Annotated in this window: 474 protein-coding genes, 20 tRNA genes, 3 rRNA genes and 2 other RNA genes (1 of these 499 cut by a window edge); 294 read left to right on the top strand and 205 right to left on the bottom strand. The window is 50.3% G+C overall.

Features of this window, described 5'->3' with window-relative positions; all coding sequences use genetic code 11:
• Positions 1–125: the 5' portion of a hypothetical protein gene (locus tag WD467_02810; protein ID MEX2452818.1), read on the bottom strand. Its footprint begins 202 nt before the window's first position; only the first 125 of its 327 coding nucleotides appear in the window; it begins with the start codon at positions 123–125; its stop codon lies beyond the left edge, outside the window.
• Positions 126–144: 19 nt separating this feature from the next.
• Positions 145–1,857, bottom strand: coding sequence for a DUF2207 domain-containing protein (locus WD467_02805; protein ID MEX2452817.1), 1,713 nt, complete (start codon positions 1,855–1,857; stop codon positions 145–147).
• A gap of 95 nt (positions 1,858–1,952) precedes the next feature.
• Between WD467_02805 and WD467_02800 the strand changes: the two genes are divergently transcribed.
• Together WD467_02800 and WD467_02795 are read left to right on the top strand one after the other, a co-directional pair.
• A tRNA-Met gene (locus tag WD467_02800) sits at positions 1,953–2,027 on the top strand.
• A gap of 184 nt (positions 2,028–2,211) precedes the next feature.
• The gene (locus WD467_02795; protein MEX2452816.1) at positions 2,212–3,084 is read left to right on the top strand and encodes a hypothetical protein; all 873 of its coding nucleotides are present in this window, start codon (positions 2,212–2,214) and stop codon (positions 3,082–3,084) included.
• 194 nt (positions 3,085–3,278) lie between these two features.
• On the opposite strand, the gene WD467_02790 is transcribed toward WD467_02795, so the two are convergent.
• Positions 3,279–4,196, bottom strand: a complete 918-nt coding sequence (locus WD467_02790) for a hypothetical protein (protein MEX2452815.1) — start codon at positions 4,194–4,196, stop codon at positions 3,279–3,281.
• A 12-nt stretch (positions 4,197–4,208) separates the two neighbouring features.
• The gene (locus WD467_02785; GenBank protein ID MEX2452814.1) at positions 4,209–4,448 is read right to left on the bottom strand and encodes a DUF2188 domain-containing protein; all 240 of its coding nucleotides are present in this window, start codon (positions 4,446–4,448) and stop codon (positions 4,209–4,211) included.
• A 125-nt stretch (positions 4,449–4,573) separates the two neighbouring features.
• Here WD467_02785 and WD467_02780 point away from each other — a divergent pair, with 125 nt between their 5' ends.
• Genes WD467_02780 through WD467_02760 form a run of 5 tightly spaced genes read left to right on the top strand, consistent with a single transcriptional unit; the run spans position 4,574 to position 8,341 of the window.
• Positions 4,574–4,909: a helix-turn-helix transcriptional regulator gene (locus tag WD467_02780; GenBank protein MEX2452813.1), complete on the top strand. Its 336-nt coding sequence runs from the start codon at positions 4,574–4,576 to the stop codon at positions 4,907–4,909.
• Positions 4,910–5,422, top strand: coding sequence for an ImmA/IrrE family metallo-endopeptidase (locus tag WD467_02775; protein MEX2452812.1), 513 nt, complete (start codon positions 4,910–4,912; stop codon positions 5,420–5,422).
• Positions 5,419–6,438, top strand: a complete 1,020-nt coding sequence (locus WD467_02770) for a hypothetical protein (protein MEX2452811.1) — start codon at positions 5,419–5,421, stop codon at positions 6,436–6,438. Before WD467_02775 ends, WD467_02770 begins: the two co-directional genes overlap by 4 nt.
• 21 nt (positions 6,439–6,459) lie before the next feature.
• Positions 6,460–7,653, top strand: coding sequence for a hypothetical protein (locus WD467_02765; GenBank protein MEX2452810.1), 1,194 nt, complete (start codon positions 6,460–6,462; stop codon positions 7,651–7,653).
• A gap of 16 nt (positions 7,654–7,669) precedes the next feature.
• Positions 7,670–8,341, top strand: a complete 672-nt coding sequence (locus WD467_02760; GenBank protein MEX2452809.1) for a hypothetical protein — start codon at positions 7,670–7,672, stop codon at positions 8,339–8,341.
• Positions 8,342–8,601: 260 nt separating this feature from the next.
• Here the strand turns inward: WD467_02760 and WD467_02755 are convergent, their stop codons facing one another.
• On the bottom strand, positions 8,602–9,024 hold the full coding sequence (locus WD467_02755; GenBank protein ID MEX2452808.1) for a hypothetical protein: 423 nt from the start codon (positions 9,022–9,024) through the stop codon (positions 8,602–8,604).
• 26 nt (positions 9,025–9,050) lie between these two features.
• Positions 9,051–9,680 carry a DUF2268 domain-containing putative Zn-dependent protease gene (locus tag WD467_02750; protein MEX2452807.1) on the bottom strand — a complete coding sequence of 210 codons (630 nt, stop codon included), beginning with the start codon at positions 9,678–9,680 and terminating at the stop codon, positions 9,051–9,053.
• A gap of 188 nt (positions 9,681–9,868) precedes the next feature.
• Between WD467_02750 and WD467_02745 the strand changes: the two genes are divergently transcribed.
• A complete protein-coding gene (locus tag WD467_02745; protein ID MEX2452806.1) occupies positions 9,869–10,384 on the top strand; it encodes a nucleoside 2-deoxyribosyltransferase domain-containing protein in 516 nt (171 codons plus the stop codon).
• 169 nt (positions 10,385–10,553) lie between these two features.
• Here WD467_02745 and WD467_02740 read toward each other — a convergent pair whose 3' ends face one another.
• Complete coding sequence (locus tag WD467_02740) at positions 10,554–10,733, bottom strand: hypothetical protein (GenBank protein MEX2452805.1); 180 nt, start codon at positions 10,731–10,733, stop codon at positions 10,554–10,556.
• Here WD467_02740 and WD467_02735 point away from each other — a divergent pair.
• The 4 genes from WD467_02735 (at position 10,724) to WD467_02720 (ending at position 12,702) form a co-directional block, all read left to right on the top strand.
• Positions 10,724–11,398 carry an ice-binding family protein gene (locus tag WD467_02735; protein MEX2452804.1) on the top strand — a complete coding sequence of 225 codons (675 nt, stop codon included), beginning with the start codon at positions 10,724–10,726 and terminating at the stop codon, positions 11,396–11,398. The genes WD467_02740 and WD467_02735 overlap by 10 nt on opposite strands.
• Positions 11,399–11,409: 11 nt before the next feature.
• Positions 11,410–12,012: a class F sortase gene (locus WD467_02730; GenBank protein MEX2452803.1), complete on the top strand. Its 603-nt coding sequence runs from the start codon at positions 11,410–11,412 to the stop codon at positions 12,010–12,012.
• Positions 12,013–12,115: 103 nt separating this feature from the next.
• Positions 12,116–12,430, top strand: coding sequence for a metalloregulator ArsR/SmtB family transcription factor (locus tag WD467_02725; GenBank protein MEX2452802.1), 315 nt, complete (start codon positions 12,116–12,118; stop codon positions 12,428–12,430).
• A 20-nt stretch (positions 12,431–12,450) separates the two neighbouring features.
• On the top strand, positions 12,451–12,702 hold the full coding sequence (locus WD467_02720; protein ID MEX2452801.1) for a glutaredoxin family protein: 252 nt from the start codon (positions 12,451–12,453) through the stop codon (positions 12,700–12,702).
• Here WD467_02720 and WD467_02715 read toward each other — a convergent pair.
• Positions 12,699–13,103: a septum formation initiator family protein gene (locus tag WD467_02715; GenBank protein ID MEX2452800.1), complete on the bottom strand. Its 405-nt coding sequence runs from the start codon at positions 13,101–13,103 to the stop codon at positions 12,699–12,701. The genes WD467_02720 and WD467_02715 overlap by 4 nt on opposite strands.
• A gap of 68 nt (positions 13,104–13,171) precedes the next feature.
• Between WD467_02715 and WD467_02710 the strand changes: the two genes are divergently transcribed.
• Both WD467_02710 and WD467_02705 read left to right on the top strand, forming a co-directional pair.
• Positions 13,172–13,247 (top strand) — tRNA-Ile (locus WD467_02710).
• Positions 13,248–13,390: 143 nt separating this feature from the next.
• Positions 13,391–14,035 (top strand): hypothetical protein, encoded by a 645-nt coding sequence (locus WD467_02705; protein MEX2452799.1) that lies wholly within the window; start codon positions 13,391–13,393, stop codon positions 14,033–14,035.
• Positions 14,036–14,055: 20 nt separating this feature from the next.
• Here WD467_02705 and WD467_02700 read toward each other — a convergent pair whose 3' ends face one another.
• The 4 genes from WD467_02700 to WD467_02685 all read right to left on the bottom strand — a co-directional run bounded on the left by WD467_02700 (position 14,056) and on the right by WD467_02685 (position 17,193).
• Positions 14,056–15,012, bottom strand: coding sequence for a tRNA-dihydrouridine synthase (locus WD467_02700; protein ID MEX2452798.1), 957 nt, complete (start codon positions 15,010–15,012; stop codon positions 14,056–14,058).
• A gap of 4 nt (positions 15,013–15,016) precedes the next feature.
• Positions 15,017–16,129 (bottom strand): ABC transporter permease, encoded by a 1,113-nt coding sequence (locus WD467_02695; protein ID MEX2452797.1) that lies wholly within the window; start codon positions 16,127–16,129, stop codon positions 15,017–15,019.
• A complete protein-coding gene (locus WD467_02690; GenBank protein MEX2452796.1) occupies positions 16,126–16,884 on the bottom strand; it encodes an ABC transporter ATP-binding protein in 759 nt (252 codons plus the stop codon). Before WD467_02690 ends, WD467_02695 begins: the two co-directional genes overlap by 4 nt.
• Positions 16,885–16,992: 108 nt before the next feature.
• Positions 16,993–17,193 (bottom strand): hypothetical protein, encoded by a 201-nt coding sequence (locus WD467_02685; GenBank protein MEX2452795.1) that lies wholly within the window; start codon positions 17,191–17,193, stop codon positions 16,993–16,995.
• Positions 17,194–17,348: 155 nt separating this feature from the next.
• Here WD467_02685 and WD467_02680 point away from each other — a divergent pair, with 155 nt between their 5' ends.
• Positions 17,349–17,909, top strand: coding sequence for a hypothetical protein (locus tag WD467_02680; GenBank protein MEX2452794.1), 561 nt, complete (start codon positions 17,349–17,351; stop codon positions 17,907–17,909).
• Between the two features lie 45 nt (positions 17,910–17,954).
• On the opposite strand, the gene WD467_02675 is transcribed toward WD467_02680, so the two are convergent.
• Both WD467_02675 and WD467_02670 read right to left on the bottom strand, forming a co-directional pair.
• On the bottom strand, positions 17,955–18,503 hold the full coding sequence (locus WD467_02675; GenBank protein MEX2452793.1) for a hypothetical protein: 549 nt from the start codon (positions 18,501–18,503) through the stop codon (positions 17,955–17,957).
• Between the two features lie 35 nt (positions 18,504–18,538).
• Entirely contained in the window at positions 18,539–18,850 is a 312-nt protein-coding gene (locus WD467_02670; protein MEX2452792.1) for an MscL family protein, read from the bottom strand.
• Between the two features lie 100 nt (positions 18,851–18,950).
• Here WD467_02670 and WD467_02665 point away from each other — a divergent pair, with 100 nt between their 5' ends.
• The 4 genes from WD467_02665 to WD467_02650 are packed head-to-tail and all read left to right on the top strand — an operon-like array spanning position 18,951 to position 22,491.
• Positions 18,951–19,820 (top strand): mechanosensitive ion channel family protein, encoded by an 870-nt coding sequence (locus tag WD467_02665; protein ID MEX2452791.1) that lies wholly within the window; start codon positions 18,951–18,953, stop codon positions 19,818–19,820.
• Between the two features lie 42 nt (positions 19,821–19,862).
• On the top strand, positions 19,863–20,516 hold the full coding sequence (locus WD467_02660; GenBank protein ID MEX2452790.1) for a YqaA family protein: 654 nt from the start codon (positions 19,863–19,865) through the stop codon (positions 20,514–20,516).
• 14 nt (positions 20,517–20,530) lie between these two features.
• Complete coding sequence (locus WD467_02655) at positions 20,531–21,259, top strand: ATP-binding cassette domain-containing protein (protein ID MEX2452789.1); 729 nt, start codon at positions 20,531–20,533, stop codon at positions 21,257–21,259.
• On the top strand, positions 21,256–22,491 hold the full coding sequence (locus WD467_02650) for an ABC transporter permease (GenBank protein ID MEX2452788.1): 1,236 nt from the start codon (positions 21,256–21,258) through the stop codon (positions 22,489–22,491). The genes WD467_02655 and WD467_02650 overlap by 4 nt, the downstream gene beginning before the upstream one ends.
• Positions 22,492–22,564: 73 nt before the next feature.
• Here WD467_02650 and WD467_02645 read toward each other — a convergent pair.
• From WD467_02645 to tsaE, 8 genes are all read right to left on the bottom strand, one after another.
• Positions 22,565–22,640 (bottom strand) — tRNA-Pro (locus WD467_02645).
• A 464-nt stretch (positions 22,641–23,104) separates the two neighbouring features.
• Complete coding sequence (locus WD467_02640) at positions 23,105–23,632, bottom strand: hypothetical protein (GenBank protein MEX2452787.1); 528 nt, start codon at positions 23,630–23,632, stop codon at positions 23,105–23,107.
• Positions 23,632–23,904 carry an HU family DNA-binding protein gene (locus WD467_02635; protein ID MEX2452786.1) on the bottom strand — a complete coding sequence of 91 codons (273 nt, stop codon included), beginning with the start codon at positions 23,902–23,904 and terminating at the stop codon, positions 23,632–23,634. Before WD467_02635 ends, WD467_02640 begins: the two co-directional genes overlap by 1 nt.
• A 56-nt stretch (positions 23,905–23,960) precedes the next feature.
• The gene (locus WD467_02630) at positions 23,961–24,755 is read right to left on the bottom strand and encodes a TIGR00282 family metallophosphoesterase (protein MEX2452785.1); all 795 of its coding nucleotides are present in this window, start codon (positions 24,753–24,755) and stop codon (positions 23,961–23,963) included.
• Positions 24,756–24,766: 11 nt separating this feature from the next.
• On the bottom strand, positions 24,767–26,278 hold the full coding sequence (gene rny / locus WD467_02625) for a ribonuclease Y (protein ID MEX2452784.1): 1,512 nt from the start codon (positions 26,276–26,278) through the stop codon (positions 24,767–24,769).
• A gap of 155 nt (positions 26,279–26,433) precedes the next feature.
• Positions 26,434–27,003: a hypothetical protein gene (locus WD467_02620; protein ID MEX2452783.1), complete on the bottom strand. Its 570-nt coding sequence runs from the start codon at positions 27,001–27,003 to the stop codon at positions 26,434–26,436.
• A gap of 223 nt (positions 27,004–27,226) precedes the next feature.
• On the bottom strand, positions 27,227–27,619 hold the full coding sequence (gene tsaB, locus WD467_02615; protein ID MEX2452782.1) for a tRNA (adenosine(37)-N6)-threonylcarbamoyltransferase complex dimerization subunit type 1 TsaB: 393 nt from the start codon (positions 27,617–27,619) through the stop codon (positions 27,227–27,229).
• Positions 27,616–28,086, bottom strand: a complete 471-nt coding sequence (gene tsaE, locus WD467_02610) for a tRNA (adenosine(37)-N6)-threonylcarbamoyltransferase complex ATPase subunit type 1 TsaE (protein MEX2452781.1) — start codon at positions 28,084–28,086, stop codon at positions 27,616–27,618. The genes tsaB and tsaE overlap by 4 nt, the downstream gene beginning before the upstream one ends.
• A 73-nt stretch (positions 28,087–28,159) precedes the next feature.
• On the opposite strand from tsaE, the gene WD467_02605 reads away from it, so the two are divergent.
• Positions 28,160–28,669, top strand: a complete 510-nt coding sequence (locus WD467_02605) for a hypothetical protein (protein ID MEX2452780.1) — start codon at positions 28,160–28,162, stop codon at positions 28,667–28,669.
• Between the two features lie 158 nt (positions 28,670–28,827).
• Here WD467_02605 and WD467_02600 read toward each other — a convergent pair whose 3' ends face one another.
• Genes WD467_02600 through recA form a run of 3 tightly spaced genes read right to left on the bottom strand, consistent with a single transcriptional unit; the run spans position 28,828 to position 30,897 of the window.
• Complete coding sequence (locus WD467_02600) at positions 28,828–29,211, bottom strand: hypothetical protein (protein MEX2452779.1); 384 nt, start codon at positions 29,209–29,211, stop codon at positions 28,828–28,830.
• A 7-nt stretch (positions 29,212–29,218) separates the two neighbouring features.
• Positions 29,219–29,827, bottom strand: a complete 609-nt coding sequence (locus WD467_02595) for a RecX family transcriptional regulator (protein ID MEX2452778.1) — start codon at positions 29,825–29,827, stop codon at positions 29,219–29,221.
• Between the two features lie 44 nt (positions 29,828–29,871).
• The gene (gene recA / locus WD467_02590; GenBank protein MEX2452777.1) at positions 29,872–30,897 is read right to left on the bottom strand and encodes a recombinase RecA; all 1,026 of its coding nucleotides are present in this window, start codon (positions 30,895–30,897) and stop codon (positions 29,872–29,874) included.
• A gap of 108 nt (positions 30,898–31,005) precedes the next feature.
• Between recA and WD467_02585 the strand changes: the two genes are divergently transcribed.
• The 10 genes from WD467_02585 (at position 31,006) to WD467_02540 (ending at position 39,927) form a co-directional block, all read left to right on the top strand.
• Positions 31,006–32,790, top strand: coding sequence for an ATPase, T2SS/T4P/T4SS family (locus WD467_02585; GenBank protein ID MEX2452776.1), 1,785 nt, complete (start codon positions 31,006–31,008; stop codon positions 32,788–32,790).
• A 2-nt stretch (positions 32,791–32,792) separates the two neighbouring features.
• On the top strand, positions 32,793–34,004 hold the full coding sequence (locus WD467_02580) for a type II secretion system F family protein (protein MEX2452775.1): 1,212 nt from the start codon (positions 32,793–32,795) through the stop codon (positions 34,002–34,004).
• 87 nt (positions 34,005–34,091) lie between these two features.
• Positions 34,092–34,517 (top strand): prepilin-type N-terminal cleavage/methylation domain-containing protein, encoded by a 426-nt coding sequence (locus WD467_02575; protein MEX2452774.1) that lies wholly within the window; start codon positions 34,092–34,094, stop codon positions 34,515–34,517.
• Between the two features lie 101 nt (positions 34,518–34,618).
• Positions 34,619–35,104, top strand: coding sequence for a type II secretion system protein (locus tag WD467_02570; protein ID MEX2452773.1), 486 nt, complete (start codon positions 34,619–34,621; stop codon positions 35,102–35,104).
• The gene (locus WD467_02565; protein MEX2452772.1) at positions 35,101–35,835 is read left to right on the top strand and encodes a type II secretion system protein; all 735 of its coding nucleotides are present in this window, start codon (positions 35,101–35,103) and stop codon (positions 35,833–35,835) included. The genes WD467_02570 and WD467_02565 overlap by 4 nt, the downstream gene beginning before the upstream one ends.
• Before the next feature lie 55 nt (positions 35,836–35,890).
• Positions 35,891–37,372, top strand: a complete 1,482-nt coding sequence (locus WD467_02560) for a hypothetical protein (protein ID MEX2452771.1) — start codon at positions 35,891–35,893, stop codon at positions 37,370–37,372.
• A 113-nt stretch (positions 37,373–37,485) separates the two neighbouring features.
• Positions 37,486–38,547 (top strand): type IV pilus assembly protein PilM, encoded by a 1,062-nt coding sequence (gene pilM / locus WD467_02555; protein MEX2452770.1) that lies wholly within the window; start codon positions 37,486–37,488, stop codon positions 38,545–38,547.
• Positions 38,544–39,086 (top strand): PilN domain-containing protein, encoded by a 543-nt coding sequence (locus WD467_02550; protein ID MEX2452769.1) that lies wholly within the window; start codon positions 38,544–38,546, stop codon positions 39,084–39,086. Before pilM (WD467_02555) ends, WD467_02550 begins: the two co-directional genes overlap by 4 nt.
• Positions 39,083–39,637 carry a type 4a pilus biogenesis protein PilO gene (gene pilO, locus WD467_02545; GenBank protein ID MEX2452768.1) on the top strand — a complete coding sequence of 185 codons (555 nt, stop codon included), beginning with the start codon at positions 39,083–39,085 and terminating at the stop codon, positions 39,635–39,637. The genes WD467_02550 and pilO (WD467_02545) overlap by 4 nt, the downstream gene beginning before the upstream one ends.
• Positions 39,634–39,927, top strand: coding sequence for a hypothetical protein (locus tag WD467_02540; GenBank protein ID MEX2452767.1), 294 nt, complete (start codon positions 39,634–39,636; stop codon positions 39,925–39,927). Before pilO (WD467_02545) ends, WD467_02540 begins: the two co-directional genes overlap by 4 nt.
• A 31-nt stretch (positions 39,928–39,958) precedes the next feature.
• On the opposite strand, the gene ruvB is transcribed toward WD467_02540, so the two are convergent.
• The 6 genes from ruvB to WD467_02510 all read right to left on the bottom strand — a co-directional run bounded on the left by ruvB (position 39,959) and on the right by WD467_02510 (position 44,631).
• Positions 39,959–40,984 (bottom strand): Holliday junction branch migration DNA helicase RuvB, encoded by a 1,026-nt coding sequence (gene ruvB, locus WD467_02535; GenBank protein ID MEX2452766.1) that lies wholly within the window; start codon positions 40,982–40,984, stop codon positions 39,959–39,961.
• Between the two features lie 62 nt (positions 40,985–41,046).
• Positions 41,047–41,610, bottom strand: a complete 564-nt coding sequence (gene ruvA, locus WD467_02530; protein ID MEX2452765.1) for a Holliday junction branch migration protein RuvA — start codon at positions 41,608–41,610, stop codon at positions 41,047–41,049.
• 8 nt (positions 41,611–41,618) lie between these two features.
• On the bottom strand, positions 41,619–42,089 hold the full coding sequence (gene ruvC, locus WD467_02525) for a crossover junction endodeoxyribonuclease RuvC (GenBank protein ID MEX2452764.1): 471 nt from the start codon (positions 42,087–42,089) through the stop codon (positions 41,619–41,621).
• A 4-nt stretch (positions 42,090–42,093) separates the two neighbouring features.
• A complete protein-coding gene (locus WD467_02520; GenBank protein MEX2452763.1) occupies positions 42,094–42,822 on the bottom strand; it encodes a YebC/PmpR family DNA-binding transcriptional regulator in 729 nt (242 codons plus the stop codon).
• A gap of 74 nt (positions 42,823–42,896) precedes the next feature.
• Positions 42,897–44,264, bottom strand: a complete 1,368-nt coding sequence (gene aspS / locus WD467_02515) for an aspartate--tRNA ligase (GenBank protein MEX2452762.1) — start codon at positions 44,262–44,264, stop codon at positions 42,897–42,899.
• A gap of 37 nt (positions 44,265–44,301) precedes the next feature.
• The gene (locus WD467_02510) at positions 44,302–44,631 is read right to left on the bottom strand and encodes a YggT family protein (GenBank protein ID MEX2452761.1); all 330 of its coding nucleotides are present in this window, start codon (positions 44,629–44,631) and stop codon (positions 44,302–44,304) included.
• Between the two features lie 172 nt (positions 44,632–44,803).
• Here WD467_02510 and WD467_02505 point away from each other — a divergent pair, with 172 nt between their 5' ends.
• The gene (locus WD467_02505; GenBank protein ID MEX2452760.1) at positions 44,804–45,325 is read left to right on the top strand and encodes a hypothetical protein; all 522 of its coding nucleotides are present in this window, start codon (positions 44,804–44,806) and stop codon (positions 45,323–45,325) included.
• Here WD467_02505 and WD467_02500 read toward each other — a convergent pair.
• Positions 45,317–46,681: an APC family permease gene (locus WD467_02500; GenBank protein ID MEX2452759.1), complete on the bottom strand. Its 1,365-nt coding sequence runs from the start codon at positions 46,679–46,681 to the stop codon at positions 45,317–45,319. The genes WD467_02505 and WD467_02500 overlap by 9 nt on opposite strands.
• Positions 46,682–46,800: 119 nt before the next feature.
• Between WD467_02500 and WD467_02495 the strand changes: the two genes are divergently transcribed.
• Entirely contained in the window at positions 46,801–47,445 is a 645-nt protein-coding gene (locus WD467_02495; GenBank protein MEX2452758.1) for a thioredoxin domain-containing protein, read from the top strand.
• Between the two features lie 32 nt (positions 47,446–47,477).
• Here WD467_02495 and WD467_02490 read toward each other — a convergent pair whose 3' ends face one another.
• From WD467_02490 to WD467_02465, 6 genes are all read right to left on the bottom strand, one after another.
• On the bottom strand, positions 47,478–49,151 hold the full coding sequence (locus WD467_02490; GenBank protein ID MEX2452757.1) for a cation:proton antiporter: 1,674 nt from the start codon (positions 49,149–49,151) through the stop codon (positions 47,478–47,480).
• Positions 49,152–49,429: 278 nt separating this feature from the next.
• Positions 49,430–50,593 (bottom strand): cation:proton antiporter, encoded by a 1,164-nt coding sequence (locus tag WD467_02485; GenBank protein ID MEX2452756.1) that lies wholly within the window; start codon positions 50,591–50,593, stop codon positions 49,430–49,432.
• Positions 50,594–50,599: 6 nt separating this feature from the next.
• Positions 50,600–50,890 carry a hypothetical protein gene (locus tag WD467_02480; protein MEX2452755.1) on the bottom strand — a complete coding sequence of 97 codons (291 nt, stop codon included), beginning with the start codon at positions 50,888–50,890 and terminating at the stop codon, positions 50,600–50,602.
• Positions 50,890–51,069 (bottom strand): hypothetical protein, encoded by a 180-nt coding sequence (locus WD467_02475; GenBank protein MEX2452754.1) that lies wholly within the window; start codon positions 51,067–51,069, stop codon positions 50,890–50,892. The genes WD467_02480 and WD467_02475 overlap by 1 nt, the downstream gene beginning before the upstream one ends.
• 53 nt (positions 51,070–51,122) lie before the next feature.
• Positions 51,123–52,130: an NAD(P)-dependent oxidoreductase gene (locus WD467_02470; GenBank protein ID MEX2452753.1), complete on the bottom strand. Its 1,008-nt coding sequence runs from the start codon at positions 52,128–52,130 to the stop codon at positions 51,123–51,125.
• Between the two features lie 64 nt (positions 52,131–52,194).
• The gene (locus tag WD467_02465) at positions 52,195–52,584 is read right to left on the bottom strand and encodes a hypothetical protein (GenBank protein MEX2452752.1); all 390 of its coding nucleotides are present in this window, start codon (positions 52,582–52,584) and stop codon (positions 52,195–52,197) included.
• A 73-nt stretch (positions 52,585–52,657) separates the two neighbouring features.
• On the opposite strand from WD467_02465, the gene WD467_02460 reads away from it, so the two are divergent.
• Entirely contained in the window at positions 52,658–53,203 is a 546-nt protein-coding gene (locus WD467_02460) for a hypothetical protein (protein ID MEX2452751.1), read from the top strand.
• Here the strand turns inward: WD467_02460 and WD467_02455 are convergent.
• Positions 53,200–56,460 (bottom strand): ATP-dependent DNA helicase, encoded by a 3,261-nt coding sequence (locus tag WD467_02455; protein MEX2452750.1) that lies wholly within the window; start codon positions 56,458–56,460, stop codon positions 53,200–53,202. The two genes, WD467_02460 and WD467_02455, sit on opposite strands and share 4 nt — an antisense overlap.
• A gap of 215 nt (positions 56,461–56,675) precedes the next feature.
• Between WD467_02455 and WD467_02450 the strand changes: the two genes are divergently transcribed.
• A complete protein-coding gene (locus WD467_02450) occupies positions 56,676–57,872 on the top strand; it encodes a replication-associated recombination protein A (GenBank protein MEX2452749.1) in 1,197 nt (398 codons plus the stop codon).
• 2 nt (positions 57,873–57,874) lie between these two features.
• Here WD467_02450 and WD467_02445 read toward each other — a convergent pair whose 3' ends face one another.
• Entirely contained in the window at positions 57,875–58,471 is a 597-nt protein-coding gene (locus WD467_02445) for a MarC family protein (protein MEX2452748.1), read from the bottom strand.
• Positions 58,472–58,512: 41 nt separating this feature from the next.
• On the bottom strand, positions 58,513–58,734 hold the full coding sequence (locus WD467_02440) for a hypothetical protein (GenBank protein ID MEX2452747.1): 222 nt from the start codon (positions 58,732–58,734) through the stop codon (positions 58,513–58,515).
• An 88-nt stretch (positions 58,735–58,822) separates the two neighbouring features.
• Between WD467_02440 and WD467_02435 the strand changes: the two genes are divergently transcribed.
• On the top strand, positions 58,823–60,283 hold the full coding sequence (locus WD467_02435; protein MEX2452746.1) for a CCA tRNA nucleotidyltransferase: 1,461 nt from the start codon (positions 58,823–58,825) through the stop codon (positions 60,281–60,283).
• Positions 60,284–60,467: 184 nt separating this feature from the next.
• Entirely contained in the window at positions 60,468–60,716 is a 249-nt protein-coding gene (locus WD467_02430; protein ID MEX2452745.1) for an RNA-binding protein, read from the top strand.
• A gap of 467 nt (positions 60,717–61,183) precedes the next feature.
• On the opposite strand, the gene WD467_02425 is transcribed toward WD467_02430, so the two are convergent.
• The gene (locus WD467_02425; GenBank protein MEX2452744.1) at positions 61,184–61,993 is read right to left on the bottom strand and encodes a D-alanyl-D-alanine carboxypeptidase family protein; all 810 of its coding nucleotides are present in this window, start codon (positions 61,991–61,993) and stop codon (positions 61,184–61,186) included.
• A 43-nt stretch (positions 61,994–62,036) separates the two neighbouring features.
• Entirely contained in the window at positions 62,037–62,387 is a 351-nt protein-coding gene (locus WD467_02420) for a hypothetical protein (protein MEX2452743.1), read from the bottom strand.
• Positions 62,388–62,582: 195 nt separating this feature from the next.
• Between WD467_02420 and WD467_02415 the strand changes: the two genes are divergently transcribed.
• On the top strand, positions 62,583–63,278 hold the full coding sequence (locus WD467_02415) for a hypothetical protein (protein MEX2452742.1): 696 nt from the start codon (positions 62,583–62,585) through the stop codon (positions 63,276–63,278).
• 84 nt (positions 63,279–63,362) lie between these two features.
• Here the strand turns inward: WD467_02415 and WD467_02410 are convergent, their stop codons facing one another.
• From WD467_02410 to WD467_02385, 6 genes are all read right to left on the bottom strand, one after another.
• Positions 63,363–63,602, bottom strand: coding sequence for a hypothetical protein (locus WD467_02410; GenBank protein ID MEX2452741.1), 240 nt, complete (start codon positions 63,600–63,602; stop codon positions 63,363–63,365).
• Positions 63,603–63,683: 81 nt separating this feature from the next.
• Positions 63,684–64,352: a class F sortase gene (locus WD467_02405; protein MEX2452740.1), complete on the bottom strand. Its 669-nt coding sequence runs from the start codon at positions 64,350–64,352 to the stop codon at positions 63,684–63,686.
• Positions 64,339–66,429, bottom strand: coding sequence for a choice-of-anchor U domain-containing protein (locus WD467_02400; GenBank protein MEX2452739.1), 2,091 nt, complete (start codon positions 66,427–66,429; stop codon positions 64,339–64,341). Before WD467_02400 ends, WD467_02405 begins: the two co-directional genes overlap by 14 nt.
• Before the next feature lie 73 nt (positions 66,430–66,502).
• The gene (locus WD467_02395) at positions 66,503–67,237 is read right to left on the bottom strand and encodes an ABC transporter permease (GenBank protein ID MEX2452738.1); all 735 of its coding nucleotides are present in this window, start codon (positions 67,235–67,237) and stop codon (positions 66,503–66,505) included.
• Positions 67,238–67,239: 2 nt separating this feature from the next.
• Positions 67,240–68,091: an ABC transporter ATP-binding protein gene (locus WD467_02390; GenBank protein MEX2452737.1), complete on the bottom strand. Its 852-nt coding sequence runs from the start codon at positions 68,089–68,091 to the stop codon at positions 67,240–67,242.
• Positions 68,092–68,107: 16 nt separating this feature from the next.
• On the bottom strand, positions 68,108–68,434 hold the full coding sequence (locus tag WD467_02385; GenBank protein MEX2452736.1) for a cytochrome b5 domain-containing protein: 327 nt from the start codon (positions 68,432–68,434) through the stop codon (positions 68,108–68,110).
• 234 nt (positions 68,435–68,668) lie between these two features.
• On the opposite strand from WD467_02385, the gene WD467_02380 reads away from it, so the two are divergent.
• Positions 68,669–69,520, top strand: a complete 852-nt coding sequence (locus WD467_02380; protein ID MEX2452735.1) for a hypothetical protein — start codon at positions 68,669–68,671, stop codon at positions 69,518–69,520.
• A 147-nt stretch (positions 69,521–69,667) separates the two neighbouring features.
• On the opposite strand, the gene WD467_02375 is transcribed toward WD467_02380, so the two are convergent.
• Together WD467_02375 and WD467_02370 are read right to left on the bottom strand one after the other, a co-directional pair.
• Positions 69,668–70,507 (bottom strand): hypothetical protein, encoded by an 840-nt coding sequence (locus WD467_02375; protein ID MEX2452734.1) that lies wholly within the window; start codon positions 70,505–70,507, stop codon positions 69,668–69,670.
• A gap of 57 nt (positions 70,508–70,564) precedes the next feature.
• Positions 70,565–72,082 carry a hypothetical protein gene (locus WD467_02370; GenBank protein MEX2452733.1) on the bottom strand — a complete coding sequence of 506 codons (1,518 nt, stop codon included), beginning with the start codon at positions 72,080–72,082 and terminating at the stop codon, positions 70,565–70,567.
• Here WD467_02370 and WD467_02365 point away from each other — a divergent pair.
• Positions 72,065–72,511, top strand: a complete 447-nt coding sequence (locus WD467_02365; GenBank protein MEX2452732.1) for an S-layer homology domain-containing protein — start codon at positions 72,065–72,067, stop codon at positions 72,509–72,511. The two genes, WD467_02370 and WD467_02365, sit on opposite strands and share 18 nt — an antisense overlap.
• Positions 72,512–72,540: 29 nt before the next feature.
• Here WD467_02365 and WD467_02360 read toward each other — a convergent pair whose 3' ends face one another.
• Complete coding sequence (locus tag WD467_02360) at positions 72,541–72,675, bottom strand: hypothetical protein (protein MEX2452731.1); 135 nt, start codon at positions 72,673–72,675, stop codon at positions 72,541–72,543.
• Between the two features lie 50 nt (positions 72,676–72,725).
• On the bottom strand, positions 72,726–73,313 hold the full coding sequence (locus tag WD467_02355) for a hypothetical protein (GenBank protein MEX2452730.1): 588 nt from the start codon (positions 73,311–73,313) through the stop codon (positions 72,726–72,728).
• A gap of 145 nt (positions 73,314–73,458) precedes the next feature.
• Here WD467_02355 and WD467_02350 point away from each other — a divergent pair, with 145 nt between their 5' ends.
• Positions 73,459–73,926, top strand: a complete 468-nt coding sequence (locus WD467_02350; GenBank protein ID MEX2452729.1) for a thioredoxin family protein — start codon at positions 73,459–73,461, stop codon at positions 73,924–73,926.
• A gap of 1 nt (position 73,927) precedes the next feature.
• Positions 73,928–74,671 (top strand): cytochrome c biogenesis protein CcdA, encoded by a 744-nt coding sequence (locus WD467_02345; protein MEX2452728.1) that lies wholly within the window; start codon positions 73,928–73,930, stop codon positions 74,669–74,671.
• A gap of 24 nt (positions 74,672–74,695) precedes the next feature.
• On the opposite strand, the gene WD467_02340 is transcribed toward WD467_02345, so the two are convergent.
• Together WD467_02340 and WD467_02335 are read right to left on the bottom strand one after the other, a co-directional pair.
• Positions 74,696–74,953 (bottom strand): YdeI/OmpD-associated family protein, encoded by a 258-nt coding sequence (locus WD467_02340; GenBank protein MEX2452727.1) that lies wholly within the window; start codon positions 74,951–74,953, stop codon positions 74,696–74,698.
• Between the two features lie 48 nt (positions 74,954–75,001).
• Positions 75,002–76,513 (bottom strand): DUF3536 domain-containing protein, encoded by a 1,512-nt coding sequence (locus WD467_02335; GenBank protein MEX2452726.1) that lies wholly within the window; start codon positions 76,511–76,513, stop codon positions 75,002–75,004.
• A gap of 203 nt (positions 76,514–76,716) precedes the next feature.
• On the opposite strand from WD467_02335, the gene WD467_02330 reads away from it, so the two are divergent.
• Entirely contained in the window at positions 76,717–77,826 is a 1,110-nt protein-coding gene (locus tag WD467_02330; GenBank protein MEX2452725.1) for an S-layer homology domain-containing protein, read from the top strand.
• A gap of 358 nt (positions 77,827–78,184) precedes the next feature.
• Here WD467_02330 and WD467_02325 read toward each other — a convergent pair whose 3' ends face one another.
• The 8 genes from WD467_02325 to WD467_02290 form a co-directional block, all read right to left on the bottom strand.
• On the bottom strand, positions 78,185–78,592 hold the full coding sequence (locus WD467_02325; GenBank protein ID MEX2452724.1) for a hypothetical protein: 408 nt from the start codon (positions 78,590–78,592) through the stop codon (positions 78,185–78,187).
• Between the two features lie 108 nt (positions 78,593–78,700).
• Positions 78,701–79,354 carry a phosphoribosylanthranilate isomerase gene (locus WD467_02320; protein ID MEX2452723.1) on the bottom strand — a complete coding sequence of 218 codons (654 nt, stop codon included), beginning with the start codon at positions 79,352–79,354 and terminating at the stop codon, positions 78,701–78,703.
• Positions 79,355–79,368: 14 nt separating this feature from the next.
• The gene (locus tag WD467_02315) at positions 79,369–79,830 is read right to left on the bottom strand and encodes a VOC family protein (protein MEX2452722.1); all 462 of its coding nucleotides are present in this window, start codon (positions 79,828–79,830) and stop codon (positions 79,369–79,371) included.
• A 145-nt stretch (positions 79,831–79,975) separates the two neighbouring features.
• The gene (locus tag WD467_02310; GenBank protein ID MEX2452721.1) at positions 79,976–80,398 is read right to left on the bottom strand and encodes a DUF1801 domain-containing protein; all 423 of its coding nucleotides are present in this window, start codon (positions 80,396–80,398) and stop codon (positions 79,976–79,978) included.
• 21 nt (positions 80,399–80,419) lie between these two features.
• Positions 80,420–80,833 carry a DUF1761 domain-containing protein gene (locus tag WD467_02305; GenBank protein ID MEX2452720.1) on the bottom strand — a complete coding sequence of 138 codons (414 nt, stop codon included), beginning with the start codon at positions 80,831–80,833 and terminating at the stop codon, positions 80,420–80,422.
• Positions 80,834–81,063: 230 nt separating this feature from the next.
• Positions 81,064–81,600 carry a MauE/DoxX family redox-associated membrane protein gene (locus WD467_02300; protein MEX2452719.1) on the bottom strand — a complete coding sequence of 179 codons (537 nt, stop codon included), beginning with the start codon at positions 81,598–81,600 and terminating at the stop codon, positions 81,064–81,066.
• A complete protein-coding gene (locus WD467_02295) occupies positions 81,597–81,875 on the bottom strand; it encodes a metal-sensitive transcriptional regulator (GenBank protein ID MEX2452718.1) in 279 nt (92 codons plus the stop codon). Before WD467_02295 ends, WD467_02300 begins: the two co-directional genes overlap by 4 nt.
• Positions 81,876–81,980: 105 nt before the next feature.
• Positions 81,981–82,508: an AAA family ATPase gene (locus tag WD467_02290; GenBank protein MEX2452717.1), complete on the bottom strand. Its 528-nt coding sequence runs from the start codon at positions 82,506–82,508 to the stop codon at positions 81,981–81,983.
• 379 nt (positions 82,509–82,887) lie between these two features.
• Here WD467_02290 and WD467_02285 point away from each other — a divergent pair, with 379 nt between their 5' ends.
• Complete coding sequence (locus WD467_02285) at positions 82,888–83,517, top strand: hypothetical protein (GenBank protein ID MEX2452716.1); 630 nt, start codon at positions 82,888–82,890, stop codon at positions 83,515–83,517.
• 130 nt (positions 83,518–83,647) lie between these two features.
• Here WD467_02285 and WD467_02280 read toward each other — a convergent pair whose 3' ends face one another.
• From WD467_02280 to WD467_02265, 4 genes are all read right to left on the bottom strand, one after another.
• A complete protein-coding gene (locus tag WD467_02280; protein ID MEX2452715.1) occupies positions 83,648–84,061 on the bottom strand; it encodes a hypothetical protein in 414 nt (137 codons plus the stop codon).
• A 107-nt stretch (positions 84,062–84,168) separates the two neighbouring features.
• Positions 84,169–84,387 (bottom strand): hypothetical protein, encoded by a 219-nt coding sequence (locus WD467_02275; GenBank protein MEX2452714.1) that lies wholly within the window; start codon positions 84,385–84,387, stop codon positions 84,169–84,171.
• A 139-nt stretch (positions 84,388–84,526) separates the two neighbouring features.
• On the bottom strand, positions 84,527–85,111 hold the full coding sequence (locus WD467_02270) for a hypothetical protein (protein MEX2452713.1): 585 nt from the start codon (positions 85,109–85,111) through the stop codon (positions 84,527–84,529).
• Between the two features lie 126 nt (positions 85,112–85,237).
• Complete coding sequence (locus WD467_02265) at positions 85,238–85,684, bottom strand: GNAT family N-acetyltransferase (protein ID MEX2452712.1); 447 nt, start codon at positions 85,682–85,684, stop codon at positions 85,238–85,240.
• 201 nt (positions 85,685–85,885) lie between these two features.
• On the opposite strand from WD467_02265, the gene WD467_02260 reads away from it, so the two are divergent.
• Complete coding sequence (locus WD467_02260; GenBank protein MEX2452711.1) at positions 85,886–86,242, top strand: hypothetical protein; 357 nt, start codon at positions 85,886–85,888, stop codon at positions 86,240–86,242.
• Positions 86,243–86,435: 193 nt separating this feature from the next.
• On the opposite strand, the gene WD467_02255 is transcribed toward WD467_02260, so the two are convergent.
• The 4 genes from WD467_02255 to lexA all read right to left on the bottom strand — a co-directional run bounded on the left by WD467_02255 (position 86,436) and on the right by lexA (position 88,298).
• The gene (locus WD467_02255; protein ID MEX2452710.1) at positions 86,436–86,933 is read right to left on the bottom strand and encodes an AAA family ATPase; all 498 of its coding nucleotides are present in this window, start codon (positions 86,931–86,933) and stop codon (positions 86,436–86,438) included.
• A 123-nt stretch (positions 86,934–87,056) separates the two neighbouring features.
• Positions 87,057–87,500 carry a hypothetical protein gene (locus tag WD467_02250; protein MEX2452709.1) on the bottom strand — a complete coding sequence of 148 codons (444 nt, stop codon included), beginning with the start codon at positions 87,498–87,500 and terminating at the stop codon, positions 87,057–87,059.
• Between the two features lie 38 nt (positions 87,501–87,538).
• Positions 87,539–87,613: transfer RNA gene (locus tag WD467_02245), tRNA-Asn, on the bottom strand.
• A gap of 67 nt (positions 87,614–87,680) precedes the next feature.
• Complete coding sequence (gene lexA / locus WD467_02240; GenBank protein MEX2452708.1) at positions 87,681–88,298, bottom strand: transcriptional repressor LexA; 618 nt, start codon at positions 88,296–88,298, stop codon at positions 87,681–87,683.
• A 728-nt stretch (positions 88,299–89,026) separates the two neighbouring features.
• Here lexA and WD467_02235 point away from each other — a divergent pair.
• The 6 genes from WD467_02235 to WD467_02210 all read left to right on the top strand — a co-directional run bounded on the left by WD467_02235 (position 89,027) and on the right by WD467_02210 (position 96,213).
• Entirely contained in the window at positions 89,027–90,304 is a 1,278-nt protein-coding gene (locus tag WD467_02235) for a nucleotide sugar dehydrogenase (protein MEX2452707.1), read from the top strand.
• Between the two features lie 51 nt (positions 90,305–90,355).
• Entirely contained in the window at positions 90,356–91,354 is a 999-nt protein-coding gene (gene rfbB / locus WD467_02230) for a dTDP-glucose 4,6-dehydratase (protein ID MEX2452706.1), read from the top strand.
• A gap of 64 nt (positions 91,355–91,418) precedes the next feature.
• Complete coding sequence (gene rfbC, locus WD467_02225) at positions 91,419–92,000, top strand: dTDP-4-dehydrorhamnose 3,5-epimerase (GenBank protein MEX2452705.1); 582 nt, start codon at positions 91,419–91,421, stop codon at positions 91,998–92,000.
• Positions 92,001–92,852: a dTDP-4-dehydrorhamnose reductase gene (gene rfbD / locus WD467_02220; protein MEX2452704.1), complete on the top strand. Its 852-nt coding sequence runs from the start codon at positions 92,001–92,003 to the stop codon at positions 92,850–92,852.
• Between the two features lie 49 nt (positions 92,853–92,901).
• Positions 92,902–93,762, top strand: a complete 861-nt coding sequence (rfbA, locus tag WD467_02215; protein MEX2452703.1) for a glucose-1-phosphate thymidylyltransferase RfbA — start codon at positions 92,902–92,904, stop codon at positions 93,760–93,762.
• Between the two features lie 78 nt (positions 93,763–93,840).
• Positions 93,841–96,213 (top strand): S8 family serine peptidase, encoded by a 2,373-nt coding sequence (locus WD467_02210; GenBank protein ID MEX2452702.1) that lies wholly within the window; start codon positions 93,841–93,843, stop codon positions 96,211–96,213.
• Here WD467_02210 and WD467_02205 read toward each other — a convergent pair whose 3' ends face one another.
• The 8 genes from WD467_02205 to WD467_02170 form a co-directional block, all read right to left on the bottom strand.
• Entirely contained in the window at positions 96,214–97,638 is a 1,425-nt protein-coding gene (locus tag WD467_02205; GenBank protein MEX2452701.1) for a DUF2142 domain-containing protein, read from the bottom strand.
• Positions 97,635–98,588: a lysylphosphatidylglycerol synthase transmembrane domain-containing protein gene (locus tag WD467_02200; GenBank protein ID MEX2452700.1), complete on the bottom strand. Its 954-nt coding sequence runs from the start codon at positions 98,586–98,588 to the stop codon at positions 97,635–97,637. The genes WD467_02205 and WD467_02200 overlap by 4 nt, the downstream gene beginning before the upstream one ends.
• Position 98,589: 1 nt before the next feature.
• On the bottom strand, positions 98,590–99,762 hold the full coding sequence (locus WD467_02195; GenBank protein ID MEX2452699.1) for a CDP-glycerol glycerophosphotransferase family protein: 1,173 nt from the start codon (positions 99,760–99,762) through the stop codon (positions 98,590–98,592).
• Positions 99,763–99,770: 8 nt separating this feature from the next.
• Entirely contained in the window at positions 99,771–100,277 is a 507-nt protein-coding gene (locus WD467_02190) for an adenylyltransferase/cytidyltransferase family protein (GenBank protein ID MEX2452698.1), read from the bottom strand.
• A 70-nt stretch (positions 100,278–100,347) separates the two neighbouring features.
• Positions 100,348–101,154, bottom strand: coding sequence for an NAD-dependent epimerase/dehydratase family protein (locus tag WD467_02185; GenBank protein ID MEX2452697.1), 807 nt, complete (start codon positions 101,152–101,154; stop codon positions 100,348–100,350).
• A 37-nt stretch (positions 101,155–101,191) separates the two neighbouring features.
• Positions 101,192–102,181, bottom strand: a complete 990-nt coding sequence (locus WD467_02180) for a glycosyltransferase (GenBank protein MEX2452696.1) — start codon at positions 102,179–102,181, stop codon at positions 101,192–101,194.
• Entirely contained in the window at positions 102,171–103,211 is a 1,041-nt protein-coding gene (locus WD467_02175; protein MEX2452695.1) for a UDP-N-acetylglucosamine 2-epimerase, read from the bottom strand. Before WD467_02175 ends, WD467_02180 begins: the two co-directional genes overlap by 11 nt.
• Before the next feature lie 54 nt (positions 103,212–103,265).
• Positions 103,266–104,246 (bottom strand): glycosyltransferase, encoded by a 981-nt coding sequence (locus tag WD467_02170; protein MEX2452694.1) that lies wholly within the window; start codon positions 104,244–104,246, stop codon positions 103,266–103,268.
• Between the two features lie 92 nt (positions 104,247–104,338).
• Between WD467_02170 and WD467_02165 the strand changes: the two genes are divergently transcribed.
• The 7 genes from WD467_02165 (at position 104,339) to WD467_02135 (ending at position 114,062) form a co-directional block, all read left to right on the top strand.
• Positions 104,339–106,222: a DUF6077 domain-containing protein gene (locus WD467_02165; protein MEX2452693.1), complete on the top strand. Its 1,884-nt coding sequence runs from the start codon at positions 104,339–104,341 to the stop codon at positions 106,220–106,222.
• Positions 106,223–106,327: 105 nt separating this feature from the next.
• On the top strand, positions 106,328–106,882 hold the full coding sequence (locus tag WD467_02160) for a hypothetical protein (GenBank protein ID MEX2452692.1): 555 nt from the start codon (positions 106,328–106,330) through the stop codon (positions 106,880–106,882).
• Between the two features lies 1 nt (position 106,883).
• Positions 106,884–108,926: a hypothetical protein gene (locus WD467_02155; GenBank protein ID MEX2452691.1), complete on the top strand. Its 2,043-nt coding sequence runs from the start codon at positions 106,884–106,886 to the stop codon at positions 108,924–108,926.
• A gap of 48 nt (positions 108,927–108,974) precedes the next feature.
• The gene (locus WD467_02150) at positions 108,975–110,282 is read left to right on the top strand and encodes a glycosyltransferase (GenBank protein ID MEX2452690.1); all 1,308 of its coding nucleotides are present in this window, start codon (positions 108,975–108,977) and stop codon (positions 110,280–110,282) included.
• A 4-nt stretch (positions 110,283–110,286) separates the two neighbouring features.
• Positions 110,287–112,089: a glycosyltransferase gene (locus WD467_02145; GenBank protein MEX2452689.1), complete on the top strand. Its 1,803-nt coding sequence runs from the start codon at positions 110,287–110,289 to the stop codon at positions 112,087–112,089.
• A 12-nt stretch (positions 112,090–112,101) separates the two neighbouring features.
• Positions 112,102–113,046 (top strand): class I SAM-dependent methyltransferase, encoded by a 945-nt coding sequence (locus WD467_02140; protein MEX2452688.1) that lies wholly within the window; start codon positions 112,102–112,104, stop codon positions 113,044–113,046.
• Positions 113,043–114,062, top strand: coding sequence for a hypothetical protein (locus WD467_02135; GenBank protein ID MEX2452687.1), 1,020 nt, complete (start codon positions 113,043–113,045; stop codon positions 114,060–114,062). The genes WD467_02140 and WD467_02135 overlap by 4 nt, the downstream gene beginning before the upstream one ends.
• Here WD467_02135 and WD467_02130 read toward each other — a convergent pair.
• Both WD467_02130 and WD467_02125 read right to left on the bottom strand, forming a co-directional pair.
• The gene (locus tag WD467_02130; GenBank protein ID MEX2452686.1) at positions 114,052–115,275 is read right to left on the bottom strand and encodes an ABC transporter ATP-binding protein; all 1,224 of its coding nucleotides are present in this window, start codon (positions 115,273–115,275) and stop codon (positions 114,052–114,054) included. The two genes, WD467_02135 and WD467_02130, sit on opposite strands and share 11 nt — an antisense overlap.
• A complete protein-coding gene (locus tag WD467_02125; GenBank protein ID MEX2452685.1) occupies positions 115,276–116,079 on the bottom strand; it encodes an ABC transporter permease in 804 nt (267 codons plus the stop codon).
• A 36-nt stretch (positions 116,080–116,115) separates the two neighbouring features.
• Between WD467_02125 and WD467_02120 the strand changes: the two genes are divergently transcribed.
• Positions 116,116–117,123: a glycosyltransferase family 2 protein gene (locus WD467_02120; GenBank protein ID MEX2452684.1), complete on the top strand. Its 1,008-nt coding sequence runs from the start codon at positions 116,116–116,118 to the stop codon at positions 117,121–117,123.
• 33 nt (positions 117,124–117,156) lie between these two features.
• Positions 117,157–118,647, top strand: a complete 1,491-nt coding sequence (locus tag WD467_02115; protein ID MEX2452683.1) for a hypothetical protein — start codon at positions 117,157–117,159, stop codon at positions 118,645–118,647.
• Here the strand turns inward: WD467_02115 and WD467_02110 are convergent, their stop codons facing one another.
• From WD467_02110 to rpmH, 4 genes are all read right to left on the bottom strand, one after another.
• A complete protein-coding gene (locus tag WD467_02110) occupies positions 118,648–119,106 on the bottom strand; it encodes a R3H domain-containing nucleic acid-binding protein (GenBank protein ID MEX2452682.1) in 459 nt (152 codons plus the stop codon).
• 5 nt (positions 119,107–119,111) lie between these two features.
• Complete coding sequence (locus WD467_02105; protein MEX2452681.1) at positions 119,112–119,990, bottom strand: YidC/Oxa1 family membrane protein insertase; 879 nt, start codon at positions 119,988–119,990, stop codon at positions 119,112–119,114.
• Between the two features lie 73 nt (positions 119,991–120,063).
• Positions 120,064–120,408, bottom strand: a complete 345-nt coding sequence (gene rnpA, locus WD467_02100) for a ribonuclease P protein component (GenBank protein ID MEX2452680.1) — start codon at positions 120,406–120,408, stop codon at positions 120,064–120,066.
• Positions 120,409–120,484: 76 nt separating this feature from the next.
• Positions 120,485–120,622, bottom strand: coding sequence for a 50S ribosomal protein L34 (gene rpmH / locus WD467_02095; protein MEX2452679.1), 138 nt, complete (start codon positions 120,620–120,622; stop codon positions 120,485–120,487).
• 320 nt (positions 120,623–120,942) lie between these two features.
• On the opposite strand from rpmH, the gene dnaA reads away from it, so the two are divergent.
• A complete protein-coding gene (gene dnaA / locus WD467_02090; GenBank protein MEX2452678.1) occupies positions 120,943–122,271 on the top strand; it encodes a chromosomal replication initiator protein DnaA in 1,329 nt (442 codons plus the stop codon).
• A gap of 353 nt (positions 122,272–122,624) precedes the next feature.
• A complete protein-coding gene (dnaN, locus tag WD467_02085) occupies positions 122,625–123,716 on the top strand; it encodes a DNA polymerase III subunit beta (protein ID MEX2452677.1) in 1,092 nt (363 codons plus the stop codon).
• A gap of 29 nt (positions 123,717–123,745) precedes the next feature.
• Here dnaN and WD467_02080 read toward each other — a convergent pair whose 3' ends face one another.
• Positions 123,746–124,237: a hypothetical protein gene (locus WD467_02080; GenBank protein MEX2452676.1), complete on the bottom strand. Its 492-nt coding sequence runs from the start codon at positions 124,235–124,237 to the stop codon at positions 123,746–123,748.
• 82 nt (positions 124,238–124,319) lie between these two features.
• On the opposite strand from WD467_02080, the gene recF reads away from it, so the two are divergent.
• Complete coding sequence (gene recF / locus WD467_02075) at positions 124,320–125,351, top strand: DNA replication and repair protein RecF (protein ID MEX2452675.1); 1,032 nt, start codon at positions 124,320–124,322, stop codon at positions 125,349–125,351.
• A 1-nt stretch (position 125,352) separates the two neighbouring features.
• On the top strand, positions 125,353–125,610 hold the full coding sequence (locus WD467_02070) for a DciA family protein (GenBank protein MEX2452674.1): 258 nt from the start codon (positions 125,353–125,355) through the stop codon (positions 125,608–125,610).
• 2 nt (positions 125,611–125,612) lie between these two features.
• Here the strand turns inward: WD467_02070 and WD467_02065 are convergent, their stop codons facing one another.
• The 8 genes from WD467_02065 to WD467_02030 form a co-directional block, all read right to left on the bottom strand.
• The gene (locus tag WD467_02065) at positions 125,613–126,212 is read right to left on the bottom strand and encodes a hypothetical protein (protein ID MEX2452673.1); all 600 of its coding nucleotides are present in this window, start codon (positions 126,210–126,212) and stop codon (positions 125,613–125,615) included.
• Positions 126,205–127,458, bottom strand: a complete 1,254-nt coding sequence (locus WD467_02060) for a hypothetical protein (protein ID MEX2452672.1) — start codon at positions 127,456–127,458, stop codon at positions 126,205–126,207. Before WD467_02060 ends, WD467_02065 begins: the two co-directional genes overlap by 8 nt.
• 59 nt (positions 127,459–127,517) lie before the next feature.
• Complete coding sequence (locus WD467_02055) at positions 127,518–129,686, bottom strand: hypothetical protein (GenBank protein ID MEX2452671.1); 2,169 nt, start codon at positions 129,684–129,686, stop codon at positions 127,518–127,520.
• Positions 129,687–129,741: 55 nt separating this feature from the next.
• Positions 129,742–131,637 carry a DUF87 domain-containing protein gene (locus WD467_02050; protein MEX2452670.1) on the bottom strand — a complete coding sequence of 632 codons (1,896 nt, stop codon included), beginning with the start codon at positions 131,635–131,637 and terminating at the stop codon, positions 129,742–129,744.
• A 1-nt stretch (position 131,638) separates the two neighbouring features.
• Positions 131,639–132,511 (bottom strand): hypothetical protein, encoded by an 873-nt coding sequence (locus WD467_02045; protein ID MEX2452669.1) that lies wholly within the window; start codon positions 132,509–132,511, stop codon positions 131,639–131,641.
• On the bottom strand, positions 132,511–133,353 hold the full coding sequence (locus WD467_02040) for a PrgI family protein (protein MEX2452668.1): 843 nt from the start codon (positions 133,351–133,353) through the stop codon (positions 132,511–132,513). Before WD467_02040 ends, WD467_02045 begins: the two co-directional genes overlap by 1 nt.
• A gap of 111 nt (positions 133,354–133,464) precedes the next feature.
• The gene (locus tag WD467_02035; GenBank protein MEX2452667.1) at positions 133,465–135,855 is read right to left on the bottom strand and encodes a hypothetical protein; all 2,391 of its coding nucleotides are present in this window, start codon (positions 135,853–135,855) and stop codon (positions 133,465–133,467) included.
• 53 nt (positions 135,856–135,908) lie between these two features.
• The gene (locus WD467_02030; GenBank protein ID MEX2452666.1) at positions 135,909–137,030 is read right to left on the bottom strand and encodes a hypothetical protein; all 1,122 of its coding nucleotides are present in this window, start codon (positions 137,028–137,030) and stop codon (positions 135,909–135,911) included.
• 140 nt (positions 137,031–137,170) lie between these two features.
• On the opposite strand from WD467_02030, the gene WD467_02025 reads away from it, so the two are divergent.
• The 7 genes from WD467_02025 (at position 137,171) to WD467_01995 (ending at position 140,233) form a co-directional block, all read left to right on the top strand.
• Positions 137,171–137,590 (top strand): hypothetical protein, encoded by a 420-nt coding sequence (locus WD467_02025; protein ID MEX2452665.1) that lies wholly within the window; start codon positions 137,171–137,173, stop codon positions 137,588–137,590.
• The gene (locus WD467_02020) at positions 137,591–137,944 is read left to right on the top strand and encodes a pilin (GenBank protein MEX2452664.1); all 354 of its coding nucleotides are present in this window, start codon (positions 137,591–137,593) and stop codon (positions 137,942–137,944) included.
• An 87-nt stretch (positions 137,945–138,031) separates the two neighbouring features.
• Positions 138,032–138,445, top strand: coding sequence for a pilin (locus WD467_02015; GenBank protein ID MEX2452663.1), 414 nt, complete (start codon positions 138,032–138,034; stop codon positions 138,443–138,445).
• Positions 138,442–138,804: a hypothetical protein gene (locus WD467_02010; GenBank protein ID MEX2452662.1), complete on the top strand. Its 363-nt coding sequence runs from the start codon at positions 138,442–138,444 to the stop codon at positions 138,802–138,804. Before WD467_02015 ends, WD467_02010 begins: the two co-directional genes overlap by 4 nt.
• 11 nt (positions 138,805–138,815) lie before the next feature.
• The gene (locus tag WD467_02005; GenBank protein ID MEX2452661.1) at positions 138,816–139,274 is read left to right on the top strand and encodes a hypothetical protein; all 459 of its coding nucleotides are present in this window, start codon (positions 138,816–138,818) and stop codon (positions 139,272–139,274) included.
• 83 nt (positions 139,275–139,357) lie between these two features.
• Positions 139,358–139,741 (top strand): hypothetical protein, encoded by a 384-nt coding sequence (locus WD467_02000; protein MEX2452660.1) that lies wholly within the window; start codon positions 139,358–139,360, stop codon positions 139,739–139,741.
• Positions 139,742–139,885: 144 nt separating this feature from the next.
• Complete coding sequence (locus WD467_01995; GenBank protein ID MEX2452659.1) at positions 139,886–140,233, top strand: hypothetical protein; 348 nt, start codon at positions 139,886–139,888, stop codon at positions 140,231–140,233.
• Between the two features lie 89 nt (positions 140,234–140,322).
• Here the strand turns inward: WD467_01995 and WD467_01990 are convergent, their stop codons facing one another.
• Positions 140,323–140,799 (bottom strand): Hsp20/alpha crystallin family protein, encoded by a 477-nt coding sequence (locus WD467_01990; GenBank protein ID MEX2452658.1) that lies wholly within the window; start codon positions 140,797–140,799, stop codon positions 140,323–140,325.
• 89 nt (positions 140,800–140,888) lie between these two features.
• On the opposite strand from WD467_01990, the gene WD467_01985 reads away from it, so the two are divergent.
• Positions 140,889–141,560 carry a phosphoribosyltransferase family protein gene (locus WD467_01985; GenBank protein ID MEX2452657.1) on the top strand — a complete coding sequence of 224 codons (672 nt, stop codon included), beginning with the start codon at positions 140,889–140,891 and terminating at the stop codon, positions 141,558–141,560.
• Positions 141,561–141,828: 268 nt separating this feature from the next.
• Here the strand turns inward: WD467_01985 and WD467_01980 are convergent.
• Both WD467_01980 and WD467_01975 read right to left on the bottom strand, forming a co-directional pair.
• Positions 141,829–141,921: transfer RNA gene (locus tag WD467_01980), tRNA-Ser, on the bottom strand.
• A 77-nt stretch (positions 141,922–141,998) separates the two neighbouring features.
• Positions 141,999–142,088, bottom strand: a tRNA-Ser gene (locus WD467_01975).
• A gap of 117 nt (positions 142,089–142,205) precedes the next feature.
• Between WD467_01975 and WD467_01970 the strand changes: the two genes are divergently transcribed.
• The 4 genes from WD467_01970 (at position 142,206) to WD467_01955 (ending at position 143,962) form a co-directional block, all read left to right on the top strand.
• A complete protein-coding gene (locus WD467_01970; protein ID MEX2452656.1) occupies positions 142,206–143,054 on the top strand; it encodes a hypothetical protein in 849 nt (282 codons plus the stop codon).
• A gap of 62 nt (positions 143,055–143,116) precedes the next feature.
• A tRNA-Arg gene (locus tag WD467_01965) sits at positions 143,117–143,193 on the top strand.
• A gap of 226 nt (positions 143,194–143,419) precedes the next feature.
• A complete protein-coding gene (locus WD467_01960; protein MEX2452655.1) occupies positions 143,420–143,815 on the top strand; it encodes a nucleoside triphosphate pyrophosphohydrolase in 396 nt (131 codons plus the stop codon).
• A 59-nt stretch (positions 143,816–143,874) separates the two neighbouring features.
• Positions 143,875–143,962 (top strand) — tRNA-Ser (locus WD467_01955).
• 22 nt (positions 143,963–143,984) lie between these two features.
• On the opposite strand, the gene WD467_01950 is transcribed toward WD467_01955, so the two are convergent.
• Complete coding sequence (locus WD467_01950) at positions 143,985–144,365, bottom strand: hypothetical protein (protein ID MEX2452654.1); 381 nt, start codon at positions 144,363–144,365, stop codon at positions 143,985–143,987.
• A gap of 107 nt (positions 144,366–144,472) precedes the next feature.
• Between WD467_01950 and WD467_01945 the strand changes: the two genes are divergently transcribed.
• From WD467_01945 to WD467_01935, 3 genes are read left to right on the top strand one after another with little or no spacing between them, the layout of a single operon-like run.
• Positions 144,473–144,856, top strand: a complete 384-nt coding sequence (locus WD467_01945) for an HIT family protein (GenBank protein ID MEX2452653.1) — start codon at positions 144,473–144,475, stop codon at positions 144,854–144,856.
• Positions 144,856–145,692: an HAD-IA family hydrolase gene (locus tag WD467_01940; GenBank protein ID MEX2452652.1), complete on the top strand. Its 837-nt coding sequence runs from the start codon at positions 144,856–144,858 to the stop codon at positions 145,690–145,692. Before WD467_01945 ends, WD467_01940 begins: the two co-directional genes overlap by 1 nt.
• A gap of 29 nt (positions 145,693–145,721) precedes the next feature.
• On the top strand, positions 145,722–146,276 hold the full coding sequence (locus WD467_01935) for a hypothetical protein (GenBank protein MEX2452651.1): 555 nt from the start codon (positions 145,722–145,724) through the stop codon (positions 146,274–146,276).
• Here WD467_01935 and WD467_01930 read toward each other — a convergent pair.
• Both WD467_01930 and tsaD read right to left on the bottom strand, forming a co-directional pair.
• Positions 146,270–148,801 (bottom strand): valine--tRNA ligase, encoded by a 2,532-nt coding sequence (locus tag WD467_01930; GenBank protein ID MEX2452650.1) that lies wholly within the window; start codon positions 148,799–148,801, stop codon positions 146,270–146,272. The genes WD467_01935 and WD467_01930 overlap by 7 nt on opposite strands.
• Before the next feature lie 389 nt (positions 148,802–149,190).
• Positions 149,191–150,267, bottom strand: a complete 1,077-nt coding sequence (gene tsaD / locus WD467_01925; protein ID MEX2452649.1) for a tRNA (adenosine(37)-N6)-threonylcarbamoyltransferase complex transferase subunit TsaD — start codon at positions 150,265–150,267, stop codon at positions 149,191–149,193.
• A gap of 149 nt (positions 150,268–150,416) precedes the next feature.
• On the opposite strand from tsaD, the gene WD467_01920 reads away from it, so the two are divergent.
• The 3 genes from WD467_01920 to WD467_01910 all read left to right on the top strand — a co-directional run bounded on the left by WD467_01920 (position 150,417) and on the right by WD467_01910 (position 153,725).
• Positions 150,417–151,163, top strand: coding sequence for a hypothetical protein (locus WD467_01920; GenBank protein ID MEX2452648.1), 747 nt, complete (start codon positions 150,417–150,419; stop codon positions 151,161–151,163).
• A gap of 32 nt (positions 151,164–151,195) precedes the next feature.
• Positions 151,196–152,461, top strand: coding sequence for a UDP-N-acetylmuramoyl-L-alanyl-D-glutamate--2,6-diaminopimelate ligase (locus tag WD467_01915; GenBank protein MEX2452647.1), 1,266 nt, complete (start codon positions 151,196–151,198; stop codon positions 152,459–152,461).
• Between the two features lie 61 nt (positions 152,462–152,522).
• Entirely contained in the window at positions 152,523–153,725 is a 1,203-nt protein-coding gene (locus WD467_01910; GenBank protein ID MEX2452646.1) for a hypothetical protein, read from the top strand.
• On the opposite strand, the gene WD467_01905 is transcribed toward WD467_01910, so the two are convergent.
• Entirely contained in the window at positions 153,694–153,930 is a 237-nt protein-coding gene (locus WD467_01905; protein ID MEX2452645.1) for a hypothetical protein, read from the bottom strand. The genes WD467_01910 and WD467_01905 overlap by 32 nt on opposite strands.
• 243 nt (positions 153,931–154,173) lie before the next feature.
• Positions 154,174–154,347: a hypothetical protein gene (locus tag WD467_01900; GenBank protein MEX2452644.1), complete on the bottom strand. Its 174-nt coding sequence runs from the start codon at positions 154,345–154,347 to the stop codon at positions 154,174–154,176.
• A 150-nt stretch (positions 154,348–154,497) separates the two neighbouring features.
• Between WD467_01900 and WD467_01895 the strand changes: the two genes are divergently transcribed.
• Complete coding sequence (locus WD467_01895; GenBank protein MEX2452643.1) at positions 154,498–155,622, top strand: hypothetical protein; 1,125 nt, start codon at positions 154,498–154,500, stop codon at positions 155,620–155,622.
• On the opposite strand, the gene WD467_01890 is transcribed toward WD467_01895, so the two are convergent.
• Both WD467_01890 and WD467_01885 read right to left on the bottom strand, forming a co-directional pair.
• Complete coding sequence (locus WD467_01890) at positions 155,623–155,823, bottom strand: hypothetical protein (protein MEX2452642.1); 201 nt, start codon at positions 155,821–155,823, stop codon at positions 155,623–155,625. It lies immediately after the preceding gene.
• Between the two features lie 217 nt (positions 155,824–156,040).
• On the bottom strand, positions 156,041–156,316 hold the full coding sequence (locus WD467_01885) for a hypothetical protein (GenBank protein MEX2452641.1): 276 nt from the start codon (positions 156,314–156,316) through the stop codon (positions 156,041–156,043).
• Positions 156,317–156,417: 101 nt separating this feature from the next.
• Here WD467_01885 and WD467_01880 point away from each other — a divergent pair, with 101 nt between their 5' ends.
• The 7 genes from WD467_01880 to WD467_01850 all read left to right on the top strand — a co-directional run bounded on the left by WD467_01880 (position 156,418) and on the right by WD467_01850 (position 162,580).
• The gene (locus WD467_01880) at positions 156,418–157,776 is read left to right on the top strand and encodes a hypothetical protein (GenBank protein MEX2452640.1); all 1,359 of its coding nucleotides are present in this window, start codon (positions 156,418–156,420) and stop codon (positions 157,774–157,776) included.
• Between the two features lie 68 nt (positions 157,777–157,844).
• Positions 157,845–158,306, top strand: a complete 462-nt coding sequence (locus tag WD467_01875; protein ID MEX2452639.1) for a hypothetical protein — start codon at positions 157,845–157,847, stop codon at positions 158,304–158,306.
• A 240-nt stretch (positions 158,307–158,546) separates the two neighbouring features.
• Positions 158,547–158,810, top strand: a complete 264-nt coding sequence (locus WD467_01870; protein ID MEX2452638.1) for a co-chaperone GroES — start codon at positions 158,547–158,549, stop codon at positions 158,808–158,810.
• 22 nt (positions 158,811–158,832) lie between these two features.
• Positions 158,833–160,497 carry a chaperonin GroEL gene (gene groL / locus WD467_01865; protein ID MEX2452637.1) on the top strand — a complete coding sequence of 555 codons (1,665 nt, stop codon included), beginning with the start codon at positions 158,833–158,835 and terminating at the stop codon, positions 160,495–160,497.
• Positions 160,498–160,614: 117 nt separating this feature from the next.
• The gene (locus WD467_01860) at positions 160,615–161,094 is read left to right on the top strand and encodes a hypothetical protein (protein ID MEX2452636.1); all 480 of its coding nucleotides are present in this window, start codon (positions 160,615–160,617) and stop codon (positions 161,092–161,094) included.
• A 130-nt stretch (positions 161,095–161,224) separates the two neighbouring features.
• A complete protein-coding gene (locus tag WD467_01855; protein ID MEX2452635.1) occupies positions 161,225–161,431 on the top strand; it encodes a hypothetical protein in 207 nt (68 codons plus the stop codon).
• 114 nt (positions 161,432–161,545) lie between these two features.
• Entirely contained in the window at positions 161,546–162,580 is a 1,035-nt protein-coding gene (locus WD467_01850) for a bifunctional phosphoglucose/phosphomannose isomerase (GenBank protein MEX2452634.1), read from the top strand.
• 3 nt (positions 162,581–162,583) lie between these two features.
• On the opposite strand, the gene pgeF is transcribed toward WD467_01850, so the two are convergent.
• The 3 genes from pgeF to WD467_01835 form a co-directional block, all read right to left on the bottom strand.
• Positions 162,584–163,303 carry a peptidoglycan editing factor PgeF gene (pgeF, locus tag WD467_01845; protein MEX2452633.1) on the bottom strand — a complete coding sequence of 240 codons (720 nt, stop codon included), beginning with the start codon at positions 163,301–163,303 and terminating at the stop codon, positions 162,584–162,586.
• 171 nt (positions 163,304–163,474) lie between these two features.
• A complete protein-coding gene (locus WD467_01840) occupies positions 163,475–164,716 on the bottom strand; it encodes an ABC transporter permease (GenBank protein ID MEX2452632.1) in 1,242 nt (413 codons plus the stop codon).
• Positions 164,713–165,390 carry an ABC transporter ATP-binding protein gene (locus WD467_01835; GenBank protein ID MEX2452631.1) on the bottom strand — a complete coding sequence of 226 codons (678 nt, stop codon included), beginning with the start codon at positions 165,388–165,390 and terminating at the stop codon, positions 164,713–164,715. The genes WD467_01840 and WD467_01835 overlap by 4 nt, the downstream gene beginning before the upstream one ends.
• Before the next feature lie 117 nt (positions 165,391–165,507).
• On the opposite strand from WD467_01835, the gene WD467_01830 reads away from it, so the two are divergent.
• The 3 genes from WD467_01830 to WD467_01820 all read left to right on the top strand — a co-directional run bounded on the left by WD467_01830 (position 165,508) and on the right by WD467_01820 (position 166,869).
• On the top strand, positions 165,508–166,110 hold the full coding sequence (locus tag WD467_01830; GenBank protein ID MEX2452630.1) for a hypothetical protein: 603 nt from the start codon (positions 165,508–165,510) through the stop codon (positions 166,108–166,110).
• A gap of 34 nt (positions 166,111–166,144) precedes the next feature.
• Positions 166,145–166,236, top strand: a tRNA-Ser gene (locus tag WD467_01825).
• 30 nt (positions 166,237–166,266) lie between these two features.
• On the top strand, positions 166,267–166,869 hold the full coding sequence (locus tag WD467_01820; GenBank protein ID MEX2452629.1) for a class I SAM-dependent methyltransferase: 603 nt from the start codon (positions 166,267–166,269) through the stop codon (positions 166,867–166,869).
• Positions 166,870–167,426: 557 nt separating this feature from the next.
• Here the strand turns inward: WD467_01820 and WD467_01815 are convergent.
• On the bottom strand, positions 167,427–168,005 hold the full coding sequence (locus WD467_01815) for a hypothetical protein (GenBank protein ID MEX2452628.1): 579 nt from the start codon (positions 168,003–168,005) through the stop codon (positions 167,427–167,429).
• Between the two features lie 114 nt (positions 168,006–168,119).
• Between WD467_01815 and WD467_01810 the strand changes: the two genes are divergently transcribed.
• Positions 168,120–169,091 carry a DMT family transporter gene (locus WD467_01810; protein MEX2452627.1) on the top strand — a complete coding sequence of 324 codons (972 nt, stop codon included), beginning with the start codon at positions 168,120–168,122 and terminating at the stop codon, positions 169,089–169,091.
• Here WD467_01810 and WD467_01805 read toward each other — a convergent pair.
• Positions 169,088–169,585, bottom strand: a complete 498-nt coding sequence (locus WD467_01805; protein ID MEX2452626.1) for a YajQ family cyclic di-GMP-binding protein — start codon at positions 169,583–169,585, stop codon at positions 169,088–169,090. The genes WD467_01810 and WD467_01805 overlap by 4 nt on opposite strands.
• Positions 169,586–169,638: 53 nt before the next feature.
• Here WD467_01805 and msrB point away from each other — a divergent pair, with 53 nt between their 5' ends.
• Positions 169,639–170,040 (top strand): peptide-methionine (R)-S-oxide reductase MsrB, encoded by a 402-nt coding sequence (gene msrB, locus WD467_01800; protein MEX2452625.1) that lies wholly within the window; start codon positions 169,639–169,641, stop codon positions 170,038–170,040.
• Between the two features lie 103 nt (positions 170,041–170,143).
• Positions 170,144–171,289 carry a hypothetical protein gene (locus WD467_01795; protein MEX2452624.1) on the top strand — a complete coding sequence of 382 codons (1,146 nt, stop codon included), beginning with the start codon at positions 170,144–170,146 and terminating at the stop codon, positions 171,287–171,289.
• Positions 171,290–171,391: 102 nt separating this feature from the next.
• Here WD467_01795 and WD467_01790 read toward each other — a convergent pair whose 3' ends face one another.
• Positions 171,392–171,838, bottom strand: coding sequence for a hypothetical protein (locus WD467_01790; GenBank protein ID MEX2452623.1), 447 nt, complete (start codon positions 171,836–171,838; stop codon positions 171,392–171,394).
• Between the two features lie 145 nt (positions 171,839–171,983).
• On the opposite strand from WD467_01790, the gene WD467_01785 reads away from it, so the two are divergent.
• A complete protein-coding gene (locus WD467_01785) occupies positions 171,984–172,604 on the top strand; it encodes a 3'-5' exonuclease (protein ID MEX2452622.1) in 621 nt (206 codons plus the stop codon).
• Here WD467_01785 and WD467_01780 read toward each other — a convergent pair.
• Both WD467_01780 and WD467_01775 read right to left on the bottom strand, forming a co-directional pair.
• On the bottom strand, positions 172,601–172,789 hold the full coding sequence (locus WD467_01780) for a hypothetical protein (GenBank protein MEX2452621.1): 189 nt from the start codon (positions 172,787–172,789) through the stop codon (positions 172,601–172,603). The two genes, WD467_01785 and WD467_01780, sit on opposite strands and share 4 nt — an antisense overlap.
• A gap of 64 nt (positions 172,790–172,853) precedes the next feature.
• Positions 172,854–173,342 (bottom strand): hypothetical protein, encoded by a 489-nt coding sequence (locus tag WD467_01775; protein MEX2452620.1) that lies wholly within the window; start codon positions 173,340–173,342, stop codon positions 172,854–172,856.
• Positions 173,343–173,433: 91 nt separating this feature from the next.
• On the opposite strand from WD467_01775, the gene dnaG reads away from it, so the two are divergent.
• The 7 genes from dnaG (at position 173,434) to holA (ending at position 182,198) form a co-directional block, all read left to right on the top strand.
• On the top strand, positions 173,434–175,164 hold the full coding sequence (gene dnaG / locus WD467_01770) for a DNA primase (protein MEX2452619.1): 1,731 nt from the start codon (positions 173,434–173,436) through the stop codon (positions 175,162–175,164).
• Between the two features lie 16 nt (positions 175,165–175,180).
• Complete coding sequence (rpoD, locus tag WD467_01765) at positions 175,181–176,269, top strand: RNA polymerase sigma factor RpoD (protein MEX2452618.1); 1,089 nt, start codon at positions 175,181–175,183, stop codon at positions 176,267–176,269.
• Between the two features lie 45 nt (positions 176,270–176,314).
• Complete coding sequence (polA, locus tag WD467_01760; GenBank protein MEX2452617.1) at positions 176,315–178,861, top strand: DNA polymerase I; 2,547 nt, start codon at positions 176,315–176,317, stop codon at positions 178,859–178,861.
• 71 nt (positions 178,862–178,932) lie between these two features.
• Complete coding sequence (locus tag WD467_01755) at positions 178,933–179,865, top strand: hypothetical protein (GenBank protein MEX2452616.1); 933 nt, start codon at positions 178,933–178,935, stop codon at positions 179,863–179,865.
• Positions 179,866–179,904: 39 nt separating this feature from the next.
• Positions 179,905–180,339: a disulfide bond formation protein B gene (locus tag WD467_01750; GenBank protein MEX2452615.1), complete on the top strand. Its 435-nt coding sequence runs from the start codon at positions 179,905–179,907 to the stop codon at positions 180,337–180,339.
• 7 nt (positions 180,340–180,346) lie between these two features.
• Positions 180,347–181,228, top strand: coding sequence for a bifunctional DNA-formamidopyrimidine glycosylase/DNA-(apurinic or apyrimidinic site) lyase (mutM, locus tag WD467_01745; GenBank protein MEX2452614.1), 882 nt, complete (start codon positions 180,347–180,349; stop codon positions 181,226–181,228).
• Between the two features lie 25 nt (positions 181,229–181,253).
• A complete protein-coding gene (holA, locus tag WD467_01740; GenBank protein MEX2452613.1) occupies positions 181,254–182,198 on the top strand; it encodes a DNA polymerase III subunit delta in 945 nt (314 codons plus the stop codon).
• Between the two features lie 68 nt (positions 182,199–182,266).
• Here the strand turns inward: holA and rpsT are convergent, their stop codons facing one another.
• Positions 182,267–182,698: a 30S ribosomal protein S20 gene (rpsT, locus tag WD467_01735; protein MEX2452612.1), complete on the bottom strand. Its 432-nt coding sequence runs from the start codon at positions 182,696–182,698 to the stop codon at positions 182,267–182,269.
• 123 nt (positions 182,699–182,821) lie between these two features.
• Here rpsT and WD467_01730 point away from each other — a divergent pair, with 123 nt between their 5' ends.
• The 14 genes from WD467_01730 to WD467_01665 all read left to right on the top strand — a co-directional run bounded on the left by WD467_01730 (position 182,822) and on the right by WD467_01665 (position 196,117).
• Entirely contained in the window at positions 182,822–184,258 is a 1,437-nt protein-coding gene (locus WD467_01730; protein ID MEX2452611.1) for a hypothetical protein, read from the top strand.
• Between the two features lie 39 nt (positions 184,259–184,297).
• On the top strand, positions 184,298–185,032 hold the full coding sequence (gene truB / locus WD467_01725; GenBank protein MEX2452610.1) for a tRNA pseudouridine(55) synthase TruB: 735 nt from the start codon (positions 184,298–184,300) through the stop codon (positions 185,030–185,032).
• A gap of 143 nt (positions 185,033–185,175) precedes the next feature.
• Complete coding sequence (gene rpsO, locus WD467_01720; GenBank protein ID MEX2452609.1) at positions 185,176–185,442, top strand: 30S ribosomal protein S15; 267 nt, start codon at positions 185,176–185,178, stop codon at positions 185,440–185,442.
• Between the two features lie 191 nt (positions 185,443–185,633).
• Positions 185,634–187,757, top strand: coding sequence for a polyribonucleotide nucleotidyltransferase (gene pnp / locus WD467_01715; GenBank protein ID MEX2452608.1), 2,124 nt, complete (start codon positions 185,634–185,636; stop codon positions 187,755–187,757).
• A 72-nt stretch (positions 187,758–187,829) separates the two neighbouring features.
• Complete coding sequence (locus WD467_01710) at positions 187,830–188,462, top strand: uracil-DNA glycosylase (protein MEX2452607.1); 633 nt, start codon at positions 187,830–187,832, stop codon at positions 188,460–188,462.
• A gap of 28 nt (positions 188,463–188,490) precedes the next feature.
• A complete protein-coding gene (locus tag WD467_01705) occupies positions 188,491–190,557 on the top strand; it encodes a ribonuclease J (protein ID MEX2452606.1) in 2,067 nt (688 codons plus the stop codon).
• A 54-nt stretch (positions 190,558–190,611) separates the two neighbouring features.
• A complete protein-coding gene (locus WD467_01700; GenBank protein MEX2452605.1) occupies positions 190,612–192,735 on the top strand; it encodes a DNA translocase FtsK 4TM domain-containing protein in 2,124 nt (707 codons plus the stop codon).
• A complete protein-coding gene (locus tag WD467_01695) occupies positions 192,725–193,378 on the top strand; it encodes a helix-turn-helix domain-containing protein (GenBank protein ID MEX2452604.1) in 654 nt (217 codons plus the stop codon). Before WD467_01700 ends, WD467_01695 begins: the two co-directional genes overlap by 11 nt.
• 106 nt (positions 193,379–193,484) lie before the next feature.
• A complete protein-coding gene (locus tag WD467_01690; protein ID MEX2452603.1) occupies positions 193,485–193,715 on the top strand; it encodes a GIY-YIG nuclease family protein in 231 nt (76 codons plus the stop codon).
• Between the two features lie 42 nt (positions 193,716–193,757).
• Positions 193,758–194,114 carry a 30S ribosomal protein S6 gene (rpsF, locus tag WD467_01685; GenBank protein ID MEX2452602.1) on the top strand — a complete coding sequence of 119 codons (357 nt, stop codon included), beginning with the start codon at positions 193,758–193,760 and terminating at the stop codon, positions 194,112–194,114.
• Positions 194,002–194,562, top strand: coding sequence for a single-stranded DNA-binding protein (ssb, locus tag WD467_01680; GenBank protein ID MEX2452601.1), 561 nt, complete (start codon positions 194,002–194,004; stop codon positions 194,560–194,562). Before rpsF ends, ssb begins: the two co-directional genes overlap by 113 nt.
• 45 nt (positions 194,563–194,607) lie before the next feature.
• Positions 194,608–194,802: a 30S ribosomal protein S18 gene (rpsR, locus tag WD467_01675; protein ID MEX2452600.1), complete on the top strand. Its 195-nt coding sequence runs from the start codon at positions 194,608–194,610 to the stop codon at positions 194,800–194,802.
• A gap of 26 nt (positions 194,803–194,828) precedes the next feature.
• Positions 194,829–195,386, top strand: a complete 558-nt coding sequence (efp, locus tag WD467_01670; GenBank protein ID MEX2452599.1) for an elongation factor P — start codon at positions 194,829–194,831, stop codon at positions 195,384–195,386.
• Positions 195,387–195,391: 5 nt separating this feature from the next.
• Positions 195,392–196,117, top strand: a complete 726-nt coding sequence (locus WD467_01665) for a TlyA family RNA methyltransferase (protein MEX2452598.1) — start codon at positions 195,392–195,394, stop codon at positions 196,115–196,117.
• Positions 196,118–196,186: 69 nt separating this feature from the next.
• On the opposite strand, the gene ychF is transcribed toward WD467_01665, so the two are convergent.
• Entirely contained in the window at positions 196,187–197,302 is a 1,116-nt protein-coding gene (ychF, locus tag WD467_01660) for a redox-regulated ATPase YchF (protein MEX2452597.1), read from the bottom strand.
• 91 nt (positions 197,303–197,393) lie between these two features.
• Between ychF and WD467_01655 the strand changes: the two genes are divergently transcribed.
• From WD467_01655 to WD467_01575, 17 genes are all read left to right on the top strand, one after another.
• Positions 197,394–198,026: a tetratricopeptide repeat protein gene (locus WD467_01655; protein ID MEX2452596.1), complete on the top strand. Its 633-nt coding sequence runs from the start codon at positions 197,394–197,396 to the stop codon at positions 198,024–198,026.
• A gap of 89 nt (positions 198,027–198,115) precedes the next feature.
• Complete coding sequence (locus WD467_01650) at positions 198,116–198,688, top strand: hypothetical protein (GenBank protein ID MEX2452595.1); 573 nt, start codon at positions 198,116–198,118, stop codon at positions 198,686–198,688.
• Positions 198,678–203,000: a hypothetical protein gene (locus WD467_01645; protein ID MEX2452594.1), complete on the top strand. Its 4,323-nt coding sequence runs from the start codon at positions 198,678–198,680 to the stop codon at positions 202,998–203,000. Before WD467_01650 ends, WD467_01645 begins: the two co-directional genes overlap by 11 nt.
• Positions 203,001–203,068: 68 nt before the next feature.
• Positions 203,069–203,758, top strand: a complete 690-nt coding sequence (locus WD467_01640; protein ID MEX2452593.1) for a hypothetical protein — start codon at positions 203,069–203,071, stop codon at positions 203,756–203,758.
• Positions 203,673–204,395 (top strand): type 4a pilus biogenesis protein PilO, encoded by a 723-nt coding sequence (gene pilO, locus WD467_01635; GenBank protein ID MEX2452592.1) that lies wholly within the window; start codon positions 203,673–203,675, stop codon positions 204,393–204,395. Before WD467_01640 ends, pilO (WD467_01635) begins: the two co-directional genes overlap by 86 nt.
• Positions 204,392–204,649: a hypothetical protein gene (locus WD467_01630; protein ID MEX2452591.1), complete on the top strand. Its 258-nt coding sequence runs from the start codon at positions 204,392–204,394 to the stop codon at positions 204,647–204,649. Before pilO (WD467_01635) ends, WD467_01630 begins: the two co-directional genes overlap by 4 nt.
• A gap of 3 nt (positions 204,650–204,652) precedes the next feature.
• Positions 204,653–205,873: a type II secretion system F family protein gene (locus tag WD467_01625; protein ID MEX2452590.1), complete on the top strand. Its 1,221-nt coding sequence runs from the start codon at positions 204,653–204,655 to the stop codon at positions 205,871–205,873.
• A gap of 83 nt (positions 205,874–205,956) precedes the next feature.
• Complete coding sequence (locus WD467_01620) at positions 205,957–206,388, top strand: type II secretion system protein (GenBank protein MEX2452589.1); 432 nt, start codon at positions 205,957–205,959, stop codon at positions 206,386–206,388.
• A gap of 85 nt (positions 206,389–206,473) precedes the next feature.
• Positions 206,474–207,169, top strand: a complete 696-nt coding sequence (locus WD467_01615) for a type II secretion system protein (protein ID MEX2452588.1) — start codon at positions 206,474–206,476, stop codon at positions 207,167–207,169.
• A 3-nt stretch (positions 207,170–207,172) separates the two neighbouring features.
• Positions 207,173–207,799, top strand: coding sequence for a prepilin-type N-terminal cleavage/methylation domain-containing protein (locus tag WD467_01610; protein ID MEX2452587.1), 627 nt, complete (start codon positions 207,173–207,175; stop codon positions 207,797–207,799).
• A complete protein-coding gene (locus WD467_01605) occupies positions 207,792–208,319 on the top strand; it encodes a prepilin-type N-terminal cleavage/methylation domain-containing protein (GenBank protein MEX2452586.1) in 528 nt (175 codons plus the stop codon). Before WD467_01610 ends, WD467_01605 begins: the two co-directional genes overlap by 8 nt.
• Positions 208,316–209,947: a hypothetical protein gene (locus WD467_01600; protein MEX2452585.1), complete on the top strand. Its 1,632-nt coding sequence runs from the start codon at positions 208,316–208,318 to the stop codon at positions 209,945–209,947. The genes WD467_01605 and WD467_01600 overlap by 4 nt, the downstream gene beginning before the upstream one ends.
• Positions 209,948–210,050: 103 nt before the next feature.
• Complete coding sequence (locus WD467_01595) at positions 210,051–210,728, top strand: SurA N-terminal domain-containing protein (GenBank protein ID MEX2452584.1); 678 nt, start codon at positions 210,051–210,053, stop codon at positions 210,726–210,728.
• A gap of 41 nt (positions 210,729–210,769) precedes the next feature.
• Positions 210,770–211,807 carry a type IV pilus assembly protein PilM gene (gene pilM, locus WD467_01590; protein MEX2452583.1) on the top strand — a complete coding sequence of 346 codons (1,038 nt, stop codon included), beginning with the start codon at positions 210,770–210,772 and terminating at the stop codon, positions 211,805–211,807.
• 45 nt (positions 211,808–211,852) lie between these two features.
• The gene (locus tag WD467_01585) at positions 211,853–213,643 is read left to right on the top strand and encodes an ATPase, T2SS/T4P/T4SS family (GenBank protein ID MEX2452582.1); all 1,791 of its coding nucleotides are present in this window, start codon (positions 211,853–211,855) and stop codon (positions 213,641–213,643) included.
• A gap of 21 nt (positions 213,644–213,664) precedes the next feature.
• Positions 213,665–214,732, top strand: a complete 1,068-nt coding sequence (locus tag WD467_01580) for a type IV pilus twitching motility protein PilT (GenBank protein ID MEX2452581.1) — start codon at positions 213,665–213,667, stop codon at positions 214,730–214,732.
• 239 nt (positions 214,733–214,971) lie between these two features.
• A complete protein-coding gene (locus WD467_01575) occupies positions 214,972–215,532 on the top strand; it encodes an A24 family peptidase (GenBank protein MEX2452580.1) in 561 nt (186 codons plus the stop codon).
• 6 nt (positions 215,533–215,538) lie between these two features.
• Here the strand turns inward: WD467_01575 and xerA are convergent, their stop codons facing one another.
• Complete coding sequence (gene xerA / locus WD467_01570) at positions 215,539–216,456, bottom strand: site-specific tyrosine recombinase/integron integrase (GenBank protein ID MEX2452579.1); 918 nt, start codon at positions 216,454–216,456, stop codon at positions 215,539–215,541.
• A gap of 44 nt (positions 216,457–216,500) precedes the next feature.
• On the opposite strand from xerA, the gene WD467_01565 reads away from it, so the two are divergent.
• The 7 genes from WD467_01565 to WD467_01535 all read left to right on the top strand — a co-directional run bounded on the left by WD467_01565 (position 216,501) and on the right by WD467_01535 (position 220,954).
• A complete protein-coding gene (locus WD467_01565) occupies positions 216,501–217,169 on the top strand; it encodes a DUF5671 domain-containing protein (protein ID MEX2452578.1) in 669 nt (222 codons plus the stop codon).
• Positions 217,166–217,615 carry a hypothetical protein gene (locus tag WD467_01560; GenBank protein ID MEX2452577.1) on the top strand — a complete coding sequence of 150 codons (450 nt, stop codon included), beginning with the start codon at positions 217,166–217,168 and terminating at the stop codon, positions 217,613–217,615. The genes WD467_01565 and WD467_01560 overlap by 4 nt, the downstream gene beginning before the upstream one ends.
• Before the next feature lie 44 nt (positions 217,616–217,659).
• The gene (locus tag WD467_01555; protein MEX2452576.1) at positions 217,660–218,445 is read left to right on the top strand and encodes an undecaprenyl-diphosphate phosphatase; all 786 of its coding nucleotides are present in this window, start codon (positions 217,660–217,662) and stop codon (positions 218,443–218,445) included.
• An 11-nt stretch (positions 218,446–218,456) separates the two neighbouring features.
• Positions 218,457–218,939 (top strand): nucleoside-diphosphate kinase, encoded by a 483-nt coding sequence (gene ndk, locus WD467_01550; protein MEX2452575.1) that lies wholly within the window; start codon positions 218,457–218,459, stop codon positions 218,937–218,939.
• Between the two features lie 61 nt (positions 218,940–219,000).
• Positions 219,001–219,077, top strand: a tRNA-Arg gene (locus WD467_01545).
• A gap of 223 nt (positions 219,078–219,300) precedes the next feature.
• Positions 219,301–219,843, top strand: a complete 543-nt coding sequence (locus WD467_01540) for a PH domain-containing protein (protein MEX2452574.1) — start codon at positions 219,301–219,303, stop codon at positions 219,841–219,843.
• On the top strand, positions 219,809–220,954 hold the full coding sequence (locus WD467_01535; GenBank protein MEX2452573.1) for a peptidylprolyl isomerase: 1,146 nt from the start codon (positions 219,809–219,811) through the stop codon (positions 220,952–220,954). The genes WD467_01540 and WD467_01535 overlap by 35 nt, the downstream gene beginning before the upstream one ends.
• Positions 220,955–221,267: 313 nt before the next feature.
• Here WD467_01535 and WD467_01530 read toward each other — a convergent pair.
• Positions 221,268–221,343, bottom strand: a tRNA-Thr gene (locus WD467_01530).
• Between the two features lie 135 nt (positions 221,344–221,478).
• Here WD467_01530 and WD467_01525 point away from each other — a divergent pair.
• From WD467_01525 to WD467_01505, 5 genes are all read left to right on the top strand, one after another.
• Positions 221,479–221,556 (top strand) — tRNA-Asp (locus WD467_01525).
• Between the two features lie 103 nt (positions 221,557–221,659).
• Positions 221,660–222,826, top strand: coding sequence for a T3SS effector HopA1 family protein (locus WD467_01520; GenBank protein MEX2452572.1), 1,167 nt, complete (start codon positions 221,660–221,662; stop codon positions 222,824–222,826).
• Positions 222,827–223,038: 212 nt separating this feature from the next.
• Positions 223,039–223,428, top strand: a complete 390-nt coding sequence (locus WD467_01515) for a hypothetical protein (GenBank protein MEX2452571.1) — start codon at positions 223,039–223,041, stop codon at positions 223,426–223,428.
• A gap of 3 nt (positions 223,429–223,431) precedes the next feature.
• Positions 223,432–224,469, top strand: coding sequence for an MraY family glycosyltransferase (locus WD467_01510; protein MEX2452570.1), 1,038 nt, complete (start codon positions 223,432–223,434; stop codon positions 224,467–224,469).
• Positions 224,470–224,548: 79 nt separating this feature from the next.
• Positions 224,549–225,250 carry a 50S ribosomal protein L25 gene (locus WD467_01505; protein MEX2452569.1) on the top strand — a complete coding sequence of 234 codons (702 nt, stop codon included), beginning with the start codon at positions 224,549–224,551 and terminating at the stop codon, positions 225,248–225,250.
• Positions 225,251–225,290: 40 nt separating this feature from the next.
• On the opposite strand, the gene WD467_01500 is transcribed toward WD467_01505, so the two are convergent.
• Both WD467_01500 and WD467_01495 read right to left on the bottom strand, forming a co-directional pair.
• Complete coding sequence (locus tag WD467_01500) at positions 225,291–225,737, bottom strand: ATP cone domain-containing protein (protein ID MEX2452568.1); 447 nt, start codon at positions 225,735–225,737, stop codon at positions 225,291–225,293.
• 290 nt (positions 225,738–226,027) lie between these two features.
• Complete coding sequence (locus WD467_01495) at positions 226,028–226,186, bottom strand: hypothetical protein (GenBank protein MEX2452567.1); 159 nt, start codon at positions 226,184–226,186, stop codon at positions 226,028–226,030.
• 178 nt (positions 226,187–226,364) lie between these two features.
• Here WD467_01495 and WD467_01490 point away from each other — a divergent pair.
• From WD467_01490 to WD467_01440, 11 genes are all read left to right on the top strand, one after another.
• A tRNA-Val gene (locus tag WD467_01490) sits at positions 226,365–226,441 on the top strand.
• A 494-nt stretch (positions 226,442–226,935) separates the two neighbouring features.
• Positions 226,936–227,181, top strand: a complete 246-nt coding sequence (locus WD467_01485) for a DUF1653 domain-containing protein (protein ID MEX2452566.1) — start codon at positions 226,936–226,938, stop codon at positions 227,179–227,181.
• A complete protein-coding gene (gene thrS, locus WD467_01480) occupies positions 227,144–229,039 on the top strand; it encodes a threonine--tRNA ligase (protein MEX2452565.1) in 1,896 nt (631 codons plus the stop codon). Before WD467_01485 ends, thrS begins: the two co-directional genes overlap by 38 nt.
• A 2-nt stretch (positions 229,040–229,041) precedes the next feature.
• Complete coding sequence (locus tag WD467_01475; protein MEX2452564.1) at positions 229,042–229,752, top strand: peptidoglycan recognition family protein; 711 nt, start codon at positions 229,042–229,044, stop codon at positions 229,750–229,752.
• Entirely contained in the window at positions 229,749–230,363 is a 615-nt protein-coding gene (locus WD467_01470) for a hypothetical protein (GenBank protein MEX2452563.1), read from the top strand. The genes WD467_01475 and WD467_01470 overlap by 4 nt, the downstream gene beginning before the upstream one ends.
• Complete coding sequence (locus tag WD467_01465) at positions 230,350–230,694, top strand: MGMT family protein (protein ID MEX2452562.1); 345 nt, start codon at positions 230,350–230,352, stop codon at positions 230,692–230,694. The genes WD467_01470 and WD467_01465 overlap by 14 nt, the downstream gene beginning before the upstream one ends.
• A complete protein-coding gene (gene miaA / locus WD467_01460) occupies positions 230,687–231,559 on the top strand; it encodes a tRNA (adenosine(37)-N6)-dimethylallyltransferase MiaA (protein MEX2452561.1) in 873 nt (290 codons plus the stop codon). Before WD467_01465 ends, miaA begins: the two co-directional genes overlap by 8 nt.
• Before the next feature lie 8 nt (positions 231,560–231,567).
• A complete protein-coding gene (locus tag WD467_01455; protein MEX2452560.1) occupies positions 231,568–232,839 on the top strand; it encodes a MurT ligase domain-containing protein in 1,272 nt (423 codons plus the stop codon).
• Complete coding sequence (locus tag WD467_01450; protein ID MEX2452559.1) at positions 232,836–233,555, top strand: glutamine amidotransferase; 720 nt, start codon at positions 232,836–232,838, stop codon at positions 233,553–233,555. Before WD467_01455 ends, WD467_01450 begins: the two co-directional genes overlap by 4 nt.
• 151 nt (positions 233,556–233,706) lie before the next feature.
• The gene (locus WD467_01445; GenBank protein ID MEX2452558.1) at positions 233,707–234,285 is read left to right on the top strand and encodes a transcriptional regulator; all 579 of its coding nucleotides are present in this window, start codon (positions 233,707–233,709) and stop codon (positions 234,283–234,285) included.
• A 16-nt stretch (positions 234,286–234,301) separates the two neighbouring features.
• The gene (locus tag WD467_01440; protein ID MEX2452557.1) at positions 234,302–234,937 is read left to right on the top strand and encodes an MBL fold metallo-hydrolase; all 636 of its coding nucleotides are present in this window, start codon (positions 234,302–234,304) and stop codon (positions 234,935–234,937) included.
• 67 nt (positions 234,938–235,004) lie between these two features.
• On the opposite strand, the gene rpmB is transcribed toward WD467_01440, so the two are convergent.
• Positions 235,005–235,229 carry a 50S ribosomal protein L28 gene (gene rpmB / locus WD467_01435; protein ID MEX2452556.1) on the bottom strand — a complete coding sequence of 75 codons (225 nt, stop codon included), beginning with the start codon at positions 235,227–235,229 and terminating at the stop codon, positions 235,005–235,007.
• Positions 235,230–235,365: 136 nt separating this feature from the next.
• Between rpmB and WD467_01430 the strand changes: the two genes are divergently transcribed.
• From WD467_01430 to rnpB, 4 genes are all read left to right on the top strand, one after another.
• Entirely contained in the window at positions 235,366–236,001 is a 636-nt protein-coding gene (locus WD467_01430; protein ID MEX2452555.1) for a site-2 protease family protein, read from the top strand.
• A gap of 300 nt (positions 236,002–236,301) precedes the next feature.
• Positions 236,302–236,375, top strand: a tRNA-Pro gene (locus WD467_01425).
• 163 nt (positions 236,376–236,538) lie between these two features.
• Entirely contained in the window at positions 236,539–237,213 is a 675-nt protein-coding gene (locus WD467_01420; protein ID MEX2452554.1) for a ribonuclease HI family protein, read from the top strand.
• A gap of 291 nt (positions 237,214–237,504) precedes the next feature.
• Positions 237,505–238,006: RNase P RNA component class A (gene rnpB / locus WD467_01415), an RNA gene on the top strand.
• Positions 238,007–238,057: 51 nt separating this feature from the next.
• Here rnpB and rplT read toward each other — a convergent pair.
• The 6 genes from rplT to WD467_01385 all read right to left on the bottom strand — a co-directional run bounded on the left by rplT (position 238,058) and on the right by WD467_01385 (position 240,925).
• Positions 238,058–238,408: a 50S ribosomal protein L20 gene (rplT, locus tag WD467_01410; GenBank protein MEX2452553.1), complete on the bottom strand. Its 351-nt coding sequence runs from the start codon at positions 238,406–238,408 to the stop codon at positions 238,058–238,060.
• The gene (gene rpmI, locus WD467_01405) at positions 238,408–238,605 is read right to left on the bottom strand and encodes a 50S ribosomal protein L35 (GenBank protein ID MEX2452552.1); all 198 of its coding nucleotides are present in this window, start codon (positions 238,603–238,605) and stop codon (positions 238,408–238,410) included. The genes rplT and rpmI overlap by 1 nt, the downstream gene beginning before the upstream one ends.
• On the bottom strand, positions 238,605–239,135 hold the full coding sequence (infC, locus tag WD467_01400; protein MEX2452551.1) for a translation initiation factor IF-3: 531 nt from the start codon (positions 239,133–239,135) through the stop codon (positions 238,605–238,607). The genes rpmI and infC overlap by 1 nt, the downstream gene beginning before the upstream one ends.
• Positions 239,136–239,191: 56 nt before the next feature.
• Positions 239,192–239,977, bottom strand: a complete 786-nt coding sequence (locus WD467_01395; GenBank protein MEX2452550.1) for a diacylglycerol kinase family protein — start codon at positions 239,975–239,977, stop codon at positions 239,192–239,194.
• 8 nt (positions 239,978–239,985) lie between these two features.
• Positions 239,986–240,354 carry a polymer-forming cytoskeletal protein gene (locus WD467_01390; GenBank protein ID MEX2452549.1) on the bottom strand — a complete coding sequence of 123 codons (369 nt, stop codon included), beginning with the start codon at positions 240,352–240,354 and terminating at the stop codon, positions 239,986–239,988.
• Positions 240,355–240,442: 88 nt separating this feature from the next.
• Positions 240,443–240,925, bottom strand: a complete 483-nt coding sequence (locus tag WD467_01385; GenBank protein ID MEX2452548.1) for a DUF4446 family protein — start codon at positions 240,923–240,925, stop codon at positions 240,443–240,445.
• Positions 240,926–241,058: 133 nt separating this feature from the next.
• Between WD467_01385 and WD467_01380 the strand changes: the two genes are divergently transcribed.
• Positions 241,059–241,346, top strand: a complete 288-nt coding sequence (locus tag WD467_01380) for a hypothetical protein (GenBank protein MEX2452547.1) — start codon at positions 241,059–241,061, stop codon at positions 241,344–241,346.
• Here WD467_01380 and WD467_01375 read toward each other — a convergent pair.
• Together WD467_01375 and WD467_01370 are read right to left on the bottom strand one after the other, a co-directional pair.
• The gene (locus WD467_01375) at positions 241,335–242,882 is read right to left on the bottom strand and encodes a YifB family Mg chelatase-like AAA ATPase (GenBank protein MEX2452546.1); all 1,548 of its coding nucleotides are present in this window, start codon (positions 242,880–242,882) and stop codon (positions 241,335–241,337) included. The genes WD467_01380 and WD467_01375 overlap by 12 nt on opposite strands.
• Positions 242,833–243,798 (bottom strand): DUF4931 domain-containing protein, encoded by a 966-nt coding sequence (locus WD467_01370; protein MEX2452545.1) that lies wholly within the window; start codon positions 243,796–243,798, stop codon positions 242,833–242,835. Before WD467_01370 ends, WD467_01375 begins: the two co-directional genes overlap by 50 nt.
• Before the next feature lie 133 nt (positions 243,799–243,931).
• Here WD467_01370 and ssrA point away from each other — a divergent pair.
• Both ssrA and WD467_01360 read left to right on the top strand, forming a co-directional pair.
• Positions 243,932–244,344, top strand: a transfer-messenger RNA (tmRNA) gene (gene ssrA / locus WD467_01365).
• Between the two features lie 342 nt (positions 244,345–244,686).
• Positions 244,687–245,889, top strand: a complete 1,203-nt coding sequence (locus tag WD467_01360; GenBank protein ID MEX2452544.1) for a hypothetical protein — start codon at positions 244,687–244,689, stop codon at positions 245,887–245,889.
• A gap of 105 nt (positions 245,890–245,994) precedes the next feature.
• Here WD467_01360 and WD467_01355 read toward each other — a convergent pair whose 3' ends face one another.
• The 4 genes from WD467_01355 to WD467_01340 form a co-directional block, all read right to left on the bottom strand.
• The gene (locus tag WD467_01355; protein MEX2452543.1) at positions 245,995–246,150 is read right to left on the bottom strand and encodes a hypothetical protein; all 156 of its coding nucleotides are present in this window, start codon (positions 246,148–246,150) and stop codon (positions 245,995–245,997) included.
• A gap of 740 nt (positions 246,151–246,890) precedes the next feature.
• On the bottom strand, positions 246,891–247,703 hold the full coding sequence (locus tag WD467_01350; protein ID MEX2452542.1) for a hypothetical protein: 813 nt from the start codon (positions 247,701–247,703) through the stop codon (positions 246,891–246,893).
• Between the two features lie 2 nt (positions 247,704–247,705).
• Positions 247,706–247,936: a hypothetical protein gene (locus tag WD467_01345; protein MEX2452541.1), complete on the bottom strand. Its 231-nt coding sequence runs from the start codon at positions 247,934–247,936 to the stop codon at positions 247,706–247,708.
• Positions 247,937–248,054: 118 nt separating this feature from the next.
• Positions 248,055–248,261 (bottom strand): hypothetical protein, encoded by a 207-nt coding sequence (locus WD467_01340; GenBank protein MEX2452540.1) that lies wholly within the window; start codon positions 248,259–248,261, stop codon positions 248,055–248,057.
• Between the two features lie 132 nt (positions 248,262–248,393).
• Here WD467_01340 and WD467_01335 point away from each other — a divergent pair, with 132 nt between their 5' ends.
• On the top strand, positions 248,394–249,662 hold the full coding sequence (locus tag WD467_01335) for a trehalase family glycosidase (GenBank protein MEX2452539.1): 1,269 nt from the start codon (positions 248,394–248,396) through the stop codon (positions 249,660–249,662).
• Here WD467_01335 and WD467_01330 read toward each other — a convergent pair.
• On the bottom strand, positions 249,657–251,315 hold the full coding sequence (locus WD467_01330) for a GspE/PulE family protein (protein ID MEX2452538.1): 1,659 nt from the start codon (positions 251,313–251,315) through the stop codon (positions 249,657–249,659). The two genes, WD467_01335 and WD467_01330, sit on opposite strands and share 6 nt — an antisense overlap.
• Positions 251,316–251,608: 293 nt before the next feature.
• Positions 251,609–252,043, bottom strand: coding sequence for an SsrA-binding protein SmpB (smpB, locus tag WD467_01325; protein MEX2452537.1), 435 nt, complete (start codon positions 252,041–252,043; stop codon positions 251,609–251,611).
• 40 nt (positions 252,044–252,083) lie between these two features.
• Between smpB and argS the strand changes: the two genes are divergently transcribed.
• The 3 genes from argS to WD467_01310 all read left to right on the top strand — a co-directional run bounded on the left by argS (position 252,084) and on the right by WD467_01310 (position 255,169).
• Positions 252,084–253,676, top strand: coding sequence for an arginine--tRNA ligase (gene argS / locus WD467_01320; protein ID MEX2452536.1), 1,593 nt, complete (start codon positions 252,084–252,086; stop codon positions 253,674–253,676).
• A 287-nt stretch (positions 253,677–253,963) separates the two neighbouring features.
• Entirely contained in the window at positions 253,964–254,470 is a 507-nt protein-coding gene (locus WD467_01315; GenBank protein ID MEX2452535.1) for a hypothetical protein, read from the top strand.
• A 51-nt stretch (positions 254,471–254,521) separates the two neighbouring features.
• The gene (locus tag WD467_01310) at positions 254,522–255,169 is read left to right on the top strand and encodes a class I SAM-dependent methyltransferase (GenBank protein MEX2452534.1); all 648 of its coding nucleotides are present in this window, start codon (positions 254,522–254,524) and stop codon (positions 255,167–255,169) included.
• A 76-nt stretch (positions 255,170–255,245) separates the two neighbouring features.
• Here the strand turns inward: WD467_01310 and WD467_01305 are convergent.
• Positions 255,246–255,322, bottom strand: a tRNA-Pro gene (locus tag WD467_01305).
• A gap of 246 nt (positions 255,323–255,568) precedes the next feature.
• Here WD467_01305 and WD467_01300 point away from each other — a divergent pair.
• On the top strand, positions 255,569–255,985 hold the full coding sequence (locus WD467_01300) for a hypothetical protein (GenBank protein ID MEX2452533.1): 417 nt from the start codon (positions 255,569–255,571) through the stop codon (positions 255,983–255,985).
• On the opposite strand, the gene chaB is transcribed toward WD467_01300, so the two are convergent.
• The gene (chaB, locus tag WD467_01295; GenBank protein ID MEX2452532.1) at positions 255,982–256,212 is read right to left on the bottom strand and encodes a putative cation transport regulator ChaB; all 231 of its coding nucleotides are present in this window, start codon (positions 256,210–256,212) and stop codon (positions 255,982–255,984) included. The two genes, WD467_01300 and chaB, sit on opposite strands and share 4 nt — an antisense overlap.
• 619 nt (positions 256,213–256,831) lie before the next feature.
• On the opposite strand from chaB, the gene WD467_01290 reads away from it, so the two are divergent.
• The 18 genes from WD467_01290 to WD467_01205 all read left to right on the top strand — a co-directional run bounded on the left by WD467_01290 (position 256,832) and on the right by WD467_01205 (position 282,853).
• Complete coding sequence (locus WD467_01290; GenBank protein ID MEX2452531.1) at positions 256,832–257,890, top strand: DNA recombination protein RmuC; 1,059 nt, start codon at positions 256,832–256,834, stop codon at positions 257,888–257,890.
• Positions 257,883–259,055, top strand: a complete 1,173-nt coding sequence (gene trpS / locus WD467_01285; protein MEX2452530.1) for a tryptophan--tRNA ligase — start codon at positions 257,883–257,885, stop codon at positions 259,053–259,055. The genes WD467_01290 and trpS overlap by 8 nt, the downstream gene beginning before the upstream one ends.
• A gap of 679 nt (positions 259,056–259,734) precedes the next feature.
• The gene (locus tag WD467_01280; GenBank protein MEX2452529.1) at positions 259,735–260,091 is read left to right on the top strand and encodes a hypothetical protein; all 357 of its coding nucleotides are present in this window, start codon (positions 259,735–259,737) and stop codon (positions 260,089–260,091) included.
• The gene (pheS, locus tag WD467_01275) at positions 260,088–261,110 is read left to right on the top strand and encodes a phenylalanine--tRNA ligase subunit alpha (GenBank protein MEX2452528.1); all 1,023 of its coding nucleotides are present in this window, start codon (positions 260,088–260,090) and stop codon (positions 261,108–261,110) included. The genes WD467_01280 and pheS overlap by 4 nt, the downstream gene beginning before the upstream one ends.
• A gap of 2 nt (positions 261,111–261,112) precedes the next feature.
• Positions 261,113–263,881: a phenylalanine--tRNA ligase subunit beta gene (pheT, locus tag WD467_01270; protein MEX2452527.1), complete on the top strand. Its 2,769-nt coding sequence runs from the start codon at positions 261,113–261,115 to the stop codon at positions 263,879–263,881.
• A 110-nt stretch (positions 263,882–263,991) separates the two neighbouring features.
• On the top strand, positions 263,992–264,402 hold the full coding sequence (locus WD467_01265; protein MEX2452526.1) for a hypothetical protein: 411 nt from the start codon (positions 263,992–263,994) through the stop codon (positions 264,400–264,402).
• Between the two features lie 18 nt (positions 264,403–264,420).
• Positions 264,421–267,771: a type IV secretory system conjugative DNA transfer family protein gene (locus tag WD467_01260; protein ID MEX2452525.1), complete on the top strand. Its 3,351-nt coding sequence runs from the start codon at positions 264,421–264,423 to the stop codon at positions 267,769–267,771.
• A gap of 77 nt (positions 267,772–267,848) precedes the next feature.
• On the top strand, positions 267,849–269,852 hold the full coding sequence (gene gyrB, locus WD467_01255) for a DNA topoisomerase (ATP-hydrolyzing) subunit B (protein ID MEX2452524.1): 2,004 nt from the start codon (positions 267,849–267,851) through the stop codon (positions 269,850–269,852).
• Between the two features lies 1 nt (position 269,853).
• Positions 269,854–272,334 carry a DNA gyrase subunit A gene (gene gyrA / locus WD467_01250; GenBank protein ID MEX2452523.1) on the top strand — a complete coding sequence of 827 codons (2,481 nt, stop codon included), beginning with the start codon at positions 269,854–269,856 and terminating at the stop codon, positions 272,332–272,334.
• Positions 272,334–273,152: a divergent PAP2 family protein gene (locus tag WD467_01245; GenBank protein MEX2452522.1), complete on the top strand. Its 819-nt coding sequence runs from the start codon at positions 272,334–272,336 to the stop codon at positions 273,150–273,152. The genes gyrA and WD467_01245 overlap by 1 nt, the downstream gene beginning before the upstream one ends.
• Before the next feature lie 254 nt (positions 273,153–273,406).
• The gene (locus WD467_01240; GenBank protein ID MEX2452521.1) at positions 273,407–274,039 is read left to right on the top strand and encodes a hypothetical protein; all 633 of its coding nucleotides are present in this window, start codon (positions 273,407–273,409) and stop codon (positions 274,037–274,039) included.
• Entirely contained in the window at positions 273,993–278,141 is a 4,149-nt protein-coding gene (locus WD467_01235) for a hypothetical protein (GenBank protein ID MEX2452520.1), read from the top strand. The genes WD467_01240 and WD467_01235 overlap by 47 nt, the downstream gene beginning before the upstream one ends.
• A gap of 423 nt (positions 278,142–278,564) precedes the next feature.
• Positions 278,565–280,049, top strand: a 16S ribosomal RNA gene (locus tag WD467_01230).
• A gap of 575 nt (positions 280,050–280,624) precedes the next feature.
• Positions 280,625–280,702, top strand: a tRNA-Ile gene (locus tag WD467_01225).
• A 176-nt stretch (positions 280,703–280,878) separates the two neighbouring features.
• Positions 280,879–282,207 (top strand): hypothetical protein, encoded by a 1,329-nt coding sequence (locus WD467_01220; protein MEX2452519.1) that lies wholly within the window; start codon positions 280,879–280,881, stop codon positions 282,205–282,207.
• Positions 282,207–282,467, top strand: coding sequence for a hypothetical protein (locus WD467_01215; GenBank protein ID MEX2452518.1), 261 nt, complete (start codon positions 282,207–282,209; stop codon positions 282,465–282,467). The genes WD467_01220 and WD467_01215 overlap by 1 nt, the downstream gene beginning before the upstream one ends.
• Positions 282,468–282,475: 8 nt before the next feature.
• Positions 282,476–282,703, top strand: a complete 228-nt coding sequence (locus tag WD467_01210) for an SGNH/GDSL hydrolase family protein (protein ID MEX2452517.1) — start codon at positions 282,476–282,478, stop codon at positions 282,701–282,703.
• Between the two features lie 73 nt (positions 282,704–282,776).
• Positions 282,777–282,853, top strand: a tRNA-Ala gene (locus tag WD467_01205).
• Between the two features lie 139 nt (positions 282,854–282,992).
• On the opposite strand, the gene WD467_01200 is transcribed toward WD467_01205, so the two are convergent.
• Positions 282,993–283,535 (bottom strand): DUF502 domain-containing protein, encoded by a 543-nt coding sequence (locus WD467_01200; protein ID MEX2452516.1) that lies wholly within the window; start codon positions 283,533–283,535, stop codon positions 282,993–282,995.
• 145 nt (positions 283,536–283,680) lie between these two features.
• On the opposite strand from WD467_01200, the gene WD467_01195 reads away from it, so the two are divergent.
• The 5 genes from WD467_01195 (at position 283,681) to WD467_01175 (ending at position 291,489) form a co-directional block, all read left to right on the top strand.
• Entirely contained in the window at positions 283,681–284,535 is an 855-nt protein-coding gene (locus tag WD467_01195; protein MEX2452515.1) for an Ig-like domain-containing protein, read from the top strand.
• Between the two features lie 78 nt (positions 284,536–284,613).
• Positions 284,614–285,930, top strand: coding sequence for a ferredoxin reductase family protein (locus tag WD467_01190; GenBank protein MEX2452514.1), 1,317 nt, complete (start codon positions 284,614–284,616; stop codon positions 285,928–285,930).
• Between the two features lie 264 nt (positions 285,931–286,194).
• A 23S ribosomal RNA gene (locus WD467_01185) occupies positions 286,195–290,278 on the top strand.
• A 97-nt stretch (positions 290,279–290,375) separates the two neighbouring features.
• A 5S ribosomal RNA gene (rrf, locus tag WD467_01180) occupies positions 290,376–290,483 on the top strand.
• An 802-nt stretch (positions 290,484–291,285) separates the two neighbouring features.
• On the top strand, positions 291,286–291,489 hold the full coding sequence (locus tag WD467_01175) for a hypothetical protein (GenBank protein MEX2452513.1): 204 nt from the start codon (positions 291,286–291,288) through the stop codon (positions 291,487–291,489).
• Positions 291,490–291,692: 203 nt separating this feature from the next.
• Here the strand turns inward: WD467_01175 and WD467_01170 are convergent, their stop codons facing one another.
• Positions 291,693–292,160, bottom strand: a complete 468-nt coding sequence (locus tag WD467_01170; GenBank protein MEX2452512.1) for a hypothetical protein — start codon at positions 292,158–292,160, stop codon at positions 291,693–291,695.
• A 6-nt stretch (positions 292,161–292,166) separates the two neighbouring features.
• Positions 292,167–292,970: an ROK family protein gene (locus tag WD467_01165; GenBank protein ID MEX2452511.1), complete on the bottom strand. Its 804-nt coding sequence runs from the start codon at positions 292,968–292,970 to the stop codon at positions 292,167–292,169.
• A gap of 79 nt (positions 292,971–293,049) precedes the next feature.
• Between WD467_01165 and WD467_01160 the strand changes: the two genes are divergently transcribed.
• The 5 genes from WD467_01160 (at position 293,050) to WD467_01140 (ending at position 297,443) form a co-directional block, all read left to right on the top strand.
• Positions 293,050–293,544, top strand: a complete 495-nt coding sequence (locus tag WD467_01160; GenBank protein MEX2452510.1) for a hypothetical protein — start codon at positions 293,050–293,052, stop codon at positions 293,542–293,544.
• A 277-nt stretch (positions 293,545–293,821) separates the two neighbouring features.
• Complete coding sequence (locus WD467_01155; GenBank protein MEX2452509.1) at positions 293,822–294,868, top strand: S1 RNA-binding domain-containing protein; 1,047 nt, start codon at positions 293,822–293,824, stop codon at positions 294,866–294,868.
• 99 nt (positions 294,869–294,967) lie between these two features.
• A complete protein-coding gene (gene infB / locus WD467_01150) occupies positions 294,968–296,722 on the top strand; it encodes a translation initiation factor IF-2 (protein ID MEX2452508.1) in 1,755 nt (584 codons plus the stop codon).
• Positions 296,722–297,051, top strand: coding sequence for a ribosome-binding factor A (locus WD467_01145; protein MEX2452507.1), 330 nt, complete (start codon positions 296,722–296,724; stop codon positions 297,049–297,051). Before infB ends, WD467_01145 begins: the two co-directional genes overlap by 1 nt.
• 56 nt (positions 297,052–297,107) lie before the next feature.
• Positions 297,108–297,443, top strand: a complete 336-nt coding sequence (locus tag WD467_01140; protein MEX2452506.1) for a DUF5663 domain-containing protein — start codon at positions 297,108–297,110, stop codon at positions 297,441–297,443.
• Between the two features lie 110 nt (positions 297,444–297,553).
• Here the strand turns inward: WD467_01140 and fmt are convergent, their stop codons facing one another.
• The 3 genes from fmt to priA all read right to left on the bottom strand — a co-directional run bounded on the left by fmt (position 297,554) and on the right by priA (position 301,152).
• Positions 297,554–298,501, bottom strand: a complete 948-nt coding sequence (gene fmt, locus WD467_01135) for a methionyl-tRNA formyltransferase (protein ID MEX2452505.1) — start codon at positions 298,499–298,501, stop codon at positions 297,554–297,556.
• Complete coding sequence (gene def / locus WD467_01130; GenBank protein ID MEX2452504.1) at positions 298,434–299,003, bottom strand: peptide deformylase; 570 nt, start codon at positions 299,001–299,003, stop codon at positions 298,434–298,436. Before def ends, fmt begins: the two co-directional genes overlap by 68 nt.
• A gap of 238 nt (positions 299,004–299,241) precedes the next feature.
• A complete protein-coding gene (priA, locus tag WD467_01125; protein MEX2452503.1) occupies positions 299,242–301,152 on the bottom strand; it encodes a primosomal protein N' in 1,911 nt (636 codons plus the stop codon).
• Positions 301,153–301,272: 120 nt separating this feature from the next.
• On the opposite strand from priA, the gene WD467_01120 reads away from it, so the two are divergent.
• From WD467_01120 to WD467_01020, 21 genes are all read left to right on the top strand, one after another.
• Positions 301,273–301,926 carry a hypothetical protein gene (locus WD467_01120; GenBank protein MEX2452502.1) on the top strand — a complete coding sequence of 218 codons (654 nt, stop codon included), beginning with the start codon at positions 301,273–301,275 and terminating at the stop codon, positions 301,924–301,926.
• A complete protein-coding gene (locus WD467_01115) occupies positions 301,926–303,221 on the top strand; it encodes a preprotein translocase subunit SecD (protein MEX2452501.1) in 1,296 nt (431 codons plus the stop codon). Before WD467_01120 ends, WD467_01115 begins: the two co-directional genes overlap by 1 nt.
• On the top strand, positions 303,222–304,088 hold the full coding sequence (secF, locus tag WD467_01110; GenBank protein ID MEX2452500.1) for a protein translocase subunit SecF: 867 nt from the start codon (positions 303,222–303,224) through the stop codon (positions 304,086–304,088).
• Positions 304,089–304,154: 66 nt separating this feature from the next.
• Complete coding sequence (locus WD467_01105) at positions 304,155–304,424, top strand: winged helix-turn-helix domain-containing protein (GenBank protein MEX2452499.1); 270 nt, start codon at positions 304,155–304,157, stop codon at positions 304,422–304,424.
• A 70-nt stretch (positions 304,425–304,494) separates the two neighbouring features.
• Positions 304,495–306,123: a single-stranded-DNA-specific exonuclease RecJ gene (gene recJ, locus WD467_01100; GenBank protein ID MEX2452498.1), complete on the top strand. Its 1,629-nt coding sequence runs from the start codon at positions 304,495–304,497 to the stop codon at positions 306,121–306,123.
• Positions 306,111–307,565 (top strand): TGS domain-containing protein, encoded by a 1,455-nt coding sequence (locus WD467_01095; protein MEX2452497.1) that lies wholly within the window; start codon positions 306,111–306,113, stop codon positions 307,563–307,565. The genes recJ and WD467_01095 overlap by 13 nt, the downstream gene beginning before the upstream one ends.
• 57 nt (positions 307,566–307,622) lie before the next feature.
• Positions 307,623–307,835, top strand: a complete 213-nt coding sequence (gene rpsU, locus WD467_01090; protein ID MEX2452496.1) for a 30S ribosomal protein S21 — start codon at positions 307,623–307,625, stop codon at positions 307,833–307,835.
• 4 nt (positions 307,836–307,839) lie between these two features.
• Positions 307,840–308,277: a GatB/YqeY domain-containing protein gene (locus WD467_01085; GenBank protein ID MEX2452495.1), complete on the top strand. Its 438-nt coding sequence runs from the start codon at positions 307,840–307,842 to the stop codon at positions 308,275–308,277.
• Complete coding sequence (gene ybeY, locus WD467_01080; protein ID MEX2452494.1) at positions 308,274–308,759, top strand: rRNA maturation RNase YbeY; 486 nt, start codon at positions 308,274–308,276, stop codon at positions 308,757–308,759. Before WD467_01085 ends, ybeY begins: the two co-directional genes overlap by 4 nt.
• A 4-nt stretch (positions 308,760–308,763) precedes the next feature.
• A complete protein-coding gene (locus WD467_01075; protein ID MEX2452493.1) occupies positions 308,764–309,315 on the top strand; it encodes a nucleoside monophosphate kinase in 552 nt (183 codons plus the stop codon).
• On the top strand, positions 309,296–310,045 hold the full coding sequence (gene map / locus WD467_01070) for a type I methionyl aminopeptidase (GenBank protein ID MEX2452492.1): 750 nt from the start codon (positions 309,296–309,298) through the stop codon (positions 310,043–310,045). Before WD467_01075 ends, map begins: the two co-directional genes overlap by 20 nt.
• A gap of 32 nt (positions 310,046–310,077) precedes the next feature.
• The gene (gene ftsA / locus WD467_01065) at positions 310,078–311,397 is read left to right on the top strand and encodes a cell division protein FtsA (protein ID MEX2452491.1); all 1,320 of its coding nucleotides are present in this window, start codon (positions 310,078–310,080) and stop codon (positions 311,395–311,397) included.
• Positions 311,398–311,555: 158 nt separating this feature from the next.
• Complete coding sequence (ftsZ, locus tag WD467_01060; GenBank protein ID MEX2452490.1) at positions 311,556–312,767, top strand: cell division protein FtsZ; 1,212 nt, start codon at positions 311,556–311,558, stop codon at positions 312,765–312,767.
• 207 nt (positions 312,768–312,974) lie between these two features.
• On the top strand, positions 312,975–313,439 hold the full coding sequence (gene nrdR / locus WD467_01055) for a transcriptional regulator NrdR (protein ID MEX2452489.1): 465 nt from the start codon (positions 312,975–312,977) through the stop codon (positions 313,437–313,439).
• 90 nt (positions 313,440–313,529) lie between these two features.
• Entirely contained in the window at positions 313,530–316,367 is a 2,838-nt protein-coding gene (locus WD467_01050) for a vitamin B12-dependent ribonucleotide reductase (GenBank protein MEX2452488.1), read from the top strand.
• 266 nt (positions 316,368–316,633) lie between these two features.
• Positions 316,634–316,897, top strand: coding sequence for a hypothetical protein (locus WD467_01045; GenBank protein ID MEX2452487.1), 264 nt, complete (start codon positions 316,634–316,636; stop codon positions 316,895–316,897).
• 315 nt (positions 316,898–317,212) lie between these two features.
• Positions 317,213–320,107, top strand: coding sequence for an isoleucine--tRNA ligase (gene ileS, locus WD467_01040; GenBank protein ID MEX2452486.1), 2,895 nt, complete (start codon positions 317,213–317,215; stop codon positions 320,105–320,107).
• A 79-nt stretch (positions 320,108–320,186) separates the two neighbouring features.
• On the top strand, positions 320,187–321,281 hold the full coding sequence (gene rodA, locus WD467_01035) for a rod shape-determining protein RodA (protein ID MEX2452485.1): 1,095 nt from the start codon (positions 320,187–320,189) through the stop codon (positions 321,279–321,281).
• A gap of 130 nt (positions 321,282–321,411) precedes the next feature.
• The gene (gene rplU / locus WD467_01030) at positions 321,412–321,717 is read left to right on the top strand and encodes a 50S ribosomal protein L21 (GenBank protein ID MEX2452484.1); all 306 of its coding nucleotides are present in this window, start codon (positions 321,412–321,414) and stop codon (positions 321,715–321,717) included.
• 144 nt (positions 321,718–321,861) lie between these two features.
• Entirely contained in the window at positions 321,862–322,668 is an 807-nt protein-coding gene (locus WD467_01025) for an AAA family ATPase (GenBank protein ID MEX2452483.1), read from the top strand.
• Positions 322,665–323,510: a ParB/RepB/Spo0J family partition protein gene (locus WD467_01020; GenBank protein ID MEX2452482.1), complete on the top strand. Its 846-nt coding sequence runs from the start codon at positions 322,665–322,667 to the stop codon at positions 323,508–323,510. The genes WD467_01025 and WD467_01020 overlap by 4 nt, the downstream gene beginning before the upstream one ends.
• A gap of 1 nt (position 323,511) precedes the next feature.
• Here WD467_01020 and lepB read toward each other — a convergent pair whose 3' ends face one another.
• The gene (gene lepB / locus WD467_01015; protein MEX2452481.1) at positions 323,512–324,093 is read right to left on the bottom strand and encodes a signal peptidase I; all 582 of its coding nucleotides are present in this window, start codon (positions 324,091–324,093) and stop codon (positions 323,512–323,514) included.
• A gap of 76 nt (positions 324,094–324,169) precedes the next feature.
• Between lepB and WD467_01010 the strand changes: the two genes are divergently transcribed.
• The 3 genes from WD467_01010 to WD467_01000 are packed head-to-tail and all read left to right on the top strand — an operon-like array spanning position 324,170 to position 327,522.
• Complete coding sequence (locus tag WD467_01010) at positions 324,170–325,639, top strand: LCP family protein (GenBank protein ID MEX2452480.1); 1,470 nt, start codon at positions 324,170–324,172, stop codon at positions 325,637–325,639.
• Positions 325,620–326,387: a hypothetical protein gene (locus WD467_01005; GenBank protein ID MEX2452479.1), complete on the top strand. Its 768-nt coding sequence runs from the start codon at positions 325,620–325,622 to the stop codon at positions 326,385–326,387. The genes WD467_01010 and WD467_01005 overlap by 20 nt, the downstream gene beginning before the upstream one ends.
• 10 nt (positions 326,388–326,397) lie before the next feature.
• Positions 326,398–327,522, top strand: a complete 1,125-nt coding sequence (locus WD467_01000; protein MEX2452478.1) for a trypsin-like peptidase domain-containing protein — start codon at positions 326,398–326,400, stop codon at positions 327,520–327,522.
• Here the strand turns inward: WD467_01000 and prmC are convergent.
• From prmC to rpmE, 3 genes are all read right to left on the bottom strand, one after another.
• The gene (prmC, locus tag WD467_00995) at positions 327,512–328,309 is read right to left on the bottom strand and encodes a peptide chain release factor N(5)-glutamine methyltransferase (protein MEX2452477.1); all 798 of its coding nucleotides are present in this window, start codon (positions 328,307–328,309) and stop codon (positions 327,512–327,514) included. The genes WD467_01000 and prmC overlap by 11 nt on opposite strands.
• Positions 328,306–329,361, bottom strand: coding sequence for a peptide chain release factor 1 (gene prfA / locus WD467_00990; GenBank protein ID MEX2452476.1), 1,056 nt, complete (start codon positions 329,359–329,361; stop codon positions 328,306–328,308). The genes prmC and prfA overlap by 4 nt, the downstream gene beginning before the upstream one ends.
• Before the next feature lie 93 nt (positions 329,362–329,454).
• Positions 329,455–329,754: a 50S ribosomal protein L31 gene (gene rpmE / locus WD467_00985; protein ID MEX2452475.1), complete on the bottom strand. Its 300-nt coding sequence runs from the start codon at positions 329,752–329,754 to the stop codon at positions 329,455–329,457.
• A gap of 134 nt (positions 329,755–329,888) precedes the next feature.
• Between rpmE and WD467_00980 the strand changes: the two genes are divergently transcribed.
• From WD467_00980 to WD467_00825, 32 genes are all read left to right on the top strand, one after another.
• Positions 329,889–330,311 carry a hypothetical protein gene (locus WD467_00980; GenBank protein MEX2452474.1) on the top strand — a complete coding sequence of 141 codons (423 nt, stop codon included), beginning with the start codon at positions 329,889–329,891 and terminating at the stop codon, positions 330,309–330,311.
• 151 nt (positions 330,312–330,462) lie between these two features.
• Entirely contained in the window at positions 330,463–331,287 is an 825-nt protein-coding gene (gene rpsB / locus WD467_00975; protein ID MEX2452473.1) for a 30S ribosomal protein S2, read from the top strand.
• Complete coding sequence (gene tsf, locus WD467_00970; GenBank protein MEX2452472.1) at positions 331,287–331,880, top strand: translation elongation factor Ts; 594 nt, start codon at positions 331,287–331,289, stop codon at positions 331,878–331,880. The genes rpsB and tsf overlap by 1 nt, the downstream gene beginning before the upstream one ends.
• A gap of 41 nt (positions 331,881–331,921) precedes the next feature.
• Complete coding sequence (frr, locus tag WD467_00965; protein MEX2452471.1) at positions 331,922–332,470, top strand: ribosome recycling factor; 549 nt, start codon at positions 331,922–331,924, stop codon at positions 332,468–332,470.
• Between the two features lie 2 nt (positions 332,471–332,472).
• On the top strand, positions 332,473–333,249 hold the full coding sequence (gene uppS / locus WD467_00960) for a polyprenyl diphosphate synthase (protein ID MEX2452470.1): 777 nt from the start codon (positions 332,473–332,475) through the stop codon (positions 333,247–333,249).
• Positions 333,250–333,252: 3 nt separating this feature from the next.
• The gene (locus WD467_00955) at positions 333,253–334,323 is read left to right on the top strand and encodes a M50 family metallopeptidase (protein MEX2452469.1); all 1,071 of its coding nucleotides are present in this window, start codon (positions 333,253–333,255) and stop codon (positions 334,321–334,323) included.
• Positions 334,298–335,050, top strand: a complete 753-nt coding sequence (locus WD467_00950) for a type II CAAX endopeptidase family protein (protein MEX2452468.1) — start codon at positions 334,298–334,300, stop codon at positions 335,048–335,050. The genes WD467_00955 and WD467_00950 overlap by 26 nt, the downstream gene beginning before the upstream one ends.
• Positions 335,047–336,297 (top strand): aminoacyl--tRNA ligase-related protein, encoded by a 1,251-nt coding sequence (locus WD467_00945; protein MEX2452467.1) that lies wholly within the window; start codon positions 335,047–335,049, stop codon positions 336,295–336,297. The genes WD467_00950 and WD467_00945 overlap by 4 nt, the downstream gene beginning before the upstream one ends.
• 167 nt (positions 336,298–336,464) lie before the next feature.
• Entirely contained in the window at positions 336,465–337,502 is a 1,038-nt protein-coding gene (locus tag WD467_00940; protein MEX2452466.1) for a rod shape-determining protein, read from the top strand.
• Positions 337,502–338,272: a rod shape-determining protein MreC gene (mreC, locus tag WD467_00935; protein MEX2452465.1), complete on the top strand. Its 771-nt coding sequence runs from the start codon at positions 337,502–337,504 to the stop codon at positions 338,270–338,272. Before WD467_00940 ends, mreC begins: the two co-directional genes overlap by 1 nt.
• On the top strand, positions 338,269–338,739 hold the full coding sequence (locus WD467_00930; protein ID MEX2452464.1) for a hypothetical protein: 471 nt from the start codon (positions 338,269–338,271) through the stop codon (positions 338,737–338,739). Before mreC ends, WD467_00930 begins: the two co-directional genes overlap by 4 nt.
• A 46-nt stretch (positions 338,740–338,785) precedes the next feature.
• On the top strand, positions 338,786–340,708 hold the full coding sequence (gene mrdA / locus WD467_00925) for a penicillin-binding protein 2 (protein MEX2452463.1): 1,923 nt from the start codon (positions 338,786–338,788) through the stop codon (positions 340,706–340,708).
• Between the two features lie 83 nt (positions 340,709–340,791).
• Positions 340,792–341,250, top strand: coding sequence for a transcription elongation factor GreA (gene greA / locus WD467_00920; protein ID MEX2452462.1), 459 nt, complete (start codon positions 340,792–340,794; stop codon positions 341,248–341,250).
• A gap of 72 nt (positions 341,251–341,322) precedes the next feature.
• On the top strand, positions 341,323–342,843 hold the full coding sequence (gene lysS / locus WD467_00915; GenBank protein MEX2452461.1) for a lysine--tRNA ligase: 1,521 nt from the start codon (positions 341,323–341,325) through the stop codon (positions 342,841–342,843).
• A gap of 18 nt (positions 342,844–342,861) precedes the next feature.
• Positions 342,862–344,157: a serine--tRNA ligase gene (gene serS / locus WD467_00910; protein MEX2452460.1), complete on the top strand. Its 1,296-nt coding sequence runs from the start codon at positions 342,862–342,864 to the stop codon at positions 344,155–344,157.
• A complete protein-coding gene (gene raiA / locus WD467_00905) occupies positions 344,154–344,552 on the top strand; it encodes a ribosome-associated translation inhibitor RaiA (protein ID MEX2452459.1) in 399 nt (132 codons plus the stop codon). The genes serS and raiA overlap by 4 nt, the downstream gene beginning before the upstream one ends.
• 57 nt (positions 344,553–344,609) lie before the next feature.
• Positions 344,610–347,207, top strand: coding sequence for a preprotein translocase subunit SecA (secA, locus tag WD467_00900; GenBank protein ID MEX2452458.1), 2,598 nt, complete (start codon positions 344,610–344,612; stop codon positions 347,205–347,207).
• Positions 347,185–347,859 (top strand): hypothetical protein, encoded by a 675-nt coding sequence (locus tag WD467_00895; protein ID MEX2452457.1) that lies wholly within the window; start codon positions 347,185–347,187, stop codon positions 347,857–347,859. The genes secA and WD467_00895 overlap by 23 nt, the downstream gene beginning before the upstream one ends.
• Positions 347,856–349,154: a UDP-N-acetylmuramoyl-L-alanine--D-glutamate ligase gene (gene murD, locus WD467_00890; GenBank protein ID MEX2452456.1), complete on the top strand. Its 1,299-nt coding sequence runs from the start codon at positions 347,856–347,858 to the stop codon at positions 349,152–349,154. Before WD467_00895 ends, murD begins: the two co-directional genes overlap by 4 nt.
• A 98-nt stretch (positions 349,155–349,252) precedes the next feature.
• Positions 349,253–349,615, top strand: coding sequence for an insulinase family protein (locus tag WD467_00885; protein MEX2452455.1), 363 nt, complete (start codon positions 349,253–349,255; stop codon positions 349,613–349,615).
• 41 nt (positions 349,616–349,656) lie between these two features.
• Positions 349,657–350,538, top strand: coding sequence for an insulinase family protein (locus WD467_00880; protein MEX2452454.1), 882 nt, complete (start codon positions 349,657–349,659; stop codon positions 350,536–350,538).
• Between the two features lie 174 nt (positions 350,539–350,712).
• On the top strand, positions 350,713–352,476 hold the full coding sequence (locus WD467_00875) for a hypothetical protein (GenBank protein MEX2452453.1): 1,764 nt from the start codon (positions 350,713–350,715) through the stop codon (positions 352,474–352,476).
• A 486-nt stretch (positions 352,477–352,962) separates the two neighbouring features.
• Positions 352,963–354,540 carry a DNA-binding protein gene (locus tag WD467_00870; protein MEX2452452.1) on the top strand — a complete coding sequence of 526 codons (1,578 nt, stop codon included), beginning with the start codon at positions 352,963–352,965 and terminating at the stop codon, positions 354,538–354,540.
• 391 nt (positions 354,541–354,931) lie between these two features.
• Positions 354,932–356,194: a DUF11 domain-containing protein gene (locus WD467_00865; protein MEX2452451.1), complete on the top strand. Its 1,263-nt coding sequence runs from the start codon at positions 354,932–354,934 to the stop codon at positions 356,192–356,194.
• A 111-nt stretch (positions 356,195–356,305) separates the two neighbouring features.
• Positions 356,306–357,397: a peptide chain release factor 2 gene (prfB, locus tag WD467_00860; GenBank protein ID MEX2452450.1), complete on the top strand. Its 1,092-nt coding sequence runs from the start codon at positions 356,306–356,308 to the stop codon at positions 357,395–357,397.
• Between the two features lie 42 nt (positions 357,398–357,439).
• Positions 357,440–358,117, top strand: a complete 678-nt coding sequence (gene ftsE, locus WD467_00855; protein ID MEX2452449.1) for a cell division ATP-binding protein FtsE — start codon at positions 357,440–357,442, stop codon at positions 358,115–358,117.
• Positions 358,114–359,040, top strand: a complete 927-nt coding sequence (locus WD467_00850; GenBank protein MEX2452448.1) for a permease-like cell division protein FtsX — start codon at positions 358,114–358,116, stop codon at positions 359,038–359,040. The genes ftsE and WD467_00850 overlap by 4 nt, the downstream gene beginning before the upstream one ends.
• A 201-nt stretch (positions 359,041–359,241) precedes the next feature.
• Entirely contained in the window at positions 359,242–360,384 is a 1,143-nt protein-coding gene (locus WD467_00845) for a CHAP domain-containing protein (GenBank protein ID MEX2452447.1), read from the top strand.
• Positions 360,385–360,461: 77 nt separating this feature from the next.
• Positions 360,462–361,658 carry a CHAP domain-containing protein gene (locus WD467_00840; protein ID MEX2452446.1) on the top strand — a complete coding sequence of 399 codons (1,197 nt, stop codon included), beginning with the start codon at positions 360,462–360,464 and terminating at the stop codon, positions 361,656–361,658.
• Between the two features lie 25 nt (positions 361,659–361,683).
• Entirely contained in the window at positions 361,684–362,898 is a 1,215-nt protein-coding gene (locus WD467_00835) for a S41 family peptidase (GenBank protein ID MEX2452445.1), read from the top strand.
• Between the two features lie 74 nt (positions 362,899–362,972).
• A complete protein-coding gene (locus WD467_00830; GenBank protein MEX2452444.1) occupies positions 362,973–364,640 on the top strand; it encodes a CTP synthase in 1,668 nt (555 codons plus the stop codon).
• A gap of 131 nt (positions 364,641–364,771) precedes the next feature.
• Complete coding sequence (locus WD467_00825) at positions 364,772–365,158, top strand: response regulator (protein MEX2452443.1); 387 nt, start codon at positions 364,772–364,774, stop codon at positions 365,156–365,158.
• A 66-nt stretch (positions 365,159–365,224) separates the two neighbouring features.
• Here the strand turns inward: WD467_00825 and WD467_00820 are convergent, their stop codons facing one another.
• A complete protein-coding gene (locus WD467_00820) occupies positions 365,225–365,497 on the bottom strand; it encodes a 50S ribosomal protein L27 (protein MEX2452442.1) in 273 nt (90 codons plus the stop codon).
• Positions 365,494–366,621, bottom strand: a complete 1,128-nt coding sequence (locus WD467_00815; protein ID MEX2452441.1) for a hypothetical protein — start codon at positions 366,619–366,621, stop codon at positions 365,494–365,496. Before WD467_00815 ends, WD467_00820 begins: the two co-directional genes overlap by 4 nt.
• A gap of 156 nt (positions 366,622–366,777) precedes the next feature.
• Here WD467_00815 and WD467_00810 point away from each other — a divergent pair, with 156 nt between their 5' ends.
• The 18 genes from WD467_00810 (at position 366,778) to WD467_00725 (ending at position 382,650) form a co-directional block, all read left to right on the top strand.
• The gene (locus WD467_00810) at positions 366,778–367,803 is read left to right on the top strand and encodes a lysylphosphatidylglycerol synthase transmembrane domain-containing protein (protein ID MEX2452440.1); all 1,026 of its coding nucleotides are present in this window, start codon (positions 366,778–366,780) and stop codon (positions 367,801–367,803) included.
• The gene (gene xseA / locus WD467_00805; protein MEX2452439.1) at positions 367,787–369,031 is read left to right on the top strand and encodes an exodeoxyribonuclease VII large subunit; all 1,245 of its coding nucleotides are present in this window, start codon (positions 367,787–367,789) and stop codon (positions 369,029–369,031) included. The genes WD467_00810 and xseA overlap by 17 nt, the downstream gene beginning before the upstream one ends.
• Complete coding sequence (xseB, locus tag WD467_00800; protein ID MEX2452438.1) at positions 369,015–369,269, top strand: exodeoxyribonuclease VII small subunit; 255 nt, start codon at positions 369,015–369,017, stop codon at positions 369,267–369,269. The genes xseA and xseB overlap by 17 nt, the downstream gene beginning before the upstream one ends.
• Before the next feature lie 2 nt (positions 369,270–369,271).
• Positions 369,272–369,748 (top strand): hypothetical protein, encoded by a 477-nt coding sequence (locus tag WD467_00795; protein ID MEX2452437.1) that lies wholly within the window; start codon positions 369,272–369,274, stop codon positions 369,746–369,748.
• A gap of 44 nt (positions 369,749–369,792) precedes the next feature.
• Entirely contained in the window at positions 369,793–370,437 is a 645-nt protein-coding gene (locus tag WD467_00790; protein ID MEX2452436.1) for a hypothetical protein, read from the top strand.
• A 76-nt stretch (positions 370,438–370,513) separates the two neighbouring features.
• Positions 370,514–371,227, top strand: a complete 714-nt coding sequence (locus WD467_00785; GenBank protein ID MEX2452435.1) for a HAMP domain-containing sensor histidine kinase — start codon at positions 370,514–370,516, stop codon at positions 371,225–371,227.
• A 12-nt stretch (positions 371,228–371,239) separates the two neighbouring features.
• Complete coding sequence (locus WD467_00780) at positions 371,240–371,608, top strand: response regulator (GenBank protein ID MEX2452434.1); 369 nt, start codon at positions 371,240–371,242, stop codon at positions 371,606–371,608.
• Positions 371,595–372,311: a DNA repair protein RecO gene (gene recO / locus WD467_00775; GenBank protein MEX2452433.1), complete on the top strand. Its 717-nt coding sequence runs from the start codon at positions 371,595–371,597 to the stop codon at positions 372,309–372,311. The genes WD467_00780 and recO overlap by 14 nt, the downstream gene beginning before the upstream one ends.
• Before the next feature lie 34 nt (positions 372,312–372,345).
• Positions 372,346–373,776 carry a glycine--tRNA ligase gene (locus WD467_00770; protein MEX2452432.1) on the top strand — a complete coding sequence of 477 codons (1,431 nt, stop codon included), beginning with the start codon at positions 372,346–372,348 and terminating at the stop codon, positions 373,774–373,776.
• Positions 373,777–373,816: 40 nt separating this feature from the next.
• The gene (locus WD467_00765) at positions 373,817–374,392 is read left to right on the top strand and encodes an NYN domain-containing protein (GenBank protein MEX2452431.1); all 576 of its coding nucleotides are present in this window, start codon (positions 373,817–373,819) and stop codon (positions 374,390–374,392) included.
• A gap of 264 nt (positions 374,393–374,656) precedes the next feature.
• Positions 374,657–375,019 (top strand): hypothetical protein, encoded by a 363-nt coding sequence (locus WD467_00760; GenBank protein ID MEX2452430.1) that lies wholly within the window; start codon positions 374,657–374,659, stop codon positions 375,017–375,019.
• A 311-nt stretch (positions 375,020–375,330) separates the two neighbouring features.
• Positions 375,331–376,266 carry a 16S rRNA (cytosine(1402)-N(4))-methyltransferase RsmH gene (gene rsmH, locus WD467_00755; GenBank protein ID MEX2452429.1) on the top strand — a complete coding sequence of 312 codons (936 nt, stop codon included), beginning with the start codon at positions 375,331–375,333 and terminating at the stop codon, positions 376,264–376,266.
• A gap of 192 nt (positions 376,267–376,458) precedes the next feature.
• On the top strand, positions 376,459–376,809 hold the full coding sequence (locus WD467_00750) for a hypothetical protein (GenBank protein ID MEX2452428.1): 351 nt from the start codon (positions 376,459–376,461) through the stop codon (positions 376,807–376,809).
• Positions 376,799–378,514 (top strand): penicillin-binding protein 2, encoded by a 1,716-nt coding sequence (locus WD467_00745; protein ID MEX2452427.1) that lies wholly within the window; start codon positions 376,799–376,801, stop codon positions 378,512–378,514. Before WD467_00750 ends, WD467_00745 begins: the two co-directional genes overlap by 11 nt.
• Positions 378,515–378,565: 51 nt before the next feature.
• Positions 378,566–379,603: a phospho-N-acetylmuramoyl-pentapeptide-transferase gene (gene mraY, locus WD467_00740; protein MEX2452426.1), complete on the top strand. Its 1,038-nt coding sequence runs from the start codon at positions 378,566–378,568 to the stop codon at positions 379,601–379,603.
• Positions 379,537–380,868, top strand: a complete 1,332-nt coding sequence (locus WD467_00735; GenBank protein ID MEX2452425.1) for a putative peptidoglycan glycosyltransferase FtsW — start codon at positions 379,537–379,539, stop codon at positions 380,866–380,868. The genes mraY and WD467_00735 overlap by 67 nt, the downstream gene beginning before the upstream one ends.
• Positions 380,783–381,877: a UDP-N-acetylglucosamine--N-acetylmuramyl-(pentapeptide) pyrophosphoryl-undecaprenol N-acetylglucosamine transferase gene (locus tag WD467_00730; protein ID MEX2452424.1), complete on the top strand. Its 1,095-nt coding sequence runs from the start codon at positions 380,783–380,785 to the stop codon at positions 381,875–381,877. The genes WD467_00735 and WD467_00730 overlap by 86 nt, the downstream gene beginning before the upstream one ends.
• On the top strand, positions 381,877–382,650 hold the full coding sequence (locus tag WD467_00725; protein ID MEX2452423.1) for a cell division protein FtsQ/DivIB: 774 nt from the start codon (positions 381,877–381,879) through the stop codon (positions 382,648–382,650). The genes WD467_00730 and WD467_00725 overlap by 1 nt, the downstream gene beginning before the upstream one ends.
• Positions 382,651–383,587: 937 nt before the next feature.
• Here the strand turns inward: WD467_00725 and WD467_00720 are convergent.
• The 4 genes from WD467_00720 to WD467_00705 form a co-directional block, all read right to left on the bottom strand.
• Positions 383,588–386,248 carry a type IV secretion system DNA-binding domain-containing protein gene (locus tag WD467_00720; protein MEX2452422.1) on the bottom strand — a complete coding sequence of 887 codons (2,661 nt, stop codon included), beginning with the start codon at positions 386,246–386,248 and terminating at the stop codon, positions 383,588–383,590.
• Positions 386,248–387,261 carry a sigma factor-like helix-turn-helix DNA-binding protein gene (locus tag WD467_00715; protein ID MEX2452421.1) on the bottom strand — a complete coding sequence of 338 codons (1,014 nt, stop codon included), beginning with the start codon at positions 387,259–387,261 and terminating at the stop codon, positions 386,248–386,250. The genes WD467_00720 and WD467_00715 overlap by 1 nt, the downstream gene beginning before the upstream one ends.
• Before the next feature lie 80 nt (positions 387,262–387,341).
• On the bottom strand, positions 387,342–389,636 hold the full coding sequence (topA, locus tag WD467_00710; protein MEX2452420.1) for a type I DNA topoisomerase: 2,295 nt from the start codon (positions 389,634–389,636) through the stop codon (positions 387,342–387,344).
• Positions 389,637–389,785: 149 nt separating this feature from the next.
• Positions 389,786–391,306, bottom strand: a complete 1,521-nt coding sequence (locus WD467_00705; protein MEX2452419.1) for a DUF2779 domain-containing protein — start codon at positions 391,304–391,306, stop codon at positions 389,786–389,788.
• Positions 391,307–391,458: 152 nt separating this feature from the next.
• Between WD467_00705 and WD467_00700 the strand changes: the two genes are divergently transcribed.
• The 3 genes from WD467_00700 (at position 391,459) to WD467_00690 (ending at position 392,435) form a co-directional block, all read left to right on the top strand.
• Positions 391,459–391,674, top strand: a complete 216-nt coding sequence (locus WD467_00700; protein ID MEX2452418.1) for a hypothetical protein — start codon at positions 391,459–391,461, stop codon at positions 391,672–391,674.
• Positions 391,675–391,878: 204 nt separating this feature from the next.
• Positions 391,879–392,103 (top strand): hypothetical protein, encoded by a 225-nt coding sequence (locus tag WD467_00695; protein ID MEX2452417.1) that lies wholly within the window; start codon positions 391,879–391,881, stop codon positions 392,101–392,103.
• A 20-nt stretch (positions 392,104–392,123) separates the two neighbouring features.
• Positions 392,124–392,435: a hypothetical protein gene (locus tag WD467_00690; protein ID MEX2452416.1), complete on the top strand. Its 312-nt coding sequence runs from the start codon at positions 392,124–392,126 to the stop codon at positions 392,433–392,435.
• 550 nt (positions 392,436–392,985) lie between these two features.
• On the opposite strand, the gene WD467_00685 is transcribed toward WD467_00690, so the two are convergent.
• Both WD467_00685 and WD467_00680 read right to left on the bottom strand, forming a co-directional pair.
• Positions 392,986–393,231 (bottom strand): 4a-hydroxytetrahydrobiopterin dehydratase, encoded by a 246-nt coding sequence (locus WD467_00685; protein ID MEX2452415.1) that lies wholly within the window; start codon positions 393,229–393,231, stop codon positions 392,986–392,988.
• Between the two features lie 41 nt (positions 393,232–393,272).
• A complete protein-coding gene (locus tag WD467_00680) occupies positions 393,273–393,824 on the bottom strand; it encodes a hypothetical protein (GenBank protein MEX2452414.1) in 552 nt (183 codons plus the stop codon).
• Between the two features lie 68 nt (positions 393,825–393,892).
• On the opposite strand from WD467_00680, the gene WD467_00675 reads away from it, so the two are divergent.
• Positions 393,893–395,449: an HRDC domain-containing protein gene (locus tag WD467_00675; GenBank protein ID MEX2452413.1), complete on the top strand. Its 1,557-nt coding sequence runs from the start codon at positions 393,893–393,895 to the stop codon at positions 395,447–395,449.
• Positions 395,450–395,481: 32 nt separating this feature from the next.
• On the opposite strand, the gene WD467_00670 is transcribed toward WD467_00675, so the two are convergent.
• The 3 genes from WD467_00670 to WD467_00660 form a co-directional block, all read right to left on the bottom strand.
• On the bottom strand, positions 395,482–395,817 hold the full coding sequence (locus tag WD467_00670) for a FaeA/PapI family transcriptional regulator (GenBank protein MEX2452412.1): 336 nt from the start codon (positions 395,815–395,817) through the stop codon (positions 395,482–395,484).
• Between the two features lie 192 nt (positions 395,818–396,009).
• Positions 396,010–396,228 (bottom strand): DUF378 domain-containing protein, encoded by a 219-nt coding sequence (locus WD467_00665; GenBank protein ID MEX2452411.1) that lies wholly within the window; start codon positions 396,226–396,228, stop codon positions 396,010–396,012.
• A gap of 98 nt (positions 396,229–396,326) precedes the next feature.
• Positions 396,327–396,881 (bottom strand): hypothetical protein, encoded by a 555-nt coding sequence (locus tag WD467_00660; protein ID MEX2452410.1) that lies wholly within the window; start codon positions 396,879–396,881, stop codon positions 396,327–396,329.
• 58 nt (positions 396,882–396,939) lie between these two features.
• On the opposite strand from WD467_00660, the gene WD467_00655 reads away from it, so the two are divergent.
• Positions 396,940–397,662 (top strand): hypothetical protein, encoded by a 723-nt coding sequence (locus WD467_00655; GenBank protein ID MEX2452409.1) that lies wholly within the window; start codon positions 396,940–396,942, stop codon positions 397,660–397,662.
• A gap of 209 nt (positions 397,663–397,871) precedes the next feature.
• Here the strand turns inward: WD467_00655 and WD467_00650 are convergent, their stop codons facing one another.
• The 4 genes from WD467_00650 to WD467_00635 form a co-directional block, all read right to left on the bottom strand.
• Positions 397,872–399,032 carry a Fic family protein gene (locus WD467_00650; GenBank protein ID MEX2452408.1) on the bottom strand — a complete coding sequence of 387 codons (1,161 nt, stop codon included), beginning with the start codon at positions 399,030–399,032 and terminating at the stop codon, positions 397,872–397,874.
• Between the two features lie 109 nt (positions 399,033–399,141).
• Positions 399,142–399,798, bottom strand: a complete 657-nt coding sequence (gene radC, locus WD467_00645; protein ID MEX2452407.1) for a DNA repair protein RadC — start codon at positions 399,796–399,798, stop codon at positions 399,142–399,144.
• 357 nt (positions 399,799–400,155) lie between these two features.
• Positions 400,156–400,773 (bottom strand): hypothetical protein, encoded by a 618-nt coding sequence (locus WD467_00640; GenBank protein MEX2452406.1) that lies wholly within the window; start codon positions 400,771–400,773, stop codon positions 400,156–400,158.
• Between the two features lie 229 nt (positions 400,774–401,002).
• Entirely contained in the window at positions 401,003–401,470 is a 468-nt protein-coding gene (locus WD467_00635) for a pyridoxamine 5'-phosphate oxidase family protein (protein MEX2452405.1), read from the bottom strand.
• Positions 401,471–401,551: 81 nt separating this feature from the next.
• Here WD467_00635 and WD467_00630 point away from each other — a divergent pair, with 81 nt between their 5' ends.
• A complete protein-coding gene (locus WD467_00630) occupies positions 401,552–401,860 on the top strand; it encodes a hypothetical protein (protein ID MEX2452404.1) in 309 nt (102 codons plus the stop codon).
• A 67-nt stretch (positions 401,861–401,927) separates the two neighbouring features.
• Here WD467_00630 and WD467_00625 read toward each other — a convergent pair whose 3' ends face one another.
• The 3 genes from WD467_00625 to WD467_00615 form a co-directional block, all read right to left on the bottom strand.
• On the bottom strand, positions 401,928–402,308 hold the full coding sequence (locus WD467_00625; GenBank protein MEX2452403.1) for a hypothetical protein: 381 nt from the start codon (positions 402,306–402,308) through the stop codon (positions 401,928–401,930).
• Between the two features lie 132 nt (positions 402,309–402,440).
• On the bottom strand, positions 402,441–403,091 hold the full coding sequence (locus tag WD467_00620) for a hypothetical protein (protein ID MEX2452402.1): 651 nt from the start codon (positions 403,089–403,091) through the stop codon (positions 402,441–402,443).
• Between the two features lie 29 nt (positions 403,092–403,120).
• Entirely contained in the window at positions 403,121–403,696 is a 576-nt protein-coding gene (locus WD467_00615; protein MEX2452401.1) for a GNAT family N-acetyltransferase, read from the bottom strand.
• Positions 403,697–403,761: 65 nt separating this feature from the next.
• Here WD467_00615 and WD467_00610 point away from each other — a divergent pair, with 65 nt between their 5' ends.
• The gene (locus WD467_00610; GenBank protein MEX2452400.1) at positions 403,762–404,274 is read left to right on the top strand and encodes a hypothetical protein; all 513 of its coding nucleotides are present in this window, start codon (positions 403,762–403,764) and stop codon (positions 404,272–404,274) included.
• On the opposite strand, the gene dprA is transcribed toward WD467_00610, so the two are convergent.
• From dprA to der, 3 genes are all read right to left on the bottom strand, one after another.
• Positions 404,271–405,125, bottom strand: a complete 855-nt coding sequence (gene dprA / locus WD467_00605; GenBank protein MEX2452399.1) for a DNA-processing protein DprA — start codon at positions 405,123–405,125, stop codon at positions 404,271–404,273. The two genes, WD467_00610 and dprA, sit on opposite strands and share 4 nt — an antisense overlap.
• A 285-nt stretch (positions 405,126–405,410) precedes the next feature.
• Positions 405,411–405,995 carry an aminoacyl-tRNA hydrolase gene (pth, locus tag WD467_00600; GenBank protein MEX2452398.1) on the bottom strand — a complete coding sequence of 195 codons (585 nt, stop codon included), beginning with the start codon at positions 405,993–405,995 and terminating at the stop codon, positions 405,411–405,413.
• Complete coding sequence (der, locus tag WD467_00595; GenBank protein ID MEX2452397.1) at positions 405,992–407,308, bottom strand: ribosome biogenesis GTPase Der; 1,317 nt, start codon at positions 407,306–407,308, stop codon at positions 405,992–405,994. Before der ends, pth begins: the two co-directional genes overlap by 4 nt.
• A 68-nt stretch (positions 407,309–407,376) precedes the next feature.
• Between der and WD467_00590 the strand changes: the two genes are divergently transcribed.
• Positions 407,377–407,518: transfer RNA gene (locus WD467_00590), tRNA-OTHER, on the top strand.
• Positions 407,519–407,565: 47 nt separating this feature from the next.
• On the opposite strand, the gene WD467_00585 is transcribed toward WD467_00590, so the two are convergent.
• From WD467_00585 to WD467_00570, 4 genes are all read right to left on the bottom strand, one after another.
• On the bottom strand, positions 407,566–407,862 hold the full coding sequence (locus WD467_00585) for a hypothetical protein (protein ID MEX2452396.1): 297 nt from the start codon (positions 407,860–407,862) through the stop codon (positions 407,566–407,568).
• Between the two features lie 606 nt (positions 407,863–408,468).
• Positions 408,469–409,131: a pseudouridine synthase gene (locus WD467_00580; protein ID MEX2452395.1), complete on the bottom strand. Its 663-nt coding sequence runs from the start codon at positions 409,129–409,131 to the stop codon at positions 408,469–408,471.
• Positions 409,132–409,134: 3 nt separating this feature from the next.
• The gene (locus tag WD467_00575; GenBank protein ID MEX2452394.1) at positions 409,135–409,767 is read right to left on the bottom strand and encodes a response regulator; all 633 of its coding nucleotides are present in this window, start codon (positions 409,765–409,767) and stop codon (positions 409,135–409,137) included.
• A gap of 11 nt (positions 409,768–409,778) precedes the next feature.
• On the bottom strand, positions 409,779–411,542 hold the full coding sequence (locus WD467_00570; GenBank protein MEX2452393.1) for an ATP-binding protein: 1,764 nt from the start codon (positions 411,540–411,542) through the stop codon (positions 409,779–409,781).
• Between the two features lie 151 nt (positions 411,543–411,693).
• On the opposite strand from WD467_00570, the gene WD467_00565 reads away from it, so the two are divergent.
• Positions 411,694–411,770: transfer RNA gene (locus WD467_00565), tRNA-Glu, on the top strand.
• A 339-nt stretch (positions 411,771–412,109) separates the two neighbouring features.
• Here the strand turns inward: WD467_00565 and WD467_00560 are convergent.
• The 10 genes from WD467_00560 to WD467_00515 all read right to left on the bottom strand — a co-directional run bounded on the left by WD467_00560 (position 412,110) and on the right by WD467_00515 (position 422,037).
• Positions 412,110–412,493 carry a response regulator gene (locus WD467_00560; protein MEX2452392.1) on the bottom strand — a complete coding sequence of 128 codons (384 nt, stop codon included), beginning with the start codon at positions 412,491–412,493 and terminating at the stop codon, positions 412,110–412,112.
• A 2-nt stretch (positions 412,494–412,495) separates the two neighbouring features.
• A complete protein-coding gene (locus WD467_00555; protein ID MEX2452391.1) occupies positions 412,496–413,980 on the bottom strand; it encodes an ATP-binding protein in 1,485 nt (494 codons plus the stop codon).
• Positions 413,977–415,026, bottom strand: a complete 1,050-nt coding sequence (locus WD467_00550) for a DUF3048 domain-containing protein (protein ID MEX2452390.1) — start codon at positions 415,024–415,026, stop codon at positions 413,977–413,979. Before WD467_00550 ends, WD467_00555 begins: the two co-directional genes overlap by 4 nt.
• Positions 415,027–415,117: 91 nt before the next feature.
• The gene (gene gltX / locus WD467_00545) at positions 415,118–416,518 is read right to left on the bottom strand and encodes a glutamate--tRNA ligase (protein MEX2452389.1); all 1,401 of its coding nucleotides are present in this window, start codon (positions 416,516–416,518) and stop codon (positions 415,118–415,120) included.
• A gap of 73 nt (positions 416,519–416,591) precedes the next feature.
• Positions 416,592–417,068: a hypothetical protein gene (locus WD467_00540; protein ID MEX2452388.1), complete on the bottom strand. Its 477-nt coding sequence runs from the start codon at positions 417,066–417,068 to the stop codon at positions 416,592–416,594.
• A 384-nt stretch (positions 417,069–417,452) separates the two neighbouring features.
• A complete protein-coding gene (locus WD467_00535; protein MEX2452387.1) occupies positions 417,453–417,857 on the bottom strand; it encodes a hypothetical protein in 405 nt (134 codons plus the stop codon).
• 77 nt (positions 417,858–417,934) lie between these two features.
• Positions 417,935–418,981, bottom strand: a complete 1,047-nt coding sequence (locus tag WD467_00530; protein ID MEX2452386.1) for a hypothetical protein — start codon at positions 418,979–418,981, stop codon at positions 417,935–417,937.
• A complete protein-coding gene (locus WD467_00525) occupies positions 418,978–419,847 on the bottom strand; it encodes a WecB/TagA/CpsF family glycosyltransferase (GenBank protein ID MEX2452385.1) in 870 nt (289 codons plus the stop codon). The genes WD467_00530 and WD467_00525 overlap by 4 nt, the downstream gene beginning before the upstream one ends.
• Entirely contained in the window at positions 419,837–420,922 is a 1,086-nt protein-coding gene (locus tag WD467_00520) for a glycosyltransferase (GenBank protein ID MEX2452384.1), read from the bottom strand. Before WD467_00520 ends, WD467_00525 begins: the two co-directional genes overlap by 11 nt.
• A gap of 104 nt (positions 420,923–421,026) precedes the next feature.
• Positions 421,027–422,037 carry a rod shape-determining protein gene (locus WD467_00515; GenBank protein ID MEX2452383.1) on the bottom strand — a complete coding sequence of 337 codons (1,011 nt, stop codon included), beginning with the start codon at positions 422,035–422,037 and terminating at the stop codon, positions 421,027–421,029.
• 105 nt (positions 422,038–422,142) lie between these two features.
• Here WD467_00515 and WD467_00510 point away from each other — a divergent pair, with 105 nt between their 5' ends.
• Positions 422,143–423,501 carry a PEGA domain-containing protein gene (locus tag WD467_00510; protein MEX2452382.1) on the top strand — a complete coding sequence of 453 codons (1,359 nt, stop codon included), beginning with the start codon at positions 422,143–422,145 and terminating at the stop codon, positions 423,499–423,501.
• Here the strand turns inward: WD467_00510 and WD467_00505 are convergent.
• Positions 423,493–425,391, bottom strand: a complete 1,899-nt coding sequence (locus WD467_00505; protein MEX2452381.1) for a sortase — start codon at positions 425,389–425,391, stop codon at positions 423,493–423,495. The two genes, WD467_00510 and WD467_00505, sit on opposite strands and share 9 nt — an antisense overlap.
• A gap of 189 nt (positions 425,392–425,580) precedes the next feature.
• Here WD467_00505 and WD467_00500 point away from each other — a divergent pair.
• Positions 425,581–425,669, top strand: a tRNA-Leu gene (locus WD467_00500).
• Positions 425,670–425,747: 78 nt separating this feature from the next.
• On the opposite strand, the gene WD467_00495 is transcribed toward WD467_00500, so the two are convergent.
• Positions 425,748–426,551: a hypothetical protein gene (locus tag WD467_00495; GenBank protein ID MEX2452380.1), complete on the bottom strand. Its 804-nt coding sequence runs from the start codon at positions 426,549–426,551 to the stop codon at positions 425,748–425,750.
• Positions 426,517–427,359 carry a deoxyribonuclease IV gene (locus WD467_00490; protein MEX2452379.1) on the bottom strand — a complete coding sequence of 281 codons (843 nt, stop codon included), beginning with the start codon at positions 427,357–427,359 and terminating at the stop codon, positions 426,517–426,519. Before WD467_00490 ends, WD467_00495 begins: the two co-directional genes overlap by 35 nt.
• Positions 427,360–427,530: 171 nt before the next feature.
• Between WD467_00490 and WD467_00485 the strand changes: the two genes are divergently transcribed.
• Positions 427,531–429,183 carry a hypothetical protein gene (locus tag WD467_00485; GenBank protein MEX2452378.1) on the top strand — a complete coding sequence of 551 codons (1,653 nt, stop codon included), beginning with the start codon at positions 427,531–427,533 and terminating at the stop codon, positions 429,181–429,183.
• 124 nt (positions 429,184–429,307) lie between these two features.
• Here WD467_00485 and WD467_00480 read toward each other — a convergent pair whose 3' ends face one another.
• Positions 429,308–430,330, bottom strand: coding sequence for a beta-galactosidase (locus tag WD467_00480; GenBank protein ID MEX2452377.1), 1,023 nt, complete (start codon positions 430,328–430,330; stop codon positions 429,308–429,310).
• A gap of 74 nt (positions 430,331–430,404) precedes the next feature.
• Here WD467_00480 and WD467_00475 point away from each other — a divergent pair, with 74 nt between their 5' ends.
• Positions 430,405–431,673 carry a glycoside hydrolase family 1 protein gene (locus WD467_00475; protein ID MEX2452376.1) on the top strand — a complete coding sequence of 423 codons (1,269 nt, stop codon included), beginning with the start codon at positions 430,405–430,407 and terminating at the stop codon, positions 431,671–431,673.
• A 79-nt stretch (positions 431,674–431,752) separates the two neighbouring features.
• On the opposite strand, the gene WD467_00470 is transcribed toward WD467_00475, so the two are convergent.
• Positions 431,753–432,361, bottom strand: coding sequence for a hypothetical protein (locus WD467_00470; GenBank protein ID MEX2452375.1), 609 nt, complete (start codon positions 432,359–432,361; stop codon positions 431,753–431,755).
• Positions 432,362–432,503: 142 nt separating this feature from the next.
• On the opposite strand from WD467_00470, the gene WD467_00465 reads away from it, so the two are divergent.
• The 3 genes from WD467_00465 to WD467_00455 all read left to right on the top strand — a co-directional run bounded on the left by WD467_00465 (position 432,504) and on the right by WD467_00455 (position 437,573).
• The gene (locus tag WD467_00465) at positions 432,504–433,670 is read left to right on the top strand and encodes a glycosyltransferase (GenBank protein ID MEX2452374.1); all 1,167 of its coding nucleotides are present in this window, start codon (positions 432,504–432,506) and stop codon (positions 433,668–433,670) included.
• The gene (locus WD467_00460; GenBank protein MEX2452373.1) at positions 433,670–434,938 is read left to right on the top strand and encodes a glycosyltransferase; all 1,269 of its coding nucleotides are present in this window, start codon (positions 433,670–433,672) and stop codon (positions 434,936–434,938) included. Before WD467_00465 ends, WD467_00460 begins: the two co-directional genes overlap by 1 nt.
• Before the next feature lie 214 nt (positions 434,939–435,152).
• Entirely contained in the window at positions 435,153–437,573 is a 2,421-nt protein-coding gene (locus WD467_00455) for a NosD domain-containing protein (protein MEX2452372.1), read from the top strand.
• Here WD467_00455 and WD467_00450 read toward each other — a convergent pair.
• From WD467_00450 to WD467_00435, 4 genes are all read right to left on the bottom strand, one after another.
• Positions 437,570–438,151 (bottom strand): DNA-3-methyladenine glycosylase, encoded by a 582-nt coding sequence (locus WD467_00450; protein MEX2452371.1) that lies wholly within the window; start codon positions 438,149–438,151, stop codon positions 437,570–437,572. The genes WD467_00455 and WD467_00450 overlap by 4 nt on opposite strands.
• Before the next feature lie 46 nt (positions 438,152–438,197).
• A complete protein-coding gene (locus WD467_00445) occupies positions 438,198–438,596 on the bottom strand; it encodes a hypothetical protein (GenBank protein MEX2452370.1) in 399 nt (132 codons plus the stop codon).
• An 88-nt stretch (positions 438,597–438,684) separates the two neighbouring features.
• Positions 438,685–439,134, bottom strand: coding sequence for an Hsp20/alpha crystallin family protein (locus WD467_00440; GenBank protein MEX2452369.1), 450 nt, complete (start codon positions 439,132–439,134; stop codon positions 438,685–438,687).
• Between the two features lie 169 nt (positions 439,135–439,303).
• Positions 439,304–439,696: a hypothetical protein gene (locus WD467_00435; protein ID MEX2452368.1), complete on the bottom strand. Its 393-nt coding sequence runs from the start codon at positions 439,694–439,696 to the stop codon at positions 439,304–439,306.
• A 22-nt stretch (positions 439,697–439,718) separates the two neighbouring features.
• Here WD467_00435 and WD467_00430 point away from each other — a divergent pair, with 22 nt between their 5' ends.
• Together WD467_00430 and WD467_00425 are read left to right on the top strand one after the other, a co-directional pair.
• A complete protein-coding gene (locus WD467_00430) occupies positions 439,719–440,768 on the top strand; it encodes an LCP family protein (GenBank protein MEX2452367.1) in 1,050 nt (349 codons plus the stop codon).
• A 6-nt stretch (positions 440,769–440,774) separates the two neighbouring features.
• The gene (locus tag WD467_00425) at positions 440,775–441,743 is read left to right on the top strand and encodes a hypothetical protein (protein ID MEX2452366.1); all 969 of its coding nucleotides are present in this window, start codon (positions 440,775–440,777) and stop codon (positions 441,741–441,743) included.
• Here the strand turns inward: WD467_00425 and WD467_00420 are convergent.
• Positions 441,736–442,215 carry a GreA/GreB family elongation factor gene (locus WD467_00420; protein ID MEX2452365.1) on the bottom strand — a complete coding sequence of 160 codons (480 nt, stop codon included), beginning with the start codon at positions 442,213–442,215 and terminating at the stop codon, positions 441,736–441,738. The genes WD467_00425 and WD467_00420 overlap by 8 nt on opposite strands.
• Positions 442,216–442,509: 294 nt before the next feature.
• Between WD467_00420 and WD467_00415 the strand changes: the two genes are divergently transcribed.
• Positions 442,510–443,205: a Crp/Fnr family transcriptional regulator gene (locus WD467_00415; GenBank protein ID MEX2452364.1), complete on the top strand. Its 696-nt coding sequence runs from the start codon at positions 442,510–442,512 to the stop codon at positions 443,203–443,205.
• A gap of 20 nt (positions 443,206–443,225) precedes the next feature.
• On the opposite strand, the gene WD467_00410 is transcribed toward WD467_00415, so the two are convergent.
• From WD467_00410 to WD467_00395, 4 genes are all read right to left on the bottom strand, one after another.
• Complete coding sequence (locus WD467_00410; GenBank protein MEX2452363.1) at positions 443,226–443,546, bottom strand: hypothetical protein; 321 nt, start codon at positions 443,544–443,546, stop codon at positions 443,226–443,228.
• A gap of 55 nt (positions 443,547–443,601) precedes the next feature.
• Positions 443,602–444,012, bottom strand: coding sequence for an ion transporter (locus WD467_00405; protein ID MEX2452362.1), 411 nt, complete (start codon positions 444,010–444,012; stop codon positions 443,602–443,604).
• A gap of 70 nt (positions 444,013–444,082) precedes the next feature.
• The gene (locus tag WD467_00400; GenBank protein ID MEX2452361.1) at positions 444,083–445,309 is read right to left on the bottom strand and encodes a DEAD/DEAH box helicase; all 1,227 of its coding nucleotides are present in this window, start codon (positions 445,307–445,309) and stop codon (positions 444,083–444,085) included.
• Between the two features lie 200 nt (positions 445,310–445,509).
• Positions 445,510–445,662 carry a lmo0937 family membrane protein gene (locus WD467_00395; GenBank protein ID MEX2452360.1) on the bottom strand — a complete coding sequence of 51 codons (153 nt, stop codon included), beginning with the start codon at positions 445,660–445,662 and terminating at the stop codon, positions 445,510–445,512.
• Between the two features lie 180 nt (positions 445,663–445,842).
• Here WD467_00395 and typA point away from each other — a divergent pair, with 180 nt between their 5' ends.
• Positions 445,843–447,654 (top strand): translational GTPase TypA, encoded by a 1,812-nt coding sequence (typA, locus tag WD467_00390; protein MEX2452359.1) that lies wholly within the window; start codon positions 445,843–445,845, stop codon positions 447,652–447,654.
• 8 nt (positions 447,655–447,662) lie between these two features.
• Here typA and WD467_00385 read toward each other — a convergent pair whose 3' ends face one another.
• The 9 genes from WD467_00385 to WD467_00345 form a co-directional block, all read right to left on the bottom strand.
• On the bottom strand, positions 447,663–449,915 hold the full coding sequence (locus tag WD467_00385) for a PBP1A family penicillin-binding protein (protein MEX2452358.1): 2,253 nt from the start codon (positions 449,913–449,915) through the stop codon (positions 447,663–447,665).
• A gap of 85 nt (positions 449,916–450,000) precedes the next feature.
• Positions 450,001–451,653: an FAD-binding oxidoreductase gene (locus WD467_00380; protein MEX2452357.1), complete on the bottom strand. Its 1,653-nt coding sequence runs from the start codon at positions 451,651–451,653 to the stop codon at positions 450,001–450,003.
• Between the two features lie 45 nt (positions 451,654–451,698).
• The gene (locus tag WD467_00375) at positions 451,699–452,385 is read right to left on the bottom strand and encodes a hypothetical protein (protein ID MEX2452356.1); all 687 of its coding nucleotides are present in this window, start codon (positions 452,383–452,385) and stop codon (positions 451,699–451,701) included.
• Between the two features lie 126 nt (positions 452,386–452,511).
• The gene (locus tag WD467_00370; protein MEX2452355.1) at positions 452,512–452,913 is read right to left on the bottom strand and encodes a response regulator; all 402 of its coding nucleotides are present in this window, start codon (positions 452,911–452,913) and stop codon (positions 452,512–452,514) included.
• A gap of 150 nt (positions 452,914–453,063) precedes the next feature.
• Complete coding sequence (locus tag WD467_00365; GenBank protein ID MEX2452354.1) at positions 453,064–454,206, bottom strand: PAS domain-containing sensor histidine kinase; 1,143 nt, start codon at positions 454,204–454,206, stop codon at positions 453,064–453,066.
• A gap of 2 nt (positions 454,207–454,208) precedes the next feature.
• Positions 454,209–454,442: a hypothetical protein gene (locus WD467_00360; GenBank protein ID MEX2452353.1), complete on the bottom strand. Its 234-nt coding sequence runs from the start codon at positions 454,440–454,442 to the stop codon at positions 454,209–454,211.
• A gap of 2 nt (positions 454,443–454,444) precedes the next feature.
• Positions 454,445–455,383 (bottom strand): hypothetical protein, encoded by a 939-nt coding sequence (locus WD467_00355; protein ID MEX2452352.1) that lies wholly within the window; start codon positions 455,381–455,383, stop codon positions 454,445–454,447.
• A 115-nt stretch (positions 455,384–455,498) separates the two neighbouring features.
• Positions 455,499–455,894: a DUF305 domain-containing protein gene (locus WD467_00350; GenBank protein MEX2452351.1), complete on the bottom strand. Its 396-nt coding sequence runs from the start codon at positions 455,892–455,894 to the stop codon at positions 455,499–455,501.
• Positions 455,895–456,097: 203 nt separating this feature from the next.
• Positions 456,098–457,024, bottom strand: a complete 927-nt coding sequence (locus WD467_00345) for a methyltransferase domain-containing protein (protein ID MEX2452350.1) — start codon at positions 457,022–457,024, stop codon at positions 456,098–456,100.
• Between the two features lie 146 nt (positions 457,025–457,170).
• Between WD467_00345 and WD467_00340 the strand changes: the two genes are divergently transcribed.
• The gene (locus tag WD467_00340) at positions 457,171–457,848 is read left to right on the top strand and encodes a Crp/Fnr family transcriptional regulator (GenBank protein MEX2452349.1); all 678 of its coding nucleotides are present in this window, start codon (positions 457,171–457,173) and stop codon (positions 457,846–457,848) included.
• Positions 457,849–457,991: 143 nt separating this feature from the next.
• On the top strand, positions 457,992–458,270 hold the full coding sequence (locus tag WD467_00335; GenBank protein ID MEX2452348.1) for a hypothetical protein: 279 nt from the start codon (positions 457,992–457,994) through the stop codon (positions 458,268–458,270).
• Between the two features lie 45 nt (positions 458,271–458,315).
• On the opposite strand, the gene WD467_00330 is transcribed toward WD467_00335, so the two are convergent.
• Entirely contained in the window at positions 458,316–459,977 is a 1,662-nt protein-coding gene (locus WD467_00330; protein ID MEX2452347.1) for an ABC-F family ATP-binding cassette domain-containing protein, read from the bottom strand.
• A gap of 205 nt (positions 459,978–460,182) precedes the next feature.
• Positions 460,183–460,767: an NAD(P)H-dependent oxidoreductase gene (locus tag WD467_00325; protein MEX2452346.1), complete on the bottom strand. Its 585-nt coding sequence runs from the start codon at positions 460,765–460,767 to the stop codon at positions 460,183–460,185.
• Positions 460,768–460,893: 126 nt separating this feature from the next.
• Between WD467_00325 and WD467_00320 the strand changes: the two genes are divergently transcribed.
• On the top strand, positions 460,894–461,238 hold the full coding sequence (locus WD467_00320) for a helix-turn-helix domain-containing protein (GenBank protein ID MEX2452345.1): 345 nt from the start codon (positions 460,894–460,896) through the stop codon (positions 461,236–461,238).
• Positions 461,239–461,373 lie beyond the last annotated feature (135 nt).

Here is a 461,373-nt window from a genome sequence, read left to right as displayed (position 1 = left end):
GTTATCGTAACAGCGGCGATGAGCAACACTCCAAATCGAAAACGAGTACCGACATATACATAGCCTGTGCCGGGTACAAACAGATTGAGTAGGGCGGCTAGCCAAGGGGATTTGCGTCTTTGCATACTAGGCATTGTAGCACTTCTACCAGCTACCCCCACCGCCTCCGCCGATACCCCCACCAGAGAAGCCGCCACCACCGGAGAAACCACCGGAACTGCCGTTATAGGCACTGCGAGCGTAAGAATTAAGCCCGCTAGAGAGGCCGCTCATAAAGGCAACATTAGTGATGAGCGCTGAACTAGCCCCATTCGCCCAATCCTGTGGCGGTAAAGTCATAGAACTAAACTGCTTGGCCCACTTCCCCTCCACGCCCAGTGCTACGGCGTAAGGGAGAAACTTACTAAACTCTTCCGGTTGACGTTCTGGCGCCTCATGAAAGTCCATCCGTTCTTTCTCGGTCAGACTTAAAAACAGCTTGAATCCCTCGATCTTAGCCCAGCCAGTGTAGCCCTCATGGGTAACGCGCGAGGCTAGAGTACCCACTCCCATCCAAGAAGCTATTCCTGCCGCTAACGCCAGAGCCGCTAAGCCCGCAATCGGCGTCAGGAAAAAGGCTACCACTACTGCAGCTAGCAGAGAACCGCTCCGCTTAAACAATGATTTGGCCCAGCCGGGTTGGGCTCGATACAAGCCTTTTTCAGTAAGACTCTGCTTCAGAGTTTTGTGCATATTCTGCAGACTCTTGTACATGTCTTTAGCGTCTACGTCTTCGAGCTCTATTGTGCCACCCTCTTTAAATAGCACTGTGATGATATCGCGCTCATAGTTGCGTAATAGTGAACTGTCGGAACTCTCGATTTGATGAAAAGTGTATTTCTGCTTCTTAATCCACCGTCCGGTTTCCTTGAACTCTATCCGTAGATAGCCCCGTACAGCCAGGTCGATTACGGTAGCAGCAAACTCGATATGGTTACTGATATTATCATTTAGTAGGCCAACTTCAGCTGGGGTTAAATCTTTTGGAGGTTCATACTCTGATATAACCAGCTGTCGCCGCTTCCGTAACACGTAGCGAATGTGAGAAGTGATGATTCCGCCTAATCCACCGATTACTACCATAAAGAGCACCAGCCCGACACCGACCCACACCCAAGGAAACGGAGTGGTTTGAGCTTCAAGATAATTAGTGAAAACCCCCTCCGCAAACTCAAAGTAGGCCGTCACTCCCTCCCCGGTAGCGAGACTATTAGCCGTAATGATCACAGAATCTTCATCCCCCGTTAGCCTACAATCTCTAAGTGCACTACCCGATACACCCGCAAAACATTCGCGCTCGGTGGTAGCAAACGGCAGACTAATCTCTACGCTAACTGATTTGATCGGTATCTCCCAGCGGCTGCCCACTACATCGAGCTGGACCGCATCTACATCATCATATTGGTAGGCTACCGGATAGAGCCTGTAGGTTATGCCGTACTCCTCTATATCACGACTGCGTGTATCATCCCTATCACCGATACGTAGTCGGGTATAAGTGTCCTCATTTATCACCAAGTACGGTACGGCACTGCCATTGCGAGTCACGTCTAGTATGTCGAGCTTCACTTCATAAAATTGACGCTTCGAATCCTCAGCCTCGTACCGAATCGGTATGTCACGATAGATACCCCGCCTCTCATTACCGTTGAAGTCATACCGAATAGTCTCGGTAATCTCAGCCTGGCCATCACCATTAATATTTACTTCGCTCCGGAATTCCAGTATAGACTCACCGTTATCCGCTAGAACTGGACTCGCACCAAACAGACTAAGTGAAAGACTCAACAGAACTAGGAGAATCGTCAATCGTTTCATTAGCTCCAGTATGCCACTCGCAAGCGAAAAGTGAAACCTACCCCTTATTACTACCTTGACTGATAGAGTTAATAGTAGTATTTTGAATATTGTGACGCGGGGTAGAGCAGTGGCAGCTCGTCGGGCTCATAACCCGGAGGTCGCAGGTTCGAATCCTGCCCCCGCTACCAAGTAGTACACAATCTGATCAAGACCGGGTTCCATGACCTGGTCTTGTTGCTTTATAAGCACATCTGTAATTTTTACGCTAACCCCTGTATGACCTGTCCTTCTATAGCGACTGGACGATAAATTTTCTGACCGGGTTCCGTGATCGTTGTAAGATCTTGTTTGTTTCTCTGTTATATTTATTGTATGAAGAGTTTATTTCAAAAAGCTAAAACTAATCAGGGCCTCGATGCGGCACTAGATAACTTGAGAGACTTTCTCCAAAGCGAGAAAGAGTATTTAGCGATGGTATCGAAAGACACAATAAAGACATGCAATCGACTCCATGAATCTTGGTCTGGATCCTGGGCTGGTTATCATGCGAATTTATACTTCAAAGAATATGAAGTCCCGAATACAAGCCAGATGTTTGATCCGGAATGGGGTGGCGCTGGGGTGTTCAATGACGGCTACGATCCTGGTTGGCAGACAAAAACTCTTGATGAAATGTGGCAACATATCATAAGTAATGCATCAAAAAGGTTCGACATTGACGAGGCCAACGATAAATTAGAAGCCTTGAAGGAGTTAATGCGTAACCTGAAAATCCAACTAGAGTTAGTTATTGGTAATGATGTTTTAAAGAAAAAAATTGATGATATAGACGTGGATTTTTCAATCGGTGACTATATAAAAGCGCGTTCGCCTAGCCAGGTCGTATCGCGGGATTCAAAAGCTATATATCAAGGCATGCAAGTTCCACCGCATATAGAGTGTCAAGGATTTGGAAAAGCAATCGAATTAAACCTAAAATCAGCTAACGAGCTTATCAAGCTCGCAGAGTTACAAAAGAATCAACCTCGAAACATTACAAAGAATGACGTGAATGTCTGGCATTACACAAACCCTTTTTGGCTTGTTGCCACTGGTACTAAGAAAATTTACAGGTTCATGGAAAACCACAAGGTGAAGAGCTTATTTGGTGCCTTGATAGCTGTCGCTGGTCTTCTTGCTATTGACTACAGTCTTGCGTGGTCGAACACGAAGAGTATTATTAACTTTTTCAGAGACCTAGTTTAGTATTATGTTTTGTATCTCTGTAGACATAGTGCCTCCATCGCAAGAATTAAAAATGCACTTACGTCTACTGCTTCTTGCACGCAGCGGGCGTAAGTGCTTATCTCGCGATATATGGCGCACTGGAACTCAGAGAGTCCGCAGGGAGTACCTCTCCCTAAGGTTGAATTGTAATTTTAGTATATCATCGCCAATCGCTAAGCCAGTAGCTTTTTGATGCGGGCAAACCATTTTTTAGTGTGAGTTTCACGCGACTGCACTAGGCTTTTTGACAGAAGTTGCTGTTTTGTCATCTTGGAGAGTTTCTCCCAATTGTCGGCTGCGATAATGTAGCTGGCGTTACCATACTTAACACTCTCCATGACCGCGATTCCTTTCTTTTTGAAGACATAGACAACATAGCCAGTGAAGCCGCCCATGCCGATGGCACGGATGTCGGGATTAAATGAACTAATGCGCTCCTGGCGTAGCATTTGTACTGGTCGAATGCGTCTAGACTTCGACAAGATTTCATCCAACGATTCTTGCGTAATTTTTTCGCCCTTAGGAAGCACAATCCAGTTAAGTCGGCGAATTTCAGCCGGACTTGGGATTTCTTCTAGAGATTCATTTAGAATTTCTGCCTGTCCAAACACCTCTAAAAAGATATTGATGGCAGTTATCAGCTTCTCTGTGCTGCCGTCATCCCAGCGAATACCTTCAGTTAATACTATGTGCTTCTGTCCGTTAAACTCTCTGATAGTTAGCTCTAAATCAAAACCATCAATGTGCTCACGAGGATAACGGTAATATGGAATATCCACTAGTGAAGTTACCGTTCGTGTCTGGCCACGACCCGCCCACTCCTCGCGTGTCCATTCTTGGGTGCGATATAGTTTCTCTTTTTCTCGGTTTCGTAAGATTTTTTCTCTACCATGAGCGTTAAAACGAGTGGCTGGACCGACCGGCTTAGGTGTGAGTGTGTCACCAATCTTCGGATTCTTCCCGAAGCCAATTTTTTGAGCAACATTTTCGTTAGATTCAAGCTTAACAGCGATATTAACGACACCACCTCTAAGGTCGCCGGGTAGGTTATTGTTTAGTGAACGAATCCATCTCTTTTTTATGATGAGCATAATAGCTGCCTCCTAATGCTTTCTATCGCGCGGTGGAAACGGGTCATTGCCGTAACTGTCACGGTCCGATATTTTATTGTCCTTATTGTGTATGAAAAGCTCACCTTTGTTGTTGCGGGCTATTTCACGACCAGCTTGTGTGGCTTCGGCCTTTGTTTGGTGTCGGCTGGCAGCGCGATGCGCGCCTTGACTTTTTACTCCCCAGTCTTTGGAGTCTTTACTGTAGGTAATATGGACATTCTTCTTGGCCATTTTAAATCCCTCCTGCTACCCTAATGGGCGGTTTACTATTAGTAATTATTAGTTTATCAAAATCGTAAATTGTTTGTCAAATAGTCACGCCTAAGTTATCATTTAGATACGTAAAAGAGGTAGTCATGGATAGTAATCGCTATAAAAAAATCGGCGGTCGAATAAGAGATGCTCGTATTAGAGTCGGACTCACACAACAACAGCTTGCAGAAGCTGTTGGCTACAAATCTAGTACTGCTATATCGCTGATAGAATCCGGTGAACGTCGAGTTCAAATCAACGAATTAGAGGAGATTGGTAGAAAGTTATCGGTGACAATTGGCTATTTACTGGATGGCGAGGTTGCATCTGAGCACAAGGATGTCAGTATCGCGCTTCGCGCAGATGAAGACCTTAGCGAAGAAGACGTGAAGGGTGTTATGAATTATATAGAATGGATGAAAAGCCAGAGGAAAAAGTGAATGGAGGAGGAATTTAAAAACAAAGCCCGAATAAGCGGTTGTCACAACTCCGCCCGACAACTTATTAAGCGTGCTGGTATTATTGCGACACCAATTAAAATTAACGATCTGGTTGGTGTAATCACAAAAGATCATCCTGGGATAAGATTTTACGGAACCGATAAACTACCTAGTACTGTTTACGCAATTGCACATAAAGACGGTCAAGATATCGATATCGCCTTTAATAAAAAAACTTCTGTCAATCGGCAGAAGTTTTCTGTTGCACACGAATTCGGGCATCTCTATATGGGGCATGTCCATTCCGGAGCTTCAATTGACTTCGATGATTCTAGGGTGCCTGAAGTTGAAGCTAATGCGTTTGCTGCTGAACTAATAATGCCACTAAATTTGATAAAGGAAGACATCAAGAAATTTCGTGGCGATACTGCTGGCTTGATTAAGCACTTAGCGGTAAGTGAAGAAGCTTTTTGGTGGCGCATTACTAGTACGGGGTTGTTGAACAAGCTATGACATCAGATAACGAAGTTAGTGTTCAGCAAGAAATTGCTAATCCGTTCCACGGAAAACCACACATACTTCTACTCGGTGCCGGAGCAAGCAAAGCCGCTCTACCTAATGGCGATAGGAATGGACGGCCGGTACCGCTACTTCGCGATGTGGCAGAAAATTTGAAACTTGTAGACTTGTTTCCTAATAACCTAAAAGAATTGGCTACGCAAGATTTTGAGGCTGCTTACTCACAACTCTTCAACCTGGGCTCATCGGATAGTTTAAGTAGTATTGATTCATTGGTACGTGAATATTTTTCGGAGCTTGAGCTACCTGATAAGCCCAACCTGTACGACATCATAAACCTGTCTTTGCGTGATAAAGATGCGATCTTTACCTTCAACTGGGACCCATTTTTGATGCAATCCCGAATCCGGCTAGCTAAACTTGGTATTACCACAAGCTTCCCGAAACTATTCTTCTTACATGGAAACGTGACTGTAGGTTTCTGCGAGAAACATAACACTAGCGGTATTGCCGGTCTACCATGTAGTCGGTGTCGCAAGCCATTTAAGCCTTCCAAGTTGCTCTATCCGGTTGAGAACAAAGACTATCAGTCAGATAGTTTTATTAAACGTGAGTGGGAGGCAGCTCGGTTTTATTTTAAGGGTTGTTTTATATTTACAGCTTTCGGGTATAGCGCTCCCACTACCGACAAAGAAGCCATTGATTTGCTAAAGAAAGGCTGGGGCGATAACAACGACAGGGCGATGGAACAAACCGAAATTATTAACCGGCCCGGAGCAGATCAAGACAAACTCCGAGAAACCTGGGAGCCTTTTATTCATACGCACCATTACGACATACTGGATAGTTTTTATGATTCATTTATTGCCAAACATCCTCGGCGATCAATTGAGGCGTATTGGAACCAGTATTGGGAAGCCAAGTTTATATCCAACAATCCGGTACCGCAGACTTTTGCGAGCTTTGAAGCTTTGGCAAAATGGTATAAGCCCCTCATTGAAGCAGAGTAATCACAGGATTAGTATAAGTTAATGGACTATGCGCATCCTAAAAAATTTAAAGAATATGAAGACCGCTATGATCGGATAACTGTTGATTTTGCTCGCCGAGACTTTAAGTACTTTCTTCAATTCCGCGATGAATGGTTCAAAATCATGCCGGATGAAAAACCAGACTCATTTCGTAGCACGTTCCACTTGAATTGGATCTATATGATGGTGGTTGGCAACGCTCTTGTTGATCGCTACTACAAGCGTGACGAGACAATCGCCAAGTGGATAGCGGAAGATGAAGCAAAAGACTTACAAATCAGTTCTTCCCGGCTATCAGTTGAACCAAATTGCCAGCACTGTGGCAAGCAAGGCCTACGGATTATTGATAAAACCCTGATGAATCGTGGAGAAGACTATAAGTACGATGATCCCGAAGAAGTGCTATTCATGCTCAAGTGCCCGCACTGCGATAAAAACAGTGCCTTTTGGGAAGACGGAGCCGAATGGGAGCGCCGGCACACCTACTGCCCTAAATGCAAAGCAATTATGGAAGAAAGGACTACTCGTCTGAAAACTGCTATCAAAACTAAGTACAGCTGCCCTAAATGTCAGCACAGTTATCAAGATAAGTTGGATCTGATTCGTAAAAAAGAGAAGCCAGACCCAGATTTTGAAGACGACCGCAGAGCTTTCTGTCTCTTGGACGAAAAGGTTCGTCAAGAACACATCGATGCTAAGCACAGATTAGAAGGTATGGTGCAACTCGACAAAGAACTTAAAGAAAAAGAAGATAATAAGCACATTTATGATGCTGTGGCTCAAATCAAAAAGTTAAAGATTCCGGAGCTATCCGAAATACTAAGCCCAGTCTTAGAAAAAGCCGGATACATTGAATTTAGTCTAGATAAACCCGAAATGGGACGTGATGTCTTTATTGGATTTAGCTGTTTAGACGGCAAGAACGACCGAGATGACTATGACAGCAGGAAAACCTTGAAGAAGCTAGTCAATAAAGCACTTAATGATACCAACTGGCGGCTAACTAGTGACGGCATCACTTATAGACTCGGCTATTTAAGCGGAAGAGTCCGGGCTTACGAGAACGAAGAAGACATCAAGAAATTAGTTATGAAGAGCAAGAATTTGAAATCAAAGCAAACAAGTAGCCAGACAAACAAAGAAAAGAGCTCCTACCCCATCAAAGGCAAAGATGGTCGAGATATTATACTGTAAGCTATACTTATAGCTAATGCAGATAAATATACTTGATAGCTTTCTTGATAAATATATTGACGGCTATCTACTTAGCGACATTAAAACTATCAAAGACAAAATCCCTAGGGATAATCACCCAGGTAATGCTTCATATTTAATGACAAGCGCTCTCTGTTCGGGTATCGAATTTCTTGGCTTCTTATTACGCCAGCCACAGGAAGGCCAAGAAGTTAATGGTTCGTTTGCTTTCGAACACTACTGTAAGAATTATCTGAAAAATATTGACTCGAGGTACGAGGCCTTCGGAATCATAGGAAGAGAATTGATTAGAAATGGTATTGCTCACAGTTTTGTAACAAAGGGTAAGGTAGGCATAACTAGGCGTGGCGACAGGGATGATACTCATTTAGTGAGATATGCTGACAAAAAGTTGGTAATAATAAACCCAGATTTTCTATACGAAGACTTTAAAAAGTCTTACCTGGAATACGCAAAACCAAGGTTAGCGGAAACCGGCGACCTGCGCAATCGAGCAGAAACTAACTACCAAAGACTTAAAGACAAATACAATGAGGAAATAGACCGAATTGAACAAGCTACAAAAAATAAGCTGGATGACTGGCCGTGGCTTTATAAAGATCTTGTAGCAAACGAGATCACTATGGAAATAGTTGAAGAAAATGGAACTGAACCAATGGTAAGCTAGCTTAGGTATTGTAGTGAGTTGAAATCGTTTTTAGTCAGTTTCATACGTAAACTTCTTACGCTATATTTTAACCTAAGAGCCAACTTTTTGAGACAAGCCTTTTTTAGGTGTCTCATTTGTCTCATTTACCTCTGTTGGGGGTTCCAGACCTGTCTGCTCTACCAAGTAAACAGAAACCACCCAGAGATGGGTGGTTTCTGTTTGTCTCAGTTGAGAACGTTTCTAATCGTGAGCTTTCGTAGTTTGCGCTAGAGCTTCAACTATCCTTTTCTGTACAAGCGCATCGATGGCAGCGGCAACTCTGATACCGTGCTCTGCATTGATTGAGTCCAAATGCGCCATGCTATCAAACCCCCTAAAAAGGCACTGCGCCAACTCCCTGATTTCTTCCGGTACCTCTGCGAGCTTGCTCTCAGAAGCTGTCGGTTCTCCCCAATTTGGATCCATTTCGCTAGCATAGTGACCCATGAAGCAATTCTCCCATAAATGTTGTTAGCTAGCCAGGTTTGTTTTTGGTGAAGCTCCACAAACAAATCAGCTTTGAGCTGGAAGAATTCATGAGTTCCATGCGTCGATTCGCCCACACCGACCACTTTCTTGTTAGCAACTAGTTCGGCCAGCTTCCGAACTCCAGCTTCATAGTTTTCGTATAAATCTACGGCGTAATCATCTAGATTATTCATGGGTTAAGTATACATAAAGAAATGGATCAATCGGCAGCATCAAGCATACCCGCAACCTTCATGCCAGCTACATCCTCAATAGTTAATTCTGGGTTATTATCCAAGATTTTCTCGGTAAGGTAAACACCTACTTTATACAGTATCCAACGTGTATTAGTCTCGGGGTCATAGAACTTCCACTTCTGCCAATCATAGTTAGCTCCTAACTCTTTAATCGTAGCCAACTTCTCATCTATATTCTTTATATCGGAATAGTCGCTCCAAGGCGGCTTTGTACCTGTACGTTCCCGCTCGAAAACAGTGGCCGAACCTTCCATTAAAGCATCCTCGATAGCCGATATCTCGCCTCCGGCTACTCCACCCACCCAGCCTTGTACTAAGTGGAAGCACTCATGATAGAAGCTTCCGCGCAGATTATTGAACTGTAAATTCTTGTTAGTGAAAGCAGGGTCAAATGCTAGTGCGATCTTATCCTTATCTAAGGCAAATCCACCCGTACCGGTAATCTTGATAAGATATTGATTATCGAAGATGACTTCTATAACTTCAGGTACCTGTGGCAGGAGTTCTCTCACCTCTTGTAGCCATATTGGCAGAGCCACCTCTATGCGGCTCTTATCTTTCTGGCTGATTTCTACATATGACACTTTTATCATGCTACTATTATACAGTTCTAGACCCATCCCTATCGCTAACCCTTAAGTGCAGATTGCCTATATTAGGCCGCTAGCGAACAAAGTTCGAATACAATCGCGTCTACCAAGTTGGACACTTATCACCGAAGACCCGGTTCCTAGACCGAATCTTATCTATGTATAGCTACCTCTTTGCTATACTCAGTTTAATGGCTACAGAAGTAATCAAACCGCCTGAGATCGTAAATACTGAGACTCCCGTTCTATTCCTAGCCGGACCGATACAAGGCGCAGAAGATTGGCAGGAGAAAGCCATTGATATCATTAGTGGTATTACATCCGGGATTACTATTGCTTCGCCGAGAAGAGAATACCCAGAAGGTACGTTTGTATACGAAAAACAAGTCGACTGGGAGACGGAATACCTTAAACGCGCAGCTAAAACTGGCGCAGTAATGTTTTGGCTGGCATGTCAGGCCGAAGCCGGAGATCCAGATGAGAGAGGATTTTCTAGAGCTTACGCTCAAACATCAAGGTTTGAACTAGCTGAGGCTAAGCTCAAGCATGAGAGAGACGGGATTAACCTAGTAGTAGGAATTGAAAAAGGTTTTGGTAACGAAAGGTACATTCGTAGGCGCTTCTCCCAGGACTGTCCTAATGTACCCATTCTAGATAGGCTTGATAGTACTTGTAGGGCGGCAGTCAAGCTCATTAAAGAGCAGTAGAGTGCCCTCTCAGCCCGCTTTCCATTAACTACGCTCTTGGCTAGTAGAAATTGATTCTGTGGGGCTACTTGTTTTGTTATATTCATCGATCAATTAAATTGAGAAAATACCAGAAAAGAGGTAGAATTAAACTAACAATATACATAAGCAGATACTAGAAATGAATATACTACATGAAAGCTCTTTTGAAACTCAGTATCGCTTCGATAATATTAACGTTCGTTACTCTAGTCCCAGTCGCCCAAGCTGCCACTTCACCAGGACTCGGAACAGCCGCTAGCTTCTCCATACTAGCCGGCTCTGAGGTCACCAATACCGGACCCACTACTATCAGTGGTAATGTCGGCATCAGCCCCTCATACCACTGGTTTCGGCAGCGTCACCTTGGGCGGTACAGTTCACGATGCTAATGGCACGGCTCTTTCTGCTCAAGCCGACCGTGGTGCAGCCTTTACTGCCCTCGGCTCACAGACCTGTGATACCACCTATGCCGGTACCAAGGATTTGGTCGGAGAGAACTTGGTAGCGGGTGTCTACTGTGCCGATGCTTTTGAGCTTACTGGAACCCTTACCCTCAACGGTGCGGCTACCGACGTCTGGATCTTCAAATCAGCCAGCAGCTTGGTGACCACTGGAAGTACCGCTAACATCGTCTTTACCGGCGGCGGTCAAGCGTGTAACGTCTGGTGGCGTGTGGTCAGCAGCGCTACATTTGACGCAGGTACTGAGTTTGTCGGCAACGTTCTGGCTAGTACTAGCATAACTTTCGCCACCGGTGCCACACTCGATGGCCGCGCACTTGATGGTACCGCCGAAATCACCTTAGACAGCAACACCATCACTGGGCCGACATGTACAGCTACTGCTGATGCATCGGCTACACCGGGATTACCGGACACTAGCATTACCGCAGAGACTGACGAGACAACAGCCGTGAATTTACTGGCCATATTCTTCGTGCTAGCAGTAGTTGGTTACGCTGTTCACAAGTCAGACCGCCTTACTAACCGCTAATCCTTAGAACTATGAAGAAGCCGGTAAAATTGAAGCGTATTTTACTGGTAGGGCTGGTAGTCGGAATCGCTGTACTGAGTACACTGCTTAGCAGCGATAACCCGCCCGCTTCGGCAGTAAGTCTCGATATCCCTCCTGAGACCGAAGCTATAATGGAGTCACCTGGAGTCATTCACAGCAAACCTACCCGCCTCCTAATCCCGACTCTCAGTATAGATGCCGATATAGCACACGTCGGACTGACTAGCGATGGCGACATGGAGGCACCCGAGAAGCTCTCAGATGCAGGCTGGTACCAGTACGGCTCGCATCCTGGGGATGAGGGCAACGCTGTCATCGCCGGTCACGTAGGCGGACTGAAGACACCTGGTGTATTTGCTAATCTACATAAGCTGCAGATCGGTGAACACTTCTCAGTGGTAGACGAACAGGGCCAGAACGTACATTTCACTGTCATGAAAATCAAGACCTACGCCCAAGATGACCGACCTGATGAAGTATTTCGTAGCAAAGCTGGTCAACACCTAAACCTTATTACCTGCACTGGCGCCTGGAATGAACAGGGCCAAACCTACGCGGACCGGCTAGTCGTCTTTGCCGATAAAACTGACTGACTCACAGAAATTTATCCACCACCCGGTAGAGTACTAGCCCTACGGCGTATAAGTTACGAGCAGCTCCTTGTCATATATTTAAGTAGTTGCTAAAATGCTAATTATGAACCCAATAGTTAGCGACCAATCTACAATAACCCTCACCCCGCAAGATGAGCGGCTGATATTCACTATGCAGCTACTAGGTGATGCGACCCGGTACAAGATATTTAAACTACTACTTGATGGCTCCGACCGCTGTGTCGGTGAGATTGCCGCCGAGCTGGATATTTCAATATCGGCCGTATCCCAACACTTCCGTCACTTCGAACGACTCGGTTTGGTCGATAAGCAGCGCACCGGCCAAAAGATATGCTATCTACTCCGCTGTGAAGATGAACTAGTAGAAGAAGTTACTAAGCTTATCTCAAGCAAATAATTAAGTTGAAGGAGAACAATATGTCTAAAGTCACTATCTATACCACCGCTACCTGTGCCTACTGCCACATGCTCAAGAACTACTTGAGCGAGCACGATGTCACGTTTGATGAGAAGCGGGCCGATGAGGATCAGCTCCTTGCGAAAGAACTATACGAGAAGAGCGGTCAGCTTGGCGTACCGTTTGCCATCATAGAGAAAGACGACGGCTCTACTGAGCAAGTACTCGGCTTCGACAAGCCGAAGATCGATGCAGCACTAGGCTTAGCTTAAGTCTCTATCCGAAACAGAAAATACAGCCACTCCCGAACGTTATCGGCTAACGTCTGGGTGAAGGTCGGCTCTGGCTCCGGTTGGGGCGGGCCGGCCGGCTCAGGAATACGATCTGGAAATATCACTACCTTTTCCCCCGGTGCCTGCAACTCCAACTTTGCTCGAGCTTCCAGTTCGGTAAAGGCATCAGTCTGGTAGTAGGCTAACTCATACTCGAGTTGTCGGTTCTCTAGCTCTAGAATCTCATTCTCCGCTGCTAACTCATCCATGCGCTGCTGCAGCTGGTAGTTGCGGGCGATGACATTCAAGGTAGAGAAGGCTACGTAGCCTAGTAGCACCAACACACCGACCATTACAGCCTGACGAGGGGAGAACTTGAACTTAGCTAGCCATTTCTTCATATTTACTACCTATCTATCAAAAGTATAGCAGCTGTTTGCTATACTTTTGGGGTAGACAAAGTTTACACGGGGGTGTAGCTCAGCGGTTAGAGCAGTTGGCTCATAACTAATTGGTCGCTGGTTCGATTCCAGCCACCCCCACCACACTTATCCCACCCACACCCGCCTAAGAGCGGGATAGTTTTTATCTACACTTACTGGTTTCGCTATCTTGCACACAAGATGAACTTCCCTAAGCTTTGTCAGCTGGTTGACGTATACTGTAAAATATAGTCAAGGAAGATACTATGCACGAACAGTTTGCCAGCTCAAATGATATTGAGATCACGGCTTCAACTGCCGAGATCACCCTAGATAAGGCTGCCGTCAACCGAAGTGCATTTCTAACGGCCGCAGAATACAATCTACGCCACACGAATCCTCAACTATATACGCTCTGTCATGAGATCGCTCGGGTGCTAGCAAGGGGCTTCGCCGGGCCCGACACCAACCCTGAACGGGCGCAAGCTTTTCTCCTTGGTGTCTATGCTGGTCATGAGATGGTATCAGCCCAGTTCCCGGCCAACCAGTCACTCTTTAGCCAACAAGCTAAGGCTGTGAAAACTGAAGCCCCGCCCCTTAGACTCGACTACAGTATGGACGGTGACGAATTAATCAGTCAGGTCGATGCGATATTACTGGATGGGCAGACATCCTGCGAAGCTAGTCTCAGCGCGGCCTATCCAATCATCGAATCCAGAGAATGCATAGTGCTAGGACGAGAGCTAGCTCGCTACTTTCCTCAATTTAGAGCCGGGATCGGGCTGGTAGCTGAAGCTGGACTAGTAGGGGCGAGAAGGTTGTATGAAGATAGATTGGTCGCAGCAGAGAGCAGCGATCTAGATGCCCTTGATGATCCGAAGATGTTTAATGAGCTGTTCGGTAGCAGTTAAGCCATAAATAGAAACTACCGCTAAATAAGCTGTTGCCGCATGCTCTGTAGATACACCACTACTTCATCCAGAGTGGTCAGCTCCATAAGATGTGCTCGAATCTTAGCTGCGCCCTCCCAGTCAGAGATATAGATTTTGAAGAACTTCTTCATGACTTCGAACGGTTTCATCTCTCCCCAGGTTTCTTCCCACAGCTCGAGGTGACGCAAAAGCAGATCAATGCGTTCGACCGGTGTCGGCGATACGGGAGTTGGTGCAAACACCCATGGATCACGGAAGATACCGCGACCGATCATGATGCCATCGACTCCAGTTTGGCGAACCAGCTCCTCGCCGTAAGTGCGTGAAGTCACATCGCCGTTGCCGATAATCGGTGTCTCCCGGTCCATTTCATCTCGTAGCTTCACGACTTTAGCTATCTCATCCCACTGAGCTGGATACTTCGACTGCTCGACAGCGATGCGACCGTGTACGGTTAAAGCAGCGATACCCTGCTCCAGCAGCCAGCCACACCAATCTTCAGTCTGGACCCGCTTAAAACCAAGACGAGTCTTCACACTTACCGGCAGCTCTCCAGCTCCCTCCTTGGTAGCGGCAATCAGTTCAGCCGCTAGTACTCGGTCATCGATCAGGGCCGAGCAGCAACCGTTCTTCACCACAGCTCGCACCGGGCAGCCCATGTTGAGGTCGATGCCGGCAAAACCACGTTCGGCCAGCTCCCGAGCAGTTTGGAAGTAGCTCTCCGGCTTCTTGCCCCAGATCTGAGCAATCAATGGCTGTTCACTGGAAGTAAACTGTAGCTTCTTCTCTACCGCCTTGCGACCCGGGCTCTGCAGACCGTCAGCATTGGCAAACTCAGTAAAAAATAGGTCTGGTGCGGCTGTTTCGGCGATTAAACGGCGAAATACAGTATCGGTTACATCGTCCATCGGAGCGAGGATAAAGAATGGTCGGGGTAGTTGTTGCCAGATACTCATTGACCTACTCCCAGCGGAAAACGCGGAAAGCGATAGCGTAGATCACTACCGCCCAGACGGCCAGCAAGCCAACTTCGAGACCGAGCTCAAGAATCGTCCGACCCTCGGTGATGATTAGACGTAAACCATCGACTAGTGGTGTAAGTGGAAAGAAGCCGGAAACCGTTTGTAACCACTCGGGCATTAGAAAACGCGGGAAGAAAACCCCACTTAAGAACATCATCGGGAATGCGATCAGGTTTGCCAGCGGAGCGGCCTGATTCTCATTCTTGGCCCAACCACCGGCAGCTAGCCCCACACCGAACAGCACTATGGTACCGAGAATAGCTAGTAAGACTAGACTAATGTAGTCGCCGCGCATACTGACGTTGAAGAATAGCAGGGCGGTAGTAAACATCACCCCGATCGCCATCACTCCGACGGCGGCATTACTGAGCACATTACCGGCAAAGTACTGCCAGACCTTAATCGGCGTAGTCTGATAACGCCGCAGGATGCCCTTCTCCTTCATGCGGGGAAAGACAGTGGTAGGACCGAAGATACCGAGTGAAAGAATAGTAAACCCTAAGAGACCAGAGAAAATATAGTCTAAACTCGTCAGGCCTTCACGCGCAGTCGGTGCGGTTGCTACACTAAATGGCGTTTCGATCGGCACTAGCTCGGCATTAATATCGGCGAAAATGCTCTCGAGAATCGAGCCGAGAGCTACGCCGGCCTGTTCATTGCCCTTATCATACGTTACCTCAACCTGACCACTCGGAGAGCCATCACTAGGTCGGATTGCACCGAAGCCACTCGTTAGCACTACTAGGGCGTCGATCGTGCCACGACTCATCTCCTCTTGGGCGGTATCTATGTCGGTCACCTCCTCGGAAACCTTAAATATCTCATTCTCTTCCAGCTGCTCAGTGAAGTCTTGTGCAAATTCGCTCTCGGACTGATTAATGAGGGCGATATTGAAAGAAACGCCGGAGTCCTGGCCGAAGAGGCCACCGAAAACCAATAGAAAGATAAGCGGGAAGATGAAGACGAAAAAGATGCCGACCTTATCCCGAAACAGCCGCTTAATATCGATCTTAGCAAAAGTTAGTATAGGTAGTAGACTGCGCTTAATCATTCGCGTAGATCCTTCCCGGTCAGGTCGATAAAGACATCCTCAAGGTCGGCCTGTTCGACGTGTTGCTCTTTCTTAAAACCACGCTTGAGTAGATCTGCCACCAGCTTTTTCGGCGTATCGAGTGCGATGATGCGGCCATTGTCCATGATGGCCACCCGATCGCACAACTTCTCCGCTTCTTCCATATAGTGCGTAGTTAAGATAACTGTTACGCCCCGCGCCTTAATCTCGCGAATTAAACCCCAAAGATTGCGTCGCGCCTGTGGGTCAAGTCCGGTAGTCGGTTCATCTAAGAAGAGTACCTTAGGCTGATTAACTAAGGCTGTGGCGATCGAAAAGCGTTGTCGTTGCCCGCCGGAGAGCTTCTCTGGGTAGCTCTGAGCCTTCTCCGCCAGTTGAACCTCTTCTAAGAGAGCAAGTGGGTCGACTCGCCGCCCATAAGTAGAGGCGAAAAACTCAAGCAGTTCAGTTAGTTTAGTTTTCTCTTCAAAGGAAGGGGTCTGAGGCTGAACACCAATAATCTCTTTAACCTGCTGTGGCTGCTCGGCTACATTCAAACCGTCCAGTACGGCAGTGCCCCCATCGATCTCGCGAATCGTCTCGATCATCTCTAAGGTAGTCGTCTTGCCGGCACCGTTCGGCCCTAAGATCCCAAACACCTCTCCGGCCTTAACCGTAAAACTAACACCATCTACCGCTGTGATATCGCTGTAGTGTTTAACTAGATTGTCGACTTTGAGAATCGTTTTTGCCATTACAATTAAATATAACACCGTCATATCACTGGGAGCAATGCAAAATGACCCGCTCAATAAATAGACACCCTCCGAAGAGAGTGTCTATTGGTCGCTTGAAGGGTTAACTTAAGCGCGCTTGAGAGTAAGGAAGCCGTTGCGTGGGTTCTCAGTAACGACGAAACCTTCTGGTAGTGCGTCGATTGACTCACCTGGTTTAGCTTCTTTAGCGAAGTAGTAGATTCGCTGTTGACGTCCACCGCGTAGAGTTACGTCCTTTGAATGAAGGTAGTAAGTAACTCCCTTTGAATTCACGTGTGAATATGCCATGTCTCTCTCCTTATTACTTATGACTGACCCCAGAATATACCTGAGACACCCCTGATGTCAAATTATTCACCACTGAAGCATAAGGGTCTTGCACCTATACGCAGGCTAATCTACAATAAACACCAGTATAAATAAGCATAAGAAAAGGAAGAGTAATGGAAGGATTAGGACAACCACACCAAGTGCGTGGCCAACAAGCGCAGTATGACAATGCAGGGCAGTCAGCAGCTCAAGGTCAATCGTCTTCAACCAATAAATGGTACCGCCCGACCCTAGAGAGTAAGATCGCCGTGATCTTGATATCGGCAGCAGCATTAATAGTATTAATCGCGTTTGCTATGGCTATCTTCAGTGGCAAGAATGGTGCCGCTAGCCACATTAACGAGGACCAATACCAGGCCGTCTTCCTGACTAATGGCCAAGTTTACTTCGGTAAGATCAGCTCGATGAGTAGCCAAACGGTAGTCCTAGAGGACATCTACTACCTACAGGTCGATCAACAGCTGCAGCCGGAAGAGGCTAGCAGCGAAGAACCTCAAGTCAGCCTAGCTAAGCTCGGTAACGAGCTACACGGACCGGAAGATCAGATGTTTATCTCACCGGAAGAGATTATCTTCTGGGAGAACTTGCGTGTAGAAGGCGATGTCTCGCAGGCTATCGAAACCTTCCGTGAGAACGGTACTAACCCGGCAGCCGCCGAGGAAGAGGAAGAGTAGTTTAGACCCCTATCTCTTTCGCAGCCTAAACAGGCCGGTAGGAAACTACCGGCCTGTTTTATGTAGTAAGCGACGAGTGTGATAACGAGCGTAGAGCCAAAGTGCAATAACGGTACTTAACACTGCACCAAACAGAGCGAGACCGGGTGTATCCCATATCCACAAAGGTGAGTGGTAGGTATAGCTAAAGTTTTTAATATCAGGTAGTTCGACTTCCGCTACTTCACTACTACGACTGTCCACGTACTCTAGTACACACTGCGCGTTCTCCGTTACATGTCCGCGGTCCTCTTCACAGACCCGTACTGCCTCATCGTAGAGACTGCCGTCGACAGTATCATCCGTACTGGCCTGAGCTTGAGCACTAGCTCGCGCATGCTCACCGACTAAGACGATATTGATACTGGCATTCATGTGAGTAAAGACGAAATCACGCAACGTACCTTCCACCTCGGGACGAACATCTTCTCCGCTCCGGTCACGCTCGATTAAGCGTAGCTTCATATTATTAGCTGTAATGTTGTTATGTCGCAGCCCTAGGATGGCTACGCCAAGTAAAATAACGGTTAGGGCGACGAAATATCTAGCTTTCATATATATATCCTACCACTTGTACGCAGTGGACGGGACTACTTAGCCGATTTATCCACCTGATCCAGGCGCAACCACTTAACCCCAAAGTAAACGACAGCGGCGATAATGAGGAGATCAACTAGCGTACTGACGAAATTGCCCCAGCGTAGCTCCGCCTCACCGATCGTAAATGTAGCCGCAGCTAGATTATCAACATCCAGTAGTAGCCCGACTAACGGGTTAAAGATGTCGTTCACTAGCGACTGTACCGTGGCGGTGACGACAGTTCCGATAATGATACCGACAGCAAGTCCGATCACTCCCTTGCTGCGGATAAAATCTGCAAATCCACGTAATTCTTCGCGCATACGGGTCTCCTTTTTTGTCTGTACCTAAACTAAATATCACCCCTATCATGCCAGAATCAATGCGTAGCAATCAACTTCCCTATCTGTTACTATCGGGGTAATGGAACTGGATTTCTTAACTACCTGGATTAACGAACACGCTCTGGCTATCTTGTTTATCATCGCCCTGGCCATACTAACCCGTCGTTTTGGTATGGTGCCGCTCGAAGGCTTTATCCGCCGGGCAGTCAAGACCAGTCGCTTCCAGACCGAAGCCCAGCACAAACAGCGTGAACAGACCCTGCTCGATGTGTCCGCCGGTGTCTTCAGTCTACTGGTCTGGATGATCGCGATTGCGGCCATCATCTCCCAGCTCGAGATCGATCTCCGGCCACTTCTAGCCGCCGGAGGACTAGTCGGTATAGTAATTGCTTTCGGCGCGCAGAAAGTCATGCAGGATATCTTCGCCGGTCTCTATGTCATAGTCGAGAACCAGTACCAGATCGGTGATGTAGTCGATCTCGACGGAGACGTCGGTACGGTGGAAGACATCTCTCTCCGAATGGCTGTCTTGCGTGATCTCGACGGTACCGTCCACCACGTACCCCACGGTACCGTGCAGCGATCGAAGAACCTCTCTAAAGAGTACGCTCGGGTTAACCTCGATATCGGTGTCGACTACAGCTCAGATATCAAAAAAGTTATCGAGGTGGTCAATCGGGTCGGGGTTGAGCTGGCCCAGGATGAAGACTGGCAGAAGCGAATCATTACGCCACCGCAGTTCCTGCGTATCAACGATTTTGCCGACAGCGCCATCGTGATAAAAATCATCGGTGAAACCAAACCGCTAGCTCAGTGGGAGGTGGCCGGCGAGCTACGTAAGCGGCTGAAGTTCGCCTTCGACGAGGCCGGTATCGTCATCCCATTCCCCCAAAGCGTCGTCCACGAGGCTGAAGGGACAGAGGCCCATATATCAAAATTGAAGAAATAGAATCTTACTTATCACTAGCATTTAAATTGCTATAATGCAGGGATGAGTAAAAACGATTTTGCCCGCGAACCGCGTTTCTCTTGGCTATATGCGATATTAAACTGGCCTCGACTTATCATTAAGCGCTTGTACGCCTGGATGATGAAATGGGGTGATTCCCCTCAGGCTGAGAAAGCTCTCTTCGGCTTCTCTTTTACCGAAAGCTCATTCTTTCCCATTCCCCCTGACCCTTTATTAATTACTATGGTTATGGCCAACGCCCGAAAGTGGGTACGACTAGCGCTTATAACCACCGTCGCTTCTGTCCTAGGCGCACTGCTGGGTTACTTCATCGGCTTCGCCCTATTTGAGACTTTAGGTCAACCCATCATCGACTCCTATGGTCTACAGGAAGACTTTGACTCGGTTGGTGAGAGTTACGAACGTAACGCCTTTATCACTATCTTCACCGCTGGCTTTACACCGATTCCCTTTAAAGTCTTTACCATCGCTAGTGGCCTTTTTCACGTTAATATCATTACCCTGATCCTTGCCTCTCTGCTTAGCCGTGGGGGGAGATTCTTCATCGTGGCCTGGCTCTCCCAGAAGCTGGGGGCGAAGTATAAAGCTAAAATTGAGCGCTATATCGATATCCTCGGCCTGGCCTTTATCGCTCTGCTGGTAGGCGGATTTGTTGCTCTCCGCTATGTGGTGTAGGCTAGTAAATAGTTATGGCAAAACCGATAGTAAAAGTAGCGGATTTCAACCTCACCCTCGGCGGTAAAAGTATCGTACGTGATATGAATTTCGAGGTGCAGCCCGGTGAGGTGTTTGCTTTTCTCGGAGCTAACGGCTCTGGTAAGACCTCGACTATCCGTAGCTTACTCGGTATCTATCGTCCCACCAGCGGCCACTTACACGTCAACGGTGAGCAGTACGGCCCTCATATGTCTGACATCGTCGGCTATCTGCCGGAAGAGCGCGGCCTATATACCCGTAGCAAAGTAATAGATACTATGACCTACTTCGGGGAGCTTAAGGGTATGACTCGGGCTGCTGCTAAAGAGTTCTCGCACGATTACTTAAAACGCGTCGATCTCGATCACCTAGCTACCACCAAGGTGAAAAAACTTTCTGGCGGTCAACAGCAAAAAGTACAACTCGGGGTAGCTATTATGAACGATCCTAAACTTTTGATCTTAGACGAACCGACGAAGGGCCTAGACCCGGTCAACCGAGTGTTACTGATGGATACAGTGAACGAACTGCGTGATAAGGGTACCGCTATTATCTACATCACCCACCTAATGGAAGAGGTCGAACGTATCGCTGATCGACTGATTATCATCCGTGACGGCGAACGAGTAGCTTACGGTAGTGTCCCTGAGGTTAAGAAAGAGTTTAAAGCCAAATCGATCGAAGAGGCCTTCGTCGCACTCTACCGGGGAGATAAATCATGAGCCATAAACTCAAATCAGTCATTCGCCATGAGTACCTGACTATCGTCAAGCAACCTGCTTTCTTGCTCACTATGCTAGCCCTACCCATTTTCATGGCGGCCATCTTCGGCCTCAGCTACTTTGCTCAGCATACGGCCGACAGCAATATCGATGAGGCTGCCGAACGAGTCGAGAATGTAGTGGTAATAGACGAAAGTGGCCTCATAGACCCGGATATAGTTGCCGCCTCTAACCTTGAACTGCGTCCGACTGCAGCCAAAGAAGCTACCGTTGAGGCAGTCATAGATGAGGAGCTAAGTGGCGTAATTATCTACCCGGAGAAGCTCAAGGAGACCCGCCAGTTTGAAGTGATTATCAGCGGTGGTGATGACTTTGTGGTCTCCTCGGCTATATCGGAAGTTGCGAGTCAGCTCTTACACAGTAGCTTGATCGCGCCCATCGGGGATCCAGAGATTGTAGCCCTGATTCAGCAAGGTACTACTGGTGATTTGACAACGTATGAAGACGGGGAGCGACTTCCTGGCGCTGCCGGCTACATCGTACCGGGAGTATTCCTAGCTATATTCTTCATCGTCCTGCTCTTCTCTATGGGGTATATGCTCCTAGGTGTCGCCGAAGAGAAAGAGAACCGATCGATGGAGATGGTACTAAGTTATGTCCGACCTCGGACTTTGATAACGGGTAAGCTATTCGGTGTCAGCCTAGTAGCTCTCACCCAGCTACTCTTCTTCCTTACCTTAACCGTGACTGGTATCTTTACTGCCCGCAGGTTTGAAGACCAGATCGGTCTCCCGCTCGATATCGACTTCTCAACCCTAGTCTTCGACCCGATGGCGATTATTATCGGCTTTCTCGTCCTTGTCTTCGGTTTTCTCTTCTTTGCCGCCCTCATGAGTGGCGTGGCCTCAATGGTACCCGGTGTCAAAGAAGCTAACTCCTTCTCCAGCGTCTTCTTTATCTTACCCTTCCTCCCCTTCTACTCTTTCGGAGTAATAACTACTGCGCCAGGAAGTGCCTTAGTGAAATTCCTCACCTTCTTCCCGATCACTTCGCCCACCACCTTGCTGTTCCGTAATACTTTCGGCAATATCGATGCTCCTGAAGCCGCTGCTGCTATCACGGTCTTAATCGCTTCCACTGTACTTGCCTTCTTGCTCGCAGCCAAACTCTTCCGTCTCGGTGCGCTCGAGTTCAACGATCGCCTAAAGCTATCGAGCCTGTTTAAAAAGTAGCCTAAAAAAAGCCCACGGTAAGCAAGGCGTAAGCCGCTATCACGATGGGCATAAGGCTAAATATATTCTGATGTGGTCGGGGTGGTGAGACTCGAACTCACGATCTCCTGCTCCCAAAGCAGGCGCCTTAGCCACTAGGCCACACCCCGATAGGTACTCACTTATTCTGTCAAACTATCAAGAAATTCTCTACCCTTTCCTGATTTAAGAAACTTCTCGCGATAGATCGCATCTCTTTTACTCTCATAATATTCGCTATAAATCACAGACCAGACACCGGCCTGGCCAGTGTAGCCTTTGTGATTCGTATTATGCTTTCTGATACGCTCTTCGAGACTAGAAGTATATCCAATGTATCTTTTGCGGGTTATTGAATTCTGAAGCACATATACACAAAACACGCTTCTTACCCCCGATCTTCCGCCTCAGGCGGACGCCTTAGCCACTAGGCCACACCCCGGTGTACACATTGATCGGCACCTTCCGCCACTTTAATCTTCAAAAAGTGTCCGATCGGACAGGTTTTGAAGATTGTCCCGTGATTCCAGCGGAGGAACTGATTAATCTGACGTACGGTTGTTGATTATAACTATTCAGGGGTAATAAATCTACACTAGAGTGTAGTACGCGCATGAATTTGCGCTAATACTCGTAATGTCTCCTCATCAACTAGCCGGCCTTGACCTTGATCAGCATAAACAAACTCAACCTGTAGCATGAAATGCTGACCTTGGTTGTCCTTACTGTAAGCTTGTTTTAATCTCCCTGATGTCAAAAAGGTATTTCCTTCTACCTCATCGACTCCTTGCCAAGCTGCTCCGCTATCGATATCGAAGGCAGAGACAGTGCGGCGAACAAGCGATTGAACCGGAGTCGTGCACCCGCCAAAACTAGCATCCTCGCAGTGTTCCAAGAGAAGCAAACGAGCTGTACGCGGATCAAGGCCGGTAATTGGTGGCTGGGCACCGTGCATCTCGACGGCAAACACATCGTATCCCCACGCCGTATATGGTGCTCGGGCTAAACCGATTCGGAGCACATCGCTCACACTTTCGGTCTCAATTTGCTCGTAAATTTCTCGGGCTGCTATTGTAGGGGACGAAATCTCGCCGTTACCACGGTAGCCACCTTCCGGAGACATTAGCGAACAGCTTCTTTGAAACGTTTACCGACTCGAAAGCGAGGCATCTTCATTTCGGGAATGTGAATTTCCGCTTGGGTACGAGGATCGACGCCGCGGCGGGCAGCACGCTTACCTAGGTCAAACACACCAAAACCGGTGATAGACACTTTATTGCCCTTAGATACTTCCTCGACTACTAGTCCGGTAAAAGTGTCGAGCCACTCCTCAGCTTGACGTTTGCTCACCTTTTGTCGGCGGGCCAGAGTATTAATAAGTTCGCGTTTCGTCATTGCTGCCTCCTATTCCTATAATGGCTATTATAAGCCGTAATGCGCTTAACATCAAGCTAGAGGTAATCGACAATCGGGGTTATTGACTCCGACAAGCCAGTATCTGGATTAATCTCAATTAGTGCGGCGCAAAACTGAAAAGGTGAGTCGTGAGCCAGTTCATTGCGCCCTTGGCGCTCACCGCGCCAACGCTTAATAATGACATCGCTAGCTACTCCCAGAGATGAGTTAAGCGTGCCGACCATACCGACATCACTCATGTGAGCCGTACCCTGGGGCAAGATCCGAGCATCGGCCGTCGGTACGTGCCAATGATCTCCGATTACGGCAGCAACCCGACCGTCGAGATACTGACCGATGACTACCTTCTCACTGGAATAATCACCGTGGAAATTAACGATAGTAGCTACAGCTTCTGCGTGGTGCGCCGCTAAGATCTCGTCGATGACGTGGAGGGGATTGTCGATCGGCTTATCAGCATCCTTGCCGACAATCTGGCCCATCAGGCTGACTAGTAGCAACTTTCCGCATGCGGTATCGAGATACTTATACTGCATGCCCGGGGTACCTTCGGGATAGTTAGCTGGTCGAGTCACGGGACTGTTCGGGTCTTTTAACAGCGGGATCAGATCGGCCGCCTCAAAGATGTGGTTTCCGCTCATAAAACCATCGATGCCGCAGCCACGTAGCTCATGATAGTGGGCTACACTCATACCCTTGCCATGGGTGACGTTCTCGGCCTGAGCTAAGACGATGTCCGGAGAAAAGCGGTCTCTCAACTGCGGCAGATGAGTCGCTACCAGCTCTCGGCCAGGGCGACCCATCACATCACCGATGTAGAGCAGCTTCATATACGCGAACCCTACTTAGCGTACTCAATCGAACGAGTCTCGCGAATGACGTTAACCTTTACCGTACCGGGGTACTGCAAAGTACTTTCGATCTTATCCGCGATATCGCGGGCCAGCTTGATGGAGGAAAGATCATCCATCTCTTGCGGTCGGACGAAGACACGAATCTCACGACCGGCCGATATAGCGTAGGACTTCTCAATGCCCTTGAAGCCGTTAGCCACGTTCTCCAGCTCTTGCATACGCTGGATGAAGTTCTCCATCGACTGGTTGCGAGCGCCTGGTCGAGCGGCACTGAGGGCGTCTACCACCCGGATAACCAGTGCCTCGACCGTAGTGGCTTCCACATCATCATGGTGGGCCTCGGCGGCGTGTGCTACCGCCTCCTCGATACCATACTTACGAGCCATCTCGCCCGATAGGTGGTGGTGCTTACCCTCCATCTTGTGGGTCAAAGCCTTACCCATATCGTGGATTAGAGCGGCATATTTACACACCCGCACATTAGCACCGATCTCCTCGGCAATCATACCGGCCATATGGGCCATCTCGACGGAGTGCTTAAGCACGTTCTGACCGTAGGAAGTACGGAACTTAAGCTCACCGATAAGATGAATAATCTCTTTCGGGATACCGACTATACCGACATCACGAGCGGCCTCATTACCGGCTGCGATGACTTCTTTATCGATCTGAGCTTGGGCTTTATTGACCACCTCTTCGATACGACCGGGGTGGATGCGGCCATCTTTCATCAAAGTCTCCATCACTACCCGCGCTACCTGCCGGCGAATAGGGTCGAAACTGGAAAGTACAACTACACCGGGAGTATCGTCCACCATGATGTCGACTCCGGTCGCTCGTTCTAGGGCCTGAATGTTGCGGCCTTCCTTACCGATAATACGTCCCTTCATCTCATCGTTTGGCAGGGCTACCGAGGTCACCGTTTTCTCCACCGAGACGTCACTGGCTAGCCGCTCCATGGCAGCCACGATGATGGCTTTAGCATTATCTTCCGCTTCCTCAGCGGCGTCTTCTTTCATCTTATTCACTAGCCCAACTAGGTCTTCCCGCACGTCCTTCTCGGTCATCTTCATGAGTCGATCAGCGGCATCTTCACGGCTGAGCTTGGCTATCTTCTCTAACTTCTCCTGGCTCTTGGACCGAATCTCGACCAGTTCGGCCTTAAAACTCTCAATCTCATCTTCGGATTTACGAATCTTCTCCGAACGCTTATCTAACTCTTCCAGTTTGGCATCCAGAGTATCTTCTCGCTTAATCAGGCGCTTCTCGATCTCCGTCAGCTCTTTGCGGTGCGTCTTCTCCTCAACCTTAGCTTCATCGGTAATCTTGGTCGCCTCTTCCTTGGCTTGGCGCACGATCTCTTTACCTTTTTCCTCGGCCTCACTTAGCTGTTTCTTAACCCGACTCTCGGCATCTCCTAGTACACGCTTGGTCTGCGCCGTCTTAGCTCCAAATCCCAGGGCAGCACCTACTACAGCAAAGATTACTGCAATCTCCATATCTCTTCCTTCCCCCTACGGACCCGTAACCGGCGTAATGTGTAGATATCTGTCTAATACAAGGTATAAACTGCGCCAGGTTGAGGTATCATAGGAAATTTAAATTAACAACATCTATACCACTTACTATAGAAGCTCACGCGCCAGAACGCAATTTAACGCTTGAGATAATCCCGGTCGAAGACTGATGTGCCGTCTGGTTCGGTGCGAAATAGATTCTCATCGTTGATATCTACCATCTCACTCATTAAGTTATAAGCTTCAAACAGTCGAGTTTGTGGTTGTGGTTCTAACTTAGCTATAGAATCGTAACGATAAGTGTCGGCTAGATCTTGTTCTAGCTTGTGCACTAACTTCGGATTTAGTAACAATAAGCGGCGAAATGGACTACGGATCTTATGCGATCCTCCGGTCAGCACCCTGGCCGGCTGGAAGTAAGCCATAAAGTTTAGTGTCCCAGGTCGATCATCGGCCGGGCGTTCATCAGCCACAAAGCTCTCCACATCGGCATATTTAGATAGTGGTGCCGGCTGAAAATTCTTAAATAATGGTTGCAGCTCAGGTGAGAGCTTGTAGGGGAATACTACGTAGTTTCCAACCCAGACGGGGGTGGCAACATAGGTGCCCCGCTCAAATTGGCCGTTAACCACCGAAAGATGACCCCCATCGAGGCTGTCATTTTCTGTATCATTAGTAAGCTCGAAACCGAGCGTCTCTCTACTCATCCATTACCTCACGCGCCGCTCTGGCACATTTAGAATATTCACTACCTCTCTTAAGGTAGTCCAGCCTATAAAAAGGCCATACTCCTTAATACACTTCCAGAGGTGATAAAGCAACTGCTTATGCTTTAATCTCGCCCTACCTTTTCCTTGCTAATATTTGTACTAAATTTCTTACGATCGTGAGAGATTTAGTACAAATATCCGAATACTAGGGGAGATGACGCTATTTTCTAGGCTGGGTGATGTTAGCTTCGCCACCGTAGAAAGGTAGTACCTGACCGCCTGGCTTAGTGTCTTTAAGCTCAGTCACACCGTTAGTTAGCCAGTCATTCCCACGCATAGCTACAATCGGTAGCTGCAGTGCATAAGCCATGGCGTTAGCCACGCTCAGGCCGATCCGCAGACCAGTGAAAGAGCCGGGGCCGGCAAAGGCAACGATGCCATCCAGCTGTTCCGGCGTTATTTCCGCCTGATGCAGTAAATCATCGATATGACGGTGGAGCTGAACTGAAAGTGCACGATCCGACCGCCAGATGTCCTGATACGCTATCTCACCCTTAGGTGTGAGCAGGTAAAGCTCAGTTACAGGGTTATCAGTCTTTAGTCCCAAGATCATGACAGCCGCTCCAGCAGCTGAGCGTGATGGGGACCATAAGCTAAAACCGTGACATGCCGGGCTGTTTCACTTGTAACCGTAATGTTGATTCGCAATCGATCAGAAGGAAGGACATCACTCACGATATCGCTCCACTCGATGACAACAGCGACCTTAGGATCGTCTATACTCTCACGTAACTCCTCGGCAATCACTCCCGGCTCATTCAAGCGATAAAAATCGAAGTGGTGCAAATCGCACTTATTACCATGATAGATACGGGAAACGGTAAAAGTCGGACTCATCACCTGATCGTCCGACTCTAAACCTCGAGCCATACCACGAACCAATGCCGTCTTTCCGCCGCCTAGATCGCTGACTAGCTCAACTACTTCACCACCTCGAAATTGAGCCCCAAGCCGAGCCCCTAAGCTCAAGGTGTCATCAAGCGTTTCCAGCTCGGTTTCGTAAGTATTGAGTGGTTTCATCTTCTCTTATAGTAGCGCTCCATTCCCAGCTACCGCAACTGCAGAGCTGAAACGAATACGCTACAATACGACTATGCTCAAACGTTCAGACCAACTGCAAGACATCACTGTGGCCAGCTTGCACACCGGCCGAGACATCGATGTGGTCGGAGCGATCGTGCTTAACCCATTTGACCTCAGCGTGGCTGGCTTCCACCTCACAGAAGACCCAGGAAAAATACTACTAGTTAGCGACATACGTGAGATTGGCGCTGGCCAGTTCATCGTCGACTCTTCCGATGTTATCGCCGAGGAGGGTGATCTCCTACGCCTGAAAGATGTACTTAAGCTTAACTACCAACTGGTCGGTAAGCAGGTTCGAAGCAAGTCCGGTCAGAAGCTCGGCCACGTCAAGGATTACGTCATTGATGATGTCTCCTGGAAGGTGCAGAAGCTGCACGTCAAACAGCCGATCTGGAAAAGTCTGACGGAGGCCACTCTCATCATCGACCGCCGCCAAGTCATCGAGGTGAACGACCACAGCGTCACAGTAGAAGACACCACTCTGCGCGCCGGTAAGCTCGCCCCGCAGCAAACCGTATAATCTGCTGCTCCATTCTGTCTAGTTCGAAATAATCTTCAAAAAGTGTCCGATCGGACACTTTTTGAAGATTATCGCTGTGACTATGACAATGGTTGTATTAGATAGTTATACCAGTATGCTTGCGAGGCTAGACTAGCTATGTAGAGCTGGCCTTGAAACTAATCTTGGGCGGCTCGGAACAGTATAGGCTCAAGGTAGGGGGTTTCTCGTACCAATTCTCTACTCCTATCCCTGCTTGCTGCTTGGGCATTGAGTATAAGCTGGCCACACTCTTGCGAACGATCCCACCGCTGTCTACGCGCTTCGGCACCACGCTGCCACCAAGCCGGGGCAGGTTCGGCCTTCAGTTCGACTAGCTGGTCCATGAATGGTTTCTCCGCTAGAGCTATCTCGTAAGCAACCGATGCCACTGGAATCGGCTCTCTAAACTCGATGGTAGTTTGACGAGCGGGATATTCACGCCCGTAGGGGAGAGTGCCGACACTAGTAGTTACTATGCCAACCGGAGTATCTTCAATCCTGATACCTGATTCTGGCTTCATAACAGGATTATACCCCTTCTTCGTGTTCCTGCAATGCTTGTTTGATTACACCATAGCCATAACCCTGTCGAGCAAGATAAGCCATTAGCTTCTCTTGGGTGTCGTAGCGGTGCGCGTGACGAAGAATAAGTTCCTTAAGTTGAGCGAGCTCTGTCTCATCATCAATATCAGCGAGTACCGCCTCGATAACCTCCCGAGCTACTCCCTTTTGAACTAGCTCCTGTTGCAGCTTACGCCGGCTGCGCGGTCGGCCACTCTGGCGCCAACTTATCCATTCCCGGGCAAACTGTGTATCGTTCAATAGCTCTAGAGTCTGCAATTTGGTTATCACTTGATTAATGACCGCTGCCTCATACTCCTTCCGCCAGAGATAGTCCCGGACTTCCTTCTCGCTTCGCGGTCGGATGCCGAGGTAGCTTAGCGCTCGTTCATAGGCTTTGCCGACTGTCGCAGATACCTGGAACTCGGCTAGTTCCACAGTAGTGACTTCTTGTTCTCGACGTAAGCCCAGCCGCAATATATCATTCTCGCTCAGCCCAAAAGCAAACCGTCCGTCAACATAGATCGAATAACGATCGGGTCGTTTCTGCTGTTGTTTGATGGCGGTGATCTTCATGTGCTGTAAACTATGCCCCTGACCCGGCTAAAAGTAAGCAACGGCTATTTGCCAAAAGTTTCTTTACGAATAGCGGCGTCGAGCTTCTTAGCTACCTGTGGATTTTCCCGCAGATACTGTTTAGCCGCCTCCCGGCCCTGGCCGATTTTCTCGCCATCATGTTCGTACCATGCCCCTGCCTTACGCACTAGTTCGTGCTTCACGGCTAGATCTATCAAGTCGCCGGAAGTGGAGATACCCTCGTTGTACATGATGTCGAACTCGGCGATCTTGAAAGGTGGGGCGACTTTATTCTTCACGATCTTGGCTTTAACGTGGTTACCGACTGTCTCTTCTCCCTGCTTAATAGCTTGAGTACGACGGACCTCGATCCGGACCGAAGCATAATATTTTAAGGCCTGGCCACCGGAAGTGGTTTCCGGATTGCCAAACATAACGCCGATCTTCATGCGCAACTGGTTGATGAAGATAACGGTCGTTTTAGATTTCGAGACTGCACCGGTCAGCTTACGCAGAGCCTGGCTCATCAACCTAGCCTGCAAGCCGACGTGAGCGTCGCCCATCTCGCCCTCTATTTCCGCCCGTGGGACGAGCGCAGCGACTGAGTCGACGACGACGACATCGACGGCACTGGAGCGAACCAGTGTCTCGGTAATCTCTAGGGCTTGTTCACCGGTATCAGGCTGGGAGATTAAGAGTGAATCGAGCTGCACACCGATCTTCTTCGAATACTCCGGGTCGAGCGCGTGCTCGGCATCGACAAAAGCGACCGTACCACCGTTTTTCTGGACTTCAGCGATGGTATGCAGAGCTAGAGTGGTCTTTCCACTTGCTTCCGGACCGTAAATCTCAACGATACGGCCTTTAGGAATACCTCCACCTAAAGCGATATCAAGACTCAAACTACCAGTTGAAATAGTTTCGACATCGATGTTATATTTATCGCCCAGTTTCATAATCGAACCACTACCAAACTGCTGTTCGATTTGAGATACGGCGAGATCGAGTGCCTGGTGTCGACCGTCTTTAGCGACCGGTTTAGCCTTCGGGGTTGTTGGTTTATCTGCCATGATTGCTCCTATTATATTTGCATCTTTTTATTATTATAGCGTACAAAAAGCGAACGTCAAAACTTAAACATTTTGGGGCTCTAATACCGCTTACGGTATACTGGTCGTATGCAGTTAAACGACAGCACTCTTCAGGGCTTACTTAAGGATACGGTAGAGGCTAAAACCCTGACCGAGCTAACCGAAGAGGCTAAAAAACAGAAAAAGCCACTCCAAGAATTGGTACTCGAACGGAAGCTGATCAGCGCAAAAGAGCTGGCCCGACTGTACGCAAAGAGTATCGGTGCCGAATTTATCGAGCTGTCTAATGAGAAGATTGAACCGCAAGTCCTCGGCCTCATCCCCGAGCACATCGCTCGCCGTTACCGAGCCGTCCTGTTTGAGATGGATAAGGACGGTCACAGCAAAATCGCCATGTCAGATCCCGGCGACCTGCCGGCCGTCGACGCTCTGGAGAAGTTGCTAGGAAAGAACGTCACTATCTATCTCGCGACCGACGGCGATGTCAATAAGATTCTGGATCAGTATAAAGGCAATTTAGACAGCGAGATTACCAAGGTAATACCCGAGACCGACGGTGAGAACACGGAAGAGGTCAGCGCCGACGAGGTAGCTGAGGACTCACCGATCGCCAAGACCGTTAACCTGCTCATCGAATACGCTATCAAGGAAGGTGCCTCTGATATCCACATCGAGCCACGCGAACAGCTAGTGCAGATCCGCTATCGGGTCGATGGCGTCCTACGTGAAGCCAACACCCTACCTCGCAACTTAATGCTAGCTTTAGTCTCCCGAATTAAGATCATGGCCAATCTCAAAATCGACGAGCACCGCAAGTCCCAGGACGGCCGGTTTAAGATCCACTCTCCGGCCGGCACCGTAGCCCTGCGGGTGTCGACCCTGCCGATTATGGATGGCGAGAAAGTAGTAATGCGCTTGCTCGACGAAACCTCTCGCGCACTAACGCTAGAAGAACTTGGCTTTAACGCCACCGCCCTGGAACGGATGGAGCGGGCCATGCGCCAACCCCATGGCATGATTCTAGTTACCGGTCCGACCGGAGCCGGTAAATCGACCACCTTGTACTCGACCTTGAGCACGCTAAACTCACCTAAAGTAAACATCTCCACTATCGAGGATCCGGTCGAATACCGTATGCAGGGAGTTAACCAAACCCAGGTCAACCCCAAGGCCGGTATGACGTTCGCCAGCGGGCTACGGGCCTTACTACGCCAGGATCCGAACATCATCATGGTCGGGGAGATTCGAGATGGTGAGACCTCTAACCTTGCCATTCAGGCCGCCCTGACCGGTCACCTCGTTCTCTCAACCCTACACACTAACAACGCTGCGACCACCCTGCCGCGTCTACTCGACATGGGAGCAGAGCCCTTCCTGATCGCCTCTACCGTACGGGTTGTAGTGGGCCAACGCCTAGTTCGCCGCCTCTGCCGCAACTGCCGCCAGGAATACCACCCCAGCGGAGACGAGCTGACCCATCTTAAGACCGACTTTAAGATCGATCTTGCTCTACCTCACATCAACGAAAACCTACGTAAACGTAACGAACAGCTCAAACGTAGTAAGGCGCCAGCCAAGCATGAAGCTGCCTCCCTGCCCGATGAGCTAGATATTGAGCACCTTAATATCTACAAGCCGGGCGAGGGCTGCGACGAATGCGGCGGCATCGGCTACCGGGGACGACTAGGAATTTATGAAGTACTAGAAGTGAATGAGGCGATCTCTAAGTTGATCGTTTCCAACGCCACCAGTGACGACATCCAGCTCCAAGCTATCGAAGACGGCATGATTACTATGCAGCTCGATGGTTTCCTTAAATGCCTCGAAGGTGCCACCACAATCGAAGAGATACTAAGAGTAACTAGAGAGTAGATATGCCCCAGTACACCTACACCGCCCAGGCTAGCGATGGCCAAATCCAAAGAGGTAGCGTAGAGGCCGATACTAAAGCGGCAGCCTTAAGTGCGCTCCAAGCTCGAGAGCTACGACCGTTATCGGTGACTGAGGCCAAGAAGTCGCTCAAAGACATCACCATCGCTCTGCCGGGACAGAAGAAGGTGAAGGCTAACGACCTAGTTATCTTCACCCGTCAGTTCGCCACTATGATTAATGCCGGTGTCCCGATGGTGAAATCACTTTCCACTATGCGTGACCAGACCGACTCACCGGCATTACGCAGTATCCTCGATGACGTTACCGCTAAAGTCGAAGGTGGCATCCAGCTCTCTGAAGCTCTAGCTAACCACCCGAAGGTGTTCTCTGGGGTCTATACCAATATGATTCGAGCCGGTGAAGAGGGCGGAATTCTAGACCAGATCATGGAACGGCTAGCCGGCCAGGTCGAGAAGGACGCCGAGATCAAGGGCAAGCTGCGTAGTGCCCTCATCTATCCCGGCGTAATCACCGTGGTGGCTATCGGCGCAGTCACCTTCCTAGTCACAAATATTATCCCTAAGTTCGGTGCTATCTTCGACCAGGTAGGAGCTGAGTTGCCGATTCAGACCCGAATGATGCTAGGGCTAAGTGACTTTTTAATTAACTACGGCCTACTACTACTAGGAGCTATCGTCTTGACCGCGATAGCTACCCTACGGTTCGTCAAGACCGAACGCGGTCGCTTTATCTTCGACTCACTACTGCTAAAAGCGCCTATCTTCGGGCCGGTCCTCCTCAAGATTAACGTCGCCCGCTTTTCTAACACCTTCAGCTCGCTGACCAGTGCCGGCGTATCAGTAGTAAAAAGCCTGGAAGTTACCAGCGGGGCCCTGTCTAACACAGTTATTAAAAGGGGCATCAGCGAAAGTGTAGAAAAGATTACGAACGGTCAGCCGATCTCAAAGTCCCTATCCGAAACCAACATCTTCCCCGCCATCGTGACTCAGATGACAGCGGTTGGTGAGGAGACCGGTCAGATCGATACGGTGCTAGAAAAAGTGGCCGAATTCTACAGCAAAGAGGTCGATCGTACCATCGAAGGAATTAGCTCGATAATCGAGCCGGTCTTAATCGTCGGCTTAGGCGGAGTGGTCGGCTTAATCGTAGCCAGTATCTTCGGTCCCTTGGCCGAGCTAACCCAGATTATGTAGAGGCCACGACATTGACTTTAAACCATAGCCGTTATACTCTCAGAGATATAAAGTAAGTAAATTTAACAACAATTAGGAGGAAGTAGAATGATACTTAAAAACCAAAAGGGATTCACCCTGATCGAGCTACTGGTAGTGATCGTGGTGATCGGCATCTTGCTAGCCCTGACCATACCTAACCTGTTTTCTTACCAGGAACGCGCCCGGGACACTGAGCGTAAAAATGACCTACGTAACGTATCGCAGCAGCTAGAGACTTACTACAACGACAACAATAGCTACCCAGTTGATCTAGCTACACTAGCCACTGAAGAGTACTTGGACGAAGTACCGGTCGATCCACAGGATGACAGCGATTACGACTACAACCCGCTGGATGCAGCCGGTGTAGACTGTGCCGCTGAACCATGTGCGACCTACACACTGGTAGCCGTACTCGAAAATGAGAACGACCCTGACGGTGAAACTTCCGGTGACGACTACGTCTTCATCCAGGAAAGTGCTAACCGCTAGACACAGAGTCGTAGCGTTACACCTTTAAATAGCCGGTTACCGTCCTAGGTAGCCGGCTATTTAACATATAAGTCACATCTAAAACTACGGTTAAAACAGTCATGAAGCAGTTACTCACATTTATCAATCGGTCATCCCATCCAGCTACCACTCAACGCTACAGCCTAGCGGTTAGTGAGGCGGCTGAAGCACATAAAGTCAGCCGAGCCGGAGGGTTCACCCTAATCGAACTTTTGATTGCTTCAGCCCTAATCAGTATCATGGCCATCGGCACCGTCAACCTCTTCATCGGCATCGACACCCTACAGCGACGAGCACAGAGGATCGAGATAGCTACCCGCGTAGCTGAAGCTAAGATAGAATCACTACGCAACAGCCACTACAACTCGCTCGAGCCCGACACTACTGTCGATTTCAGCGCCGAGCTACCGGAAGAGCTACCACCACCACGCAGTGGTGAAGTCGTCATTACCGAACCGACACCAGGCTTGAAACAAATTGAGGTGAGCGTCACCTACGCTCAGTTGCCTCGCGCCAAAACCGTAACTCTGACCGGACTGATTGGCTCGATTGGAATCGCCCAGTGACCCTAAACCACTTAAGACCAGTAGTGGTCCGCCGCTATAGTGCAGTGAGGGACAGACACCGACAAGCTCAAGCTGTAAGCAGAGCCGGAGGATTTACCTTAGTAGAGCTGCTGGTAGCCACCACCATCACAGGTATCCTGCTAGCGGTCTTGATGAGCTTTCTCGGTAACCAGCTGCGGGCTAATGCTACTCAGAATGCCCGAGCCGAATTATTACTAGATACCCAGCTCTCACTCGATGTAATTAATCGTGACGTCAAACATGCAGCTAAGGTCGATGCGAGCAATCGCTGGGCCGATGAGCACGCCCCAGACGGACCAAGCGATCCGTACAGCTGGACGTCCGATAACGACGTACTTGTCCTGGCCTCTCCGGCGCTGAACAGTGAAAATGAGTTCCTCTACGAAGACCCGTTCGCCTACATCACCCATAAGAATAACCTGATCTATTTCGTCACAGATAACGTGCTATATAAACGTATCCTTCCGGCCGATGAGGCCGGTAATGCCGCAGTGCTGACCTGTCCGGCTCAGATCAGTGAATGTAGTGACGACATCATGTTAGCGGAGAACGTTAGCAACTTCGAGCTAGTCTACTACGATGCCGAGGATATGGAGGTAGATCCGGAAAACGCCCGTTCGGTAGCCGTTACCCTAGCCGTTACCACTAACATCTACGGCCGTGATGTCACGGCCGACTACACCATGCGATCGGTATTTAGAAATGATTGATCTAGGCCTTACCACCGGCCAGAGCTTATGCGCGTGTGCTCAGTGCAAGGCGAGTGTGAAGCGCGCACTAAAACGTACGAAGTGGGACGCTGCACGAGCGCTGGACACCTCTGAGATAGCGATACACAAAGAGCGTTGGCAGAATCGGTGGACAGCGCCAGCACGGTTAGCTAGCGCTGAGGGGATGATACTACCGACGATGTTAATCGTCATGCTGATCGTCCTTACTCTCGGCCTCTCACTCTCTGCCCTCGTTCTCGCCCAGCTCGACCGTACTAGTCGCGGGGTAGTAGCTGCTAACGCCATGCTCACTGCTGAGGCTGGTATCGAGCAGAGTTTGTTTATGCTTAACGAAGACCCTGATTTTCCCGGCTTCAATACCGAGACCGAGTTCATCAATAACACTAACCAAGGTCGGACAACCTATCAGACTACCGTGACAAACGGTAGTCTCGATAATGAGAAGATCATCACCGCAACCGGCCGGAGCTATATAGATCCCGATGATGAAGAAGCGGCAGTAGTACGGAGCGCTCGAGTAATTGTGGTCGGCACCTCGACTACTGAGAATCATGCCGTACGCGCCGGCGCAGGGGGGCTTATATTGACAGGCTCAGCCACTATCTCCAACGGTCCAGTCCACGTCAACGGCTACATTCAGATGTCTGGCTCGGCCCGTATCGGTAACAGCTCCAATCCGGTAGACGTTAGAGTGGCTAATATTCGTTGTCCAGTGTCCGCCCCCTACACCTCCTACCCATCACTCTGTCCCGCCAATATGGGCAACCCAATCACCGCAAACGTCTGGTCGAACCGAATCTACGGTGACGTCTGTGCCACCCACCAGACACTGACTACACCGAACTTTACTAGCCATTCCGGTGTCGCTGAGGGATGTGTAGCTGAAGAGTTAGAGATGCCACCCTACGATCGACAAGGTCAGATCGATACTGTTAATTCTACTTATACTTCCGCCCAAGCCAGTTGCAATGGCAGCACTACCGCTACCCTGCCAGCTAATCTTCACGTCACCGGGAACCTTAACACCGGTGGAAGCTGTACGCTCACCATCACCGGTGATATCTGGATCGACGGCAACCTCAATACCGGTGGTGCTTCCAGTATCCACATCTCCGATGCGGCCACTGAGTCGCCGGTTATTATGATTGACGGTTCCGGTGGAGCCGACATCGGTGCTTCTACCCGAATCATACCTAATGGTAGCGGCATTGCCGCTACCATTATCACCTATCACAGCGATGGCAGCTGTAGTCCAGACTGTACTAGTTTAAGTGGTAGTGAACTACACAGCTCACGCGATAACGAAACGATAACTATTCGCGGTGCTGCCCAGGCTCCCGGCTCACTCTTCTACGCCCGCTGGAGCAAAGTGACGGTCCTAGGTAGCGGTACCACCGGAGGAACCATCGGTCAGACGGTCGAACTGCGTGGAGCCGGTAATATCGTCTTCGGTACCGAACTCTCTTCCGGCTCCAGTATCTGGTCGATCAAAAACTACCAGCAGATATTTGAATAGCAACATAACGGGGGAGTTAGACGTGCCACTTAGACTCAAAGCGATTAGGCTGAATCAAAACAGAGAGGTGACCGAGAGGCTGCTATAATGCTAGTGGTTAACTAAAGATATTTATGCATACTCCACTCCTCTATAAAGACAAACCACTGTTCGCGATCGATATCGGGCACTCTACCGTTAAGGTAGTGCAGCTCCAGCGTGATAAAACGGGCATCAGAGTAATCGGTTACGGCTATGCCGACTTTGATCCAAGTGCCGTCGAAAAAGGAGTCATTACTAAACCAGACCTGCTAGTTAAGGCGCTTAAACCATTGCTGAAGCAGGTCGTCATCGGCGAGCTAACTACCGACCGAGCCGTCGTAGCTATCCCTACAGCCCATATCTTCACTCGGGTCATTACCCTGCCAACTATCGAGAATACCGACCTAGAGACTGCGGTAGAGCTGGAAGCCGACCAGTACGTCCCATTACCGGCCGAAGAAGTTCATCTCGACTACACCGTCACCTCCGAATCTACCGACGAACACCCAGAGACGATGGTACTGATGGTAGCAGCTCCGAAGAAGATAGTTGCTTCCTACATCGATCTCCTAGACCAGCTAGATCTCGAGGTCTACGCTATGGAACCAAGTCTATTTGCTATCATGCGCGCCGTTAACCATGCGCGCGCTAATAGCTCACCTAAGGTCGTCATCGACTTCGGCTCCGAATCCAGCGACTTAGCCATCTATGACGGTAACGTCCAATTAACCAGCACCATCACTACCGGAGGAATGCACATTAGTCGCCAGATTGCCGAGACCCTTAATATCGAGGCCCATCAAGCCGAAGACATCATGAGCCGAGTCGGAATTAAGAAAAGTAAATGGCAGGAGCAGTTAGCTCCTGCCCTCGCACCCATTCTCAGTCGACTAGCTGATGAAGTCCAAAAAATGCTGCGTTATCACCACGACCATACTAACTTCGATCAGCCGATCGAAGAGATCGTCATCGTCGGGGGCGGGGCTAACCTGCCCGGTTTGAGCGACTTCCTAGCCCACCTAACCGGGCTGGCCGTTAGCACCTGTGACCCGTGGCAGAATCTAAATATCGCCCCCCTCCAGCCGCCGCACCAGCTAGAGACTACACTTTATACTACAGCCGTCGGCCTAGCGCTTAAGGAGATGGAGTCGTGATCAACCTATTGCCACCCGAAATCTCTACGCAGATCCAGTATTCCCGCTATAACACAATACTAGTACGATATGCCCTGCTAATAATTTTAGCCGGTGGGCTGCTCGGGGCTACTTTATGGCTGACCCATCGCTATGCTGATCAGCAGATAGCCGACTACGAGTTAGCCCTCAGTGAACGCCAGGACGAACTAAGAGAGTACGATGCGCTAAAGGGTGAGCTAAGCCAGTTAAACTCCCGGCTTACCACCATCGATAGTCTCTACACCCAACAGACACTCTTCAGCACCTTACTTCAGGATTTAGCTGCCACCTTGCCTCAAGGTGCCTACATCAACAGCATCGTCCTAACCGGTGAGGTCGAACAACCGGTCCAACTACTGGTCACGGCCGACACTTTCGCCGCCGCCGGGCGAATCAAGAATGCCCTCTCTGCTAGTGAAAGAATCGAATCGGTCGATATCCAAAGCATTAATCAGACCGGTGAAGGAGACTACAGTGTCAGCGTAGTAATGGCCTTTGCTCCAGGAAGCGCCCAATGAAGCCGAGCCAATTAACCCTACTCTTAGCCGGACTAGTGGCACTGCTGTCACTAGTCGGTCTGACCAGCTTCTGGCTATCCCATCAAGCCTTAAACGAAAAAAGCACCCGCCTCTCAGCCGTCCTCTCAGACATCATGCTAGTTAACCAGCAACTCGAAAGCTTCGATCGACTCGAAGCAGAGTACGAAGAGATCGGACCACTGCAAGAGCAGGTTTATGAGGTGTTACCAACGGAGAAGCGTCAGACGGAAGTAACTCTGCAGCTAGACTCGATCGTCGATAGTATCGGGGTGCAGCTGAGTGGGCTTAACTTTCAGTCAACTTCCGGCCGGCCAGGAGAAATCAGTCAGACCTTAGCCGCTGAGGTACCGGGTGTACTGGTCATGCCAGTGCAGTTTCAGATTACCAGTTCTTACGCGCAGTTCGTAGAGCTCTTACAGAAGATCGAGAATCAACAGCGCTATATGCAGATTAATGACCTGAGTATATCCCGAGCCGGTAGTAATCAGCTGCAGTTTAATGTCAATTTAGAGGTGTTCTTAAAACCATGAGTATACCTAACATACAACAACTTAAACGACTGCCTATCCTACTTAATCGTCATCGGTTAATCATCTCTTGGCTGGTCATTCTCGGTCTTTTCGGTTTCACTCTGTGGCAAGCGCAGAGTATCAGCGACCCAACTCACGACCCTGATTACTTGCGCCGACAGCAAACAGAACTGCCCAGTACCACCATCAACATCGACACCGAGCTACAGCAGCGAATCGAGGGACTGCTTGAGACTAAGGTCGACGCCGAAGCCAACAATCTCGGTACTCGCGACCCATTTAGCCCATAGTTAAGCTACTTCGCGCTTAACTATGGGCCCTCTACAGTAGCGGCTGGGGTTCGTTCTTAGTGTCGAAGCTGAGATGCCTATAGGCCTTCTGACTAACTTTCCGTCCTCTGGGCGTGCGCTCCAGAAATCCAATCTGCATCAAATAAGGCTCGTAAACATCCTCAATAGTCGAACGCTCCTCCGATATCAACGCTGCGATGGTGTCGATCCCAACCGGGCCGCCATCGTAGTTCTCGATAATAGCACTCAGTAAACTACGATCGGCAGTGTCTAGTCCCAGTTCATCGATTTCAAGTAGTGCCAAGGCGTCCTTGGCGATAGCATGGGTGGCCACACCCTGGCCATTAACTTCTGCCATGTCGCGTACTCGACGTAAAAGTCGGTTAGCTACCCGTGGCGTTAAACGAGCCCGTTTAGCGATCTCTTGGGCGGCGGCCAGTTCTAGCTCAATCTCAATGATACGGCCGGAGCGTTCGATGATCTCTACCATCTCCTCGTGAGTGTAGAACTCAAGCCGATGAATCATACCGAAACGATCTCGCAGCGGCGCCGAAAGCGCCCCGATGCGCGTAGTGGCGCCGATAATGGTAAACCGGGGCAGATCGAGGCGCAGACTGCGAGCTGAGGGGCCTTTGCCGATCATGATGTCAAGATTAAAATCTTCCATCGCTGGATATAGCACCTCTTCCACGGTGCGGGGCAAGCGATGAATCTCATCGATAAAGAGAATGTCACCGTCTTTAAGGTTAGTGAGTAGGGAGGCCAGATCTCCGGCGCGTTCGATGGCCGGTCCGGAAGTTATACGCAGATTAGCACCCATCTCTCGAGCAATCACGCCGGCTAGGGTCGTCTTACCCAATCCAGGTGGTCCGTGCAGTAAGACATGGTCGACGGCCTCGCCTCTCTGTTTAGCGGCAGCGATGGCTAGTTTAAGATTACGCTTAGCCTGCTCCTGGCCGATATACTCGTCAAATACGGTCGGGCGCAAGTTAAGACCCTGCTGCTCCTCTTCGGTGTCATCCGGCTTGGCTTGGCTGTCGACTATGCGCTCAATCATGATTGCACTCCATTCTTAGCAAGAGAGCGTCTGAAACTTGAGGCTGGATTTAGTAGCTGCATCTACACCTCACTTAAGGCTCGCTTTATCCGTTCTTCATCACTAAGATCGGTAGGTATCTTAGCCAGAGCCGTCATAGCCGCCTGACGAGAGTAACCGAGAGATTCAAGTGCCTCTAGCGCCGCATCGGCACTGGCCGTTTCACTACCACTCGGATGATAACCGCTAGCTATTACCTTGTTCCTCAGCTCTACCGCGATTCGCTCCGCTCCCCGCTTACCGACACCGCTGGCCGACTGCAAGAAAGCGACATCTCCGGTGCTAATAGCGCGCTGTACCTGATCGATATTCGCGATAGATAGAATTGCTAGGGCCACCTTCGGTCCTACTCCGGATACGCTGAGCAGCTGCTCGAACAGCTCCCGGCCTAAAAACTCTGAAAAACCGTAGAGATCATGAGCATCTTCGCGAACAACCTCATAAATATAGAATCTGATTTCCTGACCGGTTGGGAGCGCTTCGAGATCGCTCCGGGCTACCGCTACGCCGTAACCGACCCCACCGGTTTCCACTACCAGCTGCTGGCCAATCTTCTCAGTTACGACTCCGGATAAGGTAGCAATCATAGTACATATTATGCGGTGAGTACCTGCGAATGACAAATCGCTACTGCTAAAGCATCGGCCGCATCATCCGGTTTTGGTACAGTCTCTAGCTTCAGCATGGCTCGCACCATCTCCTGGATCTGTTGCTTATCGGCCCGACCGTACCCGGTAATAGCCTGTTTAATCTGCAGCGGTGTATACTCGGCGATGGCTACGCCGGCATGAATAGCTGCTAGCATAGCTACCCCACGCGCGTGGCTGACCGAGATAACGGTTTTTGCATTTGTAGCGAAGAAAATCTGTTCGATAGCGATCTCGTCCGGTCGATACTCTCGAATTAACTCCAGCAAGTCAGCATAGATCGCTTCTAGTCGTAATTCCAGCGCCTGCTTGGCCGGGGTTCGTATCACCCCGGCCGTTACTAGAGTTGGGCTGTCTTTACCATCGATCACCCCAAAGCCCGTGATGGCCGTACCGGGGTCGATACCGAAAATGCGCACCGAACTAAACTTCTACACCTTCGGCAATGTCGAAATTGCTGAAGGTGTTTGAGACGTCATCGAGCTCATCCAGTGCGTTCATCAGGCGAATCACCTTGCCGGCCGTAGAGCTGTCTTCAATCATGATTACGTTTTGGGGCACAAAGCCCAACTCAGAAGAGGCAATTTCATAGACTGCAGCTAACTTATCAGTTACCTGGGCTAGCTCCTTGGGGTCGGTATAGATTGTCACAGTGTCCTCATCCTCAGCGATATCGAGAGCGCCAGCATCGATGGCAGCTAACGTCAACGTTTCCACATCAGGGGAATCGATAGTAATGATGCCGCGCCGATCGAACTGGTAAGCAACGGCGCCGGATTCAGCCACATTACCACCGTTCTTCGAGAAAGCTGCGCGGATATCGGAATAAGCTCGATTTTTATTATCCGTCGTAGCCTCGACGATGACGGCGATACCGCCAGGACCGTAGCCTTCGTAGACGATCTCCTGCAACTGCTCACCTTCTAGCTGGCCGCTACCACGCAGAACTGCCTTTTCGATATTAGCGTTAGGCACGTTAGCACCTTTAGCCTTATCGATAGCGAGACGCAGTTTAAAGTTAGTCTCCGGATCGGCACCCTCCCGGGCAGCAATAGCAATCATATTACCTAGCTTGGTGAACTCCTTACCCCGCTTGGCGTCGGCTGCACCTTTCTTGTGTTTGATCGAATGCCATTTCGAATGACCGGACATAACTACTACCTATTCTTTAAACGTTAGTTAGGATTATACCAACTAGTTCTTAGCCAAGTAAAAAGCTGGGCGGCCTACTCCTCAATTGAGGTGATATGGACGTCAGCCAACTTATCCTCAGCTACTGGTGAGGGCGCTCCCATCAGGGGGTCGCGCGCATCTCCCGTCTTCGGGAAAGCGATGACTTCCCGAATGTTGGGTTCGCCAGCCAGCACCATAACGAGCCGGTCGAAACCATAGGCGAAGCCACCGTGCGGTGGAGTACCAAAGCGAAAAGCTTCCAGCATATGACCAAAACGAGTGGTGATCTCATCCTCTTCCATGCCCAGAATTTCAAACACCTGGCGCTGCAGCTTGGCATCAGCGATTCGAATTGAGCCGCTACCCATTTCAAAGCCGTTTAAGGCTAGGTCGTAGGCTTGAGCCCGAACACTTAAAGGCTCACTGCTTAGTTTAGCGGCGTCCTCCGGATGCGGTGACGTAAAGGGATGGTGGACAGCGGCGATGCCATCCTTTCCTGTCTCGAACATAGGGAAATCGAGAATCCAGGTGAAGGCTAGCTCTTTATCATCACTCTTATCCACCCGTAAATCGGGCTTATCACTGCCGTACTTCTCCATCGCCTCGGCATAGGTCAAGCGCGGAAACGGTATGCCCGTAATCCTATGCTCCGGCATGAGTTGCTCTACTAGCTCGATCATCATCGCTTCATTGATACGTAAGATCTCTTCTTGATCGACAAAAGACAGCTCGAGATCGATCTGAGTAAACTCTGGCTGACGATCGCCGCGCTGATCCTCGTCCCGCATTGCTTTAGCTAATTGAAAGTAGCGACCGAAACCGGCGACCATTAATAGTTGTTTAAACTGCTGAGGTGACTGCGGTAGAACGAAAAACTCACCCGGATGTAGGCGAGACGGTACGAGATACTCGCGCGCCCCTTCGGGCGTACCCTTGGTTAACATCGGGGTCTCGATCTCGATAAAGTCGGCGTTGGATAAGAAGTTGCGTACAAACTGCATTACTCGGTGACGCAAGCGCAAGTTAGCCTGCATCCGCTCACTCCTTAGATCTAGGTAGCGGTAACGCAGTCGGGTATCCTCGTTAATAGCACTCGTATCTTTCTTAATCTCGATCGGCAACTCGGCCGCCGAATTAATCACCTCGATCTTGCTGGCCTTAAGCTCGACAGTGCCGGTGGTAAGTTTAGGATTCACGAAGCGCTCGCCGCGAGCCTTAACCTCTCCCGTGACAGCTACCACCCACTCTACGCCCAAGCGCGGTAGTTCATCACTAGCCACCACCACCTGCAGCAACCCAGTGTGGTCGCGCAGATCGATAAAGGCCATCTTACCCATATCACGCACGCTATGTACCCAACCGCAGACCGTAGTCAATTCTCCAGTCAGATCGGTGGTACTGGCAATAGGGGTGTAGTTCATCTGTTCTAGTATCAGTGATTATCCGCTGGAGTGCAAATTAGCGGGTACGGATAATATCGATTAAAGCCAGGAGAAGATAGCCAACCACAGCATAGACCAGCATCGCGACTAATGTCTCAATCTCTAGCACCCCCTGAGCGAAGTCAAAGTCACTCCGAAAGATACCGAAAAACGGTGCCACTAAAGGTGCGGTTACATCGTAAATAAACTCAACGAATCCGGCGGCCGGGGAGGCACCGAAAAGACGAAGAATTAAGCGGAATAGTAAGACGACTTGCACTAAACTGATTAGAAAATAGACTACTTGAGTGACTCGATCTTCACGAGGTACAGTCTCTACTACTTCTACGTTGCGTCGTTGCATCATCACAATTACTCCTTACATCATTCAACTATTACTATGCCAAAATATTGGCTATATATCAAGTATAGCCCCTGTAGAGTTAACCGGTCGACCAGCCTGATGCCGCCACCGCAATAGGGCGCACCATGGTATTATCTAGACAAGCTATAAAAGTAACCGAAGGACCTTCTCGCTCATGAAATTAGTTAAGAACAGTAAACGCCGTGCCCTAAAAAAACAGCAGGAAAGGGAACGCGCCTTAGACTTCATCGCCAACCACGCCGCTAAGAAAGATTTTATCGACTGGCTTAACGCCACCTACGAGCAAAAATTTGCCGAAGATGCCGAATGGGATCAGCTCAAACGTGAGGTGCAAGCTAACACCGCCATCCACACCCAGGCCTTACACACCTACGCTGGTACTCTCACCGATCAAGAAGACGTCAATAAACTCTTACGAGACGTGGAAAAAGAAACCACTAAAGCTGAGGCGGTTGTCTCCGAGCTCTACGATGCTAGTAACGCCCGCCGCCTCCAGCCGGTTATCGGCGGGGCCAGTCTGCTCAGCGGCTTCCTGCTAGTAGTCTTCGCCACTAGCCTTATGACCGGGCTGATAGATATCGGCATCACCACCGACCTACAGCTGTATCTAGCCATAATTAGTGGTATGTATGGTGTGCTCAACTTGTTGGCTGGCATACTCCTGATTCTAGAGTAGGTACCAAACACTCGCACCACCGCCCAGCAGCAAGAACACCATCGCCCCCCACATCGCCCAGTACAGTCGAGCAGCCTGAATCCTAGTCGTAAGGTAGATAAAGTAGCCGATCAACGCCCAGACTAAAGTAGCGGCTAACGATTGTACTCCAATGAAAAATAGTACTCCAATGGAAGTGATGATTAAGATTATAGGAATCCAGGGAAAGAATGGCACCCTAAAGGGTCGAGCCAGATATGGACGTTGGCGCCGCAGATTCATGAGAGCGATAGCGATGACGATCAGTCCTAGAAGATAAACCGTATTGCTGATATAGGCGACGAAAGTGATCGAGTTACTCATAAGCAAGAAGACAGCCAGTACGGCCACAGCCAGTACGGCTCGGTAAGGCACCTGAGTACGACTCAGACGGGAGAAGAACTTATTGAAGTAGCCCTGTTCGCTAAGGGCGTATATTCGTCGAGAGGAGACTAGAGTAGCAGCGAGGAGCGAACCGGCGGTAGCGATTAGGGCGGCCGGAATCACCACATAAAGACCGATTGGACCGAGCTGTTCGGCGATTAGCAGGAATGGAGCACCGGAAGCCGCCAACTCGGTAACCGGTACGGCATTAACCGTAACCCAAGATACTAGGACGAAGACAGTAGTAGCTACGGCAATCGTAATCATCAACGCCCGGGGAATATTTTTCCCTGGATCCTTCACTTCTTCGGCGATCGAGGCAATATATTCATAACCCACGAAAGTAGTAAAGATCAGTGAGGTGCCAGCGATGATCGCTAAAGTATTAGCCGGTACTAGGGCGATAAATTCGCCCGGAGCAAAACTAAAGCCTGGGCTGAGAAGCACCAGCACGGCATATAGCAGTAATAGACCGAGCAGACTAAGTCCGGTAACGACTTCGCTCCCACCGGCCTTAGAACTGCCCCAGAGGTTAATAGCTACCGCTACTAGTAGCGCACCAAGAGCTATTATGAACGGACTAACACTGAAGAAGAAGTTAGCATAGAAAGCCAGACCGAATGCATTAATAGCTAGATAACCGACATCACCCAGTAGTACCAACCAAGAGAATATGAAAGGGTAATAGCGATGTCGCGTAGCGTTAAACACTAGCTGCAAGTCGGCCCCAGAGCGGGGTATGGTGGTGCCTAGTTCGGCATAAAGCAAAGCTCCGAGAAAGGCCAGTATGCCCCCCAGTAGGAAAGACAAGGGTAAAAACTGACCGGCCACCCCGGCTCCGTGGCTTAGAAGCACAAAGACTCCTCCCCCGATCGTGCCGTCGATACCGATAACACAAAGCATGAAGAGGCCGATGTTGCGTTTTAGTTTATGTTTTTGGCGGTTGATGAACATAAGGTTAATAATAAGTATAAAGTATTGAGCCTAAGGGTTGAAGAAAGCGACTACTATAAACCTGTACTTAGACCACCCCTCGAGCTATAATTAGGCCTAAATAAGGGAGCTGGGAAGTCATGGGGAAAGGTTTTTGGGTAGCACTGGCAACAGTAGTAATCGTCATGATCGGTGCGGTCTGGCTATTTGGCGATAATGCCAACGCTCCCGCCGCTAACGTGGATGAGCCACACGCTATCACGGCTGAAGACCACACTCGCGGCCCCGAAGATGCTGCCCTCACTCTAATTGAATATAGCGATTTCCAATGTCCAGCCTGTGGAGGAGCCGAGCCCCTAATCCAGCAAATGCTAGCCGAGTACCCTGACGACGTCCGACTGGTTTACCGTCACTTCCCCTTAACCCAGATTCATGCCCAGGCTTACGATGCCGCCCGGGCTAGCGAAGCGGCCGGGCGACAGGATCGTTTCTGGGAGATGCACGACCTCCTGTTTGAACGACAGCAAAACTGGAGTGGCGACGCCCAGGCTCGAACCACATTCGAATCTTACGCTGAAGAGCTAGGCCTCGATCTCGAGCAGTACGAGAGTGATTTCGCCGCCGTTAACTCCCGCGTCGATCGCGATACCGCTATCGCCCAACAGCTAGGCGTTAACAGTACTCCTACCTTCTACCTTAATGGCGAAGCCTTAGAGCAAAATCCGACCTCGATCGAGGTCTGGCGCGAAATCATCGATAGCGCCCTAGCTGAAACTAGCGAGTAGTAGAAGACTAATTTAGCGAAGTTAGCTAGCAACTATTTAGAGCCACGGCGCAAGTAGTTTAGATGCTCCGTGCGGGCCTGCTTAAAGTGCAAGCGGGCGCTCAAACCATGCCGGGTGATACGCCGGCTAATCTCGAGACTGCCCAAGTAATGAGGCATCATCACGTAGTTTACCCCGATCTCATACAGCTCATGCGCTTCCTGGGGCTCATCGGCCCTGACAATAACTATGGCCTTCGGATTACGCTGTAAGACGTGGGTAGCGACTAGCGCGTTAGTAGCATAGTCGGTCGCGGTCACCGCTATTAACTTAGCTGCCTCGAGTGGCAAATCACTGAGAAACTCCATATCGTTAGCGTCACCGTAGAGGACAGCTACTCCCTCACTAGCTAAGTCATCTACCACTTCTGGATCGTAATCAACCACTAGACACCGAGTATCCAGCTGCTTAAAGCCATCAAGAAGAGCGCGACTGCCCGGTTTAAAGCCAAACATTATCACGTCATACTCCTCGCTCTTCTCCTTGCCTTCACGCGGTGATTTACGCTCGAAAACTCGCAGATACGGCTCAAACCAGGTATAAAGTTTATCCGAATACAAGATCATGTAAGTGCTAGCGGCGATCGTCACCATGGCTACTAGGGTCATCATGGCTACAATCTGATCGTCGATATGACCGACCTCACGGGCGAGCAGGAGCAGGATAAGAGAGAACTCACTGATCTGGGCTACCGTCAAACCGGCCTTGAAACTAGTCTTACGTTTAAAGCCAAGGAAGCCCATGATACTCATAACTATGATCGGATTGCCGATGAGAATGAGGATTGTGAAGGCTATGGCCGGGACAAAACCAGCACCGATACTACCGAGATCGAGCTCAGATCCGAGAATAATGAAGAAAAGCACGATGAAGAAATCGCGCAAAGGCCGCATCTTCGAGGCGACCTCAAAGGCATAGGGCGAACCGGCTAGGGCCACGCCGGCAGCTAGGGCGCCGATCTCGATCGAAAAACCAACAGTGGCGGCTAGAGCGGCGGCACCGAAGCCCCAACCGATAGCGAAAAGGAAGAGGAATTCTTGTGAACGGGCAAGGAACTTTGTCAGACGCGGCAGTACATACAGCGAGACTAGTGCGATAGCCCCCACGAAAAGTGCGCCACTAACTAAGGTAGAGGTTAAGATCTCTGCTACCGGCATATCCTTGCCTAGGGCCGTCACCGCTACCAAGACCAGCACGGCAGCGATGTCCTGTACTAGCAGGAAGCCGGTAGCGACCTTACCGTAGAGGCGATGCGTATCTTTCCGGTCTGAGAGCAGCTTCAGAATGATAATCGTGCTAGAGAAGGCAAGTCCAAGAGCGATATAGATAGAAGCGGTAGTAGCGAAACCGAGCGCTTGGGCCGCTAAGAAGCCAAGAGTTATAGTAAAGCAGATCTGACCAACTCCGGTTAAGATCGCTACCTTCCCCACCTCGCGAATCACCCGCGGATTGAGACCGAGACCGATAATAAAAAGTAGTAGCGCGATACCCATATGTGAAAACAGCTCGACCGTTTCGGTCGACTGCACTAGATTGAAGACAGCTGGACCTACCAGTAGTCCGCTGATTATGTGTCCGATAATCAGCGGCTGACGTAAGAGCTGCATGATAGCGGCCACTACCGTGGCCACTACTAAGATAAGGCTAATCTCTAAGAATACATCCATAGGTTGTTTATGCGCCGCACATTTCAGTTACGCTTCTTACTGGAAGCGAACTTGGATTTTTTCAGCACTAGTGTGCTGGGTTACACGAATTGCCATTATTGGCTCCTCTTTTGGGCGTATATATGCAAGCTACCCCGGTGATAACCGGAGCTCTAATCTCATACATGCTATTTTAAGTTTTTGATTTTGCTATCAAGCGGTTGACCGACTTGAGAACTGTAATCTCAGTATTTCATAAAGGCTTATGCTTTGCAAGTCTTAGCTCGGGCTAGCACAACTTAAGCCGCAGATTCCACGTACTCGGCCTCTTCGCGCGCCGCCAGACGGTTCATTAATGGCGGAGCGACTAGGGTCGTACCAATGGTCAGAATGATCATAGCGGCCAGCAGTTCTTCGTTGATTAAACCATAGGCAAATCCGGTAGCCGCAATCGCTAGGGTCACATTAAGCTGCGGGATGGTAGCCGCTCCCAGTAACCAGCTCTCCCGATTGGTGAACTTAACCAATCGACCCGCTAGCCAACCACTGAAGAATTTAGTCGTAACTGAACCGATTAGTACAGCAGCGGCTAACCAAACAGCGGTTGGGTTATTAGCAAATACTTCCAGCTGCATCTCGGCCCCGACCATTACGAAGAAAACGGGAATGAAAATACCATAGCCGATCGCATGTAGTTTCGCGCGCGTCACCTGAGAGTTGACCGAATCGCTTAAGACCAACCCGGCGAAGAATCCAGCTTCGGCTGGATGTAAGCCCAATAGCCCGAACAGGACAACGGTGCCGAGTAAGATTCCCACTATCAGCTGCAGCTCCTGTTCAAACTTCTGACGATCCCTACGCCCCAGGTATGACTCCAGCCGCGGTACGGCAATGCGAAGGAGAGCTAAGGCGAGAGCCAAGAAGACATAGAGAACGAGTAGTGGCAACTGCGTATCGGTAGCCTGCTGGATTAAGATCGAAAAGAAGGTGACGGAGACGATATCAAGCACGATGGTCGAGGCCAAGATTGTCTGCCCTGCCTTCCGCCGCAGAATCGCCCGGCCCTCAAGAGATGGTAGAACGACCGCAATCGAAGAGGAGACCAGGGCGGCCGCCAGCAGAAGACCGGCCGTAGTGCCGAGGTTAAACCAGGAGGCAATCAGCAGTGCCATTCCCAACGGAGCGAGACCATTAATTAAGCTCACGATACCGACTTCGCGTTTGACCCTTTGGAAGGTAGAGAAGTTGATCGCCAAACCGGCCATAAACATGAGGAATACCAGGCCGATCTGAGAGAAAAAGTCGGTGACTTCGTTACTCTGAATTAGGTTAAAGCCTTCGGTACCAAAAACGATACCCGACAGGATCAGGGCCGTCACCCAAGGCAGATGCAACCGATTGAAGAACTCGGAGAACAACAGTCCAGCGAAGATGATAATAAAGAAGGTGATAAACTCGGCCATAAATGACTACTCTCTTTGGTTACTGAAGTTCAGAGCTTTTCTGTCGCCCGGGGCGGCCTGACGCAGTCGTAAGTAGAGCAGCCCCATTACTACAAGATAGATGCTACCGCTACCGCAAATACGTACCCAGCTACCACCGCTTAAGACTAGGCCGATACCACTAAGGAGCTGCCAGCCGGCTAAGAGGGGCAGTAACCACATCAGCTGAGCCGGAACCCTATGACGCGCCAGCCCAACTAAACCGTACAGCACGGCCCCGAAGCTTATTGTGCCGCCAATAATATGTAGTCCGAGCATCACTGGCGCTTGCTATCCTGTAATTTATTACCGGCCACGATCAGGGCAGCACCGAGACCGATGAGAAAGCCGGCTACTAAGAGGTCGAAAATCAAGCCGACACCGCTGGCGAGTACCACGATACCGCTGAAAGTAGCTATGTTTCTCGTAGCTAGGAGCTGAAGCAGGCGCTTATTCATATCACTATTCTACCATTCTCAAGCCAGGGATAAAGCCAGTGTCAGGCTTAAGACTAGGGTTTGACTATATTCTGCGGTGAGTGCAGGAGAAATTGCTTGATGTTCTCACTAGTAGTCTGGCGGATCCGGGCTAGTGCCTCGCGCGAATTAAAGGCGTTGTGGGGCGTTAAAACTACCTGAGGCATACGGAGCAGTACACTGTGCTCGGTCTGATGCACCAGATCCTGCATTCTTGCTTCCGGATGTAGTAGAGCTATCTCCTCCTCCCGACGCAGCAGATTCTCTCCCTCTACTACATCAAGCCCGGCCGCACCGACCCGGCCGGAGTAGAGTGCTTCAATTAAGGCGCTGGTATCGATCAGCTCGCCCCGGGCAGTATTGAGGATGACAACTCCACTCTTCATCTTTTCCAGTACGGATTTATCGATAATATGCCGGGTCTGCTTGGTAGCCGGCAGATGAAGCGAGATGATATCACTCTCGGCTATAACGGTATCGAAGTCACGATAGTTAATGTGCTCCGACTCTTTCGAATTGATATCAAAGCCGATCACTTCCATCTCAAAGCCCCGGGCTATCTTAGCCACCTGGCGACCGATCTGCCCACAACCGATCAGCCCGATGGTCTTACCGTTTAAGTCGGAGCCGATCAGCTCTCGATATTTGATTACGCCTAGTTCAATTTGGCGCTGACTCTCATCCAGGCGGCGCATCACACTTAAAAGCAACATGAAGGTATACTCGGCCACTGTCTTATCGCCATAACTCGGAACGACACTAACTAGAGTGTGTTGGTGGGCCGCCGCCGCTAAATCGATGTGATCATAACCGGTCGAGCGAGCTGCTATTAGTTCGAGCTGGGGGAGTGCAGCCACCACCTTTGCGGTAACGGCAGAGGTGACGAATACCGAAACTATGGCAGCGTCAGCATACTCAGTCACAGTTGTTTCATTTAACGGCTGAGGGGTCGTGACTACCTCATACTTAAACAGGTTCTTTAAAGCCTGCTTAAAATAACGGCTATCGCCACCATGCGTATCGAAGAAAACGATCTTTTGCATATTAACTGCTCCCGCCCTTTCCTGACTGTAAGTGTAGCAAAAAAGCTTACGTTTATGCCAAAAACTAGAGTTTGAGTACTTGGGCTAACTCAGCCACTACTTCAGCGGCGAAAGAGCCGAGCTCGCCCTCACCCTTCTCTACACTGCGGCTCACGCCACGCGCGCGGACTTCAGCGTTAAAGCGGGGGAGGGAAGAGATGGAGATGATTTTATCTGGTCCGAAGTGCTCGAGGTCGATTATATGAAACGAATCACCCCGCTTACAGTTACGATCGAGAACGATAGCGTCAAATGCCTCCCCCGCCTGCGGGTTAACGAAATCAATCACGTCTGTGGCGGTTGAGTAAACCGTCACTCGCAGAAGCACACCAGATTCTTGCTCCAAACGATCACACTCAAGTAATAAAGCGGCCAGCACCTCTAATCTATCCTCTAGTATCAGTACATGTTTCATGACTTGATTATACCCTCTCTCCCCTCACCTACTTCAGTTGATTTTATGTGCTGCTTATGCTATAGTATGATTCATGAGCCGATTAGAACCATCCGACCAAGGCAGCCTATTCACTATCGAACGTGAAGTATCATACGTCGGCACGGACCCGGCTGCCGCCCAACGTGAAACTTTGACTTACGACTTGAATCCCTCAGTACCGACCGCTACTGAGGTACAAACTGAGACTGAAGATTACTGCGATACGGCCGACTACGCTTTGGGTGAGCTCCTACTCACACTCAGCCTGGCTAGTAGCGCCGGATCCTTAGCGGTAAACTCTAAGTTCGCCGGCAGTCCTGCCCGAGCGGGACTGCACGCCCTAGCTGAGAGAAAAGGGTTAAGCGCCCCAGCAGCTGCTAGTCGCGTAAGAACTACCGCCGCCGATCACAAAGAGATCGCTAAGATGCACTACGAGACCTGGCTGGGGCGCAAGGACCCGGATGGAACTCACCGCGAGGAGCTGCCTAGCCTCGGTAGCATCAAGCAGTATTACTACCGTAATGAGGCCGGTAGGGCCGAGCGCGAGCGGTTCCTTGCCCAGCACCAACAGCGAAAAGCCGCGGGCGAAGTTGCCTAGCTCCGCTTAAGCAGATCGTTCTCAAACAGACGGATACCGGCTAGACTCTTCTCATACTGCGTCACATCCGGGAAATCGAGCGCCATGATACAGCCCCAAACAGCCTGAATCAACTGGGTGGTCCGTTCTACCTCATCTGCCTCCATGCTGTATTCGAGCAGGATGACCTTACCCTCGATCGGCTTGATAAACTCGAGGTAGCCAAGATCAACCCTGTATTCGCCCCACGTACGCGACTGTTCGACCAATAACTTATAAAAAATTAGCTGTTTCTGGTAGCGCCAAGCCTTTAGCCCCTCGCTCCCCGAACGGCGGCTCCAAGACTGCAGTGCCTTACCAGTCTTAAAGTCGTACACTTCAGCCCGCCGGTTATCTTTATCCAAAATGATCTTATCTAGCCGACCGGAAAGCCGTGCGGCGCCCACCGCTACACCTTGTTTAGCGAAGCTAGTCTCGACCAAGTGCTCTGACGCGAATAGCTCGTAACGTTGCTCTAGATATATGCCTAGCTCACGGTGACCAAGATCGAGATACTTCAAATAATCCGGCTCTTTTAAGCGCTGGTTTAATAGCTGTCGCTCAAAGCAGCTGATTACCTCGGCTACACTGAGTCGATTACCCTGCTTCAGCTCTGTGTAGGCTTCCTGTAGTGCAGCATGCACAGCCGTGCCATATGCCGATACCGGACTCTTTGCCTGCGGAAACTGCAGCAAGCTTTCGAGCAGGAAGCGATGCGGACCGCCATTGATTAAATCTAGGAACTTAGTGAAGTGTGTGACGTTAAGCTGATAGGTCTCAAGTACCGGATTAAGCACGGCCTGCGCATCAGCGCTCTTAGGCAGCGGATGATATGACTGCCAGGCCGTCTCCAGCACTTCAATGCTCTCTGGCGCCGCAATCCCATCGATATCGACAAACCGTTCTGGTGGTAGAAACGGCACTGGTAACACCTCTCTACCGCCGCTACCATGGCGGTAGCTGGTAATGTAGAGGTTTGACTTAGCCCGAGTCATAGCGACAAAGAAGAGGCGTAGCTGATCATCGAAGGCGTCGCCCGGTGGAGTAATCGGCAGGTTAACCGGAAAGGTAATCTCCTGCCGCCCACCGCTACTAGTCCAAACCGATTCTTGGGCGCTGATAATAAAGACAGTATGAAACTCAAGCCCTTTCGATTTATGCGCCGTCATCACGTGCACGGCGTCATCCGTGCTGACAAAAGGTGTTTCATCCACTATGGGCATATGATTAGTGCGATGCACCTCGATGAAATCGATAAAATCACTCAGATAAATCGTTTGTCCATGCCGATACTCGCGCAGGCGATTACGTAGCAAACGCAAGGAGGAGAGAAAGACCAGATACTCGCCACGGGCGTGCTCGAACCGATCTGCAGAGAAATAATAGCTGCGATAAGGCGAGACAAACTCTTTTTTCGCTTCGACGCCGATCAGCCTATCCAGTACATACTCGACCGGTTCGGCCTGAGCTGCTTGAGCGATCTCGAGCAGCCAACGTGCAATTCGCTCTAATCTACCTCCACCCTCCAACATGATGTCGAGCCACAGTCGCCGCTCTTCATAGGCCTGTCGACTCAAGCGCCAAAGGACTACCGGGTCGAGCTCCCAGAAGGGATAGCTTAAGACTCGAGAAAGATATTCGTTTGCCGCAGTCTGATCACCCTGACTAAGCAGATGCACTAGTGTGGCCATATCGATTAACTGTTCGATATGAAACTCACGCAAGGCGTCACTGCGCCGCTCATACACTACCGGGATGTCGGCCGCGCGCAGGTGAGCCATCAACTCCTCTAAATAGCGGTGTTGACGACCGAGCACGGCGATCTCGCCAGCCGGGACACCACTAGCGATCAGCCGTTTAATCTCACTGGCCACAAAACCATACTCATGCTCGGCCGTCTCCAGTCGAGAGAGCTTGATCTCACCGATCGGAACGCTCCTATTTACTGCGCGGAGTGATTTATCTATCATTTCTAGTTCCGTCTCCAGCCGTACCTCACCCTGGGTGATCACCTCCCTAGCTGCCTCTAATACAGCCTGGTGAGAGCGATAGTTCTCCGTCAAGGTCACTAGCTGCAGCCCGGCATATTTACGCTGAAAATGCAGGACGTTATTCACCTCCGCTCCTTGGAACTTGTACACTGCCTGGTCGTCGTCACCCACCACCATCACATCAGGACTGCCCTCGTGTACGGGGTGATCAGCTAGAAGATAGAGTAAGCGAAGTTGGCCGTCGTTTGTATCCTGGAACTCATCGACCATCAGATACTGATACTGTTCCTGCAGACTAAAGCGGAGACCATCTTCATGCTCGAGGGCGCGCAAAACCTGAAGTACCATGTCGGAAAAATCGTAGCGTTCCTGGACGAGAAGCTCTGCGTTATAACCTTCATAAACTTCCACCAGCGCACTCAGACGTTGATCGCGTTTACGGTCACGAAAGACGTAATCCCCGGCGGTATTCTTCTCTAACCAACTAAGTCGCCAAGCCGTTATCGGAGTCGTCTTCCCCAGTTCCTCCGCCTCCGCTAGAGCTTCTGATAGTGAGTGGATCATGATTTCAAACAACGGCCGGAATGGCTCCGGTAGATCGCTTACGTTACCGCTCGGCAGCTGGTCGTAATACTCGCGGATGCGCGGTAGATGGCTTTTACTCAACCGCGGTAGAGCGAAGGCTTCCTGCAAAATAGGCTCAGCCATATCACAAGCCTGCCGATTATCCGCTAGAATCTGCCGCAAGTCTGTCGGTGTCAGACCGGCTTTCTTCAAGTGCCCAATCGCCATATTAATACTGCGCAAATAGACAAATTTCTCATTCATAGTGGCAGCTAGTGGACTATCGTGCGGTAAGGAGCGCAGGATAGATTCGATCACTTCGATCTGCAGCACTTCATCTGATGGAGTAAAACGGGCACCGTTATAAAAGTACTCGGGGTATTGATTGATCACTTCTACCCCGAAACTGTGAAAAGTATGAATAGCAACTTTATGAGCTTCGGAGCCGATTAAGCTCAGCAAGCGCTCCCGCATAGCTGTAGCGGCCGACTCGGTAAAGGTCAGGCAGAGAATGTTACGCGCCAGCGCATCGGTTCGACGCAAGATGTTCGCCACGCGCATACTCAAAAGCTGTGTCTTACCGGTACCAGGACCAGCCACCACCATGACCGGTCCGTCGATAGCATCGACCGCCGCCGCTTGGGCCTGATTCAGCTTCTTATACTCTTGCTCAAAATCCATCATGTAAAGCCTAGTATAAACTATGGCCTACCCGTATCTATCCCTACTAATTCCTACCCTCTCGAGCACGTTATCACCCATTGCCAGTGCTAGGATTATAAATAATCTTCAAAAAGTGTCCGATCGGACACTTTTTGAAGATTTTGGGTGGTGGGGCAGGAGGTCGCATGTATAGAATTAGGCGAACATAAAGCGAATGGAATGCTATACTGGACGATATGGAGTCGACGTACACCCCACTAGCTGAACAGATGCGCCCACAGGAGCTAAGCGACTTTATCGGCCAAGAACATCTTTTGGGCCCAGACGGACTAGTCCGTCAATTGGCCGAGCAGAAGCAGCTCAGCTCGCTCATCCTCTGGGGACCACCGGGCAGTGGCAAGACGACACTGGCCCGCATTCTAGCCCAGATCACCGAGGCCGATTTTGTCGAGGTCAGTGCAGTCACCGCTCGACTGGAAGATGTACGCCAAGTGATTAAGCGAGCCGAGGAGAACCAACGCTTACAGCTCAACACTATCCTCTTTGTCGATGAAATCCATCGCTTCAACAAGGCTCAGCAAGACGCCTTCCTGCCCCACGTAGAAAGCGGGCTTATCACTCTCATTGGTGCTACCACTGAGAATCCCAGTTTCGAAGTTATCCGTCCACTACTCTCCCGCAGCCGTGTACTAGTGCTAGAGCCGCTCAAGCCAGAAGAGATTAAAACGATCGTCCGCAGTGCGGCTAAACGGCTAAAGTCGCTTAGCCGTCTCAGCTCCAAGGGACTGGAATATCTAGTAGAGGTCTCAGCCGGAGACGCTCGGACCGCTCTTAACACCCTAGAACTAAGTCTGCAGATTAGTCAGGGTAAGCAGGTGACCCCAAAGATAGTAAAGACGGCGGCACAGACTCGTATCCCTGGCTTCGATAAGGCTGGCGAGATGCACTACAACCTTATCTCCGCCTTTATAAAATCACTGCGCGGTAGTGATATCGACGCTTCGCTCTACTATCTAGCCCGCATGTTAGCGGCCGGAGAGGATCCCAAATTTATCGCCCGCCGTCTGGTCATATTTGCCAGCGAAGACATCGGTATCGCGGTAAACGGCGCGCTGAACTTAGCCGTAGCAACTTTCGAAGCGGTCGAGCGCATCGGTCTGCCGGAAGCCCAGTACAGTCTTTTTCACTGTGCTAGTGTGCTGGCCCGTTCGCCCAAGTCCCGTGCCGTAGCCGATGCCATGGGAGCAGCGTTACAGGCGGCCAAAGCCTACCCGGACGCTCCAGTTCCTCTACATGTCCGTAACGCCCCGACCCAACTAATGAAAGATCTCGGTTACGGCCAAGACTATAAGTGGCAGGCCGATTTTAAGCCCGAAGCCGGCTTTCTACCCCAAGAGCTAGAGGATACTGCTATCTGGCCGGCAGCAGAGTAGCGCTATCCCGTCAAGCCACGGATACCAGTGATAATTAAGTCGACCCCAATGGCGCCGACAAAAAAACCGTTCACCCGTAAAACGATATCCATATTCTTATCGAACACCTCCAGCATGCGGTTCTTTAAAGTTTGACGGAATAGAGCTAATAGCACGATGATGATTGCGTTAATGCTCATGGCGGCACCGATGGTAGCGATTGCATTTATAACTGAGAGTGAGCGACCGATTAAGATGCTAAGAGTAATAGTAGCGGCACCAACCATAAACGGTAGCGCTACTTCAGCTGCGATCGAGGATAGCTCGCCACGAGTCGTAATCAACGATTTTTTCCCTTGTAGAATAAAGCTAAGGGCAAAACTAGCCACCACTATTCCACCGAAGATCCGAAATGAATCAAAGTCTATCTTCAATAGTGTACTGAAGATCTGCTGTCCAAATAGAGCAAAGAGGACATAGATGATGAAAGAGATTAAGCTGGCCCGCAACAGAATCTGGATAAAGCTTGACAGCCCTAACTCCCGCTTTAACGGCAACAGATAGACAAAAAGCGCGAACGGATTCATTAAGACTAAGAATGAGATGATAAGCTGAGCCATAAGACTCTACGTTACGCTGGCCGATTATACTCGTCAAGCACTTACTTAGTGCGTTGGCTAACCGGTGTCTCGATAGCAAATACCAAAACGTCAAAAATGAAGATAAAGAAGACGGCAAACACACTAAATGTCTCGACCCGCTGATTGATAGAAAACGGCAGTAAAGCCTGAAACCACCCCTCATCAAGTAGGAGATAGGCCGCTACACTGGCCACTACTATAGCCATCATAGTAGCTACGAATACCTTATGACTGTGCGACATAATATGATTATACAGTCTGGGACACAACTCTCTTATCTCTGCTGCTACGTGGCATATAAGCACAAGGGTTGTGCGGTACAATGACACTATGGATACAGCCCTGCATAACCACCCTGAAACCGACTGGCCCCACTATGCGGCCGCCCGGCGAGCGGCCGATATCTTAAATAGTGCCGGGTTTGAGGCTTACATCATCGGCGGTGCCGTCCGGGATATCCTACTCGGACGCACCCCAAAGGATTTCGACCTAGCCACTAATGCCCGACCGGAAGACATCCTAGCTTGTCCTGAGTTTGTGCGCTCTCACTACAAAGATACTGCCCAAGCCTACGGGGTGACGCGCGTCTACGTCTCTGTCCCGAAGGCCGACAGCTCTAGCACGCATGAGATCGAGCTCGAGATAGCTACCTACCGGCAGGATATCGAAGCGCACCTAGGACGCACTCAAACCAAGATTGCTTTCGCTTCCCTAATTGACGATCTGCAGCGCCGCGACTTTACTATTAACGCTCTAGCGCTTGACCCCATTAGCGACCAAGTAGTCGACCAGACCGGGGGTATCGAAGACCTTGGCCGTAAAGTAGTCCGCTTCATCGGCGACCCAGAGCAGCGAATTCAAGAGGACCCGCTGCGCATTCTCCGCGGTATCCGACTTAAGGTTCAGCTCGATTTCAGTTTCGACCCCCAGACGGAAACTGCCCTCCAAACAGCTATAGCTCACGGCAAACTTGCCGATATCGCCGTCGATCGGGTTAAATTTGAACTCAGCCGACTACTAATGCACCCTAGCCGTCGTCAGGCGATTGAAGAGCTCGATCGGTTGGGCGGGTTAGAACAGCTACTACCCGAACTATCCGCCACTAAAGCCGTACCTCAACCGGACAATCTGCACGCCGAAGGCGACGTATTTACCCATAGCTTGCTTAGTATCGGCTATCTACCTGATATCGTTTCGCCCCGCCTGGCCTGGGCGACTCTACTACATGACATCGGTAAGGTTCCGTCTTATCGCAGTCAGAGTGAGACCGGCGACCGAATTCGATTCGATGACCACCACCGTCTAGGAGCCGAGCTAGCCCGCACGGTACTTGAGCGGCTGCGTTTTTCTACCAGCTTTCAATCCGAGGTGGCTTGGATGATTCATTACCATCTAGCTATCGATGAGCTGCCTCAGATGCGGCCGCGACGAGCGGAGAACTTTATGCACCATTCCGCTTTTGCAGATCTCCTGGAGCTACATCGGGCCGACGCCCATGCCGCTTGGAGCAAGACCGCCAGTGGCGTGATCGATGATGGTCCCGGGGACTTTAGCCGCTTAGAGCGGCTCTGGCAGGAGTTCCAGCGACAGCGTAAAACCCACCCCCCTTCGCTGAAGGACGACCTTGGTATCGATGGCAAATGGCTGCAGCAGCAGTTCGATCTCTCCCCGGGCCCACTTCTTGGCGAAGTGCTAATGGCCCTCGAGGACGCCTACCTTAACCACGAGATTGATAATGCCGAGGAGGCGCACAAATTCGCTACTACTTGGCTGCAGCAATCTAACCCCTAGGTTGGGCTATATATACCGCCTTTGAGACTAGCGGCAATTAGTCCAGAAATAACTTGCTTGCCAAACCGCTATAAAACACCTACAATAAGCTCGACTGACTTAAAGGTCTCGCGTATCGTTATTGGCTCTCATTAGCCTAACACCGAACCGAACGAGTTAGCGCTAATTAAAAAGGAGCCAAATAATGGCAAAACTATATGTCGGCAATCTGCCGTATCGAACAACTGAGGAAGCCCTCGGAGAGCACTTCGCTCAAGCTGGAACTGTCGTTTCAGTAGCGGTCATCACTGACCGTGAGACCGGACGCTCAAAGGGATTCGGATTCGTGGAAATGTCCAGCGATGAAGAAGCTGAAGCAGCCGTTGCTCAGTTGAACGAAAAAGAGTTTGAAGGCCGCAACCTACGGGTTGACCTCGCTCGACCTAAGCAATAAGCCTTTAAGCTTAAAGCTAAGACAAACCTCCGCTTTTTAGCGGAGGTTTGTTATTTATGGAATTAATATACTCCTAACAACTGTATGAGCTTACGAATTAGCGTTAGGACAATCTGAACATTTACGCCAACGAGGACACTTACTATCGGCAGTAATTTTAGTTTCATTAATGGTCCAAGAAGTAGATACTGCAGCGTAGACTTCAAGTTCTTTTTCAACCGAAGCTGGACTACGACCTTCTGAGAAAGGTAGGCATGCAGTCCTCCCTAATAGACCCGATTTTAACGCACCGGGCAATTGCGAGGGGTCTAAATCTCCTGTAACTATTATAGGATCCGAATATGTTTCGTTGCTCAATCCTTCAGGCGTTGACATAGCTTGTAACCTCTTATCTTAAGTTACTATACAATATATAATCCATAACAGCAAGTAAACTATCCCCTAGCCACACAGCAATCCCTCGGGATCTATTCGCTACACTCCGCATTGATGCAAATTATATCCACCCAGATAAACTCATTTGGCTCACCCCTATCCAGTTCCTGACTTGGCCCACCAGCCGGATAGCTAGGTAGAAAACCGAAGCGCCGAGCGTTAGCATAAGCATCGGCTGCTAACCAAGCATAGACCGGACCATCACGAAAATTGAGCTCAGAGCCCTCTAGGCTCAAGTCGCTAATATCTATAGCATAACCAGCGTGATGTTTCGAGTAGCCCGGCGCGGGCTGAGAGCGCAGGATATCGTTAATTATGACATCGGCCGTACCACTAGCAATCTGAGCCGAGGTATAACTTCGGCCGATAAGTGCCTCTGCCCGCGCCTCTAGTTCGGCTAAGAACAGCTGACGCTCTGTCTCGATCGAGCTGTAACCGGCTGCCAGACCGAGACGTAAACCCTCGGCCTCAGCTATAGCTCTTAGCTCTTTCCATGCCGGGATCACCACCGGCTGTAGCTCCACCCCTTCATACTCGACCAACTCGCCCTCCGCTACAGGCTGGAGGCGATAACCACGGCGCTCAGCTAGTTGCTGAATGCGCGTATCGGCTGCATTATCACCGGTAATAGCCGGCGGAGTGGTCAGAAGTTCTGCGGCGGCTAGGTCAGCCGCATACCAAGCGGCCACCCACTGCTCGGCTTGGCTAGCCGTAATAGTAACGTCACTTGTTGGCCGAGAATTAGCCGTGGCAGTGTTAGCCTGATCGGTATACCACCAACTACCGTATGCTAGAGCTGCAAAGACTAGGATTACACCGCTTATAAGACGTAGCTTTCTCATGGCCCCAGTATAACAAAGCTAACGGACCAACTCAGATATTAAGCTAAGACAGTCCGTCTAGACGATGCGGTCGCCACGCTGGCCGAGTGGGTGGCGGGGTAGTCTGTGGCGACGGCTCCGGGTTATGGACTGGTCGAGGGGGACTAGAAGGAGGCAGATCGGAGATAGTGCTTGAGGTAGCTGAAGTACCGATTGAATCAATAAAAATTGGCTGCAGACCACTACGACCGACTGTCTCACTTGGAGTCGTTGGCTCCACCCTCTCGAGTGGTTCAGTCGTGTCGAATAGATAGCCCGGCGTTTCATCTGCTAAAGGTTGCAGACCGCTCCAATTCAGCGCCGCTTGAGCTGTCGGCCTGCTGGTCTTAGTACGCTTAAATCTGAACTTACTCATTATGATACTACTACCTTCTTAGCTAACGTTTGTAGCATGAATATTAACTTTAACCGTAAGCGTTCACTACCCCTATAATACCGCATAGCGGGTGCCAGCGACTAGGGAGGTACTTGCTGTCGGCTAATTTTAGGGCGGACAGATAGGAAGAAGTTTAATCCAACTTAATTAAGACAAGAAACGTATAATTAGATTATGTGGAAGCCAACTCTCCTACTAATCCTAGCGCTCCTTCTACCTAACCCTAGCGGTATAAACGCTATTTCGCCTCGAGTCGAGCCTGCTCACACCCACCACATCATCGATGACCGGTTTTTCACTAGTGACCTTAGCTTTAATGCCACCGCCATCCAGAACTTTCTAGAGGCTAAGGGGGCTGACTGTGAAGGTAGCTTATGTCTGAAGAGCTACCAAGATCCAACTACCGGGCGGACAGCGGCGGAGATTATCGCCACCACCGCTGCAGAGATCGGCCTCAACCCCCAGGTTATCCTGATAACCCTACAGAAAGAAAACTCCCTGGTCACGGCCAAAGACCCTCAAACCTGGCAGTACCGGACGGCCATGGGCTATGGCTGCCCGGATGGGGCAGACTGTGCGGCCGACTTCTTCGGGTTTTCTAATCAGATCCAGCTCGGTGCCACCCTACTACGCGTCGGTTATGACCGTGCCTGTGGAGATAAAACGAGCTGGCTAGGCTGGAGAGTCGCACCGCGCTGGTATCGCGGCCACGTTACCATGATCGATGGTCGGGCTACCCGACTCGGCAGTTGCGCTACAGCGGCACTGTACAGCTATACGCCCCACCGCGTCGACAGCGCCTGGGTACCGGCACTGGATGGCAACTACTATTACGGTAACTACAACTTCGTCTATTTCTATCAGGACTAGTTTGGCGGTTAAGTAATCGCAATTATCTAACCAAACTAAAAAGGGACCGAATGTCCGGCCCCTTTAGGGTAAGTTCCAAGTGTCCTACTGAGTTAGCTCTTCGACCCCAGTGCTATCCCTATCAGAGCTAGCTAGACTAAGTTCGGACTGCTCCTGCTCCCCAGAGCCAGGTGCGTCAGTAGGAGACTGGAATTCCGTTCCGTGACTCTCAGCCCAGGCCGCCCAGCGACCATCGGCTTCGGCGCGATCGGCGGCTCCTTCCGCTACACGATCAGGATCATTTAGTTCTAAATTATCTGCGTTAGTTTGCGTTAGTGTTTCCATCGATTCCTTTCTGTTTGTTTTAAGTTGATTGTTCTTAGATATTAGCATAAGCTTGACATATTGTCAATGTACTTATAAATATTAAAGCTGCGCTTCTGAGCTAACGATCACCCTCTGCTCATACTCCCGTGCGCCGGAGTCAAAGCTACCCCCGCAAGTGATTAAGTTAAGCTGACGTTTGATACCGGGGCTCTGCGAGAACAATACATCGGCAGCAGCGTGAGTAGCGACTGTTTGCACGGCAGTAACCTTAAACGACACTTTGCGTCCATCACCAAGCTCGATATTGTAGTTGTCCCCCACCGCTAACTGAGCCAGCCGTTTGAATATACCGTCACTGCTGCGACCATCGACGTGTCCGTCGATAATGCTCAACCCTGGCTTACCTGGCCGTACGCTCTCGCTGAACCAGCCGGCCAGGTGAATGTTGTCCGGTACCGCGACTTGCTCATATTGGTCTACGCCCACCGGCTGGATGAAGCCTTCGCTCTTAATGGTCGGTAGCTCGATATATTTAGGGTCTGCCGCCCCACCGCGCCACTGGTAACGGTCCTTAGTGGGCCGCTCTTCGCTCGGCCGATCGGTCGAATAAGTAAGGGGCGTAGGGGCCGTGGCCTCGCTGGTCGTGTTGGGCGAAGGTAAGTAACCTAGCACAACTACAGTGAGTAAAATTAGCACCAGACTTATCACGGTTTCGGACTGCAGCGGGGATAACTTAGACTGGACTACCAAATCATTACCTGCCCCCACCGAGGCCAGTATTAGGTACCCCGACTACATTAACGGCCAGGCCGATCGGGTCGGTGATGATACCATCGCTTATACTATCGATATCGAGCTCGCCGCCATCCGTCACCTGGTGAACTACTACTAGGACTGGCTGTCCAGAGTTAGTAGTGGCCGTTAGAGTCGAATCACTCACCGTAAAATAGGCGGGAATATTAGGATCATATTTACGCAGATTGTACTCCCCAACTACATCGTAGTGATACTGCGTGATTGTAGTCGTATAGCCCGGCGTGCGGCAATCGATTACAAAATTCATTAAACCGTGAGGGTAATCGAAAGCCACGTCCTTTAGCTGATTACTGGTCTCAGGTGTCATAGTAGCTGAGATAATCTCACAACCGACGTCGGCCTCTAGAACTACATAGTTGCCGGTAATCGGATTGGTAAAACCGTAGCGGTGCAACTCCGGATCCGGCTCGACAGCCTGCCACCAAAGGTAAGGATAGCCATCGTTAAATAAAGGATCGATACGCCAAATCATATCGAAATCCCAAGCCGCACTAGCCAGATCTGTGGTATACGTAGCGACATCTAGCATATCAGCTGTAGACTTGCCTTCCCCGCCGGCGCTGGTTGTCAGGCCGGAGGTCTCCATATCCCAAAAGGAGTTAACCACACTGCCTACATCAGTAGCGATCAGACCGCCCAGTGGTAATGTGCCGGTCACCACTCCAGTGGCGTAGGAATTAGTCAGCATGCCAGTGCTGACGCCGACTAAGCCGCCTTGGTTACCGCTCAGACCGTCACTCGATACCTTGCCCCGGGCGTAAGAGTTATCTACCGTACCGTAGAGGGCCCCGATCAGGCCGCCTGCGCAGCAATTACCGGGTAGGCTGACCTGACCGGTAGCTGAAGAGTAGCTCACACTACCGTTTACTTCACCGACTAAGCCGCCAACGAAATCCTCACCGATTACCTCACCGCCGGCAGAAGCCTGCGAGATCTCCCCGGAGCTACTGCCGACTAAGCCGCCGATGTTATTTGCCCCACGTACATCGAGATTAGCGTAAACGTTCTCTAAAGTTCCTGCATTAAATCCGACTAGACCACCAGCATAACTCCCAGTGGTAAATAGGTTGCCGCTCGTGAGCCCGACGTTTTTAATCTCGGCAGTTGCACCGGTATAACCAAACAAACCGACGTAATCACCGGTCTCCTCTATCAGCAAGTTCGAAATAGTGTGATCATCTCCATCGAGTGTACCGTCGAAGCTATCCCCCGTGGTACCGATCGGTTCAAAGAAATCGGTCTCGGTAATCGCAACATTATCGATGAACCAGCCTAACTCAAAGCCGAGATCGTTATCTTGAGTCTGATAATGGAAGCTAAGCTCAATAGTTTCCCCGGCATAAGCTGACAGGTCAAACCACCAGGTATGAGCACCCAGCTCATCCTGAGCGGCACTATTAGGATGAAGAGCGTAGCAGTCGTTTAAGATCTGAGCCGGACCACCGTTAACCACTAGCGCCACATCTTTAGTGTCGTCTGCACTATCATCGGTACACTTACCGCCTTGATCGTACGCCCACGAGTCAAAGCGTAGGTAGAGATTACTAACTACCGGTAGACCGATGGCTGGACTAGTCAGCGTACTTGTCTCCTCGTTACCACCTAAGCAGTCGGGGCCGGCCTTACCGTTACTGCCATGCACCGTCGAATCGAAGTTAAATGGTGCCGCCGCCACATCCTCTCGGTCACAAGTCTCATCGAGCAGGCTCCAAGTATCATTAGTACCACTACTAACCCAGCCGGCCCCACCACCCTCAAAGTCTTCACTGTAGTGCACTGCACCATCGCTAGGGGCGCAGTCGATATCGTTAGCCAGTACGTAATCACCGGCCAGATCCAAACTGATATTCTCTAACTCGGTGCAGTTAGTAATCTCCACCGGAGCCGCAGCCCGCACGTTATCGCCGCCATAGAGCATGCTGCTAGCCCAAGTAGAAAGTACTAGCACCCCGATCGCAACTAGATGCAGGGCCGCAAAATGAGGTCGATGGGTTTTAACTCTCAAAGCCGCTAGTTGTAGCACCGGCATATCTCCGAATCAATTAAGCTTCAGTATACATTGATGTTGCATACTAGACCATATTATTATGCTTATGCAACGATTATTCGACCGTTTTAAGTGTCCGCGAAGCTAAAAAGAGGAAGATAGCGATCACACCCACTAGGGCTGCAATCTGAGGCCAGATTATCGCTAGATCTTGACCTCCGGTAGCTTCCTGAATAGCGTTATTAGCATAGTATAGCGGCGTAGCTCGACCAACAATCTGGGCCGGCAGGGGTAGCTGAGTAGGGTCGACCATGATACCGGAGAGGAAGATGGTCGGTAGTAATACCAGCGGGATAAACGGGATAATCTGCACCTGACGCCGGACGAAGCTAGAAATTAACACTCCGAGGGCGACCGAGGCTAAAGCAAGTAGCCAGATCGTCGCAAACAGCCAGACCAGCACACTGATGCTATAGCTGAGATCGAACAAACCTAGAATCATCGCGATTACGATAGCGGTCTGAACCGTAGCTAGGACGAGGTAGCCCAGGACATAACCGACGATGATAGTCGGCCGCGATACCCCATTAACATACATCCGCTCCAGAGTGCCGTTAACTCGCTCTTCCACCACAGATATCATGCAGAGTACGAACGTGATGATGAAGACGACCGTAGCTGCTAAGGCCACTACCAGCTCCTCAACCGGCATCTGCTCCGGTAGAGTGTCGAAAAATACCCGTAAAACGATAATGATAAGTACCGGTGCAGCCAAGGAGAAGATCAGAAACCACTTGTCCCGGAAAAGCTGGTTGAGCACCCGGCGGCCGAGCGTGAACATATTACGCATAGCTATTCCTGCTCTCCATCTACAATAGCGATAGTAATATCCTCCAGCGATTCCCGCTCGACGCTGAGCCGTTTTACCTTAGGGTCCAGGCCATAATCATGCAGGAAGTCTGCGATAGCCACCGGATCAGCTGCTACTGACTGACTGATCTGCTTCCCGTCCGGCTGCTCTAGTTCGATTTTGACTTGCCCCCGGGCAATTATCTGCGCCGGAGTATCATGAACTAGCAGCTGACCCTCCCGAATAATAGCTAAACGATCACACAGTAGCGCTTCGTCCATCAGATGTGTACTGATCAGAAGTGTCTTGCCCTCTCCAGCCAAGCGCTTAAATAAGCTCCACAGAATCCGCTTCAACGAGAGGTCGAGTCCAGCCGTCGGCTCATCGAGAAAAAGGATGTTGGGCTGATGGATCATAGCGCAAGCCAGCGAGACTCGAGTCTTCATACCCCCGGATAAGTGCTGCACCCGTTCGTCCCGCTTCTCACTCATGCCTAAAAACTCCAGCAGTTCATCGATTGCAGCGGTGGAAACCTGGGCGCTATGTAGCCGAGCGAAAAAGCGAATGTTATCCCGTACTGATAGATCCTCGTACAGACAGGCAGCTTGAGGCATATAGCCAAAGCGATGGGCCAGTTGTCGTCGCTGCCTGAGGGGGTTCTGGCCGAAGACTTCTACCCCGCCAGCGCTGGGCCGGACACCACCGGCTAATGACTTAATTAAGGTAGATTTACCGGCTCCATTCGGGCCCAGTAGCCCCACCACCTGTCCACTTTCGATCTCTAGTGAGAAGTTTCGCAGAGCCGTTGTAGTACCAAAGGTCTTGGTTAGATTGTCTAACTTAATTACCAACATAGGGAAGATGAGCAGGCTACTCGGCTAGCTCGCCGATACGATAACCGCTAAGTAATGCTTCAGCCTCGGCTGAATGAGCTCGCACAGCTTCAAATCCTGCGGTAACATCTAGGCCACAACTGCGCTCGATCGAATCGCTTCCCGGTGGGTGCTCATCTAGATAATCGGTAGCATCGTAAACTGTGCCGTCGATGACTAACCAGCAGTCTTCCGCTGTATCGTGTTCGGCCACTTCACTCATTGTATAAGTGTCGCTCTCACTCTGGTCGAAGAAAAGCCAAGCCCCATAGGCTACCGCAGCCACTACTGCTAATACTAATACCGCTAGGATCTTTTTATTCATCTAGAAGCCTCTCTACTTAATCTAACTCTTATATTACCATAAGCATTTAACTATTCAGCCCCGATCTAGCCGCCACTTGATCTCAGATTATCACTTCATCAAGCTTTAAGCAGGCTAATCACGCATAGTTAATAAATAAAGCATGAGCGTAATAGAGATAGTAGCTTGGTAGAGCCATAAAGTTGATTTAGAATCTTACCCACGCTATAATATAGATGATAGGGAGGTTAGGAGATGTACTACCATGAGGGCTCTAGATTGAACCGCATAGATCTGCGGTCTGAGGCTGATAAGCGAGCCGAGGCCCGGGAGCGGCGCCAAGCACAGACATACCGCGAACAGGAACGAGATCGCCCCCAGGCCGACCATAAGCTAGAACAAAACCAGCTTGATTTGCGTAGTGAGAAACTGCGAGTCACCCCCCGCCCACCCCGTAGTAAGGTAGCCCAGTCTTTCTACAGTGCTATCCCCAGCAGCTTGAGCTTGCCCCTTAATACCGGACGACCGCAGCGTCGAGACGCTAACAAAACTCAGACCAGAGCCGAACCGATTAAGATCACTAAGCCCAAACCAAACGATAGCGTCATAACTACTATCCGCTCTAAGCTAGCCGATCCCTCTAGTCAGGTCTTAGCCGGCCCACTCTGGCTACGCCGCACGGTGATCGGCATCCTGCTGCTGCAGTTTCTCATCTTCGCCATTCTCTTCGCTATCGTGATGCAAAACTCCACCAATGTCACTCGTAGTAGTGATCCAGACAACCACGGTGCACCAGTGGTAGTGCAAGAAAACGTCAGCGACAGAAGTGATACAGATGAAGATACCACTAGTGATGAGAAGACTAAGCCGGTCGGACCGGTCGATGAATCAACTGTAGCCCCGGTTCATTCATCCCAACAAACAGCTGCACCAAATAACAGTGAGTCAGACCAGCCCACAACTGCTACACCGACTAGCGCCGCACCAGATGAAAACACCACCACAGAGACTACATCGACTGATGCAGACGCGGATTCTAACGAAGAAGCTGTCGACTGTAATACGCTCTCCGGACCATTAGATCTCGATCTTCTTAACTGTTTATAGCAGCGTGAGTTTTAACTCTTTACCCTCTTGCTAGAATAGTAATAATATTATACAATATTACAACTGTCCGTTCACAGTTTAACGCTGTGGGTGGGCTTCATGTACCTTGACATACAGAGGAGAAAACTAACTTCGCTAACCACCGACTTACAGGTCGGTTGCAGGATGGTACCCTACTCCAACCAGGACAGGATAGAGATGAACCTGCAAATTCGGTGGCGTAATGCCACCACGATCCTCGCCCTTCTGGCGCTGGTGCTGAGTACTTTGGCGCTGAGCATCGGAATGGCACCGGAGGCAACAGCCACTACCCCGGACGGCAAGGCCGTCACCCAGTCCAGTATCGACTTCACTCCGGATGAGGTGACCAACTGGTCCCCCGACCGGCAGGAGCCGTCGGCGGGCTGGGGATCGGTTTCCTACGCCGGACGGGATGACGTCCTGCAAATTGGCATCGACAGTGCGGATGCTGCCACTGGCAGCTTCTACCGCACCGAAGGTGTCACCACCCCAACCGGTGTACCTACCACTGAGGTCGAGGTAGACCTCTACCTCGACTCCGCCTGGGAGGACAACGCCGTCAGGGCCGGTATCTGGACCGTCGGATACGACTCCGCCGGTGAGAACCGGTCGCAGGCGTTCGGCATCATCGAGTTCGTCTCCGCCGAGTACGACAGTGACGCGGAGACCTACTCCCAGAACGAGACCTGGCGGGTCTGGACCTCCGGACTCGGCTGGACCGAACTGCCGGACGTTCCCTTCACCTATGGTGAGTGGGTGACGCTCAGCATTCGACTCGATCTCGACTCCCAGACCTACCACTTCTCCATCGCCGACGAGGTCGTCGCCTCTCAGGACATCCCGGTCGGAACCGAAGGCATCTCCGAGTCCTTCGGGCTGGGGGAGCTGTTCATCAACTCCTACAACTTCGGCAACGACGTCATGGAGGGGGAGCTCAGCAACGACAGCTACGCCGCGCACTGGCACGGAATGGAGCTGGTCAACACCTTCAGCTCGATCCAGGCCGCCGTGGACTCCCTCGAGTCAGGCGGCAGTGTTTCCGTCGGCTCCGGCACCTTCACTGAGAACGTCGTCCTGAACCAGGATGGCCTCCAGCTGATCGGTGCCGGCAGCGATGCAACTGTGATCGCCCCCACCTCGGGACACGCGATCAGCATCCCCGGCCACACGGCCGGCGAGATCGACGGCGTTTCGATCACGGGCTTTGAGCTCGCACCCGACAGTGGGTTCGGCTTGATCGCCCTCTCCGGTACCGTCGATGTCGCTCCCACCACGTTGAACTTGGCGGTCGAGGATGTCGTCACTGACTCCCAGATCGTGCTCAACGCAGTTGAAGGGGCGGACTTCACCGAGGTCACCATCACAGACACTACCGGCAGTGGTGGCAGCGGCGGGCTGGAGCTGACCGGGGTCTCCGACCTCACTATCAGCGACAGCACCTTCACTGGCAACACTATCGGCATCCGACTGCAATCGACCGACGGCCTGGTACCAGCCAGCGCCTACGGCACCAACGGTGACGTCACCATCACTGACACGGTCTTCACGGACAACACCGTGGCGATCGATAACGGTGACGGTGACGTCGAGGTAGCTGCCACCAACAACTGGTGGGGCTGCTCGGAAGGATCGGGAGCGAGTGAGTGTGACTCGACCACGGGCGCCGTCGACACCAGTTCCCCGCTGAGCGCGGAGATCGCTAGTGTCACTGCTCCCTCGAGTGTCTCTCACTCGACCACCAGCGTCACCCCGACGGTAGCGCTGGCCAACGACCGCCATGTGTCGGTGAACGTCACCGGCAACACCAACCTCAACGAGGGGAACAACACCATCACGGTCACTTCGACCCTGACGGTGGCGGGTGTAACCCTGGATACGGATACCGCTCAGGTAACCGTCCGGCGGTCCGCACCCCCAGCACCCCCGGAACCGACCCCCCAGCCCACCGCCAGCGAGACGGTAGCGCCGGGTGGTTCGGTCACGGCCGAGAACGATGGGGCCAGTACCCAGGTCACCAGCCCCAATGGTGGCACCGTCGAGGTCAGTGTCGATCGCACCCCGACCGACACTGAGCCCGCCAACGGGTTCTCGTTCCTCGACTTCACGGTCGACATCACGGCCCCGGACGCTACGCCCGAGGAGCCATTGGTGCTCGACTTCAAGCTCGATCCCGAGATCGCCTCCGACCTCGATCCCTCGCAGCTGGTCATTTTCCGCAACGGCGTCCCCGTGCCTCTGTGCACCGGTCCGACCGGTATCGCGGAGCCTGACCCCTGTGTGGCTGGCTTCTCCGGCGTCGAATCCGGCGAACTCCAGTTCCAAGTACTGACCTCCCAGGCCAGTGTCTGGACCGTGGCCGAGGTGACTAACGCCTGTCCCACCCTGCTGGTACCCGATGCCGGGTTCACCGACACTGCGGGATCGGTTCACCAGTCGGCCATCGACTGTCTGGCCTGGTGGGGAGTGACCCAGGGCGTGGATGCGGACCACTTCGCTCCGGGTCGTGACGTCACGCGAGGCCAGATGGCCTCCTTCCTGCACCGACTGCTCGACGCGGCTCAGATCGATCTGCCGACGCCGATCGACTACGGCTTCCGCGACGTCGGTGCTGATGAGACCCACCGTGACTCCATCAACCAGATGGCTGTCACCGGTGTTCTCGATGGCTACCGGGATGGGTCATTCAAGCCAGATGCCTCGATCACACGGGCGCAGATGGCGACGATGATCGTCGGTGCCTTCGAGTACGCCACCCAGGTGGAACTCGAAGTCGGCGATGTTCCCTTCAACGATGTCCACGGCGTTCACGCCGAGAACATCGCCCGGGCGTTCAACGCCGGACTACTCAACGGGACCACCGGGTCGACCTTCGACCCGGCTAGTTCCACTACCCGCGCCCAGATGGCCACGGCCCTCACCCACATGCTGGATGAGCTGGTCGAGCGCCATTTGGCCGAACTGCCCCGCTAGCTCCTCTGTACATCAACCCCCGAGAAAGACTATCGGTCTAGCCGATGGTCACTTCCGCCCATGAGGCGGAGAACTTCTCTCGCCCGACCGGGGGCGCCTGTGCGAATGACGGCTAACGCCGTCGCTATACCCGCACAGCGCGCCACCCGGTCGGGTGGATTCACTAGTATAGAAGTATAGATATCTATACTGGTGAATCCACCAGAGCAAGGAGTTAGTTGAAGCCAGAGAGGCTCCCGCTACTCCCATCCTGGGCGGCTGTCGAAGCTGGTAGCGGCGGAAAATCACTGTAGCCCTCTTGATCTATCTCAGCCCAGTCCGGCTTATTAGCTACTGCAAACTCAGCTAGAAACTGAACTGTCTTCGTTCCCGCTCCGTGGCCTAATAGATCAACCGGCCTGAGCGACACATCCTGCTCCAACTTACTGCAAATGCCTTCCATAGTGCGGTATAAGCTTTCGAGGTGCAGACCAGACAAGTGCCGATAGCGGGCACTAACTCCACGCGCCTCTTCTGGCGGCTTAGTCTCAAAATCGAGCTGAACATAGCCACTAACATGAGCCCGCCGGATACAATTCCAGACCCGACCGGCCATATTATGACCATAACCCCGGCGCTTACCGAAAATTACGAGGTCCTCGCGCTCAGCGACCTTGAGCTTAGGCTGCGCCCACTCGGCCGCGACAGTATCTGAAGCCCTCTCAGCATCACTAATGGCAATCCGTGCCAACTCGCGGAATGGCGCTTCTGCTAATGCCATTTCATAGGCGAGGTTGGGATTAGAAATTAAACGTTCATCCATAATCTATATATTATATAATAAACCTCTCTACTAGGATAGGTCTATGCTCCCAGCTTCTAGCTGGCTCATGCCCGACCCGCAACACCACCACCCTTGAGCCCTTATCCAAGCTGTATTTCGACTAAACTCCGGTTATAATAAAGACATGAATAAGAAGCTGATTCTCATCGCGATTATCGCGCTCATAGCTATCGTCGGAGCCATCTACTACACTAGTGGCCGGGAGCACACAGAGTCTACTTCTCCAACCGCTTCATCTGATACAAACACAACGACAGATGATAACAGTGCCGATCCAGTGACAGACAAATCGCAGTATGTCGACTATAGTCCGGACGTCATCGCCACCACCACCGGCACGAGGATTCTTTTCTTTCACGCTCCCTGGTGTCCGCAGTGTCGAGCACTGGAGGAGAGTATCCTTAGTGGATCGATTCCGGAAGGCGTGACCATCATCAAGGTCGACTACGACTCTAATCAGGCCCTCCGCCGCGAGTACGGAGTCACCATCCAGACCACACTCGTCCGAATCAACGATCAAGGCCAACTCGAAGAACGCTTTGTGCCGTATGAGGAACCGACCCTACAGACACTAGTAGATAATCTACTCTGATATGGGTCTATTTCTTCTATCTTTCCTAGCCGGCATCTTGACCGTACTCGCCCCTTGCATCTTGCCGCTCTTACCGATAGTCCTAGGCGGTTCACTAAGCAGTGACTCTGAGACAGGTGCTAAGTCCACACCGCGAATCAGGGTGCTGGTCATCATCGGTAGCTTAGCCATCTCGATTATCGTCTTCTCTCTTCTACTTAAAGCCACTACAGCACTCCTAGGTATACCTCAAGAACTCTGGCAAATCATATCTGGCGGTATCATCACTATCTTCGGCCTCTTTATGTTATTTCCTGCACTCTGGGTTAAGTTAATTTCCCGAACCGGACTGTACGGCAGTAGCAACCAAGCCCTAGGCCGAGGTTACCTGCAGTCTGACCTGAAAGGTGGAATGGTCATGGGCCTAGCACTAGGACCGGTCTTTAACAGCTGCAGCCCGACCTATGCCCTAATAGTAGCCACTATCCTACCGGTATCGTTCCTAGAAGGACTAATCTACCTGGTAGCCTACACGATCGGACTCTGCCTCATGCTGCTCTTAATCACCCTCCTCGGGACTAAATTCGTCACTAAACTCGGCTGGCTAAGTGACCCGCAGGGGTGGTTCCACCGCATAGTAGCCGGACTCTTTATCCTAGTCGGTCTATTCATTATCTTTGGGGTCGATAAGGACATCCAGACCTATGTGCTCGATAAAGGGTGGTACGATCCAGTGTCAGGGCTTGAGGAACGATTACGTCGCTAAACTGTAGAGTTCGCCACCCAATGCTTATTTCTGACGGTGAATACACCCCGCCCAGCAACACGGTCGGCGCTTACCGGCTATAAGCTCCTCATGCGTGCGCTTGATCCGGCGTCTCCGCGTCTCAGGCTTCTTGGCATCCTCGATCCAACAGATCCACTCATTACGTGCGAGCGGCGTAATATCTTCCCAGGCAACCTTTACTTTAGCGCTGGATATAAGCACCGTTCGTAAGTCTGCCGGTACTTTGTGTACTACGCCATGAGATAATTCTGAGCTAGTCATGTGTATTATTCTACAATAAGATGCATGTTTTATTCAGTAAATTATGATTTAGCTTACCGGCATAGTCTGGTTAGCCACCGAGACCACTCCGATACCTCTGTATATTTTACTTAGTCTACTCTTCTCATCAGCGACCAGCTTAAGGCGTTCTAGAAGCGACTCCTCGATTTTAGTCGCTTCAGCCGCGCTATCCTCTATGCCGCTCGTGCGTAGATACTCAATTGCTATCCGCATCTGGCGTACAGCAATTCGTGGTTCAACTCCGGTAGGATTATCAAAGAACCAGGCGCAGCTCGATGCCGCTGCGAGCTTATGATACTCAGCTGCTAAGAGCTTAAGTGTCTGGTACCTCTCCTCGGCACCCACATTCTGAGGCGCATCCCACCGATTGAAGTATTCCCGCTCAGTAGTCTCTCCTTCCACTAGTCGGATATAGTCATCCCTCATCTCCCACGGCTGGTCGAACCCAAGTGTTACTAGATTTTTCTCATATACAGCGTCTATACCTGCGGCGAATTGTCCGTATGCTGCTTGCAAATCGTACTTCCATCGAACTACGACAGCCCCGTCTCGCTCACCGGTCCAGCGCTCAAGAGTGTGAGCTTGTCCTGTGGCTCCCTCACCAGCTGAGTTCTCTACAACTTTTGTTTCGGGTAGCTCTACCTTATCCTTAACCCTAGCCATAAAAGCCGACGGTGTGCTCCATCCCAAAGATTTAGCTTCATGGGCAGCAGCTGAGGCTACTCTCTGGGGTAGCGCCCCTTTGAGATGCTCAAGATCGGTAGCCTTAAGTGACAACTGAGCAAAGTGATCGCCGGGAGTTTGCCCAGCTAGCATATCATCTTTCCAACTGTCTAACCCCTCCTGAATGCCTTCAGGGTTAGAGCCATCGTAGTTATTATAAAAATTATGCCAGCCTGGTCGGTGACTCGTCTCGAGTAATACTGTCATATCTCCAGACTCACCGGCCGGCACGTTATAGCCCGTAGGAGTACCTACAGGACCTTCAAGTTGACCGGGGAAACCATACGTCCACTCAAAACCGGCTCGTTTAGCCTCAGCTAGTACTTGGCTATTCATGGCCATTTCTGGTAACCAAATCCCGGTTGGTGAGACGCCAAAACGACGCTCAGTATCATATCGACCCCAACCAATGAGCGTACGTTGATCACGAACGGGTAGCAGGGGAAGAATTGCGTGAAAATACGGCGTGCTAAGCACATTATGAGGCTCGCCGGCACTCTCAAGCGTTTTAGGGGCAGCGATGAACTTCTCATACACTTCAGGATGTTGGCGCTCTAGATAGGTAGCTAGAGTAGGGGCTAAATCGAATGACATATGCTCCAAACTGCCGCTACTGGCCACTGGCTCATATGCGAGTGCCGTCTCGACATCGTTCCAGTTGCGCCACTCTGGATGGTCCGGATGCTCGGCCGACACTTCTGCCGCTTCATAAATAGTGCCATCGGCTGATTCACGAGGAGGTTGGTAGGCGTGGCCATGCATCCCTACATAACGCGAGGCTACAGATTCATTAGATTTTTCAGGTCCGATTGACATGATTTATATACTATAGCATAAGATTAGCATATAATCAATACTTTACCCCTGTCGAATCTACTTAAATTTTACTCCAATGTATTTACAAATAGAATAAAATATGGTAATATATGCTCCTGCGAAATATGACCATAAGTTCGCACGCAACTTGAAGTAGTTACACACAAGCAAGTTTCGGCACCCCACCTCATGAGGAGTGAACGATGCACAAGATTCACGTCCGTCTCGTCATCAGCATCATGCTGATGCTCGGGCTGCTCACTACTGCCCCAGCGGCGGCAGTCGAAGGACCATCCACCGTCGGCCCCTCCATCACGGAGGACGTCGGTGCTGGTGGCTCTATTTTCGCCGAGGTTACCAACCTCCGCGTAGCCTTCACTACCCCGATTGATGGCGAGCTGTCGCTCGAAATCGTGCGGGAAGACCCCGTCCAAGGATGGGGTCAGCTCTTCACCATCGTGACCGCCGCTCCCGAAGCCAGTCCAGAAGAACCGCTACAGCTCGATCTGTGGCTTAGCGGCCCTCTGGCCAATAGCAACTTGGTCTTACTCCGCGACGGCATGCCTGTCGACTGGTGTGACGACCCGTTCAACTACGGCACCAGCCCAGACCCATGCTGGTTCGGCTATGGTGGCGGACCAGGGCTTGTGACGTACGGTGTACTCAGCTCCCAGCCCGGGACCTGGACCATCGGTGCTATCTCGAGCGCCTGCCCATCCATGCTAGTCCCGGATGCTGGCTTCGCCGACACCAAGGACAACGTCCACGAACGAGCCATCGATTGCCTCACCTGGTGGGGAGTCAGTGGCGGTGCCGACACGACGCATTTCGCGCCGAGCCAGAATGTGACCCGCGGCCAGATGGCGGCTTTCTTGAGCCGCTTGATGGAGACGGCGTACCTCTGGCACCCGCCACTGAACTACAACTTCAGCGACGTCGGTCCGAGGGCTGCCCACCGCACTGCCATCAACCAGATGGCGGCCTTGGGCATCATCAATGGCTATTCCGACGGTACCTTCCGTCCGGACCAGCCGGTGACTCGCGGCCAGATGACCACGATGCTCGTCAACACGTACGAGCACATCACGGGCACTGAGCTCTACAGCACGGGGACTCCCTTCTCCGACATCGAAGGCAACGTCCACGCCGAGAACATCGGCAAGGCTGTCGCCAATGGTCTCATACTGGGGAGAGGCGGGAGCCTGTTCGACCCGAACAACTCTACCACTCGCGGCCAGACCGCGAGCGTACTCAGCCGCGTCCTGGACCTTCTGGTTCTGGACTACTGGGTGGGGTTGCCCCTCGACATGTAACTACGTCAACCCTGAGGAGCCATCGATACTGATGGCACGCCCCTAACTCTTGGGGCATCCTCACCCCCGCCGGCCGGGTGCACCTGTGATGGCGATGGATTCTATCCGTCGCCGCTCATCACAGCGTGCCACCCGGCCGGTTTTCTTATTTATCCTAATCTTTATAATTTATCGATCGTCTCGCAGCACTAAAACGGCACACCAGAATATTATTCTAGAACCCCCTACTCCTCAAGTGCTCTTCGGAATCATCCACGCCATTTCCAAACAACAAGATAGACACATATCAGAGCGCATCATCTAGCGGCATAGAGTATCCTCACCGAAGAGAACGTCCATACAGGCATAACTTGCTAACTCACTCTTTATCTCTAGCCTCCGACTCCAGAATAGCTACCACCTCATCTAGCCCTTCTTGCTGAGCATAAACTATCGCATCTTCTACATCTTCTAGGTAGGCCTCCATCTTACCCATGCTGCGCCGGATCAACCCCATCTCTATAATCAAACCGATCTGCGCCTTCATACGTGCCTCACCCGACTGCTGATCCACAAGATCCTGAGCCAGTTCATGATATGTAATTGCCGCTTGACGGTAATACTCGGTGTCTCTGGCAGCCAGCCATTCTGCTTTTCGCTGGCGTAACTCTGCTGTCTCTATAAATCCTAAATTGTGAGGTAGCTCCTCTATGGATGCAGGTTCTTCCATGCCGTCTTCAAAAGCAGATTTAGTTGAGTCTATGTCCTGATTCTCTGGAGCAGTCATATTATATTCATATAATAAACAGGCTGATTGGTCAAGCACTTGCACGATCTCCTGTGCTATTCTGTCATCCTAACACTTAGCAATGATGGAGATGAGGGCTGCAACCTCTTAGCCTTCTAGCTTGGCAGTGCGTATAAATGATCTTAATTTGTCGTAATCTTTATAGCCATCCGCCGCTTTAGTACCCGAGTTTACATCAACACCGAATGGTTCTACTTGGCGTATTGCTTCAGCAACATTATCTGGGTTCAATCCGCCTGCTAAAATCACCGGAATATCTAGCTGCTTGACAATCTCTTTACTTATACCCCAATCATGAACTCTGCCTGTACCGCCGACCTGATCGGTCGCAACGCTGATAGTATCGAGCAAGACCGCATCTACTACTCTAGAATACTGCCTCGCTAACTTCACCGACTCTTCACCTGTTACATGTACGGCTTTATAGATCTTGATATATGGTAGCTGATTTTTTATAGTCTCGGCTTGCCTAGGGTTAGTTTCCCCGTGTAACTGGATAGTACTGACGCCGAGCTTCTGTGCGAGCGGAATAATCTCCTCCGGAACCACAAGATGCGTAACGAGCACCGTAGAAATGAACGGCGGTAGCTGTTCAATAATCCCTACTGCAGCTGCTTCACTAATGAAATCCGGAGAACTATGACGCTGACCAACTAAAAAGCCTATTGCATCGGCACCATACTCCACAGCTTTTAGTGCATCTTCAAGCCTTCTATTCCCGCAAATCTTTACTCTGACCATAAAAACTTCCCCTATCAGAACTCGCTAATAACTATCTTATGCATCGCCATCATCTTAGAGTAGGCACCTGGCTTCTTCATTAGCTCTTCCATATTCTCAGGTATCACCTGCCAGCTCAGACCAAATTGGTCTTTGCACCAACCGCACTGCTCGGCTTCGACTACACTAGATAATTTCTCCCAGAAATAATCGATCTCTTCTTGGTCCTTGCAGTAGATTGCAAACGATATCGCTTCACTGAACTTAAACTCTGGCCCAGCGTTAATTGCTGTGAAATGCTGTCCATTAAGCTCAAATTCTACGACCAGTGGCTTTCCAGCCATATCAAGTTGAAAATCTGCGAGCCCCTCTTCGGCACTTTCAGGATAGTTCTCAATAGAAATTATTCTACTATTAGGGAATATCGATGTGTAATATTCAGCCGCTACCTTAGCATTACCGTTGAACCACAAGTTTGGCACTATCTTTTGTTGCACTCCACACCCCTTTGGTTATTAGAATACCGCCTTAATTATAGCAAAAAGCGAGTATAGCGAATGTCTACTTGATGACCTGTAGACTAAATGCTCTCGGCTTAGAAATCATTAATAGACTGCCCAGCCCTACTATATCTCCGCAATATTACTTACTGGCATCGTAATCCTTTGCGCTCTCATAAGCATGCTTGGCGATTTTCTCTAGCACCTTCATGTCGATGTCCTCTAGCTTGTTGGCATATATGCAGCCCTTACCTCGCGTGTGCTTACCGAGCTCGGACAGCTCGGCGGCGAACTCATCGGCATCGCATGAGAGATATAGCGAGATTTTTGCCTTGCGGGGGCTAAAGCCGATTTTGAACCAGTCCGCCTCACACTTACTCTTGCTCACATAGTGATATTTGCCAAAGCCGATCATGCTCGGCCCCCACATTCTGGGCTCTTCAGTCGATACGCGCTGCATCATCTCTATTAGCCTATACGCTTCATCACGTCGCTTTTCACTAACTGTTTCTAAGAATTCATCGACGCTCTGATCGGTTACTTTCGTCTTTGGCGTATATGCCATTCGTTCAACCCCCTTTGCAAATTAAAACAGGCTAATTACCAGTGCCGCAGCCACGAGTCGTACCAGTGCCTCGCCTGCCTGAATCAATATTTTTGGTGCGATGTCCTTACCCTTAGTGCCGCCAAAGATTACGCTCGACACATCGGTCGGTAGGACAAATCCAGCCCACACCAAAAACGCAATCAGCATCGGGGCTATGTCGGGTAGTAACGCCATCATGTATGCCAGTACTACCGCTGAAATTACTGTCATCAGTAACTGTAAACCGTAAAACGGGCCCATACTAGCCGCCATCTCTTTCTGCTCTTTCTCACTCAAGGAACCGAGACCATGCATCTCGCCCCACTTATTAGCAAAAAATACCATATACCACACCGCCCCTATAGCAAACATTACTAGGGTTGCCGAGACTACTGCTACTATATTTATCTCCATATTTTTTCCTTAATACTTACAATCATTGTAGCACCTGCCAAGTATTTACGTCTTCCAGAGAACTACCTTGAATTTTGCGCACCTACCGTCATTTATACTAGAAACACTGATCTAGAACTAAGATTATAGAGCTAGACAAGCACCGGCCTCTATCACCGAGCTTAATGTGGTGTCTAACCTAAAGCTTCCCATACAGGCTTTGAACCATTCAGCAGGGTCTTAGTACGTTTCTAGAGGCTCCCCGCCAGCATATATATGGCCATGCCGCCCATAACGGCGTACTCAATTAGACTGACTTTAGTAAGTGGCACCTTTAGAACCGTGCCGAGGCAGGCACAGTGAAACATCTCACGTTTAGCCAATTTAATGCCAACACCAATGCATATGATAATTGACATTAATATTGTGAAGCTATGCAGATATGGACTATCTATAGCCAGTAGGTACAAGACACCTAAGCCAAGTTCGATAAATGGGTAAACATAACCCCAGCTGTACCAGCGCTTAGATATAATGTCGTACTCGGCGTAACCCATTGCAAAACCCGAAAGGTTTATAAACTTAAAGAGCGAGAAGAATACAAAGAAGAAGCCCATCGTATAGGCCATCAAATTAAATAGCGAGAACTCAGTCAGCTGTGCAACTACTAAAGATGATCCAAGTACATAGCCAATCACAACAATTAACGGCAACCAATCGGTCCATGGAGTTTTAGGTACGGCTAAGGCGCTATCTGGCTGCAAGTGATCGTGATGGTCGTGATTCATGACTTGCCCCTCACTTTGCCTAGCTCATAGACCACAAGCAGTTCTTCCACGGCTCTATCTACATCACCAGCCGTAAACATATCTTTAATATGAGTCCGCAAATGATTCTCCAGAACAAGCTTGTTTAGCGAGCCTAGGGATTTTTGCACCGCAAGACTCTGGGTAATGACGTCCATGCAGTAATCATCCTTCTCAATCATCTTCTGGATGCCACGCATCTGTCCTTCGATAATCTTGGCTCGATGAAGCGCTCGCTTTTTAATATCTTCAATCATGATTAAAGTATATACCCCTATGGGGTATTATGGCAAATATTTATGAGCATGGATGTATGGGAGATAAGGAACTGTCCGGCACAAAATTGGACATTTCCTTATAACTCAGCTTGTCGATCTTGAGCCAAGCAAAGAAACAATCTGATTAACAACATGCTCGATCGACTCATTAGCGTTAATATCATATTCGTCCTCTACTGCTTCGAGTAGATTCTCAGCCATCCACGCCGATAGAGCCTCTTCACTAGTTGTTGGGTTAAAGTCTTTCTTCCTCCCCTCTGCCACCACGCGACTCTTTAGGGTGACTTCATCTGCGTTAAGCTTGAAGATATACGCTTCTATCCCAACCTCCTTAGTAATTTCGAGATAAGGGTCGATGGAGCTTTGTCTACTGAACCCCCTAGCTACAATCGCACTCTTACCGTCTGCTAAAAGCTTTCTGGCCATAGCTCGTTCTAGTGTATGGATCTCATCATACATGCCCTCATCATTGCCAACTATGTTTGCGAGAAATGTCAAAATAGCGTTGTGATCTATGAATGTGCCCAGTCCGTGTGCAGCTAACGTTTGGCCGACTGTGGTTTTACCGCTGCCCGGATAGCCACGTATGATAATTAGTCTCTGATCAGTCATATGCTAATAATAGCAGTATTATATTAGTCGTTCACTCTATAAATAATCGGACGGGTAGGTCGCAGAACCCGATCAGCCTTCGTAATACTTAATTGTCATATGGCCTTTTGTTCGGATATAGAACTGAACTATAGAGATAGTGCAGATTTTCAATCCACCTAGACTGTCTAGCATTAACTCTACACAATTCAAATCTGAGGGCGATCGGACTCGAACCATTTGCAGTGGTGAGAGCTTAGAGAATAGTACAGAATTGCATAGAAAAACCGATCTACTACTAGCTGCTTGACCTGGCTTCCTTTAATACACAGGTTACTAACTTCTAAAGTAGCTGAGAAACTTGAGCCAATAGTGGAATCCGTAGTTTATAATCTAGGCTATGGCAGGTATAACCACACATATAGTTCTTTCTCAAAAGGCACTTAGCAGCTTTTTGCCGGACAAAAACAAAGAGGAGTTTATAGTTGGAACCAGCTTTCCGGATATTCGATATCTGAATGTAGTTAGCCGTGAACAAACACACCTTCAGAAGGTTAACCTAGAAAGCATCGAGCATGAACCCGACTCCTTCACAGCTGGATTCAGATACCACTCTTTAATAGATGAAGCTAGGGAGAGCTTCATTCTTAAAAACAACATTTACACTATACTGCCTGAATCTCCGTTCATCACCCAGGCATTGAAGATTTACGAGGACAAGGTCCTGCTAGATAAACTGAGCAATCGAGCCGGGATTATACGGTATTTTGATAATATCTTGCCGGCAGAAGAAGAGTTTGCTATACCTGTAGTCAAGCTAACTAAATGGCATAAATTAATCCAGGAGTGGTTATCTAGTCCAGCCGAAGAACCTGACGTACGACTTGTGCTAGCGGCTCTTAGCTTCGATAAAGAACAAACAAAAGAAATAACAGAGCTCATTCACAAAATTGAGGATATACCGATAATCAAAGATATTACAATGCGATTATATGAGGACCTTGAAACTATTCTAACAGTAGAAGCTTAGTTAAGATCCGTTTCTTCATTAAGTTTTAAGTAAGCATTAGTTAGTTTAAGTTAATTTAGCTCGTATTAATACGCAGGTTACGAACATCTACCGCTACTAATAGTAGAGAAACAGAGTTTTTAAGCAAGTCTTACTCTATAAGGCTTAAATCACCATTAATTATGATCGGCTGCATAGCTATTATTTCTGTCTCGTAATGAGGCATTTTCGGGATTGGGCTTAGTAAGTAGATTTTTTGATGAAGCACGTGTGCAAATCCCATTTCCAGAAACGTATTACCGCCAATATAGTTTCTGATACTGTGTTTATCATAATTTGCAACTAATAAAGCATCTGCACCTTGCATTGATGTCCAAAACTCTCGGATTGCATCATGATTGTATTTTTGCTCCAGCTTGATCTTTTCTTTTTCCTCATCAGTTTTCCCAACAAACGCCGGGCCAAATCTACTCATAAAAGCTTGATGGCCCATAGTCTCTAGCTGCTCACACAGCTCCATCATCCGTTCTGTAAACTGCATACTGCCTGCAACACCAATTTTCATAATCTTATCATAGCAAAAAGAGGCCCCAGTAGTCTCTTTAGTTTTGTTTAGCAACAGCTAGTTATAGTCAATATGGCTCGAGGTTGTAGACGTACTACGAAAAGTAGCTACTTCATGACATGAACTAATTCCCAGACGTGCCCATCAGGATCTTGGACGTAAGCTACTTCTTGACCCATAACAAAGAGGCTGAGGTTTGCGAGCTCAATTACAATAGTCTCCTCCTCAATTTCTAAGGCTTCGAGCTGGAAGCATTTTTTATAAAATTCAAGAGACTTGTCTAAATCTCTGGAGGGAATACACGTGACGACACTTTTTGGTTCCATACGTTTATTCTAAAACAAAAGTTCGAAAAAGCCGCTTGGAATGGCGAAGCTTTCATATAAATATTTATATGAAGAAGCTAAGACTAATCATAGCAAGATGATACACTCATAATCTCTCGACTAATACATTCGTGCTTGACTACCCAAAGAAAATGTAGCTAGGGCTTGAGATTGGGTCAGGCTCTACTGCCTCGGTTATGCCTTGATTATATGAAATCTCGCCAGTATACAATTCTCCTATCGGTGCATAGATAACTACTGCTTTCCCAGCCTCTCCATGCCAGCCCATAACGCGAGATGCTTCAATCTCAACGCATGATCTATAGCCAATCAGCCCCTTTCTGTCCTTGGCGGGGTGCTCCAGCAAAAGCTGCTTTACTCCTAGCACCCTACCTTCTATATATGCCGACCAATGAAGTGTATCTACTGGGTACACTAGCTCGGGTTTAGCACCAGAACTATGAAGCGTATCGTAGATATATCTTGCAGAGAGAGTTGCGGAATTACCAAAGTCTACGATTTCAGATAGTTTCTGTGCAGCAATTTCGTTTAGATCTTTTAACCGAGCCTGTTCTGAGGTGGCAAAATGTGCTTCTAGGATCTGCCTGTAAGCCTCGATCCCTAATTCATCAATCTCTGCTTGTAACTCAATCAACTCTGACTCCACTTCGCAGCACGGAGTTCTATTCGGAAAGCCTTGGCGAGGTGGCATCATTTCATTCATATTTATTACTGTAGCCTAGCTAGGCTACATTGCAATCATAGGCATAATGAACAAGTACTTCCTAGGCCACCTATACTTACTCTTGGCTCTTTGTAGTAACGGAAATTAGAACTTCCTATCGTATGGTCAGTGAACATCAACTCGAAAAACAGTTGTATCACGTTCAATAGCACCATTCGCATGGTAAAACCTATGGGCAGCCTCTTTACTAGGTGCAGATGTAAAATTTAGAGTGCTAACACCTTGTTCTCTACACCAGGAGATCATCTCTTCCCATATTCCTATTCCTATTCCTTGTCCTTGTGTATCGGGATGCACAACAAAATCTTCTAGGTAACCTTTCTTACCAGCAGCTGCACCCATTACCAAGCTAAGTGTAGCAGCACCAATAATCCGACCTCTCTGTCTAGCGACCAGCTGATCATGAAAAGCAGAAGAGATAATTGCATCTAGGAGCTCGGTATCAATCGGCTCGCCACTAAAGCTACTGGATAAAAATGGCATTAGCTTACCTAGCTGCTCAGCATCCTCTAATGAGTACTGGGCCAGACGTTCAACATTAACTTCAGACATATACAAAAAATGCTACAATAATCTCATTATGTCAAAACATAAATGATGTAGATTCACCCTCAGTTATGAATAAATTGGTTCTAGTATACATCTAGAGCGTTTATACTTGGCTTGTATTCTCGTACTAAATACGAATTATTGGACGCAACATCAATTTTATAGTATAAAAGAATACACCAGCACCTTCACAAGGAGACTGCAATGGAACTCAACGGAGTGCTTGCCATTCTGTCTGTCGGAATCAGCGGAATCATCCTGCTCATGGCCTTCTACGGATTCGATACGCTCTACAGGCGTGCAACCATAACCATAACACCCATACGGAAAATTTCTGTAGGGGTGTTCCTGGTTGTAGCAACGGCGATGCTTATAGCCACAGTCGCTGTCGCCTCCATGGCCTACACCGATTTCGCCATCCGGAATAATGCCCCTGAAATTGTCCTAATAATCGGAGCCGGGGCTATGGCAATAGCAGGCCTGATTATGGCCTGCTGCCTTCTCTTCCTGCTCTACTGCCTTGTAGCGAATGTCTTTTGGGGCATGGAAGTGGGGCTCTGAGCGATCTACAAGAAGGCTGGACGACAGTGTGGTCAGAGGTATCGCGCACATTAACGCGCCCCTGGCCACACTGTCAAAATCTCTTATCACATACAGAATTCGGGTACCGCACAAGACGAATGCCCGAATTTATTTTCTAATATGGCTCAACATACTGATTTAGAACTACAGTACGCCTGGACGGCCGTATGTCTTACGACACAATTTTATCTTTTATGAAGTCAACTGTTTCAGTCGCGGATAATGTTTCTGATATTTTATATTCGTTATCGTATATAGCTGATGCTTTCGGCTTGTAATACCACTGTCGTAACTCTTTTTCGCCAAACTGATTAGACTTTTCTCTGTTGGAGTGGCGGTGGATGGTTGTTTCTAGCGAAACATCAAAATAATAAATGAAGTTACTCTCAGGATGCTTCTCAAGCAAATCTGAAAGCAAGTCGGGATAGTCTTCTGATCTATAGAACCCATCGATTATCACATCATAGCCTGATTCGAGCGCTATAGTCGCCGTGCCCATAAGCATTTTTGCTGCCGCAGGATAATATTCACCCTTTTTATCTAGAAAGTCACCCCTAAAAACATCGAAGTCCAGGAGAGCAACATTATTCTCCATAGCTTGCTTTAGCAACTTTGCAACCGTAGTTTTGTCACTTGCAGACGGTCCTCTTAGTATTATCAGATTTGTCATATATTCATCATACCTCAAGTTGAAAACACAGGGATTTAAAAAAGCCCAGATGCATAAATATATCCTGGACTTCTTGTCACATACATACTATTGGCTCCAGGTGGTAATGGAAGTTAGAACGTTTTATTCAGCCTCACGCTCTCTATGAATTTCTAACCATTTTTGTAGTCTACCTCTAGAGTCTTCGTAAGCTTGAGTATCTTCTGGATCACAGCTTCCCACAGTAAATCTGAATTCGTCTATACCACTAGGTTCACCCATTCCATACATGGCACTTACTCTCTCGCGTAAGATGTAAGTCGTCTTGGGTTTAACTCTACGCCCAAACAGCAATAGCGACCTATCTTCTCGTTCTACTTCAAATTCAACATTCCAACTGGTTACGATGCCCCTGGATATCTCAACAACTCTGCCGTTATTTAGAAAAGTCACTTCTTTGTCCTCTTTGCCGCGATAGGTATGCTCTCTAGTTTCGGCTATGTATTCATCACACTCTGTTGCTACCTGCTCTTGTAGGGCATGAATTTGTTCGATAGAGTCTTTCGGGTAAAAATCTCTTTCAGTCATAAAAATACTATATCATAAAAATATAGTATTTACAATTCTGGCTCCGGAGGTCGGATTCGAACCGACAACAATCGCCTTAACAGGGCGGCGCTCTACCATTGAGCTACTCCGGAATGCCTCTACATTGTATACACTACTTATAGACCAGTAAATAACTTTTTGAAATACGGGCGGCTCTAGCTAATACGCTCGCACTACTCCGGTCACTACACCTTGGATCTCCAGGCCTTCGTCTGCCTCCACATAGATCGGCTCATAGGCTGAATTGGCTGGCTGCAAGCGTATCCGTCCATCCTCACGGTAGAAATGCTTCAGCGTAGCAGAGTCGCCACCGATCATCGCTACTACTACATCGCCGTTTTGCGGTACTCGATTCTCCCTCACTACGATGTAGTCGCCGCTAAGAATACCGTCCTCGATCATACTCTCTCCCTGGACCTGGAGCACGTAGCTGGTATCGCTTTTAATCATGAAGTTCGGCACCTGCAAGGTCTCGTTCGGATTATCCAGGGTGGTAATCGGCTCCCCGGCCGCAATCATACCCATAACCGGCAGGCCACGCGTATCAATGGTATCGACCTCGGCATCGACCAGCTGAATTGAGCGGGCTTCGTTATTACGCTTATATAAGAACCCTTTATTAACGAGGTTCTCGATATGCTGCGCTACTGTAGCTACCGAACTGTAGTGCAGTCCATCCATAATCTCGCGAAAGGTTGGCGCGTAGCCATTTTCTGCTGCAAAGGCTCGAATGTAATCGAGCATCTGCTTCTGTTTTTTGGTTAATGTTTGCTTCATATCTCGAGTATAGCGAACAAAGGGCGAAAATGTCAACAATCCACCTGACTGAACTAATCAGAATCCTCCTATCAAGCGACTACGTTTACATTCACCTGACTTTATAGTTTCATATAACTACATTCTACGGCTCTTTGTTCGTGGAGTCCCTTGACAGTCGCGTTAGAGCGTAGCAGCCCCGGAAAGGAAACATCATGTTCACGACTGGTGACATACTGTTACTCCTACTCGTCCTGATACTGCTGGTCATATCGGCACGTCATGACATCAGAGTAGCGCAGAACCTGCCCCTTACCCGCCTCGTGGCTAGTGTCAGCATCTTCAAGTCGATCCTGTTCGCGGTCATCGTCATGATGGTATTGGTCTGGGTTATACCCGGCGCCGATCTGCCGTTTCTAGTACGTTTCAATCCTGCTCCGCCCTAGCCACCTCTCGCCCGGCCCCGGTGTATCGATGCTTCTGGTGCTTGACCGCACCCAGCACACATATACACCGGGGCCTTTAATCTGTCTCGGTTTGAACAGCCGCTTCTCTAACCCACTGTGAATGCTCCTTGTGACAAATCAACAACCCCCTTCCGGTGCGAACTACCGCTATATATTAACGCTGAGGCTACCCCATATAAACATGGAGGGGTCCCGGTCTAATAATCGTCCGAACCGCATCATCATATGACATCACTTTTCTCTTTTCGATATACTAGCTAGGATAATTAGGAGTAAATTTATATGCCCAAGCAAACTGTCGCTATCGTCGGGCTCGGATATGTAGGATTGCCGCTCGCCCTGCTAACAGCCGAAAAAGATTATGAGGTAATCGGCATCGACCTCGATACAAAGAAGAATGAACTTATCAACCAGGGGAGATCTCCCATCACGGATGATTTCGTCGATAAACGCCTTGGTAAAGTAAAGCTTCAAGCTACCGACAAGGCGGATGAGTTAAGGACAGCCGATATCATCATCGTCTGCGTACCCACTCCGGTTCATCACGACTACCAGCCAGATCTTGGGCCACTTAAAGGTGCCTGCACAACAGTAGCTCAAAACCTTGCCAAAGGTACCTTACTAATAATCGAATCTACGATTAATCCCGGCGTGTCAGAAGAGGTGCTACTTCCGTTACTAGAAGAAGCATCCGGCCTAAAAGCCGGTGAAGATTTCGATCTGTCGCACTGTCCGGAGCGAATTAACCCCGGGGACGAGAAATGGAACGTCCAAAACATCCCCCGAGTCGTCGGAAGTTACACTCAAGAAGGACTCGATCGTACTGTAGCCTTTTATGAATCGATTCTCGATGCAGCCGTTAAGCCGATGGGGTCTCTTAAAGAGGCAGAAGCCGTTAAGGTGGTAGAAAACTCATTTCGGGACGTAAACATTGCCTTCGTTAATGAACTTGCGATGTCTTTCTCTACTCTTGGTATCAATGTCGTAAATGTCATCAATGGTGCTGCTACCAAGCCCTTTGCCTTCATGCCACACTACCCGGGCATGGGCGTAGGCGGCCACTGCATCCCGGTCGACCCGTACTACCTCATTGAATACGCCAAACAAAGTGGTTTTAATCACGAATTCCTCATGCTCGCCCGAAACATCAATAACGGCATGCCAGAATTTGCCATTGAGCAGTTGATAGATGGGCTAAATGAAGTCGGCATTGCTCTTAGTCGAGCTAGGGTAGCAGTCTTAGGTCTATCGTATAAGCCAAACGTCGGTGATGACCGCGAAAGCCCCTCATACGTTTTAATCGACAAGCTAAAGGATAAAGGAGCCGAAGTAACGACATTCGACCCCTACTTCACTGAGCAATCGAGCGCGAAAAGTCTAGAAGCTGCTTGTGAGGGCGCAGAAGCTGTGGTTATCGCTACTGCCCATAAAGATTTTCTCGACATGGATATAGATAGACTCAAGGGTGCCGGCATAAAAGTAGTCATCGATGGCCGGAACTGCCTGGATAAAAGCAGGATAACAGATAACGGAATTACATACCGGGGTATCGGCGTCTAGCCAACTCAACCGAGTGCAAGTAACTCTGTACAATGATAAAATTAGTCCTATATGAAAAACCTATTAGTTACCGGGGCGGCCGGCTTTATCGGCGCCAACTTCGTCCACCACGTCATGAATAACCGCGACTACCACGTCACTGTTCTGGACTCACTAACCTACGCCGGTAATCGCAAGAACCTAGAAGATTTGCCCGCTGCGCGGTTTGAATTTGTCGAAGGTGACATCTGCGATGCCAAGCTAGTAGATAAGCTGGTGGCGAGCACTGATGCTATCGTACATTTCGCCGCCGAATCACATGTGGATAACTCGCTGGCCGGACCTGAGGCTTTCGTCAATACCAATATACTCGGTACCTTCCGCCTGCTCGAAGCGGCTCGCCAGCACAATACTCGCTTCCACCACATCTCAACCGACGAGGTCTACGGCGACCTACCACTCGACGCCCCGGAACAAAAGTTTAATGAGTCCACCCCCTACAAGCCCTCTAGCCCTTACTCAGCCTCTAAGGCCGGCTCGGATCATCTGGTCTATGCCTGGTTCCACTCCTTCGACCTACCCGTCACTATCTCCAACTGCTCCAATAACTACGGCCCCTACCAACATGTGGAAAAGTTTATCCCCCGGACCATCACTAACGTATTGATAGATGAGCAGCCTAAGCTCTACGGTCAGGGCGAAAATGTCCGCGACTGGATCCACGTCGATGACCACTCAGCGGCAGTGCTACTCATCCTAGAACGAGGAACTCTAGGCGACACCTATCTCGTCGGCCCCGACAACGAGCGCAGCAATAAAGAGGTGCTTGAAACCATCCTAGAAGTGATGGGCAAACCGCGCGATTGGTACCAGCACGTCACCGATCGACCAGGCCACGATCTACGCTATGCCATTGATGCTGGCAAGCTTAAGCGCGAACTAGGCTGGGAGCCACAGCACGACTTTAGCTCCGGACTGGCTGCCACCGTCGAGTGGTATCAGAATAACCGCGACTGGTGGGAGCCGCAAAAAGCCATGACAGAAGATAAATACAAGCAGTTAGGACGATAGCGGCCATGCTTGCAACTAAGCGCCGTGAGTTTGATAATCTAGCAAAAGGTCAAGGAGCTTTAGTATGAGTGATAAGATGGATTTCACCGTTAACTCTGAGCTAGCCGTGCGCCAAAGTAGCATCCCTGGTCTGCTCGACATCGGTCTAGTAGTTCACGGCGACAACCGCGGCTACTTCAAAGAAAACTATCAAGCCGCCAAGCTCAAAGAGCTCGGCCTACCGGCCGATTTCGAGCCGGTGCAAAATAACATATCCTTCAACGCCGAGCGAGGTGTCACCCGCGGCATTCACGCCGAGCCGTGGGATAAATTTATCTCCGTAGCCCAAGGCGAAGTCTTCGCCGCTATCGTCGACCTGCGAGCCGGCTCAGCTACATTTGGGGTAGTTGAAACCTTCCGGCTTGATGCCGGCCGAGCCATATTCGTACCGCGCGGCTGCGGCAACTCCTTCCAGACCTTAACGAACAACGTCACTTACACCTACCTGGTGAACGAGCACTGGAGTCCGGAGGCCAGCTACACTATGCTGAATCTAGCCGATCCGACAGTAGCGATAGAGTGGCCGATCAGCTTGGAGGAAGCCACTATCTCCGATAAAGACCAGGCGCACCCGCTCCTAGCTGACTTAACCCCGATGGAGGTCTAGATGAGTGAACTGATTACGGGTGCTAACGGCCAGCTGGGTCAGGCTTTACGCGAGATATATCCCGAAGCCGTAGCTATCGACCACGATGAGCTCGACATCAGTAATATTGAAGCGGTACGCCACTTCGACTTCTCCGAAATCGAGACCATCATCAATGCCGCCGCCTACACCAAGGTCGATGAGGCCGAGACACCCGAGGGAATGGTAGCCGCTTTTGCCGCCAACGCCCAAGGCGTCGCCAACCTCGCCGCTATCGCTCGCGAGCGGGAGCTGACATTAGTGCATATCTCAACCGACTATGTCTTTGACGGCACGAAAGACGCACCCTATGAGGAGACCGATCCCCTCAGCCCCATCAGCGTCTATGGTCGCAGTAAGGCGGCCGGTGACTTGGCGGCTCAGAGCGTAGCTAACCACTACATCGTCCGCACTTCCTGGGTAATCGGGGAGGGGAGCAACTTCGCCCGAACCATGCTGAGCCTAGCGGAAAAAGGTGTCGACCCCAGCGTGGTCGAGGATCAGATCGGTCGCCCCGGCTTTACCGTTGACCTAGCCCAAGCTATCGACCACTTGCTCAAAACGGCACCAGAGCCCGGAATCTACAACTGCTCGAACGGAGGCGATCCCGTCTCCTGGGCCGATTTTGCCCGCGAGATCTATCGCACTGCCGGCTACGATGCTGGGCGCATCAGCGACACTACGACCGATGAGTACTTTACTGGCAAGACCGGTATCGCACCGCGGCCAGCTAACAGTGTGCTGCTACTTGATAAACTAGAGGCTACTGGCTTCATCTGTCGCGACTGGCGCGAAGCGTTAGCCGAATACATAACGAAGGAGACGAGCAAATGATAAATCTATCGTACGTATATGAGCTAGCTAATTCGTTGAGGAGTTCGTAATGAAGGGAATTATTCTAGCTGGAGGCTCCGGCTCCCGTCTCTACCCGATTACTCAAGGCATCTCGAAACAGCTAATGCCGATTTACGATAAGCCGATGATCTACTACCCGCTTTCGACCCTGATGATGGCCGGTATCAAAGATATTCTCATCATCACCACTCCGGAAGATCAGAGCCAGTTCCAGCGCCTACTCGGCGATGGCTCTAAGTATGGTATTAGCCTAAGCTATGCCGTACAGCCTGCCCCGGAAGGCTTAGCTCAGGCTTTCATAATCGGCGAGGAGTTCATCGGTGAAGACAGCGTCGCTCTAGTCCTAGGAGATAACATCTTCTACGGCCATGGCTTCGGCGACAGCCTGAAGGAGGCCACCCGAGCTAACGGCGGCACCGTCTTCGCCTACCAAGTATCCGATCCGGAGCGTTACGGTGTGGTCGACTTTGACGATAAAGGCCAAGCCCTCTCAATCGAAGAAAAGCCAGAACACCCCAAGTCAAATTTCGCCGTCGTCGGCCTCTACTTCTACGACAACGACGTAGTAGAGATCGCTAAGAACGTACAGCCTAGCGATCGTGGCGAACTCGAGATCACCAGTGTCAACGCCGAATACCTTAAGCGCGGCAAGCTACAGGTACAGATCATGAACCGCGGCTCAGCCTGGCTCGACACCGGTACCTTTGAGTCTATGAACGATGCAGCTGAATACATCCGGGTGATCGAGAAGCGGACCGGACTAAAGATCGGCTCTCCCGAAGAAGTCGCCTGGCGTGAAGGTTTCATTACCGACGAACAGCTAGTTAAACTGGCCGAGCCGCTACAGAAGAGCGGCTACGGCAAATATCTGGCTAATCTCGTCTCCTAGCAGCGCCCAGCACTGGCGAAACACTACATTTAATGGTACAATTACACTTAAGTTTAAGCGGCTATAGCAAAAACTAAAATGATTTACCGAAAAAGACCAATTAAACGCTCTTCTACCTTTATAGCAGCACTAGTGCTGCTAGGTATGATCGGCGGCGGCGTTAATCAGCTAAACATCGCCCTAGCTTCTCCTGCCGCCTCTGCGCCCGTGAGCTTTAATGCCAAAACCGCTACAGAAGGCAGCGTGGTTATCCGTACCGATAATGTAGCCGCAATAGCAGCCGCGGCCAGCGAGCAGGCCCTAGACGTACTCAACGTCACTAATCTACCGGGGGATGAATCCCTAGTTACTATCGAGGGTAGTCCGGCTAATACTGGCGTGCAGCTAATGCAACTACGTTCGATGAACTCGATCAAAGCCAAACCACAGATCAATCACCGCTACAAGGTCACTGCTATACCGAACGATACAAACTACTCTGATCAGTGGAACCTCACTAAAATCGGTGCGTCGCAGGCCTGGGATATCTCCGAAGGCTCGTCTGATACAACTATCGCCGTCATAGACACGGGGGTGTTATTCGAACAGTCCTGGGAGGACTCACTCGACTGTCCTCCATCTGAGCCGTGTGCGCAACAGGATATGCCCAGTGCCGATAAGCAGTGGACAAATGCCGGAGAGATAGGCATGACCGCTCCAGAAGACCCTTGCTGGGATGAGATTGCCGGTGCAGAAGACAAGCGCTTCAACGAGTGTGACGATGATGATAACGGCTACATCGACGACTGGCGCGGCTGGGACTTCATGGCTGGCTGGCGAGGAGATAGCGCGGTCTGCCCCAACTTTAACGATCCTGATACCTATAACCATACGAGTGAGGACGGTTTTGTTGCAGAAGATAGTGACCCCCAGCCCTACTCCTGTGACGACCCAGCGAATCCCACCCTACTCAATATGAATCACTACAACGGTGGATGCGGGTTCGATGTGGGTGCCTGCTACATTACCCACGGCACCGCCGTAGCCTCTGTTGCAGCTGCTGCTACTAATAATAGTGAGTTAATCGCTGGTGTAGATCACTATGCAAAGATTATGAGCCTTCGCGTACTAGACGGATACGGCTTCGGCGACTCCCCGCGCATCACAGCAGCCGTAGAGTACGCCACGGCTATGGGCGCGGACGTCATCAACCTCAGCTTAGCCGTCTTCGATGATCAAGACCGCTGCACTTCGACAGACACCCTACTGGAGGCGGCGCTGCTAGAGGCTAAGGAAGCCGGTATAGTTGTGGTGGCCGCCGCTGGTAATAGCGGCACTAGTGGCGTCTGCTACCCGGCCAAATCGGCCCACACCATAGCTGTCGGAGCCACCAATAGCAGTGACCAGCGCGCCAGCTTCTCCAGCTACGGACCTGAGCTTGATGTGATGGCGCCAGGGGTCAACATTCCAGCCGCCATACCCCCGGCCAAAGCGAGCAATTATAACGATTACACGGCCACAGCTAGCGGAACCTCACTGGCCGCTCCGCATGTTACTGGCCTAGTAAGTCTTATGAAATCTATCGATAGTGGCGTATCGCATAACGAAGTTTTGAGCTCACTAAGAACACCGGCTATTAAAGTAGGAGGCATGAATAGCCAGAATCGTACAGATCAATATGGCTATGGACGTATCTACGCATACGGCACTGTAAAGTTTACAGAGCTGTCTCATCCTGATGGCACTATGGTCAAATCTCCCCACAACAAAACTGTATATTTGATCGATGATGGGGAGCGGAGACCAGTTAGCGCGCCAATTATATTGGACAGTCATAAACGCTCTCTCGCAGAGGTAAAGCCAGCTACGCCAGCCGACATGAATCTACCCCTTGCTCCCAATTGGAGTTTTCGAGAAGGAACACTCATCAAAGATTCTACTAAAACTATCTATTTGATCGATATAGAGTCTGGAACTCCGAGGACTCGTGCCTTCCAGAATTGGAGTGCTTTCATCGGTTTAGGTTATAACCTGGGTGAAGTCTACAATATTCAAGACAGACTAAGACCAAATTCAAGTGGACCACGCATTAAGGACAGTAGCATTCATATCGACGGTACGCTTATCAAGTCCCCTTTTAACAAAACTGTCTTCTACTTAGAAGATGGTCAGCGCCTGCCCTTGAGCGCACCAATTATTTTGTACAGTCACCTAAGAGATTTCACAGAAGTTAAACCCGCTACTCCTGGAGATATGCAGCTACCCGAGGGACCACTGTTAGGCTTTCGCGAAGGAGTAATCGTACAGGGCGGCTCAAGCAGCGTCTATATAATAGAGCGGCAAGGAAATGAAGTATACAAAAGACCATTTTCTTCTGCTTACATACGCAGGCTGCTTGGATACAAAGATTCAGAAATTATATCGACACAAGACAGACTGCTACCCCCATTAGATGGAAGCGCTATTGAGTAATTATCTAAATAGGCGATAAAGATCTAAGCCGACGCCAGAGTAATGGAATTCTGTTGAATTTATTATGTAAGTGGGAATATTGCCCATAATGATGAGAGGTAGCAGCGCCACGATAGCTACTGCCCTTAGGGTACGGCCAAATTTCAGCTTCTCCATGTAATGAAAGCCGAAGAAGTAAATAATTGGCAGGGCCGGAAATATATACCTGCCTTGCACTGCCATAAATCTACCGTTCCTGACATAACTACCGTAATTTACGTACATAAGTGATAACACATAAAAAGCAACTACGAAGAGAACGATCAGTTGAGGTTTATTTATCTTCTTTATTTCGACCTTTCTAATAACCGCTATGAGCATAAGTACAAATAATATAGACGTGGCAGCTATGAGGGGTCTGGATGGCTCAACTGAAGCATGTGAAAGAGTCCCGAAAGTGCGAGATCTCATAAGTTGCGCCCAGCCGTATACGAATTTACTAGTATCTGCTTCAAAATCGTTCGGCCTATTCGCCTTTAGCTCTATCGAGCGCCGAAATAACCCATGATCGAGACATTCATCATACGAATGGACGATTTCACACCGTGGTGATATGTCACCATAGGCTAATTGGTTACCCACAAAAAATCGTATAAACATTGAGAATAGCGCTATCAAGCCTACGGCTAACACGATATTCATAACTAATGCTTTATTGAAGCTTTTTAACCAATCTACAAATGTACTAATAACTGTCAATCGTAACATAACCACCAGTGCTACTGTCTCTGCTAGTACCACCGGCAAGAATGCTTCTTTAGTAAATGCGCCGAGCAAAATAACTATGCTCCACAGCATGAGATCAGCCGGCTTCTTCTCCTGCAAGAATCGTATTAATAATAGTATCGATGTAAAAACAAGTAGGATGAATAAATTATCATAGTTTATGGACCCAGCAAGAAACGTATACATCATACTATTCGCGAAAATGAATATACTCACATTTGCAGTAAAACTAGAAAACTTTAGTTTTTCTGCGATCTTCTGTAAGACCAGAAGGCTGCTGGCGGCAAGCAAGATATTAATTCCTCTCAAGATAAGAATCTTAGCCGATAATGATAGATTACCCAGTAGTGCCAAAGGAAAGCTTAAAAGATAGTGGTACATAAGATATGGCGTCCTTGTTAGTTCGCCAAGTGAGAATAAGCCCTCTTGGCTACTTATAAATGGTGAGAAGTTATTCTGCACAAATAGCTCTGCTACTTTGAAATGGTATTGCTCATCGGGCGGTATGCCATATTTAATGGTGAGTGCGTAAAATAGACTCTGCAAAAGAAACAGGATGAATGTTGCTTTAATAAACTTTTTCGATGAAACAATTTCCGCAACCTGGAGAGTCCTTGCTGTGAATATCTCTCGAAACAGTGCTACACCGTTCCTGTTCATGCGATGTGTCCTTCTCTAATCTTTTGTTTGAGTTTGGGCGCCCTTAGTATTAAATAAAGCACAAATAAAACAACGTAGTTAACGCCCCGATCTATTACCGCCAACTGCAGTACCTGTGCATTGGTGATGCCCAGTAAGTCACTAGTGAATATGTATATCCCCTCCTTTATTCCGATTGAACCTGGAGTGATGCTTACTAATAGTGTGACTGTTGAAAGTGTTGAATATAAAAATAGTGGCGCGATAGACAGATCTATCCCCAAAGCCCAAAATTCAACTAGTGAAGTAAAAAATGCTAGCATTATACCCCCTAGAGTTAGCCAGCTTAGCCGTATAAAAAGCTTTGCATTGTGCCGTATCAGGTCCCAGCCATCTAATACTCGATCAAGAGTTGTAGTCAACCCAGCTAAGGGTTTAACATTCTGGGGAATAAGTTTTAGAAACTTCTTATTCGGTGCTAATGCCAGAAAAACGGTAAACGTGAGCAGAGAGCCAAACAATAAGTATAAAATCGGCATATACTCTCCAGTTTGAGTTTGAATATGCCACAAACTCAGTAAACCAATTAATGAAGCAACGGAAAAACTAATAATATAAAACCCGGACAGGGTAGCTATGAAATCAGTGTATGCAAACTTGTATTTCTTCTTTAAGTACATCGCTCGGATTCCAGCACCACCCAATAGGGGGCCGAAATAATTTCCTATAGTTGTTAAGAGCGACATATAAAATGAGTCCCAGAACGGTAATTTCTTTCCGTATGCGCCGACTGTTGCAATGTTGTATAGGGAGCTATTGAGGATCTTTCCCACCTTTAGTAACGATATAAGCACTAGAGCTAGGGCTGAGACCGAAGCTAATTCATAAAACACTTCTCGATTATTAATGAAATAATAAAAGAATATAGCTATGAAGAATACTGTACTTACTAATCCGAAACGCTTTTTCAAGCTACGCACCTATAAGCCTTTTCAGCTCTTTCACATATCTCTCACTTGATCGTCCATCTGCCGTATCCCCATACACCACTTCATTTGCTTCACTCATAATGGCTTTATACTTTTCCCTAAAAACATCCGGCCTTTCGAGGTACTCTTCCAACGAAGAGAGTAGTGTCTGATAGCTAGCGACTATTTCTCCGAAACGATATTTTGGCTTTACCGTAAAACCATCTTTGAACGGTGATGGTACATCAAGAAAAATAGTTGGTCGTCGTAAAGGCAAATAATCAAATACAATTGAAGACCAATCGCTAATTAATACATCCGATATAGCAAGGAAGTCTTCAGCCACCGGGTATCTTGCATAAGGCATTATCTTTATATTTTCATACTGAGCAATGTCAATATTGTCTCCTGAATTGAGGTGTGCCCTGAAGATAATGAGAGTATTGCTCTTGGACGCTACGTCATTTAATCCATTAAAAAAATCGCTTATCTCTAAATCGAAAGGAATAATACTGCGCCCTGCATCATCCTGCCTCCAAGTAGGTGCCAGTAGTACAACTTTTTTAAACGTAGTCGGGATTCCATACTTTTCTCTTACGGAATCGAGATTATATTCATCGTTAACAAGGGGATCTATTCGAGCATAGCCAGTAACTTTTACTATATTATCATTCAATTTAAAGTCGTTTACATAAGCCTTCCTCAGGGTGGGCGACGAAGTCCATATTCCAGCATAATTTTGATAAGCTACAAAATTACTTGGCGTGTACCCTTTATACGGTATTCCATGCCATACATCCACGAATTTCATGCTGGTCCAACGATAATAAATGTATATGGAATGGTAACCGTGATCCGTCATCATAACATCTGCCTGAGATACATGAAACATATGAAGAGGGTTGTGATTTAGCATCACATCAACCCCCTGCTTCTTTAGCTGTTTATAGTAAACTGGATCCATCGTAAGGTAGACCACTCGAAACTCGGGATCGGTCATGCTACTTACATAATCATAGAAAGCCTTAAGATTACCGTTTAGTTTATGACCATAAAGCACAACTAGTGGCTTTTCTCTGAATGATTTAAATATACGGGCTGGCAACGTGACAACTACCGCTATCGCCCCTCCTACCAGGTATAACCAGTGTAAAGGATTCTTTTTATCAAATTTCATACATTAATCTATTTTTTACGCTTCTTTATTCTAGCTTCTGCGGCTAGTGAATTCTCTTCTTCCTTTTCTGCCTGCTCAAGCAGCTTGTGACTATTCTTAAGCACGTCCGTGATAATTGTTGAAGAAGTACCGATTGTGTAGGGGAAATATATTACCTCGACACCAACCTTTTCGAACTTGTCTTCATACTCTAACCACTCTTTGCTGCCAAACCAATCATTGCCGACGAATATCTTGTCGAACTTCAACAGTTCCCACGCCTTATACTTATCGAGTTCGTATTGTCCGACTACTGTATCTACATACTCAATACTCTGCACAATCTCTAGCCGTTCTCGAAATGGAATTATAGCCGTCTTCCCTTTATACTTAACCAGCTCATCGGCAGTTACTCCTACGATCAAATGGTCGCACATTGATTTAGCATTTCTTAGAATATTCAAATGACCAATGTGGAAAAGATCAAATACGCCCGCTGTATATCCAATAGTCTTTTTGCCTATGTCCTCATTCATACTTACTCCAATGTAAATTCCTTCTTTTACTTTATCATCGATGACTAAAGTATAAAAAATCGCTCTTTTTTTAATTGCTATGGTGAACTTTATACTCTAACAGCTTCTCAATTCCTTTATCTAGTGGCGTGAGGTCTCGTCCAAGAAGCTTACTCATCTCACTTATGTCAGGCTGTCGCCGTGTCATGTCTCCCTCTTTTAAGGGCGGGAGATGCACAATCTTCGACTTTGAACCAATCAGCGAAATTATCTTTTCTGCCAAGCTAAGTATAGAAGTCTCCTGGTCGTTACCTATATTAATGACCCTATCGACCGTACTCTCGTCTGTAATTGCATTCGTAGTTGCCTCAATATTGTCATCCACATAGCAAAAAGTACGAGACTGCATCCCATCTCCATAGATAGTTATATCACTTCCAGCTAAGGCAGCATCTATAAATTTAGACATCACAAAATCTGCACTCTGCCCTGGGCCGTATGTATTAAAAAACCTAAATATCGTATAGTCTAAGCCGAATTCTTGTTTATATGAGCGCAGGAATGCTTCTCCGACATTTTTAACAATGGCATACGGTAGACGTGAGTTAAGCGGAGTTCTCTCCTCATGCTGTGGCATTTCAACTGGCTCACCATAAACCTCTGATGAAGAAGCGAAGAAAACTCTCTTTACTCCTGTATTCTTAGAAAGATCGAGAATATTTTTAATCCCATCTATGTCTCTTAGCACGGAGACGGGATTATCTAAAGTGCGACGCACCCCAACCACTGCGGCGTCTTCTGCTCCAGAAAGCTTCTTTGCTATGTTGCTTCCAATGAACCCTGCACCCCCAGTAACTAAGAATGTTTTCATGTACTCCTCTTTCTTTGAACTCTCCACAGTGTAGCAATAGCTGAATACTGCAGCAATTTAATTATTACCTCCGGGCTTTTGCGGCAAGCCCTTTTATAACACCAGCGACAAAAGCACCTACCACAAGAGGCAGTCCGACGATAACCACCAGGATATCCCTCAGTCTTGTAGCTATAAGTACCGCTACAACTATAGTAGATATAGAGAACCCTATGATTACCCCTATAAATAATTGGGGGAGCGCCACTAGTGCAGCAGTAAAAATAGGCAGTAATACTGCTAAGAGCCAAATATGTTTATAATAGCGTGTCCCTTTCTGGAAGTAATAGTCAACGAATCTTGGACCCCTTCCGTAAAGATGCCTGAGCTCCTCACTTACTTCAGTTCTGGGGCGATAATATACCTTCGCCTCGCTAGACTTATACAATTTTTTGCCTTGCGACAGTATATATTTAAATAGCTTAGTGTCTTCGTTTACTGATTTTAGGTTTTTCCCCTTGATTGCCGCACAGGCTTCCAAGAACATTTTCTTGCTAACCCAAAAACCTGTAGTACCCTTTGGGGATTTCTCAAAATTTTGGTCCGTTATATAGTAAGAATCAAACTTTTCACCCCATCCACCACTATAAATTTTACGGCGTAAGAGATACAGCACCCGACTAATCAATGTCGGAGACTCAGACTCTATAGCATTCGATATAATACAACTTTCGCCTGACTCAACCACCGCATTGAGATAGTTAGCGTCTAGCAAGCTTCTATCATCAACAAGAAGTAGCTGAGGATTCTTAGCAATTTGTGCCCCTTTTAATCTTGCTACATACCTGCCTTGATTCTTTTCAAACTGAAAAATGGTAAATGGTATTCCTCTTCCTACAAAATCATCGTTCTTAGTTTCTACCTTCTGCCTTAGTGTTTTATTCGGTCCGTCAATGACCACTACTACTTCAAATTCGTAGTCTCCTGCATTTTGATCTAGTAAACTTTGAAGGCAATCATCAATATGATCTTCACCGGTGTATGTTGCTAATACAATGGATACTTTATTTGCCATAGCCCATACCCTTAAGATGGTTAGCTATGATTTCAGACGGTGATTCGTACTCTACCAGCTTCTTTCTTTCATAATCTTTATAATTATCAATGAAACTATTTATAATCTTGTCATCCAACTTTGATATCACGGCAGTCACACCTAAGCCCTCCTGTCTCTCGGTTTCGTTTCTAAATATCAATGTCGGTTTTCCCATGTGGTACAGCTCTTCTTGGTTTCCGCCTCCATCAGTTATAACAAACTCGCTGTGTTTAACAGTCTTTATGAAGTCGAGATACTCAAGTCTAGGCAGTAGTTTAATTTTCTTTGAGTTACTAATGTTCTGCATTAGATTAAATTTTTTAAGTTGCTCCTCTGTAGCTGGGTGTTGCACAAACAAGACAATAAATGAATCTGAGACAAATTTAATCTTTTCAAGGATATCTGAAAACCTATTCTGATTAAATATGTTCTCATACCTATGGATACTAGCAACTACATACTTGCTATTTGGAAGCACCGCTTCGGATCTGTCACAGTTTTTCAGCCCAAACATTAAAGTGTCTAGTTGTGTATTTTGATGCGTATTTATTTTTACACCCTTATACTTAGTGAGATTTTCTACCGCCCAATCCCCTGGACAGGCATAGTAATTAGCCAAACGAAATGTAATAAGTCGATTTATCTCTTCGGGAAAGGGTTTGAAAATATTGAAACTACGCAACCCAGCCTCAACGTGCATAACTTGACAACCGTATAATCTACCTAGCAACGCCCCCCACCATGTCGTTAATGTATCGCCATGCGTAAGTACAATATGTTTTTTACCGGTATACCCAGCAAAAATCTTTTTTCCTTTACTAAGTTGAAGAAGTATTCGCAGAAACCAATACCATACTTTCCCCATGGTTTTCGCTTCGCTGTCCCAATCAAAGATTGTGTAGTCTGCTAGCGGAAGTTGGAAGGTTTCGAGTGACTGAGCAATAGTCTCTTTGTGTTGAGCGGTATATATCCAACGCCACTCCAGTCCCTGTTTCTCACACTCCAACATTATCGGAGCCATTTTAAATAACTGTGCCCTGGTACCTATTACAAAATGAATCATCTATTCATTTTCTTCAGAAGTCATTAACTCTATAGTTTTAACTTTTTCCAGTATTTTTTCCTGGTTATTATTCAATCTTTGCAGCATGTCAGCAACTAGTCCGAGTCCAAGCATAAATAGTCCCACTGTTACAAAATAAATACCTATGAACCCTACAGATTTATATGGTGTCAATTTCCCTTCTTGGAGCCAATGAACGCCGAGAAATGTTAATAGTATTATTCCCGCTAGTGCACTTACAAAGCTGAGCAGTCCGAAGAAACGCAAAGGCGCAAAGTCCCTATAGGCTCTCAATATATTTAAACCACTGCCAAACAAGAATTGTGTAAAATTAGTAACGACTCGAGATTTTCGATCCGGGTAGTACTTTACACCTAGCGGAATAGTGGCAATATTCATTCTTTTCATAGCTAACACCTGGAAAGACTCTTGGGTGTAAGTGTACTTTCCATTTAGATTTATGCCCAGCAGGGCCCGCCGATTATACGCCCTGAATCCGCAGGTAACATCATTGAACTTCTCTTTAGTAAGTATACTTACGACTCGAGCGCCTAGTCTGTTTGCCCAATATTTACTAGCTGGCATATTCTCTGGTCTTCTTTTTTTCCCAGTTTCAGAATCGGTGAACCTATCAGCAGCAACAAAATCGTAACCATCCTTCAGTATCGGCTCTATTAGCCGCGGAATATCGCGTGGGTCAAACTGAAGATCCCCGTCGATGTTGACCATTACGTCGGCTTTTGCGTGCAAAGCTATATCTACCGCCTCTTGAAATCGGTAAGCCAAACGTTTTTGATAACGACCATCAATCACCTTGGCGCCATGTCGTTCGGCTACATCAACCGTCCCATCAGTACTGCCATCACTTAGTACCCATTTTTCAATTGTGTGAATACCCGGGATGGTTTCTGGTACTAAATCAAGCACCTTGCCAATGGTTTTAGCTTCATTTTTGCAGATTGAAAAAACAATTAATTTCAACTCGTTATCACTCTTTATTCTTTACCTGTACAGTGTATCATAGGAGAAAAATGTGCTCTATAAACTGAAAATCTATATTTGCAATTTGTATTATGAGTGAGACAACCATTACACCCATGTTCCTGCTTCATCTTTTTGCTACAACATCTATTCTGATTGCGCTCTTTTACTCGTATGGGCTGTTAGCCAAGCGGCATATCGCCCCTCAGCTTCAAAGTATCGCAGGGGGATTTGTACTATTTTTAGCAGTTAATGAGCTACTCGCACTCCCGTTTATATTAAATCATTTAGCCTTCTATGCCTTCTATGCCGTTTTTCTTGCTTTAAATACCGTCGTATTGATATATGGATTGGTAATTTTTATTAAAAAAATAAGAGACGGAGAAATTGCGTTTAAAAAACCGTCGCTTATGGCCATATTTGCCATCATCTCTCTGCTTGTCTCGATTGGATTAGCTCAATTCTATGTAAAGTATGACGCCGATGATGCGTTTTATGTTAGCCTAACGGAGCAAAGCATAGGTACCGATCAACTGTACCTGTATGATCCATCAACCGGAAATGCTGAATTCCCCATATCGAAGGCATACATATTCCAGTCATGGGAGCTTCTCCAGGCATCTATGGCTCACAGCTTTCAACTAACTGCAGTCGAGTTTGCCCATAGTCTTATTCCGATGCTCATCATGATTCTCGTCTTTTCTGCCCATAAGTATATCTATAAAGATCTTTTACGCTCTGACGAGTACACTTATCTTGCGCTGCTGCTTCTGTTTATATTCCTATTATTTAGTGGATTCTCAATATACTCACAAGGATCTTTCCTTATGACTCGTTCGTGGCAAGGCAAAGCAATCCTAGCTGCGCTTATTCTCCCAATGTTACTGAATTCCCTCCTGGCTACATATAATCGACCCGATAATAAAGAGGCGTACATTTCTATCGGCGTCCTATTAATTGCCGGCATGGCATTAAACCCTGCCATTATCTTTCTTGGGGCAACGCCTATAGGGGTGTTTGGCGCCCTAACTGTAATTAAGTACCGTAACTTTAGTTCTGCTTTAAAGCTATCTGCAACACTCTTGCCAGTCATAATTATGGGTGTTGCTGCAAAACTTATGGTTAGTAGTGGCGTTGGTGGTTCGTTAGACCCCAAGATACTTCCCGACGGTCGTACATACGGAAATTATCTACAACGTTTCATCGGTGGTACCCGCTACTTGTACGTAGTACTACTTGGAGCCTGTTTATCTTTAAAGAAAAAGATAGATATGCGCATAGTTACCCTTGTGATAATCTTTCCTGCCGCACTTTTCGCAACCATATTGAACCCACTACTATTTGAACCCCTATACACGTACATAACCACCAACACCTACTGGCGTCTATTTTGGATTATACCCATAACTATCATGGTCCCAATTGCCGGGGTGCATATATATAGTTTTATTAATGAGGCCTTTGCAAGGATTCTTCCGAAAGCAGTGGATCTAACGAGAATCGGGGTTATTGTAGCTGTCTCGCTTGTGTACATAGGGGCTGGTACTTTTATCTATAGCCACCCAGACAGTACATTTGATAATTCTCGGCACAAGGCTCCTGTCGGTGTTAGTGAAGTGGCAAACGAACTTACTGAGCAACCCCAAGGTGTCATCTTGGCTGCATCGAGCCCTGCAGTTTACCTACATAATTTCACATCAAAGCATCAGCTACTGGTATCACGAAAATTTTATATTCCATCCTATCATCCAGCAGGGACTACCGAGTATAACGAACTTCGGCTTATGTTTAACATAATAAATAACACCGATACGCATAGCATCTCACAAGATAGATTTATGCAACTTCTTAAAAAATATAAAGTAGATTATATGATCTCTCCGCAGAGGAATACCTACATAAAAAGCTTTGCGACGGAGTTTTCTCTCGATACGATTTTTAAGTCAGAATATTATTCAGTATATGAACTTAACTAGCAGCCATCGATAGGAGTTATTTGCTTGTTTTTTAATGGTTTTTATGCTTATATTGATACATAAAGAAAGTGCTATAAAATAAAAACTCCCAGGTAAATTATGAAGATGAACAAAAGACTCACTATATCAATTATCGCAGTAGCCATTCTCACCCTGGGTGTGGGGTATGCTGTAATGCAGTCTGATACCTCTAAGATAAATTCCGATACTGCACAAGATTCTAACTCTAGTACATCCGACTATAGCGATAGCAATGACCGTGTTGACGAAGATCAAGTTCCGGAAGATCGAAATAATGACGCGAAGAATGTCCAACCAGATGGAGATAAAAGAGTTGAACCAGAGGAACAACCGCCAGAGAATCCACCCATCGAGAAACCGCATATTACTCGCTACGAGCAATCGGGTGATGCTATTCGGGTATCTGCCATATTCAATACAATATCAAGTGGTACATGTAGGCTCACTCTGGAGAAAGCAGGCCATGAAAGTATAGTGCGTAGTGCTGAAGTCGTCGTCGGACCTAATTATTATGCCTGTGATGGTTTCAGAATTCCTATTGCTGAATTACCCGCCATGGGAGAATGGAAAGTCTCTGTCGCCCATCTACAGGGTAACCAATCTGTCTCATCTGATACTTATAAGGTAACGGTGAAGTAGTATGAGAATAATACGCATACTATCTCTAGCGGTACTCATTCTTGGAATATCGCTCATAGCTGCGGCTCCAAAAGTACAAGCCGCCACTTTCGATCCAGGCCGTATTATCGATGACACCGTCTTTACGAATAAAAACGCTATGTCGGAAAGCCAAATACAAGCCTTTCTAGAAGCGAAAGGATCGACGTGCCTTAAAGACTTTAGAACCCTAGCATTATATGACGACAATAATGATGGCTATGGAGATGAACCGTATGGAAGGGGCAATGATAATAATAAGGTACTCGCTTCTAAGCTTATTTATCAAGCGGCACAAATATACGATATAAATCCTCAGGTAATACTTGCGACATTAGAGAAAGAACAGAGATTAATCACCCGCAACGACTGCCCTTCCTGGCGCTACAATACAGCTCTTGGGTACGGCTGTCCCGACACCGAGCCTTGCAGTGTGTCCGCTTATGGATTCACGCGACAAATCGATTACGGCGTTTGGCACTTCAGAGGATTCTATGACGATAACCTAACCTACGTGCCATACTCTCCAGGGGTACGTAAAGTATATTTCCACCCTGGCCCATGTAGAGTACCCGCATCTGGGGGCGGATGTGATGAATACTATGGCCAGTATAAGAATAATCCGGATATCAACTACTGTGGCAGCACTAATGTGAATATAAAGAACCGTGCCACTGCATCTTTATATTCATACACGCCATATCAGCCCAACCAGGCTTCATTAGACGCTTTCCCTGGGACCGGAGACAGATGTAGTTCCTATGGCAATCGTAACTTCTGGTTCTTTTTTACGAACTGGTTTGGCAGTACCTCTGGACCGTTCTACACATTAGAATCACAAACTCTGCCTGATGGCGAAATCGCCTACGGAGAGGTTGTCTCGGTGCAATTTAAAATTAAGAATAACTCATCTCTGACTTGGTATTCAGATGGCAACCTACCTCAAGGCCAGCGTGCTTTCCGGCTTATGACTACGGGTTACAAGAATACTGTATTTGCCAATACTTCAGATCCAGCCTGGATGGGAACACAGAATCAAGTAAAGATGGTCGAGGCGTCGGTTGCGCCTGGCCAAATAGCGACATTCAACTTTACCTTAAAAGCCCCGCAGCAATCTCTTTCGCACACTATAGATATGGTCCTAGTCCACAATGGTGTCAGGGTCTACACCGATACAGTAATGTCCGTTGCGGTTAAATCTATCCCAGACTATGCTTATGAAACTGTATCTATTGAAGCGCCGCGGGGGATTTTACCGGGCGACGGAAACTTTATAACTGTTAAACTTAAGAATACCGGGGTAGAAACGTGGCACTCAGACGATAACCGCCCACCGGGAGTGCGTCCGATACGACTCGCTGCGAGTGGGTATCGAAACAGTCCTTTTGCTTACCCTCGCACATCTTCCGCTTGGCTTGGTACAAGAAATCAGATAAAACTGCAGGAACCCAAAGTAGCACCGGGAGAAGTGGGAACATTCAGAGCTACTATTTTTGCGCCGTACCAAGAGATCAAAGAACATGAACATAACTTTAGGTTAGTGCTCGACGGAGAAAAATTTATCCCCGGATTGAATATACCCGTTACTATAAGTGTTCCACCTATCATTCCGAGATATTCAATCGTAAGCACCTCAGGAGTTCCCTCTACTCTTTCTACAGGTGAGCAGGCTACCTTTTCTGTTACGGTCCGGAATGAGGGTAATATGATTTGGCGCAATGCACGCCGTAAAGTCCCGAGTGATGACCCAGCTCAAGGACCCTTAAGAGATGTACGTATGCTTACCTGGGATCCAGGCTATCGTAACTCTGCATTTGCGAGCTCTACCTGGGAGTGGCTCGGTTCAAAGAACCAGATAAGTGCTGCCACAAAAATTGCAGGACCAGGCAAAAATGCTACCTATGATATTACTTTTACGGCTCCGAATACGCCCGGTCAGTACGTAGAGAGATTTAACCTGGTCTTAGATGGACTAGTAGTATTCCCCAACCAGGGCCTGTCCTTCCCTATTACCGTGACTCCTTAGTCTGTATAATGGACGGAGAATAAGTCCATACCTTAGGAGAGCTTTCCCTTGGCAAAACTCAAAATTCTAATTCTGTGTCATGATGTTATCGGCGAAAAAATGGCCGGCCCGGGCATACGATACCAGAATATCGCTAAAGTACTCGAAAATGATTTCAGTGTAACGCTCGGAGTGTTTTCAAAACACGGTGCAGACAACCACGAAAATATAACGGCCATTAACCCCGATAGCAATGACTACCGAGAACACTTTGATGACGCCGACGTAGTATTTGCCCAATGGCTAAGCGACTCTATGCTTGATTATGCCAAGGCGAGGGGAGTCATTGTAATCTTTGATCTCTACGCTCCTGTGCCTGTCGAGTATTTAGCAAACTTAGCATTTGCTAAATCTGAACCTTCTCCACTACAAATCAGTAACTACGAATCGGTAATAGAAATGTATAGACGCTACTTAAGCACTGGGCAGCTGTTTGTGTGCTCCAATGAGCGACAACGAGATTTCTGGACCGGGTACACTGCTGCGATGAATCTGCTTGATGTAGGCACATTCAAAAAAAAATCGCGACAAGACAACTTTATTATCGGCCCCATGGGAATAGACCCCAACATCCCCAAATCATCTAAACTTATGCTGCGCAAGAAGTTGGGCTTAAAGAAATCAGATTTCGTACTGCTCTGGACTGGAGGCATCTGGGACTGGTTTGATGCACAGATAATCATCCGAGCGATGAGCAAGTTATCTGATAACAGTATCAAGCTTGTCTTCTTGGGGACAAAGCATCCTAATCCCATTTATAAAGAAGAAATGAATGAGAGTACACTTGCAAGAAAACTTGCATCAGAATTAGGTCTTACCGATAAAACTGTCTTCTTTCTTGATGGGTGGATTCCCTACGAAGAGAGAGGTAACTACTTGCTCGATGCAGATGTCGCTATCTACTCTGACAAAGAATCGCCCGAAACTAGATTAGCTCATAGAACCAGAGTCTTGGATCATTTTTGGTCACTTCTTCCAACCATCTGTCCGCGCGGCGATTTTCTCTCTGAAAAGATTGAGCAAAAAGAGCTTGGTATAGTGGTAGACGAACGCTCAGAAGAAGCATTCGTCCAGGCAATTATTAAACTGCATTCAGATACGGCTTTTTATACTAAAATTGTTAATAATATCAAACAGGAAAGGCAACATTTTACTTGGGAGAGTACCTTGAGCCAGTTAGTTGACCACTTAAAGACTATGAACGTACCCTCGTTAAGGAAGCAGATTATCAAAGACTCTGTAGCTTCCCCGAGGAATACCCTTCCTCTTCTACAGCGAATAAAACGTGCGGCTAGAATTATACTTCTTGGGAGATAAAGGCATGAACGATAAATTACCACTAGTTAGCATTGTAATTGTAAACTGGAACGGGCTTGAGGACACCAAACAGTGCCTTAAATCTATTGGCGAATTACATTACGAGAACATTGAGATAATTGTGGTCGATAACGGATCAGTTGATGGGTCGAAGGAATACCTAAGTGCCCTAGACGATATTATCTACATTGATTTGCCCACCAATACTGGATTTACTGGTGGCCACATTGCAGGAAAAGAGGTTGCAAAAGGTGATTTTATTATTCTCGTCAATAATGATCTGGTCATGGATCCGGAGTGGATCAATCACGCCCTAGATAGTTTTAATTCCCATCCTGATGCTGCTGTAGTTGGCGGAAAACAGTACATGTGGAATGATGAAAATCCGGCACAAGATGCAACCAATGACTACTTTGCCTTTCAGGAGGTAGACCAATCTACCGGAAATACTTACACTTCTCTCGTAGGAGAAGAGGAACGATCAGTAGATGCCATCTCTGGTGCCTGCATGATGGTAAAAACTGAATCCCTTAAAAAAGTCGGCTATTTAGATGATGATTTTTTCACCTACTATGAAGAAACCGACCTTACCGCGCGCCTCTTAAGAGCTGGTTACCGCACCTACTATAATCCAAGGGCCGTAGCTTGGCACAAGGTTGCAGCAAGCACCACGCGAGTCAACAAAAAAAATTCATATTACCTCTACATGATGCATCGAAACAGGTACATGTATGCTATCAAGAACTTTGATAATAAATTTGTGCGCGAGTTCCGGCGCAACTATTTCAAGGAGGTTACCAGATCACTCCTTAGGCCACTGAAATCAAGCATCCAAGTTCGTATCCGAGCTTATGTCTGGAACAAGCTACACATGAAGCAACACCTGTATAAACGACAGAAGATTATGCCCCTTGGTGAAACTTATAACAATCATCTCAACGAATACGAACCCCGTGATGCTACATTCATAATCCCATGCTATAACTACGGAAACTACGTTCAAGAGGCTATTGATTCTGCCCTTCGACAAACTATTCCGCCCAAGAAAGTTCTGATTATTAATGATGGCTCAACAGACAATAGTCGAGCGGTAATTGACACATATAAGGACAACCCATTAGTGGAGATTATTCATCAGCAGAATAAGGGTGTAGTGGCCACTAAAAATCTTGGTATAGAAAAAACTTCTACATACTGGACTATATTCTTAGATGCTGATGATAAAATCGAGAATGATTATGTCGAGAAATTGATAAACACAGCCCACTCTGGTGGGTATGCTATCGTCTATACCGACATGAAAGTTTTTGGGGCGACTAATGACGTCATTAAGGCTCGACCCTTTAATATTCGTTCGATGCTACAAAGAAGCTATGTGCACAATAGCTCACTAATTAAGACCTCTTACCTTAAGCAGATAGGAGGATATAAAGAAGAGATGAGAGATGGAGTTGAAGACTGGGAGCTATATCTTACTCTCTACGAAGCGGGAGCGAAGTTCGGATACCACGACGAGCCCATCTTCAGCTATCGATATCATGACTCGTCTATGAGCCGTAACACTCAAGTAGCCAAACGAGAAATGGAATTTTACAGACGAATCGCTGGGCTGCATCCTGAATTATTTGGAATTCGAGCACAACTCCAGAGAAGACTATCGCGAATCTGGTACCTCACAACCTTGCTCGTTAAGAATCCCTTGATTGCAGTTGCTATTGCTCGAAGCGCCCCCCGTGCTTTGCGCGCTGCCCTTGAAGCGATCAAGAGCGGCGTTAGAGACTACCAAAATAATAATAAATCTTCATAATAGGCGTAGATCATGAGTAAAAGCACAAATAAGCCCCCCCAGGTCGGAAAAGTTAATATTTCCTACCTTTCCAGCGATATTGATGAACGCTATTCTGATGGCAAGATCGAAGAAGACCTCCTTGAGCTTTTCAAAGGACCTGGCGTCCAAGCTAAACGAGAAGAAATATTAGATAAGAACCCCTCTTGGGAGCAATACTACCACCTCTCCCCCTTGCGAGGCAGCATCGTTGACTGGTATGACTTTAGGCCTGAATCCTCAGTGCTTGAGATTGGTGCTGGATGTGGCGCTATTACAGAGTCATTAGTAAAAAAACCTATCCAGGTTACAGCACTTGAGCTAACACTGCGTCGCACCCTTGTGAACGCATATCGGAACCAGAACGCGGACAATCTAGAACTACTGGTAGGAAACTTAGAGCGTATGGATAGTAAAGACCAGTATGACTATATAGTCTGTGTAGGGGTGTTAGAGTATGCAGGCACTTTCATCGACCATTCTTCGCCTTATAACGAATTCCTGCGACTGCTCGCGGAAAAACTCAAACCCAGCGGCAGGCTACTTCTCGCTATCGAAAATCGACTTGGTCTTAAATACTGGGCTGGAGCACGTGAAGACCATACAGGGAACTTCTTTGACGGCTTGAATCAGTATCCTACCGAAAAGAAGGTCCAAACCTTTGGTAGGCTTGAACTAGAGAGTCTATTCGCCGCCTCTAGCTTTAAAAAAGCTCAGTTCTTTTATCCATTCCCCGACTATAAGCATGCTCGTTTAATATATAGTGACGGATATCATCCAGGCAACGGTGCTGAGTTTCCGCTTAATCAGCTCCCGACTCCTACATATGACCAATCTCGGGTAGTACTCTTCTCAGAAGCTCTCGCTATGATCGCCCTTGAGGATAATAATCTGTTCCCTCAGTTTTCTAACTCATTTTTAGTTGAGGCAACAGTATGAGTGCACAGCGACAGCTCCTTTATTATGTAAGCCAGTCTGGGCGACAGCCAAAATTCGCGATTACAACCTCCATCTACCAAGACGACGATAGTAGGCATGTAGCCAAGCAGAGTATGGGTGGAGAGTCTCTAGATCACCTACACGCTATGCTGGCTTCCTATGGGCAGCTCAACGTGTTGATCGATAAGATACCCGGACTAGACATCGTCATCCCCTCTAAGCTAGACAGTGGCGTCGAATTTCCATTTATAAAAGGTGTCAATATAGAACGGAAGCTCTTACGGAGTATGCTTGGCGGCGATGAAGGGGTGGTTAAGTCTATAATTAATAAACTCCTGTCGATCGTGGACTCGCTCCCTACAACTATCTGTAATCCTGTGAATAACCCCGAATACAAAAAAGTATTTGGCAAAAATTTTAACCGCGAAGTAGAGTGCGTAATCCCGGGTATAGCAGACCTCAACCTGGATAACTTTATCGAATCGGCTCAGGGAGAATGGACCTTGATAGATTATGAGTGGGTTTTCAACTTTCCATTGCCAAAACAGTATATAACGAGTCGCTTCTTTGCCTACTTCTTTCTACTTAAATACCAGGATATTCTCAGATATCATGCAGACACAGTTCACCAGCTTGAAGTCGTAAGGGGCTATGGGGTTCCCCAGTATATTATCGATAGTTATGAGAATTATTTTGAGCATATCCCAGAAGCTATGAATGCCGAGTCAGCATTTCAGAAGTATGTTCAAAAGAGTCATCACTCAGAAGATGACGTTAATTACGAGTACATCCACCCAACGGAGAGAGATACCGTCCCAAGGCCAGCACAGCTAGTACCCGAGTTCATTCGCTCGAGAGAAGAAATATCAAGATTAAGCAACAAGCTCATAGAGTTAGAACGGAATCACCGTGAAACACATGACAAGCTAGAGCGAGTCGAACTGTCTGGGCCTTATAAAGTAGCTAAAAAGCTATCGCAAGTTAAGCACTTAGTATCGCGGCTGATCAAAGGCTAGGCCTACTTATCTCAACCGAGACATTAGGGTGATAAAGCCACGCATTTTTCTCATTTCTGACTACTTTAAAACTAGCTGCTTTTTGCAACCGGCTGTAGTCATCTTCTCTATCCTCCTTCTTAAAAGCACACTCGACGGAATACTCTCCATTAGGAAAAATATTCTGAATATGGAATGTGATTGAGATTTCGTCCCCTTTCTTCAGATTAGGAACCGGGACGTCGTTCCATTTGGTATTAGTCCAGAACTGTGGCTTTGCTGTGTCATCATTATTAACCACTATTCCAGCTAAGGTTCGCTCTTCTATATCTGCGTTTACAGCAATTTTCAACTCAACATTAATATCTTGACCAGCGCTGTATGTTTTGCGCTGCTTGCCAAGTTGGTCAGTGAGGACAACCTCTTTAATTTCGGCTTGTTTCGTACCAGTTGCTACCGGTTTAGACCCCTGAGATGCCTCGTCTTCGAGTTTCTTTCTATTGCTTTCGAAATAATTTGCGGCGATTTCCTGAGGGTCATCAATCGCTATTAATTTCCCTTCTTCAAGTAAGATTGCCTTATCGCAAAACCGCTTAACCGCCTCCATATCATGCGACACGAACACTACAGTAGTATCAGAAGATTTTAATGAGTCAAAATAGCTAAAACACTTTCTCTGGAAATTAGCGTCTCCTACGGCTAGTACTTCATCTATTAGTAAGATGTCGCTTTTGACGCGGATTGCAATTGAAAACGCTAGTCGCACCTGCATGCCAGATGAATAGTTCTTAAGTTTTTGATCCATGAAATGCTCAAGTTCCGCAAACTCAACAATATCGTCATACATCTCATTCATTTGTTGAGTACTGAAACCAAGTAGAGCACCGTTAAGGTAGACATTATCCTTCCCTGACAGTTCATGATTAAAGCCCACTCCTAGCTCAATAAAAGGGACCAATTTTCCACCTACATATATGGACCCCTCACTTGGCGCGTAGACCCCGGCGAGACACTTGAGTAGTGTGCTTTTGCCTGATCCATTCCTGCCAACAATCCCGACAAACTCACCCTTGTCTATTGAGAAGTTTATGTCAGAAAGCGCATATTGAACTTCTTTACTGTTTCGTGTAATTGGATGTGTAACGTAATCCTTCAGCTTTGTTTTTTTGTGATGCGGTAGTACAAAGCTTTTTGAAAGTTCTTTTACACTGATGATTTGATTAGGTGTTATCATCTATACATTCTCAGCAAAGTTAATCGATTCTTTCTTGAAGAACAAGGTTGAAACTACGACCATTACAACAATGATAATAAAAGGCACCACCCAAAACACGCTAAAAATATCGTACACAGTAGTGGTGCCAGAATGGGTAAGAACAGCACGTGAGTCTTGAACAATCTGCGCTAAGGGATTCAACATAATAAACTTTCTTGCTAGTTCATTCGGTATCATCGACAGTGGGTACAATAGGGGGACCAGGTAGAACATACCTTGCAACATAACTTCCCATATATAACTTATGTCCCGAAACCGTACGAATGCTGCGGACAGAAAAAAACTTACTGCAGTTGTTATGATTAACAGCTCTGCAAGTAGCAGTGGGAAGAGCAATGAGCTCCAGGTTAGTGATATGCCAGAAATAAGAATAAATGCCATCACAACTCCGATATTAAGTATCAGGTTTATTCCAGCGATAGCGACCGAAGCCAAAACTATGGTATAACGCGGTATCTTTATTTTTCTAATGAGATCACCTTTTTCCACTATAGAAGAGAGGCTATTAATTGTAGCTTCGCTAAAGAATGTCCAGAGAACGATTCCAAGTAACAGAGAAACGGCAAAATTGGGCACCTCTTCACCAAATCGTAAAAACTGAGTAAATACCAAGTACAGTATCCCAAACATGAACATTGGTTTTAATAGTGACCACAAATACCCAAGAACCGATCCCTGATATCGCAATTTAAAGTTAGTTCTTATCATTTCTTTCAGTAGGTATCGGTTTTCTGCTCGAAATATGTTACTTAAACTCACCATAGGGGCAATTATAGATCATCAGGTATAATACCGCTAATGAAGACAGCGGTAGTTATTCCCAACTGGAACGGCATCGGACTACTTGACCGATGCTTGGATTCACTCAAAAACCAGACCGTGCCAGTACACGTCATATTAGTTGATAACGGGTCTACCGATAGGTCCGTCAAGCTAGTTGAGAACAGCTTTCCAGAAGTAGAAGTAGTTAAGCTAGATCATAATTATGGTTTTACTGGTGGAGTAAATGCTGGAATTGAAGCCGCTTTAGCCAAGAACTATGAATATATTGCTCTGTTCAATAACGATGCTGAAGCGGCTGTAAACTGGATAGAGACTTTAACTGGGACTATGGACAGTGATGCGTCAATCTCCATTGTTGCAAGCAAGATGCTGGCTATCGACCGTAAGAAACTTGATAGTACCGGCGAACAATACTCTATCTGGGGCACGCCTTTCCCCCGCGGCCGAGGCGAGATCGATACCGGTCAGTATGATTCCGAAGAGCAGAGGCCAGTATTTGCAGCCAGCGGTGGGGCTAGCCTGTATCGTGCTGAGCTGTTTAAACAGATAGGTATGTTCGATCAGCGCTTCTTCGCCTACTACGAGGACGTCGACATAAGCTTCCGGGCGCAGCTAGCGGGCTGGAGTGTTCGCTATGAGCCGAAGGCACACGTTTATCACCATATCGGCGGTACCAGTAGCAAACTCGGCTCTTTCTCCCAGTACCATATGCTGAAAAACATGTGGTATTTATATGCTAAAAACATGCCCCGTAAGCTTTTCTGGCGTCACCTACCTAAAGTGATCATTGGGCTTAAGCTAAAGAGCTTTTCCCTGTTAGCTCATCTGCAGTTTAAGCCTGTACTCAAGGCCTGGGGCGATATATTTACTAACTTAGCGTCTATTTTGCGCGACCGTCGGCAGATCCAACGCGATAGCGTCGTGTCGGCGGAGACAATCGATGCGCTACTCTATCACGATCTCTCTCCCACCCAAAAGCAAAAGAAGCTATACCGACTCCTCAGTCGCTCCTCCAATGGCTAGACTTGAACCGTTAAGACTATAGAATTAGAGGCAATGAACAGTATTCTCCTAAAAATAAAGCAGTTTCTCGGCTCCCCACTATTTTTCTGGACGGTAATCGGACTGTTTGTATTCCAGGCGCTATGGCTGGTTAGCTCAGCACTCTACCCGATGGCGTTTGATGAGGCTTATCACTTCAGCTTCATTCAAGTCTACTCTCAGCAGTGGTCACCGTTCATCACCGAACATCCCAGCTACGCCAACCACCTCGGTGTAGTCACCCGGGATACCTCTTATTTTTTCCACTATCTCATGAGCTTCCCGTATCGGCTAATAACTGTTTTTACCGATAACCAGATAGCTCAGATCATAATCTTACGCATAATTAATGTCGGCTTCTTTGCCGCTAGCCTACTGCTATTCCGCCGTGCCTTCCGGCAACTAAATCTCTCCTCTGCCCTAACAAATGTCGGCCTGCTTCTCTTCACCCTGATTCCTATCACTCCTCTGCTAGCCGCCCACATTAGCTACGACAACTTATTGATCCTACTGATAAGTGCACTGTTTTACCTGAGCATTAAGGTCATTCAGCGACTGCAGAATAGTGAGCTCGACCTGCTCAGCCTACTGGGAGTCATCATTCTGATCGCTTTTGCGGGGGTGGTCAAACAGGCAGCGCTACCTATCGGCTTAACAGCGGTACTGTTTATCGCAAGCTATGGCGGGTATGCATTTCGAGGGCAGAGTCTAAGTGGCTTTAGCCAAGAGATAGGCCTGCGCTGGCGCGGTATAAGTAGTCTACTAAGGGTGCCACTCATTGTCCTGCTCATCCTAGGATCGGGATTATTTATCGAACGCTACGGTATAAACCTCATCAGATACGGTGCGACCGCCCCGGGCTGTGAAGAAGTCTTAACCTTTGAACAGTGCATGGAGACTGGTCCGTTTGAGCGCACCTACCAATACGCTCAGAATCCGGTTCCTGGCTTCTCGCCTAGTTTTAGCGATCACAGTAGTCGCTGGATCGGCGGTATGTGGTATCGGACATTTTTCATGATTAATGGTGATGTACCGATCGATAGGTACCACAACTTCCCGCCGTTACCCCTGCCCGCGCTCGGAGCTACTGCCATATTCATAGCCGGAATAGTCGCTGCCATCATCTACGCCAAACAGATATTCAGACGCCCGGAAATGGTATTTCTGGCGCTAGCGGCCCTATTCTACGCCACGGTTATCTGGTATCTCAACTATACCGGTAGCTATAACTACACCGGCCGGGTAGCCGGGGCTAACGGCCGCTACTTACTGATAGTAGCACTGCCGCTGATAGCCGTGCTCGGAGCTGCCTTAACCAAGCTACTGCAGCGATTTGACCGACTAAAGGTGGTAGCTGTAGTGGTGGTGTCGCTCGCCATGATGAACGGTGGTGGGGTTATGAGTTTTTGGTATCGCAGTAGTGACACTTGGTACTGGGATAATCCGCTAGTTGAGAGTATGAACCAATCGGCGCAGAGAGTTGTCTCGCCGTTTATCGTCGAGTAGCTATTCGCCCTTTTTGATCACGATGTGGCGGTCTCGGCCGGCGCCGGCGCTTTCGGTAGTGATGCCGTCGATCTCCCCTAGGGTCTTGTGCACTACCCGGCGTTCGTAGGCAGTCATAGGCTGCATCTCGTGCGGCTCGCCGGTCTCTTTGACCGTGGCGGCCAGCTTAGTGGCCTGACGGGACAAGCGTTCGTTACGCTGCTTCTTATACCCCGCCACGTCGACGGTGACGGCTATGTCTTCGAAGCCGTTGCGGCGCAGCGACATGTTCACCAGGTGCTGCAACGCCCTCAGATTCTCACCGTTAGAGCCGATGAAAAAGCCGTTCAGCCGTGTGGATGGGACGTTGAGGGTTAGCACCTGGTCCTCTTCGTTCTCCTCGACCTCGACTAGTACGTTCACCCCGAAGAAGGCGATAAGGTCTTCGAGAAACTTAACGCTGAGTTCTCGAGCATCCATATGACTTACCCCTTCTTCGAATTAGCTGTCTTCTTAGCGGAGGCTTTAGGTTTTTTCGAGGCGGGCTTCTTAGTGGTCGACGGCTTAGCGGGAGTCTTCTTGGCCGGGGTCTTCGTTTCCTGAGCGGTCGGCTGAGATTTCTTTACTTTCCGCTCGCGCAGCCGCTGCATAAACTTAAGGTCGGCACCTAGCACGATACGCTGCTGGATGATGGCGATCAAGCTACCGAAGGCCCAGTAAAGAGCTAGGGCCGAAGGCAGGCTGGCAGCGATAGCGACTGTGATGACTGGAAAGATCATCACCATATTGAAGCCGAGCTTGGCAGCTGGATCGCTGCCGATAGTGTTCTGGGGAGTAATCTGCTTGGCCTGGACGAACTGAGCTAAACCGGCCAGAGCAGCTAGTATCAGAGAGCGTTCGGCCATGTGAAAGTAGCCGAATAGGGTCGGATCGAAAGCGTCTGGATTAGCGATAATCTCGGAGATTGCTGGGAAGTTCTGGATGAAACCGTAGGTAGAAGCAGCGATGTCACCGGTCACAACCTCTCGAAGGACATAGAATAAAGCGATTAAGATAGGAAACTGGGCTAGAGCTAGACCGATCGAGCCGAAGGGATTAACCTCCCGCTCCTTAAAGAGCTCTAGCATCATCTGTGACTCTTTCTGCTTGTCGCCCTTCGCCTTTTTCTTCAGTTTTGCGATTTCCGGCTGCAGTGCGCGCATCGCTTTCTGGTGGTATAGCTGCTTCTTAACTAGCGGCCAGAGCAGAATGCGGATGACGATAGTTAGGATGATGATCGCTACACCAAAATCGCCGCCCGGGATAAGGGCGTAGAACAACAGCAATAGGTTTAACAGTGGTTCTAACAGAATAGTTCGCAACATAACTCATACTAGTTTACGGCGAGAGAGGGATAAACTCAAATCAAGAGAGCTATATGATTTAGAGTTACTACTATTAGAGCTTGAGGAGGTTGGCGTGAGTGAGAGCCTTACGCAGATCAAGGCCGATATCCTGACTGGACTGATCGATAGCTTGGTGGCGGACTAAGACAACGACGTCGTGGTCTGGGGTTAGCTCGGGGATAATCTCACGTAACTGAGCATAAAAGCGGCGACGTAAACGGTTGCGCACCACTGCGCTCTTCGACACCTTAGTGCTAACCACCACGGCTAGGCGGGGGTGGTTGAGCTGGTTGGTGTCGTAGCGCAAACTAAAGGTCCGCGCGTGCACGGTCTGACCCTGGCGGTAAAGCCGACCAAAGTCGCTACGCCGGCGTAAGCGAAGTTCTCGTGCTAGCACGGGTTCTTGCAGTACATTTTAGATGTTAGGTGTGAGGTCATAGGTTGGTGCAGCCTCGCTCCCCTCTCTAATGGGTTCAGTGCGTCAGTCGCTTGCGGCCTTTGGCGCGACGGCGCTTGAGGATATTACGGCTCTGCGTATTGGCCATGCGGGCAAAGAAGCCGTGCTCGCGCTTGCGGTGTCGTTTTTTGGGTTGGTATGTTCGCTTCGGCATCTCTCCACCTTTATAGATTAACTATTTGCCCCGGAATGGGACTAGACTCTAATAATCTTACCACAGTCGCGACGGGAGTAAAGTTGTACACAATATTGCCCCGAATTTACAGTCGCGATTTAGGGGCTTTAGAGTGGTTTTCTCGGGAAGCACAGTATTATTCTCCACTCCCAACTCGGTTTTATCCACACTATTAACTGGGGTGAGCGCTAACCTGTGGATAAAAAGTCCGAGTTTTTGTGATTTTAATCACCTGCTTGTGGAAAGCCGCTGGATTGATTAGTATAGTTAGATGTAGAAGTTGAAGTGAGGAGGGCGCGTTGGCAGACGCACTATGGCAAGCCGTACTCGGAGAAATCGAAGTTACAATTCCCCGAGCCAGTTTCGCCACTTGGTTCCAAAACACAAACCTCATTAAGCGAGAGGCCGGTGAAATAGTGATCGGAGTACCGAGCGTATTTGCCAAACGTCAACTAGAAGATAAATACCGCCCCCTACTTGAATCGACTCTGAAGAAAAACGGAGTTACGCCAGACCAACTGTCATTCGTTATCCAGGCTCCGCCGCCGGAGACCGAGCTAGACTCCATCAAGCAGCCCTCGACCGACTGGAGCGTGCGGCCACGAAAGAAAGTGCCGGAAAACAACTTAAACAGTAAATACACCTTCGATAATTTCGTAGTCGGGGCTAGTAATGAACTGGCCTACGCCGCAGCCCAAGCTATCGCCCGCGATCCGGGAAATAAGTACAACCCCTTCTTTATCTATGGCGGTGTGGGTTTGGGCAAAACCCACCTCATCCAGGCTATCGGCAACCATATCTGTGCCGATAACCCCGATGCCGTTATCGCCTACATCACCAGTGAACAGTTCGCTACTGAGTTCATCGCTAGTATCCTGCGCAAGAAAACTTTTTCCGATCACTACCGCCAGGCCGACGTACTGATTGTCGATGACATGCAGTTCATTGCCGGCAAGGAAAAGACGGAGGAAGAGTTTTTCCACACCTTTAATGCGCTTCATCAAGCAAATAAACAGATTATTATTTCTTCCGATAAACCACCTAAGGCGATTCCGACCCTGGAAGAGCGGCTGCCCCCCCGCTTCGAGTGGGGCATGACGGCCGATATCCAAGCTCCTGACTTCGAGACCCGTGTCGCCATCATCCAGACCAAAGCTCACCAACACGGTATGCGCGTCGCACCCGATGTCGGTGAATATTTAGCCACCCACATCCAGTCTAACGTGCGAGAGCTAGAAGGTGCACTGACCAAGGTACTGGCTCACTGTGAGATGACCCGCCAAGAGCTAACTCTGAGCGTGGTCGAGCAGGTGCTCGGGGCTAATCCGGCTCGCAAGCAACGGTTAACCGACAAGCACATCATCGACAAGACGGCGCGGTTTTTCAATATTGCGATCGACGATATTATCGGGCCACGGCGAGAGAAGACGATATCGGAACCGCGGCAGATTGCTATGTACCTCATGCGCCAAGAACTACACTTAAGCTTCCCGGCCATCGCGCGGGCCTGTGGCCGCAAAGACCATACCACCGCTATGCATTCAGTTAGCAAGATTGATAATGCCATCCAGAAAGACACCTCGCTGCGACAGGCGGTATTTGAAATCAAGGAGCACCTTTATGCCTAAGAAATTTAGCTTAAAACTAGAGGGTAGATCCTATAAAACTGGGGCTAGCATTGATAATGGTGATCAAGGTATGGCCACTAATCCAGACCTAGGGCTGTGGGCAAGTTGCGACAAAACCGTGGAGTTGGTGCGTAAATCTGTGCACAAAATGTGCACAATATTGACCTCTATCAACCCCTGTAAAATGGTTGATTTGTTTGTAATTTTACCCCCACGTTTACCGCACGGCTTGCACAGGCTCGTCCACATTGTGATCTATATCACACAGGCTCCGGTAAGCCGTTTGGTCAGTTTTCCCACAGTTTCCACAGCCCTAATAACAACAACGAAGTTAATATAAAGGATTTATTACTATGCAGGTAAGTATCACTCAGGAAAATCTACACAAAGCATTGAACGCAGTCGCCCGCGTAGTTGGTAGTCGCACGACCCTCCCTGTACTGGGCAACGTTTTACTTAGAACGCAGGATAATCGTTTAAAGCTAGCTGCTACTAACTTAGAGATCGGTGTCACCTACTGGATCGGAGCTAAAGTCGAAGCAGAAGGAGACATTACCGTTCCAGCTAAGCTCTTAAGTGAGTACATCTCTAATCTACCTAGTGGTAACATCGATATCTCCGTCGAGAAGTCGACCGCCCAGATTCGTAGTGACAGCTTTCAGTCTAAGATTAACGGGATCGACGCCGATGAATTTCCTTCGATTCCGGAGGTTGACGGTGATATTAAAATGCAGATTCCAGTGGAGACGTTTAAGACGGCGCTATCTCAAGTGGTAGGAGTAGCTTCCAGTGACGATAGCCGGCCGGTCTTAACTGGGGTTTATCTCTACACTACTGAGGGTAGTCTCTACGCTGTAGCTACCGATAGTTATCGTCTAGCAGAGAAGCAAGTGATGGAATTTGAGGGAGAGTGCAGCGTGATCATTCCCTCCCGCACTATCGCGGAGATTCTGCGAATGATTGATGATGCGACAGTGAAAAACATCGATATCGCGATCGATGAGAATCAGATCAGCTTCCATTTTGGCGATGTAGAGTTAGTCTCCCGCTTAATCGACGGTCAATTCCCTAACTATCGCCAGTTAATTCCCGAGGAAGTACCGACCCGCGCTGTGGTTGAGACTAAGCAGTTGCGCAATATCACTAAAGTTACCAGTCTCTTCGCCCGGGAAAACGCCGGCAGTGTTAATCTAAGTGTAACCGGTAGCGCCCTATCGATGCGTTCAATTACTTCTCAGGTAGGCGAGAACAATTCGGAGATATCAGCCGAAGTTAGTGGTGATCCGATAGAGATCTCACTGAACGGTCGTTACGTTTCTGACGCCCTATCAGTTATAGGTACCGATACTATCGAGATCGGTCTGACCGGAAAGGTTAGCGCCTGTATCATTAAGCCGACCGGTGATGAATCGTATCTCCATATTGTGATGCCACTCAGGTCTTAGACTTGAGTGGGGGCTTAGGTTTATACCACCTAATCACCTAAATCTGTGATGCCTTTTTCAACCAACATGTCTATAATTCCCTGTTGAATCACAGCTTCTACGCCAGCAGCGTCAGGGGGTTTCGAGTCAGTGTATCGTAAATAGACATCCGGCACCCCTCCATAACCACCATAATTATAGACTTGTCCATCCGGAGTTATAATATAACCTTGGAATATAGAAGGTCCTTCTGAGCTACTAGCCTCACTATGAAGAAAGCCCCAGCCGCGGATGTTCGTTATTTCAACACGTGTTTTAGATGATAATATTCGTGGTAACCTTTTCTCAAGACGTCCGACCATATTAGTTGGTATATTATCTCGCCTTAGTTTAAATGCGGCTAATTTCGCTAGTTCTATTGTATCCTGTCGTGCCTCTATCTCACGTAGGCGCTTCATATGCTCAGCTTCGGCTTGCCTTTCGTTTTGGGCATGACGAGATAGGGCCTCACTAAACATTTGCCCACGTTTACTTTTATCCATACATTTATAATATAAAATATTTATCCTTACTGTCAAGTTAACCCCCCACCTTTTACTTAGCTACATTGGTTATACTGAGAGCATGGCTATTAATAAACTACAACTAAATAATTTTCGTTCTTATAATAAAGTAGAATTTGAGTTTAACCCAAAGATGACGGCAATTGTTGGGGCTAACGGTAGTGGCAAGACTAATATTCTCGAGGCGATCTATACTCTAAGTATGACGAAGAGTTTTCGGGGGCCTCTAGCTACGACCGTGCAGACTGGGAGTGATTGGTTTCGGATCGAAGCAAAACTAGATTCGAACGAGACGGTAGCGATGAAATGGCAGGATAGCCAAAAGACCATGCTATTTAACGAGGACGCGGTCTCACCCCAAGAATATTTAGGTACGCTACCGGTAGTACTGTTTGAGCCGAATCATTTAGATATGGTGACGGGCCCGCCAACTCTGCGTCGTCAGTGGTTGGACCGAGTACTAAGCTTTACCGATCGGCAGTATTTACGAGCACTACTGCATTATCGCCGTAGTCTGCGTCAGCGTAATAATCTGTTGCGTCGTACCCATATCAACCAGGAGCAACTGTTCGCCTGGGACGTGATTCTCAGCGAGCAGGCAGAATATATCGTTAAACGTCGTCGCAGTTTAGTAGCGGCGGTTGCCAAGAGTATCCCCCAGCAGTATCGCTCTATCGCTCATACCGAAGATAAGGTCGGTTTACGCTACCGCACGAATATACCAGCTAAGGATTACCGGGAGCAGCTACTTGCTTTGTTGCAGCAGAGACTAGTGCAAGATCGACGGATGGGTAGTACTGGAGTGGGACCACACCGGGACGATATCCTCCTTACCTATAATGGGCTCCCCCTCGCGCAGCACGGCTCTCGTGGGGAGAACCGGACCGCTATGCTGGCTCTTACTATGTGTGAGTTAGCGTATATGCGCCGACACGCCCGGAGCGAGCCGATACTACTTCTAGACGATGTACTAAGTGAATTGGACGAGAGCCGGCAACAGAAGCTCCTCAGTGACATCACAGACGTACAGACGATCGTAACTTCGACTACGATGCCAAGCGACATCGGCGAGCATGCTAGGATACAGCTATAAGATGATGAATTTAGACGACATACTTAAGGCGCGGGCAGATAGCTTTGATCTAGAACGAGGAGATCAGCTAGCAGCTATCCAGGAAGTACTAAACGAAAAGTATCTAGGCCGGGTACGGGCCAAGAAGCTCCAGGATGGTTTACTGTCGATATCTACCCCTTCCAGTGCAGTAGCGAACGATATTCGCTTGCGTCAGGTCGGCTTAATTAAACGACTAAAAAAGTTTGAGATCACGGAGATTAAAGTTAGGATCGAGTAAACTTAGTTCCGGTACTCGATCAAAAAGTCATCGATATTATAACCCCAGTTCTCTATCTGGGCGCGAGCGTATTCGCGATCTGCTTCAGTCTCTGCGGTGATGATAAGTACAAGTTCGTCTTCATTATTGTCTAGGCGGTAATCGATATTGAAGATAAGACTGCGGTAAGGCAGATGGTTGATAATAGGGTGTTGACTACGAATTTCCCTTCCATCTTCCTGTGCTTGCCTACCTGCTAATCCTTCTACCTCTAAGAATCGATCATCCTCTTGAATTAAGCGCCACGCTGCATCGGATACAGGTTTCAACGATAGCGGTACCTGTAGGGGTGCTTCGGTGACGGTTATAGAGATTTCGCTGCTTTCAAACCCTTCATGAGCCGCAACTACAATATAATCCCCTGGAGCGAGATGATTAATGCCATTTGCACCGCGCTCTCCATCGATAGTTATTGTAGCGTCGCTCGGAGCTATCACTAGGTCCACCTCGGTTTTGCCGTAAGTGCTAATAAAAGATATAAGTAGCGGGAGTAGCAGAAAGCTAAATACAATTCCGGCAGACACTAGTGGATGACCTGCTATCCAGTCTAAGATTTTATTCATCACCCCCCCCTCCTACGAAACGATACCAGCTCCAGTCACCACCCAGAACATTCTCATAGCCAGCCATCGGTGTCCGCCAGTTAACACTATTCCTGTTCCCACCATAAGAAGCCGAAGCAACGTGCGTCTCAAATCCTGGTTGTTCACCGACATACATGTATGTGTGTCCCCTCGCACCGCTATACCACGCTGATCTGATGGCTACATCCCCTGGCGCCAAATCGGCAGTACTTGAAACAGCTACTTTCTGCCAATTGGAGCTTTGCTCTAGATAGCGATGTTGAGTATCGGTACCTCCATACCCCCCATACTCACGGTCTAAGCCACTGTCACGTATAGTGCGGATTACGAATCCGCCACAGTCAATCCCGGGATATACTCCTCCACCCACATACTCGTCGCGTCCTATAGCCGAGCGAATCGCCTGCTCGTACTCCGGCTTCATGTTTGTGTATGGGGGTGAGCGGTAGTCGGGCCAGGCGTACAATAATGCGGTCTGGACAACGTCACCTAGGGCGCCACAGCTACCACCTCCTGGATTTATACGAGTGAGATCGATAGCACTGCCGGCTAGTTCGGCGATTTCATTGGTAACATTGGTAACATCTTTGACATAGTCCGCTACATTGTTGCCATCAGAACTAGGAGCATATCCAGCTACACTGCCTCGTCCCTCGAGAAAAGCTTCTAAACCGCGCTCAAGATTACCCTCATAGCGTCGAGCGATATATTGAAATATATCATCGGGTTGGCTAACTGTACCGTCAGCCGGATAGATGGGGCTATATAGACTGTCCTGCCAACTATCCCAGGCGTACCAAACACGTGACGAGGGCTGTACATACGGCTGAGTTCTTGCATTAGCAGTTCGCCCAAATCCATTATTTGCTTCAAGAGCAGTCGTTTTCTCGTTGGTGCCCATACCACTCTCGTGTTTGGTAAGAGCAACCGCTAAGACAGGATTAATGCCGGCACGCATCCCTCCTTCTACAAAGTATTTACCCATATCCCTAAAAGGAGAGTCGCTGTAGTTATTATCGATATACTCGTCAATTGCTCCAGCTAATGTTTCTGCATCCCGAATTTCAGGGGTAAGTACAGGGTATTGATCGGTGGCTATCGTACCACAAAGCTGTTGACCGATAGTCTCCCCACCATAGTAAACCGCATCTTTATTAATCGCCCGTAAGTCCTCGTCCGTAATTGCCTGAGCCGGCACAGAAGTGCCGATCAGTAACAACACCATACTAATGAATCGAAGTAAGTTGCCCCACTTAAGTGATGCGAGCTTAGTTAGTAAGTTCACTATATTTCCTCATTCAGACTGCGGCTACTATTTTGCGTGCAGGGCTTGTCGTGACTTAAACACTCTAGGGAGTCTACTAGGCTATGATCTAGATTCCATACTCCTACCTTAACCCAAGCAGCTCTTTCGCTACTAGTTGGTTTAGTACATAGCCGACTATCTTTAATCTGCCAATAGGCGCGGCTAGTTCTTATGCATTCATCATATATCTTTAGCATTAATTCACCCTCAGTGGTTTTATCGGTGGTACAGTTATCGCTCGCTAGAATATCAATTCCACCACCACAGTGCAGGGCACTTTCGACGTAGGCGGCATTCTCTAGTGGATCTACATCGAGATCACTGTAAGTAAAGGCATACTGTTGGATATTGTAGTTGTGAAACTCTTCATTTGCTGCTGTCGACGTAAACAAAGCATTGGTTATGAGCGAGGATAGCCTGTTAGGTAGGCTGGCCATACTACGTGTAAGGGTTGACCAGGAGAAATTATGGGTCATGGCGATGTTGGTGAGGGTCGAGCGCGGATTGTCGAGGGAGAAGTAGCGCCAGGCTATACCCCGGGCACGGTCCTCCATGCCTAGTTGTTTATAGTGATCAGCGCGCAAGGCATTAGCTATACCGCTACTAACCGGCGGTGCACCTTGAGAGCGGGCAAATTCTGACTGACTGAGGTTCATACCCATATCGGTGGTGGCCATGAGCATCTCTGGTCCGTCCGGGATAATTGACTCAAATGAGACCTGTTCGAAGAGAAAAGCTAGTGAGGCGATGAAGGCTCCTTCGCGGAGGGCGACCTTAATGGCGGCGGTAGTACCACCACTCATAAAAGCGGCAATGCCTTCCCCGGCAGTAGCGACAAAACCTACTACCGGATTACCGATAAATGAGCAGACAGCTCTGGTCCCCGGTACGGTGTTAACGGCTCCTCCAATGTAACGGAAAGTACTACTCAAAAGGCCGATATTTACCATCTCGTCATAAGCCAGATCGGCATCTTCTTCGTTACCGGTAGTCGGCTGATTAGTAGCACGCTTCCAGGCTGCAGAATTAGAGAAGCTACGGTGCACAGTGCCTTCCCCTTCTACTATGGCGCCCTCACCTTCAGCAGTGAACTCGCGATCGGACTCGATAGTGTCCTCGTAAGCTGACAGGGTGTCGGCTATCTCGTCACCATGGACCTCTTCGCCGTGGGCTAGTTGAGAGCCGGCAGTCATGAAATTAGCTGCAGTGGTGAGGAGGGTCTCATAAAGCTCTTGGTCGTCGGGTATGAGATCATCGTAAGCGGCACTTAAACAGCCAACCATAACGGTGGCTACTACGGCGCTACTAGATACACGGCGAGCTGCTCGGCGAGCAATCGTACGCGATTCGCTAGGGTTGGCCTTAATCTCTTCGGTAATCTGATTAATGTTGTTACTGCGGCTAGTGTCCTCGGTCCGTACCGTCTCCCCTTCATCGGTGGTGTTAATTTCTTCTACCCGGGCGTCGGCGCGTAAGGAAGAATCGTTAATTCCCAGCATCTTGTTGCGGCTGTTGACATAAGAAGGAGAGCTGCGTGAGTGACCAGTGAAGAATCGCCAGTTAAAACCACCCCTAATCCTACTACCTATCATATCCCTAAAGGGTGCGCGGCGATTGTAGCGGCTCACCCTGTCGCCACTTGTCTCAGCTACTCGGGCACGCTGAGCATCATCGGCACTTACGTTTTCTATTTTCTGGCCTAGCTGGGTGTCGTTAGACCGACGTAGTCGTAAGTGCTCGTTAATTCGGTTAGCCCGCCCGACCACACTACGGTCATGGGGACCAAAGTTAAAATCCTGGAAGACGTTGTTCATCCACATTAGCTGGGTGGGAGGTATAATCATAACGATTAGTGCGACAACGCTGACGATAAATCCCAGTATCCCTCCCCCGACTGCCGTACTCTTCTTGTTGCGAGTGATAAAACTAAGCGCCCGCCCCACCGGTGTGGTTTTAAGAGCGGCCCCGGCCAACCTACTTCCCGCCCCTCTTTTGCCCTCGCTCCCTTCATCGCTATAAAAGGAGTCGCCCTCTTCGGCGCTAGCGAGTAGCTGGTCTGACTCGGCCCGCTCGGCGGCGCTAAGCTCCACGTCGTCATGGCTACCGTCTGGTTTGGTGTCTGGCTTTTTATCTTCTAGGGTGGACATAATATTGTGTTTAAGTGGTTAACCTTATGTTGATACTATTGAGCACGAAAATAAGTTACAGTTCCGGCTCTTTAGCGGCTTCTGAGGCGGCTTGGGCGGCATCCTGACCTTCAGTGATGGCCTGCATAGCGGCTAGTTGGCGTGGGTCGGTAGTGATGAGCTGAGTTTCGGTGGGGCTGGCCTCAATCCGGATGTGGACGTGGTTGGAGCCGGCGAAGAATAATCCCTGGCCGACCGGGAATTGGCTAAGCCGCTTTTTCTCCTCGCTAGTGAGTTTAAAGGTGTCAGCTACTAGGTCGACGGCCGAAGGAGCCTGCTTGAGCAGTACCTGCATACTGGAGTTAGAGACGATAGCGCGACCCATACGGGAAGTTAAGAAGTCCTCTACGTCTTGTGAGATAGTGGTTAGTCCCAGGGCGTACTTACGGGCGCGCTTGGCGACCGAGAAGAGGAAGTTGGCTGAGTCTTCGTGCTTCATCAGCTGCCAGGCCTCATCGACGATCAGGAAACGTTCGCGCTGGTCGGACTTCACGCGGTTCCAGATATAGTTTAAGACGATGTACATGGCGACGGGGCGTAATTCGTCTTCAAGATCACGGATGTTGAAGACGACGAAATTATTATCCAGAGTGACGTTAGATTGATTTGAGAAGATACCGGAGAAGGTGCCTTGGGTGTATTTACGCAAACGCTGAGCCAGGCTAGGTCCGGTGCCCGACATGTTAACTAAGGTTTCGTATAGATCGTTAATGGTGGGGGGCTCGACGCTGTGGGTGAGCGGATCACTAGTGATGCCGCGTGCCGCGTAGGTGTTAATTAGGGCCATATCGAGGTCGGCCTCTTCGGCGGCAGTAATGCCGGAGCTCATACTGCCATCTTCCTGCTGCCGAGTGCTGCCCATCATCAGGCGTAGCATACCGTGCAGGGTGATGAGGTTAGCCCGCAGGGCGTTGTCTGCCTCTTCCGAGTCGGTTACTTGCGGTAAATCGAAAGGGTTCACATAAGTATCGGAGTTGAGGCTAAGGTGAATGTAGCTGCCCCCCACTGCATCGGACAGACGCTCATACTCGTTTTCCGGATCGATGATGATAACCTGGCGACCAAACATAAGACTACGCAAAGCCTCGAGCTTAACCGTGAAGCTCTTACCGGCACCGGACTTGGCGAAGACGACCATATTGGCATTCTCTAATGAGAAACGGTCGAAGATGACTAAGCCGTTGTTATGCATGTTAATGCCATAGAGTATCCCCTCTTCCTGAGATAGATCAGCTGAAGTAAAGGGAAAGGTGGTAGAGAGTGCACCGGTGTCGAGGTTACGCTTGATCTGTAGCTGATCAGTTAGCTGGGGTACGGTCGAGTTGAAGGCCTGCTCCATCTGAACTGTCGCCGTCTTGGTGTAGACCAGTTCTTGGCCGAAGATGCCCTCGATCTTGCGCTGGATGTAGGTCATCTCTTCTAGGGAGTCGGCATACATTGTGATGTAGAGCCCGAAACGGAAGAAGCGCTCTTCGCCAACCTGCAGGCGACTCCGTAACTCCTCCGCATCTTGGATAGCGGCTTCTAGTCCGGGATCACGCACCCGGCCTTTCTCAGCGTTGATCTGAATACTAGCTTCTAATTGGGAAACCTTCTTGCGGAGGTTGTCGAGTACGACTTTACTTTCGACCGGATAGATAAACATACTGATATCGAGCGCTTCGTCTAGATTAATAATTGGCGAGAGCCATCCGGTATAGATTTGACGCGGATAACCGTAGACGTAGACGGTGCGGGCGTAGCGGGTGCCGATTTTCATCTGGGATGATTCGAACTCTAGGCTGGAAGGGGCGATAAAGTCGCGCAGCCCGGTGATGCCTTCGCGGAACTGCTCCTCTACTTCCAGCTGCTCCCGCCGCTTCTGCTCATCGGCTAGGCTGACCGGATCGGTTTTTTTACTAAATATACCCATACTATGCCCCGCCCCCTGGGAATACCTGTTTTGCTTGGCCGTCACCCTTACCGATGATCGATGCATCTAGGTCACCGACGTCAGTTAGCGGCTGCTGTTTAGCAGTGACTGGATTGTAGACGTTATAGTAAAGCTCGATTAACTCCTGGGTGTTTAGGGGTATGGATTTAACCCCTAGTTGGTTTAGGCCGTTAGCTACCACCCGGACCTGCTGCGTCAACTCCTGCTTAGCCTTGGTGAAGTCGGTCTCGTTAATAGTGATTACTCCTTCTTGTTTCGGTTTGAAGAGTTCGGAGAACTTCTGGGCGCCGCTGGCTATCCCCTCTTTGTTCAGCATATTAGGGTAGTAAGGCACCACGATGTAGAACTGCTTGTCCATAATGTTGGCCGCTTCTACCAGATAACGTACGTAGGTGATGTAATCTTCCATCAGCAGTCCGAGCAGAATGTTGTCCTGGTCTCGTCTGATTGCTTCTAATCGCTCCATGTAGCCGTCGAGGTTAATATGCTGGCTTCGGATTAGTATCTGGACTGGGAAGTAGAGTGAGTTTAAGAAGCCCTGGTAGGAGTACTCTATCCCTTCCCTTTCCTGTGGGCTCATTAGGTCGAAGTTGATTGATTGGCACATCACGACCGCTCGCATCGAGCCGTCCTTCATCACTACCATGCCGTCCCGGATCTCAGAGATAAGTAGACTCTTCTGAGCGGTATTGTCAGACTTCTTTTTAACCGCTGGCTTAGCGGTTTTAGGCATCGAGCGTGGCGGCGGACCTAAGGGTGCAGCGCTGGGGTTGATCTGAGTCTGAGGGGTAGCTGGAGCCGGTTCGGGTGTAGCCGGTGATTGGGGCTGGTTGGGCGTGTTGTTCGGTGGCATTAGCGTAGTTTTATCTCCTCACCCTCTTCTAGTTTTTGGTCGGTAGCCTGACGATTAACCTGATCTTGAATCTGGCTGACGGTCAGCTGGTCAGATAGGTTCATTATATCAGATGTATTGCCGCTAGATGGAGCCGGCTCTACCGCTGGTGCTACACGTTCTTGCTCTGCAGAGCCGGCTTGGGGCTCAGTGGTGGCTGTGGAATGGCTAGGTTCGCTAGCCTGCTGTTTGACTCGCTCCAGCAAAGCTTGGCGTTGTCGTTCGGCTTCTTGTTGTAGGATGGAGTCGAGCTGCACTACTTCAGGGTTGGCGTCATCCATAATATCGTCGCTCTCTTGGACTTCTTCCGGTGGAGCCTCTACCTGAGGGAGAAAGAGACGGTCGTCGCCCTGACCGACTTGGTTCGGCAGTGTAATGTTGGGCTGTTTAACCGACCAGCCACGAGTATCGACAATTTGCGCTAGCTTCTCGAGCTGGCCATGAACCTGACTAACATCCTGCTTTAGAGCGGGTGTGGCCATGGTCTTAGGGGCCGTAATGACTAGGTGGTCGTAGTATCCCTCCGTGCTCCATAGTCGCACCCGGGGGCGCAGTGTGTAGTTGAAGAACGATAGGAGGTAACGTTCAACCGGTTGATCCTCACGACGAAAGACAGCTAGACCACCGAAGATTAGTATGATGGGCAGAGGGATGATGGCGAGTACCGGCTGAATAGTGAAGAGCAGCCAGGCAAACATAGCCGCCCCACCGGCAATCAGCAGAAAGATAAACTGCTTAAAAGTTAGAGGGCCGAGGAGCTTATCCTCGGCTTCGACATCTTGGGGTACTTTATATACAGCCATAATAAATCACTTATGGTTTTAGTATAGCAACCTGCGGTATCTGAACAAACTCAGTCTCAGTTAGTAGTGTTGCCGGGATCATCTCCTGGGTTATAGACGCTAGCCCCTCCACTACCGCTTCCATCCTTCTTCAGCTTCTTCCACCAACTTGGCATATAGGTCGGGTCCTAATACACGCTCAAACTCTTCGTGTTGTTTGGCGCTCATACCACTGGCTGAGCCCAGTGCACTTGATAATGCTTTGCGCGCAGCACTTTTCGGCACACTTGCTTGATCTCTAAACTGGTTGGCCAGTTCAGCGTCTTTCAGGCTGACCGGTTTCATTTCGACGATATCCTTCGTGCCCATACCCGCCACGATATCCTTTGCCTCGAGAGGGCCGTACTCTTTCCACTGATCAATGCGCCCGGCCTTTTTAGCACCGACAGCTGCCGGAGTAAGTACTTGTTGGCTTAGGGTGGGATTGTCTTGAAGTAGGCCTCTGACAGATTCGAAACTTTCATTATCGGCAAAGCCCATGTCGGCCACCTGCTTAAGTGCAGCTGCTTGGAATGCACGCTTTCCTACGTGGTGCGACATATTGGCAAGCTTGTCGGCTTTAGCGTTATCTCTATCTATGTCATCTGCGTCTTTATACTCAACAGCGCCTGTCTCCCGGTTAATTCGAGTACTAGAGCGGAGCTCTTTTAACCCTTGCTTAAAACTATCGGTCGATTCACCATACCTAGCAAAAGTGTTGAGTGCATCGGCATCGTGACCTTCAGCTTCCAGTGCTTTGGCCGCCTCGCCTCGTTGAAGGTTAAAGCCACTAAGGGCTTGAGCTCTTGACTGATTGCGGAAACGACTAGGCATAACCGATGCGGTGGCTGGGCTAGTAATGCCGCGGGTAAAGGCGTTACCTCTTGTGCCGGTAGCGTACTCACCTCGGCGTTCTCGAGCACGTTGACCAATTTTGCCGCGCAACCCCTTACCGTCTTTGCTCCTACCGCCTCCACCCTTAGCGAACTTCTGGAATCCACTGGTTGTAACCGAGAGAAGAGACCCCCCAACCTTGAAGGCGAGGAGGATCGACCCGATAGCTACACCCTGCATGATGAGTGCCATAAATGGAGCCAAAAAGCTAGCTTCACGATTTGCACTTAGCGCTATATAGGCACCAAGGTTTCCGATTTGAATCATGAGAATCATGAAAGGGTACATAAACAGAAGTCGTGCAAAGTTGGACCACCAGAATTTAAACCACTTCTCGGTATTTGGTAGTAGGTTTGCCAGGAAGGCGATGGGCGATAAGACTACGCACATCAGAATGAGTAGGTCACGAGCTGCTACCACTACAAATGCTGCGAGCACTACTAATAGAATTATAACAGCCACTAACCCTATAGATGGAGCGAGCAATATTCCTCCAGCTACTGCTAGTCCAGCAATAGACCCGAGGGCGATGAACCCGCCGGCTCCCTCGGCATTACCGAGAGATATTCTTACATCATCCATGGCTATGTCTGTAAATCCTTGAATTCCCGCCCCTAGAATAGACGTCATATCTATGAAGATAGCTGATATAAAATAAGAAGCTTGAATCGATACTGCGGCAACTAGTAGTCGCGGAACAATCCTTTTAACTGAGTAAGCATCAATATTTACCGATACGGCTAAGGAGTAGATGACGAACATGAAAGCTACTACTAGAAGAATGTTGGCCACATCCCTAATGTTTCCCCATATCTGAAATAGGGGATCGCTAGTGTCTCCGACTATGAGTGGTTTAGTTTCAAAGAGAACTTCAACAATTAAGCTCTGGACAGACTCTAGAGCACTTAAGGTCCAAACTAACGCATCACACATAAGGACACCGAAGAGTCCACCCTCATTGACGCACTCTTCGTCTTCCTCTAACTCTGGTCCCGGTGTTTCACTGGTCACATCGTCCGGGTTCGTCCCCACCCCCTCATTACCATTCTCTTCGGTCTGCTCAATAAGTGGCAAGAGGCCGACTGGATCATCCACTCGTTGGCTACTGCCGTCTATGCTAACGGTTAGGTTGCGGTTTAAGTAAACAATATTAGCCACTTCGGGCGGGTTAGTCGCATAGCTGTATCTGATAAATGAGGCATGGTCCTCTCCTCTAGTCCAGGCCCAGAATAGGTAACGTGCCGCAGCATCAGGCAGAGAACTGTCACCAAGCCAGCTACCAGCGTCAGGCCCCCACTGCAGGAGGGCTACCCGTATGTCATCGCCTTGTGCATCCGTACCGCAAACTACTTCAGGGGCTTTATCCGGATAAGATTGAACGTAGCCCAGTACGTAGTCAGCGGTATTATTGGGGTTTCCCCTGGGTTGTGTGCGGTCATAGGCGTCATGGCACTCATTCCCTCGGCCGGCGTAGACTGTATCGGGAGTACCGAGCTGAAACAAAAAGACAGTGCTTAGTATAAATATAGTGCCGACAAAAAGTCGGAACAACTTATTTGTTTTTAGCTTTTCGGAAAGTGTAGAGCTCATTTGAGGTAGTATAATATGAAGCCCCTTCACTGTACACCACTCAATGCAAGTGTTTATTTTGCGAAGTTTGAGATTTCGGAAAGTTCTACTGGTACTAGTTGCGGGTATTTGGTCTCAAGTGAATCCCAAGCATCCCAAATTGTAGCGTGTTCGCTAGTTTCGGCTACGCCTAGGTCAAGCCGAGGTGTTTGATTAGATATCGATTCGCGTCGCAAATAACTCTCGTCGGTGTTCGCAACCACCTGCGATAGCCTCGCTTCTTCGCTTCCGTCAGTATAGAAGAGGCCGAGTAGTCGGGCTCCTTCTTGAGTAAACCAACGAACATCGCTATCTTCACCAGTAACGGTAAATTGCTCTATGTCTCCATCAAGAGGGAAAAGCAAAGTGTAGTTATCGTACGCTTCATGAGTGGCGTTCCAGCTCCACTGAGCCTCAAAACTACCGTCATCTTTTGGAGCAAAGTGCATTCCATAGATTGCGGGCCGATCAATCGTTATAGTGCGCCCCTCATACTCATAGAGGTAGGCTACGTTTTCAGCTATTTCTATAGTATCTGGTCGTGCTTGCGGGTTTTCTGGGGTACTTTCTAGTCCGACTCTTTCCTTAAGATCGGCCGTAGTGCTATCGACATACGAAAGAGTGCCGGTTTCTTTAGCGCTAGGACCGGCTAACTGATCTGTCTCAATGCGCCATAGCTGAATCCAGGTTTCACGTGGAGCAGAGTTACCGCTTATAGGGCTTTCGTAGCGGTCTCTAAAGACAGGAGCAGGATCAATTGCACCACTCTCTGTCGGTGGTGACACACTAGTATTCCCACCCTCCGGCTGCGTACTAGTAGCTTCAGGGTCTAGACTATCAGCTGGTCCCGACGCTTCCACGGTGTTGCGGATCCCCGGCTCATCGTTGCCCTTGCTCATATTGAAGAGAATGGTCGCTACTACGGCCCCGCCGAGTGCAGATACGGCGGCGGTTTTGTTACTGCGGAGCTTATCTAGCAGCCCGCTAGAGCTGCCTATGGAATCGGAGTCCTGCTCAGTGCGGGGGTCTATCTGCCGTATTCTATCCGTAGTTTCATAATTAGCGGTGGCAGGAGGTTGTTCAAGTTGCGCTATTACACCAGGGTTGTCATGTTCGAGCGGAAATAACTGTGGTTGCTCTTGGCTAGGGTTAGGCATGATTTAAAGTAGCCTTTCGAACTTAAATCTATACTTTTAACTATAACACCTGTGCTTATAAATGTCAATAGGCGAAAAGAACATGCAACAGCTGTATGGTTGTAGAAATACTTAGTACCTTATATAATTTGCTTAAATCTATGAGAAAAATAAATAACGGAGCCAAATTTAAATTACTATGTATCGCCTCTTTGGCTGGGGTAATACTCCTTATCGGGGTACTATCTGTAGCTCCAGTTATAGCCGACCATTGTGCAAATGACGAGATACATGTCAGTGTAGGTCTGGACGGGGAGAATTGTGTTCCTAGAGGTGACGACGCAGCTACTAACCCGATTATTGTCTACTTGGGCTGGATCATTCGTTTCTTAGCCGGTGGAGTAGGCCTGGTAATTGCCCTCATGATCACGGTTGGTGGGGTGCAGTACATCACTTCTTCCGGTAACCCAGAAGGTATGGCGCACGCTAAAAAGCGGATAACGGAAGCTTTTGAGGCTCTGCTGCTGTTTATTTTTATGGCGGCTATCCTTAACTTCGTAATTCCGGGAGGGATACTATAGATGAGCTACTTTGAGCCTTTGCTAAACACGTTTGCTGCAGTGTGTCCGAGTACAAGCAACTTCCTTGGCTTTCCTAACTGGTATCGCGGCCTAGAGTGTGACGGAGGCCAGGTAGTCTTTCAGGATATTAATAATCTTTGGGTAGTAGTAGCTAACGTCATGGATATAACGATTCGCTTGGCTGGGCTACTAGCTGTAATCTTCATTATTTTCGGCGGTATCCGCTACATCACCTCCGGCGGTAGCTCGTCGGCTGTCGAGAGTGCAAAGAAGATACTACTTAATGCCCTGATAGGATTAGTAATAGCGATTCTAGCCAGTACGTTAGTGGGCTTCGTTGCGGGGCTATTCTAAATGCACTTTATAAAAGGTATTTACTCGTCGCATGATCTTAGAGTCTTCGGATTCCTATTGATCTCTAGTGTTATCCTTACATTCACGATGCACCTGAGTGTTTCGGTCGTGTATGCTGATGATCTGCAGTGTAATGATGGAACGACTGTGCCACAGCCAGCTCCATATCCGGGATATAGCGTGGACTTCTGTGAAGATAAGAACGGAGTCGACAGTACGGGAGCAGCTAATATTGGTACGCTGGGCAGTGCAGACGATCTAGGCATACCGGATGTTGAGGCGGATCAGAATGCTCTTAACCGCGTGCTTAACATCGTATTCGTCATTACTGGCGCGCTGGCTACCGTCTTCATTATCATCGGTGGGATCAAATTCGTCTTTACCGCCGGTAGCCCGGACGGAGTGAAGAGCGCGCGTAATACTATCCTCTATGCCGTAGTCGGCCTATTGGTTAGCGTGCTGGCCTATACTATCGTAAACTTTGTGATAAATAACCTATGAAACAGACAATTATAAGTACCGGACTAATTCTCGTTATGATGTTGAGCGGAGCAGCTCCGGCGTTAGCTCAGTCAGCTCAGGAGATAGTCTGTCAGCATAACCCCAATCGGGCGGAGTGTGAGAGTGCTGACCAAAATGCCGTGCTTGGTATCATCGATACGATTACTGACTTACTACTGTGGGTGATGGGTATCGGAGCGGTGGTAGTAATCATTGTCGCCGGATTTATCTACACTACCTCTGGGGGTAGCCCGGACCGGACTAAGCGAGCCCGAGAGGCTATCATCTATTCTCTGGTCGGGGTAGTGGTGGCCGCTGCCGCTAAGATAATTGTGCAGTTTGCCCTGGGTGCAGTATGATAAGGGACAGGATGAGAAAAATACTATCTAGCATGTTAATCGTAGTAGCGGGTGTGCTCGCGTTCGGCACCGTAGGCACCGTGAATGTGGTTTATGCCCAGACGGCGCAGGAGTCGGCCTGTATCGGTGCCGGTGGTAGCTGGACTGGTAGTGAGTGTAGTATGGGTGGCGATAGCCCAGAGCTGATCGATACGGTGAAGACGGTTATCGATGTACTCCTTCTCGTGCTGGGGGCGGTAGCGGTTATCATGCTAGTAATTGGGGCCTTTCGCTTCGTCGTCTCTGGGGGTGATTCGAATGCCGTCCAGGGCGCACGCAACACCATTCTCTACGCTATCGTTGGCATTATCGTCGCCTTCCTATCTTGGGCTGCCGTCGACTTTGTGATCGATCAGCTAGCTAATAGCGGAACAACGACTCAGTCGCAGAGTGAGAATAGTGGTGCAGGTGGAACTTCTAGACCCCGATAGTTAAGATTTTTGAATGTCTGCAATTATGCTATAATTTCAGCATAAGTCATCGAAACAGAATATCTAATAAGAGGAGAATTTAAGTGAAAAAATTACAAACTATCTCGAAAGGCGTTCAGCGTAAGCTGCTAGAAGCGGCAATATTCTTTACCGCCGTACTAACACCATCTAGTGCCTTTGCCCAGTTGGGTGGCGATAAGTTGAATGATGTTAAGCCTGAAGGAACAGCTAGTTCCTTGTTTGAGGCCGGTGGAGTCTTCCAGACAGTCGCTAACATCCTACTCCTTCTACTCGGTGCCATCGCCGTCATCATGCTAATCATCGGTGGTTTCCGCTACGTAGTATCCGGAGGTGATTCCAGTGCCGTTGAAGGAGCTAAGAATACTATTCTCTACGCCATCATCGGTATCATCGTCGCCTTCCTATCCTGGGCTGCCGTCGACTTTGTGATCGATCAGCTTCAGTAAGAATCTGGTCTACCAGGCTAGTCAGTAACCGACCCGACCCAGGGTCGGTTACTCTTTGTATGAAGCACAATTTATTGTATAATATAGTTAATTCGCTAATCATTAACTAGGGAGCGGCCGGGCGTACAGTTCGGCTCATAGACTATGGATAAACTCAGCATATTGCAAAGCGCTATTAATACTGTGGCTCAGTCTAGCCTGGAGCGGGGGGTTAATGCGACTAAACCCAGCGGTGTAGCCGATAGCTTATTCGGTTCGGGTGGGGTGTTTGAGTCGATCGCTAACACCCTTCTTTCTCTACTCGGTGCCATCGCCGTCATCATGCTAATCATCGGTGGTTTCCGCTACGTAGTATCCGGAGGTGATTCCAGTGCCGTTGAAGGAGCTAAGAATACTATTCTCTACGCCATCATCGGTATCATCGTCGCCTTCCTATCCTGGGCTGCCGTCGACTTTGTGATCGATCAGCTGAGCCAGGGTAACGCCACTTAGATCTAGCGGAGTGCATAGAGGTTGATGCAAGAGAATAACCCCGCCATCATGGCGGGGTTATTCTTGGGTGCGGACTACCGCCGGGCAGTTTAGCTAATGCTGATCTTCTTGATGCGGTCTTGTTCAGCTTTAGGAATAGTGACTGTCAGCATACCGTCTTTGAGCTCGGCTTCAGCCTCTTCTTCCTTGACCTGGACCGGTAGAATTATAGAGCGAGAGAACTCTCCCCAATAGCATTCCTGAACGAAGTAGTCGCTAGTACGGATCTTCTCGCTCTCACGGCGAGCGCCGCGGACCGTTAAGGTGCTTTCGACGATACTAAGGTCGAGGTCGGCCTTACTGACGCCAGGGACTGGAGCTACCACTACGATGCTTTCCTTGGTCTGGTAGACATCTACCGCTAGTTGACCTGGTACTTCTGATTCGGCTAACCAGTCATCAGATTCCGTACTGTTATCGCTGTCGTTAGCAGCTACCGGGCTAGTCTGAGCCGGGGTATCATTTAAAAAATCACCTTCGAGTTCTTCGGCAAATAAATCATCTAGGTCGTTATCACGTGCAGCCATAGCACCTCCGTTTGCGTATTAGTTACTCCATTTGTTTTCTATTTTCGCCTATTATAGCTACATAAGGTGTACTTACGCAAGCAAATCCTATGTTTTTCAAGCAAATCCTCAAACTGATAGCGCCTCACACCTGCCGTCGCTGCGGTGCGACCGGTGAGCTGGTATGTCGCGACTGCCTTCCCTATCTCGATAATCCCCGAGCAGAGACCTGCTATAACTGTAACCGTCTCAGCCCGAGCTTTCGTACCTGTAGCCGCTGCCGCAAGCAGAGTCAGCTCTATCGGGTGGTGGTGGCCAGCCAGTACGACGGTCTAGTGAAGGAACTGATTCGCTACCTTAAGTACGAGAACGGTATAGACGCGACTACTCCCTTGGCGCGACTGCTAGCGACTAAATTAGTGAGTCTGGAGCAGAGCTACGATGTGATTACCTGGGCTCCAACTACTGCACGCAGCTTTCGCCGTCGGGGCTATAATCAGGCGGCAGAGTTGGCTAGGGCATTAGCCCGTCTAATGGATCTACCCTGCATCGAGACGGGATATAAGGCGGGTAGATTGCGTCAGGTCGGTGCCGATCGCAAGCAGCGCTTAATCCAAGTGAGGGGCAGCATTAAGCTGCGGAGTACAGACCGAGTCAAAGGCCTACGCGTACTGCTAGTTGATGACGTGGTGACGACTGGAGCCACTCTAAACGAATGCGCCCGACTTTTGCGGGCGGGCGGCGCGAAACGAGTGGATGCGGTGGTGGTAGCGAAACATTAGATTTAGGTTCGAGTCCCAGTCCAGGAGACTATACCCGAGCTTACAGCTCGGATACACTCTCCTGGCGGAGAGGGAGGGTTATCGCCCCACGAGTAAAACTCCTGACGGAATTTTCTCGTCGGCATGGCTCGCGGTCTTCGCCTTACCCTGCCGTTGGCAGGGTAAACTTAGACATCGCTCCGCCTGCTCGAATCCCTCGCAACTGAAACTATTCATTTGCTTCCCTATACCAAAGAAAAACCCCTGCATTCATGCAAGGATTTTTCTTTGGCGGAGAGGGAGGGATTCGAACCCTCGCGGGGGATTGCTCCCCCCTACCGGTTTAGCAAACCAGCCCCTTCAGCCTCTTGGGTACCTCTCCACGTGCTTGATAGCTGTACTTCTCCGATTGAGCATAGCTGCAGCTCGGCCGTATTTTAAAGTGTAACACTTATCGACTGGCGGAGAGGGTGGGATTCGAACCCACGAGACCCGTGAGGGCCTGCTGGTTTTCAAGACCAGTGCCTTCAACCGCTCGGCCACCTCTCCTCACCTCAGTCAGAGTTAATTGTACAGCAATGATTTTAAGCAAACTAGAGTCGCAGTAGTAGTCAAAGCTAATTAGTGAGCGGGCTAAAAACATAAGCGTTTGCTATAATCCAAGTTATGAAAGACCAGCGACCCGGACAAATATTTACTCCTCAATCTAGCAATACTGATCTACCGGCAAATCGCCCGGCCGATTTAGTGACTCCGCCGCCAGTACCTGAGCCAGTAGTGAAAGAAGAGGCCGCTCCGGGGTCTCAGCCAGTCGCGCCCAAGACGCCGGATGAGATCGCCCAGATAGAAATGGCGATGCAGCAGCAGCCACCGGTAGCTCCAGAACCGGCCGCTGTGGCCGAGCCCCTTACTCCTACACCATCTGTACCCTCTGTTTCAGACCGGCCCTTATCGCCATCAGGTACACCCCCTCAACCACTACCGGAAGAGGTGGCGACCGATCCGGCAGATTATCCTACTGCACCGGCTGTAGATCAGACAGACGACGCCCCCTTGCTTTCTTGGCAGGCTGCCGAGCCGGTCAGCGGCAGTAGTAGCTCGCGCCAGGTGCTAGTTTACGGAGGCGTAGGACTTCTGGTTACGGTAGCTTTGTTTGTAGTGGGAGGGTTTAACTTCAGCTCAGTACTTAGCGCGGTTGCCGTAATCTTAGGTGTAGTGGCACTGATCGTGTCGAATCGCCGCCATGGACACCTTGAGTCATATGCGCTATACGAGGATGGCATTACCCTTGGTGAGAGACACTATTCTTTCAGTGACTTGCGGGCTTTCAGTATGATGGGCGATACCGCTCAAGTTGTAGAGTTAATACCAACCAAGCGTTTTTCGCCTAGCTTAAGTGTTAACTTAGAACCAAAGACCGAAGAGCAAGTACTAGATATACTGATGAATCGACTTCCGTTTGAGGAGCGCAAGCCGGATACTGTGGACCGTTTGAGTAGACGCCTCAAGCTGTAGGGCCTATTTTAGGCTTAAAGTGATTGAGAAACTGATTAAAGATGGCATAATGAAGGGTATGTGTCCTCGTAGCTCAGCTGGATAGAGCGTTGGCTTGCGGAGCCAAAGGCCGCAGGTTCGAATCCTGCCGAGGACACCACGTCAGACTAAACCTATAGCTTCCGTACAAACAGCGGAAGCTGTTTTACTTTCAGCTTTCGGTTTGTCTTCCTTCTCCAGACAAAACAGTATCGTTTTGTCTGGGCAAACAGCCAATCACTGCCCTCGTTAGAGGGTATTTTTAATTCTATGGCTATCTTTGATAGCGGATTCGAACCTGATCTTTTACGAAGTGAAAATATGTATAATGCCTGCAAGGAGCTGCTATGAGAACATTTTACTTCGGGAAAGTAATCAGAGATAAGATACTAGATGCGATGCAGGATGAGGGCTGCGAGGTTAAGTATCGAGTGCTAGAGGGAGCTGAACGACAGGCTAAACTGACGGAAAAGCTTAATGAGGAGTCGCAGGAAATCTCGGCAGCTAGCGATCAAGACGATTTCTTGGAGGAGCTGGCCGACGTCCAGCTGGTTATCGATGCGCTAGTTGAAGGGCTGAGGAGCGATGATAGGGCTAAGTTTGTCGAGCTCCATGAAGCAAAGCTAAGGAAGAAAGGCGGCTTTGTGCAGTCAATCTGGATCGAGCAGGTGTCGGTGCCGAACGACAGTCCCTGGATAGAGTATTTCGAGACAAAGCCGGATAAGTACCCAGAGATTAAGTAGTTTAAGGTTTCGACTTTAAGTTCGTTTGCTTTTAAACTGTAGGTTGTAAGCATTAGAGCGGAGGGATGGCCGAGCGGCTGAAGGCGCTGCTCTCGAAAAGCAGTATTCCGTAACCCGGAATCGTGGGTTCGAATCCCACTCCCTCCGCTGTGGTGCTCGACTCTTTAATTTATGCTTCTCGCTCCTGGAGTATACGTGTACGTATCGCTCCATTTATAGACCATAGTGCATTGAGATACTGGCGATCGCGCTGGTCCAGTGTTAGTTCTCTCTGAATAGGGTCTAAGCCATCTGTCGGATAGAGTATCTCGACGGTTTCCTGATAAAAGCTTCGGGCCTGCGCATCTACCTCATCAGCGGTTAAGTCAAAGTCATACATCAACTCAGCTGCTTTGAGGCGCTCATCATGACTAGGCTGTCTGACTGGCTTCATATCGTCATGAAACGACACTTGCTGCCAGGCCGCAGCAAACTGCCAGACTATAAATGCTACTTCTTCCAGGGCGTCTTGTCGGGGGTCGATTTCCAAGTGTGAGTCGTTAGTTTCCATTAGGTTAGCTACTTTATACTAAACTAAGCGATCTCACCAAGCTTAAATCCTATCAGGAGAGCGAACCGGTAGGTGATAACTAGCCATATCTTGCTATAATAGAAGCCATGTCGAGTATATTCACCAAGATTATTCAGCGGGAGATTCCGGCACACATTGTCTATGAAGATGAGATGACGCTTGCCTTCCTTGATATTCGACCGGTCAGCGAGGGGCACTTACTGGTTGTGCCCAAGCTAGAAGTTGATGAACTGCAGGATTTAGAGCCAGACATGTATCAGGCCGTGATGACGACAGTGCATAAGATGGCCCGGCTCCTGAAAGAGAAGCTTAATCCCAAGCGGGTAGGTCTAGTGGTCTATGGTTTTGATGTGCCGCACGCTCATGTACATCTGATCCCGATGGAGGGTCCGGGTAAGATCCAGCTTCAGCATACCGAGAAGGTAACAGAAGCGGAGTTAATCTCTACGCATCAGGTGTTAACAAGCTAGTGTCGCAGCTCGATCCAAAAGCACTCAAGAAAGAACGTAAATCGGCCGGCTTTACCCAGACTGAGTTGGCTCGCCGCTCAGGAGTTGCCTATTCCACTTTGACTAAATTGGAGCAAGGACAGATTCCCTCCCCTTCCGTTACGGCTGTACACAATTTAGCCGATGCATTGCACTGTACGGCGGCCGATTTACTGACATTACCTAAACTGAAGATCGCCCTAAGCGACAGCATCAAGTTCGTCTACTTTGATGTGGGCGGTGTATTAGTGCACTGGCTACCCAGTGTCCAGGCTTACGCCGAACGGATCAATCGACCATACGACCAAGTGTTGAAGCTATTTTATGAGTATCTGGGTCCTACCTGTCGTGGCGAGATGGACTTCGAGGAATTTCAGCTGCTTTGCATGCTGAAGTTGAAGCTTGATCCAAGCGGAGCTGGTCGTGAGGCGGCGCTGCAGTCCTGGGTTGATGATATGCGGCCAATCTTGCCGACCCATACTTTTATCGCAGCCATGAGTCGTAGTTATCCGATCGGACTACTGACCAATATCGGTAAAGGAGCCTACAGCGAGTACATAGAGCGCAAACTAGTACCCAGTTTGAAGTATAAGGCGGTAGTACAGTCGTGCGATCTGGGGGTAACCAAGCCGGATTCGGCCATCTATGATATAGCTACGCAAGCAGCTAGGGCGCAGCCGGGCGATATCCTATTTATCGATGATTCAAAGGTAAACGTTGCGGCCGCCCAGAGCTTTGGCTGGCAAGCCGAATGGTTCGACGAGTATGACCCGCAGGCCAGTATCAAACGTATCGTAGCCCGACACTTTACCGCTTAATTCGACTTAGCGATGGTATAGTTGTAGTAATGGGTGAGCAAGGCAAGACAATAATCACAGCTGAAATGTCGGCTACCGATGCGCTTTATGAGTCGATACGATTTGAATTAGCGCAGGCTGAAAGCGTAGTGGCCTATATCCATGACACTCTGCATCCAGAGATGGATGCTCATAGGGGGCGGATTAAGCCGTGTTCTCAGGGTGAAGTCTACGCTAAGTTATTCTCTACCGCTGTCGATAAGCCGGGAGAGATGTGGGAGCTTATCGAGCAGCGTCGGTTGGCGAAAGACCGGGATGAACCAGGGCTTACAGCCGATAAGGCACTGGAGATTGCCGATATTATCTACTACCTAGAACAGCCCGGTGGTCGCTGGTTACTCTATGGTTTGCATGAGCCGCCAGAGGTGCCAGATGATCGTCAAGCTGAGATTGAGATGCTTCTAGGAGTGACGTTAGAGCTAGCTCGTGAGCTTTGCGTGTACAAGTATCGCACCCGGATGTTGTATCGAGACACTCCGGATCACGTTCGAAAACATGCTGAGTCGTTGGTGATAGCACGCGTAGTGGATGCTTGGGGCTATTGATCCAGATCTTTAAGTTGCTCTGAGAGTGTTTGTAAGCGCATCTGAGCAGCCTTTAGCCGTACTCGCGTCTCCTTGACTATCTCTTTGGGTGCATTGCGCCTGTAGGCCTTATTATCTAGCTTTGACTCAAAGCCAGCAACCTGCGCTTGCGTCTCTTTTAGGCTAGCTTCTAGTTTTTGGCGATAACGAGCGATAGTGTGCTCATCTACATCGAGCCAGCAGGCGATGGGAGTGCCCGGTATCGGCAGTCCTCGCCCATCGGTTACGCGGGTGCAGCTTTCTAGCCCGGCCAGTTTGCTCACTAGGGCGGCGTTATCGTCCAGTAGGTCGGCCTCTCGATAGTAGAGGTTAGGAGCAGTTTCTCCGGTTTCAGCGATGACTGTGCGAATTTGTGAGATGAGCGACTGTAGCTGATTAAACTCACTTATAGACTTCTGATCGATGCGCTCAGGGTGGGGCCAAGAGGTAGTGATCAAGGGGTCACGCGAGCCCGGTAGTTCGCCCCAGATAGCCTCGGTGATGAATGGAACTATAGGGTGAGCCAGTTTAAGGATAGTCTCGAGACCGTATGACAACATGGCGTGGTTTTGTTCTAGCTTATGCGCTTCGAGGTACCAGTCGGCAAAGTCACTCCAGAGTAGGTGATAAATGGCTTGAGCTGCCTCATCGAGGCGATAAGCTGCGACTAATCGGTCGATTTCAGCCGTAACCGCCTGCAAGCGACTGTATATCCAGCGGTCTGCCAGTGTCACAGCTACCGGGGGCTTAGCTGCTGTATTACCTAGCTGGGTCAAGGTGTAGCGCGAAACGTTCCAGAGTTTGTTGCAGAAGTTGCGGTAAGCCTCGACCTGCTTTTCGCTTAAGGGACTGTCGTTACCGGGGGTATTCTTCACCACCATGGTCATGCGGAGCGCATCGGTGCCGTAACGCTGACTGAGTTCGAGCGGGTCGAGTACGTTCCCTTTACTCTTACTCATCTTCTGCCCCGCTTCGTCGGTCACTAATCCCCAGAGGTAGACACTCTTAAACGGTACTTCACCGGTACGATAGAGGCCAAACATTATCATTCGGGTGACCCATTTATGGAGAATCTCGCGAGCAGTCGCCATGACTGTAGTGGGGTAGAACTCATTCTCTAGGTCGTGAGCCATTAAGGTAGCGTAAGGCCACTGACCGGAAGAGAACCAGGTATCGAAGGTGTCGGTTTCGGCCCGATAGTTGTTACTACCGTAGTAGGCCGTAGCCTCAGCTTCGGTCTTAGCTACCAGATAGGGCTCTTTATCCGGATCATTGGAGGTCTTATAAAAGACCGGAATGCGTATTCCCCACCATATCTGTCGGGAGATACACCAGTCGTGTTCCTGCTCCAGCCAATTGAGAGCGATTTTCTTAAAACGCTGCGGTACGATGGTGATCGCGTCGGTTTCGATGGCTTTGATGGTCGTGCGGTTCAGCTCGCCGACACGTAAGAACCACTGCTCCGAGATCAAGGGCTCAATAGTGGTTCCACAACGGTCGTGAATGGCGACTGCATGCTGGATGGATTGTTGTTTGAGTAGTTTGCCGGCTTTCTCCAGAGCAGCTACTACGGCGAACCTACCCTCCCCCACATCTAACCCGGCAAACTCTTCCGGTACATTGATCAGTTTACCCTCCGGATCGATCACGCTGATCTCAGCTAGTTGGTGGCGCACGCCGATCTCATAATCGTTTGGGTCATGGCCGGGCGTCACCTTTAACGCACCAGTACCGGCACCAGGGTCGACGTACTTATCGGCGATAATGGCTACCGGTCGCTCTACTAGGGGTACGGTAGCGGTCTGCCCTACTAGGTCTCGGTAGCGCTCATCCTCTGGGTGGACCGCCACCGCAGTATCGGCAAAGATGGTTTCGGGACGGGTGGTAGCGATCTGAATCGAGCCGTAGTCCAAGGTGTAGAGTTTGCCCTCTTGGTCGACGTGGTCTAGCTCGATATCGGCGAAAGCGGCGCTGCACCGCGGACACCAGTTAACGATACGATTACCCCGATAGACCAGTCCGTCTCGGTGCATTTGGATAAAAGTATCGTAGACGGTACCGATGATATCCTCGTCGAGTGTGAACTTCAGCTTACTCCAGTCAGCGCTCCAGCCCATCGCCCGCATCTGAGCTAGCATGTTGCCTTGGGAGGCTTGAGTAAATTCCATGACGGCGGCGTAGAACTTCTCTGGCCCGAGGTCGAAACGATCCTTGCCCGCCTTAGCTAGTTCACGCTCATAGACGAACTGCGTCTCGATGCCGGCATGATCGGTACCGGGCAGCCACAGAGTACGGCGGCCCTGCATGCGGTGATAGCGAATTAGTACGTCCTCGAGTGTATAACCACTGGCGTGCCCAGCATGGAGTGAACCGTTGGCATTGGGCGGCGGCATGATGATGGTGTAAGGCTCTCCCGATCCCTGAGGCTGAAAGGCCCCGGACTCCTCCCAACGGTGGTAGATGTCGGCTTCATGCTGCTGTGGTTCGTAGTTCTTCTCTAGGGCCATATGGATATAAGTATAGGAGATAATTGGTATTTTTCTACTAGAGCGGATACTTTAGTAGAAGTCACGTGATATATAAGGGTTAAATATCTGTAGATAAATACTCACTCCCCTCACCCGTACCTTAGTGCCAGTAGGCTACGGCATAGCCTATAGCTAGGACAAGCTAGGTTTATAATGAGCTCGTAAAAGAAACACCCTCGCTAAAGCGAGGGTGTTTCACGTGAAACGGTCTGGCGTAAGGTACTTAAGTAGTACTCTCGCGACTCAAACCTCCATATTTTTAAAGCTCCCTAAGCAACGGACGTTTTTGTTTGTCTGGTTAGATTTTACCATGAACGTTAGACTAAGCAACAGCTCAGTAGCAGAACGCATAGTTTCACGTGAAACGCTTACATGCTCAAGCTAGGAGCAATTTCCAGGTTATAAGGGTCGACCGACTCAGTCTGCCGCGATTTGTAGTAACCAAGCGCAGCAATCATAGCGGCGTTATCAGTGCATAGACTACTGGGGGCATACTCGATCTCGACCGGTAGCTTCTCTCTAAGCTGATGGCGTAGCTCTTGATTGGCAGCTACCCCGCCAGCTATAACTACTGTTCTCGGAGTATATTCTCGTTGGGCCATCACTGTCTTATCTACCAGAGTTTGGACTGCTACCAGCTGGAAACTGGCTGCCGTATCGTTTATTTGCTGGGGACTGAGCCGCATCGCTATCTGGTGGGAGGGATAGTTGAAGTCTTCGCCGATTAGATTTTGTAGGTGGCGCAGTACAGCTGTCTTTAATCCGGAAAAACTAAAATCATATGGATTATCTAGTTTACTGATAGGAAATTTGTAAGCCTTGGGATCACCCGCTTTAGCGGCTTGTGCGATCGCGGGTCCACCCGGGTACTCTAGCCCCAGCACCTTAGCCACTTTATCGAAAGCCTCTCCTACGGCATCATCCTGAGTCTGCCCCAGTAAGCGGTAATCACCGTGAGCCTGAAATAGTACGAGTTGAGAATGCCCCCCGGAGACGGTTAAGGACAGGAGGGGAAAGCTAGGTTCACGTGATGGAAGATCATCGACCCTTAAACCGGTAGCGGCCTCATCTTTCACTCTAATGATGAAGTTAGCATAGGTGTGAGCTTCCACGTGATGGATGGGATAGAGAGGTTTATGCTTGAGCAGGGCTAGGGTGCGAGCGGTCAGGGAGCCGATGAGGAGGCTACCAGATAGACCGGGGCCGAAAGTCACGGCGATTCCATCGATCTCCTCCCAGTCTAGGCGGGCATCGTCTAAAGCCTTACTAATGACGGGTAGAATAACTTCTATATGGCTTCGGGAGGCTATCTCTGGGACCACTCCTCCAAACTCGCGGTGGATATCGATCTGACTGACGACTACGTGCGAAAGTAGAGTAGTGCCGTCGGTCACGACGGCCGCCGCCGTTTCGTCACAACTAGTCTCAACCCCGAGGATATTCATGCTATCTATAGTATCAAAGTCTTTATTCACAACGCCATGTCGTAACCCTACCCTTGTAAATTGGGCCAATTCATGCTATGATATGCAGATAGTTACATAAGAAAGCTACATAGAAAAAAATAAAAACATTCAAAAGAAGGGAAGTAACCATGCGCGAGCAGTCGCTGCACACTCCAGTAGAGGAAGCTCGATCGGGCCGCGGTAGTGAGCGGGTAGCCCATTCCTTAGCTGAGATTAGTATAGAACTTATGGATGATCTACCGAGTGGCTCCAGGGAAGATACCGGTCCAAGCTTAGTTGCCGATACTCCCGAGCGTACCAGTGTTCCTGAAGTGTACGACTGGACAGCCTTATCTTATGCTGAGGTGCGAGAGTCGCTCACCGAGCTGGTAGGGAAGGGATATCTATTGCACGGTTCTAACCCTGGGTCAGAGCAGCTTCACCGTACCCTGACTCCTTATCAAGGTCACGATGTACGGCGAGAGTCCGGGCAGAGGTATGGGGTTTACGCTACAGATAATTCGGTGGCGGTTATCCCGTACGCCTTGATGAACCGGAAAGCTCTGCGCCAACGCGGTTTCGACAGCTTTGTGACGTCTTTCGGCGTGAGCCAAGTAAGTGATAAGCCGGCGGCACCATACATCGGAGTTGATAGTAAGGCAGTATTTGACTACATCGTGGAGCATCCAGAGGAGATATTTACCGCTGGCTACATCTACGTGCTAGATGCTGAGCCATTTGTGCCGGCAGCAGATGCACCGGATGAGTTAGTCGCAGAAGGAGAGCAGATACCCAGGATGATAGTGCGAATTGGTGCGCAGGTTGGTCGTGACTTGTTTCGACCAGATGGTGATAATCCTACCCTGAGGTTAATGGAGCCAGCTCGCGCGAATTGAGTAGCTGGGACGGAGATGGCATACTTAAGAAGATGAAAAAACTCATAAAAAGTCTCCTACCCAGCTCACTCGTTAAACCGATCTTACGCCCGTATCATTTCTCGCGAGCGCTGCTGGCAAATTTAATCTATGGTTTTCCGGCTCGGGGCCTAAAAGTTATCGGCATAACTGGTACGAATGGTAAGACAACCAGCGCCAACTATCTGGCCAGTATATTAGGGGCTGCCGGGTATAAGGTAGGGGTGAGTACGACGGCTAACTTTCGTATCGGTGAGGAGGCATGGGATAACGAATTGAATATGACCACCACTAATCCTTTCGCACTACAGAAGCTCCTGCGCCGAATGCGGGAGGCGCAGGTCGATTGGGTAGTGCTCGAAGTCACCTCGCACGCTTTAAGCCAGTACCGTACCTGGGGAGTACCGATTCATACGGCGGTACTGACTAATCTCAGCCCCGACCACCTGGACTATCACGGTACGGTCGAGGAGTATGCTGCTACTAAAGCTAAACTGCTCTGTCAGGCTCGAGTAGCCACGGTATTAAACCGAGACGACGAATGGTACGACTATTTTCGTAAGAGCGCTTTCCATGCGGCTTATACTTATGGCACCGCGAAGGAGGCTGACGTCCGACTAGAAAAAGCTAAACTGCATTCCGATACCTCGCATATCAAGATTCGTTATGGGGAGCGGATGATGGAGCTCGACCTGCAGTTACCTGGTAAGTTTAACGTCTATAACGCTCTTGCAGCCGCTACAGTCGCCTTTGGGCTAGAGATTGATTGGGAGGACGTGCAGGCGGGGTTAAAGCTGCTCAGCGGGGTCCCGGGTCGCATGGAGGCCATTCATACCGGTCAAGACTTCACCGTTATCGTCGATTACGCCCATACACCTGATGCGTTTGAGAATGTCCTGGGCAACTTACGGCCGGTAACTAAGGGCCGGATCATTACCGTCTTCGGGGGTGCTCCGACTCATGATTATCGTGGCCTCGGAGAAGCGGCAGGGCGGTTGAGTGATGTAGTAATTGTAACTGATGATGAGCCAATGGATAGTGATCCGAGAGTGATCAGAGAAGAGATAGTAGAGGCTGCCAGAACGGCAGCTACCGCTCAAGTGGAAGAGATAGCTGATCGCAGAGATGGGATAGCGCGGGCTTTTGCACTGGCAGGAGCAGATGATACGGTAGCACTGCTTTGTCTCGGGCATCAGAAGTATCGCCGAATCGGTAACGCTCAGCGCATAGAGTGGGATGATCGAGCCGTGGCGCGAGAGTTATTGGAGACTATGGCTTAAATTTGCTCCGTTCCCGTAGTTGGATTATGCTAATGAAAAGCAAACTGGCGGAGAAAGCTAAATGCAATCTAGCGAAAAGTTGAGCGAAGGATATGATGAAGCGGCCTCTGAGGCCGCTTCATCATATCGAGACTATTGGTCAGATTTCATCAGTGGCCATCCTAAGATGATAAAAAGTAATAAAGATATCGAGGATATCGCTCGCTCCACTGACAAGTGTAGTAAGCGTATGGAGGGTGTCGTTGGTGATACTTGGGATCAGGCAGGTAGAGATTCTTCAACTGAAGCAAAGAACTTTTACTACCGTTTAGGTAGTTTGAATCAGCTAGTTGGAGCTAACGAGATTCTAGCCGAGGCCGGACTGATCCTGCAGCGTAGAGCTGAAGCCAGCACTGAACGTGGGGAGTATGCGACACATGACCAGCTGCTGAGCGGGTGTCTATTCGAAGAGTCGGCGCTCGTTAGTGACGGTAGTTTCCGGGCCTCGATGTTGAGCCGGGCTTTAGCTCAGTATCAGGGAGTTCTAGATCAGGAGAAGGATGATCTAATCGGTGTTAACGCGCAGCACGCTCTGCGCTATAGCTACGACATTCAGTTTTTGCGAGTGTTCGATGCCACAAAAGCGGGCACATACAGACTGGAACAGTTACGGTCGATGCATAAAGATCTACAGATAGCCTACATCAACGATTTTCTACTTTATTTAAATCAACTGAATCAACATGAGGAGCGGATACGACAGGGGCTTATGCGGGCTAAGGGTCAAGAGCGGGATGAGTTACGTAAAAAGCTAGACGGTACCGCTACTCATGCCCGCAGATTATGTCTGGAGTGGTTCTCGGTGCTGGCTTACCGGCGCTTTATCGATCAGGCTAGCCTACATAGGGACTCCTTTATCCGTACCGCTCTACCGCGTGAGGAGGAGCCGTGGTTCCATGTAACCAAGAAATCAAATCGGGGCGGCACGCGCAATACGCACCAAGTACCAAAGCACGGTTTCAACATCATAGTGACGGAAAGAGGGGAGGGTGGAAGTCCTAGGTCGCGCCCAATTCAGTTAAAAGTAGGTGGCGGAACTACAGAGTGTCTGCCCGACATCGAGAAGATAGTTTTTAGTTTTGAAGATGGGGTTGGTTTATCGGAGGTGCTTGGGGGGGCAGCTCGGGCGATGGGTAAGGACTACGCCAACCAACCCTTACAGCTTTCCGAACAACGGACCTTAGAGGCAGCGCTCAATCCGTTTCATGATCGACTGGCAGCATAGTTCCTGGGGGGTTGGTTTCGATCTCAAATACGCGTGTTCCGTCCGCTAAGAAATGTACTGTAACGCTGGCCGGCAGTGCCTGCATGATAGCCTCTTGGAAGATGTCTAGGTGCTCAGCTTCACTCTGGTTATCATCCGTTTCATCGAGTGCTTCAGATGCCTCTTTGCTGCTGAGTTGCTTTTGTCGAAATCGCTCTATGCTCACCGTGGTAAACCTCGTATTGCCACTACAATACGCTGAAACACCGACAAGGACAAAGGTGGTTAGTCGGTATTAAATTTAGATCTGGCTTAATACAAAGAAAGAAAAGAAACGAGAAGGAGAGTGGCGGGGTAAGTGTACAGCCTGAAGGTAAGTCCAGCCCATCGCTAATAGCTCTGCCCCGAACGAACGTCTGTTGTGCCACATTCATGCGGCCAGCTCGTTCGGGGCGACACGTAGAAGCCATTACTTGCCGTATGGCTGCGGCCGATTGGCCATCGGTTGGTTATGGGTGATGTGTTGGGCGGGCTTGGACCCGCCGGCATCATCACCTTTGCCATGGCTGCCGTTTTGCCCGGCGTCGCCGTGTCGTAGGGCATGGATACCGGCTCTACGAGCGTACGGGTTTACCTTGTCCATGCAGCGCTCTCCTTCTCTAAGTTCACACGATTTCCACCGTGATACGGCTATTTAAGCACGAGGGGTAGTCTCCTGCAAGCAGACCAAGTAGTTGATTATTTAGCAATAATATGCTAATGTATATAAAGTTAGTATACGATAAAAACAAACATGACAAATATGTACGAAACATCTCAATCTAGGGTACTCGAGGATAGCACCAGGCTTGAGATCGACCCTGCCCTACCACCGTATCTAAATCATTGGGCAGAAATGGCCGCTGAATACCCGGAAGCTAGAGAGGAATGTGAAGTAAATCAGGATCGCCTACAGGCGCTTAGACATAGCGTTCTCACTGTTCATGAAACACCGCGCCCGTTCGCTAGTCGAACTGGCGCTGCTCGTGAACTATATCTGTCATATGGTAGCTTTAACGCTATGGAAGAGGCCGGTGGTGAACTAGCTCGATTAGTATTGATCTTTCTAGGTGATGAGGACTTAAAGCAGGATCCTGACAACCCCACCGAATTCCTGTCGTTCGTAAAAGAGAAGGCACTAGAACGACCACCATCAGAAGGCAAGCTACTTGCTGGCTGCTGTATACATGAAATGGGACTGCAGCACCGTAACCCTCAAGTCAGAGATATATTGCTTCGATCCGCGCACGACGTGTATAGCAGCATCGTTAATAGTGACGTTTCTTGGTCAGCCCACTACAAGGAAGAGGCTCATCAGTACTTAAGTGATATAGAATTCTACTTATTAACACACCAACCAGAGATGAGTGCTAAAAAATATCAGCAGGCATTTGTGCACTCTCAGCTTAATCAGATCCGACGGATTCAGGCTGTTATAACGGAGGGTGTGTCTACTGGCTTCATGTGGGAAGAGTACTACCAGATTGCAGTTCGCCGTCTGCTCTGGGAGGCTCATCAAGGTGACGATATAGATATATCTTCAAGCTTTCCGCGTCAGGACCGTCCTCATGACGGATTCAAGCGGCACGGGCTTAAAAATCAGGCATTTGATGCGGTGGCGAGTCGTGACGATGTTAGCGTACCGATACAACTCAAGGCTTATAAAGATTCTGAGGTATCCGGACAGTATGATGAGAGAGTTCTGGTAGTAAGTGCCAATTCCAATAATTTACGGCGCAGCATTGAGCATGAACTTGTTGCCACGCGGGTGGCGTACGAGATAGAGGGAAGTAATATCCTGCGCGAGGGAAAAAGTGAGCGCCGCCAGGTAGCAGGAGAGGTAAAGGAGCTAGCTGCCTCTAGTATCTCTAGCTTGTAGCTACTCTTCTGTTCTGCTCGTAACCTGTTTAACTGCAACTTGAGAAAGTCTCTGAATATCTTGGCGCAGCATTGCTTCTCTATTCTCTATCGATTGGTCTCCCTCCTGGGGTGGGAGGGTTTGTTCAAGTACACCTTCAATTCGCGCTGTTTGGAGCGCGGATTCGTTGGTGGAGTCGGCAGGGAGTCTATTAGGATTCATAAGGAATGTATTTATAACATAATTAGCGTTCTAATGAAAGAGAGATGGCCCGAGCGGATCCTGTTGGGTTCGTGGACGCAGCGCGTCCGCAACAAGGAATCCGCTCGGGCCGTGGGGCGCGCTAATTTCGGTTTACACCGACGTCAGCGCAGGGAAGTCACCCCAGTCTCGCAGTTGATCCCGTGATCACGTGTGTCACAGGATCGCAGTATCAGCCCTATCGGGCCTTGACGAGCTCCGGCTCTGGAGCCGGTACGGCTGGCGCGAAGTCGATGATCTTCTTTCCGTCGTGGAGGAAGATCTTAACGAACCGACCCTGGTTGGGGCCGATATCGACTCGAGCTATGGTGCTGCCGTCAGCTTGCGAGGCTAGCCCCCTGAGGGTGGCGCTATTGAGCCCTCCGCCGGAGTGGCGGAAAAGGACTTTGCACCGACCGTTCGGGAGCTTGTGCGTGCTGTGTAGCTCGTATTGCGAGTCTGTCGGGCGTTGCATCTGTTTACCCCAATGGTAAGGTGCTGGAGACTTTCCCCAACCAGAGTATTTAATCGTAGCAATTGTGGTATTGTCAATCATGTAGTAAGCAGGAGCTATCGATGAGTCTGGATGCGATATTTAAAGCTTATGATATCCGGGGTCTAGTCCCCGATGAGTTGAATGAAGCGGTCGCCACTCGGATCGGTCGCGCTTTTGCCGAGTTTTTAACTGATAAATCCCCCGAAACTAACTCGCAACCGCTGATAGTCGGACACGATATGCGGAGTGATTCGAAAGCTTTAGCTCAAGCGGTTATTACCGGCATAAAGACACAGGGTAGAGATGTGATCAGCGTGGGGCTGGTAGCAAGTGACATGCTCTATTTCGCGGTAGGGCACCTGCGAGCGGCTGGTGGGGTAGTTGTAACAGCCAGTCATAACCCGGGCAAATACAACGGTATGAAGATCTGTCGCGAAGAGGCTCGCCCGGTGGGGGTCGATACGGGTCTGCTTGATATAAAGCGGGCGGTAGAATTAGGCGAATTTCCCCAGTGCTCGCCAGGTACGATAGCTGAGGCTAACATTATGAAAGCATGGGTCGAGCATGCCCTTAGCTTTACAGGCGAGCTCAAGCCGTTCCGAGTCGCCGTCGATGCCGGTAACGGCATGGCCGGGGCCGTCATTCCGCACCTTATTGGTAAGACGCCGTTAGAGATCACACCGCTTTATTTTGAGTTGGATGGGACGTTTCCAAATCACGAGGCCAATCCGCTCAAAGAAGAGACGCTGGAAGTGTTGAAGCGGACAGTAGTCGAGAACGGTCTAGATCTAGGCCTCGCTTTTGATGGTGATGGAGACCGGGTAGTGCTTATAGATGAGACAGGTCAGACTGTATCTGGTAGTGTAACGGCGGCTATTCTGGCCGAGCATTTTTTAGATGAGCATCCGGGCAGCACAATTCTGTATAACGCCATCTGCTCTCGGGTAGTGGATCAAACTATCCGCGAGAATGGGGGTATACCGGTCCGGACCAAGGTAGGCCATTCCTATATCAAGGCAGCCATGCGGGAGTATGATGCGCCATTCGGCGGTGAACACTCGGCGCACTACTATTTCCGGGATAACTGGTCGGCCGACTCTGGGCTCATTGCCGCTTTAGTGGCTATGAGCGTCTTAAGCGAAGCGGGAGGTAGCTTAAGTGAGTTGGCTAATCGTTTTCGTACTTCCTATGTTCAGTCGGGAGAGATTAACTTCGAAGTGGCTGATAAGGAAACCGTTATCGCGCGTATTAAGACGGCTTTTAATGATGGAGAGCAGGATGAACTGGACGGGCTGAGCGTGAACTACAAAGATAAGTGGTTTAATGTCCGAGCCAGTAATACGGAGCCGCTTCTCCGTCTCAATATAGAGGCTCGTGATCAAGATCAGGTAGACGAGCTAGTTGGCCGTCTCACCTCTCTTATTGGTCAGGACAGCTAGTTGATTTTTAATCAAACTTATGCTAAAGTATGAAATAAGTCAATCTTACTTAAACAGGAATAAATAGTATGTCATTTGAAGGCGCATCAACTCCCAATGGTAACCCTAACTTTGCTGCCAAAGACTATATGCCTACTACCGGTTTCATAAAAGATAGCCTGATAAGAGTAGAGGAGACCTTTCCATTTCAGCAGCATAACGCCGACGCAGTACGCCTAGACGATGAGAATAAAAGCTATCAGCCCTATGCAGGTAAACGGGCTGAGATACCGTTGGTCAAAGGAGTAGCGGAAGTTGAGGAGCGCCAGTATGAAGACGGGGTAGAGTCGGTCTATGTGTATATGGATTATGCTAGTTCACGGCAAGACGGTAGGTTAGTTCTAGAGATGTGCGATACTGGCCGAGTAACGGTAAAACTCTTTACTCCCGATCTTAATAGTGAGATTCCAGTCGAACCCCAGGATGAGGTTATAAAGATTATGTACTGTTCGCAGAAACTTAATGAAGCGGCTGGGCTAGCCTCACAATAGCGCGATCGCCTTTGCCGAGTAAGCGATTTATCTACCTTTGCTACTTGACACCCTTCTCGGCGATTCGCTACTATTAAGATGTACTAGCACTCTAAATATAAGAGTGCTAAATAATTTACATTAGGTTAATTTATTAATAATACTTGGTAGTGTCTAATTAGCACTCGTTGATGTGTTCGAGAGTGATATTGTGCGCTACCAAGGTAAACCCTGCAACAAGCGCAGGGTAAAGGAGGAGAGATGAGTAAGATTCAGCCGTTAGCCGACCGCATCGTTGCTGAGCCGATTCAAGCTAGTGATAAGACCGAGTCGGGGTTCTATCTACCGCAAGATGCCAAGGAAAAGCCACAACTAGCTAAAGTCGTGGCCGTTGGTAAAGACGTCAGTGAGGTGAAAAAAGGCGATACCATCATCTACCCGAAATTCGGTACGACCGAGATTAAGGTAGAGTCCAATGAATACATGATCCTCAAGGAAGAGGATGTACTGGGAATCGTAAAGTAGCTAAAGCAATAAGGAGATAGTAATGGCAAAGAAAATTTTTTATGACGATGAGGCCCGAAAGCGCATTCTCGAAGGAGCCGAGGCTTTATATAATGCAGTTAAGGTAACGATGGGGCCGAAGGGTCGTAATGTGATGATCGAGAAGGGCTATGGTAGTCCGACCATCACTCACGACGGGGTGACTGTAGCTAAGGGAGTCGAGCTGCCGAGCGAAGATGATGAAACACTCGGTCAGAGTGTCGGTGCCGAGCTAGTCAAGCAGGCTGCTACTAAGATGAACGATGTGGCCGGAGACGGTACTACTTCAGTAACGGTGCTGACTTACCACATTCTCAGTGAGGCTAACCGTTTAATCGCAGCTGGGCACAATCCAATGGATTTACGCAAAGGTCTCGATGCGGCAACGGCTCATGTCTTAGGAGAGATCACTAATTTGACTGAGCAGATCGGCGAGAAGAAAGAACGTATCGCCGAGGTAGCTACTATTTCAGCTGGCTCAGAGGAGATTGGTAAGATGATTGCCAATGTGATTGAGCAAATCGGTAAAGACGGTGTCGTAACCGTGGAAGAAAGCCAGGGTCTAGAGCTTGAGAGTGAGGTCGTGGAAGGCTTCACTATCGATCGTGGTTTCGTGAGTCCCTACATGGTGACCGACCCGGCTCGGATGGAGGCGGTATATGATAAGCCAGCTATTTTGATAACTGATAAGAAGATCGCTAGTGTACAGGAGATTCTGCCGATTCTGGAAAAAGCTGCTCAAGCCGGTAAGAAAGATCTAGTTATCATCGCTGAGGAGCTGGAAGGTGAGGCTTTAGCTACCTTGGTGCTGAACAAGCTAAAGGGTGTCTTCAACGCTCTCGCTATTAAAGCGCCAGCATTCGGTGATCGTCGCAAGGCAATCCTAGAGGACATCGCCGCCTTAACTGGGGCTACCGTGATCAGCGAGGAGCGTGGTTACAGTTTCGAGACGGCCGATCTAGATATGCTAGGAACGGCTCGGAAGATCATTTCGGACAAGGACAACACCACCATCATTGAGGGCGGTGGCGACCCGAGTGAGGTCGAGGCCCGCATGCAGCAGATTCGCGGTCAGATTGAAAACGTACCTAGTGAGTATGAGAAAGAAAATCTAGAGAAGCGATTAGCTGCTCTTACCGGTAAGGTAGCTGTCATCCGTGTCGGCGGTGCGACTGAGACCGAGATCGAGGAGAAGAAGTTTCGTGTCGATGATGCAGTGGCGGCCACTAAGGCAGCCGTGGCTGAAGGTATCGTAGCTGGTGGTGCGGTTACATTTGTAGATCTAGCAAAGAAAATCGATCTCGACGATCACAAGGTAGCAGATTCTGAGGGTGCTGGTTGGTTAATCCTCAAGAACGCCCTGCAGCAACCCTTCCGACACTTGATGGCTAACGCTGGGGTCAACCCGGATGAGAAGTTACCGGAAGTACTGAAGGCTAAACCGGGTCAGGGGTTTGATGTGAACGATCCGGCTAAGATTCAGGATCTAATTAAGGCCGGTATCATCGATCCGGCTAAGGTAACTCGTGAGGCAGTGCAGAACGCAGCTTCAGTGGCCGGTACGGCCATGACAATGGGCGCGCTGATCGTTGATATTCCGGAAAAAGATGAAGGTAGCGCAGCAGGTGGTATGGGTGGCGGTATGCCCGGTGGCATGGGCATGATGTAGGCGCTCGGCGCCCCTGTCCTCAAAGCACCTTTTAAACACCCCGGCGATAAACTGTCGGGGTGTTTAGCGTAATCACTTGTGCTTGCATGTGCACTACTAGCGGTAGAGAATAGGCTCATGGAGACCCGACCCCGTAAGATAGAAGATCCTCATGCGATTATCGGCTACCAGTTAGCCCATCTGGCATCCTGGCGCGCGCAGGTGGCGTACGACAGCAGAATCTACCAAGGAGAACTTAGCCGCTACGGGGAAGGTCTTTCTCATGTGCGGCACCTAAAGCGTCAATTAGAAATATCACAGGAGCAGCTCATGCATGCCAGTCAGGATACTCAAGAGCTAATTGAGTCTCTATTGCCTCCTAGGGTAATAGTGAGGGGTACGCTAGCAGAAGTTACGCAGCGTGATCAGGCTAAAGTGGTAGAGCTAGAGACCGCGATCCTCTCAGTGGTGGGCGTAAGTATGGTCCTCCCTAAGCCACATACTGCTATTCCTGTTCCGTTAATTAGTTTCAGTAGTGATGATCGGCAGTATGAGGCTTTTTATACTCAGATTAAGTGGGAACCAGCGGCTGATGGCGTAGAAGGTGCAGACGGCTAAAGTATAGTGTATAGCTTTATTGACAAACCTTAACCATAAGAGTTTGATGTAGGTAAGGGTAATTACTGTCGTTTTGCGATGGTCGGTCGAACTCTTAGATAAAATACAATTAAATAAATATAAATCAACTATGACAACTCGAGTATTTGAAAGTAGTAATTTAGTCGAACCTGTCCATGCCGCTGCCTCAGCGGAACATTGGGGCGAGGCTCGCGAAGTGCGATTGGCCCGACTTACAGCCATGGAGGCCAAGGCCGACGCTAAGCAACATGAAGAGGCCCGCCAGCATGTTCAGTATCCAGCTGGCCGTATCGCGATTCGCCATACTACTGAGTAGAAGCTAGATCAAACAATTTATAATTTAGACGATCAAACGACCGCCAGTCACTGGCGGTCGCGTCAATTTTCTAAACCCGTTATACTAGGGTAAATCCTAAATGGAAACGCTAACATGCTAGACGACGAACACTATGTGCGACGAATCGATGCAGATAATGCCTTAGCAGTTACCGCGACCCAGCCGGAGCAGCTAAGCTATACACCGGCATTAACACTTGAGGCAATTGATAAGGATAAGATCGATCAAGTGGTCTTCGTCGGTATGGGGGGCTCCGCTCTGGCCGCTGCCCTTTGCCAGAACTGGTGGAGTGATCGCCTGGCAGTGCCGTTCATAGTCATTCGAGATTATAAGCTCCCGGCTTATGCGAATGATCGGACCTTAATCATCTGCGCTAGCTACTCCGGAAATACCGAAGAGGTATTGAGTTGTTTCATCGAGGCTAAGCGTATACAGGCGCAGATCATAGTCATGGCTAGCGGGGGAGAGCTTCGCGACTTAGCCCAGGCTGATAACTCGACCTTTATCGAACTGCCGACTGGCTATCAGCCACGCATGGCGGTCTGGTACGGAGTTAAGTCACTAGCCACACTCTTCGAGGCGTTAAAGCTAGTGGAGGATGCAACTAATGAACTACAGCAAGCCGAAGGCCTACTGCGTTCCGCGGCGAAAGCGTGGGAGCTTAGTGTGCCGACCGATAGCAACTATGCTAAACAAATAGCGGAGCAGCTGATGGGCAAGGCGGTTTGGATCTATGCCAGTGCCAGCCTGGCTAGCGCAGCTTACAAATGGAAGATTGATTTTAACGAGAACGCGAAGAGTGTAGCTAGCTGGAATGAGCTACCGGAGTTTAACCACAATGAGTTTATCGGCTGGACCTCTCACCCAGTAGAGAAGCCATTTGGCATAGTAGAGCTACGCTCCCACCTAGATCATCCGCAAGTACAGAAGCGCTTTGACCTCAGTAATCGTTTGTTGTCCGGACAAATGCCGGCCCCAATCGAGGTGGAAGTAAAGGGACAGAATCGTCTCGAGCAGTTGCTTTGGAGCTGTCTGCTGGGTGATTTCGTCAGTGTATACAGTGGCATCCTCAACGGCGTGAACCCAGTTAGAGTTGAGACGATCGAGAAGTTAAAGGGCCAGTTGTAGGTCCTAACGAGTTATGCCGATGGCGGCTAACATCCGTCCGGAGGTCTCTTCATCTCGCCGTTCGGAGTGTAGCTCGGGGTTGGAGATAGTATCAAGGCTGGATATCTCGATCCGCTCTAGTCTTAGCCCATTGTCTAATAGCTGATCATGTACCACCCTCTTGTTATCAAATAGCCAGCGGTCGGCATCTAGGGGAGTGGAGTATTTAGGATTAAACTGACTGACTACATCGTAGCCGACCTCATAGGTGGCTTTATCGGCACTGGGACCGATCCAGGCATAGAGGTTCTCTGGTCGCAGGGAGAACTCTCGCATCATTTTCTGCACGGTTATACCGGCGATGTTCTGGGCGCTGCCACGCCAGCCAGAGTGGATAGCGCCGTAACTACCAGATAAGGGGTCGAACAGTAGGAGCGGTACGCAGTCAGCCACCGTGATACCAAGTAGCCAGCCTGGCTCACTAGTAATCACGCCGTCTCCCGGGTGGGGGTGGTACTCTCCTTGAACGACATGGACTATATCAGTGTGATTCTGTTCGGGAGCGGCTAGCTGCTCTAGGTCGAACCCGATCTCAGCAGCGAATTGTTGGCGGTTAGTACGAGCGATTTTACTTTCTTGCTGCCGGCTCATGTTTAGCTGGTTCGCACCAGCAGTGTCACGCATACTCATAGCTGCTACTACTTCCGGAAAGGGGTCGAAGATAGTGGGAGCTAGCAGCTTCATCCTGAATAATCCTTTGGCGACAGTATATCACGTCGGAGTCCGCTCAGCTTTACGTCAATGCCGCCACTGGCTTACGCCTTGCTTGTCATCGACTCCTCCTTAACAAAACGAAAACACCATAAGATGTTTTCGTTTTGGCATATCGTAGTTCTACGTTAATGTTCTACCGGTTCATTCGTAGCGGAGGGATTTGATGGGGTCCTTACGGGCGGCTTTAATAGCTGGTGCGATACCGAAGAGAATACCGACACCGCCAGATACACCTAGGGCTAGCATGAATGCCATCGGTGTAAATATGGCTTGGATACTGGCTTGGGACTCGATAATCTGGGTTAATCCATAGGCCGCTGCCACTCCTAGCAGACCACCGATAACAGAGAGTACTATAGCTTCAATCAGGAACTGTAGCATGATATGTAGGCGGGTGGCACCTACGGCCTTACGAATACCGATTTCACGGGTGCGCTCGGTTACGGAGACGAGCATGATGTTGGCTACCCCGATACCACCAACTAGGAGGGAGATGGCAGCAATAGCTGCGATGAAAGCAGCCACTGAGCCGAAAATGGTGTCGAAGACTTCGACGAATTGGTCCTGAGTCATGACAGTAAAATCTTCTTCACCATCATGGTTGGCGAGGATGGCGCTCTCGATAGCGGCGACAGTCTCGTCTAGCACCTCAGTATCAGTAGCGAGAGCATCGATTTCAATGATGTTAGCTACCCCACCGGCTATATCACGCCCAACCTCAAAGGGTATAAAGACTCCTCCAGCCATTTGAGCTTCCACGCCGAAAGCGAAGCCATCGGCCGGTTCGGCAAGCACTCCGGTAACTACAAAGTTACGGTCTCGTAGCTTGATAGTTTCTCCTACTGCCTGCTCAGGAGAGTCAAATAATTGGTCAGCTACGTTAAAGCCGAGTACCGTCTCGGGACTAGCAGCGGCATTCTCTGTTCCCTCAGCGGTTGAGGTAGCGAAGAAGTTGCCGACAGCGAGGTCTAGCTTTAGTACTTCAGCTATATCGGGTGTAGTGGACATGATAGTGGATCCACTGGCGCGAGTCTCGCCACGACTCGGTACACCGGAGATGAGAGAGAGTGGGGCGGCTACTGCGACCGTGTCGATGTTACGGATAGTTGCTAAATCGGCCTCAGTCAGAGTAGATACGCCGATCGAGGCGGCTGGGTTAAAGCCCTGACCGTCTTCACCGAAGGTTTGGCCAGGGGTGATACTGATTAGGTTAGCCCCTAAGGTTTCCGACTCACCTACAATCTGTTGCTTCACACCCTCGCCGACAGCGATCACGGTAATCACGGAAGATACGCCGATGATGATGCCTAGCATGGTTAAAAATGAACGTAACTTACTGTGCCGGAGAGAAGCCACTGCCATTTTGAAGTTGCGCCAGATCATTCGGTTTTCTCCTCAATGCGACCATCTTTAATAGTGATAGTGCGATTTACATATTGTGCGACCTCGGTATCGTGGGTGATGATAATAATGGTATTGCCCTTGGCGTTCAGTTTCTGGAACATCTTTAAGATTGTAGCACCGGTCTTGCTGTCGAGGTTGCCGGTCGGTTCGTCGGCTAGAATCAGCTTCGGGCGATTAGCTAAGGCACGAGCGATGGCTACGCGTTGCATCTGTCCGCCGGAGAGCTGGTTTGGTCGGTTTTTCATCCGGTCACCGAGCCCGACGAGTTTAAGTAAGCGCTCAGACTGAACGCGGCGATTTTTACTACTGACTTTGTCATAAATCATCGGTAGTTCTACGTTGCCTTGAGCACTGAGGCGGGGGATGAGGTTGAAACTTTGGAAGACGAAGCCAACTTGCTCCCGGCGCACTTGGGCTCGGCGAGCGTCGGATAACTTGCTGACGTCCTTATCGTTGAGTGTGTAGGTACCACTATCGGGTCGATCGAGTAGACCGATAAGGTTCATCAGAGTGGTCTTACCACTACCGGAGGCACCGACGATAGCGACAAATTCACCTTCGTTTATCTCCAGGGAGACATCTTCCAGTACTTGCGTAGAGGTGTCACCCTTGCCGTAGGACTTCGTAATGTTGTTCAGCTTTATAAGCGACATTGACTCTATTATACATACCTCTCACATATTTGTTCAATCAAGCATAATTCAATCTCGATTGTAATCCAGTAATTCTTATGGTATTTTCTAAGTACATTCACAAGCAGAAATAAACACATGGCCGCAAACCCTAACTATGTAGCCCCGATCTCCTCAAAAGAAGCTGGCTTGCGGCCCAAACTAGTCGAGGTCAGTCAAGCTCAATCTTGGCTATTGCGAGCGTTAAGTAGCAGTATAGCGATCCGGAATAGGCGTGATATACCGAATATACCGGAACGCGTACCGTTAGAGATGGACTACTTACTGGGATTCATTGAGAATGAGCCTTTTGAGGTAATGCAGGCAGAGGTAGCCCGGTTCATCCGTAAAGAAGCTATGCGTTATGGCTTTGGTAAGATAGCGATCGGTTCTGATGAGCCGGACTTTACAGCTAGTATGTTTCCGACTCCGGGCTTAGCGCAGAACGTTGTGGCGGCTCATACGGTGAGTGCCTTCGGAGTGGACCGGTTCGGTTCAGTTTATAGTGCGCATCTCTATAATCTGCCGGAAGTAGATCTTAGTGCTGGTATGCCAAAAGAGAAGTGCCAGCAAGACCGGGCAGTTCTACTGGCGATGGCCTCGGCTATCTGTGATGTCGATCAAGGGGTGACATTAGTGGAGTCTACCGGTGCCCAGGCGCTTGGTTTTAAGCTTACCCCTGTAGACTGGTCGTATAGCTAGGTCATTGAGGCTACTTTGATATCATAGTATGCGTGGAGAGGTGTCCGAGAGGCTGAAGGAGCACGCTTGGAAAGCGTGTAAGCGGAGCAATCCGTTTCGCGGGTTCGAATCCCGCCCTCTCCGCCAATTATTAAATTTTATTAAGGCCTATCTGTTATGGATAAAATCACAATCAATACATATAACCAGTTGGCGTCGGAGTACGACGAAGAGACTACTGGTTTTTGGGATGACCATCCTCGAGAATTCATCGATAAGTTTACTGAGTTAGCGTTTGGCAAGAAGGTGCTAGATGTAGGGAGTGGCCCCGGGAGGGATGGACTGATCCTTAGGGAAAAAGGCTTGGATGTCACCTGTCTTGATGCATCTCAGGCTATGATTGATTTCTGTTCAGCACGTGGGCTAAGGGCAGTAATGGGTGACTATAATAGTATGCCTTTTGGGGATAGAAGCTTCGACGCTGTTTGGGCATATACTTCCTTGCTGCACGCTAAAAAGTCAGCTGTAGATATTCCATTAATTGAGGTGAGTCGGGTTTTGCGGCCGAATGGGGTCATAGGGCTAGGCATGATTGAAGGGAAGGGCGAAGGCTATCGGGAAAGTGCAGGAGTAAACAAGCCGCGCTGGTTTAGCTACTATACAGAGAGTGAGATCAGGAGCTTGATGGAAAAGCACGGATTCGATATCTTGTTCTTCTCTAAGTTTCAGCCCAGAGCTAGTAATTATCTTAACTTTATTGCTCGGAAGTCGAGTTCTTGATCCAGTTGCTCTGCTTTAATGACTATGTCTCCGCCAACGGTGGGGCATAGTCTTCTGGAGATCGGGGTTTGGACCCGCCCTCTCCGCTATTCGGCACTTGCTAAGGGCTATGGTTCTTCCTTTTCCGAACGAAACAGCTCCCAATTAGGATTCAGTGCATAAGGAATGCTAACTGGTTTTAGTCTGGAAAGCCAGATAAGCTACAGCGATGAACTGAATCGGTATAATATATAAGAACACTAGACCAGACTGCGCACCGCTAGATAGGTGTACAAATAACATCCCCGCTAGACCTGTCATAATTAAGACACTAGCTGAGATTGGCACTAAAATGCCTTTGGCTTTCTTAGTAACCGCCCAGAACCAAACATAGGGTAGAGATAGTATCATCCAGCCGATCCCTGAACCATATATTAATTCGTTAATAAGTTCAGAAGGGCTAGCGTAGCGGAAGATAGGCTATAGCGTAAATGTAGCGGACATTAACGGTCCTACTGTTAAGACTCCAATTCTAAGTAGTTTGTAGTTATTCATGTGAATAATTATACCGACTATCCTTACTGCGCCCTAGCCAGCCCGACATTTGACCGCTGCGCAAGCGTTAAAGTCGCGTGGACTATGATTAAGATTGCTATGATATTGATTGATACCACTAACAGTACGGTAGTATTTGCTCGAGTAGCGCTGATGTATGCACCGCTGCCGGAGAGAGCAGTTAAGATCGGAGCCAGCAGGGAGCCGCCACAAGCGATGCAGTGGGAGCCAGCTAGGGTTAGCGCCGCTGCTGATGAACTCTTAGCGCCGCTGATTCGACGGTTCATTTTAATAGCATAGCTTAACATGACTAAGTTCAGGGTGGCGAAGCCGGCGAAGATGACGATCGATAGTGCTAAGGGATCATTCAGATTAGCGAAGACATTAGTGAAGGAGCTGAGCAGAAATTCAATCTTATCCCGGCCACTTAAGAAGTTGGCCCGCATTACATAGATAAATAGGTTGAGGTTGCTGAGGTAGGTGAACAGCCAGAGCACCGGAGGATAGAGCAGAGCGGCTAGGAGAAGATAGCGGGGGCGGCTAAGGAGCCGACGGATTGCTTGCCAGCCGAGTTTGTAGCGAGTAGAGAGTTTATCGGGCATAGATCACTTCAAGTTAAGTCAGTTAGCTCTATTATATAGGAGTTAAAGTGGAGTGGCGTACGACCTGGTTATGGTCCCGCACCCCCCGAGCCTCTGTGCTACTATGTCAGAGAAATGTTGAGTATTAATAAAACCAGAAACTATAACGCTCTAGCAGTCGCTGCCTTTGCCATTAGTCTGTATGGCACTAATGCCGTAGTCATGAAGGTCGGAATAGAGACGATGGACCCCTTGCTATTTAGTTCATTACGCTTCTTTCTCATCGGTCTAATCTTGTTAAGTTTTGTGCACAGCCTAAGCTTCCTTAAGAATAAGTGGCTACTGTTACAGTTAGGTGTATCGGTAGCGTTTATAATCGTATTTGTAGTCGCATTTCCACTTGGGGTAGATGCATCGACTGCCTTAAAGGCCTCAATTCTAGGCCTGACTACACCGATCTTTGTCTATCTGTTCTCGCTGATCTTGCTGCATGAACCGGCGATAAAACGTGTCTTAATCGGTGGTATGATATCGCTTACCGGTGGCCTGATGCTAATCGGTCTGCCGGTGGTTTTAGGTCAGACGCTGGTTCTAGGCGATGTATTACTACTGACAGCTTACGCATCGGTTGCAGCCGGTATAGTTCACGCTAAATACATGTACACCTGGTTGGCGCCCAATGAGTTGATCAGCTTACGGTTTATACTCGCCGGCGGCTTGGTTTTAGCCTATGTGGCTATTTCCAGTGATTGGTCGACGCTACCGCTCGGGGATTCTGTAGCTTGGTGGTCCTTACTCTACTGCACTATCGTGCCTGGTGTCATAGCTAACGGTCTCTACTATTGGTCACTACATGAGGTGAGGGCAGAGGATACGGCGCCGATATACTACTTAGAGCCACTGGTGGGCGCGGCAGCGGCAGCTACACTGCTAGGCGAACGACTAGCAGTAAGTGCGGTTATAGGCGCGGTAGTTATTTTAGCCGGTGTATTACTGTCTCATCCGCACCACGTACGCGTCTTCCACCACTATCACGTCCACACCAAGCACCATAAATCACACTTTATGCAGCGACTGTTCGCGAGGCTCGGAGTGATCGATAGCTAGCGGTAGTTAGTAAAACTAACTGGAAAGTCTAACTCTTGGGAATTAATCAGTTGCATGACCGCCTGGAGGTCGTCCTTGCTACTACCGTTTACCCGGACTGCATCACCTTGAATCTGGGTCTTAACTTTAGGAAATTTATCCCGGATAAGCTTGGTGAGATGTTTAGCCTTGTCCTGATCTAAGCCCTGCTTAAACAGTACTTCTTTCGTGGTCTTGAGGTTACGGGTTATGGAGTCACGGTTGGTGTCGAGTATCTTTTGGCTCTGCCCTCGGCTAGCTAACTTCTTGCGGACTATGTCAAGGATGGCGTCAATTTGCCAGTCCCCACTGCCGGTTACCTTAAAGCCGGTTCTATCGCTATTTAGCCATTCCAGTTGGGCTGGAGTACCTTTAAAATCATACCGGTTAGCTATCTCGCGTTGAGTTTGATCGAAAACGTTGTTTAGCTCCGCTTTATCGAAAGTTGATTCAATGTCGAATGAGTAGTTTGCCATACGGCTAGTTTCCCATTGAAGTGGGCCGATGTCCAGGGCGTATAATAGTAGCTATGGATGAATTAACAGATGAACAGTGGCAGGAGCGCTTAAGTCCGGCTCGGTATAGAATACTGCGTCAAGGTGAAACGGAATTACCAGGCAGTGGTACTCTGCTGCATAATTCCGAACACGGTAGCTACTCGTGTGCTGCCTGTCATCAAGTGCTGTTCGATTCTGAAACAAAGTTTGATTCAAGCAGCGGATGGCCCAGCTTTTGCGATGTTAAAGACAGTGAGAGGGTTAAGCTTGTCAGCGATAGTTCTCACGGTATGAGTCGCATCGAAGTGCGTTGCAAGCGTTGCGGCTCCCATCTGGGTCACCTTTTCAGTGACGGACCTCAGCCGACGGGACAGCGCTACTGTATCAACTCGCTAGCACTTGATTTCGACCCAGATAGTAGTGATAACGCCTAGCTCATTACTAGACTACTTGATGTAGGCTAAGTCAAACATCCGCCCCTGTTAAATGTCACTGGCTTGGTATACTTAGTGAGTACGTTAAAAGCAGGAGGTAGGTATGATCAACCGTAAGCTAATCGATAGGTTAATGCGACCGCAGAGTGGCCACGTCACTTCGATTTACCTACCCACCCATAAAGCGGCGGTGCGGGAGCTGGAGGAAGACCGTATTCGTTTCCGTAATCTTCTGGATAGCGCCGCTACTGATTTAATTGAACTTGGTTATAAGCGCCGTAAAGTGGAGGAGCGTCTACGTAAAGCCCGCGATTTCTTGGGCGATGACCTTTTCTGGCAGCATCAGCGTCAAGGGCTAGCCGTTTATATATCGGAGCAAGGGACGAAAGATTACCGCCTGCCATTGCCAGTGCCGGAGGTCTCGATTACAGCTGGTCACTACCATATTAAGCCACTGATACCACTAATCAGTGCTAATCAGATTTTCTATATCCTGCAGGCCAGCTTAAATCGAGTACAGCTTTACCGGGCGAATATGGAGGGAATATCTGTGATCAACTCCGACGCCATACCTGTCGATATTAAGCAGGGCTTGGGCACGGACGATAACGAACGGCAACTACAGAACCACGTGGCCGATCAGGGCGGTAGCAGGGGGGACGCGATCTTTCATGGCCATGGTGGTGCTAAGGACCTACAGGATGTTGATCCGCCTCGTTTTATCCGCCTGATTGCTGAGGGTGTAAACCAGGAACTCCGTGACAGCCACGCTCCTGTGCTATTTGCCGGAGATGATAAGTTATTTTCCCTATACAGAGGGGCTAAACTAAAACATAAACTAGTCGAGGAACATCTAAGTGGTAACTTCGATACCGTAAAACCCCACGAGCTGCATCGACGGGCACTTGAACTGATGCAGCCGCGTTTTGCAATTGATACGGCGGAGGTAGTTGAGCGCTACCACGAATTAAAGGCGAAGAATCAGCAACTAGCCAGTGGCCGACTGGAAGAGATCGTCCGGGCGGCTTTAGCCGGTAAGGTGGAGCGATTACTTTATCGTGGCAATCAGCAGGTATGGGGAGAAGTTGATGACCAGCAGGTAGTCTCACTCTCTGAACGTCGTCCCGGGGCAGTTGATTTGATAGATATCGCCATCGCCGGCACCTATGCCCATGGAGGTGAGGTGCACGAGGCCAACGATCTAGCTGGGGTAGGTATGGCTCCAGCATTGGCTATCTTGCGTTATTAAATTAAGTATAAAAGTAACGCGCCAACACTCGCCAGTCCGCGTCCCGAGGAATCCCGGAACGACTGAGAAGTGTTGGCGCTGGGTGGGCAGTGGACAACCCCGCTACCAACTAGTAGGGAAGAGGGGTTCGATCCGGTCCAGGTCAATGACGCGGAAAGCGTCTTTGATGGTGCCGGGTAGATCGGCCGGCGACCAACTCTCGATCACAAGGCCGTTAGCAGTGAACTGGGTCTGCACACTGCTCCAGGCCCCAACGATTCTTTTGGCCGGTACCATCAGCAGCGTCTGACAGCCCTGATAGTCGAGAATTCCAACGCCGTATTTCGTCAGCTGGTGGTCATCGCTGACCGTTTGACTCTGGTCAGCTCGGTGCTCCTCGAGATATACCACCAGTCCGTCGGGCAGACTGATGCATGGATCGAGTCGACTCTCGTCTCGCCAGCTACGAAACTGATCTCGTAAGTTGGCTCGGACGGCTCGTGATGCTTGCTGCAGCACCGCTTCCGTAGGTCGGCTATCTGTGGTCGATACTACGTGAGCGCTTCCCATGACATACCCCCAGATTTGTCGACTGCCTGATTAGGTACGAGGCGAACATTTGCACTGCTTGCCTACCCGTATTCTCGCATAGGCTGGCGTTAGCAGCAACTGCTACAATAAAGCTAGTAATCGTGAGATCAACAGGGGCAGTACTATGATAGTAGTAGATGTAGAGACAACCGGTCTAGTGCCGGGACGGCACGGTATCGTCAGTATCGGTGCAGTTGATTTAACTAATGCTACGAACCAGTTTTATGTTGAGTGCTGTATCGCAGATAATATTGAAATCGATCCAGGCGCCTTGCGAGTGAACGGGTTTACGGAGACTGAAGTACGTGATGATAGTAAGGCTACGGCGGTCGAAGCGGTGGCCCGCTTCATCGAGTGGAGTGAGCCGATCAAGGAGCGCACGCTGGGTGGTCATAATACTCATTTTGACGTGGCGATGCTTCAGGCAGTAGTGCATCCTTCGCGATTGCGTTGGCCGTTTGGTTTCAGAGCTCTAGATTTGCATTCGATGGCGTATCTGCAGATGAAACGTCTCAATCATCCACTGCCGCTTTATCAGGGCTTATCTGACATCAAAGCTAATACGGTGCTGCGCTACGTCGGCCTACCGCTCGAGCCGACCCCACATATTGCTCTTATGGGAGCGAAGATGGAAGCCGAAGCGTTTAGTCGTCTCTTAACGGGCCAGGTCCTACTGGATGAATTTAGTAAGTACGCGGTACCGGACTATCTTCGTGGCTACAAGGCGACGCCAACGCTATTTTAATAGCGGCCGTATTCGGTCTTCTTCCAAATATAGTAGGCCGCCCAGCCAGCACCGATGATAATCAACAGGGGTTCGGCGAAGAAGTTGAGACCGACCTGACCGATGAGATAGAGCAGCATCCAGATGAAGCTGGCGGTAATTATGAAGACGACGATGGCTCTAATCATTCCGGTGCTGAGTTGCATTGCTATATCCTACTTAATCGTTTAACTTATTTTAATTAATAATACGCACTCCGGAGGGGATAAGCTAACGCGCTAGTCGGCTCAGATGAGCCTCGTGATTAGCTAGGGCTACTTCGATAGCAGCAGCGAAGTCATCGTGAGCGGCGTTAGCTTGGAGCGCAAACAGGTTAGTGCGTGAGGCTTGGAGTGTAGCAGTGACAAGCTCTCGGTATACTTGGTTGAAGTTCTCTCCCGCTCTGGCCAGGCTTTCGATTGCTTCCGGGTCGCCTTCGGTGGGCGGAGCGCCAAAGTCTGACTCATAGTACGCTGCCAACTGTGTATAGTCGCTGGCGGCTGTGCTAGTGATGCTCGCGGCAATAGCTTGGGTATCAGGGTTGCCCTCCTGTTGGCTAGCGGTCGTACTGAGTTCGATCATGGTCAGATGATCTGTTAGGCTCTCTCGGAGGTTAATCTCGATGCCACCACTGCCGCCCACCGTGGCTCGCAATATGAATAAGATAAGGGCTACTCCACCTAAGATAGCGCCGATGAGGATAAGTTTTGAGCGTTCCATAGCCTAAGTATTATCGCTTAAGCTGTCAGGGTCAAGCGTTGTTGAGATGAATATCTAACACCTTAGACCTAAAACCTATATACTAAATGCCATGGATGAAGTGGCGGAGATCAAAGATCGACTTGGGGTTGATGAGGTGGTGGGCGAGTACGTTCAGCTTAAGCCGGCCGGTAGTAACTTTAAGGGTCTTTGCCCGTTTCACAATGAAAAGACCCCCAGCTTCATGGTTAGCCCCGATAAGGGAATATACCACTGTTTCGGTTGTGGTGAAGGTGGCGACATATTCACTTTCGTGGAAAAGGTCGACGGACTAACTTTCAGGGAAGCCCTAGAGAAGTTAGCTAGCAAGGCCGGTGTCGAACTCGCCGAGCGGAGTGGGGCTAACACCCAAGCAGCTAAGGACCATAAGGCCCGTCTGTACTCAGTCCTGGAGACCGCGGCTCAGTATTATCACATCCAGCTTAGTCGCTCGTCGGTCGCTAGGGAGTACGTTACTGAACGTCGGAGTTTGAGTGAGGCGACAATTAAACAGTTTCGACTGGGATGGGCTCCGCCTGAAGGTTCGCGTTTGACCCACTTCTTAACTAAACAGGGCTTTACCGATAAGGAGCTGCTGGAGGCGGGGTTGGCTCGCCGGCGCGGTTCACAGCTACAAGACCTATTCTGGGGGCGAATAATGGTACCCTTTTTTGACGTTCAGGGCCGGATCATCGGTTTTACCGGCCGTGTCTTGGGTGAAGGGATGCCAAAGTATCTCAACACGCCCCAGACTCAACTCTTCGACAAAAGCCGTTTCGTTTTTGGCCTGTATCAGGCGAAAGAAAGTATCCGCACTCAGGACGAATCCGTAGTAGTGGAGGGAAACTTAGACGTGCTTAGTTCACATCAGGCTGGAGTTGCCCGAGTGGTGGCGGTGAGTGGTACGGCTGTAACACTGCCACAGCTAAAGCAGTTAGCTCGTCTGAGTGATAAAGTGACGTTTGCCTTTGATGCCGATAGTGCCGGGATTAAAGCCTGCATGCGAGCTGTACCGCTGGCCCAGGAGGTCGGAATAAATTTATCGGTAGTGACTCTGCCGGCCGGCTCTGACCCGGATGATGTGATACGGGCTAATCCCAAGCAGTGGCAGCAGCTACTGAGTGATAAGCAGTATGTGATGGACTGGCTCATCGAAGCTCTTGCGGTTGATTATGATCTCGCTACTGCCGAGGGCAAGCGAGACTTCACTAGTAGTATTGCAGACAGTTTGCGTCGCTTACGTGATCCGGTCGAGCAGGAGCATTACATTAAGCTATTAGCTGATATGACGGCGGTAGCACCAGCGACGGTGAAGGATAAGTTGTCTCAGGTGAGCCCGGGTGGCTCAGCCACTTTGAAGCGAGTTAAGGCGGTATCCACTGCCACGCCGACACATGATGAAGTGACGACGGTCAGTACTGCGCTGTTGAGTCTAGCGGTGACCTACCCGGATGTGCGCGGCGCGCTTAAAGAGGTTAAACCGGAACAACTGGACGACTTCGCCATTCAGCTGTTAGCTTACTTACGAGAGCATGGAGAGGATATAACGGATAGCGCCATCCCTGAGGAGTTGCTACCGCTAGAAAACTATGTCAAAATACTACTATTAAGAGGCGAAGAAGAATACGGGTCCTGGGCACTGCTTGACCGACAAGTTGAGGCCTTTAGTTTGACCCACCGCCTACAAGAACTCCAAACTAAACGACACAGACAGCGCATCAGTCAGGAAATAGCAGCTGCAGAGGCAGCCGGAGATGATGATTTGCGCCGGAAACTACTAAAACAGTATCAGTCACTTACATAATACGAAGGAGTCCAGTTTGGCAAAGCGAGATCCTAAACCGCCGGTTAATTTAGAAGATGTAGCAGAGAAGCTCTTTAAAAAGGGCAAAAGTCAGGGCTATATCGATTATAAAGAAGTTATAAAAAACATTCCGGAGACGGAGGACAACCTAGAGATTCTCGATTCACTACATTCCGATTTTATCGATGCCGGAGTCGAGCTAATTAACGAAAAGGGAACTACCTGGGAAGACGAGGATGAGGAAGAGGAGAACGATGATAAATATATCGACGACATCGCCGACGACTCGGTTCGACTGTACTTGCGCGAGATCGGTAAGATTCCTTTGCTCTCAGCTGAGGAAGAGGTAGCGCTAGCCACCCGGGTTACTGAGGGTGATAAGGAGGCAAAAGATCAGATGGCCGAAGCCAACATGCGGTTGGTGGTTTCGATTGCTAAGAAGTATGTCGGACGAGGTCTGGATCTGCTCGACCTCATTCAGGAAGGTAACACTGGTCTGTTGCGGGCGGTAGAGAAGTTCGACCCGACTCGAGGCTTTAAGTTTTCGACCTATGCAACTTGGTGGATTCGTCAAGCTATCACCCGCGCTATAGCTGATCAGGCCCGTACGATTCGTATTCCAGTTCATATGGTGGAGACGATCAATAAGCTGTTGCGGACCCAGCGCCGCATGACCCAGGAGATGGGTCGTGAGCCGACCAATGAGGAGATCGCGAAAGAGATGGAGATGGAGGTCGAGAAGGTAGATCACATCATGAAGATTAAGCAGGAGATCTCCAGCCTCGATGCTCCGGTACGAGACGAGGAGGAGGATTCGAAATTAGGTGATTTCATCGAAGACGAAGAATCAGATACTCCCGAAGAGGCTGCTACGCAGCAACTACTTAAAGAGCATGTGAACGTCATGCTTGATATCCTGACTCCTCGGGAGCAGAAGATTCTTAAGATGCGTTTCGGCCTGGAAGATGGACGGACTCATACTCTGGAAGAAGTGGGGCAGGAGTTCGGTGTTACACGTGAACGAATTCGTCAAATCGAAGCTAAGGCCTTAGCTAAGCTGCGTAAGAACCGCGAGTCACGTGATCTGCGAGACTACCTCGGCTAAACCCGATTCGGTTGTTATACTGGCTGAAGAAACTAGGGAGCTCGGATGGCTAGAAAAAAACTGGTAGTAATCGACGGTAAGAGCGTCCTCTATCGGGGCTACTATGCCATGACTCATCTAAGTAATAAGGCGGGCAAACCGACCGGGGCGACCTACGGTTTTGCTATGATGGGATTGAGAATTATCAAAGATCTTAAGCCAGATTATGTCATCGTGGCATGGGATATGTCGAAGACTAACATCCGCTCTCGACGTGAGCTGTATCCTGAGTACAAAGCCCAGCGTAAGCCAATGCCGGAGGACTTACGGGAGCAGATTCCAGATGTGAGACGACTGTGTGCAGCTTTCTCTTGGCCATTTCTCGAAGTAGATGACTACGAAGCTGATGACATCATGGGTACATTGCGGGAGCAGGCCTATGCTGAGGGCATTGATGTAGTACTAGTGACTAGTGATCTAGATACTTTGCAGCTGGTTAACGGTCATACTAGTGTACTGACACTGAAGAAAGGTCTGACTCAGACCGTGGAGTACACGCCCCAGCGCCTGCAAGAGGAGTTCGGCATGACTCCAGCTCAGTTCATCGACTACAAGGCTCTACGTGGTGATCCGAGTGATAACATCCCCGGAGTGGCTGGGGTAGGAGAGAAGACGGCTAAACAGTTGATCGCTGAGTATGATTCGCTAGATGGGGTTTATGCCCACCTTGCGGAGATTAAAGGGGCCGTGCGAGCTAAACTAGAGGCTGATCGTGATATGGCCTACCTCAGTCGCCAGCTGGTTGAGATCATGTGTGACGCTCCGGTGCAGCTAGATCTGGCTGCAGCGCGGACTGAAGACTGTGATCCGGCTGCCATCCAAGCTTTGTTTGCGGAGTTAAATTTCCGGCGTCTCCTGAACGATCTACCGGAGTGGATGAAACCGCAGGCTGGCCTGTTCAACTCGGCTGAGGTAGCGGCACCAGGTATTGAACCGATAACAGTTAAACGGCGCGAGACTAAACTTTCTTGCGAGACGGCACTGGTCTTAACTTTGAAGGAGCTGACCTTCATTAGCCCGAAGCCAGACGAGGCCTACCTACTGCCGTCCTCTCAAGTCGAAGTGGACCAGATCATCGGTTTTGACACTAAGCTTGATTTGCACCGGCTTAACTCCTCGGTTGCGGTAGAGTTTGACATTATGGTGGCTGCTTTCGTGCTGAACCCGCTCCTGCGTCGCCAGTCGCTAGCGGCTTTAGCGCAAGAGGTATTAACGGTAGAATTAGCCGAGTTTGAGCGGCATGACGACATGGACCTAGCTCAGGCCGGATTAATCTTGGCCGTAATGTGGAAGCTATACGATGTCTATCGAGATCAACTGGCTGCTGTTCCGGCTTTAAGCCGAGTGGTTAAGGAGATCGAGTGGCCCTTGATCCCAGTCTTAGCACGAATGGAAGCTCGGGGCATGAAGCTGGATGTAGGGTATTTGGAGAAAATGAGCGATGATTTCAGTGGTCGGATTAAGGAGCTGGAGACGGCGATTTATGAGGCAGCCGGACAGGAGTTCAACATTAACTCCCCCCAGCAGCTGCAAACGATTTTATTTGAGAAGCTTCAACTTGATAGCACCGGGATTAAAAAGACTAAGACCGGTTACTCTACCGGAGCTAGCGAATTGGCTAAACTGCGTCATCTGCACCCGGTCATCGATCTAATCAGCCGGTACCGTGAGCTAACTAAGCTGAAGAGTACTTATATCGATACTCTGCCCCGGCAGGTAGGTAAAGATGGGCGCCTACATACGACCCTGTCGCAGACTGTGGCTCAGACCGGTCGCCTATCCTCGCTGCATCCGAATTTGCAAAATATACCGGTGCGCACCGAAGAGAGTCGGGCAATTCGTACGGCCTTTACGGCCGAATCCGGGAACGTGTTAATTAGTGCCGACTACTCGCAGTTCGAGCTGCGCTTAGCTGCCGCCCTCAGTGGGGATAAACAGATGATTACGGCCTTTAACGCCGGGTGGGATATCCACCAGTTAACGGCGGCTGAACTTTATGGGGTTGAACCGGAGAAGGTCAGCAAGGAGCAGCGTTACAATGCCAAGGCGGTTAATTTTGGTGTGATGTATGGCATGAGTCCGCACGGATTGAGTATTGCTACCGGTATGAGCCGGGAAGAGGCCGCTAGCTTTATCAAGAAGTACTTTGATCTGCGCCCGGAGCTGCATACCTATCTGGAGGGGTTGAAAGGGTTGGCTAAGTCTCAAGGTTACGTTGAGACTCTTTTGGGGCGCCGCCGCCCGATGCCGGATATTCATTCTAGTAATTTCGCGGTACGTGCCGGGGCCGAACGAGCGGCGATGAACATGCCGATTCAGGGCACAGAGGCCGATTTAATGAAGCTGGCGATGATTAGAGTGGAGGAAGTATTAGATGAGGACTGCCGTCAGGTGATGCAGGTGCACGACTCGATTATCGTGGAGGCGCCCCAAACCAAGAGTAAGCAGGTGGCCCAGATGCTCAAGGAGATTATGGAGGCGATCGCTCCGGAATTAGCGGTCCGGCTCGATGTCGATACTTCGATCGGTGAGACGTGGGGCGAGCTGCACTAAGACGCTCATGCTTGTGTCTTCTGAAGTGTTAGCTCTATGCTAGGAGTAGTAGAAGAAGGTAGAGATTAAATATGCCCCATGAAGTACTAGTACATACCGGTGACGGAACCGGTGGATCCGGCAAGGGAACTATCGGCAGCTGGCTGAGCAAGCAGGGCGTGCCGCACCTCGATACTGGCCAGGGTTACCGGGCCGTTACTGAGTATTGGCTCCGAGTTCAAGCCGAAGCAGATGCTAATTTTGATCGCAGCGACACTGAACGTCTGCGCCAGCAGGCGCGGGCGTTCACCGAAGATGAGGAACACTTAGCTCAGTTTGCTGACTCGCTCAGTCGAACGGTAGCGTTTGGGGTGGAAGGCGTACGCATCGATACCGACCATATTCCGCTGGCTAACATTCCTCAGGTTCTATATCACGATGCGATTAATGACGTCATCTCATTTCTCGCCCGTAAAGAGGCGGTGCGGAGCTTTTGCGGTAATATTTCGGTTCGCTTTGTACTCGATGCGGCCGAGCGGGAGTTGGACAGTGTCTACCTCGACGGTCGTAGTGAGCGCAACGTGATGATCCGCGGTCTGCGTCAGAATCTTCGCTTACGCCAACAGGCGCGCCTAGGCCTGCCGGCTTTTTTTAAGGTCGATGTGGTCGAGGCAGCTCATAGGACGCTATCGCGGGACAAAGATATACCCTACAGGACACTCTCAAATGACGATCCAATAGTCCGCACCCGCGCCCGGAGTCTTAGTGAGCGTAACGCGCGGGATAGCGATTCTAGTAACCATGCCGACCCGATGGCACTGACCAAAGACCACTTAGTAGCCTGGAGTACGGAGACAGATGCCCGGCTTTGGCACGGGAAGGTTGAACTAGTCGTAGGGAGACAGCCAGACGGGAGTGATTCCAGGCATGTCTTATTCGATACCAATGGGCGCACAGTAGAGGAGACGCGGGCAGAGTATGGGCGCTGGGTTGAGGGCGTGAGCCAACACAGTCGACCGCAATAATCTGCTATATTAATACTCAAGACCGATAAGGAGATAGGTATGGATAAAGTCAGACAACTTACTGTGACGCCCCTGTTTTGGCTGCAGGCCGCCTTCTTCATCTCGCTTTCAGCTGCTTTAGGCTCAATTATTCTTAGCAACGTTCTTGATTTTCTCCCCTGTGAACTATGCTGGTGGCAGCGCGCCTTTATGTATCCGCTACCGTTTATTTTCGGGGCCGCTCTAGCGCAGAAGAAGACCGATGTCTTCTGGTACGGTATGCCACTAGTGATAGTCGGCGCGGCCGTTGCGCTCTATCACTATGTCCTACAGATGTCACCGCAGGTATCTAGTGTCTGCAGCGCTTCGCTAGTTTCCTGCACAGAGAAGCAGATCGAGCTTCTAGGCTTTATGACGATCCCGTTCGGTTCACTGTTAGCCTTCGGAGTCGTTGGCGTCTGCCTCTTAATGCTCAAACGCACCATACAGGGCTAGGGGAGTTATGCCGGAACTACCGGAAGTAGAGACGATTCGCAGTGGACTGGAGAGAGAGCTAACGGGACAGCTGATTGCGAGCACGGAGATACTGTTTGCCAAGTCGATGCCCGCCCTCGAGCAGCTGATCGCGGATAGGGTAGTAGGAGCAAAGGTGAGTGCTCTGCGCCGCCGGGGTAAGGTGATGATTGTCGATCTCGACACCCACTATAGTCTAATGGTGCACCTAAAAATGACCGGCCAGCTAATCCTGCAGCGCGCTGATGGCGTGCGGCGCGGTGGTGGCCATCCTACAAAATCGATGGTGCGTGAGCTGCCGGATAATAGCACCCGCGTCGTGTTCAATTTCAGGGGTGGAGATCGACTTTTTTTCAACGATCAGCGTAAATTCGGCTGGATAAAACTACTACCAACGGCGGAGGTTGAGCAAGATTCATTACTCACTCGTATGGGCGTGGAACCTTTGAGTACAGAATTTACGTTCTCGAACTTCACCGCTAAAGTAGCTCGCCGTAAATCACCGATCAAAGCGGTACTACTGGACCAGTCGACTGTGGCAGGACTGGGAAACATTTACGTCGATGAGGCGTTGCACTTAGCGCGAATTCACCCGCTCACCCACGGTATTGATCTGTCTCCAACTGAGCTGAGGCGACTGCATCAAGCCATCATCACTATTATCACCCGAGCTATCGAGCTCAAAGGTACAACTTTTCGTAACTTTAGGAATCACAAAGGGGAGAGTGGTGGTTATTTCGAAATGGCCCGCGTATTTGGGCGCACGAACCAACCCTGTCCGGAGTGTAGTACGCCGATCGATAAACTGCGGGTAGCTGGCCGCGGTACACACATTTGCCCACAGTGTCAGCTGCTCAAGACTAGAACCTAAGACTTAAATCCTAGATACTACCTGTATGGTGTATCTATTCTACGGTGAGAATACTTTTGCGGCTAAGGACCAAGTCCGTAAGCTAGCGAAGCGCTATGAGGGCAGTACTGGTTCGAACTACGGCCTGCACTGGTTCGAGAGCGACAGTGATAGCACCCAAGTGCTAACGGCTCTGACGGCGCAACCGATGTTTGCCGATAGTAGCCTAGTAGTGGTAGAGAATCCATCGCAGAATAAAGAGCTGCAAACTAAGATTTTAGCTAATATCGATCAGATACCGTCGAGTACAGTAGTAGTGTTAGTAGATCCGAATATCGACAAACGGACTAAGTGGTTTAAGACTCTGCAACAGCAAGCTAAACTTAAGGAGTTTAAACCGAAAAGCGATGCTCAGTTACTGGCCTGGTTGCAGCAGCAGTCTAAGGCCGAAGGGCTCGAGTTATCTCCGGAATTGGCTCGATTATTACTCGATCGTGTTGGCTCCGACCAGTGGCGTTTAAGCCAGGAGGTGGCAAAGCTAGCCTCCAGGAGCGATCTAACGGTTGAATTAATTGAGAGTCTGGTGTTGCCCAGTCCCCGCCACACTATATTTGAACTACTAGAAGTGTTAGCTCGCGGGGATACTGAGACAGCCCTGCGCTACTGGGACGATTTACGTGCGCAGGGCGTGCATGTGTTAGAGATACTGACGATGATTAGCTGGCAGCTACGTAATCTGATAGTTATCGCTAGCTGCAGGGAGCATTCGGACACTGCGATTGCGCGCGACCACGGCCTTAATCCGTATGTGGTTAGTAAGTCGAAGGCGACGGCTAAGCGTATACCCTTGGAGGCACTAATTGCGGCCTATCAGCAGGTGATACAAGCCGATTATGAGTTAAAGACCGGCCGTTCTACCGACCCAGAGGGTCTAATCGAGCGGGTGATCTTCTATATAGCCGATGTCAGTCGACCACGGAGTAGAAACTAAGCCTAAAAATAAACCTACCCGGCAGATTACCGGGTAGGCTAGTCGATACTTAGTGATAGTTTATAGTGCTAGGACTTTTTGGTAGCTGTTTTCTTGGCAGTCGATTTCGTAGCCGGCTTCTTAGCTGGGGCCTTAGCTGTTTTCTTAGCTGCCGGTTTCTTAGTTGAGGTTTTCTTAGTCGGTGCGGTCTTTTTCGCCGGAGTCTTCTTAGCTGTTTTAGTAGTCGAAGCAGGTGTATCGAAAGTAGCCGCAAAGCTACGGCTGAGACGTGATTTACGTCGAGCGGCCGTGTTCTGGTGAATCACACCTTTCTTAACGGCCTTGTCGATGGCTTTTTGAGCGGCAGCGAGTGAGGCGGGTGCAGTCGTCTTCTTCTTGGTGGCGATGTCGGCCTCTAGCTGTTTGATACTAGCGCGCATCTCTCGTTTATAACGTGAGTTAATAGTGGCTCGTTTAGCGTTTTGCCGCACACGTTTGGCGGCAGATTTAATGATTGGCATATGCTTCTAGCTCCCTTGGCTTATTGCTCGATAAATTCAAAGTTAGACTATAGCTAAGGGTGGGCGGCTTGTAAAGTGTTGTAGGTTTGACAAAACAGGGATGGTTAGCGTAGCGTAAGAATTATGGATAACAATGGACAGCCCTCTCCAAAACAACAGCTAACTGAGGCGTTACGCGGTGCAGAAAGTGTTGTTATTACGACCGCGAAAAATCCTGGTCGAGATGAAATCGCAGCTGCCATAGGACTGCATTTATTACTAATGAAGTTAGAGAAGGTGGCAGAGATAGTCATCGCGACTCCTGTGCCGAGTCAGCTCGACTTCCTTCCAGTAAAACTTGTTAATGATAAACTACAAGGTCAACGCGACTTCGTTATCGAAGTCGATCAATCGCGCACTGAGGCCGACCATCTTAAATATGTAACTGAGGGTGGAAAATTAAAGATATACATTACTCCTTATAATGGCGTGTATAGTGCTAGTGATGTCGGCTTTAGTTATGGGGATTATCATTGTGACGTTATCATCGGACTAGGAGCTACCAACCCGAGTCAACTCGATCCAGCTGTAACTAAAGAGCAGAAGCTAACCCAAAATGCTAAGTTTGCCTTTATCACGACTAGTAGTGAAGCAGGGGAGGCGTTAAGCTGGAACGATCCGAGTGCGAGTTCGATTTGTGAGATGGTGATGAGTATGTCCGAAGCACTAGGTAGTGGCATGGTAGATAAAGATATTGCTACCGCACTCTTCACCGGTATCGTGGACAAGACGGAGCATTTTACTAACAGTGCTACTACTCCGAAAGTTATGACTATGGCGGCACAGCTGCTAGCGGCCGGAGCTAATCAGGCCGAGGTGGTGAAGCGTCTATCTGCCCCGGTAACTCACCCAAAGCCACACAGTTCAGCGTCTAAATCGTCTACAGCTAAGGCATCAGACGAGACTAAAGAGGGTAAGCACGATCAAGAGCAGCCGCCTAAACCTTCTGAGGTACCGTCGAATGAGTTCCAGATTCGTCATACTCAGCCAACGCCAGCCAGTAGTGAAGGATTTACTCTTTCACCTGAGCCAGAGTCGGTTGTTACTCAACCACCTGAGCCAACACCGCCGCCTGCACCACCCAAGCCGGAGCCTACTGCCGTTCAGCCACCACCGTCAGCTCCAACTCCGATTACCCCGCCGATATCGCCACCATCCTCACCACCTAATCCTGGCTTTCCCGCTATGGGTCACAGTATAGGCGGACAACTAGCCCCACCATTGCAACCCAACCCACCGACGCCCAGTATTGATGGACCAGCTCATCAGGGTGGAGGTACCCAAGGACCGACTGATCAGCCTCAGCATGGCGAGAAGGTGATCCAGCCACCGCCACCCACTCCACCACCCAACATTAATGATATTGGCGATACCGCTCAGACTGGTCCTACCGCTCCTAACCCGGAGGCGCCTGATTTAGGTGCCGAGCTGGAAGCCGCCCGTAAGGCGGTCGAGCAGGCGCATCAAGGTGGCCAAGCTCCAGCCGCTAATCAGCCACCACCGCCACCGGCGGGAGTTTGAGTCTAGCCCGTCGGACACAAACCCTATACCCTAGGAGTTATGGATGGCATACTTCTAGTAGATAAGCCCGAGAGCTGGACCTCACACGATGTGGTCGGGAAGATCCGATCATCTCTGCGTTCGTTATGGCAAACCAGTCAGCCTGCCGATCTCGATAGAGCAGTAAAGTTTCGAGTTGGCCACGCCGGAACACTGGATCCTATGGCGACCGGTCTTTTAATCGTTTTAGTCGGGAAGGCCACTAAGGCGCAGGCCGACTTTATGAAGCTCGATAAGTGGTACACGGCCGAGATGACTCTGGGAGCTATCAGTAGTACCGACGACGCCGAAGGGAAGATCACTACTGATCTAGCTACTGGGCGAGCACAGCCGCCTACCTTGGCCGATGTAGAGACGGTGCTGCAGCGTTTCCGCGGCCCCATTACACAGCTACCACCCCAGCACTCGGCGATTAAGATCGATGGCCAGCGTGCCTATAAGCTGGCGCGACGGGGAGAACCGGTGGAATTGCACCCGCGCCCGGTTATCGTGCATGAAATCAGTGGTATCAGTTATCACTACCCCCGCCTTGGTTTTAATGTACATGTATCGAGCGGTACCTATATTCGCAGCTTGGCGCGTGATATCGGAGCTGGTTTAGGGGTGGGGGGCTACCTGAGCAGTCTGCGCCGGACTGCAATTGGTGAGTGGAGTGTGGCGACGGCGGTTTCGCCCCAACTGACGGCCGAGGAGTTGCGACGCCAGATCATTCCTCTAGAGCAGGCATTTATTTGACAAATATAGCATTCTTAGTTATAGTAAATTAATAACTTACCGGAGCCCACCGGGATAACAGGGTAAGATAACAGACTAGTTGCGCCGTTTCAGTGCGCTGTGTTATTGTTGCAAGTCGTAATAATTGGTACTATGAAAGAGCAATGTTAGAGAATAAGAAGAAACAACAAATTGTCCAAGAGCTGGGCACCCACAAGACCGATACCGGTTCTCCTCAGGTGCAGGTAGGTATTCTTACCGAGCGTATTCAGTCTCTGACCGAACACCTTAAGATTCACAAGAAGGATCGTCACTCCCGCCGCGGCCTGCTACAGATGGTAGGTAAGCGCCGCCGTCTGCTCGACTATCTCAAGCGTAAAGATGTTGATAGCTACCAGAAGATTGTGAAGAAGCTAGGCCTTCGTCGCTAAGCGTCATTCTGGATCTGTTTCAGCTTAGGCTGAGCTGATTCACCCCTGAAACAGTTTTAGGATGACGAAGTGTAGAGGAGTCATCGTAAGTGTTAATAAATTAATTTATCCAGGTTGAGGTAGTGCAACAGCCATGCTTTTTATAAAGCGATGTCTGTACCCTGCCTCATATGTGGTAAGCAAAGGAGTCTATGGATACAATTATCCACCCATTTAACGGAAAACAACTAAAAGTCGAGACCGAGTTTTGTGGTAAGACACTGACGATCGAGACCGGACATATGGCCTTTCTAGCCGATGGTGCAGTTACGGTTCGATATGGTGATACTGTCATCATGGGGACGGCCGTAGTGTCGAACAAGGTACGGGATGGCATTGATTTTTTCCCGCTACTAATTGATTATGAGGAGAAGATGTACGCTACCGGTAAGATATCCGGTTCACGTTACGTTAAGCGGGAAGGTCGCCCTAGTGAGGCCGCCACTTTAACGGCGCGGTTGATCGACCGACCAATTCGACCCCTGTTTCCGAAAGGCTTCCGTCATGATGTTCAGGGCGTAGCTACTGTGTTGAGTGCCGATATGGAGCACAGTACCGACATTCTGGCTATGATCGCGATCTCTAGTGCTCTCACGCTCAGTGGAGCTCCTTTTGCCGGACCGATTGCCGGGGTGAAGGTAGGTTTGATCGACGGCAAGTTAGTGCCATATCCGACTAACAAGCAGATGGATGAGAGTGATCTCGAGCTGACCGTAGCCGGAACAAGCGAAGCTATCATGATGGTAGAGGCAGCCGCCGACGAAGTAGATGAAGCCACGATGAGTGAGGCTCTAGAGCTGGCCCATCAGGCTATGCAGCCAGTGATTAAGCTACAGCAGGATCTGGCCCAGCAGATGGAAGTGACTACTATGAAGTATGAGGTCCATGAGGATGATACTGAGTTGGAAGATGAGATGAGTAAGTTTTTGCGCGATCGATTAGGCCCAGCCGTTCGTCACGAAAGTCACTATGCGCGGCACCGGGCAGTAGAGAACCTGAGAGAGGAAGTGATCGAGCACTTTGCTAGTACGCATGCCGATCGTTACGAACGAGCTCACGTGTCGGAGAGCTTTGAGGCTGCCATTAAGCGTGAAGTCCGGCGGGCTATTCTAGAGGAAGGCGCTCGTCCGGATAATCGCCAAACTGATGAAGTTCGACCGCTTAGCTCCCAAGTAGGGGTACTGCCTCGAACTCACGGCTCAGCTCTCTTTACTAGAGGTAGCACCCAGGCGCTGAATATTACTACCCTGGCCTCGTCGAGTTTTGCTCTCATGATTGACACTATGGAAGAAGATCGCGAAAAGCACTTCCTGCATCATTACAATTTTCCCGGTTACTCGGTCGGTGAGGTGAGCCCGATGCGCACACCTGGTCGGCGGGAGATCGGTCACGGTGCCTTAGCTGAACGAGCACTGGACCCGATGATTCCTTCTCAGGAAGACTTCCCTTACGTAATCCGTAGCGTCTCAGAGATTACTACTAGTAACGGTTCGACGTCGATGGCTAGTGTCTGCAGTGCGACACTGAGTATGATGGACGCCGGTGTACCGCTGAAGCGACCGGTTTCCGGTATCGCTATGGGATTGATGAAGGGCGAAGACGGGGAGTATAAGATTCTCTCTGATATCGCTGGTGCCGAGGACTTCGCCGGTGATATGGACTTCAAGGTGGCTGGAACTAGTGAGGGCATTACAGCGCTGCAGATGGATATCAAGGTTAAAGGTATTACACCTCAGATCATGAGCGAGGCTTTAACCCAAGCTAAAGCTGGTCGAGCTCATATCCTCGACCATATGCTAAGCGTACTAGAGGCCCCTAGACCCGAGCTTAACCAGAATGCGCCGCGTATCTTGACGGTTAAGATCAGTCCAGATAAGATTCGGACCGTCATCGGCAAGGGCGGCGAGACGATTAACGGCATCATTGACGAAACCGGGGCTCAGATCGATATTAAAGATGACGGTTTAGTTCTGGTAGCGGCAGAGACCGGTAATGCAGCTGGAGCTGAGAAGGCGATCGAGTTGATCCGTGGTCTAACTGAGGATCCGGAGATCGGCACCGTCTACGATGGTAAGGTGGTGAAGATCATGGACTTCGGTGCTTTCGTTGAGATCATGCCTGGCAAGGATGGACTCGTGCATATTTCCGAGTTTGCCGATCACCGAATTGAGCGGGTAGAAGATGAGGTTAGTGAGGGCGATTCGATTCGCGTCAAACTAATCGGTATCGACGACATGGGTCGCCTCAAGCTAAGCAAGAAAGCTGCCGATGAGTAGCAACCGGAGAGCTAGGCTCGACTTAGCAGTCGCGGCAGTAGCTTCACGGTGCTAGCTATGCCGTTTGTAACTATGGATAAGACACTTCAGTTAAATACTTTGGCCCGAGATATTGAGACCAGTGGTACTACTGCTGAGTTACGGGCTACGGCCCAACAGTTAGTCATGGGTGCCGGCAATCCCGATGCCAGCACCGTTTTCATCGGTGAAGCACCCGGTAAGCGCGAAGATGAGAGTGGTCAGCCATTTGTTGGCGCAGCTGGAAAATTCCTAGACGTAATGCTGGACTCGGTTAATTTAGCCCGGGATGATATCTACATTACTAACATTGTAAAGTATCGTCCGCCAGACAACCGAGATCCTGCTCCGGCTGAAGTGGCGGCCTTTATGCCGTATCTGGCTCGGCAGCTGGAAATCATTCAGCCGAAGTTAGTAGTCACTCTCGGACGGTTTCCTATGAATGTGTTCTTGCCGAACGAAACTATCGGCCACATTCACGGGCAACCGCAAAGCGTTAAGCTGATGGAGTCCGGTGCGGGTGACGTCAAGCCCATGCAGCTAGAGTCAGACCTCTTAGCTGATGGGCGAGTAGTCCTTTTGCCGCTATATCATCCTGCCGCTGCACTGTATAACGGCGCTCAGCGGCAAACCTTACTGGATGACTTTGCCCAGATACCCCAAATTTTAGAATTATTAACTAATTAACCAATTATATAATAAGGAGACATAAACTATGTCAGAAGAAAATAAGAAGAACAATAACAATAACCAAAATCGGAATCGTGGTCGGAATCGTCGGCCGCAGAATCAGTCATCGGCCAACAGCAAGCCACACAATTCACGGCGTAATGCCCGAGCAGCCGAACGTGAGGTGCGTCGTAATCAAGACGATGCCCACCGTAATGCGCTGTTTGATGATGTCGTAACCGATGCTGACCGTGCTCGATTAGCTATGCGTCAGAAACAGGCCAATCAGCTTGATGAGGGCACACCGAAGCTAAAAGTGACTCCACTAGGCGGTCAAGATGAGGTCGGTAACAACAACATGAACGTAATCGAGTACGGCGATGATGCTATCGTAGTCGACTGTGGATTTGCCCTCGGACTGGATCTGCCGGGCATTAACTACGGCATCCCGGACATTACCTACTTAGAGTCGATTAAACACAAGGTACGCGGCTATGTCTTTACTCATGGCCACCTAGACCACATTGGAGCTACTCCGTTTGTGATACCGAAGATCCCGGCCCCGGTTTACGGCTCTACCTTTACCGTCGGTATGGTGGAGAAACAGATTAAAGACAGTGACCTCGAGTTAGATTTTGTACCAGAGACAGTGGCGATGAATATCGACAACCATGAGAAGCTGAAGGTTGGACCCTTCTTCATCGAACTGGTACGCGTTACTCACTCGATTCCGGACTGTACCGCGGTAGTGATAGATACTCCAGTTGGTCGCATTATCCACACTGGTGACTTCCGGCTCGATCCAGAACCACTGGATCACCACCCGTCTGACATTAGTCGATTAGAGGAGTTGGGCCGTGAAGGTGTATTGCTATTGATGGCTGAGAGCACCAATACCGAGAGCCCAGGACGTACCGAGACGGAACACACTCTAGAGAAGAGCTTCCATGACATTTTGCATCAGTCCAGCGGGCGAGTACTGGTCTCGACATTCTCCAGTAATATTAACCGTATGCAGATGATCATTAACGCTTCCGTTGAAAGCGGCCGCCGTGTCGCCATCGATGGCCGCAGTATGCTAGCCACCGTCGAGCTTGCCTTCAAGTTGGGCTATATGAAGATTCCTCAGGGTACGATCGTGGCCATGAAAGACATCGCCAACGTCGATGATCGTGAGGTGACCATTATCTGCACCGGTTCTCAGGGTGAACCTAACGCCGCCCTGCAGCGAATGTCTTATGGCGATCACAACCACATCAAGCTCAAAGAGGGCGACACCGTGATCTTAAGCTCAAACCCAATCCCCGGTAACGAAGTGGCAGTGGCGAAAAATGTCGATCGTCTGATGCGGCTGGGTGCTAGCGTTTACCGTCACCGAACTCACGAACTCGACGGTTGTGGTCCATTGCACGTTTCCGGTCATGGTAACCGAGATGAGCTTAAACAGATGATTGAGATGACCAAGCCGAAGTACATCATGCCGAATCATGGTCCGTATTTCCACCGCCAACGTTACGTCAGTATCGCCGAAAGCGCCGGTTACACTCGGGAGCAGGTCGTACTAATCGATAACGGTGACGTACTTGAGTTTAACGATTCTGGCCAGCTGAACCGAGACGGTCATGTCCCGGCCGGTACGGTACTGGTCGATCAGACCGGCTCGGTTGTGCCGAACTTAGTGATTAAGGACCGTCTGCTCATGGGCGAGGACGGCATAGTAGTGGTCGTACTGACCGTCGATAAGCAGTCGAAGCAGATGTTAAGCAGCCCGGATATCATCTCGCGCGGTTTCATCCACATGCAGGAGCAGGGTGAACTACTTGACGGCCTACGTAACCAATTGCGTGATTTCACTAAGCAGCAGATTCGTCGGAGTGATCTAAAAGTCTTCAAACAGAACTTGCGCGATGAAGTTAGTGGCTTTCTCTTTAATGAGACCGGTAAGGCTCCAATGGTAATTCCAGTAGTCAACTTGGTTGGGGGTGGGGGTAAGTCTCAGTCCCGTCCGAATGGGGGAGGACGTAACCGCCACCGCGGGAATACTCCACCAAACGGTCAGTCTGGCCAGGCTAAGCCTAGTCAGGCTAAAGCACCCAACTCGAATCAGCAGTAATCTGTGGCGATTACGGTGCATCGATCAGGTTAAGTCCTGTATACTACTTGAGTAATGGCAAAGTCGGCAAAAAAGTCCAAATCCAAAGCTAAAAAAACCCAGGTTCCCGCCAGTCTGGCGCCGGGCGTTGGCCGCGAGGCCGCCGCCGTAGCTGTGCTGGCGCTCGGTCTGTTGCTGCTAGTAGCGCTGTTCTTTGTCGGTGGTCGTCTAACTGATGGACTGATCGATGTCTTATCTTGGCAGTTTGGCCGGGTAGTATATGTACTACCTTTTGCTTTAATCTACACTGCTATCCGGCTGTTTCTAGCTAAGACACGAGAGTTACATCTGATTCATTACGGTGGCTTACTACTCTTAGTGGCTTCGCTAGCTGGCTTGTTTAGCCTCTTGAGTGATGTGACCGACTTCGCAACGGCCCGACAGGGTGTCGGTGGCGGAGTGATCGGTTTCGGTATGAGTGTTGCCCTGGCGGCACTGTTAAGCCAGGTAGGGGCTGGGATTGCTTTGGTAGCTACCAGTGTGATCGGTGCAGTGCTAGCTGCAAATGTGACCTTAAGCGAGGTCTGGGCAGCATTCGGCCGCTTGCGGGCGAGTAGTGCCCAGACGCGAGATGATTTCGCCTCTCAGCTAGGCGAGGATATGCCGGCTAAGATGAAGATTAATGCCAAAGTACCGTTAGCTAAATCAGGTAGCAGTTCAAATCGTATTGAGGAGAGCACCGCTGAGCCGGAGGTTCTAACCGCCAGTAACGACCCTGACTGGACACTGCCTTCTATAGAGTTACTAGAAGATAAGCAGGGCAAGGCTAGCGCTGGAAAACCCGAAGAGAAAGCCGAAATTATTAAAGAGACCCTACGTAGCTTCGGTGTAGACGTTGAGATGGAAGAGGTTAATATCGGGCCAACCGTTACTCAATATACATTGCGACCGGCTAGCGGCGTTAAATTGAGCAAGATTACGGAGCTAGAGCATAACCTGGCGTTGAACTTAGCGGCTCAATCGCTGCGAGTTGAGGCCCCGATTCCTGGCAAGAGTGCAGTCGGTATCGAGGTGCCAAACGAGAAATCGGCTGTGGTTCGTTTGCGAGAGATATTACAGGCGGATGAGTGGCTACAGGCCAAGAGTTCGCTTAATTTCGTTCTCGGACGTGGAGTGGCAGGAAATGCCGAAGTGGCCGATCTGGCTAAAATGCCCCATTTGCTAGTAGCCGGCGCTACCGGTTCTGGTAAGTCGGTGATGATTAACGCTTTTTTGCTTAGTCTCCTTTATCGTAACTCGCCGGCCGACTTAAAGCTGATTTTAGTCGATCCGAAGCAGGTGGAGCTGAGCTTGTATAAGGACATCCCGCACTTACTCAGTCCGGTAATCACCGATCCGGAGAAGACGATTTCGGCCCTGAAGTGGGCCGTGGCGGAGATGGAACGGCGTTATAGCGTGTTTGCCGAACTGGGTAAACGTAACATCGGTGAGTACAACTCCTCTCAAACCGACGAACATATGCCATATATCGTCATCGTCATCGATGAGATGGCCGACCTGATGATGCTAGCCGCTCAAGATGTGGAGAGCTTAATCGTCCGCTTAGCGCAGAAGTCGCGCGCTACCGGTATCCACTTGGTATTAGCGACCCAGAGACCCAGTGTAAACGTGATCACTGGCTTGATTAAGGCTAACGTACCGGCTCGGATGAGCTTCTCGACCGTTAGTCAGGTCGACTCCCGAACCATCATTGATTCGGCCGGAGCCGAAAAGTTGCTAGGGAATGGCGACATGCTGTTTCTTGCCCCTGATTTTATCAAGCCACGACGTAATCAAGGTGTATTTATAAGTGAGCAGGAAGTACGTAAGGTAACTGATTTCTTAAGGGAAGCCCGACCACCGCAGTACAACGATGAGGTGCTGAACCAGAAAGTAAAGCTGGGCGGAGGAGCTAACGCACTCGGTGATATCGGTGATGGAGATGATGACTTATTTATGGATGCAGCTAAGCTGGTCATCGAGTCGGGGAAGGCTTCGGCTTCATTGCTACAGCGTCGCCTCCGGGTCGGTTACTCACGCGCCGCGCGCTTGATCGACATGCTGGAGGAACAGGGAATCGTTTCCGGTCCCGACGGTTCTCGTCCGCGTGACGTCCTAGTTAGAGATGTGTCTGAGATTATGGGAGACGATGAGCTCTAAAGTCGACCTCTCTCAACAGTTACGGCAAGCGCGAGAGAAACGGGAGAAAAGTCCGGAGCAGGTGAGTCGAGCCCTGGGAATCAGCACTGAATTCATCGCCCAGCTTGAGGCGGGCGACACTTCCGCTCTCAGTGATGACGTATATACGCGAGGTAAGTTGCGTAGCTATGCTCAGTACGTCGGCCTGTCTCCAGAGTATAGCGAGCGGCTTTTCCGCGAAGGTAGAGGGGAGAGCAGACGTCTGCGCCCGTTGCGGCTAGATGGTAAGGTGGGTGCACCGATAGTTACTACCAGTCTAATCAAGCAGGCTAGTATTTTGCTGGGTATTGCTGCTGTTATCGCCTACATTATCTGGCAAGTTCTTCTGCTGGCCGGTAACCCGCAGCTCCATGTGGAGTTTCCGACTCAGGATCAGACCATTTATAGCCGAGAGATCGTTATTACTGGCACTACCAGTCTAGGTAGTGAGGTGACGATTGACGGCCAGCCGATTATAGTCGCGGACGACGGTAGCTTTAGTCATCAGGTTACCCTAGATGAAGGTACCTATACCTTCACGCTGGTTGCTCGGAGTAGTATGGGGCGGACCACGACGGAAGAGCGTACGGTGCGGGTAGCTGAGGCGCCAGAGAGAACAGATTGAGTTATGGGGCGGATATCTGGTATAATAGGCTGGATATAAAGTTAACCTTTCTCCCCGCACCTGAAAACGTTATGTTAGAATCGCTTCATGTACTATTGTGTACCTGTTGCAGAGTCAGAAAGATGAGTCTTTTTATATCGGCTCCACGGCAGATCTCAAGCAGCGATTCAAACAACACAACCTAGGTCGCAGTAAAGCGACTAAGAGTGGCATTCCATGGGAGCTCGTCTATTACGAAGCGTTCCCATCGAAAGCCCTGGCTTTAGAGCGAGAACGCGAACTAAAGCGTTACGGTCGTGGTTTAGTCGAGCTCAAGAAACGGCTTGGCTTTCGTTAACGTTTTCAAGTGCGGGGCGGAGTCCAAAGAGAGGAGTTGGTGATGAACCAATACGAAATAGCAGTTTTACTGCATCCGGATCTCGAGATCGATCTCGAGGCACCACTTAAGCGGCTGGACGACATTCTAAATGGCGTCGATGCGAAGGTAGTGAAACGTGATAACTGGGGCAAGCGTAAGCTAGCTTATCCGATTAAGAATCAGACCTTTGCCGTCTATTTATTCTTTGTAATCGACCTCGATACGAGCAAAGTGGCCGAGTTAGAGCGAGCTTTACGTCTTAGCGATGAGGTCTTACGCCACCAGGTGGTGGTTTATGAACCACCAGCGGAAGAAGAGGTGCGGGAGGATAAGCGAGAGACTAAGGATAAGGATAAGGAGGATGAGGATGGCGCGTAGTTTCAACCAAGTAATAATCGTAGGTAATATGGCTCGGGATCCTGAGTTACGCACCACCTCTGGTGGTCGTGCTGTAGCCTCTTTTGCCGTAGCAACCAACCGAGTCTGGACCGACCAGAACGGTGATCAGCAAGAACAGGCCGACTTTCATAACGTAGTAGCCTGGGCAAAACTAGCTGAGCTAGCCGACCAGTATCTAAGTAAGGGACGGCGAGTCATGATCGTAGGCCGTTTGCAAACTCGATCTTGGGATGGTGATGATGGGAAGAAGAACTATCGTACCGAGATCGTAGCTAGCGACATCAATTTCCTCGATGGCCCTAGTAGTGAAGGTGGAGGCGATGCAGCGGAGAGTGGCAGCAAGGCTAAAGCCAGCTCGGCCCCGAAGAAGAGTGCCCAGATCGAAGACCAGGATGACGACGTCGATCTCAGTGAGATACCTTTCTAATCGACCTAAGAAGATAGAAGATTTAACTTAAACAAGGAGATAAATATGCCGAAGAAGCACGGAAGAGCACCCAAAGTATTTGACTATAAAGATGTCAAAACATTGCAGCGCTACACCAACATGTTTGGTCAGATCGAGCCACGCCGCAAGACCGGTTTGAGCGCAAAGATGCAGAACGATCTATCCCAAGCTGTTAAACGCGCCCGCCATATAGCACTACTACCGTTTGTAGCCGAGTAATTGCTCTGGAGCGCAGTTAATCTGCCATGTATAGTATTACCGATCTAAAAAAAGGAACTTTAATCGAGCTCGACGGGAGCGTCTACCGAGTGTTGAGCTATGACCATGCCAGTATGGGGCGAGGAGGGGCGGTAGTGCGGACAAAATTAAAGAATCTGCGCGACGGCTCGACTCTAAGCAAGACCTTTAAGGGCAATGAAAAGATAGCTTCGGCTCACTTAGAGCCAGTTGCCGCCCAGTACCTCTATAGCGATGGTGCGTTAGCTCATTTTATGCGACTCGATACTTATGAGCAGACCGGCTTGGACCGAGAAAATGTAGTGGAAGAGCTGGTCTATCTCCAGGAGGGACAGGAAGTGAAGTTGCTCTACATCAACGACGAGTTGGCTGGAGTGGAGCTACCGATTAAGGTGGAAGTGGTGGTGGAGAGCGCTGATCCTAACGTTAAGGGTGACAGTGCTGGTAGTGTGATGAAGGGTTGCCGGATTGAAACTGGGGCCGATATCCAGGTGCCGCTTTTTATCGCAGCAGGAGATACGATCCGGATCGATACTAGGACTGGTACTTACATCGAGCGGGTGTAGGGAGCATGAAGATACGTCTGGACCATCTAGTGCACCAGTGTGGCCTAGCTGAATCACGCACTCAAGCAGCAGCGCTGATTATGGCCGGCAAGGTCCGGGTGGATGGGGTACGACGAGACAAGCCGGGTTGGCAGACAGATGCAGGGGCCGATCTCAGCCTGGAGGCGGCCATGCAGTATGTTTCCCGGGCTGGACTTAAGCTGGCTTCGGTTAACGCTAAGTTTGGAGTAGACTTTAAGAGAAAAACGGTGCTAGATGTCGGCTCCTCTACCGGTGGTTTTAGTGACTATGCCTTGCAACAGGGTGCTACAAAAGTCTATGCGGTCGATGTCGGGACTAACCAGCTGCACGAGCGAATTCGAGCTAATTCACGCGTAGTAGTGATGGAGCAGACCGATATTCGGGTAGCTCAGTTGCCAGAAACAGTCGATATCGTCGTTATCGATGTCTCATTTATATCCTTGCGACAAGTCCTACCCTATATCGCTAGGTTTGTAGCACCGCAAGGTATAATTATGGCTATGTGTAAGCCACAGTTTGAGGCAGGGGTCGCTGAGGCCAGTAAGCACAAAGGGGTGATTAAGAACGATACTATTCGGCGGCGGATCCTTAAGGAGTTTGAGCTCTGGCTGAAGCAACATGGATTCATAGTCATAGATAAGGCCGACTCCGCCGTAGCCGGAGCTAAAGGTAATATCGAGCGCTTCTACCTTATAAAGCCAGCTACTTAAGTCTTAACCCACCCGAACATACAATTAACTGTAATTTTATTATATGGAGCGATTGCGTGAAGTGGAGGGCTAGATGTTGAAGCGGAACTCTGCTACGTCACCATCCTGCATTTGGTAGTCTTTGCCTTCGGTGCGGAGTTTACCGCTAGTTCGGGCCGCCGCACGTGAGCCGGCCGTTACTAGGTCTTCCCAGTTGATGATCTCAGCGGCGATAAAGCCACGCTCAAAGTCGGTGTGGATGGCTCCGGCTGCTTGAGGGGCGGTAGCCGCCTGGGGGATAGTCCAAGCCCGGACTTCTTTTTCACCGGCTGTAAAGAAGCTTTGCAAGCCTAGAGCGCCGAAGCCGGCGTGAATTAACTTACTCAGTCCGGATTCATGCTGACCGTATTCTTGTAGCATTTCCCGAGCATCTTCTGCGCTTAGTCCTTGTAGTTCGGCCTCGATTTGGGCGCAGATGAAGACCGCTAGGCTAGGGCTAACCAGGGCACTCAGTTTAGCCATTTTAGCGGCGTTGGTTAGAGTCTGCTCATCAATGTTGAAGACGTAGAGCATCGGTTTAGCGGTTAGTAGTTGAGTGACTAAAATTTGAGTATCATGACTAACTTTGGCTTTTTCAAGGTATAATCCTACATCACCATTTTGAACAAAATTTGTGATCAATTTCCCGTTATCAAGTGCTTGATACAGTTCTTCTAATATAGTTATATCCCGCTTGAGTGCCGGCTGAGCTCGGGCTGCCTTGGCTATCGAGCGTAGTCTTTTTTCGACGCTAGCGAGATCGGCTAAGACGAGCTCGGTGTTTATAGTGGAGATGTCACGTTCGGGATCGATATCTTCTGCCACATGAGTAACGTTGCTATCGGCAAAGGTGCGCACGACGTGGGCGATGGCGCCGGTTTCACGAATGTTAGCGAGGAACTGATTGCCTAATCCCTCACCGGTACTGGCCCCGGACACCAGGCCGGCGATATCGGTGAAATGGACATCGGCCGGTACAATCGGTGCTCCAGGGTAGACTCCGGCGAGTTTATCCAAGCGCTCATCCGGCACGCCCACGACACCGACGTTTGGCTCGATGGTGGCGAAGGGGTAGTTGGCCGCTAGGGCGTTATTACTAGTAAGCGCGTTGAAGAGCGTGGACTTGCCCACATTAGGCAGTCCGACGATTCCGATAGATAGACTCATATCTGTTTATTCTAGCCTATCTGCTTGCTATTGGGCAATCTGTTGGGCTAGAATAACGCTTAAGTATAAAACCTAACCTCGTGATGTGTTTATGAAGCTGAAACAGAGATTCCAAACGTTAGTTAAAGGGTATAAGCGTATTAGGCTACCCAAGTTAGCTTCTGCAGACAAGTTAAAGTCGGTCGGTAAGAGGTTCTCACGTATCGGCCGTCCGACATTACTCACTTTAGGTGCTGTGCTCCTCTTAGCAGCTGCCGTTGTGGTAGGTCGTCTCTATACGACAGCTCAACTGTCGACGGAAGCGAGTGAGCAGACAGGTGCTTCACTTGATTCTGTCCTGCGGGAGGCTTATCGTCGGGTTAACTCAGGGGATACCTTTGCTGCGATTACTCTGCTTGAGAACGAGACTAAACGAGGGCGGGATATAGACTGGTTACATGAACTACACTACGAGCTCGGCTTAATCTATAGCGGGTTAGAGAAGAACGAGCTGGCGCTTCGTCAATTCGAGATAGCTCACGCCGAGGCCCAGACGCAGTTCGAGCTTGCGAGAGCTTTACTGGAAGTGGGACGGTTAGCGGAGCGAACGGGTGAGTCGGAGAAAGCTCTGGCTACTTATCGTCGCTACCTCGATATCTCCGGCGCAGTTGAGGCCACTGACCCTGACCTGATAAAGGAGATAGAACGCCGAGTAGAGACCCTAGAGGATAGCCTTGAAGCGTAATCATTCCGGTCGGTCTTCTACCTTGCAATTACCCCATAATAACTCTATATTTAAGGATAAGCTTAAAAGTAAAATGAATAGTTCATGGCATGCCTGATATCAAACAAATAATTAGATCCAAAATAATACTAGTCAGTGTGGCTATAGTAGTGCTTATCGGTGTGGCTGGCTACGGGCTATATAGCCGCTACAGCGAATCTGCGCCGGTGCTGGACGGTGGTCAGGATACAGCTGTATTAGCGGATTTCGAGAGACAGATCGATACGGCACTACAGCTACGGTCAGCTGGTGATTTAGACGGAGCAATCGAGCTATTGAATACAGCCCAGACGGAGACCGCTCAAGCGGAGGAGCGAAGCTACCTTCTGGCTGAGCTGGGCCGACTATACTTTGAACAGGGAGATTATGCAGCTGCTCTCGAGTGTTATCAAGGAGCCGAAGAGCTCGGTCTAACAGAGAGTGAGTTTGTGGTCAGCGGAGTGATCGAGCTTGCCCGAAAGACAGAGCAGTTTGCCCTGGAGCTAGACTACCAGCGGCGGTACATTGAGCTGTTAGAACCCCAGGCAGAACCTGAGGCAGTCGATACTGGCGAGAGTAACTATTTGGTAGCTCAGGCTCAAGCGAGAGTCGCTGAGCTCGAGGGTATTCTCGATGAAAGCTAAGCTGAACTTAAAAGATGTCTTGCTAGCTCTAGCTATGGTTAGTCTATTTACTAGTCCATTCGTTAGTTTGCAGCCCGAGCCAGTCAAGGCCGATGCGGTTAATATTCTGCCCAATCCGGCCGATTTCAGCCCAGGGGGTAATAATTTCTGGGTCGAGGTAGCCAGGAACGGTAATGGAAATGCTCTTGATGCTCCGATAGTATGGCTTAAGCTTTATTTTGATCAAGCCAGTGGTAACAGGGTCAGGTTAATCAACGGTGATGTCTGTTCTAGCGGAGTCGATACTAATACCAACGCTCCGACTAGTTTTCGTTGGGCTCAAGTGAATGAGCTAGGAGTGAGAGAAGGTGAAAATAATCCTTTCTTTCATTTCTCTAGTCAACTGGCAAACTGCCCTGATCGAGAGTTCACTATTCCGGAAGAGGCGATGACCCAATCCATTCGACCCGAGAGTGAAGGGAAGTATGTAGTCCTACTAAAGGCCCTACACACTGGCGGGCTTAATAGTGGTGGCGTAAACGCTTTTAAGGTACAGGCGTTGAACCATGGCGGTATAGTCGGTTATGCCGACCTAGCCCAAAACGGTACTCAGTATAATGATGTAGACCCTTCAGACGGTAATCAGAGTGGAAGCGATTACGGATCTTTCGCTCTGCAGCAACGCTCCGGTAGTGGCCCGGGTACTTTTCAACTCGAGTTCGCCACCAGCTGTTTAGATGCAGATGACATCGAAGAACATAATGGAGAAGCTTACTTAAAGTGGTTCGACGCTGACTACGGTGCCTCTAATCAGCCCAATAATTTGAATTGGAGAGTAGAAGTCCGTGATCGTGAAAGTGGCGATCGAGTACCGGATGAAGACTTTTCACTCTCAGGGTCACAGCTAGGGGGTAATGACGAGTATGCCTGGGAAAAGTTTACTGTTCGGATGGACCGTAAGTACACCTGGATCTGGAGTAACGTCGCTACTACTAACGGTATCCAGATTTGGATGCCGTATGACAGTCAGAACTATAACTCGCCTTGTGACCCGGGCGGTTTAATCACTGGCCGCAAGGTAGTCCACCAAGATGACGGTTCACATGTGACCGATAACGGTCTAAACTCTGTTTTTATTCGTCATACTGCCGGCCCGGGCTCACCTCAGGAAGAGGGTCAGGGTGGAGCTAGCTATATAATTGATGGTCTCCAGCCAGGGGATCATACCTTTGCATTCGGTATGAACAATACTTTAGGTAATCATCCAGCTGCTTATGAATTTCTCGGTCTAACTATGTGCGTGCGAACCGCTACAACTTGTGTGGATCAGGACTCTACCGTGGCCTATCATAATGCCGCCGGTCATTTGCAGCAGAATTCGATTACTATAAACGTTCCCAACGATTCTGTTGAGCACTACGTGAGTGTGTGGTGGCACTTTGAACGTTTAGCTGCGCTGCCGGAAGCGGCCGACCACCGGATATATGGAGCGACTACAGTCGACATCCCCCAGGCTTACGTGCGGGATAATGAACAGTTTCAGATTAATGTGCTGGCCTATCTTTGGCCCAATGCTGGTATCTTAGATCGGGGAGATGATAACAATACTAACCTATGGCTAGCGGGCATTTATGGTGATGATCGTGGAGACAGTATGGGAATCGGGGATCAATCTTCTAATGCCCACCCGCAGACCTGGACTAGTTTTAACTTAGCTGCTGAGGCAAACTGTCCGACGCCAGAAGCCGGACTCTGTCGTAAGCGCGTGCCGGCCGCCTACGTCCCGCAGTCGGACGGAACTGGAGTCGCGACTACTAATACTAAGGACGGCTCAACTACCCCGGGAGGGAATAATTGGCGTAGTATTCGTGACGAAAGTCTGGGCTCTCAGAGCAGCTCCCAGGTCACTAGCTGCGGCAACTACACCACTAGCTATAACCGTTATTGTGGCGGAGTGGCCTCAGGACTGAACAGTAATGTCGGTGGCTTTCAGGGTAATCGAATTAATAATATCGAGATGTCGAATATCCACATTGAAGGACGCGGGATGAGTGGACTTTTAGCTGAAGGCGGTTTGCAGGGCCCGATAGACCGAGACTTACTGCAGCAGCCGCTGTTATTTCCTACCGACAATAGCCAGTCGACCTTACCACGTCAGAGCCAAGGACCAGACAGTGGTCCAGCCTGGGATAACATCCGCGAGCCCAGTACCGGCTTGCTTAACGTGACCGAAACCAGTCCGAATCAAACCTTCCCTAATGTTACGAGTTCGGGCGGAGTGGGAAACTTTGTTTACGACCCACAAAATATCGGTACCGACTACACGGCAGCCGATCGCATTTATGCGAGCGGTACAGCCGTATCACTCCTGCAGGACGGACAGGATAACTCAAATCCACCGTATGACAATCCTAACGAACCGCTGACCTATACCGCCTCACTTGATAGTATCGATCGGGTTGACCTGCAGTGGGATGAGTATGTCGACTGGAGTCAGGTGGACGATAAAGGGCACTGGTACACCAATCAGGCCCGTCGGGCTACCGGAGTGGATAGGGGTCCCCGCGGGGGTACCACAAGCACCAGTGTTAATCGAATCCAACTCACTAACTATGGTTCAAGACAGGTTACAGCGTATCATTGGCGCTGCGTACATAGTAATACCGGTTCATCGCATACTCATAGCTACAGTAGTATAGGGTCTAACCCTAACAATCATCACACTGGTTCGTGGAACTGCTTCCGAACCGGTACTAGCTATACCTCGACCTCGACTTACTGTGTTGGTAATACCAGTGTGGCCTACCGTAATAATAGTTTGAACTACTATAATGACTCTACCCAAAGTCGCTATGGTTGGCGCAATACTCAGACTACTACACAGCAGATGCCCTACGGTGGGAATGGAGGGAACGCTTCGAGCGCTTTCTATAGTAGCTACAGTACTACGCCAACTTGGGGGCGGGTAGGGGTGACGAACTTCTGGCAAGATAGTGGGGTTACTAATATGAGTAACTCTGCCTCTAGTCAAAAGCCGTCACATTTCAACCGCTGGATCTACAATACTAGCGATCCGGCCTACAATAACCGTCACATCTTCAGCCAGAGTATTACGCCCAGCTTTAGGGACGATTGGTACAAGACTGGCTCATCCTGTATCACCCGGTACCCCAATGGGAGCCACACAACCTTTACGACAACCGTTAGTGTGGCCTCTTACTACCCCAGTGCAAAGCGGATATATGAAGATACCTCTTCAAGTGCAATCAATGGTCATGTTTATGGTAAATACGGTAATGCCGCTACCTATGATGGTAACAGCGACGGACTCGTAGACGTCGGCTGGAGTTGGGCCTCTAACTTACAGCGAGTGCGTTATGAGCAGACCTATACTAATCGTGAGCGTAAGCTCGGTCCGCGCTACCGCAGCGGTACTGGGGATGAACGTCTGTATGGTACCGACCCGACCCGGGCCACTCTAGCTGGCCGCGGTTTAGCCACTATTTATAATCCGATCGTGGATGTCAGCGCGGCTGACGTATTCTCTGGGGGAAACCTACATAGCTACTTCCAAGACTCGCAAGCAAATTCGGCCTTCCTGTTCTCTAATAGTCAGATCATTAATTTCCGTAATCAGAGCCGGAGTTTTGAAGACTACAATATAAACCCGAACCGCGACCGAGTCGGCGCCTTCTATCCGGACGGGGAAGACCCAGTTAACTACGTATTTCAAGACTATCAGGCGCTGGTTAACACAGCTGCAGACACCTGTAGCATTCCCAATAACCTAGAGCGAGCTAGTGCGCAGAAGAGTGACAACGTATTCTATTGTGACGGTGATCTCAACCTGAGCAGCCATACTTTTACCGGGGGTGCAGGAACTATTATTGTCGATGGTGATCTGTATATCACCGACAATGTAAGTTATAACACCGCTCTGGTGAATGATCGGGATATCTTGCCTTCAGCCGGCTTTATCGTTACCGGTAATATCTACATCAGTCCAAACGTTACCAGTATCTCCGGCAGTTACTTCGCTAACGGCTGTTTCAACTCCGGCAGCCTTCTCTTAACTGATACTAGTAACCGCAGCTGCGCTCAGCCGGTCGGGAACAGCAACCGCATACTAGATGACTCTCCCCTTAGTATTAACGGCTTAGTAATTGCCAATAACTTCATTCTCGCCCGTCAACCAAGTGGTGCCAGTAATCGACTCGGCAATGGAGCAGAGCAGTTCTTCTACGACGGTCGGGTCGTGGTCAATCCGCCACCTGGATTCAGCCGTATCTTTACTGCTGATGCCGTATGGAACGACACCGTACCGCGCAACTAGGGTCGGTACTTGTGAAGCATAAGTAGTATAAGGTACACTGAAAACAACCAAATGGGTCAATATATATAATGGTAAAAATAAACTTACTTCCTGACGTAGTTCTAGAACGACGACGACAGGCGCGCATCCGACATATCGCTAATCTATCTGTTTTAGCTTGGCTAGGACTATTCTTAGCAATATGGCTGGGGGTTTTTGCGGTCGCTCGAGTGCAGGTAGTGATGCGCAATAATGCGGTCGATGAGCAGCAGCGCTTGGAGAGTATCGCTAATTCGGAAGAGAGTGTAGCTTTTAGAGAAGAAGCGTTAGCAGTTCAGTCCAGTCTGGAGGCTTTAGCCCAGCTCTTTGTCGATCGACAATCGGCCGGTCAGTTCCTGCAAGTACTAGCTGATACCTCGACGGCCAATGTGAGAGTACGAGATTTAATCTATGGCCGTGACGGAGCGATTAGTATCAGTGGTACGGCCCGATCGTACCAAGCGGTCGGAGAGTTCGAGCAGGCAATGAAGAATTCTGCCGTTCGGGCTGAGACTAACCGTGATACTCTCGGCTACTTTCGTGATGTAGCCCTCTTCGGTGCTTCTCTAGCTGATGCCGGGGCAGTTAATTTCGAGCTTCAGGCCGGCTATGTGCCGTTACGGCCGGTGGCTGAGGAGGAAGAAGTGCCGGAGGATGATGCTGCGGAAACAGAGGGGTCGACTCCGGCGCAAGATAGTGGTGCAGCCGAACCCGCCGCACCGGGAGAGAATGATGAATAATTCGATTCAGAACATGAAGCAGAAGCTCAACGATATGAGTCTCAATAACTTACTTGGTTTGTATCTGCTGGGTGGCCTTGTCGTGGCGGCTTTAGTTGGTTATCTTTTGATCCGTCCGGCTTATACAAACCTTCAGGCTACCCGAACCGAGCGAGCGCAGATCCTAGAGCAGAATGATAATCTACAGAAACTAATCGACGATACACAACGGCTACGCGAGAACTATGATTCCGTGCTCGATCAGCGTGACGAAATCTTAAGCCTGCTACCGGAAGAGAATGAAGAGCAGTACCTGATCGCTTTGCTCGGTAGCCTGGCGCAAGATAACAACGTTCTACTAAGTAATTTCCGCCCAGAGACGATAGCCGGAAGCGGTAGTGTAGCCAGCCAGGATGAGACCGGTACTTACACTAACTATAGTGCCACGGTGAACCTGACTGGCTCATACGAAGCCATCACTAGTTTCTTGGATCAACTTGAGAGTAGTTCTCGTTTCATCGAGGTACGTAGTTTTAGCGCTTCGGGCAGTTCCGGTGATGTTATTGCCGATAGTGCACTTAATCTGACGTTAACCCTAGATGCCTACTACCAGAATATCTCACCGGATGATGCGGATGAGCTAGGAGGTCAAGAATGAAAGTCCTAGATAAACTAACTCGGGAACAGCGCCGTACTGTGAATGAGGTAGCAGTCTTAGTAGTGATCGCTCTTATAGCGGTAGCCTACTTTGCCCTATCTTCCTCCAGTACCGAGCCAGGTCCCATCACCCCGCGCAGTACAGAGTTTAGTACCGACTTTAACCTCGACGGGCTAAATGCGGTCGAGCAGGCTAATGACAACCGGCCTAATCTGGAAACCGATACCGGTAAATCTAACCCCTTCTCGTTTTAGCGTATGCAGGAATATACCTATATCGCCAAGGATACTAACGGCAAGGTCGTTAAGGCCCGAGTAGAGGCTACTAGCCCGTCTGAAGCGGCTAAACTACTAGTTAGTAAGAACTTGTTCCCGGTAGAGGTTAAGCCGCTGGATGAGTCGGATTTTGGGGAGAAGCTTCGTCGCTACGTACAGGATGTACGTCGCATTAAGGCCAAGGATAGAGTGATATTGACCCGTCAGTTGGCGACCCTGGTCCGGGCCGGTCTGCCATTGGCTAAAGCGCTTCAGATCCTGGTACAGCAGATCGATAATCAGAAACTGAGCAAGATCATGCAGGGGGTGAGCAACAACATTCAGGGCGGTGGAACTCTAGCTAATTCGTTGGCGCAGTATCCGGAAGTCTTTAACATGATCTATATCAGTATGGTCGAGGCCGGGGAGATGAGCGGTAATCTAGATGAGACCTTACTGCGCCTGGCAGATCAGGAGGAGAAGGATCAGGCGATTCGTTCGAAGGTGCGTAGTGCTCTAACTTATCCGGTTGTGGTACTGATCGTGCTGTTGGCTGTAACTGGTCTAATGATTACCATGGTGATTCCCCAGGTAGCTAACATGTATGTCGAGCTGAACCAGCCACTGCCGAGTTTGACCAACATCCTAATCACCATCTCTGATTTCTTTAAAGGATACTTCTATGTAGTACTCGCGGCGCTGGCTTTAGCGATTTACGGCAGCCGAGCCTACATTAAAAGTGATAGGGGTCGGGACGCGTTCGATAGTTTGAAATTGCACATTCCGGCCGTCAGCATCATCGTCAAAAAGGTCTACATGGCGCGGTTCACCCGAACGATGGCCTCACTGATTAACAGCGGGGTGTCGGTGCTACAGGCCTTAAAGATCACCTCGCGAGCTATTAATAACGTCCATCTGGAGCGAGCTATTAAGGAGATCTCCGAGCGGGTTAAGTCCGGTGACGCCATCTCGAAGCCGATTCAGAATAACCCGCTGTTTCTACCGTTAGTAGGTCAGATGATTGAGGTCGGCGAAGAGACCGGTAGCGTGGGCGATAGTATGAACCGAGTAGCTAGCTACTTTGAGTCCGAGGTTGATGAGGCGATGGAAAATATATCCTCACTAATCGAGCCGATCACGATGGTGGTTCTAGGTGGAATCGTAGCTTTCTTAGTAGCGGCCGTACTACTGCCGATCTATAATCTCGTCTCAAATATACGGTAGTTGTAGAATAATTGACTACAACTACATATCTTTAGTACAATAAAGCATAACCAGATAGCAGTCGGTTACCTAAGGAGGACAGCGTGCTAGAAAAAGCCAAAAACAGTCGCGGATTTACCCTAATCGAAGTAGTTATCGTTCTAGCCATCGGTGCTTTAATTATTCTAGTAGTCTTAAACGCCATTTCCTCCGCTCAGCGTAATCAGCGGGACAGCACGCGGCGCCAAGAGGCTAGCCAGATTGCCGCCGCCCTTGAGTCATATTCTGCAAATAACGGCGGCGAGTACCCAGCTAATACCGCTGTTATTGACGAGATCGATGACTATTTGCCGGAACTTGAAGGTGATGTCGGCGGGTTTAAGTACACGCGAATTGGAGCCTTTGATGCCGATGCTTGTAGTACTGAGGATGGTGATACCTATCAGATAACCTATTCCCGCTCGGACGGCGGTCGCAGCTACGATCTAGGTGTCTGCTTGGAAGTCGGCGGCGAAGTAGATATTCGCAACCAGTAAATCGTTACACCGCGGCGCAACATACAGGAGTCAGATATGACCAGTGTATGTTACTATAAGCGTAAACATAACCCAGACCGGAAACATGAAAAAAAACCGACTATTCAACTCAGACGGCTACACCTTAATCGAAATAGTGGTGGTGCTAGCAATCATCGGTATTTTTACCATGACTTTAGTTGGTTCCGGTACTAGCAATATAGCTATCGAGCGCTTCAGTGGTAACGTCAACGAGTTTGCCAACGCCATTACAGAGGCTGAGGTAAACGCTTACTCATCGCAGGTCGGTAGCTGCGCGGAAGGAGCTGACTGCTACTGGCGAGGCAACGTGCTCGAGTATAGTGTCGGCGGTGATCTCTACCGGCAGTACTTACTGTTAGGGCAAGATATCTCACGTTTTAGCAATAATATCGATCAGCGCTTGGGTCTGACCGGAAAACAGATCCGGCAGGAATACCGCCTAACTGATATCGGCTTGAATCTCAGCGGTATCGGCAGTAACTGTAACCTAGCGGACTTATCATCAAACGTCGGTGCTATGTGTGCGTCTACTCACGGCGAGTTATCGCTAGCTCTGCTGGCTCCGGATGGTCGTGCATACACCGCCGATCAACACTATGTAAATGCCAGTCCCGGTAATCCTAACGCCTATGACCCTAATGTACGCGCCTATGATCAAGAGGTACCGGTCACTTTTGTGCTAGAAGATGAGGCGACCAGCCTGGTAGGTTATGTGACCTATGATCCGAAAAACGGTAGTATTGATACGAGGGTACAGTAATAGATGCAGCTTAGATTAACTAAAGATCAAACCGGCTTAACCTTAATTGAGGTGGTAATCGCTATCGCGCTGCTAGCTATCGCCATGGCTGCCTCCGGCGCTTTAGCTACCAGCACTACACGATTAACTACTGAGTCTGGTAGGCGGACTCAGGCGACAGCCTTAGCAATGCGTGAGCTGGAGACCTTACGAAATCACCGTGACGGGCTAGCCGAGCGGGGGGGTGGTGAGAGTACGCTGTTAATTACCGATTTACTGGCTAACGTGCCGGCTCAAGGTAGCGGCAGCCGTTGCTTTTCCTTTGTAGTGGTGGGCGATGAAGAGAGTGATACCGGCTGGCGGCTGGAGCCGACTAGTAGTTATCAGGAGCCAACGGCTTATCAGCAGAGTGACTTTGCCAGCGGTGGCGATTATGTTGGCTTCGATAACTTTGAGCGGGTTATCGAGCTATGCGAGACAGAAGAGTATAGCGTGGACCTGGTAGACGGAGTGGCTCAGGGCGGCTACCAGACCAGCCAGTTCCTCTACGATGTGGAAGTAAGAGTGTTATGGCAGGAGGCCGGTCCGCCCCGGCGAGAGCTCGTTTATCGCAGCGTACTCTCGACTCCGCTAGGAGCTACCTATGAATAATCAGCACGGTTTCACCCTGGTTGAGGTGGCGATAAGTATGGCTATCTTATCGGTGACCATGATGGTGGCCACTATGGGCTTTATCTCAATTGTGCGCCTGCAGGAGAAGGCAGAGTCGGTACGTAACGTCCAGCAAACTACTCGGTATGCCCTGGAGACCATCACACGTGATGTCCGTAACGCCAATACCTACTCACTGAGTGATAACGGGCGACAGATCCTACTGCCTAACGCTCTGACCCCGTCCGCCCAAGTCCGCTACACTTATATAGTTGACGATGGAATTTATCGAGTGCAGTGCGGGGTGAGTTGTCCGACTTCGGCCACTGCCGGAGAGAACCTAACGAGCGGTGTGATTAGGGTAATCGACTTTGAGCTAGAAGTTATCGCTACCGGATCTTCCGCTACCAGTCCTTTGCGGCTGTATATGCGTAGTGCCCAGCCCCAAGCCGGCTTAGTTGAGACGGATCCTTACTACTATGAGTACGAGACGACAACTACAGTGGTGCCGCGACGATGATAGTACGTAGTCTGCAGCCGCAACACCGGATGGATAGTCAGGGTAGTGTAGCGCTCTATCTGGTAATGATCATGTCTATTTTACTCATGACAACTACGGTGGTGGCCTCGCGGCTAGCGATTAGTGAGCTCTCACAGGCCAGTGAAGTCGATCTATCAGACGCGGCTTACTATGCGGCCGAAGCCGGTGTCGAAGAGGCCAGCCGTCGCCTGGATGCCAATACAAGTGTCGAATTGGAGCTGGCCGAGATATTTCCTGAACAGTACACTAACGGTGCTAATGGTGGTTCTCAGCATGGTGATCGTATGCAGTTAACTGATAGTGATGGAGGAAGTAACTTGGGTGGTTCGCTCGGTATCGCGGCGGATCCGGAGTCCGACCATGCCGATATCTTCGGTCGACTGTCCTGGCGGCAACGGCGAGTGTATGAAGAGCCCTTGGCGCCGCTGGGTACGCAGGTAAAAGATGAGTCGATTCAGCTCGATACTACTGAATTACGTCGGGAGATTAACGGCACGATCTATGGTAACGACGGTACAGACAGTGACGGCAGCTCGATCCATGCGGCTTTTGGGGGAATCGAGTACTGCTGGACACCTAAAGGCCCGGGAAATGTAACTGTACTGCCGGATCTGGAGCTAACCGTTCTTTCGTATCCGAGTAACAACGCCGGGGCCATCGAGACGGAGAAGTATGTGTTCTCCGAAGTTTCTAATGTTCAGTCGGGTCGGTTTATAAATATTAGCGTGGCCGGTACCAACCCGACCGAGCAGGATCTCTACGCTAACTGTATCGACATTACGACCACCGATACCAGTCGGCGCTACATCTTTCGGGTTCGACCACTTTTTGCCGGAGCCTCTGATTCGAATCCAAATGCTTACCAGGTCAGCTACCGGACTAAGCTGATCGATACTCGACTTAATTCCCACCAGCCTGGCAGCACTCAGCCGCCGCTGTATATCCCTGGAAGTACCGTGCTGATCGATGTAGTGGGTCAGTCCGGAGATATCCGGCGGCGTATCGTGGCCCGGAAAGAGCGCAACGGCCGTATCCTGGGTATTTTCGATTACGTACTCTACTCCGGCGATCCAGTCCTGCCGGTCTGTAAGGTCGGCGTGCAGCAGGTTGATGAACCTAGTGCACCGGGCACGGGCTATACTCTGGGTAACTGTTTAGTGGCAGGTAATGTCGATCAAGGCCAAGAACCAACTCTACCTGATTTGCCTCAGGATGATCCGCCTGAGCCGGATGAGGAGATTTATGAGGCTGAAACTTTTAATGTCAACTCGGGTGCCGTAGTAGTTAACAACGGTAGTGCTTCTGGCGGTCAAGCCCAGCGTATGAATCCGTCGCACTCTTGGGTCGGGATGTACCTCACGCCCCAGGATAACTACTCTAGTATCGAGGTGCGGGCAAGACGCTGTAGTACTTCAGGTAGCCCCAGGATGCGTATAAACATCAACGGTGGCAGTAACTATGTGGGCACTACCCATATAGTATCTAGCACTAGTTACAACACCTATACCTTCAATGTTAGTGGCAGTTCGCAATTCAATCTGTACTACGTAGTTAACTACTCCGGGTACGGCTGCTTAGAGGTCGACTATCTCGAGTTTGTTAGATAGTTCTAGTTCTTACTCGGGATAGACCACGCGTGATTTAATGAATTGAAGCTTATGGTTTATAGTTAGGTTAACTAAGTAGTTAAAGTAATACGGAGCCCCTCTCATGCCTGACTCTCAGCCCAATCCTACCAGCTGGCCACAAGAGCTAAAGCAGGGATACGATCACGGTCGGAAGTGGGCTCATAATCACCGAGCCGGCCTGCGCCAGGGAGCTAAGGTTATAATTGTCGCCGTAATCGTAGCGCTTGCGGTAGCGATAGTTAGTATATATGGTTCCGGCCGCCAGAATCGGTTTACCCATGTCGTGTCACAGATAGTGCCATTTCCGGCTGCTATGGTGGAGGGGGAGTCGCTGCGTTACTCGGTCTATCTAGATCAGGTGCGCTACCTCGATGGTTTGATTGCCTATGAGTCACCGGACGCCGATAGCACCATTACGCAGGAGCAGATCGACCTACAGTCGATTGAGAGTTTAATTAACGCTAAGATCGTCGAGCTCGAATCGTATCAACGAGGGCTAACGGTTAGTGCGGCCGAGATCGATATCAATTTGGAGCATTTATACGGCAGTGACACAGAATTGAGTGAGCAGCTAGCAAGTCATGGGGTGGGGGATGATATGGTGCGACGACAGGTGCGTACTCAGATCCTGCAGTTTAAGCTTAGTCAGGAGCTAGATGAACAAGGTGAGATAACTGAAGGGGAGTCGATTATCGACTGGATAGCTATGCGACGTGAGGCGATTAACATCCGTTATTTATTGCCTCAGCACGGGGGTTAACCGGTTGCGTGCAACCTGCTTATGCCTTATAGTTATTCCAAATGGCTATCTTAGATAAAAACACAGATTATTTCGGACTTGATATCGGTACTACCGGCATTCGCATGGTACAGCTTAAGGCTGGTGCTGGTGCACCGGCCTTAGTAGCGTACGGAGCGATGGCTGCTCCAGCCGATTTAATCAGTAGTGATTCTGAGATTGATCATGACCGGATCGCTGCCGTTATCCGACAGTTGAAAGATGAGACTCAGATTAAGACCAACGAGGTTGTTACGGCGATCCCCTCCGCTCACGCCTTTACCACTGTAATCACTACGCCGAAGTTAAGTGAGAGTGAGCTAGCTAAGTCGATTCAGCTACAGGCCGATCAGTATATACCGATGCCGGTGAGCGAGGCTAAGCTGGACTGGCACATCATCGATCCGAATAAGAGCGAGACTGAAATGTCGGTACTACTAGTAGCGGCCCCGAAGAATGTCGTCGATAAGTATCTCTCTGTGGTAGAAAAGGCTGGGCTTAACCTACATGCACTGGAGATTAACGCTCTAGCTACCGGTCGTAGCGTGATTAGTGTAACCGAAGTGCCGGTAGCAGTAGTCGACTTTGGTAATACCAGTACGGAGATTACGGTCATCTGGCAGCGGGTACCGCATCTGGTGCGTTCCGTTAATATCGGCGGAGCGACCCTAGTGCGTTCAGTAGCTCAGAATCTCAACATCGACGAGGAGCAGGCCAGTCAGTTCCTGCAGAAGTTTGGTGTTACTCAGACTAAGCTAGAAGGCCAGGTACTCAAGGCCGTTAAGGGTAGCTTAGACAGCGTGATGAGTGAAATATCGAAATCAATTAAGTTTTTTACCAGCCAGAATGCCGGTGTAGCGCTGGAGAAGGTAGTTCTAACTGGCGGACCTACCGCCTTACCGGAAATGCCCTCTTACGTCGCCAACACCCTTAATCTGCCGGTCGAGATTGCTAATCCCTGGATGAACGTTAGTTATCCGGCTGCTCAGCAGGATATGCTGATGGGTAAATCCTTGCAGTTCGCGGTCGCCGTCGGGCTGGCCCAACGGTCGTTTGTCTAGTCTAGAGACAGGTAGTTATTTACAGCTAAGAGCGGAGTCATATAAGTGTTAACCGGTGAAGCCCAAAAGACATTTGAGCAGTTACTTCTGGATCAGGGCTATCTCTCTGCCGATCAACTCAAGGATCTACAGCGCGAATCGGCCGAGACAAATAAATCTATTCTCAGTCTAATTTCCGAGCGGCGTTTGATTGACGAGGAGAAGGTAGTACAGACGGTAGCTAAGGCCGATAACGTGCCTTATGCTAACTTACAGGGCTTTCAGGTCGACGATGAGCTGAAGAAACTGATTCCCAAGGATTTGGCGCGCAGTCATCAGGTGGTACCGATTGGAGTGATGGAGGGGCGATTGGTGGTCGGCATGATCGATCCGACCAACCTGCAAGCGGTGGACTTTATTACGCGTAAACTTGGCCGCCCGGTCACACCACATATGGTTTCGGGTAAAAGCATTAATGCCGTCCTCTCCCAGTATAAGGCGGATGTCTCAGAAGAAGTCTCTGCCGTAGTCGGTTCGGCCGACGAGTTTGCTCAAGCCGAACAGGCGCATCAGGATAAACTTCAGGCCAACGGGTCACAAGAGGTCAAGACTTTAGTTCAGGACGCTCCAATTACGCGGGCGTTGAACACAATATTAGATTATGCCGCTCAGATGGAAGCTTCCGATATCCACATGGAGCCACGGGAAGAAGAGCTGAAGATTCGTTTCCGCGTCGATGGTATCCTGCAGGATACCATGACGCTACCGAAAGAGGTCGAAGCCGCTCTGGTATCTCGCGTAAAGATTCTTGCCAATCTAAAGATCGACGAGCACCGGATTCCTCAAGACGGTGAGTTTCAGATCGAGCATCAGGGTCGTGACATCGATTTACGTATCTCGATCGCGCCTTTAGTATGGGGTGAACAGGTAGTCATTCGTCTCTTGGATAAAGATTCCAGCCTACTCAGTATCGAATCGCTCGGTTATGTTGGGCGGGCTAAACGGCTTATTAGTGAAGGGTTGAAGCGTCCGCACGGTATGACGCTTTCGACCGGTCCGACCGGTAGTGGTAAGTCGACGACCTTGTATGCTGCACTCAACACTATTAAGGAAGTGGCGATTAACATTATCACTTTGGAAGATCCGGTCGAATATAAGATGAATGGGGTGAATCAGATGCAGGTCAACCCCCAGGTCGGTTTAACTTTTGCCAGCGGCTTACGCTCGATCTTGCGTCAAGACCCAGATGTAGTGATGATCGGGGAAATTCGAGATAGCGAGACGGCTGATTTGGCGGTGCAGGCGGCTTTGACCGGACACGTAGTGCTCTCGACCCTGCACACTAACTCGGCCTCTGGTGTTCTGCCCCGGTTGATCGATATGGGTATCGAACCTTTCTTGATTGCCTCTACGGTTAATACCATCATCGGACAGCGACTTGTGCGTCGTATTTGTGATAAGTGCTCGGAGAGCTATGAGGCTTCGCCGGCGGAAGTAGAGTCGATCAGGAAGTCGATGGAGGGGATACTACCGGAGTCGGGTACGGCCGATGCGCAGCTACGTGAAGACTTGGGTTATGAGAACTTGCCCTCATTAGGTGAAAACGCTTATACTTTGTACAGAGGCAAGGGCTGCAGTGAGTGCCAGGACGGTTACAAGGGACGAACCGGCATCTTCGAAGTCTTCTCGATTACACCGGAGATGGAGAAGCTACTAGCTAGTCAGACCACCAGTACTCAGGTACAGCTTCAGGCTCAGAAGGACGGCATGATAACCATGAAACAGGACGGCTACCTCAAGGCTTTGAACGGTGTGACCACCCTAGAAGAGGTCATGCGGGTAGCGTCAGATGCGTAATAGAGAGGCGGGGATATAGGTATGCAGAGTAATCTCAGGATCGAAGTTTTGCTACAGGAAGTGATAGATAAGGGTGCTTCGGACCTCCACTTACAGGTAGGGTTACCGCCGATGCTCCGCCTGGACGGGTCTCTGGTCGCTGCCCAAGATGCGGTGCCACTAGATGAAGAGACAGTAGAGGGTCTGCTTTACTCTATCGTTGATGAGGAGCAGAAACAGATCTTAACTAAAGATAAGGAACTGGATTTTTCCTTTGCCTTCGGCGACCTTGGGCGATTTCGGGTAAATGCCTTTCACGAACGGGGCAATATGGCCGCTGCCTTACGTCTAATTACTAATGAGATTAAGACGATTGAGGAACTGGGCCTGCCTAAGGTAGTTAACAGCTTTACTGAATTCCCCCGCGGCCTGGTGTTAATGACCGGTCCGACCGGTAGTGGTAAGTCGACTACGCTAGCGGCGATGATCGATCAGATCAATACTACCCGGGCTGTTCATATCATTACCATTGAGGATCCAATCGAGTATGCTCATACCAGTAAGAAAGCGGTTATCGTTCAGCGCGAGGTCCACTATGATACCTACTCCTTTGCCGCCGCTTTACGGTCGACCTTGCGTCAAGATCCGGATATCGTGCTAATTGGAGAGATGCGCGATCTAGAAACCATCGCCGCCGCTATCACTATTGCCGAGACCGGCCATTTGGTGTTTGCTACCTTGCACACCAACTCCGCTTCGCAGAGCGTGGATCGTATCATCGATGTCTTCCCGCCGCACCAGCAGCAGCAGGTCCGTGTGCAGCTAGCTTCGATCTTAAAGGGTGTAATTTCTCAGCGTCTAGTCCCGGCTATCGGAGGTGGGCGTATACCGGCGACCGAAATCTTAATCGCTAACCCGGCTGTACGTAATATCATTCGTGAGGGTAAGACCCACCAGCTCGACTCCGTGATCCAGACCGGGGCGGACCAGGGCATGCAGTCGATGGATAAGACGTTGGTGGAGTTAATTCATGCGGGCAAGATCACCTATGATGAAGCTAAGAACTATGCCGTCGATATTCAAGAGCTTGACCGTCTAATGCGAGGCTAAGGGACGTGCCGCTGGCCTACCCGGTCTTTGCCGCGTTGTTCGGGTTGGTGATCGGTAGTTTTATGAACGCCTATATCTGGCGGGTGCACACCAAGCGGTCTATCAGCCATGGGCGCTCGTTGTGTCCGCGGTGTAAACATCTGCTCACTGCCCTGGATCTACTACCGGTAGTGAGCTGGTTGTGGCTGAGGGGTAGATGCCGTCACTGTAGCAAGCCTATCTCTAGACAGTACCCCGTAGTGGAACTGATAGTGGGTGTAGCCGCCGCTCTTAGTACATTAGCCTGGCAGCCGAGTAACCTAACCGATGCCGTTCAGCTGGGAATTTGGATCGTTATCTCCGGGCTTTTTGTAGCCCTGGCCGTTTATGATCTGCGCTGGATGCTGCTGCCTAACCGATTACTGAAAGCACTACTTGGCGTGGTTATCGTTTTTCTCCTGACTCAGGCCTTCTCGGGTGCATTGCTCGCCAGCTGGCTGGTCGATCCTTTAATTGGCGCCTCCGGAGCGTTAGCTTTATTCTATGGTTTGCACGTGCTGGGTCGCGGTGCCTGGATGGGGGGCGGGGACGTCAAACTAGTCTTTATCCTCGGACTCCTGTTAGGTTGGCAGCTGATGGCCCTCGGCTTACTGCTGGCCTTTAACTTAGCGGCTGTCATCAGTCTGCTTCTAATCGGCCTGGGCTGGCGTAGTCGTCAGGATTTAATACCGTTCGGACCGTTTCTACTACTCGGGGCCTGGATAGCATTACTCTGGGGCGAGGGAATAGTCGATTGGTATTTGCGCCTCTCCGGTCTATAGGGAGAGCTATCTAGCGGTCGGGCCGTGAAAGCGCTCGTGCACTGACTTGAGCTGGGGATCGGTCACGTGGGTATATATCTGAGTGGTGGAGATATCGCTGTGACCTAGCATAGCCTGAACACTGCGCAGATCGGCTCCATTACGCAGGAGGTCGGTCGCGAAGCTATGGCGCAGTACATGAGGAGTGACTCGCTTGGTGATGCCGGCTAGTCGGGCATATTTAGCTACATTGCGCTGCACGCTGCGAGCCGTTAGGCGAGTGTAGTTCCCATCGTCTAGTCCACTCTGGGTGCCAGAATAGTGAATGAAGAGGGGGCGGTAGTTGTCGATCCGCCCTTTGAGATAGGTACTCAGCCAGTCGGCCGCGGTCTGGCTGATGAAGATTGGGCGATCTTTCTGGCCCTTACCTCGGACCATAAACTCCCGCCGCTCGAGGTTGATGTGGCCTCGATCGAGGTTAACTAGTTCGGAGACGCGCAATCCGCTGGAATAAAGTAACTCAATGATGGCCCGGTCACGCTGTCCGATTAAGGTGTCGAGATCGGGTTGATCGAAGAGGCGGGTGAGCTCCTCCGGATCAAGAAAGGCCACCTTGGGTCGGGAGACGCGGGCTAGTTCAATTTTATCGGCCGACATCACATCTATATCACGCTTAGTTAAGTACTTTAGAAAGGAGCGCAGGGCAATGAGGTGGTAGTTTTGGGTCGACTTGGACAGCTCTCGACCGTGGCGGTCGGTCGTCCGGTTGAGCCGCAGGCGATACTTGCGAATTAGCTCACTGTCGATCTTAGTCACTTCTATATCATCGGTCAGTTCGAGAAACCGTTGCAGGTAATGATCATAGTTAGCTATGGTTCTCTGTGATCGATTTTGCTCAATCTCGAGGTGTTCTAGAAAATCTATGATGGCATCGGATAAAAGCATACCTATATTGTACGCCGGAAAAGGCATATGCTAAAATCACAGCAATGAATGATAAACTACAACACTACGTTGAAAATGCCCGCAAGAAGGGATTAGACGATGCGGCTATTCGCCAACGCCTACTAGATGCCGGCTGGGAGGTTGGGGAGATCTATACGGCTCTGGATGGAGATGATAGTTTAGTCCCGCCTACCCCGAGTGGTCAGCAATCTGTTTCAGCTCATCCCACTGCGTCCGGTCCGATTAACGTGGTCAATAGTGGTTTTTCTGGTAACGGTTTTGAATATATGATCTACTTCCTAGCCCTGGGTGTGGTAGCGCTATCAGTAGGCTCAATGCTGCACAATATCATTAACGTTCTGGTCGTAACGCAGAAGTTTAGCTTCTACCAAGATGTGATCCCCACCGCTAGCGCTGCCTTAGTAGTGGCCGGTCCGATCTACCTTGGTTTGATGCTACGCTTGCGTCGCAAGGAGGCCGCTCGAGCTGAGATACTACACGATCCGTCCCGGCGACGGGCGGTACAATTGCTGCTGTTAGTCACCTTCATTATCGGTGTAGCCAAGCTGGTGGCCTATGTTTATAATATTTTAACTTTAGGTGGGGTAGACGGCATCAATTTGGTCGCTGAGACACTGCATGCGACAGTAACTATCGGTCTGGCCGGCGGTATCTTCTGGAAGTATTTCCGAGAACAGTCACGGCTAGAATGATGCGACGCTACTACCTTCTCGCGGCCGGTTTGGGGTTGTTCTTCATCGCTTTAGTGGTGCTACAGTTCATTCTAACTATCGATGTTCGCCACGACCAACAGATTGAGCGTGATCTAACTTTAATCGAAGAACAGCTGCGTTTAGAGCTAGAAGGGGAGCCTGAGCCTGAGCCTACGGCCAGTTTAACTGTAGCGCCTTATTCTTTAGCTGCTTTAGATCTCCCCCGTGCAGTCGAAGAGAGAGTTGAGGCTAACGGGTATGAGGTGTGGCCACTACTTAAGGATGAGGCTGTGGATGAATACCGTATTGAGCTTTGCGCCGTTTTTCGGACCGACACCACGGCGCTGGCCGATGAGCAGTCACATGAATACACTTTCGCTTATCATCCGGCCGGCCGGGCTTGCTTCGAGCGGACTATTTTCCTAACTGAACCAGTTATTCGCTAAGTATCTTTGATTTATACTTCTAAATCAAAGATACTTAGGGGCGTATGATTGAACTATTACAGGCGGTACTGCTGGGACTTTTGCAAGGGCTAACGGAGTTTATCCCCGTATCGAGTTCGGCTCACTTAATTATCGCCGAAGAGGGGGTGGACGCTAACTTCGGTGGGTTAGCTTACGACGTAGTGCTGCATTTAGGTACGCTGACGGCACTACTGATCTATTTTCGAGCGGAGCTGATCACCCTGGGGCGGGCAGTATTTCACCCGGGTGCGTCGCGTAAACTGCTTGGCTACCTGGTGATCGCCACCTTGCCGGCCGCGATCGTCGGCTTTTTCGCCAGTGATTTGATCGAAAGCGCTCTCCGTTCTCTGTGGGTGATAGTCGTCATGCTGGTAGTCGGTGCACTGGTGATGTTCCTCGTAGACCGTCGGCGAGGCTCCCGGGAGCTAGGTGAACTGAGACTGCGCGACGCCGTTATCATCGGGTTTTCTCAGGCACTGGCTTTAATCCCCGGTACTTCGCGCGCCGGGGCAACATTAGTGGCCGGTTCATGGCTAGGTTTTAATAACGCCGAGGCAGCTCGCTTCAGTTTTTTGATGGCGGTACCAATCTTGCTCGGTGCTAACTTAAGGGTCCTAAGTAGCTCAGATGTGCTCAGTGAGCTCAGTGCTGAGTTGCCATATTATATACTCGGTTTCTTGGTAGCCGCAGCTAGCGCCTATTTTGTGATACGCTTCTTACTGGACTACCTCAGCACGCATAAGCTGGCCGTCTTCGCCTGGTACCGCCTGATTTTAGCTGGCGCCTTGGTGTTAATACTAGTAATTTAGAGGATATATTTATGGAACGAACACTGATCTTAGCCAAGCCTGATGCCGTACAGCGGGGACTGGTTGGCGAAATTATAACTCGCTTTGAGCGTAAAGGTCTGAAGTTAATCGGATTAAAAATGATTTCAGTTGATGATGAGATACTGGAGCAGCACTATTCGCATCTGACCGATAAGCCGTTTTTTAGTGGAATTAAGAGCTTTATGAAGAGCTCTCCCTTAGTCGCAATGGCATGGGAAGGGTATGAGTGTACCGCTAGTGTGCGAGTGATCGTAGGCGCTACTAACCCACGGGCAGCAGATGCCGGTACCATTCGCGGGGACTTTGCCATGGGGCAGGGCCGGAATCTAATCCATGCTTCCGATAATGCCGAGAGTGGAATGACAGAGGTGGAGCGCTTCTTTAGCGGTGCCGAGTTGTTCAGTTACGATAAGAGTGAGTACCTGCATGTGTATGAAGATAACGAACGTGAGGGTAGGCCGCAAGTTAGTTAGCTGATTTTGTTCAGTGACTGCCATCGTGAGTAAATTGCTGCTACATTGATAGTGGATTTACGCCCCGGTAGCTCAGCAGGATAGAGCGTCTCCCTCCTAAGGAGAAGGTCGCAGGTTCGACTCCCGCCCGGGGCACCACGTCAGACTAAACCTACAGCTTCCTCTAAAACAGCGGAAGCTGTTTTACTTTCAGCTTACGGTTTGTCTTCCTCTTCCAGCTAAAACAGTATCGTTTTAGCTGGTGAACAGCCATTTTAGTTTTTATAGTTTCTACTTTTTGGTATGGCGCTGACATAGAGTCGAATCCGGTAGCTGTAGGGGCAGACTACACCCGAAAACCTAAAACCTATATACTACTCTCATGGCAAACACATTCCCTGGCCAACACCCTGATGAGACGATCGATTTCGTCTTTCGTCAACATCCGGTAGTAATGCGAAAGGGGGTGACGGTTGCCCTCGGCGTCTTTGCAGTCGGGCTGGTGCCTTCTAGTATCTGGCCGCTTGAGACCTGGTCTTGGTGGTGCGCGCTAGCCGGACTCGTTCTCAGTCTGTTAGTGTTCAGTTATTGGTTTCTCGGTTGGTACTTCAGCGTCTATATCATTACTGATGAGCGGCTGATTCAGATTAAACAGGTAGGTCTATTTAACCGCAGTGTTCAGGACATTAGTCATAACCGAATTCAGAGTGTAAACTATACCATTAAGGGTTTGCAGGCGACGTTTATGAAGTTCGGGACGGTTACGGTGCAGACATTCGCTGGAGATTTAATTCTGCACTATATCCATCATCCGGAAGAGGTCCAGCAACACTTGAACAGGATAATTAGAGATGTGGTACCGGTCGATCCGGCCACTATAAATGGAGGAGATGATGAAAAAGAAGCTAGAACAGCTGAAGCGTAAACTCAACCGTAAAGGGGATGAAGGTGTAGCGGAAGCTCCTGCGGATGCGTTAGCCGATACTCCAGTAGATAACGATATAGATGCCGAACGTGCCAGTATCCTAGAGCGGGGCAAGAACTACATCAAGCCGATGAGCCTCAACCCACAAAAGGCACTGAAGATCACCGGTATTATCATCGGTGTGTTGCTAGTCGGTATCGTGCTGCTGTTCGCTCTCCTAATCTATCGTTTTAAAAGTGATAGTGATCTGGTGTACGGAGCTTCTCGCATCATCCCGTATCCAGCTGCATGTGTAGATGGTTCGGCCCAGCTACTACCATATCCGGCACTTTGTGCTGGGGGGTCTTATGTGACCTACCGGGAGTATCTGTTTGAGCTACGTTCGCTGAAGAGCTACTCCTCTAATCCGATCGGCGGTGGTGAGGGCATCGACTTTACCACTGAGGAGGGTCAGGCTCAGCTTGAGACCTTACGTACGCTCGCTATGGCAGAAGCCCAGCGCAAGGTAGTCGTCGAAGAGCTAGCCCGGGAGCGTGAGGTGAGTGTATCTAAAGAAGAGCTAGATGAAACCATCCAGCAGTACATTGAGAATGAGGGCGGGGAAGAGCAATTAGAAGAAGCTATCGAGAGCTTTTACGGCTGGAATCTAAGCGATTTCCGTAGCGTAATCCACGTACAGCTACTACAGCAGAAGTTAGCAGAGCAGGAGGCCGAGGTGGTATTAGCCCGAGTGGAAGCTGGCGAGGACTTTGCTGAATTAGCCCGTGAGTTCTCAAGTGATGGTAGTGCTAGTGAAGGTGGAGACTTAGGCTTTGTCACCGACGAAACCCAGTTTGTGCCGGAATTCCTTGACGCAGCTCTCGCTTTAGAGCCTGGGGAGGTCAGCGGCCTAGTCGAGAGCCAGTACGGCTACCACATCATCAAGGCTACAGAGCGAGATGAGGAGGAGGGCTTACGGGTGTCCCACATTCTTATCGACCCTAGCTCGGTTCAAGGTGAGATCCAGCGCCGACTTGATGAGGTCGAGGTTAGAAACTACATCGGTGTCTCATCCGAGCCCCAGCAGCCAGAGACCACCGAGCCACCCCAGGAAGAGGGTACTGAAGAGTAAAGACTAGTTACTTAGTGTAATAAAATAGCCTCGCTAATTAGCGAGGCTATTGCTTGGATACTTAGTCTTGCGGGGGTTTTACTAAAATACGCAATCGCGTAAAAAAGTAGAATTTCTGCTTGAAAACAAAAATCCCTCCGTCGCCAAGGCTATGGAGGGATTTTACTTCGCTTAGTTCTACGAAGCTTAAGCCAAACTGGAAACATCTTATGGTGTTTTCAGTTTGTAAGGAGGAACCATGTTAAGTTGGAGCCATTGCAAGCAGAGCGTTAGCTGGTGTTGCAATGGTGGAAACTAAACATGAGTTCCGACGTGGAGCCACCTGCCGGAATCGAACCGGCGACCTACACTTTACGAAAGTGTCGCTCTACCAACTGAGCTAAGGTGGCAAGTGATCCGTATCAGTATATATTTAATGCTATATCGAGGGCAATTGCCCTCGATATAGCATTGTTGTTACTATATATGAGCTTGTTAATTGTATGCTGACCCACTCTCATCTACAATTAACTGGTGATTGACGCGGGCTCGTAGTGAAGTAGGCCTATCACGCCTCCCTGTCACGGAGGAGATCGCCGGTTCGAATCCGGTCGGGCCCGCCAGATTGACTTAGTACCATTTTTGTGGTACTATTTTAGTATTACGCTAAAATAAAAACATGTCAGAACTTACCCATATTCACCAGAAACAGCTCAACGTCACAATATGACGGCTCAAGAGTATATTGCTGCTGACCCTTCCCAGCTAGGTGGAAACATCACGGCTACTGACTTAAAAGTTAGGTACGAGACTTTTGAGCAAGCTCAAGAAGCCAAAAAACACCTTTCTGACACCTTCATTGACGGAGCTATTGGCGGTGATTTACGGTTAGGTAACGAAAAGGTTGGAATTAAAGGCTATCTTGATAATGTTGAGAGTATCGCAAAAGATAAAGAAGTTATTGAGAGCCCAGAACGCATTGCAGGACTGTATCTTCGTACAACAGAAATGCTTGCTCGTAACCTTAAAGTTGCCGTAGCCCGCAGTAGCAGTCCTGAACAAGCTCAAGAACGACGTGGACAGGTTTGGCAAGCCAAAGAAGAATTTCTGGCCCATCTTGGCGAAGAAGCTCCACAGGCTGCTAATGAAATCGTAGATTGGTGTAACGGTGATACCCGTAATTTCCCTGTGGGAGCTGTAGAGTATCGTGGCTTTAAGGTTGACGGTACGGATGTACTAGACGCTCAGAGTAAAGGTGCGCTCGACGTGCGACCTAACTTTAAGATACAACGCCAGTTTGGCGGCGTGTTTGTTATGGCATATACAGATAGTCGAGTACACGAAAAAATGGCTGGCAAAGATGAGGTGTTAGACAAGCGAATTTACTTAAACCCCGATATGGAAGCTACGCCAGAACTGTTTGAGAAGCTTTTGCAGACCGCTAATGAAGCGGGCATCTCTATGCAACTTAAAATGCTCCAAAGAGCACCAGAAGCAGCCAGTGCCCATAAAGGCAAGGCTATGGGACATGAAACAAGTGGATTACGTGGTGATGGAATTGTCGTCTATGTGGACGGCAAGCACTCTGATGATGTACTTGGCATGGTTATCGCCTTAGCTAAAGATAGCCCAGACGCTTTTAAGGACCGTGAGACTTCTCGTATTCCACAAAATGTAGCAGAAGGAATTGCAGTTGGTGACGAACCGGTACAAATACCAGGTACATCATTAACGTCCCATAGGGAAAAGATATTTAGTTACGCCGCCGAAAAGACCCGTGCCGCCGGCAAACAAGGTGAAGAAGCTCGTGCAATGTTCCGTGACTTAGCACGTCGTACTGCTACGGCAAATGGTGTCAACCCAGATAACATAGCTTTTAATAAGGCTACTTAAGTTTTGTCTGAACTGAATTGTTTAGCACAAAGTAGTTCCACACCTGCAAAGTAACGGCCCGCCAGGAGAAATTAATGACCGCCCGTTAGGGTGGTTTTTTAATTTCTGATGAGTGCTTGTCCTCGGTCTGAAGCGGATTTTTTGCGTAGCAGAAAGCGGGTCGCAGGAAACCTTTGCCGTTTATTCCATAAAACCGCTATAATAGCCACCAGATGAATATACGAGCAATTCTGATAGAGCGTCCGATTGAGTTTTTGAAGCAGCAGCGGATTCTGCGCGATAAGTTTCTGCGCTGGTTTCTCATCATCGCGCTATTGTTGTGTATGGTGCAGATTGGTCAGCTGCTGATTCGCCTGCGTCCGACCGGCTTCGTGGTACCGCTCGAGTATGTCAGCGGTGCCGGTCTGACTCGACTGGGGGATTGGCGTTTGATTTACGGTTATGGGGTCTACAGCCTACTGGTTACTCTAGGCAATATCGCTCTAGCAGTGGTAGCTTTTGAGAAGAGTCGGATCACCAGCTTTTTCCTCTTGCTGGGAGCAATTGTGATTAATATCTTTGCTATCGTCGTCACGCACACCTTATTAGCCCAGTTAGGATAACTTGTGCTTAACTATTTACTTACTTTCGTTTTGGCCTTTACTATCGTCGCCGTAGCCATACCCATGGTTAAGCGATTAGCGGCACGCATCGGGGCGGTAGATCTGCCAAATGTACGTAAAATTCATACTCAGCCTCTGCCACGTATCGGTGGAATAGCTATATTCCTCGGCTTCATAGTGCCGTTTCTGCTTCAGTTTGAACTGGATCGACGACTGTGGGGTTTCCTAATCGGTCTGGTGATAATGTTTGTGGTTGGTCTGGTGGATGATATCAAAGGTCTCAGCGCTTGGCGAAAACTGCCCTGGCAGATAGTGGCCGCCATCGCCGTCTTAGCCGGAGGAATCGGTATAGTGGCCGCTACTAATCCCTTCGGTGGGGGCTCTATTTTTCTAGATGATTGGCGGATTCCGATGGAGCTAGGTAGTCTTAGCTTTAATATTCTTCCGGTAGCTAATCTGGTCAGCATCCTCTGGATCGTCGGTATCGTGAATACCGTTAACTTTCTTGATGGTATGGACGGGCTAGCGGCGGGGGTCTGCGTGATAGCGGCTGTGGTACTGTTTGTGCTAGCGCTGACACCAGCGATCGACGATCCGGGACTAGCGATGATGGCGGTTATCCTAGCTGGTTCACTGCTAGGCTTTCTGCTCTATAACTGGCATCCGTCCTCTATCATTATGGGTGATAGCGGGGCCTATACGATCGGCCTGATTCTGGCCGTTATAACTATCTATTCCGGTTCGAAGATAGCGGTTGGTGTACTAGTGCTGGGCGTGGCCATCTTCGATGCGATCTGGGCTGTGACGCGGCGGCTATATAATCGCCGCTCACCGTTCTCGCCGGATAGGGGGCATATCCATCATCTACTGCTCGATTCCGGCCTGACTCAGCCGCAAGTCGTCACACATCTCTATCTGGTGGCAGCAGCGATCGGCCTAACGGCCCTCATCTACGGCGGGGTGGCGGCCTTTCTGGTGTTGATGATCCTACTAGTGGTAACCGTCAGTTTAGTGCGTTTGCGAGCTGCGGGCGCCCAATAAGGGGAATGGGTGGGAGTTTGTCACCTTAAACTACTATGTGTATAATTATGCTTCGAGTGTTTAAAGGAGTTCGCACCCCGTGCAAGATGTAGTATTACAGGCTAAATTACGCCAAGCGACCGGAAAGGCCGTAGCTGGTCTACGCCGTGAAGGACTGATTCCCGGAGTAGTGTATGGGCAGGGGGGTGACGCTCAGGTTATCGCAGCTTACGGGGTAGAGCTATCTAAGGTATATAACCGCGCCGGCACTAACCGTCTGATCCAGCTGAAGATTGATGATAAGAAGACGGCGCTTAACACCTTGTTTGTCGATGTCCAGCACGATCCGGTTAGTGGGGCGTTGATGCATTTCGACCTCTATACGGTGAAGATGGACGAGGAGATCGAGACCGAGATTCCGATCCACTTCGAAGGTACGGCTCCGGCCACTTATAATCACGATGGAATTTTAGTTCAGAACCTAGAGAGTATCGAAGTAAAGGCACTGCCGAATAAGCTGCCGGAAAGCTTCACTGTCGATTTGGAGCAGCTGGAAGAGATTAACGCCGCCGTTCATGTCAGCGACATCACTATACCGGAAGGTGTAGAACTGTTATCCGACCCCGAAGAGCTGATCGTAAAGATTGATCCACCGCGTAGTGAGGAAGAGCTAGAAGAACTGGATGAAGCGATTGCGGCCGATGCCGAAGAGCAGGTGGCTTCTGAGCACGGTGCGCCAGATGAGTCTGACGACGAAGAGGGCGAAGATGATAAGCCTACCCTAGAGAAGGAAGACGAGTAAACTACTCGTCTGAGTGGGATTGAACCCTGTCTGGGCCGCGTTACTGTAAGTTAGTTACGGTTTCTTTGAGATGGGCCGAACTGGCTAAGTCCCCGCGGTAGGAGAGGTAGCGTAAGTAAGCACTGGTATGGAAGCGCTTCAAGATGGTCAGAGTGGTATCGGCAACTTCGCGGGCCGATATCGTCTCCTGTTGCAGGCCGATAAGCTGATCCTCGACAGTATTAGTCAGGGCATCGATCATCTCGATGTGATTGTCTAGCCCCTGACAGGCATGGTGCAAGCTTACCAGTAGCTTTGATCGTATGTAGGGCTCGCTGTGGCCCGCCTGCTTGGAGATAGTGAGCCAACTGAGGTCACTAGCTTCATAAGTGGTAAAGGCCCGCTGACAGCGCCTGCAGCGGCGTCTGCGCCATATACGACGGGACTGGCTGGTATTGCGACTATTATAAACTTCGGTCCGCTTGTGACCACAGAAGGGGCAGTGCACCTTAATCTCTCCTTATTAATCTGTTATGGAACAGTCCCGCCAGAGGCGGGACTGTTCTTTTAGATTTGTTAAAACAACAAATTCACATCACTCGTTTTTGTGGTACGTCTCTTTGTTCGTACCATGACTATATATTGTCATGCCGCTGTCAGAAACACAAGTGGAAAGCTGTGGATAAGTCTATATTTTCTCGTTCTGCCCCTGTTACATTAGGTAATTATAAGTAATTCAAAATAGAAATATCCCCATAATCGCGCTGGATCATGGGGATATGTAGGGTATAGAGCGGCTTATTGCTCGAGATTCTCGAGTACGTTGTCCTCCGGCAAGCGGGGGAACTTAGGTTTTCGGCCCGGGCGCCGTTTGAGGGGCTGCTCGGCCACAGGTACCTCTGCAGGAACCTGCTCATAAAACAACGGATAGCTACTTAGCTTGCGCTGTTTACTCATAACGTTTACCTCACATATTAAGCAAACAGGACTGATTGTAGTGGATCTAACACAATAAGTCAAGCCTTTTGTCAAGAACAGTGGGTTATATCCTTATGTTCGGTTTTGGCGCCGGGTGGTGGGTAATTCTCAATTAACGTGGAAACTGGATTAGAGGTGTAGTATATTCGATAGGTATGGATCTGTAGCTCAGTTGGCTAGAGCACCTCATTGACGTTGAGGGGGTCAGAGGTTCGAGTCCTCTCAGATCCACCAAATCGATCTTTTTGTACGCGTTATAATTCAGATAAGAACCGAGCGTTAATTCTCGGTATAGCCGGCCCCTGCTAAGAGGTTGGTGGTTTGCGTTTTTTACACTGAGTGATGGATATCTTAGGGAATAAAGTCGTTGTAGATAGGGGTGGCTCCCTCTGCTTGAGTTGCTCTCAGCCTGTCCAGCTCTGACATATATTTGGTTTAGTACGTGTTTGGCGCTTCCCAGCTCAGCTGTAATCTGTTCCGGCTTATTCTTGAAGAGAATGATAACAAAAAAGGGGCTACAACAGTGCGCATTTACGCAGCTCCTGTAGCCCCCAACTTTTTGTTTTGTACCCTTATAGTATCGCTGCTAGCTATCTACTGCAAGCTATTTTTTATGGCTTATGCAAGGGTTATATATGGGGTGAGTTTCATAGTTTAAAATTACCTCGTCCGTGTTATCAAGTGTAGAATAGAAGCATTACCATAGGTAGTAAGAAGAGGAGTGGGATATGAGTAGCGATCTACCGTCACTGTCACCGGCAGCCGAGAGCTTGCGACTGGGTCGCTATCGACACTATAAAGACAAGTACTATCAGCTGATTGGTATAGCTCGTCATAGTGAGACTCTGGAGGAGCTGGTAGTGTATCAGGCAGAGTATGACGAGGGGACACTATGGGTGCGGCCACTGTCGATGTTTATCGAAGCGGTAGAAGTAAATGGTGTCAGTCAGCCCCGATTTACCTATCTGGGCTGACTCAGTTATACTGGAGCAGATGAAGCACGGTGTGAAGCAGACCAATGATGACCTGAGAGCCTTGCGTCATAGCTTGGCGCATTTGTTGGCCGCCGCCGTAGTTGACCTCTATCCTGAGGCAAAGCCAACTATTGGGCCGGCCGTTAGTAACGGTTTTTATTACGATTTTGATCTCAACGACGGGGCTATCTCTCAAGATGACTTACTACAGATAGAGCAGCGGATGCGGGAGATCCTACCGAGTTGGCACGGTTTTCATGAGATTCCAGTCACAGCGGAGGCAGCAGCGCAGGTTTTTGCCCATAACCCGTATAAGCTTGAGCTGATTGCCGAACTGAGCGAGCAGGGGCAACCGCTTACACTGTACTACTCCGGTCCAGCCGATCCTCTACCTACGGTAGAGGATATCCTTAGCACTAAAGCGAGCGGAGAGGCTGTAGGGGCTGAGCACGCGGTAGAGCTTTGTCGCGGTGGTCATGTCGCTGATCTAGCGCAGGCGCTTGATCCCTGCGCCTTCACGCTCGATACCGTAGCAGGGGCCTACTGGCGTGGAGACGAGTCGCGGGCGATGCTTACTCGGATTTACGGTCTGGCCTTCTCCAGTTCCGCTGAGTTGGCCGCGTATCAGCAGCAGCGAGAGGAGGCCAAGGCGCGGGATCACCGTAAGTTAGGGGCTGATCTGGAGCTGTTCACCTTCTCTGATCTGGTCGGCTCTGGCTTACCGCTGTTCACTCCTAAGGGTACCGTGCTGCGGGACCTGCTGGCGCGCTACACGCAGCAGCTGCGTGCTAAGCGTGGGTTTGAGGCGGTATGGATACCGCATCTAGCTAAGCACGAGCTGTATCAGACTTCTGGGCATTGGGATAAGTTTAAAGACGAGCTATTAATCATCAACTCTCAGGAGAGCTCCGATACCCTAGTGCTTAAGTCGATGAACTGCCCACATCATACACAACTCTACGCCTCTAAGCCGCGCAGCTATCGTGATCTACCGGTGAAGTACATGGAAAATACTACGGTCTATCGGGACGAGAAGTCGGGCGAGCTGCACGGTCTGAGTCGGGTGCGTTCGATTACGCAGGACGATTCACACGTGTTTGCCCGACCAGATCAGATTGAGGCTAGTATAAAGGAGTTGGTCGAGGCCGCGCAGGAGTTGTACGCTCAGGTAGATATGCAGTTAAGATTTAGTCTTTCTTTTAAGGATGAGAGCGATAAGTGGCTGGGTGACGCAGAGCTGTGGGCGCAGGCGCAGGAGACCTTGGAGACTATCGCCCGGGCCGAGAAGCTGGACTATAGCGTCGTAGCCGGAGAGGCCGCTTTCTACGGACCGAAGATCGATTTCATCGCAGTGGATGCGCTAGCACGAGAATGGCAAGTAGCTACAGTGCAGTTAGATTTCGTGCAACCCGGACGCTTCGGCTTGGAGTATATTGACGAGGCCGGTGAGCGGCAGACTCCGGTCATGATCCATGCCGCCCTGCTCGGCTCGTTTGAGCGTTTCCTCTCCGTCTATATCGAACACACTGCCGGTCGCTTCCCGTTCTGGCTCGCTCCAGAGCAGATCCGCATCTTGAGTATTAACGATGCAGTTAGCTCATATATAGATAAAGTTACAACGGAATTAGCTGAGGTAGTACTAAATGAACCGGTTAAATATAATGAACTGCGCTTTACCGTCGATGATCGCAACGAGTCACTAGGTAAGAAGATTCGGGAGGCCGAAACCGCGAAAGTACCGGTGATTTTGATCGTCGGGCCAAAAGACGAGATGGCCGGCGAGGTCAGCGTCCGCACCCAAGCTGGCGAGACGAAGGTTAAGCTGGAAGCGGTGGCCGATTTTCTGCTCGAGCTGTAGTTATGACTCGATTTATTGACGAAACTAAATGGCGGCAATTAGCCACTCAGGAAGACTGGTATCTACAGCTGGAGCCTGATTATCGAGCACTACTGCAGACGGCCGAACGCTCCGATGCCGCTACGAAAGAAAAGATTAAGTCGGAAATTTACTCCCTGACGGAAGAGCTGCTGGCCGACGGCACTCTGTATATCGGTCGGGAGGGCGAAGACTTCGATCAGGAACGAGCTGAGCTAGATACAGTAGTAATCCATCATACCAGTAGTGCAGCTGGGATGAGCCTGGCTCGCTTAAATGCCATTCATCTATTGCGGCTCTATGCGGCCCATTATGCTCATCCACCCGCTGCAGAGTCCCAGATAAAGGGCCGGCCTATCTATTCCGGTCACTTTAAGGCCGATCGGCCGGTCTTCTACGCTTATCATTGGTTAATTCGAGAAGATGGAAGCTGCGAACGCCTACTGGAGGATAACGAGATCGGCTGGCATGCCGGTAACTGGCAGGTTAACTGCCGTAGCGTGGCGGTCTGCTTCGATGCCGATCTCAGTCAGGCTCGGCCGTCTGTAGCCGCCCTCCAGTCTGTGGCAGATCTTTTACAAACTAACTATCCCAGCTGCCAGCTAGTGGGACATCGGGAAGTGAATCCGCAGACCGACTGCCCTGGGGAGCTTTTCCTGTCCGACTGGAAGCGGCAGTTAGAGGCGCATAAATGAGTCGACGTACTACGATCGCCGTCGATGTCGATGATGTGCTGGTGCCCCATGGTGAGGTCTTGATCGATCATCTTAACCGGATGTTTAGCGCGCAAGTGAGCATGGAGGGATTTTATTCACTCGATGAGTTGATGGACTCGTTCGGTAAGACCAAGGGTGAGATCCAGCAGCAAATCCATGACTTTCTCGAGTCGGATGAGTTTGCGGCTATTGCACCGGTGGAGGAGGCGGTCGCCGCCTTAGATCAGTTGAAGCGCCGCTACGACTTAACGGTCGTGACGGCTCGTCCCGGTATAACGCACAACATGACACAGCGCTGGCTGCAGCAGCATTTCCCTGATACCTTCCAGGATGTCTACTTCTCTAATTTTGATCACGAGTGGGGTACGGTGAAAAACGTTTCCAAGCGTAATGTCTGTGAGGCAATCGCCGCTGAGTATCTAATTGATGATTCATTGAAGCATATTACAGAAGTGGTTGAGTGCGGTATGCGAGGCATACTCTTTGGTGACTACCACTGGAACCAGACCGATAGGTTGCCACCGCATACGGTGCGGGCCGATAACTGGGATGACGTGTTAAAGATACTGCTTAGTGATGACGAACGATAGTTTCAAACTAGCTGTCTATGCGTTAGTAGCGCAGATTCCGGCCGGTCGCGTGATGACCTATGGTCAGCTGGCGGCTCTTAGCTCTCACCCTAGAGCAGCCCGGGTAGTGGGGCAGATAGCCCATTTTGGACCGGAGGAGCTGCCTTGGCATCGGGTGGTAAATAAATCAGGTCAACTGGCGGCTACCTATAGTTTCGGCGGTCGGTCCGGGCAGCGCCAGCACCTAGAGGCCGAAGGAGTGGCGGTGGATGAGAACGATAGGGTAGATGTGAACGGTCTGATCTGGTGGCCCTTAGCAGCTACCGAAACTGCGGAGGTTGAATGTGAGTAAGCCACCGAAGCTAGTTGCCATTGTAGGGGAGACGGCCAGTGGAAAGTCGGCCATAGCGCTTGAGCTGGCCCGGCGTCATAATGGCGAGATTATTAACGCTGATTCTTGGCAGGTTTACCGCGAGATGGACATCGGTACGGCTAAGCCTTCTAGCGTGGAACAGAGCGAAGTGCCCCATCATTTAATCGATATCGTCGCTCCCGATCAGGACTTTACGGCGGCGGTGTATAAGGAGTTAGCTCAGACGGCCATAAGTGAAGTGGTAGAGCGGGGCAAGCTACCGATCTTAGTCGGCGGTACTGGTCTGTATATCGACTGCGTGTTGTTTGATTACTCCTTTATGCCACCGGGTAAGGCCGGGGAGCGGGCTAGCCTGCAGGCGAAATCGATTCCCGAGCTGCTCAAGCAGATCGAGGTCGCGGGTTACGACTTAACCGCGGTCGATATCCGCAATAAGCGCCGCTTGATTCGGCTAATCGAGACGCGTGGCCAGACACCAAAGCGTACTCCACTGCGGAAAAACACTCTAGTAGTAGGAGTGCATATACCCCGCGCCCAGCTGCGGAAGAATATCGAGAGCCGGGTAGAAGTCATGCTTCGGCGTGGACTAAAGCATGAGGTGCGGGAGTTGGCGGAGAAGTACGGCTGGGAAGTGGAGGCGATGAGAGGTATCGGTTACCGGGAGTGGCAGGCCTATTTCGAGAGTAATCAGAGTAATCAAGAGACCCGTCGCCGCATCATCAAGGCGACGCTTGATTTAGCTAAGAGACAGCGGACTTGGTTCAAGCGTAATCGCGACATTATCTGGGTGAGTGAGGTGGATGAAGCAGATCGGTTCGTCGAAAAGTTTCTCGACACGGTATAATGATAAGCATGTTGCGATTATTAGTCATTTGGATAGGGAAGACGGTCTTAGTTTTAAGTCGGCTGCGCCGGGGCGGCTCGGCCTTACCTGGCCTGGTAGTCGAGCGTCTCTACCCAAAATTTATTCATTCTCTGCGGCCTCACTTTCAAACGGTGATACTTGTAACGGGTACTAACGGCAAGACTACGACCACTAAAATGTTGCAAGAAATACTACGTTGTAAATACAACACAATTGTCCACAATCAGGCCGGTAGCAATATGTCGCGGGGGATCATCTCGGCCACTCTAGCAGCGCTGGACTGGCGGGGTGAACTGAGCGCCGAGGTCGGACTATTTGAGGTCGATGAGGGTTTTGCAGCGCACCTATCGACAGCTCTTCAGCCTGAAGTAATGGTGGTCTTAAACCTACATCGTGATCAGCTGGACCGTTACGGCGAGTTGGAGCGCGTAGCCGATCTACTGGTTGAGGCGGCTGCTCACGCTAAACACACCGTAATTAATTATGACGATCCGCGCCTGCGGAACTCGTTTCAACTAGACAGTGTAAGTGGGGCAGCCGCTGCCAGTAACGTTCGGGAGCAGGTGCCAAGCGACGAAGCACTCTATCTAGATGATGAACCGACGGAGCCTGACTACACGGCGGCTGAAGTATTTATCGAGGACAACGCTAATCAGGACGCCGCGCAGGCAGTATCCTTTCGTATCAATCAGCGCAGCTATTCGGCTAGTCTGCAGATACCAGGGGTATTTAACATTTATAACGCGGCCTTAGCTTTAGCGGTTTCCGAGCTACTAGAGATAGATACCGCACGTGCCGTAGCTGCGCTGGGTGAGGTAAAGCCGGCTTTCGGTCGGACGGAAGAGATTACGATCGGGGATAAAACATTGCAGATTCTACTAGTGAAGAATCCCAGCGGCTTTAACCAAGTTATAGCCAGCTTTTTAAGTGTAGAGCCACTACCGACTATGATAGCTATTAACGATAACTATGCCGATGGACGGGACGTATCGTGGCTGTGGGACGTGCGGATCGAGAGCTGGGCGGAAGCCGATACTCAGCCGATCATCACTAGTGGTAGCCGGGGTTATGACATGGCTTTACGGCTGCAGTACGCTGATATCCCTAGTAGGGCGATGCCGAGTTTAAGAGCGGCACTGGATGAACTGCTGGCGGAAGTTCCCCCTGGTGGGCGTGGCTATATCGTCCCCACCTATACGGCTATGTTAGAGTTGCGCAAACTAATCGGTCGGCGTACCGAGATCGGAGCTTGGGAGTGAAGAAGATAGTGCTTGCCCATCTCTACCCCAGGGAGATGAATATCTATGGTGATTGGGGCAATATAGTAGCTCTTACTAAACGGCTCGAGTGGCGCGACTATGAAGTGGTGTATGAGCCGATCGGTCTAGGTGCAGAGTATGACTTCTCCCGAGCCGATATCGTATTCGGAGGTGGCGGTCAGGATCGCGGCCAAGTAGCGGTGGCCGATGATTTGCAGCGTCACCGGGAGGCGATTCATGTCGCGGCCGAACAGGGTACGGTATTTTTGCTAGTCTGCGGCTTGTATCAGCTCTTTGGTCATATGTTCACTACCATAGAAGGGGCCGAACTACCGGGCATCGGGTTATTTGATGCTGAGACGGTCGGCTCTAGTGAGCGCTTAATCGGTAATGTAGTAGTGCAGACGCCGTGGGGTGAGGTGGTTGGGTTTGAGAACCATAGTGGCAAGACGACCTTAGCTCCAGAGCAGAGCGCTCTAGGCCGGGTAGTGCAGGGACACGGGAACAACGGTGAGGATGGCTTCGAGGGAGCAGTGGTACATAATGTGTTCGGCACCTATCTACATGGATCATTACTGCCTAAGAACCCTGACTTTACTGACGAGCTGCTGCGTCGTGCATTGGAGCGCCGAGGTGATAAGTTAGTTATTACTGATAAGATCGATGATAGTCTAGCGGAGCGAGCGGCGGCCGTCGCTAAACGCCGACCACAGTAGTACCCCTGAAGTAGTTCCTATTTTGGCGTCAAGACAGTGTCACGGTGAGCTACTTTTTGCTACAATGAGTGAGATATCGAATATATGAATATGGAGAGTCGTCTTGATCGAGCAACTATTTGGATCGAAAACGCGGGTAAAGCTACTGCACTTGTTCTACAACAACCCGAATCGGAGTTTTTACGTCCGAGAGATAACCCGTAAGATCGACGAGCAGATTAATTCGGTGCGGCGGGAACTAGCTAATCTTCTGACTATCGGCATCATTAAATCTGACTCCAGCGGCAACCGGCTGTATTATGAGGTAAACCAAAAGCACCCTCACTACGATGCGCTACACGCCATGTTTACTAAGGTCAACGCTCAGAAAGATTCGACTCTCGCCAGTAACGACGCGACGGCCGGTTTCAAGGCGCTAGGTAGTGTCGAGTATGCCGCTCTCAGCGGAGTGTTTACGCGAGATCAGCTCTCACCGGTAGATGTTTTAATTGTCGGCGATGTGAACCGCAATAAGTTGGAGAAGCTGATCAAGGAGCTCGAAGGTGAAGAGGGTCAGGAGTTACGTTATACTGTCTTGAGCCGAGAGCAGTACGACTACCGTCGTAACCTTAACGATCGCTTTTTAACTTCAGCGCTCGATGCCAAGCAGACGGTATTGATCGATAAGCTGAATGTGACCGAGGAGCCGGCTAAGACTAAGACGACTAAAAAATCTAAGAAAACGACCTAAAAAGGAGAAGATTCGCATGGAACTGATGTACTACGGCGCAAACTGCCTAACTCTTACGACCAAGAATATTACGATACTGATCGATCCGATCACTAGTGAGTACGGACCTGACCCGAAGGTAGCGGCCGACGTGGTGCTATTCTCCCAGCTACCCAAACAGTCGACCCAATCCAATCCTGACTTCGTGATCGACCGACCGGGTGAGTATGAGATTAAAGGAGTGACGATTGATGCCGTAGCAGCTCGGTTGCACACTGAAGAGGCCGAAGACAAGCAGGATGGTGTGATGTATGCAATCTCGCACAAAGATCTACGTGTCTTAATCTGTGGTAATATTCATCCGAATTTAAGTGAAGAGCAGGTAGAACGTATCGATGGGATCGATGTCTTGGTCGTTCCGGTCGGTGGTAAGGGTCTAACCTTAGATAAGGAAGCTGCCTCCGATTTGGTCCGTCAGTTTGACCCCAGCTATGTAGTGCCGGTGCACTACGAGGATTCACGCACTGTATATCCAGTGCCACAGGATACGGTCGAGGCTTTCTTGCAAGAGGTAGGTTCTAGTGATGCCGCCAGGGAAGATAGCCTTAAGATCACCGCGCGGGATGCTTCGGAAGAGACCACCTTCATCGTTCTGCAGCCGCGCACTAAGTAATATTCTCGGGCCCTATATTAATACCCCCGCTGCGGCGGGGGTATGAGCTTTAGTTTTTACTCTTAACTTAGGCGTCTGGGCTAGTGCGAGCGGCGAGCGGTTGGTAGCGGCCGTGTTTCTTCAGTGTGCGTAGCCCCTGAGCACTGATTTTCATCGTGACTTTCTTACCATCGAGTAGGAAGGTCTGCTTGTGCAGGTTAGGTTTCCAAACTTTCTTGGTTTTGCGCTGGGAAAAGCTGACGTTGTTACCGAACTGCTTACCTTTGCCGGTGATTTCACATTTGTAGGCCATGGCCACTCTCCTGAATTCTAAAACAATCAAATGATATAGTACCCCGACTAGAGTTGGGAGTCAAATCTAGACTGTCTAGTCGAGCGGGAGGCAGCGCACTTTTCGGCTAGCCGGCGGCTAGGTTATACTGGAGGATATGGATATTGGAGTTATAGGGGAGATTATTACGATTATCGCTATCTTAGCGGTGTCGATCACCACGCACGAGTTTATGCACGGCTTCATAGCCGATCGGCTCGGGGATGATACGGCTCGGCTGAGCGGCCGACTGACACTTAATCCGTTAAAGCACGTCGATCCTTTCTTGACGGTAGCGATGCCATTATTCCTGCATTTAGCCGGCTTACCCCCGTTTGGAGCGGCTAAGCCGGTGCCGTTTAATCCTAGCCGGCTGCGTAACGGGGAGACCGGGATGGTGATGGTATCGCTCGCTGGGCCATTGACTAACTTGGTATTAGCGTTGCTGGGCGGGGCGGTCGTGCGCCTGATGGGAGCGCCCAGCGTAGCATTTGATGTAATGATGCTGTTCGTCATCGTCAACCTCGCCTTCTTCATTTTCAATCTAATCCCGTTTCCACCGCTGGACGGCTCTCGAGCACTTTACGTTTTAGCTCCGGAACCGGTTCGCCAGCTGATGCGCACGATCGAGAGTACCGGGCTTCTGGGAGTGGCGGTATTCATTATGGTTGGATTTCGCTTTATAGGGCCGTTTATGGGTTCGGCAATCGGTATATTAACAGAGGTCATTACCGGAGTTAGGCTAACCTATTAGTTTTCTGCTTGTGCTATAATAAGTATGTCTCCGTATCAGCCCGCACGTTGACATTGTTTTCCTGAATATTTGTTTCTTCTGGGAATCTTACATCAGGTAAGTCCCGCGATTCGTTCGCAGACTTATTCTTGCGGATACCCACCTGCTTTAAGTAGGAGAAACAGTCTTCGTGTGACGATACGGGGATCTAAAAATACCGCTCTTTGGAGCGGTATTTTTAATTACTGCTACTAGGTTAAGTAGAATCTAGTTATAATCTTAGGTTTCCTCTTGGAATGATCTATAATGAATTACTGTGAACGGGGCGTCGTATAATGGTATTACGCTGCGCTGGGGGTGCAGTAACCCGGGTTCAATTCCCGGCGCCCCGACCATATCTCAGTCGATTAGATCCCTACGTTTGCATATAGTCCGACTTAGCTACGAGGTTTATCTACTTCGTTACAGTAACTTTGTGTCAGCTTAAAATCATCGATGATTCGTGAAGCTGGTGCCTATCTAGGCTAAAGCCACTGTGTGTCTGATATAATGAGACAGATGTCAGCCGCAAAACCAACACATACCAAACGGGAAACGGTCGCACTAGCGGCCTTGCAGCAGGGGATAGCCATCATCAAAAAAGGCCACCACATCTATGGCCTGCATCCGGATGGATCGAAAGAGCTTATATCAAAAAGCCGTGAGAGTAAGGATGTTTGGCGTGATGCTCTAACGGCTTTACAGTCCCGACAAAATATTGAGCCCGCTTTAAATAAAAATTCAGTTACTACTGAAAACAGTGTAGAAAATACTACGAAACTTAGAATTTATTCCGATGGTGGTTCTCGCGGAAACCCCGGTCCGTCGGCTAGCGGCTTCGTCATCTTAACTGAAAATGAGGACAAGCTCCTAGAGCAGGGCGGCCAGTATCTCGGTATAACTACTAACAATCAGGCCGAATACCAAGCAGTCAAACACGCCCTGGAGGCTGCTCGGAAGTTTAAGCCCACTGCTATCGACTTCTGTATGGATAGTTTACTAGTAGCTAACCAGTTAAATGGCATATTCAAGGTGAAAAATAAGGAATTATGGCCGGTATATAATTCGATCAAGGTGTTGGCCGAGGAGATCGGGAATGTGACTTTCAGGCATGTATACCGCGAACATAACACCTTAGCTGATGAGCAGGTGAACATCATTCTAGACGAAGAAGCTAAGTTGCAAAACGGCTAGCTCTAGCCTATAATTTTCCCTTGCAAGATCGCTGGATGGCTGCCCCGCACCTGAAAATGCTATGATGAAATCGCTATGTATTATGTCTACCTCTTGCGCAGTAAAAAGACAGGTACGTTCTATATCGGATCTACGGCAGATTTGAAACGGCGATTTCATCAACATAACCAAGGTATGAATACGTCCACAAAGAGTGGTGTACCCTGGGAGCTTGTCTACTATGAGGCTTTTACAACCAAAGCCTTGGCTCAAGAACGAGAGCGTAAGCTCAAACGTTATGGTCGAGGACTTGTAGAGCTGAAGAAGAGGCTCGGCTTTGGTTAGCATTTTCAGGTGCGGGGAGGAAAGTCCGGACAGCGCATGGGCAGGACGGTTGTTAACGACAACCGAGGGAGACCTTAGGGAAAGTGCCACAGAAACGATACCGCCCCGCACCTGAAAATGATTGATCTTGCAATCATCAACTTCCGTGCAACAGTAAAGGTATAATCACCCCTGTTATATGGTTGGTATGAGGTTACATTTGTGCGCCAGCACTATCATTTTCAGGTGCGGGGTAAGGGTGAAAGGAGTGGGGTAAGAGCCCACAGCTACCGGTGGTGACATCGGCAGGAGGTAAACCCCGTCCGCTGCAAGGAGTGAGTCACCATACGCTTAGCCCAGGCGGTGGCAAACATATTTTACCCGCTTGATCCCACGAGCAATCGCGGGACTAGAGAGATAGTCATCTTGCTTCACGCTCGGCAACGGGCGTTTAAGCAAACAGAATCCGGCTTACAGGCGATCTTGCATTAAAAAACTCCGGAAATCCGGAGTTTTTTAATGGCTAATTTATGAAATTTATCTAAGCGGCTTTTTTGGCAGCTTCAACCACGGCGGAGAAAGTGGTCGGTTGGTTAGCGGCTAACTCGGCTAACACTTTACGGTCGAGCTGGATGCCGGCCGTATCTAACTGTTTGATTAGAACGCTGTAGCTAACGCCATTCTCGCGGGCGCCGGCGTTAATGCGGGTAATCCAGAGGCGACGGAAGTCACGCTTGCGGTTACGACGGTCACGATACTGGTACTGCATCGCCTTCTGCACGCCTTGGCGAGCCATTCGTGGGCTGGAGGTGCGAGCGTGCTGCATGCCTTTCGCGGCTTTAAGTAGCTTTTTATGGCGTTTACGAGCGGTAACACCGCGCTTAATTCTCATTATTTACCTCCGAGCATCTTTTTAACATTTGCCTTGTCGCCATCGCCAAAGCCGAATTCACGCGTAAAGTTACGCTTACGGGAATTACGCTTCTTGCTTAGCATGTGCGATCGAAAAGCTCGGCGGTGTCGTAGCTTACCGGTACCGGTTTTCTTAATTCGCTTGCTAGCGCCTTTATGTACTTTCAGCTTGGGCATTATTTCTTCCTGATAACCATATTAAGTTGTTTGCCTGTGAGTGAGGGTTCTTGATCTACTACCGCCACATCACTGAGAGATTCTACCATAGTTTGGAGCAGTTCATCGCCCAATTCTGGGTGAATGATCTCTCGACCACGGAAACGTACGGTCAGCTTGACCTTGTGTCCACGCTCTAAGAACTTACGTACCTGTCCCAGTTTGACATCGAGATCGTGTTGTCCGATCTTGAGCCCGAAACGCATCTGCTTCATGTCGTGCGTCTTCTGCTTACGACGAGCCTGCTGTTCCTGCTTGGTTTTCTCGTACTGGTACTTGCCCCAATCTACCATGCGGACGACCGGTGGTTTTGCCTGCGGCGACATCTCTACCAGATCGTATCCAGCTGCTTGCGCTTGCGCCAGTGCTTCTTGAGAGCTAACTACACCGAGCTGTTTCCCTTCGGCATCGATTAAACGCACCTCAGGTGCTTTTATCTGCTGGTTTAAGCGTGGTTTTTTGATCAAGGACTCCTTAAGCTCTTCCGTCAAAAGATTGTAACAACTCCGCTACCGGAGGTCAACTCGTGGTGGTGGAGCTGGGCGAGCTAGTTTTGCGGGCTGCCGTTACTGTCGTATTTGGCGGTGATAATGTGAATCGGTTTTTCCGAGAGGCGAATCCGAAACTGAGTGTCGATTATTTCGCGCCCATCTACTACGGCGCGGTAGGGATGGGGGAACTCCAGGACTATTACCCGAGCATGGAGCTGCGAAAGTAGCGCTGGTCGGGGTGTCTCACGCTTGAGCCAGCGCTGGAGCCGACCGGTCTCAGAGTTTTGGGTAGCTAACTGGACGAATAGCTCGTTGCTCAAACTGGGATTATGTAGCCGGGTATTGCTGATTTGCGCCTGCAGGATTGGGCCACGGATGCGGTAAGCACCATCGACCTCGATCAAGGCCTCAGCAGTAGAATCGTTAGTCGACTCCAGAACACAGGAGTGAATGAAACTGTGATCGTTAATATGTATCAGCCGGAAGCTCCGGAGGCGTCGAGCGGCTAAGAGCTCAACGGCATGATTCCAATCGCGAATGCCGATCTGTTGGGCAAGCGTATTGGTGTGACCGATAGGGATAACACCCACCGAGATCGAGGACTTACTGGACTCGTTCACGGCAGTTATGACTTCGTTGACGGTTCTGTCTCCGCCGACCACTACGATAGTCTGGGCGCCCTGGCGCAGGGCCGCTTGGGTGATACGGGCTGCATCATCGGCATCGAGGGTTTTGGCAAACTCTCCGTCGATGTCGAGCTGGCGTACCTTGGCCTGAAGCTTGGCCTGGATCGATTCAAAGCTCCTGTCGCCCGAACTGGGATTGACGATGTAGTAGTACATCGTGGTCTCTACTCCTCTTCGTCGGAGGCCAGGATAGAGGTCACGTTTACTTCGCCCCGAATGACTGCCCCGCTACTGACGGCTAGATCACCGGCCTGGAGACTGCCAGTAATCTGGGCGGTATCGCCACAGCTTAGAGTGCCTTCGGCCTGAATGTTGCCGATGACGGTACCGGCGACTCGGACCTGGTGAGCGATTAAGTCGCCGGTAATGGTGCCGTTAGCTCCGATACTTAAGTTGCCGTGCGTGGTGACATTGCCCTCTACCTGACCGTCGATCCAGATATCGTTGTCACTAGTGAGATCGCCTTTAATTCGCAGGTCATGGGCGATGACGGTGTCGGCTAAATTCGCCGGGGTATATGATTTCTTAGCCATTTGTCCTCCTAACCTTAGTACTGGGCTGACTCGTGTCTTGCATCTACCATACTGCTGAACCCCTTAAATTGAAAGCATCTGGGACGATCTACTCCTTAGGGCTCTTCGTACTCTTAGCGTTATCGAGCGCGGACTGCTCCTCGCGAGAAAGCGTATGATCGCTCGACCCGTAGCGAATCGGCTTGATGTAGACGCGGGTTCCTTCCCGAGAGTGGATGCTGGTAAGGATAAAGCCGCTGTCATGGTTATCGAGCAGTGCCAGGGTAAAGCTCTGATCACCACCGGTGTGCTTAAACGGATTGAAGCGGACGATGGCGGTTTTTTGCAAACTGGTGGCCGCAATCTGGGAGAGGTGCTGGTAGTTCTGCTGTAGGCCGCTGAGTTTATCTCGGGTAGTCTTAACCTCAGCAAAGTACTGCTCGATCGTTTCCTCTAGGTTGCCGTCATCATTGAGTCCGGCGAATAGTTTTTCTATGCGGCGGTGGAGCTTTGCTTGCCGCCACAGTCCTAAGAGGGCGAGAGCGGCAGCAGCAGTAGCGATGACGATAGCGAAGAAATAAGGTTCTAGCATATAGTCTTAAGTATAGCGCATGCCCGGACTTTGCCCATACCTTATTTCAGCACTACCTAACTTAAATCTAACAGAGATGATACCGATTTGTCGGTAGAATTTATATTCCAAATTGCGTACCATAATTATAGTTATGCCCAAAAAACGTAAGACTCGCCAGCAGAAAGAACGCCTCCAGGCTCGACCCCGATCTAGTGCGTTCGTCGATACCACCCCGGTTGAAACTCGCACCACTAATGTGAGGCCACCTAAAGCAACAGACAAATCAGATGAGCCGGACAGCCATCAGCTACAGCGTGTGCGGTTAATGAAGCTGAGCCTGCTAGTCTTCGCTGTCTTAGCGATAGTGCAGTTGATCTTCTGGTGGTCACTGCGGAGTGGGGTGCTACCCGACACTTGGACCGAGCTCCTACTCGGTTGAGGTGTGAGCCGGCTGTCGATACTGCAGTGCCTCACTGACGTGGGTGACTTTTATCTCTTCAGAATCATCCAAGTCGGCGATGGTGCGGGCTACTTTTAAGGTGCGTATATAGCCGCGGGCAGAGAGATCCAGTCGCTGCATGGCCTGGGCTAGTAGTTCGGCTGTAGTCGCATCGGTCCGGCAGTAGCGCCGGACTGCTTGATTATTCAGCTTAGCGTTCGGATAGTGAGAGCGACGGTGCGCTCGCTCGCGAGCCCGTTTCACTCGGCCGGCGATTGTGCGACTTGGCTCACCGGCTGGGGGAGCTAGCAGCTTGGTGTGTTCGACCCTGCCTACTGTGACGTGCATATCGATTCTATCTAGTAGCGGTCCGGATACTTTCTTCTGGTAGCGGCTGATAGCCGCCTGGTCACAGCTACATTCGCGTCGTTCATCACCGAGAAAGCCACAAGGACAGGGATTCTGAGTGGCGACTAGCATGAACTCGGCCGGGTAGGTGACACTGCGCTTAGCTCGGGCCACGGTGACGGTGCCGTCCTCTAGGGGCTGGCGTAATACCTCAAGTACATGGCGGCGAAACTCCGGTAACTCGTCTAAGAATAAGATGCCGTGGTGGGCTAGCGATATCTCACCCGGAGTAGGGTTAGTTCCACCCCCGATGATAGCGATATCACTAGTGGTGTGGTGGGGCGCACGGAAGGGACGGGTAGTGACGATACGGTAATCGTGGGCACTACCGAGGGAGTGGAGCTTAGTGATGGCGACAATCTCCTCCCGAGTGGGTGGGGGCAGAATCGAGGTCAGGCAGCGGGCGAGCATGGTCTTGCCACTACCGGGAGGTCCGCTGAGTAAGATGTTATGTGCTCCGGCGGCAGCGATTTCGAGGGCTCGCTTGGCCTGTTGCTGGCCATGTACATCGGCGAGATCGAACTCAGCCTGAGTGTTTCGCGGTAGGCGCCGGAGCGTTGGTGCGACCGTTAAGCTGCGCTCACCGACTAGGTGGCGGTAGAGAGCCCGTAGATTCTTAACCGGATATATTTTAATGCCGCTGATCAGTCGGGCCTCATCCTGACAGGCGGCCGGAATGAAGATCCGTTTAAAGCCGGCTTGAGCAGCGGTTTGGACGTAGTTAAGGATGCCGGGAACCGGTCGGAGGGTGCCGTTGAGAGCTAGCTCGCCAACGAATACACTTTTAGCTAGAGCCCCCGTGTCGATCTGCTCACTAGCGGCTAAGATAGCTACGGCTAGAGGTATATCGTAAGCCGTACCGTCTTTAGGGAGGTCGGCCGGGGCGAGGTTCAGGGTGATGCGTTTGCGCGGCAGCTCTAGTCGGCTGTTCTTGATGGCGCTACGGACGCGTTCTTTCGCCTCATCTATGGCTTTGTTCGGTAGGCCCACTACTGTGATGCCGGGCAGGCCCTTGCTCATGTCACATTCAGTTTCTACTATCTGGCCGGCGAATCCATCGTTTGCAGCGGTATAGACCTTAGCCAACATCGGGGGTTTTAATGTGTTTCTGATACCACTTGCAGGCATACTCGGGACTGATAGTGTTAATGTGCGTGCCGGTGTTGAGCTCGTAACCACCCAGGATCGAGAGGCGGGGGATGACCTTGATAAAGAAGTGATTGTATTCGTCGGCGATGCCTTCCTGGAGGTGATAGTTATAATCCACCCCGTTACCACCCAGGGCAGTAGCGACACCTTTGAGGTGGTCGGCTAGGGAGCGCAGCTCTTCAGTACTGAGATTAACGATAGAGTGGGACTGGCGGTTAGGAATGATCCAAATCTCTAGCGGGTATTGGCTAGCGTAGGGAGTGATGGTAGTGGTGAAACGGGTATGAGCTACGGCTCGTTGGTCCTGTTCTAGCTCCCAACGAATGACGTCGCAGAGGGCGGAGGTATCGTGCTTGAGCTGATACTCGGTTAATACTTCACGCTCGCGACGGACTTCGGGTGGGATAAATTCACTGGCGATGATCTGGGAGTGAGTATGGGCTAGGGTAGCACCGGCCTGCGGTCCGTGGTTTTTAAAGATACTGACGTAGCCGTAACGTTGGCGCAGTAAGTGAGTGCGATGTTGATAGGTTTCTAGCACCGCCTGGATCTGTTCAATCGATAACTGATGGAAGGGAGTGTTGATGGCTGGCGTCTCGAGTACTACTTCTTGAGCCCCTTTAGCGCGGGTACTACCGGGAGAGAGGGCCGGGTAGTCGTTAGCTACTACCTTGATGCGCCAGCCTCCCTCCTCGTTCGGCACTTCGTACAGGCTGGGGTTAGACTCAATCTGTGGCTGCAGCTCGGTTTTCTGGCTCAGCACTTCTTCCGATTTAGGCCGTGGGCGTTTGTTACGACGAGGGGCGATGACTACGTATTGATTAAGGTAGTAGTGCTTACGAACCTGAGACGGTTCATCGCTTTGCGACCGGTTATGAGTATTTTTATCCACCATGATGCTTGTGGTTTATTGTAGCAAATTACTCGGATAAGAGTAAATCGTCCCTTGCTCCGTGACAGGAGTTACTAACCATTTATGGCTAGTAACTCTTACCGCTCTCGGGGTGCATGTGTTAAAATAGTGGCATGGGGCTGATTAGCTTCGACGTGAGTATTTTGACAACCTATTCAGCGAGCCGGTTCGGTCTACACGTTAGTTGGACCAACCCAAATAAATGTAAACACATTTACTAGTAAGGTGAACAGTTTTCTAGCTTCAGTTTCTGAGGCTATGACTCCTCGAAACCTTGCGACAGCTGTAGCCTAACCGCCGCAGCCATCAATTCCGTGATTACTGGATAACGGAAATCTGGTGACATTTATCCGGTGTAGGGCAGTTCGTACGTCAGAGGCGAACCGCCTGAAGCTTTACTGTGACTATAGATAGTTCTTTTTTGTCGGTTTGATCGGGAAATATCTGAAACTTTTCAAACCGAATACGCTCGTAGCGGGATAGGAAGTTAACTTGCGGACCGGGGTGCAATTCCCCGCAGCTCCACCAATGAAAGTGCCCGACGATAGTCGGGCTTTTTCATTGGTTTAGTTTTGTGGTGGGGAATTGCACCCGAGAGGGCTTAAGCTGCCGGTGGCAGCTTAAGAATTCCTTGCTTGGCCGAGCGAGAAACGCATTTCGAGCGAGCATAATATGATACGATTCCCCGCAGCTCCACCATTTTGTCAAAATTTGATCCTTCGGGGTCTTTTTTGTTTTTTCCTAAGGTGTAAATTGTGCTCAATTTGGGGGTGTGAACTTTTGCAGAATTATCTATATAAAATTCGCCGTTAATAATATTTGTACGACACAGTTATATATTAATAAGTATCAGTATAGTATTTTGTAAGTATGGCCAGACAGAATCCAGAAGTATTACTAAAGAATAGTTTATCCAACGCTAAGCTAAATGATGGCTTTATAGATGTGGACACAATTAATTTTGACCCGCTATATAAGATAGTGGATTTGAAGCTTTATGATTCGGCAATTGATTGGCCGTTTTTCTGGAACATGCTTATCACAAGTGCTTTCAAAGTCAGTGATTTTAACCGTGAATCTAGAGCCATGACTGCTGCCGAAAAAGATAAAGTCATAACTGATATACATAAGCTGGCTTCAGGAATTCCTTATATTTATAAATTTTATTACCAATTACCTGATGATTATTGTGGTGGCCTGCAAGATCTTGATAGCATTAAGATAATTGAGGTTGACCAGAAAAGATTTAACCAATTCAAAAGTAAAAATGAAGTTAAGGGTCAGGGACTTGCCAAAGCTTTGAGAGAGCAGATGTTTGGCGATAACATACCTAAAGTTGGCGAGAAGTACCTCTACATTGAAGATAAAGGTCTTGTTAGGACTGGAGAATACGCATTTCTAGAATCAAATTACAGTCCAGATAGATTAGTAGGACTTTATTATTCGCTACATGTCGTATTCGGCACACTCGCAACAAATAGTATTAGGAGACATTCCCCCACTCCGAGAGTATTTAAGTTAGATGACAAATATAATTCAAACTTCAAAAATCCGCTAAAAGCCTCTAGAGCTACGACGCTTTCTTTCAAGAACGATAAGGATAGAATTAATGCCGTAAATTCATTGTTTAAGGATATTTCAAAAAAACAATCTGCAAAAAATAAAGAAAATGCACGGATTCAATTATGTAATGCTCTCTATTGGTACCTAGAGTTCTTGAATAATGAAGATTGGAGCCTACAACTAGTTTTTCTGGTATCGGTAGTTGATTCACTATTCCCAACTAGGAAACACAGTATAACAAATAGTAATATCGTACCGACGATTAGCGAAAAGGCACCTGTAATAGCTGAGACTATTTCAAAAACCGAGTCCGATAGAGAAAATTGCATAAAGCACATAGAGAAGCTGTTTAATGCTAGACACGAAGTCATTCACGGCAAAATTGAAATTCATGGCTACAGTAAGGCAACATCAACCGAAAAGGCTGAGTACAAGGACCTAATTAGCCAGTCAGAACAACTAATTAGGGATTACGTTGTCTCTAGGATTAAGAGATTTATAGCAAGCTAACCCAAAATGATATAATTAAGTTAGATACACGATGCATCTAACACTCATCATAGGACTCGTACTGAAATAGTACAATCTTTATAAAATGAATAAGGTGGTATACCCTCAGGGGTTATCTATCTCTGTTGAGCGTTTTTGCTTGTATTTATAGTCGTTCCAGAGTAAATCCCGCCACCGATGCACCTCATCTATAATGAGGGGTGAACTTTTTTCGAGGTGCTCCACCAATGAAAGTGCCCGACCATAGTCGGGCTTTTTCATTGGTTTAGTTTTCGAGAGGGGAATCGCGCCCGCGAGGTCTAAAGCTGACAGCGGCAGCTTTAGGATACTTTGAGTGAGCCGCAGGCGAACCATGAGCGAGCAGAAAGATAAACGATTCCCATAATATGGTACCCTTAAAACATTACTGATGGTAAACAATTTTACTTTTGAGCTAAGAGCAAAGTGTTTGCTTATAAATAGTAAGTTATATAATCAACGGAGGGCACAGTGAGATTTATAAAGATAGCTTTATGGGGCCTCTTAAGTCTATTCTCCCTATCTCTTTTAGGTGAGTTTCTTGGGTCAATTCGTCCAGAAGATAATGCTGGAGCACTAACAGGTAGTTTATTCGGTATTTTGTTGGCTCTTGGGCTTCTTTTCGTAAGTATTAAGGCTATTTATAATACATGGACTAAAGACCGGTGGTAGGTAACGTAGATAACTAAGGAAGTGGTTCGTCATGTACGGGGTTAACGAACTAAAAGATCACTACTATCCACAACTACACGGGAGTAGTTGTATTAAGTGAAAGCAGGAAGAGCGGATGCTACTTAGGCTAGGGATATGTGTCTGAAGAAAAAGCTCGAGCGTGTAACTTATGTTTCTGGTAGTCTCCTCCCAGCACACCCCTTCAGTGCTTTAACTCGTTCAGGGCTTTGTGCCAACTTTTTCGGACTTTCTCTACCACGAAAATACTATTTGGGTATTCCCCACAGCTTCGATGAGGTAGATGCAGGGATTCATTCTACCTCTGTTAAGTATATAGTTGCCTTGAGTGCTCTTCCAGTGAGGATTAAATCTGGATCTTCAGCGAAATGATTCTTTATGTCTTCATCTGTCAGAAGTCGTTTTATAAAACGAGTATTACTAACTCCAATTCCATGAATATGTAAATAACCTATCCCACTCTTTTTGTTAAGCTCAATTTTATCAAGCAGTTGTTCCTTCATTTTGTCTGCTGGAGTACCAAGTCCTACGAACATTGCTAAAGGTGATTCTGTCACTATTGTTTTATATATCTCCAGGTATTCATCGAAACCTATTTCGCCACTCTTGATAGATTCATAGAGAGGCTTAATTAAGTTATGAAAATATCCGGAGCTGTACAAGTTACATATCATTCCGGCTCTAGGGCCATACCTGTGTATAGCTTGTCCTTTAATTGGACCTACGTTCTTGCCAGAATCAAACCTGATCTTTACGAGAATTGCCACCTCCAGCATAGGTACATCGCCCTTAGGAATCATTGGCCTAAACTTGTCTAGTTCATTCTCAAAGTCTGCTTCGCTTAACTCTGCATCAATTTCTCTGTAGCTTTCTAGGTTTGCTTCTTCAATGACAATATCGTTGTGCTCTATATGCAAAGGAAGCTCTTTTATAATTCTCTCCGCTAGATCTCTACCTTCCGGAGTCGAATCGCTTATCACTAACTTGTCGTCCTCGATTGATACAGGGGGCAGATTAGTATTATCTGAATTTATTTTGACATGCTTAACGATATTGATGTTTATGTTAATATTCTCAGGTAGTAGGTTACTTAACCACTCGAACAAGATTATTTTTCCTTTAGTTTTTGTCTAAGCCGTATAAGTGAAGAGGCGTCTTTATTAATAAATTCAAGCGATCCTTTTCTTATCCCGCCAAATCTCTTTACAGTAAGCTTTCCGCCGAGGTTGTCTGGCACTGGCCTGCCGGTGCTCTTGTCTACGACCTGACCTTCTTGTGCTGCAAGACTAAAAGAATCTAGAATTCTAGATTTGTATTCCTTATCATATGAAAATATCATTGCTGCTCCCAGCTTGAATTGTTAACTTTAATTATAAATCTAAAAGAGAATTAATAATAGCACAATGTAGATTGCGGCTAAATAGAATGCAGTGAGTTCTCGTCATATATTCATTAGCTTACCTAACCCGATTCATCTTCAGTCTAGGTAACTCACTCGCATCTTCCGGTAAATAAGCTGCAACTTGACCAGCAGCTACAGTTTCTGGGGTAGGTTTCCGTACCGGTGTAGTTTCATTTGGTGCCAGAGTCGCTGATACCAGCAGAGCTGCTGCTGTCCCGATTAAGTATACATGAGGTAGAGATGTCTGGTTTTTGCGCTCCATAGGTAAAACCTCACAGGTTAGTTCTCGCTATAGTAGCTGAAACATAGGAAATAGTTAAGCGTCCTTGCTTTGACCCTCATAACCACAAGCGCTATAGTAGTGGACAAGAGAACTAGAGAAAAGTGAGGCAGGGTGGCCCGAGAGCTTACTACTAAGATTAAAACTAGAACTGGTGATGACCTGTTGTTGCGTCTGCCGCCCCGCCTGAATCAAGCTAGCGTCGAGCGGGCTATGGGCTATATCGAGGCGAAGTGGGGGCAGTTAGAGACAGCCTGTCCGACCGATACTGAGACACTAATCGGCGTTCCACATCCTTATTTCACCCCGGGTAGTAAGCCGAGAAATGGCTTTATCCATAAGGAGATGTACTACTGGGATACCTACTTTATCGCCCTCAGCCTGCTCGGTACTAGTCGGGAGCATCAGGCCTACGAACAGGCCGACAATCTACTACACCTCCTAAAGCGCTTCGGCATGGTGCCGACCGGCAATCGGCTATATCTCACCTCACGTTCGCAGCCACCTCTGCTAAGCTCGCTTCTACTCGACCTCTACGATCACGACGGTAGTAAGGAGTGGCTGGCACCGCGCATCGAGCTGGCCAAGCTGGAGTATCGTAACGTCTGGCGCGGCCGAGAACAGCCGCACTGGCGTGATGTTTTCCATGGCCTAAGCCGAAATTACGAGATAAATGTGCTCAATGATCTGGCTGAGTGTGAGAGTGGCTGGGACTACACCACTCGCTTTCACGGGCGAGCGCTGGACTACACCCCGATCGACCTCAATGCGCTGTTGTTTAAGTGCGAGAGTGATTTTGCCCGGGCGGCCTTAATCCTGGGCAAACCGCAAGAGGCCGAGCAGTGGCAGGAACTGGCTCAGGAGCGGCGCAAGACGGTCGATAAGTATCTCTGGAATCCTAAGGCTGGCTTTTACTTCGATCATAACTACCAGACCGGTCGTCACTCGAACGTTTGGTCGCTAGCGGCTTATTATGCCCTCTGGTCTGGCATGGCTAGTGCCGAGCAAGCGGCGCACTTAGCGGCGCACATCGAGAAGTTCGAAGAGTACGGTGGATTAGCTACAACCTTAGAATATCCTCACGTGGCCGAACACCAGCCGGCGCAGTGGTCTCATCCTAACGGTTGGGCGCCATTACATCTGTTAACTATCCGAGGACTAGCCAGATATGGCTATGAGGAATTGGCCGCTAGAATCGCTCACCGTTGGCTGCACAACAATCTGCAGGGCTTTATCAATTCGGGTGAGTTTTTCGAGAAATATAACGTAGTAGATATCGCCGTCCCGCCTAAAGATGGCGTCTATCCTAACCAAGTCGGCTTTGGCTGGACTAACGCCGTCTTCGCCCAGCTAGTGCGGGACTATCGCACCACGCTCCTATAGGTCGACGACGCGCAGTACTTCCTCAATTGAGGTCTCCCCGCCCAGCGCTTTAGTAATCCCGTCCTGCAGCATAGTTATCATCCCTTCGCTGATGGCCAGCTCCTGCAGGCGCTCGACCGAGAGGTCGCGGTTACTGGAGATCTCTTCGTTAATAGCCGGACTCATTTCGAACTGTTCTAGGATACTGAGTCGGCCCTGATAGCCGATGTTGTGGCACTGATCGCAGCCGACTGGCTTGTAGAGCATAATCTCGGCTGGCAGGTCGGGCAGGCCCTGCATGGCCTTCGTAATCGTCGCTATCACACTAGGATCGGGTGTGTAGGCAACCTTACAGTGTTCGCAGAGACGGCGTAGGAGCCGCTGAGGCATGATGAGGCGGATAGCAGAGGCTAGGAGAGGGTTATAGTCGATAAGGTCCAACAGGCGGCTAAGAGCGGCGGCTCCGTTGGTAGCGTGGAAGGTAGAGAGGACGAGATGGCCGGTCAGAGAGGCTTGGAGGGCGGTACGGGCTGTTTCTTTGTCACGAATCTCACCGATCATGATGATATCGGGGTCTTCTCGCATGACGGCACGTAGGTTGGTCATGAAGGCATCATCGGTATCCAGCTCCTTGTCATCAGTGACGACCGGAATCTGGGTAATGCCAGATATTTGATACTCGACCGGATCTTCCAGGGTGATGATCTTAACCTCGGTTGAGTTGAGCTGGTGCAGGATAGAGTAGAGAGTCGAGCTTTTGCCGGAGCCGGTCGGGCCGACAGTTAGCACCAAGCCGTGCGGGCGAGAGACGATAGTATCGACCACTTCCCGCTGGCGTTCGCTTAATCCCAAGTTATCGAGGCTGAGGTACTCTTCTTGAAGATTGAAGATCCGTACCACTACGTCACTTCCGTGCAGCGTCGGCACCGTCTCTACCCGCATGTTAACCTCGACGTTCTGTTTGTCTTTACCGATCAGGGTAGCTTTGGTGCTACCGGTCTGCGGGTAGTCGGCGTTCCAGCGGATGTGCGCCTGCATCTGGATCTCGTTTAGTAGTACTTTATAGCGCTCTTCTGTGAGTCGACCGACTACGTGTAGCCGACCGTCGATCCGAAAGCGGATGCGGGCGCCGCTCGGTTCTGGCTCGATATGCACATCGGAGGAGTCGAGAAGGTAGGCTTGCTGGGCGATGAAGTTAAACAGTTCCGACTGCTGGGTGCTATCGAGTGTATCCCCGAAGAGATCGATCTCGGTGCTATCTTTCAACTGTTGGTGAGTCTCGAGGATTTGGTCGGCTAACTGGTCGGCTAGTTCATGCGGACTGGGCGGTTTCGGATCGTCACGGTGGGCATGCTCGTAGTGACGTTGGCGCAAGGCGTCGAAACCGGACTGGGACAGATAGGTAAAGAAGACGCGGTGCTCGGGAAAGAGTTTTGGCAGCTCCTCCAAGCTGGTTTGCGGTGTCTGCAGGCTAAAGCCGACCTGGAGCTGCTGGGCGTCCACACTAACCGGCACAACTTTATAACGATCGATTTCATCTAGGCTCAATAGGTCGGGGTAGAAGCTCGACTCGTCTAATTGGCGGGAATCGGTGTAGCTGACACGGAGCAAGTCGGCCCGGCTTTTGGCCGCTTGCTCTTCCTTATTTCGTACCGCCTCATCCGCCTTATTCATATAGTGTATGGTAGTCGATTTTGGCCTTAAATACCATAAGCGACATAGCTACTTAGCTTACGGCAATAAAAAACCCCGAGTTTGTTTCGGGGCTTTTTATTGATGTGTTTGATGTGTTTGTGTGTTATTTTGTCTGTTGATTTTTAGGTAAGCAACGGCTTTGGTAAGCCGTTGCTTAGGGAGCTTTATTTTACGTTTTTGTTTTTGAGCACTTTTGTTATTCAAAGTGCATATACTTAAGATATACAACTCTTATGCTAGTGTCAACAATATTTTAGCGTTTTATAATAAAATTATCGTTTTAAGGCGCGGTCGATTTGGCGTCGAGCATCGCGGCGCTTAAGTACTTCGCGTTTGTCGTGTTTTTTGCGCGAAGTACCTAGTCCGATTTCTAGCTTAACTAAGTTTCGTACTAAGCCGACGGCCAGCGGCAATATATGTTGGCCGTCGTTTTGCGCAGCCCGCAGGCGAGCAATCTCGGCCTTATGTAGTAGCAATGGACGGTCGCGTTCCGGCTCGTGCTGTGTGGCCGCCGGGGCGTAAGGGGATATATGGGCTCCGGTGAGGTGGGGCACGTCATTAATGAAACGAATATAGCTGCCCTTGAGGCTGATCGACCCGTCTTTGACGCTTTTGACCTCTGTACCACGCAGAATTAGACCGGCAGTTAAGGTGTCGGTGATATCGTAGTCAAATCTAGCTCGTTTGTTCTTCGCGATTATCTTCATCCCTTCGATTATACCTATCAAATGCGTATAATGAATGGTAATGAGCATAAGAGAGAGCCTACAAACAACTATCCGGCAGCGGGTCAAAGAGTGCTATGATCTTGATATAACAGGGGTAGATATAGCGTTGCCACCTGCCGAGCAGGGAGATTATGCTACTAATATCGCTTTTCAGCTGGCTAAAGAACTGGGTCGCTCGCCGCTAGCGATTGCGGAAGAGTTAGCACTCGAGCTAGTCGACCAGAATATCACCCAAGCCGAAGCAGCGGCACCAGGCTTCATCAATCTCCGCCTGTCTGAGCCTTACTGGCGGGATTATTTTGTGGCTATCGATGATAACTTTGCCCGTAGTAACAGGGGTAGCGGGGAGAAAGTTCAAGTCGAATACATTTCTGCTAACCCGACCGGTCCCTTGACCCTAGGGAATGCGCGCGGCGGCTTTATCGGTGATGTATTGAGCAATGTCCTTACTTCTCAGGGGTATGAGGTGACACGGGAGTACTACTTTAATGATGCCGGCACCCAGATCGGCAAGCTGCTGGAGAGTTATACTGCTCATGTCACAGACAAGGTGGACGACGACACCCCTTATAGGGGAGAGTATATGCAGGAAGTGGCCCAGCACCCTAAGCTGCGCCACCAGATCGCTGGTTTAGTTGAGTCTACCCCAGTAGAAGAAGGGATTTTGCTCACCAACCATATCTTTGACACCTACATTAAACCGGCCCTAGCCGCCGCTAATATCACTTTCGATCGTTTTACTAACGAACGAGTTATTAGCACGGAGTTCGATGGCATCCGACAACAGCTGGACTCCCAAGGCTTATTAGAGGAGCGCGAGGGTGCTTTATGGCTTAAGAGTACTGTTTTTGGCGATGAACGTGATCGAGTGTTGATTAAATCTAGCGGTGACCTAACCTATTTGGCTAACGATATCGCCTACCATCACGATGTTTTCGTTAACCGTGAGTTTGATCGCGCGATAAAGGTATGGGGGGCGGATCACGCTGGTCAGGTCCCATCACTGAAGTTGACAGTTAATCAGCTATTTACAGGGAAAGAGATCGAGTTTCTCATTGTTCAGTGGGTGCGGCTAATTAAAGACGGACGGGAGTTTAAGATCAGTAAACGAGCCGGGACTTATGTAACGGTAGATGAGTTGGTAGAGCGGGTCGGAACAGATGTGGCCCGCTGGTTTATGTTGATGCGCAGTAACGACACGCATATGGATTTCGACCTTGATTTGGCGGCTGAACAGAGTCAGAAGAACCCGTTTTGGTACGTAATGTATGCATATGTACGCCTGCAGGCGATTAATAATAAGGCGGCTGAGCAGCAGTTGAAGCCAGGTTCAGCACTGGGTGAGCTTAGTGCTGGTGAGCAGGCTATTGTGCGCCAAGTAGCGGAACTGCCGGAGCTTCTAGGGACTATCGCTCGCACCTACGAAGTGCATAAGTTAACTTTCTTCGGACAGGAATTGGCCCGGTTATTTCACGACTGGTATGAGCAGGAGAAGATCATCGATTTGCCGCCCGCAAAAGCGGCAGAAAAGCTCTACTTCCTGGCTCAATTGGAGCAGGTTTTCGAGACTTACTTCGCCCTTATGGGTGTGTCGCCTCGTAAAACGATGTAGTGCAGGATATCCTGAAAATAGCGTAGTAATTATAACTACGAACTATCTGTTATAGCTCTGAGACATGCCCATCAAGTCCGTCGCTATTAGCGGTGTGTATTGACCCTAAATCGATCGAATACTGGATTTATTGTTTTAAATACAGTCTTAGCTAACTAGCCATATTTGGCTAGTTGGAATTTAAGGATGAAAATCGATGATTTTCGGTTGGCACGCTAGTGTGTTCGTTTCGTCTGAGTGGCACTAAATCGACTGCTAGAATTCATAAAAAAGTGTAGAGTAGGGGAATGGTAAAAGTTAATCTACATCGCGATCAAGCTTGGCTGGAGGATCTACTAAGCCGTACCTGGCGTGACTATTTTAGTGACGTCGAGCGCGTGAATAATCTACGCATAGAATTCGGTCGCCGGGCTAAACGCCGGCTGGGCTCGATCAGTGTCGATCCGAAGCAGAGTAGCCAGTCGGTAATTAGAATTAATGGGTGGTTTCGCCAGTCGGAGATACCGGAGTTCTTAGTTCAGTCGGTGATAGTGCACGAGCTCTGCCACTATGCTCACGGGTTTAACTCCGGAGCGGAGGAGACGCAGCACCGGTATCCGCATGCCGGCGGGGTAATCCGCCAAGAGTTTGCGGGGCGAGGTTTGGTCGCACTCTACGATGAGCAACAGCAGTGGCTGAAGGAGCACTGGGGGGCCTTCATACGGAGTAATCACCCCCAAGCCAAGCCAAAGCGACGACCAGCTAAGCGCCAGGTGGCACAGCTGCCAGCGTTGTACCAGAAGTGGTTTCGCTAACATAGAGTCGGTTATATCCACTGCCTCTATGGCTCTGCTATCATCTAGGAGATGAAAGACTACATCAGTATTAATCAAGCGGCTTACGATGCCACCGCCCCAGAGTTTCAAGCTAAAAAACGGCTAAGGAGTGAGAATACAGCTGCGTTAGTGAGGGAGCTTAGTGACTACTTAGACCTAGAATACCCAGCCACCGATATTAGGGTACTGGAATTAGGGCCGGGTTCAGGCTACGCGGCTAAACTACTGTGTGATAGGGGGTACCAGGTGACTACTATTGAGTTCTCGGAGCCAATGGCAAGATTAGCTCAGATTACGGCTCCTGCCGCTGAACTAATAGTAGATGAGTTTATGAGCCACGACTTTAAGGGGCAGAAGTTTAACGCTATCTTTGCTGTTGCATTTATTCATCTGTTTACTCGAGATGATGCAGAGACTATAGTTCGGAAAATGTACCAACTGTTGTCTTCCGGTGGCATTGCTTTGGTGTCGACCACTCAGCATGAGGTATCATGTGAAGGTTATGCGGAAAAGACGAATTTTCATGCTAAATCAGTTAGGTTTCGTCGCTTTTATAGCCAGGAAGATTTTATTGAACTACTTTCGGTTGCACCGTTTCAGCCGTTGAAATTATTACAGAGTACCGATACGGAAGTAGAGGGCAGACAGTGGATGGGCTACTTGCTCAAACGTGAGTAAGCCACAGTTACCGTTGATATAGGGCGGGTGGACACAGTCTTACTCAGGGCGGGGATAGAATCATGAGCACTTCTACTGGTCGGGGTGGCCGGATTTGAACCGGCGACCTCTGCGTCCCGAACGCAGCGCGCTACCAAGCTGCGCCACACCCCGATGAGATTAATTATACCTAACCCACCTCATTTTAGTGCAGCCCATTTCTAACCCCGAATTTGTAACTAATTTATTTGCGATCGTCAAAAAATTTGTTACAACTTTTCATGGCTTAGGAAGGGGTGTGTACTTGGGTTTGAGTTGAGAGGTGCGGTGGGGAGAGGGCTGTCATTGCATAGTAAGCCGCTGTACTAGGTGGGGCTTAGCCGTAAATTCTATCAAGAACTGAGTGCTATACTCAGGATCATGGACGCGGTAGATATTATTAGTGAGATACGTGAGCTTAATCTGCCCGACGACAGAGGTAGAGTTAGCACTGGCAAAGGTGAGTATGTCGTTGTCGGCGGGGCTGTTAAGGCGCTGCACGGCTTAAGACAGACCGATGATATCGATATCGTAGTGTCGTCTCATCTTTACCATCAGCTAAAAGCGGCGGGCTGGACTTCGATTACCTTTCCCGATGGTAATGCAGGTCTAGCCTGTGACAGAGTAGAGATTATGTTGAATTGGGGTGGGGAGTTAGAGCAGCTGCTCCCGTCCGCCGAAGAGACAGAGGGTATTCCGATAGTAGGTCTAGAGAAAGTACTGGAGTGGAAGCTAGTAGCTAATCGCGCCAAAGATCAGGCTGATATTTTGAAACTTAAAGCCTATCTGGGTCGCTAATCCTTGGGATGCCACTTATCGTCGTCGCCTTTAGCGTACTTTTGTTTAACGGCATTCCAGGCTACCCGGTGGGCGGCTTCCTCACGGCTGCCACCTTGTTTACGATCCGCAGGGTCTTCGTACTGCTCCCAGGCACTGTTGTAGGCTTCCTTGTAGATGTCCTGGGCGTGCTCTGGCAAAACGTTACGTACGCCTTCCGGTAGTTCATCGCGTTGTTGATAGGTCATAGCTAAGCCTCCCCTTATTCTCTCTTCATTATACCAACTACCCCCTATGACACTGGTAGGGTGGCTGCAGAGGGTGACGGCTTCAGATTCGAATTAAGGCAGGAAAAAGCCCTCCGGGTGGAGGGCGAGTATGATGACAGACTAGGTGTGGAAAGGGGTAGGCCGGGGAGAGGAGGGGCAAAGTGCGCCCGCGCGAGTCGACGCCTGGTCGAGTGGCTCTCCTCTCCCCGGACTGTACGCTCCCTGGAAGGAGCTTTCTTAGGGGTGCTTCTGCTCCCGGATGCGTTTGCGGTGGCCACCGGTAGATCTGTTCCGCCGAGTCGGTGGTTATCCAGCGCAAACGCTAGCGTTTCTCGAGTACCATGCGCACTGGGCGCCTCCAAGGTCGTCGAGCCGTTGCGAGGTGGTGGATGGGCCGGAATTACTCCATGCGTTCCTTCCGTCTAGTCTGTCAAGGTGGTTGGTTGTCCGTTATTAGAGTGAAAAGGCTTCAAGAAGCGTCTTCATAACGAAAAACTTATTAGAGTAAAACATATAATATATATTGTGTCAACGGGCTTTTAACGACTTGTAGCCGATTTTATCGCAATTTAAAGTTACTGCCGTTACAATAGAGACCATGAATCAGGAAGTTGTGCTCATACTAATCGTGCTACTGGGCTTCGGAGCGCTATTTCTAGGCCTCCGTGGGGTGATGCAGAAGCTACTGCTACAACTGCACGAGAAGAATGAAGCTCAGCGGTCGCAGTCCCGCGAAGAAACCGATAGTAGTGTACGAGGACTGCTGGACGATAACCGTAAACAGCTCGATCTGATGATCGGCCAGCTTAAGGAACAACTGAAGTCCTCCCAGACCGAGGTACGGGCACTCAAAGAGCAGAATGCCGGCATCCGACAACACTTGCAGCAGTCGACCGAGCTGACCGAGAAGCTGCGAGTTTCGACCGAAGGGTTACAGAGTCTGCTCTCAAACAACCGTCTGCGGGGGGAGTGGGGCGAGCAGGTGGCGGAGGACCTCTTGCTGGCGGCCGGGTTTGTTGAGGGACATAACTACCAGAAGCAGTCGACGACTGCCGAGGGTCGACCCGACTTTACCGTTCTGCTACCGGACGGCTTTAAGGTTAATATCGATGCTAAGTTCCCCTTCGACGACCTAGTCCGCTATCAGGAGGCGGAGAATGATAGCCAGCGGGCTAAGGCGCTTAAGGCGTTTGAGACTTCGGTAAAGACCAAGGTGAAAGAGGTGACCTCAAAGGACTACATCGACCCCTCTAACCAGACGGTTGATTTCGTGGTGATGTTTATTCCCAACGAGATGATCTTCAGCTTTATCTATGAGAAGGTGCCAGGCATCGTCAGCTACGCTAGCGACCGCAAGGTGATGCTGACAGGTCCTTTCGGCTTTACGGCTTTGCTCCGGCTTGTGCTGCAGGCACACAAGAACTTCCACTATGAGAAGGAGTTGCAGGAGATCGTCGGTTTGATCGAGCAGTTCCAGCGCCAGTATGAGATGTTTGGTGAAAGTCTGAGCAAGGTAGGCCGTAGCTTGGATACAGCCCAGAAGGCCTTTCACGATACTGAGGGTCTGCGCCAGCGTCAGCTGACACGGGTGGTAGATAAGATTACAGAACAGACTTCGGATGCTAAACTATTGCCAGAGAAAGGGAGTGATGAGTAAACCCGTAATTCTAACCGGCTTGAGAGCCAACAACGATCTCCATATCGGTAACTACCTAGGGGCAATGCTGCCAATGGTCGATATGGCGAAGACCCATGCTGGTGAATACCAGCTTAACTTCTTCGTGCCTGACCTGCACAGCTTCACTACGCCGATCGACCACTCGCAACTGTATACGCAGACGATAAACAACCTGCGCATGTATGTGGCTGCCGGTCTGCCTCTCGATCAACCCGATATATACATCTACCGCCAGAGTTTCATTCCCGCCCACTCTGAGCTGACGTGGATACTTGATTGCTTTACTGGCTTTGGTGAGATGCGTAGGATGGAGCAGTTTGAGTCAAAGGCTGGTCTCACGAGAAGTTCTGGAGCAGAGATCTATCTATATGCAAAAAGAAGGGGAGGGAAATACGTTCTGGATACAGATGATATCCACAAGCTTTTTGAGCAGTATAAGCACGATGTAGAATCATTTAAACGATTACTCAGTCGACACCATCTTAACAATAGAAAGCTTCGCAACATTACTACTGGTTTATTCAACTACCCAGTCTTAATGGCGGCCGACATCCTACTCTATGGAGCTACCTACGTCCCAGTCGGGGATGATCAAACCCAGCACCTTGAGTTTACGCGCGATATCGCAGAGCGGATGAATAATAAATTCGGCGAGCTATTCCAGCTGCCTCTACCGGTACAGCAGCAGCATGAGTTTTTCGGTAAGGATCAAGGATTACGGATTCGTGACTTGATGGACCCGACTAAGAAGATGAGCAAGAGCGATGCGACCGGTAAGGGGGTCGTTTTCCTTCAAGACACCCCAGAATCTGTGCGGAAGAAGATTATGAGTGCGACTACCGATAGTCTTGGGGCAGTAGCTTACGATTATGCGACTCAACCCGGGATCAGTAATCTGCTCGATATTCTAAAGTTACTGGGGGGAGACCCAGCTGAGTTTATCGGCCAGCCCCAGTACGGACCACTTAAGACGCGGGTAGCTGAGATGACGGCTGAGTTTATCACTGACTTTCAGGCTAAGTTAGCTGCTGTCGATGAGTCCGCCCTCATTGCCAAGCTTGAAGCGAGTGAGGTGGCTATGGATAGAGTAGCTAAGGAGAAGCTGAGCCAAGTACAACGAGCTCTCGGTCTCCGCTCGGCTTAGGTAGCAATCGACTCACAGCTATAAACTAGTTGTTCGTTCGATTTTAAGAGTATTTGCTGGTATACCTAGAATTTTATCCTAGGTCTTATAGATAAATTAATAAATGCTTTTATTAATTTATAACAGATTAGCTGTAGTCAAATATTCTACATTATTTTAGGCTTAGAGTATTGACAACTCTTAACCCTTGTGCTAACTTGTACCTAAGCTTTTAGTTAACACAAACAAGTTACATAAAAATTAAAAGCCCACTTTAACAAATATCCAGCAAGGGAAACTTTGCCGGATAGTCCACCTCCTTTTCGGACGTTCGCCCTAGGTAGGGTCAACCTGAGCGCCAAGCTAGTGCTCAGCTTGGCCTTACCAAACCCCCTTGGGTAGGGCGAACGTCAACCTCGCTCACTTACCTTCGGGTACTATAGCGATGAGTCAACGCCCATAAAGCATTCGCTTGCTGGAGGGCGAGAAGTCTGGCCTGCACTTATCGCAAGATAGGAGAGCGGCCGACCGATTATGGCGGGGCGACAAGCGCTACATACTTTTGTTTTTGGGCGGTTTTGTCGTCTCGTCTATTCATTTTTATAACCTATATCCCGGCTTAGTGCCGGGAATTTTATTTTATTGCCGCGGTGCTAAGTTTTAGTCGTCGCCTAGGGTCGAGACTGGTATACTGAAAGTTATGTTGAATAAGGCGATAGCTCTAGTGCGGATCGTGACCGCCCTCCTCTTCGGTGGTCTGCTAATGAGTCTGTTTTTGACCAACCCGGATTCACTCGGTCCTTTCGGGTTAACGGCTTGGTTCAGCGCCTTGCTGGTGGCATTCACGGGCTTGCTGATGCTTGGTTTACTGCGGTGGCGCTACGAACGAAGTCGGGCCGGTTTCCTGCTGGCGCTCCGCCGAAGTTTTCTCGCTAGTCTCTGGGTGGTGGCATTACTGGCGCTCAGTAGTTTGCGCCAGCTGAGTATTAGAGATATCATTCTCTTAACAGTTTTAGGGGTGTTAATCGATTTTTATATGCAGCGAGTCCAACGATGAGTCATACCGGCGATATTCTTAAAGAATTAAATAAAAAGTTGAAGTCAGCCGAGACCGCAGCTGAGGTCGAGGACCTACGGGTCGAGTATTTGGGTCGTAAAGGGGTAGTGACCACGGAGTTGCGTGGTATTAGTGAGCTACCGGAGCAGGAACGGGCGCGAGCTGGTCAGCAGCTAAATAAACTTAAGATGGATTTACAAATTGCCTTAGATAAGCGACTGGATGATCTGCAGGCTAAACAGCTGGAGAGTGAGAGTAGTGAGTTTATCGATATGACTCGGCCCGGTGTAGGGCCTGCTATCGGTCGCCTGCACCCGGTGGAGAGTCTGCAGCATGAGATGGTGGAGCTGTTCTGGCAGCTTGGCTTCCAGGCGGTAACGGGTCCAGAGATCGAAACCGACTGGTACTGCTTCGAGGCGCTTAACATCGGTCCCCATCATCCAGCCCGCGATATGCAGGATACTTTTTATTTAGAGAATGGATCGATTCCGCGAACCCATACCTCTAGTGTGCAGATTCGCCACATGGAGACCCATAAGCCGCCGATTCGTATCATCGCCCCAGGCAAGGTCTACCGCAACGAGGATGAGGACGCTACCCACATCTGGAGTTTCCGCCAGCTGGAAGGTTTAGTAGTCGATAGGGGCATTAGTATGGGCGACCTCAAGGGCACTCTCGAGTATATGCTAAAAGGTATCTTCGGTGAGGACACTGAGTTGCGACTGCGTCCGAATTATTTTCCTTACACTGAACCTTCCGTTGAGATGGACGCTAGTTGTCAGAACTGTAATGAAGCTAGTCAAGCTGGCTGCCGAGTCTGCAAAGGTACTGGCTGGGTGGAGCTGGGCGGGGCTGGGATGGTGCACGCCCAAGTCTTCCGCAATGTGGGTATCGATCCGGAGATATATACGGGGTTTGCCTTCGGTTTCGGTCTGGAACGGATCGCGGCTATAAAGTACCAGCTACCAGACCTACGAGACCTGTGGCGCCCTAACCTTAAATTCCTGGAGCAGTTCTAATCATGGTGAAGATAGTGAGTGAATGGCTAAATCAACACCTTAGTGAGCCGTTAGGAGTAGCGGAGATGGTGGCGGCACTGGAGCGGGCCGGTATAGAAGTAGAGGAGGTGATCCAGCCACCAGAGTTTGATTCTCGTATCGTTACCGCCACCGTAGTAGAGGTCAAACCACATCCCAACGCCGATCGGTTGCAGGTAGCGACCGTCAAATCGGGTAGTAAGAAGTATCAGGTAGTATGTGGCGCTCCAAACCTTTACGTAGGGCAGCGAGTGGTTTTCGCTCAATTAGGGGCTGTGCTGCCTGACGGAACTGAGATTACTCAAGCCAAGATCCGCGGTCACGATTCCTACGGTATGCTATGTAGTGAGTTGGAGCTGGGGCTAGGCGGTAGTCATGAGGGTCTGCTTGATCTCGGTACTGAGGTAGCGGCCGACCTGCCTTTGCGTGAAGTTTTTAATGCTGAGCAGAGCGTAGTCGATATTAAGACGGCCGCTAATCGCTGGGACCTCCAGAGTTATGTCGGCTTAGCTCGGGAGGTGGCCGCTCACACTCCGGCTACAGATTTAATCGAGCAGATAGTCCAGGCGCCACCTGCCGGTCAGCGGGTTACTAATTTATTTACTAATCAAGCTAAAGAGGAAGTGTCCTGCTATGGCTTACTTAAGCTTAAGCTTCCGCAAAAAGTCGCTGCTTCACCACCCTGGATGCAACGCCGGCTGCGCCTAGCGGGGGTCCGCCCCATTAATGTCGTAGTCGATGTTACAAATTATGTGATGCTTGAGACCGGCCAACCTCTGCATGCTTTCGATGCGGCTCAAGTGAAGGGTCCGCTGACGCTACGTTTTGCTACCAACGGCGAAGTACTAACGACTCTGGATGGAGTAAAGCGAGCCTTAGCTAGCGAGGATATAGTGGTAGCCAGTGGTAAGCACCCAGTCGCACTAGCTGGAATTATGGGGGGTGAGACGGCTGAAATCGGTGATAATACGCAGGAGATACTAGTCGAGGCCGCTACTTTCTCGGATGTACTAGTACGTAAGTCGGCTAAGCGCCACGGCCTAAGAACTGAGGCAAGTGCTCGGTTTGAGCGTGGTTTACCGGTACAGGCCGTTCGTCCCGCGCTACGTTACGCGGTACATCTACTGCAGGAGTATGCTGGAGCCGAGCTGACAGCATACCAGAATGAATTGAACATCTGGCCCTGGGTCCAGCATATAGGTGTCCGGTCTCCTCGCCTGCAACAGCTATTGGGAGTGAAGTTAGAGCGTGAGGAGGTGTCCGACTACCTGCGTCATCTCCAGATCGATGCCGAGCCGTTCGATATTGCCCTAGAAGCTCGTAAGCACCTCGCTAAACCGTATAAGTTGGGTGCCAGCTTTAAGACCGATGGGGTTAAAGCTTTCGACTGCTCGTATCTAGTGGACTATATCTACTCGTTGATTGGGATTAAGATCGGCCATACAGCTCATGCTCAGTATACGAGTGGTACCGCGGTGGAGCTGGCTGATTTGCGTCCTGGTGATCTCGTCTTCCGGGGTGGCCCCTGGGTTCAACTAGATGAGGTCGAACGCGAGGGAGTTTCACATGTAGCGCTCTATATCGGTGAAGGTAAGATCATTGATGCCCGTAACAATGTGCGTAATCAAGCTGATGAGTGGGAAGAGCTACCGGTCGAGGAACAACAGGTAGTAGAGTTATCACTAGAACAGATGAGCCAGGATAGCCAGTTTTTGGGAGCTCGCCGTTATGTAGGTGACCTAGAGCAGTATGTGCAAGTGACAGCTCCTTGGTGGCGACCTGATTTGCGTGACGAGGCCGACATCGCTGAAGAGGTGATTAAGCTATACGGACTGGATAATCTCGAGGCCACTTTGCCTGCCTGGAGACCAAAGGAGAAGGGTTTAGTCGATCACTACTGGAGTCGACTAAATGAGTTGCGTCAGCTCTTGCGGGGTCGGGGTCTATTTGAGGTGACGACCTATCCGTTCATCAGCGAGGTCGACCTAGCCAACTACAAGATTACCGGCCAAAACCACCTGAAGTTGAAAAATCCTCGTAGTCAGGAGCAGGCCTATTTGCGGCAGAGTTTACTACCTACCTTGTTGAAAGCCGTAGTAGATAATACTACATATAAGGATAACTTTGGCGTATTTGAAATCGCCCGTACCTATACGCCGCGCTCAGATGAGATGCTGCCACTGGAGCACACGATGCTAGCCCTAGCCTGGCAGCAGGATGAGGCTCGTCTGCGGGTAAAGAGTGATATCGACCAGATTATGCGCTTACTGCAGATCACCCCTCAGTTCGTTACCAGCCATGACAATCCAAGCTTGCACCCAGCTCGCCAAGTGACACTTGAGGTGGACGGGGTAGCGATCGGCTGTTACGGCGAACTGCATTCAAAAATTATGCAGAATCAGAAATTACGCAATGCGGTAGCAGTGGTCGAGCTCGACGTGGTGCGACTGCTAGAGCTATGGCAGTCGGCGCGGTTTGAGCCGTTACCACGGTATCAAAGCAGTTACCGGGATATAGCCGTCATGGTGCCAGATAAAGTCACTTGGCAGCAGTTGGCTGTTAGCCTATCTCAGGTAGAGGACGTGGTCGTCACCTATCAGGACGAGTTTCAACGGGAGTCTGGTCGAGTGATTACGGTTCATCTAGAGCTGCAGGCTCACGCCAAGACTTTGAATGAGCAGGATATCCAGCAGCGGTTGCAGCAGATTGCTACAGTGGTGAAACAGGACCTTGACGCCGAACTTGAACTCTAAAGTTATCATCTATCTCACCGATCTTTCAGCTGACCAGATTTGGCTAGCTGTCAGGGTGAGAGGTGGCGACCTTGTCCAGTCCTCACTCGACAAGCTATACTAAGGCCAGTATGAATCAACCACCGAACTCCCCAGAGTCGCTTCCACCTTCATCAGAGCAGATATTTCCTCAGCTAGAAGCCGAAAAGCTCAATACAGCTGACGAACAGTTGCCGAATGGGGCCGAACGTCAGGCTGAAGAGGCGGTGGAGCGAGACGTGACGGACGCTCAGATAGTGCTGCCGACCGCTCAGCCAGCGCCACTGCCGACACCGACTCAACCGACTCCTGTACCGCCGGCCAGTACTCCGGCCACAGCGGCCGACGATGTTGACGTGATAGAGAAGGCTTGGGTCGAAAAGGCGAAACAGATTATCAAGGAGACGAAAGACGATCCTAGGGCGCAGGAGCAAGCGTTTGAGCAGCTCCAGATCGAGTACCACAAGAAGCGTTACGGCCGTGATATTAAAGCAACGCGATAATCGGAGGTAGCTAGGGTGATGGACGCGCTGATCATTTTCTCAACCGTTCTGATTATCATTCTTGCTCTGGCTGGGGCCGGCTTTATCGTCTACCGTAAGGGCCTCCGCTTTGCTAAGGGGGTAGAACGCGGTATTAAAATGGTGCCGATCTTAATTAATTTGCCGCCCTCCAGTGAAGATGTAGAGGTTGGTGGTCGCGATGTGCGTGACGTTATCCAGGAGCGCATATCTCAGGCCGAGGTGTTGTTTAACTTGATCGCCAGTACGGCGACGAAGGGGTTCAAGAGTAAGTTCTTCGGCCAACGCCACTTAGCGTTTGAGATCGTAGCTATCGACGGGGTTATACGTCTCTATACGGCGGTTCCGGTCGCTCTAGTAGCGGTGATTAAACAGGCTATACTGACGGCCTATCCGGGCGCTCAGCTGGAAGAGGTCGAAGACCATAATATCTTTTCGGCTACCGGTAAGATTACAGGTACCTACGGCGGTGAGATTAAGCTAAAACAGGCTTATTCCTATCCGATCGCTACGGTTAATCAGTTGAAACGGGATGCTATGCAGGCCGTGATTAAGTCTCTCACCAGTTTGGAGCAGGGGGATGGAGCTAGTCTGCAGATACTGGTGCGGCCGGCGCGGGAAGGTTGGACAAAGTCGTCCGAGCACATCGTGAAGCAGAAGCGAGACGATAAGGGCTCGTCCGGCATTTCAGCTAAGTCGCTATTGCAAGCTCCCTTTAAGGCGCCAGAGAGCGGGGACAAGGACAGCGGTCCGAAGCCTCCTAAACAGCTAACTAGCTTAGAGCAGTCGATGCTAGATGCGATCGAGGAGAAGACCAAGTCTTCCGGCTATGAAGTTTTAATTCGAGTGATCGCCTCTTCTGGCACGGCTACGCGAGCCCAGTCGATCACTCATAACGTCATCTCGGCCTTCTCCCTCTTCGATGCGCCGGGACTAAACGGCTTCAAGTTCGAGCCGGCGAAGAGTATCGAGAAGTTTGTGACCGATTTTATCTTCCGTTTCTTCCCGCCAGAGCGAGCTAAGATGGTACTCAACAGCGTGGAGCTAGCCACCCTATTCCACCTGCCGGACGATCAGTTTACTAAGACGACTCAGCTGCAGCGGCAGTTTTCCAAGCAGGTGGAAGGACCGACCCGGCTCAGTAAAGATGGAGTGATGCTGGGCCACAATTCCTACCATGGTGTAAAGAAGGAGATTCGTCTCAGCGATGAAGACCGTCGGCGTCATGTCTATATCGTGGGGCAGACCGGGACCGGTAAGACGACGGCGCTATCAAACATGATGGTGCAGGATATGATGGATGGTAAGGGCTTCGCCTTCGTCGATCCGCATGGTGATGAGGCCGAACGTTTGCTCGGCATGGTGCCACCGGAACGGAGTGAGGACGTTATTTATTTCGATCCCGGCAACATGGATACCCCGATGGGACTGAACATCTTTGAATACCGGACGGAGGATCAGAAAGACTTCTTGATTCAGGAAGCTATTAATATGCTTTATCGCCTGTATGACCCGCAGCATACCGGTATCATCGGTCCGCGCTATGAACACTTGTTCCGTAATGCCGCATTAACGGTCATGGCCGATCCGGCCGGCGGTACCTTCGTCGATATTCCGAAGCTGTTCCGCGATCCGCAGTTTGTGCGGCAAAAGCTCAAGCACGTGACGGACCAGTCGGTCCGCGAGTTCTGGCAAAAGGAGATGCCACAATCTCAGCGCTCTAACGATTTTGGTGAAGTGGTGAGTTGGTTCGTCTCTAAGTTTGGTGCCTTCTTAAGTAACCAGTTGATGCGTAACACTATCGGTCAGACTAAGAGCGCTTTCGATCTGCGTGAGCTGATGGATAGTAATAAGATCCTAATCGCTAACCTTAGTAAGGGGCGCCTAGGTGAACTTAACTCTCAGCTGCTCGGTATGATTTTCGTTATGAAATTCCAGGCTGCCGCTATGAGCCGGGCTAATGTACCGGAAGATGAGCGAAAAGATTTCTCTCTCTACGTCGATGAGTTCCAGAACTTTTCGACCGAGTCATTTGCTTTCATTCTGTCCGAGGCACGGAAGTACCGGATGAACCTGATCGTAGCTAACCAGTTTATCTCCCAGTTGAGCGATGAGATTCGCGATGCGGTCTTCGGTAATGTCGGTACTATTATTAGCTACCGCACCGGTCCGGCCGATGCCGACTTTCTAGTGAAGCAGTTTGCTCCGGCCTTTAACGAGCGTGATCTAGTCAACCTGCCTAACTTTAACGCTGCGATTCGATTGATGAGCGGTGGGTTACCGACTCAGCCGTTTAACATTGCTGCCTTGCCGCCGCTAGCTTCGTCTAAGCCGCAGTTAGCTCAGGCGCTGAAGAAGCTTTCGGCCGCTAAGTACGGTCGTCCTCGGGCTGAAGTAGAGAAGGAGATATTCGATCGGGTAGCCTCACAACCGGCTCCAAGTCCGTTTGAGAGTTTAGCCACCAACTCCCGGGAGTCGACCGGTCCGCCATTGGGGAGTGGTTCCGGGCCATCCGCCAGTCCAGGAGCTAGCGGGGGGGCTGCTTCAGCTTCGTTCTTAGACGAGTGGCTTGATAAACGTCGTGCCACATTGCAGCAAGCGGCTTCTCAGTCTGCCCCTAGACCTCAGCTTGAACCAACCGATCACTCACCTAAGCAGACATCCACCTACGCCGACCAGGCAGCTCCTAAGAGTAGCGGTGTATCTGAATCGGCTCAGACTCAGCCGCCCGCACCGTCTGAGTCGCCGAACCTATCTACTCCTGAGCCTATATCATTCAGTTCTGCCCCGGCTTCATCCCCTCCTAGCGGTGACTCCCAGACTTTTACACCCCCGTCTCCACTATCTTTCCCAGCGCCACCCTCAGCCGCGCTGCAGCAGGAAGAGGACGCAGATCAATCTACGCCTAAGTCACCTGATTTGCCCGAGCTGCCGGCTCAAGTGGAGGGTGACATCTCTACTGCGTCCGCGAGTTCCGACGTGGAGCAGACGGATAGTAGTGTTCTTCCATTAGTGCCGGCAGGGGATGAGCCCCATGTAGAGCCGGCTGAGTCGGCCGCTACAGCTGCTCAGGCGAGGCCTGAGTCTAGCGAAACGGCTGAGGCAGGCCTACAACAGTCGGAAGCTCCGGAGGCAAACGTGGTACAGCCTCAGCCAGTGCCGCCGGAAGAGTCTACCCCCGATGATAGTAGTGAGCCGTTAGTCTCGCCGTTTGGTACCGGGGTAGTGATGCCGGAGCAAAAACCGCTTAAGCCCGAAGCTGCTGAGAGTAACCCTACCGAGTCAGCCGTTCCCAAGCTGCAACCGGGTGAGATATATATCGACGATGAAGGTAAGGTCCATCAAGGTTAGCGCTCGACCCGCTCGCTCTTGCTAGTAGGCCGATTCAGCAGTATAATTGAGCTATATTTGAGGGTAAATAAAGAGTAATGGCAAAACAAACGAGTCAGTACGGCGCTGGCCAAATTCAGGTATTAGAAGGTTTAGAGCCGGTACGCAAACGTCCCGGTATGTATATCGGTGGTACTGGTCCGGAAGGGCTACACCACCTCATCTGGGAAGTTGTCGACAACGGTATCGACGAGGCCCTAGCTGGCCACGCTACCGAGGTATCCGTCGTTCTGCATGAGGACGGCGGCGTGACGGTACGCGACAACGGCCGTGGTATTCCAGTCGATAAGGTCGCTAAGACCGGTAAGTCGGGTCTGGAGACGGTACTGACCGTACTCCACGCTGGTGGTAAATTTGGTGGCGATGCCAGTGGTTACAAAGTCTCCGGTGGGCTTCATGGTGTCGGTGTTAGTGTGGTTAACGCTCTCTCGACTAAACTGATTGCTACGGTTTATAAGGACGGGAATGAGTACCAGCAAATCTTCGGTGAAGGTGGAGCACCACAGGGTGATATCAAAAAAATCGGGAAAACAGCGGAGACCGGTACTCAGATTACCTTTTATCCGGATAGTACCATCTTCGAGACGGTCGAGTTTGATTACAATTTAATTCTTGATCGTCTGCGCCACCAGGCCTATTTGACCAAAGGTGTTCGTACTAGTCTAACTGATGAGAAGGGCGGTCGTCGCTACGGTTTCTACTTCGAGGGCGGTATCGAATCTTACGTACGCCACCTCAATCGTGGTAAAGAGATCGTGCACGATAAGCCTTTTTACGTTTCTCGTGAGGTGAAGGAGTGCGAAGTTGAAATCGCGATCCAGTACTCCGACAGTTTCTCGGAGAACGTGAAGGCCTTTGCGAACAACATCCACACCCCGGAGGGTGGTACTGCTCTCACTGGTTTCCGGGCAGCGTTAACTCGAGTTATTAACGACTATGCCCGTAAGAACGGCTTTATTAAAGAGAAGGAAGAGAATCTAACCGGGGAGGATACACGAGAAGGTATCACGGCGGTAATCTCGGTTAAGCTGCCGGATCCGCAGTTCGAAGGTCAGACTAAGGCTAAGTTAGGTAACCCAGAGATTCGGGGCTATGTCGAGCAAGTGATGAGTGAATGGTTCACCTACTTCCTCGAAGAGAATCCGGGTGAGGCTCGCAAGATCATCGGCAAGACCCAGCTAGCTGCCAAGGCCCGTGTGGCCGCCAGAGCAGCTCGTGATACCGTGATCCGCAAGGGTGCGCTCGAAGGTGGCTCTCTGCCCGGTAAACTGGCTGACTGCTCCTCGCGTAAGCCAGAAGAGTCGGAAGTCTACATCGTGGAGGGAGACTCGGCTGGCGGCTCGGCTAAGAACGGTCGTGATTCTAAGTTCCAGGCCATTCTCTCCTTACGCGGTAAGGTTCTGAACGTTGAGCGAGTACGCTTAGATAAGATGTTGGCTAATAAGGAGATTAAAGAGCTAATTATGGCCCTCGGTACCTCAGTAGCAGAGACGTTTGATATCACCAAGCTGCGTTACCATCGCGTCATCATCATGACCGACGCCGACGTCGATGGAGCGCACATTCGGACGCTGCTTCTAACCTTATTCTACCGCCACCTACCTCAGCTAATCGAAGGGGGCTACCTCTATATTGCCCAGCCGCCGTTATACTTACTAGAAGTCGGCAAGAAACGCCTCTATGCTTACAACGAAGAGGAGAAGGACGCAATGATCGGGAATTTGATCGAGAAACGGGGTAAGAGCGATTCCAGTAGCTCTAGCGAAGTCGATGCTACCACGATTGTCGACGATGAAGAGAAAGATCGACTTAAACTAGCTGGTGTGAAGAGTATCCAGCGGTATAAAGGTCTAGGCGAGATGGACGCAGAGCAGCTGTGGGAGACGACTATGAATCCCGAGCACCGAGTTCTGCTTCAGGTTAACGTCGAGGACGCCGAGCGAGCCGATGCCGTGTTTACCAAGCTCATGGGAGTTGACGTGCCGATGCGCAAGAGCTTCATCCAGTCGCATGCAAAATCAGTAGAGAATTTGGACATATAACGTGGCAGATAATACAACACTACCAGAGAGCGTAAAAGACAACCGAGGTATGGTTCACAGTAAGAACCTCGTTGATGAGATGGAGAAGAGCTATCTCGAGTATTCGATGAGCGTGATCGTCGCCCGGGCCCTGCCTGACGTTAGGGACGGTATGAAGCCGGTCCACCGCCGCATTCTCTACTCAATGCACGAGAACGGCATCCGTCACAACACTAAGCATCGTAAAAGTGCCACCATTGTCGGTCAAGTTATGGGTAAGTACCACCCTCATGGTGACTCGGCAATCTATGACTCCTTAGCTCGTATGGCTCAGCCATGGTCTATGCGCTATATGATGGTGGACGGTCAGGGTAACTTCGGTTCGATGGATGGTGACTCCGCTGCTGCCATGCGTTACACCGAGGCTCGGATGACGGCCATCGCCGGTGAGATGTTAGCCGACATCGATAAAGAGACAGTCGATTTCGTACCTAACTTCGATGGTTCGGAGCAGCAGCCGTCCGTTCTCCCGGCTAAGGTACCGAACTTACTGCTCAACGGTCAGATGGGTATCGCTGTCGGTATGGCCACCAACATCCCGCCACATAACCTAGGCGAATTAGTAGACGCGCTAGTATTTATGATCGAGAACGATGACGTGACGACCGATGATTTGCTCAACTTTGTGAAAGGTCCCGACTTCCCAACCGGTGGTATCATCTATGGCCAGGAGTCGATTCGCCACGCTTATGGTAGTGGTCGCGGCGGCGTTACCGTCCGGGCTGTAGCGGAAATCGTCGAGAGTAAGAATGCGCACCAGATTTTAGTTACTGAGATCCCCTATGGTCAGAACAAGGCCACCCTCATCGAGAAGATTGCCGACCTGGTGAAGGACAAGAAGATAACCGGTATCGCCGATTTGCGGGACGAGAGCTCGCGCGGAAGCGTACGCATCGTTGTCGATTTGAAGAAAGATGCCTATCCGAAGAAGATTCTTAACCAGCTCTACAAGCTGACCCCAATGCAGACTAAGTTTCACTTGAATATGCTCGCTCTGGTAGACGGTATCCAGCCTAAGGTCCTTAACCTCGAGGCCATCTTAAGTGAGTATCTGAAGCATCGTCAGCTAGTAGTGCGCCGTCGCAGTGAGTTTGATCTGCGTAAGGCGAAGGCTCGCGCTCACATTCTGGAAGGACTGAAGATAGCGCTTGATCATATCGATGAGGTGATCAAGACGATTCGTGCGAGTGAGAGCACCGATGCGGCCCGGGATAACTTGATGAAGCAGTTTAAGTTCAGCGAGCTCCAAGCCAACGCTATCTTAAGTATGCAGCTACGTACTCTGGCCGGTCTCGAGCGCCAGAAGGTAGAGGACGAGCTGAAAGAAGTTCTGGTACTGATTAAGAAGCTAGAGAAGATTCTCTCTAGTGAGGCCGAGATTCTAAAGATTATTAAGGCCGAATTAGTCGAGATGAAAGATAAATATGGTGACGAGCGTCGGACCAGTATCGTCGAGCACGAGCTGGGCAAGTTCTCCGAAGAGGAGCTGATCCCGAACGAACAGGTAGTCATTACCTTCACCAAGGGTAGCTACATCAAGCGGACCACACTCGACACCTACCGGAGCCAAGGTCGCGGTGGCAAGGGAGTCGTCGGGATGGGTACTAAGGAAGAGGATGTGATCGCCCACATGGTGTTTGCGAATACTCACGACTACATCCTGTTCTTCACCACTATAGGTCGTGTCTTTAGGATTAAGGCCTATGAGATTCCGGTCGCCTCTCGAACTGCCAAGGGGCAGGCCATCGTTAATATCCTGCAGTTGCACCCCGATGAAGGCATCAGTGCCATCATCAAGCTGCCCCAAGAGAAAGAGGCTAAAGAGACTTATCTCCTCATGGCGACTTGTGAAGGTGTAGTCAAAAAGACATCACTAGAACAGTTCTCTAACATTCGCACTAACGGTATTATCGCTATTCGGCTCGATGACGATGACCTCTTGCAGTGGGTCCGTATTACAACCGGCCAAGATCAGATCCTCATCTCAACCGCTAACGGTCAGGCGCTGCGTTTCGAGGAGACCGATGTGCGTCCGATGGGCCGTAGTGCACGCGGCGTACGAGGCATCCGCCTGCGCAAGGGCGACAAAGTGGTTGGTTTCGATGTCGTCAATGATGATGCTCAGGTGATGGTGGTCCACGCTAACGGTTACGGTAAGCGTACCAAGGTGAAATTGTTCGCCGTACATAAGCGAGGCGGCTTAGGTATTAAGGCCGGCGTTATTAGCAAGAAGACCGGCCCGGTGATTAACGTAGTTCGCACCATTCCGGAAGAGGATGAGGTCTTACTCATCTCGCGCCGGGGTCAGATCATCCGCTTGCGAACGAAAGAGATATCGATCATCGGTCGGGTGACCCAAGGGGTGCGCATTATGCGCTTGAACAAAGATGATGAGATCGTTTCGGTCGCTCTTATCTCTGATACTGGGGCGGAACAAGAGTAATGCAGTTGCTGCTGATAGCTTTCAGTGCTTGGTTCGTAGCTCAGCTAATTAAGTTCTCCCTTAAAGCGCTAGTTGCGACGCCTGATTTCAAGTTGTTTTATCAGTCCGGCGGAATGCCGAGCGCTCATAGTGCAACCGTAGTTGCAGTCGCTATTGCGGCTCTAGCAATTGAAGGGCTGCAGAGTCCCATTTTTGGGATAGCAGCTGTTCTAGCTGCTATTGTCATCTACGACTCCCTAGGTATTCGCCGTTCCAGCGGGGAACAATCGGTCATGATGAATGTACTATTGAAGACATCAGGCAACACTAAGCTCGTAAAAGAGATTATGGGCCATACCCCGGTTGAAGTTGGCGCTGGCGCTATAGCTGGCGCTATAGTGGCTCTTTTGTTTACTTCTTCTGATTGGGACCATCAGTTAGAATGGTTAGTAATGTCTCCTCCAGCGCTGGAGAGGAGTGCCTACTTATTGTTCTTTGCTTTATTATTCTTTACCGCGTTAGCGGCGCGACTAATACTACAGCGGTATCGTCGGGTGAGAACAACGCATCGACTTAAGCTGATCATCTGGTGGAGTCTCGTCTTACCGGCTGCTATCGGACTGTTTATGTCGTTATTACAGTTTCAGACTATTCATGCTGGAAGCTGGCGGCTATGGCCACTAATGATTACAACTGCCTTGGGGATACTACATATAGTGCTGTGGAGGCGCGTTTATCGTTTTATAGGGTCACACTACCGCTACGAGGTAAAATTGCTAGAACGTCATCGAGCGACACGTACACAAGTGCGAAAAAACAAGAAACGCCGCCGCAAGTAAGAGTCATTAGACGCACAGGTTAGTGATTTGAGTGGGTATCATATTGTTAAATCAGAAATAGACAGGCTTCTTGCTACAGAGAGCATATTTAGGGTATAGGATGTGTTGACAAGTTGTTATGGGTAGGTTATTCTGCAAGAGAATAGTACAAAAAAAGTATACAAAATAGAGAATAAACGTAACACAAAATAATGAATCCCGAGCAACAAAACTCAGTTTTGCCAGACGATTATAATCAGCAATCAGCCCCTGATATGCCCACGAATCAGGCTGCACCGGTAGTCGGTTCGCCGTATCATCCCCAGGGCACCGCAGGTCCATACCCACCCCATAACTATCCGCCCTACACTCCGCATAACACCAGTCATGCTACCGTTATAGCTGTCAGCATCGCGGTAGTAGTACTACTTGTTTCGCAGATGTGGACTATGAGGAGTATTATGCCGGCGGCTAACAGCCAGCAATCAGAGCGGGAAATCTCGTTACAGCAAGATAGACTTGACGCTCAACAAGATAAATTAGCACTTCAAGTAGAGAACTTAAGTAAAGCTACAGAGGAGCTGGTAGCCTCACAGTCTGACAGCCCAGCTGCTGACGATGTAGAGGAGGATAACGATGAATCTGCTGTAGCGGATGATTCGGATGGAGTAATTGCTAGCGGTAGCGTAGGCGCGACCGGAGCTAGGGGAGCCACTGGTCCACAAGGCCCGACTGGTCCTTCAGGTCCAGCCGGCGCAAAAGGGGCAACTGGTTCACAAGGGCCTATCGGACCTCAGGGGCCCGCGGGTATTCAGGGTCCGACCGGCTCCCAAGGACCAGCCGGAGCTGACGGTCAGGACGGTGCAGTCAGGGCATATCAATATATCTGGTACCTTGATCGCGGGTAGTCTCCAGGGTGACGGAGCTAATCTCACTAACGTTAATGCAGCAAGCTTAGGAGGGAATACAAGCTCCTACTTTACCAATGCTAGTAATATAAGTACTGGTACATTGTCTAACGCTCGGCTTGATGCGAGTGTCTCGCTATTGGGACAGTCGATTCAGAATAGTGAGGTGGATGAGGATCTGACAATTTCGAGCGCAGGTTCGGTAGCTGACGGAGCTTTAAGTAGTAATGTAGCCTTTCTTAATGCGAACAATACTTTTAGTGGCAATAATACCTTCCAGCAGATAACAGCTACCAGCTTACTCCAAAATGGCAATCAAGTCTGCGATGCCTCTGGTAACTGTCCTGGTGGTGGTAGTGGTGGCCTTCAGGGTAGCGGTAGTGTGGGCCAGATCGCTTTCTTTGATGGGAGTGACTCTTTAACTGGTAATAGTAACTTCCACTGGGATAATACTAGTAGTCGTCTCGGCATTGGTACTAGCAGCCCGCAGGTGGCACTCGATGTATATGGAGAGGCATCTGTTCGTTCAGTCGCACCGGTAGCGAGTGCTCTGGCTGTTAAGACTAGTAGCGGACAGGATATATTGCGAGTGGCTACTAACTCGAGCTTGTCTTCCTCTGGGGCTTTAACTACTGCCGGACTTGTCGGGGCAAGTGGAGTAGTTATTAGGGACTCTTATGCCTACGTGGCAAGCTCTGAGGCCGATGCGTTGACGATAGTTGATGTTAGCTATATTGATGAGCTAGCCCAGGTCGGTAGCGTATCGGATGCGGTCGAGCTTAATGGTGCTAGAAGGGTAGCCGTAAGTGGAGATTATGCTTACGTGGCCAGCTTCCATGCGGATTCTGTCGTCTCGATCGATATTAGCGATCCTACTACTCCTGTTAAGGTAGATACTTACATTAATAATACTGATCTCGAAGGCGCTAGCGATATCGCTATTAGTGGGAACTATGCATATATCGCTAGTCATTATGCTGGTAGCCTAACGGTTGTTGATATCAGTGATCCAAATGATTTAACTCAAGTTAGCAGCTTTAGCTCCGCTAATTTGGTAGGCGCCCGGGGAGTTGCTGTGAATGGAGACTATGCTTACGTGGCCAGCGCCACAGCCGGTTCGTTAACAGTAATCGATATTACTAATCCGGCCGCCTTAAGCACAGTCGATAGCATAGCTAATACTGATTTGAATGGGGCTAGAAGCGTGGCTGTGAGTGGAGACTATGCTTACGTGGCCAGCGCCACAGCCGGTTCGTTAACAGTAATTGACATTACTAATCCGGCCGCAGTATCCCAGGTGGGCACGGTGACATCGGCCGAATTGACCGGCGCTAGCGAAGTGTTCTTCAGCGGTGGCTACGCGTATGTTACAAGTGACACTACGGGCACGTTAGCGGTCGTCGATGTGGTCGACCCAGCTGCACCGACTCAGACGGGCAGCATAAGTGATGGCGATTTAGCAGGTGCTAGTGGGTTATTTGTTGCCGACAGCTATGCATATATCGCAAGTAGCGGGGCAGACGCTCTGACCGTAGTAAAGATAACGAACGGCCAGACGCATACTAGTAACCTTTTAGTTGAGGGCGATGCTCGAGTTGGTGGCGATACCCGCCTGGACCGGGATCTATTTGTTCAAGAGGATCTTCGCGTAGAAGGCAACACTCGTTTAGGAGGTCGGCTGGAGATAGATCATACCGATCTAAGTCGTGATGCTCTACGCGTGACTACTCGGGCAAATATCGGCACAAGCACATCGAGTTTCATAACAGCATGGGGCGGGACGAGCAGTGATTCGGCTTATTCAATCCGTCAGACCGGTGATGGTGGTTATATCGTTGTGGGAGAGACTAACTCATACGGTGCGGGTAGTGGCGACTGGATGCTTTCTAAGCTTAACGTATTCGGTCAGCTGGAATGGTCGACCGTACTGGGTAGCACCAGTAGTGACATTGGCTACTCGGTAGATTTAACTACAGATGGGGGATATATCGCTTCGGGACGAGTTAACGGTTTGGGGGCGGGAAGTTACGATCTAATGGTTATTAAATTTACGGCTAATGGAGCGGTTAGCTGGAGTAAGACACTGGGTGGCGCCAGTAGTGAGTCATCGCCTTCTACTGTAAAACAGACCAGTGACGGAGGCTATGCCATCTCTTGGTATAGCTCTACTTTTACAACCGGGGGTAGTAATGATTTTAATATAACCAAACTCGATAGTAATGGCGTGAGTCTCTGGACACGTGCGATCGGAGGAAGTAGTAGTGATACGACGAATGATATGGATTATACCAGTGACGGTGGCTTCATCTTGACCGGCTCTACCTCCAGCTATGGTGCGGGCAGTGGCGACTTTATGACGGTTAAGCTCGACTCCAATGGAGCTCATGAGTGGACAAGAGTGATAGGTGGCACCGGTAGCGAAACAGCCCAGTCCGTACAGCAGACTAGTGACGGGGGCTATATCATTGGAGGCTATACCTCCGGTTACGGTGCCGGTAGTAACGACTTTATGCTGGTTAAGCTCGACTCTGATGGAGCTCATGAGTGGACTAAGGTAGCGGGTGGAACTGGTAGTGATGTCGTTCAATCAGTACAGCAGACTAGTGACGGAGGCTACATTCTAGGCGGCTATACCGCCAGCTATGGGCCGGGCAATAACAGCTTTATGTTGATTAAGTTTAACTCCAGTGGAGCTGAAGAGTGGACTAGGGTAGTGGGCGGCACCAGTAGCGATCAAATTCGATCTGCTCGCCAGACTAGTGATGGAGGGTATGTGGTGGCTGGCATTACGTCTAGCTACGGTACAGGTGGTAGCGATTTCATGGCGGCTAAATTTCATGGCCTGGTTAACATCGAGGGGTGCGGTGATATTTGTGAAGATATTGAGCTTGAGGAGACTGACATCTCGCCCGAATCAATTACAGTCAGCCCGTCTGTAGGCAGTCATAGCCCAACCAACAGCACGGTGTTACCAACTATAATTAATCCGATCGTGCCCTATGCTGCAGTGGTCTCTCATGGCGAAACTATCAGCAACTACCAAGAGACTACGGTTAACGCTTTTACGATTGACGCTAACGCCAATACTCTCATCCAGGGCGGAAATGTAGGTATCGGCACCACCTCTCCCGATAGCAAGTTAACTGTTTCCGGTAACGTGCGGGCCCATGCTTTCCTAACCGATACTTCTGCCGACGTTGCTGAGCATTATGCCACCGCCGAGCCGGTTGAGCCCGGTGACATCGTGGCCTTTAACGCCGAAGGCAAGTTAGTGAGAGCTACCACGAGCGTGTCTCTAGCTGGGATTATCTCTACTGAGCCTGGTTTGGTCTTAGCTTCGAAGACCGAGGGCGCACCGCTTGCCCTAGTCGGTCGGGTGCCAGTAAATGTAACCACAGAGAATGGCAGCATAGCTGTAGGCGACCCCATTACCCTCTCTGAAACTCCAGGGGTCGGAATGAAAGCTAGTGATCCGGCACGAATTGTCGGCTATGCCCTAGAGAGTTACAGTGGTAGCGACGTCGGCTCAGTGATGGTCTTTGTGAAGACTGAGAACTATATACCACAATTACAGCAAGCCAGCGAAAGCGTACAGGATAGTGGTGAGCAAGTTGACTTCTCAAGCTTGAACGTGAGTGGTGCTAGTACGCTGGCTAGCTTAGAGGTGACCGGAGATGTGGTGATCGGGGGTACTCTTAGTGTCTCAGCAGTACGAGTAAGCATGAACTTAAGTATAGGAGGACATCTTCTCAGCACCGGTAACACCCCAGAAGCCAGTTCCGGGGCTGATCTAGAAGGCGGTACAGTTAGTTTAAGCGGAACTGATGTAGCCGGAACTATTAATGTGGTGGTATCAGAGAGCGTGGTGGAGACTAATGAGTATGAGTTAGCGCGGATCGACTTCTCTCAAATTTACACCTTCCCGCCCCGAGTCACGATTTCGGCTAGAAATGCCGCCGCTACTAGCTTGGAGGTGTATGTGAAGTCGACTCCCGCAGGGTTCATGCTGGTCACTACCGTCCCGGTGACAGCTGGTACCGAATACAGCTTTGACTACCACGTAATTGGGGCCGGCTTCTCTAGCCCGACAGCTACCGAGTAGGTAGTAGAGACCAATAGAGAGGATTACGCTCGTCGAGGTGAGCCATTTAGCTAAAGGCTGAGGAGTAGGGGCTAGCAGCTGGTTTATAAAACCGGGGTTGTTATTTCTAGTTAGTATAACTTATAGCTGGGGTTGACACTGTCTATGCCGCTCGATTATTATAGAATTTGTACGTTTGTGAGCAAGCGCCCGAGTTTAGGGAGCTTTTTTTATCACTACGTGAGGTACTTTAAGAATTTAGACTGTGCAGTATAACCGTTTTTCCCCGATTTTATCGGGGATCAATTCCGTCTCGGTGGTGACATCGAGACAAACGTTTTTACATTTGTACGTTACAAAAAACAATGTTAGTTAGTTTTTGAGCAATCAAATTCAATAAGCTAAGTGGCCGAGTGAACCGCAAGGTGATCTCGAGCTTAGCTTTTCATGGAGAGTTTGATCCTGGCTCAGGGTGAACGCTGGCGGCGTGCCTAATACATGCAAGTCGAGGGAGAATCCCGATTTATCGGGAGGAAACCGGCGAACGGGTGAGTAACACGTTGGTACCTGCCCCGAAGTAGGGAATAGCTCGGAGAAATCCGGATTAATGCCCCATAGTCCTTCGCTTTTAGCGGGGGTAAAGCTCCGGCGCTTCGGGAGGGGCCTGCGTATGATTAGCTAGTTGGTAGGGTAATGGCCTACCAAGGCGACGATCATTAGCTGGTTTGAGAGGATGATCAGCCACACTGGGACTGAGACACGGCCCAGACTCCTACGGGAGGCAGCAGTAGGGAATCTTCCACAATGGGCGCAAGCCTGATGGAGCAACGCCGCGTGCAGGATGAAGGCTTTCGGGTCGTAAACTGCTTTTATATAGGAAGAATATGACGGTACTATATGAATAAGCCTTGGCTAACTCCGTGCCAGCAGCCGCGGTAATACGGAGAAGGCAAGCGTTACCCGGAATTACTGGGCGTAAAGCGTTGCGTAGGCGGTTTATCAAGTGAAGTGCGAAATCCTGTGGCTCAACCACGGGCTTGTATTTCAAACTGATTAACTAGAGGGCAGTAGAGGTGAGTGGAATTCCTAGTGTAGGAGTGATATCCGTAGATACTAGGAGGAACACCAATTGCGAAGGCAGCTCACTGGGCTGATCCTGACGCTGAGGCACGAAAGCGTAGGTAGCGAACCGGATTAGATACCCGGGTAGTCTACGCCGTAAACGATGGATGCTAGCTGTTGGGGAGTATCGACCCTCCTCAGTAGCAAAGCTAACGCGTTAAGCATCCCGCCTGGGGAGTACGGCCGCAAGGCTAAAACTCAAAGGAATTGACGGGGACCCGCACAAGCGGTGGAGCGTGTGGTTTAATTCGAGGCTACGCGAAGAACCTTACCCAGACTTGACATCCTGGTTACAACTCTTAGAGATAAGAGTGTCATTTAGTTGGACCAGTGACAGGTGATGCATGGCCGTCGTCAGCTCGTGTCGTGAGATGTTAGGTTAAGTCCTTTAACGAGCGCAACCCTCGTGATTAGTTGAATTTTTCTAATCAGACCGCCTCGGTAACGGGGAGGAAGGAGGGGATGACGTCTGGTCAGCATGTCCCTTACGTCTGGGGCTACACACACGCTACAATGGCCGGTACAACGGGAAGCTAAGCAGTGATGCGGAGCTAAACCTATCAAAACCGGTCTCAGTTCGGATTGAAGGCTGCAACTCGCCTTCATGAAGTCGGAATCGCTAGTAACTGTGGGTCAGCACACCACAGTGAATACGTTCCCGGGTCTTGTACACACCGCCCGTCACATCACGAAAGCTATCAACATTCGAAGTCCCCGCCTTAGGCTGGGCCCAAGATGGGGGTAGTGATTGGGGTGAAGTCGTAACAAGGTATCCGTAGCGGAAGCTGTGGATGGATTACCTCCTTTCTAGGGAAAACCGTTTCGATTAATAATCGAAACTAGACCTATTACGCTCGAAGATAAGGTCCCGCCATTGGTGGGAACGAAGGGTCGAGTTAGTGATAGATCCCAAGGTCGGCCCCGCACCTGAAATGCAGTAAAGTTCGCAAGAACTTTAGCTGTAACTAGTTCCTAGCTATTTCATTAGAAAGTTAGGGCTAGCCGAGTCGCAATAGCTTATGCTATTGCCTGCATCTCAGGTGCGGGGTTGGTTATGCTGCACAGTCTAAGCACTTAAAGCTACAAACAATCACCCTGTCGAATGACAGGGTGATTGTTGTTTAAATGACTACTAAACATAAATAATATCGATACCAGTAATTCCGACTTGCCCCAGGAGGTGATTTCTGGTTACAATAAGGTGTGCTTTTATAGGGGCGATTAGCTTCCGCCGTCGCTTGGGGGCTATGGCGGACACAGCTGCCCAGCTAGTGTGCGTCACTGTGTATTCTGAAGATAGTAAAATACAGCTGGAGGGCGATTAGCTCAGCCCGGTTAGAGCGCGTCACTGTTTCGTACTTTTATAATTCAATCCAAATGGAGGGGCTGTAGCTCAGTCTGGTTAGAGCGCGTCACTGATAATGACGAGGTCCGTGGTTCGAGTCCACGCAGCCCCACCATTTGGATTGAAAAATTATTATGCTTTATCGAGCAAAGCGAGACCTAATGACGAGGCCTCAGGTTCGAGTCCCGGATGACCCCAATCGATAATAACTCCCACCTCCCACCAGTTGCCAGATAACCACAACCACTCTATATTGGGTACATAGCAACTAAACATTGAAGCTAAAGTATAATGCCACGACTACCAATCCCCGGATCAGACGAAGGAACATGGGGAGACATCCTCAACGAATACCTCAGTGTCGAACTAGCTAGTGATGGCTCCCTCAAACGTGGTACTGAGCTAACTCAGAAGCTCAACCGCAGTGGCGATACTATGGGCGGAGAGCTATCCCTAGGCGGAAACAAGATTGTCGGACTAGCCAACCCTACCACCCCTCAAGACGCCGTCACTAAAGCCTATGTTGATGGACTCCCAGGTGTCGGCTCCTCTCTAGCCGCCCTAGATGATACCGATACCGATACTGCCAGTGATCAAGATGTCTTAACCTACGATAGTGGCACTAGCACCTGGGTAGCTGCTATTGCCCCCGTACTAAGCATCAACTCTAAGACCGGAGCAGTAACTCTAGATGCTAGTGATGTAGCTAACCACACCACCACCCACCAATCCGGCGGAACTGATGAACTGAACGTCGATGGCCTCTCCGGCGAACTAGCCGACCCCCAAGTACCGAAAGGTCACTCACTAGGTGGTATCGAACACAGTGCTACCACCCTAGCTGCCCTCAACGCCAAGATTAGTGATGCCACCCTAGATGATGCCAGTGCTACCCGTACTCCAACCGAGCATGGTAATGAAGCTCACTCCGCTACCTTCATCACAGCAGCCGAAGCCCCCGTCCAGTCTGTCAACGGTGATACCGGTATTGTTTCTCTGGATGCCAGTGATGTAGGAGCTGATCCTGCCGGTACCGCTACTACAGCTATCACTAATCATGAGGCCGTAGCAGACGCCCACCCAGCTACCAACATCGAGTTTGACCCGACCGGCCTGGAACACACCACAGCCGTAAATGTCCAACAAGCCATCACCGAGCATGATCAGGCGATTGGGAGTAGTGCGTCTGTGGTGCAGGTCGTCACTGCGACCTTGGGTAGCGACTCGGACACTACCGCCGACACGCCGCAAGACTCCGGTCTCGAAGCCACGATCATGCCAGCGTACGCCGATTCGATCATCCTCGCCCGCGTTTCGGGACAGGTTACTTACTCGGTGGTGTCCGGTAGCTCGATTAACCGCAACGGTGTCGTGCAAATCCGCGACACGACTGGCGACGAGGTGGTCACCAACGAGCGTCGTGGTCACCGTCTGCTTGCATCGTCCAGCGAAACGGCCACGTTCTACTCCCCGATTGCGCTCGAAGGCGAGCACGAACCGGGATCGACGGCCACCCGTACCTACCGTCTAGAGCACGGCCCCTGGCCGACCGGGTCACCAAATGTGGAGTCATCTATCATAGCGGGGGCGCTGATGACACTCACGGAGGTACGTTCCTGATGGCATTGGACACCACACAGCGCAAGTGCGCCCTAGCCCATCTCGGCATCGCCTACACAAAGGTAGGTGAGACGTTGACCGTCCACGGCGACGAGCCGGACGAAACTACGTTGCAGGCTGCCTATGACGAGGCGATCGCCACGCGACCAGACCCACGAGCTGAGCTCCTCGCCGCCGTCGAGGCCGCCACGACACTGGACGAACTCAAGGCGGCGATCAAGGGCGACGGCCAGTCGACGCTTGCCAGCGACATCTTGTAATGGCTGGTGTGCCTAGCTTCGGCAGCAGTAAGACTAATCAGAAGGCAGAATCAGCTAGCCGGATAATAAGACTTGCTGCCGCTGAAAATGGCCTGGTCTTCGTTCCGCTATATGAGGCGACTAGGGGCAAGCTTAACCCCCTGCTTGATTATGCAGCTGATTGGTTTCATCCTAATAGTCGCGGCTATCAAGTACGGGCCGAGGCTTTCTGGGAAAAGCTAGAGCCGAGAATATAGTTTTACGATTATATTTATTGTATACTCTGGTACGTGCTTAGGGGTAGCCATACCTTTAAAATTACTCAAGCATGGGGATGTAGCTCAGTTGGCTAGAGCACCTGCTTTGCAAGCAGGGGGTCGAGGGTTCGAGTCCCTCCATCTCCACCAAGAAAAGAGTCTCGGCGTCAGCCGGACTCTTTTCTTGGTGGAGAATATACTTGAGAACCGACCAGATCAGACCCAGGCGGTAGACCTTCGAAGCCCTACTCCTCGGGCGCATCTGTATGGTGCAGGCGCAAATGCGTCTTTATTTCTGTACTAGTCCCCCGGATAAGATGAAGTTCGATACCTCTGATCGTTTCCCTTCTACTGGCCTCAAGTCTTTGTTAGCTACCACTACCATCTCGCCTAAGAAGGAGAATGGATCGGGCAGATAGACACTAGAGTGCTGGCTGAGACCAAACTGCTCCAGACCTGAGCGAGTTACAAAGCCGAATTTTATCTCACGACCTTCCTCGCGGGTTACTATAACCGGGTTTTCAAATATTTCCCGGGAGAAGTTGAGGATTAGTACAAACCGTTTCATTGAGGTAAATATCTGGTTCAGAAAGGGGAACTTGCCCAGGCCACGGAGAGCTCTGCGTTTAAAGTAAGGCTGAAGTCCGCCAGTTATTACAGCTCCGACGAGAGTAGTAATTAGGATAGCTATGCCGAGAGTAGTTACGCCGCTTATGAATCCCACCCCTGTAGGCAAGACGATGGAGAACAGTTCTCGCACTAGGGTAATAACCAGTAAGATCGGCAGAAGGAAGAGCAGCCCTTTAATGAAGTAGGTGGTTAGCTTTCTCATGCTGTTATTGTCCCACAAAACAAAAAATGTCGCCAACTCGTGGCGATAGCGACCTAGAGCTTGACAAGGCAATCCGCTTACGTATATAGTTGAACGTAAGTATAGAAGTTAGAAATAAAAACTAATAATATAAAAAGAGTTCAATATGCCAGAAGAAAAACCAGATTTGCCACAACCAGCAGCAGCCACCCCGGATGTTCCTAATACGTCGCCCCCGTCTCCAGGAGTAACACCACCGGTCGATACCAGCTTTGACACCAGCCCACTTCCGGCGGCTAATCCAGCCGAAGTTAATTTAGCTGGTCCAGATCGCTTTGCCGAGTCAAGCACAGATCAAACCATGGGTGACCCGGCAGCATATGGCGCCTCATCTGCTAATGGTGACGTTTCATCCCGCCTAGATCAATCTCAGTCCTCGAGCTTTCCACTCCAAACTGGAGCTAATAATACGGGTGCTTATATGGAGCAGCCATCTCAGTCGCACAAGTGGATCTTAATTGCGCTTAGTGCTCTTATCTTATTAGTAGCGTTGGGCGGTGCGGGCTGGTACTTCTTTTGGAGTGATGCTAGCTCAGAGGGGCCGACTGTCCAAGAGCCGGTAGCCACTCCAGACTCAGAGCCAGAGGTGATCGAGGTAGAGGTTGACGGGATTGAGACTGAGGATGCTACTCCGACAGTAACCGGTACAGTAGATGACCCAGAGGCTACTGTGACAGTTTTGGTAGATGGCGAAGAGTATGAAGCCGAATTAGCGGTTGATGGTACATGGTCCGTAGAGATAACGCAGGAACTGGCAGCCGGCACGTATAATGTGACGGCCACAGCCGATAACGGAGTGCTGCAGGGGCAAAACGATAGCTCTAGCGAGCTAGTAATAGTCGCAGCTCAGCCTGAACCGGAACCCGAGCCCGAGCCTGAGCCGGTGCCAGAACCAGAGCCTGAACCGGAAGCGATTCCAACCACCGGTCCAGAGCAGCTGCCAACTACCGGTCCCGCCTAGTATCAGTTTGGATTCGGTCAAAGCATCATAACGCCTGTCGCTAGCGACAGGCGTTATGATATGCCATAATACAGCTTAATGAGAGAAGATATACGGAATCGATTGCGACGTAGCCTGGGCTGGAGTGTCAGTCTGAGCGTCGCCCTTATCATACCGCTTTACCTGTGGCTTAGGCTGCCCGAGCTAATCGGTGAGGTGTCAACTCTCCGCCATGGCTTAACTGTCGTGGCTAAAGTGGGGGCATTTACCGGTTTCGCTAGCTTTATGTGGTCGTTGGTGTTGGGGGCGCGACTGAAATCGATTGATAAGCTCTTTCTTGGTTTAGATAAGGCCTATAAGGCACATCGTATCTTTGGTAGCTATAGCTTTATCGCCATTGCCGTACACGCTGTAGCGATCACAGCGGCTATCGCTATGAGCGCTCCACTGGGAGCACTGCGAATGTGGGTACCGGGGGTCGACGCGGTGGTTACATGGGGAGTAATCGCTTTCTTGGGCATGGCCGCTCTCTTAACAGCGACAGTGTTGTATAAACTACCATATCAAACCTTTTTGACGGTTCACCGTTTACTGGGGCTGTTGTTGGTACCGGCCGCCCTGCACACCTTCCTAGCTAGCGGTCATCTTCTGGATAACCCGGCTTTACGGCGGTATATGCTGATCGTGACATTCATCGGTGCTCTCAGTTATCTGTATCATTCGGTTCTGGGAGAATGGTTAACTAAAAAGTACCCTTACCGGGTAGAGGCGGTTAACCATCTGGGGGAAGACATCACTGAGATTATTCTGCAGCCGAGCTGGCATCCGGTCAGTTTTCGACCGGGTCAGTTCGGCTACTTGAGTATGCGGGATGCTGCGGTACAACGAGAGGCGCATCCGTTCTCCTTTAGCTCGAGCCGTCACGATCGTCAGCTTGGCTTCGTCGTTAAAAATTTGGGGGATTACACGGCTAAGATCGGGGAGGTGCATCCTGGCGTCCGAGCTATTGTCGACGGCCCATATGGCAATTTTAGTTATCTCAACTCAACTAGTCGTCGTCAGATCTGGATCGCCGGTGGCATCGGTATCACGCCGTTCCTCAGTATGGTGCGGAGTTTTCCGGATAAGCTGCGGTACGATATCGACTTCTTCTACTGTACTAAGTCAGACACCGACGCCTTATTTCATACGGAGCTAACCGCAGTGGCTAAGCGCCATGCCGGCTTTCGAATGCACCACATCTGTGAGGAGCGGGAGGGATTCATGAATTTAGAGTTGCTACAGCAGCGAGCGGACATCCAGGCCGCCGCTATCTTTATCTGTGGTCCACCACCGATGTTAAACGGTCTGCGTAAGCAGTTCGTTGCTGCTGGAATCGACGAGGATCGTCTGCACTACGAAGAGTTCTCTTTCTAGCTACTGGACGGCTAGGGCTATCCACTCTATAATGAGGGGAAAGATAAAAACCAAAGTATCAGAGGTATTTACAGGCGTTATTTTCCTGTGATACAATCCAGCTTGCGCTATGAGCTTAAGTGATTGCCGATTATAGGGGTCAGCAGTCATTTAGGCTTTGCATTTTTAGGGAGCTTAGAACGTTAACAAACATTTAGCAAATAGCTGTACTATTTGCTAATTAAGTTGGTGTGAAATCCAAGAACTTCAACAGTTCTTGGTAATGCAAAAGACGAGAAAGGGCGCACAGCGGATGCCTTGACATACATTCACCGACGAAGGACGTAGTAGGCTGCGATAAGCCTCGGGGAGCTGCCAAACGAGCTATAATCCGGGGGTGTCCGAATGGGGAAACCCGGCTCTGGTAATACAGAGTCACCGCTATCTGAATATATAGGATAGTGCGAGGGAACCTGGGGAACTGAAACATCTTAGTACCCGGTGGAATAGAAAGCATATGCGATTTCCTCAGTAGTGGCGAGCGAAAGGGAAACAGTCTAAACGATATAAGTTTTCGAGTATTAACTTACACGAATAAGCTGACAGGCGAATACTTGTATCGGGTTGTGAGATATTAGACGACTCTCGATATCATCTCTGGTTGATAAATAGTTATCGCTAGAGATGATATCGAGATGAAGATCGACTGTCATAGATCTGTAAGGTTACAAATTGCTGGGTTAGGAGAAAGTTCTGGAAAGGACTGCCAAAGAGAGTGAAAGCCTCGTATCCGAAAACGTAGCAACCTTATGTTTTTTATCTCGAGTAGGTCGGAACACGTGAAACTCTGACTGAATCTGGGAGGTCCACCTTCCAAGACTAAATATGATGTATGATCGATAGTGAACAAGTACCGTGAGGGAAAGGTGAAAAGAACCCCGTAAGGGGAGTGAAATAGACCTGAAACTGTGTGCCTACAAGGAGTCGGAGCTCCGATTTATCGGGGTGACGGCGTGCTTTTTGTAGAACGATCCAGCGAGTTACTTTATAAAGCTAGCTTAATCCGCATAAGCGGAGTAGGCGTAGTGAAAGCGAGCCTTAATAGGGCGAAATTAGTTTTATGAAGTAGACCCGAAACCAGGTGACCTATCCATGGGCAGGCTGAAGCGGACGTAACAGTTCGTGGAGGGCCGCACCAGGACACAATGCAACGTGTTTGGATGACCTGTGGATAGCGGTGAAATGCTAATCGAACCTGGAGATAGCTGGTTCTCCTCGAAATAGCTTTAGGGCTAGCGTTGTGTGGTAGCAGTTGGAGGTAGAGCTCTGATTGGGTCTGGAGCGGGCAACCGTATCCATCCCTGTCAAACTACGAATACCGATCGTGGAAGCACAGCAGTTAGAACGCGGGGGCTAAGCTCCGCGCTCGAAAGGGAAACAGCCCAGACCGCCGATTAAGGTCCCTAAATCCAAACTAAGTGGGAAACGAGGTAGAGTCGCAAAGACAATTAGGATGTTGGCTTAGAAGCAGCCATTCATTTAAAGAGTGCGTAACAGCTCACTAATCGATTGTGATTCTGCGCGGAAAATGTAACGGGGCTAAGTTTGGTACCGAAATCGCGGACTCTAGTATGAGACTAAGCTTATAGTTGTGCTTATTGATTTCTGATTAAGATATGAACGAATAATTTTCGCATAAATTCGAAGTGAAATACACTATCAGGGAAAAAGAGCAGTGAACGTAAGTGAACTTGAGATGAAACCGTAGGTTTTGTCTCATACTGGAGTGGTAGAGGAGCGTTCCTTGCAGCGTTGAAGGTGAGCCGGAAGGCCAGCTGGAGCGCAAGGAAGTGAGAATGCTGGAATTAGTAGCCATAAGAAAAGTGAGAATCTTTTCCACCGAAAGAGCAAGGTTTCCTGAGCCATGGTAATCATCTCAGGGTTAGTCGGTCCTAAGCCCAGGCGTAGTGCGTAGGCGATGGACAACGGGTTAATATTCCCGTACTAGTGATGTTGTTGTATCGCGTTGTGCGGTATGGTAGCGCAAGCAGTTTTTTGGCTATAACTGTCTAAGTGTCTAGTTTCCACTTTTGTGGAGGTGAAGCACGAATGCGATCCCGATTACGGGAGAGTTGCGCAAGCCAAACCGACCGGAAAAGACGCGATACGTATAAACATAGCTAACCGTACCGCAAACCAACACAGGTGCTCAGGTCGAGTAGACCAAGGTGTACGAGAGAACCTTCGTTAAGGAACTCGGCAAAATAACGGCCGTAACTTCGGGATAAGGCCTGCCCCGCACCCTTTTAGGGTGTAGGGCCGCAGTAAAAGAACTCAAGCGACTGTTTACTAAAAACACAGGTCCGTGCTAACACGAAAGTGGATGTATACGGGCTGACGCCTGCCCAGTGCTGGAAGGTTAAGGGAACGAGTGCAAGCTCTGAACTGAAGCCCCAGTAAACGGCGGCGGTAACTATAACCGTCCTAAGGTAGAATGCTGCCTTAGTAGGGTGAATGACCCTCTTCTCGTTTTTCCTCTCGTGTGAGGTTTCGAGAAGAAAATCTGGCTATATGCTGGAAACCCCGTGTCCTAAAAGGACTGTAGTATCCTGCGCTAGTAATTGTATGTTCGTATACTGTTCGGTATACTGAATATATGGTAACTAATAATGCGACAGGTGCGGACAATCAGCAGGGAAGGCTAGATCCGTGGTGGATAAACGGTTTCGTTGATGGGGAGGGCTGTTTTGCAGTCAGCGTATTTAAAAACGCTACTACTCTTTCTGGATATCCAGTATTTCCAGAGTTTGTAGTAACCCAAGGCGCTAAGAGCCTGTCGGTCTTAGAAAGTATTCAATCTTTCTTTGGCTGTGGTAATATATACGTCAATACGAGATACGATAACCATCGTGAGCCACTGTATCGCTACTGCGTCAGATCTATTAGAGATATTCAGGAAAGGATAATTCCATTCTTTGAAGTCTATCCATTACAAACTGCTAAACAGCAAGATTTTATTATCTTCTGTGAAGTAATAGCAATGATAGCTAGAAAGGAACATCTGAGTATAGAGGGTCTCGTTCAGATACGACGACTAGCGGCGAATACGAATCGGCGAAAAATACGGAACTAGAACCCTCAGAGACTATACGCCGGACTCCAGATGGAGAAGATATAGTCCGATCCCTATAGCGATATAGGGTGTGGCGAGAAATCGTGCCACTAGAAAACATGCGTATCTAAAGTAAATATAACTTAAGATTTGAGCGAAATTCCTTGTCAGGTAAGTTCTGACCCGCACGAATGGCGCAACGATTTGAATACTGTCTCAACGAAGGACTCGGCGAATTTGCATTGCCGGTAAAGATGCCGGCTACCCACACCAGGACGAAAAGACCCCGTGGAGCTTTACTACAGCTTGACATTGGATTGGGGTACACTTTGTGCAGTATAGGTGGGAGACTTTGAAGCTCAGGCGCTAGCTTGAGCGGAGTCACCAGTGAAATACCACCCTCAGTGTATCTTTGTTCTAATCTCAGCCACAAGGTGAGAATGATCAAGTGATTACTATGAATTTAGTGACATTTTTGATGTAGAAACAGCAACACATACGGAGTAAAATGTCCTAACTTCAACAAACTAGTAATTACTTACATTAGATCGTTCTTAGCTTCTGGCTGAGAGACAGTGTCTGGTGGGTAGTTTAACTGGGGCGGTTGCCTCCTAAAGAGTAACGGAGGCGTTCAAAGGTTGGCTAGTCTCGGATGGAAATCGAGATGATAGTGCAAACGCATAAGCCAGCTTGACTGTGAGGCATACAAGCCGAACAGGGACGAAAGTCGGAGTTAGTGATCCGCTGTTTTTAGTACCTTCGTGGTACACACATGAATGTGGTATCGGCAGCGCTCAACGGATAAAAGTTACCCCGGGGATAACAGGCTTATCGCGCCCAATAGTCCACATAGACGGCGCTGTTTGGCACCTCGATGTCGGCTCATCACATCCTGGGGGAGGAGCATCTCCCAAGGGTTCGGCTGTTCGCCGATTAAAGTGGTACGCGAGCTGGGTTTAGAACGTCGTGAGACAGTTCGGTTTATATCCGGTGTGGGCGATGAAACTTGAGCGGAGTCACTCCTAGTACGAGAGGACCGGAGTGAACGAACCTCTGGTGTACCGATTGTCGCGCCAGCGGCAGTGTCGGGTAGCTACGTTCGGCAGGGATAAGTGCTGAAAGCATATAAGCACGAAGCCCCCCACAAGACTAGGTTTCGTTTGAGACCACAGGTAGACCACCTGTTTGATAGGCACTAGGTGTACGCACGGCAACGTGTTTAGCCGAGGTGTACTAATAGGTCAACGTCTTTTGTGTTTTGATTCACGTCCAACTTAATTAGTAATTACTACAGCTATTTTCGGCCTGCAAGTTCAGGCACCGATGTTAGTGCTGTCTTTGTAACAACATTAATATCGGTGCCTATAGCACCAGGGCAACACCCGTTCCCATCCCGAACACGGAAGTTAAGCCTGGTAGCGGCGATGATACTCCTTTAGGGGAAAGTAGCTCGGTGCCGAATATGAGATTGACCCTGGGTTTAACACCCAGGGTTTTTCTTTTAGTAAGACACTTATTTAGTAGGCTACATTATTGGTAAAGAAGAGCTACTTAATATATGCACAGTAGTAGAGTTTGAATGATTTAGCCCTATCGCTCTCACTGCCGGCAGTGAGAGCGATAGATTCAGTGGCAATGAGAATAAACTCCGTGGTAAGGATAAACGTAGAGTTATCTACTACTATTTATTTAATGTATTTTTTACAATGTATGCAATAACAACACTTTAATTATTAAAAATTTGAAGGTATAAGCTAGGGGTGATCAATATGGCTGACTCGATCAGTTAGATTAGAGTGGTTGAGGATAAACTACTGAGCTATCACTAATGATGTAGACCTAGCCATTCTACTGCTAATATCTCTGCTTTTTGAGAGACTATTAATTAGACTGGGGAGAGCAGCTATATACATCGGTTAAAGTTACTTAGTAAGAAAAGCTAGTCTAAGTAATTAGTTTCCACTAGGTAGATGCAGGTAGAAGTGTTTGCTTTAGAGGGCCCGGATACCTGGCTTATGTCTTAGTTCTCTTGTGTTGCCTGGGTACAATAAGGGTCTATTTTTCCAGCTGGTTGTAGCTCCTATCCAACTAGATGAAGCGGGATTAGCTATAGGTCGCACAATTAGTATAATTATACTCTCTACCATAAGCTTGACAACAAATCATAGTTATGTTAATAATAAACACAAGCGACACATGAGGTATAATTAAATAATGGGCCTAGATAACTACTTGAAAAAGTATGGGCCAGTGAGGAGTGAGTTATGGCAGGAACTAAAAACGGCGGCGTACGCGCTGCCCAAACTAACAAGCAACGACATGGAGCGGACTTTTACGCCCGGATCGGACAGGCTGGTGGTCGTATCAGTCGCGGCGGCGGATTTGCCGCTAACCGCGAACTGGCCCGTAAGGCCGGAGCCCTGGGCGGTAAGCGCTCACGGCGTGGTAAAGCTAAGGTCGCTGCCTAAGCGCAGTTCCTGATAGCTTAGAGAAACGACCCCGAATTTCGGGGTCGTTTTCTTTGCTAGGGCGAGCCTAGTGTTTGAGCTGGTCTAAATAGTAGTTCAGGCTATTAGCTTGAACTGCGGTTGAGTACATAATTATTAGTAATGGTAGTTAGCTGGATAAATTGGCGAGTCTGACTAAGACCGATCGGAGAAGTGAGCAGTGGTTAAAGCGCTGGAACTTGACAGGGGCGGCAGTGGGAGCGGTTAGGTTGCAGGCTGAGAGTGCGGGCGACCTGCCAAGTGTGTCGACACATAAAGCAGCGGTAATGCTTGGGGTCGAGCTGAATGCCGTGAAAGTCACACTCTGGACAGCGGGAGCGCTTGTAGAGCCAGACCCGGTAGGTCTCTAGACAACGGTCGATGTGGGCCTCATCTACCGCTACGCCGAATTCGATGGCTTTAGAGACGGCGTATTCCCATGCCTCCATCTCCATATTGAGTAGGTTTAGATCTGAGTGGTAGTCCTGGTGGTCGAGTTCGGCGTGGCCGATCTCGTGCAGCAAGGCGAGGCGACCGCGGGCGGTGTCAAACTCGGTCTCGTCATAGAACACGGTACGGCGCCCCGGCGACCAGACAAACTGGTTACCGCTAGTGAAGGTAAGTCTGGGGTAGTGGAGTATGATCTCGTTCATTGGGTGTTAGGCCTCTCCTGCTATTATAGCGCATCCGTAAACCGGTGCTAGCTCAGGGTACTTAGCGACTTTAACTTCGGGTAGAGGGAAGACGCCGTCGTGCAGAGCGGCTAGATGAGTGTTCAGCGCTGCCTGGAAGCGGTCGAAGTGGACGGCCATGCCGCCGCTTAGGACTACTCGATTGGGCTCGATGAGAGCGGCCATATTGTAGATACAGCTAGCTAGATCACTAGCGTAAGTGTCCCAGATAGCAGGATCGCTAACTTCGTAGCCAAACTTACCGAAACGTCGCTTGAAGGCGGTACCGCTGATAAGTTCCTCCCAAGTTTGGGGCTTTTCACCACGATTAGCTATCATGTGGCCACCTTCACTGCCGGGTATGAACTCCGGGATCTGCCCGTCGATAATGATACTGGTACCGACGCCGGTGCTGATGGTAATGTATAACAGATTTATGCAATCCTGACCGTGACCGATTCGGGCTTCAGCTAGGCCACCGAGAACGGCGTCGTTGGCAATTTTAAAGGGGTAGCTACAGTGAGATTTGACCATATCGTGCAGAGGCACGGACTGCCAGTTAAGTGTGGTGGTGTTAGTGAACAACCCATCATGGTAGTAGCCAGGCACAGCGATACCGAGACCATTTACGGCGGTTCCGCCAGCTAACTTAGCGATAGTTTCAAAGACACTAGTTATGAGCTGACCCGGCTCGGTTGGAGTCTTAAACTTTTCCGACTCAAGCATACTCTCGGGCGCGGAAAAACTGGCTACTAGGGTCTTGCTGGCTCCGATGTCTACGCCGATATACATATGACTAGTATCAAGCATCGGGCTCACGGTCGCAAGTTAATGCTACATAGGACAGTTAATTTCAACTCCTGACAAGTTTATGGTATTGCTCGTCTGGCGCTACCGTACTATAATCAAGGTAAGCAATTCAATCAGTGAGGAGATAGATATGGATAGATTCAGTAATGTACGCAACTACTTAAACAGCGTGAACCGCAGTGTTTTACTGGCTATCGGGCTAGTTTTAATCGCGGGTCTCATCGCAGCTGTCTTTGTCTATGGTGAGACTGAGGATGGTGATACCGACACTAACGGTACGCAGATTACGCAAGAGACCGCACCGAACACTTCGGATCCGGTGGCAGCCACCGGCGAAGGTGCAGAGAATAACAACGAAAACAGTGAAGCTACGGTAGCTGCTGATGAAGATGAAACTGTCGGCGAGAGTACAACTGAAACGGCCGATGCGCTTCCAAATGAATTAGCCCAGACTGGCCCGGCTACACCGGCCATCGCCCTGGGTCTACTCGGAGCTAGTGCTTATCTCTACCGTCGCAGTCGCCGAGAGATGGTAGCCGTTCGTCTGCAGGTATAGGGGCTCTACTCCTGCCAGACGCAAGCAGCTGCAGACGATTTATGCCTAAGTAGCCGTAATCGCCCGCTCTTAGCTGTAGCTATTTAGCTCACCCCTTTACTCCTTGAGTGAATTGCTTTATAAATAAGGGTAATCCTTTGCCGTTAACGGGCGGTTGTGTGTGATGAGACGACTCAGTAGCGATGACTGATTTAAGCGTTCGCGTGAGTCTAAACTACTAGCACAACTACTCCAGCAGCAATAGGAAATCGATACGACATGAAGGAGGACATTTATAATGTCTAAACTAACGATGGACGAGCTGCTAGAGGCTCATCCGCTTATAGCACTGGAGGCCGGTGCGATCATAGAAGGCACCGTAGTAACGGCGCACAAACGCGAGATCTGGCTCGATATGGGACCTTACGGTCTGGGGCTGGTGGCGCGACGGGAGTTAAACCCGAATCACGGCCTCAAAGAAGGGGATACGATCAGCGCAAGCGTGATCGAGCCCGACTCAGACTATGGCTTCGCTATTCTGAGCCTTAAGAAGGTAGCAAAAGAAAAGGGCTGGGATATCCTGCAAAAATACTTCGACGACGGGGAGATGTTTGAGGTAAGCGCCTACGACGCTAACCGCGGCGGTCTACTGGTCGAGGTGGAAGGTATTCGGGGCTTCCTGCCAGTATCGCAACTGTCAGCTAAACACTATCCACGGGTTAGTAATGCCGACAAGGACCAGATACTGCAGAAGTTAAACGAGTTGACTCGGGAGACGCTGAACGTGCGTATTCTCGACCTAAACCGGGAGGAGAACAAGCTGATTCTGTCTGAGAAAGCTGCCAAACGGGAAGAGACTAAGCAGCGGCTAGAGAAGCTTAACGTTGGAGATGTCGTGAAAGGTACTGTGACCGGCACAGTCGATTTCGGTATCTTCGTCAGTACCGAGGGCATCGAAGGTTTGATCCACATCTCTGAGATTTCTTGGGATCGAGTAGCTAACCCGGCCGATTACGTTAGTCAGGGTGACGAGGTTGAGGCTAAAGTCATCGCTATTGATGGTGAGAAGCTAAGCCTTTCGATGAAGCAGCTCCAAGAAGACCCATGGCTGGAGCAGATCAAGGACTATAAGCCCGGTCAAGAGGTGGAGGGCACGATTACACGGGTAACTCCGTTTGGAGCCTTCATCCAGATCGCTCCGGCGATCGAGGCGTTAGTCCACGTCTCCGAGCTCGGTGAAGGAGCCGATCCAGCCGAGCACTTTAAGGTGGGCGAGAGCCAAAAGTTCCGCATCATCGATATCGACACCGACTTACGGAAGATCTCTTTAAGTACTCCCAAGTAGCGAGAGCTGAGCTGTATCCCGATAGCCAGGATACAGCTCGGATGGCCAGCCTGGTCGAGCGGCCGCCAGCAGTAGTTTAACGATTAAGAGGTAACCACCATGGATAAGACAGTAGCAATTTCAACTCCGATTACAGTTAGTGAGTTAGCTACCGCTATCGGTGTGGAGCCCGCGACAGTAGTCGGCGAACTAATGAAGAGCGGCATTTTAGCGCAGCTTAACGACACGCTTGATTTTGAGACGGCCGAAATCGTAGCTAGCGAGCTTGGGGTGGAGCTGAGTGAGGATTCGAGCGATACAGCACCTAGTAAGCGGGAGCCAGCCGGTCCGCAGTTAAGCGTACTCGAGGCCGGTGTAGGTGAGCCCCGTCCGCCAGTAATAGCGGTGATGGGTCATGTCGACCACGGCAAAACCACTCTGCTTGACGGCTTGCGCAACAGTAATGTCGCAGCCGGTGAGGCTGGCGGCATTACGCAGCACATCAGTGCTTATCAGACGGTACATAACGACCGGACGCTCACCTTTCTCGATACACCCGGGCATGAAGCCTTCTCGATCTTACGAGAGCATGGAGCTAGATTGACCGATGTAGCGATCATCGTTATCGCGGCCGATGACGGCATAAAGCCCCAGACCGAAGAGGCGATCCGTTATGCCCAAGAGGCCGGAGTACGGATAGTAGTAGCGGTCAATAAGATTGACAAACCAGAGGCCGATCCAGCGCGAATCCGCCAGCAGCTGGCCGACAAAAACTTGATTCCGGAGGAGTGGGGCGGCGAAACCGTAGTGGTCGACATCTCGGCCGAACGCAAACAGAACCTGGATAAATTATTAGATATGGTGATCTTGGTCGCGGACATGGAAGATCTAAGGGCCCGCGGTAAGGGGCCGATGGAGGGTACTGTGATCGAGGCACAGATGATTACCGGTAAAGGAGCGGTGGCGACCGTTTTAGTCCAGCACGGTCAGCTCGATATCGGTGACTTTATCGTGGCTGGCGATGTTTATGGTAAGGTGCGTAGTCTGGAAGATTACACCGGTACGCGTATTAAGCGCGCCACTCCCTCGCAGCCGGTAGCGGTTTCGGGCTGGAAGACGCCACCGCATTTAGGCGCTTTTGTATATGAGGTGAGCGATGAGAAGGCCGCCCGGACAGCAGCAGATGCTGCCAGTAGCAGCCTGGCCAGTACCAGTAGCATTACTCAGGCCGATGCGATGACAGCGGCGATGACGGCCGGTCAAGCCAGTACGATTCCGATCTTACTCAAAGCCGATGTCGATGGGAGCTTATCCTCGGTACGGCAGAGTATTGAGCTGCTGAAGACGGCCGAGGTGCGGCCAGAGATCGTGAGTACCGGAGTCGGTCCGATCTCCGAGTCAGATGTAACTTTGGCTGAATCTTCAGGCGCACGTATTCTCGGTTTTAATGTCAGTGTACCGAACCGTATCAAGCAGTTAGCGCTGCAGGCCGGGGTCGAGATCAAGCTTTATTCTGTGATCTATGAACTATTAGATGATCTGCGAGAGGATCTAACCGCTCTCCTGGCACCGGAGATTATTGAAGAAGAGATGGGTGCGCTGAAGGTTAAAGGCGTGTTTAAGACGGCTCAGAAAGAGACTATCTGCGGTGGGGAAGTGACCCGTGGCAAGCTGACGCCTGATCTACTGGTACGGATTGCTGACGGGGAAGAGATCGGTACGGTTTCGGCTCTGCAGCGAGAACAACAGGCGGCTAAGGAGATCGTGCAAGGTGAGATGTGCGGAGTCAGTATCGCTACTCGACAGAAGGTTAAACTAGCCGAGGGCGATGTGCTCGAGTTCTTCACCCGGACTTCACACCAGCGGAGCTTGTAGTGTCGAGCCGACGGGCCGAACGGCTAAGTTCGAGCATTCACCGTGGCGTAGCCCGTGAGTTGCAACAGCTGTTTCCCCGGGAACATGTCACCGTGAGTGAGGTCGAGATTACCAGTGACGGCAAATTTGCCGTGATCTGGATATCGATCTTAAACGACGCGGAGTCCGAGCAGCTGTTTGCCCGTGTCATCGCCCATCAGGGTCGACTGCGTAGTGCTGTCACGAAGGAGGCTGAACTGCGTCGAGTACCGCAGATCGAGCTACGGCATGATCGACGCGCCCAGCGCGCCCAGGAGCTTGATCGCTTAACTCGTGGTGATAGCGCTTAGTTTTCTCTAGCCCTGACGCGTTAAAATGCTATACTAAATTCATATAAGGGTATCTTATGCTTAAAATCGATTACGCATTATTAGAAGAGGTCGGTCTGGGGCAGCTACCGTTCGAGGAGAAAGATCTGCTGATTACTCAGATTCGGGAACAGTTGGAGCTACGAGTCGGTACCCGCTTAGCTGACGCGATGAGCGATGCCCAGCTGGACGAGTTTGAACAATTTATCGACTCGGAAGATGAGCAAGGTGCGCTGCAGTGGCTGAGTCAGAACTTTCCTGACTATCCTAAGGTAGTTCAGGGCGAACTGGAGCAGTTGAAGGGCGAATTGAAACAGCAGTCGGCGCAGATCAAGCAAGTTATCGAGAGCGACGCTAACAAGCCATCCCAGTAGTTAGCCCTCGTCCTCCAGTACGGCCACTCCATCTCTATTATCACTTACACAAGCCATAAGCTCAGTACTCTTTTATTTACGATCGTAAGTAAAAGAGTAGAGTGCAGTGATTAGATAGGGCGGGTGAGGTGACCACGGGCGAAGTCCTGGCCGCTCATCTCGCGCTTACCGGCCGGAATGAGACGGTCGATGATAAGTGCACCGGTCTGGCAGTAAACGAGTAGCTCTCCGGTCTCCGTCACTAAGAACTCACCGGGCGCACCGCTCAAGTTTATGGGATGGGCGGTCGTAATAGTTACGGTCGTGGCATTGATCTCGGTCCGGCTACCGGGCCAGCCTAAGTAAGCTCTGATCTGACGAGCGATTTGTTCGGCCGGTTGCTGCCAATCGATCAGACCGTCGTTTTTTTGTATTAACGGACAGTAAGTGACGGCTGCTTCATCTTGGGGTTCAGGGGTAAGTTCGCCCTCGAGAATGTCTGGTAAGGCTTGGGTGAGGACTTGGCTGCCGAGTTCAGCTAGTGATTTATAGAGTTCGGGCTTGGTCTCAGCGTCACTGAGCGGTAGATGTGCTTGCGTATAGATGGGCCCGCTGTCCATGGCGGGAGCAAGGCTCATTAAGGTGACGCCGGTCTCTGTATCACCCTCTAGGATGGCTGCTTCGATCGGTGAAGGGCCACGCCAACGCGGCAGCAAGGAGGCGTGCACATTGACTAGACCGGAAGAGAAGTGGTCGAGCACGATCGGGGGCAATATCATACCGTAGGCGACCACTATGCCGGTAGTAACACCGGTGAAATCGGTGAGAGCAGCGGAGAGGGCTGCCTTATCAGGTGGCTGGATGAGGGGTAGGTCATGCTCCAGTGCGATAGTCTTAACTGCCGGTGGGCTTAAGCTACGTCCGCGGCCCTGGCGAGTATCGGGCTTGGTGATAACTACGGCTATGTTAAAGCCGGCCGTGATTAAGCCGCGTAAGCTGGGGGCGCTGAAGTCAGCGGTGCCAAAGAAGGCGAGCGGTGTCGACTTGCTCGGGCGGGAGCGGTTCGAGTTTGCCATCATCTAATATCCTATAAAAATTATCGGGGGCTACGTGATCGACGAATAGTTTGCCGTGAAGGTGATCGATCTCATGCTGGAAGACGCGGGCTAGAAAGCCGGTGGCCTTCAGCCGGACCGGCTGCCCGTCGACACCGATGGCACGAATTCGTACGATTTCGTGTCTGGGGACCAGTCCGTAGGTATCAGGAATACTGAGGCAACCTTCAGCTTCGCTGATGATTTCGCCTTCACGCTTGGTGATTTCAGGGTTGATAAAGACCTCAAACTCCCGACTGCGCTTATCTTCCGGATTGAGGCGTACGATGACGATACGTTCACATTCACCAATCTGTACGGCCGCTAAAGCCACCCCAACCTCACTGCTCCGAGTGGCCTCCCACTCTAGAGTAGCGTGCTCCATGCGAGCGATAACTTCTAGCGTTTCCGAGGTGATAACCCCGACCCGGCTAGAGCGCTGCCGTAGGCGTGGATCTGGTACACTGATGATTTCACTCTTCGACATGGATTAAGTATAACCGAGGTGCGGCGGAGAGTTAAGCCCGTGCTTTAGCCGTAAGACCGGCCTTAACCGCAAATAGTAAACCTACCTCCATCTTAACCCAACTCTAAATTACAAGGGCTGGTAATCTATTTATGTGGTAGATCAAGAGACTCGGACTTCATCTCGATGTACTGTATTTTTATATTTACGATCGTAAATATAAAAATACAGCTAGGAAAAAAGGATATCTAAGTGAGGATTAGAGCAGGTCGATGGGGTCGAGGTCGGCGCGCCAATTACTAGGTAGGGTAGGGACGATCTGGCTCAGTTGGCGGCGCTGGGGGCTGGTTATGATTAGATGCCAGTACCAGTGGCCGCCGGCCGTCTCCTGCCAGGAAGGGGCCGGCCCGCGGATAACTACTTTAGGATGAGCGGCGGCGATTGTGCGGGCCAGTTTGGTAGCGGCACTCTTAGCCCCGGCCCTAGTCTTACGTTTGCAAGTTAACTTTAAGACATAACGATAGGGCGGGTAGCCGAGGCTTTTGCGGTCGACCAGTTCGCCAGCGATAAATTCGTCGAATTGCTGGGTAGAGGCTAGCTTGATAGCTGGGTGCTCCGGGGAGTAGGTCTGGATGACGACCCGGGCCGGTTGATCGGCCCGACGGCCGGCCCGGCCGATGACTTGGTGCAGGAGCTGATAGGTGCGCTCGCCAGAGTAGATATCCGGGATGTGCAGTAGAGTGTCGGCTAACACCACTCCGACTAAGGCTACTTGAGGTAGATCGAGACCCTTAGCAATCATCTGGGTACCGATTAGGATGTCGATCTCCCCTTGGCGCAGCAGCTTAATCGTATCTTTAATCGTCTTATGAGAGAAGCTATCACGATCGAGCCTGAGGACGCGGGCCGAGGGAAAAAGTTTTTTAACTTCGGTTTCGACTCGCTTAGTACCAAAGCCGACAAAGCGCCAGTGCAAGCTGCGACAGTCGGGGCAGCTGGCGGGTAGTTGATTGGTCCGGCCACACCAGTGACACTGCAGAGTACCGCTGTCTCCGTGCCAAGTCTGAGGTACGGCGCAATCGGGACAGGTGGCCACGGAGCCACAGTCGGCACAGAGTACCTGAGAAGCACTACCGCGTCGGTTTAAGAAAAGTAGACTTTGCTGTTGATTATTTAGGCTGTCACGTAGAGCACTTACTAGGGTCGGCGAGAGGATGGCGTTTTGGTGGCGCATATCGATAATGTCGACATAGCGGGGGTTAGAGTGGATTGGAGCCGGTAGCTCGAGTAGCTGTAGTCGTCCGGCCCGAGAGAGAAAGATGTCTTGGGTCGAGGGAGTGGCCGAGCCGAGTACCAGCTTGGCTCCAACTAGCTCACAGAGCTTGGCGGCTACATCTCGAGCGTGATAGTTGGGTGACTGCTCCTGTTTGTAACTGCTTTCGTGGCATTCATCGATGATAACTAGACCGAGGTCGGCGCGAGGTAGAAAGAGGCTGGAGCGGGGACCGATGATGGTGACCGGTTCGTTAGCAGTTAAGGCTTGACGCCAGACGGCGCGGCGCTGAGCGGCTGTCATTCGGGAGTGAGTGATCAGGATTTGGCCACCGAGTTCACGTTCGAACTCGGCTATGACCTGAGTAGCTAGAGCGATCTCTGGTACTAGCACGATGGCCGACTGGCCCTGCGCTAGCATCTGCCGACAGAGTTCGATGTAGACGGCCGTCTTGCCGGAGCCAGTGACACCGTGCAATAGCCAGGAGCGTTCGCTACCACCTAGGATTGTTTTGATCACTCGTGACTGGGCAGTAGTTAAGTGGTGATTCTGTGAGTCAGTGGCAGTTTGTAGCTCGGTGGTTCGGCTAGTGATGTCAGGACGAGACGGCACTAGCAGGCGGAGCGCATCACTTAACTCGCTGGCGTAGTAGTTGGCGATCCACTTAGCTAGCGGTAGGGTATGGTCGGGGATAGGGGGCAGGTCGATGAGAGCGGTAATCGCCTTAGTAGTGAAGTTCGGCGCAGCTGTGCGGCCAGTAACCATACCGTAGGCTGTAGTGCTGCCAAAAGGGATTTTGACCAAGCTGTTCTCAGCTACCGCACTATCCGCGTGGTAGGTCAGGGTCGATTTGCCCTTTTTCCCGATAGGGGTGACTTCCAGATAAACCTTACTCATGGTCTCTATTATACGCACCCGCTGCTAGCATTTGTCTCGGTATGGATAGATGTTAAGTTTATCGGTACACTAAGTGAGATGCGAGTTTTGCAAAACTATAAATACGATACGGGTAAGTAGATGTACCTGCATGATCGGCAGGAGGCCGGAAGACTACTGGCGGCCTCTTTAGTAGAAAAGTACCGTTTTGAGGATACGGTAATCTTGGCACTGTCGCCGGGCGGAGTGGTAGTAGGGTACGAGATAGCTAAAGCTCTGCACGCTCGGCTTAGTTTACTGCTAACCGAGCCGATCCCAATGCCGGGCGTGGCCGAGAGTGAGGTGATCGGCCTAATCGATCAAGAGGGACATTTCACCTATAACAGTATGATACCGACCGGACTGCTGACGGAGCTGGTGAGTGAGATGCACAGCTATATCGAGTCGGAAAAGCTGCTGAAACTACATAAGTTATCCCGAATTATGAACGAGGAGGGGCTAATCGACCCCAGTCAGTTCTACGGGCATCACGTCATCATCGTTAGTGACGGCTTTAAGAACGGGCTGTCTTTCGATGCAGCGGTTAACTATCTTAAACCGATTAACACCGGTAAGCTGATCGCGGTTGCCCCTAACGCTTCGGTTAGAGCGATCGACCGGCTACATATCGCGGCGGATGAGATCTACGTCAGTGATGTGGTGGCTAACTACCTTGATACCGACCACTATTTCGAGGATAATACCTTACCAGATATTCAGCAGCTCATGAACGAGATAATCCACAAGTGGGAGTAATGCAGATAAGACGGAAACTACGCTGGCAGTTGATCGGTCTCGGCCTCTTCGCGTTGATCGTAGGCGGACTGAGCTATCCCAATGAGATGCAGCTGTTGCGGCCGCTGGGTATCAATACCGACCTCAGCGTGCAGCGCGGACTGGATCTGCGCGGAGGAGTTTATCTAGTTTATCAGGCCGACATACCAGAGGGACGAGATACGGAAGCGGTGTTGAGTGAGACGGTAGCGCGGATCCAAAATCGGGTTAACCCGACCGGTGCTAGTGAGGCAGTGGTGCGGGCGGCGCAGAACGATCAAGTGACAGTTCAGATCCCCGATGAAGATGACCCCCAGGCCGTTATCGAACTGATCGGTCAGACGGCTCAATTGGAGTTTTTTGAGTTTGTCTCCGGTGGTGAGTCGGTCGAGACTCAGCTGGTTCCGACCGAGGTGAGCGGTGAGGATGTAGCCGAGGCCGAGGCCGTCTTTGATCAGTTTGGCCGACCAGTGGTAAGCTTGCAGTTTGAGAGTGGCGAGTCGACCCAGAAGTTTGCTGAGATGTCGACGCGGATTTATAACAGTGGTACTCAAGTGTTAGCTATGCTAGATGGCTTGCCGATTTTCGGTCCAGTGCCGTTTCAGCAGCCGATCCTAACTGGTGAGTCTCAGCTCACTGGTAGTGAAAGCATCCAAGAGGCGCAGGAGACCGCCACTCTACTAAACTCCGGTGCCCTACCAGCACCGATCGAGTTAGTGGCTCAGCAAACCATCGGTCCGAGCTTAGGCGCAAACGCTCTACAGGCTAGTCTAGTGGCCGGGGCGGTCGGCTTGCTGGCCTTAGTGTTGTTCATGCTTGTCATCTACCGGCTGGGTGGGGCGGTAGCGGTAGCGATGATTGGCTTGTATGCGGCCAGTATGATCACAGTGTTCAAACTCTCGGTTCTGCCGATCTTTGGGGGTAGTGCTATCGTGCTGACTTTGGCCGGAATCGCCGGTTTTATCATGAGTATTGCGGTGGCGGCCGATGCTAACATTCTCGTGTTAGAACGACTGCGGGAGGAGCGTTCGAGCGGATTAGCACCGGTTAAGGCGGTTGAGGCCGGCTTTAATCATGCTTGGAGCAGCATCAGGGACGCTTCGACGGCCACTTTGATTATCTGTGTCTTGCTTTATCAACTGGCCACGGAACCGGCTATCCAGGGGTTTGCTTTGGTTCTCGGTATCGGTGTGATTATGAACGTGCTGGCGGTAGCAGTGGTAACCCGCACTTTGTTACGCGGGGTGGCTCGCACTAAACTGGCGGGGAGGCTGTAGATGGATATTATCGGTCGGCGCAAATTCTACTACGGTATCTCGGCTGCGATTCTGCTACCTGGTCTTATCTTCCTGGCCGTTTTCGGTCTTAAGCTCGGTATCGATTTTACCGGTGGTACGGTAGTCTCGGTCGTAACCGAGCTCAGCCGGGAAGAAGTGACGGCGGTCGTAACTGCAGCCGGCGTCGATGACCCTCAGCTGATTGAGACTGGGGAGAGCGGCTTTCAGATTCGCTTTGTCGATGAAGTAGCCATCGAGCCGACGCTGGAAGCGGCCGAGGGAATAGTGGTCGAACGTCTGGAGCAAGTCGGTCCTTCCGTTAGCAGCACTCTAGTTAAGAACGCCCTGCTGAGTCTGCTGGCGGTCTCCGTAGCGATTACGCTTTATGTGGCCTTCGCTTTTCGTAAGTTGGAACATCCGATTCGCTACGGGGCGATGGCGATCGTAGCCCTGCTGCACGATGCGCTTTTCGTCCTAGTGCTGTTTTCGGTCTTCGGCCGCCTCTTTGGAGTCGAGGTCGACTCATTTATCGTAACGGCAGTGCTGACGGTGATCGGCTTCTCGGTGCACGATACGATTGTTGTCTTCGATCGGATTCGGGAGAATCTGCTCCGTAAACAAGGGGAGTTTATCGATATCGTCAACACTAGTATTAACGAGGTGATGGGGCGGTCTCTCAACACTTCAATCACTACTATCTTAGTGCTGCTGGCGCTTTTCTTGCTGGGCGGTAGTAGTACTTCTAACTTTATCTTGGCCTTGCTGCTGGGTATGCTCTCGGGGACTTATTCTTCGATCTTTATCGCCGCTCCCTTGCTCGTTAGCTGGCAGAATTTTCAAGCTAAGCGCAACTCTAACGCCACTTAGTTCTACTCCCGGCGGGGTAGACTTTCGTAGTTTGTGTTGTTAAAATAACACCATGAGGAAATCACTATGCTAGACGTTTTTATCACATCTAAGACCCGGCGGAAGATCATCATTCTTTTCTCCAAATATCCGGACTATCAGACCCATATCCGGGGGATGGCTAAGCTGATTCATGAGGATGCCGGTAACATCCAGCGCGAGTTGCGTAAGCTAGAGGGCGTCGGCTTTTTAAAGTCACGCAAACGAAGCAATACGAAGATTTACAGTGTCGATCAACGCTTCCCTCTTTTCAAAGAGCTGCAGAGCATGGTACTAAAGAGCCAACACCATAAGTAGGGTCTAGGTATTTAGGGGTGTAGCTGACACGGCTAATACCTTACCTCTAAAACCTGTATGCTAGAGGGTGATGAAGATAGCAAGTCTTGTGGCCGATATCCTAGTACAGCGCGGTATTACCGATGCAGCGGCACAGGCCCGCTTTTTGCAGCCGGCATATACGGATCTGCACGATCCTTTTCTGTTGGCTGACATGGCGACGGCAGTTGAGCGCATTCAGCAGGCGATTGAGAAAGAAGAGTCGATCGTAGTCTATGGAGATTACGACATCGACGGTTTAACGGCCACGACACTACTGCTGGACGGCCTAGGTGCTATGGGGGCGAAGATATCGGCCTATATTCCCGACCGGTTCGAAGAAGGGTATGGCATTAATACTGCCGCTCTGAAAAAGCTGCAACGCCAAGGGGCTGATCTAATCATTACCGTCGATTGTGGTAGTACCTCGCATGCACCATTAGAGTGGGCAGCGGCGCATAATCTCGAGGTAATCGTGACCGACCATCACACCCTCACCGATACTCTGCCCCCGGCGGTAGCTATGATAAATCCGAAACGGGCCGACAACCGCTATCCCTTCACCGATCTAGCCGGAGTGGGGGTGGCCTTCAAACTGGTCCAAGGGCTACAGCAGCGGGGGCTACTACCGGAAGGACGGGAGAAGTGGCTACTCGATTTAGTAGCTCTAGGTACGGTTTGTGATGTAGTGGGGTTGGTAGGTGAGAATCGTATCTTAGTCAGTTACGGGCTAAAGGTTTTCGCCCAGACGCCGCGGATGGGGTTGCAGGCACTGCTGGCGGTAGCTGGGGTGGAACGGGATCGGGTCGACACCTACCATTTCGGTTTCGTCCTTGGCCCGCGCATGAATGCTGCCGGTCGACTGGAGCATGCCAAGCTAGCTTTAAGCTTACTTATGGCCACCGATAAGGGTGAGGCACGGGAGATCGCCGAGCGATTAGATCGACTAAATGCCGAGCGCCGGCGCCAACAGGATGAGATTATGGCTTTAGCTTTAGTGGAGGCGGAGAAGTACCGTGACGATCCGGTGTTGGTGCTGTCTCACCCGGACTGGAATCACGGCATCGTCGGCATCGTGGCCGCTAAGTTAATGGAGCGTTTCGCTAAACCGACTATCGTGATGCAGGAGATGGGCGAGGAGACCAAAGGCTCGGCTCGTTCGCTAGGAAGCTTTAGCGTAGTTGAGGGTATGCGGAGTGCAGATAAGCTGTTGCTTAAGTACGGTGGCCATCACGTAGCTGCCGGTTGTAGTTTGAAAACGACCGATGTAGCTGCCTTTCGCCAGCAGCTGAACGACTTTTTCCGGGCTGGTGAGTATGGTGATCTTAGGCCCCAACCCCGGACCGATGTCAGCTTAAGCGATCTAAGTATGATGAGTGAGTCAATGCGACAGGAGCTAGAGCAACTAGCTCCGTTTGGCATGGGCAACCCTAAACCTCAACTGCACCTGCCGGCGGCTAGACTGCTCCGAGTGCAGACGGTGGGTAGTGACCGCCGCCACGTTAAATTGCAGTTGAGTGATGGAGAGCGTTATCTAGACGGGATTGGTTTTGGGCTGGCAGAAGCGGTGGGCGAGATCGGTGAACAGGCCGACGTTTGGTTCGAGCTGGATGAGAATGAGTTTCGGGGTCAGCGCAATCTACAGGCACTGATCAAGGCGGTACAGTCGTGCAAAGATTAAACCAGCTACTGGAGCGCTATAATCCGCAGTCGGCTCATCCAGAGTATATGCGGGCCTTACTCTTAGCAGTAGAGCCGGAGGCGGTGCCGGACTTTTTACAGGCCCGGCTGGCCCGGCTGCGATTGGAGCCGGGTGTTAGTGATGCGGCGGTAGCCCTGACGGTATTGGCCCCGCTGGCAAATCAACTTAACTTTCAGGCGTTGAAGCATGAGCTGGAAGATACGGCCTTTAAGATCATTCACCCCGAACAGTACAACTTAACTTGTAAGTTACTGCGTCAGAATGCCGCTGATACGCAGAAGCCACTACTGAAGTTCATTAAAGCTTTGGAAGACAAGCTAGCGCAAGTCGGGGTAGATGGTATCGAGGTGAGTGGACGGACGAAACAACCCTACAGTCTGTATAAGAAGCTGCGCAAAAGCGGCAGCATTCACGACGTTCACGATCTACTGGCCGTACGGGTTATAGTGGCTAATGAGTCGGATTGCTATCGCGTGCTGGATGTGATCAACCAAGAGTTTCAGCCTAGCCTGGAGCGCTTCAAGGACTACATCAAACGGCCCAAGCCTAACGGCTATCAGTCGTTACATACGACATTGACGATCGGTAAAAAACGGCTTGAGATACAGATTCGTACTCGAGCTATGCATGAACATGCCGAAGGTGGAGAGGCGGCACACTGGCAGTATGACGAGCACAAGCACACTAAGGGCTACCTGAAGGGGGCGGCCTCCCAGGCTAAAACTATCAGTGAGGATAAATACGTCTATGCCTTTTCTCCGACTGGTGACATCTATCGCTTGAAGAACGGTGCCACTTTGCTTGATTTCGCCTTCGCTATTCATACCGGGGTCGGGATGCGCACGACTAGTGTAAAAGTCAACGGCGCTATCGCTCCACTGAACAGTCGTCTACAGCAAGGGGATCAGGTCGAGGTGTTGACTGGCAAAGCTGCCAGTCCGAAGCGGGATTGGTTGCGTTTTGCCGTCTCGCGTAAGGCGACTCAGCGCATTCGGGCTTGGCTCAAACGAGCTGAGCGCGACCGTTATGTAGCGGTCGGCCGAGAGCTTTTACTGGAGCAGTTTAAGGGTAAGTTGCCCAGCGAGTTAACTACGTTACTTAAGGAGTACCGCTGCGAGACGGTCGACGATCTATTAGTGGCCGTCGGTACCGGTCAGGTCAGCGCTCAGGCAATCAAGCGTAAACTTTACCCGCCTGAGCCTACTGTTGAGTCACCCTTGGCTGCTTCGCAGGCTAGCGGCCAGGTAGTAGTAGCCGGTATGTCCGGGCTTCAGTACCGTCTGGCAGAGTGTTGCCATCCGCAGCCACCAGCTCCGATTATCGGGTTTATTACGCGTAGTTTGGGGATCACGGTCCATGTGAAGAGCTGCCGTCAGCTTAGCGGCGAGGAGGAGCGTGTGGTAGCTTGCAGTTGGCGTTAGCCGCAAGCGGGGGAGTCTTGCATCGCCACTGCAACCTCTGTACAATGACTTCTTGATATGACACAAGTTACTCGCAAAGACGATCGAGAAGGCCTAGAGAGTTTAATCCGCCGCTTTAACCGAAAGGTGCAGCAGTCGGGTACGCTGAGCAATGCCAAGCGTAAACAACGCTTTGAGAAGCCGTTATCTAAACAGCAGCAGCGTGAGGCAGCTATCGCTAAGCAAGCCCGCCGCGACGAGAAGATGCGCAAAATCTACTTTGGTCGCTAGCGAGATGCTAGAGAGACTCGATGCCGACATTAAAAAGGCGCTTTTAAGCGGCGATAAGTCGTCTGCTACTACTTTGCGCTCTCTGAAGAGTGCCTTGGCTAACGCTCGCATTGCTAAAGGCGAGGATCTCGATGAGGCTGATATCATGCGGGTTCTACAGAAAGAGGCTAAGCAACGTCGCGAGTCGATCGACAGTTTCGTTGCTGGTGGGCGCATGGATCAAGCCGAAGCCGAGCGAGTCGAGCTGGGTATAATCGAGGGCTATTTACCGGATGCTATGCCGGAAGCGGAACTGGACGCAGTTATTGCTCAGGCTATAGCTGATTCCGATGCCACTTCATCGACCGACATGGGTCAGGTGATGCGCATAGTTCAGCCGCAAGTGGCCGGTCGTGCCGATGGGGCTGAGGTGGCAGCTAAGGTACGTGCCCAGCTGCAATGATCAATCTCAGCTTGTCGGGAGCAAGCTCCGACCAGCTAGATCGACTTGCCGAGCTAATCAGTGAACGTACTACAGTTCAAGGCCGAATCAATGCGCGCCTGAGTGACGCAACCGAAGTCCGGCGGCTAAACCGGGACTATGCCGGAGAGGATAATGCGACCGATGTCTTGAGCTTTAACTATCGTGAGACGACAGAAGTAGACGTTGATCAACCGATCTCAGCTTTCGGTGACGAGTTACCGGAGCTTGGAGATGTCGTCATCTCACGTCAACACGTCAGCCGACAGGCCTCTGCTGCCGGCACGGACGAGGAGACGGAGCTACTTTTACTACTGCTGCACGGTAGTCTACACCTATTGGGCTATGATCATGCGACGCTGCGGCAGCGGGAGGAAATGGATCACCTGCAGGCTGAGATTATGACGGCACTTGGCCTGAGCTATCGTGATTTTGGCTGGAAGTCGGCCGACATGGTAACTTAATAAGATGAATAGCAAAAGAATAGTTCTACTGACCGGTCCGCCTGGAGCCGGCAAAGGTACGCAAGCCGAACTCTTGGCTGCTCGACGGGGCTGGGATAACTTTTCTATCGGTCAGCTGCTGAGAGAGACAGTTAGCGGTGAGATTCGAACTATGGTTGAGAGCGGCCAGCTTCTCCCTGCTAAAGAGGTAGTGCAGCTGGTGTTCGATCAGCTAGCTAGCAGTAGTGGGCCAGTGATCGTGGACGGCTTCCCTCGTCGGCTGGATCAAGCCCAGGAGTTTGAGGTGACGCGCGCCCGACTCGGTTATCAGGTTCCCTTAGTAATTCATCTCTACATTACGGCTGAGGAGTCATGGAATCGTCTGATTTCTCGTGGCAGGGTCGATGATGCCCGAGTGGTCTGGGAGCGACGCTGGGAAGAGTATACTGCTAAAACTTTGCCGGCCGTGGCATTTTATAAAAGTAGCGCCAACTTGATCGAGGTGGATGGGAGCGGCGATATCCCTACGGTAGCCGAATTAGTCGAGGAGGCAGTACGTGCATCCGAAGACAGATAAAGAGATTAAGGCTATTCGTCAAAGTGGTCGTATCCTCAACGAGGTGTTTGCCGCCACCCGGCGTGAACTAAAGTCAGGGATGACGACTCAGGAGTTGGCTGCAGTCGTGCGGCGAGAGATTGCCGCTCGGGATGCTGAGCCGGTACTGCTGGGCTATCATGGCTTTCCTGACGTGGTCTGTATCTCAGTGAACCAGCAGGTAGTCCACGGCATCCCCGGAGCTTACCAGCTGCAGGCGGATGATTTAGTTAGTCTCGATCTCTGTGTCGGTTACCAGGGGATGATTACCGATAGTGCTTTTACTACGGTAGTGGGAGGAGTCGATAAGGCTAGTTCTCGAGTGCGCCGGGGACTGCGAGCCACCGAGGAGGCCTTATTTGCCGGTATCGAGCAGGTGAGACCCGGGGTGCATATCGGTGATATTAGTCAGGCGATCCAGAGACGTTTACTGCGCGATGGACTTGGGGTGGTTGAGGATCTGGTTGGCCATGGGGTTGGCCATGCGGTTCATGAGGATCCGGAGATTCCTAACTACGGGCGGGCCGGGGCAGGCCCAACGCTCAAGAGTGGTATGACGGTCGCTATTGAGCCGATGGCGACGCTAGGAGGCAAGGAAGTGCAGTTGGAGTCAGACGGTTGGACTATCAGTACGCAAGATCGTTCACTGAGTATGCATTTTGAGCATACTGTGTTGGTCACCCCGACCGGCTACGAAGTCTTAACAGGGTAACGGGCCGTTCGTTTCTAACCATCAGCGGCGAGATGCTCAGTCGATACTGGCGCTGGCGCAAGCATAACCTGTACGAACGGCCGAAACCCACGTATAATGCAGATAAATTTATGGCGCAAAACAAGACTTCACCAGTAGCAGTTGGCATCGATCTCGGTAGTAGTGCGGTGCGCTGTGTCATCGGAGTTCACGAAGAGGAGGCGCCAGCGCCGAGTATCATCGGTGTCGGGGTAGCTCCGACTAACGGTATACGTAAAGGGGTGGTGCACGATGTGGCTAACACAGTTAGTGCTATCACCGCTGCTATCGATGAAGCGGAGCGCATATCCGGGGTTACCATATCCGGGGCTACGGTGGGGGTAAACGGGCAACATTTAATAACCGCTAGCTCTCGAGGCATAGTGGCTGTCGGTAGTGCTAATCGCGAGATTACTCAGGAAGATATCGCCCGAGTCGAAGAGGCAGCCACCGTGATGCAGCTGCCACCAAATCGCGAGATTATTCAGATTTTTCCCCGTAATTATACCGTCGATGGTCAGGAGCACGTGAAGGATCCGATTGGTATGAGCGGTATGCGGCTCGAAGTTGATACTTGCTTGGTGACGGCAGCTACACCTTTCTTGAAGAACACTACCCGCAGCGTTAACCAGGCCGGTGTAACCGTTAACCTGCACAGTGCTACTGTGCTAGCGGCGGCTCGGACGGTAGCTAACGCTCAGGATAAGGAGATCGGCTGCACAGTGATAGATATCGGAACCAATACGACCGGTGTGGCAGTTTACGAGGAGGGGGAGGTGTTGCACGCGGCGGTGATACCGGTCGGTGCTGCTCATGTCACGAATGACATCGCGATCGGTTTGCGCACGGAGATCGAGACCGCTGAGGCGATTAAGCTGGAACATGTCGACGCCGACCCCAGAACAGCCCATGCGAATGAAGGCTTCATGGTTAAAGAACTTAACGGCGAGATGTTAAATGTGACTCGAGCGGAGGTGAACGAAATCGCTCAAGCCCGACTGCAGGAACTGTTTGATTTAATCAATCGCGAGTTAGGTAAGGTTAAGCGAGACGGGATGTTACCGGGCGGCGCCTTACTCTGTGGAGGTGGTGCTAACCTTACCGGTATAGCTGAGCTAGCTAAACAGCAGTTGCGTCTGCCCGTACACATAAAGTCTCCACGCGGCTTTTCCGGCATAGTTGATAAGATTCAGAATCCGGAATTCGCTACCGTCATCGGCCTAATGCTTGAGGATATGCAGACCGACCATGCAGCACATTCCACTCTAAACCTGAGCTCAATAGTGGGTAATTTACAGGGGCGCTGGCACGATATCTTCGATCGTTTTCGCTAGAGATAAACTTTACTATTGAACACATTTTATTACTATCGATTTAGGCTCTATACGGGCGGGTACAAGAATTACTAAACTGTTTTAACCTTGAACAAAATGTTTGTGGCTAGGCATTAATTAAGCTATACTAGACTGCAAATCTGAAGTGAGGGAATTGTATGCCAGAAGTAGTACCAAATGTAGAGACTTTTGCCCGGATTAAGGTAATGGGTATCGGCGGAGGTGGCGGTTCGGCTTTAAACCGGATGATTGCCTCGGGAGTAGATAATGTCGAGTTTGTGGCGGTTAACACCGACGCTCAGGCGCTGGATAATTCACAGGCTGTGACTAAGCTGCATATCGGTAAATCCACTACTCGTGGTCTCGGAGCTGGCGCCGACCCAGAAGTCGGTCTAAGTGCCGCTCAGGAATCGAAAGAAGAGATACAGGCCGCCTTACAGGGGGCAGACATGGTGTTTGTCATGACCTGCATGGGTGGTGGGACTGGGAGTGGTGCCGGGCCGATCGTGGCCGAAGTAGCTCGTGAGATGGGTATTCTCACCGTCGGTTTCGCCACTCGTCCGTTTGCTTTTGAGGGTGAGAAGCGGCGAGCCAATGCCGATGGGGCCATCGAGCGCTTGCGTAAACATGTCGATACCTTGATTACGATCCCCAACGATCGCTTACTACAGACGATCGATCGCAAGACACCACTACTGGATGCCTTTTCCGTCGTCGATGATGTTTTGCGGCAGGGAGTACAGGGAATCTCCGATCTTATTACCGTTCACGGATTGATTAACCTCGATTTTGCTGATGTGAAGGCAATCATGAGTAATGCCGGCTCGGCGCTAATGGGTATCGGGCGGGCTAGCGGGGAGGATAGAGCAACTGTCGCGGCTCGCGAAGCTATCGAGTCACCACTACTTGAGGTGTCAATCGACGGGGCTCGTGGTGTGCTCTTCAATGTCACTGGTGGCCGCGATATGGCAATGCATGAGATTAACGAAGCAGCTGAAACTATCACCGCCGCTGTCGACCCAGACGCCAACATCATCTTTGGAGCCACTATTGATGAGGCACTGGATGGTGAACTGCGCATTACCGTGATCGCTACTGGCTTCGACACTCCGCCTGAATCACGCGACGTCAGTGGACTGGCCTACTTTAATAAGCCAAACGAAGGTATCGTTAGTGACGCTGATATCGCTAGTGCCGATATCAGCCTGGATGATGAGGACGACGAGGAGAACGAGTCTACGTCAACGCCTGATACACCCGCGGCGGATGTCTGGTCTTTCTCGGAAGAGGACGATGATTTCGACGTTCCGGCCTTCGTACGTAACCGGAAGAAAAAGCGCAAGGACGATAAGGACGACAAAGCTAAGTAGTCCTATAAATAAGCTTTTCCCTTAAACCGGTCGGACACCAGCGCGACCGGTTTTTAGTAGCTCAACTGCGCCCGGGAATCATAGCTAATCTTGCCAAATTTGAGAATTAATTTTCTCCCACCCCAGACAGCTTGATTTGACACAGACACTATACCTAGTGCTATACTGTCAGGAACATACGCTAAATGTAGGAAAATAGACAACGTTATGAAATGTGTCAAGTGTGCTCATCTCGATTCCAAGGTAGTAGAGTCCCGCGATATTGGCGATGGTTCATCGATTCGCCGCCGCCGCCAGTGTTTAAAGTGCGATCACCGCTTTACTACCTATGAACGAGTCGAGGTACCTTATCTAATGGTGGTGAAGAAAGACGGTACTTCGCAGCTGTTTGACCGCACGAAATTGCTCTCAGGTCTAAATAAGGCGATTCAGAAACGGCCGGTCAGCCCGCAGCAACTGGAAGAGCTGGTGGATAATGTCGAACGGGCTATTCACGAGGGTGGCGAAACCGAAGTAGCTTCGACCTTGGTTGGAGAGATGGTGATGGAGCGGCTAATGGAGCTGGATCAGGTGGCCTATGTTCGTTTCGCTAGTGTTTACCGTAGTTTTGCCGATATAGCTAGTTTTGAGGAGGAGCTGCGGCGGCTGAAGGGGGGTTCTAGGACCTACTAAAGGGCTGACCCTTTGACTTACTCCGTTTATGCAAATGGTTAGCGGAGTGAGGTGAAGAGTTATCTAATAAAAACAACAAAGGAGGGATCGATGGACTCTATCGACACTGGGCTCGGGCTCAAACGACATTTTACAACTAAGGGCGTACACCCTTATACGGAGGTGGAGTGGGACCGCCGTGACGCTCGGATTACGAGTTACATCGATGGCAAGGTGGCTTTCGAACAGAAAGACGTTGAATTTCCCGTCAGTTGGAGTCAGAACGCCACTAACATCGTGGCACAGAAATATTTTTCCGGTACACCAGGCGAGAGCGACCGAGAAAACTCCTTGCGACAGCTGATCGACCGGGTGGCTGACACCATAACTACGCACGGCCTAGAGAAGCACTACTTTACCGACGAGGAGGAGTCTGAGGTCTTCAACCATGAGCTAAAGCACCTGTTAGTTCATCAGAAAGCGGCTTTTAACTCACCGGTTTGGTTTAATATCGGAGTGAAGAATCGCTCACAGCAGGCCAGCGCCTGCTTTATCCTCGCTGTCGAGGATACGATGGAGTCGATTCTGAACTGGTATACCGAAGAGGGCATGATCTTTAAGGGTGGTTCGGGCGCCGGGATTAATATCAGCTCGATTCGCTCCAGTGAAGAAGGTCTGAGCTCCAGTGGTGGTAAGGCCTCCGGTCCGGTCAGTTTCATGCGTGGGGCCGACTCGATTGCCGGTACGATTAAATCAGGCGGTAAGACTCGCCGTGCCGCCAAGATGGTGATACTGAACGTCGACCACCCGGATGTAGAAGAGTTCATCACCCTAAAAGCTCGTGAGGAAGACAAGATTCGGGCGTTGCGAGAGGCCGGTTTCGACGTCGACTTTGACGGTCGTGATACCGTATCGATTCAGTATCAGAACGCCAACAACTCGGTGCGCGTTTCTGATGACTTCATGCGTGCTGTGGAAGCAGACGGCGACTGGGAACTGAAAGCTGTCAAAGACGGTCAGACGGTTAAGACGGTTAAAGCTCGGGAACTCTGGCAGTCGACCGCTCAAGCGGCATGGGAATGTGCCGACCCAGGGCTGCAGTTCGATACCACTATTAACCACTGGCATACTGCCAGTAACACCGGCCGTATTAACGGCTCTAACCCATGTAGTGAGTACATGCACCTTGATAACTCGGCCTGTAACTTAGCCAGCCTTAACCTCTTGAAGTTCCAGCCGGAGGGCGAAGCTTTCGATGTCGCTAGCTATAAGCAAGCGATCGAAATCCTCTTTACTGCTCAGGAAATCCTAGTTGGCTACTCTAGCTATCCGACCGATAGTATCGCCCAGACCGCTTACGACTTCCGCCAGCTGGGCTTAGGCTATGCTAACCTCGGTGCCCTACTGATGGCACTCGGTCTACCATACGATTCTGAGGAAGGTCGTGCTTGGGCCGCTACGTTAACCGGTATTATGACCGGTCACGCCTATGCAACCAGCGCACGGTTAGCTCGTCGGGTCGGTCCATTCGCCGGCTATGAGAAGAACCGTGAGCCGATGCTGAAGGTGTTGCAGCAGCACCGGGAAGAGGTGATGAAGATTAACCCTAGCCTCGTACCGGAAGAGCTACACAGTAGTGCTCAGGCTGTCTGGGATGAAGCGGTCGAGCAGGGTAAACTACACGGCGTGCGTAACTCCCAGGCTACAGTACTGGCCCCGACCGGTACGATCGGTTTCATGATGGACTGTGATACTACCGGAGTTGAGCCAGATCTAGGTCTGGTTAAGCTGAAGAAGTTAGTTGGTGGTGGAACGATGAGTATCGTCAATCAGACGGTACCGCGCGCCCTGAAAAATCTCGGTTTCAATCCGACTCAGGTCGAGGATATTATCGCCTACATCGATGAGAACAAGTCGATTATCGGCGCGCCGCATATTCGACCGGAGCACCTACCGGTATTTGCCTGCTCAATGGGGGACAACACTATCCACTACGAGGGTCACATTCGGATGATGGGGGCGGTTCAGCCGTTTATCAGCGGAGCCATCTCGAAGACGGTTAATATGCCAGAAGAGGCCAGTGTGGAGGATGTAGCTGAGATGCACATGCTCTCTTGGAAGCTCGGCCTCAAGGCGGTAGCGATCTACCGGGATAACTGTAAGGTAGCTCAGCCGCTTTCGATGGCTAAGAAAGAGGAGAAGCCGGCGAATGGACCGAGTGCGACTACTCCGGCCGCAGAGGCTGAGAAGAACGAGAAGAGTAGTGAAGGGTTCGTAGTAAAAACTCCGGTCCGCCGTAAACTACCTCGTTCACGAGCGGCTCGTACTTTTGAGTTTAGTGTCGGTGGCTCCAAAGGCTTCTTCACGGTTGGTGAGTATGAGGATGGTAAAGTTGGAGAGCTGTTCATTAGCATGGCTAAGCAAGGCTCGACCATGAGCGGACTGATGGATGCTTTCGCTATCTCGATCAGTAACGGCTTACAGTATGGTGTGCCACTGAAGTTCTATGTGCGTAAGTATATGAGTATGAGCTTTGCACCGAGCGGCATGACGGATGACCCAGAAGTACCGATGGCTAGCTCAGTGATGGACTACATCTTCCGTCGCCTAGGGCTCGAGTACCTACCCTGGGAAGACCGTAAGGAGCTGGGCTTTAACGTCGAAGCGGCCGAAGTGGAGGCTCAAACTACTCTAGCTGTGGACGAGCCGGCCGATGAAGTGCCAGTGGTCGCGCCGGAATCCCCCAGTGTTAGCGAAGGAGCTTATGGCGCCGGTACACCGGCCGGTAACCCGATCGCTCAAGAGAGCAGCCGCACGCAGGCAAATCCGGTTCAGGTTAAAGGTGCGACCAACGATGCACCGCTGTGTTACAACTGTGGTAACGTCACAGTTCGTTCTGGCAGCTGTCACGTCTGTACCGCTTGCGGTACCACTACCGGCTGCAGCTAGACCTACTACACTAGCTAGGTGAGCCCAACTGCACCCCGTAACGGGGTGCAGTTACTTTCTCAGGATTACTCTCTGGTTTTATTTTAATGAGATCTTAGACCGATTTATCGGTAGCAGATACGGAGTTAACAACGACGGAAGTTACAACTAATGGACTAATTTTTGTAATAAATTTGTTTGCGATCGTTAAAAAATTTGCTACAAATTTTAAGGTAGTTTAGGTGGGGAAGCTTTACGGTTTGTGCTTAAGGTAATAAGATATGGGTATGATTTATATTCTGTACCGACCCAGTTCTGAGCATAGCCGGGCGGTTGAGGAGTTTACTCGCGAGCTGGAGAAACGGCGTATCGAGCACGACCTAGTTGACGTTGATAGCCGGGATGGAGCGGCTAAGGTGCAGAGTTATGGCATCACCGCTTATCCGGCCGTCCTAGCGGTTAAAACCAGTGATGGTCAAGCGCTGCAGACTTGGTCGGCGACCTTACCGACCGTTTCGGAGGTAGAGTACTACGCCTGGAGTAGTGTTTAGCGCAGGGCAAATCCGTTGCATTAGGGGCGAGTCTTACCTACAATAGAGAGTGAACGTTTACATGAGTAAATCCCTATCAAGCGGCTATCAACCGCGTGTCCTACCGCCCGGGCGGGGGAAGGGAGCGAGCAGAAAGCCCCGCACCTGAAGCCGTGTTACAAGCTTCAGGTGCGGGGCGAGTAGACCTCGACGGCGTGGCCCGTGAGACCGCACCTAAATTAAGTCCTCAGCAAGGATGGTACCTCCTCCGCCAATGGCGGGGGGTCCTGCAACCATATTTGTTGTGGGCTTTCTTATTTTATAAAGGAGATGTTAATGCAGTTTCAATCGGGCAGCCGACGTCCAGCAGTCGAGTACGAACGTGACCTTGTCGCCTACTGGCGGGAGGCTAATATATTTGCGAAGTCTGTCGCTCAACGACCAAAGGAAGATGCCTATGTTTTCTATGACGGACCGCCGTTTATTACCGGCGTGCCACACCACGGGACTCTACTGAGCTCGATCGTTAAAGACGCCGTGCCACGCTATCAGACGATGAAAGGCCGGCGGGTAGAGCGTAAATGGGGCTGGGACTGTCACGGTTTACCGGCGGAAGTCTTTACCGAGCAAAAACTGGGCATTGTCGATAAGCGGGATATCGGGACCAAGATATCTTTAGAAGAGTATATCGTGACCTGTAGGGATAATATGGTAGCGACCGGAGACTTGTGGGAGTCGACGATTGAGCGGATCGGTCGTTGGGTCGACTTCCGTGGCGCGTACAAGACGATGGATCGAGACTATATGGAGTCGGTCTGGTGGGCCTTTAAGACCCTGCACGATAAAGGCAAGATCTATGAGGGTGAACGGGTGCTGCTCTACTGTACGCGGGACGCGACACCGATATCTAAAGCCGAAGTCGCAATGGATAACTCCTATCAAGAGGTAACCGATCCCAGTGTATACGTTAAATTTAAGCTAACCGATCGGGAGGCTTATTTACTGGCCTGGACTACCACTCCTTGGACACTGCCGGCTAACACGGCCGTAGCTGTGCACCGGGACGTCGAGTACACGGAAGTTGAGGTCGATGGCCAGCATTTGATACTGGCGAGCGATTTAGTGGATAAGGTGCTGACAAATGAAAAACACGAGACGTTAGCGTATCAGAAAGTCGCTACCTTTAAGGGTAGCGAGTTGGTGGGTAGTCACTACGAGCCGCTGTTTGAGGATAGAGGGGAGCGAGCCCAGCAAATTTGGCACGCCGATTATGTCGGTACCGAAGACGGTACGGGTATCGTGCATTTAGCGCCCGCCTACGGTGAAGAAGACTTTGAATTAGCCCAAACGGAAGGTTTCCCGCTGGTCTCAAACATCGATGAGAACGGTTTCTATATGAATGGTGAATGGGAGGGTCAGCAGGTCTGGGAGGCCAATAAGTCGATCGCTCGTGAACTTCATGAGCGCGGTATAGTATGGAAGATAGATTATATCCGTCACTCCTACCCCCACTGTCATCGCTGTGGTACTAAGCTAATGTATCGAGCTCATCCTAGCTGGTTCATTGATATCGATGGTCAGCGCCAGCGGATGCTGGAGCAGAACGAGGACATCAACTGGTTTCCCGCTCATATCAAACACGGTCGTTTCACTAAGACCGTAGAGAGCGCACCGGACTGGAACATTTCCCGTGATCGCTTCTGGGCAACGGCAATGCCGGTCTGGAAAGGTATTAACGCTGATGGTCAAGAACAGGTTAAGGTGGTCGGTAGCTATGCGGAGTTAAAGGAGCTGAGCGGAGTAGAGTTGGAGGATTATCACCGGCCTTGGGTCGATGCAGTGACGTTTGAGCTAGACGGCGTAGAGTATAAGCGGATCGATAAGGTGCTCGACTGCTGGTTTGAATCCGGCTCGATGCCGTTTGCGCAGTTTCACTATCCGTTTGAGAACAAGCAGAAGTTTGAGGACAGTTTCCCGGGCGATTTCATCGCCGAGTATGTCGGCCAAGTTCGGGCCTGGTTCTACTATCTGCATGCCGTTTCGGTTGGTCTATTTGATGAAAAAGCCTTCAGTAACGTCATCGTGACCGGTACCTTGGCTGGTAACGATGGACGTAAGATGAGTAAAAGTTTTAACAACTTTACCGACCCCAACGATTTGATGGACCAGTTTAGTGCCGATGCTTTGCGTCTCCTACTGCTCTCATCTCCAGTTCTAGCAGGGGAGGACTTTGCCCTGATCGAGAAAGATGTGGGCGATGTACAGCGTAAGTTGAATATGATCTGGAATATGTATGACTTCTTCACGATGTATGCTGAAGTCGATGGCTGGGAGTGGGATGGCAGCTTAGACGATCCATCGGCCGCAGTAGCTCATCCGTTAGATGGCTGGATATTAAGTCGGGTTCACGCCACCATACAGACGGTAGACGCCCGAATGGACGAGTATGATCTGCCGAATGCGGTGAAGCCGCTGTTGGAACTAATTGAGGATATGAGTAACTGGTATGTACGTCGTTCTCGCAAGCGCTTTTGGAAGAGTGAAGATGACGGGGATAAGGCGGCGGCCTATCGGACCCTGCACTACAGCTTAACTCAGCTAAGTCTGATAATGGCCCCCTTTACGCCGTTTCTAGCCGAAGAACTATACCGTAAGTTGACTGGAGGAGAGAGCGTGCACCTGCTGGACTGGCCAGTGGTCGGTAAGGTAGATGAGTCGACTCTAGAGCGAATGAATCTACTGCGCGAGGTAGTAAAGGAGGGACTGGCCCAACGGGCTAATGCTGGGCTTAAAGTGCGGCAGCCGTTGGCGAGGGTGGAGATAAGTGGGGCTCCGGTGGGGCTGACCCAAAATGAAGATGTGAGCGACTATTTGGCGATTCTCTACGATGAGCTGAACGTTAAAGCCCACACCTTGACTACCGGTGGTGAGCAGTTAGTAGTGCGAATAGATACTAAGCTTACACCGGAGCTAAGACGGGAAGGAATGATGCGGGAGGTGGTGCGCCACGTGCAGCAACTGCGTAAAACTTCCGGGTTTAATGTAGATGATCGGATTAAACTTTGGCTGGTTAGTGCCGATACAGAACTTGCCCGAGCCATCGAAGAGCACACCGCTACGATAAAGGCCGAAACTTTAGCTGAGGAGTTAGTGACAGCCGATATTAGCGGCGATATCACCCTGGTTAAGGTTGAGGATAGGGAGTTAGAAGTACGGCTCGAGCAGAGGTAGAGTGGTGGGTTCGACTGGTTAGGTTAAATTAGCCAGATTTAACCTAACAACTTTCAGTTAAGACCTTTATACTTAAGCTATGCTGAAGAAATTCGACCTCATCTTACTAGCCAGTGTGCTGCTCTTAACTGTAATCGGTCTCGTAGTTTTACATGCCATTAACGTGCGTGATCCGAGCTTACTACAGGGCTTTAATCCGACCGTACAGTTGGTAGCGGCTATGATTGGCTTAATCGGTCTTGTGGTAGCTGCTCGGATCGATTACCGCTTATTAATGCGGATTGCTCCAGCTTGGTACGGGGTCGGACTGGCCCTACTCGCTATCGTTCTGCTTATCGGGGAGACGGTGTCAGGCTCGATTCGCTCGATCGAGGTCGGGTTTTTTGAGTTCCAGCCGACCGAGATTGCTAAACTCGGCTTGATAGTTATGCTGGCCCGCTATTTTGCCTATAACCGACGTGATCTCATAAAGATCCGTTATTTCGTCGGCTCGCTGTTAATCTTAGGAGCGGTGGCGGCACTGATCATGCTGCAGCCCGATCTCGGTTCGGTGATGGTAATGGCGGCTATCTGGTTCTTGATGGCGATGATGAGTGGTACCCGGCGGCTCTTCTTAGTTCTATTTGTCGGCGTTGCTCTAGCTGTGCTGCCACTCGCGACTCAGCTACTGGAGCCCTATCAGCAGGCTCGGCTGGAGACGTTCTTTAACCCGGCGGCCGACCCTCAAGGCCAGGGCTACAATGTTAATCAGGCTATTATAGCCGTCGGTAGTGGCCAACTGTTTGGTCGGGGTTTAGGTGGGGGGACACAGAGTACGTTAAACTTTCTGCCCTCCCAGCATACCGACTTTATCTTTGCCGTGGTAGCGGAGAAACTCGGTCTGCTCGGAGCTGGATTAGTGCTAGTTCTCTTCGGGGTGGTGATCTGGCGGGGAGTACGCATTGCCTGGCAGGCTCAGGATCGGTTCGGTGCGCAGCTCTCTACCGGGATCGTAGCTATGCTGCTAGTCCAGGTAGTTATTACGGTCGGTATGAACCTCGGCATCGCTCCAGTCACAGGCCTGCCACTGCCGTTTATCGCTTATGGTGGTACGAATCTAGTGATCAGCTTATTTGCCATCGGCATCTTACAAAGCATAGTGACCCACAACCAGACACTACAGTTTAAGCAGTAGTGTCAACTTAAACCGGCTAGGACTTGATGAACTCAGCCCTCTTGCTGCGGCACTTGCATCTAGCAGTGGTAGTCTCTATAATTCAACTTTGAATTAATAACACATATCTACAACTCTCAGGGAGAATTTCATGAAGCAAGCAGTCATTGCTGCCGGTGGCAAACAGTATATCGTGGCTAAGGACCAGGAGCTCGAGATCGAGCTAGTGGGCGATAATAAGAAGCTTAGTTTTGAGCCGCTACTGATATTTGATGAGAGTGACGTTCAGGTCGGGACACCGGTCGTGAGTGGTAGTAAGGTTACGGCCGAGGTGCTGGACCCTGAGGTTAAGGGCAAGAAAATCACCGTTTTTAAGTTTAAGGCTAAGAAACGAGTTAGTAAGAAAACCGGTCACCGTCAACGCTATACCCGTATTAAAATCACCGCCATTAAATAGCTAGCCGCGCAGGCTAAATATTTCGCGGGAGCGGGGGCTCAGTTGCAGCTAATACCTCCTTCACATAGCTTATGTTAAAATGTGAGGGAAGAACTAAAGAGCAACAGGTGTCATAACAAACATGAGAAAATTTCCCAGCGAGCTATGCCAAGCCCATCTTCTCCTGAGGAGACTGTAGTGGCCCGGCAGATAATCGCTATTGCTAATCAGAAGGGTGGAGTTGGTAAGACGACGACCACTATTAACACCGCTCATTATCTCTTGCGGGCCGGCAAGTCCGTGCTGGTGGTCGACCTCGATCCACAAGGTAATGCTACTAGCGGCCTAGGCTTGGATAAACACAACCTGGAGCAGGACCTCTATCATGCGCTGCACGATGTCAGCCTCGTGAGTAAAGTCTTACGGGCGACCCCGCATAAGGTCGCCATCCTGCCATCTTCACCAGTCTTAGCGGCCGCGGAGGTCGAGCTGGTGGGGGTGGAGGCACGTGAATTCCGTCTGCGTCAGGTTTTGGCCGGACTCGATTTCGATTATGTCTTAATTGACTGCCCCCCCAGTCTTGGACTGTTGACGGTCAACGGTCTGACGGCGGCCGATCACGTAGTGATTCCGGTCCAGGCTGAGTATTATGCCTTGGAGGGTCTAGGCCAGTTACTACAGACGGTAGAGTTAGTACGGCAGGGCCTGAACCCTAACTTATCCCTACTCGGTGTTTTACTGACGATGCATGCTGGCCGCACGACGCTGTCCCGGCAGGTACAAGAAGAGGTAGCTAAACATTTCCCGGGCAAGGTATTTGATGGCATCATTCCGCGCAACGTTCGCTTGGCTGAAGCTCCTAGTTTCGGTCAGCCGATACATGTGTATGATAAGCGTAGTAAAGGGGCTAAAGCCTATAAACAGTTCAGTAAAGAGCTGATGCATCGCATCGATAAGGAGGCACAATTATGACGGCAAATCGAGGTTTAGGACGAGGATTCGATTCATTGATTCCGGCCCGGATCGAGCCCGAATTTGACCCGAGTCCTACCGATAGTGGTGCCCTTAGACAGCTGAATCCGGCCCTTGTTGATCCTAATCCGCATCAACCGCGGACTACTTTTAAAGCTTCCGAGCTAGATGCTCTAGCCGCTTCGATTTCCGAGCATGGTATCCTGCAGCCCTTAGTGGTTCAGCCGGCTGGAGAACGCTACCAATTGATAGCTGGTGAGCGACGTTTGCGCGCTGCTAAACAGCTTGGACTGGACGAACTGCCAGCTATTGTCCGGAGCTTTAGTGAGCAACAGTCGTTAGAGTTGGCGTTGATCGAAAATATTCAGCGGGAACAGTTAAATCCGATTGAAACTGGAGCTGCCTATCAGAAGTTAATGGACCAGTTTAATCTATCTGCTGTCGAGGTAGCTAAGCGGGTCGGGCGTGATCCAAGCACGATTAAAAATACCCTGCGCTTACTGAAGCTACCCCTTGAGGCCAAGCGAGCCTTAGTCGAGGGCAAGATTAGTGAGGGCCACGCCCGCGCTATCTTAAGTGCTCCACTAGCCCAGCAGGCGGCTTTGCTAGATTCGATTATAGAACAGGGCTGGACCGTACGACGGGCCGAGGAGTTTGCCCGTGATGCTAAGCAGAGCCGCGCCGCTCCGACGCAAGTTACGACAGAAAGTCCCTTGACTAAAGCTTTAGCTAAGCGACTGACCACTACGGTCCAGCTGCAGCGACGGGCTAACGGTGGACGACTACTAATTCATTATAAGGATGACGATGATCTAGAGCGGATCGTCAAACAACTTAAGTAGTTTAGAAGGCTTTGGCGGTATCGGCCGGCCAGAGACGGAGTACGAGTGAACCGATGATGTCATCGGTTGAGACGGTACCGAGCTGATTACGCGAATCACCGGAGTTACGACCGGTTCGGTTGTCGCCGATGACAAACACTTCATTGTCTGGTACTTGAACACTTAATTCACCAGAAGTCTGAACGGGCGAAATCCCAAGTTGAGTGTAAGGGTCGAAACCAGTCGGATGTTCGGTGTTACTGACGGTGACCTGGCCATTTGCTATGGTGATAGTCTCTCCGGGTAGACCGATAACTCGTTTAATTAGTCGGACGCCGTTAGCCTGAAAGACGACTATGTCACCCCGGTCGGGAACGTAGTTATCCGAGCGTAGATTTGACCATGAAGTACTTAGCTTCGAGATGATCAGGTAATCTCCCGGATGCAGAGTCGGCTCCATACTGGCCCCAAATACTCGGTATGGTTGGAAGGCGAAATGCTGTATCCCGAGGGCGATGAGAATGGCTATCACCCAGGAGACGGCCAGCTTGATGAAGGTGCTGTCCACACGGTTTTTATGTGGGGTAGAACTACTGTATTCCATGCAGATAAGTATAGCACGACGCAGGCGTTCTAAGCTTTACCGGAAAGTGGCCAGGCGGTATACTACATAGCATTGTATGGATAAGTCACCTAAACGTTACAGTCTCGATGGGATGGGTCCGCGGCGGCCGGTTAATCGACCGGCTCCGGTGCAACGACCTGCTCCGCGACCCCCGCTAGATCCCAGTGCTCGGCCGGCCGGGATAGAAAACAGCTCCGTACCCTCATTATCCAGCCCACCACCACGACCTAAACGAACCCGTCGTCAGTGGTTTAGCCGGCGTCGATTAACCATCGGAATTAGCGGATTGGCCGCTCTGATAGTAGTGGCGGGCGCCGTCGTCACTTGGATGGTGCATAACAGTATCATAGTGGCTAACACCAGCAGTGGCGCTGTTGCACTACAGGAACAGGTCGACCCGGCTCAACTGCGGGGCGAGGGTGACGGTCGAGTCAACGTTCTCTTAATCGGCGTCGACGAAGCTGCCAGCTTAAGTGATACTATTATGCTGGTTAGTTTAGATCCGATAGCCAAAGATGTGGCCATGCTCAGTATTCCGCGGGATCTCTACGTTAATATGGGTCCAGACTTCGGATCGGCTAAGATCAATGCCGCGCATGCGTACGGTGAACAGTATGAATATGAAGGTGGTGGACCACAGTTGTTGATAGATACCCTAGAGGATGTGCTGGCCGTTCCGATTCACTATTACGGTCGGGTTAACTTTGAGGGCTTTGCTCAAGCAATAGATATCGTAGATGGAGTGACGATAGAAGTGGAAGAAGATTTAGTCGATCCCTCCTATCCCGACGGAAACGATGGATTTGATCCGTTCACTATCTTGGCCGGAACTCATACATTAGATGGTGAACGCGCCTTAAAGTATGCTCGTTCTCGTTACAGTACCAGCGATTTCGACCGCAGTCGGCGCCAGCAGCAGATACTACTCGCGTTAAAACAGCGCACCTTATCTTTAGGCACATTGTCCAATCCCACGAAAGTAGCTAGCTTGTTAAGCTCGCTCAGTAGTAACGCCCAGACAAACATGAGCTTGAGTGAGATGATGCGAGTTATCGAACTGACCGAAGATATAGAGTCGGATGATATCGTGCGAGCTCAACTAGATGCTTCTGCCGATAACTTCCTTTCTTTCAGCAACGTTTACGGCCAATCGGTTTTAGTGCCGACGGCCGGTGACTTTAGTCAGATTCAGGAGTATGTTCGCGGCCTCTTAGTGGATAGTTACATCAAGGATGAATCGGCGCGCGTTAGTATTCTCAACGGCACCGAACAGGCTGGGTTAGCTACCGATACCGGTGCGTTCCTGAGGAGCTTCGGCTATCAGGTGGATAATATCGATAATGCGTCGGAGCAGAACTACACTCAAACGGTTATTTTCGACTATACCGGCCAGACACCCTACACCTTGCGTTATCTGGAGCAGCGGTTTGGTGTAACAGCTCAGCGACGACAGGCGCCCAGCGCTAAAAGTGATTTCGATATCGAGGTGGTAATCGGGGGTGACTATGATCCCGCTGCTGAATAAGCTCAAAGTCAGTCGTTCTCAGCGTCAACTGCTCCGTATAGTGGTTAGTATCGGTCTGGCGGTAGCGATACTATTTCTAATCAGGTCCGAGCTACTACTGTTTGCTGTGGTATTGGCCGTAATCAGTAAATGGCAGGTGGTGCTCGGCGGTCCACGGTTGTGGCTGCATAACCTTTGGGATAACGCGGTCGATATCGTGGTGTTGTGGAGTTTCCTAGCGCTACTGGTGGCTTATGCCACCGATTCTGTTGTCCAGTGGGCCTTAGTAGCGGTTTATCTGCTCTGGCAACTGTTGATTAAGCCGTTAGAAGGCTACACTGGCCGTGGTACACAATCACTATTTGCCCTAGCCTTAGGGATAGGTACGGTGTTTTTGTATAAAGGCGCTCTCGGCATAGCGGTGATGATGTTACTGGGCTGGGGAGTCGGACTAGTGAGTGCTTACCACTTTCTAGTCGGTAGTGATGATAGTGCGGTCACCTTGATATCATTCGTTTGGGCGCTGATCGTGGCCCAGCTGGTCTGGATCTTTGCTCAGTGGCTGGTACTTTATCCATTTTTCGACGGACGAATTTTTATCCCGCAAGCGTCTCTGGTAGTAGTTGCTCTCGGTTATGCGTTTGGTAACATATACTATGACCATAGACAGAAGCGTTTACGCAAGAAACGGCTCTATGGCTATCTCGGTTTAATGGGTTTAGTCATCATCAGTTTAGTGGTAGGTAGCGAGTGGGTAGCGCAACTATAGGAGGATAGCGGTGAAAGTACGTTCGATCGGTTGGGTATTATTTGCTGTAGCTACTCTCGCTTTCTTGGGCGGTATTATCGGCGGTTTCTTAGGCATAGGAGTGCTGGATAGGATGTTGTTTGGGAATGCGATGAACCGCGAGGTTGTACTGCAGGAAAGCTCAGTTATCATCGATGTGGCTAACCAGTTGGAGCCCAGCGTCGTCAGCATTACTGCCGAAGGCGCCCCCCAAACCGATATTTTCGGACGTGAATTTGAGGGACGGTCTGGTGCTGGCACGGGGATTATCATTTCAGCTGACGGGTTAATCCTGACTAATCGGCACGTCGTACCGGAAGACAGTGACATCAGCGTTACTTTGGCCGATGGCAGCCTGTATGATGATGTCGCCGTAGTGGCTCGAGATCCGTTAAATGACATAGCGTATTTAAAGCTCGCGACTGAGTCGGAGTTGACTCCAGCCGAACTGGGCGATTCCGACCAGGTAGTGGTGGGTCAGCGGGTAATCGCTATCGGGAATGTCTTGGGTCGGTTTAGTAACAGTGTCACTTCGGGTATTATCTCCGCTATCGGTCGGCCGATTACGGCTAACACTGGCAACGGTAGCCTAGACACGGAGCAGCTACACGGCTTACTGCAGACTGACGCTGCTATCAATCCCGGTAACTCCGGAGGCCCGTTAGTAAATATCGAGGGCCAAGTTATCGGAGTTAACACGGCAGTGGCCGGTGGGGCGGAGAATATCGGTTTTGCCATCCCAATCAATCAGGTAAAAGCCGGGATCGAGAGTATTATGACCCAGGGGCGATTAGTAAAGCCTTACTTAGGTATTCGTTATGTAACTTTGAATCGACAGATAGCGGCAGCTGAGGGGTTAGATATAGATGAAGGCGCCTATATTACGGCAGCTACGGATCAGAATGCGGTACTACCAGACAGTCCGGCCGCTACCGCGGGACTAAGGGCAGGTGATATCATCGTTGCCGTGAATGGTGCACCGGTAGACTACGCTCGGCCCCTAGCGGTACATATGAGCCGTTTCCAAGCTGGGGATGAGCTAGAGTTAAATGTATTTCGCAAGCAGCAGCAGATCGAGGTTGCGGTAAAGTTGGCTGAGATACCGGCTAGTTTTTAAAGACTAGGCAGAAGTCGATGCTAGCTTCTAACTGTAGGCGGTAGTTAGTTGCCAGCCTATTTAGGGCCTTATGCTGCTGGGGTAGTGCCTCTAAGATGAGTAGGCCGGCCGGATCTAGTTTAGCGGTCGCCTGTGGCAGCAGCCGTCGGTAGAGGTCTAGACCGTCAGTCCCGGCAAAGAGAGCCGACTGCGGCTCGTACCGAGTAGCAGGTGAACAGGGGTGTTTTTGGGGTACGTAGGGTAGGTTTGCGCAGATTACAGCGAATTCTTCGGGCCAGGGCTCTAGCAGGTCACCTTCACCCAGCTCGATCTCAACCCCAAGTGCGTCTGCATTTTGTCGCGTGATTGCTAAGGCAGCGGTAGAGGTATCGCTAGCGTAAACGGTGAGATCAGGCCGGGCTAGTTTGACGCTAATAGCTAAATTGCCGCTACCGGTGCCGATATCGACCAGTTGTGCCTGAGGTGGTGTTAGTTGGATGGCGTAGGACACCAATTGCTCTGTCTCCGGCCGGGGGATTAGTACATCGGGGCTAACCTTAAAGTTATGACCATAGAACTCCGTAAATCCGCGCAGGTAGGCGACCGGTACGTGATTCATCCGCTGCTTGAGTAGTTGCTCGTAAGCTTGGCTATCGGCTGGGCTTAGTTCCTGTCCTACCTCACGCAGTAACTCACTCGTATCGAGGTCGAGTTGGTGAGCTAGCAGGACGAGCGCATCGAGTCGGGGTGAGGTGGAGGTAACCTCTAATTTAGTCGTCGCAGCCGTGATGGCCTGCTGGATGGTCATCGTCGTTTTTTAAGCTCGAGATCGGCCTGTCGGAGGGTGGTGATAATATCATCGATCGCTCCTTCCATGATCTGAGGTAGACCGTGTAAGGTCAGGTTGATGCGGTGATCAGTAAGTCGGTCCTGAGGAAAATTATAGGTGCGAATCTTTTCCGAGCGGTCACCAGAGCCGATTTTGTCCTTACGTTCACTCGAGCGCGCGCGCTCCTCTTCCTCGATTTTGGCCGCTAGCAGGCGAGAGCGCAGGACGCTCATCGCCTTCTCGCGGTTCTTGTGCTGGCTTTTCTCGTCCTGACAGGTGACAACGGTTCCGGTAGGTAGGTGGGTGATACGAATGGCGGAATCGGTAGTGTTAACTGATTGTCCGCCCGGACCACTGGAACGAAAGACGTCGATACGGAGATCGGATTCTTTAAGTTCGATATCGTGTTCTTCGGCCTCGGGCAGGACGGCCACCGAAGCGGTTGAGGTGTGAATTCGGCCGCTGGACTCTGTAGCTGGTACGCGTTGTACCCGGTGGACACCGGACTCGAACTTAAGCAGTCCGTAAGCCCCTGGCTGGTTGACGGCAAAGCTGATCTCTTTAAAGCCCCCGACATCAGACGGACTCTCACTAATGAGTTCTATCTGCCAGTTTTGTATTTCACAGTAGCGGGTGTACATGCGGTAGAGTTCACCGGCAAAGAGAGAGGCCTCATCGCCTCCAGCACCAGCTCGAATTTCGATTACTGCCGCCTTGGCATCTTGCGGATCACGCGGGATTAAAGCTGTTTCTAGCTCTTCCTCGATACCTATTAGCTGTTGTTCTAGCTGCTCTAATTCCGGGGCGGCTAGAGCCGCCATCTCTGGGTCGTCACCTTCGGCGAGTTTACGGGTAGCCTTAATCTCAATTCGGAGATCTTCGGTTTGCTTGAAGAGAGTTAATATATTTTCCAGCTCGGCGTGGCGCTTAGCTACTTGACTACCTTCCGGAGTGGCAAATATCTGCGGCTCTTGCAGGCGAGCGCTCAGTGCTTCGTATTCGGTTTGGAGTTGGGTGCGTTTATGTTCCATGGTCATAGTATAGAGTATTAGATATTAAGTAGAGGATGTAGGATATGAATGAAGCCGCAAATTTAGCGGCTTCATTATCTTAAAGTGGAGTCTTTACTGGTCGGCTTTAAGATCGGACAGACTCTTTTTATTCTTGGTGGCCACTTTAGCCTTAGCATCAACGGGCTTTGTTTTCGGTGCGCTTTTACCGCTAGCGGCGGCCTGGCGAGCCCGGAAACGATCGACACGACCAGCTACGTCGACCAGCTTTTGCTTACCGGTGTAGAACGGATGGCAGGCAGAGCAGATTTCGACGTCGATCTTATCCACGGTCGCTCGTGTCTCAAAACTGGTTTTACAACCGTTACAGGTAACGATCGCTTTAGTGTAGTCGGGGTGAATATCTTGCTTCATACAAACGACTATTATAGTCATCACCAGTGCTTCGGTCAAGGAGTAAGGGTGAGAAACCGGGGATAGCCCATATTGACAAGAAGTAGCGTTTATGCTTAAATAGAAAAATACAATCTAAGGAAAAGATATTACCCATGTCAGAACGAGAATATAGCCCAGTTGCAACCCCTGATCCTAAAGCGAGAGACGCTCTGGCGGAAATGTCTACTGGGAACGGAGATGCGGGACGGAATGAGCAGCCGCGCGGCCGAAACCTTAAGCGCATAGTTGGCGGGGCGGCTATGGCCGGTGTAGCCCTATTTGGGGTACACGAGAGAATTAACCCGGAGATAATCGGCTATGGTGAAAAACCGGTTACAGCCGACTCCCTCGACGAGGCAGTACAACAAATCGACGGCATTAACAGTATATCGATGAATGCCGCTAAGAGTGGACCTCTACACCAGGAGACTTCGAGTCCAGGTAATTACATAGTTGCTGACAGGGTTGAAGTTAAGGTTGATTCTAATCCCTTTGATAACGGGGTTAGGCGAGAGAGTGATTCTAGACCTAAGTAGTAACTAGTTTTAATAACTGCTTGCACCCCAGAGAGTTACCCGTTATTCTATAGCTATCGCTCGTACAATAATTAATAATCAGTATCGGCCGTTTAATCCTGTTTTCACTAGTGAAGACACTGGCCGTACGTCGTAGGAAGGATTACGTATAATGAGTAGTATAGATATTAAGACTTTGCTTGAGGCAGGTGCCCACTTCGGGCACAAGACTAGCCGTTGGAATCCGAAAATGGCCCCTTATATTCACAGTAAGCGGGGCGGCATCCATATCATAGACCTAGATCAGACCGTTACTCGCCTGGAGACGGCACTGAACTTCATCGAAAGCGTAGCCGCTAGCGGTAAGAAGGTACTATTTGTCGGAACTAAGAAGCATATCGCCCCCACCGTGCAGGCGGCGGCTGAAGCCTCCGGTATGCCCTATGTGACACAACGCTGGTTTGGTGGTATGCTGACCAACTTCACGACTATTTCCGAGCGGGTAAAGCGTTTAAAGCAGCTGAACGAAGAGTTAGAATCAGGTGAGCTAAACGACTCTTACAACAAGCGGGAAGTGCTTGAATTCAGTGAAGAGCGTGACAAGCTAGCCAAAGATTTTAACGGCATTCTGGAAATGGATAAGGTTCCTGGTGCGTTATTCGTGAGCGATGTTTTGACTGAGAAGACGGCCATCCGGGAGGCGACCAGACTTGGTATTCCGGTCATCGCCATTGTGGACACCAACGGTGATCCCGGTCTAATCGACTACGTCATTCCGGCCAATGATGATGCCGTGAAGGCGGTAAAGTTAATAGCGGATGCGGTAAGTGAAGCGATTAAGGGTGGAGCGAAAGAGTATGCTCACCGAGCAGCTCAGGAGCAGGCAGCTCAGGAGAAGGCGGCTCAAGCCGCTAAGGCTAAGAGTGAGGCCGAGGCCAAAAAGCAGGCCGAACAGGAGCAGAAAGCGGAAGAGGCCAAGGCCAAGGAGGAGAAATAATGGCGATTTCTACCAGCGAGATCAAACAACTACGTGACGCTACTGGTGTCGGTATGATGGATGCCAAGCGAGCTCTGGAAGAAGCCGATGGTGATCAGGTTAAGGCACTTGAAGTCTTACGGAAGAAGGGTCAGGCCAAGGCCGAAAAGCGCGCTGAGCGGACGGCCGATGCCGGCTTGGTAGATAGTTACGTACATATGGGCCGGGTAGCAGCCATGGTTGAGGTTAACTGTGAGACCGATTTTGTGGCTCGAACTGATGACTTTAAGGACTTTGTACGCGATGTTGCCATGCAGGTCGCTGCTGCTAACCCGCAGTATCTCAAACCGGACAGCGTTCCTGAATCGGTAGTAGCTAAAGAGAAAGAGATCTACACTGGCGAGCTAGAGGGAAAGCCGGAGAACATCCGGGAGCAGATTCTATCTGGCAAGTTGGATAAGTTTTATGAGCAGGCCTGCCTGTACAAGCAGCCATTTATTAAGGACCCGGATAAGACGATCGAAGCCTACCAGACCGAGTTAGTTGCTCGGCTAGGCGAGAACATTGTGATCGCTCAGTTTGCTCGGATGGAGCTCGGAGTTCATGAATCCTAGTAGGAGTAAGCAAGACAGTAAGCCAAGGAGGTTATGAGAGGATGAATAAAGAAGCTAAAGCTAAAATGCAAGCCGCTGTCGATCACCTGCATGAGGAGTTGAAGACAGTACGGACCGGGCGGGCTAACGCGGCCTTAGTGGAGAACGTCGATGTGGTCTATTATGACCAGCACATGCCGGTTAAGGCCTTGGCTAACATCACCACTCCGGATGCTAAATCAATCACGATAACTCCCTGGGATGCTAACTCTACCGCTGCTATCGAGAAGGCACTACATGAGGATAAGAACCTACAGCTTAATCCGTTAAGCGACGGCAAATCGATTCATATTCAGGTGCCACCCCCCACGGCTGATCGCCGCCAGCAGCTAGTTCGTCAGGTTAGTGAGATTGCCGAGGAGACCCATATCAGTCTGCGGAATGCCCGACACGAGGCCCTAAAAGATGCCCAGGTCCAGCTAAAAGCCAAAGAACTGAGCGAGAACGAATTCGACTCGATTAAAAAAGATCTAGATGCTCTGGTAGCCGATTTTGGCGGTGAGATCGACAAGGTAGCTGATGCTAAGAAGCAAGAAGTGGTTCAGGTTTAGTTGTGGCAGCCGCGCAACAGCCGAAACACGTGGCAATTATTCCGGACGGGAATACCCGTTGGGCTAATGCAAATGGTGTCTCGTCATTTGAAGGATATAAACAGGGAGCGGAACGAGGACTAGAAATTATGCGTCATTCCCGGGAGATTGGCGTTCATACGCTTACATTCTGGGGTCTGTCGACCGAGAACTGGCGTAACCGACCAGAGGGAGAGCTAACCTTTTTAGTCGACCTTTTCGGTAGTATGATCGACCGCTATCTAGAAGAAGCTTTAAAACACAACGTACGGGTAGTGCACCTGGGCAATACCGCTAATTTGCCAGCTAGCCTGATCGATAAATTAGCCGCTGCGGCCAAACAGACGAAGGCTAACGATGCTCATGTACTGAATTTGGCACTAGATTACGGGGGTCACGATGAGCTGCTTCGAGCTACCGAGGCGATTGCTCGAGATATAGCGCAGGATAAAGTTAGTCTGGCCGAGCTCTCTCAGCCTTTGCCGGGAGTGGCGAAAAGCGATGGCCCAGTGCCGACGGTGTTCGCCCGCTACTTAGATACGCATGATCAGCCCTACCCTTTTCCGGATTTCATCATTCGCACTAGTGGAGAGATGCGTACTAGCGGCTTTATGCCTTGGCAGGCCGTATATGCCGAGCTTTATTTTGAGCCGGTTTTCTGGCCCGATTTTACGGCGGAAAAATTCGATGCGGCCTTGCGGGAGTATCAGACACGACAGCGGCGTTTCGGGGGTGGGCATGATGAAGAGCCGACCGGTTAACTCATGATGGTTTTAGCCGGAATTCTACTTTTCGCCTTACTGGTAGTGATCCATGAGTTCGGTCACTTTATAGTGGCTCGGCGCAATGGGGTCGCGGTAGAGGAGTTTGGCATCGGTTTCCCCCCTAAACTGTTCGGCAAGCAGATAGGGGAGACTGAGTACACGTTTAACCTCATTCCGCTGGGCGGCTTTGTAAAGCTCAAGGGCGAATCCGATAGCGCTACGGAACCGGCTAGTTTTGGGGCTGCCGCCCTCTGGGTGAAGACTAAGATATTACTAGCTGGGGTCGGCATGAATATCGTAGCGGCCGTCGTTATCATGCTGTTATTAGCTTTGAGCGGCCTCCCGCAGATTCTTCCGGATCAGTACCGAGTGGCTAGCAATCAGACACTGGTAGAGGAAGCGGTAGTAATCACTCGGGTCGGGGATGAGTCGGCAGCAGCCGCCGCCGGCGTGGAAGTGGGAGATAGGATAGAGCGGATTAACGATACAGAGATAGGCTCGGCTGAAGAGTTGAGTGCAGTGACCGATCGCATGAGCGGGCAGAACGTAACCCTGCACTTAAACCGTGACGGTGAAAGCCTAGAGCTCGCCACTGAGCTGGGGACTAGTGAGACAGAAGGCCAGCTAGGTGTAGCGCCGCTTGATCTAAGTAGTAGTCGCTATACCTGGGCTGCACCGCTTGTAGCTGTTGGCATTACACTACAGATGATCGGTCTGGTCCTATTAGCTCTATGGAATATCTTAGCCGGTATCTTCAGTGGAGCCGGTGGGGCGGCCGCTGAACAGCTCACCGGCCCGGTTGGGGTGATCTATTTACTGCAGAATTTAGGTGACTTCGGCTTCGAGTACCTGTTGTTCTTACTGGCCTCGATCTCGGTCTCACTGGCTGTCTTTAACGCCCTGCCAGTTCCAGCTCTCGATGGCGGTCGATTGGCTGTAATTGCCGGCGCACGAGCGCTTAAACGTTCATTGAGTCCGCGCTTAGAGAATGCCATTCATGGCCTTGGCTTCATACTATTAATTGGGGTATTTATAGTCACTACTTATGTCGACATTCAGCGTATCTTCTAGTCAGATAAGTTGGGGTCCACTCGGAGCTTTACTTATTACGGGAATAGCGGTATTTGGTGGTCAGGTTATCGGCTTAGGGGTAGTAGTCAGTTTCTTACTCCTCACAACGACTGAGCCGATTCAGGCGGTATTGGCTCGGGTTGAGACCGATATTACCCTGCTGTTTAGTAGTTATTTTATCGCTCAAGCGGTAGCCTTAGGAGTGGTCTATAGCTTCGTGCGCTGGCGGAAGGGTAGCCTGGCAATGCTGGGTCTGCGGCGGTTTGAGTGGCGAAAAGCGCTAAAGCTAGTAGTTTTGAGTTTACTTGGCTTCGCCCTAACGGCTGGACTGGTGACAGTGCTACTCCAGATGGTGGCCCCGACTGTCGATTTAACAGCTCAACAAGATATCGGTTTTCTCAAGGCCGATCTTGGTTATGAGCTTATCTTGGCTTTCATGGCTGTGGTGGTGCTAGCTCCCTTTGCAGAGGAGCTGATCTTTCGGGGCCTTCTGCTGCCGGCACTGAGTAAGACTATCGGACTTGTACCGGCTGTAGTTATAGTCAGTCTCGGCTTCGGCTTACTGCACCCGCCACTTAGTGCGATGGTAATCATTGCTGTCTTTGCGCTGTTCTTGGCGCTAATCTACGTTCGCACCAACAGTTTATGGCCTGCTATACTGCTTCATAGTACAAAGAATCTAATTGCTTTCATTGCAATTGTTACTAACCTAGGAGTAGGGCTATGAGATTAAGCCACAGTTTTATTAAGACCAAGAAGCAGGCCCCGAAAGACGAAGTGGCTGCTAACGCCCAGCTGCTCACTCGGGCCGGCTTTATTCATAAAGAGATGGCCGGTGTTTATGCCTACCTCCCTTTAGGCAAGCGAGTACTAGATAATATCGCCCAGATCGTACGGGAAGAGATGAACGGCATCGGTGCAGAAGAACTACAGATGACGGTGCTGCAACCGAAAGACATCTGGGAGAAGAGTGATCGTTGGGATGACGAGAAGGTCGATAACTGGTTTAAGACTAAGCTAGTTAATGGCACCGAACTCGGCGTGGGGTGGACGCATGAGGAGCCGATCGTTGATGCGCTGCGTGATTACGTGAACTCGTATAAAGACTTGCCGATTTCGGTTTATCAGATTCAGACTAAATTTCGCAACGAGCTGAGAGCTAAAAGTGGGCTCTTGCGCGGGCGTGAGTTTACGATGAAGGATATGTATACGCTAGCTCGTTCTCAGGCAGAGCATAGCGAAATCTATGAGCGGGTAGCTGAAGCCTATGTGCGTGTTTATGCTCGATTGGGTATAGGCGACATCACTTATCGTACTTATGCTGATGGTGGGACCTTTACGGATAAGTTTAGTGATGAATTTCAGACTATCAGTCCGATTGGCGAGGACACTATTTATGTTCACGAAGGGCGCAAAGTCGCCGTCAACCAAGAGATCTATACCGATGAGAACTTAGCCAAACTCGGACTTGACCGCAGTGAATTAGTCGAACAAAGAGGAGTCGAGGTTGGTAATATTTTCCCACTTGAGACTAAGTATACCGATGCCCTCGGTGTGTACTACACCGATGAATCCGGTCAACAGCAATCGATTATTATGGGCTGTTACGGTATCGGCATTAGCCGCTTGATGGGGCTACTGGCCGAGCATTTCTCCGATGATAAGGGTTTGGTTTGGCCGGTCCAGATAGCACCGGCCAGTGTCCATTTGGTCAGTTTACGTGGCGGTGAAGCTCAGGCTGATGCGCTTTATCAGCGACTGATCGAACAAGGTATAGGGGTGGTCTACGACGATCGTGAGCTATCAGCCGGAGCTAAACTAGCCGATGCCGACTTGATGGGTATGCCGTGGCGGGTGGTAGCCAGTGCTAAGACAGTAGAGAGCGCAAAGCTAGAGCTAACACGGCGGCAAGATGGTAGCACGGAGCTGGTAGATGAGGCTACTTTGACGGCACGATTAGCTGAGCGGGCGTAGTTAGGCTAGCAGTGTCCCGGTCGTAATTCAGACAGTAACTGATATTGGCTGCTAAAGGTCGACCCGTACCGTATGCAAGTCCGTTCGGATGACGTAACATTAGAGTATTATCATAAGTCGCTATCGCTAAGACAGCACTCTTTAATATATTGAGGATCTACTACGGAATGAAACGGCTAAAACGACTCTGGGCTCACGACATCGGTATCGACCTTGGTACTGCTAACACCTTAGTGTATGTACGGGACAAGGGTGTAGTCGTCAACGAACCCAGCGTCGTAGCCATTAACAAAAAAACCAAAGATGTCATCGCCGTCGGTAGTGAAGCGAAAGACATGATCGGCAAAACACCGGAGCAGATTTTAGCGGCGCGTCCGTTAGTGGATGGAGTAGTGAGCGACTTTGAGGTGACGGAACAGATGCTGCAGTACTTTATTGGCAAGATTCACAAGGAGCACCCAGTGATTTGGCAGCGCCCGCGCGTAGTGGTGGGTGTACCTTCCGGTGTCACTGAAGTAGAGAAGCGGGCGGTAGAGAGCGCTAGCGCTAGTGCTGGGGCTAGGACTACTTATTTGGTAGAGGAACCGATGGCCGCTGCAGTCGGTTGTCGCTTACCGGTCACTACCTCGACCGGTAGTATGATCGTCGACATCGGTGGCGGGACGACGGAGGTAGCAGTGATCAGTCTGGGCGGGATAGTAGTCTCCCGTAGCTTGCGTACGGCCGGAGACGAACTAACGGAAGGAGTGATGCAGTACTTGCGTGATGAGTTTAATGTTAGTATCGGCGAGCGGACGGCCGAAAATATTAAACTAACCATCGGTAGCGCCCACCCATTGAAACAGGTGGCGACCATGCCGGTACGGGGGAGGGACATGATCTCGGGTATGCCGAAAGAAGTTAGTGTCTCATCCGATCAGCTAAGGCTGGCGATGGTGAAGACGGTACGGGCGATAGTCGAGGCGGTTAAGGTCACACTAGAAGAAACACCGCCGGAGTTGGTGAGTGACATTATGGAGCAGGGTATAGTTCTAACCGGCGGCGGTGCTCTGTTGCAGAACCTGGACGTTCTTATCGCTCAGGAGACGAAGATGAAAGTGGTGGTGGCCGAGGATCCACTGCGTAGTGTCGTCAAAGGTACCGGGTTGATCATCGAAGACCTAGCTAAATACACTCCAGTATTAATAAGCTCACAGGAGTCTTGATGCGTCGCCTAATTGCCTTATCATTAGGAGTTATAATCAGCTTGATTTTGGCTGTCCGCTTACTGGGTTGGCCGTTAGAGACGGTGGCAGCCCGGTTACTGCACCCTATCGGTCAGACACTACACACCGCCGGGGTTAGGTTGGGTAGTGCGGTTAGTGAGTTGCCTCGTGTCGGTCGCTTACAGTCGACGCTAGATGAGCAGGCCCGCGAAATATCCGACCTCAGGCGACAGGCGGTTAGTCTAGAGCGTTTGCGTGAGCAGAACCGACAGCTGCGTGATGAGTTGGGTTTTTTGCGGAGCCACAATTTTGATGCTGTGCCGGCCGACGTAGTTAATTATCAGCCCGACAGTACGCGCAATATGCTCAGAATTAACGTCGGTAGTAGTGATGGTATCGAGCCAGATATGCCGGTTATATCGGCCGGAGTATTGGTAGGGGTGGTGCAAGCAACGGAAGAGCGCTTCGCGACCGTGCTTTTACTGGGCGATACTGATTTCCGGGCGCTGGTAGAGGTGAATGGTACTTCTGGGGTGTTACGGGCGCAGATCGGTGGCGTACAGGTAGTTGAACGACTGCCACGCGATCAAGGCGTGCAGGCTGGAGACATCGTGACTACTAGTGGTCAGGACGGAGTCTTTCCTCCAGGCCTACTGGTCGGTACGGTCAGTTCCTTAGCTCAAGCTCCCGGCGAAGTTTTCGATACGGCCCAACTTCAACCCGAGCTTGATCCGCGTCGGCTGCAGACCGTAACCGTTCTGCGTCAATGATGGGTCGTAACGTCTGGTGGGTAGTATCGACCCTGACGGTGATAGCTCAGGCCTACTTTCTTCCTGGTATCACGGCTCATGTACCGGCCCTAATGATTATTTGTTTACTGATTAGTACGCAGTATCTCTCTCGCGGTTTTGTCTTCGCTCAGGCACTCTGGCTAGGTTTTATACTGGATGTTGTATCCCTCTACGATTTTGGCGCCTATCTGGTAGTCGGGCTGGTAGTCACGAGTTTGATCTATTGGCTGAAGCGGCGAGGACTAGGGCTCGAAGACGGGTTTAGTCGAACCTTACTGCTGGCCGCGGCAGTGCTGATGCAGTCTCTAGTCTTGCTGATGTTTCAGGGCCCAGCGATCATATTAGAACTGGAGGTGGGGTCTTGGTTAATTGGGGTGGGTGGGCAGATATTGACCAGCGCAGTCTTTGCGTGGGCCGTAGTAGGGCGCGTACAATTAAGAGCATGATAAGTGTTCAAGACTCATCGTTATTAAGTCATCGCTGGGGCGTTCGATGAAACGTCGTCAGCCCGTCCGACTCCACCTGCCAGCCGTCATTAAGTCAAATGGTCACTCTCTGCAGAAGCAGGCCTCGCACTGGGCCGATCATCTACTCCCTGCCAGTATCGGTAAAAATGCTACCGTCGATAGCTCGATTAATCGTACCCCGTTACGGGTTATTGCCGGAGCAGGGATCGTTCTTTTTGCCATTTTATTTCTGCAGCTTTTCCAACTACAGGTAGTGGAAGGTGAGCGGATGCGCGGTATCGCCGAGGGTAATCGAGTTCGCGAGCAAGTAGATTTTGCCCCCCGAGGTCGTATCCTCGATCGGAATGGTGTGGTATTAGCCGATAATACGGCTAGCTTCCAGCTTTCGGTGACCCCGTACTTACTACCGGAATTGGAGTCGGAACGGCTACAGATCTACGATCGAATCGCTACTTTGACCGCAGTCGATAACGCTACTATTAAAGCAGCAGCTGAGGGTCAGGGCCTCGAGCATCCGCAGCCGGTTTTAGTGGTAGAGCAGATCGGACGTGAGACCGCGCTGCAGCTAGAGTACACTCTGCCACAGTTAACTGGTTTTAGCCTCGACACTGTACCGATTCGGAAGTATAAATCTGAGGCGGCCTTAGCTCATATTCTCGGTTATGTCGGTCGGGTTAGTGAGAATGATATCGAGGCTCGCCCAGATCTTCATCCGCTCGACTTTAGCGGTAAGCTTGGGATTGAGGCTGCTTACGATGAACAGCTCCGCGGGGTAAACGGTGTAGTAGAGACCGAGGTAGATTCACTCGGTCGACCCTTGAGGACTTTGCGTCAGCTACCGACCGAGCCGGGAGAGGATATCTATCTCTCACTTGATTTCGAACTGCAGCAACGCCTAAGGGATTCGATAAAAGAGCGAGCGCAGGCGGCCGGAGTTGAGCGCGGCAGCGGAGTGATCATGCATGCTCGTACCGGTGAAGTTTTAGCTTCGGTTAGTCTACCTGACTACGATAACAATTTATTCTCCGCCGGCATCACGCCGGAACGTTACAGCGGGCTACTAGATGACCTCGAGCGCCCTATGTTGAATCGAGCTATGAATGAAGGTTTTCCCACCGGTTCGGTTATTAAACCGGTCACGTTAGCCGGAGCGTTAGATACCGGTACGGTAGATGCTAATACGACAATCGTGGATCGAGGTTCGTTGACACTACGTAGTCCGTACGATCCATCGGCTACCTTTACTTTTCATGGTTATAATCGCAACGGTTTAGGGCCGGTCACTGCCGTTAGCGCTCTGGCTCGGAGTTCTAACATTTACTTCTTTACGGTGGCCGGGGGGTATGAGGATTTCCGCGGTATGGGTATCGATAATCTAGTGAAGTACTACCGTATGTTCGGTCTGGGTAGCCCCACCGGAGTCGATATACCTGGAGAGACGGCCGGGTTAGTGCCTTCACCCGCCTGGAAGCAGCAAATGGCCGGCGAGGAGTGGTATATCGGCGATACCTACAATCTAGCTATCGGCCAGGGCGATCTGCTGGCTTCACCTCTACAGATGGCGCGAGCATATGCCGCCATAGTCAATGGTGGTAATCTGCTGCAACCGCAGCTGAAGCGGGAATTGGAGCCGCGGGTGATGGGGCGAGCGGATATATCGGCCAAACACTATGACATTATCGAGCGCGGGATGCAGGAGGTTATCAGCTCTAACGGTACTACCTCGCCGGCTACTTTCGCCCAAGTAGGCGTACCGGTTGGGGGTAAAAGTGGGACAGCCGAGACCGACCCGGGTAAGCGGGAGGCTCACGCTTGGTTTGCCGCTTACGCCCCACGAGATGATCCGGAACTAGTAGCCGTGGTCTTAATCGAGGAGGGCTTTGCCGGTTCAACTTATGCCGCACCGCCTATTGCCGACGCCTTCGAGCTCTACTTTAAGCGCGACTGAATAGCTCGGTAGACAACCCATGAGGTTACTGCTAAAATGCATCAACTGGCTACTATAAACACCAGCCAAAGACAGGAGTTAGTATGAGTAAAGAATACCATTTGACCGAAGGCGGAGCCGCCGAACTTGCAACCGAACTGGCCGGCCTGAAAGCTCGCAGAGGTGATGTCGCAGAGAAGTTGAAATCGGCTAAGTCTGAGGGTGATTTAAGTGAAAACGCCGATTATACTAGTGCCCTTGAAGAGCAGGAATATGTCGAAGGCCGTATAAACGAAATCGAGACAGTTCTGCATAACGCCACAATTATCAATACGCCGAAGGGAAACAAGGCGGTAGCGCTAGGTAATCGCGTAGAACTAAAATACAACGGTTCTACTGTAAGCTACCAGGTAGTGGGTTCGCTCGAATCCGATCCGGGGGCCGGTAAGATATCGGAGGAGTCACCGATCGGTAAAGCTTTGCTAGGAGCAAAGGTAGGAGATGAGACCGAGATTAATACTCCTTCCGGCCTGCGGGTTTGCACTGTAACGAAGATTAGCTAGTTTCTCCGAGCGCCGCTAAGACGCGGTCACTAAGCTGGTAATAGAAACGGTAGTTTGCCATAATTGAGTCTAATGACACAGCTTACGGACAGTAACTATTGGATCGACGTTGAGGTCGAGCGTATTGATCACGCTATTCCAGACGGTGAGATTATCATCTCGAGTGGTATCAGCCCTTCGGCCAGTTATCATATTGGTCATTACCCGGAAGTCCTCATGGCGGAGGCACTGGCCTGGGGTCTGCGTCAGTTAGGTCGTGAGGTACGCCATATTCACGTGGTTGATAATATGGATCCATTGCGTAAACGCTACGATTTCCTACCGGAAGAGTATGAGCAGTATGTCGGCTGGCCGATCTGTCTGGTTCCGAATCCATATGGCACGGGCAGCTACGCCGACCATTTCTTTACTGAGTTTCAGCAGTATTTTGCAGCGATGGGTATTGTTCCTACCGAGGTAGTTAAAAGCTATGAGGATCTTTATCAAACAGGGCGTATGAGCGGGCAGATCGAGTTAGTGCTAGAGCGTCTTGACGTGGTCAAGCAGATATTTGCAGAGTTTGGTCGGGAGGTAGCAGGGGAATGGACGCCGGTCCAAGTTAAGGGAGCCGACAATACCTTTATCAATGCGCGTCCGGAAACTTGGGATAGAAAAGCTCAGACTATTGAGGGCATCTCTTACGTTGATGGCGGGGCTAAACTCAACTGGCGCCTAGACTGGCCGGCTCGTTGGTCCGTGCTTGGAGTGCAGGTTGAGCCATTTAATAATCATGAACATGGTGCGGCTGGTGGCTCATACGACACCGGTCGGGCGTTTTCTGAACGGATATTTAATTATCCTGCACCTATCCCTGGTGCTCGCTATGGCAACGTTCATCTTGGTGATGATACAACCAAGATGAGTTCGTCGAAGGGCAATCTAATTACGCCTGAGTCTGTGCTCCGCATTATTCCTCCGAGCTTGCTACGTTACTTCATAGTTCGCTCTAGACCGCCTAAGAATCTGCGCTTTTATACGGATAAGCGGCTGATTAATTTAATCGATGAGTATAAACAGGTGGCAGCTGCCCTCAGCCGAGGTGAGGAGCATGAGTTCGCCGAGGCCTACCGATTCGCCGACCTCGGCGATAGTTTAACAGTAGTTCCGTTCGCGCATCTAGTGAGTGTCTATCAAGCTGCCCAGGGAGAGCTTGATCGCGTCATGGCGATTTTGCAGCGGAGCGGCTATGAGGTCGATGAGAGCGTCTTAGCGGGTGAGCTAATCTACGTTCAAAATTGGCTCGATTCCTATGCCCCAGCTGAGGTTAAATTCGCCCTAAAGCAGGATATGCCGGTGCTCGATCTAGATGAGTCGCAACGAAAGTTCTTAGCTGCTTTGGCCGATTCACTTGCCCCAGTGCAGGAACCTATCGAGGCCGAGTGGATGCATAACACTATCTATGAGCTAAAGGACGCCCAAGGACTCACCCCGGCCGAAGCTTTTAGTACCATTTACCAGATCATACTCGGACAAGACTTTGGTCCGAAAGCCGGCTGGTTTTTAACTACACTCGATAAAGACTGGCTAATCAAGCGGCTTAAACTTGAGGCTTAGAGAGGGTATACTGGGATTATGCTAGATATTACCTATATTCGAGAACATACCGAGCGTGTTAAGAAATCCATATTAGCCAAAAATAAAGCTGTCGATATCGACCGACTACTGAACTTAGATGTAGAGCGTCGCAGCCTAACCCAGGCGATAGAGGCCCTTAGACAGGAACGGAACACACTTTCCACTCAGCTCAACGGTGGAAAGCCAGAGACAGCTACTATCGAGCGCGGACAGCAGCTTAAGAGTGAGTTAGCAGAGTTGGAAACACGTTATGACGAGGTGATCAGGGAGTACGACATCCTTCTAGAGTCGGTACCTAATGTAATGGCCGAGAGCGTCCCATTAGGGGCAGATGAATCCGGTAATCAAGTGCTGCGGCAGTGGGGAGAAGTACCTGAGTTCGACTTTCCAGTGCGTGATCACGTCGAGCTCGGTGAGACACTTGAGCTGATCGACATCGAGAGAGCCGTTAAGGTCTCGGGAGCTCGCTTCAACTATCTCAAAGGTGATTTGGCGCGGCTGCAGTTTGCCCTGGTGCAGTTCGTGTTTAATATAGTTAGTGATGAGGATCTTATAGCTAAGCTAGTAGCCGACGGTCAGTTAAATATCTCCACCAAGGCTTTCGTCCCGGTAGTTCCACCCATGCTGGTACGTCCCGAGACGATGCAGCGGATGGCCCGTCTCGAGCCGAAAGAGGATCGTTTTCTCACTACCGATGAGGAGTTTGTCCTGGTCGGTAGTGCCGAGCACTCACTAGGGGCAATGCATATGGATGAGATTATCGAAGCCAGTGATCTGCCCTTACGTTACATAGCTTTCAGCGGCTCTTTTCGACGTGAGGCCGGCAGCTACGGTAAGGATACCAGAGGCATTTTGCGTCAGCACCAGTTCGATAAGCTAGAGATGGAGGCCTTCTCGACCACCGAAACTGGCGAGGGTGAGCATCGCTTAATGGTAGCGCTGCAGGAACATATCATGCAGCAGCTTGAGCTACCGTATCAAGTGGTGGCTATCTGCAGTGGTGATATGGGGGGTCCGGACTATCTCCAGACCGACATCGAGACCTGGCTACCGGGGCAGCAGCTGTACCGGGAGACGCATACGGCCGACTATATGACTGACTACCAGTCCCGCCGACTCAAGACGCGCTATAAGCAGGCCGGTGAGACTCACTACGTTCATATGAACGATGCGACGGGATTAGCTATCGGGCGGACGCTAATCGCTATTATTGAAAACTATCAGACTAGAGCGGGTACGATTCGGATACCCCGCGTTTTGCAAGCACTAATGGGTAAGGAGGAGATAGTATGATCGATTTAGAAGTTACCGGAGTCCACTTTGAAATTAATGAACAAATTACTAAGTACGTCAATAAGAAGTTAGGTCGTCTGGATAAATATTTACCCCGTAACGCTCGTACTCCGGCTCACGGACGGGTCGTACTGGTCGAAGAGCAGGGCCAGTCTAGCAATCGCTACAGTGCTGAGGCCACCATTACTTTTCCACACGGTGAGGTAGTGGCTCAAGATGCTACTATCAGCATGTATGCCGCTATCGATATCGTCGAAGAGAAGCTGAAGGCTCAGATTCTCAAGCATAAGGATAAGCGTCAGAACGATCGTCAGGCCCAGCGCACGCGGCGCAGCTTCAAAGTGTTCAAACCCTCACGTGATAGTCAGGTCAACTCAGAAGAGCCGCTGGAGTAGCACGGCGTACCCGGCAGTGTTTAAGTTGTTAGCCAGAGAGTCTATAATGAGGTTTGCATGCGCAATATACTGACTAGAATTTTTGGAGACCCGGGTGAGAAGCAGCTGAGAAGTCTGCAGCCGTTGGTTGAGCAGATTAACGCTCTAGAGCCGAAGTTGAAGCGGCTGAGCGACGCTAAACTAGCTGCTAAGACGGATGAGTTTAAGCGGCGGCTAGAGAAGAGCGAGAGCTTGGACGACCTCTTACCTGAAGCTTTCGCAGTGGTACGGGAGGCGGGCCGGCGAACTCTAGGTCAGCGCCACTTCGATGTTCAGCTTTTAGGTGGTATCGTGCTGCATCGCGGCGACATCGCCGAGATGCGTACCGGTGAAGGTAAGACGTTAGTAGCGACCTTGCCAGTTTATCTCAATGCGTTGAATGGCAATGGGGTGCACGTAGTGACGGTTAACGACTACCTGGCGCGACGTGATGCTGGTTGGATGGCCGGCATCTACACCTACCTCGGCCTGAGTGTCGGTGTTATCGCCGGTAACAACACGGCCTATATTTATGACGAGACGGTGACCGATGAAGAGCATTCCGATCCGCGCCTGCAGCACTTTCGCGCAGCGCCCAAACGAGAGGTTTATGCCTGCGATATTCTATACGGCACCAACAACGAGTTTGGCTTCGACTATTTGCGCGATAATATGGCGCCTAGTCGTGAGGCTATGGTCCAGCGCGAGCTTAGCTTCGCAATCGTAGACGAAGTTGACTCGATCCTAATCGATGAAGCTCGGACACCGCTAATCATTTCGGCCCCGGCCAGTAAGAGCACAGATACCTATCAGCAGTTTGCCACCATCGCTCAGCAGCTTAAGCTGGCTGAGCACTACAATGTAGATGAGAAGCAGCGGGCCGTTAGTATTACGGATGAGGGCGTGACCAAGGTCGAGCAAATCTTAGGCGTGGATAACTTGTATAACAGCGATTCAGTGCAGGCTATTTTCCACCTCGAGCAGGCTCTTAAAGCTCAGGCGCTTTTTAAACGAGATAAGGACTATGTGGTTCGTGACGGCGAGGTCGTTATCGTCGATGAGTTTACCGGCCGTTTGTTGGCTGGACGGCGTTACAGCGAAGGATTACATCAAGCTATCGAGGCCAAAGAGGGTGTGCGCGTGATGCAGGAGTCGGTGACGTTGGCAACGATCAGCTTTCAAAACTATTTCCGCCTCTACACTAAGCTCTCCGGTATGACCGGTACTGCTAAGACCGAGGAGGAGGAGTTTCAGAACATTTACAATCTTAACGTCATGGAGGTGCCGACCAACAAGCCGGCGATTCGCCTCGATCTCCAGGACCGGATCTATAAGACTGAGGCGGCTAAGTTCCGAGCTATCGTCGAGGAAGTTCGACAGCGTCAAGCTGCCGGACAGCCGGTACTAATCGGTACAGTATCGATCGAGAAGAACGAGGTTATTAGTGATCACCTCCAGGCGGCCGGCATCAAATACGAGGTCTTGAATGCTAAAAACAACGAACGCGAGGCCGAAATCATTGAGTCAGCCGGTCAGCCTGGAGCAGTGACCCTCGCGACTAACATCGCTGGTCGTGGTACCGACATCGTCTTGGGTAAAGGTGTAGTTGAGGCGGGGGGCTTACATGTACTAGGTAGTGAACGGCACGATTCGCGGCGGATCGATAACCAGCTTCGCGGCCGGACCGGCCGTCAGGGTAATCCAGGTAGTACTCAGTTTTACGTCAGTCTGGAAGATGATCTGATGCGTATCTTTGGCGGTGAGCGCATCTCCAATCTGATGGGCAGTCTAGGTGTAGATGAGAACATACCGATCGAGAACGTGATGATTTCTAAGAGTTTAGAAAGTGCTCAGAAGCGGGTTGAGTCCCATAATTACGATATGCGTAAAAACGTGCTGCAGTACGACGATGTCATGAATCGCCATCGCGAGTCGATTTACGCTCGCCGCCGCGATATTTTGGATGAGAAGCCTCTGAAAACTGATATATTGGCCATGGTCGAGACGGAGCTAGGGGTTCTACTGGCTCGGTTTACCGATGCTGAAACTGGAGAGATAGAGCGGGACGGGCTATTCAAAACATTGGGTAGTTTTATGACGGTGCAGGAAGCAGAGTTCAGTAAAGTTAAGGATAATGCCTTGGCAACGGCCCTACTAGAGCGGGCCGAGCGCCTCTATGTCGAGCGTGAGGAGGAGTATGGCGCGGACGTGATGCGTTCGCTTGAGCGCTACGTTTATTTGCAGGCTATGGATCGGCTCTGGATGGAGCATCTAGAGGCGATGAACCACCTGCGTCAGGGTATTCACCTCCGCTCCGTTGGTCAGCGCGATCCTTTAGTCGAGTATAAGAAAGAAGCTCATTTAATGTTTAACGATCTGAAAGCTAACATCGAACACGAAGTAGCTACCACCATATTCCGGGTCGCACCTCGGACTAGTCCGGACGAGACACAGGAGACCGAACTGACCCGGGCGGCCGAATCAGCTACCGTTTCAGGGGGCGAAGAGGGTAAGGTAGCTCGCGCCCGCCCGGTACGTAACAGCGACAAGGTGGGCCGGAACGACCCCTGCCCGTGTGGCTCTGGCCTGAAGTATAAGAAGTGCGGTTTAATCAATGCGCCCGAACATCGAGGCTAAGTTAACCAGGTCACTGGTAGGCGAGCAAGAGATGGGGCTGCTTGGAGCGAGGGTCTACTCGCTTGTCGAGCTAGAGCAGGTGGAGCGATTACAGCTGGGAGAGCTTAAAGCTGTAGGTGAGCACCCGCAGTCTAACCGCGATCGCTACGGTAACGATTTAATCGATCTCTACGCTGCTCGGCATCCCAATTATTCTACTTATAGTCCCGGAATACGCAATGCTAGTCTTTATGCTTTCTTATCGCCACCGTGGCATATTGAGTCTAACCGCCAGATGGTGGCCTTAAATGTGGACTCGACGCGGGTCTTCATAGCTCATCAGAATCGTAATCTACCTTTCTACACGCAGGCTTGGCAGCAGGCCCATCTAGGGCTACTAGATAAGTTCCCCGTCGATTTAGTAGAAGAGGTACTTGATCTGCCTCTGCGCTACCCAGAAGTACGCAATCGCTTTAACACTTCATCTCTAGCTTGGATGCCAGAGCCGATCCTGGATGGTCTGCTAACTGAGTTTGGACCGGCGATAGAGGATTATCTCGATAGCTGGCAGAGTTTAGCAGAGTTTGAGGCTGGATCATGTGACTTGGCCGATAACTGGGAGGTCATCATTCCTTACGCCGTACTGCAGCCGGCTTCAGCGGTAGCGGCATGAGAGTGGCCGTACTTGGTTATGGGGTGGAAGGGCGCTCTGCCGCGCGCTACTGGCGGGATATGGGAGCTGAAATCACCGTCTGCGACAGTAGTGAGGAGTTGGATCTACCGGTAGATGTGCAGAGCCAGTTAGGGGAGAACTATCTTGAGGGGTTAGATCAGTTTGACTTAATCGTTCGTTCGCCCGGAGTCCTACCCTCCCAGTTTGAGACCTCCACCCCAGTTACTACAGTAATGGATGAGTTTTTACGCGTCTGCCCCGCCCCAGTGATCGGGGTGACGGGGAGCAAGGGCAAAGGTACCACGGCGACTTTAATCCATAAGATGCTAGAAGCTACTGGTCGGACAGCTTGGTTGGGAGGTAATATCGGGCTTCCACCCCTGGAGTTCTTAGCTCAGGTTAGTCCGAGCGACTACGTAGTACTCGAGATGAGCAATCTGCAGTTATGGGACATTACCTCAAGTCCACAGATCGCAGTCTTGCTAGCTATTACCCCTGATCATCTCGACTGGCATGAGGGCAAAATGAGTGCATATGTCGCGACTAAGGCTAACATTACCCGCTTTCAGCGGAGTGAGGATAAGCTGTTTTATCGCGCAGATAATCCCTATACCGAAGAGATTGCGGCTACCACTGCCGCTCAGGCCTTAGCCTTTATGAATCCGGCTAGTGCCTGGGTGGACGGGGAGGAGGTTAAGTATCAAGATACGCATATCTGCGCGGTGTCTGAGGTACAACTGGTCGGGCGGCACAATCTCGATAATATTTGCGCTGCGCTGGCGGCCGTTTGGCAGGTAGCACCAGATCCGACAGCTCTGCGGAGTGCGATTAGGGAGTATAAAGGGTTAGAACACCGGCTGGAGTTCGTCCACCGGATAAGCAAAGTAGATTATTACAACGATTCGATTGGAACGACACCGGAGGCTGCTATGGCGGCCATCCGCGCCTTCAAACAGCCTAAAGTGTTGATTATGGGCGGCTCATCCAAAGGCGTAGACTTCAAGGAATTAGCCGTTGAGCTGACTGCTCAATCTGTTAGAGGGGTGGTTCTCATAGGGGAGACGGCTACCGAACTAGCGGCTACACTGGAGCGCGCCGGATATCAAGGTGAGCTGGAGCAGTTAGAAGATTCAGAGACTATTATAAAAGAAGCGGTTGATATAGCGGCTAAGTTAGCTCAGCCCGGAGATGTGGTACTGCTCGCACCAGCCTGTGCTAGCTTCGGCTTATTTAAGAATTACCAGGAGCGGGGGAAGCAGTTTAAGGCAGCTGTTGAGAAGTTAACCCACTCTTAAGTAAGGAACGGATAGGGCACCATGATAACAGGTGACTATTTTGTTCACTAAGCCAAAAACAGTTATAATTAGCTTAACGAGTAATGTAGGGGGTCTAAATGCAGCACACAGTAGAAGAGGTGACTCTATCTAACGGGACATCTGGGCTATTGATCGACGTTCCAGGTAGCAAGGTCGTTAGCTTGCAGCTCTACTTTAACTCTGGCTTTCTATTGGCGGATCCTGCTAAGTATGAGATGCCACACATTACCGAGCACTTACTGATAGCCGGAAACGAGGATTATCCAGATTCGATGGAGTATAAGCGTCAGCTGGAGCTTAATGGCGCCGTATTCAACGCTTCTACCAACATAGACTACAACTGCTACTACTGGCAGTGCGCCAGTTTTGAGGTGGAACGTATCTTAGGGCTGGCCAGCGCCCAGATTGGCCGACCCCTGATTAGAGCGAGGAGGATGTAGCACGGGAGAAGCAACGGGTCGTGTCTGAGCTGGAGGGTAATATGTCTAACCATGGCCGGACAGCCTGGAATAACATGATGTATTTAGCCCAAGGAGAGCCGTCTTATCGCGAGCGAATAGATCAGCTGGCGAGCATTACCGCGGCTGATATGCGCCGGTATTACGAACAGACTCACACCCAGGCCAACTCCTTCTTTATCGTATCTGGTAATGGTACGGAAAACCGACAGAAGATATCTGCCGGACTAGAGAACCTACTGCGTCATCTACCGGAGGGTGAGAGATTAACGCTGCCCCCTCGGGAGCGAACTACCCCTGATACGCCAGCGGTAGAGTATAGGGAGATTGCCGATATCTTCTATAGTCACCGTTTCGTAACAAAGCCTTTAACTATTGATGAGGTGGCTGCAGCTGCGGTGTTGCGCAGCGTGCTCAACAGCTATCTTAAGAGTAGCCTGTTCGGAGCTGTCTGGGAGTCAGGCCTAGCATATGGGATCAGGTCTGGTTATAGCTACCACACTTATGAGGCAGCATACCTTATCTCTAGTTCGGTCAGTGCTAAAAACGCCAAACCGTTATTTAAGCTAATTGTGCGTCAGCTTAAGCGTGTATTAGAAGGCAAGGTTACTTCGGCTGATCTGGCCGCCGCTAATAAGACAGGTGAGGGGCGACTTGATATCGCCTTGCAAACTCCAAACAGCTTAGCTAGTTTCTACACTGGTGATTATCTGGTTTACGGCAATTTTGTTCCGGTGGAGGAGTGGAGCGCACTGCGCAAATCAGTTACTGTCCAGCAGCTACAGGCTATCGCCCAGAAGTTACTGCAGTCCGGCGAGTGGGCGCAGAGTTTTGTCGGTCCCATTTCAGATGATGAAGCGAACGAGCTACATGCCTTAATGGCCACCCTTCGGACTTCAGTTTGAACCTAAATTAGGTGCAGGTTAGACCGAACTGCTAACTGTGAGTAATATACATAACAGCTTATTGACAATAGAGCAAAATATTGCTATTGTATATATTGTCAATTGCGACATGTAAAAACAGATACGCCTAAGATAACTTTTGATTTAATTATTAACGGCAGAAGGTAACAATTTATGAGCGAACACAGTCCAGTGACCAGCGAAGAAAGCACTAGCTACCAGTTAGCAGAGCTGGAAAATGCCAATCACACCCTGGAAGCTCAAGGTGAGTTCGCCGACTCTTCTTGGGCGCGTCAACTGAAGGCAGATCGGGCCAATAACACAGGAGTTGAGGACGAGCCAGCTGATAAGTCAGGTAAGTATAATCGGCGCGGAGATAAGAGCCGCCAGACTCACAACCGCCAACGCGCTGCCGGAGATCCGCGGCGCAATAATACTCAGCCTGATCCACCCAAATACGAGGAGAGCAAGCACGAACAGTGGGGACGCAAGTACTTTGATGAGCACGTGTCACTATTTGCTACTCGTCGTGAGTATGGGGCCGATGGTAGTTATAAAGAAGTCGAAGTAGAGACTGGCGAGTCGCTGGCTGCTTTAATTACGGCGCGAGCTTCTCTAGCGGAAGCCCAGGTTAGTGTCCGTCGCGGTAAGCTGGGCTTTCGCCGCAGTTCAGAAGAAGCCCAACTGGAAGAGGCGCGTGAAGCCTATCAGATTGCAACGCGGGCCTATTTAGCCGAAGTACTAGCTGACTCTGAGGCCAGTCTGCCGCAGCGTCGAGCTTTAGCAGCTATTTTTATGGCGAGGGAGAGCGGCGCCTTGATGGGCGAGGAAGCTAACTATTATCTAACGAAAGAAAACTCTACCGGTAAGAAAGTTACCGAGTGGTACGCGCGACAGAATAAAGTCACTAAGGTGGTTCTAGGTATTGGTGCTATTGCGGCCGGTAGTGCCGTCTTGGGTGCAGCCGGTGGCTTGGCAGCAGCCGGTGGCTTATTTGGTAGCCGACTTGGCAAGGGTTACTTTACACGGGAGGCTAAGCGTCGAAGTCAAGAACAAACTGGTGGCACCAGTCCAGACCGCCAAGCTAGCTATACGGCTTACTCCGAGACGACCGAGCAGCCGGTAAGTTATGAACAGTACCAGAAGCAGGCTGACCACTATGAGCTAGCCACCCTACTGCAGTCCAATCACACTGATTATGAGCGTAGCTACCAGACCCTGGCGGAGTATCAGAAGCGTGACGGAGGAAAATTGCAGAAGATCGAGGATGAGGATCTGACTACCGTCGCCAGCACCCAGAGTGTTGATCTGCAGCGCCGCTCTATTAGTGAGTACGAGGCTGCCACGGATCAGGCTAGTGAGGTAACTCGTCGCAAGCGCCGCGCCTTAGCCGGTGCAGTAGGTGGTGCGGCCGTCGGTTTCGGTATCGGTTGGGCGATAGAGAACTACGATGAACTGAAAGATTTTGTCAGTGGTAACGATCCGGACACGACAGAGACTACGCCCGTTCCCGGATCTGGTAACCCTGAAGTCACACAGCAGCTTGACCAGCTAGAGTCTGATATCGCCGAAGAGGCCGAGCGAGCCGAGGAGTTAGAGGCTGAATTGCAGCAGGAACGAGAACGTGAAGCCGAGCTAACCGAGCAGTTAGAACAGGAAGCTGAGGCGGAGTCGGAAGTTAATGATTCGTTTGGTGAGAGTCTGCCAGAAGGCTATATAGCAAAGACTGCAGATGGTTATGAGATTACCGCTATGCCCGGGGATCAGACCGACAGCTTATGGCGGGCGGCCGAGCACTCACTGCAGGACTATTTGGGCCGAGCCCCCACTATGGGAGAGGTCGACGCCTTACAGAACCAGCTGGGAGAGCGCTGGCTGGAGGTGGGCGAACGGGTGGTAGTGACTAATGAGCAGCTAGCGCGCGCTACCGGAGCGTAAATGTAGCCCCTACCGGGCATAGGAGCGGACTCGTTCACGGGATTATTATGCTTATGTTTAGAATAAGCGCTTAGTAGTGCTAATCATAAGCTATTTGACAAGGGGTAGATTTAGTCGGGAAATAGTTGACAGTAAGTAGTAAAAGTGTTAAGGTTATAAGTATCTAGCCAGTGTGAGGTGGAACCCATGTTGGTGTTAGAGCGCTTTGACAAACTACATACATAGACATGAACTGCTCAAGATGCGGTAGAATCACAAAAGCAGGCGTCTGGATATTATATCTAGGCGCCTGCTTTTGCTACTAGCAAGAGCAGTTAGTGTTTGAACATTTAGACTATATAACTTAATCCGTACTTTTTCTGTGTAGGAAGCGGCGTGGGCCGCTGTACTCGCGGCTTAGGCTGCTTCCTACATACGGGGGAGTGCAGATAACTCATCGGCACAACCGTGCCGGTCAACCTATCACCTTTAAGGAGGTGAGGTACGTTGGACACCATTACTGTGGTGTTGATAATCGCAGTCTTCGCCCTGCTCGTTCAGAACGGGCGGTTGGCGAACTCCGCGATGTCAGCGCCGACGAGCAAGCCGATCAAGGCTTCGCTGGCTGACCGGGCCACTCGCGTTCGTTCTGCTAGCCGGCAGCGGCTGGAGAACGGCACCGTGCGGCTGACCACTACGACCCGAAAGATCAGCTGGCCGCCACTTGTGGCTGGTCTGGTGATCTTCGGTCTGGTTGCGATGAACACGATTCAGTTCGTGCACATCAGCGACCTGCAGCAGGAGATGGAGAACATCCTCGCCGGCGAAGTCGATCAGGAAGACCTGGCCAGTGTCGAGTCGACCGAGGTCTCGGTTCCGGACGAACTCCAGGACCGGATCGATCGACTGAGCGCTCAGCTCAACGAGCTGAGTAGCGCCAATGCCGAGAGCGAGGCCGAGCTGGCCGCTCTGCGCGAGCAGAACGATGAGCTGGCAGCCCAGCTGGCGGAGCAGGCGGAGGAGCAGGATGCTTCACCACCGGCTACGCAGACGAGTGCCATCGGCTCTTCGGAGTCGGTCGAGTGCCCGACTGCTGTAGCTACGTGGTTCGAGGAGCAGCGCTTCGCCACCGAGGACTTCCGCTGTGGCGACTTCATCGACGATCCGACTGAGCGAGGAGATACCTCGTTCAGCGAGAAGCCGATCAGCACCCACGCGGAGCTGGTCGAGTTTCTCAACTCGGACAGTCCAGAAGCCAGTGCCGCTCGGGCCGCACTCCGGGATTCACTCTCGGAGGCGGACTACCAGCGGGCACTGCGCGGCGAAGGTTACCTGCTGACACAGGTCACTGTGCCGGCGCAGTATGAGGCGAACACCTACTACCGTTACAAGGACGGTTCAGCGGTGTTCATCACTACGCCTCGCAAGGTTCAGGCTGGCGATCTGCTCTGGGTGTACACCAACACCCAAGGTGAGGTCGTCGAGTCCGGCAACATTCGGGCCGACTGTGGCAACGCTCGGGCCGAGAAAATCGTCCCGCAACCGGACAAGCCGGAGCAGCCTAAGCAGCCGGATCAGCCGGACAAGCCGCAGCAGCCGGACCAGCCGGATCAACCCGACAAGCCGCAACAGCCCGAGCAACCGGAGCTCAAGTGCTTCGATGAGGCGGGCAAGCCGGTTTTCGACGGTGAGTTCTGTGCTGAGGAAGATTCCGGTCCGGAAGAGCAGGATGAACGCGACGACGAGGTCGATCCTACACTCGGGCACGACCGTGGCGACGCCGAGGAGACGCACAAGAACCAGGACGAGGCACGCAAGTGCATCGATTCCGGCATATGTCACGAACTCGATCCGACCAAGGACGACGTTGAAGTTCCCAATTCGAAGGACGGCGGTAAAGCCCCTGGTGGCGGTACTGACGAACCCAGCGATGCGGCGGACGACAACTCGGAAGATGATGGGACTTCCCACACCACGAATCCCGACAAGGGGACGAGTGACGGGGATTCCGACACTCCCGCTCAGAACAATGGGCGTGATCCACGGGGTGACCCTGACGAGGACACGGACTATCCCAACGTCTGAGTCTTCGTCCCGCTTCGGCGGGAGACAGTAGCTATCGACGCTCGTCTCCCTCGAGGGCCCCGTATCCTAGGTGGGGTGGCCGAGATGAGTCGTTGATAGTTGTAAGAACCTTATCGCGTAAGCGATGAGGTAGTGTTCGAACACTAAGGTACCAGGATTGGTAGATTTCGTTTGATGAGTAGATTGATGGCTAACCCCGTCGATCGAATTCCATCCGAATCTCAATCCTGTACCTGTAACACCTAACGTGGATATGTATGTAGTTTGTCGGCGGTCATAAGATAAAGCGCACCTTAACATTCATAAAACCCAGTTACAACTAGATTACTATTGACGATTACTGATAAATATAGTTTAATAAATTGATGAGGAATAAGAAGAGGAGAGACATATGCGTAATATATTGAATTACCTAACCTATGTGCCCAAGCAAGTGGTAGCAGTAGCTGCTATCTTTGTTCTATCGCTTTCAGCGATGGCAGCCCCGATCGTAAGCGACGGTGGCGTAATGGCACAGGATAACGAAGTACGGTTAGAAGCCGATGTTAAGGTCATGAACCTTAACACAAGCAGCGGCTACCAAGATAACGTAAGTGCGATGGTAGACGATGTGGTACAGATTCAGGTCTGGTATCACAATATGGAAGAGTTTGATTCTGGCAAAGATGCGGAGAATCTCAAAGTTGCAATTGACGTGCCTAGCACACGGGGCAAAAATCAGACTATAACCGCTACGGTTGGTGCTGATAATGCCGATACCGTCACAACTACTGCAGGTGTAAACCTCAGTTTAGATAACGCCTACTTAGAGTACATTGCCTACGGCGAAGGCTCGAGTAGCACTGATGGTGGTGTACAGTGGCGCCACAACAAGGGCGCAGCTGATGGTAATACTAGCTGTCAGACTGAAGACGAAGAGGCTCCTAATAGCTGCTACGTGAGTGAGAACTTAGGTGCAGCCGGAGACGCGATCGTTAACGGTGGGATAGTGATCGAGGATGAGTATCGTCCATGTTTCGCTTACCAGTCGACCGTTACTATCTTAGCCCGCGTAAAAGCGGAAGCTATCAAGGTAAACAAGTATGTGCGTAACGTAACCCGAGGCGAGACTAGCTGGAAGTTGAAGAATCAGGCTCGTCCGGAAGACATCCTTGAGTATCGGATACGGTTCGAGAACAAGGGTAACGTAACCCTAGAAGACGTTACGGTGGGAGATAACCTACCCGACTACCTGTCCTACATCCCGGGAAGTACAACCATCATGAATGGTAACTACCCGGATGGTGTGGCAGCCGGCAGTAACAATGTCTGGCAAGGCGGCATCATGGTGGGCGATTATGCTCCCGGTGCAGCTGGGTACGTGACCTTCCGCGTTAAAGTGGACCCGGTTAACGTATTTGAGAAGTGTGGCACTTACACTCTGAAGAATGTTGGTGTCGTACGACCCGAAGGCATGAACGAGTTCTACAACACAGCTCACACCGATGTCAAAATCGACTGTGAGAAGGGTGACGAAGAGCTACCAGCCCAACTGCCGCAAACCGGTATCGGTGGACTACTCGGAGGAATCTTCGGTAGTGGCGCTCTCGGTGTCGGTATCCGTAACTGGTTCGGCTCACGGCGCAAGCTGCTAGCTAGCCTACTAGAGAACTAATCTCTCTTAAGTTAGCTCTAGCTTACAGGCACCCCATTGGGGTGCCTGTTTTGCGTTGTGGAAATGGGTGGTACCTATGCCGAATCTTAGCTAGCCTGTATCCTTAGTAGTATGCACGAGTTAATTAAAGCTATCGAAGAACTAATTGAGCGGATCGAGACTGCTATGAGGCAGCTTGAGATCGCTAGTAAAGCCCAGCAGGCAGATGAGCTAGCCCAGGCGATGGCAACGTCTGATTTCTGGGATGATCCAGGCGAGGCTGCCGTAATCGCTAAGCGTCAATCTCAGCTACAGAAGCAGGTAGATGCCTGGCAGGAACTCTTAGGGGAGACTAGGGCTACTTTGGAGCTGGCGCAGCTAGAAGATCACAGCCTATTAACGGATCTAGAGCAAAAGTTTGCCGAGCTGAAACACCAGTTTGAGAAGCAAGAGTTTCAAGTAAAACTATCCGGTGTATACGATACTAATGACGCTATTTTGCATATTCACGCCGGTACTGGTGGTACCGATGCCCAGGACTGGGCACAGATGTTGGAGCGAATGTATTTGCGCTACGGCGAGCGCAGCGATCTAACGGCTGAAGTGGTGAGCGAGACGGCCGGGGAAGAGGCCGGGATTAAGAATGTGATTATTAAACTGGCCGGCCCGTATGCTTACGGCCGGCTGAAGAGCGAGCACGGTGTGCATCGTCTGGTGCGCCTGAGTCCGTTCAACTCCGATAATCTGCGCCAGACTAGCTTTGCTCTAGTTGAGGTGACGCCCGAGATTGACGAGCCGAAAGACATCGTGATTGAAGAGAGTGATCTGCGTATCGATCTCTATCGTTCAGGAGGCAAGGGCGGTCAGTCGGTTAATACTACCGACTCGGCCGTGCGTATCACTCACATTCCCACTGGGGTGGTGGTAGCGATCCAGAACGAACGCTCGCAGTTGCAGAATAAGGAGACGGCGCTGAAGATTTTACGCTCGCGGCTGGCGCACCTGCAGCAGGAACAACATGCCGATGATCTGAAGAAGCTGAAGGGTCCGGTTCATACTGAACAATGGGGACAGCAGATCCGTAACTATGTGTTACATCCCTATACCTTAGTGAAGGATACCCGGACGGGGGCTGAAACGACCGAGGTGAACCGAGTGCTAGATGGCGATTTAGACGACTTTATCGACGCTTATCTGATCTATTCTATCGGCGCTAAGAGTTAACGACGACGTTCATCTATACTGGCCTTATGCTAAAATAGCTACGTGATTCTATTAGACAGACTTTCCAAATCCTATGGCGGTAATACCGCCCTAGCCCGAGTCAATTTGCATATCCACCCTAAAGAGTTTGTGACCGTGGTGGGGCAGAGCGGGGCCGGTAAATCTACCTTGATTAAGTTGATGATCCGGGAAGAGATTCCGACCTCCGGTAAGATCATCATCGGCGGTATCGACTATGACAACTTGACGAAGAAAGACGTACCGCAGCTTCGTCGCAAGATCGGCGTGGTTTTTCAGGACTTTAAGCTGCTGCCGAACCGCAACATTTATGAGAACGTCGCTTTTGCCCTAGAGATTACCGGTACACGGACAAGCGTCATCCAGCACACCGTACCTAAAGTGCTGCAGTTGGTCGGTTTGGAAGGGAAGGAGCGTAGCTTCCCCTCTGAACTATCTGGCGGTGAACGTCAACGCGTAGCCATCGCTCGGGCCGTAGTGCGACAGCCGAAGATTCTAATCGCTGACGAGCCGACCGGTAATTTGGACCCCAAACACTCCTGGGATATTATCGAGCTACTACTGAAGATTAATCGCTACGGGACAACGGTAATCTTGACCACTCACAACCGTGACATCGTTAATGCTCTGCAGCGTCGGGTAGTGACTCTGCGTAACGGTCGAGTGATCAAGGACGAAGAGCAAGGGAGTTACGACGTATGACGGTCTGGATCCGCCGCCTACTAGTCCTGTGGCGCATTGTACTGGCCGGTACGCGCAACTTCTTCCGTAATGCGTGGTTGAGCGTAGCGGCGACAGCCGTGATGGTGATTACATTAACCATTATGCTGGGAGCTGTCGTTTTTAATATGGCGTTAGGCGATACGTTAGATCAGGTGACGGAGTCGATCGACATCGCTCTATTTTTTGATGATAGTGCGCCACTAGAGACGGTGCAGCAGCTCCAGACTGAGCTAGAGAGTCTCGCTAACGTAGCCGATACGCACTACGTTTCTAAGGCCGAGGCGTTAGAGCGCTACCAAGCGGATAACGCTGATAACACCGATATTCTAGAGGCAGTGACAGAGACGGAGAATCCTCTTCCGACCAGTCTAGAAATCCAAGTTTACGATCTTAATGAGATAGATGAGATTATCTTACTTTCTCAGGATGAACGGTTCGTGCCGATTATCGAAGACACTTCATTAGGTGAGGACCGTCGCCGTACTATTGCACGTATCGCTGACACCCGCCAGTTTTTAATCAGCTTCGGTGTGGTGGCCAGCCTGCTCTTTGCCAGTATCTCGATCTTAATTATCTTTAACACCATCCGCATGGCCATTTTTGCCCGTTCGGAAGAGATTGGTATCATGCGCCTAGTGGGGGCGACTAACGGTTTCATTCGTGGTCCGTTTCTATTTGAGTCGATGCTAGACGGTATCATCGCGGCCGCGATCAGCTTAGGTGTACTCTATACAGCCCTGCTCAAAGGAGCCCCGCGCTTGGTCGATTTCGTCAACTTCGACTCTACCTTGTCATTCTTCACCGGAATGTGGCCACTAGTCGTTTTCGTTACGATTTGTGCCGGTATCTTGCTAGGGGTCATCTCCAGTATGATGGCGATGATACGCTATCTGAACCTCTGAACTCACAAGTTACTTAAGTTACGTTTCGGGGTTAAGAGTGATTTAAGTGTCGAAAATTTTACAGATAAGATCTAACTCTTCTTGCTGTTTTCAAGCCAGACTTATCGGGTTGAGTGGCTCAACTAGCCGTGCTAGTATGCCTAGGCTTGTGTTGTGACACACATCACAAGGGTCTATGTAATAGCTGGGGTATATCTACATATGTTGAAGCGTAATTATGATGGTAAGAAAACTGTAATTTATAAAAAACTGGTTCTTGGCCTAAGCGTCATCGTGCTGTTGCTGGGCGTACTGCCCCAGCCAGTGCTCAGTCAGAGCGCCGGGGAACTGCAACGCCAGATCGAAGCTAAAAATGCCGAAATCGAGCGCTCGAAACGCGCCGCCAATGAGCTACGAAGCCGGGCCGACACCCTGGAGAATAAGCTAGCCATACTCCAAGCTGAAATCCGCCAGACTCAAGACCAAATCGATCTAACTGCTGATGAGATTAGTCAGACTCAAACCGAGATCAAACAGATGGAAGCAGATCTAGCTCGGGCTAAGGAGCTTATCCAGCAGAATGTGAAGCAGCTTTATAAGCAGGGAGATCCCTCCACCTTAGAGCTTCTGTTCTCCAGCGAGAACTTTTCTGATTTTGTCAGCCGTCAGGAGTATCTAGATAGTGTGAAGGACAGCCTGAACGAAGCCGCCGCTGAGACAGTGCGGCTGAAGGGAGAGCTAGAAGTCAGAGAGGCCGATTTAACGGTTAAGTCTAACCGGTTGAGCGGCCAGAAAGAGCAACTAGATGTTAAGAGGGAGACACAGCAGAGCTTAGTAAATGAGACCCGGGGCGAGGAGAAGCGTTACCAGAACTTAGTGCGCTCACAGGAGCAGGAGAAAGAGCGCCTAGAGGAGCAGCAACGAGCGGCTTATGCCGCTGCCGCTGCCGCTGCACAGAGCAGTGGCCAGTTTGTATCTAGTGGGGGTGGTAACTATCCCTGGTCTAGTGGTCCCTATCCTTGCTGGAGCAGTAACTGTGTCGATCCGTGGGGGCTCTACTTCCGAGAGTGCGTTAGCTATACGGCCTGGAAGGTGTCTAGTACTGGTCGCTACGTGCCTCATTTTGCTGGTGCTGGCCATGCCAACCAGTGGCCTTCTACGGCGGCGCGCCACGGTATCCCTAGCGGTAGTGCGCCACGTGAAGGAGCAGTCGCGATTGCTAACATCGGAGTGTACGGCCACTCGATGTATGTGGAGAAGATCTTGGGCAACGGCATGATTCGGATCAGCGAGTACAACTTTCTGCCCGGTAAGTACTCGGTACGTGATATTCCGGCTTCCGGGCTGACTTACATCTACTTTTAGTCGCAAACATAAGCAGCTTGACAATTATACTATTTTGAAGTAGTGTTTTAAGTAGTAGTACTAACCTAAACACAAACATGTCAAACCTAAAAAGAATATCTCTCAAGAACATCGTTTTCGCCCTAGCAATTCTAGTGCTGTGGGTTGGTTTCTCGCCGCGTGTATCCGAAGCGCAGACGATGAACGAGATTCAATCGGAGATTAACCGGTTGAGCCGGGAGATTAATCAGTCCGAAGCTAGAATCGGACAACTCCGTGACCGGGAAGATACCCTACAGAACAAGCTAGAGGTACTTAACGCCGAGGCTGCCCAGCTCGAAGCCGAAATCAACAGGACTGAGCGAGAGATAAAACAGACTAAGAGCGATATCAAGCAGAAAGAGTCCGAGCTGCAGCGGACTAAAGAGTTAATTCAAGCCAATATCAAGGTGTTATACAAGCAGGGTAACCCCTCTACGCTTGAGATGCTTTTTTCTAGTGAAAACTTCACAGATTTCATTAACCGTCAGGAGTATCTTGACAAGGTTAAGCAAAGCCTGAACGAGGCAGCGCGTGAGTCGGTGCTGATTAAGCAGGCTTTGGAGGAGAAAGAAGTCGAGCTGCAGTTTAAGTCCGGTGAGCTAGACGGACAGCGGCGACAACTAGCTAATCGTCAGGCTGAGCAGCGCCGTTTGATTGAGCAGACGCGTGGTGAAGAGTCGCGTTATCAAGAGTTAGTAGCCAAACAGCGCCAGCGTCTGGGAGAGGCTGAGGCTCAGCAGGCGGCCATTATCGCGGCAGCTCGGGCCGGTAACTCTGGTAATATCACTCCGGGAACGGTCGGGAACGGTGGCTACCCGGTTGAATGGGCGCCACCAGTACCGATGAACTCCCGAGTCGATAACTGGGGTTATTATAGTCGACAGTGTACCTCTTATGCGGCTTGGGAGCGGTATGCTATCGGCCGTCCGCTGCCCAACTGGGGTTTCCAGGGCATCGCACATGCTCGATTTTGGACTAATAGTGGTACTTTTACCGATCCAGAAACTGGTCAGTCATTCTACGTTCAAGGTCGCTACGCGCAGCGGGATGGCTACACCGTCAACAACACACCTGCCCCTGGGGCAGTAGCGGTTCTTAACTCCGGTAATTACGGCCATGTCGCTATCGTAGAAGAGGTGTACGGGGGCGGTGCTAGTTTCCGGGTTAGTGAGTATAACGCCGACTTTAACGGTTATTTTGCCGACTACAACATCTACAATAACTCAAACGACTGGTCCTTCATCCACGACTAAGTCGGTTATGCTACAATAATCCCTAGTGGAAAACCCTATACCTGCAGTTAATAATTCGCGTTTTGGCCTTGGCTCGGTACTGACGATCGCCGCTCTGGTCGGTCTGCTTGGCTTCGGTTTCGGTGCTAACTTCGATCAGTTGAGCCAGAGTTTCACTGATCTAGAGACTGAGAACCAACAGTTACCGGAAGACTTAAATTACGATTCGGTAGAGCGGGTTTACGATTTATTACGGAAAAACTATGCCGGTGAGTTAAGTGAGACCGAGCTGATTGAAGGCATGAAGTCCGGATTAGTGGCTGCCAGCGGCGATCCTTTTAGCGAATACCTGAACCAGGCAGCGGCGAATGAGTTGGAACAGAGTCTGCAGGGTGAATTCAGCGGTATCGGTGCCGAGATTGGTATACGCCAAGAGCAGTTGGTGGTGATAGCGCCCCTCGACGGTACTCCGGCTGCTCAAGCGGGCTTGAGGGCCGGTGATATGATAGTTGGTATTGACGGCGAAGATACGACTCGCATGAGCGTCCATGACGCAGTAGTGAAGATTAGGGGTGAGGAGGGAACAGAGGTCGTCTTGACCATAGCTCGCAGTGGTCAATCACTCGAAGAGATCACACTTACTCGAGCCGTGATCGAGATACCCAGCGTGGAGAGTGAGCTGCTAGAGGGTGATGTCGCATATATCGAACTAGTCCGTTTCGGTGAAGATTCTGCCGATCGGTTTCGTGAAGCAGCCCATAAGATGAAGGCGGCTGGGGCTGAAAGTATTATCCTTGATGTGCGTAATAACCCTGGAGGCTATCTCGATGTCGCGGTAGCGATTACGAGTGAGTTTCTCACTGCAGGTACAGTAGTGGTAGAGGAGCGCCGCGGGGAAAAGGTGATAGCCACCGAACGAGCTCAGAGCGGCGGAGTGCTGATCGGCATGCCGACAGTAGTGCTGGTTAACGGTGGTTCGGCTAGTGCTAGTGAGATTATCGCCGGTGCCCTGCAGGATCAGGGAGTTGCGACCGTTATCGGGGAGCAGACATTCGGTAAAGGAAGCGTTCAGCAGTTACTACAAATCGGCGGCGGGGACATCTTGCGCGTGACGATTGCCAATTGGTACACACCGGAAGGAGAAAACATCAATAAAGAAGGCATCACTCCGGATGAGGAAGTAGAGCTGACGAGCGAGGACTTCGAGGCTGAGAACGATCCGCAATTGGACCGGGCACTCGAGATTTTATTAGAGAGTTAAACCAGGGCGAGCTGTCGAGTTTCGGGCTTAGAGGGAATTTTAAGCGACTTATATCGAGTATACAGTAGGCTCAGGTGCTTGCGCTAGCCGGCAGCCAACATGATAGTATAGGAGGTATATTTGAGGGAAGTAGGGAATTGAAACAGACGACTAAATATATCTTTGTAACTGGTGGTGTGCTTTCTGGCGTGGGCAAGGGTATCACCGCGGCTAGTCTGGCTAAGATTCTCAAAAGTCGGGGCCTAAAAGTAAACATTCAGAAGTGTGACCCCTATCTTAACACCGATGCCGGTACTTTGAATCCGGCTGAACATGGCGAGGTATTCGTCACTGTAGATGGAGCGGAGGCCGATCTCGATCTCGGTCACTATGAGCGTTTTTTGAACCAGGAGCTGACTCAGTCTAGCTCGCTGATGAGCGGAAAGATTCTCAGCCAGGTCATCGCCGATGAACGAGCCGGTAAGTACCTAGGTAAGACAGTCCAGATTATCCCTCATGTGACTAACGCCATTCAGGATGCTATAGCCGCTGCCGGTGCAGGATATGACGTACACTTCGTAGAGATCGGTGGTACGGTGGGTGACTACGAGGGTCAGAGTTTTCTCGAGGCTATTCGAGAGTTTAAGCAGCGGGTAGGGGCTGAAAATGTGCTCTACCTACACGTGGTCTACTTACCATTTATCGAAGCTAGTAAAGAGGTGAAGACGAAGCCAGCCCAGAATGCAGTTCGGACGTTACGGGGTTATGGTATTAATCCCGACGTACTGGTAGCTCGTTCCGAACGGGAGTCTACTCAGTCAGTACTGGACAAGCTCAGCCTATATTCAGACGTAGAGGCAGGCGGTATTTGCGTCGTGCCGACCGTTGAGAGTGTGTACGAAGTACCACTCCGGATGGGCGATACGGCCGATTTTATCATCGATCGGCTACAGTTAAAAACTAAGAAAGAGAACTTAGGCAACTGGCACCAGCTGGTAGAGCGCGCTATGGATAAGAGTTTGCCCCAAGTGCGCATCGGGGTGGTAGCGAAGTACATGGATCACGAGGATACCTATATGAGTGTGTTCGAGGCGCTAAAGGCAGCGGGCTGGGCTGAAGAGCGGCGGGTCGATATTGACTGGATCGATTCCGAAGAACTAGAAGTCGAATTGCCGCCAGGCCGTTTTGAAGCCTTAGACGGCATAATAGTGCCGGGTGGCTTCGGCAGTCGTGGGGTAGAGGGTAAGATTAAGGCCGCTACTTGGGCTATCGAGCGGGGCACACCCTACCTAGGTCTCTGTCTCGGTATGCAGGTGGCGGTAATTGCACTAGCGCGCCTGCAGGGCAAGACAGACGCTAACTCGATCGAGTTCGATAGTGACACCCCCGATCCAGTAATCAGCCTAATGAATGAGCAGAAAGAAGTGGTGGATAAGGGCGGCACAATGCGGCTGGGTAACTGGGAGTGTGTGCTTGGGAAAGGTAGTCTGGCCCATAAGTTGTATGGCCGATTGACTATAGCTGAGCGTCATCGTCATCGCTACGAGTTCAATAACGCTTATAAGGTGGAGTTAGAGGCAGCCGGTATGGTGTTTTCTGGGACCTCGCCGGACGGTAAACTTGTTGAGCTGATCGAGCTAGCCGAGCACCCCTTCTTTATCGCCAGCCAGTTCCATCCTGAGTTTTCTTCCCGGCCCGAGGCACCAAATCCGCTGTTTAGAGGTCTTATTCAAGCCGCTCGTAGCGTAGCTGACCAGCGCTAGCTACTTTTTCCCCTCTGGCCGGCGGGGACCACAATCTATTGCAATTAGATAAATATCGATCGCAACTGACTTAGGGTGGGCTGGGGTGAGTGGGGTGTACAAACACTGGATTAAGCGCTAGGATTATACTAATGAACGAAACACCGAAGAAAAAAATATTACTGGTTGAAGATGACGCCGGCTTGGCTAATGTTTATAAGGCGCGGCTTGAGGCCGAAGGTTTTGATGTATACCACTGTGATAACGGTGAGTCGGCCTTAAGTGATGCGGTTAAGTACCGGCCAGACCTGATATTACTCGATGTTATGATGCCAAAAATCAGCGGTTTCGATGTACTCGATATATTGCACAATACACCGGAAACTAGTGGGATTAAGATCGTGATGTTGACTGCTCTAAGCCAGGATACAGATAAAGAAAGAGCAGTTGAGTTAGGTGCCGATGACTACTTGGTTAAGTCCCAAGTAGTCATAGCCGACGTCATTACCCGTATCAAGCACCATCTCGGTATCAACTAGGATAAGACATTAAAACAGCCCATGTCTCGAACACGGGCTGTTTTAATTGTGATAAGGGGTGGCTGTTTAGACGACCTTAACGACGGTACGTGGGACGCGGTGTCCACTGAAACGCTTAATACGCGTTTTGTCGAACTCTACTTTGCCATCACGGATGGCGTAAATGGTAAAGTCACGGCCGTGTCGTGTACCTTCACCGGCGATCTTGCTCATGCCACGCTGACGAACGATAATGCCGCCGGCCTTAACAGTTTGCCCGGCAAATAGCTTAACTCCTAGCCTTTGGCCGGGGGAATCATGGAGGTTCTTAGCGCTACCGCCTGCTTTAGTCTTACTCATTTCTTCTCCAGAAGTATTAGTTGGCGTCCGACGTACTGACTGTCTCTTAGGTAGAGCAGTTGATTCGTGGATACACTGTTCAAACGTATTCGATTATAGCCAAGCTTTTCCACAGTGTCAATAAGAGGTGGCAGAATAACTTCATTCCGGTAGGCCCAGGCTGGAAGGGCGATACAGAGGGTTGCTCCTGAGGGCAGCTGCGGCTGTAGGTTTTTAAGTGTGACTGTCATTAGTTGACTAGAGCTCTCCGCTAGTTCTACTAGGTCTTCACGAGTAGCAGAACCGTGTTGTCCCGGCCCGAGGTAGCCTTCGGTCACGATAGTATCTACGCCCTCGGGTAGGGTCAGGGTACGGGCATCGGCTACACTCAGCACTTCTGGTGCTGGCGTATTGAAGCGATCACTGAGCCAGTCTAGGTTCACTCGAGCATTTTCTACCATGACTGATGCGAGGTCAGAGCCACCGGCTCGTTTGCCCATTAGCAGGGCCTCCTGCAATACGACACCACTGCCGCAGAAGGAGTCGTAGACGTAGTGGCCACCGGCTAGGTTGATCATGATTTGGGCTAGTTTGGGCGGTAGCATACCGACCTCTAGGTCGCGTCGAGGTCGCTCCATATCACGGAGGGTGTAGCGTTCGATGTCTTGTACCCAAACGGTACGGGCAATGATTGTCGTCTCGGCGCCGGCGCTGATGATGATTTCGTGACTGTCTGCTGCCGTCAGGCGGTTATGGATCACCTGAGCACTGGAGAGATCTTGTTGTTTACCCAGGATGAAGCGTGGTTTAAGTCCGCGCTGGCGCCACTGTTTCTTGAGGGTGAAGACGAGACTGCGGTAGTTGCGTACCCTCTTACCATAAAAGCTGAGGCCGATATCGAATTTAGTTGTATTTAAGCCTAAAGTATCGGGTAGTTCGGCCTCAAGGTAGGACATAACCTTACTTAGATCGACAGTGTCTAGGGTTGTAATGATCTCACCGATTTTACTGGTGCCGCCTAGGTGGGGCCAGATCTCGCCGTCGAAACAAACGCTAGCATTATTCTGGGGGGTGACGCGGGTGTAGATGCGCTCCAGCTCGGCTAGGGATAGTTCAGGATTGGATCCGGTAATGGCGATAAACATAGTATGCATTGTACAGGGCTAGACTCAGACCGGTAAGGGGCTGCGGCCTAGGCCTTAACCACGATCTAATCTGGGCATGGTTAACATTTCCAGTTTGAACCATATATAATAGACGGGCGAGCCAGTGGATTACTTACTGAAGGAGAAGCGCCAGATATGTCAGCCAGACAGATTTTAACTTTAATCGGACTAGCCGGGCTGACCATCTTTCTTTATGTCTTTTGGGGCGATCTGGAGCAGGCAGGTCACTTAATCAAGTCAGTAAAGTGGCAATACTTACTACTAATTATCCCGATCCAGATGGTAAGTTTTCTCTCCCGGGCTATGTTTTATAAGAAGGCCCTGGAAGTGATAGACATCCCATCTCCGCAAGTTGGTCGGCTGTACGGTTTATCACTTGGGGTGGCTTTTACTAACATTATTTTGCCATCGGCCGGTGCTTCGGGTATTTCACTCATGGCCGCCTCACTGAAGCGAAACAAAATTACGGCTGGTCAGACTACCTTCATCCAAATCGCTCATTATGCCGCTATTTATATCACCTTTATATTTTTGCTGCTGTTAGCTCTAGGGGCACTCTATTTTGGGCATGATATCGCCCGTATCGCTATTCGAATCGTGGTGTTGATTATCTCGGTAGTAGTAGTGTTTAGCCTGGCAGCCGGTTACGTGATTTATGATCGCCGTGGTCTCGACTGGCTGGCGCACTTTTTGCAGCGAGTGATCGATCTACTAGCTCGCCGATTCCGACGTGGTCGAGATTTGATTGGTACTGCTCGTATAGCCCGCTTATTAGAAGAGTTCCACGCCGGTGTACATCAGGTAGTTCAGAGCCGTGCCTACCTGCGACAACCGTTTTGGTGGGCACTGGTAGGTAACCTCTGTGAGGTTACGATGTTCTACCTTGTCTTCATCGCTCTCGGCTTTACCTTAAATCCGGGTATCGTCATCGTCGCTTACGCTGTAGCTAATATAGCTGGCATAATCTCGATCATTCCGGGTGATGTCGGTGTTTATGAGTTGACTATGGTGTCGGTGTTGAGTCTGGTCGGTGTGCCCCTAGCTATCAGCGTCTCCGCCACCTTACTCTACCGTGTTACTACTAAGGCTCTCCTCATCCCAGCTGGATTCTATTTTTATAACCGTTACATTAAACAGGCGACCGATGCAGCACACGCTTAGTGTTAGCCAGTTTGTCGAGATTCTCAATGAGACGCTCGAGTTTACCTTTCCGTCAGTACAGATCGAAGGGGAGATAGCTGGTTTTAAGGTGTGGAATGGACGGTTAGCTTTTTTCGATCTTAAAGATGACACTGCGATCATCAACTGTATGTTGCCGGTGGGCCGTATGGATACGCCGCTAGAAGATGGCATGCAAGTGCGGGTTATCGCCAATCCTAAGGTGACGCAAAAGGGTAGACTGAGCATCAGCGTTGTCAGTCTTGAGTTGGCCGGCGCCGGTGCCATCAAGCGAGCTTTTGAATTGCTGCGACAGAAGCTAGAGAGCGAGGGTCTGTTTGCGGCCGAACGAAAGCGTGAGTTGCCGGTGTATCCGAACTCGATCGGCCTGATTAGCTCTCTAGAATCGGCCGCTTATCAGGACTTTTTGACCATCCTCCGTGATCGTTGGGTTGGGGTGGAAGTTACGGCCCTGCATGTTCAGGTCCAGGGTGCCGCCGCTCCGGCTCAGATTGTGGCCGCTATCGATCACTTCAATCAACTACCTGAACCGGTTGATACTCTCGTCTTAACTCGGGGTGGTGGTAGCTTAGAGGACTTGGCTGCTTTTAATACTGAGTCGGTGGCTCGAGCTGTGGCTGGTAGCCGGACGCCAATTGTAGTCGGTGTTGGACACGAGGTTGATACTTCGCTAGCTGATTTAGCGGCTGACGTTAGGGCAGCCACCCCGACCGATGCAGCAAGGCTAGTAGTGCCGGACCGAGAGGAAGTACGAGCCCAGATTAAGCGTGCCCAGCAACAGCTGGAGCAGCATCAGCAGTTGTTGCTGGGGCAGACTGCCCACCAGTTGCAGCGCGCCCTAAAGGGGCTGGAGCAGATGGCCACTTTGCCACAGGCGAAAGTGGAGCAGGTATTTAGTCGCATGGGTCGAGCAGTCGACAACTATCAGGCGAGTATACGTACTAAACGAGAGGAGACCTTGCGTTATAGCTCGGAGCTGAGTGCTAACTACCAACGTCAGTTAGAGCAGCAACGTCAGCTGCGATTGGCACTACTGCGTACCTTGCAGAGTTTCGACCCGCGAGCGGCGCTGAAGCGGGGATATGCATTAGTGCGCCACGACACCGATCTGATTACTTCTATTGGTCAAGTCAGCGTCGGTGATTCTCTCGTGATACAATTACATCAAGGTCGGATAAATACAGAGGTAAAACATGTCGAAAACACCTAAAAATTTTAAACAGAAGCTAGACGAATTAGAAGCGATCGTGGAATGGTTCGAGTCGAGCGAAGTCGATTTCGATCAGGCGTTAGAACGGTTTGAAACCGGTTTGGCCTTAGCGGCTGAATTAAAAAAACAGCTTGATCAAGTAGAGAATAGAGTGATCGAGATTAAGCGTAAGTTCGAGGCGGTCACAACAGAATCGACCGAGAGCGACACCGCGACCGAAACCTCAACGTTAGCTTAATAGTGGGTTGGTTCTTAGGCTTCGTTGTAGCTGCCTTTACTCTTTCGATTCTTCGGGGTGCACCCTGGCTACCGACTCGCAGCCGGGATGCAAAACGGGCGTTGGAGCTACTCGATTTAAAACCGGGCCAGACTCTGGTCGATTTAGGTTGTGGTAGCGGGGAGTTGCTTCTAGCGGCCGCTCGCGCAGAGCTGCAGACCGTGGGGTATGAGATTAATCCGCTACTTTGGTTGGTGGCTTACGTGCGAACGCGACCTTACCACCAGCGAGTCAAGGTAGTTTTAGGCGATTATTGGCTGCGGCCCTTGCCACCGTGTGATGGAGTTTATGTATTTCTAATCGACCACTTTATGGCTAAACTGGAGCGTAAGCTTGTGCGTGAGCTTGTACCTGGAAACAAAGTAGTGAGCTATATCTTTACTCTGCCGCTTCAGGCGGCGGTAGCAGAGGATAAGGGACTTTATCTATATAAATTCTAGATTTGAAATTGCGCTTGAGTAAGCGCATGCGCTATGATGAGATCATGTTACTAAACCAAAAAGGCAATACTACCAATGTTGTGATCTGGACTCTGGCTTTTATGAGTGTGACCTTGCTAGTCCTCTCGACCTGGGCTTTATATAAGTATTATCTGGAACGAACGACGGTCGATGATCAGGTTAAGGCGGCGGTAGAGACTGCCCGGGCCGACCAGCAAGAGCTAGCCGAAGCTGAGTTTGAGATCGAACGACGTTCACCGTATCGTACCTATACCGCTCCCGATATCTACGGTGGCATCAGTATTGATTTTCCCAAGAACTGGAGTGTTTATGTTGAAGACAGTACAGCGGCTCGTGAGCAGATCGATCTCTATATTCATCCGCAAATCGTTCGGCTTCAGCGTAATGTGGACGCGCCTTACGCCTTCCGCCTGCAGCTCCGAGACGAGCTCTATTCCGAGGTGGTAGAGGATTACCAGAGTAGTATCGAACAAGGTGAACTGAGCTCACGGGCCGTTACGGTAGCTGATATCGATGGGGTCAGACTGAGCGGGCAAATCAGCGGCGAGCAGACTGGCACTGCCGTAGTTCTACCGTATCGGGACAAGACGATTCTACTCTGGACCGAGGGTGGCAACTACGTGGCCGAGTTCAATGATATGTTAGATCGCGCCCAGATCAGTCGTTAGCCCCAAGGTAGACTTGATTGCAGCTAAGAGGGCGCAGGACTACAATGTAGGGTAATGGGGAGTAAAATGTAGGGTAATGGGGAGTAAACCGAGCACACACCAGACGGAGTTAGGACTAATTGCAGCTACCGTACATGAGCTGAAAACACCGCTGACATTGATTCACGGAATGAGTGCGATGCTGGAGTCAGAGACCTTTGGTGAGCTTAATTTCAAGCAGCGAGAACAGATTCGCCATATCTCCAGCGCCTCCGAGCGATTAGGTTTTATAATCGACAGCTTACTTCATGTAGAAAACCTGCCTCATACGCAGCGTCTGCAGCCGGTCCAACTGCAGACCGAGCTTCAAGCCGCTATTGGGGCGATGGCAGAGAAGGCCGCTGAACGAGAGATCGTAATTAAATACCGGCCTAAACGCCTGCCGCCAGTCCTGGCCGATCCGATCAGTATCTATCAGTTATTGATGCACCTAGTCAGTGCGGCAATTAGATATGCTCCCAGTGGTAGCGCCATTGAGATAAAGACTAAACGTCGGAATAAGGAGGCCGTTATCCAGTTACGTGATCATGGAGCTGGCATCTCAAGCAAAGAAGCGAAATCCATCCTAGAGTCGTTTGGCAAACGTCGTCAGCCGATCCGGGCTCACAGTGACTCATCTGGTTTAAGTTTATATATCGCTAAATCCATTGTAGAATTTTATGGCGGTAGTCTTCAGGTCTCTTCACTTTCTCAAGGATCACAGTTGACCATTTGCCTGCCGATTAGTAATCAGCTTAGTTTATTTGAATAAGGAGTAGCCCTGATGCGCGTACTGTTTGTAGAAGACGATATCGATGTCGGCACAATGTATGCCACCCAGCTGCTACTAGAGGAGAACGATGTTACCCACGCGCGCACGGCCCAAGAAGCGCTGGATGTACTCGACGATTACGAGTTCGATATTATCGTGCTCGATATGTTGTTGCCCGGGAGTAACGGTATCGCGGTCCTACAGGAGCTGCGGAGTTATCGCGATTGGCGCCACATTCCGGTCATCGTGCTTAGCAATATGACACCGGATGACCTCGAAGTGACACCGCGCAGTCTGCAGGATTTGGGTGTAGCTCAATACCTAATCAAGATGGAGACTACCCCGCAGGATCTGGCAGCCGCCGTCGGTGCGTTTGCATGAGGCCGGACCAGGCGTGAGCACTTATAAGGCGACCGGTATAATCTTACGACGACATGATTACGGAGAGGCCGATCGCATCTACACGATTTTAACCCCGGAGCGTAAGGTGTCGGCAATCGCTAAGGGCATTCGCCGCCGGACCGCTAAGCTAGCCAGTCACTTAGAGCTATTTCATGAGATCGAGCTGATGCTAATCCCAGGTAAGAGTCTCGATATCGTTACCTCGGCCCGCACGCTGGCAGCTTACTCGATAGCGGAAGACTACGAACGTCTACGCCGGGGTTTTTTGTTTTTAGAGATGGTTGATCGGCTGAGTGACACGGAAGGTACGGAGGCGGTATATGCCGTATTAGGCTCAGCGATTGCTCAATTATCTCAACTCCCGGTCAGCATCTGTGAGCTGGGCTTTAAGCTGCAGTTATTAGATGCGCTGGGTCAGGCACCTGATTTAAGTCGGCCGGAACCGCTGCCGGAAAGTCTGGGACTTGATATTGAGCAGGGTGTACTGAGTGCGGCCGATAACCCTCTGGCGGCACCCTTAACCCAAGATGCTATCAAGCTGTGGCGGTTGAGTCTGATGCGCCCACTGGGTGATTTGGCCCGGATTCAGGGTGCAGAGGTGCTAGCGATGGCTACCTTACCGGTCTTAGACCAGTTTATTCGACAGCAGTTCGGAATTCGCTTTAATTCGGCTGAAATTTGATGATTACCCCTATAATTGGTTATACTAGCAGCTAATGAGTAACAAAGAAGTAAAACTAGAAGCGATCGTTAGCCTAGCTAAACGACGGGGTTTCGTCTATCAGGGAAGTGAGGTCTACGGTGGTCTAGCCGGAACTTGGGATTACGGGCCCTTGGGTGTGGCCTTAAAACGTAATATCCAAAACCTGTGGTGGAAGACTTTCGTCGATGATCGGGATGATATGTACGGTGTTGATGCGGCGATTCTGATGAACCAGAGAGTCTGGCAGGCGAGCGGGCATGTCGAGACATTTACCGATCCACTAGTGGAGTGCAGTAACTGTAAAGGTCGATTTCGGGCCGATCATTTGGAAGGGGACGTGTGCCCTAGTTGCGGTGAGAACGGCACTTTTGGTGGTACTCGTCAATTTAATATGATGTTTAAAACTACTATAGGTCCTTTATCGGCCTCAGTAGAGGCAGAGGAGTATAATACACTCGAAGCAGATCTCATCTTTAGAGATAAGAACGGAGATGAATTACCCGTCAAAACACCCGAGTTATCAGATGTAGATAGTGCTCTACTTTATAACAAGAATTCGGTTACCTACCTCCGTCCTGAAACGGCCCAAGGTATCTTCACTAATTATAAGAATGTTGTCGACAGCTTTTATCCTGATCTGCCGTTCGGTATCGCTCAGATCGGCAAGGCCTTTCGCAATGAGATCAGCCCGCGAGACTTCGTTTTCCGCTCTCGAGAGTTTGAGCAGATGGAGGTCGAGTACTTTGTGCATCCCGATGCCTGGGAAGAGGCGTTTGAGCAGTGGCGCAGCGATATCCATGCCTTTTTGACTAATTTAGGACTAGATCCGAGTGCAGTCCATGAGCTAGAAGTGCCAGAAGACGACCGGGCACACTATTCGAAACGTACTATCGACTTCGAGTTTGACTTCCCGCACCGCCGGGATGAACTACTAGGTCTAGCTTATAGGACTGATTTCGATCTAGGGAACATCCAGCGGGTGAGCGGTAAGGGCATGGAGTATACCGTGAAAGGCACCAATGAAAAGCTTATTCCTCATGTGATAGAGCCAAGCTTTGGGATGGAGCGGATGCTGATGGCTATACTAACCAGTGCCTATACTGAAGAGGAGGTTAACGGCGAGCAACGTACGGTACTTAAGCTACCGAAGCACCTAGCTCCGGTTAAGATTGCCGTTTTCCCGTTGCTTAAAAACAAGCAGGAACTGGTAGAGAAGGCTCGGAGTGTCTATCGGCAATTGCGGCAAGAGTTTGGTGCCGTGATGTGGGATGATGGTGGTAACATCGGCAAGCGCTACCGCAAGCAGGATGAGATCGGTACTCCACAGTGTGTTACGGTCGACTTTGATACCCTGGAGGATGACACCGTGACGGTTCGGGACCGAGATACAATGGAACAGCGTCGGATCTCGATCTCGGATCTAGTTGCTGAGCTAACTCCCTAGCTAGATCAATTTATATAATTTTAAAACTTAAGGATTTCTTATGACCCAACCCCAGTCCAACCAACCAGATAACAAAAATAACACTAAAGCCAATAACTACGCCTTCATTGACGGTCAGAACCTCAATATGGGTGTGCAATCCCTAGGCTGGAAGCTCGATTATAAGAAGTTTCGTGATCTACTGGAGAGCGATTTCGACGTCACGCGCGCTTATATGTTTGTCGGCTTCATGGAGGAGCAGCAGCCGCTGTATAATGCCCTGCAAGAGGCCGGCTTTATCTTGGTATTTAAACCCTTAATTCGCCACGGTGATAGTGAGATCAAAGGTAATGTCGACGCCGAGATGGTGCTGCAGGTCATGATCGATATTAACAACTACGACCAAGCGGTCATTATAACCGGTGATGGTGACTTCGCCGGGCTGATCCGGCACTTAGTCAGTGCGAAGAAACTGAAGCAGATCGTCATCCCGAACAAGGATAAATACTCTTCACTGTTCGACCGGATGGAAGAGTTTGACAGCAAGCACGTCACTTATATGAACGATATTCGGAAACGAGTACAGTACGGTCAACAGATGCGCCGGCAAACCCGCGGTGGTAAGGGTCGTTCTTAGCCGTTTACGCGACACTAAGCTGCTATCGATGTCGATATGTCGTCTAGGTGGAGGCAGCTCCTACCTAGAGCGCTCCAAGGGTCCTCATATATAGCGGGTCTTTCTGGTGCCAAGGCGCTATATGGCTTAACCTGGGCTATTTAGGCTTATGTTCGGTAAAAATTCGCCCTATATTACCTAGACGTGGGTATTGAATCGTTATATATTAGTTGTAGTGGGTAGCAGTGGGTAAGCCCCACCAAGCAATCCAAGGGAATTAATAATATGACACGACTCGACTACTTCGAACGCAAGCTGGATGACAAGAATCGGTTAACCATACCGACCGATGTCAGGGCAGAGTTCGCTGGTGGCGGTGTAGTCATCACCCGAGGATTTGGCAACTACTTGCACCTTTATAGTTCGAATGTATGGGAAGCGGATATGGAACCGGCATTAGCTGGTGACATTCTGGATGAGCGTATAGCAGACTTGAATGTTCGGTTTCGAACCGGAAAGCAGTCGGCTAGCCTTGACCAGAAGCAAGGCCGTATCACCATAGATCAAAGCTTGCTCGATTACGCCGGCATCACTAAGACAGTTGTAGCCGTCCGGATCGGTAAATACTGGCGAGTAAGCGCCCCTTAAGTAGTAATCAAACTCTGATTGGCACCTTTAAAAAACAAAAACAAAAACAAGCTCGAGATCAGCTATGTGGCAGTCAGCGGGTGGTTTTAGGGTATAACACCTGATAAAAAACCCTCGCACCTCAAATCTCCAAAACAACAACTCCACCTCACACGTCTCTCTTTTTTAAGGAATTATTCTAATTCCTTACCACAACTCCCGCTTCGGCGGGATATAGCAACCCTCCAGTAGCCTTCGGGCTCGGACGGGGTTCAACTAAAACAAAAACACCACAAACATAAAAAGCTGACTGCTACTTAGGTGATCTTGACATGCAAAACAAAAACCAAAACCACCAATCTAATTTTCACGAACCGGTCCTGCTTCAAGCAGTGCTGGATCTTCTCGTACCAAGACCGGGAGAACGTTATCTCGATATAACGGCCGGTTACGGGGGTCATGCTAGCGCTATCGCGTCTGCTATTGGCTCGACAGGGGAGATGACTTTAGTCGATCGTGATCCGCAGGCCATAGCTCAATTAGAGCAGGCGTTCGGTTCGCGCGCCCGTATCATCAAAGATGATTACGCTGGAGCGTTAGCTCAACTCTCAGGTCCGTATGATGTGATTTTGGCGGATCTAGGCGTGTCATCACCGCAGCTTGACAATTCGAATCGTGGCTTTAGCTTTAAAGTAAGCGCACCGTTGGATATGCGGATGGACTCTACGGCCGATTTTACGGCCGAGCAGATCGTCAACCACTTCACGGAGCGGGATCTAGCCGATCTGATTTATCAGTTCGGTGAAGAACGTCAGTCCCGGCCTATCGCTCGTGCTATCGTCCAAGCTCGTCCATTAAGCGATACTAAGCAGCTAGCTCAAATAGTTGCAAGAGCCTATCGGGGCAAGTCTCGGATTCATCCGGCGACCCGTACCTTTCAGGCTTTGCGTATCGCCGTTAACGACGAATTGGGACAGCTTGCTCGCGCCCTACCACGAATCGAATCACTCCTTGCCCCCGGTGGCCGGATCGGTATCATCAGCTTTCATAGCCTAGAGGATCGACTGGTCAAGAACTTTATCCGGGAGAGCCAGACCCTGACACCGGTCAATAAGAAGGTGGTACAGGGGAAAAATGAAGATGTTTCCAACCCGCGAGCTCGCAGTGCTAAGCTACGAGTCGCGATTAAAAATACAAACGGTCACACTCTCGATTCGCCCCGGCGAACGGGAGCAAAAAACAAACAGGAGGTAAGAAATGGCCATTAAAGTAAAAGCTCTCGGCAACAGCCTACGAGCACAAAAAGTCGAAGTCAAAGTTCTAAGCTTAGTTCGGGCGTAGGCCTGAACGCCTAGCTGTGGAACTCTACTTCCGCAGCTAGGTGACATAACCTAAAACGATAAAAATAAAAACCAAACTAATCCTTGCTCTAGCAGGAAACAAAACAGGAAAACAAACATATGTATTATCAACAGGCATTAGTCCAGTCTAGAGCCTCCCGCCAACGGCGAGTAGGTCGCAACTCTCAGCTCGGCGGCTATCGTGCCTCGCAGCACCTCGGACCCGTGACATCGACCTTATTCTTAGCTATTATTATCGGGGTTCTAGCACTGCTGTACTTGACGCAAATCACTAAAACCAGCGTCTACGGGTATGAAATCAATGAGTTAAGCCAGCAGCAGGCTACGTTGATAGAGGAGCAGCAGGAGTTGCAGGTAGAGGCGGCTCGTCTGCAGTCGGTTGCTCGGATCGAAAGTGCTAGTGCTACCGCCGGGTTAGTCCCGGAAGCCAACGTCTCCTATGATAGATAATCAGTCACGCCTACAAGTTATTGGTCTTATTTTTTTAGCGCTCGCCGGAGTAGTGCTGCTGCGCTTAGGTTATCTGCAGCTAGTGCGGCACGACTACTTTAGTGTTCTAGCTAGCCAGTCACACAGTCGGAAGTTCGAGATTGCCCCTCAGCGCGGTCGAATTTATGCTTATGACCGCGGTGAGCCGGTACCATTGGCGATGAATCGTAATCTTAAGACGCTTTATGCCGACACCCGTTATATATTTGATCTCGATGATGTAGTGAGCGGGCTGGAAGCAGCTTTAGGCCGTGATTACTCAGAGCAGTTGACGGCAGCTGATGGCTACGTGCGATTGGAGCGGGAAATCACCCTTGAAGCCGCTCAGGCTATCGAGGAGCTAGAAATATCAGGTATCGGCCTAAGTGATAACTACCGTAGGGTTTATCCTGAGGGTAGTCTTGCCTCTCAGGTGATGGGCTTTGTCAATACTGACGGCGAGGGTCAGTATGGTATCGAAGAGTACCTTGACTCCTCACTCAGCGGAACGCCAGGATTGTTTGATATTGAAACCGATTCCAACGGGGTACCAATCGCTACTAGTGATAATATTCAGCGTGCACCGCAGCACGGTAGTGACATTTACTTAACCATCGATCGTAATGTTCAGGCCAAGGTGGAGAGTGTGCTAGCTGAGCACGTTAAGGCGACAAGCGCTCGCTCGGCTCACGCTGTCATCATGGATCCGAATAGCGGTGAGGTAGTGGCTATGGCCAACTATCCGAGTTTCGACCCGAATAAGTACAGCGAAGTTGAAGATTACAGTCGCTTTTCTAACGTGGCTGCTACCGGTACGTTTGAGCCCGGATCCGGCTTCAAGGTTTTTACTATGGCGGCCGGACTCAATGGTGGCGCGATCGACGAGGAAGAGACCTTCTATGATGCCGGGGCGGTTAAGGTTGATGATGCTGTGATTCGCAATACCGAAGGTGGGGGAGATCGAACTAAATCGATGACTGACATCATCATCGAGTCGATCAACACTGGGGTCGTATATATTCTGGAACGGCTAGGCGGTGGCGAGATAAACACCCAGGCTAAGACGGCCCTACACAGTTTTTTCACCGGTAATCTGCAGCTTACGACTCGTACCGACATCGAACAGCCCGGTGAGCCGGAGCTGCACATGAATACTCCAGAGTCGGTGGGAGCGGTTAACTATGCCAACATGACCTTCGGCCAGGGAATTGCCACTACTATGGTTAGAATGACCACTTCGATGGCAGCCGTGATTAACGGTGGTACGATGTATCGGCCTCATCTGGTGGACTATGAGATTGCGCCCGACGGTACAGTGATCGATACTGAGCCGGAGGTGGTAGGGGAGTCAGTAGTGACCGACAGCACCACGGCTAGTATTCGTCGGATGATGGATGATTCGGTGCAGAAAGGTGGTGGTTGGGCGATTACGCGACTAATTCCTGAGCATAAGGTAGGCGGGAAGACAGGTACTTCGGAGATCCCAAGCCCAGATGGTGGTTATCTGGACGGTGAATACATCGGGTCTTTCATCGGGTTCGCGCCGGTAGATAACCCGCGTTACATCATGATGGTACGGATCGATGATCCACATAATGTCACCTACGCTGGTTCCGGTGGGGCTGGACCGGTCTTTGCTGACATTATCGATTGGCTGGTTAAATACGCCGGCATACCCTCGGAATAAACGAATTATGTTATAATTAACAGGTATTAGTAAGGCAGTAAAATCAACATTATGCAAAACTTAGACTTCGCCTCCATAGAGCCTATATTACTCGAGATTACCTTGGCTGCTTTTGCCGGATTTCTGGTCTCAATGGCTCTAACCCCTATCTATACTCATCTAGCCTATAAGTATAAAGCTTGGAAGCGAATTCGGGACACTGCCACCACTGGAGAGAAGGCACCAGTTTTTCATAAGCTTCACGCCGCTAAGCACAAACGTCATATCCCGACGATGGCCGGTGTGATCATGGTGGTAGCAATCTCCTTGATTACGGTGCTATTTAACCTTAGTACGGCCCAGACATTACTACCCCTGGCGGCTCTAATCACGGCAGGGGGAGTCGGGCTAATCGACGATTTTATCAACATCCGCGGCCAGAACACCGGTATGGCTGGGCTTCGTACACCGATTAAATTCAGTCTCATCCTCTCGATCGCCACTGTCTTAAGTGTTTATGCCTACACTAAGCTGGGTTATACTTCGTTGTCAGTGCCGTTCTTTGATACTATCTCGCTCGGCTGGTTGATTATTCCGCTCTTCATCTTTGTCATTGTATCGACCGCCAATGCGGTCAACATCACCGATGGTCTTGACGGGCTAGCCGGTGGATTATTAGCCATAGTCTTTATGGTTTATACCGTTATCGCTATGGTGCAGGGTAACTTCGGTATCGCTATCTTCTGTGCTACCGTGGTCGGATCGCTCTTGTCCTATACCTGGTTTAACATCCATCCTGCTCGCTTCTTTATGGGTGATGTCGGTTCTTTTGCTCTCGGTACTACACTGGCGGTGGTGGCGCTTTTAACTGACACTGTACTGCTGCTACCTATTATAGCCGGTATCTTCGTGTTAGAGATCGCTTCCAGTAGCCTTCAGATTATGTCGAAGAAAATCTTTAAACGAAAGATCTTCCTCTCCGCTCCGGTACACCACCATTTCGAGGCTATCGGCTGGCCAGAAACTAAAGTTACGATGCGTTTTTGGATTCTAGGAGCGATGTTAGCCATGCTGGGATTGGTGATAGCCGTTCTCGGCGGACAGTTGTGAAACCTGCTTATTCTGCCCGCCAGTTAATTAGACGAGGCAGTAGTTCAGATGGGGTAGTTGGAGCGGGCCGTCGTCATCGGGCTGACGTCAGCCTAATCCTTATAACTTTGCTTCTGACCCTGCTGGGCCTAGTTGTCATCTATGCTGTTAGCCCGATTCTATCTCATAAGCTGGTCGATGATGTTAATCGCAACTACTTTATGTACGGCCAGCTACGTAATATCGGAGTGGCTCTGGTAGCCTTTTTTATCTTTAGTCGGATTCACTGGTCGCGCTGGCGTACTCAGCTCTTGCCGTTACTCCTAATCGGAACCGGAGTGGCTTTGCTACTGATGTTCATTCCGGGTGTCGCTATCACTGAGAAGGGCGCTACACGCTGGGTAGGTCTTGGTCCGCTTAGTTTTCAACCGGCCGAACTGATCAAGCTGACCGTTGCCGTCCTGGTTGCTAGCTGGTTTACCCGGGTGAAGGATAGTGAGTTGGCTAACTATAAATTGACGCTCTGGCCGGTAGTTATCTTGCTCGGTATCGTTTCGATTTTTGTGCTCATCCACCAGAAAGATATGGGTACGATGTTGGTAATCTCTAGTATCGTGGTGGCGGTATTTTTTATGAGCGGGGTGCGCTGGCAGCAGCTAGCTATCTTGCTCGGGGCAGGTTCGGCCTTTGGGCTACTTAACATTGTTCTTTTTCCCCACCGGATGGAGCGAGTCCGGACCTTCTTCAGTCCTAGCGAGAATCTGGCTGAGACCGGTTATCACTTACATCAGGCCTTAATCGCTATCGGCTCCGGTGGTCTTTTCGGCTTAGGCTTGGGACGGAGTATTCAGGTTTATGGTTACTTACCGGAGGCTGCTAACGATTCGATCTTCGCTATTATCGGTGAGATGTTTGGTTTTATCGGAGCCAGCACTATAATCATCCTCTTCTGTCTGCTGATTTATCGGATGCTGCGCGTGGCTGAGAACGCTCCGGATCGGTTTTCTCAACTGCTGGTAGTGGGTATTACGGTCTGGCTCGGAATGCAGGCAACGGTGAATATGATGGCCATGCTTGGTATTATACCTTTAACCGGTATTCCACTACCGTTCGTCAGTTATGGAGGCAGTAGTCTAGTATTCATGCTGGCGGCTCTCGGTATCGTAGTAAATGTTTCGAAATATACAGTAAGGAGACCCCATGCGGATCGTAGTCGCAGGCGGGGGCAGCGGCGGGCACATAACACCCATTCTAGCCGTCGTCCGAGCCCTCAAATCTCAAGCTAAAACGGTAGATATTCACTATATCGGCCTCGGTGAACGGCGGGAGCGAGAGCTGATGGCCTCAAGCGGCGTTCATCTTCACCAGATCAAGGCCGGTAAGGTTCGCCGTTATCATAACCGCACTCGGCGGCAGCGTTGGCTTGATCTCAAGACACTTTGGTTCAACGTGCGTGATTTGGTACGGGTCGGTATCGGTCTGCTACAGAGTCTGGCTTTGCTGATTCGCCTTCGGCCCGAGCGCATCTTCATCAAGGGTGGTTATGTCGGTGTGCCGGTCGGTTTAGCGGCCTGGTGCTTACGTATTCCCTTTGTAATCCACGAGTCAGACTCGGTTCCGGGTCTGGCCAACCGATTGCTATCTCGGCTGACGCCCTATCGAATCAGTGGTTTTCCGCTGCCCGGCTACGTGAACTTAGGTAATCCCATTCGCATCGAGCTGCTAGAAGCGGCCTCACCCTCACGGGCTAGTTTCGGTATCGCTAGCGATAAACCGGTCATCTTAGCCGTGGGCGGTAGTCTGGGCTCCGAGAGTTTGAATAGCTGCGTTACTCGATTAGCTGAGATTACTGATCGTTTTGAGATCATTCATATCACCGGGGATAATAAAACGGCTGCACTCAGTAGACCGCACTACCACCAGTATCCGTTTCTACTGGAAGAGATGGCAGCAGCTCTGCAGCTGGCTGACGTCGTAATCGCTCGGGCTGGGGCTAACACGCTAGCGGAACTGGCCGCTCTGCGTAAGGTTAGCTTGATCGTACCGCATCCTAGTTTGAGCGGTAACCATCAACACCAGAATGCCTTAGCACTTGCTGAACATGGGGCTATTGTACTACTACCCCAGAGTGAGTTAGACCCGCAGCATCTAGCTGATACTTTGGAGCGTCTGACTAGTGACAGTGGATACCGGACTCAACTACAGGAGCGTATCTCAGCTTTTGCCCGCGCTGATGCGGCTGAGCGGATTGCTACCATGGTATTAGAGCCCTACTCGGCAGAAGGTGAAGAGTAATGGCCCGCGCCCGTCGCCGTCCTAGTCCAGAGGCCAAACCCCAGTTTCAAGCGACCTACCATCGGGGCAAGGCAGCGGCCAAAGCTTCACGCTCCGTCTCGTGGCCGGCTCAAGCGGCCGCCGTCTTGCTCTTAGTAGTGCTCGGGCTGGTGGGCTGGTACAGCTTCATCACTTCGATTGAGGTGATCAGTGATTTGGATCCTGACCTCGAGCGTGAGGTGCAGGTGACAGCCGAAAGCCGATTTAACTTTCAGTGGCAGGTGAGTGAAGCGTCCTTGGAAGAGCTAGCTGGTAAGTATAGCGATTCCATCGCTGCTTTTGAGTTACAGCGACAGTGGCATCAGCGTACGCTCCAATTGACTGCGGTAGAACATGAGCCCAGCCTACAGTGGCAGAGTGGGGAAGAGGTCTATTTGCTCGATCGTAATGGTGTCGCTATCACTCGTGATGCATCAACTGAGCTGCCGCTAGTACGGGATGCGGCTAATCTTCCGGTGGAGTTAGGGAGACAGGTTGTACCCGATAACTTTATTAGTTTTGTCCAGGCGATTGTCGACAGCCGACTAGACTGGACCGAGCTTCGTGTACTCGAGACGACTAGCGAACTACACGTAACTCTAGCGGCGGGTTATCAGATTCGTTTTGCCACACAAGAGGATATAGCGGTGCAGTTGGACAATATCGCCCGCGTACAGGCTCAAGCGGCCGAACAGGGCGAGACCATTCGGCAGTATATCGATGTCCGCTTGCCGTATAAGGTCTATTGGCGCTAGTCTCCCACTCTCCTACCTTTGTTCGGTTATTGTTCATATTTTTCGTTAATGGGCTAAGTGCAGAAAAAACATATTATAAATACAGAAATTGTTAGTGTCAAATATAAGGGAGGGGGAGTAGGAGAGGATAGAAGGGGGTAGTTGTCAAATAAAATGGTCATAGTATATTTGACTCCGAGCTGTGGAAAACTGTGACGTACATCACATTTTACCCAGTGCCTGAGGCCCCAGCGGGTAGTCAGGCTACAGGCTGGGGCTAGTGGTTATTACGCGAGTTGAATTCAGAGCTCAGTGCGACCACTAAGGGAGTGAGTTAAAGACTACAGTGTAGTTGCCGGAGGAGCGTTAAAGGCTTAACAGCCCCCTATTCTCGTCGGTAGTGCCCTAGAGCCTAGGTGTATTGAGTCGTGTATGGACACTATATTCAAGCTTCGCAAAATATACATTGTGCGACGTAGCATTACGCACTACATTCACGTTCGAGTTTACCTTCTCTCCGTCTGGCTGGCGGATCACTCTGACCTTTCTTCTGGATTATGCTCCGTTCGAATCAAGCCACTCCACTCTTTCCTAACCACTTCGGACCTTGGCTATGCTTCCATGCGTTATGGCGAGCAAATCTGCCTCTTAGGGTTTATATTATCTGTTTGGGTCTTCGCTGCGTCTCAATCGCCTGATAATTAACAGATGACCACCCCTATAGCCATTTTAGATCCAATCAGCCAGATGACCCCTGTAAATTAGCTATTTCTACTGAAACCGAACAAATTACAAACACCCATACACTCAATTCATAGTATCTCACACTTATAAAATATCGATTTCTTCAGGACCGGGTAGAGACGTAACTTAACGTTCCAGAACTTATAAGTTTATCTTTTCTAGTTATGTAAGACCTCTGCTACCTAACTACTACTCTCTAGAACTCAGCCTGATTTTAGGGACGTTTGCGTAGCCGGATCACCTCACCATGGTTGATCTTGCCATCCGGGGCCGGTTCGGTGGCCGGAGTGGTACGGTGGGACTGTGTCTTGGGGACGTGCTGGGGCTGTTTGGTGGAGCGCTGAGCTTTCTCTGATGGCTTTTGCTGGGAATGACGGGGTGAACGGCCACCGTTTGCTTGAGCTTGGGGTTGTCTGGCCCCTTCACTGCCTCGCTTTGGCTCGGCCCAGGCGTTGATCTGGGCCTCGACATCGGCCCGGGAAGAACTGAAGTTATTACGCGTCTCAGTGATAATCTGGGGGATAAAATCGGACTCACTGGCCGGTACATTGAGCGAGAGAGCGGTAAAGGCCGGAACTTTTTCTCCGTCGATGCTCATACTAATGACGAAGTGGCGGTTATTAAGCTTAATCAGGTCCTCCCCTTCGAAGGTGGGCGCAAAGTATTTGGCGAGATATGGTGCATCATCAGCACTGACTCGGAAGGATATGATACTACCGACGTTACCGAAAACGGCGTCGCGCACCTCTTGGGGCATCTGTGAGATGTATTGATTAGCGATGGTTAGGTTGAGGCCGTACTTGCGTGCTTCGGATAGAATCACGGCGAAGGAGTCGGTGGCAAAGTTCTGGAATTCGTCGACGTAGAGTTGGAAGGGCCGGCGGTCTTCAATGCGGGCAATGCTAGCTCGAGACATAGCTGCCAGCTGGATCTTCGTCACCATCAAAGCCCCCAGGGTGGCAGCGTTGTCCTCCCCTACCTGACCGCGAGAGAGGTTAACGATTAATATCTTGCCTTCATCCATCATGGCTCGCACGTTAAAGGCGCTGGTCGGCTGACCGATGATGTTACGAATCAAGGGATTAGCGGTGAAGGCACCGACCTTGTTTAGGATTGGGGCTACGGCTTCAGAGGCGAACTTTTCGTTCCATGAGGCGAATTCGTTAACCCAAAAGTTACGTACCACCGGGTCTTTTACCTTGGCTATAACATCGGCTCGGAAGTCTTTCTCAGTCAGCATACGGGTGATACCTAGTAGGGTCGAATTAGGCGAATCTAACAGGGCTAAGATCGTATAGCGTAAGATGTACTCAAGCCGGGGACCCCAGGAGTAGCCAAACATACGTTTAAGTGCGCCCACTACCTCTGATGAGATGTGGTTTTTAAGGCTAGGATCGGTGACTTCTAGTGGGTTAAAAGCGATGGGAAAATCGGTATCTGAAGGGTTAAAATAGACTACATCTTTTACTCGATGTTCCGGTATGTAGCGTAGGACATCGGTAGCAAGGTCGCCATGGGGGTCGATGACAGCGAAGCCATGATCATGGTAGATATCGGAGAGAGCGAGTAGTAATAAGGAGTAGGATTTACCGGTTCCGGTCTGCCCTACCACGTAGGTGTGCCGGCCACGGTCGTTACGCTTGAGGCCGAACTGGCGGTTGTGGCCGCGGAAATTGGTAGTACCCAAGGGGCTAAGCTGATCGCCCGGTACGTCCTTAGTGGTGGGCAGATTTGATGGTGGTTCGGCTGTACGGGAATTAGCCCAGACCATGCTAGGGGTCTCGACATTAGAATGAGGTAAGTGGTACAGGCTGGCTAGCTCCTCGATATTTAAGATAATACCTTTATCAATAAACAAGCGAGCCTTATAGCGGGAGAGCGCATCATCCTGGTAGTAGGTCTTCTTCACCTTGAAGCTATTGGTGGTGTCGTTAAACTGCTTGAAGGCGCCGACTAAAGCCTGGATACGTAGTCGGGCCAGATTTTTGTCGTTACCGGTGTGAAGTAGGCGGATAGTAACCTCGTAGCCTAATTTTGAGATCTTATCGCTGGCGGCTTGAGCCATCGCCTTTTGCTGATCGGAGATCTCCGGTTTTTTTCCGGCCCCTCCATCACCTTCCGGTGGTCGCCAGAGGGCTACGAAGAAATCTCGTAGTAGTCGCTGCAAACTGGCTAAGAAATCGCCAGCTACATCACTACTACCGGCTCGGCCATTTCTAACCTTATTAATGAAGGCCTCACCTTTGCGGTGCCAGCTGTCTTCTAATGGTCGGGCCAGTACCTGAATCCAGACCTGCTCGTCGTTCTCTTCCAGCTTAGCTAGTACGGCGGTAATCCCGCCTAAAGGGTCGACCTCGAAACTATTAAAGGTGCGGATTGGCAGGTAGTCGCTGTTTTGTAGCGTTAGCTCGACCGACTGAGTGTAGGAGTCCTCTGGTTGCTCGGTCCGGGCGTAATCTTCGGTAATCTCGAGGATATTTACGCTAGGGTACTGAGCATATACCTGTCCTTCGACGAAGTTTTTCAAGTGGTGTGGCGTCCAGATATAAAAACGGATTCGCTGTCCAACCGAAGCGATTTCGAAACTGATGTGCTCCTGGATCGCTCCTTCACGCAGTAGCTCCTGCTTGGGGCGCAGGATACCGTGTAGGCTGGCAAATAACTGCTCGGCTGACAGTTCGCGCTTGTCGTTGTCCCGCGGGACCTCCAGCATTAGCAGTGCATAGCTGGAGTCACTCACCCAGCGTTGTTTGCGGGTGTTTTGCCAGATTAGGTAAGCTAGAATGCCCACTACTAGAATCCAGCCATTCCAGTCAAACAGTAGGCGGCCCAGGAATTGGATGAGCGTAAAGATAATCTCGAAAATTACATTCATTATTCAGCTAAAGCGTAGGTGGCTTTGGCCACTCGCTTAAATTGCTCCTTCCCTTGTAAGTTTAGTATAATTGTCGTCGGTTTTACATGGCGTTGTTTTAAAACACGCTGGATTATCTCATCTCGGTGTAGTGGTGACTCTTCGCTCAGCACCTTCTCGATCACGTCGGCTACTGTTCCTTTACTGAAGCCCCACTCGTTTAAGGCATAAATTCCCCGTCCGACTAGGACGAAACGCTTGTCCTTGATTAATTCGTTATGGATGGCTTGGGTGGTCACGTTCTTACGCCGAAAATCGGAGTTCTTGATGTTCTCAGCAATGTCGCTAAAGTGCATCGGCTTCTGTTCGCGCTGCAGTATAATATAGATTTTATCTCGAATGCTTTTCGGGTTGACCTGAGGCCAACTGGCTAGCCCCCAGCGCTCATCTAGGGTGGCCAGCAGTTTACTGGAGCGGGCTAGACCGTGGAGGTGGTGCTCCTCTATGTCTTGGCCGAAGCTCTGGTGCAGTTCAGACAGGCTGAGCGGTTGTTTGTGTTGTTTGACGGTTTTAATTAACTCATCGTGGAGCTGTTTAACGCTTTTAACGTCGTGGTGTGAACTCAGAGCTAGACTGTGGTAGAAATGATCGTTTTCTGGGATGACGGCTACTTCTGGAATCAGGTGTGCCAAGAAGTTGACGTGGGCGTGATCCTCGGTGCCTGAGTGGGCGCTTACTTCATGCAAGGGGGCAATTCTACCCAGGGCTTCTAGAGCGGCAGTAAAGTGCTGCTCTAGGGTTTCGCGATATGGGTGTTCGATCTGCTGTAGTTTATCGAGCGCCTGTTTTTCGATCTGGCGTACGCGTTCACGGGTGATGCCAAGCAGATTACCTATCTCCTCTAGAGTCTCCTTGCGACCATGCAGGCCGAAGCGTCGCGTGATGATTTCTCGTTCGCGTTCTTTATCGATGGTGTCGAGGATGTTGGCAGCAATTTGCTGGATGTTGAGCGCAGGGGTAGCGGTTGTCTCCATGATTCGATCCTTAAGTTAATATGATTATAAAACAACGATAAACTAGTGTCAATTGAAAATTGATGCTAATTGTGGAGAAACTAGGAGCGCGCCGGACGGCGGCGGCGCTTTTTACGAGCCGGAGCTTTGGCTAAGAGCTCTTTAGCCTGTTCCTCAGTTATCTCTTCCGGTTTCATCTCTTTTGGTACGCGAGCGTTCTTCTTCCCGTCTGTTACGTATGGACCATAACGGCCATCAAGCACCCGGATACCGTTGAAAGTTGCGATTTCGGTCTTGCGAGCCTTCTCTAGCTTCTCGGCGATTAGCCGTCTAGCCGTAGCCTCATCGATACTAAATGGGTCACCGGCATCGCCGATAGCAGCGTAGGTCGAGCCGACCTTGACATAGGGGCCAAACCGGCCGAAGTTGGTAGTGATTTCTTCTCCGTCTTCGGTCTTTCCTACCGTGCGGGGTAGAGCAAACAGCTCCAGCGCCTCATCTAGAGTAATCTCATGCAGCTTCCTACCTGGTGGGATGGGTGCGAACTTGGGCTTCTCCTCTTCGTCTTCTGCATGACCGAGCTGTAGCATCGGACCGTAGCGACCCATGCGGGCGATAATTGGTTTCTTGGTTTTCGGGTCGATGCCGACCTCACGCGCCCCACTCGCCTCTTCCCGACTGAGGTCTTCGGCGGCCTCGATACTTTTATGAAACGGGCCATAGAAATCAGCGATCATAGCGTTCCAGCGCTCTTTGCCATCAGCGATACGGTCGAACTCTTCTTCTACTTCCTTAGTGAAGTCATAGTCGACGATGCTAGCAAAGTTTTTAGTTAAGAAATCGTTTACTAGCAGCGCGATTTGGGTTGGCAAGAGCTTATTAGTGTCACGGCCATAGAGCACGGTTTCTTCTGTTTCTATCGGTTTGTTGTCAATGAGAGTGATTATCTTGATAGTTTGCTCTGTTCCCTCTACATCGCCCTTCTCTACGTAACCGCGCGTCTGGATCGTTGAGATTGTCGGGGCGTAGGTCGATGGTCGGCCGATACCCATCTCCTCTAAGGTACGGACGAGGGCTGCCTCATTGTATCGGGTCGGTCCGCGTTTGATGGTTTCACGAGCTTCAAGTGTAGTTAGCTCGAGTACATCGCTGGGTTCGACGCGGGGTAAAAGAGTGTCGGCTACCTTGCTGTCTTGGTAGACCTTTAAGAAACCGGCAAACTGCACCACCTCACCTTTAGCTATGAGACGTTCGGTGTGGTTTGAGCTCTTAATATGTATGCTTGTCTTCTCTAGTTGGGCCGGGGCCATCTGACTAGCTATGGTGCGAGCCCGGATCAGAGCATATAGCTTCTGCTGCTGGGCGTCACCCCCAGCTTCCTCGCGTTTGAAGTCAGTGGGACGGATAGCTTCGTGTGCTTCCTGGGCGCCGGCCTTAGCTTTGAAGGTTCGTGGCTGGTGATAATCTTTACCGTAAGTCTGCTCGATTAGTTTTGCGGCCTGGGCTGTAGCGCTGCTAGCCAGAGCTACACTATCGGTACGCATGTAGGTGATATGTCCTGCTTCGTACAGTCGTTGAGCTAGGGTCATAGTTTGGCGCACGCTAAAGCCGAGTTTGCGGGCGGCCGTTTGCTGCAGGCTAGACGTAGTAAACGGGGCTGCTGGATTACGGGTTGAAGGCTTGGTTTCGACCTCGTCGACGCTAAAGGTGGCGTCAACGGCCGCTTTCATGAACTGATTTGCCGCATCATAGGTGTCGAGTGCTTTTGGTAGTTCGGCGACGATCTCCCCCCCAGTTTGGATATTAAAGTGGGCGTTGATCTTAAAATTGTGTTCCGGTGTGTAGTTTTCGATCTCACGTTCACGTTCGACGATTAGACGTACGGCTACGGACTGGACACGGCCGGCGCTTAAACCTGGTCGGACTTTACGCCATAGTACTGGAGAGACCTCGTAGCCGACTAGACGGTCGAGTACCCGGCGGGCTTGCTGTGCATCTACTAGGTTCTGATCGACAGTGCGGGGGTTCTTGATCGCTTCCTGTACTGCCGTTTTAGTGATCTCGTGAAAGGCGATGCGTTTAACCTCTTTTTTGTCTAGGTCTAGTGCCTGCCATAAGTGCCAGGCGATGGCCTCTCCTTCTCGATCTTCATCGGTGGCGAGCCAGACAGTTTCGGCAGCTTTAACCTGTTTCTTCAGTTCGCTCACACGTTTTTTCTTATCTGGACTAATCTCGTAGGTTGGAGCAAAGTCGTTCTCGATGTCGATGCCGGTGCTTTTCTTCGGTAGGTCGCGGATGTGGCCGTAGCTAGAGGTGACGCTGAAATCGGGACCGAGGAATTTCTCGATGGTTTTGGCCTTAGCTGGCGACTCGACGATGACGATGTTTTTGCTCATATTGTAAAAGGTCCTTATCTATTACTTATTGATAGCCGGTACAGTCTGGCAGGGAATAAAATATTAAAAATGATAGCGAGCTCGCTCGAACCTGAAGTTGCGAGCTCTTATATATGTAACCCAGCCGAAACGTAATTGCAAATGCTTAGTTAGAAAAGCTGGGCCTGTTCCAGCTGTCCAGTTGCCGGCCGCTCATCGTCTCGACTGAGACGAATTAGGAAGTTGTAGATCTCGACCATGGCCAGAGTGTCGAGAGCGCAGTACTGCAGTAGGTTGTCGTAGGTCTTGGCGCTACCACGATCGTTGAAGACCGCATCATACCAGACGGCTTGGGCACTACCACCGTCCTGCACGTTTAGTGTCTTGTAGCTCAGCTTCGGCGCTAGTACTGGCAAGACATTCTTAATCGAGGCCGAGCCGACGAAACGCTTATCGACGTACCAGCCGCTAGAGAACGGGATCATCAGGTCGCGAATGCGGCCGTTAACGGCCGCTAGCCACTCGGAGTACTCGGGGCAAAATTCACCCATCCGGGCGTTCATCCCTTTCTCAAAGTTCTGGTACCAGACCAATATACTGCCTAGCCCATCTAAGTCCTGTTGTAGCTGCTCTAGCAGTTTAGGTACCGGAAACTCGGTACTAGTGGAGAGATACTCAAAGTGTTTGAGCTCGGCCGTCGGACTATCGAGCTTATGCAAGGAGTACTGAAAAGGTACATCCTGGTATGGCTTGGTGCCGGGATAAAGCGGTACGGCGTGAGAGATCGTTTCGTAATCTAAGAACCAGAGCGGAAACTCGAGCTTATTCAGGAAGTTCGCGATCTCGGAATGGTTTATACTTGACTCCATCTGCCAGGCCTTGATCTGGCTCTGCTGACGGGCGTTGAAACCATCATAGCGTTCGATTTCGGTTAGACTTTCGACTCCAAGCTGCTGTAGTCGGGCCAGATCTTCCGGTTTAAGCTGAGCTAGTCGCAGGGGATGGTCAGCAGCTAACTCTGGGTTGAGGTGAAAGTAGAGTGGTAGCCAGACACCTAAGTTGCCTGCGTGACTCGGGTCAAGATCGGGACAACTGTTGCGTTCTAGCGTGGCCAGCGCTGCCGGTATCTGCCGCTCTACACCAGGGATTCGGGCCATAACGGCCTCGCTAACACATTCCTGCCGTACCAGTCGTTCCGGCTCTAGTTTCTCTCCACGAGCATATTCCCGATCGACGTAGAGCACGTAAACCTCTTCAATGGTGATGCCGGCTTCGGCCCAAGTGACGGCTTGGAAAGCAAGATCGGTTAAATGGTCATCCTTGACCCGGGTCGAGCTTTTCACCTCGTACAAGTCCCAGACCTCCCCCCGTCTTTTTAAGATATCGCTTTTAACCAGTAGACCGCGCTCAGTGAAGGCAGTAGCTTGAAAGATAGTCTCCTCCCTAGCCTCCATTAAGGCGACAGTCTGGGCTTTGAGCTGGGCAAACTCCCAAGGTTTTGCATCAACCAACTTCCCTTCTGGGAATAGCTTCCGTGCTTCTGCTTCAAAGTCGTGGCCCTTACTAAACATAAATTCATCGGCCTGGGTGATGGGCGGTAAGCGTTTCTTCTCATGCTTCTCTAGCCAGAGATAGGCCGGGTGAATTAGCCAGTGCATGAAGTTCGATTTCGATAAGTAGGTCGGCATCATTACCAGTCAGTATAACAGTCATTGTTATCAATATATTAATCAAATTAATCGTCAATCCGCACATATTTTCTATAAAACAAGACTTGCATGTTCGGTTATTGTTCGTATATACTAAGACTAAGTTAATAGTAGTTAAATAAAGGGGGTTTCCTATGGCTCGCGCTCTTCAATATCACGATGTAATGTTAATGCCGCAGGTATCACCGGGACGTCTGCGTCGTTCTCGGGGCCGCTACTACCCAACCGGTACCCGCCAGTTGCAGGACGGTCGAGTCGAGGTGACCTTCAACCTCCCCCCTTCCGTGCTACGCCAGTGGCAGTCGGCTATCACCTCCGGTAAGCGTATCCGTCTCTTCGTGCCTAGATAGCCCTATCGGATATTTTCCACCCCTGTAATATGTTTGACAACGGCACTCTTATGTGTCAATATTGATGCGTTCGTAGTACCTTAAATAATGAAGGAGAACCGGTTGGCCCAGAAGAATATAGACTGTCTTGCTACGGCATACTTTCTATATTGCCCACCGTTGTAGATAGTCGGTGTCACCCCACCCACCCGCAAGGAGTGTTTGATGAAGGCATTCTTGTCCCTGTTCAGCTCACCGGAGAGTGTTCCGCTCGGGATTGCAATCGGTGGTGTATTGCTAGTGCTAGTGATGCACTACCTCTCATCAATACTGCCCCTCTCACGTTTTAACTCGTGGTTGGAGCGCAGGAGACAGCGCTCTCTTGAGGGCATCCAGCTCCAAGTGGAGGCTACCGAGTGGGAGGCGCAGCGACGTAGAGCTCAAGGTTAAACTTGAGCCTGAACAGTTCAGTGACATACTTCAGAGATATTTCTACCGAAGGATACATGATGTTGGCATGGTCACCCCCTCCCCTCCAGCCCTACTACCTCTACGTCACCGTTCCCGACTATGGGTCCAGCCTGCATGTACTGACCGTTTCCTCAGCGTTGATCGAGCGCGCTATGCGCGGGGAGGAAACGGCTGTCGAGGCAGTAACTCGTAAGTTGCTGGCCGCAGCTGTGCCATACAGGCGTCGTCGACGTATGATCGATCTCGATCGGGTCAAGGTCGAGTATCTAGGTCCTGTGCGTGCACCGGGTGTAGCAAGGAGGGTTCAGTGAGAGCTGTCTTAGCCCTCCTCCGTCAGCTACTAAGTCGGCCGAGCACGCATCAGCGTCGCTCACCGGAGCGGTTGGTGCATTACCACCATGACGGAAGGATACAGTGTGCGTACGTGCGGCTTCCTGAGCGCACTGCACTTCGTGCTTACGGGTTCAAGAGGGCTGACCCAGACGCGTTAGAGGAAGTATGCGAAGCGCTCAATAGGGTTCTTCCCCCTTCCATCTGCGTCACTGTTGATGATCTGGTCCTGTCTGCACCACTGCAAGCACCGGCTGTCGAAGACTCGGTCTGATGGTCGCACCGCAGATTCTCCTTCTCCCCGCTACGATCCACCCCGAGCCCTGGCTCGCCGGTTTATCGACCTCACGGTCGGTACTTCCTGCGTCCAGGGCTCTTTTCTTTGCTGTTTTTACCAACCACCCCCCTCACTAGCTTTAGTCCCTAATCTTCAAAAAGTGTCCGATCGGACACTTTTTGAAAGTAGCTTACAGAGTAGGTTTTGACATATTGAAAAACATATTTTATGAACAAGTCTAAGTGCAGTTGAGGTTAGAGGATGTTATCGATGGCCGCAGCTAGCTTCCGATCTCGCTCCGTTACCTGGCCGGCGTCGTGGCTGATTAAGGAAATAGTTAGTTTCGAGTAGTTGTGTAGGTGCAGATTAGGGTGATGGCGTTGCTCCTCGGCGATGTCAGCGATCTGCTGGATCAAGGTGATGGCGCCCAGAAAGTCGACCGTATCGACAGTCGTCTCTAGCCTACCCTCTTTTTCTACCCAGCGATCGGCGATGTTCATCCTCTTATTATACCAACCATGACGGGAACCTGCAGCCGGGCTCAGCGTAGGATAGAGTACCGCTTTACTAGTGGCTGTTTTTGCCACCAGGGGCCAAAGCCGAAGCGCTGAGAACCGTTGGTCACGGCGATCAGTGCTAGCATTAGGATGTAGATTAGGTGGTCGTCTAGGAAAGGATTGTTAGGTGGTGGCAGAGCGGCGAGATACATCAGGGCTAGTAGTAGACTGGCCGATATGGTGGCGACCCGGACGCCGATACCGAGGATAAGCGCTAGACCGATCAGAAGTAGTCCCATCATGAACAGCCAGTCGGCCCAGGTTGAGCCGGCCAGAGCGGCAAAGTTTTCGGCCAAGGGCCCGGAGGTGCCGTACTGCAAAAAGCCACTAGTTGGAGAGCCACCGTTGATCCAGGCCGAGGCACAGCCTTGGTTGACGATATCGGTAGCGCTATCGCGGCAAGTAGCGAATCCAAGCCCCCAGAGTTTGTCTAGAAAGCTCCAGAGAAATATCCAGCCCAGGCCGATACGGCTGGCGGCGATGAGATATAGAGCTTGAGGTGGAAACTGGTTTTTATTTAGTTTGATGCGTTTCATTTGCCGTCAGTATAGCAGAGGAGCATAAATAAGCATAGCCGCTATGTAAGAGTGCTACCATAGTAGTTATGAAGCAGTCCCAGGCGCTTGCCGTTATGAAGCTCGGTCACAATGTATTTTTAACCGGTGAACCCGGTGCCGGTAAGACCTATACTCTAAACCAGTTCATCGACTACGCCCGGGCTAACGACATTGGCATCGGTGTTACCGCCAGTACCGGCATCGCGGCCACTCACATCGGCGGTATGACGATTCACTCTTGGAGTGGCATCGGTATCCACGATGAGCTGAGCGAGGAGCAGATCAACCGCCTGGCCGCTCGGCCGCAGCTGAAGAGTCGTTTTAAGCGTACCCGTGTCCTGATCATCGATGAGATCTCCATGCTCGATGGCGCCCGGCTCGATCTCCTGAACCAGATCTGCAAGCAGGTTAAAAATAGTGATAAACCGTTCGGCGGGCTGCAGGTCATTCTTTGTGGTGACCTTTTCCAGCTCCCCCCTATCACCCGTTATGGCGATAGTATCGATTTTGCCCACACTTCTGAGGCTTGGGACGAGCTCAATCTCAAGGTTTGCTATCTCAGTGAGCAGCACCGCCAGGACGAGGACGCTACCATGCTAGAGCTGCTACGCGGTATCCGTCGTGGGGAGGTCGATGATTCTCTGCAGGAGCTACTCCAGGCCCGGCTGGAAGAGGTCACGGACGACCCTGATATGACGCGTCTCTACTCGCACAATCTCGATGTCGATAAGCTGAACGCAGCTCGCCTGCAGCAGCTAGAGAATGAATCACATACCTATACTATGACTTCTAGTGGTAGTAAAACCTTCATCGAATCGCTACAGAAAAGCTGCTTAGCTCCGGAAGTGCTCGAACTCAAGGTCGGCGCTCAAGTACTCTGTGTAGCCAACAGTCCCAGTCTCGGCTTCGTCAACGGCTCCCGGGCTGAGGTGGTCGGTTTCGAGGACGGCAAGCCGGTCATTCGCCTAGCTACCAGCCGCACCATCACGCTCGAGCGGCATACCTGGAAGATCGAGGATAACGACCGGGTACTAGCCGAAGTCAGCCAGTACCCCCTCCGCCTCGCCTGGGCCATCACGGTGCATAAGAGTCAGGGCATGAGTTTAGATAGCGCCGAAATCGATCTCTCCCGCGCTTTTACGCCTGGCATGGGCTACGTCGCCCTTTCGCGCCTGCGTCGTCTCGACGGATTATTCTTACGCGGCGTTAACCGCACCGCTCTGCAGATAAGTCCCGACATCGCCGAGTTCGATGCTATCCTGCGCCGCCAGACAGAGCAGGTCATCGCTCAGCTTGACACCATGGAAGGGGCTAAGCTCGATGAGTTACAGGCCCACATTCGGACCAATCTTGCGTCTGATTACGCAGAGTATGACCGCGAACTATTTACAGTGCTTAAGGAGTGGCGCACTACTCAAGCTGCAACGCTGCGAGTACCAGCCTACGTCGTGTTTGATGATAAGACACTTATTGCCTTAGCGGCTGAGCGACCTGCGACCGTAGCTCAACTGATGAACGTACCCGGAATCGGGCCGAAGCGGGCCGAGAACTACGGACCAGCCGTACTGGATATCATTAATCGTCACGCCGGCAAACTGTTCTAGCTTGCTATAATCGAATCACTCATGATTGAGGGTTAGAGTGTGTAGTGAACGCCTCTGCCTTGGCCCTGCTTCTTGATCTTTCCCTCTCGGGCTAGCTCACTTAAATAGCGGGTGGCCGTAGCCGAGGAGACACCAAACATGTCTTCCACCTCACGACTCTTAATCTGCCCATTCATATCGATACAGTCGATGATCTGTTGTTTGCGCTTCGTCTTAGCCTGCGTTCGCTGGTGGTTAGCAGCTACTTCGTAGTGTTTCTCCTGGGTGTCGGGATTACGGATGGTCCGCTGCTGTTTGAGGGGTCGCTTCAGCGTCCAAGCGATGATAAAGCCGGAGCCGAAGGCGAGAGCGAAGCTGAGTAGATCCATATAATTAATTCCGCTTTTTAGTTACTGCTACTCCCTATACTACAGCAGAGACCCGGTCTGTCGTAACCCGTATTACGCTTAATTATAATCCTTGTCTTAGTAGCCGCTCTATATCTTTCAATTTACTAATCCCGAATAAGGAAAAGACCCCCGATCTGGGGGGTCTTTTCGATGTAACTGATCTAGAAGTAACTAGACGCTGGCGTTGTCGCTGTTCTTGGCGAACACACCGGTGAAAAGTACGTATAGTGCGGATAGACCGACTAATGCGTATACCGTGCGAGCTAGGCCTGAGCCTTCAGTGAAGAGCTCGTCGACGAGGTTGTACTCGAAGAAACCGACGAGGCCCCAGTTAAGACCACCTATTACTACTAAGACGAGGGCGATTGTGCTTACTACACCTTTGTTCATAGCGCTTACTCCTATTACTTTATACCCTAAACATAAGCCTTTTATGTAATTTTGTCAACACCTTAAGCACTCGCTAAAGGCATTATCTACGTTTTATACTACTGCAAACGGCGGTTAAGCGCCCACTGGCGGAAGCCGGCGGCCAGCGTTAGCAAGACCACGATATTGAGCAGTACTCCCCACTCGCCATTAAACAGAGCCGCCAGCAGTCCGATCGGTACTACGCCCACACCTAGGATGAGGAGCCCGAGGATGACGGCCAGCACACCCCAGTGCTGCAGGGTGATGATGAAGGCCAGCATCCAAGCGGTGATGCCGTAGAGGAAAGAGCTGGCATAGGTCAGCCGGATAGCCCGAGTTCGCCAGGCCGGTAGGCGGCTGAGTGGGATGAGCACTAGAGTAATTATCAGTAGGGGCACCACGCTGGCTAGTAAGAGTGGTAGGAGCTGTTCGCTGAGATAGCCGGCGCCTAAGATGAAGGCTATGAGAAGGATTGCCGGTAGTAAGAGCAGCAGTACTCCACCGATTAGGTAGCGGCGTAGGGACTTAGGCGAGCGAGCCGGACCATGAGGCCGACCACCCCGCCGCATCGGTACACTACCGACCAGCTCCCCTTCTATCGCTTCATCTCGGTCTAGCTCATCTCGATTCATGCCTTCAGTATAGCAGTGCCTGCGCCACACTCGGCGGATGTAGTACAATAGCTCTAACATGTACAAGGTCAGTAATCACTCGACTAGAAACAAGATCCTCCTTACGATCCTGGTTCTAGGTGTGCTCGCAGGCCTAGCCTACGGCTCCTGGTACTTCTACGATCGCTCTCAAACCCGCCAAGCTGAGGAAGCAGCCGCCCAGGCAGCCGAGGAAGTGGCTGAGGACGTAGTAGAGGTCAAGCAAGAGACCTATTCTTCCCGCGAACCGGCCTTAGAGTTCACTTATCCTAATAACTGGGCCGTCGCCGAGGATGAGGAGGCCGGTACGATCCTGGTTCGCTCCCCCGCCCTTAGCTTTCAGACGGTGGATGGAGCTAGTGTGGACGGACACTTTAAGATCTACCTGCGTCAAGGTGCCCGCGAGCAGGACCGAGCATATATCGGCCGTGGTATCGCTGCTAGGGCTTCTGAGACGCTGACCTACACCGAGCCGACCGAGAACCAGCGTGAGGAGACTAGTATCTCCTTTTTTGGGTTGGACTCTAGTGATAATTTCGCCTACTTCTTCATCGCTGGTAATTTCGTCCTCGAACCCGGACAGTCGCTCGGTGGCGAATACGGTGCCGATGAGGACACTTACATTATCGGAGGCGGTTACTCCTCGCCTGATTTAGCCGATGACCTGGCTGTTCACTCTGTGCCGCTTGATAGCTTTGACGAGACGGATGAGTACGCGACCGCACTCGATATAATCCGCTCGATCCGGATCGGGCGGTTTTAGAGGCTTCACTTTGCTGGAGCAGTTAAGATTATAGCGGGACGACGGATTGCTACGTGTCTATACAGGGTATCCAGATATAATTCTGAGATAGTACATATCGATTCAGCGTACGACATATTTATAGTCTGATGAGCTGATATTCCCTCGTAATGTATCGGCTGCTTGCCAGAGTTGTCTTTCTAGTGCTTGAATATCCATGCTAATCCTTCTTAGCTACTTTCATCTGCAAATAGGGCGATGTATGCGCTATAGATGAATAACCTATTTCTGCTGAAACCAGTTATCTCTTTCAGTATACCGATCTTTTCCATCTCTGCGACAAGAGTGTTAGCTGCTTGTGGAGTCATACCTACCACTTTTGCTGCTTCATTAACCGATATAATAGGTACCTTATAGAGGTGTTCGATTAATTTACCGGCTTTAGGCGCTCGTCGACCAAGCTTTAGGATCTCCTGGCTATTCGTATGACGAAGCTGCATGATAGCTTGTAGAGTATTGACTGCTTTCTCCGCTGTCTCGCTTACTCCTACGAGAAAGAACTTCAGCCAATGCTCAAGATCGTTATGGCTCCTGACCCTACTAAGGGCATCATAGTACTCTTCTCTGTGTTGCTCGAAGAACTGAGATATATATAGTATGGGCCTGTGCAGTAGCTTCTTATCTATTAGATACAAGATAATGAGCAGTCGACCAAGTCTACCGTTACCATCGAGGTATGGGTGTATAGTCTCAAACTGGTAGTGAGCGATCCCTGCTTTTATCAACAGTGGTAGAGTTAGGTCGTCCGTATTGAGAAAGTTTTCCAAATCAGTTAGTAGCTCCGGGATGTGTTCGCTAGCCGGTGGGATAAAACGTGCATCTTTAAGGGTAGCGCCACCGATCCAGTTCTGTGAGCTGCGAATCTTACCCGGCTGCTTACTAGAGCCTCTTACTTCTTGGAGAAGTATGCTATGTGTTTGGTTAAGGAGTCTAGTTACGATTGGCAGCTTGTCTAGATTATCGATGGCGAATTTCATGGCCAGTATATAGTTTTGCACCTCATGCCAGTCACTTCTACGTTCTGGGGCAATATCTTCCTCACGCATGAGTGCTTCATCTATGTTAGTTTGGGTACCTTCTATTTTATTTGAGGCTGTGGCCTCTTTCGTTTCGTGCATGCGAATGAAGAAATCAATATCAGGAACAAACCGTGCATATGCATTTAGTTCACCTAGTTTGTGGGTCGCCTCTTCTAGAAGCCGAGCTAACTTAGGGTCTTTCGGGTCAAAGGTTATAGGGGCTGGGCTCGGAAGGAAATATGAGTATTCATAGCCCTTGTCAGCATGGGCTTTTCGAGTAGTACCGGCAATATATTCATTATTCTTAGCCATACAAGCATTTTACCTACAAATTACACATATGTAAAGTAGATAGCTAAACTTTTAGTATGAATATACTTATTAAAACTTGTATCGTTAACTTTACATATGCATATTCATGCTAAAATCCTACCATTAGGCTTGTATGCTTACTGTTCGTGATAACGATATGATCAATTACTATTATTCCTAGTAACTGGCCGCATGCTTTTAAGCGAGTCGTTACTTCTAAGTCTGCCTTGCTCGGTTCGAGGCTGCCACCTGGATGGTTGTGAGCCACGATTATGCCAGCTGCTCGATCGGTGATGGCATCGGCAAAGACTTCCCTTGGGTGGACGAGACTGTTCGTAAGAGTGCCGATAGCGATAGTGCGCTTCTCTATCAATCGATTTGCGCCATCTAGTGTCATAACGATTAAGTACTCTTGTTTCTTGTCGCGAATATCAGATAACTGCTCCGCTGCTTTTTCCGGCGAGTCGATGATGGGTCGATCGTCATCGACTAGATAGCGCTTTGAAAGCTCGATCGATGCGAGTATCTCAGTGACCTTGGCTGTTCCTAAACCGGTTACCTGCTTTAGTTGATTGTAGGATATGTCAGAGCCGTGCTTACGTAGAAGTTTCTTTACTTCTCTGGCTATACTAGATACGTCAGTGTATTTATTGCCGCTTCCAATTAGAGCCTGTAAGAGCTCAAGGTCCGATAGGGCTTTAGGGCCTTTGAGCGCTAGTTTCTCCCGCGGTCGATCAAGCTTATCTAGCTCCTTGATACGCTTCATACTTATCTATAATTATAGCATTAGCGTGCTAAACGCTTCTTGCCTAGCCGGTAGTTAGCCTCTTCCCACAACGATGGTCTGACTCGGTATCCAGTATATTTGCAAGTAACTCGGTACCAACTGTCAGAGCATGAGATATTTCGTTAATCGGTGGTTACTAAGTTAGTTGAGAACTGGCTACTATGCAATGCAGTATTGCCTACTAGCCATATCTCTGTTCTATAAAAGCTACTCTAATTCAAAAAAAGAGCGCGGAAAAATGGTCAGGGCTCATGGTGCGCGGCGGGGAGGGTGCTTGGGACTGAGCGTTTCGGCTCATTTGCACCACTTCCCCGCCGGGTGCTAGGGCTAGCTGCCCTAGCTTCGACCGCGCATCTTGGTTCGTAGGTCACGATCATGCTCGCTCTTGCTCGCATGTGGCGTGCTGCAGTTGTGTGAGCGACAGACGCCTGGGACCTTGCTGGAGCTCGACTTGGGCCGGGATCGCTCAGATTGCCGGTTCGGCATTCTGGAGAGGGACCGGAAGGTCCTTTCAGCTACGACAATTGCCTGGCGTAGCTGCTCCACCTTCCTCAGCTCGCCAACGAGTGGATCCTCGCAGCCGTCAAAGATGGCTGCACGCGCTTGAGCGGGGATCTTTGCGAAATCTGGCGCGTCGTAGAATCTCCAGGCCTCTTTCACCAGATCGTCGTATTCACGCTGAGCGGTGATTTGAAGCTGTGCAACCTCCTCGAAGAGGTTGACGAGCAGATCCGGACGGTCGGCAGCCACTGCGGCTCGGAGTCGTTGCACCACCTTCTCGTGGTGCTTCGCTCCGATCCAGATGATGGCGTCGCTCGCCAGTTTAGCGTAGCTGACGTCGAATAGGTCATCGAGAGCGTGGACCCTTTCGTGCACGGAGTGCACGATGATGCCCTTCTGGCGAATGATCGTAGAGGCCCGTGCGATGGCCGGGCTGATCATTATGCTGTTCATCGTGCTCTCCTTATGCAATCCCATAAGTCACGGTGACTCACGGTGACATAGGTGCATTTAACGTACCTATATCACCGTGAGTCAGACCATTTTTCCGTTATCAAATAGCGAACCCCCTCCTAGATAGAGAAAATTCTTGTCTATAATAGCATAATTATGGCATTTGTCAATGCAGAATAATGTGATATAGCTTAAGAAGACACATTTTTATAATCTGGTTAATGGCGGTTTAGTCCTCTACTTGGTATTCCGTCAGGACCCATTGGTAAGGGTTACAGTCGCTGAAGCGGATCCAGGTGGGAGTGATGAGGATATGGCACTGCTCTTTGACGTTACGAAATGGGGCTGAGGCAGGGAGTTTGGCGTAATGCCGCTCAGCGTAAGGCTCGAACTCTGCATCGCTGAGTTTGCGAGCTATGCCTTCGAGTTGGACAGTGTAACGTTGTTCGGGTGAAGTAACAGTAAAGGAGAGGCGGCCGTCACGAGCGATGTTTGCGGCTTTGCGTGAAGTCTCACTTGTGCCTATGATCAGCTCGCAGTCCTCTGTCTCGGAAAAAGCTACTGTCGCTCCCTGGGGTTGACCGGTCTCATCCAGGGTAGCGATCACACCCAGTGTCTGAGTGTGGAGCCACTCAATGATTTCCTGCTTATCGGGCCGGTAGCCGGTATCAGTGTTATCTAATTCTTGAATTTTCATAGCATCCTCTTCTATATTCGACCTAGATTATAGCAAAGGTTTAACTCCGATTGAGACAAAGTATGCTAGAGTTGAGCCACTATGGAGCTCCCTATTAGCCGTTATAACCTCGAAGACCCTGATGTTCTGGAGGCCGTCGATACCGAGGCACGGTTAGTTCATGGAGACACACCTATTAATAATCTAATAAATAGTACATTATCCGAGCTGCCTTCTGATCAAGATATTGGTGGGCTGCCAGAGTTTGAGGACGATGGAGCAGTAGCCGCTAGTCGTCTAACGGCAGCCCGGAAGATAGTTCTACTAACCATGGTTAGCGCTGGTAGTGTGGTGGTCGCCCGCGCCATAGTGCGCCATGTGCGCGAGCAAAAGCATAAAGAGACGGAATAGTGGATAAAAGTGACGGGCGGCGCGCTCCTCTCAGTTGAGAATAGTTGAGCGCGCCGCCAGGACCGATCTAGTGCCAGGTCTGTCCGTTTGGTTTCCACATCCAGATGGAGAGATCAACTATGCCGATCTCCTCGAACCACGGGTCGAGACAGCGCTCGATGAGGGTCCGGGTCGGACGGTGGTCCCACTCGTCTTGCGAGAGGCAGAGGTGCCGGACTCGCTCTAGGGACTGCTCGAGGCAGTCGGAGTGAGTGGTCGCCTCGGTAAAGGCACGACGGCCTTCCAGGCGGTACTCCTCCGAGTCGTTCTCGAACCCCTCCAGCTGGGCTATGATTGCCTCGAACGGTTCAATCATGATGACCGGTCCGTACGGTCCGAGCTTCTGGCTAAGTGCGACCGTAGCCGGCTGACTGTCCAGCACGGCACGGCTGACGATGGCAAGGTGCATCGCGTAGACCCCTTGAATAGGTCGGCTAGGCTATCACGGGTATGCGATAACAGCTGTTATTTTGCTCTATCAGACTCGCACTATCAAGCATAAGTACGTTAAATAAATTGCCGTAGCTCGTTAGGCCTTAGCTTAGCGTGATTCTTTTTTATATATATCTGCTATTACCCTGTCCCAATCGACGTTCTCGTCTGCCTCACCCTGCATCCGGGCCAGGTCTTCTTTACTTTCACGTTGGGCAGCTTGATCTTCGAGTCGGTAGGCTAGCTGTAGTACAAAGCCGAAGCCATGCTGTAAGTAGTGGTGGTCGGCTCCTTCTGGAGCGATCTGGTCTTCCAGGCTTTCCAGCCAGGTGTGATATGCACTCGCTCGATCATAGCCATGCCCGCCTAGCTCCCAGATGCTTCTAGCCAATGCTTGATAACGCTCTAGCTCACTAGTAAAGCCCTCAGTCGGCTCGATCAGGTCGATCGGGTATTCTGCGATTCGTTCCGAGTAGCCGCCACCAAGGAGCTCCTCCACTAGGCGCCAGCCCAGTAGGCCGCCGCGGTAGAAGGCATCGTTTACGGCTACCGGCTCCCTCTCCGGTGGGACCAAGCCGCCGTAGTTAATCAGGCGCGCCGCTTCATCGAGAATCTCGTGGGCTTCGGTACCGAAGATCCGGCCTTCCTGGACATCTAGGTAATCGATGATATCGTCCCAGTAGAGGATCAACTCGTTATCTATGGCCCTGATGTGGTCCTGGGCCGTCTTTGGGACTTGGTTAGGATTCAACTCTTCCATATCACAATATTATATAATGGAAATTACTATCAGTCTATGAGGTAGAGGCGGGCCTGGCAGTGACAATCTGCTTCACAATGCTGACACTGCCAGTCCTCTGCTTGATAAGCTGTCGTCCAGAAGTTAGCTATCTCCCCTACCATCCGGCCGCCGTTAGCTTCCAGCGCGCCAGCCAGCGGACAACTGTCCCTGTGGACTTGGGCGAAAGTCACGCTCTGCGTTACACCCGCGGCCTGCAGCCAGCGGAGCCCACTCTGGATAAGAGTGGTGCCTAAACCCTGGCCTTGGTGACTCGGGTCTACGGCGACCTGGTCGATCAGCCCTACCCTGCCCTCTACTGCGCCGAGCAGCTGCGACAGTTCGGCCTGAGCGTCGGGGTCGATATTCAGCTGGGCTAAGAGAGCGACTAATGATTCGTAGTGTGAGAGTGTGATCGCGCCGACTATTTCTTCGGACTGATGCACGACTAAGCACTGTCGGGCTGAGGTGGGTAGTAAGTACGGCTCGGCAGTACCGCCGAGGGTGCGGGTGAAGAGATCGGTGATTTGAGCCTGATCAGGACCTCGGGCCGGCTGAGGGGTGGAGTAACGCATAGCCTTAATCATAGCACTCTAGGGCATAAGGCTTAGGCTTGCAAAGTTGCGTAGTAGTGCGTAAGTATTAAGGGATTATGGAATATCGTCCAACTGAATGCGAGTATGATGCCTCAAAGTATCATGCAGCGGCATATATAACTTATGCCGACGGCTTGATTCTAGAAGATGCCGAACGGGTGGTGGCGGCCGGCCATGAGCTAGCCGAGGCCGATACACCGTTTCGAGGCGACCTACTCATGACAGGCAAATTGGATAAAGTATTTTATGAGGATCCGGACGCTTATAGACGGCTGAGTGTTACCTTCTTACGGGCCTATGCCTACGCTAGCGTACCTGTGGAGCCAGGTGTAGTGCGACTGCTGAGTCAACGGGCTGGCATAGATGAGCCGAGTCTGCGTAAGTTACTCCTTCCGACTCATACGCTTATCTGTGGTCAGATTGATCAATATGGTAAGACAGGCTTGAGTAAGTGGGATAAGGCTGTGCTGACTTTGCGTGGATTGGATGCGATTATCGATTGTGGCTTATCACGCTTTACCGACCGACTGTATCGTCACGTCGTTGAACGTAAGATGCCACCACGTTAGTTACTAATCCACTTCCCACCACCGAGGCTGCGCACCTTCCCGGATAGCTCTAGTAGGGTGATGACTTGGTTGAAGCGGGCTGGCTCCCATTCTAATCGCTGCAGCAGCTCATCGCCGTCGCTCACCCCCTCGGCTAGGAGCGCTAGTACGGCTGCTTCATCGGGGCTACTGCCGGAGGGCGCCAGCGACGGATTAGCAGTAGTAGCTAGATCGAGCGCCGTCAGGATGTCGCCAGCGCTAGTTACCGGTGTGGCGCCGGCCTTGATGAGATTGTTCGTACCGGCACTTAAAGGGCTAGTGATGTTCCCGGGTACGGCCATTACCTCCCGATTTTGCTCCAGAGCAAAGGTGGCCGTAATCAGCGAGCCACTACGCTCGGCCGCTTCGGTTATGACTACGCCCAGCGTTAGACCGGAGATGATACGATTGCGGACGGCAAAGTTCTGTTTGAGTGGCGGCATACCACTATCATATTCGCTGATTATGACGCCCTTTTGCCGGAGAATACGGATACCCAGTTGTCGGTTCGTGGCTGGGTAGAGTCGGTCCAGACCGCAGGCCATGATGGCGATAGTATAGCCGCCCGCCTCTAGGGCTGCCCGGTGAGCGATGGCGTCACAACCGAGGGCTAAGCCGCTGACGATGCCGATACCCGTTTGAGCTAGGTCCCCACTCAATCGAGCGGTGATCTCCCGTCCATAACGGGTTGGCTTACGCGTGCCGACTATAGCGACTAGAGGCAAATCAGTACGTAGTTCCCCGCAAACGTAGAGCTGCTTGGGCGGATGGGCGATCTCGCGTAACAGCTGAGGATAGGCTGATGAACGGCGGGTGATGGTTGAGATAGTCATTTGTTAATACAATAGTATTGACAAAGATACAAATAAATGATAAAAATAAACGGTGAGAGTGTTTAACACTCTTAAGCACCTCCTATTACTATACGACATTGCCTAGTTACTTTCATGCTTTTAGCGTGATTTACCCTCCAGCGTAACTGGGCACTGTCATTTCCCTTTAATTCACGAGAAGTTAGTGTCGCAACTTACTCTTACGAATTGAAGGGATGTGCAAGGCCACTCGCTTATACCCCACCCTAAGCCGAGTGGCCTTGCTCGTTTTAGGGGTCTACTAGCCTATACTAGCTCGTCTGGCTCGTCCTCTTCCGGCTCGTATTTATGAGTTTCTTTCAGTAGCACGCCACTTTCGGCGAAGCTGGCGATGATGGGGTTACTCAGCTCAAATATCTCTGGTAGGAGTTTATTTTCAGCCTTGGAGAAGGACTGCAATACGAACTCTTCTGCGGGCTGTTTGGAGGTAAATTCGTTTGCAATACCGATGCGCAGACGGGCGAAGTTATCGCTCTTTAGGTGATTAATGATGGATTTGATGCCGTTATGTCCAGCGTGTTGCCCTCCGCCGCGACTGCGGATGGTGCCGAATGGCAGCGCAAGCTCATCGTAGATGATAAGTATGTCCTCGACCGGAATGTCGTAAAACTCGCTGATTTTACGTACGGCCAGTCCGCTGCGGTTCATCATGGTTAGTGGTTTGATAAAGATGGTGTCTTGCTTTTTCGCCAGTTCGGCCTCGAACTTAGTTTTGTGCTCAAAACGGACCTGTTTTTTCTGAGTATAGTGATTCAGTGCCATCACGCCGGCGTTGTGCCGGGTGTTAGCGTAACGGTTGCCGGCGTTGCCGAGCCCTACTATTAATTTCATACTGCCTCTTCCTTTTTACTACTACGCCATTGAAAACGAACTGGGGTGCCGGTGAAGTCATAGCGGTCTCGGAGCTGAGCTTCGAGAAACCGTTTATAAGACCAGTGCAGAAACGGCGTATGGGTGCCGAAGACGGTAAAGGTCGGTGGGGCGACCTCGGTCTGGGTGATGTATTTCAGTTTAGGGTGGCGGTTCTTCAATCCGGCCGGTGGGTGGGCGCTCATGGCGTCGCGGAGGTAGGTATTAAGCTCACTGGTGGTCAGTTTGCGCTGACGGTTAGCTTGGATGGTGCTAGCTAGCTCGATGATCTTAAAAACGTTGTGCCGGGTAGTGGCGGAGGTCATAACTAATGGTGCCCACCAGACGAACTGGAACCGTCGTTGGTACTCGAGTTCAAGCCGACGGACATCGGCATCGCTGCGTTCGGTCAAGTCCCACTTGTTAATCGCGATTAACATACCCTTACCAGCCTCTTTGATCATGCCGGCGATGCGTTGGTCCTGCCCGGTAGCCGGCTCGTTAGCGTCGGTTACTAGCACGCAGACATCACTATCATTGATGGCGCGGAGCGTGCGCAGGGTCGAGTATTGTTCGATGTCGTGGGCGCGTTTGCCAATCTTACGTATACCGGCCGTATCGAGCAGTCGCCAGGGCAGTCCTTCATGGACGATGTCGATATCGTTAACGTCACGGGTGGTGCCACCTTCATTAGCTACGATAGCCCGGTCTTCACCGGCTAGGACGTTGAGTAGACTGGATTTACCTACGTTCGGCCGACCGACGATAGCTATAGCTGGCGGGAGCTCTGCATCTACGCGGACTTTGGGGACGTGGGCGATGATGGCATCAAGCAAATCACCGCTGCCGGTACCGTGAATGGCCGAAACCGGCACCACTTGTTTAGCTGGAAGTTTGTCGAACTCGACCTGAGGGTGTTTACGATCGGATTTGTTAGCCGCTACGATGATCGGCTTACCGCTTTTATAGGCGTCTTTGATGATACGGTTGTCACTGTCGGATAAGATAGTGCTGGCGTCGATCACGATTAGAATCACGTCAGCTTGGGAGCGGGCTACCTCGAGCTGGGCCTGCATCGAGGCCTCTAGCTCGTTCTCAGCTGCCTCTAGTCCGGCTGTATCAATTAACCAAAAATCTCGTCCACCCCACTCTACAATGGCTTGAACGCGGTCGCGAGTAGTGCCGGCTGTATCGGAGACAACAGCTTTACGTTCGCCGAGCAGGCGATTGAATAGGCTGGATTTGCCAACGTTGGGACGGCCCACGATGGTTACGATGGGAAGGTTTTTACTCATATACGCTCTATTGTAACAGATAACACCTATTGACATTACCTGACGATATTATTTTAATATAAAATATTGGTTCTGTAGCTCAGCCAGGTAGAGCGCTGTGCATTGAATTGGTGAGGATAGGTTAGGGTCGGCGCCGGCCGTAGCCTATCAAGCGCAAGCTACTCACCTGCATCTGTGCAGAGGACGTGGGTTCGAGTCCCACCAGGACCACTCAATTCCTGTCCGTATGGAGAGGTGGTCCCGCCAGCGGCGGGATATCATTGAAGCACCTTCACAAGGAGAGCCGTATGGCTTCCATCGAAAGACTTCCCCTCACGGACGGACCTTCTCGAGACGGACTGTGTGATGCGCTGAAGTATGCCTTTGATGAGCAGAACCCGCATACAGTGGTGTTCTGCGTCGCCGACTGCCATCGCGAGGCAGTCATCACTGGCCTTAGGCATTGGGATGGTGACAGCATTAGGCATTGGGATGGTGACGACCTTAGGGTTAACGCCTTTGAGTTCGTCGGCCGCATCGAGGACAAGAGCGTGGAGGGAGTATTTCCTCTGCACATGAATGGCTTGTTCGACTATCGTTCACGCAGGGGTTATATCCAGGTGAGCTCGTGCTCCATCGGATTCCCGGCTAGGCACTGAGCGGTCGTAGAGCCAAGGAGCGCACGATGGCCCGCTGTACTGGCTGCAACGGCACTAAGAAGTGCCCGGACTGCCGTGGTCAGGGCGACAGGAGAGGTGCCGGAGGCTTGTCGAGCTGGGGCTGCACTACCTGTGATCGTTCTGGCAAATGCCAAGACTGCTGCGGTTCTGGCAAACGCTAGGACATAGCTACTCTCCACCGTACGGATGTCGATCTATCGACAGACACCAGCCGGTACGATAACCCGGCCCACCGACCACGGTAACTTTCAGTACTTGATCGCTCTGCGATCTCGTCACCGAAAGCCTACCGTGGTTTTTCTTTATGAAATATTAATCATTCTCTCAGTAATAATTTGTAATGAATTTGTTTGCGATCGTCAAAAAAATTGTTACAAACTTCATCTTTGCTCCTATCTTAAGCCATAATAATTTTGTACTTTTTTACTCACGATCGTAAGTAAAAAAGTACAGTTTACTAATCTCGGACACTGGGTAAGATGTGATGGAGATCGGTGTGGGCTAGAGTTTGAGTTCGCGCCAGCTGCCCTCAGATAGGTCATCGAGTTTGTGGGTGCCGAAGGCGGTGCGAAAGAGGTCGATCACCGCGTAACCTAAGCTAGAGAAAGTGCGGCGGATCTGGCGATTGCGCCCTTCCTGCATAGTGATGCGGTAAGCTTTAGCATTACCCTCTAACGATTCAATCTCTAGTCGGCTCACTCCATCGTTGAGTTCGACACCGATCTTGATTTGGAACAGATCCGTGTCTTCTAGCTCGCGGTCGAGCATCACTTCATAGACTTTGGATTTAGCGTGCTTGGGGTGGGTTAGCTCCTGCGCTAGCTGGCCGTCAGTAGTTAGTAGTAGGAGTCCGCGACTGTCTTTATCTAGTCGACCTATTGGTTTCAGGGTATGTAGGTGGGACGGAAGGAGCTCGTATATGGTCGGATCACTCCCCTGCTGACGGCGACTACAGACGTAACCGGCAGGTTTGTGGAACGCGATCGTCAAGTGCTCGCTAAGGGTGACTGCTTCGTCGTCTAGGCTGACCCTATCGTCAGGTTCGACCTGTTGGCCGAGACTAGCTGTAGTAGCATTAACTTTAACGCGGCCAGTCACAATCATCTCATCGGCTTGACGGCGAGAGCTACCGGTGGCATGGGCGAGGTATCGGTTTAATCGCACGGGTTATTGTTGGTTAGGATTCTTCTTCTGCATCTGCGAGTCGATGTGGGCAATCTCATCTGCGGTGGAGCCTAGAGCTTGGGGTGAGATGGGAGGATCGGCTGGCGTATCATTACTGGCGACATCATCCGTGGTCGCTTGATCTACCGGAGTAGCTGGTGTAGCCCCATCAGGTGTGGGAGTAGTAGCCGGCGTATCGTCACCTGGTAACCGTCCGCTAGCAGTGGTGACGATGGTGGGTGAATCATCGGCTGCTTCGTCCATCTCCCCCTCTTCGATCATGCTCTTTACGGTAGAGACGACATCCTCTAGCGTGATCTGGGATTTAATTAGATATTTGTTCGCCCCTAGCTTTTCACCCCGCTCTCGATCAGTTTGCTGGGATAAGGCGGAAAGCATGATGACCTTAGTGGTCTCCGTTTCCGGCGTGGAACGCAGAATGTCGAGCACGTCGAAACCGCTGATTTTCGGCATCATGACATCGAGGACGATCAGACTGGGTTTTTCGGAAACGGCTTTGGATAGGGCTTCTTCTCCGTCGGAGGCAGTGATTAAATCGTAACCCTCAGCGCTGAGCCGAGCCGCATAGATTTCTCGGAGGTTAATGTCATCTTCGACGAGTAGTACTTTAGTCATTTAATCCCATTCTACGTATTTGTTGTATTTGGTGCAACTGTTTCCCCTGGCTCTTGGGGTTTCGGCACGCCTTTACGGGCTTTTTCTAACTTAGCCTTGATCTCTTGGGCCTGAGCGTAGGTAAGACGGGGCAAGGAGAAGTAAAAGTCACTGCCCTTCCCTTCCTCGCTCTCGACCCAGATGTGGCCGTTGTAGAGCTCGATGATGGTGCGACAGAGATAGAGACCGAGGCCAGTACCGCCGATTTCCCGAGTGGCCGAGCTGTCGATACGGTAGAACTTCTGAAAAAGGTGCGGAATCTCATCCTTGGGAATACCTATACCTTGGTCGTGCACACCGACGGTGATCTGACGGTCATCGCCACCTATAGAAATGTTGACTTGACCTTCCGGTGTGAACTTGATGGCGTTATCAACCAGGTTAATGAAGACTTCGCGGATTCGTTCGGGATCGGCGTTGATGTAGAAAAGCGGTAGAACGTCGTTGTCGGCCTTGATGTTACCGGTTTCGTGACTTGATTTTAGTTTGAGTTCTATATTCTTCTGCTCCGCCTTGAAGTTAAGTTCATCGATAGCGGTCTTAATCAGCTTGCCCAGCTCGAATGGCTCTGGGTGGTTAGCTAGGCGACCGTCTTCCAGCTTAGTGACTGAGAGTAAGTCCTGGAAAAGTTTGCCGAGGTGCTGGGTCGAGGCGTGGGCCTTTTCGATGTACATGCGAGCCTTATCGTCCACTTGGGCTACCTTATCGTTCATGGCTAGGGCTAGGAAGCCCTCAATAGCAGCTACCGGGGTGCGCATCTCATGCGAGGCGGTAGAGATAAACTCGTCCCGTTGTCGAGCGGCTGCTTTTTCGGCACTGATGTCGTGGAAGACGCCGATAGCACCAGTGACTTGGGAGCTGCCACTAAATATAGGTGAGGCTACCAGGGAGAGGTGGATCTTGCGTTGATTACGATTAAGTAACATTAGATTGGTACGGCGGACACTGGATTTAGAGCTCATAACCTTGTGGAAGGGGTCATCCTCATCGGTTAGCTGTTTACCAGCCTCATCTTCAAGGATGAGAACGCTGCGGTAGTTGACGCCGATAGCTTCATCTTGTGGCCAGCCGGTGATAACACAAGCCGGCCCGTTGAAGAGCTGAATCTCACCATCCAGACTAATGACTACTACCCCATCACCTATGCTCTTAAGTAGAATCTCCGATTTAATCTGTTCAACATTGAGCTTCTCGGACAGTTGATTTACCTGGTGGTCCTTACTCTCGGCCGCCGGGTGGTTACGCCATAGCCAGAGGCCCAAGCCCCCGGCTATCCAGCTGGCTATTAGGTAGGCGGCATGGTGATGCAGGTAGCCGAGCCAGTCGTTAGACAGTAGAGTGGCCACGATGAAGTAGCTGGCAGTTATGCCGGTGTAGGCGTACATAACTTCGGCGCCTAGAGCGGCTGAGATGAGAATGATGAAGATCCAAAAGACGAAATAGGCCGACTGGAACCCACCGGTCACCAGTACGAGGATTAGGATGTTAAGACTGAAGAAGATTAGGTCAGCTACGGTAGCGCTCAGGGTCGAGTGCCCGTTTAACCAACTACGCAACAGAATGAAATAGACAACGTGGAGGCCAGCTATAGCTAGGTTAAGTGGCGAGGTACCGAGTAGCTCACCGGGACCAAGTACTTGGGCATAAAACAGTACAAGGTAGAGCAGGATGATCAGGCAGCTGCCGCAAAACAGTGCTAATTGGAGCTTCTGATAGTTACTACGGATACGGGCCATATGTTCCTGATGGTTATGCTTAGAAACTAGTATATAGCATCGAGTGGTACAGGCCACTATTTTGGGCGCGCCCTACCCTTCTTTGTTTCACTTTGCGGCGGTTAGGATAATTAGTTACAATAAGTAGCGCTCGGACAGACAAATACTATATGGCCCCGTCGTCTAGTGGTCCAGGATACTTGGTTCTCATCCAAGAGATCGCGGGTTCGAATCCCGCCGGGGTCACCAATAAAAATACTCATCCTTGCGATGAGTATTTTTATTGGTAGCTTCCGATAGGAAGTATTCGAACCCGTTATTTTGCGAAGCAAAATGGGTACGTAAGGAGTGAGTAACGCAGAAGCCTGCTTCGAGTAACGGAGCGACACAATAGCGGAGCGCTATCCCGCCGGGGTCACCACGTCAGACTAAATTTACAGTTTCCCCTAAAACAGTTGAAGTTGTTTTACTTCCAGATTAGGGTACATAAGGGAATGTTTCAGAGTCTTTTTGTTGTAGTTAGGCTTACTATACGGCATCAGGGTCAAGTATAAGCTGTATTACCCTATCGCTTGTCCTATAGACGATCTACTTCCCCAGTATTTTCCCCATCAGCTCCACTAGCTTACTGGGGGTGACATCGGCTTTGATAAGGTAGCCGTCGGCTTTGGCCTCGAGTGCCCGGCGTGAATCTTCACTCTGGGCGAGGTTGGTTAGAACGACAATCTTGGTATTTTCTAAATCGGCTTCATCCTTGCGTAGTTTTTCTAAGACCTCGATGCCCAGCATCTCCGGCATCATGATGTCGAGCAGGATAAGGTCATATTTGCCGCTTTGAGCCTTCTTCAGCCCCTCTAATCCGTCGGTAGCCGACTCGACAGAGTAACCGTGCTTCTCCATCACATGTGTATACATATCAATCATGAACGGGTCGTCTTCGATGAATAGTACGCTGTGTGTGGTGTCTGCCATAGTTATCCTCTATATAATGAGTGGTTCTTAATCCAGCCGTGAACGCTACGGGTGATATTACCATTATCACTACCAGCGGAGTCTTTGGCAACTTCCGGGAGCTCGAAGCCGAAGGTAGAGCCCTCGCCTTCCTTTGACTCGACCCAGATGCGCCCCCCGTGTGCCTCGACGATCGATTTAGACATGTAGAGCCCGAGCCCGGTGCCACGGTGGCTGGTACGCGTACGGTGAGAGCGGTAGAACTTGGTGAAAAGTTTACCGACTGCGTTAGCAGGAATACCGACACCTTGATCGACTATTTCGGTCGTGATACCGGTTTTGCTACGATTGACATTAACTGTAATCTTTTGTCCACGTTTGCTGTATTTGATGGCGTTATCGATCAGGTTAGTGATGACTTCGGTGATGCTGACTTGATCGACGGAAACGTAGAGCTCCTTCGGGTGGGGATTAAGGAGCAGAGACTTTCCTTGGGCGATGGCTTTTTGGTTCAGCTCGGAGGCGACAGTGCGGACGATTTCATTCCATTCATGTGTCTCTCGGTTCATGTTTAGCTCGCCGTGTTCGATGCGAGAGACATGCAGGATGTTGTTAATCGAGCCAGATAGCTGGGTAGCCGAAACCTCGAGCTTGCGAATGAACTCGCGGTGTTCGGGTGCTAGCTGTGGCCCAACCTCTTCTTCCAATATTTCTAAGTAACCTTTAATGATGGTCACCGGGGTGCGCAGTTCGTGAGCGGCGAGCGCGACGAAGTCGACCTTCATATCCTCCACCCGGCGTTCTTCAGTACGATTATGAAATGTTACTAGTAGGCGTACACCGTTTGGATCGGCACCGATGTAGAGGGCGTCGATGTCGAGAGTCAGCTCCTCCCCTTCTCGGTTAGTGAAGGTGACGTTCTCCCAGGAGGTTTGCTGCATATCGGTGTCCTGACACTGGTCGAACCACTCGCTTAAGATGAGCTGCTTCTGGCGAATGAGCGGCAGGACAGTATTAACCGGTTGACCGGCTACGGCCTTGATATTAAGTCCAGTGATGTTACTAGCCGCCTTATTGAAAAGAATAATGCGTTTGTCACTATCCAGGGCGAACACTCCGTCGCTAATCGAGTTAAGTATCATACGCAACCTGTTAGCCTCAGCGGCCATTACTTCGGTCTCAGCCTGAGTACGGGAGACGAACTCCTGAAGCTTACTGGTAATGGTGTCGAGAGCTGTGCTGATCTGACCGAAAACTCCGGGCAGGGTTCCAGCTCGAGTCGAGAGATTGCCAGCTGCTACCTTCTCGATATCGGCTGAAAGCTGGCTGAGCGGTCGGCTCAGACTGCAGTAGAGTGCCCAGCTGAATAGAAATGCAGTGAGCAGCGGCAGTAGCAGCACTAGACTTAGATTAGTGAGTTCTGTCATCTCTAGGATTATCCAGAGCAGTAACAGCGGTAGGAGATGGGTCAGTAGGATAAGAGCGAGGAGTCGTCGATGCCAGCTCATTCGACCGTTAACGTTCTACCGCTGGGTAGTATACTGAACCAGCTTTTGCCGCGGTTAAGCTTAATCTCGGCGCCCTCTCCATCCAGCAGTTCGATGCGGTCGTTATAGCTGCTCTGGCGCCAGCGAATATTACGAGAGGTACCATCTTTAAATAGTACTGCGTCACCGCTACCGATGGTGTCCATTTCTACATATTGGCCGTTCTGGCGCGAAGGCATCTTGATAATGATTACATTCTTAGTCTCTATTGCCTCACCGGTCTCGCGGTCGATATGCGGGCTACCGGCTAGGTAACGGCTATAACTGTTATTTTCAGCCTGGTAGTGAAACTGGGCCTGATAGAGAGAACTAGAGAAATCGACCGTAATGCGGGTGGCGACCGGCTCGGCAGCCGGAGCATCATCGCTGCGGGGAATCTTCTTAAACGAGCTCGGCTTGTAACCACGGCTTTTCTGTAGGGCGCGTAAACTACTGATAGAAGTGTACATATTGTGGGGGGCTACGCGATCGTTACTACGGTAGTAGGCGTCGCCGTTACTGAATTGATTCAGACTCTTAGCGCCACGCTGCGCAGCTAGCTGTAATGCCTGAGCGCTACCTCCGACATGGGCAAACGGTGCATCGAAACCCATGATCCAATCGAGGAAGGGCGGACGTAGACTACGGACTGGCCCGATCTTACCGGGGTTTTGCTGCTGGAAGAAGGCTAAGAAACGAGTGATACCCCCTTCAGTTACGGCCTCAAAGACGATGTCGGCAGCATTTAGGGCCGACTGGGGTCGTGCGTTGGGTGAGTTCTCGATTATGACGGCCGTAACCGGCTGTCGGGCTATGTCGGGCGTGACCTCAATTCCAGTTAGCGGTGCTGCCTCAGTAATAGGAGCTTCTTCCTGACTACTAGTGTTACGGTCGATGCGATTGCCGTTTGACTCTGGCTTGAGCTGTAGCGCCCAGGCACTGCCAGCGACCACCAGTATGACGAGGGTGGCTACGAGAGGCTTCCAGTGTTTTTTGAGAAATCTTTTGAAGTTGGTGAGCTTAGACATAGCGTTGGTATATACTTTGGTTAAATTGATTGGCTCTACCCGATATTCTCTCAGGATTTAGGCGATTTATCTAGGGCTAAGCGTAAGTTGATTAAGCGGCAATAGCGCGCTCTAGTCGACTAATAGTAGTGTCGCGACCCAGCACGTGCAGAGTCTCGAATAAGCCGGGTGCTACCGGACTACCCGTGATGGCTTGACGAAGTACCATGAAGAGTTTACCGGGCTTGAGTTCGAGTGTGGCTGCTAGCCCACGCAGTTTGCTCTCTAGGTCGGCTTCAGTGAAGTCACTTTGGACTAGTAGTTCATGCGCCTGTTTCAGCCAGTCGATTGCCTCGACAGCGAAGGATGGCGGGGCAGTCGGTTCGGTAAAGAAAAAGCTAGTGAGCTCTGGCAGCTCGCTGAAAAATTTCAGCCGTTCGTGCACAAGGGCGAGTACCTGGCGCCGATAATCATCATCGTACTTCTGCGCTCCTTCTGGCCAGAAGCTTTGCGTGTGTGGGTAGAGTTCAGCCAGAGAGAGTCGGCGGATGTGAGCTCCGTTAAGGTAATTGAGCCGCTCTAAATCAAATCGGGCTGGCGCTTTCTGTAGGCGCTCGAGAGTGAACATCTCTAGAAGTTCAGCGGTGGTATATATTTCTTGCACCGTGCCGTCATTCCAGCCTAGGGTGGCTAGGAAGTTGTTAAGTGCATCGGGCAGATAGCCGAGTTTACGGTATTCCAGCAGCGGCAGTGAGCCGTCGCGTTTAGATAGCTTCTTGCCTCCGGTTGCTCCAAGTACTAAGGGCATAGTAGCGTTAATTGGCGCTTCCCAGCCGAAGGCTTCATATAAGGAGAGATACTTCGGGATCGAAGAGATATACTCTTCGCCACGGAGAACGTGACTGATATTCATTAGGTGGTCATCGACAACATTGGCGAAGTTGTAGGTCGGGTAACCGTCGGATTTTAAGATAACGAAGTCGTCTAGCGCCTCGGCTCCGGCGCTCAGCTCACCGCGGACGGCATCTGTCCAGGCATAGCTCTTAAGCTGGGGTACCTTAAAGCGTAACGGCATCCCTTCTTTCCATTTGGGTGGCGATTCCGGACGAAAATTCCGGAAGAGGAAGGCTTTTTTTTCTATCTGAGACTGCCGGCGGAACTGTTCGACTTCGGCGGGTGTGAAGGGGTCGGCGTAGGCTAGATCGCGGGCGATTAGCTCCTCCGCGTATTTACGGTAGTGCTCCAGACGTTCGGACTGTCTGTACGGACCGTACTCCCCTCCTTTATCTGGTCCTTCGTCCCATTCGATGCCGAGCCAGCGCAGCGATTCATAGATATAGTCGGTCGCTTCCTTGACCTCACGGGCCTTATCGGTGTCTTCGATGCGGAGAATGAAGTCGCCACTGTTACGACGGGCGAATAACCAGGCAAAAAGTGCAGTTCGTACTCCACCAGGGTGCTGAAGACCGGTTGGGCTGGGGGCATAACGGACGCGAATGTTGGCTTTATTCATATTTACTAGTGTAAGGGAGAACTATTTTAAAGTCTAAACTATAAACTAAGCAAGGCTTAAGCGGATGTGAGCGTTATACCTTTAAGATCGGACCAGTAAAGTGATATCCGTCCTGTTTCAGGACAGCCCGCTGATCTCGTTTTAGTATTTGGTGCGCTCGGATGGAGATTCCCCTGCCTCCGCCCAGCACTCTTTTCTCAAATGCATTAACTATAACTGGGCTAGCGGTTATGCCAGCGAAGGTATTGTGGAGTGCATCAGCCATGGTGCGATAGGCAATACCAAACACTACCGGATATCCACCAGCATCGATAGCACCTGGTTCATACTGGGCTAGTGTTTCCTCTCGTTCCGTCCAAGGGGCTATTTCAGGAGCCAGCACGTCTCGCAAACGTTCGGCAGCACTCTCAATTATATTTTCATCCTGAGTATTGAGGGCATGCTTGAAGCCTTCTAGCTCGCTAATACGTGTGCCCAGACGGGCGATATATTCGCTGACGTGCGACTCTCTGCTCTCACTATTTGGACTAGTCTGCTCACCGATACTCATTTATATATCCTACATCTCTCTTGAAATCTCTAAGATTATAGTAGCACACAAATAAGTCTATTTAACCACTGCTTTAAATCCGAGTGAAGCGGCTTTTTGTTGCAAATACTCGTCGGCAGTAACACCGTAACATTTCGTTAGAAGGTCAGCTAGCTTACGGTTAAGTGTACTTACAGCTTTATTCTCTATCGCTTTAACTTCCTGCTTGCCAATTAGTTTATTAGGTTGCAGGTCATAGGCAATCGATTGGATGTCAGGCGGTACACCGCTAAGATAGTTCTTGATACTAGGAGTTATCTGTCACTGCTGGATAGAAAATACTCTCTAGCGGTATGAAATCGATCAATATCATCATTGTATTATTCGCACAAAATCAGGTAGTTCCTATGAGGCGTAGCGGTGGAGTCGACTTAATCTGTCAAAGCCGAGTACTTCCATGGTAAAAGCGTCAATTAAGTCCGTTTCATGGTAAAGGTTGTTGAATACGCTATTGATGGCTTGCTCTAATCCATCGATTAGGGCTGAGGGAGCTATTGGGGTGGCCCACTCATCTTCTTTTACTTGATGACCTAGGGCCTCTTCTAGCTCAAACCAGGTGCTTAGTTCCGGACTCAAGCTCTGGCGTAGTCGAGCGGCAACCTCGGTAATAGCATCGGGATCGCCCCCATCAAGCGCCATTCGTAAGCCAGACAACTCCCGGCGACGTAGTTCGAGCCGGTCATCTTCTCCTTGGTCTTGCGTAAATTCCGGTTGCGGGTAGCTGGTAACTGCTTTTTCTATATCACTCATAGCCTTAACTCCCTAATGGTTGTTAGGGCTATAGTAGCACATAAACTTTAGATATTAACAAATAAGCTAAAAGTAGCTTAGAGACTGCTCGCCATCTTGATGATGTCACCGGACTCGAGTGGGGTTTCACTTTCGATTTCATATAACATACCGCTGTTCACCCAAGCGGCGTGACGGTCGTCATAGGTATAAATAGTCAGACCATTCTGGCGGTAGGTATCATAAGTACTGGCTGAGAGTTTGACGTGGTTTTCCAGCAAACTGCGGGAGTCCCAGCGGGTCGTGCTTTGGGTCAGGGTGATGCCTTTGTCTTCCTGGCCACGGAAGGTAATGGTCAACTGACCAGGGTTGTAGGATACCGGGCCGTCGAAGCCGTATCCCTGTGGGAGGTAGCCAGGCAGGCGAGCTTCGATATTAGCCCGATTAGCAGCTACGCGCACGGCGATGTTGGGGTAGTTTAGGTAAGTGACATAACCAGTCAGCAAAAGCATGCTGAGTGCAATCGCCCCGGTTCGCCAGAGACGTCCACCAAAGAGATTGTGGAGCCGGTGACGAGGCTTATTTGCAGTATTATCTGGCTGGGCAGGTATGGCCTCTTCATTTGGAGTTGCACGAGATCTTTCGGCAATTTCCTTCAGGCTGTAGGTTTGATGGGGCTGCATCGGGGTGGCAGGAAGAGCAGGTGCGGCTGGTACTGGCGCCGGCGGCATTACTGATTCGGAAGTGGTAGTAGGATTACTCGATTTGGGATTACCGGCCGGTTGCCAACTAGAACGGGCTCGGGGTACGTCCGGTGCTGGGGTAGCTGCGGCTGGTTGAGCTGGTGTCAATTCAGAGGTTTGGGAGCGGCTGAGTCCAGCTATCGATGTATTGGTCGCAGCAGCTGCTTTCGGTGGTTTGGGTGTGGCAGTAACAGTTGGCATAACAGCTGGGGTGGGTGGTTGTGCTGGTGCTTGGCTGAGATCGAGTAGATGGTCGCTACCGACTTTAGGCGGTAGCGACGGCGGTTTAATCTGAGATTGAAAAGCTTGCAGACGATTAGCGGCGTCGACACCACAGTCTGCGCAGAAGACTCGCCCGTGGATGGAGCTAAAGTTCGTCTGCTGACAGGTAGTGCATTTCATGGGCGTTTAATCCGCTTATGTTTATGTCGATTATCTCCATGATACGCTTTTGACCCTGATTTTGTAAATTGGTAAATCTGCCAAATAAACTGCGGAATCGCCCACTGGCGTTTAATTCGGCTCGGCTCTAACAGCAAACGCCACAGCCACTCCACGCCGAGTTTTTGCCATATGCGTGGGGCTTTCCGGCGCTGTCCGCCGAAGAGCTGATAGTCGAAAGTCCCTCCTTCCCCGATTAAGACACCGTGTTGTAGCTGGGGCAGTAGACGGGCGATAAGCTCTTCCTGACGGGGGAAGCCGAGGCCGATCAGAACTATATCCGGCTTGAGCTCTTGTAATGCTGCTAATAAGCGGCTTTCTAAGTGGGGTGAGAAGTGACCACTCTCGTCCCGTCCCGGTAGAGTACCAATGATATTAAGTTCGGGTATGGCAGCTCCTAGAGTCTTCTGTGTGTGTTTGATATCTCCATACAGGGGTGAGCCTACTAAGTACACGCTCCGGTTGTGTACCGCTGCCGCTTCCAGGAGAGGCCAGGTAAAGTTAGTGCCAGCGAATCTATCCGGCAGTACTTGATGGAGACGAGCCGGTCGAAGGACGATGTCGCTAAGTGTTTTTAACAGCTGCCAAAGTGTTCCCTTCGTGGTTTGATAGTAGGCGGCCCACTGTAGCGCCACCCCGTCAGGCAGGCAGAGCCAAGCTGAATTAAGCAAGTTAGCGTGGTCGCCTCGGAAGAACTCGACGTAGGGCTTGACGACGAAGCTGGCTCCAGGTTGATCACTGCGCTGGATGATCTTATTGATGGCACTTTCTATCGTGATGGCATCGATGTTCACTCCCAGGATGGTGACTCTCACGTTATTCGACATCAGAGTGGCGTTCTACGGTTGCGATGATGGCGTCGTGGAATTGGCGGTAACTGAACTGATCAGCCCGAGCGTGAAGATCACTTAACTTAAATTCTTGAGTCTCGGCTTTAAGGACCGCTTCGTTTAAGGCGCGAGCAGTCTGTTCAGTGAAGAAGATACCAGTCTGCCCTTCTATTACCGTTTCGGTAGCACCTCCAGCCGCGTAAGCAATAACCGCTGTACCGGCAGCCATGGCGTCCACAGGAGCGATACCAAAGTCTTCGATGTTAGGAAAGATCAGGCCTCGGGCTTTAGCTAGTAAGTGAGTTCGCTCCTCTTCTGTGACATAGCCGGTAAACTCGATGTTTTCAGCTGCTAGCGCTTCGAGTCGGGTACGGTCGGGCCCGTCGCCGATAACTTTGAGCGGTTTACCCGAGATGTTGAAGGCTTCGATCGCGAGATCGATCTTCTTGTATGGTGTTAGCATGCCTAAGGTTACGTAATAATCATCTTTATCGGCTTGGTGTGGAGTGCTGTCAACTGGCGGGTAGACAATCTCCGAGCTACGTCGGTAGTACTTCTGAATGCGGGCTTGGGTGGTCTTGGAGTTAGCAATAAAGTGGTCGACCCGGGCGGCCCCGGCGTAGTCCCACAGGCGCAAGCGACCGACCATGCGTCTAATGGCGGCACGGCGGAGTGGTCCGACCTGTTGTTCATTAAGGTACATAGGCCAGTAATCCCAGGCAAAACGCATCGGTGAATGGCAATAGCTTATGTGTATGGTTCCTTCATGCGTTATGATGTTTTTGCTGAAGGCACAGGAGGAAGAGATGACGACATCAAAGTCAGAGAAGTCCCAAGCTTCGATAGCGCTGGGTATGAGCGGCAGTAGGTAGCGGCTGCGCTGTTTGAGGAAGTCTGGGGCGGACTGCAAGAAACTGGTCCTGATGCGCTCTTCCGGGTAGTTAAACCGTTCCGGGTTATAGATCATGGTATAGATTGGGGCCTCGGGAAAGATGGTGGCCAGCTGGTCTAATACTTGCTCGGCACCGCCAGCTTTCTGATTAAGCCAGTCATGGACTAAGGCGACTTTCATCGTCTACTTTCCAGGTCTAGGGGTGGGTTTAGTCTACTCATGAATTGCTCGCTTTGCTGTCAATTCTACCTTATCCGTACTGCGTTTGTCATAAATACCGGGGCTCATGTGGAGGAACCGAGTAGGCTTTTCTGGTACTCGGCTAGATCACCTAAGGCGATACCCGCGCCGTTAACGACGCAGAGTTCCGGGTCTTCGGCTACGATAATAGGCACGTTGATCACTTTAATTAAGAGTTTATCAATGTCCTGTAGACGAGCCCCCCCGCCAGTAAGGATAATGCCCCGGTCGATAATATCGCTGACTAGTTCGGGCGGGGTCTGCTCGATGACACTTCGGATACTAAAGACAATCTTTTCCAGTACGTCCTGCACCGTATCGATGATTTCGAGATCCGAGATAGCAATCGTCTTCGGCAAACCGCCGATGATATCGCGACCCCGCACCTTCATAGTGTGCTTCTCCTCATCGGCAATTGCTCGACCGATAGTGTGTTTAATCGTCTCAGCAGTGCGCTCGCCGATCGAGAGGTTGTGTGTCTTGCGTAAGTACTCAGAAATAGCGGCATCGATTTTGTTCCCCCCTACCCGCACGCTAGCTTGAGCTACTACGCCACCGAGCGAGATTACGGCAATCTCACTGGTGCCGCCGCCGATATCGATTATCATGTTACCTTGTGGTGCGGTGATCGGTACACCAGCACCTAGGGCGGCTGCTACCGGTTCGTTAATGACGTAGGCGTTACGGGCTCCGGCTGCTAGGGTAGCGTCGATGACAGCCTTGCGCTCGGTCGAGGTGGCACCGGCCGGGATACTGATCATGACGTCGGGCTTGACCAGGCGCCACTGGCCGATAGCTTGGTTAATGTAATGTTTTAGCATCTCTCGTGTGATACGGAAATCAGCTATGACGCCGTCTCGTAACGGACGATGTGATATCAAGGCCTCCGGAGTACGTCCGAGCATATCTTCGGCCGCTGCACCGATAGCGACAATCGAGTTGTCGTCACTGTTGATCGCGACCACACTAGGCTCGTTAACCACTATCCCCTTCCCTGGCACAAAGACCAGCGTATTGACGGTACCGAGATCGATGGCTATACGTTTAGCAAACATAGCTTTAGTATCGGGTATTGGTTAACAACTATCAAGCAGAACTACCCTCGGTGTGCTTAGGGGTGATGCCCCCGTTCGATAGCAGCTTTGGTATACTATGTCTCAGTGAAGCAACGAATTATTCATATCAGCAAACCGCTGGGATATCTCATCCTAATGTTACTCATTATTCTTGGCACGATCGGTCTCGTGGCTTACGGACAAGGCTACATGTACGATCGGGAGTCTGGAGAATTCACGACCGGTGGTTTAGCTCTAATAGATTCGACGCCAGATGAGGCCGATCTTTGGGTAGATGGCCAACAGGTAGATAGTACGCCTGAGCGTTTGCGTCTTGCTCCAGGTGAGTACACATTCGGCTTGTTCCTTGATGGTTATCGTCCATGGGAGAAGCGGGTCGAGGTGCTTGCTGGTGAGGTTTTAGACGTTGAATACCCGCTTTTAATTCCTAATACGGTCGGAACTACTCCGATTGCGAACTTGCGACAGCCGCGCTTGATACATCAGTCGAACGATCAGCGCTTGGTAGCGGTCGTCGAAGCTGCTCCGCAGGAACAAGTGCGTATGTTTCGTAGTGGTGGCTCCGGGCTAACCACCATATTCACCCTGCCCGAGACGAGTGAAGCAGTGATCACAGCTATCGAATGGTCCACTGACGGTAGTCGGCTGTTAGTTACAACCGAAGGTGCTAATGCTGAGCGTTTTTTGGTATTAGTTGAGGGTGAGGGCACACCACTTGCGTTAAATGAACTTCTCGGAGCTGGGGCTACTAGCTTCGACTTTTCGACTGATTCGGAGACACTCTATGCCCTAACCGCTGGAGATTTAGTTGCGCTAGATATTACCTCAGAGCAAGTCACGCCAGTAGCTAAGGATGTCAGTGCATATTACTTGCAGGGCGACGAGCTGTATTTAGTTCAGACCCACAGTAGCGGTACCCGTATCATCCACTTAGTTGAGGGTGAAAGCCGGACGGTACACGAACTAGATAGTAACGATAGCTACACACTTGATTTGACCGTCTATAACGATGATAAGGTGTTGATTTTACATAATCGTACCCGTGAGCAAGTAACCTTACTATCTGATGTAGATAGCCAGGTTCGGACACGTACCCTGCCTCTGCGGGCGGCTGCTCAAATATATCTTAATCCCAGTCGCCGTTTTCTAGTAATGCAGAATCAAGCCCAGTTTCTAACTTACGACTTCAATCACGGTGAACTGTATGCCTTTGAACTGGAAACAGCTCCCACCGCAGCCCTCAGCTGGTATGATGACTGGCATCTACTAGCCAGCTTAGCCGGTAGCGCGGTGCTGTTGGAGTTTGACGGTAAACACCAGGAACAGTTAGCCCTTGCTGAGGCTTTCGGGGTTAGTGGTAGTCGTCGTGAGCGGATGGTTTATTCGATCGGGAAGAACGCTCTAACCGGTCGTTTCATGTTGCAACGTTCGGCGCTAGAATAGATCGCCGAGAAAATCGAAGAAGCCACCGCCGGAATCACTGGGTAGGCTTTCAACCGTCGTGTCCGTTTGCGGAGCAGAAGCCTTATTCTCCGTCGGATCAGGGCTGATCTGTCGGGCTTTAACGACGAGGCGTTGCCAGCTGGTTCCGGGTGGCGTACAGGTAATTAAGGTCAGTGTTGGTTCATCGGTCTGCCGTAGTACACTGACATCGTCTGGGCTGACAACTACTTTCGATTCGACTTCGTAGACATAGCGCACCCCGTCATAGTGGAGGACTATTTGATCGCCCGCCTCCATCTTATCTAATAGGATGAAAGCAAACTTATATTTGCCACTATCCCACCAGTTGTGTGAGGAGTGGCCAACTATAACGTTGTTACCGATTTCACCCGGAAGAGCTGTCGTACCGTAATGCACTACTCCCCTTTCTAGGCCTTTCTGTACGGCTGCTTCATCGAAAGTTTTGACGTCGTAGACGACCGGAATATCGACATTAATGCGGGGGATAAGAATTTTATTCTCCTCTCCTGCCGGAGCTAGAGCGTTTACGTCACCGATTGGCGCATCCACCCCACCACTGGGTGTGGTTAAGTACTGGACCTGACCGAGGATGACCTGAGAGTTAAAAATAGTGAAAGCGATAATACCAATTACGGCTGCAGAGATAAGCGGCTTAAAGTTAGCTTTCTTTAATTTATCGGTTATTTGAGTGGCCTTTAATTTTGCCTTCTCAATCGGTGCAGTGGTAGCTACGACCGGCTGAGTATGATCAGCTGGTGGTGGTACTGCGGCGGTAGGCGGGCCGGGCAGTTCAAAGGTAGCCCCAGCGGCGTCCGGGCTAGTCTGCTGGACTGGTGCGACAGTAGTGTTAGTTGGCGCGGGCGGGTCAGGAGTTGGCGGCGGTACAGGCGAACTCGGTGGTGCTATGGGTAGGCTGGTTCCTTCAGGGATGGGGGGCGACGTATTAGGATTAGATCGGTCTACTGGTGGGTTCATCGGTAACGTATCAGGGCTCGGATGAGTCTCTGGCTGCGGCTGGGGGTCGGCTACTGGTAGCGTACTGGATACCACTGGATTCGCTGCCTCTACCGGCTGTGGCGGGTAAGGATCTACCTGCGGGGTAGGATTAGTTGGGGCTACCGGAGGAGAGGGCTCGGTTAACGGTTGTGCAGCCGGCTCGGCCCTGTTCGGTACAGAACTATAGGCGGATTCTGGTACTGATTCGTTGGGTGTGAATACGGTCTGAGGTGAGGTCGTAGGTGCTGCATCCGCTAGGCTTACTCCTTCTCCGGCGGGAAAGAGTGGTGGTGCGGGGCTGGTTGGTGGCGGGGTGAAGACAGGTCGTTGGGCATTGTTGAAGCGTGGTTTCTGCGGCGTGTCGTGGTAGTGTTGTTGCTCATTATTTCCGGTCGGTAGTGAAGTGGACTCCCCTCTTGCGGTTCGTGGACTCTCCTCCCGTCGCTTAAAGGTCTGGATACCCGGCAATGAACCGGGGGTTACTGGAGGTAGCGATGCAGGTGCGTCTGAAGTGCTGCCGGCTACGGAAGGCTGGTTAGGTGGTGTTGGATTGTTATTAATGGTGGGAAGTTGGAAAGTCTGTACGGAATCGGAAGCTTCATGAGGGTTGGCCGGCGGCGTATTAGATGGTGGTGTGGCCGCCTCTATAGCATTTGTATCGGCCGGTAGCTGTTCAGTTGCTGCTTGATGAGCGGCTGCAACGGCCTGACGAGCAGCCTCTAGACTATCAGGTGCAGGGTTAGGTGTAGCCGCACTATCTGGCTGCACTGGGTTTGGGACAGTGCTAGGAGGTAGATTCTGGGCGATACCATCACCATCGGGTGTTGGTTGTGGTTGGTGGGGTTGTGGCCAATTATCCACGGTCGATTTCATCCATAACTATTATAGTAAAATTACTCCGGTAATTACTCAAGTGCCCACCCCTGTTATCTTACTTTGAAAGAGTTGCAACTTGTCTAAATGGTCACTAGAACAGGCAAAATCTGTCTAGGTACGGTATTATTCATAGTGTGGCTGTGGCGTGGTAGCAGAAGCCAAGTAACGGACCTCTAAATATGTGAAGCCGGAGTGGCGGAATTGGTAGACGCGCCGGACTCAAAATCCGGTGAGAGTTACATCTCGTGAGAGTTCAAGTCTCTCCTCCGGCACCACATGAGTAGAGTATCTCTCTTATGCATATAGGGGTAACTTTAAAATAAGGCACGACATAGCGTGTAGTGCTGGTAGTACTAGAGAGGACGTGGGTGGGTAGCTTGCCAGATTCCACTAGTAGCTGCTTGGAAGCGGTCAGTGTGCTGCAGGCAGAATACTGTGATGGCGGCTAGTACGGCGCTTAACGTGGCATCATTGGTCGGGGTTACGCTTATCTCCCCACCATAGTTAGCGATAATCTGCTGCGGGGTGTAGGAGATAAGGAGTTGATCACCTAGTTCACCTAGCGCAGTCAGGAGCTCAATTTCTTTGTGTAGGTCCGGTGTCTTGACGTAAATCGGAACGTGCAGCGCTTTAGCCCAGCGCGAGAGCTGCAGTGGAGTGGCAACGAAGCCCGCAATATTTGCAATAGCATGAGGAACGGGGAGTAGCTGTTCGATGACCTCTCCACTGGTAAAGATGTGGCTCTTAGTGTTAGTGACTAATGATTCTAGGAAGCTGGTCGTTTCGTTGTTGTTTGATAGCTCGCCAGGTAGAAGCACGCCATCGTGCTCGTTGGCCATTACGATGGCCTCTTCTGCCGCACTGCTAGCAAATGAGCCTGAGGGTGTACTGGGCAGGAAGACCCCGTTCTCCATGGCGCCAACCATACTACGCAATGAGTCGGGTAGTACCAATCGGGCAGTACCGACACCGAAGGCCTGGACTAAAGTGTAGACGGCCTGCAGGCCGCTGAACTGTTGACCATGGCCACCGAGCATGAGTAATGATCCAGCTGCACGTTTGTTTATGGGTTTGTTCCAAAATATATCCGGAAAGAGCGGCTCGCTGGTTTGCTTGAGGTAATCAGCCACGACGAAGCGCTCGCAGGCGGTCGACATTAGCCTGATCAGGGCCACTACCATCTAGACCAGGTACTTCCAGGATGCCGGCGGTGCTACTGAGTCGTTCGTCGTTGATAATGGCTGTAAAGGCCTCACTGCCGATATAGCCGTCTCCGATATTTTCGTGACGGTCTTTTCGACTGGTGAATTCGGCTTTCGAATCATTCAGGTGCATGACAGCCAGGCGGTCAAGTCCGATGATGCTATCGAACTCTTGCATTAGTGTTTGCCATTCGGATTCTCCTCGTAGATCGTAACCGGCGGTAAAGGCGTGCGCTGTATCGAGGCAGATCTTCAATCGGGGATGGTTATCGCAAGCTTCAATTATGGCGGCTAATTCTTCAAAGCTGTTACCAATATTGCCGCCAGCACCGGCTGAGTTCTCTAAGATTACTTGCGCCTTAGTATCACTAGCTAGGACCTTATTTAAACTGGCGGCGATGCGCGGCAATGCCTGCTCGAAACCTAATCCTTTATGAGAGCCGAGATGGGTTACGGCACCACGACAACCTAGGGTATCGCAGTTGGTAAGTGCGGTGATGAAGGCATCAACCGATTTTGCTCGGTGCTCAGTATCTGGCGCTCCGTAGCTAGTAAGGTACATCACGTGGACGAAAGCCTGAGCGATATTGTGCTGGCGCATATTGGCCTGGAACGCTTCACCTTGCTCGCTGGAAAAGATAGTTTTGCGCCACATCCGAGGACTGCCAGCAAATATCTGTAGCGCCTCACCGGTTTCTTTAGCGGCTCGTTCCGGTGCCTGCTCTACTCCCCCGCTGGATGATACGTGTAGACCGATTAACATATACTAATAAGTATAACGCGTTGGGGGCGTTATACTGAAATTTTGGCTTTCGGATGAGCGGTAGCGGTACTCATTACTATTACTTATACCGTTTTGAGTGGAAGACTTACTACCCTTGTGTCTCCGCCTAGCTCTTTACCCGGTACCTATAAGTCTATACGCTGGTTATGTATGAAAACCGTCGCCGGCAGTCAGTATCATGATCGTACACAGCGCGTCCTAGAAATCGCAACCGGGGCGATGTCCTGGTCTTTTTTTATCATAGTGATCGTGGTGAGTTACTTTTCGATCGTTACGGCCGCTTATATACTGATCGGCTATACGCTGTGGTGGCTGACCAAGATATTTGGCTATAGTAACCGTCTAATTCGTGCTTACTGGCGGATGCGGCTCAGCCGTCGGGTTGACTGGCAACTACGGCTGATGGATTTGAATGATACAGAGCTCGCCTTGGAGCGTTTACAGCTGCGGCTGAGTAAGGCTAAGAATTGGCGCGAGCGACAGGTTATAAAATACTATAGTAAGTATCTGGTGTCGGCGCATAAAGCTAGAGATACGATCATGCCACCGGAAGATATCTACCATGCAGTAATTATTGCGATCTATAACGAAGATGCTGAGATATTAGCTTCGACCGTGCAGGCCGTGATCGATAGTAACTACGATGCACATAAGATGATACTAATCATCGCCCACGAGGCACGGGGTGGGGCTGAGACGGCAGCGGCCGCGCGGGCTTTAGCAGCTCAGCACGCGCCAATCTTTAAAACCGCGGTTGCGATCGAGCATCCAGCCGATATGCCGGGTGAAGCCAAGGCTAAGGCCGGTAATATCACCTATGCTGCGCGCTGGCTGACCGGCTATATCGAGGAGCAGGCGATTAATCCCGAGCAAGTGATGGTGACGACACTTGATGTCGATAACCGTCCCAGTCCGAATTATTTTGCTGAGGCAGCCTACTGCTATGCCATCACACCGAACCGGACACATAACTCTTACCAACCGATTCCGATGTTCTTTAACAACATCTGGGACGCTCCGGCTCTGATGCGGGTCATCGCGGTCAGTAATAGCTTCTGGGTGTTGATGGAGGCGCTACGACCCCACCGTTTGCGTAACTTCTCGGCTCATGCCCAGAGCTTGCAAACCCTTATCGATGTTGACTACTGGAATGTCGCTTCGATCGTCGAGGATGGACATCAGTACTGGCGCACCTATTTCGCCTACAAGGGCGAGCATAAAGTCTTACCTATATTCAGTCCGATTTATCAGGATGCTGTATTGGTTGAAGGTTACTGGCGCACCTTTAAGGCGCAGTTTTATCAGCTACGTCGCTGGGCCTGGGGGGTGGCCGATACTCCGTTCGTCCTACGCCGTTCATTTCATGAGCCGGAGATACCTCTCTCTAGTCGAATCGTGCATAACTTTCGGCAGATCGAGGGCTATCTCAGTTGGGTTGTCGCCCCGATCATTCTGGCGGGCGGTGGCTGGCTGCCGCTACTGATTAATGTTGAGGCATCGGATTCGATTTTAGCCGTGCAGTTACCGACCATCGTCAGCTTGATCCAAACCGGGGCTTTAATCGGTCTCCTAGCACCAATTGCAAGCAGTCTGATGAGTCTGCCGCCGCGGCCGGATCGTTACGGTCCGCTGCGTAGCGTGATGATGGTGCTACAGTGGGCTTTTGTGCCGGTCACCTTGATAGTCTTCGGTAGTATGGCTGCTCTGAATGCTCAGACTCGGCTGCTATTTGGTAAGTATCTCGAAGCATTTAACGTGACTGAGAAGAAGCGGATTGCCCGTCCCGACGATACTAGAAATTAGCTATAACTAAAGCCAAGATCGCACTAAATATCCATCCAAAGTCAAAAAAACTTGTAATAAATTTTTTGACGATCGTCAAAAAAGTCAGTACAAAACAGCAGTAGTCTAAATTTAAATCTTGGTTTTAGATTTCAGGTTGGTTGAAGATGGCTTGGACAGTGTGCCAGAGGGTCGGGTCGTCAAATTTCTGGAGACGCCAGTACCACCACTCTCCACCCCAGAGATAGATTTTCGGTGTGCCGATTCGTTCGGCATAGTTGACGTTAGCGCGCAGCTTATCCGGGTCCATACTGGCGGCCTGTTCGGCTAGGGACAGGTTAACGGTAGCCTGTCTACCCCACGGCTCGGTCTGTAGCTCGTGGATGTAGGTTTTGCGGCAGTGGATGAGCTGGATTGCCCAGGCGCGTAGCCGGTGCCATTCGGCTGGGACGAATGAATAGTTCCAATAGATCTGTCTTCCCCCCAATTCGAAGTATGCTTGGCGATAGATTGACATGGCATACTCGTCGGCGAGCGGTGGCTGTAGTGGTATACCGTATTGATTACTGACACTAATAGTGATGGGTGTATCCGGATCAGCAGCCGTTACCGTCGCGTATTCTTGTCGCAGCAATCCGTTATTGAAAGGAGGGCACCGACCGAAGCTAGCGTTAGCAGCCTCGTTTTCCAAATGGTACCCCTCTAGCCTTGGCTGGTCAGCGTAACGATCAGTCACAGTGTGGAGATATTTGAGCAGAGCCATTTCATACTCAGTGTTTGATAGTTGTTTGGCCCACTCGGGTACATGACACTCCGGCCAACGTGGCTGTCTTTGACCAATGGCGAGCAGCACCTCTACCTCGTAGCGTTCGGCTAGATCGAATTGTTGATCCAGTTCAGTGAAGTCGTAACGGTCACGGTCACGTTCGTGTCGGTCCCAGTAGCTCATCAGACGTACATGGGCTGGTTTTAGCTCACTCAGAATAGCTTCTAGGGTCTCGTTCGGGTCGAGACCTAGCTCTTCGGCATATTTCGCACTGAAGGTGACGCCATACTCTGGAGTCGAGTGAGGGATGAAGCGTACGACTAGAAAAGCTATACCGAGACTCAGCGAGAGTGCGCCACAGCTATAGAGTAGGCGGCGAGAGGTAGAACGGGAAAGCTTCATGAGATCATTATATACGTTATATACGGTATCGGATTCAATTGTGCTGATACTGAAACATATCTATAGTGAGACATATGAATACAGCAGACTCTCAGTCGCGAGATTTTCTCTGGGGTGCCGCAACGGCTGCCCATCAGATCGAGGGCCATCAACGCAACAACTGGACCGAATGGGAAAAAGATCACATCGAGGATTGGATGGCGACGGCCGAGAGCCGCTATGGTGATATACCGGCTTGGCCCAAAGTGAAGACACAGGCTGAGGAGAGGTCTAACTATATAAATGGTTTGGCTTGCGATCACTTCCGCCGCTACCCCGAGGATATTGCGTTGATGCAGGAGCTTGAGTTAAACAGCTTTCGTTTCTCGATCGAGTGGTCGCGTATTGAGCCGAAACCAGGCAAGTTTGATAAGGCGGCAGTTGAGCACTACCGTCAGGTACTGCTTGCCCTACACGAGGCCGGCATTACACCGTTCGTTAGCCTGCACCACTTCAGCGATCCGACCTGGCTGGAAGCGGCCGGGGGCTGGCATGGTCGAGAGTTCCCAGAGCTGTTTGCGCGCTATGCAAGATATGTGAGCACGGAACTAGGCGATTTAGTTGAATTCTGGGCTACCTTTAATGAACCAGAGAGCTATCTCATCTCCCGCTACTTAGGCTCTCCTCTTTGGCCCGGCTGGCCGCATCAGGAGAAGAGTTTTCTGAAGTATCTACTGGCACGGCGCCGTTTCGTGGCAGCCCATAAGGCGGCTTATAGGGTAATGAAACGGCAGCGGCCGCTAGCCCAGATCGGCTTTACGCACAGCATCGTTCTGTTTGAAGCTGGCAACTGGTGGCTCAAGCCGGTAGCCTGGGCGCTGGACTATAACGGTGGTAGCGGTAAGTTTCGTCATACCAAAGGTGCCCAAGATTTTCTAGGTGTACAGTACTATACTCGGGCTCATTTTCGCGCGCGAGTAGCCCGTCTGCGTCAGTGGGAGGTGCCGGCTCCGGCCGAGCAACGGAGTGATTTTGGCTGGGAGATCTACCCCGAAGGGCTGTATAAGATTACCCAGAAACTAAAGCGCTACGGCCTACCGATGTATATAACGGAGAACGGCATCGCCGATGCCGAGGATAAACGCCGAGCCGATTTTATTACTCGCCATGTAGCGGCCATGCAGCGCTCGATGGCAGATGGAGCCGATATCCGGGGTTATTTCTACTGGTCGTTGCTAGATAACTATGAGTGGTCGACCGGTTACTGGCCTCGTTTTGGATTAGTGCAAGTAGATCGTCAGGATCAGAAACGCACCATTCGCACCAGTGCCTACGTCTATCGCGATATAATTCGGAAAAATTAGTCCGCTTAAATGAAAACGGAGCGCCCGTCAGCCGCAGTCAGACTGCAGTGACGAGCGCTCCGGTGAGCGAGAGGATGATCTAGAAGGTGGAAATGGACGGCGTCCGGTCACCCCAGTGATACCCGACGTGGGCATAGGGGTAGTCGCGCTTGCCGTCAGTGAGCCCGAGATAGAGCCAGCCGGCCAAGAGGGCGATCGCCAACACGGTGATGCCATTGACTCGCTCGAACAGCGCCGGAGCGCGGCTGAGCAAGTAGTAGGTGAATACCGGGTAGACGAACCAGTCGTGCCACAGCTTGGTTGGAGAGTTAAGCTCCCTCGAGCTGTAGTTGTCACGATCGGCCTCGTGAAAGATCAGTCCGGCAATCACCCCAACCAGCAGGGAGAACAAGTTCCACCATCTCTGGTGAAACCAGTGATCGCCTGCCGGTAACCGATTGACCGCTAGCGCGATACAGGCGGCTATTCCGGGCAGCAGTAGCAGATCTCCCCAGAAGAACGAACGGTACTGGCTGCGAGGCGGCCAGAGCGAACGGTGCTCGAAGAGACGCGCGATCAGCTGCATCGGAATCCAGCTGATTCCCAGCGCCACCCCGAAGGCGACTACTGGTCCGAACTGGTACGCGAGTGGAAGTACGAAGACAGCTATCAGAGCGATCACGCTCTGACCGATTACGAATCTACGCATCCTGATCATCCTATCTGTCGAAGAACTTTCCCACCGCCGAATGGCCGTGAAATTGACACTATAATACAATAATATAGGTAATATTGCAATAGGGCAAAGCCCCTTATACACGGTTCGTCGCTACTGGTATACTGTTTACTGCATGAAAATTCTACTCGTAAGTGAAAGTTACTGGCCGAATTACGATGGTGGCGCCCTGTTCGAGCGACGCCTAGTCCAGGATTTAAACCGTCGCGGTCTATCTACTAGTGTGTGGGCACCGGGTAGTAAGCTGAGTTCGTATACTGAACAGGACGGTGACTATACCATCTACCGCGAGAAGTCTCTCACTTTTTTTGCTAACCGAGGCTATCGTGTCAGCTACTGGCCGTTTTGGCACGGTCGAGAGATCATCAAACAGACCCAACCGGATGTTATCCACATTCACATGGCTAGCTTCATCGGCTGGTCGGCGCTTTTCTGGGCGCGTCGGTATAAGATTCCGGTAGTAGCTACTAATCACTTCATGCCGGAAAACGCCTATCTAAACTTAACTCTGCTGAAACTATTTAAAGAGTCGTTTTCTCGTCTCTGTTGGCGTTATCTGGTGTGGTTTCATAATAAGGCCGATTTCGTCACCTCCCCTACTCCGACCGCCGTCGCTCTACTGCAGCGGCATGGCCTCGATCAAGCCGCCCAAGCGGTGACGAATGGCGTCGATGCGGAGACTTTCCGGTCGGGAATCGATACCGCCAAGGTAGTAAAAGAGTTTAGCCTGCCTCAGGATCGGCCGCTCTTACTCTACTTAGGACGAGTGGACGGCGAGAAGCGACTAGATGTCTTAATCGAGGCTATGGCTCATATAATTAAGCAGACTCCCGCCCACTTAGTTATAGCCGGCCGGGGTAAGGCCGCCGATAGTTTGCAGAGACAAACGGCAGAGCTAGGCTTAAGTGAGGATATAACTTTCACAGGTTTTGTGGCGGAAGCAGATAAGGCGGCCCTATATAATGCGGCTGATAGCTTTATCATCACCTCTCCGGCAGAGCTGCAAAGTATCGTGACACTAGAGGCGATGGCTTGCGGCCTACCTGTGATAGCAGCCGACATTGCTGCCTTACGCGAATTAGCTCGCCCGGGTGAGAACGGTATCCTGCTGGCAGATCTAGAGCCGAGGGTTATAGCTTCCCAGGTGATCGATCTACTAGGTAACCCGCAGCGCCTAAAAAGCTACGGGGCGGCTTCTCGCCAGATTGTGGAGCGCGAACACTCGCACGAGATCATGCTGAACGCCTATGTAGCGATTTATCAAAAGCTGGTAATCCAATAATGCGCATCGGCATCTTTACTGACACCTACCACCCGACCATTAACGGCATCACTTTTGTAGTCGATGAGACGAAGCGTGAGCTGGAGGCGCTGGGACACGAAGTGTTCGTAGTAGCCCCGGGCATTAAGATAAAACGAGTAGTCTATGACGAAGCAAGTCGCATCTTGCGCATACCGGCTATAAAAGACGTTTTTTTCGAGGACCAGATGACTAGCTTCTTCTTCCCGCCCAAGCAGGTCAAGCGAATTCGCGAGCTCCAGCTCGATGTGATTGAGTTTACTACTCCAGGGCAGATTGGCATGCTAGGTGTATATGCTGCACTGAAGAATGATACGCCCTTAGTGGCAATGTACTGTACCGATTTATATGAATATATTCGGCACTACCCACGGGTGGTGCCGGCTGTGATTGCCCAGGTGATGGGCTCTCCACTTACTTTAGGGGCTAAAGCTCCGGAACTGCGTAAACTTCTAACCTCACTCTCCCAGCGTGATGAGACAGAGCACTGGACGCAGAAATTAGTGGCTGAGATGCTAACCGTACTGCATAACCGCTGTCAGGCAGTTGTATCTCCCTCACGCAAGGTAGCCGCTCAGCTGCGCGCTTGGAAGACTACTGCCCCGATTCACGTCATCCCGACCGGTATCACTCCGCTTGGTACTGATCAGGCTGCAATCGATAAGTTTCGGAAACGCTGGGGGTTAGGTGCGAAAGATAAAATAATATTAAATGTCGGCCGTCTAGGCAGTGAGAAGAACCTAGAGTTGGCAATTCGGGCGTTCGACCAGATTAAGCTGCGAGTGCCGGAGGCTAAACTGATCCTGGTCGGAGACAGTAATCAGCACGTACCCTTGCTCAAAGAGTTAGCCGCCGAGCAGACTCACGCGCAAGACATCATATTCACCGGTAAGATAGCACGGTCAGAGCTTGGCGCCGCTTATGCCAGTGGCGACGTCTTCGTCTTTCCTTCTCTGACCGATACACAGGGCCTAGTACTACATGAAGCGACTCAGCTCGGTTTGCCGTTAGTGATTTGTGATCCCGAAGTGACCGAAGTGTTGCAGGATGGCGTGAATGGCTATTTTGCTCACAATGACGTGGACGATTTTGCGCAAAAGGTGGCCGACATTATATCTAATCCGGTGCTAAGTAAAACGATGGGTGCGGAGAGCCGCCGGATAGTCGCGCATTACACTGCCGCCGCTCAGGCGCAGAAGCTGCTCGAAGTACTCGAAGAAGCTACTATTACGGTGTTAGATAAGAAGTAGCTCGGATGTGGTTTATTTGAAATATTTCTAGATAATGTTCATGCTTGTTATTTTCTATTCTGCCGTGATTAGGATAACTACAATAAAAACAGTTAAAACAGGCAAAAAGTCAGCGTTGAAGTGTATTTTTCACCTGGTCGCTTGAAATACATCGAGCTAGTAGCGAACCCACGACACCATATTTATAGATCTATAAACTTAAAAGGAGTTCGTAATGGGCAACGCTATACCAGGGTGGGTAGAGCGAAAGATTAAAAGTTTAACTAAGGCGATCCACACACTAGCGGTCGCTTCTCTAGTGTTTGCGAGTACTCTCGCTCTTGTGCCAGTGTCTGTATCGGCTACCGATCACTGTGATATCAGAGTTGGTGGAGGACAAGATTACGAGACTATCCAAGCTGCTATTGACGCTGTTACCACAGATGATAGAGCAGTGTGCGTAGAAGCTGGTAACTATGACGAGGATATTCTAATCAACCAGAATGGCCTAACTTTAGAATCGTTAACTGAAGGCGATGCTATTATCGAGGGGGAAATTCGTGTATTTGATGCAAATAATGTAACCATCGACGGCTTTGAGATAGTTGGCAGCTCAGACGTAATCGATCGTGGTATCGGCTCGGCGCGAAGTGACGGTTTGACTATTAGTAACAACACAATTGCCGGATTTAATACTGGAGTTTCTCTGCAGTTTGCTGGTACAGCTCCTACTAATGTATCGATTGTCGGTAACGTCTTCATCGATAATGAAGCAGGTATAGGTAGTACTGATGGAGTTGAAGGACTGCTAATTTCCAGCAATACCTTTATTAATAACAATGAAGGTATTGGTCTAGGTGTTGACGTTACATTACTTAGTGGCGGAGACTTGACGAGCTTACTTAACTCTAATAGTTTCGAGTTTGAAGAAGACACTCAGTGGGCGATTGGTGACTATCGCAATAGTCCCTTACTTAAGTTCGCTGCAGATGGTGCGTTTTTAGTTCATGACGGTGATACTCTTCAAGATGTAGTTAACTTAGCACCTGCAGATTCAACTGTTAGAGTTGGTGCCGGTACTTATGCTCCAGTTGGCACTTCTTTTGGTGGTAATTCAGGGCTAACAATCGAGGCTGTTACCAGCTTAAGCCCGACAATTATAGGTAATACTGGGCGTCTAGTTGATCTACGCGCCGATGGTACTACTTTGCGGGGATTCAGAATCGAAAGTACTGCAGTTGGTTCTAATGTAGGTGTCTCTGTATCAGGTATAGGAGTAACGGTTGAGTCTAACCGCATCGTTAACACTTTGACGGGTATTCAGACCACCACTCAATATTCCGTAGGTAGTGCTCTAATTTCAGGAAATGATATAGATGCTAGACATGGTATAAGCCTACAGAACAGTGGTAATACTGTTAGTGATAATGATGTGACTGCTACAGATGAAGGTCTTGGTGTCGGCTCTACCTCTTGGGTAGTTGTCGACAACAACATCGTTGACAATGAATTTAACATCGCTTCGGGCGGGATAGCCGCTAAAGCTTACACGAGCGCAGACTATGAACCAATTATAGATGGTTCAGATTTCCATGTATCGGCTCTTATAGCTGACAATACTTTCAATAAAGCAATCTACATTCAGGGTGGCAACGGAACATGTACTGCAGCTACAGTTAAATATTGCACAATCTTCACTACGATCGAGGAGGCTAGCGAGAGTACAACTGACTCAAACGATACTATAGTAGTTGGATCAGGATCACCTACGCCTGGCGGTACTACACCAGGTAATGCTGATTTACCGAGTGATATTAACCACATAGCATTTAGTGACAATACCTCGCTCGATTTAAGTAGCCAGGTAGTGGATGGACCTGCCGATACACTTAGTGTTAACGGGGTAGATATAGTCGTTGAGCGGCGGGTACAATTAAACTCCTTAGGCTCTGTGCCAATTGAGATTAGAAGTAGTGCATCTACAGTGTCGAATGTACTCGTAACGATACCAGATGATACAACTATATCGGCCCCATCTAGCTGGAACGGAGAACTATCTCCACCTCGCGCAGATACTAATGTAGCTGCTCCGAGCGGCTTTACGTTTAACGGTACGGCCTTAAAAGTCGGCTCTGATAGTGCAACATTGATATTCGACAAGATAGTTACTGTCGTTCTCGAAGGCGTGGAAGCAAACAATGTGGGCTACGCAGTTGATGGTGGATGGGAGATGATCTCTAAGTGTAATGGTGTTAATCCTTTGGCGTATGGTGAATGTTATGAGATTGTCGATGGCAATACCGAGATCCTGACATGGCATTTCACCACTTTCGCAGCCCTAAGTGCAGATCCGGCAGTGGAAGATGATGACGATACCGACACAGAAGAGCCAGCTCAGCAAACTAGTACCAACACTGGTGTTACAGCTGACTCTGAAGGTGAAGTATTAGGTGCACAGGACGATAACGATATAATTGCACAGAGTCAGGACGACGGTGAAGTACTCCAGGCTACGGATGAGAACGAGACAGAAGCTGAAGTCGATCTGGTAGCAGACAGCGATATGAGCCTATGGTGGTGGCTGTTAATCTTGCTACTCATCATGAGTTTCGCCTACTACTTTTACTCCAGCCGGAAGCAAGCCGACCGTTACTAAGGACGCGAGATAAACGAACTGTCCTTAATATAGAATCGTAGTGGTTCACTGGCCGCTTTAGTGATGCCGATGCGGGTGGTAGTGACGATGCTTGTCGGGGTTACCGTACCCGTCTCAATGAGCTGCAGGGGCGGTCGGGTTAGGTCGTGGCCGTTTAGTTCGAGAGTGATACCGAGAGCTTGAGCTAGCTTACCCGGCCCACTGCCGAGCTGACGGATGCCGTCAGCAGTATCTAGCACTACACGGGGCAGTTTACGATTTCGAGCCATAGCTTCAAGTCCCTCTAGCGGTTCGATGGCTCGGATTAACACCCCAGCCCCCTCCCCTGCTTCGCCGGCAGTGACGTTAAGACAGTGGTGCATACCGTAGGCGTGTCCAGCCGGACCGAACATCGTTTGGTTGCGCTTACTAGGACCGTGGAAAGTGTGGGCGGCCGGATCTGATTGATGATAGGCCTCAGTCTCGACGATTCGCGCGGCCAGCACCGTAGTGCCCTGGCTACGTACGAGCGTCTGTCCTAGCAGGAGTTGAGCCGCCTGGGCGGTCGGTAGTTGAGTTAAGGATTGATACAAACTCATACCTCTATGGTACAAGAATATAGCGTTTGGTGTAGCCAGATCTTAACTAGGCTGTGTCCGCCGTCTCGAGGCTACGACTAGCTATTTTTAGGCGACGAAATTCATTTCTGGCGGCTTGGCGGCGAAGTAGAGTTTTCGCATCTTCTTTTAGTTTTTGCAACGCATCTCGGGAGCGATATGCAGCTACAATCGTTCTTGCATCGATCTCCCCCTCTGCGGCCACACTGATGATGCGGTTAAACATAAAACTGCGGCGCTCCTCTAGATCCCAGAGCGGCCCCCAGTTTTCGGGCGGATAAAGCGCCTGCATCTCCTCACGTAACTCATCGGGCAAATCGGGCCGGTCGAGATCGCAGTTAGGGCTTATGCGCTCGATAGTGTCCGTACCCTCGTGTTCTTTTACATCGTCCCAGCTCGTAAATCGCAGGCCGTTTTTTTCATGCATCCGTATATCTCCACTAAATTGTCTATACTATACAACACTAAATGCAGTGTGTAAACGAGAGGCGGATCGCAATGATTAGTGGTACTGACTACTTCTTCTTTTTTCCTTCAATCTTGACGGTTTGCGGCTTCGGTAGTTCCTTAAACGGTACGTTCACTTCTAGTACACCGTTGTCGAAGTTGGCCATAATCTTATCGGCTTCGACATTTTTCGGCAGACCGATCCGGCGGTAGTAGCTGCTGGAGCTTTCTCGCAGGATGTACTTACGCTTCTCATCCTGCTCCTTTCGTTCCTGGCGGTCGGCCCGGATGATGAGCGCGCCGTTCTCGATTTGCAACTCGACGTCGTCTTGCTCATAGCCCGGCAGGTGCGCTTCGACGATGAGCTTGTCTTCATCCTCGTTCATGTAGACATCGGCTGTAGGTGTAGTCAGCCCTGACCTCGCGGTTGAAGTTAATGACTCGTCAAATAGCTTATTGAGCTGGTTTTGCATCTCTTCCAACTCTTTAAAGGGGTTGTTATAACGAATAAGTGCCATAGTGGTACCTCCTTATAAGTTACTTACGTACTTTAATTTTAGCTCAGCTGGCACTCTACCGTCAAGAGTGCTAGCTAGACGTTTCTCCCCTGCAATTCACTCCTAGGTGGCGTAGGTTGTAACGACTTTTTTGACGATCGCAAATAAATTTATTACGAAAATGGTGCCGCTAGTTGGCGGTGCTAGCTTGCGGCTGAACGGTTTGCTGGGTGCCCTCGAATTGCGCGTAGGTACTGCTGCCTTGAGTCGGTTGTGGGTTTGAGCTGGTGCTCTGGGGTGAGGTACTACCGGTCGGTACAATTTGTGACAGATCACCAATGCTGTCGATGTCGAGAGGAACTGAGCCGGTAGAGTCGGATTCAGTAGACTGACTGGCCGTCTCATTAGTAGACAGCTCGACCTGATCTGGCTGCTGAAGGAGGAAAACGCTCGCCCCCACCATGACCACTAATAGAACAGCGATAGTGATAGGGTGGCTGGCTGGAGTTTTACGTCGCATGAGGTGTAGTGTAGCGAGCATTTTCGAACGATGCAAATTATGTCCTTTTTGTTTATTTTTCACATTTAGCAGTAGAATAGAGTTAATGATCGATTATTTTTACTATCAACCTGATGATAAATCTCCGGAGGAGAGCCATAAGCCAACTCGTCGTGAACGCAGAAAGGCGCGTCATAGTGAGAAGCCCAAACACCATCACTTACTTAAACTCGTTCTAGCAGCAGTTGCAGTTATTATTCTAGCGGCCGCCCTCTTAATCGCTGCTGGCTATTGGTATGTACGAGTTATCCCGTTGGCTAATCACGCCGGGAGGACGAATCTACTAGTTCTAGGCGTGGATGAGGCGGCAAAGCTGAGCGATACGATAATGCTGATTAGCATCGATCACTCAGATAGCGAGCGTCCAAAGATGGCCATAGTCGGTATCCCTCGAGATCTGTACGTCTCTATCCCTGGGTTTGATTCAGCTAAGATCAATGCCGCTCACGCCTACGGAGAAAATTACGATTATCGCGGTGGTGGACCAGCGCTGACGGCCGCTACGATTGAGGAGCACTTTGACATTCCGATCCACTACCATCTAGCTCTTGACTTCGAAGGTTTTGAGAAAATAATCGATGCGGTCGGAGGGATCACGGTCGAAGTCGAACAGCTGTTGGAGGATCCTTTCTATCCAGCCCCCGGCTATAACGGTTATGAACCGTTAGTTATCGAGGCGGGAGAACACCACTTTGATGGACAAACTGCTCTGCGCTATGCTCGTTCGCGTCAGACGACGACCAGTGACTTTGATCGCGCTCACCGCCAGCAGCAGGTCGTGGTGGCACTGCAGACGGAGATCATGCGTCGAGAAGTACTAACTGACTTTTCGACTATACGATCATTATTAGCGGTCTTTGAAGCACACGTTACGACCAACTTAACACGACTAGAGATGTTCAAGCTGGCTAATCTGGCCCGCCAACTTGATGCTGAGACTCCAAGCCAGTATGTGATCGACACTTCAAATCTGTTAGTACCGGTTCAAAATGAAGCTGGGTCTTCTCTGGTACCACGAAGTGGCGGTTTTAGTGAGATTCAACAGTTCATAGATAATATTTTCGACCAAACCGAGGTCGAAGAGTTTAGCCGGTAGATTAGGTTGGAGTTTGTAGCTCGAAATCGTGCCCCGAAACTGGCAGTCTATCTAGCTGCCGGCAGTTTAGCGCTGTCGGGCTGTAGTAGTGGAGCTGGCTCTGCTCAGCCGGAAGCCGTGCCTGATTTTCCTGGTTGTGAACTGCCAGATGTGAAGTCGGAGCTAGAGATACCGAATCATAACTCGCGTAACCCACTTCAGCATGAGGATTTAACTCAAGTTAATTTGAACGAGACCCTAGATCAACTGAGTAGCTTCTCCGAGATTGAGTCGAGGTATATGGAGGATAGCGGGATAACCGTGCGGATTTATTCCGAAGGAGACCTACTGATCGATAGCGATGGCCTGGAGCGGCTTTTACTCGCTGCTTTCGAGGCTCCATATGAGATCCCCCGTCTCAGTGCCACTATGGAGTGTCTCCGAGAGCGTCTCAGTGCAGGCGAGTTTGCCGGTCACGAGATACCGATTTTAATTAGTAGTGATCCGCGCAAATGCATCAATGGTTTGCAGCTATCACGCCGCGCTGTAAATGAGATGGGCGCCCGCTCTAGCTGTCACGCTAGTGGAGGCTCAGTGCCATGGCGAATTAAGGAGTTATCGTGGCTCCAGGACATTATCGAGCTGCAGCCGCGTATCCATCCGATTGTAATCGCGCCGGGGTCTACTGCTTTGAGTGACTATCCGACGCATGCTGAGGCTGGGGTGTTGGATGTAGAGCAGGTACCTCCACCTTATATTAGGAACCCGAACTGGATATTAAACTCTACAATCGTGCATGAATTCACTCATACCCTACGTTGGGCGGCGGAGGCCGAGTACAGTCTTACTCAGCCTAATGTCGAAGAGGATCTCGTAAAACATATAACCAGTCGCACGATGACGTATTTAAACTCACTCGAAGATTTTCTGCTCCCAGTCCGCTACAGCTGCGAGGCGCTGCGTGACTGGGAGGGACAGTGTGATCCAGCTAGTTGATGTCGAGAATGGTGTAGGTAATCTTCTTACCGTTGCCGATCTCCACTTGCTCACCGATGCGCTTGCCTAGCAGTGAGCTACCAGCCGGGGATTTATAGGAGATTAGACCTATACTCGGATTGGCTTCCGGTGAGTCGACTAGGGTGAACTCGCGCATCTGGTCACCCCCTTTGAGCTTGACCTGACTACCGAGGGTTATGCGCAGACGTCGCGTAGGCCGCTGTATGACGCTGGAATTACGCAAGGTGGCGTTTATGTCGTGAATGGTTTCCTCGATCTGTAGTTTCTGGTCCCAGATCGTAGAGAAACTACCATTCTCTACGCGTTTGCCAGGCTCTTGTACGGCGTGGAGATCGTGTCCGAGTTTAGTCCGCTTACGACCGAGTTGATCGAGCCTATCTTTTAGACTTTGAAAACCGGTCTGCGTAATGAATGTAGGGCCGGGGTGATACATAACTTCTACTCCTATCATTAATTTTACGATACAGTAGCCGGAGTTGATCTCTATGGTTGGCATAGAGCGGCCGTTCGCGCTCGGCCATTAAGCGTAGGGGTACCGACGTCGCCCTACGGTCTAGTTTATTTAAGGCAATACGCATATATTGCACCTCCTTATTTACTTTTCTACCTCACCCGTTTCACGTGTGGCTATGACATCACATGTGTTTCGGAATTAAACTATATCGCATAGCTGAGGGGGTATCAGTGATGTTTATCACGTCATCAGCTATACTGATAAGTATCCTAGTGAGAAAGAGTAACCTTTATGCTCGAGCAGTCTCAGCCTCAACTCATAGCCTCTTTCTTTCAGACCGGCACACGTACTCAGTTTGATAAGGAAGAAATCATTTATGATTCTAAAAAAAACGGTAGCCCAGTGTTTATGTTGGAGAGCGGCTACGTTAAGTCTTACGCTATAACAAGTGAGGGAAACTATAATGTGCTTTGTATCTACGGTCCAGGCTCGATCTTTCCGTTAGCTCCAACGCTACGGGCTAATCTAGGTCGTTCGCCCTACCATCTCCGTGAGATGGTATATTTCGAGGCAATCGTGGCGGTGGAGGTCTATGTTCAGTCGGCAGATAAGCTGATGAAATATCTCGAGCGACACCCTGAAGGGTATCGCGAGCTAGTGGTCAGTTTGATTAATAATTACGAACTTTACCTGAGTCGGGTGGAAGCCTCGCCACTTAAACACGCCCGGCAGAGGCTAGCCTATCATCTCCTAGTCCTGGCTGAGCGGTTCTCTAGTGAGCTCTATGATCAGATAATCATCGAATTACCCCTAACCCATCAGGACTTAGCCGATAGCTTAGGTATGGCTCGGGAGACGATATCCCGGGAGTTGGAGTGGCTCAGAAGAGAGGATATTGTGAACGCCAAAGACAAACACCTCATCATAAAAGATCAAGCTCAGCTGCGCCGTATCATTAATCCTAAGCCGGAACTGCGTGATAGCTAGTCAACGGTCATTTCGGGAGTTTACGCTTTTTTAGCTTCTTCGTTTAACCGGTCGGCTTCCTCTTCTAGGCGCTTTTTCTCAGCGTTTAATTCATCCACCTCTGCCGCTAGTTCCTCGGCTTCGTTTTTAGCTTCCTGAGCTTCCTCACGCTGATAGTTGGCTGCCTGTATATCGGAGCTATCCTGCATTCCTAGGATATGCCCAGCCGCACCAGCTTTATGGCGGTTGGCCTCTCTCTCTAGGCTTCTGACCCGCTGTTCTTTCTTAACCTTTTCGCGCTCTAAGCGTTTGGCGTTGTCTCGTCGATCAGCTGCTTGACGAGCAATTTGTGAATCTGTCATTGCGGCCTCCTTGCTACTCTAATTTGCCTATCTTCATTATACCAATGTGCTGAGACTAGTGTCTGCGCCGGCGCTTAAATAAGAAGCGGAGGTGGGGTATGGCTAGGCTTCGGCTGATTGTCCCGTAAATACGGAAAATTCGGACTAAGCGGAAAACTCGCAGTGAGCTGAAGACGTACTCACTTACCGGAATTGAGGCTAGTAGCAGAAACCAGTCGGACTTTAGGTATAGCCGTCGATCGGGTGTAATGAGTAGTCCTAAAAAGAAGTCTGCCAGAAATATCCAAGCGATAGCCATGTTGATTTGGCCGAAAGCTTGTATGGTCGTGGACGATACTGGGAGCACGAACTCGCCAAGTAGTAGTGCGATGCTGATGATAACTAGTATGACGAATACAGCTTCAAACAGTATTGAGTTACGTATGGCGATGAGCTGCTCTTTTAGCTGTTGAGTTAAGTAGTTCATATACTTAAACATAACTATAGCAGCTATTGACTCCACCCCACTCTACTGTGACGAGGTGGGGTGAGCCAGTTTACTGTGAGATGAAGGTCAGGGCCTCGCCTCGTTTACCGGCGCGACCAGTACGCCCGATACGGTGGATGTAGTCGTCGTAAGTATGGGGCTGGTCAAAGTTAATGACATGGCTGACGTTAGGTATATCGAGCCCACGAGCAGCGACGTCGGTCGCGACTAGGATGTCTACGTGACCGTCCTTGAAGGCTTTCAGAGCTCGTTGACGCTGGGACTGGGTCTTATTACCGTGTATGGCCTGGGCTGGCGTACCTTGCTGGCTGAGAGTATCGGCTAGACGCTGTACGCCGAACTTAGTCTGACCAAAGACTAGTACTTTCTCAAAATGCGGTTGAGCTAGGAGATTAGTCAGTACCTCTAGCTTGTGTTCTTTAGAAGTAGTCCGAACGATATCTTGGGCTACTTGCCGGCTGGTATCACCGGTACGAACTGAGACTGAGACCGGATCGTTCATCATCCGATCCATTAGGTCCTTGATGGTTGGCGTAATAGTCGCGCTGAAGCACAGCGATTGACGTTTGGTCGGTAAGCGGTCAAGTAAGAACCTGATGTCGGGTAGGAAGCCCATATCTAGCATGCGGTCGGCCTCATCGAGGACCAGGATACCGGTAGAGTCTAGATGTAGCTTACGTTGCTGTAGCAAGTCTTTCAGTCGACCGGGAGTGCCGATTACGACCTGGGGACGGCGTTGTAAGGCCCGAATTTGAGGGTCGATACGCATACCGCCGACACAGACGACCGAGTATAGGTTGAGTCCTTGAGAGAAACTGCGAAACTCTTCATCAATTTGCCCGGCTAACTCGCGAGTTGGTGCGATAATGAGCACTTGACCATCGGCTTGGCCAGTCTTCAGGCGGTGAATAATCGGTAGCACAAAGGCGGCGGTCTTACCGGTGCCAGTGTTGGCGATGCCTATCACGTCCTGACCATCCATAGCGGGCAGAATCGCCTCATCTTGGATAGCTGTTGGTGAGCTGTAGCCACGTTTTTGCAAGGTCTGCTCAAGGGCCGGGAACAGTCCGAAGTCACTAAAGCTATGAGTGGCTGTAAAGACTGGTTGATCGGCTACTGGCATCTTATTAACGAATTTATCCGGATGGATATATTGGCCTTGGTTGCCACGGCCTTTTTGGGGCGCACGACGACGGTTGCCGCCTCCGCCACTGCGATTGCGTTGATTCCCGCCGCGATAACGTGTACCACCACGAGAAGTTGAATTGTATTGCATAGATGTAACCTCTTTCTAAACTTGCTGACGAACAGCGAGTTTAGATCGAAGTCTCGTATTCATCTTGAAAGTTCTAAATTAAAATAGTGCCTGCACCTGTTTGGGCAGTTGGCACAGTTTACAACTATACACTATCTGTCCTTAATGCGCCAGACCGCTAGCACACTGGCTGAAACGGTCCGGCTATCTACTGCGGCTACCTATTCGACCGAGGCGCGGCGTTTAGTGACTTGGTTATAGATGAAGACTACCAATGCTACCACTAGTAGTAGATGGATTAAGCCGCCGGCAACTTCGAATAAAAGTCCGAACAGCCAGAGGGCTAGTAGGATGACGATGATTGTATATAACATGTGGGTATCTCCTTTATTTACTACTATTTATAGTAGCATTATTGGCTTTAAGAAGCAAATAAATTTACATTATCTGTGATGTAGATCACACGTAGCTACCCCGCTGGGTCTGGGCCTACTGTTCGCATCTTATGGTTTAGCCCTCAAAATTAACCCCGAATGCTGTTATACTACGCGGATATGTCAAATAATATTCGTAACATCGCCGTCATAGCTCACGTCGACCATGGCAAGACCACTTTGGTCGATAGTTTTCTCAAGCAGAGTAATCTGTTCCGGGATAATCAGGCCGAAATGAGTCAAGAGCTGCTAATGGACTCTAACGACCAAGAGCGGGAGCGTGGTATCACTATTACTGCTAAGATCACCGCTATCGAGTATGCTGAGCATCGCATCAACATCATCGATACACCTGGTCACGCCGACTTTAGCGGTGAGGTCGAGCGTATTTTGCATATGGCCGACGGCTGCTTACTAATAGTTGATGCCCAGGAAGGCCCGATGCCCCAGACCAAGTTCGTCCTATCTAAGGCTCTAGCGGCCGGCCTGGTGCCGATCGTGATCATTAATAAGATTGATAAGCCAGGAGCTCGTATCGCGGAAGTTGAGAGCGAGCTAGCCGATCTCTTCTTGGATCTAGCGACGATCGAATCACAACTACAGTACTCGATTTATTACGCTGTAGCGCGAGATGGTAAGGCTTGGGACACTATGCCGGTAGACTTTAATTCGGAAACTACTATTACCCCCGTATTAGATGCCATTATCGAGCAGGTGCCGGCACCACAGCCTACCCCGGGTGAAGGTTTACAGTTATTGGTCACTTCCCTAGCTTGGGACAACTATGAAGGGAAATATGCTATCGGCCGCATCGGTCGGGGCAGCGTGGTGCCTGGAAAGAAAGTGGCGCTAGCTACTCCAGACGGCATCACCTCTACCGGAAAAGTAGATAAGATTTATACTTATCGAGGCCTAGCCCGGGTGGAAGCTCAGCGTGCCGAGCAAGGTGATATCATCGCGCTCAGTGGCCTGAGTGAAGCACAGATTGGTCAGACCATAGTTGACCCTGAGCATCCGGATGCTCTACCGGTTATTAAGCTGGAAGACCCAACCCTAAGTATATATTTGGGTCCCAACACTTCTCCATTAAAGGGTAAGGAAGGCGACTTCACCACCTCACGGCAGATCGCCGAGCGGTTAGAGAAAGAATTAGAGACCAATATCGGTTTCCAACTCGAACCGGAAGCGATCGGTTTTATCGTTAGCGGCCGGGGTGAGCTCCACCTAAGTGTCTTAATTGAGACGATGCGCCGAGAAGGCTTTGAGTTTGAGGTCGGTCAGCCGCGAGTGGTTTATCGTCAGGAGAACGGTCAGACCTTAGAGCCATTTGAAGAGGTCGCGATCGAAGTACCGGCCGAGTATACCGGTACTGTCCAGAGTGAAATGGGCAAGCGGCGGGCAGTAGCTATCTCTCAGTCTAACCTTAGCTCCGGAGATGCACGCCTAATTTATGAGATGCCGACCCGTACCTACCTCGGCTTACGTAATATCTTGGTGACTCAGACTAAGGGTACGGTGGTTATGAACAGTATGCTAAAAGGCTATCAACCAAAAGGCCCTGATCTCGATCAGCAACGCAGCGGCGCCTTAATCGCCTTTGACAGCGCTGTGACTACTCCCTACGCACTACAGTCGGTTGAGGCTCGCGGCACCCTCTTCGTCGGTCCGGGCGAGAAAGTATATAGCGGCCAGATAGTCGGACTAAACAGCCGGAGTGAGGACTTAGACGTTAGCGTTACTAAGGAGAAGCACTTAACCAATATGCGGAGTAAGAGCAGTGATGGCACAGTGCAGCTAACCCCGGCTACTCGTTTTAGCCTAGAGCAGTCACTTGATTTTCTGGAAGATGATGAGCTAATGGAAGTGACTCCGAAGAGTATTCGGTTGCGTAAACGCGAGCTTGATCGCAACTTACGTAACAAGAAGCGTTAAAGGTCTACTTAGGCTTGAGTCTGGCCGGAGCTGGGATTCTGACCCTGTCCGCCATTTCCAGGCGGGCTATCATCTTCATCTGGATCATCACCGTCATCTGGTTGCCCAGTATCATCATCCCCACCGTTATCTTGCCCGGTACCGGTATCATCTTCCGGTGGTCCTGTCTCTGGCTCATCCGGTGTCGTATCTTCTTCTTCGACTTCGTCGGCAGGGGGTTCTTCCTCCTCCGGTTCCGGTTCGGGCGCTGCGCAGCCGAATCTAGGTAGCGTGCCACGTAGGAAGTATTCGCGGTAGGCCCCGGCAAAAGCCTCACTAGCGCGTAGACCGTTCCCGTAACAAATTAAGGCAGAAGTGATACTACTTGGTTGGGTAAACTCCCCAGCCGGCATATCAGTCGTAATAGTCTGCATCACACTGCGCCAGATCGGGGCGGCTCCGGTAGAACCACCGATTGCACTCATCGGACGATTATCGTTGTTCCCCACCCAGACTCCAACGGCAATTTCCGGAGTGTAGCCGAGTGTTAATGCATCTCGGTTGTCTTCTGTCGTGCCGGTCTTGACCGCTGCCGTGCGACCGATTGATAGACTGCTACCAAAGGTTTCTGCTCGGGCCGATTCGTCCGAAAGAATAGAGGAGATCAAGTATGCCGCTCCAGCATCGAGCACGCGACTACCTTGATTGTTAAAACGGAAGATTGTTTCGCCATATTTATTATCGATTTCCTCTATAAGTACCGTCTCATGCTGCATGCCGCTAGCTGCGAAGGCTGCGTAGGCGTTAGTCATATCTATTAAGGGTACCTCAGCCGTACCGAGGGCTAGCGAGAGACCGTAATCGGTTGATGTATCGATAGTATCGAGTCCTAGGCGTTGAGCAGCGGCAATCGACTCGCTCACTCCCAGCTGCTCCATCACTTTGATGGCCGGTATATTAAGTGAGTTGGCCAAAGCTCGGCGCACGGTAACATCACCGCGATAACTTAGGTCGAAGTTCTCTGGCTCGTAGCTGTTTCCGAACGTTGTCGGGACATCTTCTAAGATAGTGGCCGGGGTGATCTGTTTCTCGGCTAGCGCTTCGGCATAGTAAATCGGTTTAAAGCTGGAACCGGGTTGACGCGGTACGGTAGCCATATTGACTCGGCCAAACTCTTCGTTACTCCAGTCGCTACTCCCTACTAAGCTGCGAATAGCCCCATTTTCCGGATCGATAGCTACGACCGCGCCGTTATCGACTTCAGCGTACTGCAGTTGAGCTAGATGCTGCGTGACGGCGGTTTCAGCAGACTGCTGCCACTGCAAATCTAGGGTGGTGGTGACTAAGAAACCGGAGCGGGCCACCCTCTCTTCGCCGTAGCGCTCTTCCAACTCATCGATAACCATCTCGGCGAAGTGAATGGCGTACTGTTCGCCCACTACTTCGATAGACTGGAATTCGAGTTGCTCTGCTAAGGTAGCGGTGACTGCGCTTTCTTCGATGTAACCGACTTCAGCCATGCTATCCAATACCACTTCCTGACGTTCGCGCGCCTGCTCAAGATTCCCGGTAATGGGCGACCAAGCCGAAGGGGCTGGTAGAATACCGATTAAGATACTGCTTTCAGCTAAAGTAAGCTCTGTGGCGGGCTTGGCAAAATAGGTCTGGGCGGCATCTTCGATACCGAAAGCTCCCTCACCGAAATAAACAGAGTTGAGATAGAGTTCTAGAATTTTATCTTTCTCATAGTGACGTTCGATGGCGATGGCTAAGGACAGCTCCTGGTACTTGCGCAGATAGTTTTTGTCATTAGTTAGGAGGGCGTTCTTGGCCAGTTGCTGGGTGATGGTAGAGCCGCCGAATTTAGTGGCATCACGATTAAGTACATTGCCGTAAAGGGCCGCTACGATGCCACGCACTGAGTAGCCACCATGCTCATAGAAGTTACGGTCTTCGGTAGCGATTAGGGCCTCAACTAGCTGCTGGGGCAACTGCTCCAAGGGTACTCGTTCTGTTTCGGTGGCATTAGCGTTAAATGCGCGGTAAAACTCTTCACCATGTCGATCTAGGAGGATAACTCCAGTACTGTTACGGTTCATCAGACGTTCTTCGTTAGCGATGTCACGCACGAAATAGGCGTAAGTTAGGAGTGGAACTATGATCAGAAAGGCTAGACCAGAGCCGACGATGATACCTACTTTCTTCCGCAAGGAATAGCTAGAGAAGCGGCGGTAGCCGCGCATGAAGAAGTTACGCAGACGGTAATACGTTCTAATAAGCAAAACAGTCCTACCTTAATCGCAATTAATTTTCACTAATCAGTCTAGTTATTATAGCATTTCAGGGCCTTTAATCAGGATGGAGGGCTTAGAACTTCTTCCGAATATGGGCGCTAGAGTATTCCCAAGTAGCATCGGTCTTTTTGTGTGGATTAAAGATGTTCTGCGGATCGAATATCTGCTTGACCTGCTTGAGGATGCCATACATCTCTGTACCGTACATTTCTTCTAGCCATGGGCCGCGTACTAAACCGTCGTTATGCTCACCAGAAAGAGAGCCGCCGTATTTTAGAACTAGTTCGTTTACCTCACGCATTGCCGGCTCCAGTTTGTCCCGCTCCGATTGTTTCTCGATCTCCATCAGTGGGATGATATGGAAGTTGCCGTCACCCATGTGGCCGGCGATCGTAGCTAGTAACTTGTACTTATTAATAATCGCACGTACTTCGGGTAGAAACTGCGGTAAGTGTTCTGGGGGAACGACTAGGTCGTCGATGAACGGGGCGGTGTGCTTATTCTTCACCTTGCTTCTTAGTAAGTTAAAACTTTCCCGGCGCATAATCCAGAACTTACGCGCTTTAGCTTCAGTCTCATCCTCCTCGAATAAGGCGTCGTGTCCGTAAGGCTTGAGTGCAGTATGCATAGCGGATACTTTGTCGGCCACCTCTTCGGGTGTAGCGCCATTAAACTCAACTAAGAGCACCATTTTCGGGATGCCGCGTAAGAGTTTGATCGCATCGGGGATTAACTGTATGCCAAGCTTGATCATCCCCCACCAGCCTAGATTCTTCCGGAAGTAAAAGAAAAGCTTAAAACTAAGCATTAAAGTGTAGTTATCGAATCCTTCGAAAGTGGCCGGCGCGTGGGCTAAGACGTCGTTAATTAATTGGCCTAGATCTTTAGTTTCGCGCAGGAAAATGACTAGAGTACCAGAGTGCTGAGGTGCGATGACTAAACGAAAGCGGATGTCGGTTACTAAACCGAGCGTACCCTGGGAGCCGGTAATGAGCTGAGTGAGGTCAAATATCTCTTTGTCACGGTCCCAAACGTTCCAGAGATGATAGCCGGTCGAATCCTTGCTAACCTGGGGGCGAGCAGCCTGAATGAGGTCGTAGTTTTTATCGATTAGCTCGAATATGGCCTGGTAGAGATTGCCCTCGTAATCACCCTGAGCTATCTTAGCGTCCAGTTCCTGCCGATTTAGGGGGCGGATGTGGTATTTTTTACCATCTGCTAAGACTACCTCCAGCTCGGCGACGAAGCGCTCAGTCTTGCCGTATTGCAGCGACTTCTCCCCTCCCGCGTTGTTTGCTACCATGCCACCGACGGTACAAAGTTCGCGCGAGGCAGGATAGGAGGGCATGATTAATCCATGTTCCAGGGTTTTTGCTTCAAAGTCACGGTAGAAGGCACCGGGCTGGGTCGAGATCCGCATCTCCTCTACTTGGCCGATCTTGGTCAGGTATTTATTCATATCGACTATGATTGACTCATTCACCGCCCCACCGCTCATATCGGTACCGCCGCTCCGGGCAGTCAGAGAGAGGTTTGCATGTTCGGTCTTTTGGGCGGTGACAAATCCTATTAGAGCGGCAACATCGTCGCTGGTCTTCGGGGCTACTACCAGCTCAGGCACGATCTCAAATAGGCTGGCATCATGACTGGCTCGCTCTAAATCTGTCGTGGCAGCGCTGACATCACCTTCAACTAACTGTTCTATCTGTCGTTTTAAGTTATCCATTTGTACTCTCCAACTCCAATTATTTGTTTTCTCGCTTCATTTAGACTAGGTCAGAAATAGTTCATAGCCCTGCGCTAGTAGACCGCTTACTAGGAGTAGACCGACTAATACCATCTTAACTACGAATGGATGACGGTAGATGGTAGATAGAGTCCAGACTAGTCCCCTCTCCATAGCGAAGGAATGAAGTACGAGGTAAGCACTCAGAGCAGCTCCACAGATTAGCAGGCCATAGATGTTGAGTAGGAATAGATAAGGGTAATCTATCAGCACACTAGAGAAGGCTACGGCTAGAAAGGCCGTATACCAGGAAACGATAGATATCCCACCAGTTAGTGCAAATAGCCAGTATTTATGTCGTACACCCTCTTCTCTAAACGACTGCCCGATAGTACTCTTGAGCAAGGGAAAAACCCTGAAATGGAAGACGACGCCATTAGCTACTAGCAAGGCGAAAGCGGTCAGTTTAAGTTGAAAGAAGCTAAAGCCAAGTCGTGGTATGTCTCCTCCCTGCTGTAGTTCGAGTAACATCAAGAGGGTGCCAGAAAGAATGAGGATGGTGACGCTAGTCCAAACGATTATCGATACAGTCTTAAGGATGTTGTACTCACTTCGGGTAACCTTACCGTCCTTTACGGATCGAACGAAAATAGCATCGCTAGCCGTAGCTCCACCCACACCGAAAGCAAATCCGAGTAGGTGCAGCGCAATTAGAACTAAATGTGAATCCATGTGGCGTATTTATTTACTAAGTTATTATGCTTAATAGTGTACACTACTCAGTTGCTACAGACAATAAAAGCTTGTGTAAGCCAGTTTACGCACCCGTATCGCGGAGCTGAAAGCTGATGATATTAGCTAGCTCAAAGAGGATGAAGGCGCTGCTTCAAGCAGCCTATCGATAGTCTGCAAGATAACCTCAGTATTAAACGGTTTAGGCAGATAGGCGTCTGCACCGGCGCTTCGGGACATCTCGGCTATATCTGGATGAGCTGAAATCATAATAATCGGTATGCGTTGGGTTACGGTACTAGCTTTGAAGCGGCGAGCGATAGCACGTCCATCTTCATTACCGAGTAAAATGTCGAGGATAATTAGATCTGGAAGTCGAGGTCGCTTGGATGACTTGAGATACTTCTCGAAACTAGTTGAAACTTCTGCCTCATAACCTTCTTGTTCTAGAAACAATTCCAAGGCGCTAAGAATAGCTGCCTCATCATCTATGATTAAAATTTTGTGCGTTTTAGTCTTTCGGCTCATAACTATCTCTACTCCATAGGTGTTAAGTGTTTATTTAGCAACTAGTAGCGGATAGTACCACGACTTACTTTATAGTCGATGGTATATCATGTTACATAGTATCATTTTTAATTCCTGTAGCGGGAATCTTAGTGATTACCGGCGGCTGATTTAAACGGCAAGCGGTAGACTGAAGTAGAAGGTAGATCCTTTGTTGGCTGTACTTTCCAGCCATATTTTGCCGCCTTCCCGTTTAACTATTTCGGCCGAAATATATAAACCGAGGCCTAATCCTGTGGAATCCTGCTTCTTGCGTGGATCATCGACACGGAAAAAACGAGTGAAGATCTGTTTTTGTTGTGACTTCGGTATACCTATCCCTTCGTCTTTTACGCTTACTATCACCATCATCTTCTGGCGTTTCACCGCTATGGTTATAGTACTGCCGTCGGGAGAATACTTAATGCCGTTTGTGATGAGGTTTACTAGCACTTGCTCAACCCGATGCTTATCGGCGCAGACCAATAAGTTTGGAGTGCTTTCCGTATGAAAGATGTGATCTGCGCTGGTTAGTCTGAAATTGCTCACTGTATCATCTATCAATTGATCGATATTAAACTTCTCCTGACGGAAGTCTAGTTTGCTAGCGTCTAAGCGTGATATATCAAGCAGATCATCTACTAGATTACTAAGGCGCATCACCTGACCATCCATTAGGTTGAACTGCTGGACTAACTTTTGGTCACGCTTTTCAGATAATTGTCGCTTAATCACCTCGGTAAACAGCTTAATGCTAGTAATAGGTGTTTTCAGCTCATGACTGGCAATGGCGATAAACTCATCTTTATCCTGCTGGGCTTGTTTGTACTCATGAATATCTGTACTCGTGCCAAACCACCGCATGACGTCTCCTTTAGGGTCACGACCACATCTTGCTCGACCTAGAAACCAGCGGTACTGACCGGTTTCGTGCTTCTTTAACCTAAACTCCTCTTCGAAGGTTTCTCCTGTCTTGACCGAGTGCTGCCAGGCTGTTTTAACTTTCTGTTCGTCCTCTGGGTGTAGAACTTTACTCCAGTTTAGCGTTCTGCCTTCCGAACCGGGAGGGAGGCCAGTATAGGCATACCACCGCATATTGTAGTAGTCTGGTTTTCCCTCGGGATCGGCCATCCAGACTATCTGTGGCACAGCATCGGCCATCATCTGTAAGCTTTTACTTTCCATGGCCACTTTCTTCTCTAGCCGGCTAACGTACACCTCCATCAACTCATCGAGCTTAGCGGCATTACTTGGCAGCTTTTGCGAACTACTCATTTTTACTCGACCAAAGCTTTAAAACGTTTACCGAACTCATCAACCATCTGCTTATCCTCGGTCAAGATGGCGATTGATACCTTTACCCATTCCGCTAGTAAGGGTACGTCGGCAGGCGTTAGGTGTTCTGGTTCTTTCTCTAGATGAAATGATATCTGGCGTCGTAAGAAACGATCAGCTGCCGGACCGAGGTAGTCGGAGGTAACTCTCAGTGCCTTCTGATAAATAGAATCCATAACTAGACAACTTCAATCTTAGTAAGTTTTTTTGCCCCTCTAGCCATAAAGAAATATCCACTGCCTTGTAAACCTAGAAAAATGTATATGATCAGTAGAAGTTCTCGAATGCGGAGCTCTAGCAATCGTTCAGTGCCGAGTGAAGTAAACGATTGTAGCATGATAGAGCTGAAGACTACGGCCACTAAACCGACTACGAAAAACTTAAGGGCCTTAGCGTAGATGGTTCCACTTACTTTAGCCGCGTAGTTGTGAAAACTGAGCGCGGCCAGTCCGCCCAGAGCCCAGGCAGTAAGCGACGGCAGGACTAGGGTTAAGATAATCAAACTATCCCGCAGATGGTATATGCCATCAGTCCTAAGCGGATTACTGAAGATTATCTCAAGCCAAACGAAGGCTAGAATTAATAACGGAGCAAGTGTAACAACAGCTCGTTTAACAGGGATAAATATATTCTCAGCTCGACTTAACCGACGGACTCCATCGAAGAACAATAGAAAAGCTATTAAGTATGGCACTACTCGGAAATAGTTAATTAAAACCGTTACTATAATTTCAGAACCACCGTCTAGGCTGAAATAGTTAGAGGAAGTGCTAAGTAGCGAGGGGATGATTGCTCCACTTAACAGAAAGAGGATACCGTAGGCTATGCGCTTAAAGGCAATCTCACCAGCCCACCCCCTTAAGGCGTGGCTGTAAGCAATTGTTCTGATGTAAGCATAGATGCCGGAGAACCAGATAGCTAAAAACGGTGCAGCTATAGTTATGCGTAAAGTTAAAACTATATTGTTAGACAGATCATATGGTACATCGATTGGCGTTGCCAGGGTCATGAACAGATAAGCATACCAGAGGATAAATATTAAGCCGTAGAGCAGCAGGTCAGTGTTATTTTCAAATCTAAGACTTTTTTTCGCAGCATTCTTTGAGGTTGTAGCCATTTAGTTGCTCCATTATCCTGCATCACCTAATATTCTACACCATCCACCGACTAGGAGCGCCCTACAGATAGAGATAGTTTAACGTCAAGCGAGAAATCGGGGGGCCGATTAGCTGCTACCGGTTTAACCGCGTGCGAATGGCATTCATTTGATCGATTTCTTTTTTTTGAGTTTCCACTATCTCTTCACAGAGTGTGATGATTTCCGGATCGGTTAACTCTGAACGCTCACACATGACGATTGCACTAGAGTGATGCGGAATCATAGAGCTAAGGAAACGTTCGTTGTCACTAAAAGTTTGGTCACGAATGGCTACAAAAATTAGCAGGAATAGAGCTGCACTGGCTAGGTAGATTAGCTTATTAAGCTTTTTATTCTCAAACATATGGCTCATGAACAGTAGCATTAGGACTACCATAGGTACTACCATGATCACGGCCATATAAAGTTTATTTAAACTGAACAATATATCGCTAAATGCATTAACCGCGACATAGGTTAGCGCAAACATAATTAAAAAGTGCACACCGACCGTTAGGGACAGCGACTTATACGGGCTCGGCATTTTACCTCTCCGTTACAGCTCTTTTGATTATAACATTTTGGGGCAAAGTTCAGGTTGTCGTATGATCTTATTTGAGTCTAAGTTAAGGTCCCGGTTGGGTTTTTATTAATAGTTTTTGTATTGGAGTTAGGGTGACTAAATCGCTCCACTCAGCCAGTGTGCGGCTCGTTATTAACACAGATAAAGAAGTCGCGTTCAACTGTATCTCGGAAGTAACGTGGTTGTAAGGTGCCGCTCCCATCGTACATCGGTTGCTGGTCGATATCGTAGTTTATAGCTGGTACCAAAACATTACGAATGGCATCATCCCACTGCTCATCACTAGGCGCTGGGCTAAAGGTGCTTCTCATAGTAGCAAGCGAGTTTCGGTAAATTTCATACCCCGACTGACTTTTGATCTTAGCCCATCCGGCCTGGCGGATTCGCCCCTGCACTTGAAACCACTTCGGCAACTCTTCTGCAGCGATAATAGAGTTAAATGAAGATGTAAATATTGGCGGCGGCTTTATGCCTAGATAGGAAGCAATCTCCATTTCTATCTCACGGTGGCGTCTCTTATTAGTCTTACCGCTAGTACTGATTAGGATTTTACCGCCAGGTTTAACGGTACGTCTAATCTCGCTTAATCCTTCCCTGGGGTCTTCTAGGTGGTAGAGCATAAATAGGCAGAACAGTGCGTCTAGAGAATCGGTTTTTAGCGGTAACTCTTTAGCATTTCCGGCTATAAAGTGAATACCTTCGGCCCCGAGGTCGTTCAGTTCTTGGGAAACCGCCGCTAACTTCTCAGGATAGAGATCAACTCCGATTAGAGCGCCACGATGCCGGTACCTTAAGCGCATATCTTGAAGTAGGGTAGCCCTCTCACATCCGACATCTGCCACGATTGCGTCGGCATCAAGATCAAGCAGGCTCAATATTTCATGCTCAAAGTCAATGGGCGAGGTTGCCAAATCGTAATATTTCCACCGTTCACCGACGTTTGGCTCCTCACCAGCGTACTGCTCAAAAAGCAAGACACCGCTATCCGCAGCGTAATCAGAAAATCTTTCGCTAGGCCGCTGATATCTCTCTGACATAAATAAACCTTGTATAAGTTTAAATTGATTGTCTATTATACCACCTATAAGTAGAGGAATAGAAGATGATGTGTGGAGCTAGATACTGCCATCGATACGACTCATGTTGACTCTAATAGGCCGAAAGTGGTTGTATTAGTTTAACCATGAGTAATGACATGAAACTTACCGATCTCGAAATAGCCTTACGCCAGGGCAAAACAAGGACCTACAGTAAAGGTGAGCTCATCCAGACTACAGATGACGAAACTCAGCTGGTATTAATGGTTAAATCAGGTTTTGTTAAACGTTACCTCATCACTGCTGATGGTCTACAAAGTATTCAAAGTGTATACGGGGCCGGTTCAGTATTCCCCTTAACGGTAGTTATGAAGGAGATTTTTGATCAAGATCTGTATAGAGGGCCCGAGACTTTCTATTATGAGGCGATGTCTAGTGTCGAGCTGTATGGTCTAGAGGCGGCCACACTGTCATCCGATTTAGAACATGATCCATTGATTTATCGTGATTTGCTAAAGGTGGCCGGTGAGAGACTGACTTCTAATATTCAACGTTTAGAGAATCTGGCACTTCGCTCATCCTATCAGCGCCTAGCACATCAGCTTCTTTTCTATGCTACTACCTTTGGTGAGTTCTCTGATGTTGGGATCCGAATCATAGCTCCGTTGACTCATCAGGATTTAGCTTACGTATTAAGTGTCGCTCGAGAAACAGTCTCACGTGAGATATCTAAGCTTCGACAGGAGCAAATTATTACTACTGATAGCACCCAATACATCACCGTTAATGATGTAAAACGGCTTAAGCAGCTAGCTTACTCTTAACCCCCATTTACTGAGTAAGACCTACTTAATTGTAATTAACGAGCTATCTTGTTAGCACCGGGGTTGTGCGTTTTGTCACGGATAGAGCGACGATAAAAAGTTACTATATAACTATAGTATATGTGTGCCAAGGAGTGTGAGTAGTGTATATTTCTAAACTTGTATTTACTCTCGTAGTCGCCTTCTCCGTTGTTTTGGCGGGTATGGTAGGTTATGGCATTCATTACGTCAACATTGATCGTGAGAATGCTGAACTTCACGCTCGACTCACGAGACTTAAACATTCAAGCGAGAAGATGGAGCTGCAGCTAATCGGGGCCGGTGTGTTGAGAGCAGAAAAGAATGAAGCTGAGGCAATCGAGAAGCCACCCCTACAGCTCCCATCCCCTTACGATTATGTTTTAGCTAGAAATACTAACTAAGGCTTAAAAGCCCTCTAGCCCCACTAATTAAGAGTAGCTTATTGACTAGGAACCAATCTTTATTTCTTCGCCCCCTAGTTTGTCAGCGAAGAAACTATCGTGCGAGACGTAGATGATAGCGCCATGATAGTCGGATAGAGCATTCTCTAGCTCTTCAATACTGGGGAGGTCTAAGTGGTTGGTCGGCTCATCGAGGATCAGTATCTGTGGATCACCAGCTAGCATAGCTATCAGCTGCAACCGTGCTTTCTGTCCGCCACTTAGCAACTTAACCGGAGTTTTACCATCGCTACCGGGATCAAAGAGATAGTCGCTCAATAGCTGTTTGACGCGTTGTTGATTGACCGGCAAATCTAAGCTCCGATGAATGCCCTCTATAGCCTCAGCTAAGGTTAGGGATAGATAGCCTGGGCTGATTGCTTGTTCGTATAGTCCGATCCGGATACCATTCTCGATCCAGATATTACCACTGAACTGCTGTGATGGTGACACCTCATGCTGCGCCCTAGCCATAATGGCCTGTACTAAGGTAGTTTTACCACTTCCGTTACGTCCATGTAGCCGCAGACGCTCTCCTTCGCGTAAACTTAAGCTCAGCTTATCGAATAGCGGATCTTCGTCATAGCCTAAGCTCAGCTTATCGATTTTAATTAGGACCTTGCCGCTCCCCTCACGCTGTTTCTTACGTGTACTCACGCGAATATTAGTTGCCTTGTACTTGTCATACGCCTTAGTAACCTTATCGTTCATCTCAAGTGCCGTCTCCTGGTCGATCCAGAATGAAGGCCTCTCCAGCTCTGAGAGCTTGTTTAGTTCTGCTCGGGCTTTTAGTTCTTGAGACTTAAATCGTTTAATGGTGCCCGGGTTTCGCGCCTTCTCCTTCATGCGTTTAAAACGGATGACGTCCTGTTCGAGAGTCTGTATTCTTTTTTGGGTTAAGTCATAGGTACTAACTTCAGATGTGACTTGAGTTTTGTTTGTACGTAAGTAGCTCGAATAATTACCGCGAAATGAATAGCTTATACCGTCACGGAGTTCGATGATACGGTCGACGTTATTCAGCACGTCTCGGTCGTGTGTGACGATGAGAGCTGCCTCATTCGCTGCATCTAGCCACTCGATAAAGGTGTTCTTAGCCACGTAATCCATGTGGTTGGTCGGTTCGTCAATCAAAATGATATCCCCTCGACTACGCTGCATCTTGATCAACTCTACCATCCGCTTCTGACCACCACTAAGTGAGCCTAAACTTTGGTGCAGATTAGTGGTAGTAAGCTGGTATTGCTTTAGGGACTGTTCTAGCTCACCTTCAATCTCGAAGTATTCTAGTTTTCCGAAGCGTTCTAGAGCATCGGTATATGCTTGAATTTTACGAGGATTGCTCCCCATCGTCTGCGGATAGGTATCGATGATGTGGGCTAGTTCTTGATACTCAGGTAAGTCACCGAGAATGTACTCTAAGACACTCTTGGCCTCAAAACCGTAATGTTCCTGCCGACTACTGACTACAGTAGCGCCTCGCTTAACCTTTATCTGGCCTTGGTAGTCGGTATCCTCACCAGTTAAAATGTGGAATAATGTAGATTTTCCGGTTCCGTTGCGGCCAATCAGACCGACCTTCTCTCTCTCCTGAATCTCAAGATCAACGTTACTATGTAGCTGAGAACTACCGAACGACTTTTCTGTAATGTGGGCGGACAATATCATAGAACCTCTTAAATTAAGGCGGGTGTTAGCCGCCACAGCTGAGTTAGCTGGTGGTCAGCTAACCGTTAACTTATATAACTACTTTAGGTTAACTATACCAGTTGATGCGAGCGATTCCGTCATTCAGGCTACTTACGGCTACCGGCTTTGTACTGAACGATATACTCTTGAAGAATCGGTCGGGCTTAGTCTATATGAGCAATCCCTAGCTTATTTGAGCTAGCTCCTCACGCGCAGTCTTCATCTGCTTTGCCCAGAATATCAGACTATTTAGTTGAGCCTCCAGGGCAGTCTCCTCGCCCTCGCTAAACTGATACTGTCCCGACTCATCCAAACGATCCCAGTAGTTAGCCAATATCAACTGCTCACGTAGATCGTAGATTTTTATCTCTGCGCAGATTCCGCGCAGATGTTCAGCGGCCCGGGTACCTCCGCCAGCCGAGCCGTAGCTGATGATTGTGGCGGGCTTATAGCTCCATTCGGCGTAGAGGTAGTCGATGGCATTCTTCAGGGCGGCCGAGATAGAGTGGTTATACTCGGGAGTAACGAAGATGAAGCCGTCCGCTTCAGCTATTACCTTAGACCAGTCCTTGGTGTGCTCATGCTCGTACTCTCCTGAGGAGGCCGGTACTGATTCGTCTAGCAGTGGTAGGTTAATTTCGGCCAGATCGACTAGCTCAATTCGAACCTCATCATCGAACCTACTGGCAGTCTCCTGAGCCCATTCTGCTACTTGAGGGTTAAACCTACCGGGTCGAGTTGATCCAGCGATTACTTTGATAGTTATCATATTGTCTCCTGTTACAGTCTTTGATCAATTAGTTGTAGTTTACCGACTTCGAAAATGCTACTATATTTTATATAGCACTTAATTTTAGAGTATAGGCTACTATATTTTTTGTAGCAAGTAATTATTATGAATCAGCCTCAGTCCACTACCAACATCTGTCCTACCAGCCTTCGGTTGCTAGGTGACTACTGGACTCTCCGCATAATCTCCGCCCTCTCTAAGGGTGAGCTACGCTACTGTGAGCTACAGCGCACAACGGGACACATCAATCCGGTTACACTTACCGCCAAGCTACGCAAGCTAGAAGCTGCTCGGCTGATAGAGCGGCGGGAGTTCTCGCGAACCGATGTTCTCTACCGCCTCACTAGTCAAGGTCGAGCGGCATTGCCAGTACTGGTTGCCGTGGACGAGTTCTCTCGCACAGTCGACAGACAATTCATAGCAGCTACTGACACCGAAGCAGTTAACTGAGCCCCTTGGCAGCCTAACCTCCTATCTTGGTCTAGTCTTATCTAATAGATCGTAGGGGGTAAGGCGTACTAGACAAACCAAAGATTAAGCATACAATAAAAATTATAGCGTAAGCGTAATAAAACGAGGTCTACT

The organism is Candidatus Saccharimonadales bacterium, assembly GCA_040903985.1.
Classification (GTDB): Bacteria; Patescibacteriota; Saccharimonadia; order QS-5-54-17; family QS-5-54-17; genus JBBDUI01.
The sequence above is the reverse complement of the archived record's forward strand: the minus strand, read 5'-3'. Positions and strand labels throughout refer to the sequence as shown.

Bases quoted from the DNA above. Each gene is read 5' to 3' on its own strand.
- WD467_02395 (MEX2452738.1), bottom strand. From the start codon at position 67,237: ATGCGTAATATGTTCACGCTCGGCCGCCGGGTGCTCAACCAGCTTTTC.
- WD467_02410 (MEX2452741.1), bottom strand. From the start codon at position 63,602: ATGGAAACACTAACGCAAACTAACGCAGATAATTTAGAACTAAATGAT.
- WD467_01935 (MEX2452651.1), top strand. From the start codon at position 145,722: ATGGGTGAGCAAGGCAAGACAATAATCACAGCTGAAATGTCGGCTACC.
- WD467_02325 (MEX2452724.1), bottom strand. From the start codon at position 78,592: ATGACTGCTCCAGAGAATCAGGACATAGACTCAACTAAATCTGCTTTT.
- rny (MEX2452784.1), bottom strand. From the start codon at position 26,278: ATGGAGATTGCAGTAATCTTTGCTGTAGTAGGTGCTGCCCTGGGATTT.
- WD467_02655 (MEX2452789.1), top strand. From the start codon at position 20,531: ATGGCAAAACCGATAGTAAAAGTAGCGGATTTCAACCTCACCCTCGGC.
- WD467_01630 (MEX2452591.1), top strand. From the start codon at position 204,392: ATGAAAGTCCTAGATAAACTAACTCGGGAACAGCGCCGTACTGTGAAT.
- WD467_02065 (MEX2452673.1), bottom strand. From the start codon at position 126,212: ATGAATAAAATCTTAGACTGGATAGCAGGTCATCCACTAGTGTCTGCC.
- WD467_01880 (MEX2452640.1), top strand. From the start codon at position 156,418: ATGAGTCTGGATGCGATATTTAAAGCTTATGATATCCGGGGTCTAGTC.
- WD467_02540 (MEX2452767.1), top strand. From the start codon at position 39,634: ATGAGTATACCTAACATACAACAACTTAAACGACTGCCTATCCTACTT.
- WD467_01655 (MEX2452596.1), top strand. From the start codon at position 197,394: ATGAAGCTGAAACAGAGATTCCAAACGTTAGTTAAAGGGTATAAGCGT.
- WD467_02340 (MEX2452727.1), bottom strand. From the start codon at position 74,953: ATGACTAGCTCAGAATTATCTCATGGCGTAGTACACAAAGTACCGGCA.
- WD467_02290 (MEX2452717.1), bottom strand. From the start codon at position 82,508: ATGACTGATCAGAGACTAATTATCATACGTGGCTATCCGGGCAGCGGT.
- thrS (MEX2452565.1), top strand. From the start codon at position 227,144: ATGGTGTCAGTCAGCCCCGATTTACCTATCTGGGCTGACTCAGTTATA.
- WD467_00475 (MEX2452376.1), top strand. From the start codon at position 430,405: ATGAATACAGCAGACTCTCAGTCGCGAGATTTTCTCTGGGGTGCCGCA.
- WD467_01815 (MEX2452628.1), bottom strand. From the start codon at position 168,005: ATGCCCGATAAACTCTCTACTCGCTACAAACTCGGCTGGCAAGCAATC.
- ruvB (MEX2452766.1), bottom strand. From the start codon at position 40,984: ATGATTGAGCGCATAGTCGACAGCCAAGCCAAGCCGGATGACACCGAA.
- WD467_00650 (MEX2452408.1), bottom strand. From the start codon at position 399,032: ATGGCTAAGAATAATGAATATATTGCCGGTACTACTCGAAAAGCCCAT.
- prfA (MEX2452476.1), bottom strand. From the start codon at position 329,361: ATGGAACATAAACGCACCCAACTCCAAACCGAATACGAAGCACTGAGC.
- WD467_02670 (MEX2452792.1), bottom strand. From the start codon at position 18,850: ATGCGCGAAGAATTACGTGGATTTGCAGATTTTATCCGCAGCAAGGGA.
- WD467_01615 (MEX2452588.1), top strand. From the start codon at position 206,474: ATGAAAAAAAACCGACTATTCAACTCAGACGGCTACACCTTAATCGAA.
- WD467_00505 (MEX2452381.1), bottom strand. From the start codon at position 425,391: ATGAAATCGACCGTGGATAATTGGCCACAACCCCACCAACCACAACCA.
- truB (MEX2452610.1), top strand. From the start codon at position 184,298: ATGGATGGCATACTTCTAGTAGATAAGCCCGAGAGCTGGACCTCACAC.
- WD467_00550 (MEX2452390.1), bottom strand. From the start codon at position 415,026: ATGTCTAAGCTCACCAACTTCAAAAGATTTCTCAAAAAACACTGGAAG.
- rplT (MEX2452553.1), bottom strand. From the start codon at position 238,408: ATGAGAATTAAGCGCGGTGTTACCGCTCGTAAACGCCATAAAAAGCTA.
- WD467_02470 (MEX2452753.1), bottom strand. From the start codon at position 52,130: ATGCAAAAGATCGTTTTCTTCGATACGCATGGTGGCGATAGCCGTTAT.
- dprA (MEX2452399.1), bottom strand. From the start codon at position 405,125: ATGACTATCTCAACCATCACCCGCCGTTCATCAGCCTATCCTCAGCTG.
- WD467_00555 (MEX2452391.1), bottom strand. From the start codon at position 413,980: ATGAGCTGGCATCGACGACTCCTCGCTCTTATCCTACTGACCCATCTC.
- lexA (MEX2452708.1), bottom strand. From the start codon at position 88,298: ATGAAGCAAACATTAACCAAAAAACAGAAGCAGATGCTCGATTACATT.
- WD467_01470 (MEX2452563.1), top strand. From the start codon at position 229,749: ATGAGTCGACGTACTACGATCGCCGTCGATGTCGATGATGTGCTGGTG.
- pth (MEX2452398.1), bottom strand. From the start codon at position 405,995: ATGAAATTAATAGTAGGGCTCGGCAACGCCGGCAACCGTTACGCTAAC.
- WD467_00675 (MEX2452413.1), top strand. From the start codon at position 393,893: ATGAAGCAGTCCCAGGCGCTTGCCGTTATGAAGCTCGGTCACAATGTA.
- WD467_02500 (MEX2452759.1), bottom strand. From the start codon at position 46,681: ATGTTCATCAACCGCCAAAAACATAAACTAAAACGCAACATCGGCCTC.
- infB (MEX2452508.1), top strand. From the start codon at position 294,968: ATGGATAAGACAGTAGCAATTTCAACTCCGATTACAGTTAGTGAGTTA.
- WD467_02105 (MEX2452681.1), bottom strand. From the start codon at position 119,990: ATGTTGCGAACTATTCTGTTAGAACCACTGTTAAACCTATTGCTGTTG.
- rpsT (MEX2452612.1), bottom strand. From the start codon at position 182,698: ATGCCAATCATTAAATCTGCCGCCAAACGTGTGCGGCAAAACGCTAAA.
- WD467_01265 (MEX2452526.1), top strand. From the start codon at position 263,992: ATGAATCAACCACCGAACTCCCCAGAGTCGCTTCCACCTTCATCAGAG.
- WD467_01650 (MEX2452595.1), top strand. From the start codon at position 198,116: ATGCCTGATATCAAACAAATAATTAGATCCAAAATAATACTAGTCAGT.
- frr (MEX2452471.1), top strand. From the start codon at position 331,922: ATGAATAAAGAAGCTAAAGCTAAAATGCAAGCCGCTGTCGATCACCTG.
- WD467_01200 (MEX2452516.1), bottom strand. From the start codon at position 283,535: ATGAGAAAGCTAACCACCTACTTCATTAAAGGGCTGCTCTTCCTTCTG.
- WD467_00665 (MEX2452411.1), bottom strand. From the start codon at position 396,228: ATGAACAAAGGTGTAGTAAGCACAATCGCCCTCGTCTTAGTAGTAATA.
- ileS (MEX2452486.1), top strand. From the start codon at position 317,213: ATGCAGTTTCAATCGGGCAGCCGACGTCCAGCAGTCGAGTACGAACGT.
- WD467_02680 (MEX2452794.1), top strand. From the start codon at position 17,349: ATGGAAGGATTAGGACAACCACACCAAGTGCGTGGCCAACAAGCGCAG.
- gltX (MEX2452389.1), bottom strand. From the start codon at position 416,518: ATGAATAAAGCCAACATTCGCGTCCGTTATGCCCCCAGCCCAACCGGT.
- rplU (MEX2452484.1), top strand. From the start codon at position 321,412: ATGAAGCAAGCAGTCATTGCTGCCGGTGGCAAACAGTATATCGTGGCT.
- dnaN (MEX2452677.1), top strand. From the start codon at position 122,625: ATGCAGGTAAGTATCACTCAGGAAAATCTACACAAAGCATTGAACGCA.
- WD467_01895 (MEX2452643.1), top strand. From the start codon at position 154,498: ATGACAAATATGTACGAAACATCTCAATCTAGGGTACTCGAGGATAGC.
- WD467_01995 (MEX2452659.1), top strand. From the start codon at position 139,886: ATGGATAAACTCAGCATATTGCAAAGCGCTATTAATACTGTGGCTCAG.
- WD467_02740 (MEX2452805.1), bottom strand. From the start codon at position 10,733: ATGCCGACATTACCACTGATAGTAGTGGGTCCGGTATTGGTGACCTCA.
- WD467_02040 (MEX2452668.1), bottom strand. From the start codon at position 133,353: ATGGCTGTATATAAAGTACCCCAAGATGTCGAAGCCGAGGATAAGCTC.
- WD467_02580 (MEX2452775.1), top strand. From the start codon at position 32,793: ATGCCCCAGTACACCTACACCGCCCAGGCTAGCGATGGCCAAATCCAA.
- WD467_01025 (MEX2452483.1), top strand. From the start codon at position 321,862: ATGCCAAGCCCATCTTCTCCTGAGGAGACTGTAGTGGCCCGGCAGATA.
- WD467_02705 (MEX2452799.1), top strand. From the start codon at position 13,391: ATGCACGAACAGTTTGCCAGCTCAAATGATATTGAGATCACGGCTTCA.
- WD467_02300 (MEX2452719.1), bottom strand. From the start codon at position 81,600: ATGAATCACGACCATCACGATCACTTGCAGCCAGATAGCGCCTTAGCC.
- WD467_02010 (MEX2452662.1), top strand. From the start codon at position 138,442: ATGAAACAGACAATTATAAGTACCGGACTAATTCTCGTTATGATGTTG.
- WD467_02365 (MEX2452732.1), top strand. From the start codon at position 72,065: ATGGCCTCCTTCCTGCACCGACTGCTCGACGCGGCTCAGATCGATCTG.
- WD467_02265 (MEX2452712.1), bottom strand. From the start codon at position 85,684: ATGTCTGAAGTTAATGTTGAACGTCTGGCCCAGTACTCATTAGAGGAT.
- WD467_01175 (MEX2452513.1), top strand. From the start codon at position 291,286: ATGGCAGGAACTAAAAACGGCGGCGTACGCGCTGCCCAAACTAACAAG.
- WD467_00845 (MEX2452447.1), top strand. From the start codon at position 359,242: ATGTTGAAGCGTAATTATGATGGTAAGAAAACTGTAATTTATAAAAAA.
- WD467_02805 (MEX2452817.1), bottom strand. From the start codon at position 1,857: ATGAAACGATTGACGATTCTCCTAGTTCTGTTGAGTCTTTCACTTAGT.
- WD467_01465 (MEX2452562.1), top strand. From the start codon at position 230,350: ATGACGAACGATAGTTTCAAACTAGCTGTCTATGCGTTAGTAGCGCAG.
- WD467_01290 (MEX2452531.1), top strand. From the start codon at position 256,832: ATGAATCAGGAAGTTGTGCTCATACTAATCGTGCTACTGGGCTTCGGA.
- WD467_01900 (MEX2452644.1), bottom strand. From the start codon at position 154,347: ATGGACAAGGTAAACCCGTACGCTCGTAGAGCCGGTATCCATGCCCTA.
- WD467_00770 (MEX2452432.1), top strand. From the start codon at position 372,346: ATGAGTAACAAAGAAGTAAAACTAGAAGCGATCGTTAGCCTAGCTAAA.
- WD467_01520 (MEX2452572.1), top strand. From the start codon at position 221,660: ATGACGGCTCAAGAGTATATTGCTGCTGACCCTTCCCAGCTAGGTGGA.
- raiA (MEX2452459.1), top strand. From the start codon at position 344,154: ATGATCGATTTAGAAGTTACCGGAGTCCACTTTGAAATTAATGAACAA.
- WD467_02175 (MEX2452695.1), bottom strand. From the start codon at position 103,211: ATGTTGGAGTGTGAGAAACAGGGACTGGAGTGGCGTTGGATATATACC.
- WD467_01960 (MEX2452655.1), top strand. From the start codon at position 143,420: ATGAGAACATTTTACTTCGGGAAAGTAATCAGAGATAAGATACTAGAT.
- WD467_02115 (MEX2452683.1), top strand. From the start codon at position 117,157: ATGAACAGTATTCTCCTAAAAATAAAGCAGTTTCTCGGCTCCCCACTA.
- WD467_00745 (MEX2452427.1), top strand. From the start codon at position 376,799: ATGATAGATAATCAGTCACGCCTACAAGTTATTGGTCTTATTTTTTTA.
- tsaD (MEX2452649.1), bottom strand. From the start codon at position 150,267: ATGAATATCCTCGGGGTTGAGACTAGTTGTGACGAAACGGCGGCGGCC.
- WD467_01315 (MEX2452535.1), top strand. From the start codon at position 253,964: ATGGTAAAAGTTAATCTACATCGCGATCAAGCTTGGCTGGAGGATCTA.
- rfbD (MEX2452704.1), top strand. From the start codon at position 92,001: ATGAGTGAACTGATTACGGGTGCTAACGGCCAGCTGGGTCAGGCTTTA.
- WD467_01120 (MEX2452502.1), top strand. From the start codon at position 301,273: ATGTACCTGCATGATCGGCAGGAGGCCGGAAGACTACTGGCGGCCTCT.
- rodA (MEX2452485.1), top strand. From the start codon at position 320,187: ATGCTGAAGAAATTCGACCTCATCTTACTAGCCAGTGTGCTGCTCTTA.
- WD467_01050 (MEX2452488.1), top strand. From the start codon at position 313,530: ATGGACTCTATCGACACTGGGCTCGGGCTCAAACGACATTTTACAACT.
- WD467_01780 (MEX2452621.1), bottom strand. From the start codon at position 172,789: ATGCAACTCAGCACCGGAATGATTAGAGCCATCGTCGTCTTCATAATT.
- WD467_02660 (MEX2452790.1), top strand. From the start codon at position 19,863: ATGAGTAAAAACGATTTTGCCCGCGAACCGCGTTTCTCTTGGCTATAT.
- der (MEX2452397.1), bottom strand. From the start codon at position 407,308: ATGAGTAAAAACCTTCCCATCGTAACCATCGTGGGCCGTCCCAACGTT.
- WD467_02135 (MEX2452687.1), top strand. From the start codon at position 113,043: ATGAGTGCACAGCGACAGCTCCTTTATTATGTAAGCCAGTCTGGGCGA.
- WD467_01455 (MEX2452560.1), top strand. From the start codon at position 231,568: ATGTTGCGATTATTAGTCATTTGGATAGGGAAGACGGTCTTAGTTTTA.
- WD467_01990 (MEX2452658.1), bottom strand. From the start codon at position 140,799: ATGGCTGCACGTGATAACGACCTAGATGATTTATTTGCCGAAGAACTC.
- WD467_01360 (MEX2452544.1), top strand. From the start codon at position 244,687: ATGGCCAGACAGAATCCAGAAGTATTACTAAAGAATAGTTTATCCAAC.
- WD467_02415 (MEX2452742.1), top strand. From the start codon at position 62,583: ATGTGGAAGCCAACTCTCCTACTAATCCTAGCGCTCCTTCTACCTAAC.
- WD467_02425 (MEX2452744.1), bottom strand. From the start codon at position 61,993: ATGAGAAAGCTACGTCTTATAAGCGGTGTAATCCTAGTCTTTGCAGCT.
- WD467_01495 (MEX2452567.1), bottom strand. From the start codon at position 226,186: ATGAGTAAACAGCGCAAGCTAAGTAGCTATCCGTTGTTTTATGAGCAG.
- pgeF (MEX2452633.1), bottom strand. From the start codon at position 163,303: ATGAAGCTGCTAGCTCCCACTATCTTCGACCCCTTTCCGGAAGTAGTA.
- WD467_01140 (MEX2452506.1), top strand. From the start codon at position 297,108: ATGCTTAAAATCGATTACGCATTATTAGAAGAGGTCGGTCTGGGGCAG.
- priA (MEX2452503.1), bottom strand. From the start codon at position 301,152: ATGAGTAAGGTTTATCTGGAAGTCACCCCTATCGGGAAAAAGGGCAAA.
- rfbB (MEX2452706.1), top strand. From the start codon at position 90,356: ATGAAAAACCTATTAGTTACCGGGGCGGCCGGCTTTATCGGCGCCAAC.
- WD467_00730 (MEX2452424.1), top strand. From the start codon at position 380,783: ATGCGGATCGTAGTCGCAGGCGGGGGCAGCGGCGGGCACATAACACCC.
- ndk (MEX2452575.1), top strand. From the start codon at position 218,457: ATGGAACGAACACTGATCTTAGCCAAGCCTGATGCCGTACAGCGGGGA.
- WD467_00725 (MEX2452423.1), top strand. From the start codon at position 381,877: ATGGCCCGCGCCCGTCGCCGTCCTAGTCCAGAGGCCAAACCCCAGTTT.
- WD467_00485 (MEX2452378.1), top strand. From the start codon at position 427,531: ATGAAAACCGTCGCCGGCAGTCAGTATCATGATCGTACACAGCGCGTC.
- WD467_02285 (MEX2452716.1), top strand. From the start codon at position 82,888: ATGGCAGGTATAACCACACATATAGTTCTTTCTCAAAAGGCACTTAGC.
- WD467_02760 (MEX2452809.1), top strand. From the start codon at position 7,670: ATGCAGATAAATATACTTGATAGCTTTCTTGATAAATATATTGACGGC.
- rfbA (MEX2452703.1), top strand. From the start codon at position 92,902: ATGAAGGGAATTATTCTAGCTGGAGGCTCCGGCTCCCGTCTCTACCCG.
- WD467_01755 (MEX2452616.1), top strand. From the start codon at position 178,933: ATGCCCCATGAAGTACTAGTACATACCGGTGACGGAACCGGTGGATCC.
- WD467_02510 (MEX2452761.1), bottom strand. From the start codon at position 44,631: ATGATGCAACGACGCAACGTAGAAGTAGTAGAGACTGTACCTCGTGAA.
- WD467_02110 (MEX2452682.1), bottom strand. From the start codon at position 119,106: ATGGATGCTCGAGAACTCAGCGTTAAGTTTCTCGAAGACCTTATCGCC.
- WD467_02380 (MEX2452735.1), top strand. From the start codon at position 68,669: ATGTACTACCATGAGGGCTCTAGATTGAACCGCATAGATCTGCGGTCT.
- WD467_00655 (MEX2452409.1), top strand. From the start codon at position 396,940: ATGTACAAGGTCAGTAATCACTCGACTAGAAACAAGATCCTCCTTACG.
- ybeY (MEX2452494.1), top strand. From the start codon at position 308,274: ATGATCAATCTCAGCTTGTCGGGAGCAAGCTCCGACCAGCTAGATCGA.
- WD467_01245 (MEX2452522.1), top strand. From the start codon at position 272,334: ATGCAGTTGCTGCTGATAGCTTTCAGTGCTTGGTTCGTAGCTCAGCTA.
- WD467_01885 (MEX2452641.1), bottom strand. From the start codon at position 156,316: ATGCAACGCCCGACAGACTCGCAATACGAGCTACACAGCACGCACAAG.
- mutM (MEX2452614.1), top strand. From the start codon at position 180,347: ATGCCGGAACTACCGGAAGTAGAGACGATTCGCAGTGGACTGGAGAGA.
- WD467_00840 (MEX2452446.1), top strand. From the start codon at position 360,462: ATGTCAAACCTAAAAAGAATATCTCTCAAGAACATCGTTTTCGCCCTA.
- ftsZ (MEX2452490.1), top strand. From the start codon at position 311,556: ATGCCAGAAGTAGTACCAAATGTAGAGACTTTTGCCCGGATTAAGGTA.
- WD467_02020 (MEX2452664.1), top strand. From the start codon at position 137,591: ATGAGCTACTTTGAGCCTTTGCTAAACACGTTTGCTGCAGTGTGTCCG.
- pilM (MEX2452583.1), top strand. From the start codon at position 210,770: ATGGCTATCTTAGATAAAAACACAGATTATTTCGGACTTGATATCGGT.
- ruvA (MEX2452765.1), bottom strand. From the start codon at position 41,610: ATGATTGCTACCTTATCCGGAGTCGTAACTGAGAAGATTGGCCAGCAG.
- WD467_01835 (MEX2452631.1), bottom strand. From the start codon at position 165,390: ATGTCGCTTATAAAGCTGAACAACATTACGAAGTCCTACGGCAAGGGT.
- argS (MEX2452536.1), top strand. From the start codon at position 252,084: ATGAGCATAAGAGAGAGCCTACAAACAACTATCCGGCAGCGGGTCAAA.
- WD467_00445 (MEX2452370.1), bottom strand. From the start codon at position 438,596: ATGCATGAAAAAAACGGCCTGCGATTTACGAGCTGGGACGATGTAAAA.
- WD467_01795 (MEX2452624.1), top strand. From the start codon at position 170,144: ATGATCAACCGTAAGCTAATCGATAGGTTAATGCGACCGCAGAGTGGC.
- WD467_00625 (MEX2452403.1), bottom strand. From the start codon at position 402,308: ATGCACCTTGCCATCGTCAGCCGTGCCGTGCTGGACAGTCAGCCGGCT.
- mreC (MEX2452465.1), top strand. From the start codon at position 337,502: ATGCGTCGCCTAATTGCCTTATCATTAGGAGTTATAATCAGCTTGATT.
- xseB (MEX2452438.1), top strand. From the start codon at position 369,015: ATGTCGAAAACACCTAAAAATTTTAAACAGAAGCTAGACGAATTAGAA.
- WD467_02750 (MEX2452807.1), bottom strand. From the start codon at position 9,680: ATGATAAAAGTGTCATATGTAGAAATCAGCCAGAAAGATAAGAGCCGC.
- WD467_02310 (MEX2452721.1), bottom strand. From the start codon at position 80,398: ATGGCATATACGCCAAAGACGAAAGTAACCGATCAGAGCGTCGATGAA.
- aspS (MEX2452762.1), bottom strand. From the start codon at position 44,264: ATGAACTACACCCCTATTGCCAGTACCACCGATCTGACTGGAGAATTG.
- WD467_02455 (MEX2452750.1), bottom strand. From the start codon at position 56,460: ATGATGGATTTTGAGCAAGAGTATAAGAAGCTGAATCAGGCCCAAGCG.
- WD467_01380 (MEX2452547.1), top strand. From the start codon at position 241,059: ATGCCCAAAAAACGTAAGACTCGCCAGCAGAAAGAACGCCTCCAGGCT.
- WD467_02430 (MEX2452745.1), top strand. From the start codon at position 60,468: ATGGCAAAACTATATGTCGGCAATCTGCCGTATCGAACAACTGAGGAA.
- WD467_02480 (MEX2452755.1), bottom strand. From the start codon at position 50,890: ATGCTCGGACTACATATTATTGGCGGCACAATAAGCTTCGGGGCCGTG.
- WD467_02295 (MEX2452718.1), bottom strand. From the start codon at position 81,875: ATGATTGAAGATATTAAAAAGCGAGCGCTTCATCGAGCCAAGATTATC.
- WD467_02790 (MEX2452815.1), bottom strand. From the start codon at position 4,196: ATGCTCATCATAAAAAAGAGATGGATTCGTTCACTAAACAATAACCTA.
- WD467_02605 (MEX2452780.1), top strand. From the start codon at position 28,160: ATGCTCAAACGTTCAGACCAACTGCAAGACATCACTGTGGCCAGCTTG.
- WD467_00670 (MEX2452412.1), bottom strand. From the start codon at position 395,817: ATGGATCTACTCAGCTTCGCTCTCGCCTTCGGCTCCGGCTTTATCATC.
- WD467_02045 (MEX2452669.1), bottom strand. From the start codon at position 132,511: ATGCCACCGAACAACACGCCCAACCAGCCCCAATCACCGGCTACACCC.
- WD467_01370 (MEX2452545.1), bottom strand. From the start codon at position 243,798: ATGGTGGATAAAAATACTCATAACCGGTCGCAAAGCGATGAACCGTCT.
- WD467_01005 (MEX2452479.1), top strand. From the start codon at position 325,620: ATGATCCCGCTGCTGAATAAGCTCAAAGTCAGTCGTTCTCAGCGTCAA.
- WD467_01535 (MEX2452573.1), top strand. From the start codon at position 219,809: ATGATGAAAAAGAAGCTAGAACAGCTGAAGCGTAAACTCAACCGTAAA.
- WD467_00930 (MEX2452464.1), top strand. From the start codon at position 338,269: ATGATGGGTCGTAACGTCTGGTGGGTAGTATCGACCCTGACGGTGATA.
- pilM (MEX2452770.1), top strand. From the start codon at position 37,486: ATGCATACTCCACTCCTCTATAAAGACAAACCACTGTTCGCGATCGAT.
- WD467_00380 (MEX2452357.1), bottom strand. From the start codon at position 451,653: ATGGATAACTTAAAACGACAGATAGAACAGTTAGTTGAAGGTGATGTC.
- WD467_02190 (MEX2452698.1), bottom strand. From the start codon at position 100,277: ATGAATGAGGACATAGGCAAAAAGACTATTGGATATACAGCGGGCGTA.
- WD467_01020 (MEX2452482.1), top strand. From the start codon at position 322,665: ATGACGGCAAATCGAGGTTTAGGACGAGGATTCGATTCATTGATTCCG.
- recF (MEX2452675.1), top strand. From the start codon at position 124,320: ATGGCTATTAATAAACTACAACTAAATAATTTTCGTTCTTATAATAAA.
- rpsO (MEX2452609.1), top strand. From the start codon at position 185,176: ATGTTAGAGAATAAGAAGAAACAACAAATTGTCCAAGAGCTGGGCACC.
- WD467_01310 (MEX2452534.1), top strand. From the start codon at position 254,522: ATGAAAGACTACATCAGTATTAATCAAGCGGCTTACGATGCCACCGCC.
- fmt (MEX2452505.1), bottom strand. From the start codon at position 298,501: ATGATGGCAAACTCGAACCGCTCCCGCCCGAGCAAGTCGACACCGCTC.
- recA (MEX2452777.1), bottom strand. From the start codon at position 30,897: ATGGCAGATAAACCAACAACCCCGAAGGCTAAACCGGTCGCTAAAGAC.
- WD467_02350 (MEX2452729.1), top strand. From the start codon at position 73,459: ATGAATAAGAAGCTGATTCTCATCGCGATTATCGCGCTCATAGCTATC.
- WD467_00630 (MEX2452404.1), top strand. From the start codon at position 401,552: ATGGAGCTCCCTATTAGCCGTTATAACCTCGAAGACCCTGATGTTCTG.
- WD467_02775 (MEX2452812.1), top strand. From the start codon at position 4,910: ATGGAGGAGGAATTTAAAAACAAAGCCCGAATAAGCGGTTGTCACAAC.
- WD467_02685 (MEX2452795.1), bottom strand. From the start codon at position 17,193: ATGGCATATTCACACGTGAATTCAAAGGGAGTTACTTACTACCTTCAT.
- WD467_01860 (MEX2452636.1), top strand. From the start codon at position 160,615: ATGGAGACCCGACCCCGTAAGATAGAAGATCCTCATGCGATTATCGGC.
- WD467_02210 (MEX2452702.1), top strand. From the start codon at position 93,841: ATGATTTACCGAAAAAGACCAATTAAACGCTCTTCTACCTTTATAGCA.
- WD467_02205 (MEX2452701.1), bottom strand. From the start codon at position 97,638: ATGAACAGGAACGGTGTAGCACTGTTTCGAGAGATATTCACAGCAAGG.
- rpmE (MEX2452475.1), bottom strand. From the start codon at position 329,754: ATGAAGCAAGATATTCACCCCGACTACACTAAAGCGATCGTTACCTGT.
- WD467_01950 (MEX2452654.1), bottom strand. From the start codon at position 144,365: ATGGAAACTAACGACTCACACTTGGAAATCGACCCCCGACAAGACGCC.
- WD467_00750 (MEX2452428.1), top strand. From the start codon at position 376,459: ATGTATTATCAACAGGCATTAGTCCAGTCTAGAGCCTCCCGCCAACGG.
- WD467_00325 (MEX2452346.1), bottom strand. From the start codon at position 460,767: ATGATAACTATCAAAGTAATCGCTGGATCAACTCGACCCGGTAGGTTT.
- polA (MEX2452617.1), top strand. From the start codon at position 176,315: ATGGCTAGAAAAAAACTGGTAGTAATCGACGGTAAGAGCGTCCTCTAT.
- WD467_02520 (MEX2452763.1), bottom strand. From the start codon at position 42,822: ATGTCCGGTCATTCGAAATGGCATTCGATCAAACACAAGAAAGGTGCA.
- WD467_02630 (MEX2452785.1), bottom strand. From the start codon at position 24,755: ATGAAGCTGCTCTACATCGGTGATGTGATGGGTCGCCCTGGCCGAGAG.
- WD467_02035 (MEX2452667.1), bottom strand. From the start codon at position 135,855: ATGAGCTCTACACTTTCCGAAAAGCTAAAAACAAATAAGTTGTTCCGA.
- WD467_02665 (MEX2452791.1), top strand. From the start codon at position 18,951: ATGGAACTGGATTTCTTAACTACCTGGATTAACGAACACGCTCTGGCT.
- smpB (MEX2452537.1), bottom strand. From the start codon at position 252,043: ATGAAGATAATCGCGAAGAACAAACGAGCTAGATTTGACTACGATATC.
- WD467_02595 (MEX2452778.1), bottom strand. From the start codon at position 29,827: ATGAAGATCACCGCCATCAAACAACAGCAGAAACGACCCGATCGTTAT.
- chaB (MEX2452532.1), bottom strand. From the start codon at position 256,212: ATGACCTATCAACAACGCGATGAACTACCGGAAGGCGTACGTAACGTT.
- WD467_01240 (MEX2452521.1), top strand. From the start codon at position 273,407: ATGCCCACGAATCAGGCTGCACCGGTAGTCGGTTCGCCGTATCATCCC.
- WD467_01750 (MEX2452615.1), top strand. From the start codon at position 179,905: ATGGATAAAGTCAGACAACTTACTGTGACGCCCCTGTTTTGGCTGCAG.
- WD467_02735 (MEX2452804.1), top strand. From the start codon at position 10,724: ATGTCGGCATCAGCCCCTCATACCACTGGTTTCGGCAGCGTCACCTTG.
- WD467_01665 (MEX2452598.1), top strand. From the start codon at position 195,392: ATGAAGATACGTCTGGACCATCTAGTGCACCAGTGTGGCCTAGCTGAA.
- WD467_01045 (MEX2452487.1), top strand. From the start codon at position 316,634: ATGATTTATATTCTGTACCGACCCAGTTCTGAGCATAGCCGGGCGGTT.
- groL (MEX2452637.1), top strand. From the start codon at position 158,833: ATGGCAAAGAAAATTTTTTATGACGATGAGGCCCGAAAGCGCATTCTC.
- murD (MEX2452456.1), top strand. From the start codon at position 347,856: ATGAGAGTGGCCGTACTTGGTTATGGGGTGGAAGGGCGCTCTGCCGCG.
- tsaE (MEX2452781.1), bottom strand. From the start codon at position 28,086: ATGAAACCACTCAATACTTACGAAACCGAGCTGGAAACGCTTGATGAC.
- WD467_02305 (MEX2452720.1), bottom strand. From the start codon at position 80,833: ATGGAGATAAATATAGTAGCAGTAGTCTCGGCAACCCTAGTAATGTTT.
- WD467_02050 (MEX2452670.1), bottom strand. From the start codon at position 131,637: ATGGGTATATTTAGTAAAAAAACCGATCCGGTCAGCCTAGCCGATGAG.
- WD467_01330 (MEX2452538.1), bottom strand. From the start codon at position 251,315: ATGAATAAGGCGGATGAGGCGGTACGAAATAAGGAAGAGCAAGCGGCC.
- WD467_00620 (MEX2452402.1), bottom strand. From the start codon at position 403,091: ATGGAAGAGTTGAATCCTAACCAAGTCCCAAAGACGGCCCAGGACCAC.
- pnp (MEX2452608.1), top strand. From the start codon at position 185,634: ATGGATACAATTATCCACCCATTTAACGGAAAACAACTAAAAGTCGAG.
- WD467_02275 (MEX2452714.1), bottom strand. From the start codon at position 84,387: ATGGAACCAAAAAGTGTCGTCACGTGTATTCCCTCCAGAGATTTAGAC.
- WD467_00470 (MEX2452375.1), bottom strand. From the start codon at position 432,361: ATGCGTAGATTCGTAATCGGTCAGAGCGTGATCGCTCTGATAGCTGTC.
- WD467_02575 (MEX2452774.1), top strand. From the start codon at position 34,092: ATGATACTTAAAAACCAAAAGGGATTCACCCTGATCGAGCTACTGGTA.
- WD467_02130 (MEX2452686.1), bottom strand. From the start codon at position 115,275: ATGATAACACCTAATCAAATCATCAGTGTAAAAGAACTTTCAAAAAGC.
- WD467_01280 (MEX2452529.1), top strand. From the start codon at position 259,735: ATGTTGAATAAGGCGATAGCTCTAGTGCGGATCGTGACCGCCCTCCTC.
- WD467_00365 (MEX2452354.1), bottom strand. From the start codon at position 454,206: ATGAGTAGTTCGCAAAAGCTGCCAAGTAATGCCGCTAAGCTCGATGAG.
- WD467_01600 (MEX2452585.1), top strand. From the start codon at position 208,316: ATGATAGTACGTAGTCTGCAGCCGCAACACCGGATGGATAGTCAGGGT.
- WD467_02795 (MEX2452816.1), top strand. From the start codon at position 2,212: ATGAAGAGTTTATTTCAAAAAGCTAAAACTAATCAGGGCCTCGATGCG.
- WD467_00405 (MEX2452362.1), bottom strand. From the start codon at position 444,012: ATGAACTACTTAACTCAACAGCTAAAAGAGCAGCTCATCGCCATACGT.
- WD467_01945 (MEX2452653.1), top strand. From the start codon at position 144,473: ATGTCGAGTATATTCACCAAGATTATTCAGCGGGAGATTCCGGCACAC.
- WD467_00940 (MEX2452466.1), top strand. From the start codon at position 336,465: ATGAAACGGCTAAAACGACTCTGGGCTCACGACATCGGTATCGACCTT.
- WD467_00980 (MEX2452474.1), top strand. From the start codon at position 329,889: ATGTCAGAACGAGAATATAGCCCAGTTGCAACCCCTGATCCTAAAGCG.
- WD467_02060 (MEX2452672.1), bottom strand. From the start codon at position 127,458: ATGGTGTTGTTACTGATCGGCACTTCTGTGCCGGCTCAGGCAATTACG.
- prfB (MEX2452450.1), top strand. From the start codon at position 356,306: ATGCACGAGTTAATTAAAGCTATCGAAGAACTAATTGAGCGGATCGAG.
- WD467_01710 (MEX2452607.1), top strand. From the start codon at position 187,830: ATGGATAAGACACTTCAGTTAAATACTTTGGCCCGAGATATTGAGACC.
- WD467_01540 (MEX2452574.1), top strand. From the start codon at position 219,301: ATGGCAAACACATTCCCTGGCCAACACCCTGATGAGACGATCGATTTC.
- WD467_02725 (MEX2452802.1), top strand. From the start codon at position 12,116: ATGAACCCAATAGTTAGCGACCAATCTACAATAACCCTCACCCCGCAA.
- WD467_01155 (MEX2452509.1), top strand. From the start codon at position 293,822: ATGTCTAAACTAACGATGGACGAGCTGCTAGAGGCTCATCCGCTTATA.
- WD467_02635 (MEX2452786.1), bottom strand. From the start codon at position 23,904: ATGACGAAACGCGAACTTATTAATACTCTGGCCCGCCGACAAAAGGTG.
- WD467_01555 (MEX2452576.1), top strand. From the start codon at position 217,660: ATGATTGAACTATTACAGGCGGTACTGCTGGGACTTTTGCAAGGGCTA.
- dnaG (MEX2452619.1), top strand. From the start codon at position 173,434: ATGGATGAAGTGGCGGAGATCAAAGATCGACTTGGGGTTGATGAGGTG.
- WD467_02400 (MEX2452739.1), bottom strand. From the start codon at position 66,429: ATGCCGGTGCTACAACTAGCGGCTTTGAGAGTTAAAACCCATCGACCT.
- WD467_02465 (MEX2452752.1), bottom strand. From the start codon at position 52,584: ATGAAACATGTACTGATACTAGAGGATAGATTAGAGGTGCTGGCCGCT.
- WD467_02435 (MEX2452746.1), top strand. From the start codon at position 58,823: ATGGATACAGCCCTGCATAACCACCCTGAAACCGACTGGCCCCACTAT.
- WD467_02675 (MEX2452793.1), bottom strand. From the start codon at position 18,503: ATGAAAGCTAGATATTTCGTCGCCCTAACCGTTATTTTACTTGGCGTA.
- WD467_01580 (MEX2452581.1), top strand. From the start codon at position 213,665: ATGCAGAGTAATCTCAGGATCGAAGTTTTGCTACAGGAAGTGATAGAT.
- def (MEX2452504.1), bottom strand. From the start codon at position 299,003: ATGTCGAAGAGTGAAATCATCAGTGTACCAGATCCACGCCTACGGCAG.
- WD467_02080 (MEX2452676.1), bottom strand. From the start codon at position 124,237: ATGGATAAAAGTAAACGTGGGCAAATGTTTAGTGAGGCCCTATCTCGT.
- WD467_01170 (MEX2452512.1), bottom strand. From the start codon at position 292,160: ATGAACGAGATCATACTCCACTACCCCAGACTTACCTTCACTAGCGGT.
- WD467_00635 (MEX2452405.1), bottom strand. From the start codon at position 401,470: ATGAAAATTCAAGAATTAGATAACACTGATACCGGCTACCGGCCCGAT.
- WD467_02260 (MEX2452711.1), top strand. From the start codon at position 85,886: ATGGAACTCAACGGAGTGCTTGCCATTCTGTCTGTCGGAATCAGCGGA.
- WD467_00810 (MEX2452440.1), top strand. From the start codon at position 366,778: ATGTCAGCCAGACAGATTTTAACTTTAATCGGACTAGCCGGGCTGACC.
- WD467_00560 (MEX2452392.1), bottom strand. From the start codon at position 412,493: ATGGCAGACACCACACACAGCGTACTATTCATCGAAGACGACCCGTTC.
- WD467_00705 (MEX2452419.1), bottom strand. From the start codon at position 391,306: ATGATGCCGACCTACTTATCGAAATCGAACTTCATGCACTGGCTAATT.
- xseA (MEX2452439.1), top strand. From the start codon at position 367,787: ATGCAGCACACGCTTAGTGTTAGCCAGTTTGTCGAGATTCTCAATGAG.
- WD467_01010 (MEX2452480.1), top strand. From the start codon at position 324,170: ATGGATAAGTCACCTAAACGTTACAGTCTCGATGGGATGGGTCCGCGG.
- WD467_00880 (MEX2452454.1), top strand. From the start codon at position 349,657: ATGTCTAACCATGGCCGGACAGCCTGGAATAACATGATGTATTTAGCC.
- WD467_02620 (MEX2452783.1), bottom strand. From the start codon at position 27,003: ATGAGTAGAGAGACGCTCGGTTTCGAGCTTACTAATGATACAGAAAAT.
- WD467_02765 (MEX2452810.1), top strand. From the start codon at position 6,460: ATGGACTATGCGCATCCTAAAAAATTTAAAGAATATGAAGACCGCTAT.
- WD467_00400 (MEX2452361.1), bottom strand. From the start codon at position 445,309: ATGCAATACAATTCAACTTCTCGTGGTGGTACACGTTATCGCGGCGGG.
- WD467_02390 (MEX2452737.1), bottom strand. From the start codon at position 68,091: ATGTTGGTAATTAAGTTAGACAATCTAACCAAGACCTTTGGTACTACA.
- WD467_02385 (MEX2452736.1), bottom strand. From the start codon at position 68,434: ATGAATAAAAAGATCCTAGCGGTATTAGTATTAGCAGTAGTGGCTGCG.
- WD467_02235 (MEX2452707.1), top strand. From the start codon at position 89,027: ATGCCCAAGCAAACTGTCGCTATCGTCGGGCTCGGATATGTAGGATTG.
- recJ (MEX2452498.1), top strand. From the start codon at position 304,495: ATGAAGATAGCAAGTCTTGTGGCCGATATCCTAGTACAGCGCGGTATT.
- WD467_01785 (MEX2452622.1), top strand. From the start codon at position 171,984: ATGATAGTAGTAGATGTAGAGACAACCGGTCTAGTGCCGGGACGGCAC.
- WD467_02195 (MEX2452699.1), bottom strand. From the start codon at position 99,762: ATGAAATTTGATAAAAAGAATCCTTTACACTGGTTATACCTGGTAGGA.
- rpsB (MEX2452473.1), top strand. From the start codon at position 330,463: ATGAGTAGTATAGATATTAAGACTTTGCTTGAGGCAGGTGCCCACTTC.
- WD467_02160 (MEX2452692.1), top strand. From the start codon at position 106,328: ATGAACAAAAGACTCACTATATCAATTATCGCAGTAGCCATTCTCACC.
- WD467_02440 (MEX2452747.1), bottom strand. From the start codon at position 58,734: ATGTCGCACAGTCATAAGGTATTCGTAGCTACTATGATGGCTATAGTA.
- WD467_01870 (MEX2452638.1), top strand. From the start codon at position 158,547: ATGAGTAAGATTCAGCCGTTAGCCGACCGCATCGTTGCTGAGCCGATT.
- tsf (MEX2452472.1), top strand. From the start codon at position 331,287: ATGGCGATTTCTACCAGCGAGATCAAACAACTACGTGACGCTACTGGT.
- WD467_01160 (MEX2452510.1), top strand. From the start codon at position 293,050: ATGGTATTGCTCGTCTGGCGCTACCGTACTATAATCAAGGTAAGCAAT.
- WD467_02505 (MEX2452760.1), top strand. From the start codon at position 44,804: ATGAAATTAGTTAAGAACAGTAAACGCCGTGCCCTAAAAAAACAGCAG.
- tsaB (MEX2452782.1), bottom strand. From the start codon at position 27,619: ATGATCTTGGGACTAAAGACTGATAACCCTGTAACTGAGCTTTACCTG.
- WD467_01560 (MEX2452577.1), top strand. From the start codon at position 217,166: ATGATGCGACGCTACTACCTTCTCGCGGCCGGTTTGGGGTTGTTCTTC.
- WD467_01830 (MEX2452630.1), top strand. From the start codon at position 165,508: ATGGCCGCAAACCCTAACTATGTAGCCCCGATCTCCTCAAAAGAAGCT.
- WD467_02745 (MEX2452806.1), top strand. From the start codon at position 9,869: ATGGCTACAGAAGTAATCAAACCGCCTGAGATCGTAAATACTGAGACT.
- WD467_02475 (MEX2452754.1), bottom strand. From the start codon at position 51,069: ATGAATAAGCGCCTGCTTCAGCTCCTAGCTACGAGAAACATAGCTACT.
- WD467_01805 (MEX2452626.1), bottom strand. From the start codon at position 169,585: ATGGCAAACTACTCATTCGACATTGAATCAACTTTCGATAAAGCGGAG.
- WD467_01840 (MEX2452632.1), bottom strand. From the start codon at position 164,716: ATGATCTGGCGCAACTTCAAAATGGCAGTGGCTTCTCTCCGGCACAGT.
- WD467_02785 (MEX2452814.1), bottom strand. From the start codon at position 4,448: ATGGCCAAGAAGAATGTCCATATTACCTACAGTAAAGACTCCAAAGAC.
- lepB (MEX2452481.1), bottom strand. From the start codon at position 324,093: ATGGAATACAGTAGTTCTACCCCACATAAAAACCGTGTGGACAGCACC.
- WD467_00950 (MEX2452468.1), top strand. From the start codon at position 334,298: ATGTCGACATTCAGCGTATCTTCTAGTCAGATAAGTTGGGGTCCACTC.
- WD467_02255 (MEX2452710.1), bottom strand. From the start codon at position 86,933: ATGACAAATCTGATAATACTAAGAGGACCGTCTGCAAGTGACAAAACT.
- holA (MEX2452613.1), top strand. From the start codon at position 181,254: ATGGTGTATCTATTCTACGGTGAGAATACTTTTGCGGCTAAGGACCAA.
- WD467_00460 (MEX2452373.1), top strand. From the start codon at position 433,670: ATGCGCATCGGCATCTTTACTGACACCTACCACCCGACCATTAACGGC.
- WD467_00865 (MEX2452451.1), top strand. From the start codon at position 354,932: ATGCGTAATATATTGAATTACCTAACCTATGTGCCCAAGCAAGTGGTA.
- rsmH (MEX2452429.1), top strand. From the start codon at position 375,331: ATGCAAAACAAAAACCAAAACCACCAATCTAATTTTCACGAACCGGTC.
- WD467_00375 (MEX2452356.1), bottom strand. From the start codon at position 452,385: ATGGATTCACATTTAGTTCTAATTGCGCTGCACCTACTCGGATTTGCT.
- WD467_02770 (MEX2452811.1), top strand. From the start codon at position 5,419: ATGACATCAGATAACGAAGTTAGTGTTCAGCAAGAAATTGCTAATCCG.
- WD467_02180 (MEX2452696.1), bottom strand. From the start codon at position 102,181: ATGGCAAATAAAGTATCCATTGTATTAGCAACATACACCGGTGAAGAT.
- WD467_00575 (MEX2452394.1), bottom strand. From the start codon at position 409,767: ATGACTAAAGTACTACTCGTCGAAGATGACATTAACCTCCGAGAAATC.
- WD467_00895 (MEX2452457.1), top strand. From the start codon at position 347,185: ATGCGCCCGAACATCGAGGCTAAGTTAACCAGGTCACTGGTAGGCGAG.
- WD467_01105 (MEX2452499.1), top strand. From the start codon at position 304,155: ATGCTAGACGTTTTTATCACATCTAAGACCCGGCGGAAGATCATCATT.
- WD467_02420 (MEX2452743.1), bottom strand. From the start codon at position 62,387: ATGAGTAAGTTCAGATTTAAGCGTACTAAGACCAGCAGGCCGACAGCT.
- WD467_02165 (MEX2452693.1), top strand. From the start codon at position 104,339: ATGAGTGAGACAACCATTACACCCATGTTCCTGCTTCATCTTTTTGCT.
- WD467_02780 (MEX2452813.1), top strand. From the start codon at position 4,574: ATGGATAGTAATCGCTATAAAAAAATCGGCGGTCGAATAAGAGATGCT.
- serS (MEX2452460.1), top strand. From the start codon at position 342,862: ATGCTAGATATTACCTATATTCGAGAACATACCGAGCGTGTTAAGAAA.
- WD467_01075 (MEX2452493.1), top strand. From the start codon at position 308,764: ATGAATAGCAAAAGAATAGTTCTACTGACCGGTCCGCCTGGAGCCGGC.
- WD467_00700 (MEX2452418.1), top strand. From the start codon at position 391,459: ATGGCTCGCGCTCTTCAATATCACGATGTAATGTTAATGCCGCAGGTA.
- WD467_01775 (MEX2452620.1), bottom strand. From the start codon at position 173,342: ATGGAACGCTCAAAACTTATCCTCATCGGCGCTATCTTAGGTGGAGTA.
- WD467_02070 (MEX2452674.1), top strand. From the start codon at position 125,353: ATGATGAATTTAGACGACATACTTAAGGCGCGGGCAGATAGCTTTGAT.
- WD467_00465 (MEX2452374.1), top strand. From the start codon at position 432,504: ATGAAAATTCTACTCGTAAGTGAAAGTTACTGGCCGAATTACGATGGT.
- efp (MEX2452599.1), top strand. From the start codon at position 194,829: ATGTATAGTATTACCGATCTAAAAAAAGGAACTTTAATCGAGCTCGAC.
- WD467_01910 (MEX2452646.1), top strand. From the start codon at position 152,523: ATGCAATCTAGCGAAAAGTTGAGCGAAGGATATGATGAAGCGGCCTCT.
- WD467_02720 (MEX2452801.1), top strand. From the start codon at position 12,451: ATGTCTAAAGTCACTATCTATACCACCGCTACCTGTGCCTACTGCCAC.
- WD467_01355 (MEX2452543.1), bottom strand. From the start codon at position 246,150: ATGAAAAAGCCCGACTATGGTCGGGCACTTTCATTGGTGGAGCACCTC.
- ychF (MEX2452597.1), bottom strand. From the start codon at position 197,302: ATGAGTCTATCTATCGGAATCGTCGGACTGCCTAATGTGGGCAAGTCC.
- WD467_02485 (MEX2452756.1), bottom strand. From the start codon at position 50,593: ATGGCCGAGTTTATCACCTTCTTTATTATCATCTTCGCTGGACTGTTG.
- WD467_01820 (MEX2452629.1), top strand. From the start codon at position 166,267: ATGGATAAAATCACAATCAATACATATAACCAGTTGGCGTCGGAGTAC.
- WD467_01515 (MEX2452571.1), top strand. From the start codon at position 223,039: ATGAATATACGAGCAATTCTGATAGAGCGTCCGATTGAGTTTTTGAAG.
- mrdA (MEX2452463.1), top strand. From the start codon at position 338,786: ATGAAACGTCGTCAGCCCGTCCGACTCCACCTGCCAGCCGTCATTAAG.
- pilO (MEX2452592.1), top strand. From the start codon at position 203,673: ATGATGCTGCGGAAACAGAGGGGTCGACTCCGGCGCAAGATAGTGGTG.
- WD467_02490 (MEX2452757.1), bottom strand. From the start codon at position 49,151: ATGGATGTATTCTTAGAGATTAGCCTTATCTTAGTAGTGGCCACGGTA.
- WD467_01605 (MEX2452586.1), top strand. From the start codon at position 207,792: ATGAATAATCAGCACGGTTTCACCCTGGTTGAGGTGGCGATAAGTATG.
- WD467_02030 (MEX2452666.1), bottom strand. From the start codon at position 137,030: ATGCCTAACCCTAGCCAAGAGCAACCACAGTTATTTCCGCTCGAACAT.
- WD467_00610 (MEX2452400.1), top strand. From the start codon at position 403,762: ATGGAATATCGTCCAACTGAATGCGAGTATGATGCCTCAAAGTATCAT.
- WD467_02015 (MEX2452663.1), top strand. From the start codon at position 138,032: ATGCACCTGAGTGTTTCGGTCGTGTATGCTGATGATCTGCAGTGTAAT.
- WD467_00370 (MEX2452355.1), bottom strand. From the start codon at position 452,913: ATGAGCCGAAAGACTAAAACGCACAAAATTTTAATCATAGATGATGAG.
- greA (MEX2452462.1), top strand. From the start codon at position 340,792: ATGAGTAAAGAATACCATTTGACCGAAGGCGGAGCCGCCGAACTTGCA.
- WD467_00765 (MEX2452431.1), top strand. From the start codon at position 373,817: ATGACCCAACCCCAGTCCAACCAACCAGATAACAAAAATAACACTAAA.
- rpsU (MEX2452496.1), top strand. From the start codon at position 307,623: ATGACACAAGTTACTCGCAAAGACGATCGAGAAGGCCTAGAGAGTTTA.
- WD467_01165 (MEX2452511.1), bottom strand. From the start codon at position 292,970: ATGTATATCGGCGTAGACATCGGAGCCAGCAAGACCCTAGTAGCCAGT.
- ssb (MEX2452601.1), top strand. From the start codon at position 194,002: ATGAGGTCTTACGCCACCAGGTGGTGGTTTATGAACCACCAGCGGAAG.
- gyrB (MEX2452524.1), top strand. From the start codon at position 267,849: ATGGCAAAACAAACGAGTCAGTACGGCGCTGGCCAAATTCAGGTATTA.
- WD467_01705 (MEX2452606.1), top strand. From the start codon at position 188,491: ATGTCAGAAGAAAATAAGAAGAACAATAACAATAACCAAAATCGGAAT.
- WD467_00780 (MEX2452434.1), top strand. From the start codon at position 371,240: ATGCGCGTACTGTTTGTAGAAGACGATATCGATGTCGGCACAATGTAT.
- WD467_01195 (MEX2452515.1), top strand. From the start codon at position 283,681: ATGCCAGAAGAAAAACCAGATTTGCCACAACCAGCAGCAGCCACCCCG.
- WD467_00615 (MEX2452401.1), bottom strand. From the start codon at position 403,696: ATGATTAAGGCTATGCGTTACTCCACCCCTCAGCCGGCCCGAGGTCCT.
- nrdR (MEX2452489.1), top strand. From the start codon at position 312,975: ATGAAATGTGTCAAGTGTGCTCATCTCGATTCCAAGGTAGTAGAGTCC.
- WD467_02585 (MEX2452776.1), top strand. From the start codon at position 31,006: ATGCAGTTAAACGACAGCACTCTTCAGGGCTTACTTAAGGATACGGTA.
- WD467_00530 (MEX2452386.1), bottom strand. From the start codon at position 418,981: ATGAAATGCACTACCTGTCAGCAGACGAACTTTAGCTCCATCCACGGG.
- WD467_00410 (MEX2452363.1), bottom strand. From the start codon at position 443,546: ATGACAGATTCACAAATTGCTCGTCAAGCAGCTGATCGACGAGACAAC.
- WD467_01890 (MEX2452642.1), bottom strand. From the start codon at position 155,823: ATGAATCCTAATAGACTCCCTGCCGACTCCACCAACGAATCCGCGCTC.
- WD467_01300 (MEX2452533.1), top strand. From the start codon at position 255,569: ATGGACGCGGTAGATATTATTAGTGAGATACGTGAGCTTAATCTGCCC.
- WD467_01790 (MEX2452623.1), bottom strand. From the start codon at position 171,838: ATGGGAAGCGCTCACGTAGTATCGACCACAGATAGCCGACCTACGGAA.
- WD467_00395 (MEX2452360.1), bottom strand. From the start codon at position 445,662: ATGTTATATACAATCATCGTCATCCTACTAGCCCTCTGGCTGTTCGGA.
- WD467_01645 (MEX2452594.1), top strand. From the start codon at position 198,678: ATGAAAGCTAAGCTGAACTTAAAAGATGTCTTGCTAGCTCTAGCTATG.
- WD467_00715 (MEX2452421.1), bottom strand. From the start codon at position 387,261: ATGGAGACAACCGCTACCCCTGCGCTCAACATCCAGCAAATTGCTGCC.
- WD467_00680 (MEX2452414.1), bottom strand. From the start codon at position 393,824: ATGAAACGCATCAAACTAAATAAAAACCAGTTTCCACCTCAAGCTCTA.
- WD467_02280 (MEX2452715.1), bottom strand. From the start codon at position 84,061: ATGAAAATTGGTGTTGCAGGCAGTATGCAGTTTACAGAACGGATGATG.
- WD467_00350 (MEX2452351.1), bottom strand. From the start codon at position 455,894: ATGTTTGCGCTAACCTATGTCGCGGTTAATGCATTTAGCGATATATTG.
- WD467_00815 (MEX2452441.1), bottom strand. From the start codon at position 366,621: ATGTTTATCGCCATTACCGGATCCAATCCTGAACTATCCCTAGCCGAG.
- WD467_02055 (MEX2452671.1), bottom strand. From the start codon at position 129,686: ATGTCCACCCTAGAAGATAAAAAGCCAGACACCAAACCAGACGGTAGC.
- WD467_02005 (MEX2452661.1), top strand. From the start codon at position 138,816: ATGAGAAAAATACTATCTAGCATGTTAATCGTAGTAGCGGGTGTGCTC.
- WD467_00320 (MEX2452345.1), top strand. From the start codon at position 460,894: ATGAATCAGCCTCAGTCCACTACCAACATCTGTCCTACCAGCCTTCGG.
- WD467_01875 (MEX2452639.1), top strand. From the start codon at position 157,845: ATGTCATTTGAAGGCGCATCAACTCCCAATGGTAACCCTAACTTTGCT.
- WD467_00945 (MEX2452467.1), top strand. From the start codon at position 335,047: ATGAGATTAAGCCACAGTTTTATTAAGACCAAGAAGCAGGCCCCGAAA.
- WD467_01190 (MEX2452514.1), top strand. From the start codon at position 284,614: ATGAGAGAAGATATACGGAATCGATTGCGACGTAGCCTGGGCTGGAGT.
- WD467_01420 (MEX2452554.1), top strand. From the start codon at position 236,539: ATGTCAGCCGCAAAACCAACACATACCAAACGGGAAACGGTCGCACTA.
- WD467_00490 (MEX2452379.1), bottom strand. From the start codon at position 427,359: ATGTTAATCGGTCTACACGTATCATCCAGCGGGGGAGTAGAGCAGGCA.
- WD467_01390 (MEX2452549.1), bottom strand. From the start codon at position 240,354: ATGGCTAAGAAATCATATACCCCGGCGAATTTAGCCGACACCGTCATC.
- secA (MEX2452458.1), top strand. From the start codon at position 344,610: ATGCGCAATATACTGACTAGAATTTTTGGAGACCCGGGTGAGAAGCAG.
- WD467_00340 (MEX2452349.1), top strand. From the start codon at position 457,171: ATGAGTAATGACATGAAACTTACCGATCTCGAAATAGCCTTACGCCAG.
- WD467_02335 (MEX2452726.1), bottom strand. From the start codon at position 76,513: ATGTCAATCGGACCTGAAAAATCTAATGAATCTGTAGCCTCGCGTTAT.
- WD467_01595 (MEX2452584.1), top strand. From the start codon at position 210,051: ATGCCTGACTCTCAGCCCAATCCTACCAGCTGGCCACAAGAGCTAAAG.
- WD467_02250 (MEX2452709.1), bottom strand. From the start codon at position 87,500: ATGACTGAAAGAGATTTTTACCCGAAAGACTCTATCGAACAAATTCAT.
- topA (MEX2452420.1), bottom strand. From the start codon at position 389,636: ATGAGCAAAAACATCGTCATCGTCGAGTCGCCAGCTAAGGCCAAAACC.
- WD467_01640 (MEX2452593.1), top strand. From the start codon at position 203,069: ATGGTAAAAATAAACTTACTTCCTGACGTAGTTCTAGAACGACGACGA.
- WD467_01440 (MEX2452557.1), top strand. From the start codon at position 234,302: ATGGAACTGATGTACTACGGCGCAAACTGCCTAACTCTTACGACCAAG.
- pilO (MEX2452768.1), top strand. From the start codon at position 39,083: ATGAAGCCGAGCCAATTAACCCTACTCTTAGCCGGACTAGTGGCACTG.
- WD467_02345 (MEX2452728.1), top strand. From the start codon at position 73,928: ATGGGTCTATTTCTTCTATCTTTCCTAGCCGGCATCTTGACCGTACTC.
- pheT (MEX2452527.1), top strand. From the start codon at position 261,113: ATGGTGAAGATAGTGAGTGAATGGCTAAATCAACACCTTAGTGAGCCG.
- lysS (MEX2452461.1), top strand. From the start codon at position 341,323: ATGACACAGCTTACGGACAGTAACTATTGGATCGACGTTGAGGTCGAG.
- rpsF (MEX2452602.1), top strand. From the start codon at position 193,758: ATGAACCAATACGAAATAGCAGTTTTACTGCATCCGGATCTCGAGATC.
- WD467_01695 (MEX2452604.1), top strand. From the start codon at position 192,725: ATGAGCTCTAAAGTCGACCTCTCTCAACAGTTACGGCAAGCGCGAGAG.
- WD467_01395 (MEX2452550.1), bottom strand. From the start codon at position 239,977: ATGTACTACTACATCGTCAATCCCAGTTCGGGCGACAGGAGCTTTGAA.
- WD467_00480 (MEX2452377.1), bottom strand. From the start codon at position 430,330: ATGAAGCTTTCCCGTTCTACCTCTCGCCGCCTACTCTATAGCTGTGGC.
- WD467_01855 (MEX2452635.1), top strand. From the start codon at position 161,225: ATGACAACTCGAGTATTTGAAAGTAGTAATTTAGTCGAACCTGTCCAT.
- rpsR (MEX2452600.1), top strand. From the start codon at position 194,608: ATGCCGAAGAAGCACGGAAGAGCACCCAAAGTATTTGACTATAAAGAT.
- WD467_01385 (MEX2452548.1), bottom strand. From the start codon at position 240,925: ATGCTAGAACCTTATTTCTTCGCTATCGTCATCGCTACTGCTGCTGCC.
- WD467_02600 (MEX2452779.1), bottom strand. From the start codon at position 29,211: ATGAAGCCAGAATCAGGTATCAGGATTGAAGATACTCCGGTTGGCATA.
- WD467_00345 (MEX2452350.1), bottom strand. From the start codon at position 457,024: ATGTCAGAGAGATATCAGCGGCCTAGCGAAAGATTTTCTGATTACGCT.
- WD467_02270 (MEX2452713.1), bottom strand. From the start codon at position 85,111: ATGAATGAAATGATGCCACCTCGCCAAGGCTTTCCGAATAGAACTCCG.
- WD467_01345 (MEX2452541.1), bottom strand. From the start codon at position 247,936: ATGATATTTTCATATGATAAGGAATACAAATCTAGAATTCTAGATTCT.
- WD467_02155 (MEX2452691.1), top strand. From the start codon at position 106,884: ATGAGAATAATACGCATACTATCTCTAGCGGTACTCATTCTTGGAATA.
- WD467_00495 (MEX2452380.1), bottom strand. From the start codon at position 426,551: ATGTCGACCGCCTGCGAGCGCTTCGTCGTGGCTGATTACCTCAAGCAA.
- WD467_00685 (MEX2452415.1), bottom strand. From the start codon at position 393,231: ATGAACATCGCCGATCGCTGGGTAGAAAAAGAGGGTAGGCTAGAGACG.
- WD467_01260 (MEX2452525.1), top strand. From the start codon at position 264,421: ATGGACGCGCTGATCATTTTCTCAACCGTTCTGATTATCATTCTTGCT.
- WD467_02025 (MEX2452665.1), top strand. From the start codon at position 137,171: ATGAGAAAAATAAATAACGGAGCCAAATTTAAATTACTATGTATCGCC.
- WD467_00825 (MEX2452443.1), top strand. From the start codon at position 364,772: ATGAACGAAACACCGAAGAAAAAAATATTACTGGTTGAAGATGACGCC.
- WD467_02140 (MEX2452688.1), top strand. From the start codon at position 112,102: ATGAGTAAAAGCACAAATAAGCCCCCCCAGGTCGGAAAAGTTAATATT.
- WD467_00790 (MEX2452436.1), top strand. From the start codon at position 369,793: ATGTTACTAAACCAAAAAGGCAATACTACCAATGTTGTGATCTGGACT.
- msrB (MEX2452625.1), top strand. From the start codon at position 169,639: ATGGATGAATTAACAGATGAACAGTGGCAGGAGCGCTTAAGTCCGGCT.
- WD467_01920 (MEX2452648.1), top strand. From the start codon at position 150,417: ATGCGCGAGCAGTCGCTGCACACTCCAGTAGAGGAAGCTCGATCGGGC.
- WD467_01915 (MEX2452647.1), top strand. From the start codon at position 151,196: ATGAAAAAACTCATAAAAAGTCTCCTACCCAGCTCACTCGTTAAACCG.
- WD467_02125 (MEX2452685.1), bottom strand. From the start codon at position 116,079: ATGGTGAGTTTAAGTAACATATTTCGAGCAGAAAACCGATACCTACTG.
- WD467_02355 (MEX2452730.1), bottom strand. From the start codon at position 73,313: ATGGATGAACGTTTAATTTCTAATCCCAACCTCGCCTATGAAATGGCA.
- rpmH (MEX2452679.1), bottom strand. From the start codon at position 120,622: ATGCCGAAGCGAACATACCAACCCAAAAAACGACACCGCAAGCGCGAG.
- WD467_00525 (MEX2452385.1), bottom strand. From the start codon at position 419,847: ATGTCGAATAACGTGAGAGTCACCATCCTGGGAGTGAACATCGATGCC.
- WD467_02320 (MEX2452723.1), bottom strand. From the start codon at position 79,354: ATGGTCAGAGTAAAGATTTGCGGGAATAGAAGGCTTGAAGATGCACTA.
- WD467_00695 (MEX2452417.1), top strand. From the start codon at position 391,879: ATGAAGGCATTCTTGTCCCTGTTCAGCTCACCGGAGAGTGTTCCGCTC.
- WD467_02700 (MEX2452798.1), bottom strand. From the start codon at position 15,012: ATGAGTATCTGGCAACAACTACCCCGACCATTCTTTATCCTCGCTCCG.
- WD467_02445 (MEX2452748.1), bottom strand. From the start codon at position 58,471: ATGGCTCAGCTTATCATCTCATTCTTAGTCTTAATGAATCCGTTCGCG.
- WD467_00875 (MEX2452453.1), top strand. From the start codon at position 350,713: ATGAGCGAACACAGTCCAGTGACCAGCGAAGAAAGCACTAGCTACCAG.
- WD467_00440 (MEX2452369.1), bottom strand. From the start codon at position 439,134: ATGGCACTTATTCGTTATAACAACCCCTTTAAAGAGTTGGAAGAGATG.
- typA (MEX2452359.1), top strand. From the start codon at position 445,843: ATGTCAAATAATATTCGTAACATCGCCGTCATAGCTCACGTCGACCAT.
- WD467_02715 (MEX2452800.1), bottom strand. From the start codon at position 13,103: ATGAAGAAATGGCTAGCTAAGTTCAAGTTCTCCCCTCGTCAGGCTGTA.
- WD467_00455 (MEX2452372.1), top strand. From the start codon at position 435,153: ATGGGCAACGCTATACCAGGGTGGGTAGAGCGAAAGATTAAAAGTTTA.
- WD467_00885 (MEX2452455.1), top strand. From the start codon at position 349,253: ATGCAGCACACAGTAGAAGAGGTGACTCTATCTAACGGGACATCTGGG.
- WD467_00515 (MEX2452383.1), bottom strand. From the start codon at position 422,037: ATGTTTGCTAAACGTATAGCCATCGATCTCGGTACCGTCAATACGCTG.
- WD467_01610 (MEX2452587.1), top strand. From the start codon at position 207,173: ATGCAGCTTAGATTAACTAAAGATCAAACCGGCTTAACCTTAATTGAG.
- WD467_02570 (MEX2452773.1), top strand. From the start codon at position 34,619: ATGAAGCAGTTACTCACATTTATCAATCGGTCATCCCATCCAGCTACC.
- WD467_00640 (MEX2452406.1), bottom strand. From the start codon at position 400,773: ATGAACAGCATAATGATCAGCCCGGCCATCGCACGGGCCTCTACGATC.
- WD467_00415 (MEX2452364.1), top strand. From the start codon at position 442,510: ATGCTCGAGCAGTCTCAGCCTCAACTCATAGCCTCTTTCTTTCAGACC.
- WD467_01970 (MEX2452656.1), top strand. From the start codon at position 142,206: ATGAAAGACCAGCGACCCGGACAAATATTTACTCCTCAATCTAGCAAT.
- WD467_01625 (MEX2452590.1), top strand. From the start codon at position 204,653: ATGCAGGAATATACCTATATCGCCAAGGATACTAACGGCAAGGTCGTT.
- WD467_00850 (MEX2452448.1), top strand. From the start codon at position 358,114: ATGACGGTCTGGATCCGCCGCCTACTAGTCCTGTGGCGCATTGTACTG.
- pheS (MEX2452528.1), top strand. From the start codon at position 260,088: ATGAGTCATACCGGCGATATTCTTAAAGAATTAAATAAAAAGTTGAAG.
- WD467_01115 (MEX2452501.1), top strand. From the start codon at position 301,926: ATGCAGATAAGACGGAAACTACGCTGGCAGTTGATCGGTCTCGGCCTC.
- WD467_00820 (MEX2452442.1), bottom strand. From the start codon at position 365,497: ATGAGTAAGACTAAAGCAGGCGGTAGCGCTAAGAACCTCCATGATTCC.
- mraY (MEX2452426.1), top strand. From the start codon at position 378,566: ATGCAAAACTTAGACTTCGCCTCCATAGAGCCTATATTACTCGAGATT.
- WD467_00785 (MEX2452435.1), top strand. From the start codon at position 370,514: ATGGGGAGTAAACCGAGCACACACCAGACGGAGTTAGGACTAATTGCA.
- ftsA (MEX2452491.1), top strand. From the start codon at position 310,078: ATGCTCAGTCGATACTGGCGCTGGCGCAAGCATAACCTGTACGAACGG.
- WD467_00360 (MEX2452353.1), bottom strand. From the start codon at position 454,442: ATGGATTCTATTTATCAGAAGGCACTGAGAGTTACCTCCGACTACCTC.
- WD467_02145 (MEX2452689.1), top strand. From the start codon at position 110,287: ATGAACGATAAATTACCACTAGTTAGCATTGTAATTGTAAACTGGAAC.
- WD467_01850 (MEX2452634.1), top strand. From the start codon at position 161,546: ATGCTAGACGACGAACACTATGTGCGACGAATCGATGCAGATAATGCC.
- WD467_00540 (MEX2452388.1), bottom strand. From the start codon at position 417,068: ATGAGTATCGGTGAGCAGACTAGTCCAAATAGTGAGAGCAGAGAGTCG.
- secF (MEX2452500.1), top strand. From the start codon at position 303,222: ATGGATATTATCGGTCGGCGCAAATTCTACTACGGTATCTCGGCTGCG.
- WD467_02330 (MEX2452725.1), top strand. From the start codon at position 76,717: ATGCACAAGATTCACGTCCGTCTCGTCATCAGCATCATGCTGATGCTC.
- WD467_01930 (MEX2452650.1), bottom strand. From the start codon at position 148,801: ATGGCCCTAGAGAAGAACTACGAACCACAGCAGCATGAAGCCGACATC.
- WD467_01220 (MEX2452519.1), top strand. From the start codon at position 280,879: ATGCCACGACTACCAATCCCCGGATCAGACGAAGGAACATGGGGAGAC.
- WD467_01700 (MEX2452605.1), top strand. From the start codon at position 190,612: ATGGCAAAGTCGGCAAAAAAGTCCAAATCCAAAGCTAAAAAAACCCAG.
- WD467_01730 (MEX2452611.1), top strand. From the start codon at position 182,822: ATGGATAACAATGGACAGCCCTCTCCAAAACAACAGCTAACTGAGGCG.
- WD467_00660 (MEX2452410.1), bottom strand. From the start codon at position 396,881: ATGAATCGAGATGAGCTAGACCGAGATGAAGCGATAGAAGGGGAGCTG.
- WD467_01375 (MEX2452546.1), bottom strand. From the start codon at position 242,882: ATGCCTGCAAGTGGTATCAGAAACACATTAAAACCCCCGATGTTGGCT.
- WD467_02495 (MEX2452758.1), top strand. From the start codon at position 46,801: ATGGGGAAAGGTTTTTGGGTAGCACTGGCAACAGTAGTAATCGTCATG.
- WD467_01430 (MEX2452555.1), top strand. From the start codon at position 235,366: ATGGATATTGGAGTTATAGGGGAGATTATTACGATTATCGCTATCTTA.
- xerA (MEX2452579.1), bottom strand. From the start codon at position 216,456: ATGCTTTTATCCGATGCCATCATAGATTTTCTAGAACACCTCGAGATT.
- WD467_02650 (MEX2452788.1), top strand. From the start codon at position 21,256: ATGAGCCATAAACTCAAATCAGTCATTCGCCATGAGTACCTGACTATC.
- rfbC (MEX2452705.1), top strand. From the start codon at position 91,419: ATGAGTGATAAGATGGATTTCACCGTTAACTCTGAGCTAGCCGTGCGC.
- WD467_01340 (MEX2452540.1), bottom strand. From the start codon at position 248,261: ATGGAGCGCAAAAACCAGACATCTCTACCTCATGTATACTTAATCGGG.
- WD467_01485 (MEX2452566.1), top strand. From the start codon at position 226,936: ATGAGTAGCGATCTACCGTCACTGTCACCGGCAGCCGAGAGCTTGCGA.
- WD467_01085 (MEX2452495.1), top strand. From the start codon at position 307,840: ATGCTAGAGAGACTCGATGCCGACATTAAAAAGGCGCTTTTAAGCGGC.
- WD467_00420 (MEX2452365.1), bottom strand. From the start codon at position 442,215: ATGATAGGAGTAGAAGTTATGTATCACCCCGGCCCTACATTCATTACG.
- rpmB (MEX2452556.1), bottom strand. From the start codon at position 235,229: ATGGCCTACAAATGTGAAATCACCGGCAAAGGTAAGCAGTTCGGTAAC.
- radC (MEX2452407.1), bottom strand. From the start codon at position 399,798: ATGAAGCGTATCAAGGAGCTAGATAAGCTTGATCGACCGCGGGAGAAA.
- WD467_00430 (MEX2452367.1), top strand. From the start codon at position 439,719: ATGATCGATTATTTTTACTATCAACCTGATGATAAATCTCCGGAGGAG.
- WD467_00355 (MEX2452352.1), bottom strand. From the start codon at position 455,383: ATGGCTACAACCTCAAAGAATGCTGCGAAAAAAAGTCTTAGATTTGAA.
- WD467_01565 (MEX2452578.1), top strand. From the start codon at position 216,501: ATGAATGATAAACTACAACACTACGTTGAAAATGCCCGCAAGAAGGGA.
- WD467_01215 (MEX2452518.1), top strand. From the start codon at position 282,207: ATGGCATTGGACACCACACAGCGCAAGTGCGCCCTAGCCCATCTCGGC.
- WD467_00955 (MEX2452469.1), top strand. From the start codon at position 333,253: ATGATGGTTTTAGCCGGAATTCTACTTTTCGCCTTACTGGTAGTGATC.
- WD467_02450 (MEX2452749.1), top strand. From the start codon at position 56,676: ATGGAGTCGACGTACACCCCACTAGCTGAACAGATGCGCCCACAGGAG.
- WD467_00450 (MEX2452371.1), bottom strand. From the start codon at position 438,151: ATGAGTTTGTATCAATCCTTAACTCAACTACCGACCGCCCAGGCGGCT.
- WD467_01810 (MEX2452627.1), top strand. From the start codon at position 168,120: ATGTTGAGTATTAATAAAACCAGAAACTATAACGCTCTAGCAGTCGCT.
- WD467_02730 (MEX2452803.1), top strand. From the start codon at position 11,410: ATGAAGAAGCCGGTAAAATTGAAGCGTATTTTACTGGTAGGGCTGGTA.
- WD467_00760 (MEX2452430.1), top strand. From the start codon at position 374,657: ATGACACGACTCGACTACTTCGAACGCAAGCTGGATGACAAGAATCGG.
- WD467_00330 (MEX2452347.1), bottom strand. From the start codon at position 459,977: ATGATATTGTCCGCCCACATTACAGAAAAGTCGTTCGGTAGTTCTCAG.
- WD467_00570 (MEX2452393.1), bottom strand. From the start codon at position 411,542: ATGGCCCGTATCCGTAGTAACTATCAGAAGCTCCAATTAGCACTGTTT.
- WD467_02695 (MEX2452797.1), bottom strand. From the start codon at position 16,129: ATGATTAAGCGCAGTCTACTACCTATACTAACTTTTGCTAAGATCGAT.
- WD467_02690 (MEX2452796.1), bottom strand. From the start codon at position 16,884: ATGGCAAAAACGATTCTCAAAGTCGACAATCTAGTTAAACACTACAGC.
- WD467_00720 (MEX2452422.1), bottom strand. From the start codon at position 386,248: ATGAATGTAATTTTCGAGATTATCTTTACGCTCATCCAATTCCTGGGC.
- WD467_00520 (MEX2452384.1), bottom strand. From the start codon at position 420,922: ATGAAAGTCGCCTTAGTCCATGACTGGCTTAATCAGAAAGCTGGCGGT.
- WD467_02120 (MEX2452684.1), top strand. From the start codon at position 116,116: ATGAAGACAGCGGTAGTTATTCCCAACTGGAACGGCATCGGACTACTT.
- WD467_02460 (MEX2452751.1), top strand. From the start codon at position 52,658: ATGAGCCGATTAGAACCATCCGACCAAGGCAGCCTATTCACTATCGAA.
- WD467_00535 (MEX2452387.1), bottom strand. From the start codon at position 417,857: ATGAGTGATATAGAAAAAGCAGTTACCAGCTACCCGCAACCGGAATTT.
- trpS (MEX2452530.1), top strand. From the start codon at position 257,883: ATGAGTAAACCCGTAATTCTAACCGGCTTGAGAGCCAACAACGATCTC.
- WD467_02755 (MEX2452808.1), bottom strand. From the start codon at position 9,024: ATGAATAATCTAGATGATTACGCCGTAGATTTATACGAAAACTATGAA.
- WD467_01475 (MEX2452564.1), top strand. From the start codon at position 229,042: ATGACTCGATTTATTGACGAAACTAAATGGCGGCAATTAGCCACTCAG.
- WD467_01985 (MEX2452657.1), top strand. From the start codon at position 140,889: ATGTTTTTCAAGCAAATCCTCAAACTGATAGCGCCTCACACCTGCCGT.
- WD467_02640 (MEX2452787.1), bottom strand. From the start codon at position 23,632: ATGTCTCCGGAAGGTGGCTACCGTGGTAACGGCGAGATTTCGTCCCCT.
- rpmI (MEX2452552.1), bottom strand. From the start codon at position 238,605: ATGCCCAAGCTGAAAGTACATAAAGGCGCTAGCAAGCGAATTAAGAAA.
- prmC (MEX2452477.1), bottom strand. From the start codon at position 328,309: ATGACCATCCAGCAGGCCATCACGGCTGCGACGACTAAATTAGAGGTT.